We start from the raw sequence: 450,610 nt of genomic DNA on the forward strand, positions 1-450,610 counted from the left end.
AGGTTGAAGGGCGCTGCGATCGGCACCTTGACGTGACCGAGCCCGAGCGAAGATGCGATCGCCACGGGAGCCAGCAGATGCGCGGCGTCGAACAGGCCGATGTTCAGCTTGTCGCGGACATTGGACCAGGACACTTCGCGCACCAGCTCGACCTCGAGACCCTCAGCCGCGGCAAATCCCCTGTCGACGGCGACGATCAGGGCGGCGGCATCGACCAGCGGAATGAACCCGATGCGAAGGGGCGCAGTCATTTCAGCATCTCCGATGCGGTGATGATCGACTGCGCGATCTCGCCGATTTTCTTCTTCTCGCGCATGGCCGTTGAACGCAGCAGCACATAGGCCTCGTCCTCGGTGAGACCCTTGACCTTCATCAAAATGCCCTTGGCCTTCTCGATGATCTTGCGGTCCTCGAGCTGCGACTTGGTGCGCTCCAGTTCCTCCTGAAGTTTTGCGAAGGCGTTGAAGCGCGACACGCAGAGGTCGAGGATCGGCTTGATGCGCTCCTTCTTCAGCCCGTCGACGATGTAGGCGGACACCCCTGCCTCCACGGAAGCCTGAATCGAGGACGTATCGCTCTGGTCGACAAACATCGCAATCGGCCGCTTCACGGCGCGGCTGACCTGGAACATGGCCTCCAGCACGTCGCGGCTGGGGTTCTCGAGATCGATCAGGATGATGTCGGGGTCCACCGCATAAATACGGGCCAGCAGGCTCTGCATCTCGCGGATATGGAGGATCTCAGTGAAACCGGCCTCCCGCAACCCGTCTTCGAGGATCGCGGCCCGGACCGGGCTTTCGTCGACGATCACGATTTTGGGCGACTGTTCGGCGCTCATGTCTCACTCGCGGCAGGCGATTCATCCATAGCACGCCAGAACGCCCTGCAAAGGGTTGTAATTATGAGCAATTGGGACTAGCTCAAGCCTGTCAATCAGGCAGATTTGGATATGGATCAGACGGCTGCGCCCAAGGTCAGCTTCGTGTCACTCGGGTGCCCCAAGGCATTGGTGGATTCCGAGCGCATCATCACGCGCCTGCGCGCCGAGGGCTATGAGCTCGCGCGCAAGCATGACGGGGCCGATATCGTCATCGTCAACACCTGCGGCTTCCTCGACAGCGCCAAGCAGGAATCGCTCTCGGCGATCGGCGAGGCCATGGCCGAGAACGGCAGGGTGATCGTGACAGGCTGCATGGGCGCGGAGCCGGAAGCGATCGAGCAGGCCTATCCCGGCGTGCTCTCCATCTCAGGTCCGCAGCAGTACGAGAGCGTGCTCGATGCCGTGCATCGCGCGCTGCCGCCGGCGCACAATCCGCATCTCGACCTGGTGCCGCCGCAGGGCATCAAGCTGACACCGCGCCACTACGCGTATCTCAAGATCTCCGAGGGCTGCAACAACCGCTGCACCTTCTGCATCATCCCGAAGCTGCGCGGCGACCTGGTCTCGCGCCCGGCCAATGACGTTCTGCGTGAAGCGGAGCGCCTGGTCGGCGCCGGCGTCAAGGAACTGCTTGTTATTTCGCAGGACACCTCGGCCTACGGCATCGATCTCAAATATGCCGAGAGCCCGTGGAAGGACCGCCAGGTTCGCGCCAGATTTTTGGACCTCGCACGCGAGCTCGGCGAACTCGGCGCCTGGGTGCGGCTGCAGTACGTTTACCCCTACCCGCATGTCGACGAGGTCATCGCGCTGATGAACGAGGGCAAGGTGCTGCCCTATCTCGACATCCCGTTCCAGCATGCGAGCCCCGAGGTGCTGAAGGCGATGAAGCGCCCGGCGGCGCAGGACAAGACGCTGGCGCGCATCAAGCGCTGGCGAGAGGAATGTCCCGACCTCGCGTTGCGCTCGACCTTCATCGTCGGCTTCCCCGGCGAGACTGATTCCGATTTCGCCTATCTGCTGGACTGGCTGGATGAGGCCGAGATCGATCGCCTCGGCTGCTTCAAATACGAGCCCGTCGCGGGTGCCACGTCGAACGCGCTCGAAGGTGCCGTGCCCGCCGAGGTCAAGCAGGAGCGCTACAACGCGCTGATGGCGCGCCAGCAGAAGATTTCTGCGCGCAGGCTGAAGCGCAAGGTCGGCACGCGGCAGCAGATCATCATCGACGAGGTCGGTCCAACGGTGGCCAAGGGCCGCTCCAAGGCCGATGCGCCTGAGATTGACGGCGCGGTGTATCTCTCCAGCCGCCGCCCCTTGCGCGTCGGTGAGATCGTCACCGCGAAGATCGAGCGTGCGGACCAGTACGATCTGCACGGCAGCGTCGCCGGGTTCTGACGGTATCAGCTGGAACGGTCGGTTTACCTCTCCAGCAGGGACAGGTGGACACCCTTGGCTGGAGTCAGGCCAGCCATTTCGGCACCCAGCGCTCCGGGCGCGGTGCGCGGGCGAGATCGGCCTGGGCCTCGGCTAATAGCGCCGGCTCGCCGTTGATCGTTGGGCGGACGTCGTATTCGAAGTTCGGCATGACGCGACCATCGGCATAGAGGCCGAATTTCATCGCGTACCACAACCCGAGCTCGGGCTGCGCCCTCCGCATCTCCTCGCGCAAATCACGCAGCAGGGATTCGATCGAGGCGGCTTCCTCGAACGGTTGCGGTCGGTGCGCCAGCACGCGCGCCTCGTATTGCTTGCCTGATATCGCGACCTCGAAATGCGTTTTGTCCCAGGGCTTCTTGCCTTTGGGCAGGTGCGCGGCCAGCCGCCAGCCGAGCTCGGCCATCAGTCGGTGGTTGGCCCAGTATTCCTCGCGATCCCTGCTCCACTTCTCGACAAAGCCGCGAAAGTCGGGAAGCTCGCCGTCCTCGCATGCAACGGGTTCGCCGGCCGGCCTTCGGGCGAGCCACTGTGCGAGCTCGGCGGTCTGAGGCTCGACCTCGTCGTGCGGCCGCAAATCGTGCCAGGCCTTGTCGAATTGCAGCGACGTCAGTTTCGTCAGCAGCGCGTCGAGGGACGGTGCGAGCAACTCGTGGTCGCCTTCCGAGCCCAGCCCGACGATCGGGGGATCGTCGCGGTCGAGTCCGGCGCCGTACCAGCCGCCCACGGCCGAACCATCAGGCAAACGCATGAACAGCGCGAAGCGGTCGCGCAAGGGGCTGCCGTCGAAGATCGGCGCCTGGTCGGAGAACTGGCCCTGCAGCGAGAAGCAGCCGACGCTGCCCCAGGGCCGCCCGTTCAGCCAACCGGCAAAATCGAGCAGCAAGGGCGGCGCCTCGATGCCCGGCGGAAACGCGCCGCGTATGCTGTCGAGGTCGATCGGGTATGAGGTGTCGGACAAGGCTGAAAACTGTCTGGTTGGTCCCGCCCTTTTAGTCTCGACCGGCTTGAGTCCGGTTCGAACCAATTCGCTTCCTGCGATCACAAACGCGCTACGGGCTTTTTAGTTTCTGGGCTGCGGTCGAATGATGCGTCATCGCAATCCGCTTGACAGACCCTGCCTTTCGACTGTACGGACGCGCCCCATGACTATCTCCCGGACCCATCTGCGCCAGGCCATGCGTCGTCGCTCCCGCGACGATGATGGGTTGCGCCATGTCCGACGACGCCGCTGAAGTCCTGAATTCAGCGCAGTTTTCGAGAAGGCCGCACCCGCAAAGTGCGGCCTTCTTGCATTTCACGTCCGTGTTCACCCGCCCCGGATCTTCCCAAGAGGAGCTCGACATGACCACCGCCACCCATCCGTATGACGCGCTGATGGACATCACTGCACGGCCGAAGACCGTGTTCGTCCGTGGCGCCGGCTCGTATCTCTGGGACGACAGCCGCAAGCGCTATCTCGATTTCGTGCAGGGTTGGGCCGTGAACTGCCTCGGCCACTCGCCGCCGGCGGTTGCCGACGCGCTGGCTGCGCAGGCCAAGCGGCTGCTGACGCCGAGCCCCGCCTTCTACAACGAGCCGAGCCTCAAGCTGGCACAGGCGCTGGTCGACGTCAGCGCCTTCAACCAGGTGTTCTTTGCCAATTCGGGCGCGGAAGCCAATGAGGGCGCGATCAAGCTCGCGCGCAAATATGGCAGCCTGCACAGAGGCGGCGCGTTCGAGATCATTACCTTCGCAGGCGGCTTCCATGGGCGGACGCTCGCGACGATGTCGGCCTCCGGCAAGAAGGCGTTCGAGCCGCTGTTCGAACCGAAAGTATCCGGCTTCAAGAAGGCTGAGCTCAACGACATTGCCTCGGTCGAGAAGCTGATCAGCGACAACACGGTCGCTGTCATGCTCGAGCCGATCCAGGGCGAGTCAGGCGTATGGCCCGCAACCGATCAGTTCCTGCAAGAGCTGCGCGCACTCACCGAGGCGCACGGCCTGCTGCTCATCTTCGACGAGATCCAGACCGGCATGGGCCGGACCGGAAAGCTCTTCCACTATGAGCACGCAGGAATTGCGCCTGATATCATGACGCTCGGCAAAGGCATCGGCGGCGGCGTGCCGCTCGCAGCTCTGCTTGCGACCGAGCGCGCGTCCTGCTTCGAGCACGGCGACCAGGGCGGAACGTTCAACGGCAACCCCTTCATGTGCGCGGCGGGACTTGCGGTACTTGATCAGGTCGGCAAGCCGGATTTCCTGAAGTCCGTCACCGAGACCGGCCTGCTGCTCGAGAGCGAGTTGCAAAAAGTCTCGGCGCGGCATGGCCTCGGCGGCGTGCGCGGCCGCGGCCTGTTGCTGGCGCTCGACCTCAAGCTTCCGATCGCGCCCGGCATCGTCGCGCAGGCGTTCGAGGCCGGCGTCCTCCTCAACGCGCCGCAACTCGACACGCTGCGCTTCATGCCGGCGTTGAACGTCACGAGGGCAGAGATCGCCGAGATGATTGGCTGTCTCGACGAGATCTTGACCAAGGCCGGCGCGGCGAGACGTGTGGCGTGATGGCAGTCCTGTGCCCCGGATGCAGCGCAGCGCTCCTTCGCTGCGCTGCAGAGCCTGGGCCCATCCCACAGAACCATTCGTCGCCGCTCGGTCCCGGCTCTGCGCCGCAACGCTGGCGCGTGGAGTCGGATAGCGACGGACGACTTACGGCTTCAGAATCGAAGCTCCCGTCGTCTTGCGGCTTTCGAGATCGATGTGGGCCTTGGCCGCGTCCTTCAGCGCGTAGGCGTGGTTGATCGGCACGTGCAGCTTGCCGTTGATGACGGCGGAGAACAGCGTGTCGGCGCCTTCCAGCAGCTCCTTGCGGGTACCGATATAGTCGTTGAGCTTCGGCCGCGTCGCAAACAGCGAGCCGTGATTGTTCAGCTCCGCGATCGCGAATGGCGGCACGGGGCCCGAGGCATTGCCGAACGAGACGAACATGCCGCGCGGCTTCAAACACGACAGCGAACCCGGGAAGGTCGACTTGCCGACGCCGTCATACACGACGTCGCAGCCCTCGTTGCGGCTGATTTGCTTGACGCGCGCGACGAAGTCTTCCTCGTTGTAGAGGATGACGTGGTCGCAGCCATTGGCTTCCGCGAGCTCGGCTTTCTCGCGCGAGCCGACCGTGCCGATGACGTGTGCCCCGAGCGCCCTCGCCCATTGGCAAGCCAGCAGACCAATGCCGCCCGCCGCGGCATGGATCAGCACCCGATGATGCGGCTCGACCTTGAAGGTCTTGTGCAGGAGATACCAGACGGTGAGGCCCTTGAGCATCAGCACGGCGCCCTGCTCGTAGGTGATGTGATCGGGCAGCTTGACCAGCCTGTCCCAGGGGATGTTGCGCTCGCTCGCATACCCGCCGAGATTGTGGTAGTAGGCGACGCGGTCGCCGGGATGGAAATGCGTTACGCCAGGCCCGACGGCGACGACCTCGCCCGACGCCTCGTTGCCGGCGATGAACGGCAATCCCGGAGCCTTGTACAGGCCCGTGCGGTAATAGACGTCGATGAAGTTCAGGCCGACCGCATGCTGGCGGATGCGCACCTCGCCGGAGCCGGGCGCCGGGACCTCGACGCTCTCATAGACCAGGGCCTCGGGACCTCCGACCTTGTGCACACGGACCGCTTTGGTCATCACCTGACCTCCTCTTCTCGCCGCTCAAGCGAAAGACATAGCGCCCGCCTTGTCAACTCGACCCGATCTGGAGCGGCTAGACGGGCTTCTTCTTGCGATTGCGCTTGGCCAGCACGTTGAAGAATTCCACGGCCGCCGAGAACGCAATTGCGAAATAGATGTAACCGCGCGGGATGTGGAATTTGAATCCGTCCGCAACCAGCGCAACGCCGATCAACACCAGAAATGCCAGCGCCAGCATCTTGGTGGTCGGATGCTCCGCGACGAATCGCGCCACCGGTCCCGATGAAATGTACATGATCAGGCAGGCGATCACGACGGCCGCGATCATGATCTCGAGGTCCTGCGCCATCCCGATCGCGGTGATGATCGAGTCCAGCGAGAACACGATGTCGATGATGATGATCTGGACGATCACCCAGAAGAACGCACTGCCGCCGGACCTCTGATCGTCGCCGGAATCATCGGCCTCGACCTCGGCATGGATCTCGTGCGTCGCCTTCGCGATCAGGAACAGGCCGCCGCCGATCAGGATCAGGTCACGCCACGAAAAATCGTACCCCGAAAACGAGAACACCGGGGCGGTCAGGCCTATCAGCCGGACCAGCAGGCTGAGCAGGATGATGCGGAAGATCAGCGCCAGCGCCAGCCCGATCTGGCGCGCGCGATGGGCCTGCGGCTCCGGAATGCGCGAGACGATCACCGACAGGAAGATGACGTTGTCGATGCCGAGCACGATCTCGAGCGCGGTCAAGGTGAGCAGCGCGGCCCAGGCCTCCGGGCTGGTCAGCAAATGCATCACGCGAACGCCCTCACCAGCCGGATCAAAGCGTCGCTGAAGACGATCCAGAGAGCGATCGCGCAGAGTGCGACGGTTACGCCGGTGCCCGCGCGAAAATCCATCTCCAGCGCATAGACCCCGAGCACCGCCCACAGCGCGATCAGCGACATCGTGAGCCAGCGCAGCCGCACGACGCGGACCGGATGCAGCACGTGGAACGGCACGAAGGTCAGCACCACCAGCGCTGCGACCAGCAGCGTCGAGGACAGCGGCGGCCAGTGCAGCAGGAACAAATAGAACGCCGCCGCATTCCACAGCGCCGGAAAGCCGCGAAAGTGATTGTCCTCAGCCTTCATGCGCAGATCGGCGAAATAGAGCGCGCCGGTCACGATGATGGCGATGCCGAGCAACGGTGCCGCGACCGGCAGCAGCATGCCGCTCGCAACAATCGCATAGGCCGGCACGAACACATAGGTGACGAAATCGACCACCAGGTCGAGCACGTCGCCCGACCAGTTCGGCTGCACGACCTTGACGTTGAGCCTGCGCGCGATCGGTCCGTCGACGGCATCGATGATCAGGGCGACCCCCAGCCATCCGAACATCGCCGCCCAGTGCTCGCGCACGGCCTCGAGCATCGCCAGCAGTGCGATGGCTGCGCCGAAGGCGGTGAAGATGTGCACCGAGAACGCCGCGGCACGGATCGCGGGCGTCGGCTTGAGGGAATCCTCTTGGCTGTCCATCTTGGTATCCATGGCTTCTGCTACCAGAACGCGACCGGTTTGCACATCCGCCGATGGGGCATCGGCCGCGCAATTCGTTATAAAATCAGGCGAAATAGGTGGGCTTGAATTTGCCACAGGGCGTGTCACATGTCGTTCCATGACAGACGCATCGACGTTCTTTGACGCGACCATCATCGGCGGTGGACCGGCAGGCCTCGCGGCCGCGATCGCACTGGCGCAGGCCGGCGCGCGGACCGCGCTGGTGGCGCGGCGCCTGCCCTATGCCGATAACAGGACCACTGCGCTGCTGGGTGCCTCCGTCGATCTGCTGGAGAGCCTGGACGTCTGGCCGCGCTGCAGGGACAAGGCCGCCGCACTCGAGGTGATGCGTCTCGTCGACGACACCAACAGGCTAATCCGTGCGCCGGAGGTCCGGTTCTCCTGCCACGAAATCGGGCGAGACGCCTTCGGCTACAACATCGACAACCGCTCGCTGATGCTGGCGCTCGAAGCGCGCGCGGCCGAGTTGCCGAATCTCGTTCGTTTTGACGACGAGGCCGAGAGCGTCGTGATCGAAGCTGATGATGTCGCCATCCGCACGGCATCGGGACAATTCCTCTCGGCCCGGCTCGTGGTCGGCGCCGACGGCCGGCATTCGCTGTGCCGGGAGGCTGCCGGAATTGCCGTGACGCGACGCGACCTGACGCAGACGGCGCTGACCTTCAACGTCAGCCATGGCAGGCCGCATCGCAACGTCTCGACCGAGTTCCACACCCCGCATGGCCCCTGCGTGTTCGTCCCCCTGCCCGGCAACCGCTCCAGCGTGGTCTGGGTCTCGGCCCCCGCGGAAGCCGAGCGACTGCGCGGCTTGAGCGACGAGGAGCTCTCCGCCGCGATCGAGAAGCAGTCGCATTCCATTCTCGGCCGGATGACGGTCGAGCCCGGTCGCAGCCTGTTCCCGCTGGCGATCGAACGTCCGCAATCCTTTGCTCGCGACCGCATCGCCCTGGTCGGCGAAGCCGCCCACGTGGTCCCCCCGATCGGCGCCCAGGGCCTCAATCTCGGTCTGCGGGACGCCGCTGACATCGCCGGACTCGCCGGCGAGGCCATCGCATCAGGCCATGATCCCGGCGCGGACGACGCGCTCAAGCGTTACGACCGAGCGCGGCGCCCGGATATTCTGAGCCGGACTTTTGTGATCGACATCGCCAACCGCTCGCTGCTCAACGATTTCCTGCCGCTTCAGCCGGTCCGCGCTGTCGGCCTGCATCTGTTGGGTGCCATCGGCCCGCTCCGGCGCTTTGCCATGCGCGAGGGGCTGACGCCGACCTGGCGAAAGTAGCGTTTACGGAAACACCAGCCGGCCGGTCTGGAGCAGCCACATCACTCCGGTCAGCGTGACCACCGAGGCGAACGTCCCGAGCAGCACCGCGACGGAGGCCGATTCGATCCAGGCATCGTTCTGGCGCGCGATCACGAACACATTCAGCGCCGGCGGCAGCGAGGCCATCAGGATGGCCGTGGCAGCCCAGGGCTGCGCGAAGGGGCCGAACGCCAGCATCCAGCCGAACGCCGCCAGCGGGTGGATCAGGAGTTTGACGGCGATCACGCCGGGCACTTCCCACGGCACGCGGTCGAACGGGCGCAGCGCCACGGTCACGCCGAGCACGAATAGCGCCGTCGGGGCGGCGGCGTTCTGGAGGAAGGTGATGGTGCGATCGAGCGCGACCGGCAGTTCGATATGGAGCGCCGCCACGGCCGCGCCAAAACAGGCCGACATGATCAGCGGGTTGAGCACGATCTGCTTCAGCACGACCCCGAAGGCATGCAGGATCGAGGGATGTTCGCGGTCTGACAGCTCGACCAACAGCGGCACGATCGTGAACAGGAAGATGCTGTCGCAGCAGAAGATCAGCGCTGTCGGCGCCGAGGCCTTCGGCCCGAGCACGGCGAGGGCCAGACCCGGCCCCATATAGCCGATATTGCCGTAGCCGCCGGAGAGTCCTGCGAGCGTCGCCTCCCGCAGCGTCAGGCGGCCGAGCAGCTTGCCGACCGCCAGCGCCAGGGTGAACGCGGTGACCGTGGACAGCGTGGTTGCGACCAGGAACGGCGGGTTATTCAATTCCGAAAAAGGAGTCTTCGACATGATCGCGAACAGCAGCGCCGGCAGCGATACGTAGAGCAGGAAGAAGTTCATCCAGGCCAGCCCCGATTCCGGCAGCGACTTGGCCTTGCCGCAGGCGAAACCGACAAAGATCAAGCCGAAATAAGGTAGCGCCAGATTGAGGATAGCAACCATAGATAAAGGTTTTTCTGAAGATTTTGAAGCTGTCTGTCCCGCACCGGCGGGTTAATTCCGGATCAGGCCACTAGCATCGGCCACAATCCTGGTCTATCGACGGGGAATGATTAAAGCGCGGACCGCCAAATTCCAGATCGGCCAGGTCGTTCGCCACCGGATCTTCTCGTTCCGGGGGGTGATTTTCGACATCGATCCGGAATTCAACAACACCGAAGAGTGGTGGCTGTCGATCCCCGAGGAAGTACGGCCCCACAAGGACCAGCCGTTCTATCATCTGCTCGCGGAGAACGCGGAATCCGAGTACGTCGCCTACGTCTCCGAGCAGAACCTGCTGCCCGACGAATCAGGCGAACCGATCCGGCATTCCCAGGTCGCCGAGATCTTCATCAAGAACAAGGATGGCGGCTACCGCCCGCGCAATCCCTCGCTGAACTAGAACAGCTGGCCAATAAAACATCTGGGCAACAAAAAAGGCGCTCGAACCGAGCGCCTTTTTCATATCAGGGGTTTGAGCCCGACTACTTCTGGGCCGCCGGCGCTGCACCGGGTGTACCCGGCGCTCCGCCCTGCTGCTCGAGCTTCTTGCGCTGCTCTTCAGCCTTCTTCTGAAGCTCTTCCTGGAGCTTCTTCTGGGTTTCCTCGAACACCTTCGGATCGGTCGGCGGACCGTCATAGGCCTTCTGGAATTCGCCGGCGAGCGGCAGCGGCAGGGTCAGCGGCGCACCGTTGGCGTTGATCGCCTGCACCACGAGGTTCTGGCCCTTCTTCATGTTGTTGAGGAGCTCGGGCGTCGCCTCGTAGTCGGACATGCAGCCGTTCTGGAAGCAGATCACATACGGGCTCTGCAGCGGCGGGTTGTTGTCGACGATGATGCGGGTGCCGTGCACGAGTTGCATGCCGAGCGGCAGCGTCACGCGCAGGATCTTCTTCGGCTCGCCTTCGGGCTCGATGATCACGGCGGCGATGACCGGCTGACCCGATTCGATGCGGCCGTCCTTGCCGGTGAAGCAAACCTGCTTGGCGTTGGCGTCCTGGCCCTTGAGGCAGAACTTGGTCCAGGGAGCGTAGATCAGCTGGATCTGCTGATCCGCGGGCGGAGCGCCCTGCGCCGCTGGCGCGCCCTGCTGGGCCGGAGCCTGTTGGGCCTGGGCAGCCGGCGCGGGCGCCGGGGCCGGGGCCTTGGGGGCCGCCTTTGGCGCGGCCTTGGCTTTCGGCGCGGCGGCCGGTGGTGGGGTCTGGGCTTCGGCGGCAAACGGAATGACCAATGCCGTCGCCGTCAACAGAGCGAGAACTCGCCCGCGCGGCCGGACGGACGCGGCCAAATAACGGAAATTCATTGCAGAAAACCCTTTCTGAACGGGAAGTGCCCGAACCGCTCCGATGCACCGACCCAAGCCGCCTTGGGCGCGGCTCTCTCCCCGTCAATTGAGGCAGATAAGTGACGGGCTCGGCGCTCTTGCGCGATTGCGTGCCTTCATAACGTGGTCGACGAAAAGATCAATGCCGACAAGCGTCTTTGGCCACATCCGGGCGGGCGCCCAGTGAAATCCCTGTGATAGGATTCAGGTCCGGCGGTTCTCGAATCAACGTGTACGAATGTTCATGTTCCAGCGCCTGCGCAAGGGCTCCGGCGCCCGTCTCTGCAGCCTTGTTTTGGTCCTTGCGATACAGGCCCTCGCCGCGACCCCGTCAGCGAACGCGGCGAGGGCCGAGGAAGCGCATGCGATCGCCATGCACGGCAAGCCGGCATTGCCGGCCGATTTCACCCACATGCCCTACGCCAATCCCGATGCCCCCAAGGGCGGCCGTCTGACCTGGGGCATTCTCGGCACCTTCGACAGCCTCAATCCGTTCATCGTGAAGGGATTGGCGGTCCAGCCGATCCGCAGCTACGTGGTCGAGAGTCTTCTGACGCGCGGCCAGGACGAGCCGTTCACGCTCTACGGCCTGCTCGCCAAATCCGTCGAGACCAATGACGAGCGGAGCTACGTCACCTTCCACATCGATCCCCGCGCCCGCTTCTCGGACGGCAAGCAGGTAATGGCAGAGGACGTGCTGTTCTCCTGGCGGCTCCTGCGCGACCACGGCCGCCCCAATCTCAGGCAATATTACGCCAAGGTCGCCAGGGCCGAGGCGAGCGATCCCCTCACTGTCCGTTTCGACCTCACCGGCGCCGATGACCGCGAATTGCCTCTGATCCTCGGCCTGATGCCGATCCTGCCGAAGCACGCGGTTGACGTCGCGACCTTCGAGGAGACGACGCTGTCAGGCCCGATCGCCTCGGGCCCGTACCGCGTCACGGCGGTGAAGCCCGGCGCCAGCGTGACACTGACGCGCAATCCCGATTATTGGGGCCGCGATCTACCGGTCAATCGCGGCCTCTTCAATTTCGACGAGGTCCGGCTCGACTATTATCGCGAGGCCAACGGCCAGTTCGAAGCGTTCAAGCGCGGCCTCTATGATTTCCGCGTCGAGAACGAGCCGCTGCGCTGGCACGACGGTTACGATTTCCCGGCCGCCAAGAACGGCGACGTAATCCGCGACATCATCAAGCCAGGCGTACCGCAGCCCTCCGAATTCCTGGTGTTCAACACGAGACGTCCCGTATTCGCCGACATCCGCGTGCGCCAGGCGCTGACGTTGTTGTTCGATTTCGAGCTGGTCAACCGCAGCTATTTCTTCTCGCTCTACTCACGCGTCGCCGGCTATTTCGCGGGCTCCGACCTCTCGGCCTATGCACGCCCTGCGGATGCACGCGAGCGTGAGCTGCTCAAACCCTTTACCGCGCAGATCCCTGCGGACATCATGGATGGCAGCTACCGCCTTCCCGTCACCGACGGCTCGGGGCGCGACCGCACCACGTTGCGCGCAGCGCTGAAACTGCTGTCCGACGCCGGTTACGATCTCGACGGCACGGTGCTGCGCAACCGCGCGACCAAGGCGCCGTTCATCTTCGAGATGCTGGTGATGACCCGAGACCAGGAGCGCATCGCGCTCGCGTTCCAGCGTGACCTCAAGCGCGCCGGCATCGAGGCAAGCGTGCGCGCCGTCGATCCCGTGCAGTTCGATCAGCGCCGGCTGGCCTACGAGTTCGATATGATCGAGAACCGCTGGGACCAGTCGCTGTCGCCCGGTAACGAGCAATATTTCTACTGGGGCAGCGCAGCCGCGGACAGTCCGGGCACCCGCAACTACATGGGCGCCAAGGACCCCGCGGTCGATGCCATGATCAAGGCGCTGCTGGAGGCCCGCGATCATACGGACTTTGTCTCGGCGGTACGGGCGCTCGACCGTGCCCTGATCGCCGGCTTCTACACAATCCCCCTGTTTAACGTATCCGAGCAATGGATCGCGCACTGGAATCGGATAGAACGACCATCGACCACCGCGCTTTCGGGCTATCTGCCGGAGACCTGGTGGGCGAAGCGTGAGCCTCAAGCCAGTCCAGCGAAGTGACGCCGTGAACCAGCCAGCCGTATCGCCGACGCTCGACACGCTGTTCCAGCGGACCCTGATGCGGCAACCGCACGCGCCCGCCCTACTCGATCCCCTCAACAAATTCCGCATCACCGGACATCAGCCACGACGGCTGACCTATGCCGAAGCCGACACCGCCATCGAGGCGCTGTCGGCGCATTTCGTCGAATCGGGCCTGCCCGCCAATTCGGTGATCGCGATCCAGCTGCCCGCGACGGTCGAATTCGTGCTGACGGTGCTCGCCGCCCATCGCGCCGGTCTCGTGGTTGCCGTGTTGCCGCTGCTGTGGCGGCAGGCGGAACTTGCGGCCGCGCTCAACCGCACCGCGGCGCGCGCCATCGTCACCATGAGCAAGCTCGACGGCGTCAGCTATGCCGATCTTGCGATGCATGCAGCCGCCGAAGCCTTCTCGATCCGCCACGTCTTCGGCTTCGGGGCTGAACTGCCCGAAGGCATGGCCTCGCTCGACGACGTGCTGGCGCGGCCACCCGGCACCACGCGCGCCGTGATTCAGGACGGCCGCAAGGCGGCGATGATCTCCTTCGACGTCACGGCGGAGGGCTTTCGCCCGGTGCCGCGGCCGCATTTCAGCCTGATCGCGGGAGGGCTCGCGATGTCGCTGGAAGCCGACATCCAGCAGGGCGCAACCGTGATGTCGGCCTTCACGCCGATGTCGTTCGCGGGCCTCGCGTCCTCGCTCGCGGTTTGGCTGCTCTGCGGCGGCGCGCTGGCGCTGCATCATCCGTTCGACAGCGAGGTGCTGGAGCAGCAGATCAACGAGCACGAATGCGACGTGCTGATCGCGCCGGCGCAGCTCGCGCTGCGGCTTGGCGATTCCGGGCTCGCCGCGCGGATGCCGACCTTGCGCAACGTCCTCGGGCTCTGGCGCGCGCCGGAGCAGGTGGCGGCAAGCGAAGCCTGGATCGCACCGCATGCGCCGCTCACGGATGTCTATCTGTTCGGCGAGGCCGGCCTGTTCGGCGCAAGGCGTGGCGAGGACGGCATGCCTGTCACCGTCATGCCCGGCCCGCACGGCGCTCCGCGCGAGCAGTCGGGGTCCTCGATCGCAGGCGAGATCCTGCTGACGCCGAAGGGCACGCTCGGCCTTCGCGGCCCCATGATACCGATCGCGGCCTATGCGCCGCCGCAGCCGGTCGGCGAGACGCTGACCGCACAACCGCCGCGCGATTATGTCGACACTGGCTATGCCGCGCGGATCGACCGCGCCAGCGGCGCGATCTGCATTACCGCGCCGCCATCAGGCATTATGGCCGTCGGCGGCTACCGCTTCCTCTCCAACGACCTCCAGGAATGGGCCCGCCGCCTCGGCCAGGGCGCGCTGCTCACCGCCCTGCCCGACCGCCTCTCCGGTCATCGCCTGGCGGGCCGGGCCCAGGACAATGCCCGCGCCCGCGAGGCGCTCAGCGAACTCGGGCTTAACCCCCTGATGGTCGAGGCTTTTCGCGACCGTTCCGGGTCGGTCTAGGCGCAGTTTCGCCTCATACATTGACGCTGCATTAAGGCGGCCGGACTAGATTGCGCGGCATCGATTGCGTGATCAGAGTCTTTTTGATGTCCCAGACAGGCCCCATTCTGTTTGTGTCCGATGCCGAGCGCCCCGCCTTCATTGCGGCGCTGGACGATGCACGTCTTTTTCCGGTCGTCGATAGCGATTGGGCCAGCGCCGCGCGTGCCGTCGAGCAGGTGCAGCCGGCCGCCGTCCTCGCCGCGATGTACGGCGGGCACGAACCCCATATGCCGCTGCTGGCGAAGACAATCGCCGGTCAGCCGCTTTATCTTCCGCTGGTCGCGCTCGATGCACACGGGTCGCTGCCTTACAACGCGCTGCCATTCTCCACGCGCGGCAACACCGCCGAACGCCTGATCGCACGCCTGCGCGCGGCGATCCGCGTGCGCACGCTGCACGCCACGGTGCTGCGCCGCCTGCCGGAGACGAAAGTCGCGCTGCCGGAAACCGACCCGGTGCGCGATGGCATCGTGCTCCTGATCGGCCGTGGCGCCGCCTACCCTGCGCTCTCGGTCGCGCTTGGCGAACGCACCGGCGTCGTCGGCGCGCTCTCGATCGAAGCCGCGGCAAAGCACCTCAACACCCGTGACATCGACGGCGTCGTGCTGTCCGACGGTTTCACCCCGCGCGTCATTGATGCCTTCCTCACGGTGCTCGCGGAGGACACGCGCTTCCGCAATCTGCCCGTGGTGGTTACGGCGCACCAGCTGACCCGGAGCTACGATCTGCCCAATCTCGAGCTGATCGCGGGCGAGCCCGCCAAGGTCGCCGCCAATGCGTTGCCGCTCATTCGCCAGCACGCGATGGAGGTGCAACTCGGCCGCACGCTGCGCTCGATCGACGCCGGCGGCTGGCTCGATCCGCGCAGCGGTCTCTTGACGGTGGAAGCCTTCGCCCGCGACTTTTCAAAGGCCGTGGAGGAGACTCTCGCCCGCGGCGGCGGCCTGTCGGTGGCGCGTTTCGCCTTCGATCCCGGCAATCCCCGCGCGCAACTCGATGCCGCGCGCATCCTCAGCCGCCTGATGCGGCAGATGGACTTTGGCGCGGCGCAGAAGGACGGCTCGGTGATCGTGGTGTTCGCCGAGACCGACTTCCGCACGGCACACATGATCGCCCGCCGCCTCTCGGCGGTCATGAAGCACACCTCGAACGGCAAGCACGAGATGCGCAGTGATCCCGTGGTCTCGGTGGATTCGCTGTCGCCGTCCGATACGGCACGGTCGTTGTTGGCCCGGCTGTCGGCGGATGCGTCACGGGCAGCGTCGTAATTCGACGAAGGCGGCCCGCTCACGAGCCCCCGGTCTCAGGTGATATTCGCCTCAAGCGCCTTCAGTTCGTCGGCTGCGCAAATGATCGCGTCACGGATCTTCAGAAAATAGTCGGCGTCGATACGAGATGTCAGCCAATCCATCTCGCCCCTGTAGCCATGCTCTCCCTCTTTCCGGATGACGCCTTCGCCGACCAGGGCGTCGAGGCAGCGACGGACGTTCGACCGCGGCAGGCCTAGTCGCTTGGACAGCTCCGACGCGTTCAGCGGTGGCGCGCCGAGATCGTCGGCGACACGAATGGCCAGGCAGACCAGAAGCTCTTCAAACACCGCACCGATGTGCTTGCGAGGATAGCCGCTGCGCATCGCGACGAATCCCGCAACGGTCAGGCGGCCGATGATCGCTGATTGCTTGTGCCGCTTGGCCAATGCCGCATCTGAATCTGCTATCGTTTCACTGGCCATTTTCGCCACCTCAATTTTTGCTTGCGAAGGCGTGTTTACGCGGAGCATGCTGTGGTTGCAAAGCATAGCCATGTTGGCGTGCGAGACACATGACGATGCATCGAAATCTGAGACAAGCCTTCGAGAACGAGCGGCTTTTTACAATTGGCGTGGTCAGCCTCGGCTTGGTGCCGGTCGCAATATTGGTCATCGTTCTTCTGGAGAGGTGATCAACGGATCGCATCGCGCGCAGCGTCCTAGCCATCCGCTCGCAAGCCACCAAAGACAATATCCGCCCCTTAAGCGCGCCCATTGGATTTCGCTTTGGTCGCCGAAGCGGAAGCGCGCGCCGGAGCTGCCAGGAGAAACCCGACAGAGTGAAGCGCGGCGCAGCGATATCGTGCTGCGCCGCCTTCTGGGAATACCACGGGGCTACGCCGCCTTCTTGCTCTTCGCGAGCTGCGCCAATTGCCGCATGATCTCGGTGGTGCCGGCGAGGCGCTCTTCCGGCGTCTCCCAGTCCTGCAGGAACACCACCTTCATGTCGGGCCGCACCTTGGCGGCCTGGCCGTGGCTCTTGATGAACGACACCAGGCGATCGGGATAGGCGAAGGAATTGTCGCGGAAGGTGATAACGGCGCCCTTCGGGCCGGCATCGATCTTCTCGACATTGGCCTGGCGGCAAAACGCCTTGATCGCGGCGACCTTGAAGAGATAGCGGACTTCGTCCGGCAGCACGCCGAAACGATCGCGCATCTCGGCGCCAAAATTCTCGATTTCCTCCTCGCTGTCGAGATCGGCGAGACGCCGATACAGCGACAGCCGCACCGAGAGATCGCCGACATAATCCTCCGGAATGAGCACTGGCATGCCGATGGTGATCGTCGGCGACCAGCGGTCGGCGGCGGGCTCCGAAACACCGGCCTTGAGGTTGACGATCGCCTCCTCGAGCATCGATTGATAGAGTTCGAATCCAACCTCCTTGATGTGACCGGATTGCTCCTCGCCAAGCAGATTGCCGGCGCCGCGGATATCGAGGTCGTGCGAGGCGAGCTGGAAGCCGGCGCCCAGCGTCTCCAGCGATTGCAGCACGGTGAGCCGGCGCTCGGCCTGCGCCGTGATCTTCTGCTGCGCCGGGAGCGTGAACAGCGCATATGCCCGCAGCTTGGAACGGCCGACACGGCCGCGGAGCTGGTAAAGCTGTGCAAGGCCGAACATGTCGGCACGGTGCACGATCAGCGTGTTGGCGTTGGGGATATCCAGTCCGGATTCCACGATCGTGGTCGACAGCAGGATGTCGAACTTGCCGTCGTAGAACGCGGTCATGATATCCTCGATCACGGCGGGCGGCATCTGCCCGTGCGCGACCGCGACTTTCATCTCCGGCACGTTCTTGTCGAGGAAGTCCTTGACCTCGGCGAGATCGTCGATGCGCGGCACCACGTAGAACGCCTGACCACCGCGATAGCGCTCGCGCAGCAGCGCCTCACGGATCATCAGCGGATCATGCGGGGCGACGAAGGTGCGGACGGCGAGACGGTCGACCGGGGGCGAGGCGATGATCGAGAGTTCGCGGACGCCCGTGAGCGCCAATTGCAGCGTGCGCGGGATCGGCGTTGCCGACAGCGTCAGCACGTGCACCTCGGAACGCAACGCCTTCAGCCGCTCCTTGTGCGTGACGCCGAAATGCTGCTCTTCGTCGACGATGACGAGGCCGAGGTCGCGGAACTTGATCGCCTTGCCGAGCAGCGCGTGGGTGCCGACGACGATGTCGACGGAACCGTCGGCAATGCCCTTCTTGACCTGGTTCAGCTCCTTGGTCGCGATCAGGCGCGAGGCCTGCGCCACGTTGACAGGAAAGCCCTTGAAGCGCTCGGTGAACGTTTTGGCGTGCTGGCGCGCCAGAAGCGTGGTCGGCACCACGACCGCAACCTGCTTGCCTTCGAGCGCAACGGCGAACGCTGCCCGGAGCGCAACCTCGGTCTTGCCGAATCCGACGTCGCCGCAGATCAGCCGATCCATGGGACGGCCGAGCTCGAGGTCCTTCAGGGTGGACTCGATGGCGCCCAGCTGGTCCTCGGTCTCGTCATAGGGGAACCGCGCGCAGAACTCGTCGTACAGGCCCTGCTGCACCGGCAGCTTGGGCGCTTCGTGCAAATGGCGCGCGGCGGCGATCTTGATCAGCTCGCCCGCGATCTCGCGGATGCGGTTGTTGAGTTTTGCTTTTCGCGTCTGCCAGCCGGAACCGCCCAGACGATCGAGCTCGACCGTGGTCTGGTCGGAGCCGTAGCGCGACAGCAGCTCGATGTTCTCGACCGGCAGAAACAGTTTTGTTTCGGCGGCATAATGCAGCTCGAGACAATCATGCGGCGCGCCGGCGACGTCGAGCGTTTGCAAGCCAATGAAGCGGCCGATGCCGTGATCGACGTGAACGACGATGTCGCCGGCAGTGAGGCTCGTCACCTCCGAGATGAAATTGTCGAGCTTGCGGCTGGCCTTGCGCGGACGCACCAGGCGGTCGCCGAGAATGTCCTGCTCGCTGATGACAGCGATCTCGTCGGTCTCGAAGCCGCTCTCGAGCCCAAGCACCGCGAGCATGGTCTCGTTGCGCGGGGTCGCCTGCACCGTGCGCCAGCTGTTGACGCTGGTGGTGTGAGCCAGCTTGTGGTCGCGCAGCATCGAGGTCATGCGGTCGCGCGAGCCTTCGCTCCAGAGCGCGATCACCACCTTCTTGCGTTGGGCCTGCAACGCCATGACGTGGCTGACGACGGACTCAAACACGTTGACGGTGCTGTCGTTACGTTCAGGCGCAAAATCGCGGCCCTTGCGAGCGCCGGCATCGACCACGCTGGTGCCGTCGCTCGGCACCGAGAACGCCGTCAGCCGGATCAGGGGCATGTCGCGTTCGCGTCTGGTCCACTCTTCGTCGGTCAGATAGAGCCGATCGGGCGGCAGCGGCTTGTAGATGGCACCGCCGCCCGGATGCTCCATCGCGTCGCGGCGGGCTTCGTAATAGTCCTGGATCTGCTTGAAGCGCTCGCGGACGGCGTCCTCGGCCTGCGGCTCGATCGCAACGGCCGCACCCTGCAGATAGTCGAACAGCGTGTCCATCCGGTCCTGGAACAGCGGCAGCCAGTGCTCCATGCCGGGGTGGCGACGGCCCTCGCTGACCGCCTCGTAGAGCGCATCATCGCGCTCGGGTGCGCCGAACTCGGCGACATAGCCCATACGGAAGCGCCTGATCGTGTCGGTGACGAGCTGGAATTCGGAAATCGGCACCAGATCCAGCGAGCGCATGTCGAGCAGCGTGCGCTGGGTCTCGGCATCGAAGGAGCGGATCGATTCCAGGCTGTCGCCGAAGAAGTCGAAGCGGACGGGCTGCTCGAGGCCGGCCGGAAACAGGTCGAGGATGCCGCCGCGCACGGCGTATTCGCCGGGCTCGCGTACGGTGGAGGAACGGTTGTAGCCGTTGTGCTCCAGCCAGGCGACGACGGTGTCCATCGGCACGACATTGCCGGGCGCGACCGACAGCGCCTGCGCTGCGACCAGCTCGCGCGCGGGCACGCGCTGCACGGCGGCGTTCACGGTGGTCAGTACGATCAGCGGCTTGTCGCTGCCGGTGAGCGCGGCCAGTCGCGCCAGCGTGGTCAGGCGTTGCGCCAAAATGCCGCCATGCGGCGAGACGCGGTCGTAGGGCTGGCAGTCCCAAGCCGGAAAGGTCAGCACCGGCAGATCAGGTGCAAAGAATTGCAGGGCGCGTTCGAGCTGCTGCATCCGCGCGCCGTCGCGGCAGACCACCGCAAGACTGACGGCCGGCTTCTTCGGCCGGGCCGCAATGGCGCGCGCGAGATCGGAGACGACGAGGCCTTCGGCGCCCTCCGCGACATTGGCAAGCGTCAGCGCGCGGCCGGGCGTCAGCAGCTCGGCCGGAGATTTCATGCCCTGCTTCATACGCTGTCGTCCGCGATCGGATAGGCCTTGATCCGGGTAAACAGCGCACCGGTGACGTCGGCTGGCAGCAGCTTGTCACCCGTGATGGCCGCGTAGAGATCGGGATCATTGACATCGAGCAGGGTCTCGAGCTCGGTCAGCTCCGCATCCGACAGGTTACCGATCTCGGCGTCGGCAAAGCGGCCGAGGATCAAATCCATCTCGCGCGTGCCGCGGTGCCAGCAGCGGAACAGAAGCCGCTTGCGGCGGTCGTCCAGCCCGTTGCTCGATCGTGTCGTTCCCGTCATGTCTCAAATCCAGTCAAACGCCGAAAGCCCGGACGTGCCGGGCCGGGGTGATATAGCCACTCGGACCCTGCGTGTCAGCCCTCGATTTGGCATGGCCGCACCCGTGCGGGGCGTTTCGAAAAAAGACGTGGATGCCCGGCATAAAGCCGGGCATGACGGGCCGAAACGATCCTAGATTCGCTCCCATGCGCCCTAGCCTGCTCAATCCGCTGTTTGCTCCCGTGACCAGCCTGCCCGGCGTCGGTCCGAAGCAGGACAAGCTGCTGCAATATCTGCTCAGCCGGAGCGAGACGCCGCGGCTGGTGGACCTCCTGCTGCATCTGCCGAGCCAGGTCATCGACCGCCGGGCGCGCCCGAAAATCCGCGACGCGGTCCAGGGAACCATGGTGACGCTGGAGGTCGTCGTCGACCGCCACCGCCCGCCTCCACCGCGCAATTCACGCGCACCGTATCTGGTCTATGCCAGCGACGAGACCGGCGACGTCGTGCTGACGTTCTTCCGCGCCAAGCCCGGCTATGTCGAGAAGCTGCTGCCAACAGGCGAGAAGCGCTTCGTCTCCGGCACATTGCAAATGTATGACGGCATCCCGCAGATCGTGCATCCCGACCGCGTCCTCGACGAGGAGGCGATCTCAAAGCTCTCAGGGATTGATCCCGTCTATCCCCTCACCGAGGGTCTCGCACTCGGCTCGCTCCGCCGCGCGGTCGCGCAGGCGTTGCAGAAGCTGCCGGCCTTGCCGGAATGGATCAGTCCGGAGGTGCTGCGCCGCTGCGATTTCCCGCCTGTCACGGAAGCGTTCCAGCGCGTGCATCAGCCGGTCGAGCTCACGGATATCCTGCCCGACCAACGCTACTGGTCCCGCCTCGCCTTCGACGAGCTGCTCGCCGGACAGCTCGCGCTCGCTTTGATCCGCGCCCAGCTGCGCCGTCCCGCCGGCGTGCGCAATGCCGGTGACGGTCATCTGCGCAACGAGATCATCGATGCGCTGCCTTATGCGTTGACGCCCTCCCAGCGCAACGCCACGGCGGCCATCGCCGACGACCTGAAGCAGCCGGTGCGCATGCTCCGCCTGCTTCAGGGCGACGTCGGCTCCGGCAAGACCGTGGTGGCGCTGCTCGCGGCTGCGGCGGTGGCCGAGGTCGGCAAGCAAGCCGCGCTGATGGCCCCCACCGAAATCCTGGCGCGCCAGCACATCAAGACCATTGCTCCGCTCGCCGAGCGCGCCGGCCTGCGGGTCGCGATCCTCACAGGCCGGGAAAAGGGCAAGGAGCGGCGCGAGCTGTTGGCGCAGCTCGAAGCCGGCGAGATCGATCTGCTCGTCGGCACCCATGCGCTGATCCAGGACGATGTGATCTTCCACGACCTCGCGCTTGCCATCGTCGACGAGCAGCACCGCTTTGGCGTGCGCGAGCGGCTGGCGCTGACCTCGAAGGGCGACGCGGTCGACGTGCTGGTGCTGAGCGCCACACCGATCCCGCGCACGCTGGTGCTGACTTATTTCGGCGACATGGACATCTCCGAGCTCCGAGAAAAGCCGGCAGGCCGCCAGCCGATCGACACCCGTGCCGTCGCGATGAGCCGGCTCGGTGAGGTCATGGACGGGGTCGGCCGTGCACTCGCATCAGGCAAGCTGGTGTACTGGATCTGCCCGCTGGTCGAGGAATCCGAGGCCGAAGGCACCGAGCATCTCACCAACGCGACGAAACGTTTCGAGAGCCTGCAAAAGCGCTTCGGCGACCGCGTCGGCCTCGTTCACGGCCAGATGAAGGGCTCCGAGAAAGATCGCGTCATGGGCCAGTTCGCGGCCCACGAGATCGGGCTTCTGGTCGCGACGACAGTGGTCGAGGTCGGCGTTGACGTGCCGGCCGCCACCATCATGGTGATCGAGAACGCCGAGCGTTTTGGCCTTGCCCAGCTGCACCAGCTCCGCGGCCGCATCGGACGCGGCACGGAGGCTTCGACCTGCATTTTGCTCTACAGCGAGCCGCTCGGCGAAATGTCGAAGGCGCGGCTGAAGGTGATCCGGGAGACCACAGACGGTTTTCGCATCGCGGAGGAAGATCTGAAGCTGCGCGGCGAAGGCGATGTGCTCGGCATCCGCCAGAGCGGCCTGCCCGGCTACCGCATCGCGCGGTCGGAGGTCCACGGTCAGCTCATCACCCAGGCTCGTGACGAGGCGCTGCGCATCCTGAAAGATGATCCGAAGCTGAAAGGCGAGCGCGGCGAAGCGCTACGCTGCCTGCTGTATCTTTATGAGCGGGACGAGGCGATTCCGCTGATCGGGGCGGGTTGAGGATCAAAAGTTTGGAACAAAAGTTCCTTCCGCTGGTTCCAACAAACCGTAGTTGCTAGCTGCCAGCCAGTCGAGGCAAGCATGGCCTGGGGGATGAGCGTGCGTGTCTTGCGGCGTCGAACGGCAAGATGGATGAGGCGATCCCTTCGGACCTGGCCAGTTTCAACCTATCTGTTGCTGCTCGCGCTCATCACCGCAATTCCCGTCGCGGCCTGCGCGGCGTTTCTCGCCTATCATTTCGTGGCGGAATCCTCCCAGCTCACGAAGGCCGATTATGAAGACAGGCTTCGCCTCATGCGGAATGCGGCGGAGCTTCGGGTGGCGAACATCATCGAGGATCTGCAGGTCCTTGCTCTCTCCCCTTCGCTCTCGCGGCAGAATTTCGCGGAATTCAGAGAGCACGCCATCGAGGCGGTGAAGCTGATCGGCGGGGTGGCCATTGTCCTCTACGCGCCAGATGGCCAGCAGGTCGTCAACACGCGTCTTGAGCTCGATGCACGCCTGCCGAAGCGCGTCGCATTCGACGTCGAGCGCCGGGCGATCGAAACGGGCCAACCACAGGTGTCCGGACTTCAGCGCGCCGTGGTCGATGGTCAGCCGATCGTCACCATCGCCGTTCCGGTCCGCATCGGCGGCGACATCCGTTACGCGCTCAACATCGGACTATCGACGAAATATCTGTCCTCGTTGATGGACGAATACGTCTCCGCCGGGATGGTCGGCAGCATCGCCGATGCCAACGGAATTCTGCTGGCACGGCGTCCCTTGGTCGATGGCGACGACCTGGTAGGCCGGCAAACCATCCCGGAGGTGATGGCACATCTCGGCCAACCTTCCGCCTGGTGGGTCAAAGCCGTGTCGCGGACGGGCGTTCCGACCTACACATCCATGTTGCGATCCAATCAAAGCGGTTGGTCGATCAATCTTGCCGTTCCTCGCGAGGTCATCGATGGCCCGCTGCATCGGACAGCCGAGTGGATCGTTGCGCTGACTCTTCTAACGTTCGCGCTGGGATTGGCGCTGGCGCGATTGCTGTCTCGCCGCTTCCTGGCGGAATTCGCCGATCTCGAACGATATGTCGCCGGTTTGCGCTCGGGTGCCCTGGCGCCAAAGCTGGGCACGATCAGCGAAGTCAACCGGATGAAGAAGGTCCTGCATCAAGTCGGAAGCGAACTCGCCGGCGCCTTGAAGCAGCAGAAGGCGCTGCTGGACGAGATCAATCACCGGGTGAAGAACACGCTCGGGACCGTCCAGTCGATCGCCCGCCTGTCCCGTGCAAGCTCAAATGATCTCAACGAATACGCAGCCGCATTCGAAGGTCGGCTTCTGGCGCTTTCGCACGCCTACAATCTCCTCACTGAAAACAACTGGGTTGGCGTGAGCCTGGTGTCTGTCATCAAGCAGACGCTGGCCCCCTACGCGGGTCCCGAACGTCTCGAGATCGATGGTCCAGATATCCTGTTGCCGCCCAAGCTCGCTCTGGCAATCTCAGCCGCGCTCCAGGAGCTCAGCACGAATGCCGCGAAATATGGCGCGTTCTCCGTCCCGTCGGGGAAGCTGCAAATATCCTGGACGGTCGACGAGAAGGGCCTCGTTCGCTTGTGCTGGGCCGAGCGAGAGGGCCCGCTGGTCCGCAAGCCCACGCGTCGCGGCTTCGGAACGAAGATGATCAGCGGGATGTTTGCCGGCGAAGCCGGCTGGTCGGTGAGCCTGGATTTCAATCCCGGCGGACTTCGTTGCGTGATGCAGTTCTGGTCGACCGACCGAGCCGACCAGGATCTGACGCTGATGGAAGCGAGCTGATTGGCCTTCCGCTCACGGCGGAGAGCACGACGGCTAGGTTTTCTTCTGCGCAACAGATGCCGCAAACGCCTTCAGCAGCGCGGCATCGACCGCCTCGCCCTTCGCGTCCCCGGCCAGATGCTCGAACCATTTGGCGAAGCCCTCGTAGATCCGGCTCGCGGGATGATCCGGTCCGAGAAAGCCGGAGATCTCGCGCATCTCCGCGACCCAGCGATAGGCCTTCGGGATCATGTCGGGCAGCGCGACCTCGAGCCGCGCCAGGATGGCGGGCTGGCTCAGCGCGAGTTCGTCGCGGAGCGCGTCCGCGGCGCCTGCTTTGGTTGCTGCCACGACCATGGCCGAGCCAATCCCGGCAAGACCCTTGACGATCCCGGCATAGGACATCTTGAGCGCGGAGGCCGCACCGACCGGGCCTTCGACGACGCGGATGTCGAGCCCGAGATCCTTCAGCACGACAACGTCCCTGGCATGCCCACCGGACAAATAGAACGCCGGGCTCTTGCCGCCCGGCTGCGGCGGGAAGCCGATGATCCCGCCGTCGACGAACGGCGCCTGCGCCGAGCCGATGATCTGCTCGATGCGCTTCACCGTTTCGACGTTGACGGCGTTGCAGTCGACCACGACAGGCTTCTTCGCGCGCTTGACGATGAGCGCGGCAAGCCGCTCGGCGAGCGCCACCGCCTCGCCCGGCGGCACGATTGAGAGGATGATGTCGGCGTCCGCGATCGCATCGTCCCCGGCGTCGACCATGCCGGCATCCGCAGCCCGCTTCAACGTCGCCTCGCTTCGCCCCTCCAACGACGTCAGCACGCGCGCGCCGCTCTCGCTCAGGCGGCGGGCCACCGCGCTGCCCATGGCACCGGGCGCGAGGATCGCAATGGTCTTTGACGACTTGGACATCGAGGCACTCCGGTTCGAATTCCGCGCGCTGCGCTCAGTTCGACCGGAACAATAGCAGAGGACACGAACGCCTGCGTGACCCCCGGCCATCCCGCATGGGAATAGCCCTACTCCGCCTTCGCAGGCTCCGGCCGAAGTGTGGAGGCGTTGGCAATGCGCGCGGCGTTGGCCATGCCCGCAAGCGCGGCGGCCTTTTTCGGGTCGGGCGCCGAGCCAGGCTGCACGACGCCGGCCGACATGATCAGCGTTGCCGCGTCCTCGGCGCTGAGGTCGACCTCGATGATCTTGCTCCTGGGCACGTAGAAGAAGAATCCGGTGGTCGGGTTCGGCGAGCACGGCAGAAATACCGAGACATGTTGCTCCTGCCCGGGCAGGCTGCGCGCAATGTCCTCGCTCGGCGATTGCGAGATCAGCACGATCGACCACATGCCGGGCGAGGGAAACTCGACGAGGCCGACTTTGCGAAAGCTCGAGCCCTTGCCCGAGAACAGCGTCTCGAACACCTGCTTCAGACCGCGATAGATCGCGCGCACGGCCGGGATCCGGCCAAGGAAGGTCTCGCCGACATCCACCAGGGTACGGCCGATCAGGTTCGCGGCAAGAAAGCCGACCAAGGTCAGCGTGAAGAATGCGACAATCAGTCCCCAGCCGGGAACGCCGTAAGGAAGATAGGTTTCGGGACGATAGGCCAGCGGCACGAATGGCCGCACCACGCCATCGACCCAGGTGACGAACCACCAGACCAAGTACAGGGTGATCGCGATCGGACCGGTGACGATCAGTCCGGTCAGGAAATAATTCCGGAAGCGGCCCATCAGGCCGGTATGCGGCTCCGGGGCGGGATCAAGCGGCGCAGGCGCGTCGTCGCGGGGGGTCATTCGGGTTCCAGGTCGGTCGCTACATTCAAGCTAGGGACTTCTAGCAGGTTTTGGAAGAGCGCGACCTGATCCCTTCTGCCTATTCCACCGTCACTGACTTCGCGAGGTTGCGTGGCTGATCGACGTCGGTGCCCATCACGACAGCCGTATGATAGGCAAGCAGCTGCACGGGCACGGCATAGACCATCGGCGTGAAAGCCGCAGCCATATCAGGCATGACGATGGTGACGAGCGAATCCACCGTCGCCTCCGCCGCGCCCTTGGCGTCAGTCATCAGGATGATGTTGCCGCCGCGGGCGGCGACCTCCTGCATGTTGGAGACGGTCTTCTCGAACACCCTGTCGTGGGGCGCGATCACGACAACAGGCATGGTCTCGTCGATCAGCGCGATCGGGCCGTGCTTGAGCTCGCCTGCGGCGTAGCCTTCGGCGTGGATGTAGGAGATTTCCTTCAGCTTCAGCGCGCCTTCGAGCGCCAGCGGGAAGCTGGTGCCGCGGCCGAGATAGAGCACGTCGCGGGATTTGGCGATCCGGTGCGCCAGCTTCTCGATCTGAAGCTCGGTTGTGAGCGCGTCCGAGATCAAGCGCGGGACCTCGACGAGGCCGTGAACGAGCCTTGTCTCGTCCTCATCGGACAATTCGCCTCTCGCCTTGCCCGCCGCAATCGCGAGGTTCGCCAGCACCATGAGCTGGCAGGTGAAGGCTTTGGTCGAGGCGACGCCGATCTCGGGGCCGGCTAGCGTTTGCAGCACGGTCTCGCTCTCGCGCGCGATGGTCGAGGTCGGGACGTTGACGACGGCAATGGTGTGCGCGCCCTCGGCCTTGGCGTAGCGCAGCGCGGCCAGCGTGTCGGCGGTCTCGCCTGATTGTGAGATGAAGATCGCGAGATCGCCCTTACGCAGCGGCGCTTCGCGGTAGCGGAATTCGGAGGCGACATCGACTTCGACCGGCAGGCGTGCAAAGCGCTCGAACCAGTATTTTGCGACGATGCCGGCGTAACTCGCGGTGCCGCAGGCCGTGATGTTGATGCGCTGGATGTCCTTGAAGTCGAACGGCAGCCCGACCGGCAGCGAGACGCGCTCGCTCGCCATGTCGACATAACGGGCCAGCGTGTGGCCGACCACTTCCGGCTGCTCGTGGATCTCCTTCGCCATGAAGTGGCGGTAGTTGGCCTTGTCGACCAGCGAGGTCGAGGCAGCGTGCCTGATCTTGTCGCGCGCGACGGCCTGACCGTCCTTGTCGAAGATATCGGCACTTTTGTGCGTCAGCACGACCCAGTCACCGTCCTCGAGGTAGCTGATCGTATCCGTGAACGGGCCGAGCGCGATCGCGTCCGACCCCAGATACATCTCGCCGTCGCCATACCCGATCGCAAGCGGCGGGCCGTTGCGGGCGCCGATCATGAGATCGTCGTCGCCGGCGAAGATGAAGCCGAGCGCAAAGGCGCCGCGCAGGCGGGCCAGCGTCAGCTTCACCGCCTCGACCGGCTTGTTGCCGCGGGTCAAGAGATCGTCGACGAGGTGCAGCACGATCTCGGTGTCGGTCTCGGTGTGGAACACCGTGCCCTTCTTCTCGAGCTCCTCGCGCAGCTCGCGGAAATTCTCGATGATGCCGTTATGCACGACCGCGACGCGATCGGTCGCATGCGGATGGGCGTTGTTGACGGTCGGTTTGCCGTGCGTGGCCCAGCGGGTGTGACCGATCCCGGTGGTGCCCTTCAACGGCTCGGCTTCCAGCCGCTTCTCCAGATTCTTCAGCTTGCCTTCGGCGCGCCGGCGCTCGAGATGCTTGCCTTCGAGCGTGGCGATACCAGCGGAATCGTAGCCGCGATATTCGAGACGTTTGAGCGAATCCACCAGTTGCTCTGCAACCGGTTCGCGCCCGAGAATGCCGACAATCCCGCACATGCGGATCAATATCCCCCAAATCGTCGAAAAAATCGCCTAAACGACGCGCCGGGTTTTTAGCGAAATTCCGAGGGAACCAGATACTCAATAATTATTGCAATTATTGCTGATTGAGATAGCCCCCGGGCGCCCTGCGCTTCGTCTGAAGTGGCCGGCCTTTAACCGCGTGCATTAACTCCTTGTCAACAGATTTGACCAACGATTCCTCCGCCAGGAGATGTGGCCATGAAACGCACGTCCGACCGCAAAGGTCTGTCATCGAGTTTGGTGCACGCCAGCGAGACCACGGGCACGCACCTTGCCCATTGGCCACCGCCCCAACGTGCCATGGAGCGCGGCAAGGAAGCCAAGCCTGTCCTCGTCACGCAGGCCGCGGGCGAACCGGCAAAGCGCGCCAGACCGCGCGGCTGGCGCCTGACGCGCGCGATGTTCTCGGAAGTCGCCGACGACGACTAGCGCCGCTTATTTCTCGGTCGTCTTGCCGGTCGTCTTCAGCTCGCGGTAGCGCGCAGCGCCGCCTTCGCGGATGGTCTGCTGATTGCGCTCGAGCGCCATGGCGTCATCGGGCACGTCGCGCGTGATCACCGAGCCGGAGCCGATATAGGCGCCATTGCCGATCTTCACAGGAGCGACCAGTGACGAGTTGGTGCCGACAAAAGCGCCCTGCCCGATTGTCGTCTTGTGCTTCTTGAAGCCATCGTAGTTGCAGGTGATGGTGCCGGCCCCGATGTTGGAATTGGCACCAACGGTGGCATCGCCGATGTAGGAAAGATGGTTGACCTTGACGCCGGCCTCCAGCGTCGCGGCTTTTGTCTCGACGAAATTGCCGATCCGCGCGCCGTCGCCGAGCGAGGTGCCGGGACGCAGCCGCGCATAGGGACCGATCGAGACGTTCTTGCCGAGCGTGGTCTGCACGATATGTGAGAAAGAGTGGATCACGGTCCCGTCGGCGATCGAGACGCCCGGTCCGATCACCACAAAGGGCTCGATGGTGACATCCGTGCCGAACACCGTGTCGGCGGCAAGATAGACGGTTTCAGGGGCGATCAGCGTCACGCCGGCCTCCATGGCCGCTTTGCGCAACCGGGCCTGCATCACGCCCTCTGCTTCCGCAAGCTGGGCCTTGGTGTTGATGCCGCGCACTTCGTCCTCGCTGGTCTCGATCACCACACACTCCCATCCATTGTCGCTGGTAATGCCGACCGCATCGGTCAGATAGTACTCGCCCTTGGCATTCGCGTTGCCGATCTTGTCGAGGATCGCGAGGGCGCGGCGGCCGTCGACCGCCATCACGCCGGCATTGCACAGATTGATCTTGCGCTCGTCCGCACTGGCGTCGGCATGTTCGCGGATCGCGACCAGGCGGTCGCCCTCGACGATGAAGCGGCCATAGCCGGTCGGATCGGCCGCACGAAAGCCGAGCGCGGCAATTGCCGCGCCCCTGGCGAGCGGCGCGCGCAACCGCGCAAAAGTCTCGGCCGAGATCAGTGGCGTATCGCCGAACGCGATCAGGACATCATCGACGCCCCGCGCGATGGCCTCCCGCGCCGCGAGCACCGCGTGAGCGGTGCCGAGCCGCTCGGCCTGGACGAACACGAGCGCATCGGGACGGATCCGCTTCGCCTCGTCCGCGACCGCCTGATGATCCGGGCCGATCACGACCGCGAGCGCGGTGCCGGCACCCTGCGGTGCGGCACCGAGCACATAGGCGAGCAATGTCTGGTGAGCGACGGAATGCAGAACTTTCGGCAAGCTGGATCGCATGCGCGTGCCCTCGCCGGCGGCGAGCACGATCGTGAGGCTTGAGCGGGCGGTCATCGCAATCCTGTCAAAAATGGCCGAAACGATCGTCATACCGACGGGCGACAAGCCGATGTCGCCCGAGCTTGTTGCCTTGCTACCCCCGCAAACGCCCGGAATTCAAGTGCGCGTGGGTTTTCCTGTTAATGTTCCTTGATTGATTCGGGGAAGCCAGACAGGGCTGGGCACTCAACGTTCATGGCAAAGGATTCCGACCCACTGGCGGATGCCTTCGGCGACAAGGAGACGGGCGGACTGTTCTCCGGCCTTTTGGCGGAGGAAAGCACGTTCGATCGCCGCATGCTCTGGCGGCTAGGCTCCTGGGGCGCGGCCGCCGTCGGCGCCGTCGTGATCGCCGTGATGGCCAACCAGGCCCAGCTCGGCTGGCGACGTGACCAGGTCGCCTCCGCCGATCTCGCCCGCCAGACCGACCGGCTCCAGGTGCTGACCAAGGAAAGCCAGCTCGAAACGCGCCGCCTCACCTCCGCGATCGAGACGCTGAACTCCGATCGCGACCGGCTTTATGCGCGCATCACGGTGCTCGAACAGGGGCTCGATTCCGTCACGGGCGCCCTCGCCAGGCAGAACGCGACATCACCCCAGCCGCCGCTCGCCAAGCCGCAGGAGCCGCCTGTTGCGGCCGCGCAGCCCGCGACGCCCGCACCTGAGATCGCGCCGGTCGCCTCGACCGCGGCCTCGCTGGTCGACAGGCCGCGCGCAGGCGCTGGCAAGGAACCCAAGGACAGTTCGAACAAGGACAGTTCGAACAAGGACAGCTCGAACAAGGACAGTTCGAAAGACACCGCAAAGGATCCGACGAGCCCGCCGCCGCAGAGCGCTTCCGCCGCCTCGCTCGTACCGCTATCGCCGGTGACGACGTCAGCGGTCCCGATCCCTCCGCTGGTGCCATCGAAGTCGATCATGGCTCCGCCCGATCCGGCCGCATCGAAATTGATCGAATCGAACGCGACCGACAAGGCCGCAGAGAAGAAGCCTGAGCCGACGCCTACCACGACCGAGATTGCCGCGACACCGGCCAGATCGCCGGAAGCAAGCCAGGCAGAACCTTCCGCGATCGCCGTCCAGCAGACGCGCTTTGCGATCGATCTCGGCGGCGCGAATTCGGTCGACGGCCTGCGCGCGCTCTGGCGTGGCCTGAACAAATCCAATCCTGAGATCGCCGCGCTGCGGCCGATCATCATGATCAAGGAAAGCGGTAACGGCCTCGGCATGCAGCTCCGCCTTGGCGCCGGCCCGCTGATCAACGCCGCTGCCGCGGCGAAGCTCTGCGCCGGTCTTGCCGAGAACGACCGCCATTGCGAGACGACCGTGTTCGATGGCCAGCGCCTGTCGATGCGCGGCGGCCCGGACAAGGCCCAAGAGAAGGCCCAAGAGAAGGCTCAAGACAAGGCTCAAGACAAGAACCAGGACAAGGGCTCAGACAGGAACCAGGACAAGAACGCAGAGAGGAGCCAGGACGCGGTACCGGAAGCTGAAACCGCCCCTGCTGCCGCGCCCGCTGCCAAGCCCGAGAGGCATCGCCGCAGCTACTCCTCCAAGCGCTCGTCAAAGCGCGAGGAGCCGGCGCCTGCACCCGCACCTCAGCCGGCTGCTCAAGCCAAGCCCGAGACGGCCCCGGCAAGTTCGACGCTGTCATCGTTCTTCAGAAGGTAGGACTATCAGGACATCGGATCGAAGCCGCAGCGTCTCGCCGAAACGAGGCTCCTAAAAAACTGCGGCCAACTGGCTGATCTTGATTGCTGCGCAAATGATCATGCCCCAAAGCGCAAAATTGATCTGCAACGCCTCAGCCATCCCCAACCTCCCTTGTATCCTCGCAGTGACGCTCTCGAACGGCGTGATCTGCTCCTGATCGGATCGGCACGCCCGCGCTTCATGTGGGATGTTAGGCGACCCAGGAACCGTCGCAAATCCGTATCGCTACGGTTCTGATTGCGTTTGGGTGCCGTCAAAAAGGAGAGAGCAAAGGGCCGCGACGCCCGGCATAAAAATGTCCCGCCCCTGTTGCTCCCTCCCGCCATCCCGACCATATTGCCCGCATGACAAAAAAGCCGTTCCGCCTCACGCCCTATCAGGTGCAGTTTCTCATCGTCGTCGGGTTCGTTACCGTCGGCTGGGCGCTCTATGTGCGCTATCTCGCGGTCGAGTTCTCACAGGTGGCGCTCGCATGCGACGCCGGCTTGCAGACCATGATCTGCAAGGCACGCTCGGTGTCGACGTCGCTGTTCAAGAATTCCGTGTTCGGGATCGTCGCGCTCGTGATCGCGACGTTGAACCTGATGCGGCCCTCGATCGTGCTGCTGACGCTCGGCGTCATCGCAGCCGGCCTCGGTATCGTGCTCTACAACATCGTGCTGGCAGGCCTTGCGATCGGCCTGCTCATCCTTGGCTTTGCTCGGCCCGCGCCCGCCACAGCGTGAGCGCGAACAGCAAATAGATCGCGCAGGTCCACATCGCCTGCCAATTGTCGCGGCCTTCGTTCAGCAGCACATAGACCGCCGACAGCGCCAAGAGCCCCGCGAACACCGCTTCCGCAATCGGCCGCACGCCGATCTGCGGCCGGTTCAGCATCAACAGCGCGAACGGCACCACCGCCATCGTCAGCGAGGCATAGGGGAAGTCGCGGTAACGCGGATCGAATACGAATCCAAGCGCGGTCTCGGCCGCGATCACGGCCGTGACCGCCAGGGTCAGGCCGAGCACGGCCGAGAGTTTTGACCATTTGCGGCCCTCGCGCGGACCCAGCAGGTCGAGGAAGCTCGGCAGGTTGCGGCCGATGACAAGCGCCTGCGCACAGAAGATCGGCGACAGGATGCCGGCGAGCAGCAGCGCGCCCCATTGCAGCCAACCGCCCCAACCGTAGCTCTCGTAATACATCTTGTCGGCGGCGATCCCGAGCAGGATGCCCGCCGAGGTCGCGGAGATGCCGACGCCAAGCCACGCCGGGAAGCGCGGCGTCCAGGGCCGGCGACGCAGCGTGATGCCTGCGACCGCGAACACCAGCACGCTGAGGACCATGCCGGCGCCCATGTACCATTTCCAGAACGGGAAGTTGCTGATCGGCTGGCCCGGCGGATATTTCAGCTGGCGCCGCACGGAATCGAACAGGCCCCAATAGCCGCCGACGGTGCCCTCTAACCGCCGCTTCCACGGCTGGTCATAGGCCTCGATCAGGTTGACGCGAAACTTCTGAGTCTTGGCGAGCGCCAGGATTTCCGAGACGACGCGCGCCTGGTTGGTGCGTGACGGCAAAGCTCCGTCGCGCATGCGACCTTCGCTCGGCCAGCCGGTTTCGCCGATCAGGATTTCCTTGCCGGGAAACGCCACCGCCATGCGCTCGCGGATCGCCTCGACATGGGCAGAGGCGAATTTCGCCTTCACCGGCATATCCTCCCAGTAAGGCAGGATGTGAATCGTGACGAAGTCGACGGCGTCATAGACCTCGCGGTTCTTCAGCCAGTATTCCCACACGTCGGCATAGGTCACGGGCACGCTGACCTGCGCTTTGACCGAACGGATGATCGCGATGAGATCCTGTGTCGTCATCTCGCCGCGCAGCAGCACCTCGTTGCCGACCACGAGCGCGGAGATGGTGTCGGGAAATTCCTTGGTGAGGCGGATAGCGGTCGCCACCTGCTCAAAGTTCTTGGCGCGGTTGCTGCCGAGCCAGATGCCCTGGATCACCTTCAGCCCACCGACCTTGGCCGCGACCGAAGGCACCTGGTCGAGCCCGTTCTCGATCGAGTAGGTGCGGACGCAATCGGTGATCTGCTTGAGTTGACGCAGGTCCTGCTCGATCTGGTCGGCCTCGATGTGGGTCCATGCGTTCAACGGCGTCTGCTCGCCGCGGAACGGGGCGTAGGAGACGCATTGGACCTTGTCGTTGGGGTCGATGGGGGCACGCGCGAGCGTGATCGGCGTGGCAAGCCACCACCACACGGCAGCAATCGCACCCAGGGAAACGAGCAGAAGCGCCAGTGGCGTACGAAGAGAAATCGGTTCCATCCTCCGCGAAGGGCCCGTCGATTACCTGCTCGCACGCCGTCTGCCAAGGGGGGACACGGGTGAGGCGCCAGCTCTCCCCGGCGAATCGGCCTGCGGCCGTTGGACCGGGCCGTAGGATCGTGACTTTGCTGGACAAAAATCCAAATACAGGCCAATGGATTTCAAGGAATTTTTCCGCCGCATTGGAGACCCATTTGGACGCCATCACGTCGGCATCCGCGGGGCCCTCCCGCGGGCGGACGGCTGAGATATTGGGGAATTCATGCGGCGACGGGTGTTCGAGTCACGAAATGCGGTCCTGCGGCAGTTCGCCGCCACCTTGGCCGTCACTTCCCTTGTCCTACTGACCGGCCTCGGCAGCGTCTCCGCCCAGAGCGGCGCGCCGGCACCCGAGCAGGGCAAGCAGCCGGCGGCGCAGGCTACCGACGCCGCCAAGGAAGCCAACCAGAATCAGAACCAGAAGCGGATCGACGAGTTCGCCGAAGCTGCCCGAGCCATCAACGGTCCGGGCGGCAACCCTGAATGCGTTTGGCTCGGCCGTCGCGCAGTTCAGTTGATGTACCGGGACGACCTCGATACCGCCTTTCGCCACATCGATCTTTACGACCGTTTTGGTTGCCCCGGCGGCCACATCCAGGCCGCGTTCCGCTGCCTGACCCGCTTCCTCACCCAGATCGACGACAAGGTTCCGAACAGCCTGAACAATCTGACCCAGGCCTGCTGGATCAACCCGGCAGCCCAGCCGCAGCAGACAGCCGCAGCGGCCTCGCCATCGCCCGCACCGACCGCCGGCGGCGCGTCGCAGCCGCAGCCGGCAGCGAGCCCCTCGCCTGCGGCCAGCCCCACGCCGGCACCGTCCAAATAGCCGCAGGCCGGCTTCAGCCCCCGTTCAGGAACGGCCGGCGATATCTGCGGTCGGCACTGCCACGCATCCAAAATTGCCATGCCCTCATAAGGACATGAGGACATGACAGTTGTGAAACCGCGCGGCAGAGATATGCTCCATTTGCCGCGGACTCGGTCGGATCTCGGGGTCGGATCCGCTTCCCTGCCCCTTCAGCCCCTTTTGGTTTAGCCGCGATGCGCGTTGTCGCCGCAGTTCTGTTGCTCGTGTCCGCGCTTCACGCCGGGCTGTGGGGAGTCCTGCGCGACAAGGAACCCGCGCCCGATTTCAAGGGCCTGCTGCCGAGCCTCTCTTACATGCCGTTCGAGCCAGGACATGTCGTCGACCTCAACGTCGACCCCGACAAGATTCGCGCGGACATGAAGAAGCTCTCAACCCTCACGCGGGCCATCCGATGCTACGCGGCGGCAGAGGGCAACGAGCTGGTGCCGCCGATTGCCGCCGAGTTCGGTCTCAAGGTCACGGTCGGTGCCTGGATCGGCAAGGACGAGGACCGCAACGAGCGGGAGATCAAGGCGGCGATCGAACTCGCCCGCAAGAACAGCAACGTCAACGGCGTCGTCGTCGGCAACGAGGTGATCTATCGCGCCGACCAGAAGGTCGAATACCTCATCGAGATGATCAAGAAGGTGAAGAGCGCGGTGCGCGTGCCCGTCACCACCGGCGAAATCTGGAACATCTGGCGCGACAACCCCGATCTCGGCTCCAATGTCGATTTCATCGCCGCCCACGTCCTGCCCTATTGGGAATTCTTCCGCTCGGACCAGGCCGTCGACCAAGCCGTCGATCGCTACAATCTGCTGCGCAACCAGTTCCCCGGCAAGCGCATCGTCATCGCCGAGTTTGGCTGGCCGAGCGCGGGCTATAATTTGCGCAACGCAGACCCCGGCCCGTTCCAGCAGGCGCTGACCTTGCGCAACTTCGTCGGCCGCGCCGAAGCCATGGGCATGGAATACAATATCGTCGAGGCGATCGATCAGCCCTGGAAGTATTCTGAAGGCGGCGTCGGTCCGTACTGGGGTATCCTCAACGCCAACCGCGAGCCGAAATTCGCCTGGACCGGACCGGTCGAAAACCCCGACTATTGGAAGCTGATGACGATCGCACTGCTGGTCGGCATCCTGTTGTCGCTGCCGATCCTGCGCCTGGAGCAGCCCACCGCCAGGCAGGCCTTCCTGCTGTCGGCGGCCGCCAATGGCGTCGGCGCCTGGGCCGCGACCGTGTTCGCGTTCTGGAACGGGCACTATTTCATCTTCGGCTCGGCGTTCGCGCTGACGCTCGGCATGATCCTGCTTGTTCCTCTCGTCCTGATCGCTATGGCCCGCATCGACGAGATTGCGGCCGTCGCCTTCGGCCGCCCGCCGCAGCGGCTGCTCGCCAAGAGCAAGCCGATCGAGAACGTGCCTGACAATTACTACCCGAAAGTCTCGATCCACATCCCTGCGTATTTCGAGCCGGTCGAGATGCTCAAGCAGACGCTCGATGCGCTGTCGCGGCTCGACTATCCGAACTACGAATGCGTGGTCATCATCAACAACACGCCCGATCCCGCGTTCTGGCAACCGATCCAGGATCATTGCCGCGCGCTCGGTGAGCGCTTCAAGTTCATCAACGCCGAGAAGGTGCAGGGTTTCAAGGCCGGCGCGCTGCGGATCGCGATGGATCGTACCGCCGCCGACGCCGAGATCATCGGCATCCTCGATGCCGACTATGTCGTCGAGCCCGACTGGCTGAAGGATCTCGTGCCGGCTTTCGCCGACCCCCGCGTTGGGCTGGTGCAGGCGCCGCAGGAGCACCGCGACGGCGATCTGTCGATCATGCACTACATCATGAACGGCGAATATGCGGGATTCTTCGATATCGGCATGGTCCAGCGCAACGAGCTCAACGCCGTCATCGTGCACGGCACGATGTGCCTGATCCGCCGCGCAGCGATGGACATGGCCGGCGGCTGGTCATCCGACACGATCTGCGAGGATTCGGATCTCGGGCTTGCGATCCAGGAGCTCGGCTGGACCACCCACTACACCCGCTACCGCTACGGCAAGGGCCTGCTGCCCGACACCTATGAGGCCTTCAAGAAGCAGCGTCACCGCTGGGCCTATGGCGGCCTCCAGATCGTCAAGAAGCACTGGCGGCACTTCCTGCCGGGCAAGAGCCGACTGACGCCTGATCAGAAGCGCGAATATGGCCTGGGCTGGCTGAACTGGCTCGGGGCCGAAAGCCTCGGCGTGGTCGTGGCGCTGCTCAACCTCGTGTGGGTGCCGATCGTCGCCTTCGCCGACATCGCCATCCCCGACAAAATCTTGACTCTGCCGATCATCGGCGCCTTCGTCGTCTCGCTCGCGCATTTCCTCTCGATGTACCGCGCGCGCGTCGCGATCAAACCCGGCCAGATGCTGGGCGCCATGATCGCCGCGATGAGCGTGCAATGGACGGTGTCGCGCGCGGTGGCGCAGGGCCTGATCACCGAGCACATCGCGTTCGCGCGCACCTCCAAGGGCGGTCTGTCCAGGATGTCGATCGAGTTCCAGGCGTTCTGGGAGGCCGTCATCGGCACCCTGCTGCTGGTCGGCGCCGGCGTGCTGGTCGCCTCCAACTCTTTCCGCCAGATCACCGAGATCTACATCTTCGCCGGCGTGCTGGTGCTGCAGAGCCTGCCGTTCCTGGCCGCGGTCGCGATCGCCATCCTCGAGCTCAGCCGCATCAACTCGTTCCAGTTCTGGCGCGACAGCGCGATCCGCACCGCCGAGCTGATCGGCCTGCGCCCCGTCGCGCTGCCGACGTCGGGCAAGGCGCAAGCCGTGCCGAGCGAGGTGCGGCGGGAGGCGAACTGACTTCGACGTGGATGACGAACCGCCAAGCGAGGTGAAGGTCTTTAGCTAAGCGGTAGAAACCGCAGCAGAATCCCCGCTCGTACCGCTATCCGCGGCAGCCATTCGCGCTATTGACCTCCGCGTCCCATCCCCCTACACAGCGCGGGCCGAAAGCATGACCCGGAAACATCCGGTTTTCCGCAACGCCAAATCGGCTTGGCGGCAAGACATGCTTTTCCAATGACCGAGACGATGGCGGTCGATCTCTAAAGCCATCAGCGGCCATGGGAGCGCGTAGCTCAGCCGGTAGAGCACGTGACTTTTAATCACGGGGTCCTGGGTTCGAGCCCCAGCGCGCTCACCAAGCAAAATCACTGGACTTTAGCAAGAACTCGAAGCCGACCGAAAAAGCCCTGTGTGGGCCGATCGATTGCCACTTCTGCAGGTCGAGGATACCGAGCGTGTGCCGTCAGGCCTCGGGCCTGGATGGATTGTCGGTGGCCCTGCCAGGCGGCAGTGTCACCCTGGTCGCGCGATGGACTAACTCCTTTTCGCCAGTCGACTTTTCGGTCACGGAAGCTCAAGATTCCAGCATCGAAACCAAGCCAGAAAGCGGAGGGTCTCGTGAGCAGGTCGCCCTCAATTGTGCCGATCGCCCCAACCGACCGTGATGTCTATCTCGTGCTTGAGGACTTTGGGGGACGGCTCGGCCGCGCCTGGTGCGAAACTGCCGAAGAGGATACCGGTCGCGCCACGCTGGTGCGGCACCTGACTGAAGGCCAGTACGAACATCCCGCTCGCATCGTCGCCTTCAACACGGCAGAGGGATGGTCGCGCGATGTGACCGCGGACATTGCCGATGAGCTCCGCCGACGCTTTGTCGAGCTGGGCGATGTATCACCGTCTCTGCTCAAGTTTTTGGAAAGGGCCGCCAGGCACTGAAACTCACCTTCCGCAGCTTCCAAAATCCTCGTGAGCTCTATCGGACCACCGCGTCAAAGAGCTGGACTGCCCTCAGCTCTCCGGAACTGCAACCGTCGCCGGCGCCGTCAGCGGAGCACCTCCGACCGAAACCGGCCCGATCGATTTCGGCTGCCGAGCCATCTTGCGCATCAACAACCGGTCGCGCGCGCGCAATCTTGGGAGTGAGGACGTGACTTCCGACATCATCGAACTTTGCAGGGTGTCGATCTTCGCGATCAGCGTCGAAAGCTGCGGCGAGATCTTCTTCACGTCGCCCCGTTCGTCAGTGATGCTCTGGCGGAGTGACATGAGGGTGGTCGAATCCTGCTGACGCAGAGCCGTGCTTTGCTGCAAGGAGGAATTGATCTCCTGCAGCGCGGCGGCCTGTTGCTGCTGTGTCGATTGGATCTCCTTCAAGGCCGCAACGATCGGATCCGGCTTTGGCGCGACCTCATCCTGGCGCGGAAACAGCGCGGCCAGGTTGCTGATGTCGGGCAAGGTGAGATCGAACGGCAATGTATAGATAGCAGCCGCGCCATTGATCGCCAGGGCACACACCGCCAGTGCCAGTACGGATTTCCGGCTCGAACGCTTGAGCAATTCCGGAGCTTTCGGTGCTTCGCGTTCGGCTTCGGATTGGAATGCCGCGGCTGCAAGTGCAGCGCCGTCGAGATGCTCGGCGAAGCCCAGCGTTTCGGATGTCGTGGTCATGCGCATTGACCTCATGAGCGAGCAAAAGGAGGCCGTCGCCGGAACGTCATCGCGACGTCTCCCTTACGCAGCACTCACTTACACAACTGCTTCAAATTGTGAGCATTTCGGATTAATTCCACGTTAGCGACGTGGCCGCCCGGCACGCCCCGTGACCCCGGCCGATTACGGGGCTGCACTCTGTTCCCGCTCCATGCATCTCCTCCAAAAAAAGCCAGGAGACAACCCGCCGGAAAGGTGTAGGCTTCGACAAAATGGGAGGAGCGGCATGTTTGAAATCACCGGTTTCGACACGGCAGGGGTCGTCAACCTCAAGCGGGAGTCTCTGACTGCCGCCCTCAAGAAGGCCAGGGAGCTGATCGAGGACGGATGCCGGGATGTTCAGATCGTCGATCCGCAGGGCCGGGTTTACACCTCGTTTGAGGAGCAGGCAGCCTAGCCGCCCTCGCACAGGGAGTGAGCCATGAAGGAACATGGCCTGGATGGTCGCCACCGGGACAAGGATGGCGAGATCATCAAGAAGCACGGCAACACCCTGATCGGTACGCTGCGCCATATCTATGGGAAGAGTTTTGCGGCCGGGTATCCCGATACGACGAGACTCAGCGAAGTCTTGCAACAGTTGAACGAGACGTCGCTGAGCCAGTTGCGGCGCGATCATCAAACGGGGCATTTGGGCCACAAGATCGACCACGTTCCGAAGTGACCGCCCGCTCGACCCCAGGGCTTGGTCGACCCCAGCGGGATTGCTCCCGAATACCGCGAGGCCGCCGAAAAGCGCCGCGCCGAACAGATCCGTCAACGTGAATGCGGCCACCGCGGATCTGGCGACGGTGCTGCCGGCGCGCGATCAGATCGCGAGCGCGCCTTCAGCCTTTCTTCAGGTATACGGCTCAGCCGCCGATCTCCAGTGTTCGTTGTTGCCGGTGCATGAGTTCCGTCCAGATCCAGTGCACGCGTTGCAAGGTCGATTATCCCGTCAAAGAGACAGGCACATGATCGGTTCGTTTACCTTTGAAAACCTGCCCTGCCGTGTCGTGTTCGGCAGCGGAACGCTCGGCGCGGCCAAGGCCGAGCTCGAGCGCCTCGGCGGCAAGCGCGCGCTGGTGCTGACAACGCCGCAGCAGGAAGCGGCGGGCAAGGCGCTGGGTGCCGCCCTTGGCCCGCTCTATGCCGGCCTCTTTCCCGGCGCCACGATGCACACGCCGGTCGAAATCACCGAGCGCGCGATCGCGGCGATGAAGGATTGCGGCGCGGACTGCGTGGTCGCGCTCGGCGGCGGCTCGACCACCGGATTGGGCAAGGCGCTCGCCCTGCGCACAGGCGTCAACCAGCTCTGCATTCCCACCACCTATGCCGGCTCGGAGATGACCCCGATCCTCGGCCAGACCGAGAACGGGTTGAAGACGACGGTGCGCGACAACGCCGTGCTGCCGGAGACCGTAATCTACGATGTCGACCTGACGATGACGCTGCCGGTCGGGCTCACGGCCACATCGGGCATCAACGCCATCGCACATGCGGTCGAAGCGCTCTACGCGCGAGACACCAACCCTGTCACCTCGCTGATGGCCGAGGAGGGCATCCGCGCGCTTGCGCGTGCCCTGCCCGCGATTGCCGCCAAGCCCGACGATCGCGGCGCGCGCAGCGATGCACTCTACGGCGCCTGGCTGTGCGGCGTGTGTCTCGGCACCGTCGGCATGGCGTTGCATCACAAGCTTTGCCACACGCTCGGCGGCACGTTCGATCTGCCTCATGCGGAGACGCACACCATCGTGCTGCCGCATGCGCTGGCCTACAACGCACCGGTGGTGCCCGACGCGATGGCGCGAATCGCGCGCGCAATCGGTGCGTCGGATGCATCGCAGGGGCTTTTCGAACTAGCCAAGCGGTTGGGCGCCAAGGTCGCGCTACGTGACATCGGCATGCCCGAGAGCGGAATCGACAAGGCGGCCGACCTCGCGTCACCAATGCCTACTGGAATCCGCGCCCACTCGAGCGGGGTGCCATCCGCGACCTCATTGCGCGCGCCTGGGCCGGCGAGACGCCGGTCGCAATCAAAGCGGCGTGACCACAATGAAGCGTACGCTGATCCAGTCAGCAACGATCATCACCATGGACGATCGCATCGGCGATGTCGGGGATGGTGACGTGCTGGTCGAGGACGGGCGGATCGCTGCAGTGCGGCCGGGTATCGACGCCGCGGACGCCGAGATCGTCGATGGGCGCGGCGGTACCGTCATTCCCGGTCTCGTCAATGCCTATATGCACACCTGGCAGACGGCGCTGCGCGGGTGGAGGCACTGGCTTGGGTCACAACTTCGGGCGCCCGCATGCTCGGCCGCGAAAGCGAGATCGGCTCGCTGACGCCGGGGAAACGCGCTGATCTCGTGATCATCAATGCCGACGATCTCAATCTCTTCCCGGTCCACGATCCCGTTGCATCAGTGGTGATGCAGACGAGCCTCGCCAATATCGACGCAGTGATGATCGGCGGCAGCTGGAAGAAGCGGAACGGAAAGCTGCTGCTCGACGGGCTGGCGCAGAAGAAGGAATACCTCGCGCAATCCGGCCAGCGGCTGGTGCGGGAGATCGGACAAGGGCGCGCCGCAGGATAGCGGCCGATGCGGCCGGACCGGACGATTTGTCACACCCACGGGACCCGAGCTCAGCCCCGCCGCGGCTTCCTCGGAAACAGGCGATCCCTGATGTAGCGCGACGTCGCGGTCAGACGGATTCCGCGCGGCTTCTGCCAGGCGGCGCGGTCGAGCTCCTTCTTGTCGCCGATCGCCAGGCGGCCCTTGGCGCTTTTGGCGATGAAGATCGCATCGCTCATCTTGCGCCCCGAGCGCTTGTTCTTGGCTGTCACTTCCTTCCAGAGGCTGATCCTGCCGAGCTTCAGCTTCGGCAGTTCCTCCCTGATCTCGCGGCGCAGGCAATCCTTGTCGGATTCCCGCGCACGCTTGCGGCCGCCCGGAAACATCCACAGACCGTCCGACCGTCGCCTGACCAACAGAACCTTGCCGCGTTTTGCGGCAACCAGCTTGGAAGACTTCGCCATACCTGTCGTAAACCGAGAAAAAGAATCTGGCGCCATCGTAACTTGTCTATGTCATGAGACAAGTTCCATGGGGGCGCCGCGTCCCGGCGCCATCCCCAATTGTCCACATCCTGCGAATTGGGTTTGACCAGCGAGGCGCCGTCAGGACTCGTCGGCTGGAGGAAATCCGGCTGCAGGCAATTCGGCTGCCCGCTTCTCCGCCGTCCCGATCCAGGCTGCCGCCATTTCCCACGCCACCGACAGGATGATCGGCCCGATGAACAGGCCGACGATGCCGTGGGCAAGCGTTCCGCCGATCACGCCGACGAAGATCACGATGGTCGGCGTGTTGAGACCGCGTCCCATCACGAGCGGCTTCAACATGGTGTCGATGAAGCCGACGACGACGAAGAATACGGTGAGCACCAGCGCCGTGGTGACATCCTTGGCGGTCCAGATCCAGATGATGACGGGCAGCAGCACGAGGAACGCGCCGATCTGCACGATCGACAACAGCAGCACGATGAAGGCGAGCAGGCCCGCGCTCGGCACGGACGCGAGCTTGAAGCCGATGCCCGCGAGCAGCGCCTGCACGATGGCGACGCCGATCACGCCTTGCGCAACGGCGCGGATGGTGGCGCCGCCAAGCTCGAGAAAGTGCTCGCTCTGCTCTGGCACGATGCGCGACAGGAAACCGCGCCCCGCCGCAACCAGCCGGGGCCCGTGCGGAAACAGGAAGCCGGCGACGAACACCGAGACCAGGAATTGCAGCGTACCGAGGCTGGCATCGCCAGCCAGCGACAGCAGCGGCCCCGCCAGCGGCTGCAGATAGGGCGCGACCTCGCGCAGCACTGCGCGGATGTTGTTGTAGGCCTGGTCCCACAGCTCGAACAGCGTCGGACCGATCAGCGGCCATGACTTGATCTGCTCTGGAGCCGACTGCAGCGCGAGATCACCCGTGGCCAGCTGGTGCGCCAGCTCCCTCCCCCCGTCCACGGCGCTCACGCCGAGCCATGTCGCCGGACCGAGGACAATGCCGAGGGTGATCAAGGTCAGGATGACGGCCGCGGTCTTGGGCCGCCCGCCCAGGATCCTGGCGACCCAGCTGAACGCCGGATAGAACGCGACCGCGAGCACGAAGCTCCAGGCCAGAATCGGCACGAACGGCCGAATGATCAGGAATGTCCAGATGATCAGCAGCGCCAACAGGCCGAGCCGGATCACGAGCTGGATGACGTCTTCGCCCGTCAGGAGTTGACGCAGACTTTTCACAGGCACGGCTTTCCTTGCGGCCTCAACGCGGGTTCCGGCACTTGCGCGGGCCCCGCGTTATTGCCAGCCCCGGGCCGGGCGTCAAGACGAGCGGGAGCCCAAGGGCGCGCCCGGACCGGCGGGACTGCGCGATCCGGACTGAGAGGCGGCGCCAAACGAGCAAATCTGCAATATCCGCCCCCGACCGGGGTTTGCCTAACGACGATTAACCGGATTTCGCTGGGTAGGTTTACGCCGAGGCAAAGGCTCGCATCTACGCTTCACGCCAGGTCCTCGAAAACACTTGCGGTGCAATGGCCAACAGCATCTGGACGATCGAAGAATTCACCTGCCCCGGTTGCAGCATGACCTACACCGCGACCCGGGAGGAACATGCCGAGCCGCATTCAGGCCAATTCAAATGCAGCATTTGCAGCGGCTTGGTACACAGCTGGTCCGGCAAGCATCATTTCTTCGGCTGGCAGGCGGTGAAGACCAGGCCGCCGGTGTTCGGGAGACGATGGGCGGGCGTAGGGTGGTAGGCCGAGCTTCTCCGTCATTCTTCCAAGCAGCCGCGTTCTCGACGCTCTACAGCGTGCGCTGATCCAACTCTCGCTCAACGCTGTTAACGAGAACTGCGGCTTCTGCTGCGCGTCGACACCGGTTAGGCTCCCTCTCTCCGTAACCGCACCCGACCCGCAATGACCGCTCCTTTCGTCGCCCAGATCGCCCTCTATCGTGACTGGCTCGCCCAGCAGCGCGGCCTGACCTTCGCCAATTACGAGCAGATGCGGCAATGGTCGGTGCGCGATCTCGACGGTTTCTGGCGGAGCATCTGGGACTATTACGATCTGCAATCGCCGACGCCGTTTGCGGGCGTCATCACCGAGCGCAAGATGCCCGGCGCGATCTGGTTTCCCGGCGCCCAAGTGAACTACGCACGGCAGGTGTTCCGGCATGTGGACGCGGCGCACGCCGCCGGCCTGCCCGCGATCGTCAGCAGCGGTGAGGATGGCAAGCTCGCCGAGACCAGCTGGCCAGAATTGCGGCGCAAGGCGGCCGCGCTCGCGCTGCATCTGAAGGACCGGGGTATCAAGCCGGGCGACCGTGTCGCGGCCTATCTGCCGAACATCCCCGAGACCATCATCGCATTTCTCGCGAGCGCCAGCATCGGTGCCATCTGGAGCCTCTGCGCCCCTGATATGGCCGCGCCCGCAGTGATCGACCGTTTCAAGCAGATCGAGCCAAAGGTGCTGATCGCCTGCGATGCCGTCACCTATGCCGGCCACAGCCATGACCGCAAGGACGTCGTCGCCGAGCTGCGGCGATCACTGCCGACGGTCGAGCATGTCATCTTGCACAGCGAGGCCGTCGCGCCATCCGCACGGGAGGCCCTGCTCTCCGACATCACCACAAGGGCGGGAGATGCTGTCGACGCGTTCGAGCCGATGTGGCTGCCGTTCGATCATCCGCTCTGGATCGTCTATTCCAGCGGCACCACGGGCCTGCCGAAGCCGATCGTGCACGGCCATGGCGGTATCCTCATCGTGGTGCTGGCGCTGCTCGGCCTGCACAACGACATCGGCTGCTCCTATCACCCAAACTCGTTCGGCGAACGCTATCACTGGTACTCTTCGACCGGCTGGATCATGTGGAACTCACAGGTCGGCGGCCTGCTGAGCGGCACCACCTGCTGCATTTTCGACGGCAGTCCGGGCGGTCCCAAGGACAGGCCGGATTGGTCCACGCTGTGGCGCTTCGTGGCGCGGTCGAAAGCGACCTTCTTCGGCGCAGGCGCGGCGTTCTTTGCCAATTGCGCCAAAGCGGACATCGATCTCACCGCCGCCGGCGATCTGGCGCAACTGCGCTGTCTCGGCTCGACCGGTTCGCCGCTCAGCGCCGATACACAAACCTGGTTCAACGATCGTTTCGCAGGCTTGTCGACGATCAACGGCAGCAAGGCGCAAGCCGATATCTGGTGGGCGAACATTTCCGGCGGCACCGACTTCGCCGGCGCCTTCATCGGCGGCAACAGAGAACTGCCGCAGACGCCGGGCGCGATGCAGTGCCGCCTGCTGGGCGCTGCCGTCGAAGCCTTCAGCGAACAGGGTCGTGCCGTGATCGACGAGGTCGGCGAACTCGTCTGCACCGAGCCGATGCCGTCGATGCCGCTCTATTTCTGGAACGACAAGGGCAATGCGCGCTATCGGGCGAGCTATTTCGAGACCTATCCGGACAATTTCGACGGCAGCGGCCGCGGACCGGTGTGGCGGCACGGCGACTGGCTCAAGGTCAATCCAGATGGTTCGTGCGTGATCTACGGCCGCAGCGATGCCACCATCAACCGGCACGGCCTGCGCATGGGCACCAGCGAACTCTATTCCGCGATCGAGGCGCTCCCGGAGGTGCTCGACAGCCTCGTCGTCGACCTCGAATATCTCGGCCGCGACAGCTACATGCCGCTGTTCGTGGTGCTCCGTGAGGGTGTCGTTTTCGACGGCGCGATGCAGGCCAAGATCAACAAGGCGATCGAGGCCGGGCTGTCCCGCCGCTTCCTGCCCAACGAGATTTTTGCCGTCGCCGAGATCCCTCGCACGCTCTCGGGCAAGAAGCAGGAGCTGCCGATCAAGAAGCTGCTGCTCGGCCAGCCCGTCGAAAAGGTCATCAACAAGGAGGCCATGGCCAATCCGGCCTGCCTCGACTGGTATCTCGCCTTCGCGCGCGACTATCTGGCACGAACGGCGGCGTGACGGACGATCGCCTCAATTGCGCCTGTCACGTTTGGACTCCGTTCACCGATCGTCGCTAGATCGGACAGGATCTTCCGCAACGAAAAATGTGCCATGGCCGATCTCAACGCCGTCATCACCAGGCTCAATGACCGCCTGCTCCGCCTCGAGGGCGAGCTGTTCGTGCTGCGCTCGCTGGCGCGCGCGACGCTGACCGCCGGGGACGACCACGGCGCGCGCATGCGCAAGCTGGTCGAAGCCGCGAAGATCGCGCTCGACGACGAGGCGAAGCGCGAGCTCGACAAGCCCACGCGCAAATATGTCGATGCGGCAACGGCACTGGTGGAGGAGTTGCTCGAGGAGCCGACCGCGGCGCGGCCACTGTTCACCGTGATCCAGGGTGGCCGGCGCGACTGAGCGCGTCAGGTCGGACGTGTCGTGCCATCGTCGGTGGATTCAGCAATGAGCCGGCTGAGGCCTTCCTCGATGATCGCGATCTCCTCGTCGATCTTGTCGATCGGGACGCTGAAATCGTACCGGCCTGACGACCTGCTCTTCAGATCGACCGCGAGCCGCTGCCTGTGCATCATCAGCTCGTCGAGGCCGCGGCGGTTCTTCAGCCGCACATAGGCATCCACGATCTGCTCAATTGCACTTGGCATGAAACGGGTCCCGGCAAAAATGCCGGCGCGGCGCACCCACGCCGGCGAGACATTTTTGGTGTCGCGGTACGCGATACAAATCCGCGACGGATCCGTCGATACGACAGCAAGGTTGAAAACGCGTTACCGTTTGATGATTCCTGATGGCGCGCTCAAAAAAGCCGGGTTCGCCCTGGCCGCGGGGCACCGCAGGTCGCAATGATTTCCCGGAAGCACCGGAAGGGCCAGCTGCGCAATCGCGGATTCATCGCAGCCCGCTGCCCCCGCGCATTGTTGATAACCGGCGCAAATGCCGCGCAGGTGGTGACAGGGCGGCCTGACGTGTTATCGGGGGATGACGTAGCTGCGAGACGGATCAGACACCCATGCGCATTACCCTCGTCGGCTCCCGCCATTTCGGCGTGACCACCCTGAACATGCTCCGCGAACACGGCGTCGGTGTCGTGCGGGTCGTGGTTGCCGATGCGGACGACCGCTTGGCCGCAACCGCCAAGGCCGCCGGAATCGAGGTGGTGGTGCAGGCCAATCCGAAGTTGGTGGTCGCCTCCGAAATCGCCCCTGACACTGATCTGATCATCACCGCCCACAGCCACGCCCGGATCGGCAAGGACGCGCTGGCAGCCAGCAAGCTCGGGGGGATCGGCTATCACCCCTCGCTGCTGCCGCGCCATCGCGGCAAGGCCGCGGTGGAATGGACCATCAAGGAAGGCGATCCAATCGCCGGCGGCACGATCTATCACCTCGCCGACCGCATGGACGCCGGCGCCATCGCTGCCCAGGACTGGTGCTTCGTGAGGAAGGGCGAGACCGCCCGCGAGCTCTGGGAGCGTGCGCTGGCACCGCTCGGCCTCAAGCTGCTGGCCGATGTGATCGACTACGCGAAGGTTCACAAGACCTTGCCGTCGAAGCCGCAGGACGAGCAGTTCGCGACCTCCGCGCCGAGTCTGTCTTGAACAAGTCTGTCGTGAGTCGGTCCCGACCTGCGACCGACGTTAAGGATTAACGTCAGGCGGCCTTGATTCCACTTCGAAAATCGGAACCCGGAACGCAAATAAACCATTGTTTCCAAAGGAACAATTTTCGACTTTGCAGCGCACCAAACTTCCGTCACATTTGGCCCGAATAACGGTCAGCATATCAGACACATTCAAGGACGGGATTCATGCGTTTTGGTCGCATCGCGGCGTTCTGTGCCGCTTCAGTTTTTATTGCCGCCCTCGCCGCCCCGGCGATCGCCCAAACCCCCTTTGACGGCAATTGGCAGGTCACCATCGTGACCAAGACCGGCTCTTGCGAGCCGACCGCGAGCTCCATGCTGACGGTTGCCGACGGCAAGATCACGGCGCCCGGTGCTAACGTTTCCGGCACCATCGGCAGTGGGGGTCTTGTTAAAGTTTCGATCAATGGTGCATATGCTAACGGTCAACTCAGCGGCAACGCCGGATCGGGGAAGTGGAATGGAGCATCTGCAGGCATACCGTGCAGCGGGCGATGGGAAGCATCGCGCCAATAAGCAATTCTGGACTAATTTCCGCAACCGGCGGCTGCTCATGGCGGCCGCCGTTTTGTTTGTGACAGCTGTTGCCACCAGTTCGGAGAGCAAGGCGCAGGCGGGTCCCTTCGCGCCACTGGCGGGCACCTGGAGCGGTGTCGGCACGGTCACCCTGGATGACGGCTCGACCGAGCGGATCCGCTGCCGCGCCAAATACGCCCCGGTCGGCCCCACCATGGAGATGTCGCTGACCTGCGCCAGCGATGCCTATAAGTTCAACCTCGGCGCCGACGTGAAGGCTGAGGGCGGCGCCATCGCCGGCAGCTGGAGCGAGACCAGCCGCAACATCAGCGGCGCACTGCAGGGCCGCGGTGCCGGCGGCAATTACGAACTGGTCGCCTCGACCGCCGGCTTCAACGCCAACATCTCGCTGAAGACCTCCGGCAACAAGCAGAGCGTGAGGATGCGCGCCGACAGCCAGTTCCGCGGCGCCGACATCACGCTGTCGCGCTAAGCCCCGTACGGATTCTGCTCAAAGGACCCGGCGACACATCGCCGGGTCCTTTTTATGCGTTCACCTGTTTATGCGTTCACCTGGGTCGCCGTGCCAGGCTCGCAATTGCCCGCCTCCTCGCCCCCCGGTCTGCGCGGCCCGCTCGATGCTGCGGCCCGGCCCCTTCCACGACCGGGCCATGCAAGATGCGGATGAGGACGTCCTCCCGTTTTGTCGTTGTTCGCCGATGCCTTAGCACCCCGTCTTGCATCGCTGCATCGGCAGATTTGGCCGTTGCAAACACCGGCGATGTCGCCGATACCGACCGTCCCGCAAGTTTCATCTCCAGCACCCGCCCGATGAGCACGACACCGTCCAAACCGATGGCCGCACTGTGGATGGCCGGCTGGCTGTCACTGATGCTGATCATGGCGGTCGCGGGCCGCGAGACCACGCGCGATCTGAACGTCTTTGAGATCATGGAAGTTCGCTCGCTGATCGGCTTCACGCTGCTTCTGCCGATCATTTACCGCTCCGGGGGCTTCAAGGCGGTCGCGACCAAACGCCTGCCCCAGCACCTCGCCCGCAACGGAGTCCATTATTTCGCGCAGCTCGGCTGGTTCTACGCACTGACGCTGATCGGCATCGGCCAGGTCGTCGCGATCGAATTCACGATGCCGATCTGGACCGCGCTGCTCGCCGCGACCTTCCTGTCCGAGCGCATGACCCCTTGGAAGATCGGCGCCATCGTGCTCGGCATCGTCGGTGTCGTCATGATCGTGCGCCCCGCGACGGGTGAGATCAATCCGGGTCAGTTGATCGCGCTTGCGGCCGCGATCGGCTTCAGCATCTCCATGGCCTTGGCGAAATCGCTGACACGGACCGAAAGCGCCTTGGCGATCCTGTTCTGGATGGTCGTGGTGCAGATGGTCGTCGGCCTGGTGCCGACCCTCTACGTCTGGACCTCGCCGTCGGCCTATCTGTGGGGCTGGCTGTTCGTCATCGGCGTCTGCGGCACTTTTTCGCACTACTGCCTCGCCAGCGCGCTGCGCTACGCCGACGCCACCATTGTGGTTCCCATGGATTTCCTACGGGTTCCCCTCACCGCCACTGCTGGCTGGCTCCTGTATTCCGAACGGCTCGACGTCTGGACCGTGCTCGGCGCCGCGCTGATCCTGTTCGGCAATCTCTTGAATTTGAAGCCGATAGCTCCGGTTCCAGCTCACGCGCAATGAACCTGGGTGCGGCCTGACGCGACAGATCAAGGCGGTCGAGCGTGACTTGGATCACGTTGGAGGGGCCTTCCAGCGGGCACACTTGGCCACAGAGCATCGGGTTGGGTGAGTAGTGGGTCAGTCGTTTTGCTGGCGCGAGGTCGGGCACTTTCGTGTAGCTTCGGCACCAATTTGTTGCTGCTGTCATTCGATTCTGCTGGGGATTTCAGATGCGCACTCTCACCATCATCGTTTCGCTGATGTGCATGGCGCTGTCGGTTAGCGCCGCCAAGGCCGACCGCCGCGTCGCTTTCGTCGTCGGCAACGGCGCCTACAGGAACGTCGCGCAATTGCCGAACCCGCCGATCGACGCCAGGGCGATGGCGTCGACGCTGCGGAATGTCGGATTCGACGTGATCGAAGGATCGAACCTGTCCCGCGACCAGATGACCGAGAAGCTGCTCGAGTTCGGTCGCAAGGCCCAGGGCTCCGACATTGCCGTTTTCTATTACGCTGGCCATGGCATCGCCGTCGGCGGCACCAATTATCTCCTGCCCATCGATGCCGACATCAAGTCGGAGATGGACGTCAAGCTGGGCGCCGCCATCAACATCGACCTGACGCTCGACCAGACCATGGGCGATGCCAAGGTCAAGCTGGTGTTCCTCGACGCCTGTCGCGACAATCCGTTCGCTGCCAAGATCAAGTCGAACTCCGCGACCCGCAGCGTCAATGTCGGCAGCGGTCTCGCGGAGATGAAATCCGGCGAAGGCACGTTGATCGCTTTCGCCACCGGCCCGGGCCAGACCGCGCTTGACGGTCAGGAGGGCAACAACAGCCCCTTCACCCGCGCGCTGATCGACAACATCACGAAGCCGGGCGTCGAGATCCAGCAGGCGATGACCTCGGTGCGCGCACAGGTGAATGAGGAGACCCACAAGGGCCAGCTGCCCTGGGGCCATACCAATCTGATCGGCGCCGTCTACCTCAACCAGGCGCCGACGACCCAGGTTGCCACCGCGGCACCGACGGCCACCGCGGCGCCGACCGCGGGGGCCGGCAACTCCGAAGCAGAAGTCGAGTTCTGGCGCTCGGTGAAGGAATCCAACAAGCCGGAAGAGCTCAACGCCTACCTCTCCGCTTATCCCAACGGCCAGTTTAAGCCGCTGGCCATGGCGCGGCTCGCGGCCATCCAGAATGGCGCGTCGACCACGACCCGCAATCTCAATGCGGGCGTCGATCCCGCGACCTTCACCGATGAGGCCAGCCAGCTCACCGAGGATCAGATCGGCCTCGACAAGGGCCAGCGTCGCGACGTGCAGCGGCGCCTCAACGGACTCGGCTTCGATACCAAGGTATCAGGCGTGTTCAACGACGAGACCCGCTCGGTGTTGAAGCGCTGGCAAGCCGCCCGCGGCTATCCGTCGACGGGCTTCCTCAACAAGCTCCAGCACAAGGCCCTGCTCTCCGAGATCGTCGCCTCGACGACAACCGCCAGCGAAGACAGCCCGAAGCCGGCCCGGCGCGCCGCTCCCCAGAGCGCGCCTGCCCCCCGCCACAGCGGTGGCGGCGATGCCGGCGCGGCCTTCATGGGCGGCGTGGTCGGCGGCATGATGGGCGGCATGTTCCGCCGCTGAATCGCGACAAACAGAAAAGCCCGGCTCGCGCCGGGCTTTTCTTTGCTCGCCGCAGTCACGGCAGAATGACGTGCTTCCGCACACTCCGTCCTTGCGAGCGTAGCGATGCAATCCAGAATCTCTCCGCGGCAACAAGCTGGATTGCTTCGTCGCAAGGGCTCCTCGCAATGACGAGGAGAGAAATGTGCCTCGCGCGGACGTCACAGCTCACGGGTGGACACGCCTCCGAGACGCGCGACCAACTTGAACGGCGCCTACTTCCCTGCCGCTTTGCGCAGCGCCTCGTTGATGCGGTCCTGCCAGCCGGGGCCGCCCGCCTGGAAATGCTCGAGCACGTCCTGATCGATGCGCAGCGTGACCTGCTCCTTGATGCCTGGCGCCACGTTCTGCTTCGGCGGCGCCGCGGCGACCTTGGCCGTCACCTTCTTGAACGCTGCCTCGGCTTCCGACCGCGCATCGCCCAGCGTGCGCGGCCGTCTCGGTTGATCCGTCATCTCTCAGATTCCTTCAAACAGAACTGTGGAAAGATAACGCTCGGAGAAGGATGGCACGATAGCCAAAATGGTTTTTCCCGCGGCTTCCGGCCGCTTGCCGATCTCGAGCGCGGCCGCAATCGCAGCTCCAGCGGAGATGCCGCCCGGAATGCCCTCATGCCGCGCCAGCGCCCGCGAGGTCTCGATCGCGGTCGTCGAGTTGATCTTCACGATCTCGTCGATCACGGAGCGGTCGAGAATGTCCGGCACGAAGCCGGCGCCTATGCCCTGGATCTTGTGCGGCGTGTGCTGGCCGCCCGATAGCACCGGGCTCTCTTCCGGCTCGACCGCGACCACGCGCAGCGACGCCTTGCGCGGCTTCAGGACCTGACCGACGCCGGTGATGGTGCCGCCGGTCCCGACGCCGGCGACGAAGAAGTCGATGTTGCCTGACGTGTCGTTCCAGATCTCTTCCGCCGTGGTGCGGCGATGCACCTCGGGGTTGGCGAGGTTCTTGAACTGCTGCGGCATCACCGAGTTCGGCGTCGTCTTCAGGAGTTCTTCGGCCGCGGCGATCGCGCCTTTCATGCCCTGGGCGGCCGGCGTCAGCACCAGCTCGGCGCCGAGGAAGGCGAGCATCTTGCGCCGCTCGATCGACATGGATTCCGGCATGACCAGCTTCAACCGGTAACCGCGGGAGGCCGCGACATAGGCGAGCGCGATACCGGTATTGCCGGATGTCGGCTCGATCAGCACGGTGTCGGGCTTGATGATGCCGGCCTTCTCCATCGCGATGATCATGGCCGCGCCGATGCGGTCCTTCACGCTCGCGGCCGGATTGAAATATTCAAGTTTTGCCAAAAGCGTCGCGTTCACGCCGTGCATGACCGGCAGCCGGCGCAAGCGCACGATCGGCGTGTCGCCAAAAGCCTCGACGATCGACGAGTAGATTCGGCCGCGGCCGGGTTGGTGCGCTGCACCCGTGTTGGACGATACGTCCATGATGGACTCCCTGTGGCGACGATTTGCGCTCCTATCGCAGCGCATGCGCAGTTACGGACAGCTTTTGACGACACGCAAGCTGCAATGCGGCACATTTCAAATACGCTGCATCGCAAAATCGCGTGAGCTGTAATTAGCAGAAAACCAACGCATTTGTGTTGCGACCTCGTCAACTGATTCGGCTTATGTTAGACTTAGGTCTCGAAGCAGGGAGGTCACCACGATGTCAGCTGCCGCTGAAGTGTTGTCGACCGTAGCATCAAGGCGTAATCCGCGCTGCAGCGAGTTGCCGAGCTGTCCTGTGTGCGCCGACTCCATGGTCGCCGCCGAAGCCTCGGCCTACGTCTCGGACCACATGATCAGCTATCTCTGGACCTGCGACAATTGCGGCTACGGTTTCGTGACCAAGCATGCGGTCAAGCAGCGGATCGTGTGCAATTAATCTAGCGCGGGGCGATGTCGCCCCTCGCCCAGTCCTCGCGTGTACGCTGGTAGAACTCGTCGAAGGTTCCGTGCCCGATCGCGTCCCTGATGCCCTGCATCAGGAACTGGTAGTAGGCAATATTGATTTCGGACAACAGCATCGCCCCCAGCGTCTCGCCCGCCTTGACGAGATGGTGCAGGTAGGCGCGTGCGTAATTCCGCGCTGACGGCCACGGACTCTCTTCGTCGAGTGGACGCGCATCGTCGGCGTGGCGTGCGTTACGCAAGTTCACCTGGCCGAAGCGCGTGAACGCGACTCCGTGGCGCCCGTTGCGCGTCGGCATCACGCAATCGAACATGTCGACGCCGCGCTTCACCGCCTCGAGAATGTCGTCGGGCGTGCCGACGCCCATCAGATATCGCGGCCGGTCGCTCGGCAGCGCCGGCGCGGTCTCGTCGATCATCGCCAGCATCACCGCCTGCGGCTCGCCGACGGCAAGGCCGCCGATCGCATAGCCGTGGAAGCCGATCTCGACGAGCCCCTGTGCGCTGGCGTGTCGCAGCTGGGGCACGTCGCCGCCCTGCACGATGCCGAACAGCATGTAGCCGTCCGGTGCGCTCTCGAACGCGCGCTTGCTTCGTTTCGGCCCAGCGCAACGACAGCAGCATCGCGCGCTCGATGTCGTCGCGCTCGGCCGGCAGCCGCACGCATTCGTCCATCTGCATCGCGATGTCGGAGCCCAGACGGCGCTGCACCTCGATCGAACGCTCCGGCGATAGCTCGACCTTGGCGCCGTCGATATGCGAGCGGAAGGTCACGGCATGCTCACTGACCTTGCGCAGATCAGACAACGACATCACCTGGAAGCCGCCGGAATCCGTCAGCATCGGCCCGTTCCACCCCGTGAATCGCTGCAAGCCGCCGAGCGCGTGGATGCGCTCCGCGCCGGGACGCAGCATCAGATGATAGGTGTTGCCCAGCACGATATCTGCGCCGGCATCACGCACCTCGCGCCAGTGCATGCCCTTCATGGCGCCGGCGGTGCCGACCGGCATGAAGGCAGGAGTCCGCACCACACCATGCGGCGTGGTCAGGCGGCCGGTGCGGGCGGCGCCATCGGTGGCGAGCAGTTCGAAATGATTGGGCAGATTCATGGCGGTGCTTATTGCGTGTCGGGCGAGACCGATCAACCCGCTCGGCCGCAATGTTCCAGACTGGGACACCGGTGACGCGGACGTGATGCGCGTCACCTCGCAAAATAAAACGATACAGTATAGTTTAATACCGGGGCCTGAAACGAGAAGCCGCGGCAAGTTGCCAGCGGCTGCAGATCCGTGATCGTCAGCCACCGACCAATGCCCCTCCCCACATGCCGGACGGATACGTCCGCCGCCTCCGATGGCTGGACCAAGCGGACAGCCGCCCAGCTGATCAGATCGCTGGCACTCGCGTGCAGCCTGGCGCTCGCCGCCTGTACCTCGCTCCCCCGCACGCCCTATACGGCTGCCGATGCCGGCGCATCGCGCGTGCTGGATATCGACGGCCTCAGGCGCTACGCCGACGAGCCCATCACGAAGTTCAGCTTCGAGCAGGACGAGGCGACAGGAAGCCGAACCTATCTGGCGCTCTCCGGAGGCGGCGCGGATGGCGCCTATGGCGTCGGCGTGCTGAACGGCTGGACCGCGGCGCGCAAGCGCCCGACCTTCTCCGTCGTATCAGGGGTGAGCACCGGCGGGCTGATCGCGCCGTTTGCGTTCCTCGGACCGCAATATGACGACACGCTTCGGGAGCTCTACACCAGCGGCGTCGCCGAAACCCTGCTGAATGATCCCAGCATCATCCGCGTGCTGTTCGGCTCCGGCCTGTTCGGCAATACACGGCTGCGCGAGCTGGTGGCGCGCTATGTCGGACCCGAGATCATGGCACAAGTCGCGCGCGAGCACGCCAAGGGCCGACGGCTGCTGGTGGTCACCACGGATCTCGACACGCAACGCACCGCGATCTGGGACATGGGCAAGATCGCCGCGGTCGGCACCCCCGAAGCGCTGAAACTGTTTCGCGACGTGATGGCGGCCTCCGCCAGCATCCCGCTGGTGTTTCCGCCGATCCTGATCGAGGCTGAAGGCCAGGGCCACAGGTTTCAGGAGATGCATGTCGATGGCGGCGTGACGGCGCCAGTGCTGACCTTGCCCGAAGCCCTGCTGTTCCAGGGGCGCCTGCCCGGCAACGCCAGGATGGACATCTACATCCTCGTCAACAAGAAGATCGAGCGCAACTTCGAGCTCGTCGCCAACAGCACGATCGACGTCGCCTCACGCAGCCTGTCTGCGATCACCCAATCGCAGACGCGCTCGATCATTTTCTCGACCTACGAGTTCGCCCAGCGCAATCACCTCGGCTTCCACCTCTCCTATATCGAGCGCGACTATCCTGCGCCGCCGTCCGAAGGTTTTGACACCAGCTACATGCGGGCGCTGTACCAGTACGGATACGAGAAAGCGGCCGGCGGCCGGGCCTGGACCGCGCGGATGCCTTGATATCCGCGCAGCGGAACGGCGTCCGTCGGAGACCGTTGACGATACGGCCAATTCGGCCAGAATCGCGATGACGCCCCGGTTGCTGCGCGTTATACAGCAATGCACACCGGCAGGACCGCGCAGGAATCATCGGGCATATCATTGGACATGGGATTGGCTGCGACCAAGACAAGAACGGCGGCACCCCGGCGCGAGGTGTCGAAATCGCGCGGCGGCCGGCCGACGAAAAGCGCCGCGATCGAGCGCGACCAGCGGCTGATCGAGGTCGCCACCCGCCTGTTCCTCGATCGCGGTTTTGAAGCGACCTCACTCGATGCGGTGGCGGAAGCAGCCCGCGTCAGCAAGCCCACAGTCTATTCCCGTTACGGCGACAAGCGCGGCTTGTTTGCCGCCGTGCTCCGCCGCGAGATCGCGCGCTGGCTTGCGCCGCTGTCGGCTGCGGCCGAAACGCAGCTCAGCAGCGCCTCCGATATCTCGGTCGAACAGCGGCTGGTCGAAATCGGGCGCGAGATGTTGACCTTCACCTGCGGACCCGACGCCGTGGCCTTCAGCCGCATGATGACGTCGCAGGCCATCAACTTCCCTGACGTCGCCAAGCTCGGCAAGGAGGAAGGCTGGCTCAAGGCTGTCGCCACCACCGCGCGCTTCTTCGACCATCTGGTGGCGCAAGGCGCACTCGACGTCGACGACACCACGATCGCCGCGGAAGTATTCCTCGACGTCGTCGTCGGCCACACCCACCGCATGGCGACGTTCGGCACGCCGATGGAACTGAAACCCGCCGAGAAGCGGATGCGCGCAGCAATCAAGCTGTTCCTGGCCGGCGCGATCGGTCCTGCCGACCGCGTCCAGGGCGCCGCAAAAGCCCTGCAACGGCGCCGCCCGTCCCGCTGACATTTCCGTGAGATCAGCGATTTGTCACCGGGGGACAATCGTCTCCTTCATTGACCGAAATAAAACGATACGGTATGGTTTTGTTTATAAGGCAGTGCGGGCCGCTTTTTCACCAGCCCCAAAGAGGACCGGACTGCTTAGACCGCCGCGACGGGTGCAGCCCGTCACGACGTTCCGCGGCCGGCCGGTGCCCAAGGTCGGCCGCGATTTCTTTACGAACATCCGGCAAACTTGCTGGTTCAAGGCTTGCCGGCCGAGGGTTTCGAGCATGAGCGCGACAAGACCAGGAATGTACGGGTGGTTGGCGGTCGCCCTCTCGGGGCTGCTCATCGCAGTGCCGGCGCGCGCGACCGTTTCGGCGGGAAGCACGCCCGCCGCCCTGCACAGCGAGACAGATGGTGATGCTGCGGCGGACCGCCAGGCCGTCAGCCGCGAGATCGAGCGTTTCCGCAGCTCCTCGATCTCGATCAGCCAGGCCATGGCGATCGCGGAAGCCCGTCATGCCGGCGCGACGACCGCCGATATCAGCTTCGACGGCGGCTCGGGCGTGCCGGTCTACCGGGTCAAGACGCTGCACAATGACCGGATCTGGCGCTACACCATCAATGCGGAAACCGGCGCGGTCGTGGGCGGCGAAGCTGCCCTGCCCCTGGCTGAGCTGGACCATGACGACCGCAGCAATCTCGCAGCGCTCGGCACCATCACACATCGCCTCGCCGATGCGGTCCGCGTCGCCGAGCAGGCAGCGTCCGGCAAGGCCATCAGCGGCGGGCTGGTGCGCGAGCGAGGACGGCTCAATTTCGCAATCGTCGTCATCAGTGGCGACGACCTCAAGGAGGTCATCCTCGAGCCGCCGGGTGCCCGGGGCAAATAACGCAAACGCCACGATCCCGCCGGAAAGCCATTGACGCACGCCGGACTCTCCCGCATAAGTCGCCGCCATGTTCACGACCACCAAACGCACGACCAAAACCACCACGGCCTTCGGGGCCCGGGGAGGCGTGCGCGCATAGTCGTCGACTAGAAACGCATCAAGCTCTGCCGAAGCCCCGCCCAAGATGGTCCGGGGCTTTTTTGTTGTCTCAATCGATCTCAATGGAGGACAAAGTGAGTAACGATCCCGTCGTCGCGATTGTCGGCGTCACCGGTGCGGTAGGCGCCGAATTCATCGCCACCATGGACAAGCGCGGCTTTCGCGTCGGCAAGCTCAAGGCGCTCGCCAGCGCCCGCTCCGCCGGCAAGACGGTGTCGTTCCGCGGCCAGAACGTCGTCATCGAGGAGCTGACCGAACGCGCCTTTGAAGGCGTCGACATAGCACTGTTCTCCGCCGACAGCGGCATCTCGAAGAAGTTCGCGCCTGTTGCGGTCAAGGCGGGCGCCGTCGTGGTCGACAATTCCTCCGCCTTCCGCATGGACCCGAACGTTCCGCTCGTCATCCCCGAGGTGAACGGCAACCGCATCCGCGACCACAAGGGCATCATTGCCAACCCGAACTGCGCTGCGATCACCGCACTGGTGCCGCTCTGGCCGATCCACCAGAAGAACCGCATCAAGCGCGTCATCATCTCGACCTACCAGGCAGCCTCCGGCGCCGGCGCGGCCGCGATGGAGGAGCTCGTCGAGTCCACTCGTGCCAATCTCAACGGGCAGGTCTATACGCCGAAGGTGATGCCGCACCCCTACGCCTTCAACCTCTTCAACCACAACACGGCGATCGATCCTGAAACCGGCTACAACGACGAAGAGACCAAGGTCATCAAGGAAACCCGCAAGATCTTCGAGGACGAGACAATTGCGATCGGCGTCACCTGCGTCCGCGTGCCGGTGCTGCGTGCGCATTGCGAGGCCATCACCTTCGAATGCGAGAAGCCGATCAATGAGGATCAGGTCCGCGCCATCATGGCGCGGGCCCCGGGCGTGAAGGTCGTCGACGATCGCGTGAAGAACTACTTCCCGATGCCGATCGACGCCTCGGGCCAGGACGACGTCCTGGTCGGCCGCATCCGCAAGGACCTCAGCGACCCCTCCGGCCATTCGATCTCGATGTTCGTGGCGGCGGATCAGCTGCTCAAGGGCGCCGCGCTGAACGCGGTGCAGATCGCCGAACTGCTGCCGCAGCGGGTGATGGCGTAACGGAAGCGCAGGGTGGGTTAGCCCCGCAGATGCGCAAAGCGCATCTGCTCGGCGTAACCCACCGGCTCCCTATCCGCGGAAACAAAACTGTGGGTTACGCCTTGCGGCTAACCCACCCTACGACTCCGCCTTAAACAACAAACACGCATCGCCATATGAGTAGAACCGATACCCATTTGCGATGGCGTGGGCATACGCGCGCCGCATCGTCTCGAGCCCGGCGAATGCCGACACCAGCATAAACAGCGTCGACTTCGGCAGATGGAAATTCGTCATCAAGACATCGACGGCGCGGAAGCGATAGCCAGGCGTGATGAAGATCGAGGTCTCGGCCGTGAACGGCCGGATGGTGCCGTCCTCGCTCGCCGCGCTTTCGAGCAGCCGCAATGACGTGGTGCCGACGGCGACAATGCGGCCGCCGCTCTTTCGCGCGGCGTTGAGCCTCTCCGCGGTCTGCGCCGAGATCGTGCCCCACTCGGCATGCATCTTGTGGCCGTCGGTGTCATCGACCTTGACCGGCAGGAAGGTCCCTGCCCCGACATGCAGCGTGATGCGATTAACGCCGACGCCGCGCGCGTGCAGCGCGTGCTCCAGCGCGGGCGTGAAATGCAGGCCCGCGGTGGGTGCTGCAACTGCGCCTTCGTTCGCCGCAAACATCGTCTGGTAATCGGAGAGATCCTGATCGTCGGGCGTACGCTTCGAGGCGATATAGGGTGGCAGCGGCGGGCTGCCGAGATCGGCGATGGCCTGATCCAGCGTCGGGCCGTGGAACGAGAATGACAGCGTCACCTCGCCCTCCTCTCCCTTGGCCTCGACCTCGGCATCGAGATGGCCGAGCAGGCAGACCTTGCCTTCGTTGCCGAAGCGGATGTGGTCGCCGGCGACAAGCTTCTTCGCGGGCTTCACCAATGCCTGCCAGCGCGAGCCGTCGAGGCGCTTGATCAGGGTCGCCTCGATCTTCGGCTCGGTCTCGCGGCCGATGCGGCGGCCTCTAAGCTGCGCCGCGATCACCTTGGTGTCGTTGACCACGAGCTGGTCGCCCGGCTTCAGCCAGCGCGGCAACTGGGCGACGGTCTCGTCACGCAGCGCGCCGTTCTCGACGACCAGCATCTTCGCGGATTCGCGCGGCTGCGCCGGGCGCAACGCGATGCGCTCGGGTGGCAGGTCGAAATCGAAGAGATCGGTGCGCATGGTCTCTTATGACGTCATTCCGGGGCGCGCATGGCACGAGCCGGGAATCTCGAGGTTCCCCGGTGCGCAATTGCGCGCCTGAGGTTCGGCTCTACGAGCCGCCCCGGAACGACGACACATGTCTATTCCTTATCGACCGCCATCCGCGCCTTGACGATCTTGTCCGGGTTCTGCACCGGCTCGCCGCGCTTGATCTTGTCGACATTCTCCATGCCCTCGGTGACCTTGCCCCACACCGTGTACTGGTTGTCGAGGAAGCGGGCGTCGTCGAAGCAGATGAAGAATTGGCTGTCACCGGAATCGGGGCTCGCGGCGCGTGCCATCGAGGTGGTGCCGCGCACATGCGGCTCCTTGTTGAACTCGGCCTTGAGCTTCTGGCCCGAGCCGCCGGTCCCGGTGCCATGCGGGCAACCGGTTTGGGCCATGAAGCCGTCGATCACGCGATGGAACACGATGCCGTCGTAGAAACCTTCACGGACCAGCTCCTTGATGCGTGCGACGTGGCCGGGCGCCAGGTCGGGCCGCATCTCGATGGTGACCGGGCCCTGCGTGGTCTCGAGGATCAATGTGTTTTCGGTGACGCTCATGCTCGTCTCTCTTGCGTTGGAGGTGAAGTTTTGCGGCTACGGAACTGGATCGCGAATGGACGTCCCGCGGCGGCGCCGGCCATTGCATCGGTAAATGGCATCGGCGTGCAGCGTTGCAACGCCTCCATTACCGCGATCCGGTATTGCAGCCGGTCATTGTCGGAGGCCCCCGCGGATTCGTAGGTAATCCGTGGATGCCCCAGAATGTTTCCGGAACGGTTAAAGCTCACGACGACGGTGATGTCGAGTGGGCGGGCCTTGTTGGGCGGCGGCGGCTTCCAGCAGGTCTGCAAGCGCTGGAAGAGGTCGTGGAGAGTGTTGACGGGCGCGTCCTCTGCAGCCGCACCCGTGATGCCGAACAGCAGCGCCGCGGCAGCGAACAGGAGTCTGTCGCCACGGCGCGCCATCGTCTCGGCTATTTGATGTCGGAGGCGACCTGCACCTTCACCATCTTGTCGGGATCGGTGACGGTGCCGCTCGGCGAACCGGCCGGCGCCTTTTTCAGCTTGTCGACGACGTCCATGCCCTGCACGACCTCGCCGACCACGGTGTACTGGCCGTCGAGGCTGCCGCCGTCGGCGAACATGATGAAGAACTGCGAATTGGCGGTATCGACGCTGTCACCGCGCCGAGCCATGCCGACGATGCCGCGGGCGAAATGAACCTTGGAGAATTCCTGCTTCAGGTTCGGATATTTCGAGCCGCCAGTCCCGTTGCCGTTCTGGCCGTCGCCGGTCTGGGCCATGAAGCCGTCCATCACGCGGTGGAACGGCACGTTGTTGTAGAAGCCTTCGCGCGCGAGCTGCTTGAGGCGCTCGGCGTGCTGCGGCGCAAGGTCGGTGCGGAGCTTGATGACGATGCGACCCTTGGTCGTGTCGATGACCAGCGCATTGGCCTTGTCGAGATTGGCCGGCAGCTGCTGCGCCACCGCCGGGACGGCGCCAATGAGCGCGACGAACATCGTGGCAAATATTGCGAGACGACGGATCATGGAGACTCCGGATCAGGTAAGATGAATTGACGCGCCGTGTTCAGGCGAATTTGGCCTTGAGCTGGGATGCAACGAGCGGCGGGACGAAGGGCGAAACGTCTCCTCCCATGGCGGCGATCTGGCGTACCAAGGTGGCCTTGATCGGGCGAACTGCGGGAGAGGCAGGCAGGAAGACGGTCTGTACCTCCGGTGCCATGGTGCCGTTCATGCCGGCGAGTTGCATCTCGTAGTCGAGATCGGTGCCGTCGCGCAGGCCTCGAATCATGATGGTCGCACCGTACTTGCGCGCCGCGGTGACGGCGAGATCGTCGTAAGTCACAGCCTCAAGCGTACAACCGGCCTGGGCCGCCACCGGCCCGCAGACATCATCAAGCATCTTGAGCCGCTCCTCGGTCGAGAACAGCGGCTTCTTGCCGGGATGGACCCCGATCGCGACCACCAGCCGGTCGCACATGAAAACGCTGTTCCGGACCACGTCCAGATGGCCGTTGGTGATGGGGTCGAAGGAACCGGGGTAGAAGGCAATTCGCGGCATGGCACGTCCTACCGCGCCCGGCCCTGCCCGGCAAGCCGGACCTGTTCAGCGTCAGTCCCACCGATTTTTCCACTCCCCCCAGTCGGGAAGGCCGCGATTTGTTTCGTCCGCGGGGCATCGACGAAACACAACGAGGCGCGAACGAAACCATTTCCGGCATCGGCGAAGACGTCCGGAAACTGGGCGTGGTTACTAATCCAGCCAACGAATGACGGCCGCGCACTGGGCGTAGCGGCCGCATCACAGGGGACCGTCAATGATCAAGGCTCTTTCCGCTATAGCTGTTGCTGCATGTGTTGCTGCGATGCTCACCCTGCTGCCCGGCTTTGCGCCGTCGGTCGAAGCCAGCGTGCCGCAGCCGCTCGCCAAGGGTGACCGGCTCGACATCAAGGCCATCGGCAGGGATTGCTCGCAACGAGCGTGGCCAAACTTCGAGGCATCCTGCCTGCGCCGCGCCGGCACCAAGGCGGACATCCGCGTCGCCCGCCTCGTGACGGCAGACCGCACACCGTAGGCGGTCTGTCAGCTCTGTGTCATAAACTTCGTTGTAAACCCCAGATAAATCCCATGGATATTTGCGACGTCTCGTCGCAGACTATGTGATGCGCGCACCCTCGGAATGGCCCGATGGTCGCGGGCCCATTGAGGGGTTGCAATTGTCCAGTACGCCCGCCGTTGTCTCCGGCCATCATCCCGATCCGCTTCCGCTTGCCATGACCATGGGCGCCCTCGGGGTGGTCTATGGCGATATCGGCACCAGTCCCCTCTATGCTTTGAAGGAAGCCGCCAAGGCGGCCGCCCATGGCGGCGCGGTGAGCTCAGACGCCGTCCTCGGCGTCGCCTCGCTCATCCTCTGGGCACTGCTGCTGATCATTTCCCTGAAATATGCGCTGCTGATTCTGCGCGCGGACAACCGCGGCGAAGGCGGCATCGTCGCGCTATTGGCGCTGCTGCACGCCCGCCACGCGAAAGCGGGTACCTGGCGCGCGCATCTCCTGGTGGTCGGCCTGATCGGTGCGGCGCTGCTCTACGGCGACGGTGCAATCACGCCGGCGATCTCGGTGCTGTCAGCCATCGAAGGCCTCAAGGTTGACGCTCCCTCGCTCTCGCCGGTGGTGGTGCCGCTGACCGTCGCGATTCTGGTCGGCCTGTTCGTGATGCAAAAGCAAGGGACCGGCTTCATCGGCCGCATCTTTGGACCGGTCATGGTGGCATGGTTCGTGGTGCTAGCCGCGCTCGGCATCCACGGCATCCTCAAGGCGCCGGGGGTGCTGGCGGCGCTCAGCCCGCTCTATGCCTTCGATTTCCTGATCCACCAGGATTTCCATGTCTCCTTCGCGATCCTTGGTGCCGCCTTCCTGGCGGTGACCGGGGGCGAAGCCATGTATGCGGACATGGGACATTTCGGCCGCCTGCCGATCCGGCTCGCCTGGTTCGCGATCTGCCTGCCGGCGCTGGTGCTGAATTATTTCGGCCAAGCCGCGCTGCTGATCACCGATCCCTCGATGATCGAGAATCCGTTCTTCCAGCTCTGCCCCGACTTTCTACATTACGGGCTGGTCGCGTTCTCGGCGATCGCGACCGTGATCGCCTCGCAGGCGATCATTTCCGGCGTGTTCTCGCTGACTCAGCAGTCGATCCAGCTCGGCTTCCTGCCGCGCATGCAGATCCGCCACACCACGAGCCATGCGATCGGGCAGATCTACGTGCCGCTGGTGAACTGGCTGCTCGCCGCCGCCACGCTCGGCGCGGTCTTGAGCTTCGGCACCTCGGACGCGCTCGCCGGTGCCTATGGCATCGCCGTCTCGCTCCTGATGGCCATCACCACGCTGCTCGCAGCCCTGGTCGCGATCCAGTGGGGCTACTCACCGTGGATCGTGGTGGCCGTGAACGGCTTCTTCTTCGTGATCGACGTGATCTTCTTCTCGGCCAATTCGATCAAGCTGTTCGAGGGGGGCTGGTTTCCGCTGCTGCTCGCGGGCTTCGTCGCCTTCCTGATGCTGACCTGGCGCAGCGGCGTGAAGCTCGTTGAAGCCGCACGCGCGAAGCTGCGGCAGCCGGAGGAGGATCTGATCGAGACGGCCGTCAACAAATGCAGCGCGCGCCTGCCCGGCACCGCCGTGTTCCTGGCCTCCGCGCCGAAAGGCGTGCCGCTGGCGCTGACGCAATTCGTCAAGCACAATCACGTGCTGCACGAGCGCGTCGTCCTCGTCACCGTGCTGATCGAGGAGTTGCCCCACATCGCCGACCAGGACCGGGTCGAGATCATCGAGATCATTCCCGGCATCACCCGCGTGATTCTGCATTATGGCTTCATGCAGTACCCAACGATCTATGAGGGTCTGGCGCTCGCCTGCCGCCAGGGCAAGCTGCCCGGCATCGATCTCTCCGACATCACCTACTACGTCGGCCGCGAAACCATCATTCCGAGCGAGGACATTCCGGGCATGTGGGTCTGGCGCGAAGGCCTGTTCGCCTTCCTCCAGCGCAACGCCGAGCGCTCCGCCGCCTTCTTCGGCGTGCCGACCAAGCAGGTGGTGGAGTTCGGCACGGAGCTGGAAATCTAGCGAATGGCGAGTGGTCGATAGCGAAGAGAGCAGCAAGCTTCGTTCGCTATTCCCTATTCGCCATTCGCCTGTTCTCCATTCGCGCCGTTCCCGCTCTCCGCCTCCTCGGTGATGTGCTCGACCGAGACGACGTGCTCGTCCTCGGCGGTGTCGAACACGATCACGCCTTGCGTGGAGCGGCCGGCGATGCGGATGCCTTCCACCGGGCAGCGGATCAGCTGGCCCTTGTCGGTGACGAGCATGATCTGATCCGCATCCTCGACGGGGAAGGACGCGACGAGGTTGCCGTTGCGGTTGTTGACGCTCATGGCGACGATGCCTTTGCCGCCGCGCCCCGTGGTGCGGTACTCGTAGGACGAGGTCCGCTTGCCGTAGCCGTTGACGGAGACGGTCAGCACCACCTGCTCGGCCGCTGACATCTCGGCATAGCGCTCCTGCGGGAGCTGGAAGCTGCCGGAAGTCTCCTCGGCCTCGGCGTCCGCTGCCGGCTCTTCGGCCGCAGCTTCACCGGCGACCGCGCGGCGCATCTTCAGGTAGGCCGAACGCTCGTCCGAGGTGGTCTCGACATGGCGCAGGATGGCCAGCGAGATTACCTTGTCTCCCACGCCGAGCGCAATGCCGCGCACGCCCATCGAGGTGCGTCCGGTGAAGACGCGGACGTCGGGGACCGGGAAGCGGATGCACTGCCCGCCGGCCGCGGTCAGCAGCACGTCGTCATGCTCGGTGCAGATCTGGACGTCGACGATCGCCTCGCCTTCGTCGAGCTTCATCGCGATGATGCCGGAGCGGCGGACGTCGACGAAGTCGGACAGCTTGTTGCGACGGACGTTGCCGCCGGTCGTTGCGAACATCACATCGAGCTGCGCCCAGGTGGATTCGTCCTCGGGCAGCGGCATGATGGTGGTGATGCGCTCGCCCTGCTCCAGCGGCAGAATGTTGATCAAAGCCTTGCCGCGCGCGTTGGGCGCTGCCATCGGCAGCCGCCAGACCTTCTCCTTGTAGACCTGGCCGCGCGACGAGAAGAACAGCACCGGCGTGTGCGTGGAGGCCACGAACAGGCGGCTGACGAAATCCTCGTCGCGGGTCTGCATGCCGGAGCGGCCCTTGCCGCCGCGGCGCTGGGCGCGATAGGCCGACAGCGGCACACGCTTGACGTAGCCGGCGTGCGAGACGGTGACGACCATGTCCTCGCGTTGGATCAGGTCCTCGTCCTCGACCTCGCCTTCCTGCTCCATAATCACTGTCTTGCGTGGCGTGGCGAACTCGGCCTTTACCTCGGCAAGCTCGGTCTTGATGATGTCGAGGATGCGGGCGCGCGAGCGCAGGATCTCGAGATACTCGCCGATCTCGCCGGCGAGCTTTGCCAGCTCCTCGCCGATTTCGTCGCGGCCGAGTGCGGTGAGGCGAGCGAGGCGCAGCTCGAGGATCGCCCTCGCCTGCTCCAGCGAGAGGCGGATGGTGCCGTTCTCGTTGATCCGATGGCGGGGATCGTCGATCAGCGTGATGATGTCCTCGACGTCGCGCGCGGGCCAGTCGCGCGTCATCAGGGTCTCGCGCGCGGCGGCCGGCGTCGGCGAATGCCTGATGACCTTGATGATCTCGTCGATATTGGCGACCGCGATCGCGAGGCCGACCTGCTCATGCGCCCGCTCGCGCGCCTTGCGCAGCTTGTATTTGGTCCGGCGGGTGACGACCTGCTCGCGGAAGCCGACGAAGATCGTCAGCATGTCCTTCAGGTTCATCGTCTGCGGACGGCCACTATCGAGGGCGACGGCGTTGACGCCGAAAGAAGTCTGCAGCGGTGTGAATTTGTAGAGCTGGTTCAGCACCACGTCGGGCACGGCGTCGCGCTTGAGCTCGACGACGACGCGATAGCCGTCGCGGTCGGACTCGTCGCGCAGATCGGAGATGCCCTCGATCTTCTTTTCCTTGTAGAGCTCGGCGATGCGCTCGACCATCGTCGCCTTGTTCACCTGATACGGGATCTCGGTGATGACGATCGCCTCGCGCTCCTTCCGGATCGTCTCGAACTCGACCTTGCCACGCATCACGATGGAACCGCGGCCGAGGTGATAGGCGCTGCGGATGCCCTGGCGTCCAAGGATGATGCCTCCGGTCGGGAAGTCCGGGCCCGGGATGATGTTGTTGAGCTCGTCGATCGTCAGCGACGGATTGTCGATCAGCGCCACGCAGGCATCGATGACCTCGCCGAGATTGTGCGGCGGGATATTGGTGGCCATGCCGACGGCGATGCCGCCGGCGCCGTTGACCAGAAGGTTCGGGAACCGAGCCGGCAGAACGACAGGCTCCCGCTCGGAGCCGTCATAGTTGTCCTGGAAATCGACCGTATCGTCGTCGATGTCCTCGAGCAGCTTCAGCGCGATCTTGGTCAGGCGGGATTCGGTGTAGCGCATGGCCGCTGGCGGATCGCCGTCGACCGAGCCGAAATTGCCCTGCCCATCGATCAGGGGCGCGCGCATCGAGAAGTCCTGCGCCATGCGCACCAGGGCGTCGTAGATCGCCTGGTCGCCATGGGGGTGGTACTTACCCATGACTTCACCGACGGCACCGGCGGACTTCTTGTGCTTCTTGTCCGGGGTGTCGCCGCGATTGTTCATCGCGTAGAGGATGCGGCGATGCACCGGCTTCAACCCGTCGCGCGCATCGGGCAGCGCACGCGATACGATCACGCTCATGGCGTAATCGAGGTAGGACTTCTTCATCTCCTCGTAGATCGAAACGGGGCGAATGTCCGAGGGTTGCGCCGGCTGGTCGCCGGGCTTGTTGTCGTCGTCTGCCAAGGGGAAATCCGGTGAGATTCTATCTGGGAATCATATAGCGCATCGAGGCCCTGATAACCACCCTCGCGAGGCCAGGGAAGCGCTTTTTCCGTCTATTCTTCCAATAACTTACGTCCCTGAAGCGGGCATCTTGGATGAGCCTGGAATCAACCTTCCAAAATCGCCTCGGACGGGCGGTCGAGCCGTGGGCGAGTGCGGCCGTTCTGCCGCTTTGCAGCCCGCGCCCCGACTTCATCCCAAACATGAAGCGGGCCCGCAAATTCCGAGCCCCTTCCGTCGATTAGTTGGGTTTACTGACCGACGTGGAAGGTGTTGATCAACCTGACCAGCGCACCCTCATCGCCCGGACCATTCCTAGAACGGGATGTCGTCGTCCATGTCATTGTTGCGGCCACCACCGCCGGCCGCCACGGGCCGACGCGGTGCGCTGCTGACCGGACCGGACGAGCCGAAATCGCCGCCCGGCTCGTCACCGAAGCTGCCGCCACCTCCGCCGCCGCGGCCGTCGAGCATCGTCAGCGTCGAGTTGAAGCCCTGCAGCACGACCTCGGTGGAGTACTTCTCGACGCCGCTCTGGTCGGTCCATTTGCGGGTCTGGAGCGCGCCTTCGATGTAAACCTTGGCGCCCTTCTTCAGATACTGCTCGGCGACCTTGCAGAGCCCTTCATTGAAGATCACGACGCGGTGCCACTCGGTCTTTTCCTTGCGCTCGCCGCTGTTCTTGTCGCGCCAGGTCTCGGAGGTGGCGATGCTCAGATTCGCGATCGGTCGCCCGTCCTGGGTGCGGCGGATCTCCGGATCCTTGCCGAGATTTCCAACCAGAATGACCTTGTTGACGCTTCCCGCCATCGCCGCTCTCCACTCCAATGCCACTGAATTTCGAAAAGGCGCGCCCGCGCTGCCGCCTGTTGGGCCGACCCTATACGCTTACAAGCGCCGATCGGCCCACCACGCCCTCGGTTATCCCCACATATAGCACCGATCGGGCCTTCGTTCCAGATTTGTTCCCATCGAAATGGCGGCGAGCCAAGCGTCCAAACCCTGCGCGGCAGTATGACCACATCTTGGGGGGAATCGGACCGTCACATTGAATACACCCGCTGGCGTTGCATTCCAGACCGACCGGATCAGCCACAATGTCGACATCGGTCTCGTCCGCCTCACTTACCGCTTCGGCAGCCCGGCAATCGCTAAATACGGTCATCAAGTACTGATCCCCAAAGCACTGATCCCTCTGAATCCATTCGAGAATCGAAGGCCGGCCTCGCGCCGGCCTTTTGCTGTTTCTTCCAGCAAACGCCACGTTTTGCGCCTGTTGTGGCTTTTGAGAGACACAACTTGCGGCTTCAGTGGTGTAAGCAAGACGTCAGTTGGACGACGTCCGCTGCCCTTCCGACGCACGGAAGGCAACAACAGAAACTGGGACTGGGATAAGTTGAAAATGAAAAAGGTTTTGTTGGCTTCGGCCGCTCTGTTCGCCCTCACTGGCGCCGCTTCGGCTGCCGATCTGGCGGCTCGCCCCTACACCAAGGCTCCGGTAGCTATCGCTTCGATCTACAACTGGAGCGGCTTCTACATTGGCGCCAACGCTGGTGGCGGCTCCAGCCACAATTGCTGGGACACGACCAGCGTCGGTGGCGCTACTGTCCCCACGACGAGCGAAGGTTGCCATGATGCGACCGGCGCTCTCGCCGGTGGTCAGATCGGTTATCGCTGGCAGTCCGCCGCCTGGGTGTTCGGCGTCGAAGCGCAGGGTGATTGGGCCGATCTGAAGGGTTCGAACACCAGCTCGCCCGCCGCGTTCTTCCCGCTGGTGAACAATACCAAGATCGACGCCATCGGCCTCTTCACCGGCCAGGTGGGTTACGCCTGGAACAACGTCCTCTGGTATGTGAAGGGCGGTGCGGCCGTCACCCACAACAAGTTCAGCGGCACTCTGGCCGGTGTCACGGTCGGCGACGCGAGCGACACCCGTTGGGGCGGCACCATCGGCACCGGCATCGAGTTCGGCTTCGCGCCGAACTGGTCGGTTGGTTTTGAGTACAACCACCTGTTCATGGGCAAGCACAACGACAGCTTCACGGTGGTCGGCCTGCCCTTCCGCGCCGACAACATCAAGCAGGATGTGGACATGGGCACCGTTCGCCTGAACTACACCTTCGGTGGCCCGGTGGTCGCGAAGTACTGATCCTCGCAACCGACGTCACAACGTCACGAAAGGCCGGCCTCGTGCCGGCCTTTTTGCTGTTCCATTCGGTGCAATTGCCATCAGCTGCTGCCAAGTCCCGCCAGCGCCACAACAATCCGTTGACGATTCGCAAGTCCCTCTGGAAATCCCTCCCCGTTCTTCCTACGTTCGCTCACATACCCATTGGCGCCGATCCCGGTTCCGGGCGAAGCGCGCCGGAACGTTGGCGCGGTCGCTCGCTCATGGGATTCTTCGAGGGCAACGGGATGGATGAAGTGATCAAGGCGAAGCGCCAACAGCAGAACGCGGGCTCCAGCCTGCGCGCGATTACGATCCGTGGCGCGCGCGAGCACAACCTCAAGAACATCGACGTCGAGATTCCCCGCGACAAGCTCGTGGTTTTCACCGGCCTCTCCGGCTCCGGCAAATCCTCGCTCGCCTTCGACACCATCTATGCGGAAGGCCAGCGCCGCTACGTCGAATCACTGTCGGCCTATGCCCGCCAGTTCCTGGAGATGATGCAGAAGCCCGACGTCGACCAGATCGACGGCCTGTCCCCGGCCATCTCGATCGAGCAGAAGACGACGTCGAAGAATCCGCGCTCGACCGTGGGCACGGTCACCGAGATCTACGACTATATGCGCCTGCTCTGGGCGCGCGTCGGCGTGCCCTATTCGCCGGCCACGGGACTTCCGATCGAAAGCCAGACCGTCTCGCAGATGGTCGACCGCGTCCTGGCGCTGCCGGAAGGCACCCGCCTCTATCTGCTGGCGCCCGTCGTGCGCGGCCGTAAGGGCGAGTACCGCAAGGAACTCGCCGAATGGCTCAAGAAGGGCTTTCAGCGCGTCAAGATCGACGGCACTTTCTACGAGCTGGCGGAAGCGCCCACGCTCGACAAGAAATTCCCGCATGACATCGACGTCGTGGTCGACCGCATCGTGGTGCGCGCCGATATCGGCCAGCGCCTTGCCGAAAGCTTTGAGACCGCGCTGAAGCTCGCCGAGGGCCTCGCCGTCGTCGAGTTCGCCGACGCGCCGGCGGCAGCACCGGCGGAAGAGAAAAAGAAGACGGCAAAGATCCACGACAAGAGCGGACCCGAGCGCATCCTGTTCTCGGAAAAATTCGCCTGCCCTGTCTCGGGCTTCACGATCCCCGAGATCGAGCCCAGACTCTTTTCCTTCAATAATCCCTATGGTGCCTGCCCGGCCTGCGGCGGCCTCGGCGTCGAGCAACATGTCGACGAGGACCTCGTCATTCCCGACAAGGAGATCGCCATCGGCAAGGGCGCGATCGCGCCTTGGGCCAAGTCATCGTCACCCTATTACGTGCAGACGCTGACGGCACTCGGCAAGCACTACAAGTTCACGCTCACCACCAAGTGGAAGGATCTGCCCAAGAAGACGCAGAACGCGATCCTCCATGGCTCCGGCGACGACGAGATCAAGTTCTCCTATGAGGACGGGGTGCGCTCCTACGACACCAAGAAGCCGTTCGAGGGCGTCATCACCAACATCAACCGCCGCTACCGCGAAACCGAGAGCGAGTGGGCGCGGGAAGAACTCGCAAAGTATTTCCACGACGTGCCCTGCGGCGCCTGCAATGGTTTCCGGCTGAAGCCCGAGGCGCTCTGCGTCAAGATCGGCGGCAAGCACATCGGCGAGATCTCGGAGCTGTCGGTGAAAGGCGCCGGCGCATGGTTCGAGACCGTGCCTGATACGCTGAACGCGCAGCAGAACGAGATCGCCGGGCGCATCCTCAAGGAGATCCGCGAGCGCCTCACCTTCCTGCTCGACGTCGGCCTCAACTATCTCACCCTCTCCCGTTCCTCCGGCACGCTGTCCGGCGGCGAGAGCCAGCGCATCCGCCTGGCCTCGCAGATCGGCTCGGGGTTGACGGGCGTACTTTACGTGCTGGACGAGCCGTCGATCGGCCTGCACCAGCGCGACAATGCGCGCCTGCTCGACACCCTGAAGCGGCTGCGCGACCTCGGCAACACCGTGATCGTGGTCGAGCATGACGAGGACGCGATTCTGCTCGCCGACCACGTGCTCGACATCGGCCCGGGCGCCGGCATGCACGGCGGCAACATCATCGCCGAAGGCACGCCCGCGGAGATCATGCGCAACCCGAAATCGCTCACCGGCAAATATCTCACCGGCGAGCTCGAGGTCGAGGTGCCGGAGCGGCGGCCACCGAACCATCGCCGCACCATCAAGGTGGTGAACGCGCGCGGCAATAACCTCAAGAATGTCACGGCCGAAATTCCGCTCGGCCTGTTCACCGCCGTCACCGGCGTCTCCGGCGGCGGCAAGTCGACGCTGCTGATCGACACGCTCTACAAGGCCATCGCCCGCAAGTTGAACAATGCCAGCGAAGGCGCAGCTCCGCACGACCGCATCGAGGGGCTCGAGCATATCGATAAGATCATCGACATCGACCAGTCGCCGATCGGCCGCACGCCGCGTTCGAACCCGGCAACCTACACCGGCGCCTTCACGCCGATCCGCGAATGGTTCGCCGGGCTGCCCGAAGCGAAGGCGCGCGGCTACGAGCCGGGCCGCTTCTCCTTCAACGTCAAGGGCGGCCGCTGCGAAGCGTGCCAGGGCGACGGCGTCATCAAGATCGAGATGCACTTCCTGCCCGACGTCTACGTCACCTGCGACGTCTGCAAGGGCAAGCGCTACAACCGCGAGACGCTCGAAGTGCTGTTCAAGGGCAAGAGCATCGCCGACGTGCTCGACATGACCGTCGAGGAAGCCGCCGAGTTCTTCAAGGCGGTGCCGCGCGTGCGCGAGACTTTTCAGACATTGCACCGGGTCGGGCTGGATTACATTCACGTGGGCCAGCAAGCGACGACGCTGTCGGGCGGCGAAGCCCAGCGCGTCAAACTTGCAAAAGAGCTGTCCAAGCGTGCCACCGGCCGCACGCTCTACATCCTGGACGAGCCGACCACCGGCCTGCACTTCCACGACGTCAAGAAGCTCCTGGAGGTGCTGCACGAGCTGGTCGCGCAAGGCAACACGGTCGTCGTCATCGAGCACAATCTCGAAGTCATCAAGACCGCCGACTGGGTCATCGACCTCGGCCCCGAAGGCGGCGACGGCGGCGGCGAGATCGTCGCCTGGGGCCCACCCGAGGACATCGTGAAAGCGCAGCGCAGCTACACGGGCAAGTTCCTGGAGCCGGTGCTGAAGAAGGCGCGCAAGCCGAAGCGGCGGAGCACGAGCGAGGCGGCGGAGTAGCCTATCGCTGCAGTCTTGGCAGTGTGTCTATGGGACCGATGGCTCGGCCAGTCGCTTGGCCGATCCATGCGTTTCGCTTCTTCTAAGTATCCTCCGTGGGACGATACTTAGTTCGCCTATTAGCAACCTCGGGTTAATCGCTGATCCCTGCTATACCTTTCTGACTTCGCCGTCGGGAGGTCAGAATGAGCAACGCAACTGGAGCAAGCGGCTTCCATTTCGAATTTCAAGCCACCAGAGCCGAACACAGACTTTTTGGAATGTGACTGGTAAGAACCTGAAGGCTCTCATCGACCAGCGCATCAGCGCCGGTGCCCCAGTCGTCGCAATCTTCCTGATCATCGTTTGGGCCTGTGCAGCCGTGGATCGAGGTTGGTTGGCAGCGGGTGCGGCATTCGGATCGCTAATGTGGTTCATGCTGGGGTATTGCTTCGCATTCTTCGTGATGCTCTGATGCATTCGCCAAATGTTTGGCAGATCATTCGAGCTGCATGGAGCCGCGCAGATGACGTGGCAGGTTGCCTTTGATGATGTCTCGACAGTCATTAGGACTCCGGGCGTCGAAAGCCGGATGCCCTGGAGTGCGACTGCAGCGATGAAGGATACCAATTCGCCGGTCGCGCTCTGGTACGACGCACGGTTTCCAGCTGGGGTTTTCGCTGACCCAGCCTCTCGTCTTGCATTTGCAGAGTGGGCCAGTGAACATGTACGACGCGCTGCATTACTGGGCTCCGACACCTCGGCCAAATCATCTCCAAGCCCGGCTTGCTGCTGGTAACCTCCCCTCCTTCATGCGCTACGCCCTCGCCATCTTCGACCTCGACGGCACTCTCGTCGACAGCTTCCCCTGGTTCCTCCGCACCATCAACGACGTCGCCGATCGTTTCGGCTTTCGGCGCGTCAGGGATGAGGATGTCGAAGGGCTGCGGCATGCCTCGACGCGCGAGATCCTCTCACGGCTCGAGGTGCCCGTGTGGAAGCTGCCGGCCATCGCGCGTTATGCGCGGCGTCTGAAGGCGGAAGCGGCGTCGGAGATTTCGCTGTTTGCGGGCACTGAAGCGATGCTGCGGACGCTATCCGAGAACGGCGTGCAGCTCGCGCTGATAACGTCGGACAGCGAAGTCAATGCGCGGCAAAAGCTCGGCGCATCAGCCACGCTATTCCGGTATTTCGAGGGCGCGGCTTCCGTGTTCGGCAAGCCCGCGAAATTTCGCCGCGTCATCCGGCGTGCTGGCGTGATGCCGCAAAACGTCATTTCAATCGGCGACGAGGTCCGCGACATCGAGGCGGCGCGTGCGGTGGGGATTGCGTGCGGCGCGGTCAGCTGGGGTTACGCCGCACCGGCGGCGCTGCGGGCGCGGCAGCCGGATCTCGTCTTCACGCACATCGACGAGATCGCGCCGGCCGTGCTGGCCGACCTCGGAGATCGCACGCCGGCCTAGCTGCCGCGCAGCGTGCCACAACAGCTTGCGTTGCCTGTCGGGCAAAACACCCCAGCCGTGGGGCAAGCTGCGCATCCGAAAATATTCCACTTTACCGAAATTCGGAAACGGCGTATGTGTCGCGGCAACCCGGCCCATGGAAGAGGGGCGTATCGCGATCGTCACGACGCGGGCCGGACGGCGGTGGGCGTGGGCCGCATCGGCGCGAAGGGTTCTGCAGGGCGGGCAACCGTGAGCAAAGCGTCGCGCAAACGACCGGTGTGATCCGCGTACGGCAAAATCGTGTGGTCCTGGCGCCCGGAGTCTGTGCGTCAAGGCTCGTGGTGATGCGTGTGGCCCAACCGGGCCCTCGTGTCAGTCATCTGCGAGCCGACGGGGGCAATAGTGCATCGCTCCCCGGGGAGATCACGACATAAGCCGTCAAACCACTGCGCAGGGAAGGCCGGATGTTTGGGCTTCACCTGTATGCCGCTGTGCAGCCTCTTGTAGCGCAACCCATCGCACAGTGGACCGCGGGTGCGAGGTCAGCACCCGGTCTTCCCTGCGCCCTCGGCACCTTCGAGGGCAGCGGTTGAACCAAAAGCTCGGGCACGTGTGCAGCGAGGACGCGAAGGTGTGTCTGCAAGGAAGACGCGAATTGGGTGCCCGTGCCCCAAGCGCCGTCATTACGAGCGCAGCGAAGCAATCCAGACCGTCAACGCGGCGGGATTCTGGATTGCTTCGCTGCGCTTGCAATGACGACGGAGCGAGCGCGCATCTGCGACGTCCTTCCGTCACCTATTCCGCCAGCGTCGCCTCCACGAACCCGCGCGGGTCGTCGCAGAATTCCCGCATCACCCTGTAATGATCGGTCTCCTCCACGCTCGTCGGCTCCAGCCCGTACTTCCCGAGCCGCAGCAACCGCGCATTTGGATAAGCCATCAGCATCGGCGAATGGGTCGCCATGATGACCTGGCAGATGCGGGAGTCCTCCATGCGCTGCAGCAGCTTCAAAAATTCGAGCTGACGCGTCGACGACAACGCGGATTCCGGCTCGTCGAAGATGAAAATCCCCTGGCGCCGGCAGCGCTCTTCAACACGGAAGCTAATCCAGCGCCTCCAGCACCAGCTCCATCGTCATCAACACGGGATTGTCGCCGCCGATCAGCCGGCCCTCGGCGATGCCGCCGGTGTAGTCGATCAAGGCGACGTCCAGCGCGGCTTGCAGCGCGCCGGAGGCGTCAGGCGCGATCGTCCCAGCCGATATCGCAAGCTCCGTCGCAAACGGCTCGGTCACACCACCATGGGTGAAGCGGGCGCCGATGGTCGAACCGACCCCGCCGTGGATCTTTGCGCGCGCTATGCCGTGCGCCTTGCAAAAGGCTTCGAGGCAGAAGGCGAAATCCTGGTTGGGCCGCAGCCGCAGCGCGAAGGCGCGGCTGGTCGTGCGCGCGCCGGTGCCCGCTGTAGCGACCGGTCCGAACAGCTTGAAATTGGTCTCGGGGTCAGGCTCGGCGCGAAACATCGCGCCCTCGACGCCAAAAGCCCGGACCTCGAACGGTTCGGCCACGATCGTCTCGTCCGGCAGCATGTGGCCGCCGCTCGACCTGCCATCCGCTTCCGTCCACAGGCCGTGGCAATGAAAGAACGGCGCGCCGTCGCGCTCGCCCAGCGTCATGCTGCCGAGCCGGGTGCGCGTCACGCCCGCGGGCCGCTGCGTGTCGCTATAGAACGCCGCATTCTCGCCGGTCTTCGACAGCGCCGGCATCACATAGCCGAACGGTCCGAGCGCGCCCTGGCCGAAATTCAGCACGCCACCCGCAAAGCCTTCCGCGGCAAAACCGCGGCGCGCGGCTTCGAGCAGCGGCAGACCAGCCTGAAGCCTGAACGAAAAGGCGCGGCCCCTCGCCTCCACCCATTGGATACGCTCAGTGGCGGGCGCGCCCGGCTGCTTGATGCTCCGCATGATCAGCGCTCAGCCTGCCTTCGATTTGTCGAGATCGAGCAGCCCGCGCGCCTCCAGCTCATCGCGCACCATGCGTTTCGGCACCTTGCCGTAGCCGGATTTCGGCAACGCCTCCCAGAAGAAGAAGCGCTTCGGCATCTTGTAGCGCGGCACTTTCGGCGAGAGAAACGCCGCCATCTCCGCTTCGCTCACGGCGTTCTCGCCGTCACGCGCCACACAGACGGCGACGCCGACCTCGCCCCAGGTCGCATCGGGCACGCCGAGCACAGCGACCTCGCCGACCGCGGGATGTGTCAAGATCTTCTCCTCGATCTCGCGCGGATAGATGTTGGAGCCGCCCGAGATGTACATGTCCGAAGCGCGGCCGGTGATGTAGACGAACCCCTGCTCGTCCATGTGGCCGAGATCGCCGGTGCGGAACCAGCCGTTGCGGAACGCCTTCGCATTGGCCTCCGGGTTGTCGTAATAGCCGGCGAGCACCGCAGGACCGATCACGCAGATCTCGCCGCTCTGGTTCGCACTGAGCTCGCGGCCCTCGTCGTCCTGGATCGAGACCTGCATGCCGGTGCGCTCGAAGCCGCAAGTGCCGATCTTGGCGTGCGGCCCGTCCTCGGGATCATGCAGCGCCGCCGGCAGCACGGTGATGTTGCCGGTGACCTCGCCGAGGCCGAAATACTGCACGATGACCTTGCCGAGCTTTTTCAGCGCGGCCTTCTGGTCCTCGCGATACATCGGCGCGCCCGCATAGATCACGTGGCGCAGCGAGGAATGATCGTATTTGTCGGCGGCGGGGTGCTCGACCATCATCTTGAGGATCGTCGGCACCGTGAACAGATTGGCGACGCGATGCTTTTCGATCAGTCGGAACGCCTCGTCGATATCGAATTTCTCGGTCGGCAGCAGCACGGTGCAGACCCCGCGCGCGGTCTGCACCAGCTGATGCACGCCCGCGCCGTGCGACAGCGGCGCCACCACCAGCGACGCATCGGCTTCCGTGACGCCGGGGGTGAGATCGGCAAGATGGTTGGTGACGACAAACCCCATCTGGCCGTGGGTCAGCACGGCAGCCTTGGAGCGGCCGGTGGTGCCTGAGGTGAAGAAGAACCAGCAGGGATCGTCATGCTCGACTGCGACATTCTCGACCACGGTGCCAGCCTGTGAGCCGATGGCGTCCGCCACCGACGTCTCGCCGAACGAGGCCTCGCCGTCGATACACCAGGTGAATTCCAGCGGGCCGCCCTTCACCGCCGCCGCATGTTCAGGGAAATCGACATGGCACAGAAACGCCTTCGCGCCGGAGGCCTGTCCAAGATAGGCCACCTCGTCCGGCATCAGGCGGAAATTGGTCGGCACCCAGACCGCGCCGAGCCGGAACGCCGCGAACATCGAGAGGAACATCTCGTCGCCGTTCTTGGAATGGACGAGGATGCGATCGCCCTTGGCGATGCCGCGCGCAGCAAGCGCGGCAGCGAGTGCCGAGACCCGCGCATCGATCTCGCGCCAGGTCCAGGATTTGTCCCCCCAGACGAACCCGGGCCGAGATCCATGCCGCCGCGCATTCTGCGTCAGCATATGAGCGAGATTCATGACACGGCGGGACATGCGGAGCGGCTGCATGGGGCTTCCTCTTCGATAGCGGATGGCACGCTGGCCTTCCCCGATATTGCGGCCCATTTATCGCCATCAAGAACGGCCTCGCAAGGCCGCCAGCCGGCGTCATCCTTGCGCTCGTTCAGGGAATTTTAAACATGATCGGCGCAACCTGCATCAGTCCTCGCGTACAGAGTGCCGCATCATGGTCAAAGCGCCCGCGTTCCTGCTGTTGTCATTGGCGCTTGCCGGCTGTGCCGTCGCTCCGCAAGCGCAATTGGCCTCCGATCCCGCCTTTACGCCCGGGCGCTATGCCTGGGATGGCGCGGGTCAGGACCCCAATCGGCCGCACTCTACTCCCGGCCCTTCACGCCCAACGCGCGCAGCTGCCCAGTCGGAGAGCGACGGCATCGATGCCGAGCAGGACGCAAAGGTCAATCGTTCGCTGGTCATCTGCCAGGGCTGCCTTCGTGCAAAGCCACAGGCGAACGATTCGCGGCTTGCCAAGGCGGCCGATTGAACCGAACCACGCTTGGGTTGGTCTACAGGGTACAGCGTCGACATCAGCCGTTCCGGCCTATGGTCGCTCGCCATCATCTGAGGGACGATCCATGCTCACCCGCCGCAGCCTCGTTGCCGCCTCTCTCTTCGCCGCCGCCAAGCCCGTCTTCGCTCAGACGCCTGCCGCCGGCGATCCCGCAGCCATCCTGAGCGCGATCTACACCCGCGCCGCCAAGGGCAAGGGTGACGGCGGCGCGGCCTTCGTCACCGAGAACAAGGCTGCGAAGGCAAAATATTTCTCCCAGGCGCTGGTCGCGCTGTGGGCGAAGGCGGATGCGCACACGCCGAAGGGCGACGCCGGCCCGATCGATTTCGATCCCATCACCAATTCGCAGGAACCCGACGTGAAGTCGTTCAAGGTTGACTTGGAGAAAGCCGAGGCGGACAAGGCGACACTGGCGGTGACCATCACCGGCCGCCGCAACGACCGCAAACCAGCCGATCGGATCGTGCATTATGACTTCGTGCGAGAAGCCAACAGCTGGAAGATCGATGACATCAAGGGGGCATCCGACGGCGAACCCTGGTCGATCCGCAAGATGCTGACGGACGCACTGAAAAGTTGAGCGGAGATATCATGAGCGACGTGATCAACAACAGGGCTCATCACCGCTATGAGCTCGAGGTGGAAGGCCATCTCGCGACCGAGCACTACAAGCTCGAAGGCGATGTCATCACATTCGAGCATACCGACGTGCCGAAAGAGCTCGGCGGCAAAGGCATCGGCTCGAAGCTGGTGCAAGGCGCGCTCGACCAGGTCCGCGCCAGCGGCTTGAAGCTGATCCCGGAATGCCCGTTCGTGAAGGCCTGGATCGACAAGCATCCGGACTATCAGGACCTGGTGAAAATCTGACCTCGTCATTGCGAGGAGCCCTGATTTCCCCCAAAAAAGTGGACAGGATTCAGGCGCCTGGATCAGGCAACAAGCATCGCTTCGGAAGGGGCAGCCATGGCAACAGCGGTTCGCGACAACAAGGACAGGAGCCGCTTCGAGCTCGATGTCGGCCAAGAGACCGGTCACGAGCTGGCCTTCGCCAATTACCGCCTGACGCCCACTGCCGTCATCATCACCCACACCGAGACGCCACGTGCACTGCGCGGCCGCGGTATCGCGTCGGAGCTGATCAAGGGCGCACTCGAGCTGATCCGCAAGGACGGCCGCAAGGTGATTGCGGGCTGCGGCTTCGTCGTCGACTATCTCGACAAGCATCCGGAGGACGCAGATCTCGTCGCCTGACCAAAAAGGGCCCGCGAGTTCGCGGGCCCTTCAGCATTGACCAATGGTAACCGGTCAGTGCTTGATTTCCGGCGGCAGCTTGCCGCCATTGGCGGCGAGCTTGGACATCACCTGCTTGTGCAACCAGACATTCATGCTGGCGGAGTCGTTCATGTCGCCGGTGTAGCCGAGCTCCTTCGCGAGATCCTTGCGCGCGGCAAGGCTCGAATCGACGTCGAGCGCCTTCATCAGGTCGACGATCGAGGTGCGCCATTCCAGCTTCTCGCCCTTGTGCGCGGCGGCGGCCGCATCAACGATCGCCGCGACATCGACAGTTGCCGGAGGCGCGGCTGCAGGTGCAGACGCCGGCGCCGATGCGCCTGGCGCGCCTCCTGCCGGCGCGCTGCCCGCGGGTGCGCCGCCGGCGGGCGCACCGGAAGCTGCGTGGCCGCCGAAGATCGCGCCCATGATTTTCCCGAAAATGCTCATGTCTGTTCCCCGAAAAGGATCCCTTGTAAGGCCCTGAGTGACACTTATGGATGAAGTTACGTTGTCGCGCCCGCGAAGTCCCTGCGAACCAACAAACAGCATGAGCTTATCTGCGGCGAAATGACGACCGGATGACGTCATCGGGGTTGCACTGCGGCATCGATTTTCACCCAAGCGTGAGGGACAGGACTCGGAAATAGGCGTACGCTTCTCGCTCAGCTCGCGATGCCATCCGGAATTCGCGTCTGGTTGGCATCGTGAAACTCAGAAATGCGGCCGCTTGCGCCGTTGTCGGCGCCCAATTCGGCTGCATGGCAAGGGAGCAAGCCGACCATGGCCACACTATACCAGGGCAATGTCCCTAGGATGGGCCGGACCGCAGACGCGGCCGGACCGATCATCCGAACCATCCAACTGTCCGACCTGCACGACGCGCTCAAGCGCGGCTGGGAAGATTTCAAGGCCGTTCCAAGCCACGCGATCATCCTCTGTGTGATCTACCCGGTGCTGGGCCTCGTGCTCGCCCGCGTGGCGATGGGCTATTCGGTGATTCCGCTGCTGTTTCCATTGGCCGCGGGTTTCGCCCTGATCGGCCCGTTCGCAGCGCTCGGCCTCTACGAGCTCTCGAGCCGTCGCGAGCGCCATGAGGAAGCCACCGCCTGGGATGCGGCGGACGTACTGCGCTCGCCCTCCTTCGGCGCGATGCTTGGCCTTGGCACCCTGCTGCTCGCCTTGTTCGTGACCTGGGTCGCGACTGCGCAGGCGATCTATGTGGCGGCGTTCGGCTATGAGGGTGTCACCGGAATCTCGGATTTCGTGACGCGCGTGCTGACGACATCGCAGGGCTGGTGGCTGATCGTGATCGGCTGCGGCACCGGCTTCCTGTTTGCGCTCGCCGCGCTCTGCATCAGCGCGGTATCATTCCCGCTGATGCTCGACCGCCATGCCGGCGCGCTGGAGGCGATGGTCACGTCGCTCCGCGTCGTCGCCAAGAACCCGGTGCCGATGGCGGCCTGGGGCCTGATCGTCGCGGTGCTGCTGGCGCTCGGCACGATCCCCGCGTTCCTCGGCCTTGCCGTCGTCATCCCCCTCCTCGGTCACGCCACCTGGCATCTCTACCGCAAGGTCATTGTCTCCGAGCCCGGTGCACGGCCGGTGCCGCCGCCGCCGCAGCGCCCGCGCAAGCCGGCGGCCGATTTCCCTGCTAACCTCTTCCCGTGGCGGAACAGGGAATAGAACGGACGCCTCAGGACGAAGAAGCGTTCGACGATATTGCTACAGCCGCTCCTGTCCGGCCCCCCGGGCGGGCGCGACTGACTGCCATACGCCTTGCTTTGGCCGCGGTTACATCTGACATTGCTTCGCCGGTCATGTCACTTCACGGAATCAATTACCTCTGATGACCCCGACGAATTCTCGTCTCGCTCTTGCAGCCCTCGTCCTCTCAGCCTCAATCGTATTCGTCGAGCCCGCTCTGGCCGCGGTCGCCTGTGGTTCGGGCAATTTCGACGCCTGGCTTGCGGACTTCAAAACCGACGCCGCGGCCAAGGGCATTTCGCAACAGGCCATCACCGCCGGACTAGCCGGCGTCACGCTGGACCAGAGCGTCCTCAACCGCGACAAGTCGCAAAAGGTCTTCACCCAGACTTTTGAGGAATTTTCCGGCCGCATGGTGCCGCCGCGGATGACACGCGGCTCCAACATGATGAAACAATACGGCTCGGTGCTGTCGCGCATTGAGCAGACCTACGGTGTCCCGGGCGAGATCCTGGTCGCGATCTGGGGTCTGGAGACCGATTTCGGCGTCAACACCGGCAAGTTCGCGACGATCCGCTCGCTGGCGACGCTGGCCTATGATTGCCGGCGGTCCGAGCAGTTTCGCGGCGAGCTGATGGATGCGCTGCGCATCGTCGAGCGCGGCGATCTCGCGCCCTCCGAGATGAAGGGCGCCTGGGCCGGCGAGCTCGGCCAAACCCAGTTCATGCCCTCGTCCTGGATGAAGTACGCCGTCGATTTCGACGGCAACGGCAAGCGGGACCTGCTGCATAACGCACCTGACGTGCTGGCTTCGACGGCCAACTATCTCGCCGGCTATGGCTGGCAGAAGGGCAAGGACTGGCAGCCGGGCAGCCCAAATTTCGCGGTGCTCCAGCAGTGGAACAAGAGCGAGGTCTATTCCAAGACCGTGGCCTATTTCGCCACTCAACTCGCACACGCCCCTTAAGACACACACGGAAACAAATGGGGCCGATCGCCTTGCGACCGGCCCTCCCTTGATTGCGTTGACCTACCCGCTTATTTGCCCATGGTGGCGTGCATCGCTTTGTTCAGGTGCATGCCGCACGCGCCCATTTTGCCGTTGAGCATCGAATCCTGCGCGGAGGCGACTTCCTTCTGAGCGACGATCTTGCCGTCGCCGTCGGGCATCCCTTCGACCGCAGTCTCCGTCTTCTCAAGATTGCCCGAGCTGCAGCCACCCATGCTGTGCTTGGCTGCCTGAGCCGGCGCGACGGCGAAGGCGACGGCAGAAATGGCGATAACCCCGAGTAACTTCGTCATGACGTTACTTTCCTTCTCTTGCTTTTGGGACAGATCCAGCGACATCGCGGGAATCCGCAACACGACTTTGCTGCCGACGTGGCAACTTGCCGCAATAAATTCCCCGCGAGAATCGCGTGATGTTGCGTGCCGCGCAGAGGTGCATGCGAAATTTCTGATTTTCATTACAACTTCGTAATCAAGCCTGCACGCTCCGCGTGCGTGCGATGCACAATGACGTGCCGGCTTCAAATTTGGACCGGAGGATTCGTCCGGCACCAGGGTGAAGCACTGCCGAGTCCAGGGCTTGCGATCGGCTCCTTCACAGAATCAGGCGCTGCTGTAATCGCCAACAAGCAAAATGAATATAAATTCATAGTTTAAAAGTGTGATTCATGTGAATTGCGCATGCCCAACTTGGGTTTACACGCTGATTGAGCAGCGCTCCACATCACAGAAATGTAATCTGTTTCGGCACCGTTCGGAATGATATAAATCCGCCTAAGTATATGATCTTGCGTAGACTTACTGTATTCGTCAGCAGGTCCTGCCCGGCTGTTTGACGGGCCAGCCGACAGGTTAATCGTTCCTTACTCTTGCTATGCGCCGTTCGCTTAGCTGCATCGCAACATATGAACTTTCGCGACGCACCACTCTCACTTATATTCATTTCAACGATGACGCCTTGGCAAAGGCTGAATCGAACTACAGGAGACTACCAAATGCTGCTTTCGCTCATCCGCATGATCCAGGCCTTCCGGGACTATCAGCGTAACGTTGCCGAGCTGTCCCAGCTCAGCGATCGCGAACTGGCCGACATCGGCCTTGATCGCTCGGACATCCCGCGCGTTGCTGCCGGTCAGTTCCAGGGCTGATCTCGTTTCAGCCCTTCACCGGTCGAACCGATAGCGCCCGCCTCGTGCGGGCGTTGTCGCATCTGGTGGCAGAAAACTCGATCTCGGCGATTCCACTGATCGCTGAAAAGCGCTACCTGTCCGCTCCATGACAGGATCTCTATCCAATATTGTGCACGTCATCGGCGCGGGCCTTGCCGGTTCCGAGGCGGCCTGGCAGGTGGCCAGATCGGGCGTGCCCGTCGTGCTGCATGAGATGCGGCCAGACCGCATGACCGAGGCGCACCGAACCGACGGGTTTGCCGAGCTCGTCTGCTCCAATTCGTTCCGCTCGGACGATGCCGCCAACAACGCTGTCGGCCTGCTGCACGCCGAAATGCGCCGCCTCGGCTCGCTGATCATGCGCGCGGCCGATGCCAACCAGGTGCCCGCCGGGGGAGCGCTCGCGGTCGACCGCGACGGCTTCTCCGCAGCGGTCACCAAGGCGCTGAACGACCACCCTCTCATCGAGATCGCCCGCGGCGAGATCAAAGGCCTGCCGCCGACCGATTGGAGCAACGTCGTTATTGCGACCGGCCCCCTCACCTCCGCCCCGCTGGCCGACGCCATCCGCGAGCTGACCGACGAGAATGCGCTCGCGTTCTTCGATGCCATCGCGCCGATCGTGCACCGCGACTCCATCGACATGTCGGTGGCATGGTTCCAGTCGCGCTACGATAAGGTCGGCCCCGGCGGCACCGGTGCCGATTACATCAACTGCCCCATGACCAAGGAGCAGTATGACGGCTTCGTCGCCGCACTCATCGGCGGCGAGAAGACCGAGTTCAAGGAATGGGAGACCAACACGCCCTATTTCGATGGCTGCCTGCCGATCGAGGTGATGGCGGAACGTGGGCCCGAGACGCTGCGCCACGGCCCGATGAAGCCGGTCGGCCTCACCAATCCGCACGATTCCACAACAAAGTCGTATGCGATCGTGCAGCTGCGCCAGGACAACAAGCTCGGCACGCTCTACAACATGGTCGGCTTCCAGACGAAGCTGAAATACGGCGAGCAACAGCGCATCTTCCGCACCATTCCCGGGCTGGAGAAGGCCGAATTCGCCCGCCTCGGCGGGCTGCACCGCAACACCTTTCTCAACTCGCCAAAGCTGCTCGACGGCCAGTTGCGCTTGCGCGCACAGCGGCGACTGCGCTTTGCCGGCCAGATGACGGGCTGCGAAGGCTATGTGGAATCTGCCAGCGTCGGCCTGATCGCCGGCCTCTATGCGGCTGCCGACGCGCGCGGCGAGACGCTTGCGAGCCCACCGGGCACGACCGCGCTTGGATCGCTGCTCGGCCACATCACCGGCGGCCACATCGAGGCCATCGAGCCGGGCACGCGCTCGTTCCAGCCGATGAACATCAATTTCGGCTTATTCCCGCCGCTCGCGAGCGCTCCCACGAAGAAGCCCGACGGCTCGCGCCTGCGCGGCAACGAGAAGACTGTGGCCAAGAAGCAAGCCATGAGCGCTTTGGCGCTCGCCGATCTCGATCGCTGGATCGCCGATCATTTGCGTATCGCCGCAGCCGCGTGAGTTTTCGATGAGTCTCCCGAAAAACGACGCCGCGGTGCTCTCGGCGCGCTGGACCGAGGGCGTGTTGCTCAAGCGCGACGTGTTCTCGACCGTCGAGCGCGGCCGCTTCCGCGTCGATGGCGGCGAGGTCGACGCGGTGCTGCGTCGGCTCGATGAAGTGCCGTGGTGGTCGTTCCTGCTGGCACGTCATCTGTTTGCGCGCGAGAAGCACGCGCTGTCGCTCGCCAAGGGCCTCGACGTCGGTCCTGAATTGCTCTGGGCCGGCCGCCGCGCGCTGGTGCGTGGGTTCGTCGACGGCGTCGCGCTGCATCTGGCAAAGCCGCATGGTGACCTCGCCTATTTCCGCTCGGCGAAGGACGTACTGCGCCGCCTGCGCCGCGCCGGCATCTGCCACAACGATCTTGCCAAGGAACAGAACTGGCTGACGGGCCGCGATGGGCGCGCCTATGTGACCGATTTCCAGCTGGCGGCGTGCTTCAAGCGGCGTGGCCGACTTTACCGCATCCTCGCCTATGAAGATCTCCGGCACCTGCTCAAGCACAAGCGCACCTACGCGCCCGAGGCGCTGACGCCCCGCGAGCGAAAGGTCCTGACGAAGAAGTCCTTTGCCGCCAGCCTGTGGCTCGCGACAGGCAAGAAGGTTTATCGCGCGATCACGCGCGGCCTGTTCAATTTCACCGACCGCGAGGGCGGCGGTCGTCGGCTCGTCAACGATGCGCCGGTGCTTGCCGAGCTGATCCGTAAGAACCCCGCGGTGCGAGACACCGCCATCGTCGCCTTTGCCGACCGCCGTTCCGGCGTCGGGCTCTATGCGTTTGTGGAAGCTGATCAGGCTACGCTCGAGGGCCAGTTGCGGAACGAACTCGCGGCCGCCAAGGGGCCAAAGCCGCCGGAACACATCCAGGTGGTGCACGCGTTGCCGCGCGACACCAGCGGCAGGCCGCGCACGGAGATCCTGCAACTGGTCGCGATGAATCAGCTCGACCTGATCGAGCCTATGATGAGGAACGACCAAGACCGCGCGTTCCTGAAGGACATCCTGGAGCAGCGCAAAAACCTGCGCGATCGTTTCAACTTCGAGGCGGACCTGCCGACCAGTTAGATCACGGGTCCCGTTGCGCCTTGAAGCGTCCACAATGCCGGTGGAGAAGCCGGGGGATTACGCTGACTTGGGGAACAATGAATCGTTGGGGGACCATGAGGCGCGGCGCGGCCCTGCTAATCGCAGGTCTGGTGCTGCTGACTGCGGCGCCTGTGATGGCGGCCGAGTCGGCCGCCGAACAGATCTCCAGCTTCCGGCTGAAGCATGGCGAGGGCCGCGTCATACGCGACGCAACGCTCGACCGCATTGCCATGGACCAGGCGCGCGCGATGGCGGCCAAGGATGATCTCAGCCACGACGCCCTCGGCCCGTTCAACAAGCGCGTCGCACCGTCAGGTGCGGGCCGCGCCGCCGAGAACATCGCCTATGGCTACGACAATTTCGAGAAGACGCTGGGACAGTGGATCGACTCGTCCGGGCACCGCAAGAACCTGCTGCTCCACAACGCCTCCCGCGTCGGAATCGCGAGCGCGAAGAATGCCAGCGGCAAGCGCACCTATTGGGCCATGGTGATTGCCGGCGATTACGAGCCGAAGCCGGGAAAAGGCAAGAAGGATACCGAACCGCTGGTCGCCCTGAGACGCGAGACCGTGCCCGCAAGCAAGCCCAAATCCAGCAACTGCCACATCAAGCTGCTCGGCCTCTGCATCTGAGGCGAAGCCAAGCCAAGCCCGTTCCTCGCGCCCCCGTCTTGCTCGCCCTCCCCAGCGCGTCTAATCCATTCAGCAGGATTGCGAGAGGGAAGCCCACTTGATCGACATCCACCGACTTCGTGCCGACACCCCGGCGGTCTCCCGGCTTGCCTATCTGCACAACGCAGGCGCGGCGCTCATGCCGGCGGCCGTCGTCTCGGCGATGAAGCAGCATATCGATCTGGAGAGCGAGATCGGAGGTTATGCGGCCGCCGACCGCGAATCTGATCGGCTCGATGCGATCTACGGCTCGGTCGCGCGTTTGCTGAACGCCGCGCCGGACGAGATTGCGCTCATGGAGAACGCAACGGTAGCCTGGCAGATGGCATTCTATGCGCTGCAGTTCTGCGCCGGCGATCGGATCCTGACCGCCGAGGCCGAGTACGCCGCCAATTATGTGGCGTTGCTCCAGGTCGCCAAGCGAACCGGCGCAGTCATCGAGATCGTGCCGAGCGACGCAAGCGGCGAGCTCGATGTCGATGTGCTCGAACGCATGATCGATCATCGCGTGAAGCTGATTGCGATCACCTGGGTTCCGACCAATGGCGGGCTCGTCAATCCAGCCGCAGCCATCGGCAAAATCGCGCGGGCGCACGGCGTTCCCTATCTGCTCGATGCCTGCCAGGCAGTCGGTCAGATGCAGGTCGATGTCGAAGCCATCGGCTGTGACATGCTGTCCGCCACGGGTCGCAAATTCCTGCGCGGACCGCGCGGCACCGGCTTTCTCTATGTCCGCCGTGAGCTGCTGCAGCGACTTGAGCCACCGATGATCGACCATTTTGCGGCGCCATGGGTGTCGCGCGACCAATATCAGCTCCGCGACGACGCCCGCCGGTTCGAGACCTGGGAGAACAACTACGCGGCCCGCCTTGGGCTCGGCGTTGCCGTCGACTATGCTCTTGCGATCGGCCTCGACCCGATCGAGCGGCGCTGCCGCTTGCTTGCGAACCGTCTCCGCCGCGGTCTTGCCGCGATCAGTGGCATCACCATTCGCGACCTCGGTCATGCGCCGGGCGCGATCGTCAGCTTCACGATGGAGGGCCGTGAGGCCGACATTATCGTCAGCAGCGCCGCTGCGGCCGACATCACCATCGGCGCCACGCATCCGTCGAGCACCCGCATCGACGCGGAAGTCCGGGCGCTGCCGGTGGTCGTTCGCGCCTCCCCGCATTACTACAACACTGAAGCCGAGATCGATCGCTTAATCGACCACCTCGCGGAGTTCGCAGCGCGATAGCGCTGTTCAGGTGCACCGCGCGCTCAGTCCAGAGGCACTCAGCTTGGCCATGACGTCATCGAGATGGGCACTGTCGCGCGTCTCGATGACGAGCTGCAACAGCGTCGCCTTGGCCGGCAGGTCGGAGAAGGTCCGCTGGTGCGAGACCTCGATGATGTTGGCGCCAGCCTCGGCCAGCAGCGAAGCCACTGCCGCGAGCTGGCCGGGCCTGTCGGGAATATCGAGCGAGAGCTGCGTCAGCCGTCCCTCGCGCGCGAGTTCTCGCGTCAGCACCGAGGCGATCAGCCGGGTGTCGATATTGCCGCCGCTCAGCACAAGACCGACCTTCTCGCCGGCAAAGCGCAAGGGATCGGACATGATCGCCGCAAGGCCCGCAGCACCGGCGCCCTCGACGACCGTCTTCTCGATCGAGATCAGGGTCGCAACCGCGCGCTCGAGCTCGGCTTCGTTCACCAGCGCGATGTCGTCGACGAGACTGCGGACGATTTCACTGGTGATCTTGCCCGGCGATTTGACAGCGATGCCTTCGGCAAGCGTATCGCCGCGCGCCGGCAGATTGCCGCCATGGATGGCGTTGTACATGGAAGGATAGAGCCAGGCCTCGACGCCGAGAATGCGCAGCGACGGCTTGATCGATTTGGCGGCGATGGCGATGCCGCTGATCAGGCCGCCTCCGCCAATCGGAACGACCAGCGTATCGAGCTCCGGCACGGCCTTGAGCATCTCCAGACCGACCGTACCCTGGCCCGCGATGACAAGCGGATCGTCGTAAGGATGGACGAAGATCATGCCGCGTGCTTCGCCGTGGCTCCGCGCGAACGCAGCCGCCTCTTCCAGAGTCGCCCCCGTGACGACCACTTCGGCGCCGTGGTGCCTGGTGTTCTCGACCTTCACCATCGGCGTGCCCACCGGCATCACGATCGTGGCGGGAATGCCGAGCCGCTTGGCGTGATAGGCGACGCCCTGCGCGTGGTTGCCTGCCGACATTGCGACGACGCCGTGCGCACGTTCTTCCGCGGTCAGCGCAGTGAGGCGATTGAGAGCGCCGCGCTCCTTGAACGAGGAGGTGAATTGAAGGTTTTCGAATTTGAGCCAGAGCTCGCAGCCGCAGATGCTGCTCAACGTGCGGCTGTAGCTACAGGGCGTATCGACGACGGCGCCGTGAATGGTCGCAGCGGCGGCGTGAACGTCGGCCGGTGTAACCGGAAAGCCGCCCAGATCGGGGATTGCGGTTTGGGACATCTCAGCCATGGGACAGCATAGAGCATTTGGCCGGTCCCGGCGATACGCCAAATGCTATTTGGTAAATTCCCGCGATCGTGACGCCCGCCACAGCGTCCATAGCGCGCGTAGCCGCGATACCGGCTGCGGCGCGAAAGGATTGCGCCCGGGCCGCGACAGGCGATCGAGATCAGACCGCGCCTGACTCAACGGGAGGAACGCCGGCCGCACCGAGGGCGGCAGTTGCGCCAGCAGCGACGAGGCCATCGCCAGATGCTGCCGGGCTTCGCCGATGAGCTGGTCCAGCACGGCATGGAGGTTGGGCGTCTGCTTGCCGGCGAACACGTCTTCCATGGCGCAGCCATGGCTGGCCAGGAATTGCTGCGGCAGAAACAATTGACGATGGGACGAGTCCCGCGGCAGGTTTGCGATCACCTGCGCGATGCCCTGCGCCAGCCCCGCGTGGCGCGCGAGGTGCTCGGCCGCTTCCGAGACCTCGCCCATGATCCGGGCCCGCCAGCACAAACAACGCCGAAGAGGTCGCGGCCAGATAGCCCTCGAGCGCCGTCATGGTCGGCATCGGGTCGTTGTAGAGATCGAACTGATGCTCGTCGACGAGCAGCGACAACGGCTCGACCGGCAGGTCAAAATCGCGGATCGCGCGCAACAGCTCCGCTGCCACCGGATTGCCCTCGGCGCTGCCATGGACAAGGCCCGAGAGCAGATCGGTCCACCATTGAAAGCGGATCTCGCCTGGCAAGGGTTGGCTCACCTGGTCTCGGACGCGGACGATCTCGACATTGAAGGCGTAGAGCGCCAGCAGCGCGCGACGCTCGGCAGCGGGTGCAAACAGCGTCGCCGCATAGCGTGGAAAATCGTGGCTGCGCACGAGATCGGCGCAGAAGGTCACGCTGTCGGCCGGCGTCGCAGCGCTGCTCATGGCACGGCAATCAGCGCAGCCGCGACGCGGCGCCGTTCGCCGATCATGATGTTGTAGGTGCGAACGGCGGGGCCGGTCTGCATCGTATCCAGCACCACCCTCACCGCCTTCAGCGCCTGGCGCAGCTGCGGTGGCGGCAGCCAGACGCCGGTTCCGGTCCCGACCAGCAGCGTATCGATGCTGTTGGCGGCGGCGAAAACCCGATCCAGCGAATAGCGGTCGATCTTGGTGGGATCGGTCACGTCCCAGGCCCAGATCGCGTCGGGCAGGCAGAGCAGCGATCCGCGATGCGACATGCCGGCGAAGGCAAAGCCGCCCTTGCCATAGGCCTCGATCGGCGCGGAGCGCGGGAAATGAGGAGCGTTGGGATCGCCGGCCATGAGCCTCGTCCGAATGAGCTGACTACCCTCGCAAACTCATGCGAAGGCAAGCGGTTCGGATCATGCCTTGATTTTCTTCGCCGGCGGAGCCGCTTCCTTCGCATCCTCGCGATGCTCGCCAACGCCGAGATAGATCAGAATCGGCGCCGCGATGAAGATCGAGGTGTAGGTACCGACCAGCACCACGCCGAACATCATGACGGCCGTGAAGCTGTGGATGGCATGGCCGCCGAACAGCAGCAGCGCCAGCAGCGCCAGCGTCACCGTGAAGTGGGTGATGATCGAGCGCGACAGCGTCGAGTTGATGGATTCGTTCAGCAGCTGCGGCATCGGCATCTTCTTGTAACGCCGCAGCATTTCACGGATGCGGTCATAGATGACGACGGTGTCGTTGAGCGAATAGCCCAGAATGGTCAGGAGCGCCGCGATGCTGGTCAGGTCGAAATCGACCTGGCTGATCGACATGAAGCCGATGGTCAGCACGATGTCGTGCACGTTGGCGATCATGGCGCCGAGCGCGAACTGCCATTCGAAGCGGAACCAGAGATAGACCAGGATCGCGCCGATTGCGAGCATCAGGCCGGCCATGCCCCACCCCAGCAGCTCGCCGGAGACACGCGGGCCCACCACCTCGACGCGGCGATATTCGACCGACTCGCCGAGGGCGCCGCGAACCTTGTCCACCGCTTCCTGCTGGGCCTTGTCGCCGCCCGGCTGCTCGGCCACGCGAAGCAGCACGTCGGCGGCGCTGCCGAATTGCTGCAGCTGAACTTCGCCGAGGCCGAGGCTGCCAAGGGTCGCGCGCATCTGCGCGAGATCGGCGGACCCCGACTTGGCCCTCACCTCCATCAAGGTGCCCCCCTTGAAGTCGATGCCGAAGTTCAGGCCATGCGTGAAGAACAGCGTGATGGCAACGATCGACAGCGCGGCCGAGATCGGAAAGCTGATGCGGCGAAAGCGCGTGAAGTCGAAATGCGTGTTGTCCGGGACGATGCGCAGCGACGGCAGGAGGCCGAGCACGCTGACCACGGTCAGCACGGCAATCAGGACGCCGAGAGAAATGAGAACGATTTGAGTAGTGGTCACAGTCGGCCTCGAATCATCAGATCGGCACAGTCTTCGGCCGCTTCCACTGCACCCACCAGGCCACGATCAGACGGGTCATGGTGAATGCGGTGAACACAGTGGTGATGATGCCGATGCCGAGCGTCACTGCGAAGCCGCGGACCGGACCGGTGCCGATCATGAACAGCACTGCAGCGGCGATGAAGGTGGTAATGTTGGAGTCGAGAATGGTGGCAAGCGCCCGCTTGAAGCCTGCGTCGATTGCCGAGATCGGGCTTCGCCCGCCACGCAGCTCCTCGCGGATGCGCTCGTAGATGAGCACGTTGGAATCGACTGCGATGCCGACGGTGAGCACGATGCCGGCGATGCCGGGGAGCGTCAGCGTGGCGCTGAGCAGCGACAGCAGGCCGAAGATCATGGCAACGTTGATCGTCACCGCGATGTTGGCGAACACGCCGAACAGCCGGTACGTCAACAGCATGAAGACGACGACCATGATCGAGCCGACATAGGCCGCGAGCTCACCCTTGTCGATCGAGTCCTGGCCGAGGCCCGGACCGACCGTGCGTTCCTCCACGACCGTAAGCGGCGCAGGCAGCGCGCCGGCGCGCAGCAGGATCGCGAGGTCGTTGGCCGACTGCACGGTGAAATTGCCGGAGATCTGGCCCTGGCCGCCGGTGATCGGCTCGCGGATGACCGGCGCCGAGATCACCTTGTTGTCGAGGATGATCGCGAAGGGCACCCCGACGTTCTCCTGCGTGGCCTGCGCGAACTTGCGCGCGCCGGAGGTATTGAACTTGAAGCTGACGACCGGCTCATTGGTCCGCTGGTCGAAGGTCGCCTGGGCGTCGGTCAGATCGCCGCCCGCAACCAGCACCTGCTTCTTGACCACGTAGCCGGACGGCGGCGGGGTGGCTGCCGGCAGGAACTCGGTGTCCGGCGGCAACCCACCCTGCTGCGCCTGGTCCGGCGGCACGGAGGGATCGACCATGCGGAATTCCATCTTGGCGGTCTTGCCCAGCAGTTCCTTCAAATGGGTGGGATCCTGCAATCCCGGCACCTGCACCAGGATGCGGTCGTTACCCTGACGCTGGATGATCGGCTCGACGGTGCCGAGCTCGTTGACACGCTTCTCGACGATCTGGATCGACTGCTCGATGGTCTTGCGCAAACGCTCGATCATCGCCGACTCCGGAATACTGAGGCGGATCAATCCGCCACCGGCATCTGAGACGTCGATGTCGCGCTGGCCGCCGGACCCCATAAGGCCACCGATCGGCTGCGCAAGCTCACGCAACTTGGCGAGCACCGTCTGGGTGTCCGCGTCCTTGACGCGCACCTCGACGGCATCGCTCTTCGTGACGAGACCGGTGTAGACGATCTTGGCTTCGCGCAGCACGCGACGGACGTCGTCGCGGATCTGGTCGAGCTTTTCCTTTTTCACATAGTTGGAGTCGACCTCGAGCTGCAGAGAGGAGCCGCCCTGCAAGTCGAGACCCAAAACCAGGCGCCGCTGCGCCCAGGTGGGCCAGGTCTTGACCTGCGCCTCGGGGAAGAAGTTCGGGACCGCGCAGAGGCACACGATCAGCGCTGTCAGGATAATCCCGAGCGCCTTCCACCGCGTGAAATACAACATCGACTGGACCTGTCAGATCAGGAGATTTGAGGTGCTCGCGGCAAAGCGCTCACTTCGCCGCGGCGTCGTCCTTGGCGCTTTCCTTCGCGCTGTCCTTGGCCGGCTCGCCCTTGGCGCGCACGCCCGAGATCATCGAGCGCATCTGGCGCACGCGGACGCCGTCGGAAATTTCGAACTCGATCTGGTCGTCATCGACCACCTTGGTGACTTTGCCGACCAGGCCGCCTGACGTCACGACGGTGTCGCCGCGGCGGATGTTCTTCACGAGTTCGGCGTGGTCCTTCACCTTCTTCTGCTGCGGACGCAGAATCAGGAAGTACATGATCACGAAGATCAGGGCGAACGGCAGCAGCGACATCAACATGCTGTTGGTGTCACCGGCGCCCGCGGCCTGGGCATACGCAGGGGAAATCAGCATTCGGACGATCCTCGTGGAAACGGGGGAAGCCGGTCAGGCCTTGCGGCGACCGGTTCGGTCAAATTCGCGCGGACTATAGCGACCACCGCCCCAATTGCAACGCTGCCAGACCGCCCTTTTCGCCACCTTGCGGCGCGCCCCCAGGCTCGATAAGGCTGCATTCTCAGGAACTTCGGACATGCCCAAAAAACCAAGCAAAAGCCCGGCCGGCAAAGGCCCCCGTACCCCTGCCACGAAGGCCGCCCAGGTCGCGGCAAAACGCCCCAAGGTGGTCCAAAAAACCTCCCTCCAGGCAACCCCGGACCTCACCCAGGAGCGCATCGTCCGCGCGCTGGAGACGATTGCGACCCACCTCGCCGCCCAGGGTAAGCCGGCCGCCGAACGCGAGTCGTTCAAGCAGGCGGACGCCTATGTCTGGCATCCGGACGGCCGCCTCGCGGCGGTGCCCCGGGTCAGCCGCGTCGAGCTGTTTCTGCTCAAGGGGGTCGACCGAATGCGCGATATCCTGATGGAGAACACCGAGCGCTTTGCAGGCGGTCTGCCCGCCAACAACGCCCTGCTCTGGGGCGCGCGCGGCATGGGCAAGTCCTCGCTGGTGAAGGCGGCGCATGCCAGCATCAACGCCGACCGGAAGCCCGCCGACAAGCTGAAGCTCATCGAGATCCACCGCGAGGACATCGAAACGCTGCCGATGCTGATGGAGAAACTCCGCGACGCCGACTTCCGCTTCATCGTGTTCATCGACGACCTCTCCTTCGATGGCAATGACGCCTCCTACAAATCGCTCAAGGCTGTACTCGAAGGTGGCATCGAGGGGCGGCCCGAGAACGTCATCCTCTACGCCACCTCCAACCGCCGCCATCTGCTGGCGCGCGACATGATCGAGAACGAGCGCTCGACCGCGATCAATCCGGGCGAGGCGGTCGAGGAAAAGGTCTCGCTGTCGGATCGGTTCGGTCTCTGGCTCGGCTTCCACCGCTGCAGCCAGGACGAATATCTCGCCATGGTGGGGGGCTATTGCAGCCATTTCGGCATCAAGGTCGACGGCGAGGCGCTAGAGCGCGAAGCGCTGGAATGGTCGACGACGCGCGGCTCGCGCTCGGGCCGGGTCGCCTGGCAGTTCGTGCAGGAGCTGGCCGGACGACTCGGCGTGAAGCTCACGGCGAAGTAGGCCACGCCGGCCCTCGCGCTCCCAGAAATGAAATCGCCCGCACAAGGCGGGCGACAACAGCGTTCTTGCGGAGAGAGCGACGGAGTGAGGTAAGCCTCACGCCCCATTCAAGAACTGAAGCGGGTCGACCGGGCTCGATCCCTTACGGATCTCGAAGTGGAGCTGCGGTGATGCCACCTCTCCGGATTGACCCGACTTGGCAATGACCTGACCGCGCTTGATGGTATCGCCGCGCTTCACCAACAGCTCACTCGCATGGGCATATGCGGTGACGTAGCCGTTGGCGTGCCGAACCAGGACCAGATTGCCGTAACCTTTCAGCTCGTTGCCGGAATAGGCAACGACGCCGTCTTCAGCCGCCTTGACCGGCGTACCCTCGGGCACCGCAACGTTGATGCCGTCATTGGACTTGCCGTTGGTCTTGGCGCCGTAACTCGTGATCACCTTGCCACGCACCGGCCAGCGGAAGGTCGGCAGGGAGCTCGTGGTCTCCGCCGCTTTCGCCGGCGCCTCGGCAGCGGGCTTCTCGTCGATATTGGCGGTGGCCTGGGCGAGGCGCGCGCTCTGCGCCGGTTGGGCAACAGCGGCGATCTTGGTAGCAGGCACGGGAGCGGCAGCGACCGGCTGCAACGCAGCCGCAACCGGTGCCGCGGCGACCGGCGCGGGAGCCAGCGGCGCAGCAACAGCCGCGGCCCTGGCGCCCGGCACGGTCAGCTTGGTGCCGAGCTTGAGCTTGGTCGAGGGATCGAGACCGTTGGCGCGAGCGAGTTCGGCGGCGGAGATGTGGTTCTTGCGTGCGATGCTCGCGAGCGTGTCGCCGTGATTGACGAAGTGGAAGCTCGACGGCGCGGCCACGGCTGCGACCGGCCTCGGCGCCATCGCGGGAGCCGCGGCAACCGGGGTCATCGCGGGCGCCGGTGCGGCTGCAACAGCACCGGGATGCGGGATGACGAGCTGCTGACCAGGCGAGAGCGCGCGCGGACCCTTGTAGCCGTTGGCGGCGAGGATCGCCTGCGGAGTTACGTGATAGCGCTTGGCGAGCACGTCGAGCGTGTCGCTGGTGCCGACGATGATCCTCGTCCCTCCGGGTGGCTGCGCAGCCACCACCGAGCGCTGCGGCACCGTGCCGGTGGCTTCGAGACGCGGCTGCGCGGGCGGCGTGTAGGAGCCGAGCCCGCGGCCGCCTCCGGAGACGCCGCCACCCGCTGCAACCGGATAGGACTGCGGTGCGGCAACCGCCGGCGCCAAAGGCTGTGACTGATAGTAGCCCTGCTGGGTCTGCGGCCGGGCATATTGCGGCAGCTCGCGCTGCGGCGGCGCGGCCTGCTGCACCGAACCGGTCGATTCAAAGGGGTTGGAGAAGTTCGACTGGGACAGGCGCGACGACATGTCGGCGCTGCACCCTGCGAAACCAAAGGAGATCAGCGCCAGCACCGCGACCTGCGGTACGCGGCGCGAGTAAAGCAACTCGGCGACAACTGACATGGTTACTCACTCGTACGCAACAGAACTGGTGTTTTAAGTAAACACGCGCCGAGTAAATAACGGCTTAACCCTCCCAATAAGATGTTGGATGCGTTGCCGATCCGGAATTCTACAGCTCCCGCGCCACGCCAGGCAGTGCCGGCACGAAACGGACCTCGACGAGTTGCCTGCGCTCGATCCCGGCCTCGCTGCGCTTGAGACGTGTCAGCGTTTGCACGCCCTGATGCGGCCCCACCGGTGCGATCAGGATGCCGCCGACTTCGAGCCGCTCGATGAGGTTCTCTGGAATTTGCTCCACCGCGGCGGTGACGATGATGCGGTCGAAGGGGCCGATATTTGCAGGCAGATTGAGGCCGTCGCCGAGCATCACCTCGACATTGTGACAGTCCAGCTTTTCAAGCCGGGCGCGCGCGGCATCCGCGAGCTTGCGGTAGCGCTCGACCGTCAGCACCTCGCGCGCAAGCTTCGAGAGCACGGCAGCCTGATAGCCGGAGCCCGCGCCGATCTCGAGCACGCGGTGGCTCTTCTGGAGCTGAAGCTGCTCGGTCATGTAGGCGACGACGAAGGGCTGGCTGATGGTTTGCCCGCAGGCGATCGGCAGCGCGCTATCGCGATAGGCGCCGTCCCGATCAGAGGCCTCGACGAACAACTCGCGCGGCACCTCCTCCATCGTCCGCAGCACGGTTTGATCGCTGATGCCGCGACGCCTCAGCGTGAGCTGAAACATCATCTTTTCCGGCGGGCGCTGATTGGAGGTCATCGCGGGCTGTACCATCTTCGTCAGGGACCCGGATGACGGCTCGGCGCCAGTATCCGGGCTGGAATCTTGTTCCGGCTCAGGAACCCATATAGTGTTCTATCCCGGCATTTGACCACAAATCGGCTTGCAGCGGACAAGCCGCGCGGCCATTTTCAAGTATGGTTTGGCCGAAACGCGCATTGCGTCGATAAGCGTTATCTGCGAACGTTTTCGGGAATGGGCAAGGACGCAACGACAATGACCGCGACAGGGCTTTCCGGCCGCTCTGTATTCCTCGTCGAGGACGAGGTGATGATCCGAATGATGGTGGCGGATATGCTCGAAGAGCTCGGCTACAAGGTCGCGGCCGAAGCCGGAGATATCACGGAGGCAATGCGGCTGGCGCAGGCGACCGAGTTCGACATCGCCATCCTCGACGTCAACGTCAACGGCAAGGTCATCTCGCCGGTCGCCGACGTCATCCAGGCCAAGGGCTGCCCCTTCATCTTCGCGACCGGCTACGGCTCGTCGGGCCTGCCCGAGCAATATCGGGACCGTCCGGCGCTTCAGAAACCGTTTCAGCTTGACGCGCTCGGCAAGACCATCGAAGCCGCGCTTCGCGGCGGCTAGCCGCTAGTAGCAAGCGCCTTTACTTCAGTGTCGCGCTCAGCTCTTCGGAAAACGCTTCGTTGGTACGATCGAGCCGGAGCGGCGTGACCGAGACATAATGCTCGCGCAGCGCTGCCAGGTCAGTGCCTTCGGCCGCCGTGTCCATCATCACCGTGCGCTCAAAGCCGATCCAGAAATAGGGGTTGTTGCGGCCGTCCCTGCGCTCGTCGATCCTGAGGAAACCGAGATTACGCTTGCCCTGTCGCGTGACACGAATGCCGAGCACATCCTCCGGCGCACAGGACGGGAAGTTGACGTTAATGACGGTGTCCTTCGGGATGCCGGCCTTGATCACTTTGCGCAAGATATCGGGACCGAATTTGCGCGCGGTGTCCCATTGCGGCCGATCGCGCGTCTCGACGCTGAATTCCTGCGACAGCGCAAATGACGGGATGCCCAGAATGGTGCCTTCGAGCGCGCCGGCGATGGTGCCCGAATAGACCACATCCTCGGCAACGTTGCGGCCCTTGTTGACCCCGGACAGCACGACGTCGGGGAGCTGCGCACCGAGAATATGGCGCGCGCCCATGATGACGCAGTCGGTCGGGGTGCCGCGCACCGCGAAGTGCCGCGGCCCAACTTCACGCAGGCGCAACGGGTCGTTCAGCGACAGCGAATGCGACACCCCGGACTGATCGAGCTCGGGCGCCACCACCCAAACGTCGTCCGACAGCGCGCGTGCGATCTCCTCCACGACCTTGAGGCCGGGAGCGTGGATACCGTCGTCATTGGTGCAGAGAATGCGCATGCCGGAGGTCGATTCCTGATCTGGAGTGAGGCCGTCTTATCCGGCTGGGACCGATCAGGCAAACCGGCTTCGGCGCAGACCTCACCCGCGCCGACGTTCATTGCCGCAGCGCAGCAATCGAGCCATTCCCTTCAGCGGCGGACTCGCCATTGCGGCAGGAAGCGAGCGAGCCTGCCCTCAACGCGCAGCTGCATCGCAGGCGCGACCGGGCGCACGACCGGGGTCTCAATCAGGCCGGGCGTCTTCAGCTGCGCAAGGAGCGGCGCAGATACCGGCGTTGCGGGGAAACGCTGGCGCGCCATCGTCAGCGCCTTGTCGAAGTCCTCGGCATTGACCCCGGGCTTCGCCCGCCGGCTCTGCACCAGGCCCTCGTCCCAAAGACGCGCAATGTCGATATCAAGCACGCCACGCAAACGCTGGTCGACGGCCTGGACGCCGGCACCTGTTACCGCCCATTGTCGGCCGATCCAGAAGATATCGTGGTGCAAGGCCATGGACGGTTGGTGTCGCGTTCGCGGGCAGCCGTCAGGATAGCCGGCTGCCCGATCTTCGCAACCAAACGTTTCTGCGTTTCAGATGGGCAACACGAATTTTTACTCGCGCGCGACCGCCTTCACGCCGCCCATATAGGGCTGGAGCACGCTGGGGACCGCGATCGAGCCGTCCTCCTGCTGATAGGTCTCCATCACAGCGATCAGCGCGCGGCCGACCGCCGTGCCCGAGCCGTTCAGCGTGTGCACGAAGCGCGGCTTGCCGTCCGGCCCGCGCGAGCGCGCATCCATGCGCCGCGCCTGGAAGTCGCCGCACACCGAGCAGCTCGAGATCTCCCGGAACATGCCGCCCTCGCCCTGCCCGGGCATCCACACCTCGATGTCGTAGGTTTTTTGCGACGAAAATCCCATATCTCCTGCACAGAGCGTCATCACGCGATAATGCAGGTCGAGCTTCTGCAACACCTGCTCGGCACAGGACAGCATCCGCTCCAGCTCGTCCTTGCTGGTCTCGGGCGTCGTGATCGAGACCAGCTCGACCTTGGTGAACTGATGCTGGCGGATCATGCCACGGGTATCGCGCCCGGCAGCGCCTGCTTCGGCGCGGAAGCACGGCGTCAGCGCAGTGAGCCGCATCGGCAGCTGCTTCTCGTCGAGGATGGACTCACGCGCGAGGTTGGTGAGCGGGACTTCGGCAGTCGGGATCAGGCCGAGGCGCTCGGTCTTCAGCCGCTCATGATCGGGCGAATCCAGCAAGTCGCCCTTGATCGCCCAGAATTGGTCGTCCTCGAATTTCGGCAACTGCCCGGTGCCGAACATGACTTCATTGCGCACCAGCAGCGGCGGGTTGATCTCGGTGTAACCGTGCTCGGTCGTGTGCAGGTCGAGCATGAACTGGCCGATCGCGCGCTCAAGGCGCGCCAGCCCCTTCTTGAGCACAACAAAGCGCGCGCCGGAGAGCTTTGCCGCAGCCTCGAAATCCATGCAGCCGAGCGCAATGCCGAGGTCGTCATGCAGCTTCGGAGCGAAACCGTAGTTGCGCCTGGCGCCGAACACGTGATGCTGGACGTTGTCATGCTCGTCGACACCATCGGGCACTTCATCGAATGGAATGTTCGGGATCGCGGACAGCTCTTTGGCCAGCTCCTCATCAGCCGCTTTCGCGGCAGCCTCGAGCTCCGGCATGGTGATCTTGAGCTCGGCGACCTCAGTCATCAGCTTCGCCGCGCGCGCCTCGTCCTTCGCCTTCTTGGCGTCGCCGATTTCCTTCGAGGCCGCGTTGCGGCGCGCCTGCGCCTGCTCCGCGGCCAGGATCGCCGCACGCCGACGCTCATCGATCGCGAGCAGCGACGCCGACAACGGCTTGAGGCCGCGCCGGGCGAGACCGGCGTCGAACGCTTGCGGATTGTCGCGGATCGATTTGATGTCGTGCATGGCAGCGGTCCTGGGGTCAGCGCGTAAACATACAACGGAAAACGTTGTCAGCTTGCGTTGGCGCGCTCCCCCCCTAGCACAGCTGTCATCGCCCGCGAAAGCGGGCGATCCAGTATTCCAGAGACGGCAGTAATTCCCCGCTGGGCTGCGGCCTACTGGATTCCCAGCTTTCGCGGGGAATGACACCGGAACTGGCCGCCCTACTCCGCCGGATTGGCCGGCGTCGACACATCGGTGCCGGTGGCCGCCTTCGACGCGGCCGCCTTCTTCTCCACCATCGACACCGCGATGATTGAGCCCTCATAGAGCGCCAGCAGGGGAATCGCGAGCGAGCACTGGCTGAGGATATCAGGCGGCGTCAGGACTGCGGCGATGATGAAAGCCAGAACGATGAAATAGCGGCGCTTGTCGCGCAGCATCTTCGACGTGATGATGCCGACCCTCCCGAGCAGCGTCAGGATCACCGGCAGCTGGAAGGCGATGCCGAAGGCGAAGATCAGCGACATCATCAGCGAGAGATATTCGCCGACCTTGGGCAGGAGCTGGATCTGCGCGGTCTCGTCACCGCCCATCTGCTGCATGCCGAGCGAGAAGCGCACCAGCATCGGCAGCACGACGAAATACACCAACGCCGCGCCGAGCACGAAGAAGAACGGGGTCGCGATCAGATACGGCAGGAAGGCCTGCTTCTCGTGCTTGTAGAGGCCGGGCGCCACGAACTTGTAGATCTGGGTGGCGACGATCGGGAACGAGATGAAGCCTGCACCGAACAGCGCGAGCTTGAGCTGGGTGATGAAATATTCCAGCAGCGCAGTGTAGATGAATTTCGAGTTCTCCGCGCCTGCGACCCACACGAACGGCCAGACCAGAACGTTGTAGATCTGCTTGGCGAAGAAGAAGCAGAAGATGAAGGCCACGCCGAAGCCGAGCAACGCCTTGATCAGCCGCGAACGCAGCTCGATCAGATGGTCCATCAGCGGAGCTTTGCTGGCCTCGATATCGGCGTCGCTCATGACGCTTTGGCGTCCTTGATCGGTTCGGGTGCAGTGTCCTGCGCAACCGATGTCTGCTCTACCTCGGTGACAATGGCGAGCGGCTCATTCACCGCCGCGTGTCCCTCGGCTTCCACGAAAGTCTCTGGCGTCGGGGCTTCCGGCGTCGTGGGCGTGGCCGGCGCTTCACCTGAAGTCGCCGGCGCTTCAGCTGAAGTCGCCGGCGCTTCACTGGAAGTCGCCGGCGCTTCGCCTGAAGCCGCCGGTGGTTCGACGGAAGTCGTCGTCGACGTCTCGGCCGGCTTGTCGAGCGCATCGACGCGGAGTGCGTCGCTGACGTCCTTCTGGAGCGAGGTCATCAGGCCACCGCTCGTGAAACCGGCAGCGGCTTCCTTGACCTCGTCAAAGCTCTTCTTGAGGTCGGCCATCTCGGCCTCGCGCATCGCTTCCTGGAACTGGCCCTGGAATTCGGCGGCCATCTTGCGGGCCTTGCCCATCCACTGACCGACCATGCGCAGCACGCCCGGCAGCTCTTTCGGGCCAATGGCGACCAGGGCCACGACCCCGATCAGAACCAGCTCACTCCAGCCGATGTCGAACATGACGTCTTCCGTTCACGCGAAGCCACGATCGGCCCAATCCCTCACGCGCAGGATCGGGGCCGTTTTCCCGCGTCTCGCGTGCTCCTGGCTCAGACGGCCTTGCTGCCCACGTCGGACCGTGCCGCGGTCGGCGCGGCATTGTGCTCGATGGACTTCGAGGGCTCCTGCTTCTCGGCGGGCTTGTCGTCGTCCTGCATGCCCTTCTTGAAGGCCTTGATGCCCTGAGCCACGTCGCCCATCAGATCCGAAATCTTGCCGCGGCCGAACAGCAGCAGGACCACTGCGATCACCAGGATCCAGTGCCAAATGCTAAGTGAACCCATCCTGCAACCCTCCAAACGCGCATGGCCGGGGACCGGCCGATCTTGACCGGAACGTAGGCTTCGCAGGCGCCAAAAACAAGGACCAAGGCACCGCCAATTCGCTGTTGGCGCTACGTAATCTTGCTAGTTGTTAACTGGTCGCAGGGGACCTGTCGAAGGCCGGAGGATTACTCCTCGCTCCCGCCCTCGCCGCCCTCATTGCCGCCTTCCGGCGGCGTCTCGGGCTCGACCGCAGGCGCCAAGGCCAGATCGAGCTCCTCGCCGGGTTCCAGCGGATCCTCGTCCTCGCGCAGTTGCGGGTCATCCGACGGCGTCGGCACGCTGAATCCGGTCGGCAGACGCGAATCCAGGAGGCCAGTGCCCTTCAGCTCCTCTAGCCCCGGCAGATCGCCGAGCTGTTCCAGGGTGAACTGCGACAGGAAATCCTCGGTGGTTCCGAAGGTCAGCGGACGGCCCGGCGTCTTGCGACGGCCACGCGGCTTGATCCAGCCGGTCTCCAGCAGCACGTCGAGCGTGCCCTTCGAGGTCACCACGCCGCGGATTTCTTCGATCTCGGCGCGCGTCACCGGCTGGTGATAGGCGATGATCGCCAGCACCTCGATCGCCGCGCGCGACAGGCGCCGGGTCTCGGTGCTCTCGCGCGTCATCAGCCAGGAGAGGTCGCCGGCGGTGCGGAACGTCCATTTGTTGGCGACCCGCACCAGGTTGACGCCGCGCAAGGCATAGTCGGCCTGGAGCTGCTCGAGCGCCGCCTTCACGTCGACGCCCTCGGGCATGCGCTTGGCGAGCGTCGCGGTATCCAGCGGTTCACTCGAGGCGAACAACAACGCTTCCAGCAGCCGCAATTCTTCGGGACGCGCCTGGGATTCATTCTCCATCGGCTCGGCCTCTTCTACCCGCACTTCAGCCAGGCTTGCCATGGCAGCTTCTCCTTCTTGCACTTAGCCGACCGGCGCATCGGGCGCAGGAGCTGCGTCCATGACCGGTTTCGGGCGCCCCTTCCGGAAATAGATGGGCGCAAACGCCTCTTTCTGGTTCAGCTCGAGCTGACCTTCACGCACGAGCTCGAGCGCGGCGGCGAAGCTCGAGGCGAACACCGTCGCGCGCTGCGTCGGATCCGCGACGTGGCGGATCAGGAAATCATCGAGAACGCTCCAGTCGTCCTGCTCGGTGATGCTGCCGACCAGCCGCTCCAGCGTGGCGCGCGCCTCGGCCAGCGACCACACCGTGCGCTTGGCCAGATGCACGCTCGCCAGCACGCGGGACTGGCGCTGCGAGGCATAGGCCGTGAGCAGGTCGTACAGCGTCGCGGTGTATTTCGGATGCCGGATCTCGGCGATCTGCTCGGGCTCGCCGCGCGGAAAAATGTCGCGCAGCAATTGCTGCCGGTTCATCAGCCGGTTGGCCGCTTCGCGAATCGCCTCCAGGCGGCGCAGACGGTTGGCGAGCGCCGTCGCCATCTGTTCGGCGCTCGGCCCCTCGGCGCTCGGCGGCTCAGGAAGCAAGAGGCGCGACTTCAGAAAGGCGAGCCAGGCTGCCATCACCAGATAATCGGCCGCAAGCTCGAGCCGGATCTTTCGCGCAGCTTCGATGAAATGGAGATACTGATCGGCCAGTGCCAGGATCGAGATCTTGGCGAGGTCGACCTTCTGCTGCCGGGCCAGCGCGAGCAGCAGGTCGAGCGGGCCTTCATAGCCCTCGACGTCCACGACCAACGCCGGCTCGCCCTCGGCGAGCTCTGCGGGCCGGCCGGTCTCAAACGATAGAATTTCTGCGGTCATGCGGATGCCGTGTTTGCGGTCAATGCGTCCAGTTCCGCATTGTCGTTGCTGTGAAGCGGCGTGCCGGCTCTGGACTTGGCGCGACTTCGCTCGCCAATGCTTCCCACTAACGCCTTCATCGGCCCGTCATTACTCGTCAACAAACCCTGGAACCCGATTGCGCTGCGAATCACCTGAGCAATCATTGTCGCAGAAGTCGTCGACGGATGGACCCGCTCGGCGGCGCCATCCACGGGAATGCTGAGGCCAGCGGGATCAGTCGGCCCTCGGGCGGTCAATTCCCAAAGAGAAGCTGCAACTTGGGGCGAAATCTCGAAGCTGAGCCTGAAGGGAATCGCACCCGGTGCACTTTCGGCACGGACAAACGCCCGCTCGGCGGCGGTCAGTTCCGTTCCGGATACGCCGGTAATGAAGGCCCGCGTGCTCATAGGGCCGATTAACCCTGCCCCAAGAGGGGGTCAAGGAAACGGCCGCTAATTCCTCTGGACGAAGCAGGACGGCAGGCCAGCAGACTTCAGATTGTTGCAGGCCTGCACCGCCTCCTCGGCCGACCCGTACGGCCCGGCGAAGGCGCGGTAGACGATGCCCTTGCCCTTGTCAGTCAGGTCGACCCGCTTGATGACCGGCGAACGGCCGCCGAGCACGCTGCCATATTTGCTCTGGAGCACCCGGTAGGACGCAGCCGCACTATCCTCACTCTGCTGCGAGGACACCTGCACGACATAGCCGCCGCCACTGGCCGCAGGCGCAATCTGCGTCGGGGCGGTCGCAGCCATGCGCTGCGGCGGCTCGGACGGCGTAGCTTGTGGTGCCAGCGAGAGCGGCTGGTTGACGCTGGCGTTGGCAGAGGTCGGCGGCATACGCGGCGCAGCGGCCGGTTTCGGCGCCGCCGCCGGCTTGGCCGCGGGCGGAGCTGCGGCTTGCGGCGCGGCGCTGTCGGTCTGGTCGCCCCTCACCGCCACCGTCTTGATTGTGCGCGGCGCATTGTTCGGCATCGTGCCGTTACTCGGAACCGGACCGGCGCCCGGCGCCGGAACATTGGATGGCGACACGCTCGCCACCGGCGGCGGGTTTGCATTCTGGTTCAGCGCCGGAAATACCACGCGGGGACCGGCAGCCTTGGCGTTGACATCGACCGGCGCCTCCTCGCGCGGCACGATCTTCTCGCCACCGTCACCTGTCACCATGCGATCCGGCACCTTCGCGGAGGAGTCCGACGGCGCCGGTATGATCTTGGTCGGCGTATTGTCGGCCTTGATGATGGGCGGCTCGCCGCTACGGGGCGAGCCGATATAGGTCTTGTAGGCGAAGGCCGCACCGGTTCCGACCACAGCGAGAGCAAGGATCGCAGCAACGGTCATCATGCCGCCGCGCGATTTCCTGGGCTCGTCGACATCGGCTTCGGCATAGTCGCTCTGGAACGCGTAAGGATCGTCCGGATAGGCCGGCTCACGCTGGAAATCCTGCTCGCCTGACTCAAGCCGGCCATAAAGCGCATCATCGTAACGCGCCGGATCCGGCTGCTCCGGGGCCTCGTAAGCCTGGGCCGGCTCCTGACGATAGCCTTGATCCTGATAAGCGTGGTCCTGATACGCCTGCGGCTGGCGATATTGCGGCTCGGGCGAAGCCGGCTGAGCCGCATAGCGATGCAGCGGATGAACCGGATTCACCGCGACGGGATGGTCAGGCTCGGGCGCGGGCTGCGGCTGCACGTTGGCACGCCGCATCCATGAGGGCGGCCCCGGCTGAGGCGGCGCGGCCTGCTCAGCGTAGTCGGGCTGATCATCGTCGTGCGAATAATCGTCGTGCTGATAGGCCTGCGCCGGTGCTGCCGCTGCAGCCGGGCGGCCCTGGGCTGCGAACGGATCGGTCTGTCCGATCAGGCGGGCAAGCTCGGCCAAGGGATCATTATCCGCCCTCCCATGCTGGTCGGCTCCGCGACCATAGTCATCGGAAGGAAGCGGTCTGTCGTGATATCGATCGGCCATCGTGATGATGCGTCCCTTCGGGAAAGCCGCGCACCCCTCGACCAAGGCGCGGCTTTCGACCCACAAGGCTTTCAAACAAGTCCAAGCGATCCGGCTTCTGCCGGAACCCCCCGAAATTCCCGTTAAGTAGTTCGCCCCAAACTACCGCATCTCGTCCGGAGCATGGACGCCGAGGATGGCGAGGCCCGATGCCAGGACAGAGACGACGCCCTGGACCATGGCCAGTCGCGCCTTTGTTAGAACTGCATCATTATTGATAATGAAGCGTAAATAGGGCAAATCGCGCCCCTTCGTCCAAAGTGCGTGAAATTCACTCGCTAAGTCATAGAGATAAAAGGCGATACGGTGCGGCTCGTGGGCGCCGGCTGCAGCTTCCAGCATCCTCGGATAAATTGCGAGGCGCTTGAGAAGATCAAGTTCGATGGGGTCCGACAGCCGTTCCAGGGCCGACTCACCGAGCCACGCGATCCGCGTCTCGGGATCCTCGGGCAGGTCCGGGAACACCTCAGCCCGCGCGTTGCGGAAGATCGAGTGGCCACGGGCGTGGCCGTACTGGACGTAGAACACTGGATTGTCGCGCGACTGTTCCATGACCTTGGCGAGGTCGAAATCAAGCACCGCGTCGTTTTTCCGGTAGAGCATCATGAAGCGGACGGCGTCCTGGCCGACTTCATCCACCACCTCACGCAAGGTGACGAAGTCCCCGCTCCGCTTCGACATTTTCACCGGCTCGCCGTTGCGCAGCAGCTTCACGAGCTGGACGATCTTGACGTCGAGCGAGCCTTTGCCCGAGGTCATCGCCTTCACCGCCGCCTGCATGCGTTTGATGTAGCCGCCGTGGTCAGCACCCCAGACGTCGATCATCTCCGCAAAACCACGGTCGAACTTGTTCTTGTGGTAGGCGATGTCGGAGGCGAAGTAGGTGTAGGAATTGTCGGACTTGATCAGCGGACGATCAACGTCGTCGCCGTAAGCGGTCGCCTTGAACAGCAATTGCTCGCGGTCTTCCCAGTCCTCGACTGGCGCACCCTTCGGGGGCGGCAGGCGGCCTTCATAGATATCGCCCTTGGCTTTCAGGAACTCGATGGTCTCGGCGACCTTGTTGTTGCCGGTCTCGATCAGCGAGCGCTCCGAGAAGAACACATCGTGCCGGATGTTGAGGGCGGCGAGATCGTCCTTGATCTCGTCCATCATCATCGCGATCGCCTTGGCGCGCACCGTCGGCAGCCACTGCGCCTCACTCATGGTGATGAGCCTATCACCGTGCTCCTTGGCGAGCGCCTGCCCGACCGGCTTCAGATAGTCGCCGGGATAGAGGCCTTCCGGAATCGCGCCGATGTCCTCGCCGAGCGCCTCGCGGTACCTGAGGAAGGCGGAGCGTGCGAGAACGTCGACCTGGGCGCCGGCATCGTTGATGTAATATTCGCGGGTGACGTCGTGGCCGCCGAACTGGAGCAGGCTCGCCAGCGCATCGCCGAACACGGCGCCGCGACAATGGCCGACATGCATCGGTCCGGTCGGGTTGGCCGAGACGTATTCGACGTTGACCTTCGAGCCGCCGCGGACACGGCCGTAATCGGCGCCCTCGCGCAGCACCGTCCGCAGCGCCTCGGCCCAGGCGGTGGGCTGCAGCGTCAGATTGATGAAGCCGGGACCGGCGACATCGACCTTGGCGATCAGCGCATCAGAGCGGAGCCGCTCGGCAATCCGCTCGGCGAGGTCGCGGGGCTTTGCCTTGGCCTCTTTCGCAAGCACCATGGCGGCGTTCGTCGCCATGTCGCCATGGGAGGCATCGCGCGGCGGCTCGACCACCACGCGGGAGAAATCGATGCCCTCGGGCCAGTTGGCTTCCATCGCGAGTGCGCGGCAGGCGGCGTGCACGCGGGCGAGCACGTCGGCGAACAGATGCGGGCTTGAGGATGTCTCGGGCATGGCCGCCGCCTAACGCAAATCCGGGGTCGAGTCAAAGAGCCGCTGATGCTCGGTCAGGGCGAAACGGTCGGTCATTCCGGCAATGAAATTGCCGATCCGGCGGGCCCGCTCGCCCTCATTGTCGGCCTCCGCCCCGACCAGCCATTCCGGCGGCAGCTCGGCCGGCGATGTCAGGTATTTCGCGAACAGGTCGAACACGATCTGCTCCGCCTCGGCCATCACCCGCATGACCCTGGTGTGCCGGTACATGTGTCCATAGAGGAAGCCCTTGATGGCGGCCTCCTCCTCGGCGACTTCAGGCGGAAACGCGATCAGCGCCCTATTCTGCTGGCGCACGTCCTGGGCCGATTGCGGCCTGACGGCGGCAATGTTCTTCTGCGCCTCTGTGAACACCGCGCCGATCAGATGCGAGATCAGCTCACGGACCAGCTCGGCCCCGCGCCTGACGTCTTCGAGATCAGGGTAATGTGCTGAGGTCTCGGCGATGATCTCCGCCGTCAGCGGCATCACCTTGAGGTCATCGAGGTGGAACAGGCCTGCACGCAGGCCATCGTCGATATCGTGGGCGTCATAGGCGATGTCGTCGGCGATCGCCGCGACCTGCGCCTCCAGCGAGGCGAAGCTCCAGAGCTCGAGGTCGTATGTCTTGATGTAGTCGGCGATGCCGACGGGAACGCCGTGCTCGCGATAACGGCCAGTTGGCGCGCCGCTGCGATCGGTCAGGGGGCCATTGTGCTTGACGATGCCTTCGAGCGATTCCCAGGTCAGGTTCAGCCCGTCGAATTCAGGATAGCGATGCTCCAGCGCCCCGACGACGCGGAGCGCCTGGGCGTTGTGGTCGAAGCCGCCGAAATCCCTCAGGCAGGCGTCCAGCGCCCGTTCACCGGCATGGCCGAACGGGGGATGACCGAGATCATGGGCCAGCGCCAGGGTTTCGGTGAGGTCCTCGTCCAGCCCAAGCTGCCGGGCCAGCGCCCGGGCGATCTGCGCCACCTCCAGCGAATGGGTCAGCCGTGTCCGGTAATGGTCCCCCTCGTGGAACACGAACACCTGGGTCTTGTACTTCAGGCGACGGAACGCGGTGGAATGGATCACCCGGTCGCAATCCCGCCGGAACGGGCTCCGGGTCCGGCTCGGCGGCTCCGCGACCAGCCGGCCGCGGCTGCGATCGGGGTCGCAGGCATAGGGCGCGCGGGGGGCTGCCATTCCGACGGACACGACGAATTTAGTCCCTATCCATTTGATTCTGCGTATCCTTGCACTTAACTATGCCCGACGCGGGATACCAAATGAATTGGCTATGACGCGGACGACCGGAGATGAGACATGACGACTGCCGTGACCATCAGTGACCGCGCCGCACGCCGGATTGGGGAAATCCTCAAGGGCGAAGGCACAGGCGCGATGCTGCGTATCTCGGTCGAAGGCGGCGGCTGCTCCGGCTTCCAGTACAAGTTCGACATCGACCGCGACCGCACCGACGACGATCTCGTCATCGAGCAGGACAACGCGGTGGTGCTGGTCGATTCCGCCTCGCAGCCGTTCCTGGCGGGATCGCAGGTCGATTTCGTCGACGACCTGATCGGCGCCTCGTTCCGCGTCAACAATCCCAACGCGACGGCGTCTTGCGGCTGCGGCACCAGCTTCTCGATCTAGTCCCCAACGCAAATCTGCAAAACAACCCCATGCACAGTAGCCGGGACGTCGGTACTCGTCGTTTCGGCTTTTGCGAAAATTGCTTGCGGCGTCGGGCAAAACAGGGGTAAGGTGTGATCATCGCGAGGTCCCCGCCCGTGGCCGGTGTCATCGCCCCCGCGTGCGCACCGATACGCCCATGGCGTCGAGCAGGCGAAACATCTGATCGTCGCTGATCTTCAGGCCAGCGAAGTCGGCGAGCGTCGTCAGGTTCAATCCGCTCACCTCGGCACCGGTGAGGTCAGCACCGGCGAGCTTTACGCCATCGAGGATGGCCTGGAACAGATCGCAGTCCGTCAGGTCCGCATCCATCGGGTCGGTGCCGGACAAGTCGGCTTCACGGAGCCGGCTGCCGGCAAGGCTGCAACCCGGGAGTTTCACCTCGAAGAGCTCGGCCAGGTCCATCCTGCAGGCAAGAAAGCGCGCCCGCGTCTCGATCTGCTTGCGGCTCAGAGCACGACTGAAGTCGACCTTCGTGAACTTCGCCCCCGTGAGATTGCAATCGCGCATCTCGATTGCGAAAAGCTCGGTTCGATCGAAGCAAGCCAGGGACAAATCGCACGCCTTGAACGTGGCCCGTTGCAGATCGCTAAAGGCAAAGCTGCAGAGGTTGCCATCACCTCCGGCAAAGCTGCAGCTCTCGAAATGGGTACCTGAAAGCTCTCCGTGCGAGAAGCGACACGACACGAACCTGCAATTGGAAAAGCGCGCGTCCTCAAAGACGACATTGGAGAATTGAACCCGCTCGAACACGCAGTCGGCAAATGAGATGCCGCTGCAATCGATCTCGGGCCAGTGATCGTCGGACATCTGGAGCGACCGGACGGGTTTGCCGGCGCTAATCTCTCGGGCGAGCGCGTCGATGTTCATTCGAAGTGGATCCGGCTGCGTCGGGAGGGGCTATCTTAGCAAGAACCGCAGCGCGCTTGCTGCCTTTAGCAGGCGCTTTGTGCGCAGTCTCCACAACACGGGAAGCGGACCCTTCCGCAGGCGAGCATCAGGTATCGGTCGTGACGTGATCCCACGCTTGTTCGTTGTATCCGATCAGCCAGTTCAAGGCGTGGTGTCTTTCTGCCGTCACGCCAGGATCGAGAGCTGCTGGTACCGCCTGTCCTTTAATACGAGCGTTTCTAACAGCCCAGTGGTACCGGTAGATGAGATCGGCCTGATCAAGAATGTCCGCGATCGGACGAAGTTCGGAGTCTTCAATGAACTCAGAGGTTGTCCTCTCGGCCATTGTCTTTGCCGCGAATTCCACATCGCAAATCTGGGCTGGCCTGCCGAGTCTGGCCACGAAGCCCAACGCCCAAAGCAGAGTCCACGCGGCTTCGTGCCGCCACGTGAATTGAATCCGGTCGTGCTGCGAAGGGGAATTGTCGAGTGCGAAGGCCAGTTCCTTGGGGGTGAGATGTGGCCGGAGCTCGTATGATTCCAGAAGTCGTTCAGCTAATTCTTCATCAAGTCCTTCGCCCTTTGCAGCAACGAAAAGGAGACAAAGAGTGCGCAGCGCGACTTCCTCCTTAGACCGTTTCAGCGCCTCGGCGGTGCTCTCAATAACGGGCAACATGGCGAAGAAAGGTACGCCCTCGGCTTGAAGTATCCTTTCTGATCTGAGCTTTCTTTCAACAGCTTCCCCTGACACCCCTTCATGCTCGCCTGCCCTACTCCCGTTCATCGCGCCTTTCCCCCTGTTGTCGAGCGTACAATATCACACGGCCTCTTTGTTTCGGACTCCAAGTGAGACTTTATGGCTTGGAAAAATCGCTCGGCCTCATGAGGCTCAAACTAATCTCCAGCCACGTCATGCAATCGAGGATGCGGGCCTGTACGCTCACACAGCAAGTTGGGAGAGAATGCTGGGATCTTCGATACGATCATCCTGAGCCAACAGCATCGCCTTGGAGAGGATCAGCGACAAGGTCTGGTCGCCCCCGCGACAGGATGTCGGGTCGTTTTCGGAGCTGATCGATAACTAGAGCGTGTGCTTAACGCTTGCTTTCCCGAGGCTATAAAAATAAGGGGAATTCCGTCCCCGCAATCTCTCACGACCGGCGAAACGGGCTCACGGCTATGCCGGCGGAATCGATGCGCAGGAAGCTCTGCGGCGGAACAGAGTCCCAGCCGGTATTCGCGTCGTCGATCGGCTCGGACACGATGAGCGCATCGCGTCCGGACCCACGCGTGTTGACGTAGAGCGTCGGCGGGCGCAAATCGCTGGCGTAGCGGATCGCGTAGAGCTTCTCGCCGTCGGACATCGCCGCGGTGAGCCGCAGCGGTTCATTGACCGCGCTCGAGGCCATCTGCTGCTCGATCAGGTCGATAACCGCAGCGAACGCGCCCTCGACATCGGATGCAAACCCGAACGCCAGCAGGAGAAGGAAGATCACTTCGCTGTCGGTCGTGCCGTGGCGACTGGCGTAGTGGTCGTCAGGGATATGCGCCTCCAGGGCGCGGCGTAGGCGTTGCCAGCCGCCGATCTGGCCATTGTGCATGAAAGATAACGATCCACCGCGAAAGGATGACAATTGTTGCGGATGGTCGCAGTGCCGGTCGCAGCACGCACATGCGCGAGAAACAGCGAGGAGCGGATCTGGTGCGCGATCGACAGCAGGTTCTCGTCGCTCCAGGCGGGCCGCACGTCGCGAAACAGGCCGGGCCGCTCGCGTTCGCCGTACCAGCCGACCCCGAAACCGTCAGCGTTGACCTCCGACTTGGCTTCGCGGCAATGCCGGCTTTGCGCGATCAGGCTCTGGCAGGGTTTTGCGATGAAGTCCTCGAGGAAGACAGGCGCGCCCAGATAGGCCAACCATCGACACATATGGCTCCCCTGCCCCTCGATCGCGGCGCTGGCTACTCGGCGGGCTGCAGCGCGTGGCCGCGACGGGTGATGCGCTCGTGCATCTGCCGGATCATGCGGCTGGCCGTGGTCTCGAACAGGCAGGGAATCACGGCATGCACCAGTGCCGCCAACGCAGCCCCGAACAGGCGCGCCGCGAAACCGAGCGCGAACAGGAAGTGTTCGCCGTAGGATTCGTCGACGCTCTCAGGATGGGACAGAAACAGCCGGTGCAGGGTGGTTTGCATGCGGGGCTCCAGGGTGCGCGGTTCGCCTGCAAGACCTAGTGGATTCGAACCAAGAAAATGTCCCAAACATCACACGTTTAGCGCCATACCTGTTGAATATGGACGATAATTTCGTTTATTGTTGGGATAATGGATGAAATAGATCGCAAACTCCTCAACCTGATCCAGCATGACGCTGCCTTGTCGCTGGACGAGCTCAGCGAGCGCGCGGGACTTTCCCGCAACGCCTGCTGGCGCCGCATCAAGCGGCTGGAGGATGACGGCATCATCAAGGGGCGCGTGACGCTGCTCGATGCAAGCCGCATCAACGTCGGCCTGACCGCGTTCATCGCGCTGCGCACCACCGAGCACAGCGCGAGCTGGCTCGCGCAGTTTTCGAACGCCGTGCGCGACATTCCCGAGATCATCGGCGTCTACCGCATGACCGGCGATGTCGATTATCTGCTGCAGGCCGTCATCCCCGATGTTGCCGCCTATGACCGCCTTTACCAGCGCCTGATCGGGAGGATCACGCTCGCGGACGTGTCGTCGTCATTCGTCATGCAGGAGATCAAGGCGACGACGGTGCTGCCGCTCGACTATGCGCCGGGGCGGCGCGGATAAAGTCGAGCGACGGCCAGGGGTCTCATGCCCACGATCGACCGGTGGTCGCGTCCCCGTGTCGGACCGGGCAATCAAGCGCCGGAGGGCGCACCTTCGCGCCGCCCAGCGATGGCAAATCTATCGTGCTTTCGGCATAAGCTGTCGTAGCTTCACGGCGAAGCAACAGTGCCGGCCTTCCGTGATCGACAGTGGCGCCATGCCGACGGCTTTCTCGACCAGAGCTCGCTGCAGGTCCAGCGCACCGGCGCCGGCAGCTGCATGATGTTCGATCGCGAGGCCAACACCATGGCCGTTGCGGTGATCACGATGTCGCACGACACCGCCGTGAGCATGATGAAACGCGCAGGCCCGTGCCAGCACGTGACGATCCCCGAGCTCAGCCGCGAAGCGTTCGGCGAGCATTCCTGCACCAAGGGCAACGGCAACGCCGTCAACATCTTCGTCTGGAAGAACGGCAGGCAGGCGTCGATCCTGTTCGCGCCGGTCAAGCCGCACCCGGAGTCCGGCTCGGTCGAGCACCTGAGGGCGGTCGCCGGGCGAGTTTATGGAAAACTGTGACCGCGCCGGCTTAGACCCCCGTCATCTGCCTTTCCTCATCCGTCCACTCGACCTCATCAGGCATCAGCTCCGGCTGGAGCGGCGCGTCTTTCGTCATCACGTGACCGTCCAACGCGCGCAGCAGTGCCGCGGCCAGCGCCGGCTTCCGAAGCGGTTTTGCCAGAAAATCCGACATGCCGGCCTCGCGGCAGATCCTGACGTCTTCAGGGAAGGCGTTGGCGGTCAGCGCGATGATCGGCAGAGCTCCGAAACGTCCGCCCTCGGCGCGGATCGCGCGCGTTGCGGCAAGGCCGTCCATCTCGGGCATGCGCACGTCCATCAGCACGATGTCGTAATCGCCTTCGGACACGGCCACCACGGCTTCGACGCCGTCGGTCACGACACGCAACTCGACGTCGAAGGCACCGAGCATCTTGCTCACGACCATGCGGTTGACGCCATCGTCCTCGGCGACCAGCACCTTCAGCGGCCGGTCGAGGCTTGCGATGCGGGCCTTGAGATCGTCGGCTTCCTCGCGACCTGGATCCTGATCCGATATCTGCGCCTGGCTCCAGGGCAGCACGAGCGTGAAGCGGAAGGCCGAACCCTCGCCCGGCGTCGAGGTGACGCCGATGGTGCCACCCATCTGCTCGATGATGCGCCTTGAGATCGCAAGGCCGAGACCGGTGCCGCCGAAGCGGCGGCTGATCGAGGCATCGGCCTGGGCGAAGTCGCTGAACAGCTGCCCCAGCTTGCCGGGCGCGATGCCGATGCCGCTGTCGGTCACGATCCATTCGACTGTCGCGAGGAGGTCGCGCCGCGCCTGGCACGTCGCCTTGATCGTCACCTCGCCCGCGTCGGTGAATTTCACCGCATTGGAAGCGAGATTGAGCAGCACCTGGCGGATGCGCGCGACGTCGCCACGCAATGTCGGCGGCAGGTTTGGATCGAGCTCGACCTTGACGCTGAGACCTTTGCTCTTTGCGCTGGCGCGCGCGACATTCGCGATCGTCTCCACAAGCGTCTGCGGCGCGAAGTCGATCGCCTCGAACTGGAAACGGCCGGCCTCGAGCTTGGAGAGATCGAGGATGTCGTTGAGGATGCGCTGGAGGTTGTCGCCGGATTCGCGGATCGTGGTCACGGCCTCGCGCTGCTCGGGATCGAGGTTGGTTTCCAGCAGCATGCTGGCGAGACCAAGCACGCCGTTCATGGGCGTTCGGATCTCGTGGCTCATCACGGCGAGGAAATCTGATTTCGCCCGGCTCTCGGCCTCGGCCTTTTCCGCGCGCCAGCGCTCGGTGACGTCGCGGCCGAAGCCGCGATAGCCCAAAAACTGCCCGTCGCGGTCATGGGCGGGCTTCGCGGTCAGCGACCACAGCCGCGCTTCGCCGCCGGCGACGACCTTGAGGTTCATCTCGTGCAGCGGCTCGGCGTGCTCCATCAGGCCGACAACGTTAGAGGCGGCCGCCTTGTCCTCGGGGCAGAGCATGTCGAGCACGTCGGCGAAGTGGGATCCCTTCAGCAGCGGAAGCGGCAGTTGCGCGACGTCGGCGAACCGTTGCGGCACGTCGGTCAGATGCCCTTCGGCATCGGTCTGCCACAGCCAATCGCTGGCGTTCTCCTGAAAATCCTTCAGCAGCAGCGAGATGATCTCGGTCTGCCGCTCGAGCTCGAGCTGGGCCTTGAGATTACCGAGGAACAGATTGCCGTGCGAGACGATGTTGCGCGCCATGAAGAACGCGAACATCAGCAGGAACACTGCCGTCAGCAGATACGGCCCGGTGCCGCAGAGCAGCAGCGAACCGGCGCAGGCGATCGTCATGGTGGCGAGATAGACGAGGCCGGCGCGGGGGAAGGTCGATAGCGTGAAGGCGCCGCCGGACATCATGCCGACCATCAGGCAGGCCAGGATGAGCTGGCTGGTCGGCTCTATCAGGCTGAACAGCGCCAGCGGCAGCGCGCCCCAGATCGCGGCAAGGAAGAACGCCTGTCGCATTGTCTGCCGCGCGGCGCGCGCCGAGGCCTCCTGCGGCGGGCTCCGATGCGAGCGCCGCCACGCCTGCACTGCGAGTGAGGCGGTGACGGCAAGCGTCGTGCCCCAGATCGCGAGGAAGCCGTTCCAGCCGCGGCCCCAGAACAGGATCAGCACGATGGCGACGTTGAGCATGGTGACGGCCATCGTCACCGGGACGGCCCGCGTCACCGCGTCGATCTGCTTGGCGCGGATGCGGCGCAGCTCCCGCTCGCTGAGATCGGCGGTCAGCCCGTCCTCGATCTCGAAGCCGCCGAGCCAGTACAGGAACGCGCCGATCAGGCCGTCGCGCGGCTCGGTCAATGCTGTGGATTTGTCCCGCCATCCCATTCCAAGGAACCTTTTCGGTATCAATGCGCTGCGGCCGGCTTAAGCCGGGTTAATTTTGTGGGAGTTTTTGCGGCGTCCTTGACGGGGGCGTTGGCGGTTTGTTCTAACCATGCCCCTTGGTCCGGAGCCCGCCGACATGCCCATCAGAGTTGCCACCTGGAACGTGAATTCGGTCCGGCAGAGGATTGATCTCCTCCTAACCTGGCTGAGGGAGTGTCAGCCCGACATCGTCTGCCTGCAGGAGATCAAATGCGTGGACGAGGCCTTCCCGCGGCTCGAGATCGAGGCGCTTGGCTACAACGTGGTGACCCATGGGCAGAAGACGTTCAACGGCGTCGCCCTGCTCTCCAAGCTCAAATTCGACGAGACCACATCGGGCCTCGCGGGCGACGACGAGGATGCGCATGCCCGCTTCCTCGAGGGCGTGGTGACGCTGAAGTCCGGCGTGCTGCGCATCGCCTGTCTCTATCTGCCCAACGGCAACCCGGTCGGCACAGAGAAATATCCCTACAAGCTCAAATGGATGTCGCGGCTTCTTGAGTATTCGAAGGAGCGTCTTCAGACCGAGGAGCCGCTGATCCTCGCAGGCGACTTCAACGTCATTCCGCACGCCCGCGACGTCCACAATCCCGCCGCCTGGACCGAGGACGCCCTGTTCAAGGCCGAGACGCGGGAGAGCTTTCAGTCGCTGCTCGGCCTCGGCCTGACCGATGCCTTAAGAGCCGTCACCGACGAGGGCGGGCTCTACACCTTCTGGGATTACCAGGCCGGCGCCTGGCAGAAGAACCATGGCCTGCGGATCGACCATCTCTTGCTGTCACCCCAGGCCAGCGATCGGCTCGCCAATGTCGGCATCGATAGCTATGTGCGGGCCTGGGAGAAGCCGTCGGACCACGTGCCGGTGTGGGCGGATCTGGATCTGGAGGCGGCGTAAGGCCGCCTCACCGGATTACTCGCGGCGGCCCTGCACCCATTGCTCCAGCATTTGCAGGCACATGGCACGGTCGTCGTTCGACGCCTTGGCGAAGGCGCGGTTGTAGTTTTCCTTGATCCAGATCTCGTCGGCGCCGGCGCTGTCACGCGCGAGCGTCAGCCACATCAGGCCGCGCGCGGCCTGCCGCGGCAGGCGGTCGCCGTTGAACAGCATCTGTCCAAGCAGCGCCTGAGCCTCGTGCTGGCCCTTCTGGGCGGCAAGGCCGAGCCAGCGCGCGCCGTAGCGGAAATCCTCGCGCGAGGCGTCCGGCGTCTTCAGATACAGCCGGGCGAGATCGTATTGGGCATCCGCGTTGCCGAAATAGGAGGCGGCATAGGAGAACATCTCCCGCGCCCTGTCCGGGTCGGCCTTGACCTTCGAGTTCGGGATGCCGCTCAGATAGTAGCGGCCGAGCGCGACGAAGGCATTGGCCACGACCTGCGCCTGCGGCGCCGACGGGCTGTCCTCGGCATGCGCATTTGCGATCCGGGTGAAATAGTCGAAAGCACGCACATCGTCCTGGGCCACGCCGTCGCCGCTGGCGTACATGCGGCCGAGCTTCCACTGCGCAATGGGGTGACCGCCCTCGGCGGCATATTGCAGGGCGCTGAGCGAGCTCTCCGGGGTCGCGACCGGCGGCACGGACTTGCGCACAGTTCCTGCGGACCCCGGCAAACTGGTCACGACGGGAATGGTCGCATCTTTCGGATTGACCGGCGCGCCGTCAAAGGCGAGCGCCGGCGCGGCCAGCGCGACAGCCCCCAACACAAACGCAACTATGGCACGCCTAGATGTCCGCATAGCACTGTTTCTCGTGCGCGCCGCCTGGATGGGTTACTGCCCCATCGACCGCTGGTCCAACCTGCTGGGCATATTTCCAGAGCGCGCCCGACGTATGGTTAGTCGCGCGGGGGCTCCATTTGGTTTTGCGCTGAGCCAGCTCAGCGTCGCTCAAATTTACGTTAAGGATACCGGCAACGGCGTCGATCTCGATGATGTCGCCATCCTGCAACAATGCGATCGGGCCGCCGATCGCCGCCTCGGGCCCGACATGGCCGATACAGAAGCCGCGCGTGGCGCCGGAGAAGCGGCCGTCGGTGATGAGCGCGATCTTGCCGCCCATGCCCTGCCCGGTCAGCGCCGCGGTGGTCTGGAGCATCTCCCGCATGCCGGGGCCGCCCTTGGGGCCCTCGTAGCGGATCACGATGACTTCGCCTTCCCGGTAGGTGCGGTTCTGGACTGCCTCGAACGCGTCCTCTTCCCGGTCGAAGCACCTGGCCGGACCGGTAAACTTGAGGTTGGACATGCCCGCGACTTTCACGATCGCACCTTCTGGCGCCAAATTGCCCTTCAGACCGACCACACCGCCCGTGACGGTGATGGGCTTATCTGCCGGGTGCACCACGTCCTGGTGCGGATTCCACTTCACGCTTTTGAGGTTTTCGGCGATCGTTCGACCGGTGACCGTAATGCAGTCGCCGTGGAGAAATCCGTTGTCGAGCAGCGTCTTCATCAGAAGCGGGATGCCACCTACTTCAAACATGTCTTTGGCGACATAACGGCCGCCGGGCTTCAAATCCGCGACATATGGTGTCTTTTTGAAGATTTCGGCGACGTCGAATAAGTCAAACTTAATGCCGGCTTCGTGGGCGATCGCCGGCAGGTGCAGCGCAGCATTGGTCGAGCCGCCTGAGGCCGCAACCACGGCAGCCGCATTCTCCAGCGCCTTGCGCGTGACGATGTCGCGCGGCCGGAGGTTGGACGCGATCAGCTCCATCACCTTCTCGCCCGCGGTCATGCAGAATGCGTCGCGGATTTCATACGGTGCCGGGGCACCAGCGGAGTAAGGCAACGCAAGGCCGATGGCCTCCGAGACGGTCGCCATCGTATTGGCCGTGAACTGCGCGCCGCAGGCGCCCGCCGAGGGGCACGCCACGCGCTCGATCTCGTCGAGATCCTCGTCCGACATGGCGCCGACCGAGTGCTTGCCGACGGCCTCGAACATGTCCTGCACGGTGACCTGCTGCCCGCGGAAATTGCCGGGGAGGATCGAACCGCCGTAGATGAAGATCGAAGGCACGTTGAGACGGACCATCGCCATCATCATGCCCGGCAGCGACTTGTCGCAGCCGGCGAGCCCAACCAGGGCGTCATAGGCGTGGCCGCGAACCGTCAGTTCAACGGAGTCGGCGATGCATTCGCGCGAGGGCAGCGAGGAGCGCATCCCGTCATGGCCCATGGCGATGCCGTCGGTGACGGTGATGGTGCAGAATTCCCGCGGCGTGCCGCCGGCCGAGGCAACGCCCTTCTTCACCGCCTGCGCCTGGCGCATCAGGGAGATGTTGCAGGGCGCGGCCTCATTCCAGCACGAGGCGACGCCGACGAAAGGCTGGTGGATCTGCTCAGTGGTCAGACCCATGGCGTAGAAGTAGGACCGGTGGGGCGCGCGCGCAGGACCTTCCGTCACGTGACGGCTCGGCAGCCTCTGCTTGATGTTGGTCTTGGCGTCCATCACACGAGTTTCCTTGCCCAACCCTTTCAGACCCGAAAAATCAGAGCCGCGATTTGAATCGACCTTGGGATTTTTTTCGCCGCCTGCAAGGGACCAGCACAGCCCCCGAAACATTCGAGTGATTTTATTCATGTTCGGGTGTGGCCAAAAAGCGGCGCTGATGCGAACCACCGGTAACGTCGGTTAAATCCCACAGGAATGTTGCAAGGGAAGCACAATCGTTACCGGGAAGACACGGCAGGTCCTACCGAGATACCTCGCAGGGGTGACAACGCACCATCTTGGATTTCATGACACGAGTGGCGCGCGCAATGTTGCGGCGACGACGCTCGGATCGTGATTCCGTCGGCACGACCCATCCATCGTTTGACAGCTATAGGGTACCCCCCTATCTTATCCGCATGTCTCACACGATCAAACACAAGTCGAAGCTCATCGGCCGCGTCAGGCGCATCAAGGGCCAGCTCGAAGCCGTCGAGCGCGCGCTCGAGTCGGAGATCGGCTGCGCCGACGTCCTGATGCTGGTGGCATCGGTGAAAGGCGCGATCAGTGGCCTGACCACCGAACTGCTGGAAGATCACATTCGCCATCATGTCGTGGATCCCGCGAACGAGAAGGATCCGGAGAAGGCCAAGGGCGCTGCAGACCTCATCGACGTCGTTCGAACCTATTTGAAGTGAACGCCATGACCGACCTGTCCTCTCTGCTCCAGCAGAGCAGCGCACATGCCTGGCTGTTCGTGCCCAGCGCCATCCTGCTTGGCGCGCTGCACGGTCTCGAGCCCGGCCATTCCAAGACGATGATGGCCGCGTTCATCATCGCCGTGAGAGGCACGGTGTTCCAGGCCGTGCTGCTCGGCCTGTCGGCGACCATCTCGCATACGGCGATCGTCTGGGCGGTCGCGCTCGCCGGGTTGTATTTCGGCCACGAACTATCGGGCGAACGCAGCGAAGCCTGGCTGCAACTGGTGTCCGCCGCCATCATCATCGGCATCGCCGGCTGGATGGTCTGGCGCACCTGGCGCGAGCAGAACCCCGACCACGACCACGATCATCATCACCATCACGACGAACCGCAGTCCATCTCGCTCGCGGGCGCCTCGCTCCTGCTGGAGGTGTTCGAAGACGGTGTGCCGCCGCGCTGGCGTATCAGGAGCGGGAACGGCACGCTTCCCTCCGCCGATGAGATCACGGTGACCACCATCCGCGAGGATGGCGCGGAGCAGACATTCGCGTTCGCTGCGCACGACGGATACCTCCAAAGCGTCGAAGAGATCCCCGAGCCGCATGCGTTCAAGGCGCGCATTACACTTGCAGGCGACGCCACCGAGCGCCTGTTCGAAGAGCACGATCACGATCACATGAATCTCGGCGACGAGGACGACGCGCATGCCCGCGCCCATGCCGCGGACATCCGCAAGCGCTTTGCGGGGCGCAACGTCACGACGACACAGATCGTCCTGTTCGGTCTCACGGGCGGGCTGATCCCCTGTCCCGCCGCGATCACCGTGCTGCTGCTCTGCATCCAGCTGAAACAGTTCAGCCTCGGCTTTGTCCTGGTGCTGTCCTTCGGCATCGGGCTCGCCATCACGATGGTGTCAGCAGGCGTTCTGGCCGCCCTCAGCCTCCGGCATGTCGAACGCCATTGGAGCGGCTTCAGCCGCTATGCCCATCGCGCGCCCTACGTCTCGGCGGCCCTGATCGTCTTCGTCGGCCTCTACACCGGCTGGACCGGATTGCACGAGCTGATGGCTTGAGCGACCTGGCGTCTTGCGGTTTCCTCGGGATCCCGCATAGAATGCGGCCGAGGGGACAAGGCAGACTCCCCGTGAGACTTCGGTCCAAGTCTGCGCAGCACGCAATTCGTGGAGCTTGCGCATGGACCCAAAATCCTCTCACCGGTATTCGGTAACCATTGTTTCGCGGGGCGACGCCGACGCGCGCCGCGACACCACCGTTCACAACAGCCGCTTCGTTCGCGTTTTCGAAGCTCTCGCCGCCGCCGGCATCGCGGCGCAACCGGCGATCTACGACGAAAGCTTTGCCGATGCAGTCCGCGATCAACTGCTCGGTGTCGACGGCGTGCTGGTCTGGGTCGATCCGATCCATCAAGGCAAGACGCGCGCCGATCTGGATGCCCTGCTGCGCGACGTCGCGGCGCGCGGTCCGTGGGTAAGCGCGCATCCCGACGTCATCCTGAAGATGGGCGTCAAGGAGGTGCTGTACCGCACCCGCCATCTCGGCTGGGGCGCCGACACCCACCGCTACGAGAGCGTGGCGGCTTTCAAAACCGAATTTCCACAGCGCCTGCGGGCCGGCGGGCCGCGCGTGCTCAAGCAGAACCGCGGCAATGGCGGCCAGGGCGTCTGGAAGGTCGAGGCGCTGCCGAACGCGCTTCCGACGGTTCGCGTATTGCAGGCGCAGCGCGGCAGCTTGCCCCAGGACATGCCGCTCGATGCTTTCCTCGCCCGATGCGAACCGTATTTCGGCTGGGGCGGCTGCATCATCGATCAGCCGTTTCAAGCTCGCCTGCCCGACGGCATGATCCGCTGCTACATGAGTGGAGCCGGCGTCGCAGGCTTCGGCCACCAGTTGATCAAGGCGCTGATCCCGCCGCCGACGGAAGGGCCTGACTCGCCGGAGGCGCAGCCGGGCCCACGCATCATGCACGGCCCGGACGCACAGCCGTTCCAGACGCTGCGGCGGCTGATGGAGGACGAATGGACGCCGCAGATGATGAAGCTGCTGGCCATCGACGAGGCCTCCCTGCCGGTGATCTGGGACGCCGACTTCCTCTACGGGCCGCGCGATGCCGACGGCGCCGACACCTATGTTCTCTGCGAGATCAACGCGAGCTCGTGTTTCGCGATCCCCGACGAGGCGCCGGCGGCCATCGCGCGAACCGTGCGCGAGCGGCTGGTGGGGGCCGGTCGATAGCTATTTCTCGAGAGGGCGAACACCGCGCTGGTCAGACCGCCGAGCAGCGTCCAGAACACCAGGCTCGTCACCGTCACCGCGGTGACGAACTGATGCGACAGCGATGACGGCACGTTGGTTTCAATATCGGCGAGATCAGGCGCGCCGATCAGGTGCGGCAGGATCAGCAGGATCACGGCCGGCGACGGCGCAGATCGCGCCATGACCGGTGATGGGAAAGACCAGCGACGCGATGTCGTCGCGCCAATGCACCTCGCTACTCAAGCTCACGCGCGCAACGTGAGCACCACGGATAATCGCACCACGGATCATCTCCTGGCGACAACCCTATCACAAGCATCGACGAATTCCGCCAGGGCGCAATCAGGGCCGCCCCCGCTCCGCGCGCGCCTTGATCTTGGCACGCTCGCCAGCATCCACGAGTTGACCAATGCCGGTGCGGCCCGTCAGCGCACAGCGGATAATGTTTTCGGCCACCAACCTGCGAAAGCCACGATCCTCGCCAGCGGGGCGATGGCGGCAAACCCGGTCCAGCGCCAGCTTCATGTTGATCCGTGTGCGGGTGTCGAAATGTTCGCTGATCATGCGCCCAGTCTCGGTGCGTTTGCTGTGGGGCAGAAACGCTGCGAGGGGTGGTCGCGTTCCAACCCATGCTCGCCCTCTTGAGCCGAGACGGGCGCGCTAGACCCGACACCGGCGGGCTACGCCCGCCCTCTTGGTCGCTGGGCCTGGCTCCAGGCCGCGGTGACGTCTCGCGGCGGAACGTCGAGGCGCTTGATTGGGGTGAGCTCCCCGGAGGCGGAGATGATGGCGGTCTCTTCGCGTCGGCAGCGTGGGCACACGAAAAGCACCTCATGCGGCTGGGCCGACCAGCTCATCCGTTTCACATTGGCCGCCATCGGCCATGCCTCGCATTGCGAGCAAGACACCAGAAACCGACCGGGATCGAGCATACCCATTCCATAGGACTCCGTGTCCACCCCCCCTTCTAATGACTAACCCATGCCAATCGTTCCGGTGTCTTGGCACCGCCGCGCGCACTCAGCGCTCGCTGTTCCCCGGTCGCGGCCACATCCGCGCCAGCGTTCCATCCCGCATCACCACCGCGTGCCAGACGGTTGCCGCGATGTGCAAGGCCACGACGGCATAGACGAGCAGCGCCAGCGTGTCGTGCGCGACCTCCCCGGCATGGGCGATCTCAGGGCGTTCAGCCACCAGGCGCGGCCAACTGAACGTCCAGAAGTATTTCAACGAATAGCCGCCGGCCGCAGAGAATGTGTAGCCTGTGAGCGGCATCGCGAACAGGATGAGATAGAGCGCGACATGATTGAACCTTGCTCCGAAACGCACCAGCGCGCCGAACGACGATGGCTCGGGCGGCGCCTTGGTCGCCGCGCGCACCATCAGCCGCAGCACCGACAGGAACAGCAGCGTCATGCCGAGCGATTTGTGCAACTCCAGCAGCTCGCGGCGTGGTGACGTGCCTGGCGGCTGAAGCCCGCAATAGAGGCCGATCAGCATGGCTGCGATGAAGAGCACCGCCGTTGCCCAGTGAATCCTGCGCAGCAGCGGCGCGTAGGCCGTTGTCATTTCCAGGGACATCAGGCTTCGTCGGCAATTCGGTTACGAAGCAGGCCGACCTTGTCGATCTCGACCTCGACGACATCGCCGGCCTTCATCCAGATCGGCGGAGTGCGCCGGGAGCCGACGCCGCCGGGCGTGCCTGTTGCGATGACGTCGCCGGGCTCGAGCCGGGTGAATTGCGAGCAATATTCGATCTGGCGCGGAATGTCGAAGATCATCTGGTCGATCGTGGCGTCCTGCACCACCTCGCCGTTGAGCCGGGTCTGAAGCCGCAAGGGACCGATATCGCCGACCTCGTCGGGCGTCACGAGATACGGGCCGAAGCCGCCGGTCGCTGGAAAATTCTTGCCCGGCGTGAACTGGTGGGTGTGGCGCTGATAGTCGCGCACGCTACCCTCGTTGTAGCAGGCATAGCCGGCGACATGGCCCCACGCCTCTGCGCGCGAAATGTAGCGGCCGGGCTTGCCGATCACGACCGCAAGCTCGCCTTCGAAGTCGAGCTGGGCCGAGACCTTCGGCCGGATGATGTCGGTGAGATGACCGGTCTGGCTGTTGGCGAAGCGGCCGAACACGGTGGGGTTCTCGACCTCCGTGCGCCCGGTCTCCTTGCGATGGTTCTCGTAGTTCAAGCCGATGCAGAGGATCTTGTCGGGGTTCGGGATCACAGGCAGGAAGGCAATCCTCGCCAGCGGATGGCGCTTGGCGCCTGCGGCAGACTTGGCCGCCTCGGCCAGGCCACCTGCCGCAATCGCCGATTTCAGGTCGGGGTAGCGTCCCCCAAGGACGGCGCCGAGATCGGCCACGCTGTCGCCGTCCACCAGGCCCCACGAGGCGGCGTTGTCGATTTCAAAGCTTACGAATTTCATGTGGTGTCCTTGACGTTGGGATCGGCCGTTCAGGCCGACGTGGCAGGAAGAATAGTAGCTGAAGACGCCGGCGAAGAGGTCTTCGCAAAACGCGCGATGGTCCGCTCCGGGAATATGAGTGCGAAGGCGGCAACCGCGCCGACGAACCTGGAGGCGGTGGTGCGCGGCTCCGGGCGCATGATCGATGCGGCCTTTCCAAACTCCTCCGTCAGGCCACTGCCCGGGCAGACCGGGCCTGGCTTTCTCGATCGCGGTTTCCTCACGCGATCATTCACCGTTTAATTGCACAAAACATCCTTTGCAATTTACACATTTTTGGAATGCTGATCAGATGTATGTGATACCGAGCCGTAAGCTGAGCGAACAACGGAGACTTGAGCGGTGGACTTGACTGCGGCGCCCTCCTTGCCCGCGCCATCAACGCAGGCGAGCCATGTCTATGAGCGGTTGCGCGAGGACCTGCTGTCCGGACGCCTCGCCCCGTCGCGCAAGCTGCAGATGCGATTTCTGACAGAGGCCTATCAGACCGGTCAAACGCCGCTGCGCGAGGCGCTCAACACCTGACCGCCGACGGATTGGTCGAGGTCCGCGAGCAGCGCGGCTTCCACGTCAAGGATGTCAGCCGCGCGGAGCTTGCCGAGCTGACCAAGACGCGCTGCTGGGTCGAGGCGCTGGGGCTGCGCGAGTCCCAAGCTGCACCGCATCTACCACCACACCTTGATCGGCCAGTGTGGATCGCAATCCCTGATCACGTTCTGCGGCCGGCTTGCCGACCAGCTCTATCGCTACCGTCGGCTGTCGATCCGAAAGGCCTTTCCCTCGCGCCACGTCGCTGACGAGCATGCGGCGATCACGGATGCGGTGCTGAATGGCGATCCCGACAAGGCGGTGAAGTTGCTCACGGCGCACTACCAGCGAACGGCCGATGTCATTCTTCAGGACGAGGCCATTTTCCCGGAATTGCGGCGCGAGCCGGCACGCAGTTGATTGGGCGCGCCGCCCTTCATCCTCAGTGCGCGCCCCTCAGCGTGCAGGCCGTGGTGCACGTGACCGTATTGCCGTGGTCGCACGATTTGCAGGCGGCAACGCACTGGTTCATGTCGCGGGGATTGTAGGAGCCGTAGCTGCGCATCGGACAAATCGCAGTCGAGCCCGTGACGTCCTGCTCCTGGTTACAGGCTGCCGTCAGGAACGCAAACAAGATCACCGCCAACAGACGCATGGGAGCAAACCATCAAACGAGCTACGTTCGCGGCAACGTTGCAGCGGCAACCTTGCCCCAGGCATTCCCACCGCCGGGAACCGCACTGCGCTGCTCCCTGCTTCCCCTCGAGGATGCAGCTCAATTATTAAGAACGGATTGCGACCGGGCGACTTCTTGCGATCAGACGGAAGCCCCGCATCGCGCCTCGCTCAGCCGGGAACCCCGGGCCACCTCGAGCGGCAGCCTTTTCAAGCGGCAGCCTTTTCAAGCGGCAGCCTTGGCCGCGATCGCCTGGCGCATGTCTACCGCGAGCTGGCGGTACTGCTCGCCGAGCCTCAGGTAGAATTCGCGCTTTTTGCTGTCGGTGGCGAGCTTGGCGATCAGTTCGCATTCGGCGGTGAGCGTCTCGAACCGCTCCAGCCTGTCCTCATGTTCTGTCATCGGCGTATCCCCATCAGACGCCTTAGGGACGGCAAACCTAAGCCCGGAAATTACGTCACGGCGAACATCGTTATAGGATAGAATCAATTATTCACGCGCGACGGCTATTTGCCGTCCATCCGCCAGGCGCCGTCCCAATCGGCCGCAGGCGGACTGGCCTCGAACTGCGCGGTGCGGGCGAGCATCGTGCGCGACGGGCCATCGCCGGGGATGCTCTCCAGCGCTGCGTTGAACGCGGTGCGTGCGTCGTCGAAGCGGCGCGCGCGATAGGCGGCAAGGCCCTCGGCGTAGCGCGCGCGCAGGCCCTCCTGTGCCTGATCAAGTGCAGCCGCCCGGCCCATCACTTCGAACACCGGCTGCGGCGTGTTCTGCCCCACCACGGCAAGGCGATCGATCTCGCGCAATTCGAGCCGCGATCCGATCGCCTCGGCCGTGGCCTGCGAGATCAGGATTCGGGTACCGTAGACCTTGTTGGCGGCCTCCAGACGCGAGGCGAGATTCACAGCGTCGCCCATCACCGTAAAGCTCATCATCAGCTCGGAGCCGATGCTGCCGGTCAGGACCTCGCCGGTGGCAATGCCGATGCGCAGGTCGCAGGGTACCGGCATGGTGCGGATGCCGAGCAGATCCGGGAGTTGCTTCTGCAGCGCCGGCACCTGGTCGGCCATGTCGATCGCGGAGAGGCCCGCGAGCAGCGCCTGCTCGTCCTCCTCGATGAAGGGCGGGCCCCAATAGGACATGATGGCGTCGCCGATATATTTGTCGATCACACCGCGGTTGTGCCTGATAGGGCCGGACATCACGGTGAAATAGTGGTTCATCACCTTGACGAGGCCGCGCGGAGTCATGCCTTCGCTCATCGAGGTGAAGCCGCTCATGTCGCAGAACATGATGGTCATCACCCTGCGCTGACCGTCGATGGCGACGTCGGGCTTGTCGATCAGGCCCTGCACCACCTTGGGATCGATGTAGCGGCCAAAGGTCTCGCGAATGCGCTCGTTGTGGCGCAGCTGCTCGATCATGCGATTGAAGGCGGCGGCGAGCTGGCCGATCTCGTCTTGCGTCGAGACGGTGATGCTCTTGTCGAAGCGACCCGCCTCGACCTCGCGCGCCCCGGCAAGCAACAGCCGCACCGGACGCGTGATGCCGCTGCTGACGAGCAGCGCGAACACAAATCCAACCACGGCCGCCAGGATGGTGACGATGCCGGAGATAATCAGCGCCTGCCGCTGATGGCCGATCACCGTCGACGTACTCGCGAAGACCTGCTTGAGCATGTCGGCGCGGATCGCATCGATCCTCTGGTTGAACTGGTCCCTGATGACGTCGAGGTGCTCGAGCGTACCGCGCGCCTCCGGCATCTGCCTGGCATCAATCTGCTTGAGGAGCTTGGCGTGATCCTCGTTCATGCCGAGGCGCAGTTCGGTGACGGCAGTCTCGATGCGGGTGTCGATCCGCGCCAGCGCGGCATTGTCGGACGGCGTCCTGGTATCGTCGATGATCGCGTTGATCAGCTTTTGCGCGGCCGAGGTCTCTTCCTCGATCTTCCGATCGGCTTCCTCGAACTCGTGCAGCCGCGCGGCGTAGGCCTGCTCGTCCGTGGCGTCCTGCATCTTCACCATGACCATCCGCCGCAACGCCAGCGCGCGCTCCAGCGAGCGGATATTGGCGCGTGCCAGATCGCTATAGGCCGGGATGTAGCGGTTGGTCAGTTCGTCCAGGAGGACGCCGACCTGGCTCGACATCACCATCGACAGGATCGAGGTGACGAGCATCAGGACGATCAGCCCGAGGGCGATGCCGACGATCTTGCGCCGGATCGACTGGTTGAAAAGCGGCATGAGGTGCGGGCAAAGGGGTGAAAACTGGTCCGGGAACTCAATACACCGGATTCCCCCGGGGGAACACGCGCAATCGAGACGCTCGCGGCGCTGGGAGCCACCCGCACCCGTCGCGCGAGGCCGGATCGTTAACAAAGGCTGAAGCCGCTGCGCCCTCCGCCGTGGCGGTTCCCAAGTTCCAATCCGTATTTTGCCGCATTGTTGCGGGAGCGTGAGCAGTGCGAAACGATGTTTTTTGGTGTCGTTCTTGATTCGCAAGCCGCATGTCGTCGCGGACCTTGGTTTGTAGTGGTTTCGCAGGGGGACCATCGAATGAACCAGTGCCTACGCTCGCTCGCGTGTGTCGTTGCCGTGGCCGCTTTGGCGCTCCTTCCCGCCGAGCTGGCGGCAAAGAGCGGCCACAAATCATCCGCGTCGAAGAAGACGCATGAGGCGAAGGCCGGCAAGCCGCGCCATGCCGCCGGCAGCCGGCACGGCAAACACGCCGAGGCCAAGCGCAAGTCGAAGAAGCCGGAGGTCGAGCCCGCCGACAAGCCAGCGCCGCCGGCGCTGACGGGCGACCTCGCAGCGCTGAAAGACGCCATCGACCTCGCACGCAAGGGCAAGACCGATGACGCAAGCGCGGCGCGCGACCGCATCGCCGATCCCGCCGGACAAAAGCTCGCCGACTGGTTCATGCTGCGCCATTCCGAGAGCACTGCGCCTTTCAAGCGTTACGCCGCCTTCCTCGCCGCCAATCCGGACTGGCCGAGTGCTGCGCTGCTGCGCAAACGCGCCGAGGCGCGGCTGTGGCAGGAGAAGAGCGATGCCGCCACCGTGCACGCCTTCACGATGGACCGGCCGATCAGCGCCAAGGGCAATTTCGCGCTCGCGCGCGTGCTGATCACTGAGGGCGACAGCGGCAGGGCCGCGCGTCTGGTGCGCGAGACCTGGCGCTCGGAGGAATTGTCCGAACGCAGCGAGGAAGATTCTTACGAAGCCTTCCACGATCTCCTGACCCCTGAGGATCATCGCGCCCGCATGGACATGCGCCTCGGGGCCAGGGATTACGCCGGCGCACGGCGTGCCGCAAAACGTCTCGGCGACGGCGCGCTCGCGATCGTCAAGGCCTGCGCTGCCGTCAACGGCAAGGCCGACAAGGCCAAGGATTATCTCGAGGACGTGCCCGCCGACGCACGCCGCGACCTCGGCTATGTCCTGTGCCGGGCGCAATGGCATCTCCAGAAGGACCACATCGACGATGCGGCCGAAGTGATCCTTGCAGCCGCGCCTGAGACGATGGCGGACCAGGACACCAACGCGTGGTGGCGCGAAAGGCGCCTGCTGGCGCGAAAGCTGCTCGACCAGGGCAAATTCAGAACCGCCTACGACGTGGTACGAACGGCCGCGGTGCCGGAGATGGAGGTCTATCGCGTCGACTATCACTTCATGTGCGGCTGGATTGCGCTGCGCTATCTCGACGATCCCAAAACCGCGATGGCGCATTTCGCGGCGATCGACGAAGGCTCCGCCAATCCGATTGCGTTGTCGCGCGCCCATTACTGGCGCGGCCGTGCGGCCGAAGCCATGGGAGCCACGGCCGATGCGCGCATGAGCTACAAGGCCGCCGCGCGCTATTCGACGGCCTATTACGGCCAGCTCGCCCGCGCCAGGCTCGGCCTCGATGGAATCGAGCTGCGCGCGCCCTCACCCGTGCTGGCCGCTGCCGACACCCCTCACGCGGACGAGCGCGTGCGCGCCGCCGACATGCTGTACGGCATCGGCGAGCGCGACGTGGTGGTCTACTACGCCGAGGATTTCGCCAAGGAGAGCACCGACGTCTCGGCGCTCGAAGCGCTCGGCGAACTCGCCAGACAACATAACGATGCGCGCGTCATGCTGGAGGTCGGCAAGTCGGCGCTGGCACATGGGCTCGCGCTCGACCATTACGCCTTCCCAACCATCGGCATCCCCGAGCACAAGCAGGTCGCGCCCGCGATCGAGACCAGCGTGATCTATTCGGTGGCGCGCACCGAGAGCTCGTTCGACCAGCACGACAAATCCGCCGCCAATGCCGTCGGCCTGATGCAGGTTACGCCGGAGGCCGGCCGCGACACCGCAAGGCGCTTCGGCGTGACCTTTGATTGGGACAGGATGGTTTCCGATCCCGTCTACAACACGCAGATGGGCGCAGCAGAGCTCAGCGCGCTTCTATCGGAATATCGCGGCAACCAGATCATGACCTTCGCCGGCTACAATGCCGGCCGCGGCCGCGTGCGCGAATGGGTGCAGGCGCACGGCGACCCGCGCGACCCCAGGGTCGATCCGGTCGACTGGGTCGAGCGCATCCCGCTTTCGGAGACGCGCAACTACGTCCAGCGCGTGATGGAGAACGTGCTGGTCTACCGCGCGCGGTTCGAGGGCAGCGGCATGGTCGCCGGCAAGAGCGACCAGCGCGTGGTGACACACGAAATCAGCGCAACAGCCCCCGTGGCTGCCGCAGCACCCGCTCCCTAGCCGGCGCCGCCGGGGCTGGACGCCGGCGCCATGCGGGATTGCGTTGCTGCGGCTTCCACGCGAGTGCGGTCGCGCAGCTAGGTGTCACCTCCCTCCGTCGTGATCAGCTCGCGACCGTCCAGATATGCGCCGGCCAAGGCTCTCGCGAAGGTCCAGCCCAGCATCGTGCAGCTCCAGCATGAGACGGCACTCAGGACCGCCAACATCTCGAACATGTTCCAGGCAGCCGGTCCCTTGCGCCCAGGCATCCACCACGGCGTCAACAGCGTCGCGAGTTCGCCTCGCCGATAGCAATCATAGTCACAGTAACGCAGCTGCGTCCGCGCGTGACGGACGTAGCCCGACTGGATCAACCGCGAGCATGTGCTGCACGTCGCCGCGCTTGACGGGGGCTCGTGATTGACCAGCACGAATTTCATGACGCCGCCCTCACGCGATCTTCCGCGAAGGTCTCGCAGAACAACGCGTAGCACTGATAATCGCAATACGGCAGACGGGTCGCCATATCGCGGAGATAGCTGCCGCCGATCGCCTCGCAGCACTGCATGCACCAGGTCTGCCGGGACGGGGTCCGGCCATTCACCAGCACGAAGGCGAATTTCATGTCGCACCTCCCAAGGCGAAGCAGTAGACGCTGTCCAACGGAGACAGTGCCGGCGGTGGGGCGCAAAGATGGTTTCGGCCGTCCGGATTATCCCTGTTGCGCTCGACTTTTTGCGGCGGAACCGGGATATATCTTCCGTCCTCCCTGCGCCGCGCATAGATCTGGCCGTCGACGTATTTGATGTCGGTCGGATAGCAGTCAGCGCTGTTGCAGCAACTGAGGCTCGGGTTGTCAGGCATGCGCCAGGTCGAATAGAATTTCTCGTGCAGCGCCTGGTCCTGGGGTGGATGCTGGCGATGAACGGCACCGTTTCCCGTCTCCTGCGCCTGGATTGTCGCGGTGGAGCAGAAGAGAAAGATCGAGCACAGGAGCTTGCATGAGCGGTTCAAGACATGGGCTCCCGGATCAGGCCTGGCGAAACGATGTCAGCTCTCTAGTTCAGTCTCACGCGCACTGAGCTCGAAACAACCACCGGCGGTCGCGTTCCCGGCGTGTGCGGAAGCGGTCGACGCACTTCCTGGAACAGAGCGCGGTGCGCCACGAGTAGTAGCGGATCAAACCAAATTTGCCGCCGCACACCGCACAGCCTTTTGCTGAAGAGCACGCTCTGGACTCGGATTGGCCAACCTCAGGAAGTACGGATGCATCACACATTGTTGTCTCCCTTCGTTGCTTGCCATTGCGCTCGCTTGCGACTGGCTGATCGACATTCCCGGATTGGTCGTGAGGTTAGTCCGGTGGCCACGAAGCGCTCAATTGTACGGAGGTAAATGACCGGCATGACTAGGGTTGGAGGAGCTATACGTAGGTTTGTCCGTAGTCGCCCGGGGCTTCCGCGCTCGTTCATGTTCAACGAGACGGCGCACGATGCTCGGGCTGCACGGTCACCGTGAAATTCCTGCTGAGGCGGTTTAGCTGATGTGCAGCGGTGGCGAGGCGGCAATCGGGCAATTCGGGGCGAGCGTCGCAACTGCGATCCGGCTTCGGCCGGAATTGCCCCTCTCGCGTCAACGTGCTCTACTCGTATGCACGCAGAGAGCGCCGGGACCGTCTGCGATGAAATATGGGCGGGCAGCAACGTTCGGGAAGTCAGCCGCGCAATTCCTTGCGGGCTGCGTCCGGCAAACCGTCGCCGTCAAGCCGCCCACCGAACCCGATCGCGGCTTGCTCGAGGCGGTCAAGCAGTGGCAGCAAGTCTTCGAGCACAATCCGGTCATGTACTTCATGGTCGATCCGGCGGGAACTGTCGTCAACGTAAACACGCTCGGCGCGGCGCAACTGGGCTATACGGCCTCAGAGCTGATCGGCCGATCGGTGCTGGATGTCTTCTTCGCCGAAGATCGCGACTTTGTCCGCGCGCGTGTCGCACTGTGCCTTGAGACCGTCGATCAATCCCACACCTGGGAAATCCGGAAGGTTCGCAAGGACGGCTCGATGCTCTGGGTGCGCGAGAACGCCAAGACCATGCTGCGGGCCGACGGCGGACCCATCGTACTGGTCGCCTGCGAGAACATCACCGCGCGCAAGGAAGCGGAGAATGCTCTGCGACAGAGCGAAGCCTATCTCGCCCAGGCGCAGGAATTGAGTCACACCGGCAGTTTCGGCTGGAGGGCAGCAACCGGCGAGATCACGTGGTCCAAGGAGACGTATCGCATCTTCCAATGCGATGAGAGCTCCAAGCCGAAGATCCCGGTCATGCTCCAGCGGATCCATCCGGAGGACCGGCTCGCCGTGCAACGGATCACGGGCCGGGCGGCGCGCGAGGGAACGGACTACGACCACGAATACCGGCTCCTGATGCCGGATGGTTCCATCAAGTACGTCCGAGCGGTGGCCCGCGCCACGCGGGATTCCGCCGGTCACGTGGAGTTTGTGGGCTCGGTGAGCGACATCACGGCGACCAAAGAGGCAGAGCGCAGGCTGCGCGAGAGCGAGCAGCGCTTTCGCGATTATGCCGAAACCGCATCCGACTGGTTCTGGGAGACGGGGCCGGACCACCGCGTCACCGTGATATCGGAACACACCGATTCCGTCGCGATGCCCGCGGGCCTGATCGGGCTTACGCGTTGGGACATCGCGCCGGACGCGGATCTCGAACCCGAAAAATGGCGGCAACATCGGGCCGCGCTCGACGCCCACCTCCCGTTCCGCGACCTGGTGTATCGCAGCAGGGACCGCAACGGACAGCCGATCTATGTCCGGACCAGCGGCAAGCCGTTCTTCGACGCCGACGGAGCTTTTCTGGGCTACCGTGGCGTCTGCACCGACATCACCGCGGCGATCCGAGCCGATCAGGCCGAAGAAGCCTTACGCAAGGCCCAAGCCGAGCTCGCCCACGTAACGCGGGTCACGACGCTGGGCGAGCTGACCGCTTCGATCGCCCATGAAATCAACCAGCCACTCGCCGCGGTGATCGCAAATGCCGATGCCTGCCTCACTTGGCTGCAGCGGAGTCCGCCCGATTTCAAAGCGGCCCGCCGCTCCGTGGAATGGATCATCGAGGACGGCACGCGGGCCAGCGACGTGATCCGTCACGTTCGGGCTCTCGCCAAACGGACCGACATCGAGATGGTTCCACTCGACGCCAACACGGTGGTGCGCGAGGCCGTCGCGCTCGTTCAGCGCGAGATGGCCAGCCACGCCGTGTCGGTGCGAATGGAGCTGTCATCGGTCCTGCCCAAGATCTTTGGCGATCGGATCCAACTGCAGCAGGTCCTGATCAACCTCATCATGAACGGCATCGAGGCCATGGAAGGCGTCGATGATCGCCCGCGCGAACTGGCCATCCGCTCGGCGGCTGACGACGAGGCGGTCTTGTTGAGCGTCGCCGACTGCGGCGCCGGCATTTCTGAACAGACGATGGACCGCCTGTTCACGCCCTTCTTTACGACAAAGTCCTCCGGCATGGGCATGGGCTTGTCGATTTGCCGCTCCATCATCGAGGCTCATGGCGGACGTCTTTCCGCAGCGCCGAACCAGGAGCAGCGCGGCGCGACTTTTCGGATCACCCTGCCCCGTCATCGAGAGGAAACATCGTGACCGAGCGCGCGGAGCCTTCGCCGCCGCCGCAGGACGGCGATCAGCCAATCGTCTTCATCGTCGACGACGACGTGTCGATGCGCCGTGCGCTCACCAACCTGTTCGAGTCCGTCGGCCTCAAGGTCGAAGCATTCGGCTCGGCGCCGCAGCTCCTTCAGGCCAAGCCGCCACAGGTGCCCAGTTGCCTGGTGCTCGACATTCGCCTGCCCGGGGCCAGCGGCCTTGAGCTGCAGTCCGATCTTGCCAAGGCAAATATCCACACGCCCATTATCTTCATTACCGGTCATGCCGATATTCCCATGACCGTTCGGGCCATGAAAGGCGGCGCGATCGATTTCCTGACCAAGCCGGTCCGCGACCAGGACATCCTGGACGCAGTCCAGGCCGCGATCGAGCGAGACCGCAAGCGCCGCGATCTCAACAAGACGGTTTCGAACGTCAAATCGCGTTTCGAGACACTCAGCTCGCGGGAGCGGGACGTATTGGCGCTGGTGACCTCAGGCCTGATGAACAAGCAAGTGGCCGCCCAGCTCGGATTGGCTGAGATCACCGTCAAGATCTATCGGGGCCAGATCATGCGCAAAATGGGAGCGAAGTCCCTGGCCGACCTCGTGAGAATGAGCGAGGCGCTCGGGATCGGACCCGGCGGGTCGAACGTACAAACCTAAGTATGAGTTTGCAAGAATGAGTGACAGGTCCACCTTGCGCGGCGAGGCGCGGCCGTAGGGACGGCAAGCTAATCCCGGGCGAGGAGCGGACGTCTTGCCAGCGGCTTCGATCATTTCAGTGCTAGACGACGACCCCTACGTGCGGGCGGCGATCAATAATCTCCTGGAATCGCGCGGCTATGTCGTCCACACATTCGCCTCCGCCGAAGAATTTCTGAGCTCCGCCCATTCCAGCCGCACTTCCTGCGTCGTCGCCGACGTGCAGATGCCGTCCAAGACTGGAATCGAACTGTTGACGGAGATGCGCGCGCAGGGCTCGGCTACGCCGTTCATCTTGATCACAGCTTTCCCCGATGAGGGGGTTCGCATGCGTGCGCTCAAAGCCGGGGCAACCTGTTTCCTCGGTAAGCCGTTCGTCGCTGCGGATCTGATGCAATGCCTGGAGCAGGCGCTGGCGGCGGGTGAGGATAGCACGGAGTGACGTTCGGCCGCTCACTCAACGTTGATGTTCGCCGCCTTGATCATCGGCCACCATTTGGCGATCTCCGCCTTCTGCCGGACACCGAGCGCTTCCGGCGTGAGCTGATCCTGCGGCGTCATCTCCAGGCCCTGGCTTTCGAGCTGCTTCTTCACGCCGGGATCGTTCAGCGCCTCCACGGCGGCCGCGTTGAGCTTGCTGACGATCTCCTTGGACGTGCCCTTCGGCACCCACAGGCCCGACCACAGCGTCATGTTGAAGCCCTTCAGACCCGCCTCGTCCGCGGTCGGGATGTCGGGCGCCGAGGCGAGACGCTTGTCGTTGGTGATGGCATAGGCGCGGATGGTGCCGGCGCGGACCTGGTTGATGGAGTTGGAGGTCTGGTCGACGATGATGTCGATCTGGCCCGCGATGAGGTCGTTCAGCGCTGGCGCGGTGCCACGATAGGGCACGTATTGCAGCTTGATGCCCGAGACGCTTTCAAGATAGACGCCGGCGATGTGGCTGCCGGAGCCGGCGCCCGCCGTGCCGGCCGTTGGCGGCGTCGGGCGCGACTTCAGCCATGCCAGCAGCTCTTTGAGCGATGTCGCGGGCACCGCGTTCTTGCTGACCACGATCATCGGATTGCTCGGCAGGAGCACCACAGCTTCGAGATCAGCGACGAGGTCGTAATTGAGCTTGTAGACGGCGCCGTTGGCGACGTGGGTACCGAGATGGCCGAACGAGATGGTGTAGCCGTCAGGCGGCGAATGCACGGCGCGGCCGACGCCGATCGAGCCGCCCGCACCGGTGACGTTCTCGATCACCAGGGCCTGGCCGAGCGAGCGGCGCATCCGCTCGGCAAGCACGCGTGCCATCGCATCCGACGGGCCGCCGGCCGCGAAGGGAACGATGATGGTGATGGGACGAGACGGATAATCGTCGGCGCGCGCGACGCCGGCCAGAGCGAGAAGCCCGATCAGCGCGGCCCGGACGGCCTTCTTCATTTGTCTTCTCCCGTCGACTTTTCTCGTTTTCCTTGCCCATCACCGCAAGCGGGACGAGGGAGATAACTCAGAACTGCGTGTAGTCGATCGGCTTGTGGCGATCGAGCGTGCGGGTGACCGGCGGCAGCGGGTATTTCAGGCCGGTGGCGCAATTGAACAACATCACGCGGTCACCCTTCGAGACGCGGCCATCGGCAAGGCTGTCCTTGTAGGCGGCGTAGGTCGCGGCACCTTCGGGGCACAGCAAGAGCCCCTCCTCGCGCGCGACCTCGTTCAGCGCCGACGAGATCTTGTCGTCGTCGACGGCAATGGCAAATCCCTTGCTCTCACGCACGGCGCGCAGGATCAGGAAGTCGCCGATCGCCTGCGGCACGCGGATGCCAGAGGCGATGGTGTGGGCATCCTCCCAACGCGCGGCATGCTCTCTGCCGGCGTCATAGGCGCGTACCATCGGCGCACAGCCCGAGGCCTGCACCGCAACCATGCGCGGGCGCTTTGATCCGATGAAGCCGATCTTCTCCAGTTCATCGAACGCCTTCCACATGCCGATCAGGCCGGTGCCGCCGCCGGTCGGATAGAAGATCACGTCGGGCACGTCCCAGCCGAGCTGCTCGGCAAGCTCCAGGCCCATCGTCTTCTTGCCTTCGATGCGGTACGGCTCTTTCAGCGTCGAGGTGTCGAACCAGCCGACCTTCGCCTTGCCTTCGCCGACGATCTTGCCGCAATCGTCGATATAACCGTTGACACGGTAGACGGTCGCACCCTGGAGCTCGATCTCGCTGACGTTCACTTCAGGCGTATCGGCCGGACAGAAGATCGTGGTCTTGATGCCGCAGGACGTCGCGTAAGCCGCGAGCGCCGCGCCGGCATTGCCGTTGGTCGGCATCGCCATATGCTTGATACCGAGCGCCTTGCCCATCGACACCGCCATCACCAGGCCGCGCGCCTTGAACGAGCCTGTCGGCAGGCGCCCCTCGTCCTTGACGATGATCTCGCCACCACCGAGCTTCTTGCCGAGCTTGGGCAGCCGGATCAGGGGCGTGGTGACTTCGCCCAGCGAGACGATGTCCTTGCATTTGCGCACCGGCAGCAGCTCGCGATAGCGCCACATGTCGGCGGGACGTTCCTTCAACGCCTCCTTGGTCAGCGCCTTCTTCACGCCCGGGAGGTCATAGCGCACGAGCAGCGGCTTGCCGGCCCTGGAGAGGTTGTGGACCTGGTCCGCCGCGTAATGATCGCCTTCCATCGCGCATTCGAGATGCGTGACGAAGGTCGGGCGCTCGATGGTCAGGTTGTCATTGTCGTGCATGGGATGATTTCCTTCTTATTTTGCAAGAAGCTCCCGTCCCGCGATAACGGGGCGCTCGGGATGGGTAGAGCGCAGCGAAACCCGTCAAGCTCGCTCCGGAGCAAGTATGCGATGGGTTTCGCTGCGCTCTACCCATCCTACACGCTTCATCGCTCGTCATTGGCGCTGTCAGATATTCAACACGCGTCCATACGCATCCAGCACGGCTTCCTTCATCATCTCCGACAGCGTCGGATGCGGGAACACCGTATGCATCAGCTCTTCTTCCGTCGTCTCCAGATTCATCGCGACGACATAGCCCTGGATCAGCTCGGTCACTTCGGCGCCGACCATGTGGGCGCCGAGCAGCTGGCCGGTCTTCTTGTCGAAGATCACCTTGACCAGGCCCTGGTCCTCGCCGAGCGCGATCGCCTTGCCGTTGCCAACGAAGGGGAAGCGGCCGACGCGGATTTCGCGGCCACTCTCCTTGGCCTTGGCTTCCGTCAGGCCCACCGAGGCGACCTGCGGCTGGCAATAGGTGCAGCCCGGGATCAGGTTCTTGTCCATGGGATGCGGATGCAGGCCCTTGATCGCCTCGACGCAAATCACGCCTTCATGCTCGGCCTTGTGGGCGAGCATCGGGGGGCCGGCGACGTCACCGATGGCGTAGATGCCGGGAACGTTGGTCTTGCCGTAGCCGTCGATCACGATGCAGCCGCGGTCGGTTTTGACGCCGAGCTTTTCCAGGCCGAGATTTTCGATGTTGCCGACGACGCCGACGGCCGAGATCACCCGCTCGAACTCCGAGGTAACAGGCTTGCCCTTGCCGTCGTCGATGGTGGCGACGACGCTGTCGGCCTTCTTCTCCAGCTTCGTCACCTTGGTCGAGGACATGATCTTGATGCCCTGCTTCTCGAGCCGCTTGCGCGCAAGACCGGCGATCTCGGCATCCTCGACGGGCAGGATCTGCGGCAGCACCTCGACCACGGTGACGTCGGATCCCATGGTGTGAAAGAACGAGGCGAACTCGATGCCGATCGCGCCGGAGCCGACCACCAGCAGCGATTTCGGCATCCGTTCCGGCACCATCGCTTCAAAATAGGTCCAGATCAGCTTCTTGTCGGGCTCGAGGCCCGGCAGCACGCGCGGCCGCGCGCCGGTGGCGACGATGATGTGCTTGGCCTGATAGCTCCCCTCGCCCAGCGAACCCTTCGGCCCCTCGACGTCGGACTTCTTCACCGTGACCTTGCCGGGCGCGTCGATCGAGGCGGCGCCCCAAATCACGCTCACCTTGTTCTTCTTCATCAGGAATCCGACGCCGTCGTTCAGCCGCTTGGAAACGCCGCGCGAACGCTGCACCACGGCCTTCGGGTCGAACGAAATCTTCTCGGCCGAGAGGCCATAATCTTTGGCGTGCTGCATGTAGTGGTAGATCTCGGCCGAGCGCAGCAGCGCCTTGGTCGGGATGCAACCCCAATTCAGGCAGATGCCGCCGAGATAGGATTTCTCGACGATCGCGACCTTGAACCCGAGCTGCGCGGCGCGGATCGCGGTGACGTAGCCGCCGGGGCCCGAACCGATGATGATGACGTCGAAGGATGTGTCGGCCATGTACGCTCGTTCTCGCTCCATCCGGCCTTAACGTTCGAGACCGTCATCATGAGCAGCTCTTGGCGAGGAGCTCTTGCGACGAAGCAATCCAGCCTGCCGGTCACGTCCTGGATTGCCTCGCTTCGCTCGCAATGACGACGCGAATTTCTCGTCACACCATCATCATGACGGGGTTTTCGATCAACTGCTTGAAGGCGCCGATCAGCTCGGCGCCGAGCGCACCGTCGATGGCGCGGTGATCGCAGGACAGCGTCACGCTCATCATTGTTGCAATCTCGATCTTGCCGCTCCGCACCACCGGCCGCTCCTCGCTGGTGCCGACCGCAAGGATCGTGGCATGCGGCGGGTTGATCACCGCCGTGAAGTCCTTGATGCCGAACATGCCGAGATTGGAGACCGCGGTGGTGCCGCCCTGGTATTCCTCGGGCTTCAATTTGCGGGAGCGCGCGCGTGCGGCAAAATCCTTCATCTCGTTGGAGATGGTCGAGAGCGTCTTGGTCTCGGCCTTGCGGATGATCGGTGTGATCAGGCCGCCCGGCATCGCCACGGCAACGCCGACGTCGGAGTGATGGTGCTTGACCATGCCTGACTCGGTCCAGCTGACGTTGCAGTTCGGGATCTTCTGCAGCGCCACCGCCATCGCCTTGATGACGAAGTCGTTGACCGAGATCTTGTAGAGCGGCTTCTTCTCCTTGTCCTTGGGAGCAGCCGCATTGATCTCCTCGCGGGCGGCGAGCAGCTTGCCGATGTCGCAGTCGATGGTGAGATAGAAGTGCGGGACATTCTGGATCGACGCGGTCAAACGTTGGGCAATCGTGCGGCGCATGCCGTCATGCGGGACGACGTCGTAAGAGCCGGGCTCGAACAGCGACAGGATCTGCTTGTCCGACATGGTCGGCGCGATCGAGGGCGCGCCAGCGGACGGTGCCGCGGCGGGCGCCTTGAGCCCCTTGCCCGACTTGGCCTGCTCGACGTCGCGCGCAACGACGCGGCCGTGCGGGCCGGTGCCTGTGACCATCGAGACATCGATGCCGGCTTCCTTGGCGAGACGGCGCGCCAGCGGCGATGAGAACACACGGCCGGCGTGACCGTTGCCCTGTGCGGCAGGTGCAGCAGCCTGCGGCGCAGGGGCAGCAGGTGCCGGTGCAGCTTTGGGCGCGGCGGCAGGCGCAGGCGCAGCTGCGGGAGCTTCAGCGGCCTTCGGAGCCGCGGCGGCAGCGCTGGGCTTGGCGGCGCCAGCGGCCTTGACATCCTCACCCTCGGCGGCGAGCACCGCGATGATGTCGTTGACCGGCACGTCCTGCGTGCCTTCGGGCACCAAAATCTTGGCAAGCGTGCCTTCGTCGATCGCCTCGACCTCCATGGTAGCCTTGTCGGTCTCGATCTCGGCGATGACATCGCCTGACTTGACCTTGTCGCCTTCCTTCTTCAGCCACTTGGCGAGGTTGCCCTTCTCCATCGTCGGCGAAAGAGCGGGCATCAGGATGTTGATAGGCATGCTGACCTCACGAAGAACTTCTCAAAACGTCGTCCCCGGAAGCGAGGACGAACAGACCAGGTTTAGTTGCCGATGTCGCCTTGCCACAGGCGCTCATTGGCAGGGATGGAACGCCAATTCTTCATCATGGTGATGGAGCGATCGTCGGCAAGATCGATCCAGGGAATCCCGAACTTGTCGAGGATGTCCTTGGATCCCTCGAAGGTGACGGATTCCCCGATCACCACGAGCTTGACCTTGAACAAAGCGAGCGCGCCGGCACACATCGAGCATGGCGACAGCGTGGTGTACATGACGGTGTCATGGAACGAGATCGCGCCGGCTTCGCGCAGGCAGCTCATCTCGCCATGAAGGATCGGATTGTTTTCCTGCACGCGATTGTTGTGACCGCGCGCGATGACCTTGTTGTCGCGCGTCAACACGGCGCCGATCGGCAGGCCGCCCTGCGCGATCGAGGCCTCCGCTTCGCGGATCGCTTCCAGCATCAAATCGTAATGGTGGGCTGCGACTGCCACGGTCAGTGTCCCTTGCCCCGCGGCGTCGTGGTGCCGGTGTCAGTGGGACGCTCGATCTCCGCCTGGAACATGTCGAGGATTCGGCCGAGCGCATCCTGTTCGGTGTAATCGCTCTCGCGCGCATAGGCGCGTGCGGCGTGGCGGGCGAGATCGACGAGCAGGAGGCCCCACATGTCGGGCTCCTCGAAGGCGCGCTGAAACGCCATCGACAGCCCGCCGTCCAGCACGAACACGCGCAGGATCTCGACCGCATCGTCGCGGGCGATGACGTCGGGCGGCAATGGCTGCTCCTTCGGGCCCGCCATGGCCTACCTGTAGCAGACGGCTTTGGCGGCCTCGACCACTTCCGCTGCCGAAGGCAGCGCGAGCTTCTCCAGGTTCGCGGCATAAGGCATCGGCACGTCCTTGCCGGAGACGCGCGCGACCGGCGCATCCAGATAGTCGAAAGCGTTCTCCATGATGCGCGCGGCGATCTCGGCGCCGACGCCGCTCTGGGCCCAGCCCTCTTCCACCGTGACGGCACGCCCCGTTTTCTTGACCGAGTTGACAATGGTCTCCGTGTCCATCGGACGCAGCGTGCGCAGATCGATCACCTCGGCCTCGATGCCATCCTTGGCGAGTTCGTCGGCAGCCTTCAGCGCGTAGCTCATGCCGTTCGACCACGAGATGATGGAGACATGGCTGCCGGAGCGCACGATGCGCGCCTTGCCGATCGGGATCACGAAATCGTCGAGCTTCGGGACCTCGCCGGTGTGGCCGTAGAGCATCTCGTTCTCGAGGAAGATCACCGGATTGGGATCGCGGATCGCGGCCTTGAGCAGGCCCTTGTAGTCGGCAGCCGAGTACGGCGCGATGACCTTGAGCCCCGGGACGTTCGAATACCAGGCCGAGTAGTCCTGGCTGTGCTGGGCGGCGACGCGCGCGGCCGCGCCGTTGGGGCCGCGGAACACGATCGAGCAGCCCATCTGGCCGCCGGACATGTAGAGCGTCTTGGCCGCGGAGTTGATGATCTGGTCGATCGCCTGCATGGCGAAGTTGAAGGTCATGAACTCGACCACCGGCTTGAGGCCGGTCATCGCCGCGCCGACGCCGACGCCGGCAAAGCCGTGCTCGGTGATCGGGGTGTCGATGACGCGCCTCGCACCGAACTCCTGGAGCAGCCCTTGCGTCACCTTGTAGGCGCCCTGATATTCGGCCACCTCTTCGCCCATCACGAAGACATCAGGGTCGCGGCGCATCTCTTCGGCCATGGCGTCGCGGAGCGCTTCGCGGATGGTCTGCGTGATCATCTCGGTGCCGGCGGGCACTTCCGGATCGGGCTCGGCGACGGCCTGCGGCGCGGGTGCGGCCTTGGGCGCAGGCGCTTCAGCCTTGGCGGCGGCGGGCGGCGCCGACTCGGCAGCCTTCGCAGCCGGTGCGGGCGCCTTGGCAAGATCGGCCGCGCTTTCGCCGTCGGCCAGGATCGTCGCGATCGGCGTGTTCACGGCAACGTCGGCGGTGCCCTCGGGGATCAGGATCTTGCCGAGCGTGCCCTCGTCGGTCGCCTCGACCTCCATGGTGGCCTTGTCGGTCTCGATCTCGGCGATGACGTCGCCGGATTTGATCGTCTCACCCTCTTTTTTAAGCCATTTGGCGAGGTTGCCCTTTTCCATCGTGGGCGACAACGCGGGCATCAGCACTTGAATTGGCATATCGACTCCAAGGAAAGCTTGCGCGCGTTTAGCGGTAAACGTCGGTCCAGAGCTCGGCGGCATCCGGCTCGGGATCATGCTGGGCAAAGTCAGCCGAGGCATTGACGATGTCACGCACCTCGGCGTCGATCGCCTTGAGATCGGCCTCGCTGACCTTGGCGGCGAGCAGGCGGTTGCGCACCTGCTCGATCGGATCCTGGTCGTGACGGACTTTCTCGACCTCCTCGCGCGTACGGTATTTGGCCGGGTCGGACATCGAGTGGCCGCGGTAGCGATAGGTCTGCATCTCCAGGATGAAGGGGCCTTTGCCGGCGCGACACCAGGCCGCCGCCTCATCGCCCGCAGCCTTGACCGCACGGACGTCCATGCCGTCCACCTGCTTGCCCGGAATGTTGAAGGACACACCGCGCTTGGAGAAATCCTGCTGCGCCGAGGCGCGCGACACCGAGGTGCCCATGGCGTAGCGGTTGTTCTCGATGACGTAGATCACCGGCAGCTTCCAGAGCTCCGCCATGTTGAAGCTCTCATAGACCTGGCCCTGGTTTGCCGCGCCGTCGCCGAAATAGGTGACGCTGACATTGCCGTTGCTGCGATAATTGTTGGCGAAAGCGAGACCGGTGCCGAGTGAGACCTGCGCACCGACGATGCCATGGCCGCCGTAGAAGTGCTTCTCCTTGCTGAACATGTGCATGGAGCCGCCCTTGCCCCTGGAATAGCCGCCGCGCCGTCCCGTGAGCTCGGCCATCACACCATTGGCTTCCATGCCGGTGGCGAGCATGTGACCGTGATCGCGATAGCCGGTGATGACCTGATCGCCCTCTTTCAGGGCCATCTGCATACCAACTACCACGGCCTCCTGGCCAATATAGAGATGGCAGAAGCCGCCGATCGCACCCATGCCGTAAAGCTGGCCGGCCTTCTCCTCGAAGCGCCTGATGAGGAGCATGTCGCGGAGCGCCTTCAACTCCTGCTCCCTGGTGAATTCCGGAGGCGAACCGCCGTTGGTCTTGTCGTGCTCAGCGCTTGCGGCGGCTTTCTTGGGTGCGGCCATGGGAATTCCGGGTCAGAGAAATCTAGGTCCTCTCTAACCCAACTCAATCGCGTGTGAAAGCACCGCAGCGGCATGGCGCGACTTTCATTATGCCGCACTGCAATGTGGCCGAAATTTTGCAAGACAATTGGTGCCGATCAGGCAACATTTGCTCAGGGCCGAAGGAAGCTCTGCATGCAGATGAGGCAACGAGATCGGACACGCATATCTCGGGGCGCCGTGCCCCGCGCGATGTCCGATTCGTATTGCCGGATTTACCAGCCCAACTCGCGCTGATACGCCGCGCGGGCGGCAACGCCAGTGGGCGTGAAATCAGAGAAGACGCCGTCGACACCGAGACGGAAGAATCTGAGATATTCCAGGGCCGGATCGGCGTGATAATCGGCCGCCAGATATTTCTTCTCGTTTCGGAACGTGAAGACATGCACGAACAGGCCGAGCTTGTGCGCGTCGGCGATCAGGCTGGTTGCCTCCTGCGTCGAAGCGTCCGGCGTCGATCCCCTATAGGGCGTGCCGTCGGCATTGGTATCCTTCCACGGCGCGACCTTGAGCGGAACGATATAGGCCTTCCACGGGCCGATGCCGTCGGCATAGGTCTTGATCTCGGCAAGCCCCTCGGGCGTCAGCATCGCATCGTAAAGGCGCGCGTCGCCTGAAACCGTCCAGTCGAACGGACGCGAATTGGTGATGTTGTTGAGCAGCACCTTGCCGGTTTTGAAATCGATGCCGTTACCGTCGATGAGCTGGACCTGCCGGGTCTGAAGACCATGGCTGCGCATATACTTCAGGCTGCCGGGCTCGAAGCTCTGGACCAGGATCGGAGCATCCTTGCTGTTGAGGCCGTTATCCCCAATGATCTTGATCAGCGCATCCTCGAGCGGATGGCTGCCCGGTGCGCCGCAGCCGTTTGCGATGGCCTGGGCATTATTCCAGGTCGGGTTCTTGGTTTCCGGATAGACCAGGATGGAGCGCCCGGTCTCCTTGCTCCTGGCCTTCGCGATGTCCAGAATGTCCTGGAAGCTGATCACGGGGAATTTGCCGTTGAAGACCTTGGGCCGCTCGTTGGCGGCATCATAAGTGGTACCGCCGATCCATTGCTTCAGCTCGGCCATGGTGAAGTCGGTGATCGACCAGTCGTCGGTGTGATCTTCGCCATCGACGATCAATGACTTCAGCACCGATTTGGGATCAGCGGGATCGGTGAGATCGACGAGGTAGTCGGCCGGTGTGCCTGTAGCCGCAGGCGCCTTGACACGCACACCGGGGACCGTGCGCTTGCGCGCCGCGACCGCCGGATTGGTCTTCGCCACTTCGGCAATGTTGGTGTTATCGCTCAGCCATGGATTGTGGCGCGCAACCAGGACGCAATCCTTGGTGAGGTGCAAATCCTCCTCGAGCGCGTCGGTCCCGAGCGCGGCTGCGAGGTCATACGACGGCTCGGTTTCTTCCGGCACCAGGCCGGGCACGCCACGATGACCGAGGATCAGCGGTGCCTTGCCATCGACGGTCAGGAAGGGTTTTGCACCTGAAGGCGCCGCCTGCGCCAAGGCCATCGACGGCAAAAGCAGGGCCAGCGCCACAGCGCCGAGGCGCGCTCCGACATGGATCTTCCGCTGCAAGGGATTGTTCGTCATGGTCGCGTCTCCGTCTGTGCCTGGCATCGCGTCGTCGCGATCGGGGCTGTCGTCTTGTCGCATTTCTCTAACAGACGGATGACGGCGGCCCATTCGACACAAGCAATGCACAAAGCGAATGCGCCGACCTTCGTCGCGCCGTCGTGACGTTGGTGTCGCAGCGCTCAGTTCTGCGGGATCATCCGAACGAGATCATGCGGATTGACGTAGTCGAGCTGGAACCGGGCCCGCTCGTCCAGCATGTCGGGGTCGATCTTTTCCGTGCGCAACAGCGAGACGCGCTGCTCGTTGCGGGCGCGCTCGCGCTTGAGCTGGGCAAGCTCGCTGGTCAACGCGATGATCTCCTGGTCGAGTTCCTGGCGGGCATTGAGGCCGTATTTGCCGGTATAGGCGTTGACGCCGAAATAGCCGACGATCGCGGCCGCCATCGCGTAGAGGGCGAGACCGGTCAGGATCGATTTGAGGCGCGCGCGGGAGACCATTTTGGCAAGATGGGCCAGCTTGGTTAAGGCAGTGCTAATTTGCCCCTGCCCGCGCCGCCAATCGTCATGCCCGGGGGCTTGTCGGGCATGACGCAGGCTCGAGCGGCCTCAGCCGTGGTGTTTGGCCACGTGCGCCGCAAAAGCGTCGACGTACGCCTGGAGCACGCCCTTCAGCGAATCCTTGGTGAGGTTGCCTTCGGCGTCAAAGGCGTCGCCGACCGCGTTCAGGTAGGTCTCGGGCTGCTGCATGATCGGGCCCGCGATCCCAGGCAGGATGTTCTGGAGCGTCTTGGCGGCGCTGACGCCACCGAGCGGGCCCGGCGAGTTGGAGACGATGCCGACCGGCTTGCCGTTGAATGAGCTCTTGCCATAGGGGCGCGAGGCAACATCGATGGCATTCTTCAGCACGCCCGGGATGGCGCGGTTGTATTCCGGCGTGACGAAGATGACGCCGTCGGACTTCTGGAGCTTTTCGCGGAAGGCCAGCCAGTCGGCGGGCGGCGCGCCCTCGAGGTCCTGGTTGAAGAACGAGATGCCGGCGGGAGTGACGACCTCGAGCTTGAGTGAATCAGGCGCAAGCTTTGCGAGCGCGTTGGCGATCTTCAGCGAGAAGCTGTCCTTGCGCAGGCTGCCGGCGATCACGACGATGTTGTAGGCCATCAGATTATCCTTGGTTTTCCTTGAACCCTCGAGGGGGAAGTGCCGCGCGGCACTTAAGCGATCCGCACCATTGGATGCAAGTGCATGAACCGCTCCGATTTGGAAACGCTGCGTTTCGCGAAAGCAGATCGTCGGCCCACACAATCGGGCCGCCACGCGGCGGCCCTCTCACTGCAAACGGATGACGGCTTTCTTGTCAGCCTGAAGCGACCGCGAACGATGTGTGGCCGGGCGTATGGCCGGGCGTCCACCTGCGGCTGCAGATCACGACGATTTATTTGGATTGATGAGAAATTTTTCGCCGGTGGCACGTTTGGCGTACACTGCGATGTTGGCGGGATCGAGCGCCTCCTGAAGCGACACCACCTTGGTGTAGTGGCTGGCAAATGTCGTCTTCAGTTCGCTCACGACGCGCTGGCGCAGCCGCCCGATGTCGGCGGGTCCGATCTTCTGCAGGAACGGAGTGAGCAGCCAGCCGCCGACACCCCAGGCCATGCCGAAGCCGCGCGGCAGTTCGATGGGGCGCGTATCGAGCGCGCCATAGACATAGACCTGCTTGTGCACGCTGGAGCCGTAACGGCTGTATTCCTTCGCGGTCTTGTTGATCGCGACTTCCATGCAGTTGAGGATGTCGCCGGCGAGCTTGCCGCCGCCGATGGCATCGAAGGCGATGGTGGCGCCGGTCTCGACCAAGGCATTGGTGAGATCGTCGAGGAAATCAGGCTTGCTGGAATCGACGACATGCTTCGCGCCGATCCTCTTCAGTATCTCCGCCTGCTCCTGGCTGCGCACGATGTTCACGAGCCCGATGCCGTCCTTGATGCAGATCTTGTTCAGCATCTGGCCGAGATTGGACGCGGCCGCGGTGTGCACGAGCGCCTTGTGGCCTTCGCGCCGCATCGTCTCGGTCATGCCGAGCGCGGTGAGCGGGTTGACGAACCAGGACGCGCCCTCCGCCGCCGTCGTGCCCTCGGGCAGCGGCTGGCAGTCCCGCGCCTTCAGGGTGCGGTACTGCGCGTACATGGCGCCGCCGATCATCGCGACCGTCTTGCCCATGAGGGCCTTCGCGGCATCCGACGCGCCGGTCTTGATGACGACGCCCGCGCCCTCATTGCCGACGGGCAAGGACTGATCGATCCGCGCCCCCATGGCGCGCATCGCACCGTCAGGCACCTTCGCGGTGATGATCGGCGCCTCCTTGGTGCCCGAGGCCTTGGCCGTGCTCATGTCGGCCGCGCCGACGAGCAGGCCGAGGTCGGACGGGTTGATCGGGGCCGCCTCGATGCGGACGACGACCTCGTCGTCGGCAGGCTCGGGGGTCGGCACGTCGACCAGCGAGATCTCGAGCTCTCCGCTCGTCTTGATCAGCGAACGCAGTTGCAGTCCGGTCTTGCCGTCGCTCATGTCGACCCTCCCCTGTCCTGGTTGAAGCGCTGGCTTATGCCAGCGCCTTCAGTGCCGCCTTGCCCCCATAGAGCGCCTGCTTGCCGAGCTGCTGCTCGATGCGGAGGAGCTGGTTGTATTTGGCGGTGCGATCCGAGCGCGCAAGGGAGCCGGTCTTGATCTGACCGCAGTTCGTGGCGACCGCGAGGTCGGCGATGGTGGAATCCTCGGTCTCGCCCGAGCGGTGTGACATGACCGAGGTGTAGCCGGCCTTGTGCGCCATTTCGACGGCGGCGAGCGTCTCGGTCAGCGTGCCGATCTGGTTGACCTTGATCAGGATCGAATTGGCGCGGCCGGCCTTGATGCCCTCGGCGAGGCGCTTGACGTTGGTGACGAAGAGATCGTCGCCGACCAGCTGACACTTGTTGCCGATGAGGTCGGTGAGCTCCTTCCAGCCGTCCATGTCGTCTTCCGACATGCCGTCTTCGATGGTCGCGATCGGATAGCGGCCGACGAGATCGGCGAGATATTTGGCCTGCTCGGAGATCGAGCGGGTCTTGCCCTCGCCTTCATAGACGTACTTGCCGCCCTTGAAGAACTCGGTCGAGGCGCAATCGAGACCGAGCACGATGTCGCTGCCCGCCTTGAAGCCGGCCTTGCCGATCGCGTTCATGACGAACTCCAGCGCGGCGTCCGCCGACGGCAGGTTCGGCGCGAAGCCGCCTTCGTCGCCGACATTGGTGTTGTGGCCGGCCTTCTTCAGCTCGGACTTCAGCGTGTGGAAGACCTCCGCGCCATAGCGCAGGCCCTCGGCGAAGGACGAGGCGCCCACCGGCAGGATCATGAACTCCTGGAAGTCGATCGGGTTGTCGGCATGCACGCCGCCATTGATGATGTTCATCATCGGCACCGGCAGCAGCCGCGCCGAGGTGCCGCCGACGTAACGGTAGAGCGGCATGTCGAGCGAGTTCGCGGCCGCCTTGGCGCAGGCGAGCGAGACACCGAGGATGGCGTTGGCGCCCAGCCGGCTCTTGTTCGGCGTGCCGTCGAGGTCGATCATGACCTGGTCGATCTGGGCCTGCTGCTCGACGTCGAGACCGCTCAGCGCCTCTGATATCTCGCCATTGACGGCGCCGACCGCCTTGGTGACGCCCTTGCCGAGATAGCGGGCCTTGTCGCCGTCGCGCAGCTCGACCGCCTCATGGGCACCGGTCGAGGCGCCTGACGGCACGGCAGCGCGGCCGAGCGCGCCATCTTCCAACACGACGTCGACCTCGACGGTGGGATTGCCGCGGCTATCGAGGATTTCGCGTCCGATGATATCGATGATGGCGGTCATGAGGGCCTCTTTTCGGGGAACAAAGGGGGCAGTTCGCGGCTGCTTCTACCGCAATGCATTGAAGCGGAAAAGGCCGGGTGACGGCCGCGCCATGATTGGCTAAGAGGGCCGCATGTCGAAAAAGCCCAGCAAGTCGAACACCTCACCCAACCTGCAACTCGGCCGTGCCGTGGAATGGCCTGATGCGCCTGAGAAGGCCAAGCTCGACCGCGTGCCGAATCCGCAAGCCGGGACCGACTATCTCGTCCGCTTCACCGTGCCGGAATTCACCTCGCTCTGCCCGGTCACGGGACAACCCGATTTCGCCCATCTGATGATCGACTATGCGCCCGGCCAGTGGCTGCTGGAGTCGAAATCGCTGAAGCTCTACATTGCGAGCTTCCGTAATCACGGCGCCTTCCACGAGGATTGCACCGTCATGATCGGCAAGCGCATCGCGAGCGAGATCAAGCCGAAATTCTTGCGGATCGGCGGCTATTGGTATCCGCGCGGCGGCATTCCGATCGACGTGTTCTGGCAGACCGGAAGCGTGCCCAAGGGCCTCTGGGTGCCGGAGCAAGGCGTCGCGCCCTACCGTGGCCGGGGCTAGCTGGAGATCCATGACGATGACAACGACATCTGGGAAAGTCCGTGGACTCGCGCTCGGCGTTCTCGGACTTCTGTGGCTTGCCGGCCCGTCCAACGCGGCCGAAATCCGCGTGATGATCTCGGGCGGATTCACGGCCGCCTATCAGGCGCTCGTGCCGGAATTCGAAAAAGCCACGGGCAACAAGGTCCTGACCGCCTACGGACCATCGATGGGCACCACCACCAATGCGATCCCGGTCCGGCTCGAGCGCGGCGAACCCGCCGACGTTCTGATCATGGTCGGCTATGCGCTGGCCGATCTCGCGAGCAAGGGCAAGGTCGTTGCCGGCAGTCAGGTCGACCTGACGCGCTCGCCCATCGGCGTCGCCGTGAAATCGGGAGCGCCGAAGCCGGACATCAGTTCGGTGGATGCCGTCAAGACCGCGTTGCTGGCGGCAAAGACGATCGCCTATTCCGACAGCGCCAGCGGCGTCTACATCTCGACCGAGATGTTTGGCAAGCTCGGCATCGCCGAAGCCATGAAAGACAAGGCGCGCAAGATCCCGGCAACGCCGGTCGGCGAAATCGTCGCGCGCGGCGAAGCCGAGCTCGGCTTCCAGCAGATCAGCGAATTGAAGCCCGTGAAGGGGATCGACATCGTCGGTCCGCTGCCGAAGGAGTTGCAGCAGATCACGATCTTCTCGGCCGGGATCGCGACCGTCGCCAAAGAGCAAGAGGCCGGTCGCGCTCTGATCAAGTTCCTGGCCTCACCCGCGGCGCGCGACGCGATCATCGCCAGTGGAATGGAGCCGATCGTGGCTGACGGAACGAAATAATCGGGTTTGACGGCGGCTAGGGCACGACCAACACCGGCACGCTACCGTTCACGAGAACCTCGGATGTCTGGCTTCCCAAAAACAGCTTCCTGAGGCCCCGACGCCCATGAGAGGCCATGACGATCAAGTCGCAGCGTCTGGACTTGGCCGTTTCGACAATCGCCGTGGCCGGGTGCGAATTCGGAACATGCAAGAGTTCGACCGAGATCCCGATCTGCTCGGCCATGGCACGTGCCTGCTCGAGCACCTTGCCTGCCCGCTCCCGGCAAGCGGCGTCAAAACGATCAATCTCGTCCCGTGAAGGAACCCATCCAGAGTCAAATCCGCCGCCATAATCGATCGGCAGCGCTTCAGTCACGGTGACGATGGTCGCTTTGGCATTCAAAGCTTTTGCCAGGGCAATTCCATGCTCGACGCCTTTCCTGGCGACCTCCGAACCATCGGTGCTCATGAGAATGTTGCCGTACATTCGGTGGCCCTTCGCTTGCCCCCGCATGCCCCCCGCAAGTGACCCCAACGACTATGATCCGATCCTCGCCCCCGGTCTATTCGCTTCTATTTCAATCTCGATATCATCCTAAGCCACCTCGCGCACCCTGGTGATGAAGCTGTCCACCTCGCCGGTCAGCGAGGCCGACTGGCTCGACAGATCGGCGGCCGCTTTCAGCACGCCGGAGGCCGCGCGGCCGGTTTCGTTGGCCGCCGACGAGACGGTCGCGATGTTGCGCGTCACGGTCGAGGTCGCTTCCGCCGTGTGCTGCACCGTGTCGGCGATCTCGGCCGTTGCCTTGTTCTGCTCCTCGATGGCGGCGGCGATGACGCGGTTAATGCTCGATACCTCCTCGATGGTCTTGACGATGCCGTCGATGGCGGAGACCGCCTTCTGCGTCGCGGCCTGGATCTCCGTGATCTGGGCGCTGATCTCTTCGGTTGCCTTCGCCGTCTGCGACGCCAGGTTCTTCACCTCGCTCGCCACGACCGCAAAGCCGCGCCCGGATTCGCCGGCGCGCGCGGCCTCGATCGTCGCGTTCAATGCCAGCAGATTGGTCTGGCCCGCGATCGAGGTGATGAGGCCTATGACCTCACCGATGCGGTCAGCGCCGTCGGCGAGCGCGCGCATGGTGCTGTCGGTCTCCTTCACCGTGACAACGGCATGCTCGGTGGCGCGGCTTGCCTGCTCGACCTGGCGGTTGATCTCGCGGATCGAGGCATTGAGCTCCTCGGCCGCGGCGGCCACCGTCTGCACGCCGCCGCCGACCTGATCGGCCAGTGTCGAGGCCGAACCGGCCTGGGCCTGGGCTTCCGCCGCCGTCCCCGACATCGAGCGCGCCGTCGTCTCCAGCTCGCCTGACGCGCTCGACAGCGTCTGCACCATCTGGCCGATCCGGCTTTCGAACTGCCGCACGAGCCCTGAGAGCGCGCTGGCGCGCTTCTCCTTGTCGGCGCGTTCGGCCGCCTGATCGCCGGAGAGACGTTCGGCCTTGATCATGGCGTCCTTGAACACCTGCAAGGCCACGGCCATGCGGCCGATCTCGTCGTTGCGGTCGAGGCCCGGCACGTCGCTGACGAAATCATGATCGGCAAAGCGGGTCATGACGCCGGTGATCGCGGTCAGCGGCCGGGTGACGCGGTTGCGCATCAGGACCAGGCCGCCGATCATCAGCGCCAGCGAGGCCGGCACCAAGAGGCCGAACAGGATCAGGCTGGAGCGGGCCTGGGCAACGCCCTCCTCCGCGCGCGAAATCATGTCGGCCAACGCGGACTGCGTCACACCGACGAGCTTGTCAGCGCCTTCGAGCTGACGATTGCGGTAGTCGAGACCGGTGATGCCGGCCGGCTCGCCCTTCAGCAGATGAGCCGCAACCGAGTTACGCACGTCGTAGAGCTCGCCGGACATCTCAGGCTCGGCGTCGCGGATCGCCTGCAACAGCGCGGGCGAGGCGGCATTCACGCTCAGAGCTCGCACGATGCTCCAGGTCGCCTGCGAGCGTCCGCGCAGGTCGGCGAAATCGATGCCATCGGTCGCGGTCCAGGGTTTGTTGGCCAGAATCGTGCTGAACTGCGAGAGAATGATCTGGCCGGCGGTCGCACGCGTCAGCCAGGCCGACTGCTTGACCAGCAGCAGGCGGTCGACCACCGGGTCGATCAAGGTCATGCTGTTGTCCAGATGCGCGGTCACCTCGCCGATCGCATCCATATAAGCGTCGGACGCCTTGGCCCAGGCGGGGGCCAGGGCCGCGTCGCGCGCCGCCTTCTCCTGGCGTAGCGCTGCCGTGGAGCGTGACCGCAGTCCATCCACCTCCTGCCAGGTGCCACGCAGCTTCTGCACGCGCTCGGCGAGGCCGGGCAGATCGAGCTGCTCTAGGGTCTGGAGCGCCTGCGCATAGTTCTTGATGGCGGCCGCGCGCATGTCGGCGATGGAAGTGAGCGTGTTCTCGGGGGTCGGCGCCGCGGCCGCCAGATTGCTCAACGTATCTCCGCGCTCGAGCCGGAAGACCACCAGCGCATTGGTCATGTCGCGGCTCGCCATCGCGAGCGACACGATGCGGTTGCTGTCGGCATAGCGGCTGACCGCGTGCATCACGCTGTAGGCGCAAATGAGAACGAGGACGATACCGAGAGAGCCGACCACTGCCCCGAGAATACGGGCGACCGAGCGTTGCTTTTGCATCTGGCGATCCGATGGAATGACGCCGCAACCGACGGCTTGTCGGCAATCTACGGAGCCAACCGTGAGATTTGATTTAAGATCGAAAGGTTTTGGCTACCGTCCCCCTACGGGAAAATACGGAGGTCGGTAGTTTCCATCAGGCCAGTGCGTCCGACGGTGCCCGCGGCCTGAGCATCCGGGCGCAAACCAGCCCCAGCACCATCATGATCCCGGCGCTTGCAAACAACGTCGGCACCTTGCCGCCGTGCTGGAGCCCGAGCCCATAGGCAATCGGGCCGACCGTCTGCCCCATGAAGAAAAAGAACGAGTGCAGCGACATCGCGGTCGCCCGCGCCCCGATCGACAGCTCGCTGGCAAACACCTGCAAGCAGCCATGGATCATGTAGAAGCCCCACCCCATCGCCAGCATGCTGGCGAATTGCAGCTTCCACTGCGGACCGAAGGCGAGCACGCCAAGCTGCAAGGCGACGAGCCCCGCGCCTGCGATCATCATGCCCTTGACGCCGAGCCAGGGCAGGAAGCGCGAGACGGTGAACGTGTAGAACAGTCCGCCGACCGCAAATCCGGCGATGACGATGCCGGCGATCGACGGCGACTTTTCGCCGAGATCGAACAGCAGCGCCGCGATGAACGGAAACAGGCCGAACACGCAGCAGCCTTCGACGAACACCGCCGAATAACAATAGCGCGTATTGGGATTGGCGAAGATGGTGCGATAGCCCTGCCGCAAGGCCCTCAGATCGGTCTTCGGCGCCGCGGCCAGCGCGGCACCGCGAAAGCCCGCCGCCACTGCAATCGCCGCGATCACGCCGAGCGCCCCAAGCATCATCAGCACTCCGCGCCAGCCGATCAGTTCGCCGATGATTCCGGAAGCGGTCGCGCCTAACAGATTGCCGGTCATCGAGCCCGCCAGCGTACGGCCGATGGCGACCTGCCGCTTGGCGGGAGCAACGAGGTCAGCGGTTAGACCAAGAGCAACCGGGAACACGCCACCCGAGGCAATGCCGGCCAGGATGCGGCTTGCGAACAGGCCCGAGAACGTGGTCGCGACGGCGCCGAGAATGGAGGCGACACCGAGCAGGGCCAGGCACAGTGTCATCAACCGCGCCTTGCCGAACATGTCGGCGGCCGCGCCGATCACGGGCTGGACCAGTGCGTAGATCAAGGCATAGCCGGCCGCGATGCTCGCAGCCGTCGTGATGCTGATCGAAAAATCCTCGGCGACGTGCGGCAGGATGGGATCGAGCGCGCGCGTGGACAAGGCCGCCGAGAAGCTTGCCAGTGCGATGATGTTGATCGCGGGCGGAAATTTCTGGCCGGACGACAGCCCAGTCGCAGGCTGGGACATCAGTGCGTTGCGCTTTTCGTCACCGCGTCGAACGCCATCAACGTGCGGATCAGCCCTTCGAACTCGCGCAGCGGCACCATGTTGGGGCCGTCCGAAGGCGCGCGATCGGGATCGGGATGGGTCTCGACGAACACGCCGGCGACACCGACCGCGACGGCCGCGCGCGCCAGCACCGGCACGAATTCCCGCTCGCCGCCGGAGGAGGCGCCCTTCCCGCCCGGTTGCTGCACCGAATGGGTGGCGTCGAAGATCACGGGCGCGCCGGTCGTGCGCGCCATGATTGGCAACGCGCGCATGTCGGAGACCAGCGTGTTGTAGCCGAAGGAGGCGCCGCGCTCGGTGACGAGGACGTTGCGATTGTTGGCGCCGGTGATCTTGCTCACGACGTTCGTCATGTCCCAGGGCGCGAGGAACTGCCCCTTCTTGACGTTGATGACCTTGCCGGTCGCGGCCGCGGCGAGCAGCAGATCGGTCTGCCGGCACAGGAAGGCCGGGATCTGCAGGACGTCGACGGCTTCCGCCGCACCGGCGCATTGCGCGGCATCGTGCACATCGGTCAGCACCGGCAGGCCCAAGGAGGAGCGGATCTCGGCGAAGATCGGCAGCGACTGCGCAAGGCCCAGCCCGCGCGCAGCCGACGCGCTGGTGCGGTTGGCCTTGTCGAACGAGGTCTTGTAGACGAGGCCGATCTTCAGCCGCGTTGCGATCTCCTTCAGCGCGGAGGCGACCTCCAGCGCATGCTGACGACTTTCGAGCTGGCAGGGTCCTGCAATGATCGAGATCGGCAGATCATTGCCGAATTTGACCGTGCCGACGCTGACCACCGGTGCCGCGGAAGATGAAGAGCTCAAGGCCAAGTCCCTCGTTTCGCGGCGACCATAGCGGTGATGAGAGGCCGATCAACCCCATTCGTCACAGGCCATCAGAATATCAGGGTTGCGCGGCGCCTCCCGCGGCAACCCCCGACCTGCCAGCCGCTACTTGACGGACGAGAAAGCAGTCGGCGCCAGGATCTGGCTGAGGATGTTGGCAACGATCTGGCCGTCCGCTTCGGACTTGGCGCGCGCCTCGAGCCATTCCGGATCAGTCATGAACGCGCCCCACTTCTGCTCGCGCTCGGCCAGCGACTCCCAGGCCAGAAAGTAGGTCAGCTCCTGGTTGGATTCGCCGACCAGCGTGGTGAAGAACCCGGCCTGCTTGATGCCAAGCCTCTCCCAGATTTTCAGTGTCGCCGTCTCGAACCGCCTCAGCAGTGCCGGCAGGCGGCCGGGCACGCAGCGATAGACGCGCATTTCGTAGATCATTGTTGTTTTCCTCCCGAACGGGTGCGGCGGTTATAACGTGCGGCCCCGAGGTTGTCTTGAGGCCCGCTCGACCGCCCCGGCGGCGTTCCGCGCATGGCTGGTTTTGTTCCCGCAATGCTGCCGCAATGATGGGGCGCTAGAATGGCTCAGTTGCGGTTCAGGTGCCTGTTACATGCGGATATTGCTCGTCGAGGATGAGATGGAGATGGCCGCAGCGCTTTCGTCCGCGTTGAGGCGCTACGACATGGTGGTGGATCACGTCCCCACGCTCGCGGACGCCGAGGAAGCGATTTCCGCCGACGTCCATGCCGCCGTCCTGCTCGACCGTCAGCTTCCGGACGGCGACGGCCTGAAGCTGATCCCGAAGCTGCGGGCGCGTGCCGGCGGCGTGCCGATCATCGTCCTGACCGCGCGCGGCGAGCTGGCCGACCGCGTCGCCGGGCTCGACAGCGGCGCCGACGACTATCTCGCCAAGCCGTTCGCGGTCGAGGAGTTATTGGCGCGGCTTCGTGCCGTGCTGCGGCGGCCTGCGGGCCTGTCCCCGGACATCATCCGCGCCGGCCGCATCGCATTCGACCTCAGTCATCGCGAGGCCAGCATCGACGGCCAGCCGTTCGAGCTGCCGCGCCGCGAGCTGCTGGTGCTCGAAGCTCTGATCCGCCGGATGGGCCGCACGGTGCTGCGCTCGGCGCTAGAAGAGGCCGTCTACAATTTCGATGACGAAATCCAGTCGAACGCGTTGGACACCCATGTCTCGCGCCTACGCCGCAAGCTCGCTGAGGCCGATGCCGGCGTGGAGATTCACGGCATTCGCGGCGTCGGCTATCTCCTGAAGAAGCTTTCATGAGCCGGCATGACGATCCCTATTGCCTGCGCTCGCGACTGAGCTGGCGCCTGCTCGCGCTTCAGGCCGCCTTGCTTCTGGCGCTGGTTGGCGTGGTCGTCGGTGCGCTCTGCGCCTCGGGCTTCGTGCTCGCCGAGCGCGACGAGGACCGCGTGATCGATGTCGTACAGCGCGCGCTCACACGGGACGCCGAAGGCGATCTGACCCTGCGGTCGACGTCCGAACTGAAAGAGTTGCGCGCCGAGACACCCGATCTCTGGTTCCTGGTGCGCGACCGGCACGGACCTTCGCTCACCGAAGGCGCCGTGCCGGCCGAATTCGCGGCGATCGGCGGCGGCCTCGACCAGATCAGCCAGGCGCGGCTCGGCTGGCAAATGTTGGAGGATGATCCGCGCAAGCCTGCCGCGCGGCTGAAGCGCGTCGACACCGACGCCGGGAATGTGCAGATCATCACCGCGACGCAGGGCCGGATGACCGGCGCCAAGGCGCTCTTGATGACTTCCCTGGCGTTTCTCGGCATCGCCCTGCCCGGCCTTCTGGTGATGGGCACCGCGACCTTCGTCGCGACGCCGATGATCGTGCAACGCGCCTTCAGGGGGCTCGACACGACCGCCGAACAGGCGCGGCGCATCGACATCCATCAGCGCGGCGCGCGGTTGTCGGTGGAGCGCATTCCGCTGGAGGTCGTGCCGCTGGTCACCGCAATCAACGATGCGCTGGCGCGGCTCGATCAGGGCTATATCAGGCACGAGCGCTTTGTCGCCGATGCCGCGCACGAATTGCGCACGCCGATCGCGATTCTCAACACGCGGCTGGAATCCTTGCCCTCCGGTCCGGACAAGACCCGGCTCTTGGAGGACGCCGCCCGGCTGGCGACGCTCGCCGAGCAACTGCTCGACATCCAGCGGCTCGATCGTTCCGGCAACCCCTTCACGCGTGTCGATCTCGTCGCGATCGCGCAAAGCGCGGCCGCCGACCTCGCACCCCTGGCCATTGCCGCAGGTTACGACCTGGCGCTCGATGCACCCGCGATGCCGGTCGAGACGATGGGCGACGCCGCCGCGCTGGAGCGCGCGCTGACCAATCTCGTGCAGAACGCGATCCAGCACGGCCCCCGCCGCGGCACAATCGGGATTCGCGTCAGCAATCCCGCCTGCATCGAAGTCATCGACGAAGGCGACGCCATTCCGCCCGATCAACGCGAGCAGATTTTCGAGCCGTTCTATCGGCTGTCGCCGCTCGATCGCGGCGCCGGCCTTGGTCTCAACATGGTGCGCGAAATCGTGCTCCTGCACGGCGGACAGGTCTCGGTCACCGACGGCGCGGACGGTGGCACCTGCTTCAGAATGACGCTGCGGCCAACCCCGAACAGTTGATTCGAATCTGCAATCGCTGCGCGCAGCGCAATGCTGTCGCAATCCACCGCCGCGACAGTGCCTCCGCGTCACCTCTGATCCCCGAGGTGCAATCGAAATGCCGGAGTGCGCATGCCCAACGATTTTCTCTCCTTCTTCCTGTCCTGGATGTCTTCACCGCGCCAGGTCGGCGCCATCGCACCATCGGGGGCGGCGCTCGCCGATCTCATCACCCGCGAGATCACCGAAAAGACCGGCCCGATCCTCGAGCTCGGTCCCGGCACCGGCGCATTTACTTACATGCTGTTGAAACGCGGCGTCAGGCCACAGGATCTCACGCTGATCGAATACGGCTCGGACTTCATGAAGCTCCTGCAAATAAGGTTTCCCGGCGCGCGAGTGCTGTGGATGGATGCGGCACGGCTGGCGACGGAGCGGCTCTATGTCGGTGCGCCAGTCGGCGCGGTCGTGAGCGGACTGCCGCTGCTCAACATGTCGACGCGCAAGGTCGTCTCGATCCTGGGTGGCGCATTCAGCTATGTCCGCCCCGGCGGCGCGTTCTACCAATTCACCTACGGCGTGAGCTGCCCGATTCCGCGGCCGGTGCTCGACCGTCTCGGCCTGCGCGCAACGCTGGTCGACCGGGCCTTCCTGAACGTGCCGCCGGCCGCCGTGTACAAGCTGACGCGCCGGCGGCAAATGACGCTGATCGCGGGATCGGTTGCGCCGGAGCACTCGACGCGAGCGCCTTTAGAGCCGTTGCACATCGAGCCGACTACACCCTTACGCCACAAGGTAGAGCGGCAGTGGGCTGCAGCCAAGTAGCGCGCCGATTGAACCGCAACTGCCCCGGTGGCGCTCAAATCGTATATACGAAAAATGGCTGATTTCCATCCTGCCAAAAATAAGGCCAATATGCAAAGCACGGATCCCGGCCGCTGTTCTTGATACTGTTGCGGGCTCCATCTTTCGTGTCAGCCGCCGCTGACGCCCACGAGCGGCGACGCGGCCGCAGCGATCAAGGGAGGCAGAAACATGACCTATTTTGATCTCGGACCGTACAGCCGCACAATCACCACGTCGGCGGCGGATGCGCAGCTCTGGTTCGACCGAGGGCTCAACTGGGTATTCGGATTCAACCACGCTGAAGCGATCAAGTGTTTTCGCAAAGCGCTCGCCCACGACGCAAGCTGTGCGATGGCGCATTGGGGCATCGGCTACGCCGCGGGCCCCAACTACAACCTGCCCTGGGTTCGCTATGACGCGCAGGGCCGCCAACTGGCGCTCGCGGCATCTTACGATGCGACGCAGGACGCCCTCGCGCATGCGGGCAACGCAAGTCCGGTCGAGCATGCGCTGATCCGGGCCTTGTCTGCGCGCTATCCGCAGCGTGAGGCAATCGAGGACATGGCGCCATGGGATAAGGCCTTCACGCAGGAGATGCGCAAGGTCTTCGCCACATACTCCGATGACCTCGACGTCCGAGCCATTCTTGCCGAAGCGATCATGAACGAGACGCCATGGCTGATGTGGGACCTGGCGTCCGGAAAACCCACCACCGGAGCCGGCACCGAAGAATGCAGGGCGGTTCTCGAACAGGCTTTCGACAGGATGCCGGCCGCCTGGGATCACCCGGGGCTGCTGCATCTCTACGTTCATCTCATGGAGATGTCGCCTTTCCCGCAACGGGCGATGCGAGCCGGCGACCGGCTTCGCGCGATCATGCCCGACAGCGGACATCTGATCCACATGCCGACACATCTCGATGTGCTGTGCGGGCAGTACAATGACGTTCTGCTCTACAACCAAAAAGCGCTCGCGACCGACCGAAGGTTCCTCGCTTATTCGGACGATCCAGGTGTCTACCTGATCTACGTCATTCACAACTTTCACTTCGCAATCTACGGCGCGATGTTCCTGGGCCAATACGCTCCCGCCATCGCCGCGGCCGAGGAACTCATTGCGACCGTGCCCGATCAGGTGCTGCGCATTCAATCGCCGCCCATGGCGGACTTCCTGGAAGGCTACCTGACGATGAAGCAGCACGTTCTCGTGCGCTTCGGCAAATGGAACGACATCATTGCCCAAGCGCTGCCCGAGGATCGCGGGCTGTACTGCTCGGTGAGCGCCATGATCCACTATGCCAAGGCGGTGGCTCACTCGGCGCTTGGCCATCTCACTGAGGCCGAAACTGAAAAGGCGCTGTTCGGACAGGCGAAGGCGCGCGTCCCGGAGAGCCGGCTCGTTCACAACAACAAGGTCGTCAACCTGCTCGGCGTGGCCGAAGCCATGCTGAATGGCGAGCTCGAATATCGCAAAGGCAACTACGACACGGCGTTTGCCGAGCTGCGCAGATCGATCGCGCTGAGCGACGCCCTGCCCTATGACGAGCCCTGGGGATGGATGCAGCCACCGCGTCACGCGCTCGGTGCGCTGCTTCTGGAGCAGGGACGGATCGAGGAAGCCGAAGCCGTGTACCGTTCCGATCTCGGCCTCGACGGAAAGTTAAGCCGGGCCTGTCAACATCCCGACAATCTGTGGTCGCTTCACGGATTGCACGAATGCCTTGTGCGGCGGGGCGACAGGGCCGAGACGCCGCTGATCAAGCAGCGGCTTGATCTCGCTCAGGCGCGGGCGGAGGTCCCGATCAAGGCATCCTGCTTCTGTCGCAGGATGGACATCGCCGCGGCGTAGGCCGCGCAAGCCGGGATCACGCCCTACACCAGCCGGCTCTGCACCATCGCCGCCTGGATGAACGAGGCGAACAGCGGGTGCGGCTCGAACGGCCGCGACTTCAGCTCGGGGTGGAACTGGACGCCGATGAACCAGGGGTGATCCTCGTACTCGACGATCTCGGGCAGCACGCCGTCGGGCGAGAGGCCGGAGAATTTCAGGCCGTGCTGCTCGAGGCGGTCCTTGTAGGCGGTGTTGACCTCGTAGCGGTGACGGTGGCGCTCCGAAATCTCGGTGGCGCCGCCATAGACCTGCGAGACGCGGCTGCCGCGGTTGAGCGCGGCGGGATAGGCGCCAAGGCGCATCGTGCCGCCGAGATCGCCGGCCTGCGAGCGCTTCTCGAGCTCGTTGCCGCGCAGCCATTCCGTCATCAAGCCGACGAGCGGCTCCTTGGTCGGGCCGAACTCGGTGGAGTTGGCATCCTCGATGCCGACGAGGTTTCGCGCCGCCTCGATCACCGCCATCTGCATGCCGAAGCAGATGCCGAAATACGGCACGTCGCGCTCGCGCGCGAACTGAGCCGCCTTGATCTTGCCCTCCGCACCCCGCTGGCCGAAGCCGCCGGGCACCAGGATGCCGTTGACGTGCTCGAGGAACGGCGCCGGATCTTCCTTCTCGAAGATCTCGCTCTCGATCCAGTCGAGATTGACCTTCACCTTGTTGGCGATACCGCCATGCGAGAGGGCCTCGATCAGCGACTTGTAGGCATCCTTCATGCCCGTGTACTTGCCGACGATGGCGATGGTGACATCGCCTTCGGGATTACGGATGCGCTCGTTGATCTCTTGCCAGCTCTGGAGCACCGGCGGAATCCGCGAACCGATGCCGAAGGCCGCGAGCACTTCGTCGTCCAGCCCAGCCGCATGATAGGCTTCGGGCACCGCGTAGATGCTGTCGGCGTCGCGCGCCTCGATCACGGCGCTTTCGCGCACGTTGCAGAACAGGCCGAGCTTGCGCCGCTCTTCCTTCGGAATCTCGCGATCGGTCCGGCAAAGCAGGATGTCCGGCTGGATACCGATCGAGCGCAACTCCTTCACCGAATGCTGCGTCGGCTTGGTCTTCAACTCTCCGGCGCTGGGAATGTAGGGCAGCAGCGTGAGGTGAATGTAGATGGCGTGATCGCGCGGCAGCTCGTTCTTGAGCTGGCGGATCGCCTCGAAGAACGGCAGGCCCTCGATGTCGCCGACCGTGCCGCCGATCTCGACCAGGACGAAGTCGTAGTCATCATTGCCTGACAGCACGAAGTCCTTGATGGCGTTCGTGACGTGCGGCACCACCTGGATGGTCGCGCCAAGATAATCGCCGCGGCGCTCCTTCGAGATGATGTCCTGGTAGATGCGTCCCGTCGTGATGTTGTCCTGCTTGGTCGCGGGACGTCCGGTGAAACGTTCGTAGTGACCGAGATCGAGATCGGTCTCCGCGCCGTCATCGGTCACGAACACTTCGCCGTGCTGATACGGCGACATCGTTCCGGGATCGAGGTTGAGATAGGGGTCGAGCTTGCGGAGGCGGACCTTGTAGCCCCGGGCCTGCAGCAGGGCACCGAGCGCCGCTGAAGCCAGACCCTTGCCGAGCGAAGAAACCACGCCGCCGGTGATGAAGATGTACCGCGCCATGGGACCTAACCTCTAATCCCTCGAATCCGATTCGCCAAAGCGATTCGCATTCCGCCCCAAAGAATCTGCGGGCCTGTGGGTGAGCCAAAACTAAGTGTGGTAACAGAGCCTTGATGGGGGTTGTTGATGCACGACGGTAGCCATCGTCCTGCATGGCCCCCCTGCTTTATTGCGAGCGAGGCACCTGCGGGCCGCTCGGCGCTGCCGGGGCCTGCTGCTCATCCGCCTTCTTCAGCGTATCGAGAATACCGCCCGAGGTCGGCGCGGTGATCGGGTTGCCGCCGGCCGGCTGGGTCTGCGACGCCGGCTGGCCAATGATCGAGGTCGGCGCGCGGTTGTAACCGGCATACCAGGACAGGAAGAGGCTGGTCAGGAAAAAGCCGGCTGCGAGGACCGCCGTGGTGCGCGACAGCAGATTCGCCGTGCCGCGGCTCGACATGAAGCCGGCGCCGCCGCCCATGCCGAGGCCGCCGCCTTCCGACTTCTGGAGCAGCACGGCGCCGATCATGACGGCAACGATCATGAGATGGATGACGACGACAACAGTCTGCATGGTATCCTTCCGTCACAAGCCGACGGCGCCGGTGCCGGCAGCCGATCGCGCTTCGCGGGTTTTCCTGAAGTTGCGCGGTGTTACACGATCGGAAGAGGCATTGCCACCCCCGATCGGCCATGGCCCCCGCTTTACACGGGGCAGTCTCTACTTAGGACAGCCTTGCGCGATCGCAAGGAAATCGGCCGCTTTCAGGCTGGCGCCGCCGACCAGCGCGCCATTGACGTTGTTCACCGCCATCAGCTCGGCCGCGTTCGAAGGCTTGACCGAGCCGCCGTAAAGGATCCGCATCCTGGCCCCATCTGCCTTGAACCTGGAGGTCAGGAGTTCCCGGATAAAGCCATGAATCTGCTCGACATCGGCGGAAGTGGGGGTCAGCCCCGTCCCGATGGCCCAGACCGGTTCATAGGCCACGACCAGGTTAGCGGCCGTGGAGCCATCCGGCAGCGAGCCAGCGAGTTGGCTGCGCACGATTTCGAGGGTCTGGCCGGCATCGCGCTGGGCCTGCGTCTCGCCGATGCAGACGATCGCGGCCGCGCCGGCCCGCCAGGCGGCCTCGGCCTTCTGCCGGATCAGTCCATCGCCCTCGCCATGGTCGGCGCGGCGCTCGGAATGGCCGACGATGATGGCGGTTGCGCCCGCGTCAACAAGCATTTCAGCCGCGATATCGCCAGTATGGGCGCCGGAGGCCTTGGCATGGCAATCCTGGGCCCCGACGGCGACGGCCCTGCCGCGCGCCTTGTCGGCAAAGGCCGCGATCAGGGTTGCCGGCGGGCAGACCAGCAGATCGGCCTTGCCAGCCACCTCTGCCGCCCCATTGAGCATGGCATCGAATTCGGCGGCCTGGGCCTTCAGGCCGTTCATTTTCCAGTTGCCGGCGATCAGCGGTCGGATGGCATTGGTCATGTCATTTTCCAGCAGAATGAGGTTTCTGCATGCGCTAGCAGAGCTATCGCGGCAGTTCCAGATTCTTGTTTTGACGCGTTTTCCTGACGCGAACCGGTCCCCACTTCGCTTGAAAACGCTTTCGGGCCTTTTAACCGCAGCTTGGAGCGGCCTGAGGCGAGGTTGCGGGGCGAAAGCCGCCACTTTATGATGGCATATCAATTTGGTGACGCGCTTTTGCGGAATCTGCATTAAGACGCGCTCCCGTTCCCCTCCTGCCAAACAAGTTGGACCAAATGCTTCGAGGAATGCGCAAGGCCTCATCAAACTGGGTCGGCAAGACCATTATGGCCGTCGTGATGGGCGTGTTGATTATCAGCTTCGGCATTTGGGGCATTGCGGACATTTTCCGGGGCTTCGGACAGTCCACGGTGGCCAAGGTCGGGCACACCGAGATTTCGCTCAACGAGTTCCGCCAGATCTACACCGACCGCCTCCAGCAGATCGGCCGCCAGTTCGGCCGCCCGCTGACGCCCGACCAGGCGCGCGCGTTCGGCCTTGACCGCCAGGTGCTGCAGCAAACGATTGCGGAAGCCGCTCTCGACGAAAACGCCCGCCGGCTCGGGCTCGGCGAGTCCGACGAGCAGATCCGCCAGCTCATCATGAATGATCCGAACTTCAAGGGCGTCGACGGCAAGTTCGATGCGAACCGCTTCCAGGGCTTGATCCGCAATTTCGGCTACACCGAGCAGCGTTACGTCGCCGAGCAGCGCAAGGTGGCGCTGCGCCGGCAGATTACCGGCACGATCGGCGCCGGTCTCGAGGCGCCGAAAACCATGCTTGACGTGGCAACCCGCTTCCAGAACGAGCAGCGCTCGATCGAGTTCGTCAGGCTCGACACGGCGCAGGCCGGCACCATCGAGGCGCCCTCGCCCGAGGCGCTCGCCGCCTATTTCGCGGATCACAAGGTCCAGTTCCGGGCGCCCGAATACCGCAAGATCGTGTTCGCCGTGATCTCGCCGGAGGAGATCGCCAAGTGGAGCGACGTCTCCGATGACGACGCGAAGAAGCTGTTCGATCAGCGCAAGGAGCAGCTCTCCACTCCGGAGAAGCGGCAGATCCAGCAGATCGTGTTCCCGAACGCGGCGGAGGCACAGGCCGCGCGCGAGCGCCTCGTCGGCGGGCTGTCTTTCGAAGATCTCGGCAAGGAGCGCGGGCTCAGTCCCTCCGATGTCGACCTCGGGCTCGTGACCAAGTCCTCACTCGAACCCGCTGTCGGCAATGTCGCCTTCGCGCTTCCTGTTGGCGAAATCAGCCAACCGATCCAGGGGCCCATCGGGGTCTCGATCGTCAAGGTCAACAAGATCGAGCCGGGCGTCGAGGCCGACTACGCCAAATTTGCCGGCGAGCTGAAGCGCCAGATCGCGACCGAGCGCGCGCGCACCAAGGTCGGCGAGCTCCGCGACAAGATGGAGGACGAACGCGGTGCCGGCACCAGCGTCGCCGATGCCGCAAAGAAGCTCGGGCTCACCGCCGTGACCATCGATGCCGTCGACCGCTCCGGCCGCGCACCGAACGGGCAGCCGGTCGCCGAGATCCCGCAGGGCCTCGACGTGGTCTCGCAAGCCTTCAACAGCGACGTCGGGGTCGACAACGACCCGATCTCCTACAAGGGCGGCTATGTCTGGTACGACGTGCTCGCCATCACGCCGTCGCGCGACCGCAGTCTCGACGAGGTTCGCGATCAGGTCGAGGCGCGATGGCGCCAGGACCAGATCGCGGCCAAGCTCAAGACCAAGGCGACCGAAATGGTGCAGAAGCTCGAACAGGGCGGCAAGCTCGCCGACGAGGCGGCTGCGATCAACGCCAAGGTCGAGACCGCCAGCGGCTTCAAGCGCAACGATCAGCCCGCCGGCGTGCCCGCAAGCATCGTGGCCGCCGCCTTCCGCACCGCCAAGGACGGCGTCGGACAGGCGCCCGTGACCGGCGGCACCGAGGTCATCGTCTATCGCGTCACCGACATCGTCGATCCCCCGATCGATATCGCCTCCGACGAGGTCAAGAAGCTGAAGGAGAGCATCGACAAGTCGCTGACCGACGAGCAGGTTGCCTCCTACGTCAACAAGCTTGAAGCAGACATCGGGATTAGCATTAATCAGGCCGCCTTCGCGCAAGTGACCGGCGCGAACCAGCAGTGAGTTGAAGCACGCGATGGACGACCTGAAATCGATTATTGGAAAAGTGGCGACCGGCGCCAGCCTGTCGCGCGACGAGGCCGCTTCCGCTTTCGACGCCGTGATGTCCGGCGAGGCCACGCCCTCGCAGATGGGCGGCCTGCTGATGGCGCTCAGGGTCCGCGGCGAGACCGTGGACGAGATCACCGGCGCGGTCACGGCGATGCGCTCGAAGATGCTCACGGTCGACGCGCCCGCGGAGGCTGTCGACATCGTCGGCACCGGCGGCGACGGCTCCGGTTCGGTCAATGTCTCGACCTGTGCCGCCTTCATCGTTTCTGGAACCGGGCTGCCCGTCGCCAAGCACGGCAACCGCGCGCTGTCGTCGCGCTCGGGCGCCGCGGACGTGCTGACTTCGCTCGGCGTGAAGATCGACCTCAAGCCCGAGCAGGTCGGACGCTGCGTAAGCGAGTGCGGCATCGGCTTCATGTTCGCCCCCGCTCATCATCCCGCCATGAAGAACGTCGGCCCGACCCGGGTCGAGCTCGCCACCCGCACGATCTTCAACCTGCTCGGACCGCTCTCCAATCCGGCCGGCGTGAAGCGGCAGATGGTCGGCGTGTTCTCCAGGCAATGGGTGCAGCCGCTGGCGCAGGTGCTGAAGAATCTGGGCTCAGAATCCGCCTGGGTCGTGCACGGCTCCGACGGGCTGGACGAGATCACCCTCACCGGCCCGACCTTCGTCTCCGCGCTCCACAATGGCGAGATCACCAGTTTCGAGGTTTCGCCCGAAGACGCCGGCCTGCCGCGCTGCGAGCCCGGCGCTCTCAGGGGCGGTGACGCGGATGCCAACGCGATCGCACTGCAAAGCGTCCTCGACGGCAAGCCAAGCCCTTATCGCGACGTCGCGCTCCTCAATGCCGGCGCCGCGCTCATCGTCGCCGGCCGCGCGAGGGACCTCAAGGAGGGTGTCGCGCTCGGCGCGAAATCGCTCGACAGCGGCGCGGCGAGCGCGCGGCTGAAGCATCTGATCGCGGTCTCGAACAGCTGAGCCTGTCATGTCCGATATCCTGACCAAGATCGAAGCCTACAAGCGCGAGGAGATCGCGGCGGCCAAGCGTGCCCAGCCGCTCTCGGCCGTCGAAGCGCAGGCCAAGGCGCAGGGAGCCGCGCGTGGCTTCGCGCGTGCCATCAGGACCAAGCATGCCAACGGCGACTACGCGCTGATTGCCGAGGTGAAGAAGGCCTCGCCGTCCAAGGGGCTGATCCGCGAAGATTTCGATCCGCCCGATCTGGCCAGGGCCTATGAGGCAGGCGGAGCGGCTTGCCTGTCGGTGCTGACCGACACGCCCTCGTTCCAGGGCCATCTCGACTTCATGGTCGCGGCGCGCGCAGCGACCTCGCTGCCGGTGCTGCGCAAAGACTTCCTGTTCGACACCTATCAGGTCGCCGAGGCGCGCGCGCACGGCGCCGATTGCATTCTCATCATCATGGCCGCGCTCGATGACGCCACCGCCAAGGACCTCGAAGACGCCGCGATTGCCCATGGCATGGACGTGCTGATCGAGATTCACGATCGCGCCGAGCTAGAGCGCGCGCTCAAGCTGCGCTCGCCGATGATCGGGGTCAACAACCGCAATCTGCGCACCTTCGAGACCACCCTGGCGACCAGCGAGATGTTGGCGCCGCTGATCCCGAAGGACCGCTTGATGGTGGGCGAGAGCGGCATCTTCACGCCGGCGGACCTTGCCCGGCTCGAGCGCGTCGGCATGTCGACCTTCCTGGTCGGCGAGAGCCTGATGCGGCAGGCCGATGTCACGGCGGCAACACGCACCCTGCTTGCGCGCGAGACCAAGGCCCGCGCCACGGGCACGCGCTGACATGGCGCGCAAGGACATGGCGCGCAAGGACATGGCGCGCAAAGCTGCGAAGACCAACCCATCGAAAACGGCGGGCCCTGCCCTGACCCATATCGGCGCCTCCGGCGAGGCCCGGATGGTCGACGTCTCGGACAAGGCTGCAACCGAGCGGCTCGCCGTCGCCGAAGGCCGCGTCGTCATGGCGAAAGCGACCCTCGACCTGATCAGATCAGGCAACGCCAAGAAGGGCGATGTGCTCGGCACCGCGCGCATCGCCGGCATCATGGCGGCGAAGCGGACATCGGAGCTGATTCCGCTCTGTCATCCGCTGGCACTGTCGAAGGTCACGGTCGAGATTGAACCCGACGCAAAGCTGCCGGGCTGCGTGGTGCGCGCCAGCGTCAAGGTGACTGGCCAGACCGGTGTCGAGATGGAAGCGCTGACGGCGGTTTCGGTCGCCTGTCTCACCATCTACGACATGATCAAGGCGGTCGAGCGCGGCGTGCGCATCGAGGGCATCCATCTCGTCGAGAAGCTGGGCGGCAAGTCGGGCCACTACCGCGCCTGATCTCGTGATCATTCGGCGACGTGCGGATCCTGTCCTGCGCCGTTGCGAACCTCGCTTGCAGAACGCGCGGCATCGAGCGGGGCCAACACGTTAGATGGTTAAGCGCTGGTTGACGTCGCAGTCACCGGCAAGAACTGACCGGATGGCGACCGTCTCCGGCAATACTCTGCCACGCATCTTGGCCCGCCCATCGATCGGATTTGTGAGTCGCGGTTCATGTCGCATTAACCGCGCTTGCTAACGTCGCCTCCACATCGATCCCGTAAACCGACGGATGTTACGTGGATCATGAGCTGATCTTGGCGTGTGCACGGCAACGATCGATGTGATGACCAAATACGGCAGCCGCCTTCTCGACCAGGCCTTCGTGCGCGGTGGACCCATCCGCTGGCTCGTGGTGGGCGGCACACTGCTGATCGCGGCGATCGCCCTCGGCGCGATCCTGATGGCACAGAATTTCCGCGAACGCGCGCTGCGCAACTCCGGCCGCGAGCTCGAAAACACCGCGCTGCTGCTCGCTCACCATTTCGATCAGCAATTCCAGGATTTCGCAGTCATCCAGCGGGATTTCGTCGATCACGTCCGCGCCACCGGTATCGCCGGGGCAGAGGACTATCGAAAGCGCCTCTCCGGCGAGGACGTTCACCGGATGCTGCGTTCAAAAATCGAGGCCTTGCCCTACATGGGCGCCGTCAACGTCATCGATGCCGACGGCAACTTGATCAATTCGTCGATGGCGTGGCCGGTCCCGAGCGTGAACGTTGCCGATCGCGCCTATTTTCGGACCTTCAAATACACTCCCTCCTCGCCCGACGTCCTCATCGCGCCGCTTTACAGCCGGGTCTCCGGCCAATGGACGATCCTGATCGTGCGCAAGATCGTTGGACCCGACGGCGAATTCATGGGCCTCATCGCGCGCGGCATCGAACCGGCCAATTTCGAGAAGTTCTTCGAGACCGTCGTGCTCGGCGAGGGCGCGACGATCTCGATGCTGCATCGGGACGGCACCTTGCTGGCCCGCTACCCGCATTCGAGCGAAATGCTGGGACGTAATTTCAGGAACGGCTCGTTCGAGCAGCAGAGGATCTTCGCGCTCGACCATTTTGCCGGCCGCGTCGCGAGTCCTGTCGACGGCGAAGACCGGCTGGTTTCGTCGCGCGCGCTGCCCCATTTCCCGATCCTGGTGATGGCGACGACCACGCGCGCCGCGGCGCTCGCCGACTGGCGCGAGCAGATCGGCATCCTGATCTCGGTCGCCGCCGCCTCTGTGCTCGCAATTGCCGGCGTGCTGGTCGCGATCGTGCGCAAGTTGCTGTGGCAGCATCGCCTGTCCCGGGAGCGGCTGACGCTGGAGAAGCAGCGCCTCGACCGCGCCGTCAATAACATGACCCAGGGCCTGCTGCTGTTCGACGCTTCGCGGCGGCTCGTGGTCTGCAACCAGCGCTATATCGAGATGTACGGGTTGTCGCCCGCAATCGTCAAACCCGGCTGCAGCTTTCTCGACGTCATCATGCATCGGAAGGCTACCGGCTCGTTGACCGGCGATGTGGACCAGTATGTCGCACGCGTGCTGCGCGACGTCCACGTGCGCAATTCCATGGTGGTCGAGACCAGCGATGGTCGATCGATCCAGGTCCTCAACGAGCCTCTCGACGATGGCGGCTGGGTCGCGACCCATGAGGACATCACGGAGCGGCGCCGTACCGAGGAGCGCATCACCCACCTCGCCCACTACGACGCGCTGACCGACTTGCCGAACCGCGCCATGTTCCACGAACATCTTCGCGGCGAACTGGCGACCATCGTTCACGGTGAACAACTCGCCGTGCACTACATCGACATCGACGAATTCAAGGGCGTCAACGACGCGCTCGGCCATCTCGTCGGCGACGAGCTGTTGAAGTCCGTGGCGCAGAGCCTGCGCGCCTGCGCCGGCCCGAGCGATTTCGTGGCGCGGCTCGGCGGCGACGAATTTGCGATTGTGCAAATCGCCGTCACCTCGCAGGACCAGGTCAGCGAGCTCGTCGCACGGGTCTTCGCCGCGATCCGCACGCCGTTCGACTGCATGGGCCATCACCTCACCACCGATGCCAGCATCGGCATTGCGTTGGCGCCGGACCACGGCACGGCGCTGGACCAGATCCTGAAGAACGCGGATATGGCGATGTATGCAGCCAAAACCGCCGGGCGCCGCACCTACCGCTTCTTCGAACCTGAGATGGATGCCAAGGTGCGGGAGCGCCGCCAGCTCGAGATCGACCTGCGCCACGCCATTGCCCAAAGGGGGCTCGAAGGCGGCCTGGAGGTCTACTACCAGCCCTGCCTCAGCCTCAAGGACGACAGTATCGCCGGCTGCGAAGCCCTGGTGCGCTGGCGCCATCCCGAGCGCGGCATGGTTTCGCCTGCCGAGTTCATCCCGATCGCGGAAGACACCGGACTGATCAACGAGATCGGCGAATGGGTGCTGGCGACCGCCTGCCGCGACGCCGCCACCTGGCCCGACGACATCCGCCTCGCCGTCAACGTCTCGCCGGTGCAGTTCAAGAACGACACGCTGGCGCTGAAGATCATGGCGGCGCTGGCCGCGTCCAATCTGGCGGCCACCCGGCTCGAGCTCGAGATCACCGAGGCCGTGCTGATCCGCGACGACGACACCGCGCTTGCGATCCTGCATCAGCTCCGCGCCATCGGCATCCGCATCGCGCTCGACGATTTCGGTACCGGCTATTCGTCACTGAGCTATCTCCACCGCTTCCCGTTCGACAAGATCAAGATCGATCGCTGCTTCGTCAGCGACATCGCAGGTCCTGACGGCTCCGCCAGCATCGTGCAGGCCGTGGTCAATCTCGCCAGCGCCCGCCGCATGGCGACCACGGCCGAAGGCGTCGAGACCGAGGAGCAGCGGCGGCTGTTGCGCACGCTCGGCTGCACCGAGATGCAGGGCTATTTGTTCAGCGCCGCCAAACCGGCCGACAAGATCGTGGAGCTGTTTGCGCTGCATCGCAGCCGTCTCGCCCAGCGCCACGGCAATGGAGCGCGCCGTCGCGAAGCCAGCTAGGGCTTCGCAAGAGACGACCGCGCTCGCCAAACGAATTTGCCCGGAAGCGGTGATCCACTCCCGGGCGATATCGAAGGTCAAGATGACCGCTGGAAACTAGTTCGGCACCGTCGTCTTCGGCGCGGGCTTTGCGGCTGCCGCATTCACGGTGACGCCGTGCAGGAAGTCGAAGGCCGCGTGCAGTGCCTTGTCGTCCTTCTCTTCCGGTGGGACATAGGACTGCGATCCGGTCTGCTCCTTGCCGTCGGCGGCCTGCAGATGGCCGCGCATCTGGGACTCCGCGATGGTGTCGACGCGGCCCTTCAGCTCCGGCGGCACGTCCTGGAGGATCTCGATGTCGGGCGCGATGCCCTGGGCCTGGATCGAGCGGCCGGACGGCGTGTAATAGCGCGCCGTGGTCAGTGCCAGCGCACCGTTGCCGGCACCGAGCGGAATGATGGTCTGCACCGAGCCCTTGCCGAACGAGCGCGTGCCGATCAGCGTCGCGCGCTTGTGGTCATGCAGCGCGCCGGACACGATCTCCGAGGCCGAAGCAGAGCCGCCGTTGATCAGGACCACCAGCGGCTTGCCTTTGGTGAGGTCGCCGCCTTGCGCCGTGAAACGCTGGGTCTCTTCCGGATTGCGGCCGCGCGTCGAAACGACCTCGCCGCGCTGCAAGAACGCGCTCGACACCGATACCGCCTGGTCGAGCAGGCCGCCCGGGTTGTTGCGCAGGTCCATCACGTAGCCGACAAGCTTGTCCTGCGGCACGTCCCTGGAAATCGACGCAATCGCTTTCTTCAGGCCGTCGGTGGTCTGCTCGTTGAACGAGGTGACGCGGATGTAGCCGATGTCGCCGTTCTCGACGTGGAAGCGCACCGGGCGCACATGGATGATCTCGCGCTTGATTGCGACGTCGAGCGGCGCGTCGGCGCCCTTGCGCACGATGGTGAGCTTGGTCTGGGTGTCGACGGGACCCTTCATCCGGTTGACGGCCTGCTCGAGCGTCATGCCCTGCACGTTTTCGCCGTCGATCTTGCTGATGAGGTCGCCGGACATGATGCCGGCCTTGGACGCCGGCGTGTCGTCGATCGGCGAGACGACCTTGACGAGGCCCTCCTCCATGGTCACCTCGATGCCGAGGCCACCGAACTCACCGGAGGTGGTCTCCTGCATCTCGGTCCAGGCCTTGGCGTTCATGTAGCGCGAATGCGGATCGAGCGAGGTCACCATGCCCGTGATCGCACCTTCGATCAGCTTGGCATTGTCGGGCTTCTCGACATAGCTCGCCTTCACCCGCTCAAAGACCTCCCCGAACAGGTTGAGCTGGGAATAGGCGTCATCCGTGCCCGCGCCGACCGCCGCCCGTGCCGCCCACAGTCCGCCCTGCGGACCGGATACGAGGAGGGTCAGGCATGCGCCGGTGAGCGCGCCCAGGGGGAACAGCAGGGTTTTCCGCATGGAATGGGTGGCCTTTTCGCTTAGCGGTTCTTTTGAGGCTTGGCAGCCGCCATCCAAATGGCGATCCAGCCCGGTTCTCACAATATCATTCTGGTTTCTTCAAGGCCGGCCTGCCACGCCGGCGGGCACGCGATGAAAATCCCTTCGCCTGGACCTAAACATTTGGCAACGTTCGGAGACCAGCCCTCCCGGACAGCGGGAATCGGTCGGCCGACGACGCTTCGCAGCTATGCGAGTTTAGGATGGTTTTGGAAGGCCGAACGGGATAGGCGATGGCGTAAGACTTCAAATTCTCGGGAGGACAACAATGAACGACGCGCCCCGGCCGGAACGGAATGTCGAACTCGGCGCCAGTAACGAGCCATTCCAGAACCTGCACGAATTCATCCGGAAGGCGCGCTCCAACCTCAACCAGAACGCCTGGGACTACATCGTCGGTGCGGCCGAGACCGAGACCACCATGCGTCGCAACCGCATGGCGCTGGACGAGATCGCTTTTCGCCCCCGAGTGCTGCGCGACGTGCGCAAGGTCGATGGCTCCGTCGAGCAGTTCGGCCGCAACATGCGCCTGCCTGTCGTGCTTGCGCCTGTCGGCGCGCTGGAAATCTTCGATCCGCTTGGAGCCGCTAGCGTTGCCCGCGCCGCCGGCAGATTCGGCGCCGCCCATATGCTGAGCTCGGTTTCCGAACCCGGCCTCGAAAAGACCGCCGAAGCCGCCCCCGATGCGTTGCGCATGTACCAGCTCTATGTTCGCGGCGATGACGCGTTCGTGGCCGATGTCGTCAGCCGCGCCGAGAAGGCCAGATATGCCGCCTTCTGCCTGACCGTCGACACCGCCCATTACAGCCGTCGCGAGCGTGACATCGCCAAGCGCTACGTTCGCGAGAGCCGTCTGCGCGCTACCGGAGGCGACTACCAGAAGGGCCTGGAATGGCGGACCGTGAAAATGGTCAAGGACAAGTTCCGGATACCGTTGATCCTCAAGGGCATCGCCACTGCCGAGGACGCGCAGATCGCGGTCGATCACGGCGTCGAGTGGATCTACGTCTCCAACCATGGCGGCCGTCAGCTCGATCACGGCCGCGGTGCCATGCATGTGCTGCCCGAGATCGTCCAAGCGGTGAAGGGCCGCGCCAAGATCATGGTCGATGGCGGCATCTGCCGCGGCACCGACATCGTCAAGGCGATCGCGGCGGGCGCAGACCTCGTCGGCATCGGCCGGCTGCAATGCTGGGCACTGGCTGCGGCGGGCGAGACCGGCGTGGCGCGGATGCTCGAGCTGCTCGAGGACGAGGTGCTGCGCTGCCTCGGTCTCCTGGGCGCCACCTCCTTCGCCGAGGTCGACAAATCCTGTCTGCACCCGGCCACCGCAACCAACGCGCCGAGCGTGTTCAGCGCATTCCCGCTGTTCGACCACGAACCCTACCGATACTGATGGAAAGGACGCAAGTGACCTCGCTCTCGCCTGGTAGCGCCGATGCGCTTCTGTTCGATCTCGGACGCGTCGTGCTCGACATCGATTTCTCCAAGGCGATCACCTGCTGGGCGCGACATGCCGACTGCGAGCCGGAAGCCATCGTCGCGCGCTATATGCGCGACAGCGAGGCCTACCGGCTGCACGAGGTCGGCAAGATCAGCGACGAGGACTATTTTGCCTCGCTGCGCGCATCGCTCGGCATCGGCATCTCGGATGCGCAGCTCCTCGAAGGATGGAACGCGATCTTCGCCGGCGAGATGCCTGATATTGCGGAGCTGCTGCCGCGTGCGGCGAAGCAGATGCCGGTCTATGCCTTCTCCAACACCAACCGCCCCCATGTGGACTTTTTTTCGAAGGAATATGCCGACCTGCTCGGGCATTTCCGCGAGCTCTACCTGTCCTCGAGCATCGGCCTGCGCAAACCCGATGCGGAGGCCTTCGACCATGTCGTCGCCGCGATGGGGGTGCCCGCGAACCGCATCGTGTTCTTCGATGATCTCGCCGAGAACGTCGAAGGTGCACGGGCGCGCGGCCTGACCGCGGTGCATGTGACCTCGCCGACCGACGTCGGAAATGCCCTGAAGGCGCTGGGGATCTGACTTGGCACCCTGGCTCTGATTCCGGAGGCAATTTCACTGGAACTCGGGAACCAAAACCCTTTGTGCATTTTTGTACAGAGTTCCGGGAACGGAATCCCCGGCTCCGGACTCTATAGTCCGTTGGGAATTCTACATCGGACTTATCATCGTGTTGGGCAAAACCTACCTCACCAAGCAGGCCTCCCTGCTGATGAAATACGCCAGGACCACCTCGAATTCTGAGCTCTCCGCAAAACTGATCAGCAAGGCCGCCGACCTGAAGGCCCAGGCCGATCCAATGCCCGACAAGAATCCCAAAGCGCCTGATGTCAGTCCGAGCGAGCCGCCGGGGACCTGACCGATGCTGGCCACGGCTCTTGTCTTTGCCTTGGCCGTCGTTGTGCCGGTATGCGTCGCTCTCCAGATCATGCCCCGGCTGAACCTCCAGCTTCGTCCCACGGCTCCAGGGGTGGGATAAATCATCTTGTGCGGCTGCTTTGCCTGGACGCTCCCGCTCGGCTAGAACTCTCGCCGCTGATTTGCCCGAATGGGCGTAGCTGGAGTTTTCACCGTGGCCCTCATGCCGGTATCCGATGCGCTTGCTGCCGTGCTCGCGGGAGCGGAGCCGCTGGCTGAGGAAACAGTTGCGCTCGATCGGGCCTTTCATCGCGTGCTTGCGCGCGATGTCGCGGCGCGGCGGACGCAGCCGCCTGAGGCGATGTCGGCGATGGATGGCTATGCCGTGCGTGCGGGCGATGCGGCCAAGGTCGACACACGGCTCACGGTGATCGGCGAAGTCGCAGCCGGCCGGCCGTTTGCTGGAAGGGTCGGCGCCGGCGAAGCCGTGCGGATCTTCACCGGTGGCGTCGTTCCCGATAACGCGGATGCCGTGGTGATCCAGGAGGACACCGTCGCCGACGGCGAGTGCATCACGATCAAGGAAGCCGCCATCACCGGACGACACATCCGCCCGGCCGGCATCGACTTCCGCGAGGGCGACGTGCTCCTGCGCAGCGGCACGCGGCTCACGGAGCGCGACCTCGCACTCGCCGCCGGGATGAACCATCCGCAACTCGCGGTCCGCCGCCGGCCGACGGTCGCAATCCTCGCCACCGGCGATGAGCTGGTGATGCCGGGCTCGACGCCCGGCCACGGCCAGATCGTCTATTCCAATGGCTATGCCCTTCATGCTCTGGCTCGCAGCGAAGGTGCCGACACGATCGATCTCGGGGTCGCGGCCGATACGCTTGCCGCCACCACATCGGGCATCCGCCGCGCGCGCGAGAGCGGCGCCGACATCCTGATCACGACCGGCGGTGCCTCGGTGGGCGACCACGATCTGGTGCAACAGGCACTGAGGGACGAAGGTATCTCGATGGCGTTCTGGAAGATCGCGATGCGACCGGGCAAGCCCATGATGAACGGGCAACTGGGATCGATGCGCGTGATCGGCCTGCCCGGCAATCCCGTATCATCCTACGTTTGCGCTTTCCTGTTTCTGGTCCCGCTGATTCGCGCGCTGTCGGGGCGTTCGGCGGTTCATCATCGCCGCGAGCGCGCCGTGCTCGGCCGCGATGTCGGCGCCAACGATCAGCGCGAAGATTATCTGCGCGCGCGGCTGGCAGAGCGTGACGACGGCACGCTGGTCGCCGTTCCCGTCGATCATCAGGACTCCTCGTTGCTTTCGAATCTGGCTGCGGCACAGGCACTTCTCGTGCGCGCACCGTTCGCGCCGAAGGCCGAAGCAGGCACCGCTTGCGAGGTGCTGCGGCTGCCCGTCTGACCGCTTCGTTCGCGTGCGTTCCGCGAACTTGGTCGCGTTCACGGTAAATTAAGCAGTTGCGGAACATGTATCGAACATATAGTGTCCGTTCATGATTTGTTTCGAGCATGTAGCGGCTTATGGCTGAATTCAGCGTCTCGGAATTGAATGACATCACCAGGGGGATTTTGGTCGAGATGTTAACGCGCAAACAATACGAGCTCCTGCGGTTCATCAGCGAGCGGCTGAAGGAAAGCGGCGTGCCGCCCTCCTTCGACGAGATGAAGGACGCGCTCGATCTGCGCTCGAAATCGGGCATCCACCGCCTGATCACTGCGCTCGAGGAGCGCGGCTTCATCCGCCGTCTGCCCAACCGCGCCCGCGCGATCGAGGTGATCAAGCTGCCCGAGCTCCAGGCCGCCGCCGGCAGTCGCCGCGGCTTCACCCCGAGCGTCATCGAGGGCAACCTCGGCAAGGTGCGCATGACGTCGAGCCCGCCGGCGGATGAGGGCGAGCGTCCCGTCGCGGTGCCCGTCATGGGCCGGATCGCGGCCGGTACGCCGATCGAAGCCTTGCAGACCCGCAGCCACACTATCAGCGTTCCGCCCGACATGCTCGGCGCGGGCGAGCACTATGCGCTCGAAGTGCGCGGCGATTCCATGGTGGACGCCGGCATCCTCGACGGCGACATGGCCCTCATCCAGCGCAACGAGAGCTGCGACACTGGCGACATCGTCGTCGCCCTGATCGACGACGAGGAAGCCACCTTGAAGCGCTTCCGTCGCCGCGGCGCCTCGATCGCGCTCGAGCCAGCGAATGCCGCCTATGAGGTCCGCATCCTGCCCCCCAACCGGGTCAAGATCCAGGGCAAGCTGATCGGTCTCTATCGCAAGTACTGAGCGCCACGTTCTCGCGCGATCGGTGACTGCGATCAACGATTGGAGCGGACGATTGTCCGCTCCGGCTGGATAGACTTTCTGGTTCTGCACAGATTATCCCGCCACCTCTCCAGCCCTACATCCCCGGCATGCCGCAACGAAGCACACTCGCTTCGATGGGCCTCCAGGGAGACTGAGGAGAGAATGATGGGCAAGATCATCCTGAGCACCGTCACGATGACGCTGATCACAGCGTCCGGATCGCACGCCTTTGCTGCGCATGCGCAGCATCGCCTCGGCAAGGTGCCGCAGGCGACGAGCGCGCAGATCCGCGATGCCCGCAACGCCATCGAGCAACAGGCGCAGCCCGGCTGGCAATATTCCGGCTGGTCCGCGCCGGCCGGACGCTGAGCGCGAAGCCTCCCAAATGCACGGAGGCAAGCTTTGTTCCCAGCCGTTCGGGAAAGATAATGTGATTGCGGCTCGCGGATCGGAGCCGCAGATTTGCCTACAACCAAGCAGAGTCTTGCAGGCTTCAACTCTGATAGAGGCCGGCGCCTCCAGGACAGAGGCGCGGGTTGCTATCCCCGATGAGGAGCACCCGATGTGTGACTATAGCTTGCATGCCGTCGCGACGCGTCCCGCAGAAGTCGGCGAGACGATCGTCACGACAACGTTCCGCGGCACCTCGACGCGCGGCTTCGCCTCTGAAGCCGACATGTCGGTCGCGGTCTGCCTGCTTCCGGGAACGGAGCTCGCCTTCGCCGACAACGTCCGCTACGACAACAGGTGGATCTGGACCCGCACCATCAATTCCCGCGTAGGCAAGTTCGGCAAGGTTGATCCGCACATTCCCGATCGCCATCACGACGCGATCGAATTCCCCGATGGCAAATACGTGCTGGTGACGCAGCTCGTCGAAGGCCAGCGCGCAACCGTGCTGCAACTGCCCGTGACCCAGCCGCTCGGCGAGCGCGAGCACAAGCCGCAAGTGGCCGCCGACAGTCGCACGACGCCGCCACGCCTGCCGATCGGCTGAAGCGTCGATTCTAGTCCTCGGCCTGAAGGTCGGCCTCCGACGGCGTTGCGTCTTTGGTCCGCGGAGCTGCCGACCGTGGCTTGAGGGTTTGGCCGAAATCTGCATCGCCGGGCGCCACCGGCGACCAGGAGCGGTTTGCGCCCCTCGCTCTCACCGGCTGAACCGCAAAACCGTCACCGCGCTGTGTCAGCGCAAGCGCGCCCTGGCTCGCCAGACGCGGCCGATCGATCACCATTGCAGCGCAATCGGGCGGCGCAGGCCTCGCCGTCACCACCAGCGCTGCGCGGCTGCAATCGTCGGCCAGCGCGTCGATGCGCAGCGCCAGCGCAATCATGCGGCCGTCGGCAAGCGGCGTCACGCAGCCGGCATCGTCGCACGACACGCCGTCGCCGAGCGAAGCGCTGGCGGCATCGCGCGGGTCGGCGTCCGCCGCGAGCCACTCCTTGAGAAGGAAATTGTCCTTCTTCGTCCTGATCAGATGCAGCTGCCCATCCTTGCCGCGCACCGCGACGTTCTGGCCGTCGGCGGCAATGAGAATGTCGGGTTGCCGCACCGACAAGGCCCAGATCGTTGCGACCGCAAGCACGATCGCACCCGACCAGCGCAGCGGCGTGCGCAACAGCCCCATCAGGACAAGCCCCAGGCTCGCCGTCACCAGCGGCGCGGTGCCGAAGGCGCCGACATGGCCGATAGCCCCTGGCAATGCCGCCACCCAGCGGGTGACCACAATCATCCAGTCGATGCCGATCCCCATCAGCCACCAGAACACGCCGTCCAGCCCGAACGGAGCCGCGAGCAGTCCCAACAGCCCGGCCGGCATCACCAGCGCCGAGACGACGGGCATCGCACCGAGATTGGCGAGCACGCCGTAGGGCGTGACGCGGTGAAAATGGAAGGCGGCATAGGGCGTGGTCGCAAGCCCCGCGATCATGGAAGCCATGAACAGCATCGCGATCTCGCGGCCGCCCCACAGCGCAATCCGCGCCGTCGTCGAATGATCGGGCGAGGCAAGCAGGTTCGGCATCCCGATCTGCACCATTGCCACCAGCCCGAGCGTCGCCGCAAACGACATTTGGAAGCTCGGATGCACCAGCGCTTCCGGCGCAACCGCGAGCACGATCAGCGCCGCCACCGCCAGCGTGCGGAACGTGATCGCGCGACGGTCGACGATCACGGCAATCAGCACCACCGCGGTCATGAAGAACGATCGCTGGGTTGCGACCTCCGCGCCCGAGAGCAGCAGATAGAATGCGGAGGCCATCAGCGCCGCGGCCGCCGACCATTTCTTGATTGCGAATCCGGCCGCCAGCCCGGGGATCAGCGCCAACAGCGCGCGGACCGCGAAGAAGACGACTCCAGCGACGACCGCCATGTGATAGCCGGAGATCGACAGCACGTGGCCAAGCCCCGAGACGAACATCGCATCGTTGACGGGCGTGGTGATCGCATCGCGGCGGCCGGTCAAAAGCGCGGTCGCGATTGCGCGGTTGTCGCCGTCGAGCACGGCGCGGATCCGCGCGTCGATCGCATCGCGCAGGCCCTGCATGAGCGCAGCATAGCGCAACTGCAATCCGCCTGACACCGGCGGCGTCACCGTCGTGATCGCCCCCATCGCGAAACCGGACGCGCCGATGCCCTGGAAGAACATGTCGCGCGAGAAATCGTAGCTGCCCGGCCGCAACGGCGACAGCGGCGGCATCAACCGGGCCTTCAACTGCACGAAGCTGCCGACATCGGGCGCCGTCCCCTTGCGCACGGAGAGGCGGACGCGCTCGAGCTTGACGTCGCCGCGCTGCGCCTCCATCGCGGTGACGCGCAGCACGAACCGGTCGGTGCGTTCGCGAATGTCGCGGGTCTCGACGAAGCCCGACAGCGACACGGAATAAAGCGGCTTTGCGAGCACGGCGTGGGCGATGCTTGCTGTCCTCCACGTCGCCGCAGCAAGACCGGCCGCAACCGCCGCGATCATGATCGCGGGTGCAAACCACCGGCTCCGCCGCAACAGAACCGCGCCAAGCGTCGACGCGCCCGCCGTCGCGACCGTCACCCAGAGCACCGGCTCATGGTCGGCGGCGAAGTACAGCGCGATGCCGCAGCCGAAGGCGATGGGGACCCATGGGAACAGTCGTCCAGCGCCGGCCTCGGCCTTCGCCCAATCACCCAGCTTTCCGGCGATCGACGACCAGACGCCGAAGCCTGCCGGCACAAAGCCGCCGGCCGACGCTGTTCGGCCGCTGCCGGGCCAGGTCCCGGCCATACCTTGCGAGGCACGTTGTGGCCGGCCCGGCTCCGCCATCCCTCAGCAACCCTGCGCTACGCTACTGCACGGAAGCTACCGGAACGTGCGGCGGCACGGATAGCGGCACAAATCGGGAACGAAGAGGCTTCCGCCCTACTTTTCCTCTTCCATCGTCACGGCGACATCGGCCTTGGCGGACAGCCGAACCTTGTTGCCCTCGACATCGGCAACCAGGCCCTTGTCGATGAAATGGTGGTGGCCCTTGTGGCTGCCCTCGCCGCTGTCCTTTTTGGTCAGCTTGATGCGATTGCCTTCGACCTTGTCGACCGTGCCGATATGGACACCGTCGGCGCCGATGACTTCCATATGCTCAGCGATGTTCTGCATGGTGGGATGCTCCTGTGGATCCACCTCAACCCGGCGCCCGCGCATTCGTTTCCAGCGCCGGAATGACGATGCCGTGCGCGGCGCAACTGTCAGATCAACGGCGCCTTCGCCGAGGCGTGGTGATTGACGATCTTCCAGTCGCCGTCTTCGCGAATGATGACCCAGCTCATCTTGACGACGAGGTCAGGCCGTTCGCCCGCCAGGTCGAACGTGATGGTCGCGCCCATGTTGATCGTATCGGCCCCTGCCTGCGCCGCCTGCACCTCGGAGAACGCCGCGCTCGGCCTGCGCCAGCGCGGCAGGCCGTTGAAGTAATCGGCCACGCCATTCCTGCCCCGATAGAGCTTCGGGTTGGAGCCGAAGAAGAATGCGTTCTTTGAATAAAGCGACGATAGCGCAACCGCATCGAGGGTCGCGAAGCCGGCGCACCATTTCGCGATGATGGCGGAAACGGCGGCGTCGGCTGCACTGCACATCTTGCGTCCCTCAGCCCTTTGCCTCAGCCATTTGCCTCAGCCCTTGGCGACTTCCTTGGCGAACGTATCGCGCAAGCCAATGGTGCGTGAGAACACCGGCTTGCCGGGCGTGGAGTCCTTGTCGCGCACGAAATAGCCCTGGCGCTCGAACTGCATCGGTTCGCTCGAATTGCTTTCCGCGACCGATGCCTCGATCCGGGCGTCGGAGAGGATCTCCAGCGATTGCGGGTTGAGGTCAGCAGCGAAGTTCGAGGCATCCGGGCTCGGGTTGGCGAAGAGCTGGTTGTAGATGCGGATCTCCGCAGGGACAGACGTTGCGGCCGGCAGCCAGTGCATGGTCGCCTTGACCTTGCGGCCGTCAGGCGCGTTGCCGCCCTTGGTCGCGGGATCGTAGGTGCAGCGCAGCTCCACCACCTCGCCCCTGTCGTTCTTGATCACGCCGGTGCACTTGACGAAATAGGCATAGCGCAGCCGCACCTCGTTGCCCGGCGACAAGCGGAAGAACTTCTTCGGCGGGTTCTCCATGAAGTCGTCCTGCTCGATATAGAGCTCGCGGCCGAACGTGATCTTGCGCGTGCCGGCGCTGGGATCGTCCGGGTGGTTGATCGCCTCGAGTTCCTCGCTCTGCCCTTCCGGATAGTTCTCGATGACGACCTTCAGCGGCCGCAGCACGCCCATGCGGCGCTGCGCGGTGCGGTTCAGCTCCTCGCGGATGCAGAATTCCAGCATGCCGACGTCGACCACGCTGTTGGCCTTGGCCACACCGATGCGCTTGACGAATTCACGCAACGCCGCCGGCGGCACGCCGCGGCGGCGCATGCCCGCGATGGTCGGCATCCGCGGATCGTCCCAGCCCGCGACGTGGCCGTCGCGGACAAGCTGGGTCAGCACCCGCTTCGACAGCAGCGTGTAGGTCAGATTGAGCCGCGCCATTTCGTACTGATGCGGCCTCGACGGCACCGGCAATCTCTCAATGAACCAATCATAGAGCGGCCGGTGGTCCTCGAACTCCAGGGTGCAGATCGAGTGCGTGATGCCCTCGATCGCATCCGACTGGCCGTGCGCGTAGTCGTAGCTCGGATAGATGTGCCATTTGGTGCCGGTGCGCGGATGGTGCGCATGCAGGATGCGGTAGAGCACGGGGTCGCGCAGGTTGATGTTGCCGGCGGACATGTCGATCTTGGCCCGGAGCACGCGCGCGCCGTTCGGGAATTTGCCCGCCTTCATGCGACGGAACAGGTCGAGGTTCTCCTCCACGCTGCGGTCGCGAAACGGCGAGTTCTTGCCGGGTTCGGTCAGCGTGCCGCGCGACAGCCGGATCTCTTCCTGGGACTGATCGTCGACATAGGCGAGCCCGTCGCGGATCAGCTGCTCCGCCCATTCGTACAGGCGGTCGAAATAATCAGAGGCATAGAACAGGTTCTTGCCCCAGTCGTAGCCCAGCCAGTGCACGTCGGCCTGGATGGAATCGATATATTCCTGCTCTTCCTTGACCGGATTGGTGTCGTCGAAGCGCAGATGACAGCGGCCTGGAAATTCCTGGGCGATGCCGAAATTGAGGGCGATCGACTTGGCGTGGCCGATATGCAGGTAGCCATTCGGCTCCGGCGGGAACCGGGTCACGATCTCCTTGTACTTGGCCTGATCGAGGTCGGCCTGGATGATGTCACGAATGAAATCGCGCCCAATCTCAGTCGTCACCGGTTCTGTGCTCATCCTGCAATCCTGTCGGGAAGTCAGCGGCCCTTCTGCCAAATTCGCGTGGCTGAGCCAAGGCCTCAGGGGATCCGCCGTTGGGCTTTAGTTATGCTCCGGTCCTGATATATACCACCGCTTCAATGCATAGGCCCTGCCAAGAATGACCGATTCCGTCGTCACGCGCTTTGCGCCCTCTCCAACCGGCTTCCTCCATATCGGAGGCGCCCGCACGGCGCTGTTCAACTGGCTCTATGCGAAGAAGCACGGCGGCAAGATGCTGCTCCGGATCGAGGATACCGACCGGGAGCGCTCTACCGAGGCCGCGATCGGCGCGATCCTGGACGGGCTGAAATGGCTGGAGCTCGGCTGGGATGGCGACGTCATCTATCAGTTCAGCCGCGCCGCCCGTCACCGCGAGGTGGCCGAGCAGCTGCTCGCCGACGGCAAGGCCTACCGCTGCTACGCCACTGCCGAGGAGCTCACCGCCATGCGCGAGAAGGCGCGCAGCGAGGGCCGCACTCGCCTCTATGACGGCATGTGGCGCGACCGCGATCCGGCAACCGCCCCTGTTGACGTCAAGCCGACCATCCGCCTCCGGGCGCCGCAGACCGGCGAGACCGTGATCGAGGATCAGGTCCAGGGCCGCGTGGTCTGGCAGAACGAGAACCTCGATGACCTGGTCCTGCTGCGCGGCGATGGCAACCCGACCTACATGCTCGCGGTGGTCGTGGACGACCACGACATGGGCGTCACCCACGTCATCCGCGGCGACGACCATCTGATCAACGCCGCCCGCCAGAAGCAGATCTATGACGCAATGGGCTGGGCACTGCCGAACATGTCGCATATCCCGCTCATCCACGGTCCTGACGGCTCGAAGCTGTCCAAGCGCCACGGCGCGCTCGGCGTCGATGCCTACCGCGCCATGGGTTACCTTCCGGCCGCGCTGCGCAACTATCTCGTTCGGCTCGGCTGGAGCCATGGCGACCAGGAGATCTTCTCGACCGAGGAGATGATCGCGGCCTTCGATCTCGCCAGCGTCGGCCGCGCCGCCGCCCGCTTCGACTTCGCCAAGCTGGAAAACCTCAACGGCCATTATATCCGCCACTCCGACGATCAATCACTCGTGAAGATGTTCGAGGACGTGCTCGATCACGTCGTGCCCGCCCGCACCGAGATCAAGGCCAAGTTGAACGACACCACGCGCGCCCAGCTGCTGAAGGCCATGCCGGCCCTGAAGGAGCGCGCCAAGACGCTGATCGAGCTGATCGATGCCGCCTATTTCATCTTCGCCGACCGGCCGCTGCAGCTCGATCCCAAAGCGGCGGCCCTGCTGACGCCCGAGAACCGCAAGCTGATCGGCCAGCTTCATTCCGCGCTGGAGAATGTGGAGACGTGGAGCGGCACCAGCACGGAAGCTGCGCTGCGCGCTTTTGCCGAGGAAAATAGTCTCAAGCTCGGCGCAGTCGCCCAGCCCTTGCGGGCGGCGCTGACCGGCCGCACCACGTCGCCTGGCATATTTGAGGTTTTGGACGTGCTGGGACGCCAGGAAAGCCTGGGCCGGCTCGAGGATCAGTCCAAAGCCCCGACTACGACGTAAGTAGGCCATGGCTGCCATGATCTTGCAGCGCACACAGCAATAATATACCCATCTTCCCGTACATTCTGGAACATCCGGCCTGCCCCATCTTCGCCTGGGGCCTCCGGGACTGGCCCGTTTCACCACACATCGGGGACCTCTGATGGACGCAAAACCAAGCAACAAGACCGCCACGCTGACGGTCGGAAACAAGAATTACGATCTTCCGATCTATAGCGGCAGCGTCGGACCTGATGTCGTCGATATCGGCAAGCTGTACGGCCAGTCCGGCCTGTTCACCTACGATCCGGGCTTCACCTCGACCGCGAGCTGCCAGTCCAAGATCACCTATATCGACGGTGACGCGGGCGTTCTGGAATATCGCGGCTACCCGATCGAACAACTCGCCGAAAACGGCGACTTCCTCGAGACCTGCTATCTCCTGCTGTTCGGCGAGCTGCCGACCGCCGAGCAGAAGAAGGACTTCGACTATCGCGTCATCCATCACACGATGGTGCACGAGCAGATGGCCCGCTTCTTCCAGGGCTTCCGGCGCGATGCTCATCCGATGGCCGTGATGGTGGCCTCCGTCGGCGCGCTCGCCGCCTTCTACCACGACAGCACCGACATCAATGATCCCAACCAGCGCATGATCGCTTCCATGCGCATGATCGCGAAGATCCCCACGCTGGCCGCGATGGCCTACAAATACACGGTCGGCCAGCCCTTCGTGTATCCGAAGAACTCGCTCAGTTTTGCCGAGAACTTCCTCAACATGTGCTTCGCCGTGCCGTGCGAGGAGTACAAGATCAACCCGGTGCTCGCCGATGCGCTGGACAAGATCTTCATCCTGCATGCCGACCACGAGCAGAACGCCTCGACCTCGACGGTGCGTATCGCCGGCTCCTCCGGCGCCAACCCGTTCGCCTGCATCGCCGCCGGCATCGCCTGCCTCTGGGGCCCGGCGCATGGCGGCGCCAACGAAGCTGCGCTGGCGATGCTCGCCGAGATCGGCACCGTGGACAAGATCCCCGAGTTCATCGCCAAGGTGAAGGACAAGAACTCCGAAGTCCGCCTGATGGGCTTCGGTCACCGCGTCTACAAGAACTACGACCCGCGCGCCAAGATCATGCAGAAGATGTGTCACGCCGTGCTCAAGGAGACCGGCCATGGCGACGATCCGATGCTGAAGGTGGCGCTCGAGCTCGAGAAGATCGCGCTCAGCGATCAGTACTTCATCGACCGCAAGCTCTACCCGAACGTCGACTTCTATTCGGGCATCACGCTGAAGGCGATGGGCTTCCCGGTCTCGATGTTCACCGTCCTGTTCGCGGTCGCCCGCACCGTCGGCTGGATCAGCCAGTGGAGCGAGATGATCGAGGACCCGCAGCAGAAGATCGGCCGTCCGCGCCAGCTCTACACCGGCGTCACCAAGCGCGACTACGTTGCGATGAAGGATCGCAAGTAAGTTTGGACTTCAAGTCCCGATGCAGCGGCGCCATCGCAAGATGGCGCCGTTTTTGTTTGGGCACGCACTTGACAGTGGAAGCGCTCCGCGCGCAAATTCTTACACTAAGTAAGAATGACGACAGGGATGGAAATGCCGGAGCAGCCGAGAAGTCGGCGGCAGACGCGCGCTGCCATTTTAACGCATTTGCTTCAGTCCGGGGGTTCGTTCCGGCCGCCGCTGGCGAAGGCCGCACGCCTGTCCGAGGCGAGCCTGTCGCGCATCCTGTTTGACCTGAAGGCCGAAGGCCTGATCGAGGAAGTGCGTCGCCCTGCCCCCTATGTCGGCGGCCCGACGGGTCTGGTGTCGCTCGATCGCACGGTGGCGCTCGCGGCCCTCGAGCTCACCGAACGCTGGCTCAGCGTCGGGGTTGGCGACCTGTCAGGCAGGCTGCAGTACAGCGAGCGTGTGCCGCTGCCGAACAAGCCCACCGCCGAATCCGTCGGCCGGGTCTATCGCGAGGCGTTGACCTTGCTGCGCGACTGGACGCGACGGCACCGCATCGAACTCGCACAGATCGGCGTCACCGTTCCCGGCCTTGGCCGGCTCAGTGAGTTCGGCAACCCCATCATTCCCTGCGACATCGAACAGATCGGCGGCATGTTCGACGAATTGTTCGCAGGCGTGCCTGTCACCTTCACCAATTCGGTGGTGGCGCACGCCACCTTTCATCGTTATCGCACGGAAAATTATCCGTTCGGCGATGCGCATCTGTTCGTCTTCGTCGGTCAGGGCGTCGCGGGCGCCTGGGTGGATGATCCGATCGAGGACGACGCGCTCGATCCGATCGAGCTCGGCCACATGGTCTTCGGAACCGATGGACCGCTTTGCCGCTGCGGACATCACGGCTGCGTCGAAGCCTACACGTCGCTGCCGGCGCTGGCCGAGCTGCTCGGCCTGACTGAAGCCGAACTGCTCGCGCTCGGCAACGACTGGATGACCGAGATTCCACTTTCGCCGCGCGTGCGCCAGGAGCTGCGCCGAAGGCTGTTCCGGCTGGGGCTTGCGATCGGCAACACGCTCAACGTCAAACCCTGTCGCGGCGTCGCGATCAGCGGATGGCCCTCTCTGCTCGACGAGGACGATCGCAAGGCCGTGGTCGACGGGATCGATGCCTGCCTGCTCGGCGGCCGGAAACTGGCGCAGGTTTCGCTCGCCTTCGTCCCGCCCTCGAACGGCAACGATCCGCAGGCAGCGCTCGCCTTCGCCGCCTTCTGCCTCGCGAGATCTGGCGGCATGCCGAGCGCATCGACGGAGGCTGCCTGACATGACCTGAGCCGCGTGCGGCTCGCGCACGCCAAGACCAGCGCAAAAAGGCGCAAAAACCTCACACCCGGGAGAAACTGCCATGCCGATCACAACAACAAGGCGTCGTCTGCTCGCTGGATCCGCTGCCGCCCTCGCGCTGCCGGCCTTTGCCCGCGCACAAGGCGCGGTCAAGCCTCGCCTCACCGCAATCTCGCAATGGTCCGCAGGCAGCGACGGTGCTGCGATCACGGCGCTCGGCAAGAAATTCGAGGAAAAAGGCGGCATTTGGCAGCACTCGCCGGTCCCCGGTTTCACCACGGACATGATGAACAAGCTGCGTGCGCAGATCATCGCCGGCGATCCACCGGCCTGCTCGCAGCTCAAGGGCCCCGAGATCGCCGCCTGGTCGAAGATTGCTCCGACCGTCGATCTTGACGCCGTGGTCGCGGCTGCCGGCTACGAGAAGGTCGTCGCGCCGGATCTTGCCAAACTGCACAAGCCGGCAGGCAAATGGATCGCGCTGCCGTTGCAGATCTACAGCACCAACATGCTGTTTCTCTCCAAGCGCGGGATGGACAAGGCCAAGGCCGACAAGGTCCCCGTCACCTGGGCTGACTTCAACGACCTCGCCGAGAAAATGAAATCGGCCGGAATGACCTACCCCATCGCCAACGGCGGTACCCGCGCCGACGATGGGCAGAAATTCGAGGCGTCACTGGCCGGCATCAGCCCGACCGCATACCGCGCCGCCTGCATGAATCTCGACAAGAAGGCGCTGGAGGGCCCTGAGATGAAGGCGGCGTTCGCGCAGACGCGCAAGATCTCCGACTGGTGTGACCCCAACGTCGGGGTCCAACCCTATGCCAACAATTTGAAGCGCTTCGTCGACGGCGACATGGGCATGCTGATCATGGGCGGCTGGGCGCAGGGCGTGTTGAAAAACGCCGGCTTCAAGTTCGACGACTACGTCATCACCCCCGGCCCCAGCGACAACGGCAAGCCCGTCTTCCTCTTGAATGCCGATGCCTTCATCTTCTGGCAACGCAAGGAGGCCGATCTCCAGGCCGGGCAGATGTTGATGGCACAGCTCGTGATGGATCCGGCCATCCAGACCATGTATTCGCAGATCACGGGATCGATCCCCGTGCGCACCGATGTCGACCTGTCCGGCGAAGGCTGGTCGGATGGTCAACGGACAACCGCGGCCGCACTGAAGAATGCCATGGGCAACAACCAGGCCGTCCTGAGTCTCGCGCACAACATGGCCCAGGAAAACGGCCTGACCGCCGCGATGATCGACGTCATCACCGAATATGTGAAGAACAAGACGATCAAGCCGGACGAGGCCGTCAGCCGCCTCGCCGACGCCGTCGAGGGCGCACGTTGAGCGACGCCGTCTCGACAGCAACACGGCCGGGCCGGCCGGCGACCTCCGAGACGGTGCGCCGGCTGCCCGAATTTCTGATGATCTGGGTGCCGCTGCTGTTATCGGCAGCGCACCTCATCTCGTTTTCGATCTGGACCATCTGGATTTCGTTCACGCCCTCCACCCTTGTTCCCGTTACGGGCTGGGTCGGTCTGCGCAACTACAATTCGGTCCTGGCGTCGCGAAACTGGCAGATCGCCTTCGACAATCTGCTGCTGTTCGGCATCGCTTTCGTGCTGCTCAGTTTGACGACCGGCCTCCTGCTCGCGATCCTGCTCGATCAGCGCATTCGCGGCGAGAACGTGCTGCGGACCATCTTCCTGTATCCGCTGGCCGTGTCCTTCGTCGTGACAGGCACGGTATGGAGCTGGCTGCTCAATCCCGGCATCGGCATCGAGAAGCTTGCCCATGATCTCGGCTGGAGCTCCTTCCACTTTGACTGGCTGGTCAACCGCGACATGGCGATCTGGACCATTGTCATCGCGGCGGTCTGGCAATCCTCGGGCTTTGCCATGGCCCTCTTCCTGGCCGGCCTCCGCTCCGTCGATTCCGATATCATCAAGGCGGCACAGATCGACGGTGCCGGGCCTGTCAGAACCTATTGGCGCGTCATTCTGCCGACGCTTTGGCCGATCACCGTCACGGTCATTGTGGTCCAGCTGCAGTTTGCGATCTCGGCCTTCGACCTCGTGCGCGCACTCACCAATGGCGGACCGGGAATCGCGACCCAGCTGCCGGCCCTCGTCGTCTACGATTTGATGTTCCAACGCAGCCAGCTCGGCCGCGGTGCGGCAGCGGCGGTGCTGATGTTGCTCATCCTTCTTGCAGTGCTGCTGCCCTATGCGGCGTGGCGCTACCTCCGGCAACGGCGGGCTGCCCATGCGTGACCGAAGCTTCGCCCCAAGCCGGGCTCTGATCTATCTCGTCGTGACCTTGTTCGCGGCCGCCTATCTCGCGCCGCTGGTCGTCGTCGTCCTGAACTCGCTGCGGACCAACGAGGAGATTGCGCAGAGCTCGATGATTGGCTGGCCGCAACACTGGGCCTTTGGCAATTATGCCATGGCCTGGAGCGGCTTTTGCGTCGCAGAGACCTGCGCCGGCATCCGGCCGTACATGTTGAACTCGGCGCTCATAACGATCCCGGCGACGATCTTCTCGACCCTGCTCGGTGCTGTCGCCGGCTACGCGGTGTCGCTCTGGCGTTTTCGCGGCGATGTCTGGATCTACGGCATCGTCACCCTCGGCCTCTTCCTGCCCCAGCAGATGCGCCTCTTGCCCTGGACCATCGTGTTACGGGACATCGGGCTCATCAACACACTGTCGGGTCTCGTGCTGATCCACACGATCCAGGGACTCTCCTTCACGGTGCTGTTCTGTCGAAACTATTATGTGGCGATCCCGCACGAGTTGATCAGGGCCGCACGCATCGATGGCGCCGGCTTCTTCCGCATCTTCTGGCGTATCATCCTGCCGCTCTCGGCACCCATCCTGATCGTCACCGTGATCTGGCAGTTCACCCATATCTGGAACGAATTCCTCTATGGCGTGACCTTCACGACCGGCCAACAGCAACCTGTGACGGCCGCGCTCATCGCACTGTCTACCCCAGTCGCAGATATCCCCAAGCAAGGTGTGCAGAGCGCCGCGGTGATCATCGCAGCCCTGCCGACTTTGCTGATCTATCTCTTCGGCGGCAGGTATTTCGTACGCGGCCTCACTGCCGGGGCCGTGAAATGATGGATGTGTCATGGCAGCACTGAGCATTCGCGCCCTATCCAAGCGCTACGCCAATCTCGAGGTGCTCAAAGGCATCGACCTCGACATCGAGAGCGGCGAATTCACCGTGCTGGTCGGACCGTCCGGCTGCGGAAAATCCACGCTGCTCAACATCGTCGCCGGGCTCGATAACGCGAGCGACGGCACGATCGAGATTGGCGGGCGCGTGGTCAATGATGTCCCGCCCAAGGACCGCGATATCGCCATGGTGTTCCAGTCCTATGCGCTCTATCCGTCAATGACGGTGCGCCAGAACATCACTTTCGGCATGGAATGCCGAGGGGTCGCCAAGGCGGAGCAGGAAAAGGCGCTGGCGAACGTGGCGAAGCTGCTCCAGATCGAACCGCTACTTGGCCGCAAGCCGTCGCAACTGTCCGGCGGCCAGCGCCAGCGCGTCGCGATGGGTCGCGCGCTGGTGCGAGATCCCCTGCTCTTCCTGTTCGACGAGCCGCTCTCCAACCTGGATGCCAAGTTGCGCGTCGAGATGCGCATGGAGATCAAGCGGCTGCACCAGCGCATCGGCGCCACCATCATCTATGTCACCCACGACCAGATCGAGGCAATGACGATGGCGACACGCATCGCCGTGATGCATCGCGGCGTGGTGCAGCAATTCGCCGATCCCGATACCGTGTACCGCTATCCGGCCAATCTGTTCGTCGCGCGTTTCATGGGCTCCCCGCCGATGAACACGATGCCGGCCCGGCTCGAGGCAGATAGCGGCGGGCCGGTGGTGGTGATCGGCGCCGGTCGGCCGGACGAGGTCCGTCTCCGCCTGCAAGGCTACGACGCGGCGCTGTCCTATGTCGGCCGCGAGGTGGTGCTCGGGATCAGGCCGGAATGCATCGCCGAAGGCGACCGGGTGTTCTCCGGCGCCGCCGGCGCGCCCGTCGTCCTCACCGCGCCGGTCGAGATGATCGAACCTACTGGTGCCGAGACCATCGTCCTGCTGCGGCTCGGCGGCGAGCCCGCGCAGGCGCGCATCTCGCCGGACATCCGCCCGACGCCGGGCGCTACGGCTTCCTTTGCGCTGGACACCCGCCGCATTTGCCTGTTCGACCCAGAGACGGAGCGACTGATCGCATGACCAAGACGAACTATGCCGACCTCGCGGAGCGCGTGGTGGTGATCACCGGAGGCGCCAGCGGCATTGGCGCTGCCTTCGTGCGCGCTTTCGCCGGCCAGGGTTCCCGCGTCGCCTTCCTCGACATCGACGCGCAGGCAGGCGAAGCATTGGCGCAGGAGGTGGCAAAGGATTCCGGTACGGCACCGCTGTTCGTGCCGTGCGACCTCATGGACATCGAAGCCTTGCGCGAGGCGTTGACGAAAGTCCACGCATCGCTCGGCGATGCCGCGATCCTCGTCAACAACGCCGCCAATGACCAGCGCCAGGTGTTGGCGGACGTGACACCGGCGGACTTCGACTGGATGATCGGCGTCAACCTCAAGCACGTGTTCTTTGCAGCACAGGCCGTGGTGCCGCAGATGCAGGCGCGCGGCGGCGGTTCGATCATCAACATGTCGTCGATCGCGTGGATGCGCGGTGCACCGGCGCTGCCGGTCTACGCGGCCGCCAAGGCGGCAATCGTCGGCTTCACCAATTCGCTCGGACGCCGCTTCGGCGCCGACCGCATCCGCGTCAACGCGATCGCGCCGGGGATGGTGATCACCGAGCGGCAGCGGAAGCTGTGGTATCCGGACGAGCGGCAGATCGCCGAGATGCGCGCACGCCAGGCCATTCCCGATGCGGTGACGCCAGAGGACATCGCAGACATGGCGCTGTACCTCGCCTCCGACGCGAGCCGACGCATCACGTGTCAATGTTTCCGGGTCGACGGCGGCCTCGCCTAGCGCCCTTTCCGCATCGTCGCGAGCACGATGTCGGCGGCGAGCACGCTCGGCGATTTGTTGCCCGTCGACATGATGGTGTCGAGTTGCGCGAACGCCTCGACCTGCTGCCTGCGCAACGGCGTATCCGTCAGCACCTCGGACAACGCGGCTGCGAGCTTCTCCGGCGTGCAGTCTTCCTGCAAATATTCGGGGATCACGTCCTTGCCGATCACGAGGTTGGCGAGGATCACCGACGAGACCTGGATTGCGCGGCGCAGGATGAAGGCCTCCATGGCGCCGACGCGATAGGCCGTCACCATTGGAATGCCTGACAGCGCGAGCTCCAGCGTCACGGTGCCTGACTTCGCCAGCGCGGCGCGCGCGATCCGGAATGCAGCACGCTTCTCGGTTTCGCCGACCGCGATCTGCGGCTTGACCGGCCAGTTCGCCACACCCTCGCGGATCGTGGCTTCGAGATGCGGCATGGTCGGCAACATCAATTCGAACGCAACGCCCGCGGCCTGCAGCCGGCCGAGTGCCCCGCCGAACACGTCGAGATGATGCCGGATCTCGCTGCGACGGCTGCCGGGCAGCACCAAAAGAACCGGCGGCTCGCTGTCACGGCGGCGCCGCTCCTCGGCGTCGGGCCGCAGCGACGGCAATTGCTCGATCAGGGGATGGCCGACATAGCTGCACGGCGGCCCCTTCAGCTTGCGGTACTCCTCCGGCTCGAACGGCAGCAGACCGAGCACGTGATCGACATAGCCGAGCATGGTGCGCGCCCGACCCGGCCGCCAGGCCCAGACTGAGGGCGAGACGTAATCGATCACAGGGATCGACGGGTTCTTTGCGCGCACGCGACGGGCAACACGATGGGTGAAGTCGGGACTGTCGATGATGACGAGGGCGTCGGGTGCGGCGTCCGTCACGGCATCCGCGGTCTCGCGGATCAGCCGCAGGATTTTCGGCAGCTGCTGCACGACCGCGGCGAGGCCGACGATCGAGAGCTCCTCGATGGGAAACAGCGTCTGGAGCCCTTCGCGCGCCATGGTGTGGCCGCCGACGCCTTCGAACTGGATTCCGTCGCCGAGGCGCTGACGCAGCACTTTCATCAGCGCCGAGCCGAGCCGGTCGCCGGATTCCTCCGTCGCGATGAGAAAGATCTTCCTGATGGGATCACGCGTCTGCATCACGCGGGCAGCCCGACGACGAAGAGATATTTGGCGTCGGCAAGCCCGATCATCGCCTGCGGCTCGGCGGCGATGGTGTTGCCGGCAATGACGGCGACACCGGCAAGGCCGGCCTTGGCGACCCCCTCGATCGTGCGCGGACCGATCGTCGGCAGATCGAAGCGCAGATCCTGCCCGCTCTTCGGCGCCTTCACCAGCACGCCGCGCCCCGCAGCCGCGCGGATGCGGCCCTCCTCGCGGAGCCGCGCCACGCGCACCAGCAGCGCATCGGTGCCCTCGATGTCCTCGACCGCCACCACATGGCCATCGATCACGACGGCGGCCTGGCCGATGTCGAACGGCCCAAGGGCGGTCAGCACCGCGCGCCCGCGTTCGATGTCGGCCTTGACGTTATCGGCCGGCCAGGCGCGCGTGATGCAGCCCTCGGGCATCAAGAGGTCGGGCGCAACGTCCTTGATGCCGACCATGCGAAAACCGTCCTGCTCGAGGATCCGCCCGACACCGGACAGCAGGTGATCGTCGCCGCCGCGGAAGGCGCGGATGACGTTGCCGAGCAATCGCAGCGTCTTGATGTCGAAGCGGATCTCGGAGAGCGAGGGGCGCACCAGCGTACCGATGAAGATCAGGTCGCGGCAGCCCTCCTCGCGGAACAACCGCATGGCGCGGCCGAGCTGGCCGACCGAAATCCAGCGGTGACGAAATTTCTCGACCTGCCTCGGGTCACAGGCGCCACGCAGGGGAAACAGGACCGGCGTGATGCCACGCGCGGCGAGCGACTCGGCGACTGCGAATGGCATGGCGCCACCGCCCGCGACCACGCCGACCGGTGAAGAAGTCTGTGAAGCCGCCGATGTCATGTCCGCGGCCATGCCGGCATCACTTCGCGATGGCCGGAAGGCAGAGCGGGCGCTTGCCCTTGCCGATGAAGCCGAGGATCTCGGCGATCGCGGGATCATCGCTCCCAAGGGGCAGCACCGCCTCCAGGCGCTCGGCGAACGTGCCGGAGCCATGGAAGAGCTTTTGATAGAACGCGCGCACCGTCGCAAGCCGCTGCCTGGTGAACTTGCGCCGCTTCATGCCGATGAGATTGAGGCTCTCCAGCACCGCGTATTGTCCATTGGCGAGCCCGTACGGGATGACGTCATCGCGCACGCCCGAGAGGCCGCCGACCATCACATAGGAGCCGATTCGCGTGAACTGGTGTACCGCCGACAGCCCGCCGATATAAACGCTGTCGCCGATCTCGCAATGGCCGCCGAGCGTTGCCGATGTCGCGAAGATGGCGTTGTCGCCGACGATGCAGTCATGGCCGACATGGCTGTTGTTCATGAAGTAGCCGTCATTGCCGACGCGCGTCTTGCCGCCGCCCTTGACGGTGCCGACATTCATCGTCGCGCCTTCACGGATGATGTTGCCGGAACCGATCTCGAGTGTGGTCGGTTCGCCCCTGTAGCTGAGATCCTGCGGCGCGCCGCCGAGCACGGCGAACGGCGAGATCACGCAGGCATCGCCAACCGTGGTATGGCCGATGATTGTGACCTGTCCGATCAGCTTGCAATTGGCCCCGATCCGGACGTTGCGGCCGATGATGCAGAAGGGCCCGATCTCGGTGCCTTCGCCGATCACGGCGCCGTCTTCCACCCGCGCGGTGGGGTCGATCTTACTCATCAAGAAGGTCTGGCTATGTGTTGAAGTTACTCGGCTTTCCGGTGGTTAGCGCGACTGCGCCCGATCTGTCCAGTGGAAGCGAATGGGTGAGTGGCGAATGGCGAGCCGCGCAGGGAGGAAAGACATAGTCTCGTCGTCGCTACTCACTATTGGCTGCGCACCACTCCCCCTCAGTCGGTCAGCATCGCCCCGACATCGGCCTCGGCGACGACCTGGCCGTTGACCTTGGCGTCACCGTGAAACCACCACATCGTCTTGCGGCGGCCGAGCGAGCGCATGTGATACTCGATGGTGTCGCCCGGCAGCACCGGCTTGCGGAACTTGCACTTGTCGATGGTGAGGAAATACACCGCCCGCGGCTTCTCCGTGCCCTCGACCGATTTGATGCCGATCACGCCGGCGGTCTGCGCCATCGCCTCGATCATCATCACGCCCGGATAGACCGGACGCTCGGGGAAATGCCCTTGGAAGGCCGGCTCGTTGAACGTGACGTTCTTGATGCCGATGCCGCTGTAATCGGCGCGGATGTTGATCACCCGGTCGATCAGCAGCATCGGAAAGCGATGCGGCAGGGTCTGGAGGATCGCATTGATGTCCACCAGCTCGAATTTTACAGGTGATTCCGCCGTCATTCCCGCCCCTCGTCCTTCGGATCGGCCTTGCTGTCGCGTACCAGGCGCTCCACCGCGATAATTTCCTTGAACCATTGTTTGGTCGGCTTGGCAAAAAAGCCGCCCCAACGTCCGTTCGGCGGGATGTCGTCCTTGACGCCGCTCATGGCGGTGACCTGGGCCCCGTCGCCGATCTTGAGGTGATTGTTGATGCCGACCTTGGCCCCCAACGCCACGTTGTCGCCGATCGTCAGACTGCCCGCGAGCCCGATCTGGGCTGCCAGCAGGCAATTCCGGCCGATCGTCACATTGTGTCCGATCTGGACCTGATTGTCGATTTTGGTGCCCTCCCCGATCACGGTGTCACGCAGGGAGCCGCGGTCGATGGTGGTCCCGGCGCCGACTTCGACATTGTTCTGGATCAGTACACGGCCGGTCTGGGGCACTTTCAGATGACCCTCCGGACCGAAGAAGATGAAGCCGTAGCCGTCCTGACCGATCGAGCAGCCGGGGTGGATCAGCACGTTGTTGCCGATGAGCGCACACTGGATCGCGGTGCGGGCACCGACGTTGCAGTCCCGGCCGATCTTGACGCCCGGACCAAGGACCACGCCCGCGCCGATCACGGTGCCGCTGCCGATCTCGACATCAGGACCGATGACCGTCAATGGCTCGACAATGACATCGTCCTCCAGCCGCGCCGACGGATCGATGATCGCCGATGGCGCGATGCCGTCAATGCCGGACCAGGATTGCGGCCTCAACGCATCGCCGTGCCATTGCCGGGCGATCCCGACAAAGGCGCGAAACGGCTGCGCCGCCCGCAGCACCGCGACATGCGCCGGCACCTGGCCCTCGAAGCGGGGGCTGACCAGGCAGGCGCCTGCCTTGGTCGCCTTGAGCTCGTCGGCATATTTGAGGTTGTCGAAGAATGCCAGATGCATCGGGCCTGCCCCGTCGAGCGAAGCAAGGCCCGTGATCACATGGCCACCCCTGGAGGGATCGACCAGTTGCGCCTTGGTCAGCGCGGCGATGTCAGCCAGCGTTGAAGCCGGCGGCTTTTTGAAGAAGGTCGGCTGCGCCATTCCACCCCGCCGCGGTCCGGCTCCGGCATGAAGCGGTCAGGCCGCATCATGCCTCATCTCACGGATTGAGCACGATCTTTCTGGCCGCCGGCCCCAGGGAATTCGAGGACGGAATTCCCAAATGGCCGGCTCATGCCCTGCTGATCGAACTAGAACGAGGTGCCGCCGCCGAACCGGAATTCCTGCGTGTGGTCATATTTGCCCTTGGTGAGCGGCACTGCGTAGTCGAAGCGCAGCGGACCGAACGGCGAGGCCCAGATCAGGCCGACACCAACCGATGATCGGACGACCTTGCTGTCGTCGTAGACCAGACCGGTACAGGTCCCCGTGCTGTTCGGATTGATGGTCGATCCCACGCAATTCGAGTTCTTGGTCGTCGTGTTTTCGCCGGTCAGCGACCACGTCGTCGGCCCCTGGTAGTCGTATAGACCGCCGGCGTCGGCGTAGACCGCACCCTTCAGACCCACTTCCTTCGGCAGGAACCAGAACGGCATCTGCACTTCGAGCGAGGCGCCCCAGTACTTCGTGCCGCCAAGCGCATCCTGGGTGCCGTAGGGGTTGAGGTCGCGCGGGCCGATGCCGTTCGGCGCGAAGCCGCGGACGAGGTTCGGACCCATCTGGAAGTGATCCAGCATGCGCAGATCGTTGTTGCCGATCTTGTTCAGGATACCGCCCTGGAGATGGACGACGCCGACGAGGTCGGACACCAGCGACTGGTAGTACTTCGCATCGGCCGCGGTCTTCAGGTAGGAGACGTCGCCGCCGACGCCGGCGAAGTCCTGCCGGAAGTCGATGAGCAGACCGTCGCTGGGGTTCTTGTTGTTGTCGAGCGTGTTGTAGGTCAGCGTGTAGCCCAGCGCCGAGGTCAGCGTCTTGCCGTTCGCAAGCTCCTTGCGGACCGGCAGAGAGGCCTCGCCGTTGGCGTAGCAACCGAGATTGTTTGACAATGCCGGATCGACCCCGGTCGTCGCGTTGATAAAGGCCGGGCTCGGGTTGAATCCCGGCCCAACGACGTTGTTACAATCCGCCAGGTTGGACGGCAGCGTGATTTCCTGCCGGTAGATCGAATAGCGCAACTGGAGCGACAGATCCTCACGCAAGGAGAAGCCGAGGCGCGGCGAGAAGCCGAGCGTCTTGGTGCCGTAGGAAATGTAGCTGTTGGCCAGCTGCTGGCGCTGATAGACGTCGAGGCCCAGCGCGACGCGATAGTCGAGCAGATACGGCTCGACGAACGACAGCGAATAGCCGCGCGCGTATTGGCCGTAGGTGACCGACGCCTTGGCGAACAGGCCGCGTCCGAGCAGGTTGCGCTCGGATACCGAGACTTCGGCCAGCGCACCGTCGGTCGTGGAGTAACCGCCCGAGATCGAGAAGTCGCCGGTCGATTTTTCTTCGAGATCGACGATCAGGACCACGCGATCGCTGGAAGAGCCCGGCTCCGTCGTGATCTTCACGCTCTTGAAGTAGTCGAGGTTCTTCAGGCGGCGCTCCGCGCGGTCGACCAGCGCACGGTTGTAGGCATCGCCCTCGGAGATGTCGAACTCGCGGCGGATCACGTAGTCCCGGGTACGGGTGTTGCCGCGGATATTGATGCGCTCGATATAGGTGCGCGGACCCTCGTCGACGTTGAACACGACGGAGACGGTGTGCGCATCGAAATTGCGGTCGCCGCCCGGACGCACCACCGCAAAGGCGTAGCCGCGGCGCGAAGCCTCGATCTGCATATCCTCGACCGACTTCTCGACCGATTCGACGTTGTAGACCGAGCCGACGCTGACGCGCGAGAAGTAGCGCAGCGAGCTTGGGTCGAAGTTCGGGATGCTGGTGCGGAAATCGACGTTGCCGACGCGGTACTGCTGCCCTTCCTCGATCTTGAAGGTGACGTTGAAGCCCTTCTTCTCCGGATCGTATTCGGTCAGCGCGGCCACGACCTGAACGTCGGCGAAGCCGTTCTTCAGGTAGAAGCGGCGAATCAGGTCGCGGTCGGCCTCGACGCGGTCAGGGTCGTAGACGTCGCCGCTGCCCAGGAAGCTCAGCAGATTGGTTTCGTGGGTCTTGATGATGTCCCGCAAGCGGTAGGACGAGAATGAATTGTTGCCGATAAACTCGATCGATTTGACCGAGGTCTTGGCGCCTTCGTTGATCGTGAAGACGAGATCAACGCGGTTATTCGGCTGTTCGATGATCTCCGGCGTGACGGTGACGTCGTAGCGGCCGGAGTGACGATAGATTTCAGCGATTCGGAGCGTGTCCGACTGCACCATGGCGCGGGAGAACGTGCCGCGGGCCTTGGATTGCACTTCGGCGGTGAGCTGCTCGTCCTTGATCTTCTTGTTGCCCTCGAAAGCGACGCGCCCGATCACCGGGTTTTCCACGACGGAGACGATGATCTGGCCGCCTGCGCCGCGGTTGATCCTCACGTCCTGGAACAGGCCGGTCTCGATCAGCGCCTTGAGGCCGTCATCGATGGCGCCTTGATCGAGGCGGCCGCCCGGGCCAGGCTTGAAATAGGAGCGGATCGTCTCCAGTTCGACGCGGCGATTTCCTTCGACGGAAATCGACTGCACGGTCTGGGCGAGCGCAGGCGAAGACACCAAAACAGCCCCAACCGGGGCAACCACCGGCGCGCCGAACATGATCAGGGTTGCGAGCAAGCCCCCCCGGAGTCGCAGTCCAAACTTCATTGCGCAACGCGCCCTTATCAGTACCAGACCCAACCCCAACGCCGGTCTGGGAGATTCCCCAAGTTCAAGCCGCTTGTAGCCAATTTCACCGACGCCGCAAACGGCAGAACGCGCCGCAATTTCAATTTCATACCAAGACGTTGCCCAACAGCAACGCCACAAAAAAGCCCTTATCAGGAACCCGGCAATCGCAGGATGTCGTTGTAGGCTGAGAACACCATCAGCATCAGCACCAGCGCGAGTCCGATTCGGAACCCGATCTCCTGCGTCCGCTCGGACAGCGGACGACCGCGGACCACTTCCGCCGAGTAGAACATAAGGTGCCCGCCATCGAGCAGCGGAATCGGGAACAGGTTCAACAGGCCGATCGAGACCGACAGGACGGCGCAGAGGTTGATGAGGAACTGCAACCCGGCATTGGCCGCCTGCCCCGACATTTTTGCGATGCCGATGACACCGCTCACCTCGCTGGGATTGCCGGCGCCCGTGAACAGCGAGCCCAGGAACTTGAAGGTGCTGGTGATGATGAACCAGACCTGCTCAACCCCGATCTTGAGCGCCTCGCCGATGCCGACCGGCGTCGTCGAAACCTCACCTGGCTGGGACTTGTGCTCGACCCCAAGCACTCCGACCTGGTGACGATTGCCGAACGGATCCTTGCGCTCGAGCAGCGCCGGCGTGGCGGTCAGCGACACGACCCCGCCGTCGCGCTTCACCTGGAAGACCAGCGGCGAACCCGCGCTCGTCGCGACGATCCGCTGCATGTCCGCAAAACTCTCGATCGGCTTGCCGTCAATCTGGACGACGACGTCGCCGACCTTGAAGCCCGCGGCGGCTGCCGCACCGTCAGCGACGACGCCGTCCACGCGCGCGATGGTGCTCGGCTTGCCGTAATACAGGGCCATGCCTGCGAAAATCAGGGCGCCCAGAATGAAATTGGCGACCGGGCCGGCGGCAACGATAGCTGCGCGTGGGCCGACCTTCTTGTGGTGGAAGCTGCCGGCGCGCTCCTCCGCCGACATGGCCTCAAGCGTCGCGGCCGACGGGGTGGACGCCTCGCTCTCGTCACCGAAGAACTTCACGTAGCCGCCGAGCGGGATCGCCGAGATCTTCCAGCGGGTGCCGTGGCGGTCGTTGAAGCCGAACAGTTCGGGCCCGAAGCCGAGCGAGAACGTCAAAACGCGAACGCCGGCCCAGCGCGCGACCAGAAAATGGCCGAGCTCGTGGAAGAACACGACGATGGTCAGGACGAAGAGGAAGGGAACGACGTAGCCGAGGAGCCCATGGCTCAACGTGTTGAAACTATGGACAAAAAAGTCGATCATCGAATTCCCTCGTCCAGCGCCGCAAGGCCCTGGCCCCAACTGTCTAGGATGCCTTTAAGGCAATTTGAGGCAATAGGGCGGCAGCTTTATTTCGCGCAACATGGTCAACGGATATTGCATCATCCGCTGAGGTCATGGGCCCTTGGTTCCCGCCGCGGACCCAGTCCTCCAGCGTCGCCTCGACCAGCCTGGCAATGGCGCCAAACCGGATCTTGCCGGCGATGAAGGCCGCCACCGCGACCTCGTTGGCGGCGTTGTAGACGGTGGTCGCCCCCTTCCCGGTCCGCAGCGAATCAAAGGCCAGCCGAAGCCCGGGGAACCGCTCGAAGTCAGGCGCCTCGAAGGTCAGCTGGCCGATCTTGGCCAGATCGAGCTTGGCCGCTGGTCCCTTGATCCGGTCGGGCCAGCCCAGGCAATGGGCGATCGGCGTGCGCATGTCGGGCGAGCCCAGCTGGGCCATCACCGAGCGGTCGGAGAACTCGACCATGCCGTGGATGATCGACTGCGGATGCACCAGAACGTCGATCTCATCGGGCGCCAGCGCGAACAGATAGGACGCCTCGATCACCTCGAGGCCCTTGTTCATCATCGAGGCGGAATCGATCGTGATCTTCTGGCCCATGCTCCAGTTGGGATGCTTCAGGGCCTGCTCGAGCGTGGCCTGCTCGATGTCCGCAGGCTTCCAGGTGCGGAACGGACCGCCCGACGCCGTGATGATGACGCGGACCAGCTCGTCACGATTGCCCGATGCCAGCGCCTGAAACAGCGCGTTGTGCTCGGAATCCGCCGGGAGGATGCAGGCGCCAGCTTTCGCCGCGCGCTGCATGAAGAAATCGCCGGCACAGACCAGACATTCCTTGTTGGCGAGCGCGACATGCGCGCCGCGATCGACGGCGGCCAAGGCCGGCTTCAGTCCGGCAGCACCGCTGACCGCGGCCATCACCCAATCGGCAGGACGCGCGGCGGCCTCGATGACAGCGCTTTCGCCCGCGCCGCATTCGGTGGCTGTGCCCGCAAGTGCGGCCTTGAGGTCGGCAAGCCTGGAGCCATCTGCGATCGCGACGAAGCGTGCGGAAAACTCTTTCGCGAGCTTGGCCAGCGCCTCGACATTGCTGTTCGCCGTCAAGGCTTCGACGCGATAGCGCCCGGGCGAAGCGCGCAGCAGATCCATCGTGCTGTCGCCGATCGAGCCGGTGGCACCGAGGACCGTGACGCTGCGAATATCGGTCGCAGCAAGCTTGTTATTACGCAAAGGGACTGCGCTCATATCCTCACCAAACCATAAGACCGCTTCCGGCGCTATGCACACCGTGGCGGAGAAAGCCGATAATCCATGCCACCAGGATGGCGGCGACAAAGCCGTCCAGGCGATCCAGAAGCCCGCCATGACCGGGTATTAAGTGACTGGAATCCTTGACGCCGAACCGCCTTTTCACCGCGGATTCGAACAGATCGCCGGCCTGCGACACCACCGACAGGACGGCGCTCACCAGCAGCAGGGGAATCGCCTTGCCGATGCCGAATCCGGCAAATCCAGATGCGACCGCAAGGCTCGCCACAAAGCCGCCGAACGCACCGGCCCAGGTCTTCTTCGGGCTGACGCGCGGCCACAGCTTCGGCCCGCCGATGCCGCGGCCAGCGAAATAGCCGCCGATATCGGTCGCCCACACCACCAGCAGCACGAACATCAGCGCGGCGAAACCGTTGACAAGATCCTTGCGCAAAAGGATCGAGGCCAGCAGCGCCGCCGCCGCATAGGCAAAGCCCGTCGCAGCCCACATGAACTTGCCACGCGCGATCAGCGTGATGATCGCGCCCCCGACGCAACCAACGACGACAGCGGTCTTGAGCGCGCCGGCGGCAACGCACAAACCCATCATCGCGATGACGAGCGTCCCTGCCCCGGTCAGCGCGGTCGAACCTGCGCCCACCACCATCAGCCATTCCGCGAACAGGCCGATCGATATCAGCGTGACGAGCAGCGCCCACAGCCAGCCGCCGGCATAAGCCAGCGCGATCGTAACCGGCGCCAGCACCAGTCCGGCGAGGACTCGCATCACCAGATTGCTCGGCGCGGGCTTCGTGCCCGCAGGTGCGGCGTCGGATTCGCTCACGAGGCTGATTTCGCGACCAGGCCGCCGAAACGACGTTCGCGCCTGGCAAATTCGGCGATCGCGCTTTCGAGCGCCGCCTTGTCGAAATCAGGCCAGTGGACCGGCACGAACACGAGCTCGCTATAGGCGGCCTGCCACATCAGGAAATTGGACAGGCGCTGCTCGCCGCTGGTGCGGATGATGAGGTCGGGGTCGGGAATGTCGGGCGCGTCGAGATGGGCGCCGACGGTCTCGGCGTCGATCGTATCGGCATCCCGCTTGCCGTCGGCGACCTCGCGCGCGAGCTTCTGCGCCGCTTTCGCGATCTCCTGCCGCGAGCCGTAATTGAACGCGACGACGAGCGTGAGACGCGTGTTGTCGCGCGTCAGCTCCTCGGCTTCGTTCAGCAGCGCGCAGATGTCGCCATCGAGCCCGTCGCGTTCGCCAATGATTCGCACCTTGACCCCATCGCGGTGTAGGCTTGCGAGATCATTGCGGATGAAGCGGCGGAGCAGACCGAAGAGATCGCCGATCTCGCTGGCCGGGCGCGACCAGTTTTCCGAGCTGAAGGAGAAGATGGTGAGATAGCGGATGCCGAGCTCGTGCGAGGCACGCACGACGCGGCGCAGCGCCTCGACACCACGGCGATGCCCCTCCGCCCGCGGCAGACCGCGCGCGGCCGCCCAACGCCCGTTGCCATCCATGATGATGGCGACATGCGCAGGCGCGTCGGACCGATCGGGTCCTTCAGTTGCGGGCGCGGCGGCGTTGGGCATCGAAAAGCGGCCTTAGACGGTGAGGATTTCTTTTTCCTTGGCGGCCAGCAGCTGGTCGATCTCGGTGATGGTGCCGTCGGTCGCCTTCTGCACCTCGTCGGCGTGACGCTTCTGATCGTCCTCCGACATCTCGTGATTCTTCTCGAGCTTCTTCAGCACGTCGAGACCGTCGCGGCGGACGTGACGCGCAGCAACCTTGGCGGCCTCCGCGTATTTATGCGCGACCTTGACCAGCTCCTTGCGGCGCTCCTCGTTGAGCTCGGGAATGCGCAGGCGCAGCACCTGGCCTTCGGTCGCAGGCGACAGGCCGAGATTGGAATCGACGATTGCCTTCTCCACCGGCTTCACCATCGTCTTGTCCCAGACCTGCACCGAGATCAGGCGCGGCTCGGGCACGCTGACGGTCGCGAGCTGATTGAGCGGCATGTGACTGCCATAAGCCTCGACCTGCACCGGATCGAGCATCGAGGCCGACGCCCGGCCCGTCCGCAAACCGCCAAGCTCGTGCTTGAGCGCGGCGACAGCGCCCTGCATGCGGCGCTTCACTTCGTTGAGGTCGAAACTACCCGTGGCCATCACGTCTCTCCTTTAATAACCCGGCGACCTCACCGCACCCCTTGCTCGGGGCGCGCCAGATGAGCGGTCAGCCGGCGACGACAGTCCCGTTGCCGGCGCCGCGCAGAATCGCGCCGATCGACCCGGGCTCCGCGATCGAAAACACGATGATAGGCAGTGACGTCTCGCGGGCAAGGGCGAAGGCGGTCGCATCCATCACCTTATAGCCGCCCTCGATCGCCTGCGAATGGGTCAGCCGGTCGAACCGCGTCGCGGACGGATCCTTCTTCGGATCGGCGGAGTAGACGCCGTCGACATTGGTTGCCTTCAGCACCGCCTCGGCGCCGATCTCGGCCGCGCGCAGCACGGCGGTCGTATCGGTGGTGAAGAACGGATTGCCGGTTCCACCGCCGAGCAACAGGATCCGGCCGTCGGCCAGGTATTTGTGCGCCGCGGCGCGGGGTGAACAGCTCGGAAATCTCGGGCATGACGAAGGCCGACAGCGCCCTCGCCGGTGTTCCCTTGCGCTCGATCGTGGCTTCGAGCGCGAGGCAGTTCATCATGGTGGCAAGCATGCCCATGGTGTCGCCAGTCGGGCGCGACACGCCGCGCGAGGAGACCTCGACGCCGCGAAAGATGTTGCCGCCGCCGATCACGACCGCAACCTCGCATCCCAGCTGGCGGGCCGCGATCAGATCGTCAGCAACCCGGTCCATGGTCGGCTGATCGATGCCGAAGCCCTGCTGTCCCGCGAGATACTCGCCGGACAGCTTGATCACGACGCGACGATAGACCGGATCAGTCATGAGCACTTTCCTCGTCCGGGCGCCGCTTCCGGCGACCCGCCGGAAGGAGGTGTTCCAGCGCTTACTTCTTGCCGCTGGCCGCTGCGACCTCGGCGGCGAAGTCCGATTCCTGCTTCTCGATGCCCTCACCGAGAGCATAGCGCACGAAGCCCGCGATCTTCACGGCGCCGCCGACCTTGCCTTCGGCTTCCTTCACCGCCTGCGCCACCGACTTGCCGGTATCGTGGATGAAGGCCTGCTCGAGCAGGCAGACTTCCTTGTAGTAGGTCTTCAGGCCGGACTCGACGATCTTCTCGATCACGTTCTCCGGCTTGCCCTGCTGGCGATATTTGTCGGCCAGCACGTCCTTCTCGCGCTTCACGACGGCCGGATCGAGACCGGAGGGATCGAGCGCGAGCGGGTTGGCGGCGGCGACATGCATGGCGATCTGGCGGCCGAGCGCTGCGAGCTCGTCGGCCTTACCGGGCGATTCCAGAGCGACGATCACGCCCATCTTGCCGGCGCCGTCGACGACCGCACCGTGGACGTAGCTCGACACCACGCCCTGGCTCACTTCGAGGGAAGCTGCGCGGCGCAGCGTCATGTTCTCGCCGATGGTGGCGATCGCGTCGTTGATCGCAGCTTCCACCGTGACGTCGCCGACCTTGGCGGCCTTGATCTTCTCGACGTCGGCGCCGGCGTCGAAAGCGACCTGGGCGACCATCTTGACCAGACCCTGGAACTGGCCGTTGCGCGCCACGAAGTCGGTCTCGGAGTTGACCTCGACCACGACACCCTTGTTGCCCCTGGTGAGCGCGCCGATGAGGCCCTCGGCCGCGACGCGGCCCGACTTCTTGGCGGCCTTCGACAGGCCCTTCTTGCGCAGCCAGTCCTGAGCCGCTTCCATGTTGCCGTCGTTTTCGGTCAGCGCGGCCTTGCAGTCCATCATGCCTGCGCCGGTGGACTCGCGCAGATCCTTGACCATCGCAGCTGTGATCGTTGCCATTCTGGAAAATCCTTCTTGCCTGCCGGTTCGCCGCGGCGTGGCTCCAATTGCCCCGCCGCGGTCCATCTCAGGAATTCGCGTCAACTGAATGAAATGGTGGCCGGACTTGCCCGGCCAACCCATCGCCCGTTTTGACTATTCCGCTTCCGCGGTCAGCGCCTTGGCCTTGGCCACCCAGGCGTCCGCACGGCTCGGCAGACCGACTTCTTCGCCGATCTTGTGTGCGGTGTCGTGATCGAGCTCGGCGAGCTGCCAGTAGTGGAAGATGCCGAGGTCGTTGAACTTCTTCTCGATCGCGCCCGACACGCCCGGGAGCTTCTTGAGGTCGTCGGCGGTGCCGCGCGGACCCGCAAGGCCCTGGAAACCGGCGGTCGAGGGCAGATCTTCGGCCATCGGACGAGCCGACGCACCGATGTCGATGCCCGAATCGCCCTGGGCGCGCGAGATGCCGTCGATCGCCGCACGCGCGACCAGATCGCAATAGAGCGAGATCGCGCGACCGGCGTCGTCATTGCCCGGCACCACATAGGTGATGCCCTTCGGATCGGAATTGGTGTCGACGATCGCAGCCACCGGGATGTTGAGCCGCTGGGCTTCCTGGATCGCGATGTCTTCCTTGTTGGTGTCGATCACGAAGATCAGGTCGGGAAGACCGCCCATATCCTTGATGCCGCCCAGCGAGCGATCGAGCTTGTCGCGCTCGCGCTGGAGCGTCAGACGCTCCTTCTTGGTGTAGGAATTGGCTTCGCCACCGGCCAGCACCTCGTCGAGGTGACGCAGGCGCTTGATCGAGGCCGAGATCGTCTTCCAGTTGGTCAGCGTGCCGCCGAGCCAGCGCGAATTGACGAAATATTGCGCGCAGCGCTTGGCCGCGTCGGCGACGCCGTCCTGCGCCTGGCGCTTGGTGCCGACGAACAGGATGCGGCCGCCCTTGGCCACCGTGTCGCTGACGGCCTGGAGCGCCGCGTGCAGCATCGGCACGGTCTGGGCGAGGTCGACGATGTGGATGTTGTTGCGAGCGCCGAAAATGAACGGAGCCATTTTCGGATTCCAGCGGTGAGACTGGTGACCAAAATGCACGCCAGCTTCGAGGAGCTGACGCATGGTGAAATCGGGTAGTGCCATCGTTCTAATTCTCCGGTTGGTTCCTCCGGAAGCGTGTGAGCAAAACGGAGCGTTGTCGCCCCGGCTGCCACCGGACGGCCTTGTGAGCCATGCTTCCGTGTGAGATGGCGCGCTATATAGCGCCATTTCGGCCAGAAGCAAGGAAATAAGGGCCTTTCGGGGCGTTTACTGCCCGCGAAAGGCCCATTCCCGGATTTCCGTCCTGCCCGCTAGCATTTGGGCTGGTTCGGAGCGCACTTTTTCGGGGCCGGAGCCGCGGGGCGCGGCGGCGGCGGGGCCGGATGCGGCGGCGGAGCTACAGCCATCCGCGGCGGCGGCGGAGGTGCCGGCCGGGCTACGGGGGGCGGCGGAGCGGGCCGAGCGGCTGCAACCGGCGGGCGCGGCGGCGGAGGCGGTGCGGCCACCCGCGGCGGCGGGGCTGCCACCCGCGGCGGAGGCGGAGGAGTCGGCCTTGCGAGCGCCTGCGGGTGCGGCGCTGGCGGCGGTGGCCTTGTGACCTGCGCGGGCGATGGTGTTGCAGGCCGCTGCCCCTGCGGCTTGATCTGCTCGCGCGCGGTGACCGGCGGCGAAGGCTGCGTCGGCTTCCCGTTGGTCACATTGGTCGTGGTCACGCCCGGCTTGCCTGCCGGGGTCAGCTTGGTCTCGCCGGGCTTCACCGGCGCATTGGCCGTATTGCCGGGATTGACCGTATTGGCATGCTCCTGGACGTTCGGCCGCGCTCCTCCGCTAGGCGGCGCATTTGAAGGCGGCGTCTGCGGCGTGAGCTTGGCGTTGGCGGGCTGCGAGTTGCTACCCGGTTTGGCGGTTGCGCCAGAGCCGCCGATGGGGTTCGTCGTCGATGAAGACGTGCCCGTGGCCGCCGTTCCCGTCTGCGGCGCGCCCTTGATGGCGGGCGCGGTCTGGCCGGGCACGGGCAAGGAGTGGCCGGCCGGCTGACCGGCCTTGGTATCCGCCGTGCTCGGCGCGGTCGCCGTCAGCGGATTGGCCTTGCCTCCGGCCGTGGGAGCGGTTGCGTTGCCGGTCGCCGGAGCGCCGGGGGCACCCGCCTTCGTCGTGGCATTGCCGGTGCCGGGCGCGCCCGCCGGACTTCCCGCAGCAGCGTTGCCGGTCTGCGTCGTGACTTGGCTCCTTGTCTTGAAGGCTGCCCCGCCCGCCTTCGTCGTCGGATCGACCGCAACAGTCTTGGGGAGCGGAGCCTTATTTTCCTGAATCAAGGTTGCCTTTTGAACCACGGTCGGCGGCACAGCCGTCATTGCCCCGAGAGGCTTTCCCGATGCCGCCACCGTCGTGGTGATGGCTGGATCGCCTGCTGCCGTTGCCGCTGCCGGTGCCGCGGGCTGGTTGATCACGGTGTTGATGACCGTGGTATTATGAATGTTGTTGACGATGATGTTGTTCGGCGGCGGCGCGACATAGGCCGGCGGGTTGTAGAACGCCGGGATCGGCACGAACACCGGCTGCGGCAGCACGAACAGGCCGACCACTGGCAGCGGGGGCGGCAGCACGACGAAATCCTCCGGCGGCGGCGGGCAGAAATAGACCGGCGGCGGTGGAGGCGGTGCAAAACCGAAATCGGGATCGCTGAAATACAACACGGGACGGTCCACATAGACCACCTCGGCCGGCGGCGGCGGCGGCACGTCATAGTCCATCATCGCGAAACTCGGCGGCGGCTCGAGCGGCGCGGTCAGGATCGCGAGCCGGCGCCGTGCATCACCCGCATGCGGCCCGCGCGGATAGCGGCGCAGATAGGACCAGTAGGCGTCCGGTGTATCGGCGCGATAGCTTCGCCGCCAGGTGATCGCCTCGCGGCGCGCCGCCACGATCGCCATGACGCGCTTCGCCATGGGGTCGCCGGGATAGGCTGCGAGAAAATCCTCATAGGCCGGCAGCGTGTCGCGCTCGAGCGCGGCCGCATAGGCGTCCTGGGCGCCGAGATCGCGGATCGGCTTGTTGCGGATCGCAGCGACCTGGTCGGGCGCGGCCTGCGGCGGCGGGGCGTCGGGCGCGCGATCGAAGAAGCTGAACGGCGCGGAGATCTTCTGGTCGTCCCAAGGTACTTGCGCGCCCTTGGAGTTCTCATTGACGCGCAGGCGGACGCGGTCGAACACCTCCGGCAGCGACAGCCCGCCGGTGCGGATCATCTCCGCCAGCGACTGCGCATAGATGCCGTATGGTCCCGGCTCCTCGGGTGCCACCGTGCCCGGCGCCGCATTGAAGGCGATCAGCATGTTCGGATCGGGCTCGACCAGCGCCAGCCCGCTGGCGATCGGCTGCTGGCCGCCTTCCACGAAGGGCTGCGCGCGCGCGGCATCGAGCACGATGATGTTGGCCTTGAGCGGAATCGCGGCCAGCTGGCGGGCATAGTCGCTGATGCGCAGCGCCTCGGTCGGAATGTCGGTGTCGCGCGTGATGTTGGAATCAACAGGGATGAAATAGTTCTCACCGGCCAGCTGCACGCCATAGCCGGACAGATAGACCATCGCGACGGTGCCGGGCCCCGAGGCCTGTGCCTTCTGGATGAAGTCGTGAAGACTCTTGCGCAGCGTGTCGCCGTCGAGATCGCGGGCGCCCACCACGTCGAAGCCGGCCGCTTGCAGCGTCTGCGCGATCAGCCCTGCATCGTTGGCGGTGGTCGCCAGCGGCGACTTCGAATAGGCGCCGTTGCCGACGACCAGCGCGATCCGCTTTTCCTGCTGTTGCGCGCGCGCCGGACCAAGCGCGCCGGCAACGAGGAGGATCGGCAGAAGGAAGCAGATGAAGACCTTGTTGTATGTCCCGCGCATGGCTCGCTTGCCCGTTATTGTTGTCGAGATATCACCACGCATGAGACGCGCGACCGGCTGAACGGCGCTTGAACGAAAGGCTCGGATTGAGGCGGCGGCATGGCGCAGCTCCACGTGCGGCGGCTCGTGTCAGCTCCTGGTAAGCATCGACGTCGGCTCGAGCTTCAAGCCTGCGCAATCGGCTCCACTGTTCCCGTCCTCAGCCGGTAGACGCCGCCTGATATCTTCAGCTTGCCCTGCTCGACCGCCGCGTTGAGGATCGGCGCAGCCGATTTCAGCCTTGCGACATTGTCGATCACGTTCTGCCGGATCGCCTTGTCGAGCACCTGCCCGCCCTGCTGCATCGCGGCTTTGGCGGCCGGCGCGATCGCATCGACCAGCGAGGGAATGTGTCCCGGCGGCGGCTTGTCGTCCTTGATCGCCTTCAGCGTCGCATCGACCGCGCCGCAAGCATCATGGCCCAGCACGAGGATCAGCGGCGTGCTGAGCACGGCGACGGCGTATTCCATGCTGGCGACCGTCTCGGCGCCGGCAAAATTGCCCGCGACGCGGCAAACGAAGAGATCGCCGCGGCCGGTGTCGAAGGCATATTCCGGCGCGATGCGCGAGTCGGCGCAGCTCAGCACCGCCGCGAACGGATTCTGCCCGCCCGCCAGCGCCTCGCGCTCATGCCTGAAATCATGGCGCCTCGTTACGCCCTCGACATAGCGCGCGTTGCCCTCCATCAGTCGCTTCAACGCCGCGTCGGGCGACAGCACGTTCTGCGGTTTCGGCGGCGCCTTGTTGTCCTTGGCGAAGGCGCGGCCGGCGAAGGCCATACTCAGCGCCGAGGCGGCCAACAGCATCGCGGACCGACGTGACGGGCCCACCTGGTTGAAGCGATCTTGAGAGCATCGGTCGCACATTGTCGGCTCCTCCGCCGTTGCAGAGACATCAGCGCAGACCCGTTGTTTTACATCCGAACATCATTGCCCGGAGCCATGCTAGCCGGAAACATCGTCCGGTTGCAACGGCACGATCGCACCGACCGCGCCGCGTTCGCGACGAAACGCCTAGATCTGCTGCACGTCCACCACGCCGGCCACCGCCTTAATGGCGCCGGCGATCTGCGGCGAGACCTTGAAGCGGCCGGGCAGCCTCATCTCGACCTCGGTCTCGAGGTCGAGCATCATCACCAGCGTGACCTCGCCGTCGCCGTTGGAGCGCGGCGCGATGGCGGGACTGCCGATCTTCGGCGCCGCGCCATTCGCGCCCGCAGCTTCCGGTCCGGCCAAACGCTTGGCGATCGAGTCGAGCGGCTTGGTATCGCGCAGGAAGATGCGCAGGCCCTTTTGCGTCTTGGCTGCAGCATCATCCAGCGGCTCGGCATGCAGCACGCGGGCGCGGACGTCTTCACCCTGCAATTCGGCGCCGAGCTGGAGCAGCACGGCGGCGCCCGGCTCGAGCACGTCGCGATATTGCGCCAGGCCCTCGGAGAACAGCACGGCCTCAAAGTGGCCCGTGGGATCAGACAGCCCCATGATACCCATCTTGTTGCCGGTCTTGGTGCGGCGCTCCATGCGCGACACCACTGTGGCCGCGACCTTGCCGGCGGTGGCGCCGGTCTTCACCGCGCGCGAAAACTCGGCCCAGCTCTGCACGCGCAGCCGTTTCAGCACGGTGGCGTAATCATCGAGCGGATGGCCCGACAGGAAGAAGCCGACGGCGTCGTATTCGCGACGAAGCTTTTCGGCCGGCAGCCACGGCTCGATCTGCGGCAGCATGATGGTCGGCGCATCCGCCGACATGCCGAACATGTCGTTCTGGCCGATGGTCTCGGCCTGATGCGCGCGCTGGCAGGCAGCCGATATCGAGTCCGCGCCGGCGAATACGCGGGCGCGGTTCGGCTCCAGCGTGTCGAACGCCCCGGCGGCCGCAAGACTTTCGATGATGCGCTTGTTGATCGCACGCGGATTGACGCGCGCGGCGAAGTCGGCGAGCGAGGTGAACAGCCCCCGCTTGGTCCGCTCCTCGATGATCTGCTCGATCGCCTGGATGCCGACGCCCTTCAGCGCGGCCAGCGCGTAATAGATGACCTTGTCGCCGACCTCGAAGGTCGCGCCGGAACGATTGATGTTCGGCGGCTCGACCTTGATGCCGAGGCGCTGCGCCTCGGAGCGGAATTCCGAAAGCTTGTCCGTGTTGTTGAGGTCGAGCGTCATCGACGCTGCGATGAACTCCACCGGATAATGCGCCTTCATGTAGGCGGTGTGGTAGGACACCAGCGCGTAGGCCGCCGCGTGGCTCTTGTTGAAGCCGTAGTCGGCGAACTTGGCGAGCAGTTCGAAGATGGTCTCGGCCTGCCCTTTCGGCACGCCGTTCTTCACCGCACCCGCAACGAAGATGTCGCGCTGCTTGTCCATCTCGGCGCGGATCTTCTTGCCCATGGCGCGGCGCAGCAGGTCGGCGTCGCCGAGCGAATAGCCCGACATCACCTGCGCGATCTGCATCACCTGTTCCTGGTAGATGATGACGCCGAAGGTCTCCTTGAGGATCGGCTCGAGCACCGGGTGGAGATATTCCGGCTCCTCATCGCCATGCTTGCGCGCGCAATAGGTCGGAATGTTCGCCATCGGGCCCGGGCGATACAGCGCCACCAGCGCGATGATGTCCTCGAAACGGTCGGGACGCATGTCGACCAGCGCGCGCCGCATGCCCTGGCTTTCAACCTGGAACACGCCGACCACCTCGCCGCGCGCCAGCATCTGGTAGCTCTCGGCATCGTCGATCGGCAGCGTCGCGAGATCGACATGGATGTTGCGCGGCTTGAGCAGCTTCACCGCGACGTCGAGCACGGTCAGCGTCTTCAGGCCGAGGAAGTCGAACTTCACGAGACCGGCCGGCTCGACCCATTTCATGTTGAACTGGGTCACCGGCATGTCCGACTTCGGATCGCGGTACATCGGCACGAGTTCGCTCAAGGGGCGATCGCCGATCACGATACCGGCTGCGTGGGTCGAGGCGTGACGCGTCAGGCCTTCGAGGCGCTGCGCGATGTCGAACGCGCGCGCCACCACGGGATCTTCGTCGCGGAACGCCTGAAGTTTCGGTTCGCTCTCGATTGCGGCCGCCAACGTCACGGGAGCCGCCGGATTCTGCGGCACGAGCTTCGTCAGCTTGTCGACCTGCCCATAAGGCATTTGCAGCACGCGGCCGACGTCGCGCAGCACGCCGCGCGCCTGCAGCGTACCGAAGGTGATGATCTGCGCAACCTGGTCGCGGCCATAGCGCTCCTGGACGTACTTGATCACCTCGCCACGGCGGTCCTGGCAGAAGTCGATGTCGAAGTCCGGCATCGAGACGCGTTCCGGATTGAGAAAGCGCTCGAACAGCAGGCCGAACTTGATCGGATCGAGGTCGGTGATGGTCAGCGCCCACGCCACCAGCGAGCCTGCGCCGGAACCGCGGCCCGGCCCGACCGGGATGCCCTGCGACTTCGCCCATTTGATGAAGTCGGACACGATCAGGAAGTAGCCCGCGTACTTCATGCGCATGATGACGTCGAGTTCGAACGCCAGGCGCTTGCTGTAGTCCTCCTCCGTCGTGCCCTGCGACAGGCCGTGCACGCGCAGACGATTGGCGAGCCCCTCCTCCGCCTGCCGCTTCAATTCGGCCGCCTCGACCGCGGCGGCGTCCGTGCTCGCAGCGGCACCAACCGTGAAGAACGGCAGGATCGGCTTGCGCGTCATCGGGCGGAATGAGCAGCGCTCGGCGATCTCCACGGTGGAGGCCAGAGCCTCCGGAATGTCGGCAAACAGCACCGCCATCTCGGCGCGCGTCTTGAAGCGGTGATCGGGCGTGAGCTGCTCGCGCTCGGTCTCCGCGATCAGCCGGCCGCCCGCGATGCAAAGCAGCGCATCATGCGCCTCGTAATCGTCGGTCGTCGCGAAATACGGCTCGTTGGTCGCGACCAGCGGCAGACCTTTCGAATAGGCGATATCGATCAGCCCGCTCTCGACCCGCCGTTCCTTGTCGATGTTGTGCCGTTGCAGTTCGACATACAGGCGATCGCCGAACAGGCCGGCGAGACGTTCACAGCGCGCCGCCGCGATTTCGGCCTGCCCCGCAGCCAGCGCGAGCGAGATCGGCCCCTCGGGGCCGCCGGTCAGCGCGATCAGGCCTTCGGTCTCGCCGTCGAACCAATCAAACTTGATGAACGGGGCGTGGCTGTCAGGCGATTCGAGGAAGGCGCGCGAATTCAGCCGCATCAGGCTGCGATAGCCGCGCTCTTGCGCGGCCAGCAGCACCACGCGCGAAGGCGGCAGTGCGTTGCGCGCGTTCGGTTCCTGGTCACCGAAATCGATCGCGAGCTCCAGGCCGACGATCGGCTGGATGCCGTACCCCGCCATCTTGTCGGAGAATTCGAGCGCCCCGAACAGATTATCCGTGTCGGTCAGCGCCAGCGCTGGCTGGTGATCCTTCTTGGCGAGCTCACCGAGCTTGGCGATCTTGATCGAGCCCTTGAGCAGCGAATAGGCCGAGTGAACGTGAAGGTGGACAAATCCGGCGCTCGGCATGGTCGCGTGATGGCCTCTTGTGAGATCTGGGAACGGTCGCCAGCGTCAGGAGCGTGATGTACCCGCCGGCCGACTCGCCTCCCAATCGTGGGGGCTTGCCCCGCCAGAGTCCACGCCAGAGCCGCCGATCGGCCGTCTCATCCCGCTTTTCCCCAAGGGCCATGTGAGGGAGTTCCCCGACCACCGGTTTGCAAAACCTCCTCCAGCGTGGCGGCATCAGAGCTGCGGTATGACCTGGGCCCAGATCGCGATCATTCCGACAAACAGCGCGATCGACGTCAGTGCAGCGGCTTCTTCCACGAAAATCCTGAACATGGCTTGCTCCATCACCAGAACGTATGAAGAACATTGTTCTCATTTTGTTCTCTGGAGTCAAGCCGTCTCGGTCGCACCCCGATGAAATGGTTAACTCGCTGAATTTACGCAATAAAAAAGCCCCGGCGCAAGGCCGGGGCTTTCGACATCAGCTTCTTGCGAAGCGATCAGTCTCAGTCGGTTGCTCAGTACCTGGCGATCGCCGGGCCGCCGAACTTGTAGTTCAGGCGGACGAGGCCCATGTCGACGTCCTGACGGATGTGATCGGTCTGAATGCCGGCGAAGGTGACGTCCTTGTCCGACAGGAAGATGTGATTGTACTCGACACCAACCGACCAGTTCGGAGCGAAGCCGACCTCGAGGCCTGCACCGACGGTGCCGCCCCAACGGGTGTCGCTGACGGAAGCAGCGGTCACGCCGCCGAAGCGGAGTTCATTCTTGGTGCCAACAACAGCCGCACCACCCTTGGCGTAGAGCAGGACGTTGTTCCAGGCGTAGCCGATCTGACCGGTGATCAGGCCGAACGAATCGATCTTGGAGCGATCGGTGAAGCCGGTGAGCCCGCTGACATTGTCGCCGGAGAAGTCGGCCCAGTTGCCCTGGCCTTCCACACCGAACACCCACTGCGCCGACTGCACGCGGTAGCCAACCTGGCCACCGACGGTGCCGCCCGTGGCGTTGTGGGAACCTTCGCCGCCAACCAGCGGAGCGCGCTGATCCCAGGTCGTGTGAGCCGAAGCGCCGCCGCCGTTGATACCGATGTAGAAGCCGCTCCAGTCATAGACCGTGGCGATCATCGCGGGCGCCTTGGTGTAAGGCCGCGCAGCGAGGTCAGCAGCCAGCGCCGGTGCAGTCGCAGTGATCGCGACAAGGCTCACAGCTGCGAGCAACAAATTCTTGTTCATTTGATTCCCGTTCCAAGTTTCGTCGTTAGGCCCCCGGGCCGTGGCGACGTCATAACAGCGATCGACGGAATTGCTGTAACCTCACCGCAACAGTTCGCTCCAAAGGGCCGGGCTTCATTAACGAAGGTTTAGCGGCGCAGCCGCGGAACCCTGTGAAACAAGCCTCTTCAGCAGTTCCAACCTCATCCGCGCGACGTGCACTGCGTGCACGCCTAACAGCGTCGCGCGCACGATTCTGTGATGGGGAAAGTCTTGGTTTCCACTCCCCATTGTCGCCACATTTTCGCTCTTCTTCGCCACATTCGCGTTCACCTCGAACGTGACCACGCGACGCGCGCAGCTTTCTGCACGATTGCACTCTCGCCGCTCGCTGCGCGTCGAGGAGCAAAGCGCATGGCGTGCCGCCCCTCTTATTGCCAGGGCGGAGTGCGCAACGATGACGCGATCTCGACGGCGCCCTCCTCGCCGCGCTGCGCCAGACCATCGCAGAGCAGCAGCTCCGTTTCGCTCAGCGTCAGGTGCGGTTCGCATGCCGAGCGCCAGCTATCCCAAGCCGAGGTCTCGCGCTTGGCGAGCGCGAGCAGATCACGCACCAGGTTGACGCGCACAAAAAACAAGCCTGCCGTCGTTCCGTGACCCAGCTGCTCCGGATCGATCGCGCCGGTTCGGCATCGTTGCCACGCTTCGATACCGGTGATGAACGCCGAGCGTGGCACGTCGGTCGGCTCAAAATCGAATTTCAGAAAGGTGCGATGGGGCTCGTCGAGTTCGGCATCGACCAGGACCCAGCGTTGCTCGGCTTTCGCCCAGTACTCGCACACCCAATGATCATGATAGGAATGCCCGGTGAAGTACCTGCCGAAACCGCAGCGGACGCGGGCTGGCACACGGTGATGCCGCAAAACCGCGCATAGCATCAATGAAAAGTCCCGGCACGTTGCCAAAGCTCTCAACTCGCCTGGCCGCGCGATCGTCAACGGTCGCGGGTCGATCGCCAGCAACTGATCCAGGCGATCGGACACAGGCAGCGTGGTACGGCTTTGACCGATGAACGCAGCGGGGTTGAAGCCCTGCCTCTCGATCCACGCCTCGTGGACGAGCAGGCCGTGCAACATGCGACACAACGCCGGGATATCCGGCGGCAGGCCGCTGATCACAGTCGCATGAGCGCCCGGATCGGTCAGCGCGCTGTGGCCGGTGTAATAGTCGGGAGACGTTTCACTCATTCAGGACCTGTCCAGCCAGGGTCAGCTGTTCGGTTCTCGCTTAGTCCGCCGCCGCGATCTTCGCGCGGAAAGCCTCCTGTCCCTCCACGATCTTGTCGATCAGTGCATCGAGCGCCCAGAAGCGTTCTCTGATATCGAAATCGACCGCCCGGGTCTCGATGCGGGCAAAGGTGCCGAGACGCTGGTGATAGAGTTTTGCAAGTTTCGGATAACCCATGGGCTCCGCCATCGCAGCGAGCGCCAGGTAAACCGAAAGCTCGTTCGCGAGCACCGGATGCTTGTGGTGTTGCGTCAGCAGCCATTTGTAGAGATCAGGGTGGAAGTTCGTGAACACGCCGGTGAACCCGGGAGCCCCCGACTTCATCGCGTCAAAGGCGATCGCGGCATTGGCGTTGACGATCGTGAGCGGGGAGCCGTTCGCCAGCTTGACCCGGCGCTGCACGGTCGGCAGGTCGCACGAGACGTCCTTGAGAATGGCAAAGCGGCCGCTGTCGGCGCAAAAGGCCAGCTCGTCGTCGGAGAGAAGCCGGCGGAACGGAGCCGGGCATTCATAAAGGCCGAGCGTGATGTCCTTGGGCAGCCGGTCGAGCAGCCAGCTCAGATTGTCGGTGAAGTCCGTCTTTGCCGGATCGTGCGAGGCCAGACGGTTCGTCACCAGCACCAAGCCGTCGACATCGGTCTTCGCGATCGACGAGAGCTCCGTGAGCTGGTCTTCCCTGGACTCGCTGATATGGCCAGAGGCGATGACCGGAAGCCGGCCGGCCGCGGTCTTGGCCACGAACCGCGCCAGCGCGACGCGCTCCTCCAGTGTCAAGAACTGCATCTCGCTCGACTGCGCGACCGCGAACAGCGCGTCGGCACCGTTAGCGATGTACCATTCGATCAGCCGTTCGAGGCCGGAATAGTCGATCGTGTTCGCTTCGGTGAATGGCGTCAGCATCACGGGAATGATGCCCTTGAGAGCGATGGTCACAGGCGAGCTCCAAATGGCGAATCTGGCAGCGGCTGCGCTGCCGGTTCGCGAGTATAGATCAAACGGTCAGTGGGCGTCCGCAGCGGCAACGCAGCGCCGCTGCGGACGCCAGTTATTCGCCGACGATTTTCAACCTACTCCGAAAGCTGGTCGTTTCGCAAAGAGGTTACGGCCTGCAAGCCTGCGCTTCGCGTTCAGGCCGGGGGCGAGATCGCCTGCAAGACATCCCTGAACACGCCGAACTGCACTTTGGCAGCTTCAGGGCTATAGTCCTGATAACATCCCGCGGTCACCGCGACGACGAGGTCGAGCTCCGGGACGATGCGGATCGACTGGCCACCTCTGCCCTGCGCGGCAATCGATTGGACGACCCGCCCATTGAGCCGGGAGCTCCGCAGCCACCACAAATATCCATAGGACTGACCGTCGGTCGCCCTCAGCTTCATTGTGGTCGACGCCTCGATCCATGCCCTGGACACGATTTGCCGATCGTTCCAGCGACCGCCCTGAAGGACGAGCTGGCCGATCTTCGCCATGTCGCGCGGCCGCAGGCGCAATCCGCCTCCGGCATCGCTGTCTCCTTTGAACCTGCTCCACTCGAATTCGGTGATGCCTAGGGGATCGAACAGCACGCGACGCGCGAATTCATCGAGCGGACGGCCGGTGGCTTTGCGGACGATCGCCGAGACCAGCGCAAGTGCGCCGGTGTTGTAGAAGAACTCCTGGCCGGCCAGTGCGGTCACGGGAAGGCCGAGGACGTAGCGACAGGCATCCGGCGCCATGTGCATGCGCACCTCGTCGTTGTCGTCGCCCGTCGCCGGAGTTGCCTCCACCCATTTCAGACCCATCGACATCGTGAGCAAATGTGAGAGCAGGATGCGATCCCTGTCCGGGGACCGCAGGTCGGACAATTCGGGGAAGAAGCTGAAGACCGGCTCCTCGATGCTGCGAATGAGCCCCTGGTCGAGCGCGATCCCGACGACCAGCGACGCCACGCTCTTTGAGCACGATTTCAGATTATGCAGCGTATCGGCATCAAAGCTGACATCAGTGACGCGGACGCCGAAGAAGCGACTGGGGACCTCATCGGCCCCCTGAAGTACCGCTCGAACAGCAATCTGCCACGCCGAGCGACCAGCACGGCATGGATGTTGGCGCCCGAGCGTTCGAGCCGACCGGCGATCCTGCACAGCGCGGCCTGATCGACATCGTCGTCTTCACTGGCAGAGGGAACAGACCAGCCGTCGTCACGCTTGGCGGGAGCCGGACAATTGGCCTCGGCAAAGATCGGCACCGCCGCGATCGGCGTCAGGGCTGCCCCGCCGAGCAGCGACATGAATCGCCGACGCTTCATCCCGTCCTCTTGACCTTGTCTTTGATGGCCGTGTCGGCGCGTCATTCCCTGAGAGGGAGCACTTATGCGGCAGGTTGTGCCATCAATCTGCCTCAACTGCAATGGGCTGACCCGCCATCAAGCGCTGCACAGGGCGGCTCTCGCTGTCGCCAACCTTCCACGGGGAACTCCGAGATCGAAATAAGCTTGGTTGGGAGCGCGATGACCCGTCGCGCCGTTTCGTCCCTCCTGCGTCGTCATTCGTCACGGCCCTCTCATCTTCGTCCCATCGCCCCCTCCGTTCATCCCTCCCGGCTCGCTTTCCGGCGCAGATTCGCGGAGACATCCGTCGAGCACCGCCTGGAGAACCGGAATGAACCGTCGCGACTTTCTAGCCACGGCCCTCGCACTTGCCGCAGCCCCGGCACTCGGCAATCAGCCGACGGGCATAGCCGCTACCAGCCGCCCGCGGCCGGGACAGGCTGGCTGGCCTTCCGATGCGGACTGGTCGGCGCTGAATCAAGCCACCGCGGGACGCCTCACCCGTGTGACCCCTCCGAACCTCGCCCCGGCTGAAGCAAAACAGCTCCTGGCCAATCCGTTCTACATCGGTGATCAACCCGGTCTGACGGAAAGTTCCGGCTGGTTCGAGGCCTGGCGCTCCGAGCCCAGCGCCTACATGGTCGCGGCCGAGAGCGCGGCAGACGTCGTCGCGGCCGTGCGCTTCGCCAAAGCGCACAATTTGCGCCTGGTCGTGAAGGGCCGCGGCCACAGCTATCTCGGCGGCTCCTCTGCGCCGGATTCGCTTTTGTTATGGACCCGCAAAATGGACGCCATCACCGTTCACGACGGTTTCGTTCCGCAAGGCTCAAGCTCCAAGCCGGTTCCGGCTATCACGACGGGCGCGGGCTGCATGTGGCTCCGCGCCTACCAGGCGGCCGCCGGCGCCGGGCGCTACGTTCAAGGTGGCGGCTGCACCACCGTGGGTGTCGCTGGGCTGGTGCAGGGCGGCGGGTTCGGGAACTTTTCCAAGGGATTTGGAACGGCGGCGGCGAGCCTGCTCGAGGCCGAGATCGTGACAGCCGACGGCGAAATTCGTGTGGTCAATGAAACGCGCGAGCCGGAGCTGTTTTGGGCGCTCAAGGGCGGAGGCGGCGGCACTTTCGGGGTCACCACACGGCTGACGCTCGCAACGCATCCGCTCCCCACATCCGTCGGTGCGGTCAACGCCACGCTGCGCGCCCGCTCCGACGAAGCCTACCGCAAGCTGCTGGCCCGCTTCGTCGCGTTTTGCGCGACGAGCCTGTGCAATCCCCACTGGGGCGAACAGGTCCGGGCGTATCCCGACAACCGCCTCGACATTCGCATGGTCTTCCAAGGCCTGACAACGGACGAAGCGCGGGCAAATTTCAAGCCCCTGCTCGATTTTGTCGCAGCCAATCCTGACGATTACGCCGGCAAGGAATCGCTTGAAGTCGTGGGCGTGCCTGCCCGCTATTTCTGGAACGGTTGGCTTTATCGCCTGTTCGCCCGCTCCGCGGCCAATTTCGATGAACGTTCTGGAGCGCCATGGACCGATTATTGGTGGAAGGGCGATGGCGAGCAGGTCGGCGCCTTCTGGCACGCGTACACATCGGCCTGGTTGCCGAGCTCGCTCCTTGATCAGCAGAACCGCAACCTCCTCGTCGATGCGTTATTCGCCGCAAGCCGCCACTGGGCGGTCGGGCTGCATTTCAACAAGGGCTTGTTCGGCGCATCGCCTGATGTGATCGCAAAAGCAGGAAACACGGCGACGCATCCGGACGCATTCGAGGCCTTCGCTCTTGCGATCATCGCAGCCTCCGGCCCCACCATCTTCGGTGGTCTTGCTACGCCCGATCCTGTTCTCGCCAAAGCGCATCGAGACCGCGTGAACGCCGCGATGGAGGCGCTGCGCGCGGCGGCGCCGAACAGCGGCGCGTATGTCAACGAGTGCGATTATTTTCAGTCGGACTGGCAGAATGCGTTGTGGGGCCCGAACTATCGACGGCTCCTCGACGTCAAACGACGCTACGATCCGGATGGACTGTTCTTTGTGCATCATGGTGTCGGCAGCGAAGGCTGGAGCGCGGACGGATTTGCCCGCCTGCCCTCGTAGCGAACCCAAATCTCTTCAGGGACGGCACGCCTACACCGGCGTGTAGATCACGAGCTTCAGCGCGGGATCGTCGTTGGCCTGAAAGCTGGTGTGCTCGAAATGCAGCACGCCCTTGGTGGGATGCGTCATGGTCTTGCGGCCCGACAAGGTGCCGTGCACCTCGTGCGCACCCCACCATTTGACAAATTCGGGGCTACCTTCGCGCAGGCGCGTCAGCAATTCAGCAAAGGCGGGATCGCCGGCCCAGACGTCGTGGGTGGCGCGAAACATCGCGACCATGCGCTTGGCCACCTCAGCCCAGCCCGCGCCATAGGATTTCCGGGTCTTCTTGTTGGTCATCATCAAGAGCAGGGTGTTGCGATCCTCTTCCGGCAGCCGCCCGAATGCGAAGATCTCTTCGGCGGCTGCGTTCCACGCCAGCACGTCCCAGCGCCGGCCGGTGATGTAGGCCGGGTGCGGCAGGCTTTCGACCAGGCGCCGAATGGCCGGCGGCACCACCTCGCGGGTGAAGGGGCCCCTCGCGCCGTCCCGCGCGAGATCCCTGAGATGCGCGTGCTCGGTCTTGCTGAGCCGCAGCGCGCGCGCCAGCGCATCGACTGTCGTGACCGACGGGCTGACGGTGCGGCCCTGCTCGAGACGGATGTACCAGTCGACCCCGATGCCCGCGAGCTGCGCGACCTCCTCGCGGCGGAGCCCTGCGGTACGCCGCCGCTGGCCCGCCGGTAGGCCCACTGACTTCGGCGACAGCTTTTCACGACGGGAGCGCAGGAAATCGCCGAATTCGACGCGGCGTGGGTCGGCCATGGACGGACTCGCGTGAAGGAGGGTCGGACAATACTAGGATAATACCAGGCCTTCCTGCCGCGCAACAGCCCTCGCATAATCCCTGCACCTCACAATGAGGTGCGAACGAAGGTCAACATCATGAAGGCTGCCGTACTCAAATCTTTCGGATCCCCGCTTGAGATCGAGGACGTCCCCGACCCCGTGCTCGGTACCGGCGAGGTGATCGTCGAAATCGTCGCCACCCGTGTGCTGTCCTACTCCAAGGAAGTGTTCAGCGGCGAGCGCAAATACGCGCTGGATCTGCCCGCCATTCCAGGAGCCGGCGGGGTCGGACGCGTGCGCGCGATCGGCCCGGACGCAACCAAATTGTCCGTCGGCGACTGAGTCGTCTGCGATCCGACGGTCCGCTCGCGCGACGACGCGATCGCTCCCGACATTCATCTGCAGGGCGTCAGCGCGCGCGGCGAAGGCGGCATGCGGTTGCAGAAATATTTTCACGACGGTTCCTTCGCCGAGCGGATGAGGGTGCCGACCGAGAACGTGACGCGGCTCGGCGAGGTCAGCGAGGAAACGGCCGCGCAATGGTGTGCGCTTGGAACCTTGCTGGTGCCCTATGGTGGTTTCCTTGCCGCCAGGCTGCAGCCCGGCGAGACTGTGCTGGTGAGCGGCGCGACCGGCAATTTCGGCAGCGCTGCCGTGGCGGTGGCGCTCGCGATGGGGGCGGCTTGCGTCGTTGCGCCGGGCCGCAACGAGAAGATGCTCGGCGAGCTCGTGCGTCGCCATGGCGCGCGTGTCAGGCCGGTGAAGCTGACGGGCAACGAGAACGACGACCGCGAGCTGATGAAGCGCGCCGCACCCGGCCCGATCGATTGCGCGTTCGACATCATGCCGCCCTCCGTCTCGACGACGGTGGTCCGCGCCGCGATCATGACGGTGCGGCCCAATGGCCGTGTCGTGCTGATGGGCGGCGTCAACATGCAGGGCGGCCCCGGCCTGGAGCTGCCCTACAACTGGATCATGCGCGAGTGCATCACGATTCACGGCGTCTGGATGTATCCGCCTGAAGCCGCGGTTCGCCTGATCGCGCTGGTCCGCGCCGGCCTCTTGCGCCTCGATCACTTCGAGACGACGGCATTCGACCTCGACCATGCCAACGAGGCCGTGGACCATGCGGCCGCCAATGCGGGCGCGTTCAACATGACGGTGATCCGGCCGTAATTGTCGCAGCAGCTGCGGCGATGCGTCGCCGCAGCTGATATGCCTGCGGTGTCAGATGGCTGGGAGACGTCACCCCCGATGCAGCCGGCCGCGGCCGTCTACTGTGCATGGGGTTGTTTTCGCGGTTTGTTATTCGAGCTCGACCACCTGGCCGTTGGAAAGCGACACCCGCCGATCCATGCGGCCGGCGAGTTCCATGTTGTGGGTCGCGATGAGCATCGAGACCTTGGTCGCCTTGACCAGCTGCATCAGGGCCTGGAACACGTGGTCGGCGGTGTGCGGATCGAGATTGCCGGTCGGCTCGTCCGCGAGCAGCACGCGGGGCGCATTGGCCACCGCACGCGCGATCGCGACGCGCTGCTGCTCGCCCCCCGACAGCTCTGCGGGACGATGGGTGATGCGGTCGCCGAGGCCGAGATAGCCCAGGATCTCCTTGGCGCGCTTGACGCTCTCGGACTTCTTCAGGCCGCGGATCATCTGCGGCAACATGACGTTCTCGAGCGCCGAGAATTCCGGCAGCAGCCGGTGCGACTGGTAGACGAAGCCGATATCGCTGCGGCGAAGCTGGGTGCGCTCGATGTCGGGCAGTTGCGAGGTCGGCGCGCCGTTGACATAGACCTCGCCGGAATCGGGGGCCTCGAGCAGGCCCGCGATGTGCAGCAGCGTCGACTTGCCCGACCCCGACGGCGCAACCAGCGCCACGGACTGTCCCGCCCACAGCGCGAGCTTGGCGTTGTCCAGGATCGTCAGCGCCGCCTCGCCCTGCAAGTACTGCCGTTTTATCTCGTGGAGATAAATGACCGGTACATCCTCAGCCCCCTGCTGCTGCTCCATCAGCCCCTCACTCGTACCGCAGCGCTTCGACAGGATCGAGGCGCGCGGCGCGCCAGGACGGGTACAGCGTCGCCAGGAACGACAGCGTCAGCGCCATGATGACGACGGCCGTGGTCTCGCCGACGTCGATCTCGGCGGGCAGCTTCGACAGGAAGTAGAGCTCGGGCGAGAACAACTCCGTGCTGGTCAGCCAGGACAGGAATTGCCTGATCGATTCGATGTTGAGGCAGATCACGAGGCCGACGAAGAAACCGACCAGCGTGCCGACCACGCCGATCGAGGCGCCCGTGATCAGGAAGATCCGCATGATCGATCCTTGCGAGGCGCCCATCGTCCTGAGGATCGCGATGTCGCTGCCCTTGTCCTTCACCAGCATGATCAGGCCGGAGACGATGTTGAGCGCCGCGACCAGTACGATCATGGTCAGGATCAGAAACATGACATTGCGCTCGACCTGGAGCGCGTTGAAGAAGGTCGAGTTGCGCTGACGCCAGTCGACCAGGAACACCGGCCGGCCCGCCGCCTCCGTCACGGCTTTACGGAAGGAGTCGATCTTGTCCGGATTGGTGGTGAACACCTCGATCGAGGTGACGTCGTTGCTGCGATTGAAATAGGCCTGGGCCTCGGCGAGCGGCATGAACACGAAGCCGAGATCATACTCGGACATGCCGATCTCGAACACGGCGACGATCTTGTAGGGCTTTATGCGCGGCGTCGTGCCCATCGGCGTCACCGCGCCCTTCGGCGCCACCAGCGTGATGCTGTCGCCGGCATGCAGCGATAATTGGTCGGCGAGCCGCCGGCCGATCGCGACGCCCTGCCCGTCGTCAAAGCCCTCGAGCGAACCCTGCTTGATGTTCTTGGCAATCGAGGTGAGATTGTTGAGGTCGTCAGAACGGATGCCGCGCACCAGCACACCCGAGGCGTTCCAGGGCGATGACGCCAGCGCCTGGCCATCGACCACGGGCGCAGCGAGCCGGATGCCCTGCACCTGGCTGATGCGCTCGGCGACGTCCTTCCAGTCGGTCAGCGGCGATTCCAGCGGCTGGACCAGGATATGGCCGTTCAGCCCCAGGATCTTGTCGAGCAACTCCTTGCGGAAGCCGTTCATCACGGCCATCACGATGATCAGCGTGGCGACGCCGAGCATGATGCCGAGGAAGGAGAACCCGGCGATGACCGAGATGAATCCCTCCTTCCGCCGAGCCCGCAGGTAGCGGGCCGACAACATCCACTCGAACGGTGCGAAAGGCGCAGTTTGGACGGCTTCTGTCATGGTTTCATCCATCGCTCGATAATCCCATGATTCGGGGTCAATTGTGGCCGGATTGGCGGCCGCGATCTCGGGCGATGAACAATATTCAGCCGACCAGACTTATCAGCCCACAAGTCTTGCGACCGCGTCCGCTGGCGACATGGTCTCGCGGGAGCCGTCGCTGCGCTTCTTGATCTCGACCTTGCCCTCGGCGAGCCCCTTCGGCCCGATCATGATCTGCCAGGGGATGCCGATCAGGTCGGCGGCGGCGAATTTCGCCCCTGCACGTTGGTCGGTGTCGTCATAGAGCACGTCGACGCCCTTGGCGGTGAGCTCGGCGTAGAGCTTCTCGCAGGCGCCATCGACGGCAGCATCGCCCTGCTTGAGGTTGAGGATCGAGACGCGGAACGGCGCCACCGCCTCCGGCCATTTGATGCCGGCATCGTCATGGCAGGCCTCGATGATGGCGCCGAGCAGGCGCGAGACGCCGACGCCGTAGGAACCGCCATGGATCGGCACGTCGACGCCATCAGGGCCGGTCACCAGGGCCTTCATCGCGTCGGAATACTTCGTGCCGAAATAGAAGATCTGGCCGACCTCGATGCCGCGGGTATTCACGCGCTTCTCTGCCGGCACTTCCTGCTCGAACCGGGAGGCGTCATGAACATCTTCGGTCGCGGCATAGAGCGAGGTCCATTGCTTGATGATCGGCGTCAGGTCGCTGTCATAGTCGACGTCCTCGCCCGGCACCGGCAGGTCCAGCACGTCGCGATTGATGAAAACGCCGGATTCGCCGGTCTCAGCCAGCACGATGAACTCGTGGCTGAGATCGCCGCCGATCGGGCCGGTCTCGGCGCGCATCGGGATCGCCTTCAGGCCCATCCGCGCAAAGGTGCGCAGGTATGCGACGAACATCTTGTTGTAGGCGACGCGCGCGGCGGCCTCGTTGAGGTCGAAGGAATAGGCATCCTTCATCAGGAACTCGCGGCCGCGCATCACGCCGAAACGCGGACGCTGCTCGTCGCGGAATTTCCATTGGATATGATAGAGATTCAGCGGCAGGTTCTTGTAGGACTTCACGTAGGCGCGGAAGATCTCGGTGATCATTTCCTCGTTGGTCGGCCCGTACAGGAGCTCGCGCTTGTGGCGGTCGGCGATGCGTAGCATCTCCGGGCCGTACGCGTCATAGCGGCCGCTCTCGCGCCAGAGGTCGGCGAGCTGGAGCGTCGGCATCAACAGTTCCAGCGCACCGGACCGGTCCTGCTCTTCGCGCACGATCTGCTCGATCTTCTTCAGCACGCGGAACCCGAGCGGCAGCCAGGCGTAGATGCCGGCCGCCTCCTGCCGGATCATGCCGGCACGCAGCATCAGCCGATGCGAGACGATCTCCGCCTCTTTCGGATTTTCCTTCAAAATGGGCAGAAAGAACCGCGACAACCGCATGGTAATACTCTGGGAATCAGTGGTGGCCTGCAGTGAAACCGGATTGAAAGCGAAAAGACAAGGCCGGGAATGAGGAAAAGCCGCTAACGCGGCGGAATTCCTGTCATTTTTCCCTCGACTTCAGGTTGGACCTGGTCCGTGTCGAAGCTAGGGCGTTGCGATCTCGAGTTCGTCCTCGAGCGTGACCTTCTCGAAATCGGTAATGAGCGCGTCGATCCGCACATGCCAGCGCCCGGCGACCGGCAGCTCGACCTTGTGCACATGCCAATAGCCGTCAGGCCCGAGCTCGGCGTCGCGTTCCATCGGCTCGATGCCGCGCTCGGGCAGGCTCAGCGTCAGCGTCGCCTCCTTGGCGTTCAGCGGCGTCGCCTCGCTGGTCATGAGCTGGAGCACGAAATCGTCCACGCCGGCCTTGCCCGGCGACACCAGCACTTGGAACATCGCGTTGTCGGTGTGGATGTGGATCGCCAGCGGTGTCTCAGGCACGATGGTCCGTGGCGGCGGCGTGAAGCGCCAGCCGGCGACGACCGCGAAAATGCCGAGCGCGGTCCCGCACTCAAGCAGGATCGATCGCTTCAGCGCCGGCGCGGCCACCTGATCCTTTGCTAACGCGGGAGTCAACCGAAAGCGATTGATGGCTGCAAGGGCCAGAAGGAATAGGACCAGCGCCAGCTTCACCGAGAGAATGAGGCCATAGCTCGTGTCGACCAGCGCAGCCGGCTTCTCGAGCTGGATCATCGTAAGCATGAGGCCACTCAGCGCCAGACCCGCGACCACCGGCATGGCGATGCGCGAGAATCGGTTGAGGAGCGGCAGCACTGCCGCCGTCGGCTTCGACAGCAGCGCTGCAACCGGCGCCAGCGCACCAATCCAGAAGGCTACGGCGAGGCCATGGACGAAGACCGCCGGCCGCGTCAGCACCTCGGGCGACGCCGTTGCGGCGTGCCCGGTCATGGCGAGCGACATGCCCACACCGACGAAGGCGATGACCGCGAGCGTACGCGCGTACCAAGCCCGGCCCAGCGCCATTTGCGCAAGCAGCATCGCCGCGATCGCGACGAGCAAAGCGGGACCGGCACTGGTCGCAAATGCTATTTTCCAGGGGGCCACAGTCACAAGCGCCGCCAGCGGCAGCCCAAGGAGATCAAGACCCACCAGACCAAGTGAGACAATGGCACTCGAGAGACCAACAACGAGCCCCACGCGTGGCACGCCCATACCCATCGTCGACCACGCAATCCAGCGCCCAAAGAACACGCCGCCCACGCCGACGAACAGCCCGAGATAGAGGCCGACCCGCGACAACCAGATCAGCGCGTTCAATCCACCATCCACATTTGCCGAAGGCTGCGTCCCCGTCGGCATGCCGATCGAGAAGATCACCGATCCGGCGACGGGATGACCGTCCTGCGAGATGACCCGATAGCTCACCACCGCGGTGCCCTTCGGCAAGTCCGGCGGCATCGCAACCGAAATGCTCTCGCCTGACGTCGTGACGCGCGCAGCATCGCGCACCCTGCCCGCGCCATCGATCAACTGGATCGCGCCCGGCGTCACCGCTTCGTTAAAGCGCAATTCCACCGCCTTCGGCGCGCTCGCCAGCATGCTGCCGCTCGCCGGCTCGACCGAAATCAGCGCCGCATGGGCCAATGCGCCGGTCGAGGTGCCAACAAGAAACAGCAGCGTCGCAACTGCAGCGAGAAAGCGCATTACGGCTTGGGCAGCAATTTTATGCCAGGCGCCGGCGACTTGTCCTCGCGCGAATGCGCTGCCCCTTCCACCGGGATTTCGATCCAGCGGCTGACACCCTTCTCGCATTCCTGCACCACAGGGAAGTACAGCGTGGTGTTCGGCTTCAGGCTGTCAGTGAGAAAGCTACTGACGACAAATTCATCATAATTGCGGTCCGGCAGATTGCCGCCGGACCAAACCACTTCCTTAACGCCCGAAGTCAGCTTGTTGCCGTGATAGTCGTAGGCACTGGCATACTGCCCCTCGACGATATCGACGTTCCAACCGGCCTTCGGCATCGGCTTCACCGCGATCACACCTTCCGGGATTTGCACACGGATCTTGATCGTCGGCGAGCCGGAACAGCCGTGCGGCACGGCGAAGACGGCCTTGTAGGACGCGCCGACCGTGGCCTGCTTGCCTTCCAGATAAACGTGGGCCGCCGCAGGCGATGCGACGAGTGCACCGACCAGGATTAGCAAGGGTGTCTTCGACATGCTCGATCTCCCGGAGGTTAGATCACATCAGTCACATTTTCATTCCCGAATGGTCCGGCATTTTCTTCATCATCGTGCCCCCGCCGCTGGGCGCCTGGGCGCCGACGCCCTTGACGTCGAGCGACACCGCGACCTTGCCAGCCTTCTCGAACTCGAGCGTTACAGGCACTTTCTCGCCCTCTTTGAACGGCCCCTTCAGATCCTGAAGCATCAGATGGTTGCCGCCGGGCGCGAGCTTCACGGTCTTGCCCGGCTCGATAACGAGGCCCTTGTCCAGCGGACGCATCTTCATCACGCCATTGTCCATTGTCATCTCGTGGACCTCGGCCTTGCCGGCGAGCTCTGCCGACACGGCGACGAGCTTGTCGGGCGCGGTGCCCTTGTTCTCGATGGTGAGGAACCCGCCGGCGACCTTGGCGCCGGCAGGCGTCGCCCGACTCCAGGCCTGGGAGATGACGAGATCGCCCGCCTTGACCTCGTCGGCTCGGACGGGGGCTGCGATCACAACGGCCGAGAACGCCGCGAGCGCGAAGAGAGTTGAGAGCTTGTTCATGTCGATTGCCTTTCTTGTCGCAGCCGAGAGCCCGACTCCAGTCAGAACGTGTACTTGCCGGCAAGAACAAAAGTTCGTCCCGGGAATGGATGGAACAGGAAATACTGCTCGTTGAAGAGATTATCGATGCCGAAGTCGAACGCGAAATTCTTCGTCGCGTTGTAGTGGATCTTCAAGTCCACGACGAAAAAATTATCGAAAGCGCCGTAGACGTGCGGGATGATATCCGAGTTGTCCAACGTCGAATATTGCTTGCCGCTGTAGCGCGCGGCGACGGTATAGGCCCAGCCATCATTCGGCCGGTAGGTGACGCCGAACTTGGCGCGCCAGTCTGGCACGAAGGGCACGCGCTTGCCAACGACGCTGGTCGAGCCTTTCCAGTTCGGATCGGAGATGATCCTGGAATCGACGTAAGTGAGGCTGCCGAAGATCTGCAGGCCGCTCACCAGCAAATTGTCCTTGTCGGCCGACAATTCCACGCCCTGCATGCGGATCGCAGCAACGTTGCTGACGGCGGTCTGCACCGATTGCGTTCCGGTTGCATCCGTCACGGTAGTCGATTGTGAGATCAATGCATTGTTGGTCCGCTCGCCGAACATCGTGAGCCGCACGCGGCCATCGGCCCAGCGCCGTTCAAGATTGAGTTCGCTGGTGAAGTCCTGCTCCGGTGACAGCAGCGGATTGGCGAGATAGGTGATGCCGCCCACGCTGATGTTCTGGTAGAGCTCAGTCACCGTCGGATAGCGGTACGCCTCGCCGAAATTGGCGGTGATGTTCCAGTCTTTGTTGGGATCGATCGACAGCGATGCCTTTGGCGAGAAATTGGTCGAGGACAACTCTGGCTGCCCCGTCGGCACGGCCGATGTGATGACGCCGGCGCTGGTCGTCGTGGTGTTGAGATTGAAGCCCTCGACTGCCTGCCAACTCTCCAGCCGCCCGCCTAGCGTCAACTTGACGATCGGCGTGATCTTCCAGGCGTCCTGCCCCCAGAGAGCTTCGGTCCGAGTCTCGCCGACACCGGTCGAATAGAGCTGGCCATTGCCGGTTAAGGGTGCATTGAACCAGAGCGTCGAAGCATAGACCGGATTTTCAAGCCGGTAGCGGTCGCCATGTATGCCGAAGCTGATCTCATGCGGACCATCCATGCCATCTGGGCGCCAGATGCCCTTAGCGTCCGTATTTTGCCAATTGGTGCCGTCCATTCGCGTCACCTTGCCGTTGAACGAATAGCCAAGGCCGGGCGATGGCACGACCGTAAATGGGTTGCTCAGATCGTCCTGGAGATAGTTGTAGCTTGAGGCCGCAAGGTCGAAGTCGAACACGCCCTTGGTGTCGCTCTTGAGCGAGACGGCATTGCTCACATGGAGCTGATCCCAATTGTACTTGCTGCTTGCAAAGCTGCTGATGCCGCCGAACGTCGGCAGGCCGGTTGCAATTGACTTGAGATAGGTCTGCGGGTCAGAGGTCTGATGATTGTTCCAGATGCCCAGCGAATAGGTTGCCTGCACCAGCGGCGTGATGTCGTAAGCAAGTCGCAGATTGCCGGAAGTCTGTTGCGAATGCGCCAGCACGCCGGTGCCCACCACGTTGGCGACGCCCCCGTTCTTGTTGAGGGCGGCAAAGCCACCGCTCGTACCGGCCGGGAACGAGGGGGTGGTGGTATAGGTCAGCGGCTGCTGATAGCTCTCGAGATAGTTGGCGCTGACGAGCCAGGAAAGCTTACCCTCGCGATTGCCCGCGGCGGCGCTGGTCTGGCTGGTTATGTAGGTATCCTTTGTGCCGTATTGATTCCACGGCATCACCGAGACGGTTTCCTTTGCGACCGCAAACGGTTTGTCCGGCATCCTGGATGTGATCAGCAGGACGCCGCCGATCGAATTGCCGGGATAGGCGGCCGCAAAGGGACCGTTGAGGAAATCCACCCGCCCGATCGCCTCGGGCGAGATCAAATTCCATTTTGGCGAGGCGCCGGAATTGTTGTTGCCGATCAGGGCCGAGATCAACAGATCGTCATAGTAGATCAACGAGCGCGCACTCGAATTCAAGCCCCAGCTTCGTGTCGCGAGCACGGCCTGATTGTCGCCGTCGTTGCGCTTCCGCACGAACAGGCTCGGCATGTATTTGACGGCGTCCTCGGGGTCCTTGAGGTTGATGGTTTCGTCGGCCTCCTTCGCCGTGATGCTGAAGGATCGTTGCGGCAGCCGGTAGCGCGCCACGGCCGCCGGCTGCTCAAGCGAGGCGCGCCCGCCGCGCGTGACCTGCGCCTCGGCTGCGACAACCGACGCTGGCCGCTCAACCGCCGGCTTTGCCTGATTTGTCATGGCGGCTGCCGCATGCACCGCAGGCTTGCGCGGCTTGGGTTTCACCATCGCTGGCGCATCGACGGTCACCGCGGGCAGCTCTTTTGAGCTGCTCTGGGCGAAAGCGCCGCTCGACGAGGCAAGCAGCGCGGCCTGAACGGCAACGACGCTCACGCCGCAGCGGGCATGGCGAGGTAACATGGAGCATTCCTGACGCCGGCTTTATTTCCGGCCATTCGACAGCATCAATCGCCAGCGGATCAACCGAGGCGATCACGAGAGGTCGTCAGGAGAAATGGGGAGGTCCCCGCGCCTGGGCGCTTGAATTCTTGTGGGTGGCGGGAGCAGAGGCGTCCGCTTCACGCCACACTACGCGCTCGGCGTGGCGGAAGGGAGCGGGAAGCGCAGCATGCGGTGGCGAATCGAAGGACGCGGTGGCCTGCGCAAGACAACAGATCGCGCAGATCCCGGAATGCGAGGCCGGCGAACCGCCTTGATCGTTCGGAGCGCCCTGCTCACTAATACTGTGGCAAATGACACCGGCAGGCAGCTGATCGGCAACGGTCCGACCGGCCGCCCAGCAGGCGGCAATCGGCGCCAGGACCTGCATCGCGAGCGCGAGCAGGACGAGGGGTAGGAATTTCTGCAGCCGCGCGCGCATCCACCGAACCAGTCATTCGTCTACTAACTAATCACCGCACCAGCTCCGAGTCGAGATGACTTCATCGGCCGTGTTGGGCTGGCGCAAACTTCTCGAAAATTGAGTTCGGCCGCCTCCGACTGGGATCGGCCCTCAATATCTGAGCAAGCCCGCCACCCGGAAGATCAAAAAATTCATATATTTGTCATACACTTAAGAGGAAGGCAGCGCGATCGTTTCGCCAATTGCTCGAATTTTGAACATTCGTTGCCGAAAATGATGACAAGTGAGAAAAGTTGATCTAGCATCCCTTTCGCTCAGGCTTGACCGTGAGGTCGACGTCTGGTGGTCCAAGTCTCGGGAGGAGCCCCTGGCGCGCAAAATGCAGCGTCGCCCCGCCAATCAAGATCAAATCTTAGAATCGGGGATAATAGGGTCGACACAATTTTTGAGCGGGGCTAGGGCCCCGCTCTTTTTTTATCTGCGTGGCTCATGCGCGCATGAACGCTTTCTCCAGTCCGATCGAAAACAGATCGAACTGGCGGCGTAGCCTGCGCGGACCCGCACTCTCGTCTACCGACAGCTCTTCAACGAGCGTCCCGAAGCTCGGGCGATACGCTACGCGATCTGCTCGGCGATGAATGGTCGATCGCGCAGGCACGTACGCGCTGCTCCTCCAGATCAGGCGTGCTGGCATCGCAGCGTAGCGCTTTGCGCTGCACCAACGCGATCACGATCTCGTCCTTGATTGCACGTTGAGTGGCATCAACTCTTGTGAGACACTTCGCGCATCGGTCGCGCAATCAATGACGCGCCGACGACAAAATTTATGGGAGCGAGCGATGTCCGGGACGAAAGATTTCTCGAAGACGAGGCGCGATCTTCTTCAGGCGGCTGCGACCGCCGGCGCCGCAACTGCCATCCTCGGCAGCATGGGCATAAACCCAGCACTTGCAGCTGAAGTCGGACGATCAGACAAGCCGCTGAAGGCGGCATTCTCCAACGCGGGCCTGCAGGCGACCTGGTGTGCGCAAGGCAAGCAGGCCGCGGAATTCTGGGGCAAGCTGTTCAATGTCGAGGTCACTTGGTTCGACGGACAACTCGACGCCGTGAAGCAGCGCGCAGCGATCGACAACATGGCCTCGCAGAAATGGGATTTCGTCGCGATCCAGGCCTTCGGCATAGGCACCCTTACCCAGCCCGTGCAGAAGATGATCGACGCCGGTACGCCGGTCATCGACATGGACACGCTGATTGCGCCGCTCGACCAGATCAACGTCCACTCCTTCCTCGCTCCCGACAACGAGTTCATGGGCGCTTCGGTGACCCAGGCGCTTTGCAATGCAATGGGCGGCAAGGGCAAGATCATCATGACCCAAGGCGCCCTCGGTCACACCGGCGCGCAGGGACGTGCCAAGGGCTTCGAGTCGGTCGTCAAGCAATTCCCAGGGATCGAGGTGCTCGACACGCAGCCGGCCGACTGGGACGTCTCCAAGACCGCACGCCTCTGGGAAACCTATTTGACCAAGTACCCGCAGATCGACGCGGCGTTCTTCCACAATGACGACATGGCGCTTGCCGCCGCCAACATCATGAAGGCGCACAACCGCACCAACATCCTCATTGGCGGTGTCGATGCGATGCCGCCGGCGATCCAGGCGGTGAGCGAAGGCCGGATGTTCGCAACCGTGCGCAATCCGTCCTGCCGCATCCATGGCGGCGCGATCATCGCAGGCGTCGCGGCCGTGGTCGGCGGCGAGAAGAGCGGCCAGGGCATCCCCAAGAACGTCGTCACCGACGGCCCTGTCGTGACCAAGGCCAATGCCGCCGGCATGCAGTGGATGGAAGATCACTTCCTGATCTGAAATCCTCCATGCCTGACGGTCGTCAGCCCATCCTGGAACTCCAGGGCATCACGAAGAGCTTCGGCGGCGTCGAAGCGCTTCGTGGTGTCGACTTCGCGCTTCTCCCTGGCGAGATCCATGGTCTCGTGGGAGAGAACGGCGCGGGAAAAAGCACGCTGATGAAGATCATCGCCGGCGTGCACACCGAGTTCTCCGGCCGCTTCCTGATCGACGGGGCCGAGACCCATTTCCGCTCGGCGCGCGATGCGCATGCGGCCGGCATCGCCATGGTGCATCAGGAGCTCTCGGTCGCGCCTGACCTGACGGTCGCGGAGAACGTGTTCCTCGGCAATCAGCCGACCAACGCCCTTGGCCTCGTGCAATGGCGACGGATGGCGCGTGAGGCGGGCGAGCAGCTCTCTCGCTTTGGCATCGACGTCGATCCGATGTCGCGGCTCGGCGATCTGCCGATCGGACTGCAGCAGCTGATCGAGATCGCACGCGTGCTGTTCTCCGGCGCACGAATCGTCATCCTGGACGAACCCACCTCCGCCCTCTCCCCGCCCGAGGTCGAGCGCCTGTTTGCGACGCTGCGACGCCTGCGCGAGCAAGGCACGGCCATCGTCTTCATCTCGCATTTCATCGAGGACATCCTGCGTGTCTCCGACACCGTCACGGTTTTCCGCAACGGACGGAAGGTCACGGAGACCGCGAGCGCCGCCACCACCAAGGGCGCCCTGATCGAGGCCATGATCGGTCGCGGCGGCGAGGCGCTCGAGCACAGCTATAGCGACGACCTGATGCTGCCGCGCCCTAGCGACAGCCTGGTCGTGCTGAAGGTGGAGCAGCTGTCGCTGACGCGCAGCCTCCAGGACGTCTCCTTCGAGGCCCGCGCGGGCGAAGTGCTCGGCATCTACGGCTTCATGGGGTGCGGCCAGCAGGAGCTGTCGCGCATCCTGTTCGGCAAGCTGAAGCCCGACGCGGGCACGCTGATCGTCGAGGGCAAGCCGAAGACCTTCGCCAGCACGGCGGCGGCGCGGCGCGCCGGCGTGGCGCTGGTGCCGGAAAGCCGGCGCGCCATGCTGTTTCACCAGGAGCCGGTCTTCAAGAACATCTCGATCAGCATTCTCGATCGGATCTCCTCGCTGCTGCTCAAGCCGGCGCAGGAGCGCGAGATCGCGAAGCGTCAGGTCGAGCAGTTGCAGATCCGCCCCCCCGTGGTCGGCCTCGATCTCGGCATGCTCTCGGGCGGCAACCAGCAGAAGGTTGCGCTGGCGAAATGGCTGACCTACCCGCCCAAGCTGCTGGTGCTGTGCGAGCCGACCCGGGGCATGGATGTCGGCGCCAAGAACGACGTCATCAACATCGTCCGCGACCTCCGCGCCAGGGGGCTCGCCATCATCGTGCTGTCGACCGAGCCGGAAACGGTGCTGTCGCTGGCCGACCGCATCCTCGTGCTCAAACGCGGAGCGGTGGTGCGGGAATTCAAGAACGAGCCGGTCAGCAAGGACCGCCTGCTGGAAGCGGCGTGACGGAGATGCACAATGGCGAGCAGTGAGACGGCAGCAGCGACAGGTCAGCGCACCAAGGGCGTCGCGCCCTTCCTGCGCTCGCAGATGCGCAACATCGCGCCGTTCCTGACCCTGATCTTCCTCTCCGCCTTCTTCGCCTTCGCCAGCCCCTCCTTTGCGACGATCGACAATCTCGGCAACATCCTGACGCAGGTGTCGGTGACAGGCGTCATCGCCGTCGGCCTCACCTTCGTGATCCTCTGCGCCGAGATCGACCTCTCGATCGCCAGCGTCGCCAACGTCACCGGGATCGCGGTCGCCTATTTCACGCTGCAGGAATCCTACGTCAACATTCCCAACGTCCCGCTGCCGGGCGCCGCCGCGATCCTGCTCGCCGTCTTGCTCTGCGCGGCTCTCGGCCTCGTCAACGCGCTGGGGCTGACCGTGATCGGCATCCCCTCCTTCATCATGACGCTGGCGATGATGCAGATCGCGGCGGGCATCTCGGCGCTCCTGGTGCGCGGCCAGATCGCCTACAAGGTGCCGAGCCTGATCTCGACGCTCGGCTCCGGCTCGATCGGCGGCATCCCCTGGATCGTCATCGTCGCGGCCATCATGCTGCTCGCCGGCCACCTGGTACTGACCTACACGCGCTTCGGCCGCTACGTCTACATGGTCGGGGGAAACCGCGAGGCTGCCGAATATTCCGGCCTCAACGTCAAGCTCATCCTCGGTGCGGTCATGGTGATCTCGGCGGTGTGCTCCGGCATCGGCGGCATGCTGGGCGTTGCCCATTTCGGCAGCGCGCAGCAGAACGAGTTCGACACCTACCTGCTCGACTCCATCGCCGCCGTCGTCGTCGGCGGCACCAGCCTGTTCGGCGGCCGCGGCGGCATCGGCAACACCATCGTCGGGCTTTTCGTCCTCGGTGTCCTCAATAACGGCCTCGACCACGTCAACATCGACAGCTTCCTGAAGATCCTGATCCGCGGCGTGATCCTGCTGGCGGCGCTGATCATCAACGTCTACGCCCAGCGGCTGAGGGAACAAGCAGCGGAGTAGAAAGCCGCAAATCCAAAGCCGCGAAAACAACCCCATGCACAGTACAATTCATTGCGGAGTTTGACGCGGGAGGGCTTGCGCCGTTTCCGAAATCAAGTTTGACACGTCGGGCAAAACAGGAGCATGATGTCATCATGCCATCGTGCCGCAGCCGGAGATCGCGGGCGGCGCAAAGCCTCCCGGCATAGAACCAGGCGCAACATGGCGCCTGACCTACGAAGCGCTGCGACCGCAGGCCAAGCTTTGCACCACTTTGACAGGACGGAAGCTCACCAATTCGACGCGGTCGAGAACGCCCGTAATCGGCTCCCACAATGACAGGAGAACTTTGAGAGCCGGACCCGGGTCCGGCAAGACGCCGGACAACGTCACGTGAGGTACCCAGAATCCCGGTCTATAATGCGCATCAACCTTCAGATCAGGAAGAGCAGCTTGTATGGCCTGATGCCGGGCAAGCAACTCGGCCGTCACAACAGGCACCGCCCATAAAACAGCGCCGCCTCCTGGAAAAACGCCGAGTCCGCTCAGGCGAACAGGAAGGCTCTCCCAATCGCGGCAGGTGTTTTCAAGCGCCGCGCGTAGTCCGTTGAGGGGCGTTTCGTCGGGGTAGATCGCCAGGGTGATATGCGGAGCGTAGCCAAGCTGGTCGCGATCGGAGTCGATCCCGTCGGCCGCAAGCTTGCGCCACATCGCTTCGATCGGGACAGAACTGTCGGGATCAAAGCAGAGGGTAATCGCAACCGGCATGGGTGTGATACTAACATCGCCAGCTCGCGCCCAGCAACTCGCTCGGTGCTCGCCCGGCGCCGGTATTTGCAACGACGATGCCGTTGCGTCGGGGGTGGACGGGTTAGCACACCGATCCCTGCATCAGCTCGGCGTGAACTGGCTGAGGTCGTGAATGCCCATCTGCTGCTCCAGCTGGGCCACGCGGGCCGCCATCTTCTCGAAGCCGTCATCTCCGAACAGTTGATGCTCTTTCCTTTCGAAATCCTCGGCCATCGCGTCGTACTCGTTCGCCGAGACCACGTCTTTGAGCTTCGGAAAAAGATCGGTGTCCTCGCGGGCCGCATGTGGCCGGTACATCGTGATGAAGGATTGCATCGCATTGACCAGCTGCTTGCGGTCGTCGGCATTGCTCCGGCCTGATGGCGCGAGCTTCAGGATAGTTTCCGTGACCTTCCGGCCCGCGTCGTGCTGGCGTAGCAGGGTGTTCACCAGATCGGTCATCTGGCCGGCTTTCCTGAAACGCGGAAAGACGTGCTCCTCCTCCGATTTTTCGTGATAGTTGTTGATGAAATCTCGGATGATGCCGGCGGATTGCGTGATCAGGCCGGGGTCGAAGTCCTCGTTCGACGAAAACTTTCGGATGCCGGCTTCGTAGAGCAATAGCACGCGATCGAGCACGCCATGCTCCCGCATCAGGTCTTCGGGCGGGGTGACCTCCTCCTGCTTCTCCGCAGCCTTCTGCTTGCCGCCACCCTTCCGCCCGGCAAAAGCGGGCCTCGTGAGAACGGCCGGAGCCGCCACCGCGGCCAGCGCTCCCAGGTGCAAGAGCAGACGGCGCTTGCCTGGCACAACGACGTTCATCGTAGCTCTCCCTGGATGCGCTCAACCATGCGGACGGCCTCGCCGAATCGATCAGCGCCAGGCCTTTTCGTTCTTCTGCTCGTAATCCCTGAAAGCCTTCTCGAGGCCACCCAAAACCTCGGCTGAGGTCTCGAACATCGCCTTCAACTGCGGTTCGTCGACCTTCTGGATGTCCTCGCGCAGATGATTCCTGATATCCTGCAGCGCCTTCTGCATCTTGTGGGTATGGTGTCGGGGATCGCGGTCTGCCGCACTTGCCATGGCCAGTCTCCTATGCTGCCAAGTTGGCTCCGCCAGACTTGGAATAAGGTCTGTCGCGACGGCGCATCAACGGATGGGTGGAGACGACGTTCCAATCACTTCGACGAGACCGCATGAAGTTCAGGGATTTGCCGACCGGGTTGAATATCGTTGACCGAAGCCCGATAAACGCGTTCCGGAATCGGGTCGAACGTCCGTGAGCAACCTCCATCCGCCAACCGACATCTCCCTCAGCCAACGGTCGCCCGCCGGCTCGCCGCTGGAGGTTCTGCGCATCTTCCTGAAACTCGGGCTCACCTGTTTCGGCGGCCCGATCGCGCATATCGGTTATTTTCGTGACGAGTTCGTCGTGCGGCGGAAATGGATCGACGAGCACGCCTATGCCGATCTGGTCGGGCTGTGCCAGTTCCTGCCGGGTCCCGCCAGCAGTCAGGTCGGCTTCTCGATCGGCCTGATGCGCGCCGGCTATCCCGGCGCGCTTGCCGCGTGGGCCGGGTTTACCTTGCCGTCGGCCGCCATTCTCGTGCTGTTCGCCTACGGCGCGGGCGCGCTGGGCGGACCTGTCGGCGCCGGCCTGCTGCACGGATTGAAGCTCACGGCGGTCGCCATCGTGGCGCAGGCCGTCTGGGGCATGGCGCGCAACCTCTGCCCCGATCGCGAGCGCGCGTCGATCGCCGTCGTGGCAGCGCTCATCATCCTGTTCAGCACGGCATCGATCGCCCAGATCGGCGCGATCATCCTCGGTGGGCTCGCCGGCCTCTGGCTATGCCGCAGCCATGCGCCGGTGCCGTCAGGGCATGTCGAGATGCCGGTCTCACGCACGGCGGGGCTGATCACCCTCGGCGCCTTCTTTGTCCTGCTGGCAGGCCTCCCCTTGCTGCACGTGCTGACCGGCTCAACGGGTGTTGCCCTGTTCGAGGCCTTCTACAGCTCCGGCGCCCTCGTGTTCGGCGGCGGCCACGTTGTGCTCCCGCTGCTCCGCGAAGCCTTCGTCGCCCCGGGCTGGCTGACCGACGATGCCTTCCTCGCCGGTTACGGCGCGGCGCAGGCGGTGCCCGGCCCACTCTTCACTTTTGCGGCCTACCTCGGCACGGTCGTCGCTCCGCAGCCGCATGGCGTGGCCGGGGCAGCGCTCGGGCTTGTCGGCATCTTCCTGCCGGGAATCCTGATCCTGCTCGGCGCGCTGCCTTTCTGGGACTCGTTTCGGAAGCGTGCCGGCGCCCAGGCCATGATGCGCGGCGTCAACGCCGCGGTGGTCGGCGTGCTCGGTGCTGCGCTTTACAATCCGGTCTGGACCACCACCGTGCACTCGCCGCAGGATTTCGGCATCGCGCTTGTCGGCTTCGTCCTGCTGATCGCATGGCGCGCGCCTCCGCTGGTGGTGGTTGCGTTCAGCGCGGCTGCGGGAACGGCGATGGCGCTGGTTTGAGGTTGGGGCCGGTCTACGAACAAGCGGCTATTCCATCGGCGAGCTTCGTGGTTCTGCTGGCGCCGCTTGGCATCGCTGCCGTCCACGTACCCAACTCATCTGCATCATCAAAGGGATAGCAAAATCAGGCTCAGCAGTCGCAACACCTACGATCACCGAACCTGAGCGCCAAGCGGACACATGAGCATGCGGCAGCAGTGCTTGAGTGGCGCTATATGGCAGAACCACGCAATTGCGTAAGCCCTTCTTCGATCGCGGGTGTGGCGGGTCATGTTCGCGCGGATCGGGATCATACGAGCGCCGGACCGGGGAGCGAGTCGGAAGGCAAATCAGACCCGGCAGTCGCAACACCCCTACGACCACCGGGCCTGAGCGCCAGCCATTACGATTACGGTATCAAAACAGCGGCAGTGTCACTGATATGCGGGCGCCGTTCCGTTCGTTTTCCGACCCTAGCCGATCCGGAAGACTACCTGTTCCAGTAGCGGAACGCTCGCGTTCGCAACATGTTCGGTGATTGCGCCGTCAAAGGCCCGGGATCAAAGCCGGCGGTCATGTCTGCGCGGGATCAAGAGCGGCTGTCGGAGCGAGCAGGCTCGCGTGTCCGCCGTCGAAAGCCGACAGGACGATGGGATCAGCGCGGTTCGGCCAAGGGCACACAATCGGACTCATCCGCATGGCTAGTCGATAATCTCATCGGCGCGCGCAAGCAATGTGAACGGCGGCTCCAACCCCAGAGCTTTGGCAGTCTTCAGGTTTAGGATGAACTCCACCCGTGTCGAGAGTTGCACGGCGAGATTGGCCGGTATCTCGCCCTTGAGTATTCGCCCGGCGTAGATGCCCGCATGATAATAGGAATCGCTGATGTCGCCGCCATAGCTCATTGCGCCGCCAGCCAACACAAAGTCGCGATACTGATAGATAGCCGGAAGCTTGTATTCGAGAGACCTCGCACCGAGTGCAGCGGCGCGGCTCGTAAACAGCGGGTCGGTGCCGATGACCATTCCAGCGACAGCACCGGCAACGTTTCTGAAGGTCTCGTTGATCTCCTCATCGGTGCTCGCGTGAAACATCATCAGCCCAATGCCCAAAGCTCCGGCCGCCGCTTTTACTCCGCTCTCAACCGCCGATGTCAGGGGATTAGCCGGATTCGTTAGCAGCCCAAGCGAATGCCTGTCCGGCAAAAGTTCATGCAACAGTTCCAAACGTTTCGGCGCCGTATCGACGTTGATGTGGGCCGCGCCCGTGACATTACCGCCCGGGCTGTTGAGGCTGGTCACCAATCCGGTCCTGACGGGGTCGCCGCCGATCGCAAATACGACGGGAATGGTTGCGGTCGCCGACTTTGCGGCCAGCGCCGACGGCGTCGCAGCCGCCAAAATCAGGTTAACTCGTCGCTCAGTTAACTGGGCCGCAAGCGCAGGCAGCCGATCATAGTGGTCGTCTGCCCACGCGTACTCGAAGCCGACATTCTGTCCTTCGAAATAGCCCGTTTCGCTCAACCCTTTTCGAAAGGCCGCTATCATCGGACCATAGTCTCGAGCTGTTGAGCTTCCGAGGATGCCGATAACGGGGGGCGACTGCTGTGTCCGTGCGTCCATCTGCCACAATGTGGCGCCGCTCGATACCAATAGCCTCACGAACTCCCGCCGCCGCATGTATCCACCTTTGAGGACCACGCTAATGGCTGGCCAGACTAGCACCATGCGGGGGCTCGTGGGAGCAATAAGGAACCCTTTGCGTTCCAACCGCAATGCCGGCCAAGCCAAAGCGCATGCGTCGCCGCCAGAAGCCAAAGCCATGAAAGAAAATCAGGTCTAGCAGACGAGCTGTTTGCTACCCCCTTTGGACGCGAACACGCGCGATGCATACCTCACGATCATTTTGCTGATCGTTGGCGGATTGTCTTAACCGTCACCGGCCTATCATTCGCGGTTTGAACCATCGGTGTGTTCGAGTGCGCCCATGAACCGAATGATTCTCGGCTTTGCAGTCCTCGCGATCGGCGCTCTTTCGATCGTGACCTCCATCGTCAAAAAGCAGGCCTTTGCGGAGTCGCACCGTCGAAGCCGGCAAAACATCCTTTATTACACGCTGAGCCGGACCGATAATCCCATCATCGTTCTCGGTGACAGCATTGTCGAAGCGTCGACCCTGCCGCGCGAGCTCTGCGGACATGCGATCATCAACGCCGGCCTGGAGGGCGCCTCGACGACAAGCGATTTGGGCGGCTGGCTGATGGATGTGCTCGACGGCAAGCCCGCGGCCGCTATCGTGATCGCGCTGGGGATCAACGACGCGTTGGGGGCGGCACGGGACCTGCAGCAGTTCGAGGCCAACTACAGCTCGCTCGTAGCCACGCTTTCGAAGGCTACGGCCCATGTGATCGCGCTGGGAATTACGCCACTCGATGCCTCACCTCGTCTCTCCGCCGAGACGCAAACGAAAGCGGCGCCGCTCATCGATAGCTACAATGCCGCTCTGCCGGCACTCGCCGTCCGCCGCGGCGCGACCTTTGCTGCCTTGCCCCCGCTGCCGACGCCGCACACGATTGACGGAGTACACCTGAACGCCGCCGGGTATCAGCTTTGGAATAAGGCCGTTGTGAAGGGAGCATCGGTCTCATGCGACTCGAAATGAAACCAGCGGCTGCCGCAATTGGATCAAACAAGCTTACGGAATTGGAGCTGTTACGCTTTTCGTTTAGGCGGGCGCCAGTTCCCATCTATGTCAACGCCCTCTTCTGCGCCCGCCGGCGCGAGCTGTTCCAAACGGCGATGGTCGGACGCGCCGTCAGTCTTTCACGAGAGCGCCAGAGCTGCTCGGCAGTCGAGCCAGCGACCTGGATGGTTCGATGCGTCAGAACGGATACGCCGCCAATTCTTTCCAATGCCGCCCCGACATCTCGATCCGTCTGCTCGTAAATTCCGTAACGAGCGCGGAAAATTCAGTTGACGACCTGATCGCCAGAAGCCTCAGACCGAATTCGAAAGCAAATCGCACGTTGGCCTGGCTTATCTCAAGAAGCTTGGCTTGATACGGCGGCAGGTTTGAAATCGCTGAAGCGGCGGCTTTCGTTGGAGCGCGATCCCTCATCTTCTGACTGATGTCATCTGGTAAGGCATCCACCGATGCCTCGATGATGGGAGCTTCGCCTTTCGGATCGTCATGAAGCCTGCGAGGCGGTTCAGCCGATACTTTCGCAGAGCGGAGAACATTCTCTTTCGGGCTTTTAACACTGGCCTGCTTGTTCCGTTGAGCCCGCGCGGCGGTTTTCGGATTGGGCACGTGCTTCGACGCCGTCGTCTTCTTGCGTTTGCTCATCTGACGCTCCAAAACACGGGTGAGGCGACCACGATGGTCATTTCGGACGAGACAACCGGCTTTGTGAGGCGGCGTTCCAATCCACGGACGGCAGGAGTCCGTATGAACCGAGATCAAACAAGCCTGCAGTACTCGGAGCGCACCTTCGAAAGCGACCTCCCCTGCCGCGATTGATGGTTCATAGCGCTGGAGCCAAGGGCTCCGACGTCGAAGCTCATCTTTTTGTAGCTACTTTCGTCGACGCCGGTTCCGCTTAATGGCTGGACGTGAGCTCAGCTTACTCAATCTATTCGCATTCGCTGCCACGCGCCGCCTATATCGTCGAACTATGTCTTCGCTCGAAGCGCCAGCCATGAGGTCCGCGGCGGACCCGATTGCTTCCGCTACCTTTTCACGGACCATTAGCCTGGCTTCCCGGCGTGCGCGTTTTCCGCCAGCCATCAGCTTCAACATTCGAAGCCCAATGACCTCGTTGGCCTCAAGGGCCAGCATCATCCAGGACTGGAGCAGCCTATGTTTTCCAGCTCGCCGCAATATGGTTGCTCCTCTGGTCCTCTCCCTTAGCGCCAGCATTCACCTCGCCGTTCGCGATGTCGCATCGCGAGTTGGTCGGCTCGCCGGAAGAGCGGATCGTCATCCATCTGCCCACAAGAGTGCGTTGCTGCACTTGGTTCCTATTCACTTCGGGAATCAAGCCACTGTGCTGTCGGCTTTGGGGCAACATGCGAAGAACTCAGAGCGAGCAAATCCAATCCGCTCAGCAGCAAGGCGCGGCCTTCGCCAGACGCCATCCTTGGCCAGCCTGCCGATCTGCATGCAGATCACTGAGGCAGGGCCACCCCGTCGATTTGCATGACACCAAGCTGGTCGAACAACTCGATCCGTTGACCATTCAGCACCGGAATGTAGCAGCGACGACTGGCGCCCGAGTTCAGGATACAGAGCTTATCCTCCGCGACCGTCCATGTCCCGGCTGCAGCTCCAAGAAACTCTTTCCAGTGCGGATAGGTCATCCGGCCGTCGGGCTCGAATCGCATTGTGAACGGACCATCCCTGAGCTTGGGACCGAAGCTGATCGTCTTGCCCTGCAATCTTGCAGCCAGGGTCTCTCCTGTCGGTCGTTCGCCGATCGCTGCCGTGAGCGAGGCATCGGGCCCCGGATCATAGCCCTCGGCCTTCAGGATCAGCCAGAAGAGCCTGGCAAAACTGCGCATGGAAGGTTCGGTGTAGGGCGTGTCGTGGTCGACACGATGCACCACGACGAGGTCGAGTACGGGCACGACCAAGGCGTATTGGCCGCCTTGACCTTGGGCCCAAAAGCTGCCCTCGGGCAAAGTCACCGTCGGCGCAACGGCACCGCCCAAAAAACCGGTCCACCAGAGATAGCCATAGCCCGGCCCGAACGCCGCTCTCGAATAGGCACGCGTGCTCTCTTCCACCCACTCCCGCGGCACGATCTGGTGTCCGGCCCAATTGCCCCTGTGCAGATAGAGAAGTGCAAAACGCGCCAGGTCCCGTGCGCTCATGCGGATCTCATAGGCGGGGTGGATCGACGCTTCGCCGCGGACGTAGCTGCCGTCCTGTGGCCGGTAGTCCTGCATGCCGATTGGCTTTGCGATCTTCCGGTCGAGCGCCTGGAAGATGCCGGTGCCAGTTGCGTGCTCGTAGATCGTGCCGAGCGCGTTGAAATCCCAATTGTTGTAATACCAGAAGGTGCCGTGCGGGTGGCTGCCGCGCGGCGGTCGCATCTTCGCCATGTCCGGCGTCTCATAGAGCGCCGCGTGGTAGACCCCGGAACGCGCTTCGAGGAGTTCGCGCACCGTCGCGCCCTTCTCGCTCCCGGTCAGGCCAGGCGGGTTATCGTCGATGCCGAGTTCGCCAAGCGTGCTGTCGAGGTTGATCAGGTGATCCGACACGGCGATGCCGATCAGGGCGCTGAGCAGGCTCTTGCGAACTGAAGCGACTTCCATTGGCTTCGTCGTGTTGCCCCACTCGGCCACCACCTTTCCGTGCTGAACGATCACAACCGCGCTCGAGCGAATCTGATCCGAAAAGGATCGCGCTTGCGCCAATACGGATTCCGACCAGCCCAACTCTGCAGGAGTGACGCGCTCCCACTCCGCTGCCGGGAAGCCATCTTCAGCCGTGGCAGGCCCGAACCGAACCAAAGCGCCGAGCATCACGACGGCGAAAACAATCTGGCGAATATGCATTGGATTCCCACCCGCTGCGAGCTTGACCTGATCGCTGCCACAATACTCATCAACGGAGCTACACAACGCCTGATGAAATATCTTCTTCGGATTCCAGTTAACGCATTCCCGCAGCGACGCAACCGGCGCGATGTCCGCAACGAATGTCGAAGCCGGCGTTGGCCGGCCAGCTTCGCACAATTTCATTTCATGGAGATCTTGCGCTGAAATCTAGCGCACGCCGTAGCGTGCGAACTGCTCGACGACGTCCGGCCTTGCGAGCTTCGCGGCTGCGACGTCGGCGTCACCGGATGCGGACTTGCCGCGCCTGATCTTCGCGAGCCCGCGGCCGTACAGCGCGAGGGCGAGCTTCGGATCGATGCGCAGGGCCGCGTCGTAGTCGGCGATCGCGGCCTCCAGGCGCCCTGACCTCAGATAGGCCAGCGCGCGAGAATCGTAGGTCGCCGCCGTGTGGGCGCCGCCTGCGAGGGCCCTGTCGCAGGCGGTCACCGCGGCTTGAGGATCACCCGTGCTCGCCCGGATCCAGCAAAGTCCGCTCCAGGCTCCCTCCAGGTCGGCGTTCAGGCGCACCGCCTCGGCGTAGTCGCGCTCCGCGCGCCCCGGATCGTCCTTCTTCAGCCAGGCCTCAGCGCGGTTGGCGAGCGCCCTGGCGTAGTCCGGCCGCAGGCCGATGGCCCGGTCGAGGTCCTCGATCGCGGCGTCGTAGTCGCCCCTTCTAAGTCTGGCCGCGCCGCGGTTGTTGAGGGACCTGGCGGAGCGCGGGTCGATGGCGACGGCGCTCTCGAAGTCGGCGATGGCGCGGTCGTAGTCGGCCTTCTCGACATAGGCGCTGCCGCGGTTGTCGTAGGCCGTGGCCAGCGAGGCCGATCCGCCGCGGCCGGCCTCAATGAAGGCCGAGCAGGCCTCGATCCTCGTCTGCGGCGCAGCGGCGCTGTTGCACAGCTCAACGTTCCGGAACTGCGACTCGTTCGGCTTCTGAGCCGCGGCCGGCGTCAGCGCCAGGATCAGGAAGGACGCGGTCGCAAGGCGCGCGCTCAGCATCCCCGGCAGACGCCTGTGCCGCGGTCGGCCCTGCGCTCCCAGCCCAGGGCCGGCGGGACCGCCGCACGCCGCTTCGGAACGCCGCTCTTGTCGAGCACGCGCTCCTTGCCCTCCTCGATGAGCGTGGAGAACCTGACGCTGCCGTCGTCAGCGATCTCGATATGCGGCGTGGTGCCTCGGATTCCCATGGTCGCCACGGGGGTATCGACCTTCATGTCGCCGTTCTTGGCCACGGCGCCGGCGACGAAGGTGGCGGTCCCCCTGGTCAGGTTGAAGAGGCTCGCGTTCGATTTCGCATCAGGGTCGTAGACGAATTCGTTCAGCTCCATGCTGGCGTTGCTGGACAGGTTGAACGAGCTGCCGTCGGCGAAATTAATGCCGAGCTTGCCGTCGGCCCCGGTCTTGACCACGTCGCCCCGGTAGACGGGATCGCCGACCTTCGCGCCAGCCTTGTCGTCGGAGAGGACGACCTGCGCGACCGTCGCGGAGACATGTTCGACCGTCACCTTGCCGGTTGCGGTCACGATCTTGCCGATCGGCTTGAGGTCGGTGGATCTGTTCTGCGCCAGCACCGATTGAGACCCCGCGAGGGCGATCCACAGGCCCGCGAGTCCCGCCATCGTCCGCCGTCCGTTCATGCATCCGCTCCCCTTGCGAGAGAGCCCCATCGAATGATGGCAGAGCGCCGGACGGCGGACCAGCGCAGTCCCTCGGAGTACCCCTTAATAGTCACGATGGGCTTGGCCTTCGGTGCGATTGACGTTGCCTAAATGGGGTATTCCCGGGCGCGGTATCGGGGGCGGATGCCGCGGCGTCGAAACGATCAAGACGACAACATGCGAGGCCTCGGAATGTCGCCCGCTCGGATCTTTGACGATCTCCGCCGCCGGCCCGACCGGCACATGGCTCCGCCCGCTGGCCTATCTGGCGTCGCCGTGCTGACCGGCGGCGTGTCGTTCGTCGCGCTGATCCTGTCGGGGCTGAGGGAGGTCTGGGGCGCCGACCCCGATCTCGCGCTGTTCGACCGCGGCGACATCACCTACAAGGACTTCGCGCACGGCTCCTTCGAGCTCGTCACGAAGGAGGCCGTGCCACGCCACATCATCGTCGACGACCCCGGGCAGACGGTTGTGCTCGAAAGACACGGGTCGTCGGTCGGCCTCACCCAGGTTGCCAACACCGCCTCGCGGATGGAGGATCTGCAGAGCCAGCAGCAGGATGTGCTCGCGAACTATTCGAAGGAGCATGGGCCGCCCGGATCCAGCACGCCGCCGGGCGAGACGGGCGATCAGTCGCCGCAGCCGATCAATCTGATCGGGCCGGACGGCCCGACGTTGCAGCACGCGCTGCCCCCGCTCGTGATCCCGGCGAGCTTCGTTCCGGACGCACCGCTCATCCATTCGCCGCCGACGCTGACGCTCGGCGCGGGGGTGGTGGAGGTGGACACCTTCAGATTCGACGAGTTCTCCGCGAGCAGCGGCAGCTTCTCGGCCACGAGCTTCAGCTCCGGTTCCGCGCCGACCTTCGGCATCGCCGGCGGGATCACCGGTCCTTTCACGATTGCCGGCGCGAGCTTCGACGTCGAGAAACCCGGCTCCTTCGGCGTGCTCTACGTGAACAGCCATACCGGCGCTTACACCTACGTTCCGAACGACGGCGCCATCAACGCGCTGAAGGCACCGACCACCGACAACTTCACCATCACGGCCTCCGACGGCTTCGCATCCGCGGACCAGACCTTCAGCATCCACATCAACGGCGCGGACGACGCGTCCGTGATCGCCGGCGCCACAGCCGGATCGGTCGCTGCGGTCCCGACGACTTTCGCCGCGGCCTTCGCCGGTCACGATGCCCCGGCCGCGCCGACCGCGAGCGGTACGCTGACCGACACCGACGTCGACGATCCCGCCAACACGTTCACGGCGGTGAGCACGCCGCACGCCAGCGACCACGGCTACGGCACCTTCACCATGACGACCGACGGACACTGGACCTACACGCTGGACGACGCGAATCCGGCGGTGCTGGCGCTGAGGGCTTGCGACACGGCGACCGATACCTTCACCGTGACCACGATCGGCGGAACGCCGCAGACGATCACGGTGACGATCCAGGGCGCCGACGACCCGTCCGTCGTATCCGGAGACACGCATGGTTGCGTGGTCGAGGCCGGCGGAGTCGACAATTCGGAACACGGCGTCCCGGTCGCGGTCGGCGTGCTGACGGCCGTTGACGTCGATGGACCTCCGGATGACTTCAAAGCAGTACCGTGTCCCGAAAGGAGCGATCACGGCTACGGCAGTTTCACGATGACGGACGACGGCCACTGGACCTACGCGCTCGACAATGGCAATTGCGCGGTCCAGGCGCTCAACGTCGGCGACAGTCTTACCGACAGCTTCACGGTGAAGACCGCGGACGGGACCGCGCAATTGGTGACGGTCACGATCGAGGGCAGCAATGACGCCGCGACGATCTGCGGCCAGGCGTGCGGACACGTGATCGAGCCGAGCAACCCCTGTGCCCCGCCGCCGAGCGCCTCCGGCACCCTGACCGACAAAGACGTGGACAATCCGAACGACACCTTCACGGCGACGGCGTGCCCGCAGGCCAGCGAGCACGGCTACGGCAGTTTCACCATGACCGCCGGAGGCGTCTGGACCTATACGCTCGATCCGGCCAATCCGGCGGTCGAGGCCCTGCGATCCTGCGACACGTTGATCGACTGCTTCACAGTGACGACCATCGACGGCACGCCCAAGGTCGTGACGGTGGCGATCCAGGGCGCCGACGATCCGCACGACCAGTCCTTTCATTTCAAGGAGGACGCAGCCCCGCTCGCTCCAGCGAGCGCAGCCGCCGCGGCGGCGCCGGACCCGGTCCCGCCGGCCGTCCAGGCGGAGCCGCCCGCGCCGCATCCGACCGAACCCGGGTCGGACGTCTGGCATCTCGCCGGACAATTGGACGGCGCCGTCCACGGCGGCCTGCCTCTCCTGGCGCCGCATCACGACCTTATCGTCTGAGAGGCCGGTCTGCCTCGGTGACCGTTTTGACTCCGCGCCCAAAGGTGGCCCAGGGGGCGCACCCACGAGTAAGCACCGTTGGCTTCTCAGCGAAACAGCCGCGGACATGCGGAGTAACCCTTTCGCCGTCTGGAATCAGACTCACGTGCTGATACCATTTTGCAATAGCTTGACCTTGGGACCCGCCTCCGTCGGGCATGAATGGATAGCGAAAGGGACCGCGGAGGAGCTTCGCCCCGTATCGCCTTGTCGGACCGCCCGTCCATTTGAGAGAGATCGATGGGGTAAATGAAAAGTTGTTTGGTCGCACTCTGATCGCCAGCACGTTCGCGGGCTGCACCGCGCTTGCCGTGGGGCTTGCCGAAGCCCGCGACGACGGCCGGTATGCGAACTCGCTGCTGAAATCGTGGTTCGGCAGCCTGCACAGCAAGCGCGGCGAGCAATGCTGTGCAGACGTGGACGGCATTGCAATCTCTGACGTGGATTGGGACACCACGGGCGGCCACTATCGCGTCCGCATCAGCGGCGAATGGGTCGATGTACCCGACGAGGCCGTCATCACCGAGCCGAACCGCGCCGGGCGCACCATGGTGTGGCCGTTTTACCTTGACGGCCATCCAATCGTACGCTGCTTCATGCCCGGAAGCATGACCTGAAATTCGCGGTCCCGACCATAACTTTGCTCAAGCGCGCCTTGCGTCAAGGGCATGCCTTCTCGTCGCTTGCCGCTTGGTCTAGGGACCGGCGCCTTGGGTCGAGGTCAAAGCCGGCTCCCTCGTCACCTCCTCACTCCGCCAGCACCTCACCGCATGCCCATCAGGCCGCGTCTCCAGCACCGGCCCCGGCTCGTGGCGGCACACCTCCTGCGCGTAGCGGCAGCGCGGGCTGAAGGCGCAACCGTTCGGCGGATTGAGCGGGTTGGGCAGATCGCCGCCCGTGGTCGCGAGCGGCGCATGACGCAGCGGATCGGGGATCGCTGCGATCAGCGCTTGCGTATAGGGGTGCGCGGGCCGCTCGAAAATCTCGCGCCAGTCGCCGTTCTCGACGATTCGGCCGAGATACATCACGGCGACGCGGTCACTCATGTGCTCGACGACGCCGAGGTCGTGGCTGATCATGATGTAGGAGAGACCGAGCGTGTCCTTCAATTCCAGCAGGAGATTGATGATCTGGGCACGGATCGACACGTCGAGCGCCGACACAGGCTCGTCGCAGATGACGATCTTGGGATTGAGGATCAACGCGCGCGCGATGCCGATGCGCTGGCGCTGGCCGCCGGAGAATTCATGGGGATAGCGGTCGGCCTGCTCGGGCCGAAGGCCGACATGCTTCAGCATGGTCGCGACGCGGTCCTCGATCTCGCTTCTGGCGGTCACGCCATGCACGCGCAGGGGATCCTCCAGCGTGCGACGAACGGTCTGACGCGGGTTGAGCGAGGCGTAGGGATCCTGGAACACGATCTGGACAGCGCGAGCCAGCGACTTGCGATCGCGTGAAGGCCTTGATGTCACCACCTGCCCGTCCAGCACGATGCGGCCGCGCGTCGGCGCCAGCAGGCCGAGGATCGACAAGGCCACCGTCGACTTGCCGGAACCGGACTCGCCGACGAGGCCGAGGCACTCGCCGCGTTTCAGCGCGAGATCGACACCATCCACGGCACGGAGCAGCCGCCGCTGGCGGCCCAGAATGCCTCCTCCAACAGGAAAATGAACCGCGAGATCCTCGACGCTGAGAAGGAGATCGTCGGCCAACCTCGCTCCACCCAAACTGCTTTGTGGCTCATGCATGGTGATGACACCTCACCAAGCCGCCAGCGTCCAGAAAATCCGCCGTCGGCGCGACGGTCCTGCAAATGTCCGTCGCACGGGCGCAGCGCGGGTTGAACCTGCAACCATCAGGGAAACTGGCGATCGCGGGGACCACGCCCGCGATCTCCTTGAGCCTGCTGCGGCCGAGGGCCGCGCGGCTGCCGAGCCGCGGCAGCGAGTCGACCAGACCTTGCGTATAGGGATGTGACGGTGTGCGAAAAATATCGCCCGAGCCGCGCTCCTCGACGATGCGGCCGGCATACATCACGGCGACGCGGCGGCAGACATTGGCGACCAGGCCGAGATCGTGGCTGATCATCAGGATCGCGGTGCCGCGCTCGGCGCAGAGATTGCGCATCAACTCGATGATCTCGGCTTGCACGGTGACGTCGAGCGCCGTCGTCGGTTCGTCGGCGATCAGGAGATCCGGGCCGCAGGCCAGCGCGATGGCGATCATCACGCGCTGACGCATGCCGCCGGAGAGCTGGTGCGGGTAGTCGTTCACGCGCCGCTCCGGCGCGGGAACGCGGACGCTCGCGAGTGCCTCGACCGCGAGCTGGTTGGCCTCGCGCCAGCTCTTGCCCTTGTGCAGCACGAACATTTCCGCGATCTGCCGTCCGACCGGCGAGACCGGATTGAGCGCCGTCATCGGCTCCTGGAAGATCATGGCGATGCGGTTGCCGCGCAGATCGCGCTGGGCGGCTGCGGACAGATGCTGGATCGCGCGTCCGTCAAAGCGGATGACGCCGCCGCCGATCGACAGCGGCTGTCGCAACAGGCCAATCAACGCAAGCGCGGTGATGCTCTTGCCGCAGCCGGATTCGCCGACCAGGCCGAACGTCTCGCCCCGATCGATGCGGAAGGAAATGCCCTCGGCCGCCGCAACGCGCCGCGATCCGTCGTCGAGATCGATGCGGAGGTCCTCGACTTCGATGAGCGGCGTGCTGGTCATGTCCGCCGGCTCCGCGATTGCGGATCGAGAATGTCGCGCAGGCCGTCTCCGAGCAGGTTGAGGCCGAGCACCGTCAGGAAGATGGCAAGGCCCGGAAATACCGAGAGCCATGGCGCCGTGGTGATCTGGTCGCGCGCATCCGACAGCATGCTGCCCCAGCTCGGAAACGGCGGACGGACGCCGAGGCCGAGGAACGACAAGGCGGCCTCGGAGAGGACCGCGCTGCCCATGCCGAGCGTGCCGATGACGACGATCGGGCCGAGCATGTTCGGCAACAGCTGCGTGACCATGATGCGCAGATCACCATAGCCGAGCACGGTGGCGGCCTGCACGTAGCCCTGACTCCGCAGCGACAGCGCCGAGGCACGCGCGATCCGGCAGGTGAAGGACCAGTTGGTGAGCCCGAGCGCGATCAGGAGGCTGGTGAGTCCCGGGCCGAGCACCGCCATGATCGCGAGCGCGAAGATCAGCGAGGGGATCGCGAGCATGACGTTGGTCAGGGCGTTGACGACATCGTCCCACCAGCCGCCCCAATAGCCGGCGCTCAGTCCCAAGGCGACGCCGATGACGCTGTTGATGAGCTGCGAGACGATGCCCACCGTCAGCGAGACGCGCGCGCCGTAGACGACGCGCGAGTAGATGTCGCGACCCTGGTCGTCGGTGCCGAACCACCAGGTCCAGCCCGGCGGCTCCTCCGCGTTCATGAGATTGGCATCGAGGACGGGATCGGTGTGCGCCAGCCATGGCGCGAGCACACCGACGAGAATCGCGAGCGCGAACAACGTGCCGCCGATGATGAGATTGGCGCGGAGCTTCATGCGTATCTGATCCTGGGATCGATCACCCCGTAGAGCAGATCGATCAGCAGATTGATCGCGAGAAAGGCCAGGACCACCACGAGAATGGAGCCCTGGACGGCCGGAATGTCGCGCTGCAGGACGCTGTCCACAAGCAGCGAGCCGATGCCAGGCCAGGAGAACAGTTTCTCAACCACGACGGCCTGCCCCATCAACCCGCCGAACTGGAGGCCGACCGTGGTGAGAATGATGACGAGCGCGTTGCGCATGACGTGCCACTTCACCACGCGGGTCTCGCTCATGCCCTTGGAGCGCGCGGTGCGGACGAAATCGGCGGTCATGATCTCGAGCACGGCCGCGCGCGTCGTCCGGGCAAACAGCGCCATTGGCGAGACGCCGAGCGTCACGGCCGGCAGCAGCAAGTATTGGAGGCCGCCATCACCGTAGCCGAAACTCGGCAGCCAGCCGAGCTTCAACGCGAACGCATACATCAGCACCAGCCCGAGCCAGAATTTCGCAATGGACAGGCCCGAGACCGCGACGACCATCGCAAGCGTGTCGACAATTCCGCCGGGCCGTAATGCGGCGATGAAGCCGAGTGGCACGCCGAGCAGGACGGAAAACGCCATCGCCGTGACGATCAGCTCCAGCGTCGGCCAGGCTCGTTTGGCGAGCATGCTCGTCACGGGCTCCCGGGTCCGGAACGACGTCCCGAAGTCACCCACCGCGAGTTTGGCGATGTAATTGCCGAAGCGCGTGTAAACAGGATCGTTCAGGCCGAGCTGCTGCTTCAGGCGCAGCTCGACCTGGGGATCGACGTCGTCGCTCATGCTGGAGGCGATGGTGCCGGGCACCACGCTGAACAGCACGAAGACCAGCAGCACGACGGCGAGCACGGTCGGAATGGTTTGCAGGAGACGACGGACCAGGAAGGAGAGCATCGGCACTTTCTTCCCTCTCCCCATCGCTCACGGCGATCGAGGAAGCACGAGAACGCGTATCACTTCGCCGGCGAGGTCTCGTCGACCCAGAGGTCCTCGACGTTCTGATGGGTCATCTCCGTCGCATTGAGCTGAACACCGTGGAGCCAGGGCTGTACGGCCATGACGGCCTTGTTGTAGTTGAAGAACCAGACCGGCGCCTCGTCATACAGCAGAGCGTTGGCCTGCTTCAGCAGCTCGGTTCGCCTGGCGTCGTCGTCGGCCTGCCCTGCCTCATCCATAATCTTGTCGAACTCGGCGTTCTTGAAATTCATGTAGTTGCAGGCCGAGGGCGGCGTCGACGAGTGGAAGCATTTCAGCGCAGCCTGGGGGTCCGGGCCGGTCTGCTGGGAATAGATGAAGGCCTGGTAGTCACCGGTACGAACCACCTCAGCCAGCACCGCGACCTCGACCTGCTTGACCTTGGCCCTGATGCCGACCTTGTCCAGCATCGGGATGACGGCCGAGACGATCGGCAGGCCCCAGCTTTCATTCTGGCTCGTGGTCCATTCGAATTCGAAGCCGGAGGGATAACCGGCCTCGGCGAGCAGCTGCTTCGCCTTGGCGGGATCATACGGGTACGGCTTCATGGTCTTGTCGTAGGCGGACGAGGTCAGCGGCAGCCAGCTCGTGGCGCGATAGGCCTTGCCCTTGACCAGCTTGTTGATGATCAAATCAGAGTCGATCGCATAGTTGATCGCCTGCCGGACGCGCTTGTCGGCGAATGGCTTGAACGCGGGATTCATCCCCATGTAACGCGTGAAGACCTCGGCGACTTCGGCGAGGGTGCCCTTGAGGTTGGGGTCGGCCTGATAGGCGACATATTGCGCCGGGCCGAGCACGGAGGTGTCGATCTCCTTGTTGCGGAATGCGACGTCGCGCGCCGCTGCCTCGCCCATGACCGACACGATGACCTTGTCGGCATAGGGCTTGCCAGGCTTGTAGAACTTGTCCCAGCGCTCCAGCACGATGCGCGAGCCCGGCACGTGCTCGACGAACTTGAACGGCCCGAGCCCGATCGGATGCTGGATGAAGCTGTCCTTGACGGCCTCGTCGGCGGGATAGATCGAGGTCAGCGCGGTGAAGAAGTAGAAGCCGGGATCCACCTTCTCGGTCAGCTTCATCTCGAGGGTGAAATCGTCGATCTTCTTCAGGCCCGAGATCTCCTTGGCCTGGCCCTTCTCGACTGCCGCGGCGCCCTCGATGATGCGGACGTAGCGTGCGCCGGGATAGGCCTTGGTGCCGTCCATGATGCGGTTATAGGACCAGATGATGTCGTCGGCCGACATCTTGCGGCCGTTGTGGAAATAGGCGTCGTCGCGCAGCTTGAAGGTGTGAACGAGGCCTCCGCCCGAGACGACGTCCTCCTTGGCGAGTTCCAGCACCGGCTTTCCCAGCCCGGAATCCCAGATGTAAAGCGAGCGATGCAGGGCCTTGGCGTAGATCTCGTCCTGGGAACGCTGCGTGGTGTGAATGTCGAGGCTGGTGAAACTCGAGCCGTAAGGCGCGGTCATGCGGATGGTTCCGCCCTTGCGCGGCGTCTGGGCCTCCGCTGATCCGCCAAGCGCCAGCGCCAGTCCCGCGACGATCGCAATCATCCTGAACATCATGTGGTCCCCCAACAATGCAGGCACTCCCATCAGGGATTTGATCATTCACAGCCCATTGAATGCAAGCTTCGTTTTGCGGCTGACGGTTCCGAAATCCGCCGCGTCGTCGACCTGCCCGCTGCCTGGCGTCAGCCTGACAGCTCCGGCTGCCAGTCCCGCAATTTCCGAGCGGCGCCAGTGACGTCGGCGATGGTCCGGAACGCAGCCGCCTCGACCATCATTGCGCGCGCGAGCCTGATGGCACGCGCCTCGCTCACCGCGCGCGTCTGCGGGCCTTCGATCAGCTCGAAATCGATGTTGTGGGCGAGACCGAAGATACGCCGGATGGTTTTTGCGGCGGCGAAGCCGACCGTGTCGGTGAAGAGGCGCTGGATGTAGGCTTGCCGCTCGGCCTCGAGGCGCATGGCGCCCTTCTCGCCTGCAAAGAGTGAGACCGGATAGGCATCGCCCGTCGCGTTGGCGCGCCAGAGATCGAGAAATTTTCGCGAAAACTCGTTCCAGACTTTCTCGACGGTCTCCAGCACCCAGCTCTCGAAGGCCTGCCGCTCGCCGGGCGTACGCTCATGGCCGGTGGAGGCGAAATAGGCCATCAGCAGATTGGCCAGCACAGCGCCGACGTCGAAACCCATCGGGCCGTAGAAGGCGAATTCGGGGTCGATCACCCGCGTCTCCGACGCCGTCACCATGATCGAGCCGGTGTGAAGATCGCCATGCAGCAACGCCTCCGGGCTCGCCATGAATTTCAACTTCAGCCTGCTAATCGCGACATGCAGCTCCATGTCCTCGCGCAAGGCCGCGGCGAGCGAGTCGAGATAGGGCGCGGTCCAGCGGTTCTGCTCGGCAATCCGGTAGGGATCGGTGAAGATCAGATCCTCGGTGATCTTGCACAAGGCGTGATTGCCGGCGAAGGCCGCTATGGCTTGCTTCTTTTCGGCAGCTGGGAGTGCGAGGTCGGAGGTGAAGAACAGCGTCCGCGCCATGAAGGTGGTGATGTCGTCGACGAAGCGCGGATAGCACGTCCCGGCGACCAGCCCCTTGCGCATGATGATGTGAGGCTCGAGCAGCTCCATCACGGTGAGCGCCAGCCTCTCGTTGTGATGCAGCAAGGCCGGCACGAGGCCGGGCGCGAGCTGGGCCTGCCGGCACAGCGAAAGATATTCGTAATGGGCCCGCGACAGCGGCAGCGGCCAGCTCTCGCCGACGAGGCGGACATAGGGCAGCGCCTGTTTCACGGCGATGCCGCCGTGCGCGCCCTTCACGATGAAGACGAGGTTCAGATTGCCGTCGCCGACCTCCGTGACGCCCCAGGAGGCCGGCGTGCCGCCGAGCAGCGCCGCGATTTCAGGCAGGCCCGCGAGGTAGTCCCGCAAGGCGGCCTCCTGAAGAATCCGATAATCCCCCGCCTGGCTTCCGGTCATGATCCCATCCCATAGGTTTGGGCCGGATCGTTACTCCCGCTCCAGGAAGCTCGAGCCGATCTCGGCCTTTCTTTTGATGGGATCGTAATCACAATAGACGTTGTCCGCCACCAGCGTGTAGCTCGCGCTGACGGTGTATTTATCAAGCTTGACCGAGTTCAGGCCGATCACCGAGGTGCTCTTGCCGCCGTTCCATTTGAACGGCGTCGAGCTCTTGGCCTGCTCGCAGGCCATCACCGCGTCGTTGAAAACGGAGCCCTCGACGAACGCTTTCAGCGTTCGCACCTGCACAGCCATCTTCCACTGGACATAACCGATGCCGCCAAGCCCGGCGATCACAAGCACCAGCAGCGCAACGACGATCCGTTGAAAAGTCATTTATCCCCCCGAAGCAATGAAACAGGTACAAAATTCTAGGCGAGTGGTGAGACCAGGCAAGGCCCGTTCGGGAGGCGTTCTCACTCTGGGCTGCGGCCCCTCACTTTGCCTGGACGATACTTCGCATCGCCAGGATCAATCCGACCTCTCGTCCCCGGGGAGAGGTGAACTAAAACGGCATTCCCATCAATTTCGTCAGCCGATCGAGCGAGAGATAGCCGGCGTGATAGGCGCTGACTCCAAGGCCATAGATGATCGCCGAGATGATCGTGGTCCAGATCAGCTTGCCCTTCATGCCTGTCAGAACAGGGGCGCCGGGGTCCGTGCCCGGGGCGCCGCCGCCGTCCTCGTGCTGGCTGCGGACGCCGAACGGCAGCGTCAGGAACAACGCGAGCCACCAGATGACAAAGTAGATCGCGAGCGCGGTTGAGATCTGCGCAGCCATGGTCCGCTCCTACGCCTGCTCGATTTCGACCAGCGCGCCGGAAAAGTCCTTCGGGTGCAGGAACAGCACCGGCTTGCCGTGCGCGCCGATCTTCGGCACGCCGTCGCCGAGCACCCGCGCTCCCTCCTTCACCAGCGTGTCGCGCGAAGCGATGATGTCGACGACCTCGTAGCAGATGTGATGGATCCCGCCGTCGGCATTGCGCTCGAGAAATTTTGCGATCGGCGAGGCCTCGCCGAGCGGCTCGATGAACTCGATCTTGGTGTTGGGGAGCGTCGCGAACACGGTGGTGACGCCGTGCTCGGGCAGCGGCACGGCTTCCGAAATCTGCGCCCCGAACGCCGCGCCGTAGATCCTGGCGGACTTGACGGCATCCCTGGTCGCGATCGCGACGTGGTTGAGGCGACCCAGCATGTTTCTCTCCCCGTTACACCGTCAGGACGTGGACCAGACAGGGGGGCTTTTTGCCCCAATGTTCGTTGATGACGGCCCGGACGGCGCGTCGCACCGATTCAGCCAGCGCATCCGGATCCCTGCGCCGCGCCCTCGGCAGGCCTTCGATGGTGGACATCACGGCGTCGAAGACGATGTCGTCAAACGCCTCGCCCGCCCGGTTCTTCTCGGGAATGCCGACCAGATCGACCTCGGGCTCGTCGGCCAGCTCGCCCTGCGCGGTCATGGCCACGGCGACGAAGGCACAGCCGGAGAATGCCATGCGGCGGCGCTCGACCACCGCGCGGGATTTGGCGTCCTCGAGGATGTTGCCGTCCTTGTAGAGCCGGCCCGACGGCACCTCGCCGACCACGCCGGGATCGCCGGGGCCGAGCTTGACCAGGTCGCCGTTGCGAATGACCAGGACACGCGGCACGCCGGCGGCGCGCGCGAGCTTGGCGTGCTCGCTCAGGTGCAGGGCTTCGCCGTGAACGGGGATCAGCAGCTGCGGCTTCACCCAGGAGATCATGTCGCGCAGCTCGTCGCGGCGCGGATGGCCTGACACGTGCACCAGATGATCGCGGTCGGTGAGGACCTCGACGCCCTGCAGCACGAGATTGTTGATGATCGAGCCGACCGCCTTCTCGTTGCCGGGAATCGTGCGCGAGGAGAAGATCACGCTGTCGCCGCGGTTGAGCGTGATTTCGGGATGGTCGTCATTGGCGATGCGCGCCAGCGCCGCGCGGGACTCGCCCTGGCTGCCGGTGCACAGCGCCAGCACCTTGTCCTGCGGCAGATGGCCGTAGACCTCGGGCGAGCGGAAGTTCTGGACGCCGTCGAGGTAGCCGGTCTCGCGCGCGACCTGCACCACGCGCTCCATGGCGCGGCCGACCACGACGACCTCGCGGTCGGCCGCCTTCGCTGCGTCGGCGACGGCCTTGATGCGCGCGACGTTGGAGGCGAAGGTCGTGACCGCGACGCGGCCTTTTGCAGCCTTCACCAGATCGATGATGGTGCGGGCGACCTCGGCTTCCGAGGGCGAGCGGCCGTCGCGGACGGCGTTGGTGGAATCGCCGATCAAGGCGAGCACCCCCTCCTCGCCGAGCTCGCGCAGACGCTTCTCGTCGGTCGGACGGCCGAGCGTCGGCGTCGGATCGATCTTCCAGTCGCCGGTGTGCAGCACCACTCCGGCCTCGGTGTGGATCGCCAGTGCATGCGCTTCCGGAATCGAATGCGCGACCGGAATGAACTCGACATTGAACGGGCCAACATCGATGCGGCCGCCAGAGGGGACGACGGTGACGGGGATGTTGGGGGCATTGCGCTCGGCGGCGCATTTGGCCTCGAACAGCGCCGCGCTGAATGGCGTCGCGTAGATCGGACATTTCAACCGTGGCCAGAGGTCGATGATGGCGCCGAAATGATCCTCATGGGCGTGGGTCAACACCAGCCCCATCAGGTTCTTGCGTTCCTTCTCCAGGAAGCTGATGTCGGGCATGATCAGGTCGATGCCGGGCAGATGCTCCTCGTCGCCGAAGGAGACGCCGAGATCGACCGCCAACCACGAACGCTGCTGGCGATTGCCGAGGCCATAGATCGACAAATTCATGCCGATCTCGCCGACACCGCCGAGCGGCGCAAATACCAGTTCGTCGGGCCTCGCCATCACGCAGCTCCTACCGAACGGACCGGGCCGAAGAACACCTCGCCCGCGGTCACAGGCACAAGCTGCCCTTCCACTGTGCGGACAATCAGGCAGCCGGTGTCGTCGATCGTGTCAAAAATGCCTTCCAGCACCATCGTTCCCGTGTGGATCGCGACCGGCTCACCTAGGCCGGCGGCGCGCTCCAGCCAGAGCTTGCGGATCTCGGCAAAGCCACGGCCGTTGTCCCAGATGCCGCGGAATTCGACCCAGGCGTCCGACAGCGCCGAGAACAACTCCTCCGCACTGATCTGGACCCCGAGGGCTGCGAGCGACACCGCCGGCGTGGGCGTGCCCTCGGGCGCCGCCACGATGTTGGTGCCGATGCCTGTAACGATGGCCAGGCGCTCGCCGACCGCCTCGGCTTCCAGGCCGATGCCGACCAGCTTCTTGCCGTTGGCCAGGACGTCATTCGGCCATTTCAGGGCGTAGCGCGGTCTATCAGGGCCGAGCCGGAGCACGGCCTCGAGGCTGACTTTCTCCAGCGCCGCCTCTTCGGCCAGCCCAGCGGCGAAACCGATCGTGGCGGCCAGTGCAGGCGCGACGTCGAGGACTTCGAGAACGCTGGACGCCAGATTGCCCTTCGGCGCGATCCAGGGGCGCTGACGGCGGCCGCGGCCGGCCGTCTGCTCTGATGTGACGAACCACATCGGGCCGGGCTCGCCGGCCCGGGCCGCTTCGATGGCGTCGGCATTGGTCGAGCCGGTCCGCTCCATCGCAGCGAGCTTGTAGCCCGCCGCGACCGCGCGAGGACCGAGCGCGAACCCCATCCTAGAACAGCGACTTGGCGGCGGCGGAGGCGACGCTCACCACCGGCCCCGCGAACAATGCGAACAGGATGTTGAACAGGCCCGCGACCGCCAGCACCGTCTTGACCTCGACCCTGACGGGATCGACCTGGCCGGCCGGCTCGTCGAAATACATCGTCTTGACGATGGCGAGATAGTAGTAGGCGCCCACGACGCTGGAGAGCACGCCGATCACCGCGAGGGTGAACAGGTTCGCCTTGATGGCGGCGACGAACACGTACCATTTGGCGAAGAAGCCGGCGAGCGGCGGAATGCCGGCGAGCGAGAACAGCAGCATCGCGAACATGAAGGCCAGCAGCGGATTGGTGCGCGACAGACCTGCGAAGTCGCTGATCTGCTCGACAGCCTGGCCGTTGCGCTTCATCGCGAGGATGATCGAGAACGAGCCGAGCGTCATCGCGACATAGATCACGATGTACATCAGCACGCCCTGTGCACCCTCGACCGTGCCGGAGGCAAGGCCGACCAGGGCAAAGCCCATATGGCCGATCGAGGAATACGCCATCAGGCGCTTGATGTTGCTCTGGCCGATCGCGGCGAACGAGCCCAGCGCCATCGAGGCGATCGCCACGAACACCAGGATCTGCTGCCATTGCGAGACGATGCCGGGGAATGCGGTCAGCGTGACGCGGGTGAACACTGCCAGCGCGGCGACCTTCGGCGCCGAGGCGAAGAAGGCGGTGACCGGTGTCGGCGCGCCCTCGTACACGTCAGGCGTCCACATGTGGAACGGCACGGCCGAGACCTTGAAGCAGAGGCCGGCGAGCAGGAACACCAGGCCGAACACGAGGCCGGTATTCGAGATGGTCGCGGCCGCGGCGATGCCGGCGAAGCTGACCGTGCCGGTGAAGCCATACACCAGCGACGAGCCGTAGAGCAGCATGCCCGAAGACAGCGCGCCCAGCACGAAATATTTCAAGCCGGCCTCGGTCGATTTCGCGTTGTCGCGGTTCGAGGCCGCCACGACGTAGAGCGCGAGCGACATCAATTCGAGGCCGAGATAGAGCGAGATCAAATCGCCGGCCGAGATCAGCACCATCATGCCGAGCGTCGAGAGCAGCACCAGGATCGCGTACTCGAAGATGCGCCGCGACGGATCGGCCAGGAATTCGGTCGACAGGATCAGCGTCACCGCCGAACCGATCAGCGCCAGGATCTTCATGAAGCGGGCAAAATCATCGACGATGAAGCTGCCGCCGAAGGTGACCTGCTTGCCTGACGGCAGCATGTATTCGAGCGCGCCGACCACGATGAGCAGCAGCACCGCGAGCGCGGTGACCCCGCTGGTGGTGCCCTGCCCGCGATAAGCGCCGAGCATCAGAAGCGCCATGGCGCCGACCGCGAGCACGAGCTCGGGCAGCACCGGCGCCAGTTGATAACCTGCAGTCGTAAAGCTCATGGCGATATCCTGACCTGCCCGATCACTGGAGCAGTGCGGCGGCCTTCACGGCCGTCACAGCGGTGTTGTAGTTGGTGACGAGTTGCTGGACCGAGGCGGCCGACATGTCGAGCACCGGCTTCGGATAGACGCCGAACAGGATCGTCAGCGCGATCAGCGGAAACAGCGTCACGCACTCACGCAGCGTGAGATCCTTCATGCTCATCAGCGTCGGCTTGACCAGCGCTCCGAACACGACCTTGCGGTAGAGCCAGAGCGCGTAGCCGGCCGAGAGGATGACGCCAAAGGTCGCGAAGAACGCGGTCGGGATCGAGACCTTGAAGGTACCGAGCAACGTCATGAATTCGCCGACGAAGCCTGACGTGCCGGGCAGACCGACATTGGCCATGGTGAAGACCATGAAGGTCAGCGCGTAGAGCGGCATGCGGTTGACGAGGCCGCCATAGGCCGCGATCTCGCGGGTGTGCAGGCGGTCGTAGACGACGCCGACGCAGAGGAACAGCGCGCCGGAGACGATGCCGTGCGAGATCATCTGGAACACCCCGCCGGCGACGCCCTGCATGGTGCCGGCGAAGATGCCCATGGTGACAAATCCCATGTGAGCAACCGACGAGTATGCGATCAGCTTCTTCATGTCCTCCTGCATCAGCGCCACCAGCGAGGTGTAGATGATGGCAATCGCGGACATGGTGAAGATCAGCGGCGCGAAGTCGTGCGAGGCCAGCGGGAACATCGGCAACGAGAAGCGCAGGAAGCCGTAGCCGCCCATCTTCAAGAGGATTGCGGCGAGGACCACGGAGCCTGCCGTCGGCGCCTCGACGTGTGCGTCGGGAAGCCAGGTGTGCACCGGCCACATCGGCATCTTCACCGCGAACGAGGCGAAGAAGGCCAGCCAGGCCCAGGTCTGCAGCGACCGCGGCACGGCGGTGTGCATCAGGGTCGGGATGTCCGTGGTGCCGCCGTTCCAGTACAGCGCCATGATGGCGAGCAGCATCAGGACCGAGCCGAGCAGCGTGTAGAGGAAGAACTTGAACGATGCGTAGACCCGGCGCGGGCCGCCCCAGACACCGATGATCAGGAACATCGGGATCAGGCCGCCCTCGAAGAACAAGTAGAACAGCACGAGATCGAGCGCCGAGAAGGTGCCGATCATCAGCGTTTCCAGGATCAGGAACGCCATCATGTATTCGCGGACGCGGTTCGAAATCGCCTTCCAGCTCGCGATGATGCAGAACGGCATGATCGCGGTGGTCAGGATCACCAGCGGCAGCGAGATGCCGTCGACGCCCATGTGGTAAGTGATGCCGGTGGCGAGCCAGCTCGCCTTCTCGACGAACTGGAAGTCGGCATTCGAAGGGTCGAAGCGCATGACCAGGAGCACCGACACCGCGAAGGTGATCAGCGTGGTCCACAGCGCGATCCAGCGCGAATTGCGCTTGGCCGCCTCGTCATCGCCGCGGCTCAGGTAAACGATCAGCGCGCCGACCAGCGGCAGGAACGTGGTGACCGAAAGGATGGGCCAGGTTGTCATTTACTGGCCTCCAAAGCCGAACATGAACCAGGTGATCAGGCCGGCGGCGCCGATCAGCATGGCGAATGCGTAGTGATAGAGATACCCGGTCTGGATCTTGACGACGTTGCGGGTGACATCCAGCACGCGGGCCGAAATGCCGTCGGGCCCGAAGCCGTCGATGATGAAGCCGTCGCCCTTCTTCCAGAGCTGGTAGCCGATCCACTTCGCCGGACGGACGAAGATATAATCGTAGAGCTCGTCGAAGTACCATTTGTTGAGCAGGAACTTGTAGAGCATCGGCTGCGTGTTCGCGAGCTCAACCGGGAGGTAGGGCTTGCGGATGTAGAAGGTGTAGGAGACCAGGAAGCCGCCGACCATCATCAGGAAGGGCAGCCAGCCCAGCAGATGCGGCATGTTCTCCATATCCTCGAGGATGTGCGGGTTCATCTTCACGGACTCGCGGAAGAATTCCTCCACGCCGTGAGGACTGACGAAGATCTCCTTGAACGGGAAGCCGGCAAGGACCGAGCCGACGGCCAGCACGCCGATCGGGATCAGCATCCAGATCGGGCTCTCATGCGCGGCGTCGTAGTGCTCCTGGTCGTGTGGCTCGCCGAAGAAGGTCTTGAACACCAGACGCCAGGAATAGAACGAGGTCAGGCCGGCCGCCACGACCGTCAGCAGATAGGCATAGGTCGAGAACGGATTGTGCGAGGCGTAGGCCGCCTCGATGATGGCGTCCTTGGAGAAGTAGCCGGCGAACAGCGGGAAGCCGGTCAGCGCCAGCGTGCCGACGGTCATCACCGCGAAGGTGTACGGGATCTTCTTCCAGAGACCACCCATGTTGCGGATGTCCTGCTCGTGGTGCATCGCGTAGATCACCGAGCCGGAACCCAAGAACAGCAGCGCCTTGAAGAAGGCGTGCGTGAACAGGTGGAACATGCCGACTGAATAGGCCCCTGCGCCCATCGCCACGAACATGTAGCCGAGCTGCGAACAGGTCGAATACGCCACGATGCGCTTGATGTCGTTCTGGACCAGACCGATGGTCGCCGCGAAGAACGCGGTGGTCGCACCGAAGAACATCACGACGGCCTGGGCATTCGGGGCGAGCTCGAACAGCGGCGACAGCCGCGCCACCATGAACACGCCCGCGGTGACCATGGTCGCCGCGTGGATCAGCGCCGACACCGGGGTCGGGCCTTCCATCGCGTCCGGCAGCCAGGTGTGCAGCAGGAACTGCGCCGACTTGCCCATCGCGCCCATGAACAGCAGGAGGCAGGTCAAGGTCAGCGCATCGGCATGCCAGCCGAGGAAATCGATGGTCTTGCCGGTCAGGCCGGGCGCGGCATGGAAGATCGTCTCGAAATCGGTCGAGTTCGTCAGCATGAAGATCGAAAAGATGCCGAGCGCGAAACCGAAATCGCCGACGCGGTTGACCACGAAGGCCTTGATGGCGGCGGCGTTCGCCGACGGCTTCTGGTACCAGAAGCCGATCAGGAGATAGCTCGCCAGACCCACGCCTTCCCAACCGAAGAACAGCTGCACGAGATTGTCCGCCGTCACCAGCATCAGCATGGCGAAGGTGAACAGGCTCAGATAGCCGAAGAAGCGCGGCCGGTTCGGATCCTCGTCCATGTAGCCGATGGAATAGAGGTGCACGAGCGAGGACACGGTCGTCACCACGACCAGCATCACGGCGGTCAGCGTGTCGACGCGCAGCGTCCACCAGACCTCGAGATCGCCGGAAAAGATCCAGGGCAGGAGCTGGATCCTGAGGTCATGGCCGTTGAAGCCGACATCGACCAGCGTCATCCAGGACAGCGCGGCCGAGACGAACAGCAGCGCCGTGGTGATCAGCTCGGCGCCACGCGAGCCCGCAGCCGGGGGCTCGACCGGGCCGTGGCCGTGGTCGTCATGCCCGTCGCCGGGCTCATGGTGGGTCTCGTGGATGACGGACGCATCCTCGTTAATCTTGTGGGACGCGTGGGCGTCGGCGCCAAGGGCGTGATCATGACCGTGATCGCCATGATGCTCGACCTCGTCGCCCGAGGGGTTGCGGCCATGTGCGCCGACGAGCGAGATCAGGCCGGCCAGAATGGCGCCCAGCAGCGGCAGGAAAACGATTGCCTGAACCATTTGAGAGCTCAGCCCTTCATCAGATTGACGTCCTCAACCGCGATCGAGCCACGGTTGCGGAAATAGACCACCAGGATGGCAAGACCGATCGCGGCCTCGGCGGCCGCCACGGTCAAGACAAGCAGCGCGAAGACCTGACCGACGATGTCGCCGAGGAAGGTCGAGAATGCCACCAGGTTGACGTTGACCGAGAGCAGGATCAGCTCGATCGACATCAGGATGACGATGATGTTCTTGCGGTTGAGGAAGATGCCGAGGATCCCGAGCGTGAACAGGATCGCGCCGACCGCCAGATAATGCCCGAGCCCGATCGTCATTTCACCCACTCCGCAGCGTCGGCATCCGAGAGCCCCTGCCCCGGCGCCACCTTGCGCATCGCCATCGCCATCTCGGGCGTGCGTGCGTTCTGAACGTTGATGTCCTGCCGCTTCACGCTGGCCTTATGACGCAGCGTCAGAACGATGGCGCCGATCATGGCGACCAGCAGGACCATGCCCGAAAGCTGGAAGTAGTGGACGTACCTCGTATAGAGCACGAGGCCCAGCGCCTCGGTGTTCGAGACGTTGGCCGGGATCGGCGCCGTGATGGTCTTGCTCACGGTCGGGTTGATGACCCAGGCACCGACGGTCAGAAGCAGCTCGAACAGGAAGATGCCGCCGATCACGACACCCACCGGCAGGTACTGGATGAAGCCTTCGCGCAGCTCGATGAAGTCGACATCCAGCATCATGATGACGAACAGGAACAGCACCGCGACCGCGCCGACATAGACGACGATCAGGATCATCGCGAGGAATTCGGCTCCCATCAGCACGAACAGGCCGGAGGCGTTGACGAAGGCCAGGATCAGGAACAGCACGGAGTGCACGGGATTGCGCGAGACAATCACCATCACCGCCGAGGCGACGCAGACGCCGGCGAAGAGATAGAAGAACAGCGCGGGAAGGATCATGTTCTCATCTCACCGGTAAGGCGCGTCGAGCTCGATCGCCTTCGCGATCTCGCGTTCCCAGCGGTCGCCGTTGGCGAGCAGCTTGGCCTTGTCATAGAACAGTTCCTCGCGGGTCTCGGTCGCGAACTCGAAGTTCGGACCTTCGACGATGGCGTCGACGGGACAGGCCTCCTGGCACAGGCCGCAATAGATGCATTTCACCATGTCGATGTCGTAGCGCACGGTGCGACGGGTACCGTCGTTGCGGCGGGGGCCGGCTTCGATGGTGATGGCCTGCGCGGGGCAGACCGCTTCGCACAGCTTGCAGGCGATGCAGCGCTCTTCGCCGTTCGGATAGCGGCGCAGCGCATGCTCGCCGCGGAAGCGCGGCGAGATCGGGCCCTTCTCGAACGGATAGTTCAGCGTCGGCTTCGGCTGGAAGAAATAGCGCATGGCGAGGAAGAACGCCGAGACGAATTCCGACAGCAGAAGCGAGCGTGCAGTGGCGTTGATGTTGATACCCATGACGGCCCTCACTTCGGCGCGATGCCGGCGAATTGCAGCACGCCTGCCACCACGACCACCATCACCAGCGACAGCGGCAGGAACACCTTCCAGCCGAGGCGCATCAGTTGGTCGTAGCGGTAGCGCGGCACGATCGCCTTTGCCATCGCGAACAGGAAGAACATGAAGAAGACTTTGAGCGAGAACCAGATGATCCCGGGCACCCAGTTGAAGGGCGGCAGGTCCACCGGCGGCAGCCAGCCTCCGAGGAACAGGATGGTCGCCATGGCGCACATCGTGACGATCGCGACGTATTCGCCGAGCATGAACAGCAGATACGGCGTCGAGCCGTATTCGACCATGAAGCCGGCGACGAGCTCGGATTCCGCTTCGACGAGGTCGAAGGGCGGACGGTTGGTTTCAGCGAGCGCCGAGACGTAGAACACCACGAACATCGGCAACAGCGGCCAGACGTACCAGTTCAGGATCGTCAGCTGCGGCAGCCCGATCAGGCCGGCGAGACCGCGCACGTGCTGGGCCTCGACCACGGCGGAGAGGTTCAGCGAGCCGGCGCAGAGCAGCACCGTGATGATGACGAAGCCGATCGAGACTTCATAGGACACCATCTGCGCCGCCGAACGCAGCGCGGCCAGGAACGGGTATTTCGAGTTCGACGACCAGCCGGCCATGATGATGCCGTAGATCGACAGCGACGAGATCGCGAAGATGAAGAGGATGCCGACATTGATGTCGGAGATCACCCAGCCGAGGTTGGTCGGGATCACCGCCCAGGCCGCGAGCGCGAGCACGCAGGAGACCAAGGGAGCAAGCAGGAAGACGCCCTTGTTGGCGCCGGCCGGAATGATCGGCTCCTTCAGCACGAATTTGAGCAGATCGGCGAAGGACTGGAACAGGCCCCAGGGGCCGACCACGTTCGGGCCGCGGCGTATCTGCACCGCCGCCCAGATCTTGCGGTCAGCGAGCAGGATGTAGGCGATCGCGACCAGCAGGACGACGAGCACCAGCAGGCTCTCAAGGACCATGAGGATCAGCGGCCAGAGGAAGCCGGTCCAGACTGCGCTTTCGAAGAATTCCATCGGCTTACTCCGCTGCGCTCAGCATCTGCCCGGAGGCAAGCCGCGAGCATTCCGCCATCACCGCCGACGCACGCGCGATTGGGTTGGTCAAATAGAAGTCCTCGATGAGGGCCTTGAACGGCGCCTTCTCCGGCGCGCCGCCCCTCCCTGCCAGCTTCTGGATCTGGTCGGCTGTGCCTGCCTCGATCTGGTCGAGACGGATCAGATGCGGCACGGTCTTGAAGATCACCTGGCGCAGCGCGGCAAGCGAGTCGTAGCCGAGCTTCTTGCCGAGTGCTTCCGACAGCGCGCGAACGATCGCCCAGTCCTCGCGGGCCTCGCCCGGCGGGAACGCGGCGCGGCCCGTCATCTGCACGCGGCCCTCGGTGTTGACGTAGATCGCGGACTTCTCGGTGTAGGCGGCCGCCGGCAGGATCACGTCGGCACGATGCGCGCCGCGGTCACCATGGGTGCCGATGTACACGACGAAGGTGCCATCAGGCGCCTTGATCTCGTCGGCGCCGAGCAGAAACAAGAGGTCGAGCGTGCCGAAGGTCGTCATCTGCGCGGCGTTCAGACCGCCCTGACCTGCGGCGAAGCCGATATCGAGCGCCCCCACGCGCGAGGCGGTCTCGTGCAGCACGCCGAAGCCGTTCCAGCCGTCCTTCACCGCGCCGACATCGAGCGCGAGCTTGGCGGCGGCGGCCAGAATGGCAGCGCCATCGTGACGCGAGGCCGCGCCTGCGCCGACCAGGATGATCGGATTCTTGGCGTTCTTCAGCACGTCCATGAAGGAGTGCTTGCCGGACGCGAGCTCACCGAGCGTCTCGGTGCCCGCGCCGAGATGGTCATAATCGTAGGTCAGATCGGCCTTGGCGCCGATCACGCCGACCTTGAAGCCGCCGGTGCGCCAGCGCTTGCGGATCCGGGCATTGAACACCGCCGCCTCTTTCCGCGGATTGGCGCCGACGATGAGCAGCGCATCGGCCTGCTCGACGCCTGCAAGCGTCGGATTGAAGATGTAGGAGCCGCGGCCGAGCGCGGGATCGAAGGCGTCGCCGCCCTGCACCGCCAGATTGGCCGAGCCGAACTTGGCGAGCAGATCCTTCAACGCGAACATCTCTTCGACGCCGGCGAGATCGCCCGCGATCGCGCCGATGCGCTTGCCATCGGTGCGCGCCGCCTTGGCCGCGATCGCAGCGAAGGCTTCGGGCCAGCTCGCCGCGCGCAGCTTGCCGGCTTCCCGGATATAGGGCCGGTCCAGGCGCTGGGTGCGCAGGCCATCGACGATATGGCGGGTCTTGTCGGAGATCCACTCCTCGTTCACGGCCTCGTTGATCCGCGGCAGTACGCGCATCACCTCACGGCCGCGGGTGTCGACGCGGATCGCCGAGCCGACGCCGTCCATGACGTCGATCGACTGGGTCTTGCCGAGCTCCCACGGGCGCGCCGCGAAAGCATAGGGTTTTGAGGTCAGCGCACCGACCGGGCAGATGTCGACGAGATTGCCCTGCAGCTCGGAGGTCAGCGCGTGCTCGAGATAGGTTGTGATCTCCATGTCCTCGCCGCGCCCCGTCGCGCCCATTTCGGGCGCGCCGGCGACTTCCGCCGAGAAGCGGACGCAGCGCGTGCACTGGATGCAGCGATTCATCGAGGTCTTGACCAGCGCGCCGAGGTACTTGTCCTCGACCGCGCGCTTGTTCTCGGCGAAGCGGCTGGTGTCGACACCATAGCCCATCGCCTGGTCCTGCAGGTCGCACTCGCCGCCCTGGTCGCAGATCGGGCAGTCCAGCGGATGGTTGATCAGGAGGAATTCCATCACGCCTTCGCGTGCCTTCTTCACCATCGGTGAACGCGTGGAGATTTCCGGCGGCTCCCCCTTGGGGCCCGGACGGCAGTCGCGCACGCCCCAGGCGCAAGATGCGACCGGCTTCGGGCCACCCTTCACCTCGACGAGGCACATCCGGCAATTGCCGGCGATCGACAGCCGTTCGTGATAGCAGAAGCGCGGAATCTCGGCGCCGGCCGCCTCGCACGCCTGAAGCAGCGTGTACTCGGCGGGAACATCGATCTCTTTGCCGTCGATGATGAGCTTGGTCATTCTCTCTACTCCGCCGCGACCATGTTCACGGGATCGCGGACGCCGGCATGGTCGATGTCGGCCTTGTGCGAATATTCGTCGATGCGCGCTTCGATCTCATGACGGAAATGCGCGATCAGGCCCTGGATCGGCCAGGCCGCCGCGTCGCCGAGCGCGCAGATGGTGTGGCCTTCGACCTGCTTCGTCACCTCGAGCAGCATGTCGATTTCGCGCTTGTGCGCGCGGCCCTCGGCCATGCGGGTGAGCACGCGCCACATCCACCCCGTGCCCTCGCGGCAGGGCGTGCACTGGCCGCAGCTCTCGTGCTTGTAGAAATAGGAGATGCGGGCGATGGCGCGGATCAAATCGGTCGACTTGTCCATCACGATCACGGCCGCAGTGCCGAGGCCCGAGCGCAGCTTGCTTAAGGAGTCGAAATCCATCGGCGTGTCGATGATCTGCTCGGCCGGCACCATGCGCACGGAGGAGCCGCCGGGAATCACGGCCTTCAGGTTGTCCCAGCCGCCGCGGATGCCGCCGCAATGCTTGTCGATCAGCTCACGGAACGGAATGCCCATGGCTTCCTCGACGTTGCAGGGCCGCTCGACATGGCCGGAGACGCAGAACAGCTTGGTGCCGACATTGTTCGGACGGCCGATGCCGGCGAACCAGGCGGCGCCACGGCGCAGGATGTCGGGTGCAACGGCGATCGACTCGACGTTGTTGACGGTGGTCGGGCAGCCGAACAGACCGACGTTCGCCGGGAACGGCGGCTTCAGGCGCGGCTGGCCCTTCTTGCCTTCGAGGCTTTCGAGCAGCGCGGTCTCTTCACCGCAGATGTAAGCGCCGGCGCCGTGCGCGACGTAGATGTCGAACGGCCAGCCGTTGACATTGTCCTTGCCGACCAGCTTGGCGTCATACGCCTGGTCGATCGCGGCCTGAAGGTGCTCGCGCTCGCGGATGAACTCGCCGCGGACATAGATGTAGCAGGTGTGCGCGTTCATCGCGCAGCTCGCGATCAGGCAGCCCTCGATCAGCAGGTGCGGATCGTGCCGCATGATCTCGCGATCCTTGCAGGTGCCGGGCTCGGATTCGTCGGCGTTGACGACGAGATAGCTCGGTCTTCCGTCGGTCGATTCCTTCGGCATGAAGGACCATTTCAGGCCGGTCGGGAAGCCGGCGCCGCCGCGGCCGCGCAGGCCCGACGCCTTCATCTCGTTGATGATCCAGTCGCGGCCCTTGTCGATGATGTTCTTGGTACCATCCCAGGCGCCACGGCGCCGCGCGCCCTCGAGCCCCCAATCATGGAGGCCGTAGAGGTTCTTGAAGATGCGATCCTTGTCCTCGAGCATATCAGCGCTTTCCGATCAACGGTTGGCTTGCTTGTAGGCAAGCCCGGCGGCGCAGACGGCGAAGGTCAGCGCCCAGAGCAGACTGGTTTCCTGCGTCGCGTTCATCACGAAGCGCTGCAGCAGGAACATGAAGGCGGCCGCAAGCGCGGCATGCATGGCGACGAAGCCCCATTTCTGCACGGCTTCGCTCCCCAGGTTCGCGTGAGACGGAAGACCCATCAGGAGGTCTCCTTCAGCGTGGTCGGCCCGCCCATCGGTGCGGAGAACTGGCGGCCGTTCTGCGGACCGGGCTTCGGCGGATTGCCCGAGGCGAAGCCGTCGAGCACCTTGCCGAAGGTCTCCTTGGTCAGGTCCTCATAGGTGTCCTTGCCGATCAGCACCATCGGCGCGTTCACGCAGGCGCCCAGGCACTCCACCTCTTCCCAGCTGAAATTGCCGTCCTTGGAGAGATGGAAAGGATCGTGATGGATCCGGCTCTCGCAGACGTGGATGAGGTCTTCGGCACCGCGCAGGCGGCACGGCGTTGTGCCGCAGACCTGGACGTGGGCCTTCTTGCCGACGGGGGCGAGCTGGAACATCGTGTAGAAGGTCGCGACCTCGAGCACGCGGATATAGGGCATGTCGAGCAAATCGGCGACGGCGCGGATCGCGGCTTCCGACACCCAGCCCGCGTGCTGCTCCTGGACGCGCCAGAGGATGGCGATGACGGCCGAGGCCTGGCGTCCGGCCGGGTATTTCGCGATCTGCTGCCTGGCGAAGGCAAGGTTCTCGTCCGTGAACGTAAAGCTCGCGGGCTGGACTTCCTTCGGTGCTAATCGGCGAACGGACATGTCTTATCTCTCACTGCATGCGGCGCGCGTTTTTCGCATTCAGGGCATTGATCCTGTCCTGCCAGAATGCGCTTGCGGTACCGAAAACGTTGTAGCCGACGTGGGTCGAGACCTTGATGCGGTCGAGGATCGACAGCTCGGTGACGGTCTCCAGCCGGTTGGTGCGCGGATCGAGCACGATCAGCTTCAGCGGCGTCTGCTCGAGAATGTAGCGCGACACCGCATGAGAGCGGTCGCTGCCGTGCTCCTCGCACATGATGACGCTGTCGGTCTGCAGGAGCCGGGCGCCGCCCTTGATCGCCTCGATCTCGACGCCCTCGACGTCGAGCTTGATCAGGTACTTGCCGGTGCTTGCGACCTTGCCGTCGTCGATCAGATTGTCGAGCGCGAGGACGGTCACTTCCTCACCGCCGTCCGACGGAGCACCGGCGATGCTGAAGGCCTCGTGCTTGGTGCCCGAGAGACGCGCGGTGCCGCGCGAGGCACCGATCGCACACTTCATGGTCTCGAAGCGATTGCCGTTGACGCGGGCATTGTTGGCGAGCTTCGGATAGTTCTGGCCCGACGGCTCGATCGCGATCGCCTTGTGCGCGCCGAACGGCTCGCTCGACACCAGCACCGACCAGTAGCCATAATTGGCGCCGCAATCGAGCAGCGTGTAGTCGACGTCGATGGAGTCGGTGAACAGCAGCTCCAGCTCGTCCTCGTAGCAATAGGACCGGTTGAGCAGCTTGCTCCAGTAACCGTCGCCATAAGGAAATTCGAACACCGCGTCCGGATTGAGCTTGATCGCGATATTGCGCTCGGGCAGCGTTTTCCGCAGCAGATTGGCGCAAGCGATGTAGCCCATATGCGAGAAGTGCGAGGAGATCTTCGATCCCGTCACCAGCGCCAAGGCAGCCGTCCGCTCCCACAGGTTGGCTCCTTCAAGGGCCCCCGAGGCACGGTCAAACTGGATTGGCGCCTGCGCCGTCACCGGTCGACCTCTCCGAACACGATGTCGAGCGAGCCGAGAATGGCCGAGACGTCGGCGAGCAGATGGCCGCGGCAGATGTGGTCCATCGCCTGGAGATGGGCAAAGCCCGGCGCGCGGATCTTGCATTTGTAGGGCTTGTTGGTGCCGTCGGAGATCAGATAGACGCCGAACTCGCCCTTGGGCGCCTCGACCGCGGCGTAGATTTCGCCTTCCGGCACGTGAACGCCTTCGGTGTAGAGCTTGAAGTGGTGGATGAGCGCTTCCATCGAGCGCTTCATCTCGCCACGGCGCGGCGGCGCCACCTTGTTGTCTTCGACGACGACGGGGCCCTTCCCGTCAGGCGCGTTCAGCTTCTGGATGCACTGCTTCATGATGCGCACGGACTGGCGCATCTCTTCCATGCGGATCAGATAGCGATCGTAGCAGTCGCCGTTCTTGCCGATCGGAATGTCGAAATCCATCTCGGCGTAGCACTCATAGGGCTGCGACTTGCGCAGGTCCCAGGCCGCGCCCGAACCGCGCACCATCACGCCGGAGAAACCCCACTCCCAGGCCTCCTTCAGCGACACCACGCCGATATCGACGTTGCGCTGCTTGAAGATGCGGTTGGCGGTGAGCAGGCGATCGAGGTCGTCGACGACCTTCAGGAATGGGTCGCACCAGGCGTCGATGTCATCGACCAGCTTCTGCGGAAGGTCCTGATGCACGCCGCCGACGCGGAAGAAGGCTGCGTGCATGCGGCTGCCCGAGGCGCGCTCGTAGAACACCATCAGCTTCTCGCGCTCCTCAAAGCCCCACAGCGGCGGGGTCAGCGCGCCGACGTCCATCGCCTGCGTGGTGACGTTGAGAAGATGCGACAGGATGCGGCCGATCTCGCAATAGAGCACGCGGATCAGCTGGCCGCGGCGCGGCACCTCGATTCCGAGCAGCTTCTCGGCGGCGAGGCAGAAGGCGTGCTCCTGGTTCATCGGCGCGACGTAGTCGAGCCGGTCGAAATAAGGGATCGCCTGGAGATAGGTCTTCTGCTCGATCAGCTTCTCGGTGCCGCGGTGAAGCAGGCCGATATGGGGGTCGACGCGGGCGACGACTTCGCCGTCAAGCTCCAGCACGAGGCGCAGCACGCCGTGCGCGGCCGGATGCTGCGGCCCGAAGTTGATGGTGAAATTGCGCAGGTTCTCGGGTTGCTCGTTCATGACGCAGCTCCTGCTGCGAGGCGAATGGCGAATAGCGAGTGGCGAATGGTCATTTCGTGGACTTGTCCTGCAGAGAACGTATCAACGCGCGAAGCATTTTGCCTAAGCTCTCGCATCGACCTAAGACGGGCTCCAGATCGGAAGCGGTCAAAATCCTGACACGCTCCGCCAAGAGCAGATGAGTTTCCGGCTCCTTGAGCGATCCCTGCGAAATTCGCAGCGATTGCACGAAAGTGCCGGTGTTTTCGCGCCCATGTCCTTCCGCAACGTTTGCCGGAATGGACGCTGCCGCAGGTCTGATTTGCGAAGTCAGCCCGAACAGTTCGGCGCGAGGGAATTGAGCGGTCAGTCGATGGCAGGATTCCGCCAGAGACATGGCACCCTGCCATGCTCTCAGGTCCCGATACGAATGGATCGACTGGTCGCTCAACTAACATCCCTATTCGCCACTCGCTATTCGCTACTCACTGCTTCGCCTTCTCGTCACCGGGAAGCGGATAGTCCGCCCCTTCCCATGGCGAGAGGAAATCGAACTTGCGGAATTCCTGGTTGAGCCGGACCGGCTCGTACACCACGCGCTTCTCCTGGTCGTCGTAGCGGACCTCGAGGAAGCCGGTCAGCGGGAAGTCCTTGCGCAGCGGATGCCCCTCGAAACCGTAATCGGTGAGGATGCGGCGCATGTCGGGATGACCGACGAAGAACACGCCGTAGAGATCGTAGGCCTCGCGCTCGAACCAGTCGGCGCCGGGGAACACCTCGATCAGCGACGGCACCTGGGTGGTCTCGTCGGCCTGGGCCTTGAGGCGGATGCGCGTGTTCAAGGTGGGTGACAGGAAGTGATAGATCACGTCGAAGCGCTTCTCGCGCGACGGATAGTCGGCGGCCGTGATGTCGGTGAAGTTGACGAAACGGCAGCTCGGATCGTCGCGGAGGTACTTGACCACCTCGACGATCTTGCTGACCTCGACATCAACCGTGAGCTGGTTGAAGGCCACCTGATAACCCGTGGCGGCGCCCGGAAGCGCGCTCACGATCGTCTGCCCCAGGGCGTCGAGCTTGGCGTCGTCCATGACGTAAAACCTTAGCGTTCGATGGTGCCGGTGCGGCGGATCTTCTTTTGCAGCAGCAGCACGCCGTAGAGCAGCGCTTCCGCCGTGGGCGGGCAGCCCGGCACGTAGATGTCGATCGGCACGATGCGGTCGCAGCCGCGCACGACCGAGTAGGAATAGTGGTAGTAGCCGCCGCCATTGGCGCATGAACCCATCGAGATGACGTAGCGCGGCTCGGGCATCTGGTCGTAGACCTTGCGCAGCGCGGGCGCCATCTTGTTGGTGAGCGTGCCGGCGACGATCATCACGTCGGACTGGCGCGGCGAGGCACGCGGCGCGAAGCCGAAGCGCTCGACGTCGTAGCGCGGCATCGACACCTGCATCATCTCGACCGCGCAGCAGGCGAGGCCGAAGGTCATCCACATCAGCGAGCCGGTACGGGCCCACGTGATGAGGTCGTCGGTCGCGGCCACGAAGAAGCCCTTGTCGGACAGTTCGTGATTGACCTCGAGGAAGAACGGATCATTGGCCCCGACCGGACGGCCGGTCGACGGATCCAGGATGCCCTTGGGGGCCGGCGCGACCACCGGACCGGCTGAGGGTGCAGGGTTCAATCCCATTCGAGTGCGCCTTTCTTCCATTCATAGGCGAAGCCCACCGTCAGCACGGCGAGGAACACCAGCATGGACCAGAAGCCCGTCGCGCCAAGCTTGCCGAACGCCACTGCCCACGGAAACAGGAACGCCACCTCCAGATCGAAGATGATGAAGAGGATGGCGACCAGATAGAAGCGGACGTCGAACTTCATACGGGCGTCGTCGAAGGCGTTGAAACCGCACTCATACGCCGACAGCTTTTCCGGGTCCGGCTGCTGGAACGCGACGATGAACGGAGCGATCAGCAGCACCAGGCCGATGAGGCCCGCTACCCCTATAAAGACGACGAGTGGAAGATAGTTCTGTAGAATGCCGCTCATTGACGAGCCCTTTTTCCCGCAGCCTCGGGACAGCCACGGATTCGTCCGATTTGGAATTATTCTGAGCCTTAGCGCAGTGCACCAATGGGCGCAAGACACGCTCTTTTCAGGCCCTTTGCTGCTCCCAGACCGGTGGAAATCCCGGAATCACCCCGCGGCTGATATGGAGCAGATCGCCTGACGCGACAAGGGCGGCCACCGTTTCGCAGGCCAGCGGCCCCGAGATCGCCGCGCACCGGCCGTGTCAGCTATTTGCCGGGATCGTCGGTGAAAAGGGCCCAGTTTTTTTCGCTGCGGCGGCTCACCCAGACCCGGCCAGCGACCGCAATCGGGCCCCCGACCGTCACCCAAGCGACATCCTGCCCGCTCCTACCCAGAGCAGCGCGGCCAGCAGGCCCATGACGGCCGCGGCGGCGAGCAGACGAGGCGCAGCAACGACAGCTATCCACAGGCGCGCTCGAAGGAGGAGCCATGCATCATGGCAGGACCGGGGCTCGTCTGGCGAATGCGTCGGCCTTGGCACGTAAGATGATTTCCGAAGATGCTTTCGGAAGACGTCCTGGCCATCAGCGCGAGATCTTCTCGGCTTCGAGCATGGCTTCCGCGGTCGCGGTGAGACGATCAATCTGTGCGAGCAACATCTCCAACTCGTCCTCGCTCAATTGCGCGAGCAGCATCCGGTTGCGTTCCTGCGCGCCTTCGACGATCGCGTCATGCGCCGCCAGCCCGGCAGGCGTCAGCGACACCAGCACCTCACGGCTGTCCTTTGGATTTTCCGACTTCGCGATCAGCTTGCGCGAGACGAGTTCGGCCAGCGCGCGGCTGATCTGGCCTTTATCCTGGCCGACAGCCTCGGCGAGCCGAGCCACGCTCATCGGCGCTCGCCGGCCGAGGGAAGCGACCAAGCCGAACTCGACCGAGGACAATCCGGCAAGACGCTTGTAGCGAAGGATCGCACCGCGCTTGAGCAAATTGGCCAGCACCATCAGCCGTGACGACAGCATCACTGTGATCGGCGCCGGCGAATGATCGTCGTCCGTATCGGACGACTCGCGCACGTCCCTGCTCGATGTCTGGCTCATGGTTCACCTCTGCCAAGAAAGCCAACACGTGCCAAGTGTTGGTAGCGCAACCTTCGCAACGTGATCCGAATGCGACCAGCAGGCACCACGAAATATCGTTGACAATGTCATCGACATTATCTTTCATTCCGTCAACGCACAAGAACGGCCCGGCCATCCAAACGGTTGGGACGGGAGGAACAAGGATGACGATCACCCAGCTGGATCGCGATCTCGGCACGGCTTATGCGATGAAGCCGGCGAACACGCGCACCGAGCTCACCTCCGTCGTGCGCGGCACGCCGATGGGCGAACTCCTCCGCCGCTACTGGCATCCGGTCGGCCTCACCGATGACGCCACCGAGACGCCGAAGAAAGTGCGCGCACTGGCTGAGGATCTGGTGCTGTTCCGCGACAGGCATGGCCGAGCCGGCCTGCTGCACGCCCGCTGCTGCCACCGCGGCACCACGCTTTATTATGGCAAGGTCGAGGAGGACGGCATCCGCTGCTGCTATCACGGCTGGAAGTTCGACACCGAAGGTCATTGCCTCGAGCAGCCGTGCGAGCCCGACGGCGGCCAGTTCAAGGACAAGGTGCGCCAGCCCTGGTATCCGGTCGAGGAACGCTACGGCCTGATCTTCGCCTATATGGGGCCGGCCGAGAAACGCCCGGTGCTGCCGCGCTACGAGTGCCTTGAAAACATGGACCACGGCGAATTCGTCGAGGCCGACGATTCCTCGATCGGCGGCGGCGGCCCGGCCGTCATCCCCTGCAACTGGCTGCAGCATTTCGAGAACGTGGTCGATCCCTATCACGTGCCCGTGCTGCATGGCTCGTTCTCGGGTCCGCAATTCACTGACATGATGGCCTCGATGCCGGAGGTGAAGTTCGACAAGACGCCGCGCGGGGTTGCCGTGCGCTCGATGCGCAAGCAGGACGGCGGCCGCGCGTTTTACCGAGTCACCGAAGCGGCGCTGCCCACCTTGCGCGTCGTGCCGAACCCACGCGTGGCGCAGTTCGCCCGGGTCGAATCGATCGGCTGGACGCTACCGATCGACGACACCTCGTTCCGCATCTACGTCGCCGGCCGCGTCAAGAATTCCGGCGACATCGGCCGCATGCGCTCGAAGTTCAACGGCAAGTTCTGGTGGGACATGACGGAGCAAGAACACCAGAAATTCCCTGGAGATTACGAGGCCCAGGTCGGGCAAGGCGAGGTCACGGTGCATTCCGAGGAGCATTTCGGCCAGAGCGACCGCGGCATCTTGTTGATCCGGCGCATGCTGACGGAGCAGCTGGAAGCGATGGAAGCAGGTCGCGATCCAATCGGCGTTTCGTTCGACGCAAGCGCGCCGCCGGTGGAATTCGAAGCAGGGAACTACATCCGCGAAGGCTGATATGCCCAGCTCCGATCCGGGCTGGACCAACATCGGCCGCCCCCACGACCGCCGGCGATCACCTCAGGCATCGCCGGCCCGTCTTGTCGCGCTCACCGCGACCTGCTCAGGCCAGGGCGTCGGCGGCGCGGACATCCGCGGCGCCGGCATAAAACGCGCCAGCTAAGGGCTCATGAAGGCCAGCATGTCCGCAATCAGCCGCTCGCCATGGGTCAGCGGCAGCGGATGCGGCCCGCCTTCGTAGACAACGAGCTTGCTGCCCTTGATCAGCTTCGCGGTCTTGGCCCCGGTCAGGGGCAACGGCGCGCTGGCGTCCTTGTCGCCGTGCAGGATCAATGTCGGGCAATCGATGCCTGCGGCAGCCGCGCGCACATCCGCGAAGGAGTTGGACTTGCGGCAGGCCAGCGCCACTGGCAGCGACACGCGCAGCATCATCTCGCGGATCCAGGTCCGCGTGATCTCCGGCGTCTCGGGCAGGAAGAACGGCGCTTCATTCGCCGCGATCCATTTGGCGAAATCGCGGGCGACGGCCGCGTTGTCGGCTTCGATCATCGCCTTCGGAACCGCATCCGGATTGTCCTCGGTCTGGACCAGGAACGGCGTCGTCGGCGCGACCAGCACCAGCCTTGCGATCCGGTCCGAGCCGTATCGTCCGAGATAGTTGACCGCCTCCACTGTCCCCATGGAGAAACCGACCAGGGTGACCTCGCGCAGATCGCGCGCCTCGATGATATCAGCGACGTCATCGGTCAGCGTCTCCAGGTCGTAGCCCGATGACGGCATCTCGGAGCGGCCGTGGCCGCGCCGGTCGGGCGCGATACAGCGGAAGCCTTTGTCGTTGAGCGCTGCAATGTGGCTGCCCCAGGTGCTGGAGTCGAACGTCCAGGCTGCCAGCAGCAGCACCGGCTTTCCCTTGCCCCAGTCCTGTACGAACAGCTTCGTGCCATCCCTGGCGGTCACATAGGGCGATCGCGCAGCCGGCTGGGCGGTTTCGAGCAACGAGGCTTGGATGGTTGGACGATTCATGGTGCTTCTCCCTTGCCGCGTTGTTCACGGCCGATGGAAGCGATCATGGACGTCGGGATTGGGCCTGCGCGATTACGCGGCAGGTAAGACTGCGCAAGGTGAAGCGGCGAAATCGCGACAATGAAACCATTTTGCGGAACCCGCGAAACGATCCGGAAACAGATGCTCCTTAAGACGTCAGCCTACAGACGGCGCCAAAGCCCGTCGGGAGGCTTCGATGAACCACTCAATTCACTCTGCAGATCGGGGTACCCACCTGAAGATCGTGGTGGTGGCGCTGGTGGCCGGCATCGCAGTGGCCGCCTTCGGAATCGCAGCCCGCACCAACGCCGATTACAGCCAGACCGCCCAGTCCACCCACGTGATCAAGGCCGGAAAGCCGGTGGCGATCACCAGCTCCGGCACCTCTGCGATTCGCTAAGCGCGAAAAAAGGTCCGGTTTGAGACACAATGGCCGCCTTCGGGTGGCCTTTGGCTTTTGGCATCGACTGAGGATCAACGCCCAAGACTTTGACAGAACGAAGTAAATTCATCGCCCGACCGGCCATGACCGCGGCGGAGCATGGTGTCGATTCTGAAGGGGATGTTGCCACGGAAGGGGGTGTTGCCAAAAATGACGCGAGAGACGGGGCCCGAACCCGCGACCTCCGGCGTGACAGGCCGAATAGGGCTAACGATTTCAGGCCTCGCTGACACTCTGGCGCTCTTGAAGCTGCACGCCGACAGCAACAAGTGTCAGGATGCGCAGGAGTAGCCTTCTCGGCAGATTGTACTCTCTGTGGTACCCATCATTTGTGGTATTCCAGTCATCAGCGACCTGCTAATGCGCCCGTGATGATCGGGACGGCTCATGAAAGAAATCCTCGCCCACATTGAAACTCTTCGGGCGAACATCACCAAATGCGAGGAGCTTGAGCGGTCGGCCAAGAGCGCTGTCAAGCGAAGTGTCTTTTGCCGTACGGCGGCGCACTACAGGATTTTGGCTGGCGAGCTGGAGCGCGCATTAGCCGAAATGCAGGCCAAAGACGCCGCAGAGTAAAAGTGCACAGACGGAACAAGCCATCTTTGGTTAAACGCGGCCATTGCGTTAATAGTTCTTTACTTCCGATCAGCCCGGCTGCCCTGCGCGCCCGGGTTTTTCGTTGTCCTAATTCGATTTGGCAGGTGTTTGAATTAGGACAGCACCCGAATTAGAGGTGTGCTCGTTCGGCCCTGTGTATCCTTTGATACTTAGCAGGCGAACGAATCTTGCTACTATTTCCCGAACAGAGGGCGGGCAACGAAGGTATTTCCCGGACAGAGGGCGTGCAATGGAACGTCTAAGGGATTCACTGGCGGAACTCGAAGCGCCCGTCTGCCCCAATTGCCACGTCGGCATGAAGTGGTTTCGATCCGAGCTGGTGCAAGACGACGTACAGCCGCTAATTGCCCACCTCTTCGTTTGTCCCAATTGCAAGAGCGCTCAGCGGCGGGACAGCAAGGTTGAGGCAGTTCGCATCCCTCCCAAAAAGCTGCTGAGCCCGCGCTTGCGTGTGGTTGGATGAACCCCGGTGCCTACGCTGAATTTGGAAGTATCCTGAATTCTTGTTTGGGAACGGTAACATGATTCGTTAATTGAGGCCCCGCAGAGACCCGTGTCGGGGCGGTCATGTGTGAAAAGTGCGTCGAGCTGGATAGGAAAATGAGCATTACAAGACGATCCGCTCCCGCATCTCCGACCGAATGATGCTGGACGGCGTAGCCGCGCTAATTGCAAAGAAGTCCGAACTCCACCGGAAGCCGAAGAGTAAGGCCGCCTCAGTTGGGGCCTTACTGCGCGAGTGCCACGTACAGGAAGGCTGCCGCTGTTGCGGCAGTCCAAGCAATGGAAATGCCTAGGAGCAGATTATCGCGCTTCATGGAGGCAGCTTGCGTGCGCAAGCTTACGCGCACCTGACTGTCGGGCGCCCTTAATCATGCCAAATGCGTTCGCCGCATTGGCATTCGTAAACCCTGACGATCTTACCCTTTCGGCCGTCCGCTCCCTGCGAGCCGGCGGCGCGATACGGGACTATTCCGGCTTTGGACGCCAACGTCCTTGACTTCACCATGTCCCCCCTTTAAGTCCCCCCTCGTTCCGCGCGGACAGGTACGCGTCACGCGGGAGTAGCTCAGTTGGTTAGAGCGCCGGCCTGTCACGCCGGAGGTCGCGGGTTCGAGCCCCGTCTCTCGCGCCATTTTTGGCGGAACATCAATAGCTTAAAAATGGCCAAGTTGGACCTTTCGACATCGAAGTGTCAGGAAGGCCGGCGCCCTGACACTTTTTGTCCGGTTTCGTTGCCGTTTACCCTCTGTCCGCGGATGCTCTTCACTTTGGTTCTCAAGCTCGCTGTTGAGAGACTTGAGCAAGTGACGACGCATCACAAAGAACAGCTACCCCAAAACAGACGCAAGACGCCCGGCCTCGTTGCCCTGCCTCCGCTGCGTTCCCCCGCCTAACCCGATCCATCGCGCACAACCGTCATTCGGCAAAGCTGCTCGCCATGCCCGCCGCTCATCGACCGGTCACGGCGGCGCTCGGGCTCCTCCCCGTCCCGCGACGTAGTCAGTCCGGTCCCGAATCGTCTACGCCTTCTGCAACTTGAGGTTCCGCGGGTTCTCTCCCGCGGTCCGGCGGGAATCGAGGAGGCCAGACATGGCAAAGAAGGAATCGGCCAAGAAGGCAGCTGCTCCGGCCACGATCACGCTCAAGCACCTCGCCGCTGACATCGCCGAAAGCCAGGACCTCTCGAAGAAGCGCGCCGAGGCGGTCCTGACCGACATGGTCGACCTGATCACCAAGCACCTCAAGAAAGGCGACCGCGTCCGCATCGTTGGGCTTGGCATCCTCCAGGTCCGCAAGCGCGCTGCTCGCACCGGCCGCAATCCCGCGACCGGCGAGGCCATCCACATCAAGGCCAGCAAGAAGGTTGCGTTCCGACCGGTCAAGGAACTCAAAGAGGCAATCTAGCCGGTCATTTTTCGTTAAGCCTGATCGGCGGTCGGTCCGGCCGCAACGTGGCCCGCTTTTCTGATATATAGTCCCCGCTTCCCCAAGAGACCCGGCGGCTTGAACAGACATGTCCCTGACCTTCGCGCATACCGTGACCGAGCGCTTCCTGCGCTACGTCACCATCGATACTCAGTCCGATCCGAATTCCCCGGCCTCGCCATCGACCGAGAAGCAGAAGGATCTCGGCCGCGTTCTCGTGGCCGAGTTGAAGGCCATGGGCGTCGCCGACGCCCATCTCGACGATTACGGCTATGTCTATGCGACCATCCCGGCCACTACGAGCAAGAAGGTGCCGGTGATCTGCTTCTGCTCGCACATGGATACCTCGCCCGACGTCACCGGCAAGGACGTGAAGCCGCAGGTCTGGGAAAACTATCGCGGCGTCGATATCACCCTGCCGGGCGACAAGACCCAGGTGATCCGCTTCGCAGAGCACCCCGCGCTGAAGAACCAGATCGGCAACGACATCATCACCTCTGACGGAAAGACGCTGCTGGGTGCCGACAACAAGGCCGGCGTCGCCGAGATCATGGATGCCGCACACTTCTTCATCAACAATCCCGATGTGAAGCACGGCACCATCAAGATCCTGTTCACGCCCGACGAGGAGATCGGCCGCGGCGTCGACAATGTCGACATCCAGAAGCTCGGCGCCGATTTCGGTTACACCATGGACGGCGAGAGCGCCGGCAGCGTCGAGGACGAGACGTTCTCGGCCGACGGTGTCAGCATCATCATCAACGGCGTCAGCGCCCACCCTGGTTATGCCAAGGGCAAGATGGAGCACGCGATCAAGATCGCGGCCGCCATCGTCGAGCGTCTGCCGAAAGAAGGCTGCTCGCCCGAGACCACGTCGGGCAAGCAGGGCTTCCTGCACCCGGTCGGCATCGAGGGCGCGCTGGAGCAGGCGACCCTCTCCTTCATCGTGCGCGACTTCACCGAGGAAGGGCTGAAGGAGAAGGAGGTCCTGCTCGAGACCATCGTCAAGGACGTGATGAAGGACTATCCGCGCTCGACCTACAAGTTCGAGGTGCGGGAGCAGTACCGCAACATGAAGCAGGTGATCGACCGGCACCCGCACGTCCTCGAATACGCCATCGAGGCGATCCGTCGTGCAGGCCTGCGTCCAATGCGTACCGCGATCCGCGGCGGCACCGACGGCTCGCGCCTCTCCTTCATGGGCCTGCCCTGCCCCAACATCTTTGCCGGCGAGCACGCGTTTCATTCGCGTCTGGAATGGGTCAGCCGACAGGACATGGAGAAGGCTGTGCAGACCATCGTGCATCTCGCGATGATCTGGGAGGAGAAGGCCTAAGCCGCCACACCTCGTCCCGCCGCGCCGCTTATTTTTGGCGAACCGCGGGAACGAATCGAAGAGACGCGAATTATCGGGGCAAGTCCCAACGGATGAAGATTGTGAGCACAAAAGGCCTCAGCCGGTAAGCCCCGGGCTGGGGCCTTTTCGTCTTTGCCTTTTCTTTGTCCTGCGACATCGAGTTCCCCGCACGTAATATTGTTGCGGGTCGACACTGTTCCGGCCGCCATGCTACCGGAGGCGGACAGGACCTGAGTGACCTCGTGACCGCGATCCGCCACCCTCATCGCTGTTCGTCCCTGCGCAACTGGCGCGGGCTCGTGGCTGTGCTGGTGGCTATCATGTACCTGCTCTCGGGCGTGCTCCATGGTGCGCACGACATCGACGTCGCCAACCCTTCAGGCGGCTCGGAGATCGCCTCGATCCTCGACGACGGCGCTGCCGGCCACGGCGATCACAAGGCGCTGGCCGGCCATCACTGCCACGGCTGCTTCTCCGTTGCCGTCGTGCAGCCAGTGCAATCCGAAATCGCGGCCGATATGCTGGCTGAACCGGTCGCGCAGCGCGCGTCTGCGCTCGCAGGCATCGCGCCCGAGACCGACTCCCGGCCCCCCAAATCCCTGACCTGAACTGATCCGCCGGGGCGCCGCGTGCGCCCACGATGCTCTCGTTCACAGGTCACCTCCATGTCTTGCAGACGGACTGCCGCGCGCCTGGCCTGCGCGATGGTTATTCTCATCAGCCCATCCCCGGTCCACGCCCAGGCGCTGACGATGCGCGCGGCGCTCTCGCGCGCGCTGGCCGCGAGCCCGCGTTTGACGGCGGCGGAACGCGACGTCGGCATCGCCATGGGCCAGCGCATCCAGGCCGGCGCCCTCCTGAATCCGGAACTGTCCTACGAGCAGGACAATTCGTTCGGCTCGGGCATCTATCGCGGCACGAAATCAGCCGAGACCACCCTCCAGATCAGCCAAGCATTCGAGCTAAGAGCGCGCGATGAAGGCATCCTCCACCATCGTCGTTGCCATCATCACCGCCGCGCTCGGCGCTTACGGTTATTCCATGCTCGCGCCGACCAAGGTCGCGCCGATCGAACATGCCGCGGACGGGAAGCCGGAGAAGCGGAACGACCATGTCGGCTGGGGTGGCCAGTTCGAGCAGTTGGTCTCCGCGACCAAGCGCCTGACGATCGTCGTGCCGATGGCGCTCGCGCTGGTGTTCCTGCTGCTGTTCATGGGCATGGGATCGGCGGCGGATGCGGCGCTGGTGTTCTCCGGCGTGCCGCTGGCCCTGACCGGCGGGGTCGCCGCGCTGCTCTTGCGCGGCATTCCGCTGTCGATCAGCACGGGGGTTGGCTTCATCGCGCTGTCGGGCGTCGCCGTGCTCAACGGCCTCGTCATCATCGCCTTCATCGAGCGGCTGCGCAGCGAGGGGCGATCCGTTGCCGACGTCGTGCATGAGGGCGCGCTGATGCGGCTGCGCCCGGTGCTGATGACGGCCCTGGTCGCCTCCCTCGGCTTCGTGCCGATGGCGCTCGCGACCGGCGCCGGCGCCGAGGTGCAGCGGCCGCTTGCGACCGTCGTCATGGGCGGCGTCGTCTCCTCGACCGTACTGACGTTGCTGGTCCTGCCGGCGCTCTATGTGTTGTTCCGGCGTGACGCAACGGGCGAAACGCCTACAATGAGGCCTGATCTGGCTGAAGCTGAGGAGCGCTAGGTTTGGGCGGCCACGACCACCACGGTCATCAGCACCATGACCACAACCACGCGCATGATCATGATCACGACCATTCGCACGGCCTCGGTCACGCACATGTCCACGCGCCCGCCAATTTCGGCAAGGCGTTCGCGATCGGCATTACGCTCAATACCGCGCTGGTCGTTGCCGAGGCGATCTACGGCTATCTCGGCAACTCCACCGCCCTGCTCGCCGATGCCGGGCACAATCTATCGGACGTGCTCGGCCTGGTCGTGGCCTGGGGCGCTTCGATCGCGGCGAAGCGGGCGCCGAGCGGCCGCTTCACCTACGGCTTCCGTGCCTCCACGATGCTGGCCGCGCTCGCCAATGCGGTGTTCCTGCTGGTGGCAACCGGCGCGATCGGCTGGGAGGCGATCCTGCGACTGCGCGAGCCGGAGCCGGTCGCGGGCGTCACCGTCATGGTGGTTGCCGGCGTCGGTATCCTCATCAACGGCTCCACCGCGATGCTGTTTGCGAGCGGCCGCAAGGACGATATCAACATCGAGGGCGCCTACCTGCACATGGCGGCCGATGCCGCGGTCTCGCTCGGAGTCGTGGTCTCGGCGGCGCTGATCATCTGGACCGGCTGGCTCTGGCTCGATCCCCTCACCAGCCTCGTCATCTGCGCCAGCATCTTGTGGGGCACGACGAGCCTGCTCCGCGGCTCCATCGACATGTCGATGGCGGCAGCGCCCAAGGGTACGGACCTCGTTGCGATCAGGGCATTCCTGCTCGCGCGCCCGGGGGTGTCAGCGATCCACGATCTCCACGTCTGGCCGATCTCGACGACCGAGACGGCGCTGACATGTCATCTGGTGATGCCCGCAGGCACCGTCGACGCGTTCCTGATGGAAACCGCGGAGATGCTCAAGGCGTCGTTTCGCATCGGGCACACCACACTCCAGGTCGAAACGCATCCGGACAACGGCTGCGCGCTGGCGCCGGATGACGTCGTTTAGGACTTACACGTCCATCCCCGTTGCGAGCGCAGCGAATGTCGTGAACGGCGTCCGCCTAGCCATCGTACGCAGTGACGCGCATCGGCAGTCCGTACGCCGGACGTAAGGTGATTTTCTGCGACGGCCAGACCCGGGCATCCGGCAGCAGCTCCATGTCGAAGCGATGTACCAGCGCGGCGAGCACGATCGTCGCTTCCTGCAATGCGAAAGCGGCACCGATGCAGGTGCGCGGCCCGCTGCCAAACGGAAGGTAGGCAAAACGCGGAATCGCGCCGCGGACATCAGGAAGAAACCGCGTCGGATCGAACATGTCTGGCCGCTGCCACAGCAGGCGGTGGCGGTGCAGCACGTAAGGGGCAATCACGATCAGCGCGCGCGGCTTGATCGCGACGCCTGCGAGCGTATCGGGCCCCTGCGCCGCCCGGCTCAGCGCCGCGATCGGCGGATAGAGGCGCAACGCCTCCTCGACCACGGCACGGGTCACGACCAGCCGGTCGGCAAGACCCTCGACCGGCCCCGCAAGCTCGCGCCTCGCCTCCTCCCGCACCCGCGCGCGCCATTCCCGCGCTCGCGTCAGCAGGAACATCGACCAGGCGAGGGTGTTGGCCGTGGTTTCATGGCCGGCCGACAGGAAGGTCAGGACGTTCGACCTGACGTGTGCAAGCGACATTGCGCGTCCGGTCGCCGGATCGAGCGCGCGCAACAGCAGTGTCAGCAGATCGGAAGATCTCTCGTCCGCCGCCACGCCGGCCAACCGCCGTTGCCGTGTTGCGATGATCTGGTCGATGACCCCTTCGAAATAAGCCATCGTCCGGCGCAAGCGGCCACGCCCCAGCCGCGGCGCGGACTGAGGCAGGCCGAGCAGGTCGAACGCACCGATACGGCCGATCCCCGCGAAGTAGGCGCTCATGGCAGCGCGAAATTCATCGTAGTCGCCGCCGATGCCGTCCGAAAAAATGGTCAGGGCGAGCACATTCAGCGTGATCAGGGTCATCTCCGCCGCGACGTCGATGCTTGCCCGCGGTCCCAGGCTGCACCATCTCTGCGCCATTTGATCGGCCGCTTGCAGCATCGCGGAGGTGAAGGACGTCACCGTACGCTTCGCAAACAGCGGGGCCAGGGTCCGCCGCTGCACCTCCCAGCGCTCGCCCTCGACGCTCAACAGCCCATCGGCGAGACCAATGGCGAGAATGCGGCGCTGGATCGGGTCCTTGCGGTAGTTGGCGGCATTGTCGACCAGCACATGCTTGATGGCCGCCGGGTCGTGGACGAGGATCGCGTCGGTGAATGGCAGCCTGACCCTGGCGATCGGTTCGCGAAAGAATTCGGCGCTCCAGCACTCCAGCGGATTGCGTTTCAGGGTGGCAAGCAGCTTGAACAGCCCAAGCCGCTGGTCCGGCGGACGCGGTGCCGGGGGGCAAAAACTCTCTGAAGGATCAACCTCAGGCAAATGCAGCATCGAACGCGCAATCAAAATCGCGGAACAATACCAGATAAGACAACAGTGTCGCCGGAGTTCCCTGCGGCGTCCAGCGCGTTGTTCAGGGCGCTGCTACTTCTCCGTGGTTCATGACGATTTGTACCGCCTCGTCGGCAACGGCAATCTCGCAGCCGCGCTTACGCCGCCTTCGCCGTCACGATCCAGATCGCGCCCTGCAGCGCCACGCTCTGCCCCTGCAGAAACGGCGCGAGCGTTTCGCGGATCGAGGCCTTGGCAGCCGTGACCGTCTCTGCCGGATGGCCCTGCAGTGCGCGGCTGGCGGGGCCGATCTGAAGCGAGCCGTCGACGGCCGCATCGAGGCCACCGCCGATGGCAATGTCCATCGGCAGGTCATGCGGCTCCATCGCTATGTCCGCGAAGCCCGCCCCCTCGAGAATCCGCATCACGCGTTCCTGGGACGCAAACGCGAAAGGTCCCGGCTCCTCCGGTCCGACCGGCGGCATCTTCGGCACGTGTTTGTAGACCGCCATCAGCGGCGCCATCATCCACGGATTTTGCTTCGGCTCGCGCCAGCAGACGAACGCGAGCCGCCCGGATGGCTTCAGCGCGCGACGAAGGTTGCTGAAGGACGCGATGGGATCGGCGAAGAACATCACGCCAAAGCGTGAGGCCAGCAGATCAAAGCTGGCCGGCTCGAACGGATGCACCGTCGCGTCCGCCAGCACGAAATCGAGCGGCAGGCCCTTGGGCGCGAATGCACGCGCCTGCGACAGCATCGGATCGGAGACATCGAGGCCGAGCGCAAAGCCAGCAGGGGCCACTGCTTTCGCGAATGCGAAAGTCGTCGCTCCCGAGCCGCAGCCGACGTCGAGCACGCGCTCGCCCGGCTTCGGCCTGGCGCGGTCGATCAGCACGTCGGCAATGGGCCCAAGCAGGCTTTCCTGCGCGCTGTGGCGGTCGGCCCAGCGCTGCCCGCTCGGGCCGTTCCAATAGGCGATCTGGTCGGCGTTCTGCTCGTGTCCGCTGGGCTGTTGCATGCAGGCCTCTTTCTCTCGATCTCGCCCGCCTTCGCTCGCTTCGCGCCACGACGGCTGAGGCCGGCCTGCCAAGCCGAAGCTCGCCAAGCGAGCGAAGGCTGGTGGGCGGTCACGGATTCGAACCGCGGACCCTCTCGGTGTAAACGAGATGCTCTAACCAGCTGAGCTAACCGCCCCACGGCGCTTCTTTATCCCTACCCGCCCGGTGCGGGCAAGTCCGGAGCGGGGGTCCTCAGGCTCTCAATCGCCCGGCCGGCCAGGCAGCAGCGGCACTGCGTCGATCCAGACCGCGGCCGACTGGCACCAGATCTGGCTGACCGGGCGCAATTTGTCGCGCTGGCGGATCGAACCCCAGCGAATGCCCCAACCGTCGGCCTGGTCGCCCTCGCCGCTGGTGAACAGCGGGGAGCCACAGTCGCCGCAAAAATGCTGGAAACGCATCCGGCCGTTGTCGCCGCGCTTGCCGTAGAGCTTGGGCGTCCCGCCGGTGAGCTTGACATCACCCGCGGTGCAGAGCGCCGTCACACGGAACGGCGAGCCCGTCAGGGCCTGACAGTCGCGGCAATGACAGACCAAGACCGCCTCGGGCTCGATGTCGGCCTTGAAGGTGATCTGTCCGCAATGGCATTGCCCGTCGACTTGCATCTCGTTCCTCCCAAACAAAAACGGCGCCCGAAGGCGCCGTTTTATCATCTTTCCGAGTTGCGATCTCAGTGAGCGGTCAGGCCGCCGGCGGCTTCGTCGCCGTCCGGCTTCACCGTCACCTTGGTGTCCTCTTCCCAGACGATCGGCACCGGCGTCTTCACCAGCGCCTTGGCGACGACGTCGTCCAGACGGGAGACCGGGATGATCTCCATACCGCCCTTGATCGCATCGGAAATCTCCGTGAGATCCTTGGCGTTGTCCTCGGGGATCAGCACCGTCTTGATGCCGCCGCGGGCCGCGGCCAGCAGCTTCTCCTTCAGACCGCCGATCGGCAGCACACGGCCGCGCAGCGTGATCTCACCGGTCATCGCGACGTCGTGGCGGACCGGAATGCCGGTCATGACCGAGATGATCGCGGTGGCCATCGCCACGCCGGCCGACGGTCCGTCCTTCGGCGTCGCGCCCTCAGGCACGTGCACGTGGATGTCGCGGCGGTCGAACAGCGGCGGCTCGATGCCGTAGGTGATCGCGCGCGAGCGGACGTAGGACGCCGCCGCCGAGATCGATTCCTTCATGACGTCGCGCAAGTTGCCGGTGACCGTCATCTTGCCCTTGCCGGGCATCATGACGCCTTCGATGGTCAAGAGCTCGCCGCCGACATCTGTCCAGGCCAGGCCGGTGACGATGCCGACCTGCGGCTCGCTCTCGATCTCGCCGAAGCGGTACTTCGGCACGCCGAGCAACTCTTCCAGAGTCTTCTCTGTGACCTTGACCGACTTCCTCTTCGAGATCATCAGCTCCTTCACCGCCTTGCGGGCGAGTGTGGAGAGCTCACGCTCCAGATTACGCACGCCCGCTTCGCGGGTGTAGCGGCGGATCAACAGCAGCAGCGCGTCATCATCGATCGAGAACTCCTTGGAGTCGAGGCCGTGCTTGGATACGGCGTTCGGGATCAGATGCTTGCGCGCGATCTCGACCTTCTCGTTCTCGGTGTAGCCCGCGATCCGGATGATCTCCATGCGGTCCATCAGCGGCCCCGGAATATTGAGCGTATTCGCGGTCGTGATGAACATGACGTTCGACAGATCGTAGTCGACCTCCAGATAGTGGTCGGCAAACGTCCCGTTCTGCTCGGGGTCGAGGACCTCGAGCAAGGCCGAGGACGGGTCGCCGCGGAAATCGGCGCCCATCTTGTCGATCTCGTCCAGCAGGAACAGCGGATTGGAGGACTTCGCCTTCCGCATCGACTGGATGATCTTGCCGGGCATCGAGCCGATATAGGTGCGGCGATGACCGCGGATCTCGGCCTCGTCGCGCACGCCGCCGAGCGACACGCGGACGAATTCGCGGCCGGTCGCCTTCGCGATCGACTTGCCGAGCGAGGTCTTGCCGACGCCGGGAGGACCGACGAGACACAGAATCGGACCCGTCAGCTTGTTGGCGCGCGACTGCACCGCGAGATACTCGACGATACGTTCCTTGACCTTTTCCAGTCCGTAGTGATCGGAGTCCAGGATGGCTTGCGCCTGCTCCAGATCCTTCTTCACCTTGGACTTCTTGTTCCACGGGATCGACAGCAGCCAGTCCAGATAGTTGCGCACGACGGTTGCTTCCGCGGACATCGGCGACATCTGGCGCAGCTTCTTCAATTCATGCTGCGCCTTGTCGCGCGCTTCCTTGGAGAGCTTGGTCTTGGAGATCTTCTCTTCCAGATCGGCGAGTTCGTCGCGACCGTCGTCGTCGCCGAGCTCCTTCTGGATCGCCTTCATCTGCTCGTTGAGATAATACTCGCGCTGGGTCTTCTCCATCTGGCGCTTGACGCGCGAGCGGATGCGCTTCTCGACTTGCAGCACCGAGATCTCGCTCTCCATCAGGCCCAGCACCTTCTCCAGGCGGCCGGTGACGGACAGCGTCTCCAGGATTCCCTGCCGATCCGCGATCTTGACGGCGAGATGCGAGGCAACGGTATCGGCGAGCTTGGCGAAATCGGTGATCGCCTGCACGACGCCGACCACCTCGGCCGAGATCTTCTTGTTGAGCTTCACATAGCTCTCGAAGTCGGACACGACCGAGCGCGACAGCGCCTCGGCCTCGACCGATTTCGCATCGGTGTCGGCGAGCGCAACTGCGGTCGCTTCATAATAGTCGGCGCGATCGGTGTACTTCTCCACGCGCGCACGCTCGAGCCCTTCGACCAGCACCTTCACGGTGCCGTCGGGGAGCTTCAAGAGCTGCAGGACGCTGGCAAGCGTACCGGTCTCGTAAATGGCACCGGGTGCCGGATCATCATCCGACGCATTCTTCTGCGTCGCGAGCATGATCAGCGCGTCGTTCTTCATCACCTCTTCGAGGGCGCGGATCGACTTCTCGCGACCGACGAAGAGCGGAACGATCATGTGCGGGAAGACGACGATATCGCGCAGTGGCAACACGGGATAGGCGTGCGCCTCGCCATGAACGATGGTTGGCCTGGGTTTTGGACTAGTCATGGCCTTTTCCTTTTGCTTTGCCCCCTCGCACGCAGTCCGCGTCTCTCATGCGCAACCGCCACAAGGTGCCGACTTGATCCAAACATTCGGCCGACCATTCGGAGGTAGACCGGGCTTGCCGGATCGAACTGAGGCGAATCTTGAAGAGAATTCTTGCTCGCCGCCGACATTAGGTGGCTATCGACCCGGGGGGTGTCAAGTGATTGAAAAACACGCACCATCAGGCGCTTACGCACTGGGGTCAGCGAAGCAAATCCGGGCTGCGGAATGCACGTCCGCAGCCGCTACTATGACAGACGACTGGAGCGTTCCAGCGCCGCAAATCAGGCGCTGGCATTCTCGACGGCACGATCGGAGCGATCGGCATAGATGTAGAGCGGACGCGCCGTGCCTTCCACGACTTCGCGGGAAATCACGACCTCTTCCACACCCTCAAGTCCCGGCAGATCGAACATGGTCTCGAGCAGGATTGCTTCGAGAATCGAACGCAGACCACGCGCGCCGGTCTTGCGCTCGATCGCCTTGCGGGCAACCGCGCCAAGCGCTTCGTCGGCGAAGGTCAGTTCGATGTTCTCCATCTCGAACAGCCGCTGGTACTGCTTCACCAGCGCGTTCTTCGGCTCGGTGAGAATCTTCTTCAGCGAGGTCTCGTCCAGATCCTCGAGCGTCGCGACGACCGGGAGACGGCCCACGAATTCGGGGATGAGGCCGTACTTCAGGAGATCCTCAGGCTCGACGTGACGGAAGATCTCGCCGGTGCGGCGGTCTTCCGGCGCCATCACCTGGGCGGCGAAACCGATCGAGGTGGAGCGGCCGCGCGCCGAGATGATCTTCTCGAGACCGGCGAAGGCACCGCCGCAGATGAACAGGATATTGGTGGTGTCCACCTGCAGGAATTCCTGCTGCGGATGCTTGCGGCCGCCCTGCGGCGGGACCGAAGCCACCGTGCCTTCCATGATCTTCAGCAGCGCCTGCTGCACGCCCTCGCCCGACACGTCGCGCGTGATCGAGGGATTGTCGGACTTGCGGCTGATCTTGTCGATTTCGTCGATATAGACGATGCCGCGCTGAGCGCGCTCGACGTTGTAGTCGGCGGCCTGGAGCAGCTTCAGGATGATGTTCTCCACGTCCTCACCGACATAGCCGGCTTCGGTCAGCGTGGTCGCATCCGCCATCGTGAACGGAACGTCCAGGATACGGGCGAGCGTCTGCGCAAGCAGCGTCTTGCCCGAACCGGTCGGACCGATCAGCAGGATGTTCGACTTCGCGAGCTCGACGTCGTTGTGCTTGGTCTGGTGGTTGAGGCGCTTGTAGTGGTTGTGCACCGCCACCGACAGGACCTTCTTCGCATGGCTCTGGCCGATGACGTAATCGTCCAGCACCTTGCAGATTTCCTTCGGCGTCGGAATTCCGTCGCGCGACTTGACCAGCGAGGACTTGTTCTCCTCGCGGATGATGTCCATGCAGAGCTCGACGCACTCGTCGCAGATGAAGACCGTGGGACCCGCGATCAGTTTGCGGACTTCGTGCTGGCTCTTGCCGCAGAACGAGCAATATAGCGTGTTCTTGGAGTCGCTCGTGCCGACCTTACTCATTCATGTCTCCGTCCGCGGTTCGATCCCGTCCGCTCGATCGTCCCATCCCGAAACGTTGGCGGGTAAGGGATTCAAATAGAGCAAATTCCGTACCAAAAAAGACCCTACGCGTTACATCCCGTGCGAATCACGGTCACTCGATACTCCGCGATCATAGCCCATCATTCGTAGCCAACCATGCTGTCACCCGACTATCAAGAATTCGCTAATCGGGGGCTCGCTGGCTACCCGTGACAATACCGTGATTTCACGTCTTGGCACGGGCGAAGTGACCGAAATCACCCCAGCGTTGCTGGATTACCACGAAAGAACCAGCACGAAAGCGGAACTTTCTGCCTGCCGCAGGGCGCAAAATGGGCTTTTTGCGCCGTCGCGAACGCGTCCCTGACAAGAAGACGCCATGCTGACGATCCCACGCAGTCGCTGGGATCGAGGCTGCAGTCCCGGCAAAACTACTGGGGCTTCGCTGGCGCAGCCTCTTCGGCGCGCTTGTCAATGACCTTGTCGACCAGGCCGAATTCCTTGGCGTCGTTGGCGGTCAGGAACTTGTCGCGTTCCAGCGCGTCCTCGATCGACTTGTAGGTCTGGCCGGTGTGCTTCACGTAGATCTCGTTGAGCCGCTTCTTCAGGTTCAGGATTTCCTGCGCGTGCAGCATGATGTCGGTGGCCTGGCCCTGGAAGCCGCCGGAGGGCTGGTGCACCATGATGCGCGCGTTCGGCAGCGAGAAGCGCATGTCCTTCTCGCCGGCGGCAAGCAGCAGCGAGCCCATCGAGGCCGCCTGACCGGTGCACAGCGTCGAGACCGGCGGGCGGATGAACTGCATGGTGTCGTAGATCGCAAGACCCGACGTCACCACGCCACCCGGCGAATTGATGTACATCGAGATTTCCTTCTTCGGATTTTCCGCCTCGAGGAACAACAGCTGCGCGACGATCAGCGTCGACATGCCGTCCTCGACCGGTCCGGTCACGAAGATGATGCGCTCTTTCAACAGGCGCGAGAAAATGTCGTAGGCGCGCTCGCCACGGTTGGTCTGTTCGACCACCATGGGCACGAGGTTCATGTAGGTTTCAACCGGATCGCGCATGAGTCACCTAGGGTTTTTGAGGCGGACATCGCCAGTCTTGGCTGCAGTTCTTGCCTGCAAGTCGGACTGGATGTGCCGGTAGGCCGATGGACGTCCCGTGATGCAGGAAGTTGGTAGAGGTAGAACGCGTAGGTACCGAGAGATATAGCGCAATTCGCGCCAGACAAGTGCGGGGCGAATTAAGGCTGAATCCACCTGGCCCTTTGGGCACTTGAAGCTGATTCTCGCAAAAGGCCCAGCCGGCCATCTGCCTAGCTGAGCCTGTTCGCTGATCATCCTTAACAGAGCACTTCCTCAAAGAGACCTGCTCAAAGCCCTCAGGCTGCAGTCTTTTCCTCGTCGTCCTTGTACAGGTCCTCGCGCGAGACCTTCTTCTCGGTCACGTTGGCGAGCTCGAGGATGAAGTCGACGACCTTGTCTTCGTAGATCGGTGCACGAAGCTGGGCCAGCGCCTGGGCATTGTTGCGGTAAAAGTCCCAGACTTCCTTCTCGCGGCCCGGCATCTGGCGTGCACGCTCGATCACGGCGCGGCCGACTTCGTCGTCGGTCACGGTGATCTTGTTCTTCTCGCCGATCTCGGAGAGCACGAGACCGAGGCGCACGCGGCGGTCGGCGATCTTGCGATATTCTTCCTTCGCCTTGTCCTCGGTGGTGTCCTCGTCGGCGAAGGTCTTGCCGGCCGATTCCATCTCGGCCTTGACCGAGTTCCACATCAGATTGAACTCCTCGTCGACCAGCGAGGGCGGTGCCTCGAAGCGATGGGCCTCGTCGAGACGATCGAGCAGCGCGCGCTTGACGCGCTGGCGTGTCGCACCGGCGTACTCGGCCGTGAGCCGCTCGCGCGCCGCTTGCTTGAGCTTGTCGAGCGATTCCAGGCCAAGCGTCTTGGCGAACTCGTCGTCGATGACGAGATCCTGCGGCGCCTCGATCAGGGTCGCAGTGGTTTCGAACTCGGCCGGCTGGCCGGCGAGCTTCTCGCTCATGTAGTTCTTGGGGAACGTCACTTTCAGCGTGCGCGTCTCGTTCGCGCCGATGCCGATCAGCTGCTCCTCGAAGCCGGGGATGAAGGTATTGGAGCCGATCACGACCTGGATGCCGTCACCGGTGCCGCCCTCAAAAGCTTCACCGTTGATGGTGCCCTTGAAGTTGATGGTGACGCGATCGCCGGAAGCGGCCTTTTCGCCATCGGCCTTGGCGGCATAGCCGCGGTTGCTGTCGGCAATGCGCTTGATCGCCTCGTCGACATCCGAATCGGACACGTCGGCAACGGGCTTCTCGACCTGGAAGGTCTTGAAGTCGGCGAGCGCGATGGCCGGCACCACTTCAATCGCAACCGTGTAGGTCAGGTCGGTCTTGCCGTTCAGCAACTCCTCGACCTCGGCCTGCTCGGTCGGCATCGTGATCTTCGGCTCGGTCGCGAGCTTATAGCCGCGCTCGGAGAACAGCTGGGTGTTGGTGTCGCGGATGGTCTGGTCGATGGTCTCGGCCATTACCGACCGGCCATAGACCTTCTTGAGGTGAGTGACCGGCACCTTGCCGGGGCGAAAGCCGTTGAGGCGAACCTTGTCCTTGAGGTCGACGAGCTTGGCGCCAGCCTTGGCGTCGAGATCAGACGCGGGAACGCTGATCTTGAACTCGCGCTTCAAACCTTCCGAGAGGGTTTCTGTGACCTGCATGGCGTCCAATCTTCTTCCCGTTCGGTCCCGGCCCGCTACCCGCGTCGGGACGCTGTCATTAATCGATCCAGCGCGAGGCAAAACGCCTCAACGCCGGTGGTTCATCGAGCCCGGTCCCGGACGGAAAAACTTCCGCGCGGAGCAAGGCTCCTCAGTAATCCGTGCAAACGCTGAAAGCGCTTGGTGCGGGCGGAGGGACTCGAACCCCCACAACTTTCGTCACTGGAACCTAAATCCAGCGCGTCTACCAGTTCCGCCACGCCCGCGTGAAGTTGCATCTAGACCGGCCGCGATGCCGCGGGCGGCCGGGCTTATAACATGTGCCTGACTGTTCGCAGCAAAAAAATGGCCTGATAGAGACAGTCTCCAAGTAGGCACGATGGCTGGACTTATCCAGCGCCGCGTGGTCCGGATCGCTCCATGAAACCGCGGATTTTTGACCTGAACAGGCGCGAGCTATTGGCCGGCCTCGCCGGCTCGGCCGCAGGCCTGCTGGGCGGGGGCGCAACGCCGGTTACGACCACCCAGCTCGCCCTCCAGGCCCGTCCTGCGACACTTTCTTTGAGGCCGGATCAGCCCCCTGCACCGATCTGGGAACTGGCCGCCGTAAGCCATCTCGGCAACGTCCATCTCAGGCGCGGCGGCCGCTGCGAGCTGACTTTCCGGAACGCCCTGCCCGTGCCGCTTGCGCCCGCCTGGTACGGGCTCAATGGCGCAGCGATAGCCGATCCCTTGCGGGGCCGCGCGCCGACCGCGCCGGACGCGACGGAAATATCAATTATTTCAATACCCAACGCAGGAACCCTGGTAGCTGACTTCCGGCTGTTTGAGGACCGCCTGAAGCAGCCCGCGCGCCCGCTTCCGATCATCGCGGACGAAACCAGCCGCATCACCCTCGATCGTGACGAGGTCCTGCTGATCGAAGAGTGGCGCGTTGGGCCGGACGGCATCGCAATTCCACCGGGCCGCGATCCCAAAGACACCACCGCCGTTTACACGCTGAATGGGCAGACTTCATTCGAAGTCTCAGCCTCGGTCGGCGAGCGGTTGCGGCTGCGCTTCGTCAATGGCTCGCAACGGTCTGTTCTGGCGATCAAATTGGAAGGCCACGAGGTCCAGGTCATGGCCCTGGACGGCCAGCCGGCCGAGCCCTTTCCGGCCCGCAACGGCGCTCTGGTGCTAGCTCCCGGTGCCCGCACCGATGCCTTTGTGGATGCCGCCACATCGGCCGCGTTTCTGTTGCATGACGGCAAAGAGGCGCGCCCGATCGGCCGCCTCGCAGTATCCGGCAAGCCGGGGCAGCGCGCTCCACTGCCGCCACCGCAACCGCTCCCCTCCAACGACCTTCCGGAGAAGCTCGATCTGAAGGGGGCCCTGCGGTTCGATGTCGTGCTCGGCGCGGCTGACGCAGGCTGGACCCGGACGGCCGATTTTTCCACCGCCTCCGCGCCCGCCTTCCGCGCCAAGACCGGCCGGAGCGTCGTGCTGGCTGTGAAAAACCCCGCTCCCGTCACCGGCGTCTTCCACCTGCACGGCCATCATTTCCGACTGCTCGACCGGCTCGACGATGGCTGGAAGCCCTATTGGCTTGACACGCTCGCCATCGAGCCCGGCCAGACCCAGCGCCTCGCCTTCGCCGCGACTTCACCGGGACGATGGCTGATCGAATCCGTCCTGACGGACTGGGCCGCGCCGCGGCTGGTGCGGTGGTACGAAGTGGAGTGAGGCTAAAGGCTCGTTCGCACCCAAACGTACCGCGCGTCGGGCTCCTTCTCCTCGTTCCGCGATCCGTCTGTCTGCTCGGCCAGCGTGAACCCGCGCGCCTCGTAGAAGCGCCGCGCAGGCTCGTTGCGCTGGAAGCTCCAGAGCTCGAGCCGCTCGCTGGCACTTTTGGCTACCTCGAGGAGCTCGGTGCCGATACCGCGGCCGTGTGCAGCCGGAAGCACGTAGAGCTGTTCGATCCATCCGTCGCGAAAAGCCATGATCCCGCAGAGCTCATCGCCGTCGAAACGTCCCCAGACGCGGCAGGTCGGAAAGACGCGCTCGCGGTAGAACCAGCGATCCTCGTCGGGCGTGTGCAGCCCGACGAGCCAGGGCATCGCCTGGTCGAACGCGAGCCGATGGACTTGCGCCGCCGCGCCCATCTCGGTGAGCACGAGCGGCCGCAGCATCAGTACTCGATGCCGAGGCCGCCATAGATCCGCCGGTGCACGGCCGGCAGCGTCTCGGTCAGATCTTCGGCGATCAGGCCCGGCCCTGCTTCGCTTGCCGCCTCGCCATGCATCCAGACGCCGATGCTGGCGGCCTCGAACGCCGGCACGCCCTGCGCCAGGAGGCCTGCGATGATGCCGGCGAGCACGTCGCCGGCACCGGCGGTGGCGAGCCAGGGCGGCGCATTGGCAGCGATGGTGGCGCGCCCGTCGGGCGCGGCGATGGTCGTGTCAGGGCCCTTCAAAAGCACGATTGCACCGGAGCGCTCGGCGGCGGCCCGCACGCGCTCGAGCTTCGAGCGGCCCGGAGTCTTGTTGCTGAGATCGGAGAACAGACGCGGAAACTCGCCCTCATGCGGCGTCAGCACCACCTGGCCTCCTGACGACGACTTGATCGATTCAAACAGCCGCTCGGGATTGGCCGCAAAGCTCGTCAGCGCATCGGCATCGAGCACGACGTTACGCTGCGCCGTGATTGCGGTGTGAACCATATCGGACGTGCGCTCACCGACCCCGGTACCGGGGCCGATCACGCAGGTGTTGTAGCGAACGTCGTCGAGTAGCTCGCCGAACTCGACCACGGTGTCGACGGGACGCACCATTACGGCCGTGAGCGCGCCCGCATTGATGGCCAGCGCATCGCGCGGGCTCGCAAGTGTCACGAGACCCGCACCGGCGCGCAAGGCGGCCCGGGCGGCCAATCGCGCAGCGCCGGTTGCGGCTGCATCGCCCGAGAGGGCCAGCACATGGCCGCGGGCGTATTTGTGGCCGTCGATGCGCGGCACCGGAAAGGCGGCGCCCCAGAAGTCCGGATCGTTCTCAAATGTCTTCGGCGCAATCTCGTCCAGCACCTGCGCGTCGATGCCGATGTCGGCGACGCGCACGCGGCCGCAATGCATGCGGCCCGGCAGCAAGAGATGCGCGGGCTTCTTGCGGAAGAAGGTGACCGTCTCGGTGGCGTTCACGGCAGCGCCCAGCACGGCCGCGCTCGTGCCGTTGATGCCGCTCGGCAGATCGACGGCCAACACCGGCGCGCCATTGGCATTGATCGCCTCGATCATCGCGCGCGCCTCGTCGTGGACCGAACGGCTGAGGCCCGCGCCGAACAGCGCATCGATGATCAGCGCCGGTCGTCCGATCGCCTGCGGATTGAACGGCAGCACCGGATGTTTCCAGCCACGCGCGGCCGAGGCCGCATCGCCCTGGAGCTGGTCGCGCTCGCACATCAGGATGACCGAGACCTCACGGCCTTGCGCGGCGAGCTCGGCGGCTGCGACAAAACCGTCCCCGCCATTGTTGCCGGGGCCGGCGACGATCAGGATCGGCCCCTCCTCGACCAGCGCGTTGGCAGCTTCCGCGACCGCCTGGCCGGCGCTGAGCATCAGCTTGAAGCCGGGCGTGCCGGCGGCGATGCTGAGTTGGTCAGCCCGCTGCATCTCGGCGTTGGTTAGAACTTCCATGCCACTTCCCTGGTCCAAACGCCTTTTCAACAGGCACGCTCCGTGCCGATTCTGGCCTCCGGAACACCTGCTTGCACAGATATTGAACCGTTTGCCTATTTCGTAGTCTCAGGTATTTTGAGTCGACCGGCTCCACCTATCAGAGATGCTCGTTAAAAGGCTGATAACGCTCCAATAATCAGGGCATTTGCAACTTGGCATAGACCCTGCTTTCGAGGAAGTCGCTTCGGTTCGTCGTGCTCACTGACATCTCCTGGGTGTGGCCGGCCGGTGTTGCCGGGCTGGTCAGGCCCCGGCATAGCGAAGACAAGGTCGTGCGTTAAGAAAAGCGCATCCTGACGAAGACGTTGCTATTTGATCGAAAGGCCGGGAGGCGCGCAGTGAAGAAAATCGAAGCCATCATCAAGCCGTTCAAGCTCGACGAGGTGAAGGAAGCGCTTCAGGAAGTCGGCCTTCAGGGCATCACCGTGACCGAGGCCAAGGGATTTGGCCGTCAGAAGGGCCACGCCGAGCTGTACCGCGGCGCAGAATACATCGTCGACTTCCTGCCCAAGGTGAAGATCGAGATCGTGATCGGCGACGATTTGGTCGAGCGTGCGATCGACGCGATCCGCCGCGCCGCGCAAACGGGGCGCATCGGCGACGGCAAGATTTTCGTCTCCAACATCGAAGAGGCGATCCGCATCCGAACCGGCGAATCCGGGCTGGACGCTATCTGAGCCGGGTGCTATCCCGAATTTTGCGACACTCTGAAAGAAAAAAGGCTGCTTCGGCGGCCTGATTTCGTTTGTGCGGTTGCGCCAACTCGCCGAAAGCGAGAACGAATCTGCTCATCTGGAAACCGACCCGCAGAGCCAAAAGGGGTATGCATGAAGACCGCCAAAGACGTCCTGAAATCGATCAAGGACAACGACGTTAAGTACGTCGACCTGCGCTTCACCGATCCGCGCGGCAAGTGGCAGCACGTGACGTTCGACGTCAGCATGATCGACGAGGACATTTTCGCCGAAGGAACCATGTTCGACGGCTCCTCGATCGCCGGCTGGAAGGCGATCAACGAGTCCGACATGTGCCTGATGCCCGATCCGGTGACCGCGACGATCGATCCGTTCTTTGCCGAAACCACCATGGTCATCACCTGCGACGTGCTCGAGCCGACCACCGGCGAACCTTACAACCGCGACCCTCGCGGCATCGCCAAAAAGGCCGAGGCCATGGTGAAGTCGATGGGCGTAGGCGACAGCGTGTTCGTCGGCCCCGAAGCCGAGTTCTTCGTGTTCGACGACGTCCGTTTCTCCTCCGGCCCCTACAACACCGGATTCCGCGTCGATTCCTCCGAGCTGCCGACCAACTCCGACACCGAATATGAAGGCGGCAATCTCGGCCACCGTATCCGCACCAAGGGCGGCTACTTCCCCGTCCCGCCGCAGGACTCGGTGCAGGACATGCGCTCCGAGATGCTCGGCGCCATGGCCAAGATGGGCGTCAAGGTCGAGAAGCATCACCACGAGGTTGCTTCCGCCCAGCACGAGCTCGGCATGAAGTTCGACACGCTGACGCTGATGGCCGACCACATGCAGATCTACAAATACTGCATCCATCAGGTCGCGCACATCTACGGCAAGACCGCCACCTTCATGCCGAAGCCCGTCTACGGGGACAACGGCTCGGGCATGCATGTGCACCAGTCGATCTGGAAGGACGGCAAGCCGGTGTTCGCCGGCAACAAGTACGCCGACCTTTCGGAGACCTGCCTCCATTACATCGGCGGCATCATCAAGCACGCCAAGGCGATCAACGCCTTCACCAACCCCTCGACCAACTCCTACAAGCGTCTGGTCCCGGGCTATGAGGCCCCCGTGCTGCTCGCCTACTCCGCGCGCAACCGCTCGGCCTCCTGCCGCATCCCCTACACCGCTTCGCCGAAGGCCAAGCGCGTCGAGGTGCGCTTCCCCGATCCGCTCGCCAATCCCTATCTCGGCTTCGCCGCGATGCTGATGGCGGGCCTCGACGGCATCAAGAACAAGATCGATCCGGGTCCAGCGATGGACAAGGACCTCTACGATCTGCCGAAGGAAGAGCTGAAGCAGATCCCGACGGTCTGCGGTAGCTTGCGCGAGGCGCTCGAAAATCTCGACAAGGACCGCGGCTTCCTCAAGGCCGGCGGCGTGTTCGACGATGACTTCATCGATGCTTACATCGAGCTGAAGATGACCGAAGTCGCCCGCTTCGAAATGACCCCGCACCCGGTCGAGTTCGACATGTACTATTCGGGCTGAGGGGCTCGAACTTTCGCAACAGGCAAAAGGCGCTCCGCGAGGGGCGCCTTTTCGTTTTAGCCGGCAAGACCCTCCGACTATTGTTGCTCCCGCCGCGAAATCAAATGATCGAGCAAGCCCGTCGGGAGCGGAAATACCACGGTCGAGGACCGCTCGCCCGCGATGTCGTGCAGAGCCGCGAAGTAACGCAGCTGCATCGCCTGCGGCTCCTGCGCGAGGATCCGGCCCGCCTCGACCAGCTTTTCGGCTGCCTGCTGCTCGCCCATGGCGTTGATGACCTTGGCACGCCGCAACCGCTCCGCCTCCGCCTGCTTCGCGATCGCGCGCACCATGGTTTCGTTGATGTCGACATCCTTGATCTCGATGCCCGTGACCTTGATCCCCCAGACGTCGGTCTGCTTGTCGAGAATCTCCTGGATGTCGGCGTTCAGCTTGTCGCGTTCGGCCAGCATCTCGTCGAGATCGTGCTTGCCGAGCACCGAGCGCAGCGTGGTCTGGGCGAGCTGGCTGGTCGCGGCCATGTAGTCGCCGACCTTGATGATGGCGCGTTCCGGATCGACGATGCGGAAGTAGAGAACGGCATTGACCTTGACCGAGACGTTGTCGCGCGAAATCACGTCCTGGGGCGGCACAACCTGCACCATCACCCTGAGATCGACCTTGACGAGTTGCTGCGCGATCGGAATGAGGATGACGAGGCCAGGCCCCTTCACCCCGGTGAAGCGGCCGAGCGTGAAGATGACGCCGCGCTCGTATTCCCTGAGGATGCGAATGGCCTGGGTGAGAAACATGACGACGAGCAACGCAAGCACCGCATAGATCGAATACTCAATCATCGGAGTTCACCTCCCTTGCCGCTGGCTGGGCCGGGACGCCGGACCACCAGCGTCAAATCGACGATGTTGGCGACCTCGACCCGCTCGCCGGGCCTGAAGGCGCCGGCGCCACGCGCCTGCCAGCGTTCGCCATGCGTAAAGACGTGGCCCTCGGTCTCATTCCAGTCGAGGACCTCGGCGGTCAGGCCGCGCATGGCCTGCGCTCCGACCCGTGCCGGGGCGTTGCGGGCGCGCCGAAGCGCGCCGAGCACGACCAGAACAAAGCCGGTGAACATCGCCGCGACGACGGCAATGACCGACCATGACAGCTGGTAGCCAGGCGCCTCGACCCGGACCAGCATGAGCGCTCCCAGCACGAAGGCGACGACACCGCCAAGTCCGATCACCACGGTCGGATTGAACGCCTCGACAGCCAGCAACGCGATCCCGACCAGCATCAAGCCGAGGCCGGCGTAATTGATCGGCAGGAGGTTGAGGGCATAGAGGCCGAGCAACAGGCAGATCGTCCCGATCACGCCGGGTGCAACTGCACCGGGCGACACGAACTCGAAGATCAGGCCGTAGATGCCGACCATCAGGAGAATGAAGGCGACATTGGGATCGGTGATGACCGCCAGTAATCGGGAGATCCATCCCGGATCGACGGCTTGGATGGCGACGTCGTTCGTCGCAAGCCGCAGCGTCTTGCCGCCGGCGACCTCGACCACGCGACCATCGATCTGCCTGAGCAATTCGGCCGGATCGCGCGCGACGAGATCGATGACCTTTTCCTGCAAGGCGCCATTGGCCGAGAGCGTGGCGGCTTCGCGGACGGCCTGCTCGGCCCAGTCGGCGTTGCGATTGCGCAACTCGGCCAGGCTGCGGATGAAGGCGACGGCATCGTTCGTCACCTTTGCCGTCATCGCGTCTTTCGGCTCAGCCGTCTTGTCCTTGCCGTCCTTGTCGGGTGTGCCGCTCGGCAGGCCCGGCAGCGAACCGCCAATCTGCACCGGCGTCGCGGCCCCGATGTTGGTACCGGGGGACATCGCCGCGATATGGGTTGCGTAAAGAATATAGGTCCCCGCGCTCGCCGCATGAGCGCCCGAGGGCGCGACGTACCCGATGACAGGAACGGACGAGCCAAGCACGTCTGCGATGATCTCGCGCATGCTCGAGTTGAGACCGCCGGGCGTGTTCATTTCCAGAATCACGACCTCGGCGTGCCGCACGGCTGCAATGGCCAAGGCCTCCTTCACGTAGCTCGCCGACGCCGGTCCGATGGCTCCGTCGATCGTGACGGTGAGTGCAAGACGGCCGTTCTCCTCCGCCGCACCGGGCAGGAGGCAGAGAGCAAGAGCGACGATGTCGATCGCCGCGATGAGGGCCGCCTTCATGATCCACACGGCAAGGGCTCCCTTGCCACACATATGGTGGTCGGTTCAGGAAGCTCAATGCAGCGCGGCCACCATTGCGATTGTGCAACGCAATGGATGGAATCGAAGCGTATCGGTCGCGCGCCATCAGCAATGCCGTCGCACCGCGACCGTCGATTTTCGTTCTGCGTCTGACTCCACTTCGTTCTCAGAGAACGAATCGGAATCGCAAAAGTCGCGCGCACCAATTCTTGCCGATTGGTTTATGCCGCCCGAGATATTGCGAGCGCAGCGAAGCAATGACGATGCGGCGAGAGCGCGGCCAGAGGGTTCTCGCCGAACGCTCGGCCTACGCCGCAGCCCTCTGCTTCGCCACCATCGCTTCGCCGAAGGCCTCGAACAGCTTGCGATTGATTGGATTGCGCTGGGGATCGTATTCGGCGTGCCATTGCACGCCGAGCGCGAAGCTCGAGGCTTCCGCGATGCGGATGGCTTCGATGGTGCCGTCCTCGGCGACGCCTTCGATCAACACGCGCTTGCCGGGATCGAGGATGCCCTGCCCGTGCAGCGAATTGACCCGGATCTTCTCGCAACCGAGCAGCTTTGCGAAGGCGCCGCCCGGCGTCAGGTCGACATCGTGACGGTCGGCGAACACCACGGTCGGATCGGGATGGATCTCGCCATTCTCGAGTCGGGGCATGCGGTGGTTCATGCGGCCGGGAATCTCGCGGATCTCGGGATGCAGCGAGCCGCCGAAGGCGACGTTCATCTCCTGCAGGCCCCGGCAGATGCCGAACAGCGGGATACCACGCGAGACGCAGGCGACCGAGAGCGCCAGCGCGACCTCATCGCGGTGAATGTCGTAGGGCTCGTGCTTCTCGCAGGGGTCCATGTTGAAGCGGGTCGGATGGACGTTGGCGCGGGCGCCGGTCAGAACGATGCCGTCGACGGTATCGAGCAGTGCGCCGATATCGGTGATGTCAGGGGAGCCCGCGAACATCACCGGCAAGCCGCCGGAGACCTCGGCCACGGCGCGCAAATTGCGTTCGCCGACCATTTGCACCTGAAATCGATTTTCGACGCGATGGGCGTTCCCGATCACGCCGACGACCGGCTTTCTCATCTCCCGTTCCGACCTCCCCGCCGAAGAAGATTCTCCAAACATGCCCCCCGCATGGAACAAATTCAACAGAGCGGATCGCGGGACGGCAATGCTATTTTCGCGCAAATGCCCCTCTCCCGGCCCCCCACGGCCCGCGGCGTTGAGTTTTGGCCCTCGCGGACTGTCCAAGCCGGGGTGCACGGCCAGGCTTGATCACGGCTCAGATTTCGCGAAAGAGTGCTTCCCGCGCGCTTCGCAGAGGACACGACGTGACCGCCTCCAGAGATGAACAGGCCAGAACCCGCTCTGATCTCGCCTGGGCCATTGCCGTCGGCGGCATCGCCGTGGTGCTGTTCACGGCGGCGCTGCTCTTCACTTGGTACTTTGCCGCCACCCTGCTGCTGATTTTCGCCGGCATGCTGCTCGGCGTCGGGCTCAACGCACTCACCAACGCGCTCGGCCGCCGTGTCCGGCTGCCGCATGCCGTGCGGCTCGCGATCGTCTGCGTCGCGCTGGCCGCCATGCTGTCCGGTGTGGCCTATCTCGGCGGTGCAACCATCGCCGAGCAGTCATCCCTGCTGAGCAACACCATCAAGTCGCAGATCGGCAATGCGAAGTCCTTCCTGGACAATCACGGAATCGACACCAGCTTCTTCGAGTTCGGCAACGGTGCATCCGACACCGCGGCCAGTACGCCGGACTCCACCCCTTCGCCGGCAGCGCCCTCGCGCGGCCCGTTATCCGGCGCCGGCGCGCTGGCCTCCAGCGGAGGAGCGATCGTGAGCCAGACTTTCAAGCTGCTGCTCGGCACCATCCACGGTGTTGGAAACATCTTCATCGTGCTGTTTCTGGGCCTGGCCTTCGCCGCGCAGCCCGGCGTCTATCACGATGGCCTGCTGTTTCTCGCCCCGGCCAGGCACCGCATGCGCGCGACCCTGATCATCGACCACATCGGCGAGACGCTGGAGCGCTGGCTGATCGCGCAGATCATCGTGATGCTCGCAGTCGGCGCGGTGACCTGGATCGGGCTTGCCCTCATCGGCATCCCCGGCTCGTTCATCCTGGGAATTCAGGCCGGCCTGCTCGCCTTCGTCCCGACCGTCGGCGCCATCATCGCGGGCGTCGTGGTGGTGCTGGCGAGCCTCGCCTCGGGTTGGATCCCCGCGTTATCGGCGTCGATCCTGTTCCTCGGCGTGCACGCGATGGAGAGCTACGTGCTGACGCCGATCCTCCAGCGCCAGGCGCTGGACATCCCGCCGGCCACGCTGTTCGCGTTCCAGATCCTGCTCGGCGTCGTCTTTGGAATCTGGGGCCTCGCGCTGGCGCTGCCACTGGTCGCCATCGCCAAGGTCGTGATCGACCATTTCAAGACGTATGAGGCGCCGCCCCTTGCGGAGGCGGCGTAGAGCACGATCCGGAAAAGTGTGCAGCGGTTGTCGGAAAAGATAATGCTGCCAAAATGAAGCGCCTCAGGTCGTCAGCACGGTCTCGGTGTGCTCGACCTCCGGAGGTGAAGCGAAATACTGGCCGACGAGGCCGCGCCATTCGGTGAAATTCTCGGAGCCGCGGAAGTCGACGGTGTGGTTCTCCAGCGTCGCCCACTTCACCATCAGCCGGTAGCGCTGCGGCTTCTCGATCGATTTGTGCAGTTCGAAACCGTGAAAACCCTTGGAGCGGCCAAAGGCGGCCTTGGCCTTGGCGACAGCGGCCTCAAAATCCTTCTCGCTGCCCGGCTTGACGTCGATTTGCGCGATCTCGGTGATCATTGGTTTCCACCCCGTTGTTTGGTGACTGGTGTCTAACGCACCCGCGACCAAAGAAAAAGGCGCCGAAATGGCGCCCTGCCCCACCGAAAATACGTCGCTCCTCAGGCAAACAGCAGCACGGTTCCGGCAACGACGAGCACACAACCAAGAAACAGCCCGATCGGCCAATAGCCGCGGGTCTGCGCGTAGCGTCCTTGGGCGCGCCGTTCGGCGATCAAGGCGCTCTCGTATTCGTCCGCGGTCGAGAACAGACAGGCAAAGCCGCCGCGTGCCGAGCTTGCGGCGGCTTCGAGCGACATCAGGGCAGCTTGCGGGTTCTGTCGACGGATCGATTCCATGACCGCAATGGTAGGAACCGAATGGTAAACGGAGGATTACCCGCACGCCTTAACCACGTCAGGCCGTCGCCGGCTGCATCTTTGGGACACTGGTCCGCGCCGCGCTCTGGCGGCGCCAGTTTTCCAGCGACAGCGGCAGCTCCTCAGCCGCCTCGACGCGGTTACGGCCGCCGCGCTTGGCCTGGTAGAGCGCGGTGTCGGCCGAAGCCAACAGCACCTCGAGCTCGGTCCCGGCGGGACCGCCCGCGACACCAATGCTGACGGTCGTATCGACCGCGCGCTCGTCGACCACGATGCCCGACGTCTCGAACGCCTCGCGCACACGCTCGGCGACCAGGACACCCTCCTCCAGCGCGCAAGGCAGCAGCGCGGCGAATTCCTCGCCGCCGATGCGGCCCGACAGGTCCGAGATGCGCAGATTGTTGACGACCACGGCGGAGAACAGTTTCAGCATCTCGTCGCCGGCGGGATGGCCGAAGCGGTCATTGATCGACTTGAAATGGTCGATGTCGAAGATCATCACCGTCACCGGGCGGCCGCCCTTGGCCTCGCGCTCGATCATGCGCCCACAGGCTTCCGAGAAGCCGCGACGGTTGAGCATGCCGGTCAGCGGATCGGTCGACGCGGCGGTGCGGTGCGCGGTGACGGTGCGCTCGGACACCAGCATGAAGATCACGAACACGGTGCCGACGGCATAGAGCACGAGCTCGACCGCGAACACGGTGACCCAGATGCTGCCGGAGAAACCCGCGTCGTTCGGGCGCAGCAAGCCGCCGAGCAGGATCGGCAGCATCAGCACGCAGCCATGCATCACCGGCACGACGAAAGCCGGCCAGCGCCGTTGCAGGCTCTTGCGCCGTTCGACCCAGAGCTCGCTCGCGGTCAGCGCCGCATAGACCGAGACGATGCCGGCACCGATCGACATGCGCAGCATCGATGCGGCGGGATCGAGCAACGTCACGGCCGCGACCCAGGCAAGCGCGCCGAGCACGAGACCCGGCCAGTTCGGCTTGCGGCCGTGGAAGACGCGCGCCGCATTCCAAACCATGCCGCAGGCGACGAAGCCGACGGCGTTCAGCGCGAGATAGAGATGCGGGCCGAGCTTGTCGCCGGCCGCCGTCCACAGCGCCACCGAGGCCGCGCCGAGCAGATAGGCGGTGCCCCACCATTTCAGCGCGGGGCTGTTCTCTTGTCTGCCGAAAAACACCATCATGGCGCCGAGCAACGCGGCGATCATCGTGGCGACCAAATACAGCGTGATGCTATCGAGCGACATCATGTCGGCCCCCTGTTGAACATAGCAGTTACGCGATCGGCAAATCCGATTTGCGCGCCCTTCCAGATGCGACGCTATGTCCCGCGAGTTCCATTCAGGTTTTCACGCGAGGCCAAGTTTTCGGGAAACACGTCATCAATTTGCGTACAAACGAACAACAAAAAAGGCGCTGAAATCAGCGCCTTTTTGCATCTCATTGAAGCCGCTTTCGCGGCGAATGTGACCGAAGCGATTAACGCTTCGAGAACTGGAAGGACCGGCGGGCCTTGGCCTTGCCGTACTTCTTGCGCTCGACCACGCGGGAGTCGCGGGTGAGGAAGCCGCCCTTCTTGAGCACGCTGCGCAGCTCGGGCTCGAAATAGGTGAGAGCCTTGGAGATGCCATGGCGCACGGCACCCGCCTGACCGGACAGACCGCCGCCCGCGACGGTGCAGATCACATCATACTGGCCGGAACGCGCGGCCACGGAGAACGGCTGCTCGATCATCATGCGCAGCACGGGACGAGCAAAATAGACCTCGACCTCGCGCGAATTGACGGTGACCTTGCCGGCGCCGGGCTTGATCCAAACGCGGGCGACCGCGTCCTTGCGCTTGCCGGTGGCGTAGGCGCGGTTGAACTTGTCGACCTTCTTCTCGTGCTTGGGCGCGTCGGGCGCCGCGGCGGTCTTGAGCTGCGAGAGCTGATCGAGCGACTGAATGGATTCGGCCATGATTATGCGGCCCTCGTGTTCTTGCGGTTCAACTTGGCGATATCGATCTTCTCGGGCGTCTGGGCCTCGTGCGGATGATCGGCACCGCCGTAAACACGAAGGTTGCCCATCTGGACGCGGCCGAGCGGACCACGCGGGATCATGCGCTCGACGGCCTTCTCGAGCACGCGCTCGGGATGCTTCCCTTCAAGGATCTGGCGCGCGGTGCGCTCCTTGACGTGACCGACATAGCCGGTGTGCTTGTAGTAGGTCTTCTGCTCGCGCTTGCGACCGGTGAGGACCGCATGCTGCGCATTGATGATGATGACGTTGTCACCACAATCAACGTGAGGGGTGTAGGTCGGGAGGTGTTTGCCGCGCAGGCGCATGGCAACGATGGTGGCGAGGCGGCCGACGACCAGACCCTTGGCGTCGATCAGCACCCACTTCTTCGTCACCTCAGCCGGCTTTGCCGAAAAGGTTTTCATGTCAGAGTTTCCGTGGACGGGGAGCATCGGCGCGAACACCGCACCGGACTGGGCTGGTTTCTAGAGCAGAGACGCGCGACGGTCAACGCCCAACAGCCGGAATTACTTTAACCATTTCAATAACTTAAAAATATGGTGCGATATTACCTACGAAAAGATCAAACATTTGGAATGGAATAGGTCGAGGTGACGTGGGCGATCGGATCGGGCGACGTGCCGGACAGCAGGTTGACCTCCCCGACCGCGAGACGCTTGCCGAGCTTGAGCAGCCGCGCCTCCGCCAGCACGTCCTGCCCGGGCTGACCCTTGCGCAGGAAATTGATGTTGAGATTGGTGGTCACCGCGAGCCCGATCGGGCCGATGGCTGACAGGAGCACCACGTACATGGCGAAATCGGCCAACGCCATCAGCGTGGGGCCGGACACGGTTCCACCCGGCCGCAGCATCCGTTCGCTGAAGCGCTGGCGCAAAAGACAGGTCTGGCCGTCGGCGCTCTCGATCGTGATGTCGTCGCCGCCGAAGGCCTGGGGAAACTCGTCACGGAGAAACCGCTCGACCTCCGCCACGCTCATTTTCGCTGCCGCCATGCTGTTCCCCACCCTCGCTTCGCGTCGCCTGCTGCATTAGGTTATCTGCATCATCTCACTGTAATAATCCAACCGGAAACGCCGCAATGTCAGCCCAGGCCGCCCGCGCCCCCTCGCCGCATCAGCCAATTCTGCTGCGCGACATGGTCGGCTCCATCGCAGTGCTGACCCTCAACCGGCCGGCCGCGCGCAACTGCCTGTCGACCGCGATGATCGCCAGCCTGCATGCCGAGCTCGATGCGATCCGCGACGACAGGGCCGTCCGCGGCGTCGTGCTTGCGGCCAACGGCCCCGCCTTCTCAGCCGGTCACGACATCAAGGAGCTGACCGCGCGCCGAGCCGATCCCGATCGCGGCCGCGCCTTTTTCGCGGAAACCATGAACGCCTGCAGCGCGATGATGCAGGCCATCGTGCATCTGTCCAAGCCGGTGGTCGCCTCCGTCCAGGGCATCGCGACCGCGGCCGGCTGCCAGCTCGTGGCCAGCTGCGATCTCGCGATCGCCTCCGAAACCGCAAGCTTTGCCACGCCCGGCGTCGACATCGGCCTGTTCTGCTCGACGCCGATGGTGGCATTGTCGCGCAACGTGCCGCGCAAGCAGGCGATGGAGATGCTGCTGACGGGCGAGGCGGTCCCGGCCGCGCGCGCGCGCGAGATCGGCCTCGTCAATCGCGTCGTCGCTGCGGGCACCGAGCGCGACGCGGCGATTGCGCTGGCGCAGCAGGTCGCGCTGAAATCCGCCTACACCATCAAGCTTGGCAAGGAAGCGTTCTACCGCCAGGCCGAGATGAGCCTTGCGGATGCCTATCGCTATGCGGCAGCGGTGATGACCGAGAACATGATGGCCCGCGACGCCGAAGAAGGCATCGGCGCTTTCATCGAGAAGCGCACGCCGACATGGCGGGATGAGTGACGAGAAAAAAAGACGAGTGATGAACCACGACTCCTACCCCGACAACTACATCCGCAGCATCCTCAACAGCGTGAAGTCGATCGCGATGGTCGGCGCCTCACCGGTCAACGTGCGACCGAGCTATTTCGCATTCAAGTATCTGGCGCAGCGCGGCTACGACATGATTCCCGTCAACCCCGGCCATGTCGGCAAGGATCTGCTCGGCAAGCCGTTCGTCGCCACGCTGCGCGACATCGGCCGTCCCGTCGACATGATCGATATCTTCCGCAATTCCAGCCACATCATGCCGGTTGTCGAAGAAGCCCTCACGCTCGATCCGCTGCCCAAGGTGATCTGGATGCAGCTTGGCGCACGTGACGATGCGGCGGCGGAAAAGGCCGAGGCCGCGGGCATCAAGGTCGTGATGAATCGCTGCCCAAAGATCGAATATGGCCGGCTGTCGTCGGAGATTTCCTGGATGGGCGTCAATTCGCGCACGCTGAGCTCCAAGCGCGCACCAGCGCCGACGCAAGGCATGCGCCTGTCCCTCAATCGAATGAGCGTCGGCGGCGGCGACACTGCGGCTTCGGATCGCGCGGCCAAAAACAAGAGCGAGCAAAGCTGACGCAATCGCGAAGGATTCGTTTTGCGAACGCGTCAATGCGTAGCACGATCGTTGCAATGTGAAGCCGCGGCTTGACGCCGGGCGCGGCGCCGATCAGCATGCCGGGCGATTTCAGATCACAAGAACAGGACGCCCTCAATGAGCGATCGCCTTCCGGGATTTTCGACCCTCGCCGTGCATGCCGGTGCACAGCCCGATCCGACCACCGGTGCGCGCGCGACTCCGATCTATCAAACGACGTCGTTCGTCTTCAACGACGCCGACCACGCCGCCTCGCTGTTCGGCCTGCAGGCGTTCGGCAACATCTATACCCGCATCGGCAACCCGACGAATGCCGTGCTGGAAGAGCGCGTTGCTGCGCTCGAGGGCGGTACCGCCGCGCTTGCCGTGGCCTCGGGCCATGCCGCGCAGGTCGTGGTGTTGCAGCAATTGCTCCAGCCCGGCGACGAATTCATCGCCGCGCGAAAACTTTATGGCGGTTCGATCAACCAGTTCACGCATGCCTTCAAGAGCTTTGGCTGGAACGTCGTGTGGGCCGATCCCGATGATATCGCAAGCTTCGAGCGCGCGGTGACGCCGCGCACGAAAGCGATCTTCATCGAGTCCATCGCCAATCCCGCCGGCAGCATCACCGATATCGAGGCGATCTCGACGGTCGCACGCAAAGCGGGCGTGCCGCTGATCGTCGACAACACGCTGGCCTCGCCGTATCTGATCCGGCCGATCGACCACGGCGCCGACATTGTCGTGCACTCGCTGACCAAGTTCTTGGGCGGCCACGGCAATTCGCTCGGCGGCATCATCGTCGATGCCGGCACGTTCGATTGGTCGAGCGGCGGTAAATATCCGATGCTGTCGGAGCCGCGACCGGAATATCATGGCATCCGCCTGCAGGAGACATTTGGCAATTTCGCGTTCGCCATCGCCTGCCGCGTGCTGGGCCTGCGCGACCTCGGACCCGCGCTGTCGCCATTCAACGCGTTCATGATCCTCACCGGCATCGAGACGCTGCCGCTGCGGATGCAGAAGCACTGCGACAACGCCAAGGCGGTTGCCGAATTCCTCGCCGGCCATCCGGCGGTGGCCTCGGTGAACTATGCGGGCTTGGCAAGCGACAAGTACAACCAGCTCGCGCGCAAATACGCGCCGAAGGGTGCGGGCGCCGTGTTCACCTTCAGCCTGAAGGGCGGCTACGACGCCGGCGTCAGCCTGGTGTCGAAACTGCAGCTGTTCTCGCACCTGGCCAATGTCGGCGACACCCGCTCCCTGGTGATCCACCCGGCCTCGACCACCCATAGCCAGCTCGACGACGCCGCCAAGACCAAGTCCGGAGCGGGCCCCGACGTGGTCCGGCTCTCGATCGGCATCGAGGACAAGGAAGACCTGATCGCCGATCTGGAGCAGGCGCTCGGAGCTTGACTGCCCCGTTCCGGGGCGGTGCTCAAAACCGCCCCGGAACGACGGCCTCGTTAACAGTCATTAACCACACCTGCCCCATACATCGTCCTTGGATCGCCCCCTTGATTCGGAGCCGACGATGCTGCGCTGGACGGTGCCTGCCCTGGCGGTGATGCTGACGGTTTCAGTTGCAGATGCCGCCGACTTGTCGGCCCATCCGAAGCGGCGCGTCGCCGCGCCGCAGGAACCGCCGAAGGTCTACGTCGAGACCGATCCGGATGCGCTGATCTCGCCGGCCTATGGCATCGGCAGCTACATCCGCAATCTGCCAGGCACGCCGCTGTTGCCGGGCTCCCATACGCTGCCGGGCTATTACGGCCGCCCGTGGGACTACGACTATCAGGGTTCGTATTACGGCGGGAAGCAGGTCGATTATTTCTGGCGCCTGCCCTACGCGTGCGGCATCTACGGCTATTGCTGATGAGCCGGGCTGATGGTGATCAGCCGGGCTGATGGTGATCAGCCGGGCTGACCGAGCGGAACCGCACGCGGCTGCTCTTGCGCGCTCTGCCGCGACGCCAGCCGCTCCGCCTGCATCACCGCCAACGTCAACACGACGATCGCAACGGCCTGGTGCGACAGCGCGATGTCGATCGGCACCTGATTGAGCAGCGTGAGGATACCGAGCACCGCCTGCACGCTGACGGCTGCGAACAACCAGAGCGCGCCGCTTGCCGCTGAACCCGCACGTGAACGCACCGCGTCGAATGCGTGCAGCGCCGCCAGTGTGAACAGCAGGTAGGCCGTCATGCGGTGCTCGAACTGCACCGTCAGCACATTGTCGAACATGTTGCGCCACCACGGCGTCTCGAACCACAGCCGTTCCGTCGATGGAATGAACGCGCCGTCGATCAGCGGCCAGGTGTTGTAGGCGCGCCCTGCGCGCAAGCCCGCGACCAGCGCGCCGAAATAGATCTGGATGAAGGTCACGATCACCAGCACCGCGCCCGTGAACCGCAACCGCGCCGGGACCGAAATCTGCGGCCGATCGGCAAGCCGCCGCACGGTCCAGACGATGCCGGCAAAGATCAGCAGCGCCAGCACCAGATGGGTCGCCAGGCGATATTGCGACACCTCGACCCGCTCGGAGAGGCCAGACGCCACCATCCACCAGCCGACCGCCCCCTGGAGACCGCCGAGCGCGAACAGCAGCCACAGCCGCCGCTTCAACTCACCGGAGAGACCGCCGCGCCACAGGAAGAACAGGAACGGCAGCAGAAAAGCGACGCCGATGAAGCGGCCGAGCAATCGGTGGCTCCATTCCCACCAGAATATCTGCTTGAACTCGGACAGGCTCATGCCGGCATTGAGTTCGCGATATTGGGGAATCTTCTTGTAGGCCTCGAAGGCGTCGGTCCACTGCGCCTCGGACAGTGGTGGAACACTGCCGGTGACCGGCTTCCACTCGACGATCGACAGGCCGGATTCCGTCAGCCGCGTCGCGCCGCCGACCAGCACCATCAGCGCGATCAAGGCGGCCACCGAGATCAGCCACCAGCGCACGGCGCGGTGCGGATGGGTCGGGGCGGAAACCATTGTCATTTCAGGGGTGAAACCAAGCCTTGAACCGAAGAGACTTGAACCGGACTGCGTGCCCCTTATAGTCCCCCGCGCCCGCAGCGCAAGTTACGCGAAAGCCGCATTTTTCCGCCATGACGATCCGCACCCGCAAGTTCCTCGGCGCCATCCTGCTCCTGGTGCTGGCCACGGTCTGGGCCCTGCTCGGCATGGCGGCAGCACAAATGCCGTGGATTGCCGAGTCCGGCTGGCGTCAGGCGATCTATTACGTGGTCGTCGGGATGGGCTGGGTGCTGCCGGCAATGCCGATCGTGAGCTGGATGCAGCGGCCCGATCGCGTCAAGTCTGGCTCGTAGCGCTGCCCGTCGGTTTCACAGGCGCAAAGGCGACGCCGGAGACCAGAACGCGCATGACCCGCAGCGAGCGCACCCGTCCGTCCCAGGAAATCCGCGGCAGCGCGCGCAGATTGGTGCGCCCTTCCGCGTCGACGATGCCAGGGATGGTCGAGACCGCGCTGGCAAAGCCCGCCTCCTCCGCCATCACGACGTGGTTGCGCCGGAACGAGGAGCGATCGCCGTACGGAAACGCCAGATGCCGGATCTCGCGGCCGAAGGATGCTTCCGCCACCGCCTTGCCCATCGTCATCTCGCGCAGCGCAGCCGCGTCTTTCATATTGGCCAGCACGGGATAGTTTACGGTCGCACTGCCGATCGTGACCGACGGATCGGCAGCTAACCTGGCCAGATCCTCCCAATCCATCGACGCCTCGCGCGAGAGCGCGGCGAGATCGATGCTGTAGCGCGCGCAGAGATCTGCGATCGCGTCCGACAAATTGGCCGGCGGCAGCGAGCGCAGCCAGCTCTCGAGATGCGAAAACAGCACCTGCTTTTCGGCATTGCTGGTGGCCGTGAAGCGCTGCTCCTGGTCGCCCATCATCAGGCTGATGCGGCTCTCGCGCGCGATCACCCGCTCGAGCCCGAGCCACCACGCTTCTCCGACACCGTCAGGAAAGGCGGTGGGAACATAGACCGTGAACGGCACTGCGTGGCGCGTCAGCACCGGATAGGCAAAGCTGATGAGGTCCTTGGGCGCGCCGTCGAAGGTGAGCGCCACGAAGCGCCGTTTCTCCGGCAGCGTCACTGCGCGCCGGCAGACCTCGTCCATGCCGAGAAAATCGTAATTCCATCGCTTCAGCGCGCGAATGGCGCGATCGAGGAAATGCGGCGCGATCTCGCTTTCGCGCCGTGGCTGGAATGCGCCGCTCCGCCGCGGCCGCACGTGCTCGAAGCGCAGGATTGCGCCTGCGCCGCGGCTGTGCAGCAAGGGCTGGCCGCTGAACCAGGCCAGTTCGAGCCGCAACCGCTCCAGCCATCTGTCGTCTGATGCCAAAACCCCACCTTCGCGTTCGCCGGCGGCCAGTTCCCTGAGCTATTGTCATTACCCTTTGTTGACATTTATTTGCAAAGGTCGGCCACAGGCCGAAATACGTATTTTTCGTTTTCTCGACAGGTTTCGCGAATGACCATGGCTGCGGCGATGCAAAGCCGGACGGCGGAATCGCCAGCGCGGTCGAAAGCGAGCCGAATCGCGCATATCGACATCGTCCAAGATCTCGCCCAGGCTGAATTGGTCTGGCGCGCGTTCGAAGAGCCCGGTCATCTCTTCACGCCCTATCAGCGCTTCGATCTGCTGGGCTCATGGCAGCGATCGGTCGGAGAACGCGAGGGCGCCCGTCCCTTCATCGTGATCGCCCGTGACGCCGAGCACAAGCCGCTCGCATTGCTTCCGCTCGTGCTGCGCCGGGGCTACGGTGTGCGCACGGCCTGCTTCATGGGCGGCAAGCACACGACCTTCAACATGGGTCTGTGGAACGCCGAGTTCGCAGCACAGGCGATCGCCGCCGATCTCAACGCGCTGATCGCCGCCTTGCGTGACCGGGTCGACGTTCTCGCCCTGACGCAGCAGCCCAGACGCTGGCACGATCAACAGAATCCTTTCGTCCTCCTGAGCCAACAGAGCGCCATCAACGGCTGCCCGGTGCTGGTGATGGAACCGGGCGGCCTGCCCGCGTCGCGGATCAGCAACTCCTTCCGCCGCCGGCTCAAGAGCAAGGAGAAGAAACTCCAGGTGCTCGCCGGTTATCGCTATCATCTTGCTACGGCGGACGCCGACGTCACTCGCCTGCTCGACTGGTTCTTCCGCGTCAAGCCGGCGCGGATGGCGGAGCAGAAGCTGCCCAACGTGTTCGCCGAGCCTGGCGTCGAGCAATTCATCCGCAGCGCCTGCCTTGCGCCGCGCGGCGAAGGCCGCGTCATCGACATCCATGCTCTCGAATGCGACGACGAGGTGATCGCGATCTTTGCCGGCGTCGCCGACGGCCAGCGTTTCTCGCTGATGTTCAACACCTACACGATGTCGGAACACGGCCGCTACAGCCCGGGGCTGATCCTGATGCGGTACATCATCGACCGTTACGGCGAGCGCGGCTACCACTCGCTCGACCTCGGCATCGGGTCGGATGACTACAAGCGCATGTTCTGCAAGGACGACGAGGACATCTTCGACAGCTTCTTGCCCTTGACCTCGCGCGGCAAGCTCGCGGCGATGGCGATGTCCTTACTCAACCACGGCAAGCGCCTGGTCAAACAGAACCAGGTGCTGTTCGACCTGGCCCGCCGGCTGCGCCAAGCGTTCGGGTAGCAAATTCGCGTCGGCGGATACCTGTCTTGCAAGCCTTCTCCCGGGCCTATGCCGCGACCACGCGCGGCGTCTCACCGGCATCCGACGGCTGCACCGGCCGCTCCAGCATCTTCACGTCGCTGAACCCGACGGCCTTGAGCTGCTCGCACATCAGCGCACGTGCATCCGCCTCCATCGAGACGTCAGGTACCACGACGGCGCGGGCGTTCGTCGTCAGGAGTTCTGCCGGCAATTCGGAGGCGGCGCCGGCATCGAGCAATACGTAGTCATAGGCGCGCAGCAATGCGTCGACTGCGAGCGTGACCCGGGGCGACTGGAGCAGGCTATGATCGAAGCCGGGGCGTCCGGCCATGACCAGATGGAGCCGCGAGAGCTTGTCGCGGGTGATGATCTGGGCAAACGAAGCCTGCCCCTGCATCAGTTCGGCAAGCCCCGGGGCCGCGGCGTCGACGGAGATCGCCGCGATCATCGGCGAAGACGCGGCAAGATCAACCACGACGACGCGCGCGTCGCGAGCCAGATGCCGGGCGAGCGTCAACGCCGACAGCGTGATGGCGTCGCCCGGTGCGGTACCAAGCACGGTGACTTTCTTCGCGTTCACGCCGGCAGCCCTCAGGCCCTCGGCCAGCTGCGCGATCTCGGCAAATTCGTTGAGATCGGCATCGGCGGTCATGTCCGGCTGGAGCGGCGCCGGATCCAGCTCCACTTGATCCACTACCGGCTCGCGACGGCCCACGGCGGACGCCAGGGTGACGACGGCGCGCGGCGCCGTCTGGCGCAGGAGTTCACCGGTGACGACGAGACCCGACGAAAGCAGAAGGGTCGCCAGCGTCGCGATCAGCACGATCGGCAGCTTCTTCGGATAGGCCGGCGTGTTCGAGACGATGGCACGCGAGATGATGCGACCATCGCTAGGCGCCGTGTCGATGGTCTCGCGGGTGTTGGCCTCGCGGTATTTGGCCAGATACGATTCGAGCAGGTCGCGCTGCGCCTTGGCCTCGCGTTCGAGCGCGCGGAGCTGGACATCCTGGCCGTTGGTCGAGGTCGCCTGCTTCTTCAGCTGTTCCAGGCTCGCCGACAATTCCTGAACGCGCCCGCCAGCGACCCGCGCGTCGTTTTCGAGCGAACGGGCTATCTTGGCAGCCTCGTCGCGGATCTGGTTGTCGAGGTCAGCGAGCTGCGCCTTCAATTCCTTGATGCGCGGATGGTTGCCGAGCAACGTCGACGATTGTTCCGCCAATTGGGCTCGCAACGCCACGCGCTGCTGCGACGGCGTGCGCAACGCCTCCGAATTCAGCACCTCGGAGGCCTCGATCGGCTTGCCGCTCTGGAGCATTTCCTTGATCAGCCGCGCTTTGGCCTCCGCATCCGCCTTCAGCGCACGCGCATTGTTGAGCTGGGTGTTGACCTCGCCCATCTGCTGGTTGGACAGCGTCGTGTTGTTGGTGCCGACGAACAGCGACGATTTCGAACGGAAATCCTCGACCTTGGCCTCGGCATCGGAGACCTTCTTGCGCAAATTCTCGATCTCGCCGGCGAGCCACTGGCTGGCGTTCTTGGCCTGGTCCTGGCGTGCGTTCTGCTGGAGCACGAGATAGCCGTCCGCGATCGAGTTGGCGACGCGGGCAGCGAGATCCGGGTCAGCCGACTGGAATTCGACCACGATCACGCGCGACTTGTCGACGGCGTAAGCCTGAAGGCGATCGTAGTAGGCGTCCAACACGCGCTCTTCCGGCGTCATCGAGAACGGGTCGCGGACGAAGCCGAGCAGCGCGGCGAGCGATTTCAGCGGCGAGACGCCTTGCAGAACCGGATCGAACTCCGGCCGCTCGGCAAGCTTGTTCTTCTTGATGATCTCGCGCGCGAGATCGCGCGACAGGACGAGCTGCACCTGGCTGGTGACAGCCTCGGGGTCGAGCGCTTGCCGCTCTTCAGTGCTGCGATCGCTGCTTGGGCGCAGGAAGACATTCTCGCGACCGTCGATCAGGATGCGAGCTTCCGATTTGTAGCGCGCCGTGATGAGATTAACGATGGCGACGGATGCGACCAGCGCCAGCACCGTCGGCACGATGATCCAGCCGCGCTTGCGCGCAAGTGCGCCGCCGAGCGCGTGCAGATCGATGTCACCGGATTCGGCCGGCGCCTCTCTTGCGGCGATCGGCGCGGGCCTGGCTTCAACCTTGGGCTTCGTTTCGGGCTTGGCCTCGACCTTGGCCTTCGAAACCGCCCGCTCGATGACGGCCTTGTCCTTGCCGGCACGCCAGAACGCTAAACGCATCGAACACTCCCGAAGGGCAACGCCACTCATCCACCTCAACGGGACCGATTACACTCCATTAAGGTTGCCGCTGGGTTAATCACGCCGTCTCGCGGACAGCGCATACGCGCTCGTCACCCTTTGTTAACCACGAGCCCCCTTAATCCATTTCGATATTTCGAGAACATTGTTCGGCAGTCGCCGTCGAGCGCTGGTTGTGATCATGCCCCCTTCTCCCGACCAGTCGCTCCGAATCCTGCATGCCGTGCGCGCGCCGGTTGGCGGCATCTTTCGGCACATCCTCGACCTCGCCAACGGTCAGGTCGCTCGCGGCCACCATGTCGGGATCCTCGCCGACAGTCTCACCGGGGGCGAACGTGCGGACAAGGCGCTGGCCGAGCTTGCGCCGCGGCTGAAGCTCGGCGTGCACCGGCTTGCGATCCGCCGCGAACCCTCGCCGGAGGATTTCCTGGTGTGGCTGCGCATGCAGCGTCTGATCGCCACGCTCAAGCCCGACGTCATGCACGGCCACGGCGCCAAGGCCGGCGCCTTCGTGCGGATGCGACGCCGCGCGAACGACACCATCCGCATCTACACGCCACACGGCGGCTCGCTGCACTACCCGCTCAACACCCTGAAGGGCGAGTTTTACGCGCGCCTCGAACGCACGCTGATTCACGCGACGGACCTGTTCCTGTTCGAGAGCGCCTTTGCCCGTGACACCTACCAGCGCATCGTCGGCACGCCCGAAGGGGTGGTTCACTGCGTCTTCAACGGCGTGACGCCGGAGGAGTTCGAGCCCGTCGTCACGGCCGACGACGCCACCGACCTCGCCTATGTCGGCGAATTCAGGCACATCAAGGGCGCTGATCTGCTGGTTGATGCGGTGGCGCTCCTGCACGAGCGCGGCAAGAAGGTCACGTTGACGCTCGGCGGTGACGGCGAGGAGACGGCGGCGTTGAAGGCGCAAGTCGAGCGCCTCCACCTGACGGAGGCAATCCGCTTCATCGGCCACGTCAAGGCGCGCTACGGCTTTTCCAAGGGGCGGCTGCTGGTGGTTCCCTCGCGCGGCGATTCCATGCCTTACGTCGTGATCGAGGCGGGTGCGGCCGGCATCCCCATGATCGCGGCGCGTGTCGGCGGCATCCCCGAGATTTTCGGTAGCGATAGCCCGTCCCTGTTCGCCGCCAGCAACGCCGAAGCCATGGCCGAGGCGATCGCGGCCGCGCTGGGGGATCCTCAGGCTACCGCGCAACGCGCATCCGCCTTGCGCGAGCGCATCTCGGCGCATTTCTCCCAGCAGGCCATGGTCGACGGCGTGCTCGCGGGCTACCGGGATGCATTTGCAAATCATTAACCATCCTTAATCCGGTTTTAGAGAATCTTCCGATTTGTCCGATAATCGAAGCGCCAGGGGATGCACGCCCGGGGCGCAAAGCGGCGCCACGGGTTTTCGGAATGGACATGGACACGCGTGGAACCGCTCAACGCACGCTCGATGCTCGACGCCGCAACCAGTGCCGTGGCGGAGCCGGCTGAGTCAGCCTTCGTCGAACGCCGTCGTCGGCTCACTCCGGCGGCGCTCGATGTCGTCAACCAGAAGGTCGCCCGCGCCTATTCGCCGATCGTGATCGCCGGGTTTGCGCGCGTGATCGATTTCGTACTGCTGAGCCTCGTCGGCATCGCCTTGTATATCGGTTACGTCGTGCCGGTCGTCGGCTTCAGCTGGGTGTATCCCACGGAGATCGCCGCCGTTGCGATAGCCGCCGTGGTCTGCTTCCAGGCTGCGGACATCTATCAGGTACAGCTGTTCCGCGGGCAGCTCCGGCAGATGACACGGATGATCTCGTCCTGGTCGTTCGTCTTCCTGATGTTCATCGGAATCTCCTTCTTCGCCAAGTTCGGCAGCGAAATCTCGCGGCTGTGGCTCGCTGCGTTCTACTTCCTCGGCCTCGCCGCGCTGGTCGCCGAACGACTGATCCTCCGCTCCCTGGTGCGGAGCTGGGCCCGGCAGGGCCGGCTCGACCGCCGCACCATCATCGTCGGCTCCGACAGCAACGGCGAGCAGCTGGTCGAGGCGCTGAACGCGCAAGAGGATTCCGACATTCACGTGCTCGGCGTATTCGACGACCGCAACGACAGCCGCGCGCTCGATACCTGCGCCGGCGCGCGCAAGCTGGGCAAGGTCGACGACATCGTCGAGTTCGCCCGCCGCACCCGCGTCGATCTGGTGTTGTTTGCACTGCCGATCTCGGCGGAGACGCGCATCCTGGAGATGCTGAAGAAGCTCTGGGTGCTGCCGGTCGATATTCGTCTCTCCGCACACACCAACAAGCTGCGCTTCCGCCCCCGCTCCTATTCCTATCTCGGCGAGGTGCCCACGCTCGACGTGTTCGAGGCGCCCATCACCGATTGGGACCTGGTGATGAAATGGCTGTTTGACCGTATCGTCGGCGGTCTCGCGCTGCTCGCAGCCCTCCCCGTGATGGCGCTGGTGGCGCTGGCGGTGAAGCTGGACAGCCCCGGTCCGGTACTATTCCGCCAGAAGCGGTTCGGCTTCAACAACGAGCGTATTGACGTCTACAAATTCCGCTCGATGTATCATCACCAGGCCGACCCGACCGCCTCGAAGGTCGTGACCAAGAACGATCCACGCGTCACCCGCGTCGGCCGCTTCATCCGCAAGACCAGCCTCGACGAGCTGCCGCAGCTCTTCAACGTGGTGTTTTCAGGCAATCTCTCGCTGGTCGGCCCGCGTCCACACGCGGTACAGGGCAAGCTCCAGAGCCGCCTGTTCGACGAGGCCGTCGATGGCTATTTCGCGCGCCACCGCGTCAAGCCGGGCATCACTGGCTGGGCCCAGATCAACGGCTGGCGCGGCGAAATCGACAACGAAGAGAAGATCCAGAAGCGGGTCGAGTTCGACCTCTATTACATCGAGAACTGGTCGGTACTGTTCGACCTCGTCATTCTCCTGAAGACGCCGATCTCGCTGCTGACCAAGAACGAGAACGCGTACTGAGTTTGCATCGCGCCGGCTCGGGCGCCGGGGCAATGACTGCGAGTTTTGTGGCGTACCAATAGCGTGAGCGCGTGATGGCGTATGCGGCAACAGCCGGTGGAATGAAACTAGCCGCACCGGCCGCGCCCGGCGTTCTGGCCCTTCAGCGCGCGCTGGTGTGGCTGGTCGGGGCCTCGGGCGCGATCGTCTTCATCGAGCCGAGCCCCTACGAGATGGCGACGCTGCTCGCCGCCGTCGCCTTCTTCGCCACCGGCCTGCGCCTGCGGCTGGTGCTGATGCCGCTGGTGCTGGCGCTGGTCCTGCTCAATGTCGGCTACACCATGAGCGCGATCCCGCTGCTCGACCAGTCCGAGGTCGCAAGCTGGATCGCGACCTCCTGGTACATGGCAGTAACGGTTGTGTTCTTCGCCATGGTCACCTCCGAGGACACGGCGGCGCGGCTCGACATGCTGCGCCGTGGCCTCGTGGCCGGTGCGATGGTCGCCTCGCTGTCGGCGATCGCGGGCTATTTCAACCTCGTTCCCGGCGGCCACGATCTGCTGACACTCTACGAGCGTGCACGCGGCACGTTCAAGGACCCGAACGTGCTCGGCGCTTTTCTGATCCTGCCGGCGCTGTTTGCCCTCCAGAGCGTGGTTTCGGACAAGCTCGTCAAGGCCTTCCGCAATGTCATCGCCTTCGGCATCATGTCGCTGGCGATCCTGCTGGCCTTCTCGCGCGCCGCCTGGGGCGGACTGATCCTGACTTCGGCCTTCATGCTGGCGCTGATGGTGCTGACCAGCCGCACCAATGCGCAGCGTTCGCGCATCATCATCATGGCCATTGTCGCAGTGGTGCTGGGCCTGGCGCTGATCGCAGTGCTGCTGTCGTTCGACTCCGTCGCCGAGATGTTCAAGCAGCGCGCGAGCTTCGACCAGAGCTATGACGAAGGCCGTTTCGGCCGGTTCGGCCGGCACATCCTGGGCGCGCAGATGGCGCTCGACCTGCCTTTCGGCATCGGCCCGCTGCAATTCCACCGCTTCTTTCCTGAAGACACCCACAATTCCTATCTGAACGCCTTCATGTCCGGCGGCTGGCTCTCCGGCGTATGCTATCCCGCGCTGGTCTTCACCACCGTCATCACGGGATTCCGCCACATCTTCGTCCGCGTGCCCTGGCAGCGCACTTATCTTGCGATCTTCGCCGCCTTCGTCGGCACCGTCGGCGAAAGCTTCGTGATCGACACTGACCACTGGCGCCATTTCTGGATGATGCTGGGCGCGATGTGGGGCATGATCGCGGCCGCGCAAGCTTACAAGATCAGGTCTGACGAGGACGCTTCGTCCGCTTGAGTTTCAGCGCTGGCCTCTTCTCGGGCGCTGTGTCGATCAGCCCCTTCAGCGTCGCTGTCGCAGCAATGATGCTTTTGTAGCCCTCGTTGGCGAAGCGCAGCAGCAGCCGCAGTTCCTCGTCCGAATAGGCATTGAACATCTTCTCCATCGCCTGCTGCATCGGCACGTAGAGTTGGCCGATCTTCATCGCGGTCTCCGGCACGACGGCGATATAGACCTTGCGGCGGTCAGTCTCGTCCCGCTCGCGGCGCACCAGCCCCGCCTTCTCGAGCCGATCGACGACACCGGTGATGGCCCCGGTCGTCAGCCCCGTGACTTCGGCGAGCCGGCCCGCGGTCACGCGCCCCTCGAGATAGAGGATGTCCATGCATTCGAGATCGGAATTGGCAATCCCGGCCACGTTTGCCACGGCTTGTCCGTAGAGCACGCCCTGCGCAGAGGACCTGCGCATTGCCTCCTCCAGTTCAGCCAACAACGCCGCGCGCGCTTTCGTCCTTGACAAGGTCGGCCCCATATCTTAGTCGATATATATCTTAGCCACTAAGAGAATTAGTGACCGTAATTTCTCCTAACACCACGGAAACGTCGGGAGCAAGCCTATGTCATATCGTCCCCGCAAAGCCCTGATCATCGGTGCCGGCATCGCCGGACCCGTTGCCGCGATCCTGCTGCGCCGTGCCGGCATCGAATCGGCGATCTACGAAGCCTGGCCTTATTCCAAGGGCATCGGCGGCGGCCTGCAGATCGCGCCGAACGGCATGCATGTGATGGACGAGATCGGGCTCGCGGACGAGCTGATCAGCCGCGGCTCCATCGCGGAGTCCTTCGACTTCTACTCGCAAGAAGGCCGGCTGCTCGGCTCGATGAACCGCGACATGGCGCGGCGTTTCGGTCAGCCCGCCGTCAACATCTCCCGCGCCGCGCTGAACGAGATGCTGATCGACAAGGCCTGGTGTGCCTGTGTCTCGCTCTATTTCGACAAGCGCCTGATCAAGATCGAGGATCGCGGCGATCAGCCTGTCATCGCCTATTTCGCCGACGGCACGACGGCCGAGGGCGACTTCCTGATCGGTGCCGACGGCGTGCACTCGATCACGCGGCGTCAGGTGGTGCCTGATGGTCCCACACCGTTCAACACCGGCCTGATCGGCTTTGGCGGCTTCGTGCCGCATGCGGTCCTCCGCGGCCGGGAGATCGGCCGCCGTGTCGAGACCACTTTCGGCCAGAGCGGCTTCTTCGGCTACGGATATTGCAGCCCGGACCCGAAGGACGGCGCGATGTGGTGGAGCACGCAACCGGCGCACGGCATGGATGCCGCGATGTTCCGGGCATTGGACGCGCAGACCTTGAAGCAGCATCTGCGTGGTTTCCATCGCGGCTGGCACGATCCGATCCCTGATATCATCGACGCCGCCGAGAACATCGTGGTCACCGATACGCTCGACGTCGCGACCCTGCCGACCTGGTCGCGCAAGCGCTCGCTGCTGATCGGCGACGCCGCGCATGCAACCAGCCCGCATGCCGGCCAGGGCGCCTCGCTGGCGCTCGAAGATGCGATGCGGCTCGCCCGTCTGATGCAGGAGGGCCAGGAACTGAGCGCTACGTTCCAGGCCTTTGCGGCGGAGCGGCGCCCGCGCGCGGAAAAGATCGTGGCCATCGCCCGCCGCAACGGCAACAACAAGCGCGAGTTGAGCGCCGCCGGCGCGTTCATCCGCAATCAGATGATCAAGTTGCTGTTGCCGCTGGGATCGAAGACCATGGATTTCATGTACGCATATGATGCGCGGGCGGCGTAGCTTGTTATTCACCCTCTTCCCGTTCTTACGGGAAGAGGGTTGGGGTGGGTTGCCTCAGCGCTGACAATAAGAATTGGACTCGCGGAGAGCCCCCTCACCCGCCACGCTTCGCGTGTCGGCCTCTCCCCGCAAGCGGGGCGAGGCGAAGAGCACTTACGCTTCCACCTCGAACGTCAGCCCTGCATTGTCCCGCAGCCGCTGGATCAATTTGTGCTGCATGGCTGCACCGGGCGTCCAGAATCCGGCAGCGACGTCCGTTGTGTCGCGCAGCATGCAGATCGCGCATTCCGAGATCATCTTCGAGGTCGAGCCGTAGCCGGGATCTCGGTCGCCGGTGACGCCCGCACGGACCATGCGGCCGTCGGGCGCAATTGCGACATAGAGCAAATTGAACAGCCCGTTCTCACGCTCTTCCTTCGACGGCCCCTCGCCCGGCTTCGGCGCGCTCGGGCCGGTTTTCTCGGCATTGGCCGCCATCACGCGCTTGGCGTTGGCCTCTCCCTTCTCGCCGGGACCGGTCAGAACCATCTCGTCGTACACGAAGTCCTGGCCGTAGGGAAAGCCCATCAGCATGTTGGAGCGGTGAACGTTGCGGGTGTTGATCAGCGCCATCATGAACGGCGCGGCCCAGGATTGCAGGTCGTCCTCGAGCAGCGGCTTGTTACCCCTCGGCTGCTTCGGTCCGGTGAAGCCGGGCGTCAGCGCGAACGGATCGTTCAGGATTGCGACGAGGCTGATGTCCTTGGCGACCGCATCGAAGGTCGCCTTTGCGCTTGCCGCGGTGCCGCCCGAGAGCGTGCCGCGCATATCGCGCACGCGGCCCTTCACGCGCGCGGCCGGAGCCCCGAACGCGCGTTTGGCCTCTTCCTGCACGAAAAACGTACCGAGTTCGAACGGCACGGAGTCAAAGCCGCAGGAGAACACGATGCGCGCGCCGCTGTCCTTCGCAGCCGCCTCGTATTTGTCGATCATCTGCCGCATCCAGATCGGCTCGCCGCAGAGATCGAAATAGTCCGTGCCTGTGGCGACGCAGGCAGCCAACAGTTCCTCGCCGTAGAGCTGATACGGACCGACCGTCGTGATGACGGACATCGTGCGCTCCGCCATCGCCTTCAGCGAGGCGGCATCCGACGCATCGGCCACGATCAGCGGCGTATCGGCGGGCGCGCCGATGGCGTCGCGCACGGATTTGAGCTTGTCGAGGCTGCGGCCCGCCATCGCCCATTTCAGGGAGACGTCGCCCTTGTAATGCGCCGCCAGATATTCGGCGACGAGCCGACCGGTGAAACCGGTCGCGCCATAGACAACGATGTCGTACTTCGCGGAGCTCATGACTGGCCTTTATTTCTTTGCGTAACTCACGCCCATGCCGGCGCGGACGTCGCTTTGAATTCCATAGGGCGGGATCGGATAGCGCAGGCCGTTCTTGGCCAGCGCCTTCATGCCCTCGATCGCCTTGGCGAGATGATGAGGCTTCAAGGCCATCAGCATCTCCTCGTCCGGCACGCCGCCATAGCGCCGTTCGGCATAGCATGGCAAGGACAGGCTGGGCTCGCCGGTCTTGAGCGCCCTGCCCCAGGAATCCGCGCAAGCGGTCTCGCCGACCACGCCCCATTCGAACTTCTTGTAGCCGGTATATTGCAGCCCGTTGATCAGGATGATCATCTGCCCGGGCGTGGCATAGACGAGGCAGATATCGGGCGGATTGAGCCGGCCACTGGCGAGCGGACTGACGGCGAGTGCCTGATATTGCCCGAACGGAACCACATCCAGCGCTTCCTGGCGCTTGCGCGCATCCTCCGCCGTGCCGTGCCAGACGCCGACATAGTTTTCGCCGGCGAGCCATTTGTCGTCCTGTGGCGCAAGACCGATCACCGCGCGGCACTGCGCGCCGACGAGATCGTCGCCGGTGATGCCGACTGTCCAGCCGAGCCGCGAGGCCATGCTGACGATCTGGTCGGTGGTGTGGATTGCATTCGGCCGCCGTATCTTCGGGATCGCCTCCATGTCGGCGGCGCGCGCGAACAGCTTCATGCCTATGACCGTCGTCTTCAGCCGCAACAGGCTGTTGAGATCGGCCACGAGGGCGGCAAGATCGATCGTACCGGTGGCTTGCTGCTGCATGGATTCCTCCCGACGCGGATCGTTGCACTTCTGCGGTCTGTTCTAGTCCTTGGCCGGCCCGGGAAGCAACTCGCCGGTCCTGCCCATCAGGCGGTAGGCCAGAAGGCCGATCCACTCGCGCACGGCCACATCGGTTCGACCAAGGCCGTCCGCGCCGATATTGGTGAAAGAGAACAGATCGTCACGACCGCCCATCCGCCAGTCGACGGGATAGGCTTGGACGTCGAAGCCCGCTTTGCGGAAAATGCCGATCGAACGTGGCATGTGGTAGGCCGACGTCACCAGCAACCAGTGTTCGCCCGGCTTCGGTGCCACCGAACGTTTCGTGAAGATCGCGTTCTCGTAGGTGTTGCGCGAGTCTCGTTCCACGATCAGGCGCTCTTTCGGGATGCCGATGCTTTCCAGGATCGGCACGGAATAATCGGCTTCCCTGGCATCGGTCGAGACCAGGTTCGCAGAGCCTCCGGTGAAGACGATCCGTGCATTGGGATAGCGGCGCGCTAGATCGGCCGGCGCGAACAGGCGATCGGCTCCGTGTGAGACCACCGGCGTGTGATGCGCCGCCGACAGTTCGGTATCGACGGAGCCGCCCAGCACGATGATGCCGTCGGGCGCACCGCGCGCCGGATCCCACGCCGGAAAGCGCGATTCCAGCGGATAGAGCAAGAGATTGCCGAGCGGCGAAAATGCGGCGAGCGCGAGCAGAACGAGCGTCGTCGCAGCGAGTTTCCGCCCGAGCCCGGCAAAGCGCGTTGCCATCAGCACCACCGAGATGATCCCGAGCTCGACCAGAAGATTGATCGGCAGCACCGCAGCGCCAAGCGTCTTGGACAGAACGAAAAACAGGGGAGCCTCGCTGAAATGATCGTGCCGACGACACGCAGGCTTGACCCGCCCGCCTGTCTTCAGAAATCTTCTTGGAAGAGGATCGATTGCCGGGTCAAGCCCGGGCATGTCAGGTTCTCATGACGAGTTCTGATGAAACCGGATGGACGCGGCAAATGACCCATCACCACCTGCATTCGAGCCCCGAAACCTGCCATTGGGGCTTCTTCGAAGCCGCGCTCAAGCCCGTTCTCACAGTCGCCAGCGGTGATGAGGTGACCATCGATACCGTCAGCGGCGGTCCCGACGTTCTGCCCGACCGCAGCAAGTTTCACATCCCGCCTGAAATGTTCGAGGTTCACGCCAGAAACGAGCGCATGCTCCCCGGCCACATCCTCACCGGTCCCGTCGCGGTCGACGGCGCCGAACCCGGCGACGTGCTGGAAATCGACATCCTCGACGTCCAGCTGCGGCAGGATTGGGGCTGGAATCTCATCAAGCCATTGTCCGGCACCCTGCCCGACGAATTCCACGAGACGCGCATCCTCAACATCCCGCTGGACCGGTCGCGGATGGTCGGCCGCATGCCCTGGGGTCTCGAGCTGCCGCTGAAGCCGTTTTTCGGCGTGATGGGCGTGTCCCCGCCGCCCGCCTGGGGCCGCATCTCCTCGCTGATCCCGCGCGCGATGGGCGGTAATCTGGACAACAAGGAACTCGGCGCCGGCGGCAAACTGTATCTGCCGGTGTTCGTTCCGGGCGCGATGTTCTCCTGCGGCGACGGCCACGGCGTGCAGGGCGACGGCGAGGTCTGCGTCACCGCGATCGAGACCGCGCTGCAAGGCCGCTTCCGGCTGACGCTGCGCAAGGATTTGAGGTTCGATTATCCGCGCGCGGAAACCTCGACCCATTACATGACCATGGCGATGGACCCCGACCTCGACCAATGCGCGGTGCGGGCGCTGCGCGACATGATTGTGCTGCTCGGCGAGATCAGGGGCCTGTCGCGCGAGGACGCTTATACGCTGTGCAGTCTCGCGGCCGATTTGCGGGTGACCCAGACCGTCAACGGCTCCAAAGGCATCCATTGCATGATCGAAAAGACGATCGTGCACGGCTGAGCCCGGCTCGCACCTCCTGACCTGCCTACGCCACACCGCCGCGCGGCCTATCGCGCGGAGCGCGCGATTGCGTCCTTTTTTCCTAGCGATTCCAAGGTGCTGAACCACCGTCATAACCCGGATTTGACTTTCACCCCCGAACCTAAATAGACTCTTAATCGTTACTTTTATGTACCCGAGTAAGAGGCTAGCGTTCGGGCCATGGCCACCGAAAAAGCCGAGACTGACCGCATTCCCGTAACCCTGGCGCTCTCGACCATCACCTACCTGGAGAAGTTGGTGAGACAGGGCACCCACGGCACCAGCGTTCCCGGCGTCGCACGTACCTTGATCGAAGAAGGCATCCGTCTCGCCATCAAGGACGGGCTTTTGTCGATTCGCGACAATGGCAGGACGTGAACGCGCGCCGGACGTGAAGCGGACGATCTCAGCGACTTCTGGCCGGATGTCGCAACCTGGGACCGTCACAAATGCCTGTTCTCTCACCAACCTGGACCGTTGAACGAATTGAACTTCTGAAGCAGCATTTCGAGGCTGGCCTGTCCTGCCGCGAGATCGCCGCCGACATCGGCGTCAGCCGCAACGCCGTGATCGGCAAGCTGTCCCGGCTCAATCTCACGCGCGGCCGCACGGTCGACGAGCGCAGGCTCCAAGACGGAAATCGGGACAGGAGCAACGCCCACCGCGCGCCCAAAGCGGTGCCGCGGCTGCAATTCGAAATGCTCGCCACGATCTACGGCGAGCCGGACGCGCCTGTGGTGACCGGACCGATCGACGAAGCCAATCGCTGCTCGCTGATGGAGCTCGGAAAGTCCAGCTGCCGATGGCCGATCTCGACGCCGGGTGCGGAGGATTTCTGCTTCTGCGGCAATGCCGCGCACGACGGGCAGCCTTATTGCGTCGGCCACAGCCGCCTCGCCTACCGGCCGAATTCCCGGGCGCGTGTCGTGCGCGGCTGAAGGGAGCCACGCCCTCTCCTCACAACGAAAAACCTCCGGCAGGGCACTACCGGAGGTTTCTGGAGGCTTAGCGTGAGCTAAGAGCCGTGACTTATCGAAACCGGCTAAGCACCATATAGCTGATCAACTCAGGTAAGTAAATAAATTAGTTCCGGTCAAATCGCATAGCTCGTCTTCGCTGCCCGCGCAGGAGACTTCCGACTTTGAGAATCGGGGTTTCTCCAAGAAAAAGCCCCGGCGGTGGCCCGCCGGGGTTCTCTGATGGAGATATCGCGATCGATGATCAGAAGTTGCGCTGAGCGCGCAGCATCATGGTGACCGAGTTCTGATCCTTCAGCTCATACACCGCGCCCGGCTTGGCGGCGGTCGCAATCGCCGGAGCAGTGATGGCGCCGGAGTACTTCTGGTCCAGGCGCGACCAGCTCAGGTCCGCGGTGAACGCCAGGTTCTTCACCGGAGTCCAGACGGTGTTGACACCGACGACGCCGAAGTTGAAGTCAGGGTTACAGGTCGAACCGGCCACGGCAATCGTCGCGAAGTTGGCGCAGATCAGGCTCTTGCCCGTCGAGCCATACTTCAGCTGGGCATAGCCACCATAGACGGCGCTCGTCCAGTTCGGGCTCCAGTTGTGGGTATAGCCACCACGGACGCCCCAGGTCTTGACGGTGTCGATGCCGGTACCCGTTCCGAAGACGCCGTCAGCAAGGCCGGCGAAACCGATGCTCTGATACGCGGAGCCGCTGCCGCCGAACATGAAGAAGCTCTGCGGGAACAGGCTCTGGAAGTTGTAACGCGTCGCACCGTCCGTGTAGACGGCCTGCAGGTTGACGTTGTCGCCCGCACCGGTCGGGATGTTCTTGATCGACAACGAACCCTGCACAGCCCAACCCCACTTGTCCTCCGGGTGACCGGTGGATTCCGTCGAGCCGTAGTAGGCCGTATGGAGATCATGCGCAGCGACCGAGATCTGGGCCAGACCCCACGCCTGGTCGACACGGACGGCACCGATGATGTCGGGGGAGCGCGTTCCACCCCAATCGTTGGTGCCGTAATTGCCCTGGATGAGGGCGGCAGCAGCGTTGGCAGCCGCAGAATTCGTCACGACGACACCGGAGCCATTGACTGAGCTGGAGGCAGCGAAACCATTGGCGTTCCAGAGGTTCGACTGGCCGTTGTTCGCCGAGGTCTCATCTTGCAACGCGAGCGAAGCGGTGATGCCCTGGCCGAACTCAGCCGTGTACGCAACCTGGTTCACGCCGTTGACGTGGTTGGAGCCGCCCGGAATGCTATCGGGACCGCCAGCCGGATAGCTCTGCCACGGGGCATCGAAGATCGAGACCGTGCGGCCGAAGGTGAAGCCGGCGAACTGGATGAACGCATGGTAGAGGCCGAGCGAGGCCGAGTTGGACGAGATCGCCGACGGATTGCTGCCGGTGACGTTGGCCGAGTCGTAGCTGAAGACCATATCGGCGTAGGTGCGGACGACGCCGTATTCGGTCGCCGTGCGGGTGTCGACATTGAGGTCAAAACGAGCGCGGCTGTAATAATAGTTGGTCAGACGGTTGTTCGACCCGCCGTTCGCACTGCTCGTGCTGTTGTTGAAACCATAGTCGCCTGCGCCGCCGAGAATTGCGTCGGCGCGGACGTAACCACCCAGCTTGATGCAGGTGTCGGTGCCCGGGATGTAGTAGAAACCCGCACCGTACAGCGAGCAGATCTTCACGTATTCGACGGCCTTGGCCTTCAACGGAAGATCAGCCGCATGCGCTCCACCGACGGCGATCAGACCCGCCGCAGTGCCGAGCAAAAGGCTCTTCGCCACTTTCATTTAAAACCTCCAAGTTGCTCATTTCACGGAGATCGGACCGTAAGGCCCCCCAGATCCCCGTCTCTTCATCAAATCCGCTCGGAGGCTTCGCGCTTTCGGACACCCCCGATCGAGACGCGAGGGACGTGAGCGGACCACCTGCAACGGGACGATCGAGAACCCCCACCGTCAGGGATCAATATGCCTGCGCCGTTCCATTAATCAAAATAGTTTATTAGATCAGCTTTGTGGTTTCACTAACCCTGTGTCTGCGGCGCAACACCGGACCTGGACCAAAATGCTGATCGGCTCATATTTGTAATTTCCGTGACAGAATTACCCTGCTCTGACACTTGCGTCGGGGCAGGCTTGCGTGGACTATGCCCAATGCGAAGACTGGCGAGAAAGAATCAGCTTGCGGGAGTGACGCTGTGTCAGCGACGAGGAAAGAAGGGGCGCGCCTCCGCCCCGCAGGCAATCTCGATATCATCAGGCGATTCACCTGGGAGATATCGTCGATCAACATGTATCTGGAGGAGCTGCGCCAGTTCTGGGCGAGGACGCTCGGCATCAGCGGACCGCAATGGCTGATCCTGATGGCGATTTCCGACCTCGACAAGGACGACGGCGTGCCCGTCAACGTGGTCTCCAAGCTGCTTCACGTCGACCCGTCCTTCGTCACCACCCAGTCCAAGCTACTCGAGAAGAAGGGCCTGCTGCGCCGCCGCCCCTCGCCGACCGACGCCCGCGTGGTGCGGCTGTCGCTGCTCGAAAAGACGCAGAAGCACATCGCGAGCCTCAACGAGCAGTACAAGACCATTCGCGAATTCGTCTTCCAGGAGTTCGATGAGAACGAGCTGACGGAATTCACCGCCAAGCTCGCGACACTGAAGACCCGCCTCGAGAAGGCCTGCGTCAGGATCTCCCTCGACTTCTGAGGCGCAAATCCCTTTTCGATGCCGGCGCTGCGCTCAGGTCTGCCTGCCGGTGGCGCCGAGTTGCGATTCGAGCCAGTCAAAAATGTATTCGTTGGCAAGGGTCGGGTTGTCGGCATGGGCCTGCGCCGCGCCGGTCTCCGCCGCCGTGAACACCTTGAGTACGACGTCCGAACTGCCGAGCCGCGATGTCTGCACGATCTGACGCGCCCGGTCCGGCTCGAGCCAACCATCCTCGCCCAACGTGATCAGCACGGGACATTCGGCGCCCGAAGCCATCAGGGGCGCATGCGGCACCGGGACGATGCTGAGGTCCCTCATTGCAAAGCGACTGGCAAAGAACGATCGCTCGTGCAGATCCCAGAGACCTCCATCACACACGGCCGCTGCAAACCGCGGCTCCTGCAACACGGCGCGTGCAACGAACGAGGAGCCCCACCCGTCGGCCACGATCGCAACGCGATCGAAATCGACGTCGCTTCGCAGCTCCAGGTAATCCATCGCGCTGGCGATCGAGCTCTCGAGGTCCCGACGCTGCAGCAACACGTCGACATAGTCGTCGCGCTCCTCGCCGAGCAGATCGAGCGCCAGCATCGCGAATCCGCGATCGCGCGCATGCGGCGCAAGCTTGACCAGAAATTCCTCCTTGCGATGTCCGGGCTCGCCGATGCAGATCACGGTCGGAGCGCGACCGTTCGTCGCAGGCGCAGGCAGGAAATAGCCCTGCAGGGAATGGCCTTCGACCCATGGGATCGTCGCGACCTCGCCGGCTGGCCCGCGTGCCGTGAGGAAACGGCGGGCGCATTCCTGCATCGCAAGCACCGCGACCCAGCGGCGCTCGTCGGCGGGATCGAGCGGCATCGCAGCCGCGCTGTAGTAGTTCATTGCGCGCAGCCAGTTGCGCTGCGCGGTCACCATATGGCCTTCGGCAAACGCCGCTTCGGCACGATGCCTGTTGGCCCGCGCCAGCTTCTTCCACTCGCGATGCCAGGACTGTTCGTCGCCGCGGTTCAGCTGCCGCGCGATCATCAGGCATTCGGCGATGGTGGCGCCGCCCTCCTGGGCCGCAGTGAGCAGCCGTGTGAACTCAGCGGAGATATCCTCGCTCTCCGGGCAGAGGACAAAATCGTCGGAGAGGCATGCGGGTATCATCGGGGCTACGCTTAATGATGGCGTTAGCCTGATTGAATAAACTATTTTAGTTCACCAACCAAGCTGGGTTGCGCCGAATGGGACCCGTTCGAGATCACCATCGCTTGAACAAATCACACATGGCACGCGTGACATCCCGTCCGACCATGAGGACGACGCGCGCGCGAGGCAGGTAAAATTCGCCGCGCAAATTTATCCGAGCAAAATGACCGCCGGACCTCTTGCGATGATAAGCGTCATACCTATATCCGCGCGCGCTCGTTGACAGTTCAGCCAAGCCGCCAGCCGACGTCCCGGGTAAAGGCGTCGAAGAATGCCCTGTCATAGGCCTGCTCGGGCGTCGCGCGTACGCGCTCGTCGAGGCGATTTGCGTCCTCGCCAACGAGAATACGCCATCGCTCCGCCTTCACGCCATCCAGAATGATCTTGGCCGCCTCCGCGGCCGTCGTCGGCGCGTCCTCGAGGAAGCTGCGGGCGCGCTCGGCGAATACCGCCTGGATGTCCTCGTCCGACATTTTGTCAGCATCTGGCACGCCTGCCGCAACCATGCGCTTGCGGGTCAAGACGACCTCGTCGGCATTGAGACGCGCCGAGCCGTCAGAGCTTTGCAGCTTGCGCGAATTGGAGACGATCGAGGTGCCGATATGGCCGGGCATCACCACCGAGCATTTGACATGCGGCGCGTGCAGGCGAAGGTCGTTGATCAGCGCCTCGGTAAAGCCCTTCACCGCGAACTTCGCCGCGCTGTAGGCGGTGTGCGCCTGGTTCATACCGACCGAGGCCCAGAAGCCGTTGACGCTGGCGGTGTTGACGATGTGGGCTTCGTCCGCCTTGACCAGCATCGGCAGGAAGGTGCGGACGCCGAGATAGACGCCCCCCCAACAGATGTTGAAGGTGCGCTCCCACTGCTCCCGCGTGTTGGTGAACAGGCTGCCGCCGCCGCCGATGCCGGCGTTGTTGAACAGCAGATGGATCTTGTCGGTATCCTGCTGCTCGGTGAGCTCATCGCGAAAACGCTTGAGATGATCCTCGATCGAGACGTCGGCGAAGTGAGTCGTGACGCGCAGGCCCTGCGGCAGCTTGTCGGCCTCGCAGAGCCGCTTGGTCTCGGCCATCGCGGCTTCTGAGACGTCGCACATCGCGACATTGCATCCCTCGGCAACGAGCTGCCGGGCGAGCTCCCGCCCCATGCCTGTGCCCCCACCGGTGATGACGGCGATCTTTCCAGCGAACTCCTTCATGGGACTTCAGCCCCTCCCCTTCTCGGCATGTTTCTTCGTTGGCGCGCCGCGGCCGCGATGCCTGCAAAATGTAGCAGCGCCGCACCCGCAGGTAAAAGCGGATCGGCGCTGCGTCTGCACATCGATCATTTCGGCGCGGGGACTATTCGGCCGCCTCGATCTGCCTCCCGTCCAGCGCGCCGAGCGCCTCCAGCGCCTTGCGGATCGCGGCCTGCTGCGCGGGCGAAGCCTCCGGCATCGGCGCACGCGGGTATGTCTTCGGCAGCCCCTGGAGCGTCTGCGCGTAACGCGTACAGGCCGGCAGGTTGTCGGCGATGACAGCGTTCCACAGCGTCAGCAGCTTCTTGTGCAGATCGAGCGCGCGTGGATGATCGCCCGCCTTCACCGCATCCCACAGCGCCACGGAGGCATGCGGCGCAGCGGTCAGGATCGCGGCGATCGAGCCATGGGCTCCCAGCGTGTAGGACGGATACATCAAGGCATCGACCGCGCTGTAGATCAGCTTGTCCGGCGCCATCATCATGAGATCCGCGAACAGTTTGAGATCGCCCGCACTCTGCTTGACGCCGATCACCAGCGGCACCTCGGTCATGATTCGCGTCAGCAGCGCCGGCGACAGATACGACCACGGCACCACGTTGTAGATGATGATGGGCATGCCGGTCTCGTCGGCCATGGCGCGGAAATGCGCCACCATCGCCTCCTCGTCCGGCTTGAACAGATAGTGCACGGGCGTGACCTGGAGGGCGGCGACATCCATGTCGCGCACCAGCTTGCCGCGGCGAATCGCATCTCGCGTGGAGTCGACGATAATACCGGCGATGACGGGAATACGTCCCTTCACCGCTTCGACTGTCGCCGCCATCAGATCACGATATTCCTCGTGGTCGAGCGTCTGGCCTTCGCCGGTCGAGCCGCCCGCCGCCACGCCATGCGCGCCGGCACCGATCATCCAGTCGACCTGGCGTGCCACGAGTTTATGGTCGATCTCGCCGTCTTTCCGGAACGGCGTCGTCATCGGCGGAATCACGCCGGTCGGTCGTACCTTCATGGTCTACCCTCGCATTTCCTTTGTCCTGGCGGTCCCGCTCTCATGGCGAGTACTCCGCAACGTCGCGAAGCGTATCGGCTGGGCCGGTCTTGTGAAGCGCTGATGGCGCGGCGCTGCCCCCACAATCCATCATCGCTGCCTTGAGTCCTGTGGGTTCCCCGTCGTTGCCCGGCTTCGGTTTAGGATCATTTTTTGCAATCCGAATCGTCAAACCAGACGCCGGCTGAGCCGGCCCGGGCGGCGTCACTTGGCGCACAGGCTGTGGCACTCGGCTTGCATCCCCTCGTGCTCGAAGCTACCGATGAGGTGACTGGTATGTTCATGACCGTCGTTGCCGTGCTCTGCCGGCTTGGCGCCGCTGCTTCAGGCAGCTGTGTCGAGGAAATGGTGACCGACAGCAACATGACGCCCGATATGTCGATGATGGCGTGTGCAGTCGGCGCACAAGCCCCGCTCGCGAAATGGATGGGCGAGCATCCGATCTACCACGCCAATTGGCGCCTCGAGCGCTTCAAATGCGTGCCGGGTCGCTACGAGATCAAGGGCCAGGCCTAACGGCCTGCAAAACTACTCATAGCGAGGAGAGCCGTCTTGTCTTGCGGGCAGCGCGTAGCGTGAACACGATCACACCTTCGCTCTAAGCCACCGCACGCAAGATCATCGCTCGCGCGCGTCGCCCCTCCGGGGTCGGCATCAGTGCGTAATTATGCGGCTGGTCGCGCAGCAGATGCAACTCCACCAACACCCCCGCCGCCCTTGCCCGCTCCGAGAGTGCGACGCTGTCCGGATAGAGCAGATCGCGCGTCCCCGAAAAGATCGTCATGGTCGCGAGCGAACGGAAGGCACCGTTGAGCGGGCTGACGAAGGGATGGCCGACATCGAGCTCACCGGCATAGAGCCGTCCCGCCTCGATGATGCCCGGAATGTCCTGGATCGGATCGCGCGCCGCGATCTCCGTCTGCTCTGGGCGGCTGACCGTCGCGTCGACGCCCGGCGAGATCAGCACCAGCCGGCCCGGTTGCCGATGTCCGCGATCGCGCAGCCACTGGCACGCGGCAAGCGCGAGGCCCGCGCCAGCTGAATTGCCGACCACAGTGACCTTTGCAGCCCCGGCATCCTCCAGCAGCATCCGCAACAGCTCAGCCGTCGCCGGCACGACGTCCTTGGCTGTCGCGCGCGGCGCCAGCGGATAGATCGGCACGACGCAGACGACGCCCGCCTTGCGCGTCATCTGGCCGACGAAGCGCCAATGCGCCGGCGCGATCTCGTTGATATAGCCGCCGCCGTGCAGGAACATGACGTGGTTGCAGCCCTCGTGGCCCGAGGACGGTGCCGTGTAATAGACCGGCCATCCGCCCATCTTCGTCAGGGTCACCTCGACCCCGCGGCCAAGCCCCCTAGGCTCGTGCGAGGCCGGCTCCAGCGCGAGCCTCTGAACATGTGCCTGCACGGCCTCGGCCGAGGCAAGCTGCTTCTTGTAGGGAAGCAGCCCGAGGAGCCAATTGAAGACGCGGCTCTGCAAGCTCGGCGGAGGATCGTTTGAACGTGTCGCCCACGAGAAATTGCATTCGCAAAGCCGCCCGATCGACAGCATCTTCGCAACGCTCATGCTCCTGCCCTCATTTGCCGGGTCCGGCCGGCACCATTCTGCTTCTATCCTTGCATCGCCGACCTCCGCTATAATGCGAGCAATCGCTCGCTTTTCCTACTCGCATTCGAAACCGCAGGCCATGGCGCGCAAGGCAGCGACAAAACCCCGGAAAAAAGCCTCGCAGGAGCGATCCCGCGCCACGGTCGATGCGCTGGTCGAGGCAACTGCTCGCATTCTGGTTCGCGAAGGCTTTGAGAAGACGAGCACCAACCGGATCGCCGAAGTCGCCGGCGTCAGCGTCGGCTCGCTCTACCAGTATTTTCCGGGCAAAGAGGCGCTGGTGGCCGCCGTGATCGATCGTCACAACGAGGAGATCATGGCGCTGGTCCGCGCAGCGCTCGTCGAAGTCGCCGAGATGCCGATCGAAAAAGCCGTGCGCCGCCTCGTCACCGTCGCGATCGAGGCGCATCGCATCAAGCCCGAACTGCATCGCGTCCTCGCCGAGCAGATCCCGCGTGCGGGCAAGCTCGACGTCGAAGCCTACAACCGCGAGATCCACGCTCTCGTCCGCGCCTATCTCGACAGCCGCAAGGAGATGCGCAAGGTCGACCTCGATGTCGCAACCTTCATCTGCGTCAGCGCGATCGAGGCGGTCGCGCATAACGTGGTGCTGAACCGGGTCGAGATCCTGCCGGAGAAGATTGTGCGGACGCTGGTGGATGAAACGACGCAAATGGTGGTGGGGTATCTGCGGCGGTCCGCGTAGCGACGTCCGGCACAGAATGACTCCGGGCTGTCCTTCGACAGGGTTACGGCCGACATGTGCGAGGATCGGGCGCGCCCCGTTACAGAATCGTCGCTCTTCAAGAATACGTGCGTTGGTCGCTCCTGGGGTTGAACCGCGTACAGAAGCCCCATCTATGCGGGCGGCGAAATACCTGATAAAGTAAATTGATGCAGTCACAAGAATGGAAGGGAATTGTCGTTGGGTCAGCGATTGCGTTGCTGTCAGTGTCCCTTTTGGCAGCCGATGCCCTCATGGACCTGAGCGCCAGCGCACTGATCAAACGCCTGCAGAGTGCAGAAGCCTCCTTCGTCGACACGATGGGGCAGCCGTTCCGAAAGCAGGACCTCGCTTGCCGACCCGCGATCCCGCAAGATTTTGGTCAATCTCTGAAGAAAATGGTCGGAGCGAGAGGATTTGAACCTCCGACCCCTAGTCTCCCAGACTAGTGCGCTAACCGGGCTGCGCCACGCTCCGAACGTCGTTCCATTAGCTAGGATCGCTGCTTTGCGCAAGGCGAGGCACACCATTTTGGTGCCTTCGCCCAAAGCCAACGGGAACAGGCCGCCAAGAGAGAGAAAAGCGCCCTCAGGCGTCCTTGAGCGCCTGGTCCAGCATCTCCCTGCAGGCGACGAGATCGCCGAGCACGCGTTCCAGCCGTTCCCGGTGCAGCGCACTGGGCCCTGCCGGCGCGGCCGCGGCGCCGCCCTTGCGGAAGGTGGTGAGGATGTCCTCGTCGTCGACCTCCGTGAAGCGGAAGTCGATGCCTTCCTCCTCATCGCCCTGGTAGTCGTCGTCGTCGGAATCTGCGCCATTGACGCCCTTGATGGGCGCCTCGTCGTCGGGCTCCATCAGGCTCGCCCCAATGGCGTCTTCGATGGCTCCGAACGAGACCGCGGCCGAGCCATCGGCCAGTCCCTGAACCGATTTGACGCCGTGCTCCTTGAGGATCCGCTGCACGCCGCGGATGGTGTAGCCCTCCCCATAGAGCAGACGACGGATGCCCTTGAGCAGATCGACGTCGTCGGGGCGGTAATAGCGGCGGCCGCCGCTGCGCTTCATCGGCTTGATCTGGGAAAAGCGGGTCTCCCAGAACCGCAGCACGTGCTGCGGAATGTCGAGTTCCTGCGCTACTTCGCTGATGGTTCGGAACGCATCCGGCGCCTTGTCCAAATGCCAAATCCTTCACGTAGGCGCGATTACGCCTCGGGTTGAGCCTTGCTGGCATCGCCATTGGTGCGGTGCTGGGCGTTGATCCGTTGCTTCAGGATCGCCGACGGCTTGAACACCATCACGCGGCGCGGGGAGATCGGTACCTCGGTGCCGGTCTTCGGATTACGGCCGATACGCTGGCCCTTCTTGCGAACCATGAAGGAGCCGAACGAGGACAGTTTCACCGTCTCGCCCTTTTCAAGGCAGTCGGTGATCTCCTTCAGCACGAGCTCCACGAAGGCGGACGATTCCGTGCGTGACAGACCCACCTTCTGGTAGACGGCCTCACAGAGATCAACACGCGTTACGGTTTTGCTTGTATCGGTCATCGCCCTGCCCCACATCACGGCGAACAATTGTTGTCTGAAATTAGGAGCTTACGTTACGGCGGTCAACACCGCTCATCAATGCAGACGCATTGATATCAGGCGCCGATTCGGGCAAAATTTTATCGATGTGGCTTTACCAGCGCACCAGGGCCGAGCCCCAGGTGAAGCCGCCGCCCATCGCCTCCAGCAAAACCAGGTCGCCACGCTTGATGCGGCCGTCCTTCCGCGCCACCGACAGCGCCAGCGGGATCGAGGCAGCCGAGGTGTTGCCGTGACGGTCCACGGTCAGCACCACTTTCTCCGGCGCGATGTGGAGCTTGTGGGCGGAGGCGTCGATGATTCGCTTGTTGGCCTGATGCGGCACGAACCAGTCGATGCTGTCCGCATTGAGCCCGGTTGCCTGGAACGCATCGACGATGACGTCGGTGATCATGCCGACCGCGTGCTTGAAGACCTCGCGGCCCTCCATGCGCAGATGGCCGACGGTCTGGGTCGAGGACGGCCCGCCGTCGACGAACAGCTTGCCCTTGTGGCGACCATCGGAGCGCAAATGCGCCGTCACCAGGCCTCGATCGGTGGCCGCGTTGCCCGGCTGCTCCTGGGCCTCGAGCACGACCGCACCGGCGCCGTCGCCGAACAGCACGCAGGTGCCGCGGTCGTTCCAGTCGAGAATCCGTGAGAAGGTCTCGGCACCGATCACCAGGGCGCGCTTGAACGCGCCGGTGCGCAGGAAATTGTCGGCGGTCGCAAGCGCAAACACGAAGCCCGAGCACACCGCCTGGAGGTCGAAGGCTGCGCCGTGATTGATGCCGAGCCCGTGCTGCACGGCGACCGCGGTCGCGGGAAACGTGTTGTCGGGCGTCGAGGTCGCGAGCACGATCAGCTCGATCGATTGCGCATCCACGCCGGCATCGCTGAGCGCCGCCTGCGCCGCCTCGAGCGCAAGATGCGAGGTGAACTCGCCGTCGGCCGCGATGTGCCGCTCGCGAATACCGGTGCGCTGGACGATCCACTCGTCGGATGTGTCGATGCGCGCCGCCAGTTGGGCATTGGTCAGCACCTGCTCCGGCAAATAGGAGCCGCAGCCCAGCACGACCGAACGAATCTTGGTCACGAAACATCCTCCGGCGCGGTTGGCACGGAACCGAGCGCACCCCCATCGCGGTTGAGCATCTGATTGATCTTGTTCAGAAGATCGAATTTGGCCATCTCATAACCAACATCGATCGCATAGGCAAAGCCTTCGGCGTTGATTCCGCCATGGCTCTTGACCACGAGCCCGTTCAGCCCGAGCAGCACGCCGCCATTTGACTTGTTCGGATCCATTTTGTCACGCAGCGCCTGGAAGGCATTGCGTGCAAAAAGATAACCGAGCCTGGACAGCCAGCTGCGCTGGATCTCGTTGCGGAGCAAGTCCGCCATCTGGCGTGCGGTTCCCTCGGCAGCCTTGAGCGCAATGTTGCCGCTGTACCCCTCGGTCACGATCACATCGGCCATTCCCTTGCCGATGCCATCGCCCTCGACGAAGCCGACATAGTCGAGCTCCGGCAGGTTCATCGTGCGCAGGATCTCTCCTGCCTCGCGAATCTCCTCGTGCCCTTTGATCTCTTCGGTCCCGATGTTGAGCAGGCCGACGGTCGGACGCTTCTTGTCGAACACCACGCTCGCCATGGCCGCCCCCATGACTGCGAGCGCCACCAGATGACGCGCATCGCCGCCGATTGTGGCGCCGAGATCGAGCACCACGGACGAGCCACGCGCGGTCGGCCATACGGCAGTGATCGCCGGGCGATCGATGCCGGGCAGCGTACGCAAATGGAAGCGCGCCATCGCCATCAGTGCGCCGGTATTGCCGGCGGATACGGCCACATCCGCCTCCCCCTTCTTCACCGCATCAATGGCAAGCCACATCGAGGAGGTCTTGCGGCCGCGGCGCAGCGCCTGGCTCGGCTTGTCCTCGCCGCTGACGGCGACGTCGGTATGGATGATCTTCGAGGCGGCCTTGAGCTTCGGATGGCGCCCGAGTTCGGGCTCGATCCTGGCGCGATCGCCGACCAGCAGGAATTCGGTCGCCGGGCGCCTGTCGAGCGAGATGGCGGCGCCTGGAATGACGACAGGGGCGCCGACGTCGCCCCCCATGGCGTCAAGCGCGATACGAACCTTGCTTGGCATCGAAATCCCGGAAACCTGGTCTGGCGCGGTCGTCAACGAGCGGGGCCGCGGAATGGGCTCGCCATGGACATGGCGACCGGCCAAGCGCCACGCCGCACCCGGACCGGGGCGGACAATAGCGTTTTGTTATCCCGAAACAACCTCTTGCCCCCAGTCTTTTGGATCGAGAGCGATCAGCTGGCGGGCCCGGAAATTCCCAGGAAACACTTGGGAATCAAGTAGATAAACCAGCCTTTGAAACCCCTGCCGCAAACACCTCACCCCTCAAAGCAAGGTGGTCTTACGGGAACGCCCTTCTATTTGCCTTTCTTCTTGCCCTGCTTGTTGTCCTGGAGCGCCTTCAGCGCCGCGAACGGATGGTCCTCGGGGTCGGGCGCGGTGATCTCGGCCTCGAACACGGCCCCCGGCTTGCGGGGATAAGGGTCGATCGCCAGGAACAGCGCGTCGGTCGCAATGCGGCCGAGGTCAATGATCCCGTTGACGATGGCTTCCGGCGGATCGACGACCTCCGGGGCATTATCGTCGTCCTGCCCTTCCTCGATCAAATCCTCCAGCCGCCGCGCTTCGGCCTCGGGCGCAAAAGTCAGATCGACCTCCTCATCGATCTCATTCTCGATCGGATCGAGCGTGACCACGCAGGTCTGGCCGACCTTAGCCCGCACACGGCCCGTAACCTGGACCCGGCCGCCGCTCTTCGGCGCGACGACGAAGTCGGCGTGAGCCGACAGGATCTCCCGGACTCCGGCGACACTGCCCATGGCCTGGCGTGCTGCCGCCGAGGCTTCGAGCTCACGGTGAAGTCCCGTATCGGGAATCTGCGCCACGATCACAGGCGAGCGCCAGGGATCGGCTTCGAATCCGGTCGACGATCGGTTCATGATGTCTCATCCTCGCCAAGCGATGCGGGAAACCTGATAGATCCGAGCAGGACTGCGGGATCGCCGGTCTGGCCGAGCTCCGCATTCGCCGCCACCGCGTAAGCGGCGAGCCGTCGCGCCCGGTCCATCCCGGTACCGTTCAAGATATTCTTGCAGATCGCCTGCCCAAGCGCCTCGGCGCCTGCTTCGATCGCCTGGTCATACGCCTGAATGCGGCCGTAAAAAGCCTCCCCGAAGGCCCGCATCCGCTTCGGGACGGTCTGGTCGCCAACGCCCATCTCGCGCAGATTGTCATCCATGTCTTCGCAGAAGCGGTCGAACAGGGCCTGCGACAGTTCTACCCCGCCCTGGGCGACGTTTCGCAGCCGCCGCAGCACCAGCCAGAGGTGCAAGAGCAACAGGTCGAAACGGCCATTAACCGTGTCCGGCACGCCCAAGTCCCGGTAAAATATGGGTTCTCGCGCCTGCGTCACGATCATGCCATAGATGGTCTCAATGGTGCCGGCCGGGGCTAGCCGGGGTTTCCTGAAGTGATTGAACGGCCAAAGCATTGTGGTTTCCGCAAGCGGGCGCGCGCGAGTTGCATTCAGACGCCCTGCCCGGTACTTCAGCGCCTCGCGCGACGCAAGGGGACGGAATCAGTTCCGCTATGACGATAACGAACCAGACCAGCCTGCGCCGGGACAAGCGGCGCGGCCTTCATGCGTGCTGGCGTGGCCTGCGCATGCTCGCGGCCGTGACGCTCGTCGGCGCCGCACTCGCAGGCTGCACCGGTGAACAGTTCCAGAAGGGCTACATCCTGCCGCCGGGCGCACTCGAACAGATTCCGATCGGCGCGAGCCAGGATCAGGTGCTGATCGTGATGGGCACGCCCTCGACGGTCGCGACCCTTGACGGTGAAGTGTTCTACTACATCTCGCAGCGCTCGGAACGCATGGTCGCCTTCATGAACCAGAAGGTCGTCGACCAGCGTGTGATCGCGATCTATTTCGACAAGAACCGGCGCGTACGCCGGCTTGCGAATTACGGCCTCCAGGATGGCAAGATCTTCGACTCCATCAGCCGGACCACGCCGACGTCGGGTCAGGAGATGAGCTACCTCGCGCCGCTGTTCAAGCTGCTCAGCTTCAACTGAGATCGTGAACTGAGGCTATCTGCCTGCGGCTTCGTGACGCTCTCGGAACGACGCTGTCGGTCGCAGGCGACTTGTCGTTGTGCACCCCGTTCCCTACGCTCCCCGCAAACAAGAAGCTGGGAGTGGAATTGTGCCCAAGAACCGTCCGAACGGATTTTTGACCCGTCGCCGTGTGCTTGCGGGAGCCGCGGGCCTCTCCGCCGCCGCCATCCTGCCGCGATCGAGCCTTGCGGACTGGAGGCCGACAGAGAACATCCGCGTCATCGTGCCGGCTGCGGCGGGCGGCTCAACCGACGTGATGGGTCGGCTGCTCGCCGCCCATCTCCAATCCGCCTGGGGGCAGACAGCGGTTGTCGAAAATCGCTCCGGCGGCGGTGGCACGATCGGGACCGCCGAGGTGGTTCGCTCCAAGGCCAACGGCCACACCATCCTGATCGGCAACCCCGGTCCGAACGCGATCGCCTACAGCATCTTCAAGAACCTCAGCTACAAGCCCGACCAGCTCCAGCCTGTCAGCAACATGATCCGGATTCCGAATATCGTGTCGGCGCATCCGAAGACCGGCATCAAATCGGTCGCCGAGCTGATTGCGTTTCTCAAGGCCAATCCCGACAAGCTCAGCTACGCTTCATCGGGCGTCGGTCAAAGTCCTCACCTCACCGGCGCCTGGTTTCTTCAGCTCACCGGACTGAAGATGACTCATATCCCGTTCCGCGGCGCTGGCCCCGCGCTCCAGGCCGCCCTCGCCGGCGATATCCAGATCCTGTTCGACAATCTCTATCCGAGCCTGCCGCAGGTTCAGAACGGCACGCTCACCGGCCTCTGCGTCACCACGACCGCGCGCAGCGACCTCGCACCCGATCTGCCGACGATGCGCGAGAGCGCGCCGGAGCTTGCGAATTTCGACGTATCGTCCTGGTTCTCGGTCTTCCTGCCGAAGGGTGTGCCGCCGGCAGCTCTCGAAGCGCTCAATCTCCAGGTCAAGGCGATGCTGGAGCGCGACGACATCAGGAAGAACATCGCTGCCATGGGGGCGCGCGCCGACTACGGCACGCCCGAGCAGTTCGCCGCCTTCGTGGACGCCGAGACGAAGAAGTTCGCCGACATCATCCAGAAGGAAGGATTGCAGATGGACGTGCAGTAGCTCGCTCCACGGTCATTGCGAGCAATCCGGTATCTGTCCGCGGAAAGACCCTGGATTGCTTCGTCGCACCGGCGCAAAATTGCTTCGCAATTTTGTCGCGGGCTCCTCGCAATGACGTGGAGAGAGATTGCGCCCCACCAAACAAAAACCCCGCGGCTTTCGCCGCGGGATTTTGTCTTTTGTCGTTGATGCCGCTCAGTGCGCCAGGATCGCCAGCAGCAGCAAGGCCACGATGTTGGTGATCTTGATCATCGGGTTCACCGCAGGGCCGGCCGTGTCCTTGTAGGGATCGCCGACGGTGTCGCCGGTCACCGCCGACTTGTGGGCATCAGAACCCTTGCCGCCGAAATGACCGTCCTCGATGTACTTCTTGGCGTTGTCCCAGGCGCCGCCGCCCGAGGTCATGGAGATCGCGACGAACAGGCCCGTCACGATCACGCCGAGCAGCATCGCGCCGACGGCCGAGAACGCAGCCGACTTGCCGGCGGCGCCGCCGCCCGCGATCGCGTAGATCAGGAAGTAGACGACGATCGGCGACAGCACCGGGAGCAGCGAGGGGATGATCATTTCCTTGATCGCCGCGCGGGTGAGCAGGTCGACCGCCTTGCCGTAGTCGGGCTTGTCCGTGCCCTGCATGATGCCCGGCTTCTCGCGGAACTGACGGCGCACTTCCTCGACGATTGCGCCGGCCGCACGCCCGACCGCCGTCATGCCCATCGCGCCGAACAGATACGGCAGCAAACCGCCGAACAACAGGCCGACAACCACATACGGGTTGTTGAGCGAGAAATCCGGGTTGACGCCGGCGAAGTAGGGATGGTCGGCCGAGCCCGCAACGAAGAACTTGAGGTCCTGGTTGTAGGCTGCGAACAGCACAAGGGCACCGAGACCGGCGGAGCCGATCGCGTAACCTTTGGTGACCGCCTTCGTCGTGTTGCCGACCGCGTCGAGCGCGTCGGTCGACTTGCGCACTTCCTTCGGTAGCCCCGCCATTTCGGCGATGCCGCCGGCGTTGTCAGTCACCGGACCGAAGGCGTCCAGCGCGACGACCATGCCGGCCAAGGCCAGCATGGTGGCGGTCGCGATGGCGATGCCGAACAGGCCGGCCAGGCTGTAGGTGACCAGGATGCCGGCGATGATGACGATCGCGGGCAACGCCGTCGCTTCCATCGAGACGGCGAGGCCCTGGATCACGTTGGTGCCGTGACCCGTGACCGAAGCCTGGGCGATCGACTTCACCGGACGGTAGTCGGTGCCGGTGTAGTACTCGGTGATCCAGATGATCAGCGCGGTGACGACGAGGCCGATGACGCCGCATTCAAACAGCGACATGCCGGTATAGTCGACGCCGTCGAGCTTGCCGAAGCCGATCAAATAGTAGATCACGCCGGCGATGCCGATCAGCGACAGGATGCCGGTTGCGATCAGGCCCTTGTAGAGCGCGCCCATGATCGACTGGCTGGGCCCGAGCTTCACGAAGAACGTGCCGATGATCGAGGTGATGATGCAGATGCCGCCGATGGCGAGCGGCAGCGTCATCATGTTGGCGAGGATCGGCGTCTTGGCGAAGAAGATGGCAGCGAGAACCATGGTGGCGACCGCGGTCACCGCATAGGTCTCGAACAGGTCGGCGGCCATGCCGGCGCAGTCGCCGACGTTGTCACCGACGTTGTCGGCGATGGTGGCCGGATTGCGCGGATCATCCTCGGGGATGCCGGCCTCGACCTTGCCGACGAGATCGCCGCCGACGTCCGCCCCCTTGGTGAAGATGCCGCCGCCGAGACGGGCGAAGATCGAGATCAGCGAGGCGCCGAAGCCGAGCGCCACCATGGCGTCGATGACGGTGCGGCTGTCAGGTGCGAGCTTCAGCGAGTGCACCAGGAAGCCGAAATAGAGCGTCACGCCCAACAGCGCGAGACCCGCCACCAGAAGGCCGGTAATCGCGCCCGCCTTGAAGGCGAGTTCGAGGCCGCCGGCGAGCGACGTCGTCGCAGCCTGGGCGGTGCGCACATTGGCGCGCACTGAGACGTTCATGCCGATGAAGCCGGCCGCCCCCGACAGGACGGCGCCGATCAGGAAGCCGATCGCGACATAGAGCCCAAGGAAAAAGGCAAGCAGCACGAAGATGACGATGCCGACGATGCCGATCGTGGTGTACTGGCGCCGGAGATAGGCCTGTGCGCCTTCACGCACCGCTCCCGCGATCTCCTGCATGCGCGGTGACCCCGCATCCGCACTCAACACCGAAGACGTCGCCCAAATCGCGTAGACGACGGAAAGCACTCCGCAGAGCACTATCAACCATAATGCTGTCATTTGATTTCTGCCTCAGATCCTTGATGAACGTACCCCCGCCGCCTCTTGTTTTCCGTCATGCGGTGCGGCGCCCTTATGCTGAACAGGGCTGCCCCTTGCGCGAAGAGGTAGCCCTAGTCGGTCACAAGCTTGCCAAAATCAAATTGATGGTGCAACGCCGGAAGAGAGTGAAAAAGCCGATCTCGGCAGGTAATTAGACCTAATGCCGAGCGCGCGACGGCTGGCGTGGCGCAGTGCCTAGAAGTGGCTAAAAGACAACCGCTTCAAGGCCAGTTCCTGGCCCTGCCCATCCAGAAAGCGTGGCCGCTCGTAGCCGGCGACGATCGTGCCGATCGCCGTGACGGCAAGGCCGGCCACCCGCCCGGCGGCGATCAGCGCATCGCTCCGTGCCGGCGGGACCGTGCACAACACTTCGTAATCGTCGCCCCCGGCAAGCAGCGTCTCAACACAAATGGCATTGCGGTCGAGCAGGCCGGCCGCGGCGGCCGAGAGGGGTACGCTCGCCAGACCGACGGTGGCCGAAACGCCGGATGCTGCACAGAGTTTGGTCAGGTCGCCGGCAAGCCCGTCGGAGACGTCCATCGCCGCTGTCGCATGGTCACGCACAGCCTGCGCCAACACATTGCGGGGCTGGGGGATCCGATAGCGCGAAACGAGAGCTTCTCTTGCTGCGGGATCGGACGCGAGCGCGGTGGCGGCCGGGCCTCCGGTGAGCACGTCCAGCCCGAGCGCGGCATCGCCGATCGTGCCCGTCACCAGGATAATATCGCCCGGTCGCGCTCCGGTGCGGCCAACCATCCGCCCCGTCGGCACGCGGCCGAAGGCGGTGATCGAGATCATCTGCGGCCCCGGTGTCGACACCGTGTCGCCGCCGAGCAGCGGGCAGGCGAAAGTTTTCACGTCCTCGCCGAGCGCATCCGCGAACGGCCTGAGCCAGGCGTCCTCCTTGCTGCGCAGCGCCAGCGTCAGCACGAAGCCGGCCGGGCTCGCGCCCTTGGCGGCGAGATCGGACAGGTTCACCCGCAGTGCCTTGCGCGCGATGGTGTCGGGGGGATCGGTGGCAAGATAATGCACGCCCTCGACCACGGCATCGGTGGTGACGACAATGTCGTCGCCTGACGAGGACAGCACCGCGGCGTCGTCCACCAGTGCGAACGCACCGGGATCAGTCGCCAACGGCTTGAAATAGCGAGCGATCAGGGAATCTTCGCCGGAGGGATCGTTCGGAGTGGTCATCGGTGTCAACTCCAACCGCCGGCGTCGCCCTACCCCCGCCCGAACTCGTCACCGCGAAACTGGCGGCCGATCTGGTCGAGCACGGCGTTGACCATTCCGGTCTCCTCGCGGTCGACGAAAGCATTCGCGACGTCGACATATTCGGAGATCACGACGCGGCCCGGCACATCCTTGCGGTGCTCCAGTTCGTAGGCCCCTGCCCGCAACACCGCGCGCAGGATGGCTTCGATCCGCTTCAAGGGCCAGCCCTTGGACAGCGCCTCGTCGATCAGCGGATCGAGCTTCTTCTGGTCGCGCACGACGCCGGAGACGACGTCGCGGAAAAATGCGGCTTCCGCAGGCAGGTACGTGTCGCCCTCGACCTCGTTGCCGAGCCAGTGGCTTTCGAACTCCGCAAAGATGTCGTTGATGCCGGCGCCGGCGATATCCATTTGATAGAGCGCCTGGACGGCTGCGAGCCGCGCCGCACCGCGCCGGTTCGCTTTCTTCTCCGCAAGCCCCGCCGGTTTCCTGATGTCAGCCATGGCTCAGGCCCGCGCCAGACGGCGCTTGATGCGAAGCATCGCCAGCGCCGCACGCGCGGCATCGCCGCCCTTGTTGAGCTCGCTGGCGCGCGCCCGCGCCCAGGCCTGGTCCTCGTTGTTGACGGTGAGGATGCCGTTGCCGAGCGGCAACTTGCGCGCCACAGCGAGGTCCATCAGCGCACGCGAGGATTCCTGCGAGACGATCTCGAAATGGATGGTGTCGCCGCGGATCACGCAACCGAGCGCAATCACCGCATCATAAGGCTTGCCGTTCGCCGCAGCCGCGTCGACTGCGATCGCCACCGCCGCCGGGATCTCCAACGCGCCGGGAACCGTGATGACGTCATGGGTCAGGCCGGCCGCCTTCAACTCGGTCACCGCGCCATCCAGAAGCGCGTCCTGGAGATCGTCATAGAACCGTGCCTCGACCACCAGCGCACGCGCGCCGGAAATATCGGTCTGGTCCTTCAGGGGTGCGCGCCGCGCGTCTGCCATCGTCTCAATCCGTTTCGTCTAGTCGTCTCTTGGGTCGGCGCGTTATGTAGTCGCCGCAGGCGTGTAAGCCAAGTTTTAAAGCAGGGCCGGCTTTACCGGTCACTTCATTTCCGTCAGCCGCGCCGCATAGCGGGCCATCAGATCGACCTCGATATTGACCTCGCTGCCTGCCTTCCAGCCGCCGATCGTCGTGACGTCGAGCGTATGCGGGATGATCAGCACCGAAAAGGTCGCGTCATCAACCGTATTGACGGTCAGCGAGACGCCATCGAGCGTAATCGAGCCCTTGGTGGCGATGAAGCGCGCCAGCTCCCGCGTCGTCGAGAGCTCGAACCGCGCCATGTCGGGCAGGTCCTCGCGGCTGACGATGCTGGCGACGCCGTCGACGTGGCCGGCGACGATGTGACCGCCGAGCTCGTCGCCGATCTTGAGCGCACGCTCGAGATTGAGCCTCGTGCCCACCTTCCAGCGCTTGGCCGTCGTCAGCGCCAGCGTCTCGGCGGCGGCATCGACGTCGAACCAGGTTTTGCCGTCAGCGACGCCGGAGGCGACCACGGTGAGGCAGACGCCGTTGTTGGCGATCGAAGCGCCGTCGGCGATGGTGGTCTGATCGTAGCTGCAGGCAATGCGCAGGCGGTGCAATTGCCCCTGCGCCACCGGCTTGACGCTGACGATCTCGCCGATATCGGTGACAATGCCAGTGAACATTAAGCGCGCTCGTAGATGGTGAGAGTATCGGGGCCGAATGTCTCGCTAGCATGAACCTTGTAGGCCTGCGACTGCGTGATTTTCGACAGGGGCAATGCATCGAGCGCATCGACCCCACCAGCCCCCACCTCTTCCGCCCCGCGGAACAGCCAGATCTCGTCGACGAGGTCGGCAGACACGAAGGATGCCGCAACGCGGCTGCCGCCCTCGACCATCAGCCGCGTGATGCCCTTCTCGGCGAGCGCGTGCAGCACGGCCGGAAGGTCGAGGCCGGCTGCACCGTTCGGCGGCATGCGCATGATTTGCGCACCGGCGGCGCCGAGGCGGGTTGCTGCGGCTGCTTCCGCAAGCTCTGAACCCACGACCCAAAGCGGCGCCTCGCGCGCGGAGCGCACGAGTTGGCTGGAAGCCGGAATCCGCAAATTCCGGTCGAGGACAACACGCAACGGAGAACGCGCTTCCATGCCGGGCAGGCGGCAATTGAGCTGCGGATCATCGGCCAGCACCGTGCCGATGCCGACCAGGATCGCGTCGCTCGAGGCGCGCAGGAGATGCACCCGGTCGCGGACGGCATCGCCGGTGATCGCGAGCCGCTTGCCGCCTTCAGCGCCGATCTTGCCGTCGGGCGAGACGGCAAGCTTCAGGATCACGTGCGGACGCTTGTCACGGATGCGGCGGAAATGGCCGGCGTGGTCGAACGCGGCCTCCGCCGCGCACAGGCCCACATCCACAGTCATGCCTGCGGCGCGCAGGCGCGCGTGCCCCTGCCCCGCGACCTCAGGATTTGGATCCTCGATCGCCGCGACGACGCGCTTGATGCCGGCGGCGATCACCGCATCGGCGCAGGGCGGCGACTTGCCGAAATGCGAGCATGGCTCGAGGGTGACGTAAAGCGTCGCACCGCGCGCGGCCTCGCCTGCCCGCCGTAGCGCTTCAACCTCGGCATGCGGCCGTCCACCGGGCTGCGTCCAGCCGCGGCCGACGATCACTCCGTCCCTGACGATGACGGCGCCGACGGCCGGATTGGGCCAGGTGCGCCCCTGCCCGCGCCGACCGAGCGCCAGCGCCAGCTGCATGTAACGGCGGTCGGCGTCCTTGGACTCGCGGATCTTCCGGGCGAACTGATCTTCCAGGATGCGGAAGATCATTTGCGCATCGCGGCGAGCCGCGCTTCCTCCTCACCGGAGAGCTCGCCGAGCACCTCGGCGAAATCCTTGGCCTCGCGGAAATTGCGGTAGACCGAGGCGAAGCGCACATAGGCGACGTCGTCGAGCGTGCGCAGATGCTCCATCACGGTCTCGCCGATCACCTCGGAGGAAATCTCGGCCTCACCGCCGGTCTCGAGCTCGCGCACGATGGTGGAGACCATCTTCTCCACCCTTTCAGGCTCGACCGGCCGCTTGCGCAACGAGATCGAGACCGAGCGCATCAGCTTGTCGCGGTCGAACGGTACGCGGCGGCCGTTGCGCTTGATCACCGTGAGCTCGCGCAGCTGCACGCGCTCGAAGGTGGTGAAGCGGAAATTGCAGGCGATGCACACGCGCCGCCTGCGGATGACGGAAGAATCCTCGGTCGGACGCGAGTCCTTTACCTGCGTGTCGAGACTGTTGCAGTTCGGGCAGCGCATCCGTTTGCCTTGATCCTTTGACTTCAGCCTTTATCTTGGCCTCTTACTGATAGATCGGGAAGCGGTCGGTGAGCGCCTTGACCCGTTCCTTGATCGCAGCTTCCACCAGCGGCGCCTTGCCGTCGTCGGATTGCGCGATCGCGTTGAGGACCTCGGCGATCATGCCGCCGACCTGCTGGAATTCAGCGACGCCGAAGCCGCGGGTCGTCGCCGCCGGGGTGCCCAGACGGATACCGGAGGTCACGAACGGCGACTCCGGGTCGAACGGAATGCCGTTCTTGTTGCAGGTGATGGCGGCGCGAACCAGCGCCTTCTCCGAGGCGTTGCCCTTCAGGCCCTTCGGCCTGAGGTCGACCAGCATCAGATGGTTATCGGTGCCGCCGGAGACAATATCGAAGCCATGGCTCTTCATCGCCTCGGCGAGTGCCTTGGCGTTCTCGACGACGTTCTTCGCATAGACCTTGAAGTCCGGACGCAGCGCCTCACCGAAGGCCACGGCCTTTGCCGCGATCACATGCATCAGCGGGCCGCCCTGCAGGCCCGGGAAGATCGCCGAATTGAATTTCTTGGTCAGCGCCTCGTCATTCCACAGCATGAGGCCGCCGCGCGGACCGCGCAGCGATTTGTGCGTCGTGGTGGTGGTGACGTGGGCATGCGGCACAGGCGAGGCATGCACGCCACCGGCGACGAGGCCCGCGAAGTGCGCCATGTCGACCAGCAGATAGGCGCCGACCGAGTCCGCGATCTCACGGAAGCGCTTGAAATCCCAGGCGCGCGAATAAGCCGAGCCGCCGGCCACGATCAGCTTCGGCTTGACCTCTTCGGCCTGCTTGGCGACTGCGTCCATGTCGATGATCTGGTCCTCGCGGCGCACGGTGTAGTGCGCGGCCTTGAACCACTTGCCGCTCATGTTGACGGGTGAGCCGTGAGTGAGATGGCCGCCGGCCGCGAGGTCGAGGCCCATGAAGGTGTCGCCGGGCTGGAGCAGCGCCAGGAACACCGCCTGGTTCATCTGGCTGCCGGAATTCGGCTGCACGTTGGCGAACTTGGCGCCGAACAGCTTCTTGGCGCGATCGATCGCGAGGTTCTCGGCGACGTCGACCCACTCACAACCGCCGTAGTAGCGCGCGCCCGGATAACCTTCCGCATATTTGTTGGTCATCACCGAACCCTGCGCCTCCAGCACGGCCCGGCTGACGATGTTCTCGGAGGCGATCAGCTCGACTTCATGGCGCTGCCGGCCGAGTTCGCCCTTGATGGCGGCGGCGATTTCCGGGTCGGCCTGATCGAGCGAGGCGGTGAAAAACGAATCGGGCGCGGAGGCGGTCTTGGCTGAGGTCATCTTGCGAATATCTCCACCGCCGCAGCCTTTTGGCAGGCTACGGGGGTCTTGGTGTGGCGATCGGAAGCGGCGAGCGCGATCTACCACATCGCCCGCAACAGGCCAAGCATTTGCGGGTCGGGCGTGACATTTATGCAAGATATGGTGGGGATTTATGGATTGGGGCGATCGGACGGCCGCAGAACCACCTGCTCGCCGGTCACCCGGAAAGGTCCGATCTGGACCTCAACAATCCAGTGGTCGCGGTGCTCCGTCTACAGCCCGGTATACCCCGCCTTCACCGGGTCCACGCTGCCGTCGAGCTGGCGCAGATAGGTCAGGCCGCAGACCGTCAACCTGTGGGTGTCCTTCTCGCCGGCTTCCATCAGGGTGGTGAGGTAGTTCGTCACCTTTTCCCGCGCCTCGTCGCTCGCCGCCGCCGTGCGATTGGCGAGCAGGTCATAGGTCTTCATGATGCGGTCGATGGCAGCTTCCATGGCACCCTCTGGTTCATCGATGTTTTGGGAATCTTGATCAGGCAACCGCTCTTGCCTCGGCCTGCGCCTCAAACCTCACGATCGCCTTGTTGGCGAGCCTGATCTTGTTGGATTCGCCGTGCTGGAGCAGCGTGACGATGATCTCGAGCAGGCGTTCGTTGGTGGCGAGCGTGTCGGCGATCGCACCGGAGCGGCGGAGGTAATTCGCGGCGATCGCGTAGGCATCGCTCACGAGTTCGACGTTCATTGCCTGCAACCCGCGCTCGACGAGCATCGCGTCCTCCGATCCGCAGGGACAACCGCGACGCGTAGAACCGGTTCCGCTGATCAGGCACTTTTTTCGCGAGTGCGAAAAGCACAACGCGCACCGGTCCGGAACAAGCCGGGCCGGCGCGCTGGGGAAGCCAGGCACGTTGGGGAGGCCTGCCGGTCTTGTCGAGGGCCGGCTTGGCCTTGATCCCGTTTTGAAACTCAGAGCCGATACAGGATCTGGTCGGTCCAGAACCGCTCGAGGCGGTGCAGCGACTTGTTGAGGGTCGAGAACTCCTCGCCGGAGATGCCGCCGACCTGTTCCACGGTCTTGACGTGCTTCTGGTACAGGCTGTCGACGATGCGGCGGACTTCCTGGCCCTGCGGCGTCAGGCGGATGCGCACCGAGCGGCGGTCAACGCGCGAGCGCTGATGATCGAGGAAACCGAGCTCGACGAGCTTCTTCAGATTGTAGGAGACGTTGGAGCCGAGATAGTAGCCGCGCGTGCGCAGCTCGCCCGCGGTCAGCTCCTTGTCGCCGATGTTATAGAGCAGGAGCGCCTGCACGGAATTGATGTCGGCGCGGCCACGACGATCGAACTCGTCCTTGATCACATCGAGGAGCCGGCGATGCAGCCGCTCCACCAGAGTCAATGCTTCCAGATAGAGCGACTGCACCGAACCCTGCGGGCCCGAAACGCGCTCTGCGGTATCTGCCGCAGTTGCGACGGCTTTCATCATGACACTTCCCCTGTTGTCGTTTTTATCGACACTCATTCGACGAAACTTGTGTCCCGTCTGATAGGTGCAACTTAAGGGGGGCGTTTGAAGATCGGCTTAAATAAGAGAATAAAGAGATCATGAATTTAAGACAGTGAATTGCGGATTAAGCCTGTCCCACAAGCACTTTTCGCAACCGTCTGTTGACCGTGGCAAGGTCCTGTTCACCGTCCGTCCGCACCATCTGTCACATTCCAGAACAGCCCCGCCACGTTTCGAAACGCACGCGTAACGGCTGTGGCGGATAGCGCTAGGTCAACGAAAACTTACCTCGAATTTTACGAAACCAGCGGTCAACCAAGCGCAGCACTCTCATCTCCCGGACCAGCGCCGCGAAGCGGCGCGCAGGGCCGGGAGCCAGAACGCCGCAAACGAGATCGGAGAGATTTCGGGCCCAGGCTCAGCAGCGCATCACCATGGTGCGTCGGAGACACGCTTAAACACACTGTTGGTGCTGCGCCTGTCCGGGGCACAGAATGTGCGTGTTGGAAACGTCTGCGCTACGGCGGCCGTTCGCGCGCTGCCATCCAGGCGAGTGCGAGATAAGCGGCGAGCATGAAGGCTTCGACGCCGACCACGACGAGGCTGCCTCCATAGATCCCCGGGAACATCAGCTCGATCACTGCCATCGAGACCACGGTCGTGAGCCACACCACGGCTCCCCAGGGCGTGGCGAGCCACAGGCCGACGGCGGCGACGAGCTCGATGACGGCGAAATAGATGGTCGAGGCCTGCCAGGCCATCGACTGGTTTTCGAAGGCCTCCTCCTCGCCGCCGACAAAGCCGGTCACCTGTGCCCAGTGATACAGGCCCTTGAGGATCGACAGCAGCGCCATGACCCGCAGGAATAGCACCAGGCGGCGGGTCCAGACATTGTCGTCGGAGTCGGGCCGCTCCGAAGAGATCGCCGCCACAGACAATGCACTGTCGCGGGCGCCGTCCCTGACGGCATCCCTGGCATTGTCGCGGGCCGCATCACGGGTGGAAATCTCGGGCATCGCCCCTTCTGGCTGTTTCGCCACGCAAAATCAATCGGCTGCCATCGCCTTGCGGGAGGTCAAGCCGCGGTGACGGGAACTATGCGAGCTGGTATAAGAATAATTCCAGCCGGGAGAAGAGTAATGGCGATCAAATACGGACGTCCGATCGAACTGCGCGAGGTCGCGCGCGCGACCGGTGCCGCAGTGCCCCATGCCCTCGATCTGACCGTCCGTCCGCGCCGCAACCGCAAGGCAGAATGGGCCCGGCGCATGGTGCGCGAGAACGTGCTCACCACCGACGATCTGATCTGGCCGCTGTTCCTGATCGAGGGCAACAACAAGCGCGAGGCCATCACTTCGATGCCCGGCGTCGAACGCCTCAGCGTCGACCAGGCCGTGCGCGATGCCGAGCGCGCCATGAAGCTGACCATTCCCTGCCTCGCGCTGTTTCCCTACACCGATCCTTCCTTGCGGGACGAAGAAGGCTCGGAAGCCACCAACCCGGACAATCTGGTCTGCCAGGCGGTTCGCGCGATCAAGAAGGAATTCCCTGACATCGGCGTGCTCTGCGACGTCGCGCTCGATCCCTTCACCAGCCACGGCCATGACGGCTTGATTTCCGACGGCAAGATCTTGAATGACGAGACGGTTGCCGTACTGGTGCGCCAGGCGCTGGTGCAGGCCGAAGCCGGCTGCGACATCATCGCGCCCTCCGACATGATGGACGGCCGCGTCGCCGCGATCCGCCAGGCGCTGGATCGCACCGGCCTCCTTGACGTGCAGATCATGGCCTATGCCGCGAAATACGCCTCGGCTTTCTACGGTCCGTTCCGCGATGCGATCGGCTCGGCCAAGACGCTCACCGGCGACAAGCGCACCTACCAGATGGACAGCGCCAACACCGACGAAGCGCTGCGCGAGGTCGAGCTCGACATCTCCGAGGGCGCCGACATGGTGATGGTCAAGCCCGGCATGCCGTATCTCGACGTGGTCCGTCGCGTGAAGGACACCTTCGGGATGCCGACCTTCGCCTATCAGGTGTCCGGCGAATACGCGATGATCGCGGCCGCCGCCAACAACGGCTGGCTCGACGGCGACCGCGCCATGATGGAGAGCCTGCTCGCCTTCAAGCGCGCCGGCGCGGATGGCGTTTTGACTTATTTTGCGGCGCAGGCAGCAGAAAAACTGAAGTCGCAATCCTGAGGCGGCTCAATCCGCCGCTTACGCCCTCGGCTGCGGCCCACATAACGGACGTAGCGCCTCGCGCTGCTCGCGCGACAGCACGGTGATTGGATAGATTGCCTCGCGCGTCTCCCGCTTGAAGAACGGATGCGGCCATGTCTTCCCCCGCAGCTTCCATGCAAGCACCTTGGCGATAGCGCGCAGGAGGAGAGACAGATCAAGTCCTGTTGAGCCCGCCGGCGGCTCGCCCACCGCGTGCTTGCCGAGAATGGCCCCGATCGGCGGTCCGGCGACATCGTCAACTGCGGGCGTGCCGCCCTCGAACGCCTGCGCAACAATGCCGACAAAGGGAACGCTCGGCGTGAGGGTGTTGCCGATCGGCGTGTTGCAGCAACTTGCATACCATCTGTAGAGGCCTTTCGGGGTTAGTCGGACCCCGGCGACCCGGTTCTGGCCCTCTGCAAACGAGAACGTCGATGGCGCGACCTGGACAATGTCGGTGCCACCTTTCGCATTCAGCAGATCGGCACGGCCGAGCTGATGTGCGAAGGCCTGGCAGCAGTCGTCGCAGTAACAGACCACGCGGTTGACGGTGTGCGGCGACACGCCCGTGACCACGCCGCGGACCCCGCCACAGCGACAACGCAATTCGATGTCACCACGCATGAATATTCCTTTCCGGGCGCGGAATTAGGGACTTCGGCTGCGCCGAGCATGGTGCAAATCACGAACAGCGCAAGCGCACTCGGCCGCCGAATCGCCGGAATATTTTGCGGTGCTGATGCGCCAGCAGCCTTGGCGCGCGACCGGATGGCTCCCATGTGCTGCGGGTGAGACGTCCGAAAGTGGAAGGGAAGCTCATGTCTTATTCCGGTTCGCCAAACGACAGCGGCACCTGGCGTAGTGATGGCGCGGCGCACGCCTATGATCCCTATCTGCATCCGGAACTGTTCCGCGGTGTCGCGACGCGGCGGGTGTTTGCGTTCCTGATCGACATGGTCGTGATTTCCGTGCCTGTCATCCTCGGCTACCTCTTCATCGCGGTGTTCGGCGTCGTGACGCTCGGCATCGGTTGGGCCCTGTTCTGGCTGGCCTGGCCGGCCTCCGTGATCTGGGCCATCGTCTATTATGGCGCCTGCATCGGCGGTCCGTCGTCGGCGACGATCGGGATGCGGGTCATGGATCTGGAGTTGCGCACCTGGTACGGCGCGCCGGGCTACTTTGTCCTCGGCGCCACCCATGCCGTGCTGTTCTGGGTGACGGTCTCGTTCCTGTCGCCCTTCGTGGTGCTGGTCGGCCTGTTCAACGGCCGCCGGCGCCTGCTGCAGGATTTCGTGCTGGGAACGGTCGTGATCAACAATTCCGTTCGGGCCCCAGTCCCCCAGACGGCCAGGACGTATTGAGAACCGAGCGATCAATGACCTACTAACCAGGATCAGCTAAGCTGACTGGCCTGCCGACCTACCGAGCGGACCAATTGACCGGAGGCTTTCGTAGCGCGATGCTGATACTCACTTCGGAGGCCTACGACGTCCCTTGACCCAGCACTCGCGCGATACCCCTCAATTTTACCTGACGGCGCCGTCCCCCTGCCCGTATCTGCCGGGCCGGCATGAGCGCAAGGTGTTTACACACCTCGTGGGTGAGCGCGCCGGCGACCTCAACGACCTCCTGACCCATGGCGGGTTCCGCCGCAGCCAGTCGATCGCTTACCGGCCGGCTTGCGACCAGTGCCGGGCCTGCGTCTCGGTCCGGGTGGTCGCCAACGAGTTCCGCCTGTCCCGCAATTTCCGCAAGGTGATGGCCCGCAACGCCGACATCATCGGCGAGCAGCGCAGCGCGGTGCCGACATCAGAGCAATATTCGGTATTCCGCGCCTATCTCGACGCCCGTCACCGCCACGGCGGCATGGCCGACATGACCGTGCTCGACTACGCCATGATGGTCGAGGACAGCCATGTCGAGACCCGCATCATCGAGTACCGCAAGCGCGGTCCCGACAGCGGCATCACCGGCCGTGGCGAGGAGCTGATCGCGGTCGCATTGACCGACGTGCTCAGCGACGGCCTGTCAATGGTCTATTCGTTCTTCGAGCCCAGCCAGGTCAGCCGCTCGATGGGCACCTTCATGATCCTCGACCATATCGCCCGCGCACGCAGGCAGGGCCTACCCTACGTCTATCTCGGATACTGGATCGAGGGTTCCAAGAAGATGGACTACAAGGCCCGCTTCCTGCCGCAGCAGCGCTTGGCCCCCTCAGGCTGGCTGCGCATCGACGCGCAGGGCGATGTGGCGTCCGAGCCGCAGGATTGATCATGTGAATGGGGAACGGGGAGGCGCGAATAGCGAAGCATCCACTCCCCGTTCGCCACTCGCTACTCACCCCACCAACGTATCCACCAGCAGCTTCAAATTCAAAACCACGATCACGCCCGCCACGATCCACGCGATCGCGGCGACGGACATGGGTATCGCGAACTGCCCCATCTTGCGGCGATCGGACACGAAACGCACCAGCGGGATTACCGCGAAGGGCAGCTGCATCGACAGCACGACCTGGCTGAGCACCAGCAGATCCGCGGTGCCGCGCTCGCCGTAGATCGCGGTGACGACGATCACCGGGATGATGGCAATGCCGCGCGTGACGAGACGCCGCGCCCAGGTGGGCAGCCGCAGATCGAGAAAGCCCTCCATGACGATCTGGCCGGCGAGCGTTGCGGTGACGGTCGAGTTCAGACCCGAGGCGAGCAGCGCCACCGCGAACAATGTCGAGGCAACGCCGAGGCCAAGCAGCGGCGAGAGCAGCTCGAAGGCCTGGCCGATCTCGGCAACCTCCGAGTGGCCGCTCTTGTGGAAGGTGGCGGCTGCGACAACGAGGATCGCGGCGTTGACGAACAACGCCAGCATCAGCGCGATGGTGGAATCCGTCGTCGCCCATTTGATCGCTTCGCGCCGGCCCTCGTCGTTGCGCGCATAGGCGCGCGTCTGCACGATCGACGAATGCAGATAGAGATTATGCGGCATCACGGTCGCGCCGATGATGCCGATCGCGATGTAGAGCATCTCGGAATTGGTGAATATCTCGGTCTTCGGCGCAAAGCCGCGCAGCACCTCGGCAAACGGCGGCGCGGCGGCCACGATCTGCACCGCGAAGCAGCCCGCGATCACCGCCAGCAGCGCCATGACGAACGCCTCGAGGAAACGGAAGCCGCGGTTCATCAGGACGAGCAGCAGGAATGCGTCGAGCACTGCAATCAGCGCGCCGACGATCAGGGGAATGCCGAACAGAAGTTTCAGCGCAATGGCGGTTCCGATCACCTCGGCAAGGTCGCAGGCGATGATCGCCGCTTCACAGCCCAGCCAGAGCAGGAGGTTGACCGCGGGCGAATAGGTGGCGCGGCAGGCCTGCGCGAGGTCGCGATCCGTGACGATGCCGAGCCGTGCCGCCAGGGATTGCAGCAGGATCGCCATCAAATTCGAGAGCAAGATGACCGAGAGCAGCGTGTAGCCGAACTTCGACCCGCCAGCGAGGTCGGTCGCCCAGTTGCCGGGGTCCATATAGCCGACCGAGACCAGGTAGCCCGGCCCGATGAAGGCGAGCAGCCGCCGCCACCACGCCGCCGTGGGGATGGTCACCGTGGCGTTGACCTCGGCCAGGCTCTTGGTGGCTGGCGCGTCAATGCGCCAGCCGGAGGCTGTATCCTGGGTGAGATCGGGCGATCGGGCATCCATGATGGCAACAATACCGATGTCGAGCCTTATTGCAACTCATTTGCAACTGCATCTAGCCGGATCGGTTCCCGCGGGTACCTCGTTTTGCCCCGCCCTGTCGGGAAGCGGGTGGGTTTGGCGGTCCCCGGACGCCGATACTGGCCTCATCACGACTTTGCAGGAACGAGCCATGTCAAATCCACAGCGCCTCCCCCAGACCTTCAACCGCCTCGCCTGGTCCAACCTCGCGGCGCAGTCGGCAGAGCAGATCGCGCTGGCCGCGGCGCCGATCGTCGCGGTGCTGACGCTGGGAGTGGCCGAAGGGCAAACCGGCCTGCTCCAGACCGCCCTCACCTTGCCCTTCGTGCTGTTTGCGATTCCGGCCGGCCTGCTCGCCGACCGCATCTCCCGCCGCTCGCTGATGGCGAGCGCCGAGGCGCTGCGGGCCGTGGCGCTTGGGACGATCGTGCTGCTGCTCGCGCTCGGCGCGCTCAATCTGGCGCTGCTGGCGCTGCTCGGCTTCGCCGCAGTCTGCGGCACCGTGGTCTACAGCGTCGCTGCGCCGGCGCTGGTGCCCTCGCTGGTCAGCGCGGAGCTGTTGCCGGCTGCGAATGCCCGGATCGAACTTGCGCGCACCATCGCCTTCGCCAGCGGGCCTGCGCTCGGCGGCGCACTGGTCGGCTGGTGGGGCGCGAGCCCGGCTTTCGCTTTCGCGGCGGCGCTCTCCGCGATCGCCGTGGCCCTGCTCTCCGGCCTCTACGAGCCGGCGCGCACGCCGGTGCCGCGTCGCCATCCAATGCTGGAGATCCGCGAGGGCGCGGCCTTCGTCTTCCACCACCAGCTGCTGCGGCCGGTGTTCATCACCCAGTTCATCTTCAACACCGGCTGGTTCCTGCAGATCGCGGTGTTCGTGCCTTACGCGGTGCGCCATCTCGGCCTGACCGCCGCCGGTGTCGGCATCGTGCTGACGATGTACGGAATCGGCATGGTGATCGGCGCACTGTTCGCCACGCGCGTCATGAAGCGCATCGCGTTCGGCACCGTGATCGGCCTCGGCCCGGTGACCGGTTTCGTCGCGGCTGTCGTGATGGCACTGACTGTGCTGGTGCCCTCGCCGTGGCTCGCTGGCCTCAGCTTCTTCCTGCTCGGCGTCGGGCCGATCCTCTGGGTGATCTCGACCACAACCCTGCGGCAGTCCGTGACGCCGCCGCGTCTGCTCGGCCGCGTCTCCGCCATCAACATCATGAGCTACGGCGCCCGCCCGCTCGGCTCGGCGCTGGGCGCGATCGTCGGCGGCCTCTGGAGCGCGGAAGCGTGCCTCTATCTCGCCGCCGCCGTGTTCGGCTTGCAGGCCCTGGTGATCTGGCTGTCACCGGCGGTGGCGCTGGACCGGCAGCCGGCCATGGTCGAGGATGGCGCCGCGGCCCGGGCCTAATTCGCCAGATACCGCTCGTAGCTCCCGGCCACCGGCTCGCTCACGTCGACATCAGGGTCGAGCGTGTAGAGATCCTGCGCGCGTCCGATGCCGCGCAGCGCGTAGCGACCCGTGGAAACGAGGTAGCGGCGTCCGGCGGCATCCAGTCCCTTGTAGAACTCGGCTGACGCCAGCAACTCGCGATCGACCGAACGGCTCATCGAAGCGATGCGGCTGACCTCATTCACGGTCGGTCCGACCACGGTGAAATCGAGCCGGTCCTCGCTGCCGATATTGCCGTAGAAGACCTCGCCGACATGCAGGCCGATATAGGCCGACGTGGTCGGGCGGCCCTCCGCTGTGCGGCGTGCATTCAGCGTCGCGACGTTCCGGCGGAACAGGTGCTCGGCCCGCAGCGCGGCCCGCCGCGCATCGGCCATATCCTCGCCCCAGAACATCGCAAGCACGCCGTCGCCGATCAGCTTCAGCACATCGCCGCCGGCCTCGTGGATCGCATCGATCACGGCCTGCGCGTAGTCGTTGAGGAACGGGATGATCTCGTCCGGCCCGATACTCTCGCTGATCCCGGTCGAGCCACGCAAATCCGAATACCAGAGCACGGCATTGATGCGCTCCGTGACGCCGCGCGAGATACGCCCGCGCAGGACCTGCTCGGAGGCATCGCGTCCGAGATAGACCCGCCCGAGCGTCCTGACAATGTCGACCTGCTGCGCCGACTTGATCGCCAGTCCGAGCACCGGAACGAGATCGCGCAGCGCGGCGAGCTCGGCTTCGGTGAAGCCGTCCTCGCGCCGCGTCGTCCAATAGGAGTAGAGGCAATCCATCTGCCCGAGCGCTCCGGTCTCGCCGAAGCGGTGCACGAAAGCCAGGAAATGACGATGCCCGGTTTGTGCGAGGTCGCCGATCTGCGAGAAATCGAGCGAGGGCGCGTCGGCGAGGTCGAGCACCATCTCGTCGTGGCCATGCTCGAGCAGATGATAGAACACCGAGCGGCGCCAATTCGTGGCCGCATCGCCCTCCGCCGTCGAGCCGTATTCGACGACGTCGCTTTCGTTTGTCGGCGTATCGCTCCAGCGGAAGGCGCGGCCCTCGTAGATCGGGTGCAGCGTATCGATGACAACGAGCCCGCGCGAGAGTTCCAGCCCTTCCGCCCGGCAGCGCTCGCAGAATCCGCGCAGCAGTTCAGGTTCGGGAAGGCCGGTGAGCCCCTGGCCGGCCAGCCAGTTCATCAACGCGAGGCGGGAAGTGAGTTGCATACGCCATTATGGCGTGCATTCGTGACGAGCGAAAGGCCACGCGCGCTCCGTGCATAAAACCAAGGCTCATATGTCGCGGACGCTGTTGACGCGCTCTCGCCGCGGGCTGCAAATGCAAATGATGACACAGATGGCCGGAAATTCGGGCACATGAGCCAGCGCCAGCTTCCGATTATCCTCGCGCTCGGCACGACGCAGACGCTGGCCTGGGCCTCCAGCTATTATTTGCCGGCCCTGCTCGCTGATCCCATGGCGCACGACCTCGGCGTCTCCTCGAACTGGATCTTTGGGGCGTTCTCGGCCTCGCTCGTGATCTCTGCGATGCTGGGGCCGCGCATCGGCCGGCAGATCGATCTCGTCGGCGGCCGTCAGGTGTTGTCGGCCTCCAACCTCACCATTGCCGCCGGCCTCGTGCTGCTCGGCTTCTCGCAATCGGTTCCGGTGATGGCGTTCGCCTGGCTCGTGCTCGGGATGGGCATGGCGATGGGCCTCTACGATGCCGCCTTCGCGGCACTCGGCCGCATCTACGGCACCGACGCCCGCGGACCCATCACCGGCATCACGTTGATGGCCGGCTTTGCCTCGACCGTCGGCTGGCCCCTCACCGCCTGGGGGCTTGCTCATTTCGGCTGGCGCGACACGTGTTTCGCCTGGGCCGCCGCCAATATCCTGATCGGTCTGCCCCTCAATTTCGTCATGCTGCCGGCGATCAAAGGTGCCAAGCAGGCTGCGGCCACAGCCGAGCAGCCGCACATCCCGCTCGACCGCACCATGGTGCTGCTCGCCTTCGTATTCGCTGCGGTCTGGACCGTGACCGGAGCCATGGCCGTGCATTTCCCGCGCATTCTCGAAGCCACGGGCGCGAGCCATGTCGAGGCGATCGCGGCCGGCGCGTTGATCGGCCCGGCGCAGGTGATCGCACGCATCCTCGAAGCCAGCGTTCTCAGCCGCTTCCATCCGCTGTGGTCGACGCGGCTTGCCTGCCTCACCCACCCGATCGGCGCCGCTGTCGTCGCCATCTTCGGCGCCCCCGCCGCGAGTGCCTTTGCGCTGCTGCACGGCTCGGGCAATGGCATCCTGACCATTGCCCGCGGAACGCTGCCGCTCGCGATCTTTGGCCCGAAGGATTTCGGCTATCGTCTCGGCATCATCGGAGCGCCGGCGCGGATGGCACAGGCCGTGGCTCCGCTGGCCTTCGGCGTGCTGATCGACGCGATGGGCGCCAGGGTGCTGCTGGTCTCGTCAGCGCTGAGCCTGTCGGCGCTGGCCGCGCTGTTCCTGATCCGCGTCAAGCCGCGGCCGGATTGACGGGCTTGCGGCTTTCGCGCACAAGCGCGTCATGATCGACGACAACCGCCCGCCCCGCACGTTCAAAGGATTGCTGCGTTGGGCCATGACGCCGCCGCAGGCCTGGGGCGTCTATCTCCTCGCAGTGCTGCTGGTGTGGCTGCTCTCGTTCTATGCCGGCACGCTGAAGCCGAAGACGACGCCTGGCGCGAGCCCGCCGGGAGTCGGCGCGCCGAAGAGCTAAGCCTCAGTCGTAAAACTCCGGCGACATTTTCTGGGTATCGCGCTGCGCCTTGTCGTGGTTGATCCAGAGCTGCGCCTCTTCCTTCGAAACGGTGTCGGCGATCTTCTGCATCGAGGCGATCGACTGCTCCTTGTTGACGTTGTTCACGGGCACGCGGCGATTGTCGTAATTGTCCCTGAAGTGGGCCGCATCGCCCGACAGCACCACCACGCCGGTCTTCGGCAGCCGCACCATCAGCGACTGGTGTCCCGGCGTGTGGCCGGGCGTCGAGAGGATGGTGATGCTGCCGTCGCCGAACACGTCCTTGTCGCCGGTGAGCAGCTCGACCGGATGCGACGGCTTGAACCGCGGCTCGTTGTTGGCACCGGGCCAGTCATATTCGGCCTTCTGCACGTAGAGCATCGCCTGCGGAAACATCTCGACATTGCCGATGTGATCGGGATGCGTGTGCGAGACACCCATCGCCTTGATGTCGGCAGGCTTCACGCCGATCTGCTCGAGCTGCGCGGCGAGAGTCTTGGGCCGCTTCCAGGTCACGGCTTTGGGATCGGCCGGCACAAGCCCATTGGGCATTGCGGCCACGGCGTCGGGAATGCCGGTGTCCCACAGGAACCAGCCTTGGCTATGCCTGATGAGGTAGCAGGTATCGACGAAGTCCATGGACTTGCCTTCGTTCACCCCGGGCGACCAGCGCCCGATATCGCCGGCGACGCCCTCTCCACAATTCATGATGTAAAGTCGTTCGACACCGGGCTTCTGCGCGGATGCAGACCCGGCGGACAGCGCGAATGCCGCGATGGCGAGACCGAGCGTGATCTTGCGTATCATCCTTAGTCCCTCCTGGCGCCGCCTTCTGCGGTGATCGAGGATCAACCCCGATCCCGCCGAAGAATTCCACTTTCAGGCACTATGGGCCGCGGCCGCAGATCTCTCTCACCTGCGATGCCGACGTATCAGGCGATTGACAGGCAGGTCTCGTTTCGCTGTAATCGGCGCCATGGGGATTTGAGCGATCTCCCCACGAGGCGACATGCCCAAGTATCGCGTCCCGTTACGTCTATGCGAGGACGCATCATGCCTACGTTCACAACCATATCATCCGACAAACTGGCGCGCCTGATCGGCACAGCCAATGCTCCTGCCCTGATCGACGTCCGAACAGCGGAGGATTTTGCCGTCGACCGGCGGCTCATCCCGGGCTCCATCAAGCTCAGCCACGAGACCGTGGCGGAATGGGGCGGCGACTTCGCCGGTCGCCGCGCCGTCATCGCGTGCTTCCGTGGCGAGAAACTCGCGCAGGGCACCGCGGCCTGGCTCCGCCAGCTCGGCGCCGAGGCCGAAACACTGGAAGGCGGCTTCGAAGCCTGGAAGGCGGCCAAGCTGCCCCTGGTCGACGCGAGCAAGCTGCCGCCGCGGGATGCCAAGGGGCGCACGGTTTGGGTGACGCGGGCGCGGCCGAAGGTCGACCGCATCGCGTGCCCCTGGCTGATCCGCCGCTTCGTCGATCCCGCTGCGGTGTTCCTGTTTGTCGCGCCCTCCGAGGTGGTCGCCGTCGGCGAGCGTTTCCGCGCCGCTCCCTTCGATATCGAGAACGTGTTCTGGAGCCACCGCGGCGAGCTCTGCACCTTCGACGTCATGATCGAGGAGTTCGGCATCGCCACGCCGGCGCTGCTCCGGCTCGCAACGCTGGTCCGCGGCGCCGACACCGCGCGGCCTGATCTCGCCCCGGAGGCGGCCGGCCTGCTCGCGTCTTCGCTTGGGCTGTCGCGGATGTACGATGACGACCTCGAACAGCTCGAGGCCGGCATGCTGCTCTACGATGCCTTCTACCGCTGGTGCCGCGATGCCACGGGCGAGACCCACAACTGGCCGACCAACAAGGCAAAGGCGTGATGGATATCCGCAGCGCCCCAGCAGGAGCCGGGGTTCCCAATGGCTTCTTGCTCGTCGAACGGCGCGACGATTGGAACGGCGCTTGTTTGCCCCGGTTGCCCTGACGACACCGGGACCGGCTTCTGCGGGATGAGAGCATGACTGATCTGTCCATCGATGCGCGACTGCTTGCGCCTGACAATGATCGGCACAGCGCCAATTTCACGATCGTTGCCATCGCAGCGGTGATTCTCGTGGCCGGAGCCGCGGCCTTGTCGGCCGCGGTGTCCTGGCGGCAGGGATTGTTGCTCCTGCTTGGTGGCGCCCTGGGGCTGACGCTCTATCATGCGCTGTTTGGATTCACCTCGGCCTGGCGTGTGTTCATCGTCGCGCGCAGAGGCGCCGGGCTGCGCGCGCAAATGGTCATGCTGGCGCTGGCGACGACGCTGTTTTTTCCGGTATTGGCGCAAGGCAGGCTGTTCGGCCAAGCCGTTCACGGCGAACTCGGCGCCGTCGGAATTGGTATGTTGACCGGAGCCTTCCTGTTCGGACTTGGCATGCAGCTCGGCGGCGGCTGCGCCTCGGGAACGCTATACACCGCCGGCGGCGGCAACACCCGCATGCTGGTGACGCTCGCGGCCTTCATCGCGGGATCGACACTCGGCGCATTGCATCTGCCGTGGTGGAGCGCACTGCCGAATATCGGGGCAGTTTCGTTGATTGAACGGCTCGGATGGGTTCCGGCACTCCTGCTCTGCTGGCTGGTGATGGCCGCCATTTACGTCGCGACGATCAGGGCCGAAATCCGGCGGCACGGCGAACTCGAGCCCGGAGCGCGGACCAAGCTGCGCGGCGCGCGACGGTTCATGCAGGGGCCTTGGCCGCTTCTCGCGGGCGCGATCCTGCTCGCGATCGGCAATTTCGCCACGCTCTACCTGGCAGGGCGGCCGTGGGGCATCACCTCCGCTTTCGCGCTCTGGGGATCGAAAATCCTGATGGCCCTGGGCGTCGACGTCGCATCATGGTCCTATTGGCAGGGTGCCCGCGCGGCCTCGCTCCATCAAAGCATTTTCGCTGACATCACCTCGGTCATGGATTTCGGCATCATCCTGGGAGCCTTGCTGGCGGCGGGTCTCGCCGGCAAGTTCAATCCGACCTTGCGCATTTCCGCACAATCGCTGGTCGCTGCCGTTATCGGCGGCCTGCTGCTCGGCTATGGCGCGCGCCTCGCCTATGGCTGCAACATCGGCGCCTATTTCAGCGGGATCGCTTCGGGCAGTCTGCACGGCTGGTGCTGGCTCGTCGCGGCCTTCGTCGGCAACATTCTGGGAACATACCTTCGACCGCTGTTCGGCCTGGCCGTCGAAAAATAGATTTCATCATCGCTGCGTCGGAGCGAGTTCTATCGCATCATCATCCGCGCAATCGCTTCCCCGATCACCACGGTCGTGAAGTGGGTGTTGGCGCGGCAATCGGAGGGCATGATCGAAGCGTCGGCGACGCGCAGGCCCGAGATGCCCTTCACCGTGCCGTCAGGATTGACCACGCCGTCGGGATCGTTGAGGCCGCTCATGCGGCAGCTGCCGGCGGCATGCTGGATATCGCCCGTTTCGCGCCGAAGCAGCGCATCGAGCTCGTGATCCGGCAGGTCAGCTGCCTGCGGCAATGTGAGGTTGGTGTCGGTAAGTCTGATCCAGTCCGCGATGCCCGCAAGCGCCGGCTGCGAGGCAATCACCGCGAGCCGCTTCACCGCATCCATCATCCGCAGCATGTCGCGGGGATCGGCGAGCATGTTCTCCTCGACGATGGGATCTATCGACGGATCGGTCGAAGCCAGCGTGAGCGTGCCACGCGAATAGGCGTTGTACAGGCCGGCGCCGATCGCCCCGGGCATGCCGATGCCGCGATGATTGAACGCGATCAGGATCATGTCGCGCTTGCCGCCATTGGCGAGGCCGGAAGAATAGGTCACGCAGCAATTGGTGTGGCGCGTGTCGGGATCGGTCGGCCGCAGATTTTCGTGGAGCTGGATCGTGGCGCGAAACAGCGGGTGGTCGAAGAAATGGCGGCCGACCGGCAAATCGCGCTCGACCGCAATCCCCATCGCCTGCACCTCATCCGCAGGCCCAATGCCCGAGCGCAGCAGAATCGCCGGACTGTGGATCGCGCCGGCGCAGAGTACGATCTGGCGTGCGCTGATCTCGTGGGTGCCCTGCCCCTCGCTGTGAACGCGGACGCCGGTCGCCCTTCCCTCGCTGATCAGCACGCGGTCGACCAGCGTCCGGCCCCGGATCTCCAGATTGGCGCGGCCGCGCGCGGGCTCGAGGTAGCCCTCGTTCGTGGTGATGCGGCGGCTGTCGCGGCTGTTGATGGGATAGCAGGCGACGCCCTCACCGTCGGGTCCGTTGAGGTCGGCGCACCAGGCATAGCCGCTCGCGAGTGCCGCATCCCGCAGGGCGCGATCGATCGGGCCCCATTTTTCCGGCGGCGCGCGATAGACCGGCAAAGGTCCACCGCGTCCGTGACCTGCGACGTCGCCGAATTCCAGATCATCCTCGATCACCGAGAACAGCGGCATCACCTCCCGAGCCGACCAGCCGGTGCAGCCATGGGCCGCCCATTCGTCGAAGGCATCGGCGACGCCGCGGATCGCGATCTGGCCGTTCATCATCGACGAGCCGCCAAGTCCCTTGCCGCGCCAGTAGAAGCGTGGCTCCTGCCCTGCGACGCGGCGCGTCAAGAGATCAGGCCACTGCCATTTCTCCTGGTACTCGCGCTGATGGATGATCGGGATCGGGTTCGGCGTCCTGACTTCCCAGGGCGCTTCATCGGCGCGCCAGTCGAGCCCGGCTTCAAGCAGCAGGATGCGCCGTGCAGGATCCTCGGACAGCCGTGCCGCAACCGCGGCACCGGCAGAGCCGCCGCCGACAACAATGACATCGTACATCGCGTGAGTTCTCAACAATCCGGAACACCGGCAGGGCGGACGGTATCAGACCGAGCGGAGCCGTGGAACGTGAATCGGCGAGCGGCGCCGCCGCAGCTCGTCATTGGCGAGTTAGCACCGGCCGAAGGCCGACCCGCAGCGAAGCAATCCAGACTGTGGGCGCGGAAAGATTCTGGATTGCTTCGCTGCCTCGCAATGACCATGTGGAGACAGATGTGCAGCACACTCTCACTGCCATCGCCCGGCTCGACCGGGCGATCCAGCGTTTCAGAGACGGCATGATCGAATGGAGAAGCCGCGGCGTACTGGATGCCCCGGTCGAGCCGAGGCATGACAGCTGTGTTATGGCAGCGGCACAGAACGACTACCCGATCACCTTGCCGAACTTGTTCGACTTCGGGAAGCCCTTTGGCGGCAGCCGGCCGGCGTCGGCACGGGTGCCCTGCCACTCTGCAAGCTCCTTCATGGTCGCGGAGAATTCGCGCCCCGCCGAGTCCTTCCAGGTCAGGCCTGCCTTGGCGTCGAAGACAGCGATGTCGGACAGTCCGCCGTCCTTGTACTTCTGCAGGCGAACGCCGCGGCCACGCGCCATCTCCGGCACCTGGTCGAGCGGGAAGATCAGCATTTTGCGGTTCTCGCCGATGACCGCGACGGTGTCGCCGATCACCTCGGTGACGGCGCGCGCCTCGTTCGGCATGTCGACGTTCAGAACCTGCTTGCCCTTCTTGGTGGTGCCGACGCAGTCGTCCTCGTTGACGACGAAGCCCTGGCCCTCATGGCTCGCAACAAGGAATTTGCGGCCGCCCTTGTTGACGAACAGCGCAACGGGAGCCGCCTCCTGCTCGAGGTCGATGAACAGACGGATCGGCTCGCCGTGGCCGCGGCCACCGGGCAGCTTGGCGACATCGAGCGAGTAGAACTTGCCGTTGGTCGCGAACAGCAGCAGCTTCGAGGTGGTCTCCGCGAAGAACGCGATGCCGAGCTTGTCGTCCTGCTTGAAGGCGAGGCCCGAGAGGTCCTCGACATGGCCCTTCATGGTGCGGATCCAGCCCTTGTCGGAGACGACGACCGTCACCGGCTCGCGTTCGACGAGGGCTTCCTCCATAGCGGCGAGGTCGTGCTCGGGCGCATCGGCAAAGGTGGTGCGGCGCTTGCCGAGCGGCGTCTTCGGTCCGAACATGTCGCGGACCTTGCCGACCTGCTCGCCGACCTTCTTCCACTGCTCGGCTTCGGACGCGAGCAGGCCTTCGATGCCTTTCAGCTCCTTGCGGAGATCCCTGTCCTCGTTGCGGATCTCCATTTCCTCGAGCCTGCGCAGATTGCGCAAGCGCATGTTGAGGATGGCTTCCGCCTGGATCTCGGTCAGCTTGAACGCCTTGATAAGGGCCGGCTTCGGCTCGTCCTCGGTGCGGATGATCTTGATCACCTTGTCGAGGTTCAGATACGCGACCAGATGGCCGCCAAGGACCTCGAGGCGATGCTCGATCTGGCCTTTGCGGAAGTTGGAGCGGCGCAGGAGCACGTCGCGCAAATGGTCGAGCCATTCGCGCAGGCATTCCGCCAGCCCGACGACCTTGGGGATGCGGCCCTTGATCAGCACGTTGAGGTTAAGCGGAATCTTGTTCTCGAGCTCGGTCAGCCGGAACAGCGATTCCATCATCAGCGCTGGATCGACGTTCTTCGACTTCGGCTCGATCACGATGCGGACGTCTTCGGCCGACTCGTCCCTGATGTCGCCGACCAATGGCAGCTTCTTCTGGTCGAGCAGCTCAGCGATCTTCTCGATCAGCCGCGACTTCTGCACCAGGAAAGGAATCTCGGTGACCACGACCACCCAGGTGCCACGGGCACCCTCCTCCTGCTGCCACCTCGCGCGAACGCGGAACGAGCCGCGGCCGGTCGTGTAGGCCTCAGCAATGGCCTGCTTGGAATCGACGCAGATGCCGCCGGTGGGGAAGTCCGGGCCCTTGACCCATTTCATCAGCGCCTTGGACTTGGCGTCGGGTTTCTCGATCAGATGCAGCGCGGCGTCGCAGAGTTCGGCGGCGTTGTGCGGCGGAATCGAGGTGGCCATGCCGACCGCGATGCCTTGCGCGCCGTTGGCGAGCAGGTTCGGGAAGCCGCCGGGCAGCACGACCGGCTCTTTCGACTGGCCGTCGTAATTGGCGCGAAACTCGACGCCGTCCTCGTCGATGCCCTCGAGCAGAAGCCGCGCGACGTCGGTCATGCGCGCTTCGGTGTAGCGGTAGGCGGCGGGATTATCGCCGTCGATATTGCCGAAATTGCCCTGGCCGTCGACCAGCGGATAGCGCGAGGAAAAATCCTGTGCGAGGCGCACCATGGCGTCGTAGATCGCCTGGTCGCCATGCGGATGGAACGAGCCCATCACGTCGCCGACGATCTTGGCGGATTTTTTGAAAGCCGTGCCTGGGTCAAGCCTGAGCAGGCGCATGCCATAGAGGATGCGCCGGTGGACCGGCTTGAGGCCGTCGCGCGCGTCGGGCAGTGCGCGGTGCATGATGGTGGAGAGCGCATAAGCGAGATAGCGCTCTTCCAGCGCGTCACGCAGCGGCACCTCGTGAATTTCGGCCGGTTCTTCCGGCGGAACGATTCGTTTTCCCATGCCGCCCGGTTAAACCGTGGAAGCGAATCGGGCAAGGATCGATTGGTTCCCTGTGAGCTTCTACTGCCCGGCCCAACCGGCGGTCACGGTCGGCTGGACCTTGGCTTGCGCCGTCACCGGCGTGTTGGTCAGGCAATGGCGGGCCGCCTCGATTTCGGCCTCCGTGGCGCCCTTGGACCTCGCCCATGCCTCTGCCGCAGCAGCCGAATATTTCGCCACATAGTACCGGACAACGGCGCAGGATGCCCGGCGAAACACGCCGGATTGCGGCTCTCCGGCCATTGCATCAGGCGCAAAAGCAAGCAGCGCCGCTGTCAGCGCGAAACCCCTGATCAACATTTGGGCTGTCCCCGTTGTGGAACCAGCCCGGCAAACGCAGTCAGGGCCATTTCGTTCCCTTGGGAACCCGACATTTTTGAGCGGTGCAGCAGAAGAGCTCATGGCGCGGGAAACGCTGCCTTGGCCTGCTGCCGCGTCAAGGCGTTAATGAACCCGGCGCGCGCATCGGAATGGGCCTGCCCGCGCGGCTCCAGCACATGGCGTAGCAGAAACAGGCCGGTCAGCCGAAACCCATCCTGGAGATCCTCGTCGGTGAGCTCGTTGTGCACCTCGCCGTGGCGCAGGAACGGAGGTAGCCGCAGCAGCCGGTCGCGCCACGGCTCGCCCGCGCCGCGCGACACCGCGCCGCCGGATTTTGGCGAGACATAGATCAAATCGGTGGTCGCCCCGGTAACCGCGCAATTCTCGAGTGCGAGCCCGAAGCCGAGCTCGGAGAGCATGGCCAGCTCGAAATGGATCAGGTGAACGGCCGCGCTGCCGATATCGTCGAAATCGTCGAGCGAATGCTCCAGCAGCGCAAAGATGTCCTGGTGCGGATCGCGCTCGGGAAGCAGCCGCGCAATCGAAGCCAGATGGGTGATGCCATAAACGCCGTGGGACGATCCCAGCAGCGTCGCTGCGCGCAGCTTCAATCCCTCGATCGCGTAGGTGCCGAGATGCTCGTCGAGCCGCGCCCGCCACACTGCGCTGAGGCTATTGCCCGGCTGCAGCAGGGGCCGCAGCCGCGAGCTGGCACCGCCGCGCACCAGACCGAGATGCCGGCCATGCTGGCGCGTCAAGAGCTCGACAATGGCGCTGCTCTCGCCATGCCGCCGCACGCCCAGCACGATGCCTTCGTCGGTCCATTCCATGGGGCGGATTGTAGCGGATTCCGCCCTGCGACGTCACGCGTTGAACCAACCCTGTGCATCGCCGGTGAAGGAGAAATACAGCCCGAACGTCGTCAGCACACAGGAGACGACCTCGATGGCGCTGTCGAGCTCGAGGCCCCGCTCGCCCAGGATCTGCGCGAGCGAGATCACGGACAGCACAAGTGCTGCCGCCAGCACCCAGCGCGGCCAATTCTTGCGCCAATGCGCAGCCAGCCAGACGAAATAGACCAGCAGCAGGATCATCCCGCCGGCGAGCAGCGTCGCCGTCATGATCATCTGCTCGGTCATCTCGACGCTGGGCGTGCGGTCCTGCACCGCCACCGAGAGCGCATCCAGCATCAGCGAGGCATAGAGCAGCGCTTCGAAACGCTGGACGTTGCGGGGCACCATCATCGGCGACTGATCTTTTCTTGGCTATTCCCTGGGAAATTCCAGGCCCATCTCGCGGTAGCGATCGGGATCGTCGCCCCAGTTCTCGCGCACCTTCACGAACAGGAACAGATGCACCGGCACGTCCAGGATCTGCATCAGCTCCTTCCGCGAGTCCGCACCGATCGACTTGATGGTGGCGCCGCCCTTGCCGAGCACGATCTTGCGCTGACTTTCCCGCTCCACGAAAATCGTCTGCTCGATGCGCACCGACTTGTCCTTGCGCTCCTCCCACTTGTCGGTCTCGACCGTGGACTGGTAGGGCAATTCCTGGTGCAGCTTCTGATAGATCTTTTCGCGCGTGATTTCGGCCGCCAGCTGCCGCATCGGCGCATCCGACATCTGGTCCTCGGGATAGAGGTATGGCCCCGCCGGCACCATCTCGGCGAGCGTCGTGCGGATATCGTCGACACCGTCGCCCGAAATCGCGGCGATCATGAAGGTTCGCGCGAACTTCATACGCTCGTTGGCGGCCTGTGCCAGCGCCAGCAGCTTCTCGCGCTGGACCAGATCGACCTTGTTGATGACCAGGATCTTGTCGTGATTGACGCTCGCGGCCTTGGTCAGGATCGCCTCGGCCTCTTCGTCAATCCCGGTCTTGGCGTCCAGCAACACGCAGACGAGATCGGCGTCATGCGCCCCGCTCCAGGCGGTCGAGATCATTGCGCGGTCGAGCCGGCGCTTGGGCAGGAAGATGCCGGGGGTGTCGACCAGAATGATCTGGGCGTTGTTCTCGATCACGATGCCGCGGATCAGCGCGCGCGTGGTCTGCACCTTGCGCGAGACGATCGTGACCTTGGCCCCGACCAGCGCATTGACCAGCGTGGACTTGCCGACATTCGGCGCGCCGATCAGCGCGACAAATCCGCAGCGTGTGGCAGGGGGCACCTCGCCGCTTGTTTCAGCCGTCATTGCCGCCGCCAACACCTTCACGTTCAATCATCACTGATGCCGCCACCTTCTCCGCCGCCCGCTTGCTGCCGCCAATCCCTTCGGCCGGCGCGAGCCCCGGCAGTTCCACCGCGACACGGAATTGCGGATCGTGATGCGGGCCGGTGCGCTCGACCTCGCGATACACGGGCGTCGGCAATCCCTTCCCCTGCGCCCATTCCTGGAGCACGGTCTTGGGATCGCGTAAGGGCCGCCGCGGCTTGTGCATGCGCTCGGTCCAGTTGCGCTTGACGAACTCGTCCGCCGCAGCATGACCACCGTCGAGGAAGATCGCACCGATCACGGCTTCGCAGATGTCGCCCAGAATGGATCTGCGCAGGCGGGCATCAGCGCTGGAGCCGACCGAGCCGAGCTTGATGTCGTCGAGCAGACCAAGCGACTTGGCGACGTCGGCGCAGCTTTCCTTGCGCACGAGCTCGGCAAGCCGCTTGGACAACTCGCCCTCATCGGCGTTCGGGAAGGCATGGTAGAGCATGTCGGAGACGACGAGCCCGAGCACGTGGTCGCCGAGGAATTCCAGCCGCTGATAGCTGTCGCCGCGCTTGCGACCCGACTTCAGCGCCGAGACGTGCGTGATCGCCTGCATCAGCAGGTTCGGGTCAGCGAAGCTGTGGCCCATGCGCGCCTCGAGTGCCGCGTTGGCGTCGGCCGCCGCTTTCGCCTTGCTGCTGCGTGTCCGCTTTTTCTTCGCAGGAGCCTTCGTTTCCGCAGCTTTGGCTCCGGGAGCCCTGGTTTCGGAAGCCCTGCTCGCAGGCGTCTTGGTTGCAGCTTCGCCCTCGGGAGCGGCTTGCGCGTCGATCGATGGGGTCGCGATGTCCTTGGCTTCGTCTTTCATCGGACGATTTTGAAGAACCGGTTCCAGCGCACCGACCATGGCCAGCGCCAGAACATCCAGGCCTGCTCGCCCTCGCCGATGGAGAAGAAGATCATCTGCGCGCGGCCGATCAGGTTTTCCGCCGGCACGTAGCCGACCTGACCGAGGAAGCGGCTGTCGGTGGAATTGTCGCGGTTGTCGCCCATCATGAAGAAATGGCCTGGTGGCACGGTGTAGACGTTGGTGTTGTCCATGTAGCCGTTGTCGGCGCAGTCGAGCGTCTCGTAGGAGACGCCGTTCGGCAGTGTTTCCTTCCAGCGCTTCACGCGCGAGATGCCGCCGCCTTCGGAGCCGCACGGATCCTCGCCGACGAATTCGCTCATGCGCTGGCGTTCGACCGGGGTGTCGTTGATGTAGAGCAGACCGTCCTTCATCTGGATGTGGTCGCCGGGAAGGCCGATCACGCGCTTGATGTAGTCCGTGGTGTCGTCCTTCGGCAGGCGGAACACGACGATGTCACCGCGCTTCGGATCCGAGCCCCAGATTCGTCCCGAGAACAGCGGCGGCGAGAACGGGATCGAGTAGTGGCTGTAGCCGTAGGAATATTTCGACACGAACAGATAGTCGCCGACCAGCAGCGTCGCCTTCATCGACCCGGACGGGATGTTGAACGGCTGGAACAGGAAGGTGCGGATCACCAGCGCGATCAGGAGCGCATGGATCACGACCCGGATCGTTTCGCCGACGCCGCTCTCAGTTTTCGTTCCTGACGTCACGCTCATTGCTCTCTCGATTCCGGCCGGCGATCACAGAACGCCCCCCTCCCGCGAACGCCCACCGGTTCGCGGCCCAGGGAGATTGTCCTGATTCTGATAATGAGGGCCAATTCTGGCGTAAAGCCGAATTCGCCCAGCGTGATTTGCATTGGCGGACTTTTAGACGGTTGTCGCGGGCCACGCAATCAAGGATCGCATCAAAAACAAATAACACATTGAAATTCAATACGAATTATAAATCGACCGACAACCCCTCAGGACTTGGCCAGCGGGACGGCGGAAATGATCACGAAGGCCTGCGCCAACGGCCAATCATCGGTGATCGACAGATCGATCTGAGCCTCGAAGCCATCAGGCGTCAGGGCCTGGAGCCTGGCCAGCGCCCCCCCGGTCAGCCGCATGGAAGGTCGTCCCCCCGGCAGATTGACCACCCCCATGTCGCGCCACCAGACGCCCTGCCGGATGCCGGTGCCGAGCGCCTTGGAGCAGGCCTCCTTGGCGGCAAAGCGCTTGGCATAGGTCGCCACCACCATCTTCTCGTTCTTGGCCCGCCGCTCCGCCTTGGCCCGCTCGGCCGCCGTGAAGATGCGGTCGAGGAAACGCTCGCCATGACGCTCGATCACCTTGGCCACCCGCGTGATATCGATGAGGTCGGAGCCGATGCCGATGATCATGCCCGGCTCCGGCCGCGATCCATCGCTGCGCGCATTTTGCGCACCGTCTCGGCAAGCCCGACGAACAGGGCTTCGCCGATCATGTAGTAGCCGATGTTGAGCTCCTTGATCTCGGGCAGCGAGGCGATCTTCTCCGCCGTCGCGTAGTCGAGCCCGTGACCGGCGTGGACCTCCAATCCCGCATCCTTCGCGGCCTTCGCGCCCGCCACGATCCGCTGCCACTCGGCTTCGGCCTTGTCGGCACGGCCGTCGACCACGGCGTCACACCAGGCGCCGGTATGGATCTCGATGACGGGCGCGCGCAACTGCGCCGCCATCGCGATCTGCGCGGGGTCCGCCGCGATGAACAGCGAGACGCGGATGCCGGCATCGGTGAGCCGCGCGATATAGGGCGCGAGCGCATTGTGCTGACCGACCACGTCGAGCCCGCCCTCGGTCGTCACCTCCTGGCGCCGTTCCGGCACCAGGCACACCGCATGCGGTTTGGTCGCGAGCGAGATGCGCATCATGTCATCCGTCGCCGCCATCTCGAAATTCAGCGGCTTGGAAATCTCGGCCTTCAGCCGCGCCATGTCCTCGTCACGAATGTGCCGGCGGTCCTCGCGCAAATGCGCGGTGATGCCGTCGGCGCCGGCCTCGATCGCAAGCAGCGCAGCACGGACAGGATCGGGGTGGCCGCCGCCGCGTGCATTACGGACGGTCGCGACATGGTCGATATTGACGCCGAGGCGGAGCGGGGATGCAGGCATTTCAGGACTCACGAGATCGGAGAAACAGGCAAACGCAACGGGCGCCTATCCATTAACACGTTCGACCTTGGCGACGACCGCTTTTGCGCGAAGCTGCGCCAGGATCGCGCTCAGATGCTTGAGATCGTAGACTTCGAGATCAATCGTCGTCTCCGTGAAGTCGGGTGAGCGGCGCTGCATGCTGATGTTGTCGATGTTGCCGTCATGCTCGGCGATCACGGTCGCGATCTGCGCCAGCGCGCCGGGCTCGTTGACGTTCTCGACCTTGATGCGCGCCGGGAAACGCTGCGGCGCGGAGTCCTCGATATCCCAGCGGACGTCGAGCCAACGCTCCGGCTCCTCCTCGAAATCCTTCAAGGCCGGCGACTGGATCGGATAGATCGTAATCCCCTCACCCGGCGTGACGATGCCGACGATGCGGTCGCCTGGCACGGCGCCGCCGTTGGGCGCGAACTTCACCGGCAGATCGGAGTTGTTGCCGCCGATCGGGATCGCAACCGGGCTACGCGACCGCTCGAGCACCTTCTCCTTGAGCTTGGCGGCGAACCCCTTCTTGATGCCGTAACGCGCGACGCGCTCCTCCTTGTAGTCGGGATACATCGCGCGCGCGACGTGGGAGGCCTTGATCTCGCCGCGGCCGACGGCCGCCATGACGTCCTCGATCGATGTGCGCGCAAGCCGCGGAAGCGCGCCCTTGAGCTTGTCGTCGGCGTATTCGATCTTGGCGCGCTCGAACAGGCGCTCGACGATACGTCGGCCAAGGCCGGCATATTGATCGCGCACCGCGGTGCGCGTTGCGCGCCGGATTGCGGCGCGCGCCTTGCCGGTGACCGCCAGCGTTTCCCAGGCCGAGGGCGGCGCCGACTGCGCTTCCGAGGTCAGCACCTCGACCTCGTCTCCATTCTGAAGCTCCGAGGACAGTGGGGCGAACTGGCCGTTGATCTTGCAGCCCACCGCGCTGTTGCCGACGTCGGTATGCACGGCATAGGCGAAGTCGATCACATTGGCATGGCGCGGCAGCGCGATGAGCTTGCCCTTCGGGGTGAAGCAGAACACCTGGTCGTGGAACAGCTCGAGCTTGGTGTGCTCGAGGAATTCCTCGGGGTTGGCGCTCTCCGAGAGAATGCCGATAGTGTGGCGCAGCCAGGCGAATGCGTTCGATTCGCGCTTGAGGAATTCGGTCGGGGAGCCCACACCTTCCTTGTAGAAGACGTGCGCTGCGATGCCGCGTTCGGCGATCTGGTCCATCGCCTCGGTGCGGATCTGGAGCTCGACGCGCTGGTTGCCGGGACCGATCACCGTGGTGTGGATCGATCGATAATCGTTCTGCTTCGGCGTCGAAATATAATCCTTGAAGCGTCCGGGCACGACCGGCCAGGTGGTGTGGACGATGCCGAGCGCGCGATAGCAGGCCTCGATGTCGTTGACGACGACGCGGAAGCCGAAAATGTCGGACAATTGCTCGAAGCCCACCGACTTGCGCTCCATCTTGGTCCAGATGGAGAACGGCTTCTTGCGGCGGCCATAGACCCGTGCGCCGAGACCCCGGTGGCGCAGATTGTTGGAGAGCTGGTCCTCGATCTCGCCGATCAGGTTGCGGTTGCGCTCGGCGAGCGCATCGAGCCGCTGCATCACCACCGAATAGGCGTCCGGATCAAGGGTGCGGAAGGACAAATCCTCCAGCTCCTCGCGCATTTCCTGCATGCCCATGCGACCGGCCAGCGGCGCATAGATGTCGAGCGTCTCCTCGGCGATGCGCCGCCGCGATTCGGTGGGCACGAAATCGAGCGTGCGCATGTTGTGCAGGCGGTCGGCGAGCTTGACCAGGAGCACGCGGACGTCGTCGGCAATCGCCAGCAGCAATTTGCGCAGGTTCTCGGCCTGCTTGGCTTCGCGCGACACCAGCTCTAACCGTTTCAACTTGGTCAGGCCTTCCACCAGCGCGCCGATCTCGGGACCAAAGAGCTGGTCGATCTCGGCACGCGTCGCCTCGGTGTCCTCGATGGTGTCGTGCAGCAGCGCGGCGACGATCGTCGCATCGTCGAGCTTCAGGTCGGTGAGAATCGCCGCCACTTCCAGCGGGTGCGAGAAATACGGATCGCCGGAGGCGCGGGTCTGCGAACCGTGCGCCTTCATGGCGTAGACATAGGCGCGGTTCAGCAGGTCTTCGTTGGTGTTCGGATTGTAGGACCGGACGCGCTCGACGAGGTCGTACTGACGCATCATCCGCGCGCGCGGCTTCGCTGGCCGTGCCACCGGCGCAGTCGGGGCCACGGCAACCGATTCGGTCGCGGCCTGCATCTGCGTGGATCTGCGGCGTCGATACACCATGCCGTCCTACCTTCAAACGGACCACGAAACAGCCCGTTGCATACATCCTAAGCTGCGATCGCAGGCACGGCCGATCAATTCGGTGACAGGCGCGCGGCGCGAACCGGCAACGTTATGGTAACCACGAAAACGTCAACAAAAGCAAAGGCCCGAACGCGGGTTCGGGCCTTTGATAAGATCACAAGAAGTCGACGATCGCGAGTAAGACGATTACTCGTCCTCCTCGGGCTGCTCTTCCGGCGGCGCGAGGCCCTCGAGGCCCTTCAGGAGCTCCTCTTCGGTCATGCGCTCCACGGCAACTTCGGTATCGTCCGCATCGACGCTGGCGCCGGCGGAGCCGATCAGCGGAACCGTATCCGGCTCGGGCTCGTCGACCTCGACGAACTTCTGGAGGGAGTGCACCAGTTCCTCCCGGAGATCCTCCGGCGAGATGGTCTGGTCGGCAATTTCACGCAACGATACAACAGGGTTCTTGTCGTTATCGCGGTCAACCGTTAGCTGTGAACCGGACGAAATCATGCGGGCGCGGTGGGCGGCCAGCAGGACCAGGTCAAAGCGGTTGTCGACCTTGTCGATACAATCTTCTACGGTGACGCGAGCCATAGACTGTCGCTCCGTTGTGGGTGGGACGAAATATGTGGATGATTGGCGCTAGTTATAGGGGCCGGGCAGGTTTCGCAAGGCCAAATTGTGATTTGGCCTCGCCAAACGGCTCTGCTACCCCCACATTAGGGCTAGGACTGGTGGCTTCCCGGGCCGCTGTCGAGGGCGGCGCCGGTGTACAAGAGTCCGCCATAACTATACCTTGATTGCCCTGACTTCTCCGGATTTGCGGCTTCGACGGGTTTCGGCAGGGCTTTGAACTGCGCGGCTTGCTGCCGCTGCGCCAACAATAACGACATGATCACGAACACTACGCGAGCAAACTGAATGTCACCTTCCTCTACCGACAAGATCGCGCTCTTCATCGACGGGGCCAATCTGTACGCGACAGCGAAGACTCTCGGCTTCGACATCGATTACAAGCGCCTTCTGAAGGAATTTCAGAGCCGCGGAACGCTGCTGCGGGCGTTCTACTACACAGCCATCATCGAGGATCAGGAATATTCCTCGATCCGTCCCCTGATCGACTGGCTCGACTACAACGGCTACACCGTCGTCACCAAGGCGACCAAGGAGTTCATCGACGCGTCCGGCCGCCGCAAGGTCAAGGGCAACATGGACATCGAGCTCGCCGTCGACGCGATGGAGCTCGCCGAGCACATTGATCAGATGGTGCTGTTCTCGGGCGACGGCGACTTCCGCTCCCTGGTCGAGGCCGTGCAGCGCCGCGGCGTGCGGGTCACGGTGATCTCCACCATCGCCAGCCAGCCGCCCATGATCGCCGACGAGCTGCGCCGCCAGGCCGACGTCTTTACCGACCTCGTGGAGTTGCAGTCCAAGCTTGGCCGCGATCCGTCCGAGCGTCCCGCCCCGCGCGACCGCGGCGAGCGCGAGGCGCGCCATCACGCCCCCCAGTTCCTCCAGCGCGCGACCACGATGGCGCCGAGGGGCGATGACGACTTCGAGGAGTGAGGCGGCCCGGTCAAGCCTCCAGGCCCCTAGCCTCGTCCCCGACCGTGATTGTCCGCTCTGCCCGCGCCTGGTCGCCTTTCGCGAGGCGAACCGCGCGCGCGAGCCGTTGTGGCACAATGCCCCGGTCCCACCTTTCGGCGACATCAGGGCGCGCCTGCTGATCGTCGGCCTCGCGCCGGGGATGCAGGGCGCCAACCGCACGGGCCGGCCGTTCACTGGCGATTATGCCGGCGACCTGCTCTACGCCACGCTGCTCGAATACGGCTTCGCCAAGGGCACTTATCAGGCCCGGCCCGACGACGGCCTCAAACTGGTCGACTGCCGGATCGCCAATGCCGTGCATTGCGTTCCGCCGCAGAACAAGCCGCTGCCGGTGGAGATCAACACCTGCCGGCAGTTTCTCGTCGCCAATCTCGACACGATGCCGAAGCTGCGCGCGATCATCGCGCTCGGGCGGATTGCGCACGACAGCGTGCTCAAGCCGCTGAAGCTGAAAGCCTCGCAGGCGCCCTTCGGCCACGGCGCGGTGCACCAGGCGGGCCCGTTCAAGCTCTACGACAGCTATCACTGCTCCCGCTACAACACCAACACGGGCGTGCTGACGCCGGACATGTTCCGCAGCGTGTTCGCTAGGGTGAAGGCCGACCTCGACTAGGCTTTGGCGGGATTGGCTTTCAGCCAATCCAGCACGTCGCCGGCGTTCCGGTCGGGCGGGAACACCGGATAGAACACGTGAGTGATCTTTGCGTCGTCCACGATCAGGGCGAGGCGCTTGATCAGTGTCAGGCCCGCAACCTCCATGGTCGGCAGATTGAGCGCGCGCGTGAAGGCCAGCTTCTCGTCCGAGAGCACCGGGAACGGCAGATGCAGCCGCGACGCCATCTCGGTCTGGTATTCGTTGCTCTGGGTCGAGAGACCAAACACCTGCGACGCACCGGCGGCCTTCAGCTCGGCGAACAGGTCGCGAAACGCGCAGGTCTGCGGCGTGCAACCGCGCGCACCCGGGATCATGTCCCAATCGTCGACCAGAGAGATCTTGCCGGGCTCGCCGGTGCGGGGATAAGCGAACACCACGGTACGACCCGGGAGCACCGACAGATCGACCGAGGTGTCATCGGTTGCGAGCAGGCTGATCGCGGGCACCATCAACCCCTTCAGATGCGCCGCACCGCCATCGTCGGTGGGGGCTGGAATCCGGCTCCAGTCCACCTCGAGCAGGTTCTTCTGGTTCATCTCGCTATCCCCTCGCCCGCATCAGGCGGCCCTTCTCCCGACTCCAGTCGCGCTTCTTCTCGCTCTCGCGCTTGTCGTGCAGCTTCTTGCCCTTTGCAACCGCGAGCTGCAGCTTGGCCCGCCCCCGCTCGTTGAAATAGAGCTTGAGCGGGATCAGCGTCATGCCCTCGCGGTCGACCGCGCCCATCAGCTTGTTGATCTGGCGGCGGTGCAGCAGCAGCTTTCGCGGGCGCTTGGGCTCGTGGTTGAAGCGGTTGCCCTGGAGATATTCGGGAATGGTGGCGTTGATCAGCCAGATCTCGCCATCCTTCGAATCCGCATAGGACTCCGCAATCGTGCTCTTGCCGTTGCGGATCGACTTCACCTCGGTGCCGGTCAGCGCAATGCCCGCCTCGACCGTATCCTCGATCGCGTAGTTGAAGCGGGCCTTGCGATTTTCCGCCATGACCTTGATAGGACGTTCGTTCTTATCAGCCATGGACAACAAACCTGAGAAAGATACGCCGCGACGCTAACGAATTGGATGAAGCGCGCGCGTCACTTCTTGAGGAGATCGCGGATCTCGGTGAGCAGAACGACCTCCTCCGACGGCTTCGGCGGCTCGGCGGGCTTGGTCTCTTCCTTGCGCTTCAACGTATTCATGGCGCGAATGACCAGGAAAAGCACGAAGGCGATGATGATGAAGTTGATCGTCAGCGTCAGGAAGTTGCCGTAAGCGAGCACGGCGCCTTGCTTTTTCGCATCCGCTAAGTTGGTGGCGGTGACCGCCTTCGACAAGGGGACGTAGTAGTTCGAAAAGTCGAGGCCACCGGTCGCGGCGCCGATGACCGGCATGATGATGTCACCGACCAGCGAGGTGACGATCGCGCCGAAGGCCGCGCCGATGATCACGCCGACTGCGAGGTCGACGACGTTGCCTTTCATCGCAAACTCACGGAACTCCGTGAGCATCTTCCTGCCCTTCTCGTCGACGCTCATGAACGACTCCCCCGGTTGGCTGAATCAGTTGATCAGGCCGGCGTGCACCATGGCGCTGCGCACCGCAGCGCGGGTCGGCTCGGAGACCGGAACCATCGGCAACCGCAGCGTCTCGTCGAACTTGCCGAGCAGCGACATCGCGTACTTGACGGGCGCCGGATTGCTCTCGATGAAGAGGTTGTTATGCAGCGGCATCAGCTTGTCGTGGATCGCGAGCGCAGCCTTGGCGTCGCCCTTGGCCCAGGCCGCATGGAACTCGGCGCACAGGCGCGGCGCAACGTTCGAGGTCACCGAGATGCAGCCATGGCCACCATGCGCCATGTAGCCGATGATGGTGGCATCCTCGCCGGAGAGCTGGTTGAAGTCCTCGCCGAGTGCCGCGCGCTGCTGCGATACGCGCACCATGCTGGCGGTGGCGTCCTTGACGCCGGCAATGTTCTTCAGCTCCCATAGCCGCTTCATGGTGTCGACCGACATGTCGATCACCGAGCGCGGCGGGATGTTGTAGATGATGATCGGAATCCCGATCGCATCGTTGATCGCCTTGAAGTGCTGGTACATGCCTTCCTGGGTCGGCTTGTTGTAGTAGGGCGTCACCACGAGGACGGCATTGGCGCCCGCCTTTTCGGCATGCTGGGCAAGCTCAACCGCTTCCTTGGTCGAATTGGAGCCGGCGCCGGCGATGACGGGCACGCGGCCCTTGGCCTCCTCGATGCACCATTCGACGACCTTCTTGTGCTCATCGTGGGATAGCGTCGGGCTCTCGCCGGTGGTGCCGACCGGGACCAGGCCGTTGGTGCCTTCGGAGATCTGCCAGTTGACCAGGGAGCGGAACGCAGCCTCGTCCAGCGAGCCATTTTTGAACGGCGTGACCAAGGCAGTGAACGACCCCCGGAATTTCGTCTTGGCTGCCATGGACTTCCTCCGTACGCGGCGAGATTTAGAGCAAGCCTCTTTCATATCGGGTCTCCCCCGCCGGTAAAAGGGCCGCATCCGCGTGACGCACCGTTTAAGCCGCGATTTTGCCGCGGTGGTGGTACAAACCGGGCGACGGTAAGCGGCTGTTGGTATTTTGTCCGCATATTCAATCAAATGCAGCCAGATCTTGTACAGCCCAGATGTACAGATGGGGCTTGAGCCAATTGACTGATTCGGGGCGACGAACCGCCGTGACCTCCTTTCCTCGTGCTGCATGGCGAGCTGCCGGTCTGGCCATGTGCCTGATGGCCGGCCTGTCGATCGGGTGCGTCGCCCTGGCGAAGTCCAGTCAGGCGATCGAGGACGCCGCGAAGGAACCGGCCAAGGAACCGGCCAAGCAACCGGCTAAGCAACCGGCTAAGCAACCCGCGAAGCCGGCGGCCAAAGGACCCGCGAAACCGGCGGCCAAGCAGGCCGCGAAGGATACGACCAAGGGATCGGCCAAAGAGACAGCCAAGGGCGCAAGCACGCCAGCAGCTTCCGCTGCCGCGAAGAAGCCTGCCAGCAAGGACGCGAAGGACAAGCCGAAACCCGCCCCCACCGCTGCGGCGCCAAAATCACGACCGGCCGCGAACGCGCCGGCGGTGACAGCCACCGTCAGACCTTCCGCGCCGGGCCCAGCCTCCGCCAGACCTGTCGCGACGCCCGTGCTGGCGCCTGCGACCCGCCAACACGCCGCGCCCCGCAAGCCGGTTACGCCAGCCGCGGTCGCTGCGACCTCATCGACGTCGCAAGCCGACAAGGAGACGCTGGAGAACGTCATCGAGCTGGTGCGCAAGCGCAAGCCGGGCGAAGCCAGCAGTTACGCAGATTCGATTTCCGATCCGGTCGCGCGAAAGCTAGCGGAATGGATCATCCTGCGCAGCGAGGACAATGGTGCCAGCGTTGAGCGCTACCGCGCCTTCCTCTCCGCCAATCCGAGCTGGCCGTCGCAGACCTTCCTGCGCCGTCGGCTCGAAGCCGCGATGTGGGATGACAAGCGCGACGATTCCGTCGGCTGGTCGTGGTTTGAGAACGAATCCCCCGTTTCGGCCAAAGGCCGCTTCGTGCTTGCCAAGGCCATGCTGGCGCGCGGTGACCGAGCCAATGCCGAACGGCTGGTGCGCGAGGCCTGGCGCAGCGATCCGATGTCGGAGGAGACCGAGAACAACGCGCTCGATCAGTTCGGCGCCCTGCTGACGCCGGGCGACCAGAAGGCGCGGATGGACACGCTGCTCTACGGAAGTGAGCACGAGGCGGCGCTGCGCGCGGCAAAACGGCTTGGCGCCGGCTATGTCGCCCTCGCCAAGGCCCGTATCGCCTCCTTCAAGAAGGCGCCGAACACGCGCGCGCTGCTCGAAGAGGTGCCGCGTGAGCTGCACAGCGATCCCGGCTTCATCTTCAGCAAAATCCAGCTGCTGCGCCGGGAGGAGAAGTTTGCCGAAGCGGCTCAACTGATGCTGTCGGCGCCGAAGGATCCGAACCGGCTCTACAATCTCGATGAATGGTGGATCGAGCGGCGCCTCCTGGCTCGCAAGATGATCGACACCGAGGACTTCCGCAGCGCCTACCTGATTGCGCGCGACGGGGCCCTGCCCTCGCGCGATATCTACAAGACCGAGCAGGAATTCACGGCGGGCTGGATCGCACTTCGCTTCCTCAACGATCCCGCAGCGGCCAGCCAGCACTTTGCCCGCATCGGCGTCGGCAGCGTCAATCCGACCACGCTGGCGCGTGCCGGTTACTGGCAGGGGCGCGCGGCGGAGGCCGCCGGACGTCAGCAGGAAGCGCGCAACGCCTATGCCCGCGCCGCCGAGCAATCGACCAGCTATTACGGCCAGCTGGCACGCGCCAAGCTCGGCCTGCCGCAGATCGAGCTCAACAGCCAGCCCCGCAGCCGCGGCGCCGGGCGGCTCGAGATCGTGCGGGCCGCGCAATTGCTCTACGAACTCGATGAACGCGAGCTGACAGTGCCGCTGCTCGCCGACATGGGCGAGAACGGCGATCCCGAGGCTCTGGCCGGCCTCGGCGAGCTGGCCCAGCGCTATGGCGACGCGCGCGGCATGCTGCTGGTCGGGAAAGCCGCACTCAATCGCGGCCTGCCGTTCGATTTCTATGCCTACCCCGTCAACGGCATTCCGCAGTTTTCACAGATCGGCCCCGAGGTCGAACGCAGCATCGTCTACGCGATCGCGCGGCAGGAGAGCGCGTTCAACCCCGCCGTGGTCTCACCTGCCCAGGCCTACGGTTTGATGCAGGTGACGCCGGACGCGGCGCGCTATGTCTGCAAGCGGCACGGCGCGACTTACGACCTGTCGCGGCTGAAGAACGATTCCTCGTACAATGCCACGCTCGGTGCGGCCGAACTCGGCGGCCTGCTTGAGGACTATCGCGGCTCTTACATCATGACGTTTGCCGCCTACAACGCCGGGCGCGGCAGCGTGAAGAAGTGGATCGACCGCTACGGTGATCCGCGCGACGCCAAGGTCGACGCGGTCGACTGGGTCGAGCTGATTCCCTTCTCTGAAACCCGCAACTACGTGCAGCGGATCATGGAGAATCTCCAGGTCTACCGCGCCCGCTTCGGCGGCGGCACGCGGCTGCAGATCGAGGCCGATTTGCACCGTGGCGCCGGCAGCGTGGAATAGCGGCGCTCCACGACAGCGTCGCTCCCGTCCGAGGGCGTATCAGCTTACGCGAAAGCCGCAACGCCGGTCCCGATTTTCACCACGTCCTGCCCGGAGCGGCCCGGCCACGAGGTGCGCGGACGGGGCCGGCTGAACCCGGCTGGGACCAATATGGGTTGACCATGCACATTGCGGGCAAGCCGAGCGCAGCCTCTTTACACGCTTCCCAAGAAGCGTAGCTGCAGTAGATCGTGCTGCTGCCGCCCCACTCCCATCTTTGCAGGCATACAGGGTAATTGGGATCGTACCGTTGGGCCGATGCTGGCCCGATAGCGAGGATTGTGGCGCCAGCGACGAGGCTTGCACGAATCGCGTCCATCGTCGCCCGCCTCCGAAATATCCGACTGTTCACGATTGAATACTCCCGCACCGCTTCCTCCGAGAAGCGCAGCCAATTCTTCCAGGACAGCATACGTCGGATCACCAACAAAGAAAAACCCCGGCAGTTTCCTGCCGGGGCTCTCCAATCAATCGGATGATTGATCTTAGAAGTTGCGCTGAGCGCGGAGCATCATGGTCAGCGAGTTCTGATCCTTCAGCTCGTAGGTCGCAGCCGGCTTCGCGAAGGCGGCAACAGCAGGGGCATTGATGGCGCCCGAGTACTTCTGGTCGAGCATCGTGTAGCTCAGGTCAGCCGTGAACGCCAGGTTCTTGACCGGGGTCCAGACGGTGTTGACACCGATCACGCCGATGTTGAAGTCCGGGTTGCAGGTCGAACCAGCGACGGCGATCGTGGCGAAGTTCGCGCAGATCAGGCCCTTGCTCGTGTTGCCGTAGCCCATATGAGCATAGCCACCGTAGATGGCGCTGGCCCAGTTCGGGGTCCAGTTGTGGGTGTAACCACCGCGGAAGCCCCAAGCCTTGGTCGTCTCGATGCCGGTGCCGGCGCCGAAGACGCCGTCAGTGATACCAGCGAAACCAACGCTCTGGTAAGCACCAGCTAGGCCAGTGCCGCTGTACATCGAGAAGTTCTGCGGCCACGAGATGTTGCCGAAGACGTAGTGAGCCGCACCGTCGGCGTAGACGGCCTGCATGTTGATCGAGTCACCCGCACCGGTCGGGATATTCTTGATCGACAAGGCGCCCTGCACAGCCCAGCCCCACTTGTCGGCTGGGTGGTCGGTGGCCTCGGTCGCACCGTAGTACGCACTGTGGATATCGTGCGCGACAGCCGCGATCTGGAACAGACCCCAAGCCTGGTCAACACGAACCTGACCGACGATGTCGGGAGAACGGTTCGCACCCCAATCGTACGTGCCGTAGTTGCCCTGGATGAGGGCAGCGGCAGCATTCGCAGCAGCCGAAGTCGTAACAATGGCGCCTGCGCCGTTCACAGCACTGCTGGCCGCAAAGCCGGTCGCATTCCACAGGTTCGATTGACCGCCGCCGTTGCCCGTCGTCTGATCCTGGATCGACACTGCGGCGGTGATGCCCTGGCCGAAGTCAGCCGTGTAGGTGGCCTGGTTCACACCGGTGACGAAGTTCGAGCCGCCCGGAATGGTGTCGGGACCGCCAGCCGGATAGCCCGTCCACGGCGCATCGAAGATCGAGACGGTGCGACCGAAGGTGAAGCCAGCGAACTGGATGAAGGCGTGGTAGAGGCCGAGACCAGCGGCACCACCTGCAGCGGCTGACGGGTTGCTCGCGGAGACCGTTCCGGAGTCAACGCTGAACACCATGTCGGCGAAGGTGCGGACCACGCCGTACTCGGTTGCGGTGCGGGTATCGACCGTGAGGTCCATACGAGCGCGGCTGTAATAGTAGTTCGTCAGACGGTTGTTCGAGCCGCCGTTGAAGGTGCCCTGGCTAAACCGGAAGCCGTAGTCGTTAGCGCCGCCGAGGATCATGTCCGCGCGGACGTAACCACCCAGCTTGATGCAGGTGTCGGTGCCGGGGATGTAGTAGAAACCCGCACCGTACAGCGAGCAGATCTTCACGTATTCGACGGCCTTTGCCTTCAACGGAAGGTCGGCTGCCTGGGCTCCGCCAACGGCGAGCAGACCCGCCACTGAGCCGAGCAAAAGGCTCTTAAAGTTCATGTTAAACCTCCAAGTTGCTCTTCAGGGAAGGTCACTGACCCGGACGGCCAATTCCCCAACCCCCTCTAAATCACCGCCCTGGCCACCTTCGCGTCTTCGGACACACCCGCAGGAACACGAGGGACTTAAGCGAAAGACCTAAACGGGACGACCTCGGGATGCCCCCCTCCGTCGCCTGATCACAACAACTGAACGTCGTTGCACACACAACAAAAGATCGCTCCGGAACGGGCCTATCAAGCGTGTTTTTCGACGGGTGTTGCACAATTAACACGCAGATGTGATCGCGCGGCATCGCTAATCAATTGTTTTTACTTGTCTTTTTTGACAAGTTCGTTTGCGGTCGAAATTCGCGTTTGGTCGTGCCCGGGCCAGCTTACGCACAGCTCCAGGTCTGAGCACCCGAATCGGGGAATGCGGGGACTGGAGTGGGATGTGTAATCCCGTAAGGCTCGGCGAGCCGGGAAACAGCCGCCCCCCGCGCCACCGCGTGCGTGTGTCACGGACACTCTATATGTCTGGGAACCCGCCGAAGGTCAGGGAATCCCGCATCGACGGAAATCGTTGGGAATATTCGAGCGAAAACACACGCTTCCAAATTGACCGGCCCAAGCAATTAGATGCATAAGGCTCGCACCGGAGAGGTGGCCGAGTGGCTGAAGGCAACGCTTTGCTAAAGCGTCATACGGTCTCAAGCTGTATCGAGGGTTCGAATCCCTCCCTCTCCGCCACCCAGCTGCGGGCCGCCTGCGAGGCGATGCTGCACGAGGATTTAGGACCGTGGCTGGCTTGAACCGCAGGAGAGGCGCTCGCAGCCCAAGCCCGCAAGTCGAAGTCGAGTTTCCCGGGGGTCGGGGCGCTGAACCGCTCAGTGCGCGGACGCCCACGCCCTCGCCTCTCGCTGCGCGGTCGCGATCTCGGCCTCCGACATCTGCCCCGCCACTTCCTGGCGCAGCGCAACGGCGTCCCGGCGGCCCTTCAGGGCAGCAAGATTGAACCATTTGTGCGCGGCGACGAGGTCGATCAGACCCGAGCGGCCGCTCGCCCAATAGAGTCCGCGCTCGAACAGAACGTCTGACAGCGCGGTCCCATCGATCGGCGTCGCCGTATCGAGATCGAAAGTACCCTGAAACATAACGCATCCCCTTTTCTTATGCCGCCTCTAATCCCCGGAGCGCGGCTCCCGTCCAACTCTGATGTGCAAAATCCCTTCTGGGATCGTGCGCTGTTCAACTCATCCCCAAGGGCTTCTTGCCCGATGCCGTTTGCCGGCTTGTTGGAGGCGATGATGGCGGGCAAATTTGAATGGCAGTTTAAGTATCGCGATGAAGCAGACGTAAACGGGAAGCCGCGCCGCGCGCGTGAGAATTTCAAGAAGTCCCTGATTTGCAGGTACTTCTGCGTTTCCTCAGGATGCGTTTACCCTGTGATTTTCGGACATCGATAACCATCGCGCACAGTGCCACGCCGCGTGCGGTCACATGTCGGAGGTGGCGCGCGCGACAATCATGCCGGCGCGCCCAGCCTCGACAGCCCGGCCACGCACAGCGGCGGCGCAGTCAGATCAACAATGTCGGGAAAGGGATTGCCGGCAATACCCCGGCCTCAGGGAACGAGGGCGTCGGCGAACACGTCAGGACCAGATTCCAAATGAGCCCGAAGGCCGCGTGTGGAATTGCGGAGCCCTTGTTCAGGGAGACCGCACCGAACGAAGAAAACTCGTTTCTTCTGCCGGACCGGACTTTGGCGGGCAGGCCCGCGAAGCTGACGATCCGACCGTTGACCTGATGTCTCGCCGACACCCTCTGTCGTCGACCAGAACCTCTGGGAGGCGCTGATGACGTGCCGGCTGCTAGGAGCCGGCAACTTCAGAAGTCGAAGTTACTTCTTCTTCGCGACCTTGCGGGTCTTCTTCGCAGTCTTCTTCACTGCGCTCTTCGCCTTCTTCGCCTTCTTCGCCTTCTTCGCTTTCTTGGCCATGTTGCCCTCCGATGTGTGAGATGGCTTTAATCGCTGCGCGCATTCGGGGATCGAATGTGCGCTCACCCCAAATACACCAACACGACGAAAAAAACATCTTCTCACTTAAGGAAGTGTTGACGACGCAGCGCGCGTGCGCCAGCCGCGCTTGATTTGCCAGTCGGCAGCCACTCGCGTCCACGATTGCAAATGCTTCTCTCGGCATCGACGTCGGCAAGCGCCGCGACTGCCGGAATATCCTATGCAGCAAGCATTATTCTGCTCACGCACATCTCGCGCGATCAGCGCGACGATGAACGCTGCGAAGCTCGCGATCGCGCAGCGGAGGCGAGTCGCGGACTCTGAGTCGCGAATTTTGGCAACGAAATTATTTTCATGCTTAACGGCGGGAGCGCTCGTCGGAGCGTGTGCAAGTCGCCGTTTTGCGCGAATCGCGCGGTGGCGATTCGGCGGCGCTGCGCGCCTTTGAGCAGCTGATGATTGCCGCAGATGAGGCGCGCGAGCGTCGCATCACGGGGTCAAGCGAGGTGACGATGCGCGTCCGTCACCTCGTCCGAACGCGTGACGTCAGATGCCGAGCTTGGACTTGAGCAGGTCGTTGACGCTCTGCGGGTTGGCCTTGCCGCCTGACGACTTCATCACCTGGCCCACGAACCAGCCAAGCGACTGCGGCTTGTCCTTCACCTGCGCAGCCTTGTCGGGATTGGCCGCGATGATGTCGTCGACAACCTTTTCGATCGCCGAAAGATCCGTGACCTGCTTCATGCCGCGGCTTTCGACCAGCGCGCGCGGGTCGCCGCCCTCCTGCCAGACGATCTCGAACAGATCCTTGGCGATCTTGCCCGAGATCGTGCCCTCGCCGATCAGGTCGATGATCGCCGCCAGCTGCTCGGACGTCACAGGAGAGTCGGTAATATCACGGCCCTCCTTGTTGAGACGGCCGAACAGTTCGTTGATCACCCAATTCGCCGCCATCTTGCCGTCGCGGGCGCGGTTGGGGAGCCTGTCGAGCACCGTCTCGTAGAACACAGCGCTCTCGCGCTCGGCCACCAGCACGCCCGCATCATAACCCGAGAGGCCGAAGTCGGCGACAAAACGCGCCTTCTTCTGGTCCGGCAGCTCGGGAAGCGCTGCCTTCAGCTCGTCCACGAAGCTCTGCGAGAACTCGAGCGGCAGCAGATCCGGATCGGGGAAGTAGCGGTAGTCATGCGCCTCTTCCTTCGACCGCAGTGAGCGCGTCTCGCCCTTGTTGGGGTCGTAGAGCCGTGTTTCCTGATCGATCTTGCCGCCGTCCTCCAAAATCTCGATCTGGCGGCGCGCCTCGTACTCGATGGCCTGGCCGATGAAGGTGATCGAGTTCAGGTTCTTGATCTCGCAGCGGGTGCCGAGCGGCGCGCCCGGCTTGCGCACGGAGACGTTGACGTCGGCGCGCAAGGATCCCTTCTCCATGTCGCCGTCGCAGGTGCCGAGATAGCGCATGATCGAGCGCAGCTTGGTCACATAGGCCTTGGCCTGCTCGGCGTCGCGGATATCGGGCTTGGAAACGATCTCCATCAGCGCCACGCCGCAGCGGTTGAGATCGATCAGGGATTGCGACGGCAGCTTGTCGTGCTGCATCTTTGCCGGATCCTGCTCCAGATGCAGCCGCTCGATGCCGATGGAGACGCTGCGGCCACCGTCGAGCTCGACCAGCACGTCGCCCTCGCCCACGATCGGCGACTTGTACTGGCTGATCTGGTAGCCCTGCGGCAGGTCCGGATAGAAATAGTTCTTCCTGTCGAACACCGAACGCAGATTGATCTTTGCGTTGAGACCGAGCCCGGTCCGGACAGCCTGCCTGACGCATTCCTCGTTGATCACAGGCAGCATGCCCGGCATGGCCGCATCGACCAGCGACACTTGGGTGTTTGGATCACCACCGAACGCAGTCGAGGCGCCCGAGAACAATTTTGATTTGGATGTCACCTGGGCGTGGATCTCCATGCCGATGACCGTCTCCCAGTCGCCGGTGGCGCCCTTGAGAAGCTTGTGCGTAGCCGTGCTCATGTCCTGCTCCCGAGCAGCGTGGCAGCGATCCGCTCCCACTCCGCTTCCAATGAATCCTTTGCCGCGACCTGGCCGGCCTGGCGATACCAGTACCCGGCATTGCCGAGATCGCCTTCGACGCGGTGCAGATACGCGTGCACCCAGGCCGCCTCGCGGCTGCTCTCGTCCTGAACGATCCTGTGCGCCTGGTCCCAGTCGCCCTTCGCAGCCCACCAGAGACCCGCGAGCGGCGCGCTCAACTCCGGCGCGGGTGCCGCACCATCGAGGCTTGCGATGAAGCCGGCGACATTCACCACCACCTCGCGGGCGTGAAGCGGCCGGCCGCCTGCTCGATCACTTCGCCGAGCGAGAACAACGTCTCCTCCTCGAATGGACGGCCGATCAGTTGCAGGCCGAGAGGCAGGCCCTGACCGTCCTTGCCTGATGGCACGGCAATGCCCGGCAGGCCCGCCATATTCACGGTGACCGTGAAGATGTCGTTGAGATACATCTCGACGGGATCGGCCCCGCCTTTCTCACCGATGCCGAAGGCCGCCGACGGCGTCGCCGGGGTGAGGATCGCGTCCACACCCCTCTCGAAGCAATCCTCAAAATCCCTCTTGATCAGCGTGCGCACCTTCTGGGCGCGCAGATAATAGGCGTCGTAGTAGCCGGCCGAGAGCACATAGGTGCCGATCATGACGCGGCGGCGCACCTCGGCGCCAAAACCTTTGGCGCGGGTGTTCTCGTAGAGCTCGGTGATGGTCTTGCCGTGCTCGCGCAGGCCATAGCGGACGCCGTCGTAACGCGCGAGGTTGGAGGAGGCCTCCGCCGGCGCCACGATGTAATAGGCCGGCAGCGCGTATTTGGTGTGCGGCAGCGATACCTCGACCAGCTCGGCGCCGGCCGCCTTCAGCCACGCCGCGCCCTCACTCCAGAGCTTCTCGATCTCGCCCGGCATGCCGTCGAGACGATACTCCTTGGGAATGCCGATCTTCATGCCCTTCACGGATTTGCCGATCGCGGCTTCATAATCAGGCACGGCAATATCGACCGAAGTCGTGTCCTTCGGATCGTGGCCGGCCATCGAGCGCAGCAGCATCGCGCTGTCGCGCACGCTGCGCGCAATTGGACCGGCCTGGTCGAGCGAAGAGGCAAACGCGACGATGCCCCAGCGCGAGCAGCGGCCATAAGTCGGCTTGATGCCCACGGTTGCGGTGAACGCCGCCGGCTGGCGGATCGAGCCGCCGGTGTCGGTCGCGGTCGCGCCCATGCACAGCAGCGCAGCCACCGCCGAGGCCGAGCCGCCGGACGAGCCACCCGGCACCAGGGTGGTGTTGGAGCCCTCGCGCCGCCAGGGATTGCCGACGGGACCGAAGCACGAGGTCTCGTTCGCCGAGCCCATCGCGAACTCGTCATTGTTGAGCTTGCCGAGCATGACGGCGCCGTCGCGCCAGAGCTGCGAGGTGACGGTCGACTCATAGGTCGGCACGAAATTGCCGAGGATCTTCGAGCACGCCGTGGTGCGCACCCCCTTGGTCGCGAACAGATCCTTGATGCCGAGCGGGATGCCGGCGAGCGGACCGGCGTCGCCCTTGGCGATCCTGCCGTCCGCCTCGCGCGCCATGGCCCGCGCCTGGTCCGGCGTCTCCATCACGAAGGCATTGAGCACGCGCGCTTTCTCGATCGCGCTCAGATGCGCGTCGGTCAGCTCCAGCGACGTGAAAGTCTTGTCGGCGAGACCCTTACGGGCCTCGGCGAGCGTCAGCGATGTCAAATCGGTCATTTATTGATCGGGCTACAGAAGAAAGGAGACAGGGTCTTGTCGTTGGCCGGGTCGTCTTTTTTGGCGGCCGCATCCGCGGCGGCCTGCATTTCGTCGAGCACGGCATTGACGGCGACGTTGGGATCGGCAGCCTTACCCTGCCGTTCCAGCTTGTCGAGGTAGTTCATGTAGGCCTGATAGGCCTTCTCATCGTCGCAAAGCATGCACATCGCACGGCGTCCTAAGAGTCTTTAGTTGACGCGTTTTCTTGACGCGAACCGGATTCCACTTCGCTCGAAAACGCTATGCTACTCGACGACCTTCGGCACCAGGAAGAAGTGACCTTCGGTCTCAGGCGCGTTGGCAACGATATCGTCGGCGATCTCGCCGTCGTTCACCACGTCTTGCCGCTTCTTCATCTGCATCGGGGTGACCGAGGTCATGGGCTCCACGCCCTCGACATTGACCTCCGAAAGCTGCTCGACGAAAGCGAGCATGGCGTTGAGCTCGCCTTGCAGATGCGGAACCTCGTCCTCGGAAACCGCAATGCGCGCCAGATGCGCGATGCGGCGGACGGTAGCGGCGTCGACGGACATTATATAAGGCCTCTCACGGCAAAACCTATGTGCCGTATAGCAGAGGCCGGTTTTCCGCCGCAACCGGGGCTGGAACCTACCCAGCCAGCGCTTTCAGGCGAGCCAGCGCCGATCTGGCGAAATCCCGGGTCAATTCGGCCGCGGGGACCTCACGGCCAAGGGCCACAGCCTGGCCGGCCCAGAGATTGGTGAAATCCACCCTGCCCTGCTTTTCGGCAGCCGCCTTCAGCGGTCCCAGCGCGGTCGCCGCATGGGGAAACGGCGGCGCATCCGGCGAGATCGGCCCGAGCTCGCGCATCAGGCGATTCTGGACACCGCGCGCCGGACGTCCGGTCATGACATTGGTGATGACGGTGGAATCGTCGCCCGCCTCAGCGAGCGCCTTGCGGCCGCCTGCGCTCACCTTGGACTCCGGACAGCGCAGATACGCACTGCCGATCTGCACGCCAGAGGCACCAAGTGCGAAGGCCGCGGCAATGCCGCGCCCGTCGGCGATGCCTCCGCAAGCGATCACCGGCACCTTCACGGCATCGACGACCTGCGGCACCAGCGCGAAGGTCCCGGGCTGTTCGGAGATCTTGTCGGTCAGGAACATGCCGCGATGGCCTCCGGCTTCGGCGCCCTGCGCAATGACCGCATCGACGCCGCGCTGTTCGAGCCAGACCGCTTCCTTCACCGTCGTGGCGGATGAGATGACGAGACAGCCCGCCGCCTTGACGCGCTTGAGCAGCGTCGGCTCCGGCAGGCCGAAATGAAAGCTGACGATTTCAGGCTTCAGCTCCTCGACCACCTCGCAGAACGCGGCATCGAACGGCGCGCGGTTCGCGGCGTTGATCGGCGCCGCCGGATCGAGGCCATGCTCGGCGTAATAACCAGCGAGCCGTTGCTTCCAGCGCGCTTCGGCCCCGGCCGTCAGATCGACCGGCGTGTGACAGAAGAAGTTCATGTTCACCGGCGCCTTCACACGCTGGCGGATGATGTTGACCTGCTCGCGCGCCTTCTCCGGCGACAGCATCGCGCTCGGCAACGAGCCAAGTCCGCCGCCCTGAGCCACGGCGATCACCAGTTCGGCATCCATCACACCGGCCATCGGCGCCAGCACGATCGGAAATTCGGTCTTGAAGAGGTCGATCAGTCGACGGTCAGGCCACATGGTGTGTCTCTCTTGGTTGTCTGTTCTTACCCTCTCCCTCCAGGGAGGGTGAAGAGTCCTGTGCCGCTGCGATCGAATTGCGTTGGCCGGCCAGCAACTGCTCGGCCTCAGCAGCAATCCGTCCGACGATCTCGGCCGCTGGGGGAATATCGTGGATCAGGCCGACCGCTTCTCCGGCAAAGACGGCCGCGATTTCGAAATCGCCCGCCATTTTTGCCGCGGCATAGTCCTTGGCAATCTCGTCCGCGCGTTGCAGCAGCTCGATCTCACGGCCGGTCCAGGTCTTGATATGGCTGTTGACCAGCGCGCGCGCGGTAAACGGCGCCGGCCAGAACAGTTTTCGCGACCAGTCGGGGACGACCCCGCGCACGGTCCCATTGCCGTCAGCCGTGCGAATGCGCTGCTTCGCGCCCTCTGCGCCATTGGCCTCGACGCTCGCATAGAAGCGCGTGCCGATCAGCACGCCGGACGCACCCAGCATCATCATCGCCGCAAGACCACGGCCGTCGGCGATCCCGCCAGCCGCCACGACCGGCACACGTCCGGCCGCGAGGTCGACGATATCAGGCACGATACCGACCGTGGTGCGCGATGCGCCATGGCCACCCGCCTCCGTCCCCTGTGCGATCAAAATCTCTGCGCCGGCATCGAGCGCCTGCTTTGCCATCGCCTCGGTTTGCACCTGGCAGATCAATCGCGCGCCGCTCGCCTTGATGCGCGGCGCGAACGGCGCAGGATCGCCGAACGACAGCATGACTGCCTGCGGGCGCGCATCGAGCGCGATGTCGAGAAGGTCCGGCTGCTTGGCCAGGCTCCAGGTAATGAATCCGATCCCGAACGGTGCAAATCCCCTAAGCTCCGCCGTCTCGGCCTGTAGCCGCCCCCGATCGCCGTAGCCACCGCCCAGAATGCCGAACCCTCCCGCCTCGCTGACGGCGCGGGTTAGCCGGCTGCCGGCAACCATGTCCATGGGCGCCGAAAGGATCGGATGCCTTATCCCGAGAAGCTCCGTCAGCGGCGTAGTGATCGACATGAGGTCTCCCGCACTGGACAGGAAGATTAAGCCCAACTAGCATTCTCGAAAAATGAATTGTAGCGAACGCTGTCATCGCAAAAGCGAAACGATGCCATGGAACTGAGCGACATCCAGACCTTCGCCGCTGTCGCCCGCACCGGCGGCATCACCCGCGCCGCCGAAGAGCTCAACACGGTGCAATCCAATGTCACCCAGCGCATCAAGGCCCTGGAGGCCGAGATCGGCACGCCGCTGTTCGAACGCCATAGCCGCGGCATGGCGCTGACAGGCGCCGGCAAGCGCCTCCTCCCTTATGCGCAACGAATGGCCGCCTTGTCGCGAGAAGCCGTCCTCGCCGCCCGCGACGACGGCGAGCCGAAGGGGCCACTTTCGATCGGCTCGATGGAGACGACGGCCGCCGTGCGGCTGCCGCCGCTGCTTGCCGATTTCCACCGTCGCTTTCCGGCCGTGCGCCTCAGCCTTCGCACGTCGCCGACCGCCGCTCTTGTCGCGAGTGTGCTCGAAGGCACGCTCGACGGTGCGTTCGTCGCTGGGCCTATCGCGCACGATGATCTTACCGCCACCAGCGCGTTCCGCGAGGAGCTGGTGCTGGTCAGCGCGCGGCGCTGGGGCTCGCTCGCCGAGCTGCGCGCCGGCACGCCTGAGTCAGGCCCGACGGCGCTGGTGTTCCGCACCGGCTGCACCTACCGTCAGCGCCTCGAGCAGATCTTCGTCGAGTTCGGCTGGCCGTCAGCAGCGCGCTTCGAGCTCGGCACGCTCGACGGCATGATTGGCTGCGTCGCCGCCGACATGGGCGTCACGCTGCTGCCCCGTGCGGTCATCGAGCGCAGCGCGATGAACGGCAGCGTAACGATGCATACGCTGAGCCCGTCACATGGGCGCGTCGAGACGCTGTTCGTCCAGCGCCGCGCCGGTCATCAAACCAGTGCGCTTCAAGGCTTCCTGTCCTGCCTGGCCAAGGACGACGACATCATCGCGGCCTGATCCGCCACCGCCGCAGCGCGACAACGGCCCAGATCGCCTCGACCAGGCCGAACGGCCAAGCCCCTTGCAGGAATCCGTAGGCCGATCCCAGCGCACAGGACATTGCGAATAGCAGCACGAACCAATGGCTGCGGTCTTCGAAGGCATAAGTGATCAGCATCGCCATCACGGCAAACAGCCCGAATAGTGTCAGTGCATCCATCGTTGTGGGTTCACTCCACGGCGTGACGCATGATATGCGCTAGTGCCATGCCCGCTCTTATCCTGCCCCTCGTCGATGCTGCAACCCACTGGCCCGAACACGGCGGGTTGATCGGGCTCGACCTCGGTACCAAGACCATCGGCGTTGCCGTATCCAATCCGGACCGGCGGCTCGCGACCGGCGTCGAGACCATCCAGCGCAAGCAGTTCAAGCAGGATGCGGCCCGCCTGCTCGCCATCGCCACCGAACGCAAGGTGGTCGGCTTCGTGCTCGGCCTGCCCATCAACATGGACGGCAGCGAGGGCCCGCGCGCGCAATCGACCCGGGCCTTCGCCCGCAATCTGGCCAATCTGACCACGCTCCCGATCGGCCTCTGGGACGAGCGCCTCTCGACCGCCGCCGTCGAGCGCGAGCTGATCGGCATGGATGTCAGCCGCGCCAAGCGCGCCGAGGTGATCGACGAGCACGCCGCCATCTTCATCCTGCAAGGCGCGCTGGACCGGCTCGCCCATCTGCGCGCCAGCCGGGGGACGGGCTGATCCATGGCCGCCGTGATCGCGGCGCTGCTGCCGGTCTTCATCCTCATCGTGCTCGGCGTCGTGCTCCGGCACAGCCTGATGCGGCTCGATACGCAATGGCACGGGCTGGAGCGGCTGACCTATTTTGTCTTGTTTCCCATGCTGCTGATCCAGACGCTGGTGAAGGCTGATCTCTCAAGAGTGCCGGTCGCCGGCGTCGGCGGTGCGCTGCTGCTGTCGGCGCTGGCGATGTCGCTGCTCTGCCTCGCGCTCCGCCCTGCCCTGGCCCGCCTCGACATTGACGGCCCTGCCTTCACCTCGATCTTCCAGGGCGCGACGCGCTGGCAGACCTACGTGGCGCTATCCGTCTCCGCTAACTTATACGGCGACGTCGGGCTGGCGCTGGCCTCGGTCGCGATGATCGCGATCATCCCGCTGGTCAACGTGTTCAGCGTCGCCGTACTGGCGCATTACGCTTCGCCCAAGAAGCAATCCGCGCGGGCGATCGTGATGACCGTGATCCGCAATCCCCTGATCTGGGCCTGCGCCATCGGCCTGGTCATCAATGTCGTGCATTTGCCGCTACCAAAGATCTGGCACGAGGTCGCCGACGCGCTCGGCCGCTCCTCGCTCGCCATCGGCCTGCTCGTCACCGGCGCCGGTCTCCAGCTCAAGGGCCTGCTGCGCCCCAGCCTCGGCGCAACGCTCGGCGTGGCGCTCAAGCTGGTCGTGATGCCGCTGCTCGCACTAACGCTCGCCAACTGCTTTGGGCTCACGGGCACCAACCTCGCGATCATCGCGATCTGCGGGGCGGTGCCGACGTCCCCGAGTGCCTATGTGCTGGCCCGCCAGATGGGCGGCGACGCGCCGCTGCTGGCGCAGATCATCACGCTGCAGACCATCCTGGCGGCGATCACGATGCCGATCGCGATCGCGCTGGTGGCGTAGAACTCCAAGTTGAGAGCGCCACCGCTCCTCTCACCTGTCATTGCGAGGAGCTCCTGCGACGAAGCAATCCAGACTGCCGCGACGGAAGGACTCTGGATTGCTTCGCTGCGCTCGCAACGACGGAGTCCGAGACAGCTATTGCCCCAGCCACATCGTCAGCACCACCGCGGTCATGTTGTTCAGCGCATGCAGCACGATGGTGAGCCAGAGCGAGTTGGCGCGGTGGCGCATGTAGCCGAACCAGAGGCCGATCGAGAAGACTTCGGCGAGGAAGTACAGATCGTATTGCAGATGCACCGCCGTCCACACCAGCGACGACAGGATGATCGCACCGGGCACGCGCAGGAAGCTTGCCGACCAGCCGCGGAACAGGAAGCCGCGCGCGAGCACCTCCTCCGACATCGGCGCCGCCACGCTGAAGGCGAACAGGAGCAACAGCGCCGCGCCGTTGTCGCGGCCCGATTTGAGGAGATCGGTCATGAAGCCCGGCGTGGCCTCCCGGCCCAGGGATCGCGACACCACCTCCCATCCCATCACGACCAGGATGAGCCCGGCTGTGCCAAGCAACAGCTGCCGCCAGGACGGCCAGCGCAGCGCGAGGTAGTCAACGAAAGATGCCCGCTTGATCCGGATGGCAAGCCACACCGCTGCGAGTGTCGCAGGCAGGCCCATCGTGACCGACAGCGCCAGCGCCTGCGGCTCGCGGCCGACCGACTGGATCGAGGCCATGTCGAGCGGCAGCCCGCGCATCATTATCAACAGCAGGATCGCCGCGAGCTGGCCGACGAACATGGCCACGAAGATGAGCAAGCCCCACAGCGCCGTGCCCCAGAACTGCCAGACCCGCAGCGGTGCGGCCGCCTCTGTCAGCGGCGGATGATCGGGATTGAGGGAATCCATCGGGAGGCTTTCTGTTGGCAGGCTCACGGCAGCGCCCGCTCGAGCAGCGCACGCACGTCGCCGCTCCCGAGATCGACCGCGCCGTACATGCTGGCGTGATTGGCGGCGAGACGCGTTGCTGCGAACAGTTCAGCGTTGCTCGGCGACACATCTTTGAGCGCGGCGGCCGCGGCCAGCAGAGCCAGCTTCTCGACCGCGAGCCGCGCAACGCTCTCGCCGTCGGCGCGGCGGAAGGTATTGGCGATGAATGTAACAGCATCGCCTGCCCCGCGCAGCCCTTTCGTCTCGGCTGCCAGCGATTGCAGCACCGCCATTGCAGCCTCCGGCTCGCGCGCGAGCGCGCGCAGCACGTCGAGGCACATCACGTTGCCCGAGCCTTCCCAGATCGCGTTGACCGGCGCCTCCCGATAGTGGCGCGCCAGAATGCCGTCCTCGACATAGCCGTTGCCGCCGAGGCACTCCATCGCTTCATAGAGGAATGACGGCGCGCTCTTGCAGGTCCAATATTTGATCGCGGGCGTCAGCAACCGCATATAGGCAGCCTCCGCCGCATCGTGCGCCGTGCGGTCGAAGGCGCGGCAGAGCCGCATCACCAGCGCCGTGCTCGCCTCGACATGCAGTGCCATGTCCGACAGCACGGCCTGCATCAAGGGCTGATCGGCCAGATGCTTCTGGAACACGCTGCGGTGACGGGCGTGATGCAGCGCATGCGCAAGCCCCGAGCGCATCAGGCCGCTAGAGGCAATCGCGCAATCCTGCCGCGTCAGCTGCACCATCTGGATGATGGTACGGATGCCCTTGCCTTCCTCGCCGACGCGTTCCGCATGGGCGCCGACGAACTCGACCTCGGACGACGCGTTGGAGCGATTGCCGAGCTTGTCCTTGAGCCGCTGAAACTGGATCGCGTTGACCGATCCGTCAGGCGCAAAGCGCGGCATGAAGAAACAGGTCAGCCCGCTGTCTGCCTGCGCCAGCACCAGGAACGCATCGCACATCGGCGCCGACATGAACCATTTGTGGCCGGTGATGCGATAAGCGGTGCCGTCGCGCACAGCGCGCGTCATGTTGGCGCGCACGTCGGTGCCGCCCTGCTTCTCGGTCATACCCATGCCGAGCGTCATGCCGCGCTTCTCCCACCACGGCGAAAAGCTCGGGTCGTAGCTCCTGGTCGACAGCACCGGCATCACGCGCGCGAGCAGATCCGGCTGCACCGCAAGCGCAGCGACGGAGGCGCGCGTCATCGTGATCGGGCAGAGATGGCCGGTTTCGACTTGCGAGGCCATGTAGAACTTGGCCGCGCGGACGACTTCGGCCGCACCGCCGGCAGGCTTGCCATCCGCAGTCCATGTCGAATTATGCACGCCGGCATGCGCGCTGTGCGCCATCAGCTCGTGATAGGCTGGGTGAAACTCGACCTGGTCGCGGCGATTGCCCTTGGCGTCGAAGCTGCGCAGCTTCGGCGTGTTCTCGTTCGCCGCGCGCCCGCGATCGGCCATCGCAGCCGAGCCCCAGTGCTTGCCGAACTCGGACAGCTCCCGCTCCGCCCCCGCTCCGCCGTTCGCCTTCACGGCGTCGACCAATGACTGGTCCACAGCAAATAAATTCACATCCTCGAAAGGTGGCGACTGGTTGAAAACCTCGTGGGTCGCGAAGCTGGGCTGGGTCATCTGGTTTCCTTGGCGGATTCAGTTCCGCCGCGGCTGGATCGGGAAATCATAGGCTGCCCCGCCCGCAGCAGGCAGGGAAAAATGCCACCACTCCTTTGAATAGTTCACAAAGCCTTGCTTCGCCATGGCAGCCACCAGCCGCTTGCGCCAGGCCCGCTGATCCGGTGTGATCGACGGTGCTGCGGTATGCCCTTTCATATCAGTGCAGTCATAGCCGGTGCCCATGTCGACGCTGCCCTCCGGCAGCCGCGCCGCCACCGGCGCCGTACAATCGGCGTAGGATTTTGCGGGATCGATCCTGGCGGAATTGTCGGCGTTCAAATCGACCAAAGTGAGGTCGAGCGCAGCGCCGGTCGAGTGCTGCGAGCGGCTCGCGATATAGCCGAGGCGAAACAGCTCCGTCTTGGCGATGCGCGGATTGTAGCGCCGATCGGCCGCGGTCTCGCGGCCGTTCTGCGACCATCTCACCATGTCGAGCGAGGCGCGCGCCGGCCGGTAACAATCGAACATCTTGAGTGAGAGATTTTGCGCCGCCAGTTCCTGCTGCGCCGCCTTCAGCCGTAATCCGACCTCTCGCTTCACCACGCATTCGCCGGCGCCGTAGCCTGCGAGCGGACGGCCGACGAAGTTGTTCGCGGTGGCGTAGCGGATGTCCTGGATGATGCTGGGATCGACATCGCGCAGATAGACGAAGCCGCCGGGGAGCGTTTGGGCGTGGGCGGCTGAGACAGCGCTGATTGCCACGACCGCAGCGGCTAGTGCTTTCACGTGATATCTCCCGATCGTCATGGCCGGTTTATCCCGGCCATCCACGCTCTTTTTGCGTCAAATGCGATAGAAGACCGTGGATGCCCGGGACATCAAGCGCGAAGACGCGCTTCGCGCTTCTGCCCGGGCATGACGCGGAGGCCACACCACAGCGCCCAAACCGACAGATCAGGGGATAACTCCCGGCCTCGGCTTTGGCCCTTGCTCCCCCCGCCATCCGCGCCTATAGCTCTCGGTTTAATGACATCGAAATCGACCTTTGTCCTCGGCCACCGGCATTTGCTGGGCATCGAGGGCCTTTCCGCGGCCGACATTACCGGCCTCCTCGACCTGTCGGAAGAATATGTCGAGCTCAACCGCCAGGTTGACAAGAAGCGCACCGTCCTGCGTGGACGGACGCAGGTGAACCTCTTCTTCGAGGCCTCGACCCGGACACAGTCCTCGTTCGAGCTTGCGGGCAAGCGCCTCGGCGCCGACGTCATGAACATGTCGGTGTCCTCCTCGTCCATCAAGAAGGGCGAGACACTGGTCGACACCGCGATGACGCTCAATGCCATGCACCCCGACATCCTCGTGGTGCGCCATCACGCCTCGGGCGCGGTGGAACTGCTGGCCCGCAAGGTCGACGGTTCCGTGATCAATGCCGGCGACGGCGCGCATGAGCATCCGACCCAGGCGCTGCTCGACGCGCTCACCATCCGCCGCAACAAGGGCCGGATCGAGGGTCTCGTGGTCGCGATCTGCGGCGACGTACTGCATTCTCGCGTCGCCCGCTCCAACATCATCCTGCTCAACACCATGGGGGCCCGCGTTCGTGTCGTCGGCCCCTCCACGCTGTTGCCGCCCGGCATCGAGCGGATGGGCGTCGAGGTCGCGCGCGACATGCGCGAGGGCCTCAACGGCGCCGACATCGTCATGATGCTGCGGCTCCAGCGCGAGCGCATGAACGGCTCCTTCGTGCCCTCGACCTCCGAATATTTCCACTATTTCGGGCTCGATCAGAAGAAGCTCGGCTACGCCAAGCCCGACGCGCTCGTGATGCATCCCGGCCCGATGAACCGCGGCGTCGAGATCGACACCGCGGTGGCCGACGGCGCGCAGTCCCTGATCCGCGAACAGGTCGAGATGGGCGTGGCCGTGCGCATGGCCGTGCTCGAAGCGCTCGCCCGCAACCTGCCGAACGCGTGATGCCCATGCTGACCGACCGCCGCCCGATCCTGCTCGCCAACGCCCGCGTCGTCGATCCCTCCCGGGATTTCGACGGTCCCGGCGACGTCCTGATTGCCGACGGCATCATCCGCGAGACCCGCCGCGGCATCGGTGCGGCCGGCGTCCCCGAGGGCACCGACGTCGTCAACTGCTCCGGCAAGATCGTGGCTCCCGGCCTGATCGACATGCGCGCCTTCGTCGGCGAGCCCGGCTTCAGCCACCGCGAGACCTTTGCCTCCGCGAGCCAGGCGGCTGCGACCGGCGGCATCACCACCATCATCTGCCAGCCCGACACGTTGCCGGTGATCGATAATTCCGCGACCGTCGACTTCGTGATGCGCCGCGCCCGCGACACCGCGATCGTCAACATCCAGCCGATGGCGGCGCTGACCAAGGGCATGCGCGGCGAGGAGATGACCGAGTTCGGCCTGCTCAAGGCCGCCGGCGCAGTGGCCTTCAGCGACGGCGACCGCAGCGTCACCAATTCGCAGGTGATGCGCCGCGCGCTGACCTACGCCCGCGATTTCGACGCGCTGATCGTGCACCACACCGAGGACCCCGACCTCGTCGGCGAGGGCGTAATGAACGAAGGCGAGTTCGCCTCGCGGCTCGGCCTGATGGGCATCCCGAAGGCCGCCGAGGCCGTGATGCTGGAGCGCGACATGCGCCTCGTCGCGCTCACCGGCGGCCGCTATCACGCAGCCGCGCTGTCATGCATCGAGTCACTGGAGATCCTGAAGCGCGCCCGCGACGACGGCCTCGCCGTCAGCGCCTCGGTCTCGATCAACCATCTCGCGCTGAACGAGAACGACATCGGCCCCTATCGGTCGTTCCTGAAGCTCTCGCCGCCCCTGCGCACCGAAGACGACCGCCGCGCGCTGGTGGAGGCGACGGCCTCCGGCCTCGTCGACGTCATCATGTCCGACCACAATCCGCAGGACGTCGAGGTCAAGCGCCTGCCGTTCGCGGAAGCCGCGCCGGGCGCCATCGGCCTGGAGACCATGCTGCCGGCGGGCCTGCGGCTGGTTCATAATGACGAGCTCGACCTCAAGACGCTGATCCGGGCGATGTCGACCCGGCCGGCAGAACTGCTCGGCTTGCCCGGCGGAACCCTGCGCGTCGGCAGCCCGGCCGACGTCGTCGTGATCGACCTTGATGTTCCCTGGGTGGTCGATCCCGCCGACCTGAAATCGCCTTGCAAGAACACCCCGTTCGACGAAGCGCGCTTTACAGGGCGCGCTATCAGGACCATCGTCGGCGGACGAACCGTGTTCGAGCATGTCTGAGGTGCGGAGATACAGACATGGCGCTTGATGCATTCCTGCCGGTGGCCTTGCTCATCGGGTATCTGCTGGGCTCGATTCCGTTCGGGCTGGTGCTGACCCGGCTCGCCGGCACGCAGGACCTGCGTTCGATCGGCTCCGGCAATATCGGGGCCACCAACGTGCTGCGCACGGGCCGCAAGGGCCTGGCGGCGGCGACCCTCTTGCTCGACGCGCTCAAGGGCACCGCGGCGGTGGTGATCTCGGGCTATCTCGCCGGGCCCAACGCCGCGATGCTGGCCGGCCTCGGCGCGTTCCTCGGCCATCTCTTCCCGGTCTGGCTCAAGTTCAAAGGGGGCAAGGGCGTCGCGGTCTATATCGGCATCCTGCTGGGCCTGTTCTGGCCCGGCGCCCTCGTGTTCTGCCTGCTCTGGCTGGCGACCGCCTTCACCACCCGCTACTCCTCGCTTTCGGCGCTGGTGGCGGCTTTCATCACGCCGCTCTTCCTGTGGTGGTTCGGCCACCTCGCCCTCGCCTCGCTGTTTGCGGTGCTGACCCTGCTGCTGTTCTACATGCATCGCGAGAACATCAAGCGCCTGCAATCAGGAAAAGAAGGCCGCATCGGCGAGAAGGCCTGAAGCCGGAAAAAGTACGGATACCGCCGCGGGGTCTCCGCATTATATGCCAAATTCTGTTCGCAACTTCCGTCCGACTCCCGGGCGGGAGTGGCGAACCGGTTCCATGCCTGTCATCCTGACAGAGCAAATGGCGTTACGCGGTTGCTCAGAATGAGCGAGAAGATGGACGGCACGCATGACGACGGTGGCTCGCAGGGCACTGCGGCAAGCCGCTTGCTCTTGATGACCAACATCTGGTCGGATGCGCCCTCGCCGCCTCCCGCGCCCAAGCCTATTCCCGTTCCGCCGCGGCCTGAGCCCATCGCGCAGGCACCTGACACGCCCGTTGTTGTTGCTGCGCCGGCGCGCGCCGGGAAATGGCCGCCGCGAAAGCTGTCGCTGGCGCTCCAGGGCGGCGGCACGTTTGCCGCCTTCACCTGGGGTGTCCTCGAGCGGCTGCTGGAAGAGCCCTCCATCGAACTCGACACCATCAGCGGCGCCAGCGCCGGCGCGATCAACGCGCTGCTGCTCGCCTGCGGCCTCGCTGAGGGCGGCCGCGAAGCGGCGCGCAACCGGCTGAACCGGTTCTGGATCCGGTTGATGCACGAGGCCTCGTTCCGCTCGCTGATGCTGATCGGCGGCTTCTCGCCGGCGGGAAGCTCGGTCGCCTTCGGGCCGACGCTGCGCTCGGGCCATTTCGATCCGTTCGATCTCGATCCACTGCGCCAGGCGTTGTCGCGCGACATCAATTTTGCGGCGCTCCGCGATGCGAAATGTCCAAAGCTCCTGATAGCAGCGACGCGGATCCGCGACGGCGAGCTGCAGATTTTCGGCAATGACACCGTGACCGCCGACGTCGCTCTCGCCTCGACCTGTCCGCCGCTGGTTCACTGCGCCGTCGAGATCGACGGTGAGGCCTATTGGGACGGCGGCTATGGCGGCAATCCGCCGCTGATCAAGCTCGCGCAGGAATCGACGACCCCCGACCTGCTGCTCGTCCAGGTCACGCCCACGCGCGACAGCTACGTGCCGATCACGCTCGCCGCGATCGATCGTCGTCTGGACCAGATCGCGGCGAACGCCGCGCTCAACGCCGAGATGGCGGCGATCACATGGGCGCGATCACACGCAGCGCCAACGCTGCGGCTCACGAGGATTGCAGCAGAAGACTCGGTCGAAGGCCTCGCGCAGCGATCATCCACCGATCTCGGCCGCGGCTTCATCCGCGCGCTGCACCGAAGCGGCCGCGAAGCTGCCCAGCGCTGGCTCGGCACAACTGGCGCCGGGGCCGAAGCCGCGCTGTCCGCAGCCGAGCTCGCGCTAGCCTGATTTCGCCAGCGCATTCTCCAGAAACCACGCCCCTGCCAACGCGCCGGGATCGTTGCCGAAGCGCGCGATCACCTGCACGCCGACAGGCAGGCCACCGACCTTCATCACCGGGACGTTGACGCAAGGATTGCCCATCAGCGTCCACAACCTGTTGTAGCGGGGCGAACCGGTCGATGCGAGCTCCTTGGCCGGCGCCGTACCGGGCGCGGAATAAGTGAGCAGCACGTCGAAACCTTCGAACAGCTCGCCAAGCTCGCGACGGCCGCGGCGAGCGATGCGGCGTGCATCGTCATATTCCTTAGGCGTCAGTCCAACGGTCTCGTCGAGGCTGGCGCGCAGCATCGGTGCGATCTCGTCGTGATGCCGGTCAAACTCCCAGGCGAGCGCGCGATGCGCCTCGAAATCCTGGATGATCGGGTGGATGCGCCAGGCCTCCTTAACCGCCGGAGGCAGATCGATCGACCGCACGCTGGCGCCGGCCTTCTCGGCGGCCTTGATCGCGACCAGCAAGCCCTCTTCCGCCGCCGGCTCGACGGGCTCGGCAAATTCCTGCCTGACAACGCCGATGCGCGGGGCCTTCGCCGGAGCGATGCCCGCGAATTCGGTGCGGCCGGTCATTCCGAGCAGTCCGCGCGCGAGATCTTCCGCGCGCGATCCGAACAGGCCGACCGTATCGAGCGCCCACGAATAACACTTCACACCGACCGTCGGCAGCATGCGGAACGACGGCTTGATCGCGGCAGCGCCGCAATAGGCGGCGGGCCGGATCACCGAGCCGCCGGTCTGGGTGCCGAGCGCCAGCGGGATCATGCCGGCGCCGACAGCTGCGGCCGACCCCGACGACGAGCCCCCGGGCGTATGGCCCAAATTGTGCGGGTTCAGCGTCGGCGTCGGATCGCGCGAGGCGAAGGCCGTCGTCGTGGTCTTGCCGATGATGGTGGCGCCTGCCCGCTTCAGCATCATCACCACTGGCGCGTCGCTACGCGGCTGCCAGCCGCGATAGATCTCCGAGCCCATCTCGGTCGGCATATTGGCGGTGTCGACGATGTCCTTGATGCCGACCGCGATCCCGCGCAGCGGACCGGACGCTTGCGCTTTCGCCGACTTGTCGTGCCGGACAAAGGCACGAACATCCCCGTCTTTGGCCTCGATCGCCGCGTGCGATTGCGCAATGGCGTCATCGGGCGAAAGCTCCTCCGCTTCAATGCGGCGCTGGAGATCGGCGAGTGAGATCATGGCAAAATCCTTCTTATTGGCATCGCTTTTAGCATTGCGACAAGGCCACGCAAGCGCACGCCGCTGTTGCCCACGCCCTCAGGTTGTTCCATGCTGCGCCCACAAGGAGACGCCGTGGACGCCATCAATCCCCGTGTGGAACTAACCGAGGCTGACAGGATCGACCGCCTGCGGCTGATCCGCTCCGACAATGTGGGACCACGCACGTTCCGTTCGCTGGTCGATCACTTTGGCAGCGCGCGCGCTGCGTTGGAGCGGCTGCCCGATCTGGCACGGCGTGGCGGTGCGTCGCGTTCGGGACGCATCTGTACCGTGGACGAGGCGGAGGCCGAGCTCGCGGCGAGCCGCGCATTCGGCATCGCCTGGCTCGCGCCCGGCGAGGACGGTTATCCGGATCGGCTGGCGACGCTCGACGATGCGCCACCGCTGCTCGCGGTGCGCGGCGACGTCGCGACCTCGATGCGGCCCATGATCGCGATCGTCGGCTCTCGCAATGCGTCGGGCGCGGGCTTGAAGTTCGCCGGCCAGCTCGCCCGAGAACTCGGCGAAGCCGGCTTCGTCATCATCTCGGGACTCGCCCGCGGCGTCGACCAGGCCGCGCATCGCACGAGCGTCGATCGCGGCACGATCGCGGTGCTCGCCGGCGGACATGATTGCATCTATCCGCCCGAGCATGGCGATCTGGTCACTGCGATCCTCGATCATCAGGGGGCGGCAATCTCCGAGATGCCGCTCGGCCACGAGCCGCGCGCCCGTGATTTCCCTCGGCGCAACCGGCTGATCTCCGGCGCTGCGCTTGGCGTGGTCGTGGTGGAGGCCGCGCACCGCTCGGGCTCGCTGATCACCGCGCGCATGGCCGCCGAACAGGGCCGTGAGGTGTTCGCCGTCCCCGGCTCGCCGCTCGATCCGCGCGCAGCCGGCACCAACGATCTGATCAAGCAGGGCGCAACGCTGGTCACCGAAGCGTCCGACATCGTCAACGCGGTTGCGCCGATCATGGAGCGGCCGCTGATGCATCCGGTAGGCGAGCCCGACGGCGAGCCGTTCGAGAGCGATCCGCAAAGCCATGATCGGGACCAGATCACCGGGCTGCTCGGCCCGACTCCGATCTCGATCGACGATCTCGTGCGAATGTCCGGCGCTTCGCCTGCGATCGTGCGCACGGTGCTGCTGGAGCTCGAGCTTGCCGGCCGGCTCGAACGCCACGGCGGCGGATTGCTGTCGCTGCTTTAGGGGCTGCTGCGCTCGTCGAAGCGCGCGCGCGCCGCCGCGATCTGCTCCTGATGGGTCTTCGCCCACTCGCCGAGTGCCATCACCGGCTGCTGCAGCCCGCGGCCGAGATCGGTCAGCTCGTAATCGACGCGTGGCGGAATGGTCGGAAAGATCGTGCGCGTGACGAGACCGTCGCGCTCCAGCCCGCGCAAGGTCAGGGTCAGCATCCGCTGCGAGATGCCGTTGATCATGCGCTTCAGCTCATTGAAGCGCTTGGGGCCGTCGCTGAGCATCATGATGACCAACACGCTCCATTTGTCGCCGACGCGCGCGAGGATCGAAGCGACGCTGCGGCAATCGGCATGATCCTGATCAGGCAGCTCGGGACGTGGCGGCAAGGCAGGCAAACGGCTGTGTGTCGGTCTCAAGGATGTGCCCATGGCTCAAAAAAGTGCGTTCTTGCGGAGAATTTGGCAGTCACTCATGTAGTGCGGGTTACAAACCTATACCATGGGTGAACTCTAATGAAACTCCTCCATATCGACTCCAGCGTGCTCGGCCCCCACTCCGTGTCCAGGCAGGTTTCCGCGGCCATCGTTGACCGGCTGCGGCAGGCAACGCCATCGCTGGACCTGATCTATCGCGACCTGACGCAAACTCCGCTCGCCCATCTCTCCGGATCGCATCTTGCAGCCGCCCAGGGTGCGCCCGCGCCGGCTGAACTCGGCCCCGACCTTGCGGCGAGCGCAGCGGTGCTGAACGAGTTCCTCGACGCCGACATCGTCGTGATCGGCGCGCCCATGTACAATTTCACGATTCCGAGCCAGCTCAAGGCCTGGATCGATCGCGTTCTGGTGGCCGGGAAAACCTTCAAATACGGCGCTGCCGGGCCCGAGGGACTCGCCGGCGGCAAGCGCGTGATCGTTGCGGTCTCGCGCGGCGGCCATTACGGCGCCGAGACGCCGTACGCTGCCGGCGAGCATCTCGAAACCTATTTGCGCTGGGTGTTCGGCTTCATGGGTATCACCGGTCTCGAATTCATCTCCGCCGATGGCATTCAGATCGGTCCGGAGCATCGCGAGAAGGCGCTCGCCGGCGCGCTTCAGGCGGCAACGAGCCTGCGTGCGGCCTGAGGCCACGACATCATCAGCCGCCAAAGGCCCTGCGGCGGCTGATGGACCTGCGGATGATCCGCGAAGCTAATACCAGGCGCCCTGCACGCCCAGGATCACGGCGACAAGTGACATGAGCAGGCCGATGCCGCAGAAGATGGCAACCCCGATGAACTCGGACAGATCGGAATGCTTGGCGGAAACTGCAGAACGCTCAGCGAAAATACGCGGTGCTGAAATCGGAGAAAGAATGGGTGCGGCTGCTTTCGGCATAATGGATTCCTTTTAAAACGAGTCTTTTGCCCCCTGCCGTAGAAAGGTCTTTGCAACGCGCCCGAAGGTTCAACGCGACGTGCAAGGTTCAGGAAATACAGCTCGCAGGCGTGGGAACCGACCAGCGCAACCGTACTTAGCGCGCCGGCCGATTCAATTTTCATATCGTTTGATCAACCGCGATAGATCGGCGCGCCGCTGGGCGAGGCCACCGCGCCGCCATCGACGAAGATCTCCTGTCCCTGAATATGCGCGGCATCGTCAGACGCGAGGAACAGCACCGTCTTCGAAATGTGATCGGGTTCACCGATACGACCGAGCGGCGTCGTCAGCGAGATCCGCTTCTCGAATGCCCTCTCCGCTTCGGGCGTTGCAACCGCGGCGCCCCAAATCGGCGTGCGAATCGCACCCGGAGCCACGACATTCACGCGGATGCCGCGCGGCGACAGTTCCGAGGCCATGATTCGCGCCATCGCCCGCACACCGGCCTTCGCTGCACCATAGGCCGAGTAGCCGGGATTGCCGAGCACCGAGATCACCGAGCCGTTGAGAATGATCGCGGCGTTGTCGTTGATGTAAGGCAGCGCCGATTGCACCGTGAAGAACACGCCGGTGAGATTGGTGCTGATCACTTTCTCGAACATTTCGAGCGTCGCCGAGCCGAGCGGCGTGGCGCCGGGGATCCCGGCATTGGCGAACAGGACGTCGAGCTTGCCGAACTTTTCAGTGCCCTGCTTGATCGCAGCCTCGGTGGCGGCGATGTCGGTGGCGTCAGCGGCGAGCGCGATTGCATTCGGCCCGAGTTCCTTCGCGGCCGCCTGCAGCGTCTCCTTGTTGCGTCCGGTGATGATCACCTTCGCGCCCTCGGCCACGAACAGCTTGGCGGTTGCCAGTCCAATGCCGCTGTTGCCGCCGGTGATCAGTGCCGTCTTGCCTTGAAGTCTCATGCTCGCCTCTCTGGTTGCATAATGAAACTAGATTGCCATCTAGGCCATATGGTTTTATGATGCAACTACACATCCGCGTGACCGGTGCCGAGATCGGGCAAACGCGACAGGACCAAGACGATGGTGAAACGGACGAGCTTTGAGGGCGATGCCTGCCCGATCGCACGATCGCTTGAGGCGATCGGCGATTGGTGGTCGCTGCTGATCATCCGCGAGGCGCTGTTCGGCCTGCGCCGCTTCGGCGAGTTTCAGAGCAAGCTCGGCATGGCCAAGAACATCCTGTCGGCGCGGCTGCGCTCCATGGTCGATCACGGCATCCTGGAAACGGCCCCCGCCTCCGACGGCAGCGCCTATTCTGAATATCTGCTGACGCCGAAGGGCCGCGGCACCTTCCCGATCCTGGTCGCGCTCCGGCAATGGAGCGAGGAGTTCGACGATCATCCCGAGCAGATCGCGACGATCCTGATTGATCGCGCAAAAGGCCGCCCGGTGAAGAAGCTCGAACTGCGCGCCGAGGACGGCCGATTGCTCAGCCCCGACGACACCCTGCTCAAGCCGCGGCCCGCACCGCGACGACGGTCGGCGGGATGAACGCATGCCGCCATATCGTCAATGCGAGCGCAGCGAAGCAATCCAGATTGCGACCCGCCGACAGAGTCTGGATTGCTTTGCTGCGCTCGCATTGACGGAGGTTGGAGCGGCGCGCTCCTCTCTCTCCTCGTCACCTGTGAGGTGCTCGCCCCTTCGGCGAGCCTCGAAGGGCGGCGGCCCGCGCGCGCCTCACGACAGCTTGCGCTTGCTTCGCAGGCGTAAATGCTCGTCGGCCTCGAGCTTGGTCATCCCGAGAAGGTAATGCAGCATATCGAGTTCGTGGCGCTCGGTGAGCTTGCGCAAGGCACCGACCTGCTCGGAAATGAAGGTGACGGCTTCATCGACGCCGCCCTCCCCCGGTTCCTCGTTGCGCCAGCCTTTTTGCGCACCTGATGCGGGGCGCGCCCGTCTCTTCCCTGGCTTTGCCACCTGCGCGACCTGAATCCATGCCCGGAACGAACACTACGCCCACACCCACCACAACTCCAAGGTGGTATTTCACAACTTTCCCGATATGAAACTTTTTCCATTGCGGGGGCGTTCAAGACCCCTCGATTTGACAGGACCCGCCTCACCACCCATGTTCGGGTCGAAACGGCCGACCCGAATCTTGTCGATTTCGGCCCCATGCTTCCCCGTAAGTTACTGGAACTACATGAATATCGTCATTGTGGAGTCGCCGGCGAAAGCCAAGACGATCAACAAATATTTGGGCTCGTCCTACGAGGTACTGGCCTCTTTCGGCCATGTCCGCGACCTCCCCGCAAAGAACGGTTCCGTCGATCCCGACGCCAATTTCAAGATGATCTGGGAGGTCGACCCCAAGGCGGCCGGCCGGCTCAACGATATCGCCAAATCCCTGAAGAGCGCCGACCGCCTGATTCTGGCGACCGACCCTGATCGCGAGGGCGAGGCCATCTCCTGGCACGTGCTGGAGGTGATGAAAGAGAAGCGCGCGCTGAAGGATCAGAAGATCGAGCGCGTGGTGTTCAACGCCATCACCAAGCAGGCGGTCACTGACGCGATGAAGCATCCGCGCCAGATCGACGGTGCGCTGGTCGACGCTTACATGGCGCGGCGCGCGCTGGACTATCTGGTCGGCTTCACCCTCTCCCCCGTGCTGTGGCGCAAGCTGCCGGGCGCCCGGTCGGCGGGCCGCGTGCAGTCGGTGGCGCTGCGCCTCGTCTGCGACCGCGAACTCGAGATCGAGAAGTTCGTGCCCCGCGAATATTGGTCGCTGATCGCGACCCTGCTGACGCCGCGCGGCGATGCCTTCGAGGCGCGCCTGGTCGGTGCCGACGGCAAGAAGATCCAGCGGCTCGACATCGGAACCGGTGCCGAAGCGGAAGACTTCAAGAAAGCGCTGGAGCTCGCGACCTACGCGGTGACGGCGGTCGACGCCAAGCCGGCGCGCCGCAATCCGCAGGCGCCCTTCACCACCTCGACCTTGCAGCAGGAGGCCAGCCGCAAATACGGCTTTGCGCCGGCGCACACGATGCGCATCGCCCAACGCCTTTATGAAGGCATCGACATCGGCGGCGAGACCACCGGACTCATTACTTATATGCGTACGGACGGCGTGCAGATTGCCCCGGAGGCGATCACGCAGGCACGCAAGGTGATCGGCGAGGATTACGGCAATGCCTACGTGCCGGATGCGCCGCGCCAATACCAGGCCAAGGCCAAGAACGCCCAGGAAGCGCACGAAGCGATCCGCCCGACCGACCTCTCCCGACGTCCGGACAGAATGAGCCGCAAGCTCGATGCCGACCAGGCCAAGCTGTATGAATTGATCTGGAAGCGCACCATCGCGAGCCAGATGGAATCGGCCGAGCTCGAGCGCACCACCGTCGACATCACGGCGAAGGCAGGCGGGCGCACGCTGGAGCTGCGCGCCACCGGCCAGGTCATCAAGTTCGACGGTTTCCTGACGCTCTATCAGGAAGGTCGCGACGACGAGGAGGACGAGGACTCCCGCCGCCTGCCCGCGATGAGCCAGGGCGAGGCGATCAAGCGGCAGTCGCTCGCCGTCACCCAGCATTTCACCGAACCGCCGCCGCGCTTCTCCGAGGCCTCGTTGGTCAAGCGCATGGAAGAGCTCGGCATCGGCCGGCCCTCGACCTATGCCTCGATCCTCCAGGTGCTGAAGGACCGCGGCTACGTCAAGCTGGAGAAGAAGCGTCTGCATGGCGAGGACAAGGGCCGCGTCGTGGTCGCGTTCCTGGAAAGCTTCTTCAACCGCTACGTCGAGTACGATTTTACGGCCAATCTGGAAGAACAGCTCGACCGCATCTCCAACAACGAGATCTCCTGGCAGCAGGTTCTGAAGGATTTCTGGACCGGCTTCATCGGGGCCGTCGACGAGATCAAGGATCTGCGCGTCGCGCAGGTGCTCGACGTGCTCGACGACATGCTGGGGCAGCACATCTATCCGCCGCGTGCGGATGGCGGCGACATCAGGCAGTGCCCGAACTGCGGTACCGGCCGGCTCAACCTGAAGGCCGGCAAGTTCGGCGCCTTCGTCGGCTGCTCGAACTATCCGGAATGCCGCTACACGCGTCAGCTCGCCGCCGACGGCGAGACCACCGCCGACCGTTCGCTCGGCCAGGATCCCGAGACCGGCCGCGATGTCTGGGTCAAGGCCGGCCGCTTCGGCCCCTACATCCAGCTCGGTGAGCAGAAGGATTATGAGGAGGGCGAGAAGCCGAAGCGCGCAGGTATCCCGAAGGGCACCTCGCCCGGCGATGTCGATCTCGAGCTTGCGCTCAAGCTGTTGTCGCTGCCGCGCGAGATCGGCAAGCATCCCGAGACAGGCCGGCCCATCACGGCAGGCCTCGGCCGCTTCGGGCCGTTCGTGAAGCATGAGAAGACCTATGCCAGCCTTGAGGCCGGCGACGAAGTCTTCGACATCGGCCTCAACCGCGCCGTCACGCTGATCGCGGAAAAGGTCGCCAAGGGCCCGAGCCGCCGCTTTGGGTCTGATCCCGGCAAGGCGCTCGGCGATCACCCCTCGCTCGGCACCGTCACCGTGAAGAGCGGCCGTTACGGCGCCTATGTCACGGCGGGCGGCGTCAACGCGACCATCCCCGCCGAGTTCGAAAAGGACACGGTGACGCTGGCGCAGGCGATCGCACTGATCGACGAGCGCGCGGCCAAGGGCGGCGGCAACGCGAAAGCGAAGAAGGCGCCGAAGCCGGCCAAGGCCAAGAAGGCTGTCGCAAAGACTGCCGACGACCCCGCACCGAAGACAAAACCGGCCGCGAAGAAAGCGGCCAAGACCAAAAAAACTGAATCCACCAGCAAGGCGCGCGCAGGCGTGGCGTCGACGGCCAAGACTTCAGCAGTCAAGACGTCGCCGACCAAGGCAGGCGCTACCAGAGCTCCGGCCAAGAAGAGTGCCGGCACCAATTAGAGGTTAAGTGAAACGCAAGAATGACCGTGGCTTTCCCGACCGGCAAGCCATCGTCGCCTTCATCAAGGCACATCCAGGAAAGGTCGGAACCCGCGACATCGCGCGCGAGTTCGGCCTGAAGAACGCCGATCGCATCGAGCTCAAGCGCCTGCTGCGCGAGCTCGCCGACGACGGCACCATCAAGAGAAAGCGCCATACGGTCTCGGAGCCGGACGCACTGCCGTCGACGCTGGTCGCCGACATCATCGGCCGCGACGCTGACGGCGAGCTGATCGCCTCCCCCACCGAATGGGACGAGGTCGAGGGCGGCGAACCACCAAAAATCCTCATCGTCATGCCGCGCCGGCCGAAGCCCGGCACGACGGCCGGCGTTGGCGACCGTGCGCTGCTGCGGGTCGAACCGACCAGCGAGAGCGAAGGCCCGGCCTATCGCGGCCACATCATCAAGGTCTTCGACAAGACCAGGAGCCGTATCCTCGGCGTATTCCGCAGCCTGCCCGAAGGCGGCGGGCGACTGGTCCCGGTCGACAAGAAGTCTGCCGACCGCGAGCTGAACATCGCCGCAGCCGATACCAAGGGCGCGCAGGACGGCGATCTCGTCAGCGTCGACATCGTCCGCACCCGCAGCTTTGGGCTGGCGTCCGGCCGCGTCAAGGAGAGGCTCGGTTCGGTCAAGTCCGAGAAAGCGATCAGCCTGATCGCGATCTACGCCCACGATATCCCCCTGCAATTCTCCTCTGCCGCCGAGCGCGAGGCGGAGGCCGCGGAGCCCGCGAACCTGAAGGGCCGCGAGGACTGGCGCGACGTTCCGCTCGTCACCATCGATCCGCCTGACGCCAAGGATCACGACGACGCGGTGCATGCGCAAGCGGATCCCGATCCGAACAACAAGGGCGGCTTCATCGTCGACGTCGCCATCGCGGATGTCAGCTTTTACGTCCGGCCCGGCACGGCGCTCGACCGCGCAGCGCTCGACCGCGGCAACTCGGTTTATTTCCCCGACCGCGTCGTGCCGATGCTGCCGGAGCGCATCTCCAACAATCTCTGCTCGCTGGTGCCGGGCGAGCCGCGCGGCGCGCTCGCCGTGCGGATGATCATTGCGCCCGACGGACGCAAGCGCTCGCACAGCTTTCACCGCATCCTGATGCGCTCGGCCGCCAAGCTGAGCTACGCACAGGCACAGGCCGCGATCGATGGACGGCCCGACGACACCACGGGTCCCCTTGTCGATCCGATCCTCAAGCCGCTTTATGCGGCTTACGCCTGCGTCAAGCGCGCGCGCGACGAGCGCGATCCGCTCAATCTCGATCTGCCCGAGCGCAAGATCCTGCTGAGGAGCGACGGCACCGTCGACCGCGTCGTCGTGCCCGACAGGCTCGATGCGCACAGGCTGATCGAGGAGTTCATGATCCTCGCCAACGTCGCGGCCGCCGAGATGCTGGAGAAGAAATCGCTCCCGCTGATCTACCGCGTGCATGACGAGCCGACGCTGGAAAAAGTCCACGCGCTCGCGGAATTCCTGCAAACGCTGGACGTCCCCTTCGCAAAGGGCGGCGCGCTGCGCCCGGCTCTGTTCAATCGCGTGCTGGCGCAGCTCGAGGGCCACGACCACTTCCCGCTGGTGAGCGAGGTGGTGCTGCGCGCCCAGGCGCAGGCGGAATACTCGTCGGAGAATTACGGGCATTTCGGCCTGAATTTGCGCCGCTACGCGCATTTCACCTCGCCGATCCGGCGCTATGCCGACCTCGTCGTGCACCGCGCGCTGGTCCGCGCGCTCGGGCTTGGCGAAGGCGCCCTGCCCGACAGCGAGACGGCGGAAACCCTCGCCGAAGTCGCCGCGCACATCTCGCTGACCGAGCGGCGCGCGATGAAGGCGGAGCGCGAGACCGTCGATCGCCTGATCGCGCATCACCTCGCCGACCGCATCGGCGCGAGCTTCGAGGGCCGCGTCTCCGGCGTCACCCGCGCGGGGCTCTTCGTCAAACTCGCTGAAACCGGCGCCGACGGATTGATCCCGATCCGGTCCCTCGGCACGGAATATTTCAACTATGACGAGGGCCGCCACGCGCTGGTCGGCACGCGCAGCCGGACCATGTACCAGCTCGGCGATGTCGTCGAGGTCCGACTGATCGAAGCGGCACCGATCGCAGGCGCGCTGCGCTTCGAGCTGCTGTCGTCGTCCAGCGAGACGAGCCCGCGCGATCGCAGGCAAGCAGGCCCGCAACGCCGCCCCTCGCTCAAGGCGCATCCCGGCCGCAGCCCGGATAGAAAACGCAAGCCGCCAAAGCCCGGCAATGCGAAGAAGGGCAAGGACAAGAACAAGGGCAGGAACAAGAAGAAGGGCAAAGGCAAGAAGGGCAAGGCATGGTGACCATGAGCACGGCCCCGAAGATCTGGACACGCGAGACCGGCCTCGTCGAGAAGCGCGACGTCTGGACGGCCATGAAACGCGGTTTTCGCGGCCGCTGCCCGCGTTGCGGCCAAGGCAAGCTGTTCCGCGCCTTCCTGAAGACGGCGGACAATTGCTCGTGCTGCGGACTCGACTTCACGCCGCACCGCGCCGACGATTTGCCCGCCTATCTCGTGATCGTCATCGTCGGCCACATCACCGTGCCGACGATCCTCTGGATCGAGACCAATTACACGACGCCGGCCTGGCTGACATACGTCGCCTATCTGCCATTCACCTTGTTTGCGTCGCTTGGGCTGTTGCAGCCGGTGAAAGGAGCCGTGGTCGGCTTGCAATGGGCTCTGCGCATGCACGGGTTTGACGAGAACCCGCCGGATGGTATTCCGCCCGTGTAAGCACAAAAAGCAAGAACAGTTTGGGTGAGGATATGAGCGATACGGCGCAGACCGCCGAAAAGGCAAAGGTCCACGAGGAAAAGGAAGCCGATCACCATCCCTATTTCCGCCCGAAGGATGCGGCGACGCTGATCCTGGTCGACCGCAGCGGCACTGTTCCGAAGGTGCTGGTCGGCAAGCGCCACGACAAGGTGGTGTTCATGCCCGGAAAATTCGTCTTCCCGGGCGGCCGCGTCGACAAGGACGATTATCGCGTGCCCTGTGCGGCCCCCATCACCGCCGAGCTGGAAGCCAATCTCGCCAAGGGCAGCCCCAGGACGCCGGCCTCGCGCGCAAAATCGCTGGCAGTTGCCGCCATCCGCGAAGCCTGCGAGGAGACCGGTCTCTGTCTTGGACGCAAGAGCGAGGGGAAAGCAAAACTCGAAGGCCCCTGGAAACCGTTCGCGGATGCGGGCCTGCTGCCCGATCCATCCAGCCTGTTCCTGATCGCCCGCGCGATCACCCCGCCCGGCCGCGTCAAGCGCTTCGATACGCGCTTCTTCACCGCGGATGCCTCCGCGATCACCCATCACGTCGAGGGCGTGATCCACGCGGATGCGGAACTGGTCGAACTGGTCTGGGTCGAGCTCGGCTCAAAGCCACTCGCGGATCTGCATCCCATGACACGGAATGTGCTCAACGAGCTCCACACGCGCCTTGCCACCGGTCCCTTGCGCCACGACGCACCGGTGCCGTTCTTCCATTTCTACGGCGGCAAGATGCAGAAGGATATTTTGAGCTAGTTAGTCGTCGTCCGCCTCGCTGTCAGCGCGCCCCTCCGGAATGACGCAATTGTGCTGAGGGGCCAGCGAAAAACGAAAAATTCTTCCCGCCGCCGCCGGTGGCGGAGTTCCCGCGCATGCCTATGTCTTTCCCCAACGACACCGGAACGGGATTTTGGGCGCGATGGCACAACGGCAACTCAAGCTCGGCGCGTTCATGCGCCCGATCAGCATCCACACCGGCGCATGGCGCTACCCCGGGGCCTGGCCGGACGCCAATTTCAATTTCGGCCACATCAAGACGCTGATCCAGAAGCTCGAGGCCGGCAAGTTCGACGCCTTCTTCATGGCCGATCACCTCGCCGTGCTGAACATGCCGATCGACGCGCTCAAGCGCAGCCACACCGTCACCTCGTTCGAGCCATTCACGCTGCTCTCGGCGCTGTCGGCCGTCACCGAGCGCATCGGCCTGATCGCGACGGGCTCGACCACGTTCGACGAGCCCTATCACGTCGCCCGCCGCTTCGCTTCCCTCGACCATCTCAGCGGTGGACGTGCGGGCTGGAATATCGTCACCACATCGAACCCGGACGCCGCCCTGAATTTCGGCCTCGACGATCACATGGAGCACGCCGAGCGCTACAAGCGCGCCCGCGAGTTCTATGACGTCGTCACCGGCCTCTGGGACTCCTTCGCCGACGATGCGTTCGTGCGCGACGTGGAATCGGGCCTGTTCTTCGATCCCGCGAAGATGCATGTGCTCGACCATCACGGCAAATATCTGAAGGTCCGCGGCCCGCTCAACATCGCCCGCCCCGTGCAGGGCTGGCCCGTGATCGTGCAGGCCGGCGCCTCCGAGGATGGCAGGCAGCTCGCCGCCGAAACGGCGGAAGCCGTGTTCACCGGCGGCGGCAGCCTCGCCGACGGACAAAAGCTCTATGGCGACATCAAGGGGCGCATGGAAAAGATCGGCCGCGATCCCGAGCACCTGAAGATCCTGCCCGGCGCCTTCGTCGTGGTCGGCGATAGCGTCGACGAGGCCAGGGAGAAGCGTGCCCTGCTCGACAGCCGCGTGCATTACGACAGCGCCATCGCCTCGCTCTCGGTGATACTCGGCACCGACGCCTCCGGCTTCGACCCGGATGGACAGCTGCCTGACATCCCCGAGACCAACGCCAGCAGAAGCGGCCGGCAGCGCATGGTCGACCTCGCCAGGCGCGACAAGCTCACCGTGCGCCAGCTCGCCCAGCGCGTCGGCGGCTATGGCGGGCTCTCCTTCGTCGGCACGGCGAAAACCATCGCCGACCAGATGGAGGAATGGCTGGTCGGGCGCGGCTCCGACGGATTCAACATCATGTTCCCGTTCCTGCCCGCGGGCCTCGACGATTTCGTCGACAAGGTGGTCCCGGAGCTGCAGCGCCGCGGGATTTTCCGGAAAGAGTATGAAGGGGCCACTCTGCGGGAGAATCTGGGCCTTCCCCGGCCGGAAAACCGATTCTTCGAGGGGTGAAAGGCCCGATTTGGGTGGTTTTCGGGGTGTAAAACCTTGACATCAGGCGGTTTCTGGCTAGGTTGCCGGCCAACGCGGGCCGTTTGGCCGGCTCCAGATTCCCTTCATTTCTGAGGTTCAGAACATGGCCAAAGCGGTCACCATCAAGGTCAAGCTCGTGTCCTCGGCCGACACCGGCTTCTACTACGTCGCCAAGAAGAATTCGCGCACCATGACCGACAAGCTGGTCAAGAAGAAGTACGACCCGGTCGCGCGCAAGCACGTCGAATTCAAGGAAGCCAAGATCAAGTAGGATCGGCGAAAACGTCGAAGAGTTTTGCGGGGTCCTCGGGGCCCCGTTTTCGTTTCCGCCCTGGTGTGCCGCGCGCGGTGCCGCCTGGGCGACGCTCAGCATCGTCCGCTGAGCCGGCCCCGGTTCCGAACGTCAATCCAGCGGAACGTTCAGGCTGGTGCCTTTGGTGATGATGCCGCCGCGATTGCCGATCTCGATCGAACCGTAGCGCTCCCTGAAGCAATCGGGCAGCGGCCGGTCGCCTTCCATGCTGAGCCAAAGGCGCAACAGATGACGCTTCCGGCTTGCATCGGGCCAATCGCGGAAACCCGTCCGATCATGCAGCAAGGCATGATTGTACACGAACTGCATATCCCCCGGCTGAAGCCGCATGCCAAAATGCAGATCGGGATCATTTGCCAGCGCGTCAAAGAGATCGAGCGCCTCGACGTGAGCCGGCGTCAGTCTCGGCGCATCGGGGAAGCGCTGCGCACTATCGATATACTGACGCTGATAGAACCCGGTCAGGAACCCCGCATGCCAATTCAGCACCGGGATTTGCAGATATGGCTTTTCGTTCTCCGGCACCTCGCCGCGCCGGTCCGTCGCGATTGGATCAAACAACAGGGCGGCAAGGTCGGGACGCCTGTCGAACATCTCGTTGTAGATTGTGGATGTACTGACGAGAAGGGAATCGCCGCCCTCCATCGCCTCGCGAATGCATAACAATCCGACGACGTCGGACGAATCCGTGTGGAACGTTTGCCTTTCCGACGTCTGATAGATCCGCGTGTTCGGATCCCTCGCATCCGCACCTGTGTCGCGCACGTGACCGAGAATGTGCCCTGCCGCATTCTGGGACCGTGCCGATCCGAGATGGGCGCCGACCCCGCAAAAGATCGTCGCGGCAAACTCCTGGCTGTATTTTGCGACCGGAAGGCCGCGTATGACTTCAAAGCCCAGGCCAACCAGCAGCGTCTTCTTGAGATCGTCCAGATGCGCGCCGAAACGAGGGAGCGGAAAACTGTCCTTCGTGATGTCGGCGATCTTCTTGCTCCGACCAAGATATGATTCAGCCGCGGTCTCGAGCTCCGCGATATCGCCGGCATCAAGCGAGATCAACCATCGATCGGGATTGGCCTCCATCTCGGCGCCGAGCCATGCGGACGCGACCTCAACCCGCCCTGGAGGACGATTGACCCGACTGGGCGCTGAGACCGCATTCATGTTGCTGGCTCCCGAAGCTTGGCCGTAAACGAATTCATCGGACGCCAACGATATGGTTCGGATCGCTTGTTGGCAACGCTGGCGGGCGAAATGCGCGCAACGATGGTTGCGCCGCGGAGTGCACCTCATTGCACGTCCTTTGTTCCGCGAGCGCGCCGAAGTATGATTGCCGTGGGGAGGGACTCTCTGTGTCCGCAGTTCCAAGGCAGGATCTGCAAATCGTCGGAGTCACATCATGCGCGCCCGTCCCTTTCTGCTCGTCATATGGGTCATAATGTCCGCGCCCACGCCAGCTGGAGCTCAACGCTTCGGTGGCAATGATCCGGTTTGCCTTCAGCAGTGGAAAAGGGGCGGCGTCAGCTGGATTTCGTGCCGATATAGTTCGTGGGAACAGTGCAAAGCGGAGACTGTGGGTCTTCCCGCCATGTGCCTGCTGAACCCCTATGCGCAACGGCCGCCTCGTCCGGACCGCGGTCCGCGTCCGCGATAGGTGCGATTGGAGCGGCTGCTGTCGACTCGCAGCTACGCCGTTCGCAGCACCGGCGCCGGTGGCTGTGCGGGCCGGATCAGTGCGAACGCGACCTGCATGATGCCGCCGGCCAAACCCAGCGCCACGCCGATGCGCCAGGCCATGCTGTACGAGCCGAGGGCGTCGTAGATCAGCCCTCCTCCGTATGCGCCGAGGAAGCTGCCGATCTGGTGGCTCATGAAGGCCAGGCCCTGGATCATGGCTTGCCAGCGCAGCCCGAACATCTCGGCGACGGCGCCGGCGACCAGCGGGCCGACGCCCATCCAGAGAAAGCCCATGATGGCGCCGAACAGCAGCGTCGAGAACGATGACGCCGGCAGCATGAAATACCAGGCGAGCGCGAGCGAGCGCAGGATGTAGATGCCCCCGAGCAGGGCCAGCTTGTTCCAGCGCTGGCCGGCCCAGCCGAAGAACAGCGAGCCCAGCACGTTGAAGCCGCCGATCATGCCGAGCGTCTGCGCGCTGAGCATCGGATCGAGCCCGCAGATCGCCAGATATGACGGCAGATGCGTGGTCAGGAACACGAGCTGCATGCCGCAGACGAGATAGGCGCAGGTCATCACCACGAAAGAAACATTGCCGAAGGCGGCCCTCGCGACGGACGCGGCCGTGGCGTCGCCGATGTCGTCGGCGGCGGGCTTGGGCAGCGGGATGGCGTCGACGCGGCCGGCGTACCAGGCGGCGGGGATCATCAGCACCGACATGACGACGAAGCCGGCGAGCCCAATGCGCCAGCCAAAGCCCTCGTTGAGCATCTGCCCGATCGGCGCCGACAACAGCGCACCGAGCGAGCCCGCGCCGGAGACGATGCCGAGCACCGTCGAGCGCACCGCCGCGGGCACCGCGCGCGCCGCCACCGACATCGCGATTGCGGCCGCGGTGCAGGCAAGCGAGGTGCCGATCAGCACGCCTGCGCCGATCATGATGCTGACGAGACCGCCCGCGGTCGCCATCAGAATGAGGCCGGCGATATACATCAGCGCGCCCACGATCATGATCGGGCGGAAGCCGAAGCGCACCGTCATCGCGCCGGCCGGCGGCTGGAGAAAGCCCCAGGCGAGGTTCTGCACGGCCAGCGCCAGCGTGAAGTCCGACACCGAAAGGTGGATGTCGTGCGTCAGCGGCTGCATGAAGATGCCGAGCGACTGGCGCAGCCCCATGCTCAGCGTCAGCATGATCGAGGCGCCGATCAGGATCGGCAAGGCCGGACGCAGGACCTGCAACAGGGGCATTTTTGTCTCCCTCGCGGGCGCAGGACGCGCGCCGACGTCTGCAATATCGGTTGACTTCGGTTACACAGACCTGTGTAACTAGTCTATAGGTGGCGGGCGCTGTCAAGCGAAGAGGATATTTGTCGACGCATGGCTCCCCCGCCCGCACCACAGTCGATGAAAGAGCGGATCCTTCAGACCGCCGACAGGCTGTTCTATCTGCAGGGCATTCGCGCGATCGGCGTCGACACCATCGCGGCCGAGATCGGCATCTCCAAGCGCACGCTCTACAACCACTTCCCCTCCAAGGACGCGCTGATCGCGGCCTATCTGGAGCGCCGCTTCGTAAGCGCCCGCCCCTCCGACAAGCCGCCGGCCGAGCAGATCCTCGGTACCTTCGATTCGCTCGAGCGGCGTTTCGCGGCGAAGGATTTTCGCGGCTGCCCGTTCGTCAATGCGGTCGCCGAGCTAGGTCCGACAGACCGCGCCGTGAAAAAGATCGCCATCGCCTTTAAGGAAAGCCGCCGCGTGTGGTTTCGCGAGCGGCTGACCGAGCTCGGTGTTTCGGATGCGGACGCACTCGCCACCCAACTCGTGCTGCTGGTCGACGGCTCGATCGCGCAGGATCTGGTGCGTGACGATCCCGCCATGGCGCGCGCGGCGAAAGAAGCGGCGAAGGTGCTGCTGCGGAATGCGGGCGTGGATGTGAGCGATGAGGCAGCGAAACCGGTCAAGGGCAAGCGTTCGCCGCAATAATCACCATCGTCGTATTGCTCGGTGTCATCACCCGCGAAAGCGGGTGATCCAGTATTCCAGAGACGGTGAGGCTCCGGCCGAGACGCCGCGGCGTACTGGATTCCCCGCTTTCGCGGGGAATGACAGCGGAGTTCGGGGGACGGTTATGGCCCCAAGGTTACACGTTGGGTCCAGCGCGCGAACGGTCACGCCGCCTGCGCCACCACGCGATTGCGTCCGTCATGCTTGGCGCGGTAGAGCGCGGTATCGGCGCGCTTGAGGACGTCGGCGACCGCTTCGCCCTTCTGCTCCAGCGTGGTCAGCCCGATCGAGATCGTGACCTCGACGCGCTTGGTGCCCTTGTTGACGGCAAAGGGCTCACCCGCGATCGAACGCCGCAGCCGCTCGGCGACCATGCCGGCGACGTGGAGATCGGTCTCCGGCATCACGATGACGAACTCCTCGCCTCCATAACGGCAGGCCAGATCGATGCCGCGGATCGACTTGCGCACGCGCACCGCGAACTCGCGCAGCACGTCATCGCCGCCGTCATGGCCGAAATTGTCGTTGATCGACTTGAAATAGTCGATGTCCAGGATCATCAGCGCGAGCGGCTTGCCGCGGGCGGATGCCTGCTCGGCCAGCGTCGCCAGATGGCTCTCCATGTAGCGCCGATTGTGCAGGCCGGTGAGCGCGTCGGTGATCGCCATCTCGATCGAGTTCTGCACGTTGTCGCGCAAATGATCGGTGTAGCGGCGGCGGCGGATCTGGGTGCGGGCGCGCGCCAGCAGCTCGGTCTTGTCGATCGGGCGCAGCAGGTAATCGTTGACCCCGATCTCGAGTCCGCGCAGCAGCCGCGTGGAGTTTTCCGCCTCCGCAACCGCCAGGATCGGCACGTGGCGCGTGCGCTCCAGCGAGCGGGCCTGGCTGCAGAGCCGCAGGCCGTCGAAATTGTTCAGGTCGAGCGAAACGATCAGCAGATCGTAATTGCCCTCGGCGGCATGGAACAGGGCTTCTGTCGGATTCGGCTCGACGTCGATGGTGTGCTCGGCGGCGAGGATCGTCCCCAGCCGCTCGTAGGACGACGGGCGGTCGTCCACCAGCAGGATGCGGCCACCCTTGCCTGCATCGGCGATGGCGCTGCGCTCGGGCGCCTGCATGCCGATCTCGAGCGAGGTGATGGCGCGCATGCGCAGCTCATCGGTCATCATCTTCAACCGCGTCAGCGAGCGCACGCGCGCGATCAGCACGACGTCGGAGACGGGCTTGGTCAGAAAGTCGTCGGCGCCGGCTTCCAGGCCGCGATTGCGGTCGGACGGGCTGTCGAGAGCGGTGACCATCACGACGGGAATGTGGTGGGTGGCCGGGTCGGTCTTGAGGCGACGGCAGACTTCGAAGCCGTCCATGTCAGGCATCATCACGTCGAGCAGGATGATGTCGCATTCGGCGCGGCGGGCCAGCGCCAGTGCCTCGGTGCCGTTCGAGGCGGTCATCACGTCGAAATATTCGGCGGAGAGACGGGCCTCGAGCAGTTTGACGTTGGCTGGAACGTCATCGACGACAAGGATACGCGCGGACACTGTGAACTCACTTCCTATCCGATAAAACGCCGGACCGTCTCGATGAATTTGCCGACCGAGATCGGCTTGGACAAATAGGCTTCGCAGCCGCCCTCGCGGATGCGTTCTTCGTCGCCTTTCATCGCGAACGCCGTGACCGCGACGACGGGAATGGCGCGCAGCTCCGGATCGTCCTTGATCCAGCGCGTCACCTCGAGCCCCGATACCTGCGGCAATTGGATATCCATCAGCACCAGATCGGGCCGCATCTTGCGCACGAGGTCGAGCGCCTCGTAGCCGTTGCTGGTGCCCGATGTCTGGTAGCCGTGGGCCTCCAGCAGGTCGCGGAAGAGCTTCATGTTGAGCTCGTTGTCTTCCACGATCAGGACGGTCTTAGCCATCCCGCCCTCCTGTTTGGTCCCAAAGACCGATGCATGTGACGCCTCAGGCGCCGCTTTCCGGCGCTTCGAAAACTGGATTCAAACTAGCCTCGAATTCGCTTGAGTTTCGTTAAACCCGAGGGGCCACTTTCTGCGATGTGGTTTCCAGTTGCTTGTCTGGCCCAGCAAGACTCAAGCGCCGAGACTCAGTCCCGAGACTCAGCCTAGAGACTCGGGCATAGTCCAAAGTAGACACCGAAAGTTAACGGAAAGGCAAACCGGGCCCGTGAAAAAGCCTGTTCACAACCCCCGTGAAGTAGCTGAAATCGTTGCGATTCAGGCGCTGTCCTTTGTTGCGGGCGACCCTGAGCGGCTGGGCCTGTTCCTGGCCGAGACGGGGGTCGGCCCGGAGACGCTCCGGAACGCCGCCTCGGACCCGAATTTCCTGCTCAGCGTGCTCGATTTCGTGCTGCGCGATGACGACGCCGTGAAGGCCTTTGCCAAGGCTTCGGAACTGCATCCGACCAACGTTGCCGCAGCACGCCAGGTGCTGGGCGATGCGCTGGGTGATCCCAGTTGGGAGCGCGACGTGCCGTGACCCTCCCCGACCCGGCCGGGCCTCGGTGCTTCTGCCGGGATTGCCTGGCCGATCTGGATATGGGCGGGCGGCGCTGTTCCGCCTGCGGCTCCCCTCGCCTCGTCCGGCACCGTACGCTCGCGAGCCTGACGATCGTCCATATCGATTGCGACGCCTTCTATGCGACGGTGGAGAAGCGCGACAATCCTGACCTCGCCGACAAGCCCGTCATCATCGGCGGCGGAAAACGCGGCGTCGTCTCGGCCGCCTGCTATATCGCGCGCACCTATGGCGTGCGCTCGGCCATGCCGATGTTCAAGGCGTTGGAAGCCTGTCCGCATGCGACCGTGATCCCGCCTGACATGGCCAAGTATGTCCGCGTCGGCCGCGAGGTGCGGCAGGCGATGCAGGCGCTGACGCCGCTGGTCGAGCCACTCTCGATCGACGAGGCCTTTCTCGATCTCTCCGGCACCGAGCGCGTGCACGGCATGATCCCGGCAAAGGTGCTGGCGCGGTTCGCCCGCAACGTCGAGCGCGACGTCGGCATCAGCGTCTCGGTCGGCCTGTCCTGCAACAAGTTTTTGGCCAAGATCGCCTCCGACCTCGACAAGCCGCGCGGCTTTGCCGCGCTCGATCAGGACGAAGCACGCATCATGCTGGCGGAAAAGCCTGTTGGCTTCATCTTTGGCGTCGGGCCGGCGACGCAGGAACGCCTTCTGCAGCGAGGCTTCCGCATCATCGCCGATCTTCAGAAGGCCGACGAGATCGAGCTGATGCGGCAGTTTCCGAGTGACGGCCGCAGGCTTTGGCGGCTCGCGCGCGGTATTGATGATCGGCGCGTCGAGCCTGACCGCGGCGCCAAGACCATTTCGAGCGAGACGACGTTCGAGACCGACATCCGCGATTTCGCGTCGCTGGAAAAGATCCTGTGGCGGCTCTGCGAGAAGACGTCGTCGCGGCTCAAGAGCAGCGAGTTGGCCGGCTCGACCGTCACGCTGAAACTGAAAACCGCCGATTTCCGCCAGCGCACCCGCTCGCAGTCGATCGCAGCACCGACGCAGCTCGCCGCAAAGATCTTTTCGATCTGCCGCGAGATGCTGGCGAAGGAGATCGACGGCACCGCGTTCCGCCTCATGGGCGCCGGGGTCAGCGCGCTGCGCGACGGCTCCCCTGCCGACGACACCGACATGCTCGACCGCCGCGCCGCCCACGCCGAGCGCGCGGTGGACAGCCTGCGCAAGAAGTTCGGCAGCGCCGCCGTCATCCGCGGCATCGCCTACGAGGGACCGGAGAAGGCGCAGGAGTGATGGCGTCCTGCGCAAATCAGTCGCACTCAAAGATTTGCGCGCCAGGATAGACGCGCCTGGCGTACCGAACGACCAGCTGCCGATCCTGCGTCTCCGGGAAGGGAGTACGTATCTGACTAGACCCGACGATGAGGTGCCACAAGCCGTTGAGCTTTTGGACGACGACGTTCATTTGAGCTCCTGGTGATGACCCGAGTGGACTCAAATTGTAAGAATCTCCCGCCGTCGCTCAATTGTACCACCGTAAGGTCGGCGCATGAGAAGGATTAGAGGGCTTATACCAAGGTATGTTGGTCGTGGCTTCAACAGCCGCTCGCGCGGCGAGAGGGCTGGCATATGGTGACAGGCGAGCGCGATCTCGGTGCACTGCTGAAGAGCATGAAGCCGGAGATGCTGGACGGCATCTTCGTGTTTTGCCCGATTGCGCCGAGCGCGAGCATTCCCGCGATCATCAGCCCGATGCTGACGTTCCGCGAACGCGAAGGAACGACGCTTGTCATCCCACGTGAGCAAGCCGAAGCGACCGGATTGCGTTACGCTTTCCCCTCGCGCCTGATTACGTTGACAGTCCACTCCGCACTCGACGCCGTCGGATTCCTGGCAGCCATCACCGCGCGCCTCGCCGCAGCCGGCATCAGCGTCAACGCTGTGTCGGCCTTTCATCACGACCACCTCTTCGTGCCTTGCGACAGGGCCGATGAAGCAATGGCTCTACTGCAAAACATGAGCGGGCCGAGCTCAATCGAAGCTGTGACCTCGTAAGCAGCTGGCTGCCTGATGTCTGCTCGACCCCTGACAGCGGCGGGAAACGGACGTCTGCCAAGGTCGCTGAAGGGCCATCAGAGGACTATCTGCCAAGTTGAAGTGGTACCCGGCGCACGATGAGGGCTGCAAGGGGGGCAGATTGACCGAATTGCAATCATTTTTGAGGCACGACGCTTTCAATCGCACTCTTTGCGGCACTGAGGTTACTGATCACCTTTGTACTTTGCGCTGCAGCCGTCGTTCCTCTGCCACCCCAGATAGGAACCCCAGATGAGCCGCCCGCACAGTAGTTCCCGGTGAGTATAGTATTTACGTCTTGCAGGTTCTTGATCGACTCCGGAATGACGGCTGCAATTCCAGACATAACTTGATTTGCGCGCGCCAAATCTTTCTCCAGGGCAAGGGATTTCTGTTGACATGCATCAGCATAACTCCTCGCCTTCTGCAGCTCTTGCTCGGTGGCGGGCTTACCTTCATTTGCGTGCTGCAATTCAACTTGCAGAGTGTTCACCTGCCTCTGCAGAGATCGCGCATCGAATGCCATGTACTGCAATATGGCGCCGACCAAGACGAGGGCAAAGCAGAAACACATGAAAACGTAAATAGGCGTACCTCTCGCGTTAGCTCGTAGCAGGAGATAGGTCAAAAACGCTAAGAGAAAACCTAGGCCGATGGCACCGGCGCTCAATATCGCTGGAATGTTCATTAAAAGTAATCCTTCGCAAGGAGTCGCTGAAATGGCTCGCGCGGGACAGCAGAGGCTTGGCAACGAGTTCCGCGCGAAGCGCAGTTTGCAACTCGCAACATATTTTGTCACCATAGGTTGTATCGTGCTGCAAAGTTTGGCAAGCGGGAATGTGCCCCTTCCGATAGTCTGGTTGATCGCGTCGGCTTTGGATCAAACCTGGAAAAAATGGTTTGCCGTTCCGCCGAATGCGCGGGCAGCAAACGGTTCGAGAGCCTCCCCGTTCGGATCCTGAAAGGCCCTCGAGCAGCCACGGCGGCGGTTCGCCGGGGCTCAGGCGGACGGGCGAGGCGGAGCGAAAGCCCCGGGGGATGAGCGGAACGCCTTTCTGAAGCGAGTCTCTAACGCAGATCAAGCAATCGCGTTGGAGCGGCAGCTTCGCGAACATCGCTAGGAACGAGGCAAAATAGGAGGGGTTGGCTCCATGACCTGTGTGTCCCCTCCTAAAACTAGGCCCCCGACAATGGGGGCCATTCTTTTGGGGCAGCATTGACCGGGCGCAGTCGTTGCGCCGCTCACACTCGGTCACAGTCACTCAATTGGCAGGCCGATTTTCGGGTCGTCGGCTCCGCTAACCCAAAGGCGCTGGTGACGCCGCGCCTATGGATTTAGATCATCTTTTTGAGGACCGGAGCACAGATCGTTTCGATCGACCAGGTCGAGCTTACGCAAAGCTTGGCTCTAAAGGCCAGTGCGAGAATGTGCTCCTGTTCCCGGATGAACTCGATGCGGCGCCGCTTTGGTTGTCGGCTGTGACTGTTTTCGCCTTCTGGCACCTGCTGGTGGTCAGCTGACTGAATTCCATTAGGAACACACCTCTACGGGCTCCGTTGGTGGGCCAATCGACGTGATGGATGCGTTCCGTTCGCAATGTTCTGAGCGGTTGGCAGCCGCTTGGGCGCGACATTGGATGTTGAGGAGAGCACATGGCGAGATCGCCGCCCGGGATCAGTCCCAAATCACTGCTGCACCCCGGCTTCATCTCCGCCGGAGGAACCCTGTTGATTGCCGCGTTGGTCACCGACCTGATGTATTGGGAAACGTCAAACTGGCAGTGGGCCAACTCGTCGGCTTGGCTGATTACGGCTGGCCTGGTTCTGGCTTTAGTCGCCGCGATTGCCCTGATTGTCGATTTTGTCGCAGGCCGAGCGGGACGGATCGATTGGATCGCCTTCCTGCTCGTCGCAGTGGCCGCGCTTCTCTCGTTCTTGAACGTTTTCATTCACAGCCGTGACGCCTGGACCTCGGTCGTGCCTCAGGGAATTTCGCTTTCCGCAATCGTGACAATTCTGCTGCTGATGGCCGCCGCCACCGGTTGGAAGGTGACCACGGTTCGTGCTCCCGCGATCGGAGAGAGACCGTGATTCATGCGCTTCGTGGCTTGCCAGCCATCTGCACTCTGTTCGCGCTGACCGCCTGCAGCGACCAAGGCGGCGATCCCATGCGGCAATACGGAGCAGATCCTTACCTCCCGGAGCCTCAGAACTATCTGCTGCCCCCCATGAGCGTCCCGAAGGAGATTGGCTGGAAACCAGGGGAGACGCCGACGACCACTGATGGGTTGAAAGTCCAGTCGATGGCGACGGGGCTGATGCATCCTCGTATCGTCTATGCTCTGCCGAACGGCGATATCTTGGTCGTGGAGGGTAACAGTCCCGGCACTACACCTTTCCGGCCCAAGGACTTCATCCAAGGCAAAGTAAAAGCGCGGGCCGGCACGGCCGGCAAAGGTGGCAACCGCATCACCCTGCTTCGCGATGCCAACGGAGATGGAATCTCGGAGCAGCAAACTGTTCTCGTCGACCACCTCCACTCACCCTACGGGGTGGCTTATGTGGACGGCACACTCTACGTGGCCAACACGGACGCGATCATGGCGTTCAAGTACACGCTCGGGCAGACCGAGATCACTGAGCCAGGGAGGAAGCTTGCGGACCTTCCAGCCGGACCGATCGACCATCACTGGACCAAATCGATGGTAGCAAGTCCGGATGGATCCAAGCTTTATGTTGGCGTCGGGTCCAACAGCAACATCACCGAAAACGGGCTTGACGCCGAAGAGGGGCGAGCAGCGATTTACGAGGTGGATCGCTCGTCGGGTGCCAAGCGCATTTTCGCGTCGGGCACGCGAAATCCGACCAATCTCGCCGTTGATCCCGACACCGGACGGCTGTTCGCGGTCGTGAACGAGCGGGACGAGATCGGCCCGGACCTGGTCCCCGACTATCTCACCATGGTGCAGGAGGGCGCTTTCTATGGCTGGCCTTACAGCTATTGGGGCCAGCACGTTGACATACGTGTCCATCCGCAAAGGCCGGACCTCGTGGCCAAGGCGATCAAGCCCGACTACAGCCTAAGCTCGCACGTGGCCGCGCTTGGTCTCGCGTTCAGCAAAGGCGAGAAGCTGTCACCCAAATTCAGTGACGGCATCTTTGTCGGCGAGCACGGCAGTTGGGACCGCAGCCCTGTCAATGGCTATCAGGTTATTTTCGTGCCGCTGGTGAACGGTCGGCCCGAGGGCAAGCCTGTCCCGGTCGTAACCGGATTTCTCGGCAACGACAACGCGACGGTGCGGGGCCGGCCCGTGGGCGTCGCAATTGACCGCACGGGTGCGCTACTGGTCGCCGACGATACAGGCAACGCGGTGTGGCGCGTCAGTGCGAACCAGACGGAGCATTAGGACACCCGGTAGCACTCGCCGCATAGCTAATCCCAAAGAGCCGACGATTGGACGCACATCGGCCTGCTCTTTGGAACCGCTGCGAACCCGGGCATTTGTCGGGGTGGTACAACGATGGTCTCACCATGAGAGTTCGGGTTGGACTGGTCGCACTTTTCGTCGCCGCATTTAGTACCCTCGCCTATGCACAAAGCAGTGGTGGCGCCGGGTCTGGGGTGGTTCGGCAACGGGGGCTGGCTCGATCAGCACGGCTGCCGGGTCGATGTCTGCTCCCGGATCAGTCAATGGGACCGGGGGGTCGCCAGGACCAAACACGAGCAACGCCCTGAGTCATGGAACGACAGGAAGTCGGCTCGGCACCTCCCCGAACGAGCAGACAAAATCTGGCTCGTCACCGGCGGCTGGTGGTTTTGTCAACGACAGTACAATGAACAAAGCTGTTCAGGATTTGGGGAATACAAAAACCGGCATCGTGCCTGACCCCTGATAAAGCTGCGGCCGGTTCGGCCGGCAACCTCTCCGATGCGAAGTCCTCGGGACATGGCCCTTCCTTTCGTGCGAAAGCGCCTCGCGACCGTAGCGCTGATTTCCCGGAGACAGGATATCGCGCAGCGGTGGATCGCGTGCCTGCCTCGATTGGCCGTTGCCGTGTTCGGATGGCTACGATGGCATAGTACCACTGTTTTGCCCGACGCGTCAAAACGAATTCTAAAAATACGAAATGACGCAGCGTTCCGGGATTGCGTTTCTACTGTGCATGGGGTTGTTTTCGCGTTTTGCCAAAAGCACGGGCGGACGCGGCCCAGCAAGGGCGGCGCGTCGCCGGCGTCGCGTTCAGCGCAAGTCAATCCGCGACCGCGATCGCCTCGATCTCGATCAGCCATTCCGGCGCGGCGAGCGCGGTGACGCCGACGAGGGTGGAGGCCGGCGGCTCCATGCCTTCGAAGAACACCGAGCGGGCCTTGCCGATGATGGGGCGCAGCTCCGGCTTGTAGCCGACGACGAAGGTCGTGATCTTCACGATGTTGGCGTAGGTGGCGCCGGCCGCCTTCAAGGCGTGACCGAGATTCTGCATCACCTGCGTGGTCTGCGCGGCGATGTCGCCCTCGCCGACGATCCGCCCCTCCTCGTCCACCGACACCTGGCCGGAGATGTAGATCGTGCGTGCGCCGGAGGCGGTGACGACGTGGGAATAGGCGGGATTGTGATGCAGGCCGCTGGGGCGGAGATGATCGAGCTTGGGCATGGGCTGGCTCCCGGAGTTTGTGGTCGGGAGGGAGCGTAGCCGGAGACTGTGCTTGGGGCTAGCCTCGCCCCTCAATTGCAGGGCTTGCTGTCCTTGACGTCGAACTTGCCCATCGCGCCGGAGATCACGAAGTCGTTGTAGTCGAGCACGAGCTGACGGGAGACGCCGTTCTCGTAGAGCTCGAACGACATCGCATAAACAGGCGTCTGCTCGCCTTCCTTCTGCGGGACGTCGCGATCGAAATAGCTGACCGTCACCGGCCAGCGCGTCAGCGACTTCATGTGCTCGTCCGCCGTCGCCGGATCGGGCGAAGCGGTACGGTCGGCGGGGATCGGCTGACCGATCACGGTCAGCGTGTTGTAGACCTTCTGGCCATCGTCGGAGCCGTCATAGACTGAGAGCTCGAGAAGCGATTTGCCGTCCTTGGCGGCGGCAATGATGCGCTGGATCTGTTCGGTCGGAAACACGATCTTGCCGTCGAGCGTGAAGTTCTTCGGCGCCGGCAATTTCAGCTTGACGTCGATGTGGTCGCCGTTGCGCACCGCAGAGCCGTCGACCAGGCCCGCCTCGGTCTCGTTCATCCGCGTTTCGATCTTGAAGCGGTAGCTCTTTCCGGCGGCGTCCTCCCAGGAATTGGAGCGGAGATCGCTGAGCGTGATCTTGCCCTCGCCGCTGTCGAGCTCGGAGACCTGGCGGAATTCGGACGTGTAGCCTTCGCAGCTGTTGCCGGCGAAATTGTAGAGGATGCGGCCGCGCGCGCTGCTGATGGAATTGGAACGCGATTTGACGAGGTTCAGATCGTAGAGCGCCTGGTGCGCGAGAAATGGAGCGCTCGAGGCATGCGCGCCGGTACCGGCGCCGAGAGCGGCCACCGCGAGCGCCATGACACCGAGGGAAGTCCGGAAAAGGTGCACCATGTCTGTTCCCTGAGGACGCGCAGATTCGACACTTTAATGACCGTTCCATTGCGTCGCAACTGCGGCGGTTTCACGTAAAGTTGCGCCTCACAGAACCTCCTGAGCCGGCTTGCATGTGTCGGCTCGATCGGCGAAACATGCCGCGCCCGGTCGTCACGAAGGCGCCGGAGAGGATGAGTTTTCCAGACATTGAGGTCGAGACATGGCGGGCACGGTCGAGCAGAAGCTGGCGGAACAAGGCATCAAGCTGCACGAGGCTCCCACCCCCGTGGCCAATTACGTCCCGTTCGTGCGCACCGGCAATCTGCTGTTCGTGTCCGGCCAGGTTTGCTTCGATCCCGCCGGCAAGCTGATCGCCAAGGGCAAGCTGGGCGCCGGCGTTTCGGTCGAGGACGGCGCCGCGGCCGCGCGCGGTTGCGCGATCAACCTGCTGGCACAGGTGAAGGCGGCGCTCGGTGATCTCGACAAGGTCACGCGCGTGGTGCGCCTCGGCGGCTTCATCAACTCGGCGCCCGACTTCCTGGACGGGCCGAAGGTGCTCAATGGCGCCTCGGACCTGATGGTCGCCGCCTTCGGTGACAAGGGCCGTCACGCCCGCACCACTGTCGGCGTCGCCTCGCTGCCGGCGGATGCGGCGGTCGAGGTCGACGGCATCTTCGAGGTCGCCTGAGGCCGGCATCGTGCGAGCCCCGGATTGGCTGACGGCGCGGCCGGTCGCCCATCGCGGCCTGCATGACATTTCCCGCGGCATCGTCGAGAACATGCCGGGCGCGGTGCAGGCGGCGATCGCGGGCAATTTTTCGATCGAGGTCGACATCCAGCTCTCGGCTGACGGCGAGGCCATGGTGCACCACGACCATGCGCTCGGCCGTCTCACCGAGGCAAGCGGCCCGGTGGCCGCGAAGACCGCGGCCGAGCTGAAGGCGATCACGTTCAAGGATACGCCAGAGCGGATGATGTCGCTCAGCGACCTCTGCGCCATGGTCGCCGGCCGCGTGCCGCTGGTGATCGAGGTGAAGAGCCACTTCGACGGCGACCGCAAGCTGGTGACGCGGATGGCCGAGGTGCTGGCAACCTATCGGGGGCGCGCCGTCGGGATGTCTTTTGATCCCGACCAGGTGCTGGCGCTCCGTGAACTCCTGCCCACCCGCCCGCGCGGCATCGTCGCGCAGCGCAGTTACGAGGACGAGTACTGGGCCTCCCTGACCCCGCAGCAGCGCGACAGCATGCTGTACCTGCGCCACGGTTTCCAGACCCAGCCCCATTTCGTGGCTTTCAAGGTTGATCATCTCCCGGCACCGGCCCCCTGGATCGCCCGTAACGTCTTCGGTTGCGCCCTGCTCGGCTGGACCGTGCGCACACCCGAGCAGCGGGTGCGGGTCGGACAATCTGCCGATCAGATGATCTTTGAAGGTTTCGTGCCGTAAGCTTGATGTTCCCGACCCTTGAAGTCGCTGCTGCAATGCACGATCTTGGGCGCAATGGCATCATCCGAAATCACCCTGGAGGCGGTACCGTCCATTGGCGAAATCTCGCCGGAGGATTGGGACGCCTGCGCCAATCCTGGCAGGGCCTGCAACGGGCATGGCTTGGCAACCTCATCCGGGTTTCCAGGCGATTCCCTTGGCCTCTTAAAGCCTGCCTACAACCCGTTCGTCTCGCACGCCTTTCTCTCGGCCGCCGAGAAATCGGGTTCAGCCACAATCCGCACCGGCTGGGGACCGCGGCACCTCGTGGCCAAGATCGATGGCCGGATCGCCGGCGTCGTGCCCTGCTATCTGAAATCGCACAGCCAGGGCGAATACGTTTTCGACCGCGGCTGGGCGGACGCCTATGAGCGCGCCGGCGGGCGTTACTATCCAAAGCTGCAGGTCTCGGTTCCGTTCACGCCCGCCACAGGACCGAGGCTGCTGATCCGCGACGGCGTTGACCACGAGCGCATCGCGGACGCGCTCGCGAGCGGGCTGGTGGCGCTGTGCGGCGTCAGCAAGGCCTCCTCCGTTCACGTTACCTTCGCGCGCGAGGCGGAGTGGAAGCTGCTTGCCCGGCACGGTTTCCTCCAGCGCACCGACCAGCAGTTCCACTGGCGCAACGAGGGCTTTGCCAGCTTCGACGATTTCCTCGCGACGCTGAACTCACGACATCGCAAATCGATCAAGCGCGAGCGGCGCGACGCGCTCGCGGCAGGGATCACGATCCACTGGCTCACCGGAAAAGACATCACCGAGGACGCCTGGGACGCCTTCTTCGCGTTCTACATGGAGACCGGCTCGCGCAAATGGGGCCGCCCCTATCTCAACCGAGGATTCTTCTCGCTGATCGGCGATACCATGAGCCGGGACGTGCTGCTGGTGATGGCGCGCCGCAACGACCGCTGGATCGCAGGCGCCATCAACTTCATCGGCTCGGATACGCTGTTCGGCCGCAACTGGGGCGCGGTCGAGCATCATCCCTTCCTGCATTTCGAAGTCTGCTACTATCAGGCGATTGATTTCGCCATTAAACACGGTCTCACGAATGTCGAAGCCGGGGCGCAAGGCGAGCACAAGATTGCACGCGGCTACCTGCCGCGGACGACACACTCGGCCCATTTCATCGCCGATCCCGGGCTGCGCCGCGCCATCGACGACTATCTCAAGCGTGAGCGGGCCTATGTTGCGGAAGCCGGACGGGAGCTTGCCGAGCTTGGTCCCTTCCGGAAAGGCATCAACGAGCCGTCTTGACGCGTGCGCGGGGCTGGTGACAGTAAGCGCAAAATTCGCAGCGCAAAGTTCTTGGGAGCCGCCGCCATGACCGCCTACGATCCGAACAACATCTTCGCCAAGATCCTGCGCGGCGAGTTTCCCTGCCACAAGGTCTATGAGGACGAGCACGTCTTCGCCTTCCTCGACATCATGCCGCGCGTATCAGGGCATACGCTGGTGATTCCGAAGGCCCCTGCCCGCAACATCCTCGACATCAAGCCCGACGACTACGCGCATGTTGCGCGCGGCGCGCACCTGATCGCGGCGGCTGCGATGAAGGCCTTCAAGGCCGACGGCATCACCGTGCAACAATTCAACGAGGCCGCCGGCGGACAGGTGGTGTTTCATCTCCACATGCACGTGATGCCTCGCCACGACGGCGTCGCGATGCTGCCGCCCGCGAGCCGGAAGGAAGACGTCAAGGTGCTGGAAGAGAACGCGACCAAGTTGATCGCTGCGCTGAAGAGCTGATCCTCACTCCGTCTGAAAATCGCCCGGCTGCGGCGCGGCGAGCGGCGTGAACTCGCAACGGTCTGGCTTGATGTCGATCAGCGGCGTGTTGTCGAGACAGTCGAGACCGCGCACGAGGATGGCATTGCCCTCGATGCCGACGAGCTTCACGATCGAGGTGCCGATCGGATTGGGCCGGACCGGCGAGCGCAGCGAAAACGTGCCGCGGGTTTTCTCGTTGTTCTTCGGGCTTTGCAACACGATGTCGCGGCGCGACTTGTCGAGCCAATAGAGCACTTCGAGATTGCTATAGAAGTCGACTCCCTTGATCGCCGGCACGAACGGCTCGAAGATCTCGAGCCGGCAGATCGGGCCATCCGTACGGCCCTGTCGCGGCGTCTCGAGCCGCGAGGTCCACGGCGTGCGAATGCGACCAATAAAGACGAGGCCGGCGTCTTCCGTCGATGGCAGCGCGATGGCGATCTCGCCCTCGCGGAGTTCGTTTTCGCGAACCATACTCTTAAGTTCCTTGGCTGTTCGGAGGTGTTTTAGCCTAACCAGCACTTGCCGGCCAGCATGAAGACTGCACCGTTTCTATCCGCGCGCGCCCCGGTTCTTCAGCACAAAGCAAGCGCCGCCTGCTTTCCGGATGCGGTTGCAGAGATCATCCGCCTCGGGGCGCGTATCAGCGCCGATACGCACCTGGTAGAAGGCGTGCGAGCCGCGGCTGCGAACCACCGAGCTCAACAGGCTCGGATCGCGCTCGCCGATCACCGCGCCGAGGCGCGTGACGGCGCGGGAGTACATCGCCAGCGCCTTGTTGCGGTCGAAGCCGGCGGCGAGCTGCACGCCCCAGATCTTGGCAGCGGCAAGCTCGACATGCTGCTCGAGCTCGGCGACGAACGGGTTCGGCGCGCGCTTCAAGAGCGCCATCAGGTCGCGGCAGCTCGTCGGCGGCGAGCTCGGTGGCCCCTTGCCGGTGCTGCCAGCCTTGGCCCAGGCGTCGACGGTCGCGCCAGTGATGGCGTAGACGTAGTTGCGGGTCTGCTCCGGCATGCCACCGGTGCCGGCGAGCCATTCCTGCACGCGCCGCGGGCCGGCGTTGTAGGCGGCCGCAGCGAGACCGAGATTACCGAACTGATTGCGCAGCTCGTTGAGAAACTCGGCCGACTTCGGCAGCGCCTGGACCGGATTAAAGGGATTGAGCAGCCCCCGCTCGCTCGCAGTGCCCGGCATGAACTGCGCGATCCCCTGCGCATGCTCGCCGCTGCGCGTCACCGGGCCCACGGCATCGGCCTGGAATCGGCTCTCCTGCCAGATCACCCGGGCGAAGAATTCCAGCGGCAGGTTGGCGTCACGCGCGGCGGCCTCCACGATCAGGCAGATCGACTCCCGTGTGTCGCTCTCGCGCACAGGCTCGCCTGCTGCCGGTTTCGCCGGTGCCTCGGGGCCAAGCTGCGTCGGAGGGACCTGAGCATCCTCGGCGTGCACGGGCGTGACGACGACCGCCGCCGCGAGCACCCACCAGATCAGCTTCTGAGCCCCGACCAACGCCATGTCGCTCCTAATATCGGCCCTTGATCTCGGGGCCCAAGGCAACTAGCAACGGGCGGAATTGGCAATGCTGAGCCCGGCCAGAATGCGGACAATCTATTTTGATCTCGACGGCACGTTGACCGATCCAAAGCCCGGGATCACCGGTTCGATCCAGTATGCCCTCAAAAAACTTGGCAAGGCGGTCCCGAGCCAGGACGAGTTGACCTGGTGCATCGGGCCGCCGCTGCATGCGAGCCTGAAGGCGCTGACCGGAACCGACGCACTGGCTGATCAGGCGCTCCTGCTCTACCGCGAACGGTTTTCCGATGTTGGGCTGTACGAGAACGCACTCTATCCGGGCATCCACGACACGCTCTCGGCGCTCGCCGCAACCGGCGCGCGCATCTTCGTGGCGACCAGCAAGCCTGCGGTCTACGCCACCCGCATCGTCGAACATTTCGGGCTGAAGCCGTATTTCGAGCGCGTGTTCGGCTCCGAACTCGACGGCACCCGCGTCGACAAGCGCGACCTGCTGCGTTACGCGCTCGCCGAGACCGAAGTCGATCCGCGACAAGCGATCATGATCGGCGACCGCAGCCACGACGTGGTCGGCGCCCGGACCAACGGCATGACGGCGATCGGCGTGCTCTACGGCTATGGCAACGAGGCCGAGCTGCGGGACGCCGGCGCGCATCATGTCTGCGCCGCGCATCCGGAACTGCTCGGCCACTGTGTGGGCTAGGCGCTGACGGTCTCCACCGCCGCCAGCATTCCGGTCTTGGCGTGGCAGTTCAGATATTCGAAGAACTGCTCGTCTGCCGCGGCCACCGTGACCTCGTGATACAGCCGCAGTTTCGCTGCCGGCCCCAGCGTCGACAGATATTTCATCGCAGCACCGAAGATCTTGACGTGGGTCGGATGCGATTCCGCCCAGCGCTCCAGCGCAGCCAGGCTCCTCCACCAGCCCTGGCCGTAGGATTTTTCGCTCGCCTTGCCGTCGGCCGAGAGCACCTGCATGTAGCGATTGGCATAGCAGCCGATGGAAGGGCCATCGTCGCGCAAGAAGTCCATGCCCTCGCGCAGCACCGGCTCGACGTCCTCGAGATAGAGCATCCGCTCGGACGCCTCGGTATCGCTCCAGTCCTGACCCGAGCGGATCAGACAGAGATTGTCGTGCGCCTTCACACGCAACCGCGCGCCATCATGGACCAGTTCGGGATTGCCGCCCGGCGACATCGGATCGGTTTGCGACAGCGGAATGCGATCGCGCATGCCGCCCCAATAGGCGTGCTCCTGCACCTCGCCGCTCATGCCCTCGGCCATCACCGCGACACCTTCGGGCCTGCCTAGCGAGGAAAACAGCGTCTCGTGCCGCGCCACAGCGGGACGCAGCACCTCGATGAAGGTGCCGATGCCCTCGCGAGGCTTTCCGGTCCACACCTCGCGCGCCGGTGCAAACCAGGCGTCGAAGCGCGCGATGTCGTCCCAATAGGCCACCGAGACGGTGTTGGCGTGGCCGGCCTGATCCACATAGTGCGCGCGGTCCCAATGCGAGGGACTGCTCTCGCCGGCGAACAGCCTGTCGATTTCAGCGAGCGCTTCCGTCGCAGCCGCCGGCGCCGCCCCACGATACTGGACGCCGAAATAGGCCATCACGACGCGGCCCACACCGGGCTTGTAGCGTGCCACGAACGAAGGATAAGGCGGCTGGTAATCATCCGGCACGCGCTTGTGTCGCGTGCGCGGGGTTTCGAGATGCGCGGGAATTGCGGATTCCATGATCGTACCCTCCCTTCGACCGCAGCGATCAGCTCGCTGCCGCGCCAATATCCGCCGGCTCGACAGTGTCGACCGGCAGCGCGAACTGCTCGACCCGCTTGTAGGGCTTCTTGTTGAGCAGCAACCGCGTCACGTCGGGCCGCGAATAATGTCCGGCGGGATCCGCGGCGTTCTTGGCCACACCGATCGCGCCGAGATCGATCTCGGCGATCAAGAGACCCTCCTGATCCGGCGCGAGCTTGTCGCCGATCTGGCTGCCATCCGGCCCGTAGATGGCGGCAAAACCGCCGCCCACATGCAGCAGCGCGTTCTTGTCCGGCCGGTCGCAAAGCTCGTCGATCATCGCTTGCGACACCGTCGCGCAAGGCGCCAGCACGAAGCAGGAGCCTTCCACCGCATAGACGCGGGAGGCGGCATTGTTCACCTCGGCACCGAGGGCTGGCGCGAAGGGATCGTACAGCGAGAAGCTCGGCCAGGCCGCGACATGCACCTGCTCGTTCTGGGCGTACATCGCGTATTTCGACAGCGGCTGCAGATGCTCCCAGCAACACAGCGCGCCGATGCGGCCGATGTCGGGTCGCCCATGGACTGCAAGATCGCTACCGTCGCCCTCGCCATAGACGGTGCGCTCGGCATGGGTCGGTCGCAATTTGCGGCGCTTCGCAATGGTCTCGCCGCCGGGCCCGATCAGCCATTGCGCCAGATAGAGGCTGCCGCCGTCGCGTTCGGAGAGGCCGATCACGGCGGTGAGCTTGGCCTTGCGGACGGCGTCACGCAGCCGTTCGGCCTGGGGGCTGTCATAGGACAGCGAGTTGTCGAAATAGCGCTGCACGAAACCGCGTCCGATCGCCCAGGCCGGTGAGTCCATCCAGATATGCCAGGGGTAACCGGGGATGAAGGCCTCCGGAAATGCGATCAGCTTGGCACCCTTCTCGGCGGCCTCCCTGATCAAAGCGATGGACTTGTCGATCGAGGCGTCGAGGTCGAGCCAGGCGGGCGCCGCCTGCACCACCGCGACCTTGTATTTCGGATGTTCGATGCCCATTGCCGCCTCCATTGCCGGTTGATCCGAGACCACGTCCGATGCAGTCTATTGGACCAAGCCGGGCAGCCGCGCGCTCGACCACGGCGGAACAAAAACTCGACTGGAATGGATAGCGCCCCGGTACGGAACTTGCCTGCGGTCAGGCTGGATCTGCGCCACGTGGTTCTGCTCGATGCGAAAGGGAGGCCGGCCGATGACAATCCAGTTCACGACAGACGGCAGCCCCGGCTACCGACGCCTTGCCCTCTGGCAGGACATCGTCTGCGACGTCTTCGTCGGGCTCGACTGCAAATCCGACCTCGGCAGTGCCTTTCAGGGCTCGGTCACGCAGGCTTCCCTGGGGAAAGCCGTTTGCTCCGAGGTCTGCTCCGAACGCCAGCACGTCTTCCGCACCCCCTCGCGGATCGCGCGCTCCGATCAGGACTATATCCTGGTCGCGCTCGGCAATCGCGGCGACGGCGGCGTGGTGCAGGACGGCCGCGAGACCGTGATCCATCCCGGCGAGTTCGCGCTCTACGACACCACGCGCCCCTATGAGCTGAAGTTCAGGGACACATTCTCGCAGACCATCT

427 protein-coding genes, 6 tRNA genes and 11 pseudogenes (2 of these 444 cut by a window edge) are annotated in these 450,610 nt (G+C 64.1%); 174 read left to right on the forward strand and 270 right to left on the reverse strand.

The window, feature by feature from the left end:
- A protein-coding gene (locus ACVIIW_RS27560) for a CmpA/NrtA family ABC transporter substrate-binding protein (protein ID WP_456703615.1) crosses the window boundary here: on the reverse strand, positions 1-251 show its 5' end (the start). It extends 913 nt beyond the left edge of the window; the window shows 251 of its 1,164 coding nt (coding positions 1-251); the start codon lies at positions 249-251; its stop codon lies off the left edge, out of view.
- Entirely contained in the window at positions 248-838 is a 591-nt protein-coding gene (locus ACVIIW_RS27565; RefSeq protein ID WP_456703616.1) for an ANTAR domain-containing response regulator, read from the reverse strand. The genes ACVIIW_RS27560 and ACVIIW_RS27565 overlap by 4 nt, the downstream gene beginning before the upstream one ends.
- A gap of 111 nt (positions 839-949) precedes the next feature.
- On the opposite strand from ACVIIW_RS27565, the gene rimO reads away from it, so the two are divergent.
- Positions 950-2,275, forward strand: a complete 1,326-nt coding sequence (gene rimO, locus ACVIIW_RS27570; protein WP_456703617.1) for a 30S ribosomal protein S12 methylthiotransferase RimO — start codon at positions 950-952, stop codon at positions 2,273-2,275.
- Positions 2,276-2,339: 64 nt separating this feature from the next.
- On the opposite strand, the gene ACVIIW_RS27575 is transcribed toward rimO, so the two are convergent.
- Entirely contained in the window at positions 2,340-3,275 is a 936-nt protein-coding gene (locus ACVIIW_RS27575; RefSeq protein ID WP_456703618.1) for a hypothetical protein, read from the reverse strand.
- Positions 3,276-3,658: 383 nt separating this feature from the next.
- Here ACVIIW_RS27575 and ACVIIW_RS27580 point away from each other — a divergent pair, with 383 nt between their 5' ends.
- Entirely contained in the window at positions 3,659-4,855 is a 1,197-nt protein-coding gene (locus tag ACVIIW_RS27580; protein ID WP_456703619.1) for an acetylornithine transaminase, read from the forward strand.
- A 144-nt stretch (positions 4,856-4,999) separates the two neighbouring features.
- On the opposite strand, the gene ACVIIW_RS27585 is transcribed toward ACVIIW_RS27580, so the two are convergent.
- The 3 genes from ACVIIW_RS27585 to pcsA form a co-directional block, all read right to left on the reverse strand.
- Positions 5,000-5,974 carry a quinone oxidoreductase family protein gene (locus tag ACVIIW_RS27585; protein WP_456703620.1) on the reverse strand — a complete coding sequence of 325 codons (975 nt, stop codon included), beginning with the start codon at positions 5,972-5,974 and terminating at the stop codon, positions 5,000-5,002.
- Between the two features lie 76 nt (positions 5,975-6,050).
- Positions 6,051-6,776 (reverse strand): TerC family protein, encoded by a 726-nt coding sequence (locus tag ACVIIW_RS27590; protein ID WP_456703621.1) that lies wholly within the window; start codon positions 6,774-6,776, stop codon positions 6,051-6,053.
- Entirely contained in the window at positions 6,773-7,498 is a 726-nt protein-coding gene (gene pcsA, locus ACVIIW_RS27595; protein ID WP_456705285.1) for a phosphatidylcholine synthase, read from the reverse strand. Before pcsA ends, ACVIIW_RS27590 begins: the two co-directional genes overlap by 4 nt.
- A 139-nt stretch (positions 7,499-7,637) precedes the next feature.
- Between pcsA and ACVIIW_RS27600 the strand changes: the two genes are divergently transcribed.
- The gene (locus tag ACVIIW_RS27600) at positions 7,638-8,822 is read left to right on the forward strand and encodes a UbiH/UbiF family hydroxylase (protein WP_456703622.1); all 1,185 of its coding nucleotides are present in this window, start codon (positions 7,638-7,640) and stop codon (positions 8,820-8,822) included.
- A gap of 3 nt (positions 8,823-8,825) precedes the next feature.
- On the opposite strand, the gene ACVIIW_RS27605 is transcribed toward ACVIIW_RS27600, so the two are convergent.
- A complete protein-coding gene (locus ACVIIW_RS27605; protein WP_456703623.1) occupies positions 8,826-9,779 on the reverse strand; it encodes an AEC family transporter in 954 nt (317 codons plus the stop codon).
- Between the two features lie 106 nt (positions 9,780-9,885).
- Here ACVIIW_RS27605 and hspQ point away from each other — a divergent pair, with 106 nt between their 5' ends.
- Positions 9,886-10,218, forward strand: coding sequence for a heat shock protein HspQ (hspQ, locus tag ACVIIW_RS27610; RefSeq protein ID WP_018317973.1), 333 nt, complete (start codon positions 9,886-9,888; stop codon positions 10,216-10,218).
- Positions 10,219-10,300: 82 nt separating this feature from the next.
- On the opposite strand, the gene ACVIIW_RS27615 is transcribed toward hspQ, so the two are convergent.
- Complete coding sequence (locus tag ACVIIW_RS27615) at positions 10,301-11,119, reverse strand: invasion associated locus B family protein (RefSeq protein WP_456703624.1); 819 nt, start codon at positions 11,117-11,119, stop codon at positions 10,301-10,303.
- 259 nt (positions 11,120-11,378) lie between these two features.
- On the opposite strand from ACVIIW_RS27615, the gene ACVIIW_RS27620 reads away from it, so the two are divergent.
- From ACVIIW_RS27620 to ACVIIW_RS27630, 3 genes are all read left to right on the forward strand, one after another.
- Positions 11,379-13,238, forward strand: a complete 1,860-nt coding sequence (locus ACVIIW_RS27620; protein ID WP_456703625.1) for an extracellular solute-binding protein — start codon at positions 11,379-11,381, stop codon at positions 13,236-13,238.
- 4 nt (positions 13,239-13,242) lie between these two features.
- Positions 13,243-14,745, forward strand: a complete 1,503-nt coding sequence (locus tag ACVIIW_RS27625) for an AMP-binding protein (protein WP_456703626.1) — start codon at positions 13,243-13,245, stop codon at positions 14,743-14,745.
- Positions 14,746-14,831: 86 nt separating this feature from the next.
- Positions 14,832-16,055 (forward strand): GGDEF domain-containing protein, encoded by a 1,224-nt coding sequence (locus ACVIIW_RS27630; RefSeq protein ID WP_456703627.1) that lies wholly within the window; start codon positions 14,832-14,834, stop codon positions 16,053-16,055.
- Positions 16,056-16,090: 35 nt separating this feature from the next.
- Here ACVIIW_RS27630 and ACVIIW_RS27635 read toward each other — a convergent pair whose 3' ends face one another.
- From ACVIIW_RS27635 to ACVIIW_RS27645, 3 genes are all read right to left on the reverse strand, one after another.
- On the reverse strand, positions 16,091-16,519 hold the full coding sequence (locus ACVIIW_RS27635) for a helix-turn-helix domain-containing protein (RefSeq protein ID WP_456703628.1): 429 nt from the start codon (positions 16,517-16,519) through the stop codon (positions 16,091-16,093).
- 411 nt (positions 16,520-16,930) lie between these two features.
- Positions 16,931-20,449: a transcription-repair coupling factor gene (gene mfd / locus ACVIIW_RS27640; RefSeq protein WP_456703629.1), complete on the reverse strand. Its 3,519-nt coding sequence runs from the start codon at positions 20,447-20,449 to the stop codon at positions 16,931-16,933.
- A complete protein-coding gene (locus ACVIIW_RS27645) occupies positions 20,446-20,736 on the reverse strand; it encodes an FAD assembly factor SdhE (protein ID WP_456703630.1) in 291 nt (96 codons plus the stop codon). Before ACVIIW_RS27645 ends, mfd begins: the two co-directional genes overlap by 4 nt.
- 185 nt (positions 20,737-20,921) lie before the next feature.
- Here ACVIIW_RS27645 and recG point away from each other — a divergent pair, with 185 nt between their 5' ends.
- Complete coding sequence (recG, locus tag ACVIIW_RS27650; RefSeq protein WP_456703631.1) at positions 20,922-23,030, forward strand: ATP-dependent DNA helicase RecG; 2,109 nt, start codon at positions 20,922-20,924, stop codon at positions 23,028-23,030.
- A gap of 132 nt (positions 23,031-23,162) precedes the next feature.
- Entirely contained in the window at positions 23,163-24,833 is a 1,671-nt protein-coding gene (locus tag ACVIIW_RS27655) for a sensor histidine kinase (protein ID WP_456703632.1), read from the forward strand.
- Between the two features lie 33 nt (positions 24,834-24,866).
- Here the strand turns inward: ACVIIW_RS27655 and ACVIIW_RS27660 are convergent, their stop codons facing one another.
- The 3 genes from ACVIIW_RS27660 to glmS form a co-directional block, all read right to left on the reverse strand.
- Complete coding sequence (locus ACVIIW_RS27660; protein WP_456703633.1) at positions 24,867-25,733, reverse strand: DUF1932 domain-containing protein; 867 nt, start codon at positions 25,731-25,733, stop codon at positions 24,867-24,869.
- A gap of 107 nt (positions 25,734-25,840) precedes the next feature.
- The gene (locus ACVIIW_RS27665; RefSeq protein WP_456703634.1) at positions 25,841-26,611 is read right to left on the reverse strand and encodes a DUF502 domain-containing protein; all 771 of its coding nucleotides are present in this window, start codon (positions 26,609-26,611) and stop codon (positions 25,841-25,843) included.
- Positions 26,612-26,690: 79 nt separating this feature from the next.
- Positions 26,691-28,517, reverse strand: coding sequence for a glutamine--fructose-6-phosphate transaminase (isomerizing) (glmS, locus tag ACVIIW_RS27670; protein WP_456703635.1), 1,827 nt, complete (start codon positions 28,515-28,517; stop codon positions 26,691-26,693).
- A 225-nt stretch (positions 28,518-28,742) separates the two neighbouring features.
- Here glmS and ACVIIW_RS27675 point away from each other — a divergent pair, with 225 nt between their 5' ends.
- Complete coding sequence (locus ACVIIW_RS27675) at positions 28,743-28,973, forward strand: hypothetical protein (protein ID WP_456703636.1); 231 nt, start codon at positions 28,743-28,745, stop codon at positions 28,971-28,973.
- Positions 28,974-28,979: 6 nt separating this feature from the next.
- On the opposite strand, the gene glmU is transcribed toward ACVIIW_RS27675, so the two are convergent.
- Complete coding sequence (glmU, locus tag ACVIIW_RS27680; RefSeq protein ID WP_456703637.1) at positions 28,980-30,335, reverse strand: bifunctional UDP-N-acetylglucosamine diphosphorylase/glucosamine-1-phosphate N-acetyltransferase GlmU; 1,356 nt, start codon at positions 30,333-30,335, stop codon at positions 28,980-28,982.
- Positions 30,336-30,515: 180 nt separating this feature from the next.
- On the opposite strand from glmU, the gene ACVIIW_RS27685 reads away from it, so the two are divergent.
- Both ACVIIW_RS27685 and ACVIIW_RS27690 read left to right on the forward strand, forming a co-directional pair.
- Entirely contained in the window at positions 30,516-31,991 is a 1,476-nt protein-coding gene (locus ACVIIW_RS27685; protein ID WP_456703638.1) for a hypothetical protein, read from the forward strand.
- A 386-nt stretch (positions 31,992-32,377) separates the two neighbouring features.
- Positions 32,378-32,758, forward strand: coding sequence for a hypothetical protein (locus ACVIIW_RS27690; protein WP_456703639.1), 381 nt, complete (start codon positions 32,378-32,380; stop codon positions 32,756-32,758).
- Here the strand turns inward: ACVIIW_RS27690 and ACVIIW_RS27695 are convergent.
- On the reverse strand, positions 32,718-34,343 hold the full coding sequence (locus ACVIIW_RS27695; RefSeq protein WP_456703640.1) for a glycoside hydrolase family 17 protein: 1,626 nt from the start codon (positions 34,341-34,343) through the stop codon (positions 32,718-32,720). The two genes, ACVIIW_RS27690 and ACVIIW_RS27695, sit on opposite strands and share 41 nt — an antisense overlap.
- Before the next feature lie 262 nt (positions 34,344-34,605).
- Here ACVIIW_RS27695 and ACVIIW_RS27700 point away from each other — a divergent pair, with 262 nt between their 5' ends.
- The 4 genes from ACVIIW_RS27700 (at position 34,606) to ACVIIW_RS27715 (ending at position 39,005) form a co-directional block, all read left to right on the forward strand.
- On the forward strand, positions 34,606-35,208 hold the full coding sequence (locus ACVIIW_RS27700; protein WP_456703641.1) for a beta-1-3, beta-1-6-glucan biosynthesis protein: 603 nt from the start codon (positions 34,606-34,608) through the stop codon (positions 35,206-35,208).
- A 215-nt stretch (positions 35,209-35,423) separates the two neighbouring features.
- The gene (locus ACVIIW_RS27705; protein ID WP_456703642.1) at positions 35,424-38,084 is read left to right on the forward strand and encodes a glycosyltransferase; all 2,661 of its coding nucleotides are present in this window, start codon (positions 35,424-35,426) and stop codon (positions 38,082-38,084) included.
- 267 nt (positions 38,085-38,351) lie between these two features.
- Positions 38,352-38,427, forward strand: a tRNA-Lys gene (locus ACVIIW_RS27710).
- Between the two features lie 260 nt (positions 38,428-38,687).
- The gene (locus tag ACVIIW_RS27715; RefSeq protein ID WP_092234867.1) at positions 38,688-39,005 is read left to right on the forward strand and encodes a hypothetical protein; all 318 of its coding nucleotides are present in this window, start codon (positions 38,688-38,690) and stop codon (positions 39,003-39,005) included.
- Between the two features lie 72 nt (positions 39,006-39,077).
- On the opposite strand, the gene ACVIIW_RS27720 is transcribed toward ACVIIW_RS27715, so the two are convergent.
- Positions 39,078-39,737: a hypothetical protein gene (locus ACVIIW_RS27720; protein WP_456703643.1), complete on the reverse strand. Its 660-nt coding sequence runs from the start codon at positions 39,735-39,737 to the stop codon at positions 39,078-39,080.
- Positions 39,738-40,005: 268 nt separating this feature from the next.
- Here ACVIIW_RS27720 and ACVIIW_RS27725 point away from each other — a divergent pair, with 268 nt between their 5' ends.
- The 5 genes and pseudogenes from ACVIIW_RS27725 to ACVIIW_RS27745 all read left to right on the forward strand — a co-directional run.
- Positions 40,006-40,176 carry a hypothetical protein gene (locus tag ACVIIW_RS27725; protein ID WP_177243495.1) on the forward strand — a complete coding sequence of 57 codons (171 nt, stop codon included), beginning with the start codon at positions 40,006-40,008 and terminating at the stop codon, positions 40,174-40,176.
- Between the two features lie 24 nt (positions 40,177-40,200).
- Positions 40,201-40,443 (forward strand): hypothetical protein, encoded by a 243-nt coding sequence (locus ACVIIW_RS27730; protein ID WP_456703644.1) that lies wholly within the window; start codon positions 40,201-40,203, stop codon positions 40,441-40,443.
- 289 nt (positions 40,444-40,732) lie between these two features.
- Positions 40,733-41,808 (forward strand): annotated as a pseudogene (locus ACVIIW_RS27735) (maleylacetate reductase).
- A 5-nt stretch (positions 41,809-41,813) separates the two neighbouring features.
- Positions 41,814-42,104: a hypothetical protein gene (locus ACVIIW_RS27740; protein WP_456703645.1), complete on the forward strand. Its 291-nt coding sequence runs from the start codon at positions 41,814-41,816 to the stop codon at positions 42,102-42,104.
- Positions 42,035-42,355 (forward strand): annotated as a pseudogene (locus ACVIIW_RS27745) (amidohydrolase family protein); the annotation flags it as partial. The gene ACVIIW_RS27740 and the pseudogene ACVIIW_RS27745, both read left to right, overlap by 70 nt.
- A gap of 50 nt (positions 42,356-42,405) precedes the next feature.
- Here ACVIIW_RS27745 and ACVIIW_RS27750 read toward each other — a convergent pair.
- Positions 42,406-42,798, reverse strand: coding sequence for an NUDIX hydrolase (locus ACVIIW_RS27750; RefSeq protein WP_177243494.1), 393 nt, complete (start codon positions 42,796-42,798; stop codon positions 42,406-42,408).
- Positions 42,799-42,939: 141 nt separating this feature from the next.
- On the reverse strand, positions 42,940-44,055 hold the full coding sequence (locus ACVIIW_RS27755) for an AI-2E family transporter (RefSeq protein WP_456703646.1): 1,116 nt from the start codon (positions 44,053-44,055) through the stop codon (positions 42,940-42,942).
- A 287-nt stretch (positions 44,056-44,342) separates the two neighbouring features.
- On the opposite strand from ACVIIW_RS27755, the gene ACVIIW_RS27760 reads away from it, so the two are divergent.
- From ACVIIW_RS27760 to ACVIIW_RS27770, 3 genes are all read left to right on the forward strand, one after another.
- Positions 44,343-44,570, forward strand: a complete 228-nt coding sequence (locus ACVIIW_RS27760) for a hypothetical protein (protein ID WP_456703647.1) — start codon at positions 44,343-44,345, stop codon at positions 44,568-44,570.
- Positions 44,571-44,729: 159 nt separating this feature from the next.
- Positions 44,730-46,778 (forward strand): acetoacetate--CoA ligase, encoded by a 2,049-nt coding sequence (locus ACVIIW_RS27765; protein ID WP_456703648.1) that lies wholly within the window; start codon positions 44,730-44,732, stop codon positions 46,776-46,778.
- 93 nt (positions 46,779-46,871) lie between these two features.
- Complete coding sequence (locus tag ACVIIW_RS27770; RefSeq protein ID WP_456703649.1) at positions 46,872-47,174, forward strand: hypothetical protein; 303 nt, start codon at positions 46,872-46,874, stop codon at positions 47,172-47,174.
- A gap of 5 nt (positions 47,175-47,179) precedes the next feature.
- Here the strand turns inward: ACVIIW_RS27770 and ACVIIW_RS27775 are convergent, their stop codons facing one another.
- Positions 47,180-47,419, reverse strand: coding sequence for a hypothetical protein (locus tag ACVIIW_RS27775; protein ID WP_456703650.1), 240 nt, complete (start codon positions 47,417-47,419; stop codon positions 47,180-47,182).
- A 365-nt stretch (positions 47,420-47,784) separates the two neighbouring features.
- Here ACVIIW_RS27775 and ACVIIW_RS27780 point away from each other — a divergent pair, with 365 nt between their 5' ends.
- The 5 genes from ACVIIW_RS27780 (at position 47,785) to ACVIIW_RS27800 (ending at position 52,255) form a co-directional block, all read left to right on the forward strand.
- On the forward strand, positions 47,785-48,372 hold the full coding sequence (locus tag ACVIIW_RS27780; RefSeq protein WP_456703651.1) for a formyltransferase family protein: 588 nt from the start codon (positions 47,785-47,787) through the stop codon (positions 48,370-48,372).
- Between the two features lie 209 nt (positions 48,373-48,581).
- Positions 48,582-48,932, forward strand: a complete 351-nt coding sequence (locus ACVIIW_RS27785; protein ID WP_456703652.1) for a hypothetical protein — start codon at positions 48,582-48,584, stop codon at positions 48,930-48,932.
- Positions 48,877-49,425 carry a hypothetical protein gene (locus ACVIIW_RS27790; protein WP_456703653.1) on the forward strand — a complete coding sequence of 183 codons (549 nt, stop codon included), beginning with the start codon at positions 48,877-48,879 and terminating at the stop codon, positions 49,423-49,425. The genes ACVIIW_RS27785 and ACVIIW_RS27790 overlap by 56 nt, the downstream gene beginning before the upstream one ends.
- A 338-nt stretch (positions 49,426-49,763) precedes the next feature.
- Positions 49,764-50,639, forward strand: a complete 876-nt coding sequence (locus ACVIIW_RS27795; RefSeq protein ID WP_456705286.1) for a DMT family transporter — start codon at positions 49,764-49,766, stop codon at positions 50,637-50,639.
- Positions 50,640-50,848: 209 nt separating this feature from the next.
- On the forward strand, positions 50,849-52,255 hold the full coding sequence (locus ACVIIW_RS27800; RefSeq protein ID WP_456703654.1) for a caspase family protein: 1,407 nt from the start codon (positions 50,849-50,851) through the stop codon (positions 52,253-52,255).
- 254 nt (positions 52,256-52,509) lie between these two features.
- Here the strand turns inward: ACVIIW_RS27800 and ACVIIW_RS27805 are convergent, their stop codons facing one another.
- Together ACVIIW_RS27805 and cysK are read right to left on the reverse strand one after the other, a co-directional pair.
- Positions 52,510-52,749, reverse strand: a complete 240-nt coding sequence (locus ACVIIW_RS27805) for a BrnA antitoxin family protein (protein WP_092234811.1) — start codon at positions 52,747-52,749, stop codon at positions 52,510-52,512.
- Between the two features lie 3 nt (positions 52,750-52,752).
- Entirely contained in the window at positions 52,753-53,730 is a 978-nt protein-coding gene (gene cysK / locus ACVIIW_RS27810; protein WP_456703655.1) for a cysteine synthase A, read from the reverse strand.
- A 223-nt stretch (positions 53,731-53,953) separates the two neighbouring features.
- On the opposite strand from cysK, the gene ACVIIW_RS27815 reads away from it, so the two are divergent.
- Positions 53,954-54,172, forward strand: a complete 219-nt coding sequence (locus ACVIIW_RS27815) for a hypothetical protein (RefSeq protein WP_456703656.1) — start codon at positions 53,954-53,956, stop codon at positions 54,170-54,172.
- Between the two features lies 1 nt (position 54,173).
- On the opposite strand, the pseudogene tgt reads toward ACVIIW_RS27815, so the two are convergent.
- Positions 54,174-55,308 (reverse strand): annotated as a pseudogene (gene tgt, locus ACVIIW_RS27820) (tRNA guanosine(34) transglycosylase Tgt).
- A gap of 201 nt (positions 55,309-55,509) precedes the next feature.
- On the opposite strand from tgt, the gene ACVIIW_RS27825 reads away from it, so the two are divergent.
- The 4 genes from ACVIIW_RS27825 to ACVIIW_RS27840 all read left to right on the forward strand — a co-directional run bounded on the left by ACVIIW_RS27825 (position 55,510) and on the right by ACVIIW_RS27840 (position 59,718).
- Complete coding sequence (locus tag ACVIIW_RS27825) at positions 55,510-56,691, forward strand: patatin-like phospholipase family protein (RefSeq protein ID WP_456703657.1); 1,182 nt, start codon at positions 55,510-55,512, stop codon at positions 56,689-56,691.
- 147 nt (positions 56,692-56,838) lie between these two features.
- On the forward strand, positions 56,839-57,585 hold the full coding sequence (locus tag ACVIIW_RS27830; RefSeq protein WP_456703658.1) for a TetR/AcrR family transcriptional regulator: 747 nt from the start codon (positions 56,839-56,841) through the stop codon (positions 57,583-57,585).
- Positions 57,586-57,853: 268 nt separating this feature from the next.
- A complete protein-coding gene (locus tag ACVIIW_RS27835) occupies positions 57,854-58,459 on the forward strand; it encodes a PepSY domain-containing protein (protein WP_456705287.1) in 606 nt (201 codons plus the stop codon).
- A 221-nt stretch (positions 58,460-58,680) separates the two neighbouring features.
- On the forward strand, positions 58,681-59,718 hold the full coding sequence (locus tag ACVIIW_RS27840) for an aspartate-semialdehyde dehydrogenase (protein ID WP_456703659.1): 1,038 nt from the start codon (positions 58,681-58,683) through the stop codon (positions 59,716-59,718).
- Positions 59,719-59,835: 117 nt separating this feature from the next.
- On the opposite strand, the gene queA is transcribed toward ACVIIW_RS27840, so the two are convergent.
- The 5 genes from queA to coaD all read right to left on the reverse strand — a co-directional run bounded on the left by queA (position 59,836) and on the right by coaD (position 63,022).
- The gene (queA, locus tag ACVIIW_RS27845; protein ID WP_456703660.1) at positions 59,836-60,909 is read right to left on the reverse strand and encodes a tRNA preQ1(34) S-adenosylmethionine ribosyltransferase-isomerase QueA; all 1,074 of its coding nucleotides are present in this window, start codon (positions 60,907-60,909) and stop codon (positions 59,836-59,838) included.
- A 122-nt stretch (positions 60,910-61,031) separates the two neighbouring features.
- Positions 61,032-61,496: a peptidylprolyl isomerase gene (locus tag ACVIIW_RS27850; protein ID WP_456703661.1), complete on the reverse strand. Its 465-nt coding sequence runs from the start codon at positions 61,494-61,496 to the stop codon at positions 61,032-61,034.
- Positions 61,493-61,903 (reverse strand): hypothetical protein, encoded by a 411-nt coding sequence (locus ACVIIW_RS27855; RefSeq protein WP_456703662.1) that lies wholly within the window; start codon positions 61,901-61,903, stop codon positions 61,493-61,495. The genes ACVIIW_RS27850 and ACVIIW_RS27855 overlap by 4 nt, the downstream gene beginning before the upstream one ends.
- 8 nt (positions 61,904-61,911) lie before the next feature.
- Complete coding sequence (locus ACVIIW_RS27860) at positions 61,912-62,487, reverse strand: peptidylprolyl isomerase (protein WP_456703663.1); 576 nt, start codon at positions 62,485-62,487, stop codon at positions 61,912-61,914.
- A 40-nt stretch (positions 62,488-62,527) separates the two neighbouring features.
- Positions 62,528-63,022: a pantetheine-phosphate adenylyltransferase gene (gene coaD, locus ACVIIW_RS27865; RefSeq protein ID WP_456703664.1), complete on the reverse strand. Its 495-nt coding sequence runs from the start codon at positions 63,020-63,022 to the stop codon at positions 62,528-62,530.
- A gap of 256 nt (positions 63,023-63,278) precedes the next feature.
- On the opposite strand from coaD, the gene ACVIIW_RS27870 reads away from it, so the two are divergent.
- Both ACVIIW_RS27870 and ACVIIW_RS27875 read left to right on the forward strand, forming a co-directional pair.
- Positions 63,279-63,536: a hypothetical protein gene (locus ACVIIW_RS27870; RefSeq protein WP_456703665.1), complete on the forward strand. Its 258-nt coding sequence runs from the start codon at positions 63,279-63,281 to the stop codon at positions 63,534-63,536.
- A 199-nt stretch (positions 63,537-63,735) separates the two neighbouring features.
- Positions 63,736-65,589: a potassium transporter Kup gene (locus ACVIIW_RS27875; RefSeq protein WP_456705288.1), complete on the forward strand. Its 1,854-nt coding sequence runs from the start codon at positions 63,736-63,738 to the stop codon at positions 65,587-65,589.
- Positions 65,590-65,642: 53 nt separating this feature from the next.
- Here ACVIIW_RS27875 and gyrA read toward each other — a convergent pair whose 3' ends face one another.
- Both gyrA and ACVIIW_RS27885 read right to left on the reverse strand, forming a co-directional pair.
- Positions 65,643-68,390, reverse strand: coding sequence for a DNA gyrase subunit A (gyrA, locus tag ACVIIW_RS27880; RefSeq protein ID WP_456703666.1), 2,748 nt, complete (start codon positions 68,388-68,390; stop codon positions 65,643-65,645).
- Between the two features lie 354 nt (positions 68,391-68,744).
- Positions 68,745-69,239, reverse strand: a complete 495-nt coding sequence (locus ACVIIW_RS27885) for a single-stranded DNA-binding protein (protein ID WP_456703667.1) — start codon at positions 69,237-69,239, stop codon at positions 68,745-68,747.
- 592 nt (positions 69,240-69,831) lie between these two features.
- On the opposite strand from ACVIIW_RS27885, the gene ACVIIW_RS27890 reads away from it, so the two are divergent.
- From ACVIIW_RS27890 to ACVIIW_RS27900, 3 genes are all read left to right on the forward strand, one after another.
- Positions 69,832-70,578: an outer membrane protein gene (locus ACVIIW_RS27890; RefSeq protein ID WP_456705289.1), complete on the forward strand. Its 747-nt coding sequence runs from the start codon at positions 69,832-69,834 to the stop codon at positions 70,576-70,578.
- 266 nt (positions 70,579-70,844) lie between these two features.
- A complete protein-coding gene (gene uvrA / locus ACVIIW_RS27895) occupies positions 70,845-73,820 on the forward strand; it encodes an excinuclease ABC subunit UvrA (protein WP_456703668.1) in 2,976 nt (991 codons plus the stop codon).
- A gap of 791 nt (positions 73,821-74,611) precedes the next feature.
- Positions 74,612-75,262, forward strand: a complete 651-nt coding sequence (locus ACVIIW_RS27900; protein WP_456705290.1) for an HAD-IA family hydrolase — start codon at positions 74,612-74,614, stop codon at positions 75,260-75,262.
- A gap of 777 nt (positions 75,263-76,039) precedes the next feature.
- Here ACVIIW_RS27900 and ACVIIW_RS27905 read toward each other — a convergent pair.
- The 3 genes and pseudogenes from ACVIIW_RS27905 to ACVIIW_RS27915 all read right to left on the reverse strand — a co-directional run.
- Positions 76,040-76,336 (reverse strand): annotated as a pseudogene (locus ACVIIW_RS27905) (AAA family ATPase); the annotation flags it as partial.
- Positions 76,337-76,346: 10 nt separating this feature from the next.
- Complete coding sequence (locus ACVIIW_RS27910; RefSeq protein WP_456703669.1) at positions 76,347-77,207, reverse strand: PCC domain-containing protein; 861 nt, start codon at positions 77,205-77,207, stop codon at positions 76,347-76,349.
- 9 nt (positions 77,208-77,216) lie between these two features.
- Positions 77,217-78,824, reverse strand: a complete 1,608-nt coding sequence (locus ACVIIW_RS27915) for an acyl-CoA synthetase (RefSeq protein WP_456703670.1) — start codon at positions 78,822-78,824, stop codon at positions 77,217-77,219.
- A gap of 178 nt (positions 78,825-79,002) precedes the next feature.
- Between ACVIIW_RS27915 and ACVIIW_RS27920 the strand changes: the two genes are divergently transcribed.
- The 4 genes from ACVIIW_RS27920 to ACVIIW_RS27935 all read left to right on the forward strand — a co-directional run bounded on the left by ACVIIW_RS27920 (position 79,003) and on the right by ACVIIW_RS27935 (position 80,595).
- On the forward strand, positions 79,003-79,317 hold the full coding sequence (locus ACVIIW_RS27920; protein WP_456703671.1) for a hypothetical protein: 315 nt from the start codon (positions 79,003-79,005) through the stop codon (positions 79,315-79,317).
- A gap of 91 nt (positions 79,318-79,408) precedes the next feature.
- Positions 79,409-79,924 carry a DUF3828 domain-containing protein gene (locus ACVIIW_RS27925; RefSeq protein ID WP_456703672.1) on the forward strand — a complete coding sequence of 172 codons (516 nt, stop codon included), beginning with the start codon at positions 79,409-79,411 and terminating at the stop codon, positions 79,922-79,924.
- A gap of 11 nt (positions 79,925-79,935) precedes the next feature.
- Entirely contained in the window at positions 79,936-80,211 is a 276-nt protein-coding gene (locus ACVIIW_RS27930; protein ID WP_456703673.1) for a GNAT family N-acetyltransferase, read from the forward strand.
- 96 nt (positions 80,212-80,307) lie between these two features.
- Positions 80,308-80,595 (forward strand): GNAT family N-acetyltransferase, encoded by a 288-nt coding sequence (locus ACVIIW_RS27935; RefSeq protein ID WP_456703674.1) that lies wholly within the window; start codon positions 80,308-80,310, stop codon positions 80,593-80,595.
- Positions 80,596-80,649: 54 nt separating this feature from the next.
- Here the strand turns inward: ACVIIW_RS27935 and ACVIIW_RS27940 are convergent, their stop codons facing one another.
- A complete protein-coding gene (locus ACVIIW_RS27940) occupies positions 80,650-81,063 on the reverse strand; it encodes a DUF3597 domain-containing protein (protein ID WP_456703675.1) in 414 nt (137 codons plus the stop codon).
- A gap of 333 nt (positions 81,064-81,396) precedes the next feature.
- Between ACVIIW_RS27940 and ACVIIW_RS27945 the strand changes: the two genes are divergently transcribed.
- Positions 81,397-82,299, forward strand: a complete 903-nt coding sequence (locus tag ACVIIW_RS27945; protein ID WP_456703676.1) for a DUF2189 domain-containing protein — start codon at positions 81,397-81,399, stop codon at positions 82,297-82,299.
- A 163-nt stretch (positions 82,300-82,462) separates the two neighbouring features.
- Positions 82,463-83,287 carry a lytic murein transglycosylase gene (locus tag ACVIIW_RS27950; protein WP_456703677.1) on the forward strand — a complete coding sequence of 275 codons (825 nt, stop codon included), beginning with the start codon at positions 82,463-82,465 and terminating at the stop codon, positions 83,285-83,287.
- 71 nt (positions 83,288-83,358) lie between these two features.
- Here ACVIIW_RS27950 and ACVIIW_RS27955 read toward each other — a convergent pair whose 3' ends face one another.
- Positions 83,359-83,685, reverse strand: a complete 327-nt coding sequence (locus ACVIIW_RS27955) for a hypothetical protein (RefSeq protein ID WP_456705291.1) — start codon at positions 83,683-83,685, stop codon at positions 83,359-83,361.
- Between the two features lie 638 nt (positions 83,686-84,323).
- Here ACVIIW_RS27955 and ACVIIW_RS27960 point away from each other — a divergent pair.
- From ACVIIW_RS27960 to ACVIIW_RS27980, 5 genes are all read left to right on the forward strand, one after another.
- Entirely contained in the window at positions 84,324-84,476 is a 153-nt protein-coding gene (locus ACVIIW_RS27960; RefSeq protein ID WP_092229311.1) for a DUF1127 domain-containing protein, read from the forward strand.
- 127 nt (positions 84,477-84,603) lie between these two features.
- Entirely contained in the window at positions 84,604-86,031 is a 1,428-nt protein-coding gene (gene trmFO, locus ACVIIW_RS27965; RefSeq protein WP_456703678.1) for a methylenetetrahydrofolate--tRNA-(uracil(54)-C(5))-methyltransferase (FADH(2)-oxidizing) TrmFO, read from the forward strand.
- 7 nt (positions 86,032-86,038) lie between these two features.
- Positions 86,039-87,133, forward strand: coding sequence for a serine/threonine protein kinase (locus tag ACVIIW_RS27970; RefSeq protein WP_456703679.1), 1,095 nt, complete (start codon positions 86,039-86,041; stop codon positions 87,131-87,133).
- A gap of 95 nt (positions 87,134-87,228) precedes the next feature.
- Positions 87,229-87,786, forward strand: coding sequence for a CAP domain-containing protein (locus tag ACVIIW_RS27975; RefSeq protein WP_456703680.1), 558 nt, complete (start codon positions 87,229-87,231; stop codon positions 87,784-87,786).
- Positions 87,787-87,883: 97 nt separating this feature from the next.
- Entirely contained in the window at positions 87,884-89,062 is a 1,179-nt protein-coding gene (locus ACVIIW_RS27980) for an aminotransferase class V-fold PLP-dependent enzyme (RefSeq protein ID WP_456703681.1), read from the forward strand.
- Between the two features lie 6 nt (positions 89,063-89,068).
- Here the strand turns inward: ACVIIW_RS27980 and ACVIIW_RS27985 are convergent, their stop codons facing one another.
- From ACVIIW_RS27985 to yajC, 6 genes and pseudogenes are all read right to left on the reverse strand, one after another.
- A complete protein-coding gene (locus tag ACVIIW_RS27985; RefSeq protein ID WP_456703682.1) occupies positions 89,069-90,313 on the reverse strand; it encodes a threonine ammonia-lyase in 1,245 nt (414 codons plus the stop codon).
- A gap of 45 nt (positions 90,314-90,358) precedes the next feature.
- Positions 90,359-91,223: pseudogene (locus tag ACVIIW_RS27990) on the reverse strand (phytoene/squalene synthase family protein).
- Complete coding sequence (locus ACVIIW_RS27995; protein ID WP_092229326.1) at positions 91,220-91,603, reverse strand: Mth938-like domain-containing protein; 384 nt, start codon at positions 91,601-91,603, stop codon at positions 91,220-91,222. Before ACVIIW_RS27995 ends, ACVIIW_RS27990 begins: the two are co-directional and overlap by 4 nt.
- A 60-nt stretch (positions 91,604-91,663) precedes the next feature.
- A complete protein-coding gene (gene secF / locus ACVIIW_RS28000; RefSeq protein WP_456703683.1) occupies positions 91,664-92,689 on the reverse strand; it encodes a protein translocase subunit SecF in 1,026 nt (341 codons plus the stop codon).
- Between the two features lie 16 nt (positions 92,690-92,705).
- Positions 92,706-94,304, reverse strand: coding sequence for a protein translocase subunit SecD (gene secD / locus ACVIIW_RS28005; protein WP_456703684.1), 1,599 nt, complete (start codon positions 94,302-94,304; stop codon positions 92,706-92,708).
- 49 nt (positions 94,305-94,353) lie between these two features.
- Positions 94,354-94,722 (reverse strand): preprotein translocase subunit YajC, encoded by a 369-nt coding sequence (yajC, locus tag ACVIIW_RS28010; RefSeq protein WP_456703685.1) that lies wholly within the window; start codon positions 94,720-94,722, stop codon positions 94,354-94,356.
- A gap of 178 nt (positions 94,723-94,900) precedes the next feature.
- Here yajC and ACVIIW_RS28015 point away from each other — a divergent pair, with 178 nt between their 5' ends.
- Positions 94,901-95,893, forward strand: a complete 993-nt coding sequence (locus tag ACVIIW_RS28015) for an ATP-binding protein (RefSeq protein ID WP_456703686.1) — start codon at positions 94,901-94,903, stop codon at positions 95,891-95,893.
- Between the two features lie 96 nt (positions 95,894-95,989).
- Here the strand turns inward: ACVIIW_RS28015 and ACVIIW_RS28020 are convergent, their stop codons facing one another.
- On the reverse strand, positions 95,990-97,378 hold the full coding sequence (locus ACVIIW_RS28020; RefSeq protein ID WP_456703687.1) for a peptidoglycan DD-metalloendopeptidase family protein: 1,389 nt from the start codon (positions 97,376-97,378) through the stop codon (positions 95,990-95,992).
- A 109-nt stretch (positions 97,379-97,487) separates the two neighbouring features.
- Entirely contained in the window at positions 97,488-98,138 is a 651-nt protein-coding gene (locus ACVIIW_RS28025; protein ID WP_456703688.1) for a protein-L-isoaspartate(D-aspartate) O-methyltransferase, read from the reverse strand.
- A gap of 237 nt (positions 98,139-98,375) precedes the next feature.
- Here ACVIIW_RS28025 and ACVIIW_RS28030 point away from each other — a divergent pair, with 237 nt between their 5' ends.
- Entirely contained in the window at positions 98,376-98,747 is a 372-nt protein-coding gene (locus ACVIIW_RS28030; protein ID WP_456703689.1) for a response regulator, read from the forward strand.
- A 19-nt stretch (positions 98,748-98,766) separates the two neighbouring features.
- Here the strand turns inward: ACVIIW_RS28030 and surE are convergent, their stop codons facing one another.
- The 12 genes from surE to ACVIIW_RS28090 form a co-directional block, all read right to left on the reverse strand.
- Positions 98,767-99,534, reverse strand: coding sequence for a 5'/3'-nucleotidase SurE (gene surE / locus ACVIIW_RS28035; RefSeq protein ID WP_456703690.1), 768 nt, complete (start codon positions 99,532-99,534; stop codon positions 98,767-98,769).
- 131 nt (positions 99,535-99,665) lie between these two features.
- The gene (locus ACVIIW_RS28040; protein WP_456703691.1) at positions 99,666-100,028 is read right to left on the reverse strand and encodes a hypothetical protein; all 363 of its coding nucleotides are present in this window, start codon (positions 100,026-100,028) and stop codon (positions 99,666-99,668) included.
- A 99-nt stretch (positions 100,029-100,127) separates the two neighbouring features.
- The gene (gene serS / locus ACVIIW_RS28045; RefSeq protein ID WP_456703692.1) at positions 100,128-101,459 is read right to left on the reverse strand and encodes a serine--tRNA ligase; all 1,332 of its coding nucleotides are present in this window, start codon (positions 101,457-101,459) and stop codon (positions 100,128-100,130) included.
- 200 nt (positions 101,460-101,659) lie between these two features.
- Positions 101,660-102,472 carry a twin-arginine translocase subunit TatC gene (gene tatC, locus ACVIIW_RS28050; protein WP_092229352.1) on the reverse strand — a complete coding sequence of 271 codons (813 nt, stop codon included), beginning with the start codon at positions 102,470-102,472 and terminating at the stop codon, positions 101,660-101,662.
- The gene (gene tatB, locus ACVIIW_RS28055; protein WP_456703693.1) at positions 102,469-103,053 is read right to left on the reverse strand and encodes a Sec-independent protein translocase protein TatB; all 585 of its coding nucleotides are present in this window, start codon (positions 103,051-103,053) and stop codon (positions 102,469-102,471) included. Before tatB ends, tatC begins: the two co-directional genes overlap by 4 nt.
- An 89-nt stretch (positions 103,054-103,142) precedes the next feature.
- On the reverse strand, positions 103,143-103,376 hold the full coding sequence (locus ACVIIW_RS28060) for a twin-arginine translocase TatA/TatE family subunit (protein WP_027529733.1): 234 nt from the start codon (positions 103,374-103,376) through the stop codon (positions 103,143-103,145).
- 167 nt (positions 103,377-103,543) lie between these two features.
- Entirely contained in the window at positions 103,544-104,296 is a 753-nt protein-coding gene (scpB, locus tag ACVIIW_RS28065; RefSeq protein WP_456703694.1) for an SMC-Scp complex subunit ScpB, read from the reverse strand.
- 21 nt (positions 104,297-104,317) lie between these two features.
- Positions 104,318-105,157, reverse strand: a complete 840-nt coding sequence (locus tag ACVIIW_RS28070; RefSeq protein WP_456703695.1) for a segregation and condensation protein A — start codon at positions 105,155-105,157, stop codon at positions 104,318-104,320.
- Positions 105,154-105,585, reverse strand: a complete 432-nt coding sequence (locus ACVIIW_RS28075; protein ID WP_456703696.1) for a hypothetical protein — start codon at positions 105,583-105,585, stop codon at positions 105,154-105,156. The genes ACVIIW_RS28070 and ACVIIW_RS28075 overlap by 4 nt, the downstream gene beginning before the upstream one ends.
- Before the next feature lie 45 nt (positions 105,586-105,630).
- On the reverse strand, positions 105,631-107,145 hold the full coding sequence (locus ACVIIW_RS28080) for an SPOR domain-containing protein (RefSeq protein ID WP_456703697.1): 1,515 nt from the start codon (positions 107,143-107,145) through the stop codon (positions 105,631-105,633).
- A 141-nt stretch (positions 107,146-107,286) separates the two neighbouring features.
- A complete protein-coding gene (gene argS, locus ACVIIW_RS28085) occupies positions 107,287-109,077 on the reverse strand; it encodes an arginine--tRNA ligase (RefSeq protein ID WP_456703698.1) in 1,791 nt (596 codons plus the stop codon).
- A gap of 9 nt (positions 109,078-109,086) precedes the next feature.
- On the reverse strand, positions 109,087-110,283 hold the full coding sequence (locus tag ACVIIW_RS28090) for a deoxyguanosinetriphosphate triphosphohydrolase (protein ID WP_456703699.1): 1,197 nt from the start codon (positions 110,281-110,283) through the stop codon (positions 109,087-109,089).
- Positions 110,284-110,403: 120 nt separating this feature from the next.
- Here ACVIIW_RS28090 and erpA point away from each other — a divergent pair, with 120 nt between their 5' ends.
- Entirely contained in the window at positions 110,404-110,733 is a 330-nt protein-coding gene (gene erpA / locus ACVIIW_RS28095; RefSeq protein ID WP_027559340.1) for an iron-sulfur cluster insertion protein ErpA, read from the forward strand.
- A 147-nt stretch (positions 110,734-110,880) separates the two neighbouring features.
- Here the strand turns inward: erpA and ACVIIW_RS28100 are convergent, their stop codons facing one another.
- From ACVIIW_RS28100 to ACVIIW_RS28120, 5 genes and pseudogenes are all read right to left on the reverse strand, one after another.
- Positions 110,881-111,642 carry a pentapeptide repeat-containing protein gene (locus ACVIIW_RS28100; protein WP_456703700.1) on the reverse strand — a complete coding sequence of 254 codons (762 nt, stop codon included), beginning with the start codon at positions 111,640-111,642 and terminating at the stop codon, positions 110,881-110,883.
- Between the two features lie 127 nt (positions 111,643-111,769).
- Positions 111,770-112,447 carry a DUF4272 domain-containing protein gene (locus ACVIIW_RS28105; protein WP_456703701.1) on the reverse strand — a complete coding sequence of 226 codons (678 nt, stop codon included), beginning with the start codon at positions 112,445-112,447 and terminating at the stop codon, positions 111,770-111,772.
- A 156-nt stretch (positions 112,448-112,603) separates the two neighbouring features.
- A complete protein-coding gene (locus ACVIIW_RS28110; protein WP_456705292.1) occupies positions 112,604-112,690 on the reverse strand; it encodes a DUF7737 domain-containing protein in 87 nt (28 codons plus the stop codon).
- Positions 112,691-112,814: 124 nt separating this feature from the next.
- Positions 112,815-113,590: pseudogene (locus ACVIIW_RS28115) on the reverse strand (class II glutamine amidotransferase).
- A 32-nt stretch (positions 113,591-113,622) separates the two neighbouring features.
- Positions 113,623-113,856, reverse strand: coding sequence for a DUF6356 family protein (locus tag ACVIIW_RS28120; RefSeq protein ID WP_456703702.1), 234 nt, complete (start codon positions 113,854-113,856; stop codon positions 113,623-113,625).
- 129 nt (positions 113,857-113,985) lie between these two features.
- Between ACVIIW_RS28120 and ACVIIW_RS28125 the strand changes: the two genes are divergently transcribed.
- Complete coding sequence (locus ACVIIW_RS28125) at positions 113,986-114,459, forward strand: Lrp/AsnC family transcriptional regulator (RefSeq protein WP_456703703.1); 474 nt, start codon at positions 113,986-113,988, stop codon at positions 114,457-114,459.
- A gap of 165 nt (positions 114,460-114,624) precedes the next feature.
- On the forward strand, positions 114,625-115,017 hold the full coding sequence (locus tag ACVIIW_RS28130) for a hypothetical protein (protein WP_456703704.1): 393 nt from the start codon (positions 114,625-114,627) through the stop codon (positions 115,015-115,017).
- 10 nt (positions 115,018-115,027) lie between these two features.
- Here ACVIIW_RS28130 and ACVIIW_RS28135 read toward each other — a convergent pair whose 3' ends face one another.
- Positions 115,028-117,358: an ATP-binding protein gene (locus ACVIIW_RS28135; protein WP_456703705.1), complete on the reverse strand. Its 2,331-nt coding sequence runs from the start codon at positions 117,356-117,358 to the stop codon at positions 115,028-115,030.
- Positions 117,359-117,494: 136 nt separating this feature from the next.
- On the opposite strand from ACVIIW_RS28135, the gene xth reads away from it, so the two are divergent.
- Positions 117,495-118,292, forward strand: a complete 798-nt coding sequence (gene xth, locus ACVIIW_RS28140) for an exodeoxyribonuclease III (RefSeq protein WP_456703706.1) — start codon at positions 117,495-117,497, stop codon at positions 118,290-118,292.
- 15 nt (positions 118,293-118,307) lie between these two features.
- On the opposite strand, the gene ACVIIW_RS28145 is transcribed toward xth, so the two are convergent.
- Positions 118,308-119,132, reverse strand: coding sequence for a tetratricopeptide repeat protein (locus ACVIIW_RS28145; RefSeq protein ID WP_456703707.1), 825 nt, complete (start codon positions 119,130-119,132; stop codon positions 118,308-118,310).
- Positions 119,119-120,843, reverse strand: coding sequence for a dihydroxy-acid dehydratase (gene ilvD / locus ACVIIW_RS28150; protein ID WP_456703708.1), 1,725 nt, complete (start codon positions 120,841-120,843; stop codon positions 119,119-119,121). Before ilvD ends, ACVIIW_RS28145 begins: the two co-directional genes overlap by 14 nt.
- 401 nt (positions 120,844-121,244) lie before the next feature.
- Between ilvD and ACVIIW_RS28155 the strand changes: the two genes are divergently transcribed.
- From ACVIIW_RS28155 to ACVIIW_RS28165, 3 genes are all read left to right on the forward strand, one after another.
- The gene (locus ACVIIW_RS28155; RefSeq protein ID WP_456703709.1) at positions 121,245-121,523 is read left to right on the forward strand and encodes a metal/formaldehyde-sensitive transcriptional repressor; all 279 of its coding nucleotides are present in this window, start codon (positions 121,245-121,247) and stop codon (positions 121,521-121,523) included.
- A 5-nt stretch (positions 121,524-121,528) separates the two neighbouring features.
- On the forward strand, positions 121,529-122,599 hold the full coding sequence (locus ACVIIW_RS28160) for a nickel/cobalt efflux transporter (RefSeq protein WP_456703710.1): 1,071 nt from the start codon (positions 121,529-121,531) through the stop codon (positions 122,597-122,599).
- A gap of 121 nt (positions 122,600-122,720) precedes the next feature.
- Positions 122,721-123,779, forward strand: a complete 1,059-nt coding sequence (locus ACVIIW_RS28165) for a Cj0069 family protein (RefSeq protein WP_456703711.1) — start codon at positions 122,721-122,723, stop codon at positions 123,777-123,779.
- Here the strand turns inward: ACVIIW_RS28165 and ACVIIW_RS28170 are convergent.
- The 5 genes from ACVIIW_RS28170 to ACVIIW_RS28190 form a co-directional block, all read right to left on the reverse strand.
- Complete coding sequence (locus tag ACVIIW_RS28170; protein WP_456705293.1) at positions 123,671-123,955, reverse strand: CbtA family protein; 285 nt, start codon at positions 123,953-123,955, stop codon at positions 123,671-123,673. The two genes, ACVIIW_RS28165 and ACVIIW_RS28170, sit on opposite strands and share 109 nt — an antisense overlap.
- Positions 123,915-124,049, reverse strand: a complete 135-nt coding sequence (locus ACVIIW_RS28175) for a hypothetical protein (RefSeq protein ID WP_456705367.1) — start codon at positions 124,047-124,049, stop codon at positions 123,915-123,917. The genes ACVIIW_RS28170 and ACVIIW_RS28175 overlap by 41 nt, the downstream gene beginning before the upstream one ends.
- Positions 124,050-124,142: 93 nt before the next feature.
- Entirely contained in the window at positions 124,143-124,364 is a 222-nt protein-coding gene (locus ACVIIW_RS28180) for a hypothetical protein (RefSeq protein ID WP_456703712.1), read from the reverse strand.
- 456 nt (positions 124,365-124,820) lie between these two features.
- Entirely contained in the window at positions 124,821-125,381 is a 561-nt protein-coding gene (locus ACVIIW_RS28185; RefSeq protein ID WP_456703713.1) for a cytochrome b, read from the reverse strand.
- Entirely contained in the window at positions 125,381-126,229 is an 849-nt protein-coding gene (locus tag ACVIIW_RS28190) for a fumarylacetoacetate hydrolase family protein (RefSeq protein WP_456703714.1), read from the reverse strand. The genes ACVIIW_RS28185 and ACVIIW_RS28190 overlap by 1 nt, the downstream gene beginning before the upstream one ends.
- Before the next feature lie 3 nt (positions 126,230-126,232).
- Here ACVIIW_RS28190 and ACVIIW_RS28195 point away from each other — a divergent pair, with 3 nt between their 5' ends.
- Both ACVIIW_RS28195 and ACVIIW_RS28200 read left to right on the forward strand, forming a co-directional pair.
- Positions 126,233-126,511, forward strand: a complete 279-nt coding sequence (locus ACVIIW_RS28195; protein ID WP_456703715.1) for a hypothetical protein — start codon at positions 126,233-126,235, stop codon at positions 126,509-126,511.
- Positions 126,512-126,610: 99 nt separating this feature from the next.
- Positions 126,611-127,216, forward strand: a pseudogene (locus ACVIIW_RS28200) (GntR family transcriptional regulator).
- A gap of 22 nt (positions 127,217-127,238) precedes the next feature.
- Here ACVIIW_RS28200 and ACVIIW_RS28205 read toward each other — a convergent pair.
- The 3 genes from ACVIIW_RS28205 to ACVIIW_RS28215 form a co-directional block, all read right to left on the reverse strand.
- On the reverse strand, positions 127,239-127,451 hold the full coding sequence (locus tag ACVIIW_RS28205; protein WP_456703716.1) for a hypothetical protein: 213 nt from the start codon (positions 127,449-127,451) through the stop codon (positions 127,239-127,241).
- Positions 127,452-127,697: 246 nt separating this feature from the next.
- A complete protein-coding gene (locus tag ACVIIW_RS28210) occupies positions 127,698-127,874 on the reverse strand; it encodes a hypothetical protein (protein ID WP_456703717.1) in 177 nt (58 codons plus the stop codon).
- A gap of 104 nt (positions 127,875-127,978) precedes the next feature.
- Complete coding sequence (locus ACVIIW_RS28215) at positions 127,979-129,715, reverse strand: adenylate/guanylate cyclase domain-containing protein (protein WP_456703718.1); 1,737 nt, start codon at positions 129,713-129,715, stop codon at positions 127,979-127,981.
- A gap of 312 nt (positions 129,716-130,027) precedes the next feature.
- Here ACVIIW_RS28215 and ACVIIW_RS28220 point away from each other — a divergent pair, with 312 nt between their 5' ends.
- Positions 130,028-132,211, forward strand: coding sequence for a lytic transglycosylase domain-containing protein (locus tag ACVIIW_RS28220; protein ID WP_456703719.1), 2,184 nt, complete (start codon positions 130,028-130,030; stop codon positions 132,209-132,211).
- A 77-nt stretch (positions 132,212-132,288) separates the two neighbouring features.
- Here the strand turns inward: ACVIIW_RS28220 and ACVIIW_RS28225 are convergent, their stop codons facing one another.
- The 3 genes from ACVIIW_RS28225 to ACVIIW_RS28235 are packed head-to-tail and all read right to left on the reverse strand — an operon-like array spanning position 132,289 to position 133,204.
- Positions 132,289-132,630: a hypothetical protein gene (locus tag ACVIIW_RS28225; protein WP_456703720.1), complete on the reverse strand. Its 342-nt coding sequence runs from the start codon at positions 132,628-132,630 to the stop codon at positions 132,289-132,291.
- Positions 132,627-132,815 carry a hypothetical protein gene (locus tag ACVIIW_RS28230; protein WP_456703721.1) on the reverse strand — a complete coding sequence of 63 codons (189 nt, stop codon included), beginning with the start codon at positions 132,813-132,815 and terminating at the stop codon, positions 132,627-132,629. The genes ACVIIW_RS28225 and ACVIIW_RS28230 overlap by 4 nt, the downstream gene beginning before the upstream one ends.
- On the reverse strand, positions 132,812-133,204 hold the full coding sequence (locus tag ACVIIW_RS28235; protein ID WP_456703722.1) for a hypothetical protein: 393 nt from the start codon (positions 133,202-133,204) through the stop codon (positions 132,812-132,814). The genes ACVIIW_RS28230 and ACVIIW_RS28235 overlap by 4 nt, the downstream gene beginning before the upstream one ends.
- Positions 133,205-133,871: 667 nt before the next feature.
- Between ACVIIW_RS28235 and ACVIIW_RS28240 the strand changes: the two genes are divergently transcribed.
- The 3 genes from ACVIIW_RS28240 to ACVIIW_RS28250 all read left to right on the forward strand — a co-directional run bounded on the left by ACVIIW_RS28240 (position 133,872) and on the right by ACVIIW_RS28250 (position 137,003).
- Positions 133,872-135,854 carry a PAS domain-containing sensor histidine kinase gene (locus ACVIIW_RS28240; protein WP_456703723.1) on the forward strand — a complete coding sequence of 661 codons (1,983 nt, stop codon included), beginning with the start codon at positions 133,872-133,874 and terminating at the stop codon, positions 135,852-135,854.
- A complete protein-coding gene (locus tag ACVIIW_RS28245; protein ID WP_456703724.1) occupies positions 135,851-136,522 on the forward strand; it encodes a response regulator transcription factor in 672 nt (223 codons plus the stop codon). The genes ACVIIW_RS28240 and ACVIIW_RS28245 overlap by 4 nt, the downstream gene beginning before the upstream one ends.
- Positions 136,523-136,616: 94 nt before the next feature.
- A complete protein-coding gene (locus tag ACVIIW_RS28250; protein ID WP_456703725.1) occupies positions 136,617-137,003 on the forward strand; it encodes a response regulator transcription factor in 387 nt (128 codons plus the stop codon).
- 11 nt (positions 137,004-137,014) lie between these two features.
- On the opposite strand, the gene ACVIIW_RS28255 is transcribed toward ACVIIW_RS28250, so the two are convergent.
- The 13 genes from ACVIIW_RS28255 to eno form a co-directional block, all read right to left on the reverse strand.
- A complete protein-coding gene (locus ACVIIW_RS28255) occupies positions 137,015-137,986 on the reverse strand; it encodes a tripartite tricarboxylate transporter substrate binding protein BugD (RefSeq protein WP_456703726.1) in 972 nt (323 codons plus the stop codon).
- A gap of 67 nt (positions 137,987-138,053) precedes the next feature.
- A complete protein-coding gene (locus ACVIIW_RS28260; protein ID WP_456703727.1) occupies positions 138,054-139,295 on the reverse strand; it encodes a threonine synthase in 1,242 nt (413 codons plus the stop codon).
- 168 nt (positions 139,296-139,463) lie between these two features.
- On the reverse strand, positions 139,464-140,885 hold the full coding sequence (gene lpdA / locus ACVIIW_RS28265) for a dihydrolipoyl dehydrogenase (protein ID WP_456703728.1): 1,422 nt from the start codon (positions 140,883-140,885) through the stop codon (positions 139,464-139,466).
- A 151-nt stretch (positions 140,886-141,036) separates the two neighbouring features.
- On the reverse strand, positions 141,037-142,383 hold the full coding sequence (locus tag ACVIIW_RS28270; RefSeq protein ID WP_456703729.1) for a pyruvate dehydrogenase complex dihydrolipoamide acetyltransferase: 1,347 nt from the start codon (positions 142,381-142,383) through the stop codon (positions 141,037-141,039).
- Positions 142,384-142,445: 62 nt separating this feature from the next.
- Positions 142,446-142,868, reverse strand: coding sequence for a nucleoside deaminase (locus tag ACVIIW_RS28275; RefSeq protein ID WP_456705294.1), 423 nt, complete (start codon positions 142,866-142,868; stop codon positions 142,446-142,448).
- Between the two features lie 32 nt (positions 142,869-142,900).
- The gene (locus tag ACVIIW_RS28280; protein WP_456703730.1) at positions 142,901-143,203 is read right to left on the reverse strand and encodes a DUF5076 domain-containing protein; all 303 of its coding nucleotides are present in this window, start codon (positions 143,201-143,203) and stop codon (positions 142,901-142,903) included.
- Between the two features lie 3 nt (positions 143,204-143,206).
- On the reverse strand, positions 143,207-144,589 hold the full coding sequence (locus tag ACVIIW_RS28285; RefSeq protein ID WP_456703731.1) for a pyruvate dehydrogenase complex E1 component subunit beta: 1,383 nt from the start codon (positions 144,587-144,589) through the stop codon (positions 143,207-143,209).
- Positions 144,590-144,617: 28 nt separating this feature from the next.
- A complete protein-coding gene (gene pdhA, locus ACVIIW_RS28290; protein ID WP_456703732.1) occupies positions 144,618-145,640 on the reverse strand; it encodes a pyruvate dehydrogenase (acetyl-transferring) E1 component subunit alpha in 1,023 nt (340 codons plus the stop codon).
- 254 nt (positions 145,641-145,894) lie between these two features.
- Positions 145,895-147,274: a glycerophosphodiester phosphodiesterase family protein gene (locus tag ACVIIW_RS28295; RefSeq protein WP_456703733.1), complete on the reverse strand. Its 1,380-nt coding sequence runs from the start codon at positions 147,272-147,274 to the stop codon at positions 145,895-145,897.
- A gap of 164 nt (positions 147,275-147,438) precedes the next feature.
- Entirely contained in the window at positions 147,439-147,756 is a 318-nt protein-coding gene (locus ACVIIW_RS28300; RefSeq protein WP_456703734.1) for an FtsB family cell division protein, read from the reverse strand.
- 108 nt (positions 147,757-147,864) lie between these two features.
- The gene (locus ACVIIW_RS28305) at positions 147,865-148,416 is read right to left on the reverse strand and encodes an NADPH-dependent FMN reductase (RefSeq protein WP_456703735.1); all 552 of its coding nucleotides are present in this window, start codon (positions 148,414-148,416) and stop codon (positions 147,865-147,867) included.
- A 264-nt stretch (positions 148,417-148,680) separates the two neighbouring features.
- The gene (locus ACVIIW_RS28310; RefSeq protein WP_456703736.1) at positions 148,681-149,820 is read right to left on the reverse strand and encodes a zinc-binding dehydrogenase; all 1,140 of its coding nucleotides are present in this window, start codon (positions 149,818-149,820) and stop codon (positions 148,681-148,683) included.
- A gap of 34 nt (positions 149,821-149,854) precedes the next feature.
- On the reverse strand, positions 149,855-151,138 hold the full coding sequence (eno, locus tag ACVIIW_RS28315) for a phosphopyruvate hydratase (protein WP_456703737.1): 1,284 nt from the start codon (positions 151,136-151,138) through the stop codon (positions 149,855-149,857).
- A gap of 112 nt (positions 151,139-151,250) precedes the next feature.
- Between eno and queF the strand changes: the two genes are divergently transcribed.
- Together queF and ACVIIW_RS28325 are read left to right on the forward strand one after the other, a co-directional pair.
- Entirely contained in the window at positions 151,251-151,727 is a 477-nt protein-coding gene (gene queF / locus ACVIIW_RS28320; RefSeq protein WP_456703738.1) for a preQ(1) synthase, read from the forward strand.
- A gap of 16 nt (positions 151,728-151,743) precedes the next feature.
- Complete coding sequence (locus tag ACVIIW_RS28325) at positions 151,744-152,541, forward strand: substrate-binding domain-containing protein (RefSeq protein ID WP_456703739.1); 798 nt, start codon at positions 151,744-151,746, stop codon at positions 152,539-152,541.
- A 16-nt stretch (positions 152,542-152,557) separates the two neighbouring features.
- Here ACVIIW_RS28325 and ACVIIW_RS28330 read toward each other — a convergent pair whose 3' ends face one another.
- From ACVIIW_RS28330 to ACVIIW_RS28350, 5 genes are all read right to left on the reverse strand, one after another.
- Positions 152,558-153,010 (reverse strand): universal stress protein, encoded by a 453-nt coding sequence (locus ACVIIW_RS28330; RefSeq protein ID WP_456703740.1) that lies wholly within the window; start codon positions 153,008-153,010, stop codon positions 152,558-152,560.
- A 108-nt stretch (positions 153,011-153,118) separates the two neighbouring features.
- Positions 153,119-155,212: a methyl-accepting chemotaxis protein gene (locus tag ACVIIW_RS28335; protein WP_456703741.1), complete on the reverse strand. Its 2,094-nt coding sequence runs from the start codon at positions 155,210-155,212 to the stop codon at positions 153,119-153,121.
- Positions 155,213-155,348: 136 nt separating this feature from the next.
- Positions 155,349-156,560, reverse strand: a complete 1,212-nt coding sequence (locus ACVIIW_RS28340) for an MFS transporter (protein ID WP_456703742.1) — start codon at positions 156,558-156,560, stop codon at positions 155,349-155,351.
- Positions 156,560-157,411 carry a 3-deoxy-8-phosphooctulonate synthase gene (gene kdsA, locus ACVIIW_RS28345; protein ID WP_456703743.1) on the reverse strand — a complete coding sequence of 284 codons (852 nt, stop codon included), beginning with the start codon at positions 157,409-157,411 and terminating at the stop codon, positions 156,560-156,562. Before kdsA ends, ACVIIW_RS28340 begins: the two co-directional genes overlap by 1 nt.
- A gap of 126 nt (positions 157,412-157,537) precedes the next feature.
- Positions 157,538-157,864, reverse strand: coding sequence for an NIPSNAP family protein (locus tag ACVIIW_RS28350; RefSeq protein ID WP_456703744.1), 327 nt, complete (start codon positions 157,862-157,864; stop codon positions 157,538-157,540).
- Positions 157,865-158,036: 172 nt separating this feature from the next.
- Between ACVIIW_RS28350 and ACVIIW_RS28355 the strand changes: the two genes are divergently transcribed.
- The 4 genes from ACVIIW_RS28355 (at position 158,037) to ACVIIW_RS28370 (ending at position 162,757) form a co-directional block, all read left to right on the forward strand.
- A complete protein-coding gene (locus ACVIIW_RS28355) occupies positions 158,037-158,711 on the forward strand; it encodes a response regulator (protein ID WP_456703745.1) in 675 nt (224 codons plus the stop codon).
- The gene (locus ACVIIW_RS28360; RefSeq protein WP_456703746.1) at positions 158,708-160,084 is read left to right on the forward strand and encodes a sensor histidine kinase; all 1,377 of its coding nucleotides are present in this window, start codon (positions 158,708-158,710) and stop codon (positions 160,082-160,084) included. The genes ACVIIW_RS28355 and ACVIIW_RS28360 overlap by 4 nt, the downstream gene beginning before the upstream one ends.
- A 111-nt stretch (positions 160,085-160,195) precedes the next feature.
- Positions 160,196-160,888 (forward strand): class I SAM-dependent methyltransferase, encoded by a 693-nt coding sequence (locus tag ACVIIW_RS28365; protein WP_456703747.1) that lies wholly within the window; start codon positions 160,196-160,198, stop codon positions 160,886-160,888.
- A 210-nt stretch (positions 160,889-161,098) separates the two neighbouring features.
- On the forward strand, positions 161,099-162,757 hold the full coding sequence (locus tag ACVIIW_RS28370; protein ID WP_456703748.1) for a hypothetical protein: 1,659 nt from the start codon (positions 161,099-161,101) through the stop codon (positions 162,755-162,757).
- A gap of 23 nt (positions 162,758-162,780) precedes the next feature.
- On the opposite strand, the gene ACVIIW_RS28375 is transcribed toward ACVIIW_RS28370, so the two are convergent.
- From ACVIIW_RS28375 to tpiA, 3 genes are all read right to left on the reverse strand, one after another.
- Positions 162,781-164,412: a CTP synthase gene (locus ACVIIW_RS28375; RefSeq protein WP_456703749.1), complete on the reverse strand. Its 1,632-nt coding sequence runs from the start codon at positions 164,410-164,412 to the stop codon at positions 162,781-162,783.
- 166 nt (positions 164,413-164,578) lie between these two features.
- Positions 164,579-164,965: a preprotein translocase subunit SecG gene (gene secG, locus ACVIIW_RS28380; RefSeq protein WP_456703750.1), complete on the reverse strand. Its 387-nt coding sequence runs from the start codon at positions 164,963-164,965 to the stop codon at positions 164,579-164,581.
- A gap of 147 nt (positions 164,966-165,112) precedes the next feature.
- Complete coding sequence (tpiA, locus tag ACVIIW_RS28385; protein ID WP_456703751.1) at positions 165,113-165,871, reverse strand: triose-phosphate isomerase; 759 nt, start codon at positions 165,869-165,871, stop codon at positions 165,113-165,115.
- Positions 165,872-166,146: 275 nt separating this feature from the next.
- On the opposite strand from tpiA, the gene ACVIIW_RS28390 reads away from it, so the two are divergent.
- The 5 genes from ACVIIW_RS28390 (at position 166,147) to ACVIIW_RS28410 (ending at position 173,509) form a co-directional block, all read left to right on the forward strand.
- Positions 166,147-168,048, forward strand: a complete 1,902-nt coding sequence (locus tag ACVIIW_RS28390) for a SurA N-terminal domain-containing protein (protein WP_456703752.1) — start codon at positions 166,147-166,149, stop codon at positions 168,046-168,048.
- Between the two features lie 13 nt (positions 168,049-168,061).
- Positions 168,062-169,075 carry an anthranilate phosphoribosyltransferase gene (gene trpD, locus ACVIIW_RS28395; protein ID WP_456703753.1) on the forward strand — a complete coding sequence of 338 codons (1,014 nt, stop codon included), beginning with the start codon at positions 168,062-168,064 and terminating at the stop codon, positions 169,073-169,075.
- 7 nt (positions 169,076-169,082) lie between these two features.
- The gene (gene trpC, locus ACVIIW_RS28400) at positions 169,083-169,904 is read left to right on the forward strand and encodes an indole-3-glycerol phosphate synthase TrpC (RefSeq protein ID WP_456703754.1); all 822 of its coding nucleotides are present in this window, start codon (positions 169,083-169,085) and stop codon (positions 169,902-169,904) included.
- A 31-nt stretch (positions 169,905-169,935) separates the two neighbouring features.
- Positions 169,936-170,451: a cyclic pyranopterin monophosphate synthase MoaC gene (gene moaC / locus ACVIIW_RS28405; RefSeq protein ID WP_456705295.1), complete on the forward strand. Its 516-nt coding sequence runs from the start codon at positions 169,936-169,938 to the stop codon at positions 170,449-170,451.
- Between the two features lie 328 nt (positions 170,452-170,779).
- A complete protein-coding gene (locus ACVIIW_RS28410; RefSeq protein ID WP_456703755.1) occupies positions 170,780-173,509 on the forward strand; it encodes a bifunctional diguanylate cyclase/phosphodiesterase in 2,730 nt (909 codons plus the stop codon).
- A gap of 96 nt (positions 173,510-173,605) precedes the next feature.
- Here ACVIIW_RS28410 and ACVIIW_RS28415 read toward each other — a convergent pair whose 3' ends face one another.
- Positions 173,606-174,949: a S41 family peptidase gene (locus ACVIIW_RS28415; RefSeq protein ID WP_092229485.1), complete on the reverse strand. Its 1,344-nt coding sequence runs from the start codon at positions 174,947-174,949 to the stop codon at positions 173,606-173,608.
- 307 nt (positions 174,950-175,256) lie between these two features.
- On the opposite strand from ACVIIW_RS28415, the gene ACVIIW_RS28420 reads away from it, so the two are divergent.
- From ACVIIW_RS28420 to ACVIIW_RS28450, 7 genes are all read left to right on the forward strand, one after another.
- On the forward strand, positions 175,257-176,384 hold the full coding sequence (locus tag ACVIIW_RS28420; RefSeq protein WP_456703756.1) for an alpha-hydroxy acid oxidase: 1,128 nt from the start codon (positions 175,257-175,259) through the stop codon (positions 176,382-176,384).
- Positions 176,384-177,025 (forward strand): HAD family hydrolase, encoded by a 642-nt coding sequence (locus ACVIIW_RS28425; RefSeq protein ID WP_456703757.1) that lies wholly within the window; start codon positions 176,384-176,386, stop codon positions 177,023-177,025. The genes ACVIIW_RS28420 and ACVIIW_RS28425 overlap by 1 nt, the downstream gene beginning before the upstream one ends.
- Before the next feature lie 148 nt (positions 177,026-177,173).
- On the forward strand, positions 177,174-177,362 hold the full coding sequence (locus ACVIIW_RS28430) for a hypothetical protein (protein WP_456703758.1): 189 nt from the start codon (positions 177,174-177,176) through the stop codon (positions 177,360-177,362).
- A gap of 213 nt (positions 177,363-177,575) precedes the next feature.
- On the forward strand, positions 177,576-178,787 hold the full coding sequence (locus tag ACVIIW_RS28435; protein WP_456703759.1) for a molybdopterin molybdotransferase MoeA: 1,212 nt from the start codon (positions 177,576-177,578) through the stop codon (positions 178,785-178,787).
- 176 nt (positions 178,788-178,963) lie between these two features.
- On the forward strand, positions 178,964-179,665 hold the full coding sequence (lexA, locus tag ACVIIW_RS28440; protein ID WP_456705296.1) for a transcriptional repressor LexA: 702 nt from the start codon (positions 178,964-178,966) through the stop codon (positions 179,663-179,665).
- 186 nt (positions 179,666-179,851) lie between these two features.
- Positions 179,852-180,055, forward strand: coding sequence for a hypothetical protein (locus ACVIIW_RS28445; RefSeq protein ID WP_456703760.1), 204 nt, complete (start codon positions 179,852-179,854; stop codon positions 180,053-180,055).
- A gap of 193 nt (positions 180,056-180,248) precedes the next feature.
- Positions 180,249-180,683 carry a hypothetical protein gene (locus ACVIIW_RS28450; RefSeq protein WP_456703761.1) on the forward strand — a complete coding sequence of 145 codons (435 nt, stop codon included), beginning with the start codon at positions 180,249-180,251 and terminating at the stop codon, positions 180,681-180,683.
- A 10-nt stretch (positions 180,684-180,693) separates the two neighbouring features.
- On the opposite strand, the gene ACVIIW_RS28455 is transcribed toward ACVIIW_RS28450, so the two are convergent.
- The 4 genes from ACVIIW_RS28455 to ACVIIW_RS28470 all read right to left on the reverse strand — a co-directional run bounded on the left by ACVIIW_RS28455 (position 180,694) and on the right by ACVIIW_RS28470 (position 185,501).
- On the reverse strand, positions 180,694-182,979 hold the full coding sequence (locus ACVIIW_RS28455) for a ComEC/Rec2 family competence protein (protein ID WP_456703762.1): 2,286 nt from the start codon (positions 182,977-182,979) through the stop codon (positions 180,694-180,696).
- A gap of 96 nt (positions 182,980-183,075) precedes the next feature.
- The gene (locus ACVIIW_RS28460; RefSeq protein ID WP_092229500.1) at positions 183,076-183,309 is read right to left on the reverse strand and encodes a DUF2171 domain-containing protein; all 234 of its coding nucleotides are present in this window, start codon (positions 183,307-183,309) and stop codon (positions 183,076-183,078) included.
- Positions 183,310-183,398: 89 nt separating this feature from the next.
- Positions 183,399-183,785: a nuclear transport factor 2 family protein gene (locus ACVIIW_RS28465; RefSeq protein ID WP_456703763.1), complete on the reverse strand. Its 387-nt coding sequence runs from the start codon at positions 183,783-183,785 to the stop codon at positions 183,399-183,401.
- A gap of 36 nt (positions 183,786-183,821) precedes the next feature.
- On the reverse strand, positions 183,822-185,501 hold the full coding sequence (locus ACVIIW_RS28470; protein WP_456703764.1) for a glutamine--tRNA ligase/YqeY domain fusion protein: 1,680 nt from the start codon (positions 185,499-185,501) through the stop codon (positions 183,822-183,824).
- Between the two features lie 142 nt (positions 185,502-185,643).
- On the opposite strand from ACVIIW_RS28470, the gene gltX reads away from it, so the two are divergent.
- The 8 genes from gltX to ACVIIW_RS28510 all read left to right on the forward strand — a co-directional run bounded on the left by gltX (position 185,644) and on the right by ACVIIW_RS28510 (position 194,870).
- Positions 185,644-187,083: a glutamate--tRNA ligase gene (gltX, locus tag ACVIIW_RS28475; RefSeq protein ID WP_456703765.1), complete on the forward strand. Its 1,440-nt coding sequence runs from the start codon at positions 185,644-185,646 to the stop codon at positions 187,081-187,083.
- 142 nt (positions 187,084-187,225) lie between these two features.
- A complete protein-coding gene (gene gltA, locus ACVIIW_RS28480; protein WP_456703766.1) occupies positions 187,226-188,530 on the forward strand; it encodes a citrate synthase in 1,305 nt (434 codons plus the stop codon).
- Positions 188,531-188,656: 126 nt separating this feature from the next.
- Complete coding sequence (locus tag ACVIIW_RS28485) at positions 188,657-189,835, forward strand: ROK family transcriptional regulator (RefSeq protein ID WP_456703767.1); 1,179 nt, start codon at positions 188,657-188,659, stop codon at positions 189,833-189,835.
- 82 nt (positions 189,836-189,917) lie between these two features.
- Positions 189,918-191,204, forward strand: coding sequence for an ABC transporter substrate-binding protein (locus ACVIIW_RS28490; RefSeq protein WP_456703768.1), 1,287 nt, complete (start codon positions 189,918-189,920; stop codon positions 191,202-191,204).
- A complete protein-coding gene (locus tag ACVIIW_RS28495) occupies positions 191,201-192,130 on the forward strand; it encodes a carbohydrate ABC transporter permease (protein WP_456703769.1) in 930 nt (309 codons plus the stop codon). Before ACVIIW_RS28490 ends, ACVIIW_RS28495 begins: the two co-directional genes overlap by 4 nt.
- Positions 192,123-192,980 (forward strand): carbohydrate ABC transporter permease, encoded by an 858-nt coding sequence (locus ACVIIW_RS28500; RefSeq protein WP_456703770.1) that lies wholly within the window; start codon positions 192,123-192,125, stop codon positions 192,978-192,980. Before ACVIIW_RS28495 ends, ACVIIW_RS28500 begins: the two co-directional genes overlap by 8 nt.
- 10 nt (positions 192,981-192,990) lie before the next feature.
- Positions 192,991-194,106, forward strand: coding sequence for an ABC transporter ATP-binding protein (locus ACVIIW_RS28505; RefSeq protein ID WP_456703771.1), 1,116 nt, complete (start codon positions 192,991-192,993; stop codon positions 194,104-194,106).
- Positions 194,103-194,870 (forward strand): SDR family NAD(P)-dependent oxidoreductase, encoded by a 768-nt coding sequence (locus ACVIIW_RS28510; RefSeq protein ID WP_456703772.1) that lies wholly within the window; start codon positions 194,103-194,105, stop codon positions 194,868-194,870. Before ACVIIW_RS28505 ends, ACVIIW_RS28510 begins: the two co-directional genes overlap by 4 nt.
- Here the strand turns inward: ACVIIW_RS28510 and lpxB are convergent.
- From lpxB to ACVIIW_RS28620, 22 genes and pseudogenes are all read right to left on the reverse strand, one after another.
- On the reverse strand, positions 194,867-196,042 hold the full coding sequence (lpxB, locus tag ACVIIW_RS28515) for a lipid-A-disaccharide synthase (RefSeq protein WP_456703773.1): 1,176 nt from the start codon (positions 196,040-196,042) through the stop codon (positions 194,867-194,869). The two genes, ACVIIW_RS28510 and lpxB, sit on opposite strands and share 4 nt — an antisense overlap.
- On the reverse strand, positions 196,039-196,896 hold the full coding sequence (locus tag ACVIIW_RS28520; RefSeq protein ID WP_456705297.1) for an LpxI family protein: 858 nt from the start codon (positions 196,894-196,896) through the stop codon (positions 196,039-196,041). Before ACVIIW_RS28520 ends, lpxB begins: the two co-directional genes overlap by 4 nt.
- Before the next feature lie 19 nt (positions 196,897-196,915).
- Positions 196,916-197,707, reverse strand: coding sequence for an acyl-ACP--UDP-N-acetylglucosamine O-acyltransferase (lpxA, locus tag ACVIIW_RS28525; RefSeq protein WP_456703774.1), 792 nt, complete (start codon positions 197,705-197,707; stop codon positions 196,916-196,918).
- Positions 197,708-197,877: 170 nt separating this feature from the next.
- Entirely contained in the window at positions 197,878-198,339 is a 462-nt protein-coding gene (fabZ, locus tag ACVIIW_RS28530) for a 3-hydroxyacyl-ACP dehydratase FabZ (RefSeq protein WP_036010015.1), read from the reverse strand.
- A complete protein-coding gene (gene lpxD, locus ACVIIW_RS28535) occupies positions 198,336-199,403 on the reverse strand; it encodes a UDP-3-O-(3-hydroxymyristoyl)glucosamine N-acyltransferase (RefSeq protein ID WP_456703775.1) in 1,068 nt (355 codons plus the stop codon). Before lpxD ends, fabZ begins: the two co-directional genes overlap by 4 nt.
- Before the next feature lie 149 nt (positions 199,404-199,552).
- Positions 199,553-202,087, reverse strand: a complete 2,535-nt coding sequence (gene bamA / locus ACVIIW_RS28540; protein WP_456703776.1) for an outer membrane protein assembly factor BamA — start codon at positions 202,085-202,087, stop codon at positions 199,553-199,555.
- Positions 202,088-202,260: 173 nt separating this feature from the next.
- Positions 202,261-203,412 (reverse strand): RIP metalloprotease RseP, encoded by a 1,152-nt coding sequence (gene rseP, locus ACVIIW_RS28545; protein WP_456703777.1) that lies wholly within the window; start codon positions 203,410-203,412, stop codon positions 202,261-202,263.
- 43 nt (positions 203,413-203,455) lie between these two features.
- Positions 203,456-204,679, reverse strand: a complete 1,224-nt coding sequence (gene dxr / locus ACVIIW_RS28550) for a 1-deoxy-D-xylulose-5-phosphate reductoisomerase (RefSeq protein ID WP_456703778.1) — start codon at positions 204,677-204,679, stop codon at positions 203,456-203,458.
- Positions 204,680-204,683: 4 nt separating this feature from the next.
- A complete protein-coding gene (locus ACVIIW_RS28555) occupies positions 204,684-205,526 on the reverse strand; it encodes a phosphatidate cytidylyltransferase (protein WP_456703779.1) in 843 nt (280 codons plus the stop codon).
- Positions 205,523-206,281 (reverse strand): isoprenyl transferase, encoded by a 759-nt coding sequence (locus ACVIIW_RS28560; protein ID WP_456703780.1) that lies wholly within the window; start codon positions 206,279-206,281, stop codon positions 205,523-205,525. Before ACVIIW_RS28560 ends, ACVIIW_RS28555 begins: the two co-directional genes overlap by 4 nt.
- Positions 206,282-206,293: 12 nt before the next feature.
- Entirely contained in the window at positions 206,294-206,857 is a 564-nt protein-coding gene (frr, locus tag ACVIIW_RS28565; protein WP_456703781.1) for a ribosome recycling factor, read from the reverse strand.
- A gap of 67 nt (positions 206,858-206,924) precedes the next feature.
- Positions 206,925-207,642: pseudogene (gene pyrH / locus ACVIIW_RS28570) on the reverse strand (UMP kinase).
- Positions 207,643-207,703: 61 nt separating this feature from the next.
- On the reverse strand, positions 207,704-208,627 hold the full coding sequence (tsf, locus tag ACVIIW_RS28575; RefSeq protein ID WP_456703782.1) for a translation elongation factor Ts: 924 nt from the start codon (positions 208,625-208,627) through the stop codon (positions 207,704-207,706).
- Between the two features lie 135 nt (positions 208,628-208,762).
- Positions 208,763-209,752, reverse strand: a complete 990-nt coding sequence (locus tag ACVIIW_RS28580) for a 30S ribosomal protein S2 (protein ID WP_456703783.1) — start codon at positions 209,750-209,752, stop codon at positions 208,763-208,765.
- Positions 209,753-209,961: 209 nt separating this feature from the next.
- A complete protein-coding gene (locus tag ACVIIW_RS28585; protein WP_456703784.1) occupies positions 209,962-212,538 on the reverse strand; it encodes a caspase family protein in 2,577 nt (858 codons plus the stop codon).
- A gap of 164 nt (positions 212,539-212,702) precedes the next feature.
- Positions 212,703-213,443, reverse strand: a complete 741-nt coding sequence (locus ACVIIW_RS28590; RefSeq protein WP_456703785.1) for a carbonic anhydrase — start codon at positions 213,441-213,443, stop codon at positions 212,703-212,705.
- A gap of 147 nt (positions 213,444-213,590) precedes the next feature.
- Complete coding sequence (dnaE, locus tag ACVIIW_RS28595; RefSeq protein ID WP_456703786.1) at positions 213,591-217,094, reverse strand: DNA polymerase III subunit alpha; 3,504 nt, start codon at positions 217,092-217,094, stop codon at positions 213,591-213,593.
- Positions 217,095-217,594: 500 nt separating this feature from the next.
- Positions 217,595-218,314 carry an outer membrane protein gene (locus ACVIIW_RS28600; protein ID WP_456703787.1) on the reverse strand — a complete coding sequence of 240 codons (720 nt, stop codon included), beginning with the start codon at positions 218,312-218,314 and terminating at the stop codon, positions 217,595-217,597.
- 410 nt (positions 218,315-218,724) lie between these two features.
- Positions 218,725-219,540 carry a transglutaminase domain-containing protein gene (locus ACVIIW_RS28605; RefSeq protein WP_456703788.1) on the reverse strand — a complete coding sequence of 272 codons (816 nt, stop codon included), beginning with the start codon at positions 219,538-219,540 and terminating at the stop codon, positions 218,725-218,727.
- Between the two features lie 40 nt (positions 219,541-219,580).
- On the reverse strand, positions 219,581-220,513 hold the full coding sequence (locus ACVIIW_RS28610; protein ID WP_456703789.1) for a dihydrodipicolinate synthase family protein: 933 nt from the start codon (positions 220,511-220,513) through the stop codon (positions 219,581-219,583).
- 194 nt (positions 220,514-220,707) lie between these two features.
- Positions 220,708-221,631: a serine hydrolase domain-containing protein gene (locus ACVIIW_RS28615; protein ID WP_456705298.1), complete on the reverse strand. Its 924-nt coding sequence runs from the start codon at positions 221,629-221,631 to the stop codon at positions 220,708-220,710.
- Positions 221,526-221,867 carry a hypothetical protein gene (locus ACVIIW_RS28620; protein ID WP_456705368.1) on the reverse strand — a complete coding sequence of 114 codons (342 nt, stop codon included), beginning with the start codon at positions 221,865-221,867 and terminating at the stop codon, positions 221,526-221,528. Before ACVIIW_RS28620 ends, ACVIIW_RS28615 begins: the two co-directional genes overlap by 106 nt.
- Before the next feature lie 352 nt (positions 221,868-222,219).
- Between ACVIIW_RS28620 and ACVIIW_RS28625 the strand changes: the two genes are divergently transcribed.
- Positions 222,220-223,983 carry an FAD-binding oxidoreductase gene (locus ACVIIW_RS28625; protein WP_456703790.1) on the forward strand — a complete coding sequence of 588 codons (1,764 nt, stop codon included), beginning with the start codon at positions 222,220-222,222 and terminating at the stop codon, positions 223,981-223,983.
- 30 nt (positions 223,984-224,013) lie between these two features.
- Here ACVIIW_RS28625 and ACVIIW_RS28630 read toward each other — a convergent pair whose 3' ends face one another.
- Complete coding sequence (locus tag ACVIIW_RS28630) at positions 224,014-224,787, reverse strand: helix-turn-helix transcriptional regulator (RefSeq protein WP_456703791.1); 774 nt, start codon at positions 224,785-224,787, stop codon at positions 224,014-224,016.
- A 120-nt stretch (positions 224,788-224,907) separates the two neighbouring features.
- Between ACVIIW_RS28630 and ACVIIW_RS28635 the strand changes: the two are divergent.
- Positions 224,908-225,987, forward strand: a pseudogene (locus ACVIIW_RS28635) (alcohol dehydrogenase catalytic domain-containing protein).
- Between the two features lie 129 nt (positions 225,988-226,116).
- Here ACVIIW_RS28635 and ACVIIW_RS28640 read toward each other — a convergent pair.
- From ACVIIW_RS28640 to ACVIIW_RS28675, 8 genes are all read right to left on the reverse strand, one after another.
- The gene (locus tag ACVIIW_RS28640) at positions 226,117-226,821 is read right to left on the reverse strand and encodes an ABC transporter ATP-binding protein (protein WP_092229566.1); all 705 of its coding nucleotides are present in this window, start codon (positions 226,819-226,821) and stop codon (positions 226,117-226,119) included.
- A gap of 7 nt (positions 226,822-226,828) precedes the next feature.
- Positions 226,829-228,109 carry a lipoprotein-releasing ABC transporter permease subunit gene (locus tag ACVIIW_RS28645; RefSeq protein WP_456703792.1) on the reverse strand — a complete coding sequence of 427 codons (1,281 nt, stop codon included), beginning with the start codon at positions 228,107-228,109 and terminating at the stop codon, positions 226,829-226,831.
- 90 nt (positions 228,110-228,199) lie between these two features.
- Complete coding sequence (gene proS, locus ACVIIW_RS28650) at positions 228,200-229,519, reverse strand: proline--tRNA ligase (protein WP_456703793.1); 1,320 nt, start codon at positions 229,517-229,519, stop codon at positions 228,200-228,202.
- A 147-nt stretch (positions 229,520-229,666) separates the two neighbouring features.
- Entirely contained in the window at positions 229,667-231,229 is a 1,563-nt protein-coding gene (locus ACVIIW_RS28655; RefSeq protein ID WP_456703794.1) for a copper resistance CopC/CopD family protein, read from the reverse strand.
- The gene (locus ACVIIW_RS28660) at positions 231,229-231,747 is read right to left on the reverse strand and encodes a YcnI family copper-binding membrane protein (RefSeq protein WP_456703795.1); all 519 of its coding nucleotides are present in this window, start codon (positions 231,745-231,747) and stop codon (positions 231,229-231,231) included. Before ACVIIW_RS28660 ends, ACVIIW_RS28655 begins: the two co-directional genes overlap by 1 nt.
- 31 nt (positions 231,748-231,778) lie before the next feature.
- Positions 231,779-232,300, reverse strand: a complete 522-nt coding sequence (locus ACVIIW_RS28665) for a copper chaperone PCu(A)C (RefSeq protein WP_456703796.1) — start codon at positions 232,298-232,300, stop codon at positions 231,779-231,781.
- Positions 232,301-232,341: 41 nt separating this feature from the next.
- On the reverse strand, positions 232,342-234,801 hold the full coding sequence (locus ACVIIW_RS28670) for a TonB-dependent receptor (protein WP_456703797.1): 2,460 nt from the start codon (positions 234,799-234,801) through the stop codon (positions 232,342-232,344).
- A gap of 85 nt (positions 234,802-234,886) precedes the next feature.
- Positions 234,887-235,261, reverse strand: coding sequence for a DUF2946 family protein (locus ACVIIW_RS28675; protein ID WP_456703798.1), 375 nt, complete (start codon positions 235,259-235,261; stop codon positions 234,887-234,889).
- An 821-nt stretch (positions 235,262-236,082) separates the two neighbouring features.
- On the opposite strand from ACVIIW_RS28675, the gene ACVIIW_RS28680 reads away from it, so the two are divergent.
- Genes ACVIIW_RS28680 through ACVIIW_RS28690 form a run of 3 tightly spaced genes read left to right on the forward strand, consistent with a single transcriptional unit; the run spans position 236,083 to position 239,657 of the window.
- Positions 236,083-237,105 carry a sugar ABC transporter substrate-binding protein gene (locus ACVIIW_RS28680; RefSeq protein ID WP_456703799.1) on the forward strand — a complete coding sequence of 341 codons (1,023 nt, stop codon included), beginning with the start codon at positions 236,083-236,085 and terminating at the stop codon, positions 237,103-237,105.
- Positions 237,106-237,113: 8 nt separating this feature from the next.
- Positions 237,114-238,616 carry a sugar ABC transporter ATP-binding protein gene (locus tag ACVIIW_RS28685; protein ID WP_456703800.1) on the forward strand — a complete coding sequence of 501 codons (1,503 nt, stop codon included), beginning with the start codon at positions 237,114-237,116 and terminating at the stop codon, positions 238,614-238,616.
- Positions 238,617-238,628: 12 nt separating this feature from the next.
- Complete coding sequence (locus tag ACVIIW_RS28690) at positions 238,629-239,657, forward strand: ABC transporter permease (protein WP_456703801.1); 1,029 nt, start codon at positions 238,629-238,631, stop codon at positions 239,655-239,657.
- Between the two features lie 213 nt (positions 239,658-239,870).
- On the opposite strand, the gene ACVIIW_RS28695 is transcribed toward ACVIIW_RS28690, so the two are convergent.
- From ACVIIW_RS28695 to ACVIIW_RS28705, 3 genes are all read right to left on the reverse strand, one after another.
- Complete coding sequence (locus ACVIIW_RS28695) at positions 239,871-240,404, reverse strand: 2'-5' RNA ligase family protein (RefSeq protein WP_456703802.1); 534 nt, start codon at positions 240,402-240,404, stop codon at positions 239,871-239,873.
- A gap of 123 nt (positions 240,405-240,527) precedes the next feature.
- Positions 240,528-241,247 carry a hemerythrin domain-containing protein gene (locus tag ACVIIW_RS28700; RefSeq protein ID WP_456703803.1) on the reverse strand — a complete coding sequence of 240 codons (720 nt, stop codon included), beginning with the start codon at positions 241,245-241,247 and terminating at the stop codon, positions 240,528-240,530.
- Between the two features lie 51 nt (positions 241,248-241,298).
- On the reverse strand, positions 241,299-241,508 hold the full coding sequence (locus ACVIIW_RS28705) for a hypothetical protein (protein ID WP_092228813.1): 210 nt from the start codon (positions 241,506-241,508) through the stop codon (positions 241,299-241,301).
- A 196-nt stretch (positions 241,509-241,704) separates the two neighbouring features.
- Between ACVIIW_RS28705 and chrA the strand changes: the two genes are divergently transcribed.
- On the forward strand, positions 241,705-242,937 hold the full coding sequence (chrA, locus tag ACVIIW_RS28710) for a chromate efflux transporter (protein WP_456703804.1): 1,233 nt from the start codon (positions 241,705-241,707) through the stop codon (positions 242,935-242,937).
- 680 nt (positions 242,938-243,617) lie between these two features.
- On the opposite strand, the gene ACVIIW_RS28715 is transcribed toward chrA, so the two are convergent.
- Complete coding sequence (locus tag ACVIIW_RS28715; protein WP_456703805.1) at positions 243,618-244,643, reverse strand: ABC transporter substrate-binding protein; 1,026 nt, start codon at positions 244,641-244,643, stop codon at positions 243,618-243,620.
- A 268-nt stretch (positions 244,644-244,911) separates the two neighbouring features.
- Between ACVIIW_RS28715 and ACVIIW_RS28720 the strand changes: the two genes are divergently transcribed.
- Complete coding sequence (locus ACVIIW_RS28720) at positions 244,912-245,577, forward strand: SGNH/GDSL hydrolase family protein (RefSeq protein WP_456703806.1); 666 nt, start codon at positions 244,912-244,914, stop codon at positions 245,575-245,577.
- 219 nt (positions 245,578-245,796) lie between these two features.
- Here ACVIIW_RS28720 and ACVIIW_RS28725 read toward each other — a convergent pair whose 3' ends face one another.
- The 4 genes from ACVIIW_RS28725 to ACVIIW_RS28740 all read right to left on the reverse strand — a co-directional run bounded on the left by ACVIIW_RS28725 (position 245,797) and on the right by ACVIIW_RS28740 (position 250,153).
- The gene (locus tag ACVIIW_RS28725; protein WP_456703807.1) at positions 245,797-246,261 is read right to left on the reverse strand and encodes a Phasin protein; all 465 of its coding nucleotides are present in this window, start codon (positions 246,259-246,261) and stop codon (positions 245,797-245,799) included.
- 821 nt (positions 246,262-247,082) lie between these two features.
- A complete protein-coding gene (locus ACVIIW_RS28730; protein WP_456703808.1) occupies positions 247,083-248,660 on the reverse strand; it encodes a serine hydrolase domain-containing protein in 1,578 nt (525 codons plus the stop codon).
- Positions 248,661-248,684: 24 nt separating this feature from the next.
- The gene (locus tag ACVIIW_RS28735) at positions 248,685-249,515 is read right to left on the reverse strand and encodes a tetratricopeptide repeat protein (RefSeq protein ID WP_456703809.1); all 831 of its coding nucleotides are present in this window, start codon (positions 249,513-249,515) and stop codon (positions 248,685-248,687) included.
- Positions 249,509-250,153, reverse strand: coding sequence for a FecR family protein (locus ACVIIW_RS28740; protein WP_456703810.1), 645 nt, complete (start codon positions 250,151-250,153; stop codon positions 249,509-249,511). The genes ACVIIW_RS28735 and ACVIIW_RS28740 overlap by 7 nt, the downstream gene beginning before the upstream one ends.
- A 264-nt stretch (positions 250,154-250,417) precedes the next feature.
- Here ACVIIW_RS28740 and ACVIIW_RS28745 point away from each other — a divergent pair, with 264 nt between their 5' ends.
- On the forward strand, positions 250,418-252,538 hold the full coding sequence (locus ACVIIW_RS28745; RefSeq protein WP_456703811.1) for a VCBS domain-containing protein: 2,121 nt from the start codon (positions 250,418-250,420) through the stop codon (positions 252,536-252,538).
- 311 nt (positions 252,539-252,849) lie between these two features.
- Positions 252,850-253,194 (forward strand): hypothetical protein, encoded by a 345-nt coding sequence (locus ACVIIW_RS28750; RefSeq protein ID WP_456705299.1) that lies wholly within the window; start codon positions 252,850-252,852, stop codon positions 253,192-253,194.
- A gap of 78 nt (positions 253,195-253,272) precedes the next feature.
- Here the strand turns inward: ACVIIW_RS28750 and ACVIIW_RS28755 are convergent, their stop codons facing one another.
- The 29 genes from ACVIIW_RS28755 to ACVIIW_RS28895 all read right to left on the reverse strand — a co-directional run bounded on the left by ACVIIW_RS28755 (position 253,273) and on the right by ACVIIW_RS28895 (position 280,969).
- The gene (locus ACVIIW_RS28755; RefSeq protein WP_456703812.1) at positions 253,273-254,325 is read right to left on the reverse strand and encodes an ABC transporter ATP-binding protein; all 1,053 of its coding nucleotides are present in this window, start codon (positions 254,323-254,325) and stop codon (positions 253,273-253,275) included.
- On the reverse strand, positions 254,318-255,298 hold the full coding sequence (locus ACVIIW_RS28760; RefSeq protein WP_456703813.1) for an ABC transporter ATP-binding protein: 981 nt from the start codon (positions 255,296-255,298) through the stop codon (positions 254,318-254,320). Before ACVIIW_RS28760 ends, ACVIIW_RS28755 begins: the two co-directional genes overlap by 8 nt.
- Positions 255,295-256,116, reverse strand: coding sequence for an ABC transporter permease (locus ACVIIW_RS28765; RefSeq protein WP_456703814.1), 822 nt, complete (start codon positions 256,114-256,116; stop codon positions 255,295-255,297). The genes ACVIIW_RS28760 and ACVIIW_RS28765 overlap by 4 nt, the downstream gene beginning before the upstream one ends.
- Entirely contained in the window at positions 256,113-257,036 is a 924-nt protein-coding gene (locus ACVIIW_RS28770; RefSeq protein ID WP_456705300.1) for an ABC transporter permease, read from the reverse strand. The genes ACVIIW_RS28765 and ACVIIW_RS28770 overlap by 4 nt, the downstream gene beginning before the upstream one ends.
- A gap of 59 nt (positions 257,037-257,095) precedes the next feature.
- Positions 257,096-258,685 carry an ABC transporter substrate-binding protein gene (locus ACVIIW_RS28775; RefSeq protein WP_456703815.1) on the reverse strand — a complete coding sequence of 530 codons (1,590 nt, stop codon included), beginning with the start codon at positions 258,683-258,685 and terminating at the stop codon, positions 257,096-257,098.
- Positions 258,686-258,813: 128 nt separating this feature from the next.
- Positions 258,814-260,103 (reverse strand): S-methyl-5-thioribose kinase, encoded by a 1,290-nt coding sequence (mtnK, locus tag ACVIIW_RS28780; protein WP_456703816.1) that lies wholly within the window; start codon positions 260,101-260,103, stop codon positions 258,814-258,816.
- 30 nt (positions 260,104-260,133) lie between these two features.
- Entirely contained in the window at positions 260,134-260,481 is a 348-nt protein-coding gene (locus ACVIIW_RS28785) for a hypothetical protein (protein WP_456703817.1), read from the reverse strand.
- A gap of 169 nt (positions 260,482-260,650) precedes the next feature.
- Positions 260,651-260,926, reverse strand: a complete 276-nt coding sequence (locus ACVIIW_RS28790; RefSeq protein WP_456703818.1) for a DUF1467 family protein — start codon at positions 260,924-260,926, stop codon at positions 260,651-260,653.
- 9 nt (positions 260,927-260,935) lie between these two features.
- On the reverse strand, positions 260,936-261,340 hold the full coding sequence (gene mce / locus ACVIIW_RS28795) for a methylmalonyl-CoA epimerase (RefSeq protein WP_456703819.1): 405 nt from the start codon (positions 261,338-261,340) through the stop codon (positions 260,936-260,938).
- Positions 261,341-261,353: 13 nt separating this feature from the next.
- Positions 261,354-263,024 carry a ribonuclease J gene (locus ACVIIW_RS28800; protein WP_456703820.1) on the reverse strand — a complete coding sequence of 557 codons (1,671 nt, stop codon included), beginning with the start codon at positions 263,022-263,024 and terminating at the stop codon, positions 261,354-261,356.
- Positions 263,024-263,830: a biotin--[acetyl-CoA-carboxylase] ligase gene (locus ACVIIW_RS28805; RefSeq protein WP_456703821.1), complete on the reverse strand. Its 807-nt coding sequence runs from the start codon at positions 263,828-263,830 to the stop codon at positions 263,024-263,026. Before ACVIIW_RS28805 ends, ACVIIW_RS28800 begins: the two co-directional genes overlap by 1 nt.
- A gap of 1 nt (position 263,831) precedes the next feature.
- Positions 263,832-265,268 (reverse strand): NADH-quinone oxidoreductase subunit NuoN, encoded by a 1,437-nt coding sequence (gene nuoN, locus ACVIIW_RS28810; RefSeq protein ID WP_456703822.1) that lies wholly within the window; start codon positions 265,266-265,268, stop codon positions 263,832-263,834.
- A 22-nt stretch (positions 265,269-265,290) separates the two neighbouring features.
- A complete protein-coding gene (locus tag ACVIIW_RS28815) occupies positions 265,291-266,799 on the reverse strand; it encodes an NADH-quinone oxidoreductase subunit M (protein WP_456703823.1) in 1,509 nt (502 codons plus the stop codon).
- Positions 266,800-268,920 carry an NADH-quinone oxidoreductase subunit L gene (gene nuoL / locus ACVIIW_RS28820; RefSeq protein WP_456703824.1) on the reverse strand — a complete coding sequence of 707 codons (2,121 nt, stop codon included), beginning with the start codon at positions 268,918-268,920 and terminating at the stop codon, positions 266,800-266,802. It lies immediately after the preceding gene.
- Between the two features lie 8 nt (positions 268,921-268,928).
- The gene (gene nuoK / locus ACVIIW_RS28825) at positions 268,929-269,237 is read right to left on the reverse strand and encodes an NADH-quinone oxidoreductase subunit NuoK (protein ID WP_008136131.1); all 309 of its coding nucleotides are present in this window, start codon (positions 269,235-269,237) and stop codon (positions 268,929-268,931) included.
- Positions 269,234-269,872, reverse strand: coding sequence for an NADH-quinone oxidoreductase subunit J (locus tag ACVIIW_RS28830; RefSeq protein ID WP_456703825.1), 639 nt, complete (start codon positions 269,870-269,872; stop codon positions 269,234-269,236). The genes nuoK and ACVIIW_RS28830 overlap by 4 nt, the downstream gene beginning before the upstream one ends.
- 9 nt (positions 269,873-269,881) lie before the next feature.
- Positions 269,882-270,370, reverse strand: a complete 489-nt coding sequence (nuoI, locus tag ACVIIW_RS28835) for an NADH-quinone oxidoreductase subunit NuoI (RefSeq protein ID WP_026232873.1) — start codon at positions 270,368-270,370, stop codon at positions 269,882-269,884.
- Positions 270,371-270,384: 14 nt separating this feature from the next.
- The gene (gene nuoH, locus ACVIIW_RS28840) at positions 270,385-271,452 is read right to left on the reverse strand and encodes an NADH-quinone oxidoreductase subunit NuoH (protein WP_456703826.1); all 1,068 of its coding nucleotides are present in this window, start codon (positions 271,450-271,452) and stop codon (positions 270,385-270,387) included.
- Positions 271,453-271,456: 4 nt separating this feature from the next.
- Entirely contained in the window at positions 271,457-273,532 is a 2,076-nt protein-coding gene (gene nuoG, locus ACVIIW_RS28845; RefSeq protein WP_456703827.1) for an NADH-quinone oxidoreductase subunit NuoG, read from the reverse strand.
- Positions 273,533-273,537: 5 nt separating this feature from the next.
- The gene (gene nuoF / locus ACVIIW_RS28850) at positions 273,538-274,863 is read right to left on the reverse strand and encodes an NADH-quinone oxidoreductase subunit NuoF (protein ID WP_456703828.1); all 1,326 of its coding nucleotides are present in this window, start codon (positions 274,861-274,863) and stop codon (positions 273,538-273,540) included.
- 15 nt (positions 274,864-274,878) lie between these two features.
- The gene (locus ACVIIW_RS28855) at positions 274,879-275,082 is read right to left on the reverse strand and encodes a hypothetical protein (RefSeq protein ID WP_456703829.1); all 204 of its coding nucleotides are present in this window, start codon (positions 275,080-275,082) and stop codon (positions 274,879-274,881) included.
- Complete coding sequence (gene nuoE / locus ACVIIW_RS28860) at positions 275,082-275,693, reverse strand: NADH-quinone oxidoreductase subunit NuoE (RefSeq protein WP_456703830.1); 612 nt, start codon at positions 275,691-275,693, stop codon at positions 275,082-275,084. The genes ACVIIW_RS28855 and nuoE overlap by 1 nt, the downstream gene beginning before the upstream one ends.
- 10 nt (positions 275,694-275,703) lie before the next feature.
- Positions 275,704-276,669: an FkbM family methyltransferase gene (locus ACVIIW_RS28865; RefSeq protein ID WP_456703831.1), complete on the reverse strand. Its 966-nt coding sequence runs from the start codon at positions 276,667-276,669 to the stop codon at positions 275,704-275,706.
- Complete coding sequence (locus tag ACVIIW_RS28870; protein ID WP_456703832.1) at positions 276,666-277,862, reverse strand: NADH-quinone oxidoreductase subunit D; 1,197 nt, start codon at positions 277,860-277,862, stop codon at positions 276,666-276,668. The genes ACVIIW_RS28865 and ACVIIW_RS28870 overlap by 4 nt, the downstream gene beginning before the upstream one ends.
- A 49-nt stretch (positions 277,863-277,911) precedes the next feature.
- On the reverse strand, positions 277,912-278,238 hold the full coding sequence (locus ACVIIW_RS28875; protein WP_456705301.1) for a four helix bundle protein: 327 nt from the start codon (positions 278,236-278,238) through the stop codon (positions 277,912-277,914).
- 88 nt (positions 278,239-278,326) lie between these two features.
- Complete coding sequence (locus ACVIIW_RS28880) at positions 278,327-278,932, reverse strand: NADH-quinone oxidoreductase subunit C (RefSeq protein ID WP_456703833.1); 606 nt, start codon at positions 278,930-278,932, stop codon at positions 278,327-278,329.
- An 11-nt stretch (positions 278,933-278,943) separates the two neighbouring features.
- A complete protein-coding gene (locus ACVIIW_RS28885; RefSeq protein ID WP_456705302.1) occupies positions 278,944-279,525 on the reverse strand; it encodes a NuoB/complex I 20 kDa subunit family protein in 582 nt (193 codons plus the stop codon).
- Positions 279,522-279,887: an NADH-quinone oxidoreductase subunit A gene (locus ACVIIW_RS28890; protein WP_027550614.1), complete on the reverse strand. Its 366-nt coding sequence runs from the start codon at positions 279,885-279,887 to the stop codon at positions 279,522-279,524. Before ACVIIW_RS28890 ends, ACVIIW_RS28885 begins: the two co-directional genes overlap by 4 nt.
- Positions 279,888-280,453: 566 nt before the next feature.
- Positions 280,454-280,969 carry a MarR family winged helix-turn-helix transcriptional regulator gene (locus tag ACVIIW_RS28895; RefSeq protein ID WP_456703834.1) on the reverse strand — a complete coding sequence of 172 codons (516 nt, stop codon included), beginning with the start codon at positions 280,967-280,969 and terminating at the stop codon, positions 280,454-280,456.
- Positions 280,970-281,154: 185 nt separating this feature from the next.
- Between ACVIIW_RS28895 and ACVIIW_RS28900 the strand changes: the two genes are divergently transcribed.
- Positions 281,155-282,345 carry a Rieske 2Fe-2S domain-containing protein gene (locus tag ACVIIW_RS28900; protein WP_456703835.1) on the forward strand — a complete coding sequence of 397 codons (1,191 nt, stop codon included), beginning with the start codon at positions 281,155-281,157 and terminating at the stop codon, positions 282,343-282,345.
- A 1-nt stretch (position 282,346) separates the two neighbouring features.
- Positions 282,347-282,511: a hypothetical protein gene (locus ACVIIW_RS28905; RefSeq protein ID WP_456703836.1), complete on the forward strand. Its 165-nt coding sequence runs from the start codon at positions 282,347-282,349 to the stop codon at positions 282,509-282,511.
- Here ACVIIW_RS28905 and ACVIIW_RS28910 read toward each other — a convergent pair.
- Entirely contained in the window at positions 282,508-283,371 is an 864-nt protein-coding gene (locus ACVIIW_RS28910; RefSeq protein ID WP_456703837.1) for an alpha/beta fold hydrolase, read from the reverse strand. The genes ACVIIW_RS28905 and ACVIIW_RS28910 overlap by 4 nt on opposite strands.
- A gap of 217 nt (positions 283,372-283,588) precedes the next feature.
- Between ACVIIW_RS28910 and ACVIIW_RS28915 the strand changes: the two genes are divergently transcribed.
- The 9 genes and pseudogenes from ACVIIW_RS28915 to ACVIIW_RS28955 all read left to right on the forward strand — a co-directional run bounded on the left by ACVIIW_RS28915 (position 283,589) and on the right by ACVIIW_RS28955 (position 290,413).
- Positions 283,589-283,792, forward strand: coding sequence for a hypothetical protein (locus ACVIIW_RS28915; RefSeq protein WP_456703838.1), 204 nt, complete (start codon positions 283,589-283,591; stop codon positions 283,790-283,792).
- A 429-nt stretch (positions 283,793-284,221) separates the two neighbouring features.
- Positions 284,222-284,410: a hypothetical protein gene (locus ACVIIW_RS28920; RefSeq protein WP_456703839.1), complete on the forward strand. Its 189-nt coding sequence runs from the start codon at positions 284,222-284,224 to the stop codon at positions 284,408-284,410.
- A gap of 1,100 nt (positions 284,411-285,510) precedes the next feature.
- Positions 285,511-285,587: transfer RNA gene (locus ACVIIW_RS28925), tRNA-Asp, on the forward strand.
- 458 nt (positions 285,588-286,045) lie between these two features.
- The gene (locus ACVIIW_RS28930) at positions 286,046-286,360 is read left to right on the forward strand and encodes an HU family DNA-binding protein (protein ID WP_456703840.1); all 315 of its coding nucleotides are present in this window, start codon (positions 286,046-286,048) and stop codon (positions 286,358-286,360) included.
- 109 nt (positions 286,361-286,469) lie between these two features.
- Entirely contained in the window at positions 286,470-287,717 is a 1,248-nt protein-coding gene (pepT, locus tag ACVIIW_RS28935) for a peptidase T (protein WP_456703841.1), read from the forward strand.
- Positions 287,718-287,980: 263 nt separating this feature from the next.
- Positions 287,981-288,346 (forward strand): hypothetical protein, encoded by a 366-nt coding sequence (locus ACVIIW_RS28940; protein WP_456703842.1) that lies wholly within the window; start codon positions 287,981-287,983, stop codon positions 288,344-288,346.
- A 57-nt stretch (positions 288,347-288,403) separates the two neighbouring features.
- A pseudogene (locus ACVIIW_RS28945) lies at positions 288,404-288,703 on the forward strand (TolC family protein); the annotation flags it as partial.
- A 148-nt stretch (positions 288,704-288,851) separates the two neighbouring features.
- Positions 288,852-289,433 (forward strand): annotated as a pseudogene (locus ACVIIW_RS28950) (efflux RND transporter permease subunit); the annotation flags it as partial.
- 2 nt (positions 289,434-289,435) lie between these two features.
- On the forward strand, positions 289,436-290,413 hold the full coding sequence (locus tag ACVIIW_RS28955; protein ID WP_456703843.1) for a cation diffusion facilitator family transporter: 978 nt from the start codon (positions 289,436-289,438) through the stop codon (positions 290,411-290,413).
- A gap of 55 nt (positions 290,414-290,468) precedes the next feature.
- Here ACVIIW_RS28955 and ACVIIW_RS28960 read toward each other — a convergent pair whose 3' ends face one another.
- The 9 genes from ACVIIW_RS28960 to ACVIIW_RS29000 all read right to left on the reverse strand — a co-directional run bounded on the left by ACVIIW_RS28960 (position 290,469) and on the right by ACVIIW_RS29000 (position 300,650).
- Positions 290,469-291,872: a cytochrome P450 gene (locus ACVIIW_RS28960; RefSeq protein WP_456703844.1), complete on the reverse strand. Its 1,404-nt coding sequence runs from the start codon at positions 291,870-291,872 to the stop codon at positions 290,469-290,471.
- A 158-nt stretch (positions 291,873-292,030) separates the two neighbouring features.
- Positions 292,031-292,891, reverse strand: coding sequence for a methyltransferase domain-containing protein (locus ACVIIW_RS28965; RefSeq protein ID WP_456703845.1), 861 nt, complete (start codon positions 292,889-292,891; stop codon positions 292,031-292,033).
- Between the two features lie 99 nt (positions 292,892-292,990).
- Positions 292,991-293,067, reverse strand: a tRNA-Val gene (locus ACVIIW_RS28970).
- Positions 293,068-293,131: 64 nt separating this feature from the next.
- Positions 293,132-293,536, reverse strand: a complete 405-nt coding sequence (locus ACVIIW_RS28975; protein ID WP_456703846.1) for a GFA family protein — start codon at positions 293,534-293,536, stop codon at positions 293,132-293,134.
- A gap of 65 nt (positions 293,537-293,601) precedes the next feature.
- On the reverse strand, positions 293,602-296,025 hold the full coding sequence (lon, locus tag ACVIIW_RS28980; RefSeq protein ID WP_456703847.1) for an endopeptidase La: 2,424 nt from the start codon (positions 296,023-296,025) through the stop codon (positions 293,602-293,604).
- A gap of 323 nt (positions 296,026-296,348) precedes the next feature.
- Complete coding sequence (clpX, locus tag ACVIIW_RS28985; RefSeq protein WP_018320118.1) at positions 296,349-297,620, reverse strand: ATP-dependent Clp protease ATP-binding subunit ClpX; 1,272 nt, start codon at positions 297,618-297,620, stop codon at positions 296,349-296,351.
- Positions 297,621-298,072: 452 nt separating this feature from the next.
- Positions 298,073-298,708: an ATP-dependent Clp protease proteolytic subunit gene (locus ACVIIW_RS28990; protein WP_456703848.1), complete on the reverse strand. Its 636-nt coding sequence runs from the start codon at positions 298,706-298,708 to the stop codon at positions 298,073-298,075.
- 317 nt (positions 298,709-299,025) lie between these two features.
- On the reverse strand, positions 299,026-300,384 hold the full coding sequence (tig, locus tag ACVIIW_RS28995; RefSeq protein ID WP_456703849.1) for a trigger factor: 1,359 nt from the start codon (positions 300,382-300,384) through the stop codon (positions 299,026-299,028).
- Between the two features lie 181 nt (positions 300,385-300,565).
- A tRNA-Leu gene (locus ACVIIW_RS29000) sits at positions 300,566-300,650 on the reverse strand.
- A 154-nt stretch (positions 300,651-300,804) separates the two neighbouring features.
- Here ACVIIW_RS29000 and ACVIIW_RS29005 point away from each other — a divergent pair.
- The gene (locus ACVIIW_RS29005) at positions 300,805-302,109 is read left to right on the forward strand and encodes a multicopper oxidase domain-containing protein (RefSeq protein ID WP_456703850.1); all 1,305 of its coding nucleotides are present in this window, start codon (positions 300,805-300,807) and stop codon (positions 302,107-302,109) included.
- Between the two features lie 2 nt (positions 302,110-302,111).
- Here the strand turns inward: ACVIIW_RS29005 and ACVIIW_RS29010 are convergent, their stop codons facing one another.
- Together ACVIIW_RS29010 and ACVIIW_RS29015 are read right to left on the reverse strand one after the other, a co-directional pair.
- The gene (locus ACVIIW_RS29010; RefSeq protein ID WP_456703851.1) at positions 302,112-302,555 is read right to left on the reverse strand and encodes a GNAT family N-acetyltransferase; all 444 of its coding nucleotides are present in this window, start codon (positions 302,553-302,555) and stop codon (positions 302,112-302,114) included.
- Positions 302,555-304,054 carry an NAD(P)H-hydrate dehydratase gene (locus ACVIIW_RS29015; protein ID WP_456703852.1) on the reverse strand — a complete coding sequence of 500 codons (1,500 nt, stop codon included), beginning with the start codon at positions 304,052-304,054 and terminating at the stop codon, positions 302,555-302,557. Before ACVIIW_RS29015 ends, ACVIIW_RS29010 begins: the two co-directional genes overlap by 1 nt.
- A 380-nt stretch (positions 304,055-304,434) precedes the next feature.
- On the opposite strand from ACVIIW_RS29015, the gene ACVIIW_RS29020 reads away from it, so the two are divergent.
- Together ACVIIW_RS29020 and glnA are read left to right on the forward strand one after the other, a co-directional pair.
- Positions 304,435-304,773 (forward strand): P-II family nitrogen regulator, encoded by a 339-nt coding sequence (locus ACVIIW_RS29020; RefSeq protein WP_007603495.1) that lies wholly within the window; start codon positions 304,435-304,437, stop codon positions 304,771-304,773.
- A gap of 150 nt (positions 304,774-304,923) precedes the next feature.
- Positions 304,924-306,333: a type I glutamate--ammonia ligase gene (gene glnA, locus ACVIIW_RS29025; protein ID WP_092228756.1), complete on the forward strand. Its 1,410-nt coding sequence runs from the start codon at positions 304,924-304,926 to the stop codon at positions 306,331-306,333.
- A 77-nt stretch (positions 306,334-306,410) separates the two neighbouring features.
- Here glnA and ACVIIW_RS29030 read toward each other — a convergent pair whose 3' ends face one another.
- The 3 genes from ACVIIW_RS29030 to ACVIIW_RS29040 form a co-directional block, all read right to left on the reverse strand.
- A complete protein-coding gene (locus tag ACVIIW_RS29030; RefSeq protein ID WP_456703853.1) occupies positions 306,411-307,169 on the reverse strand; it encodes a slipin family protein in 759 nt (252 codons plus the stop codon).
- Positions 307,166-308,542, reverse strand: coding sequence for an NfeD family protein (locus ACVIIW_RS29035; RefSeq protein WP_456705303.1), 1,377 nt, complete (start codon positions 308,540-308,542; stop codon positions 307,166-307,168). Before ACVIIW_RS29035 ends, ACVIIW_RS29030 begins: the two co-directional genes overlap by 4 nt.
- Positions 308,543-308,870: 328 nt before the next feature.
- Positions 308,871-309,644 carry a gamma-glutamyl-gamma-aminobutyrate hydrolase family protein gene (locus tag ACVIIW_RS29040; RefSeq protein WP_456703854.1) on the reverse strand — a complete coding sequence of 258 codons (774 nt, stop codon included), beginning with the start codon at positions 309,642-309,644 and terminating at the stop codon, positions 308,871-308,873.
- A gap of 248 nt (positions 309,645-309,892) precedes the next feature.
- Between ACVIIW_RS29040 and ACVIIW_RS29045 the strand changes: the two genes are divergently transcribed.
- The gene (locus ACVIIW_RS29045; protein WP_456703855.1) at positions 309,893-311,029 is read left to right on the forward strand and encodes an AI-2E family transporter; all 1,137 of its coding nucleotides are present in this window, start codon (positions 309,893-309,895) and stop codon (positions 311,027-311,029) included.
- 63 nt (positions 311,030-311,092) lie between these two features.
- On the opposite strand, the gene ACVIIW_RS29050 is transcribed toward ACVIIW_RS29045, so the two are convergent.
- The 6 genes from ACVIIW_RS29050 to ACVIIW_RS29075 form a co-directional block, all read right to left on the reverse strand.
- A complete protein-coding gene (locus ACVIIW_RS29050) occupies positions 311,093-311,389 on the reverse strand; it encodes an antibiotic biosynthesis monooxygenase family protein (RefSeq protein ID WP_035673823.1) in 297 nt (98 codons plus the stop codon).
- 101 nt (positions 311,390-311,490) lie between these two features.
- Positions 311,491-311,727 (reverse strand): hypothetical protein, encoded by a 237-nt coding sequence (locus ACVIIW_RS29055; protein ID WP_456703856.1) that lies wholly within the window; start codon positions 311,725-311,727, stop codon positions 311,491-311,493.
- A gap of 58 nt (positions 311,728-311,785) precedes the next feature.
- Entirely contained in the window at positions 311,786-313,006 is a 1,221-nt protein-coding gene (locus tag ACVIIW_RS29060) for a diguanylate cyclase (protein ID WP_456703857.1), read from the reverse strand.
- 229 nt (positions 313,007-313,235) lie between these two features.
- A complete protein-coding gene (gene rpsI, locus ACVIIW_RS29065) occupies positions 313,236-313,715 on the reverse strand; it encodes a 30S ribosomal protein S9 (RefSeq protein ID WP_008547917.1) in 480 nt (159 codons plus the stop codon).
- A 2-nt stretch (positions 313,716-313,717) separates the two neighbouring features.
- Positions 313,718-314,182, reverse strand: coding sequence for a 50S ribosomal protein L13 (gene rplM, locus ACVIIW_RS29070; protein ID WP_008137961.1), 465 nt, complete (start codon positions 314,180-314,182; stop codon positions 313,718-313,720).
- Positions 314,183-314,340: 158 nt separating this feature from the next.
- Entirely contained in the window at positions 314,341-314,769 is a 429-nt protein-coding gene (locus ACVIIW_RS29075) for a PaaI family thioesterase (protein WP_456703858.1), read from the reverse strand.
- A gap of 86 nt (positions 314,770-314,855) precedes the next feature.
- Here ACVIIW_RS29075 and ACVIIW_RS29080 point away from each other — a divergent pair, with 86 nt between their 5' ends.
- The 4 genes from ACVIIW_RS29080 (at position 314,856) to ACVIIW_RS29095 (ending at position 318,163) form a co-directional block, all read left to right on the forward strand.
- Positions 314,856-315,680, forward strand: coding sequence for an enoyl-CoA hydratase (locus ACVIIW_RS29080; RefSeq protein WP_456703859.1), 825 nt, complete (start codon positions 314,856-314,858; stop codon positions 315,678-315,680).
- 19 nt (positions 315,681-315,699) lie between these two features.
- Positions 315,700-316,284 carry a CoA-binding protein gene (locus ACVIIW_RS29085; protein WP_456703860.1) on the forward strand — a complete coding sequence of 195 codons (585 nt, stop codon included), beginning with the start codon at positions 315,700-315,702 and terminating at the stop codon, positions 316,282-316,284.
- Between the two features lie 138 nt (positions 316,285-316,422).
- The gene (locus ACVIIW_RS29090) at positions 316,423-317,703 is read left to right on the forward strand and encodes an O-acetylhomoserine aminocarboxypropyltransferase (protein ID WP_456703861.1); all 1,281 of its coding nucleotides are present in this window, start codon (positions 316,423-316,425) and stop codon (positions 317,701-317,703) included.
- Positions 317,704-317,821: 118 nt separating this feature from the next.
- Positions 317,822-318,163, forward strand: coding sequence for a hypothetical protein (locus ACVIIW_RS29095; protein WP_456703862.1), 342 nt, complete (start codon positions 317,822-317,824; stop codon positions 318,161-318,163).
- A gap of 38 nt (positions 318,164-318,201) precedes the next feature.
- Here ACVIIW_RS29095 and ACVIIW_RS29100 read toward each other — a convergent pair whose 3' ends face one another.
- A complete protein-coding gene (locus ACVIIW_RS29100; protein ID WP_456703863.1) occupies positions 318,202-319,284 on the reverse strand; it encodes a COX15/CtaA family protein in 1,083 nt (360 codons plus the stop codon).
- A 110-nt stretch (positions 319,285-319,394) separates the two neighbouring features.
- Between ACVIIW_RS29100 and ACVIIW_RS29105 the strand changes: the two genes are divergently transcribed.
- Positions 319,395-319,616, forward strand: a complete 222-nt coding sequence (locus ACVIIW_RS29105) for a DUF2842 domain-containing protein (RefSeq protein WP_018320088.1) — start codon at positions 319,395-319,397, stop codon at positions 319,614-319,616.
- Here the strand turns inward: ACVIIW_RS29105 and ACVIIW_RS29110 are convergent.
- Positions 319,600-320,649, reverse strand: coding sequence for a polysaccharide deacetylase family protein (locus ACVIIW_RS29110; RefSeq protein ID WP_456703864.1), 1,050 nt, complete (start codon positions 320,647-320,649; stop codon positions 319,600-319,602). The two genes, ACVIIW_RS29105 and ACVIIW_RS29110, sit on opposite strands and share 17 nt — an antisense overlap.
- Positions 320,650-320,778: 129 nt before the next feature.
- Between ACVIIW_RS29110 and ACVIIW_RS29115 the strand changes: the two genes are divergently transcribed.
- The gene (locus tag ACVIIW_RS29115) at positions 320,779-321,960 is read left to right on the forward strand and encodes a GNAT family N-acetyltransferase (protein WP_456703865.1); all 1,182 of its coding nucleotides are present in this window, start codon (positions 320,779-320,781) and stop codon (positions 321,958-321,960) included.
- A gap of 46 nt (positions 321,961-322,006) precedes the next feature.
- Here the strand turns inward: ACVIIW_RS29115 and ACVIIW_RS29120 are convergent, their stop codons facing one another.
- Complete coding sequence (locus ACVIIW_RS29120; protein ID WP_456703866.1) at positions 322,007-324,238, reverse strand: GumC family protein; 2,232 nt, start codon at positions 324,236-324,238, stop codon at positions 322,007-322,009.
- Between the two features lie 202 nt (positions 324,239-324,440).
- Between ACVIIW_RS29120 and ACVIIW_RS29125 the strand changes: the two genes are divergently transcribed.
- The 3 genes from ACVIIW_RS29125 (at position 324,441) to ACVIIW_RS29135 (ending at position 328,570) form a co-directional block, all read left to right on the forward strand.
- A complete protein-coding gene (locus tag ACVIIW_RS29125; protein WP_456703867.1) occupies positions 324,441-325,574 on the forward strand; it encodes a glycosyltransferase family 4 protein in 1,134 nt (377 codons plus the stop codon).
- A 117-nt stretch (positions 325,575-325,691) separates the two neighbouring features.
- Positions 325,692-327,239: an undecaprenyl-phosphate glucose phosphotransferase gene (locus tag ACVIIW_RS29130; protein ID WP_456703868.1), complete on the forward strand. Its 1,548-nt coding sequence runs from the start codon at positions 325,692-325,694 to the stop codon at positions 327,237-327,239.
- 74 nt (positions 327,240-327,313) lie between these two features.
- Positions 327,314-328,570 carry an O-antigen ligase family protein gene (locus tag ACVIIW_RS29135; protein WP_456703869.1) on the forward strand — a complete coding sequence of 419 codons (1,257 nt, stop codon included), beginning with the start codon at positions 327,314-327,316 and terminating at the stop codon, positions 328,568-328,570.
- Here the strand turns inward: ACVIIW_RS29135 and ACVIIW_RS29140 are convergent.
- Complete coding sequence (locus ACVIIW_RS29140; protein WP_456703870.1) at positions 328,539-329,021, reverse strand: MarR family transcriptional regulator; 483 nt, start codon at positions 329,019-329,021, stop codon at positions 328,539-328,541. The genes ACVIIW_RS29135 and ACVIIW_RS29140 overlap by 32 nt on opposite strands.
- A gap of 148 nt (positions 329,022-329,169) precedes the next feature.
- Here ACVIIW_RS29140 and ACVIIW_RS29145 point away from each other — a divergent pair, with 148 nt between their 5' ends.
- Positions 329,170-330,366, forward strand: a complete 1,197-nt coding sequence (locus tag ACVIIW_RS29145; protein ID WP_456703871.1) for an FAD-dependent monooxygenase — start codon at positions 329,170-329,172, stop codon at positions 330,364-330,366.
- A 153-nt stretch (positions 330,367-330,519) separates the two neighbouring features.
- On the opposite strand, the gene ACVIIW_RS29150 is transcribed toward ACVIIW_RS29145, so the two are convergent.
- From ACVIIW_RS29150 to ACVIIW_RS29160, 3 genes are read right to left on the reverse strand one after another with little or no spacing between them, the layout of a single operon-like run.
- The gene (locus ACVIIW_RS29150) at positions 330,520-331,698 is read right to left on the reverse strand and encodes a saccharopine dehydrogenase family protein (protein WP_456703872.1); all 1,179 of its coding nucleotides are present in this window, start codon (positions 331,696-331,698) and stop codon (positions 330,520-330,522) included.
- Between the two features lie 9 nt (positions 331,699-331,707).
- Positions 331,708-332,490: a DUF169 domain-containing protein gene (locus tag ACVIIW_RS29155; protein WP_456703873.1), complete on the reverse strand. Its 783-nt coding sequence runs from the start codon at positions 332,488-332,490 to the stop codon at positions 331,708-331,710.
- A gap of 42 nt (positions 332,491-332,532) precedes the next feature.
- Positions 332,533-333,300 (reverse strand): YdcF family protein, encoded by a 768-nt coding sequence (locus ACVIIW_RS29160; RefSeq protein ID WP_456705304.1) that lies wholly within the window; start codon positions 333,298-333,300, stop codon positions 332,533-332,535.
- A 191-nt stretch (positions 333,301-333,491) separates the two neighbouring features.
- Here ACVIIW_RS29160 and ACVIIW_RS29165 point away from each other — a divergent pair, with 191 nt between their 5' ends.
- The 3 genes from ACVIIW_RS29165 to ACVIIW_RS29175 all read left to right on the forward strand — a co-directional run bounded on the left by ACVIIW_RS29165 (position 333,492) and on the right by ACVIIW_RS29175 (position 335,392).
- Positions 333,492-334,433 (forward strand): acetamidase/formamidase family protein, encoded by a 942-nt coding sequence (locus tag ACVIIW_RS29165; protein WP_456703874.1) that lies wholly within the window; start codon positions 333,492-333,494, stop codon positions 334,431-334,433.
- Between the two features lie 201 nt (positions 334,434-334,634).
- The gene (locus ACVIIW_RS29170; protein WP_007603456.1) at positions 334,635-334,832 is read left to right on the forward strand and encodes a hypothetical protein; all 198 of its coding nucleotides are present in this window, start codon (positions 334,635-334,637) and stop codon (positions 334,830-334,832) included.
- 71 nt (positions 334,833-334,903) lie between these two features.
- The gene (locus ACVIIW_RS29175; RefSeq protein ID WP_456703875.1) at positions 334,904-335,392 is read left to right on the forward strand and encodes a GcrA family cell cycle regulator; all 489 of its coding nucleotides are present in this window, start codon (positions 334,904-334,906) and stop codon (positions 335,390-335,392) included.
- A gap of 283 nt (positions 335,393-335,675) precedes the next feature.
- Here the strand turns inward: ACVIIW_RS29175 and ACVIIW_RS29180 are convergent, their stop codons facing one another.
- Entirely contained in the window at positions 335,676-337,220 is a 1,545-nt protein-coding gene (locus ACVIIW_RS29180; protein ID WP_456703876.1) for a porin, read from the reverse strand.
- Positions 337,221-337,630: 410 nt separating this feature from the next.
- On the opposite strand from ACVIIW_RS29180, the gene ACVIIW_RS29185 reads away from it, so the two are divergent.
- On the forward strand, positions 337,631-338,137 hold the full coding sequence (locus ACVIIW_RS29185) for a MarR family winged helix-turn-helix transcriptional regulator (RefSeq protein ID WP_456703877.1): 507 nt from the start codon (positions 337,631-337,633) through the stop codon (positions 338,135-338,137).
- Positions 338,138-338,170: 33 nt separating this feature from the next.
- Here ACVIIW_RS29185 and ACVIIW_RS29190 read toward each other — a convergent pair whose 3' ends face one another.
- The 3 genes from ACVIIW_RS29190 to ACVIIW_RS29200 all read right to left on the reverse strand — a co-directional run bounded on the left by ACVIIW_RS29190 (position 338,171) and on the right by ACVIIW_RS29200 (position 341,578).
- The gene (locus tag ACVIIW_RS29190) at positions 338,171-339,286 is read right to left on the reverse strand and encodes an alpha/beta hydrolase family protein (protein ID WP_456703878.1); all 1,116 of its coding nucleotides are present in this window, start codon (positions 339,284-339,286) and stop codon (positions 338,171-338,173) included.
- A 269-nt stretch (positions 339,287-339,555) separates the two neighbouring features.
- Positions 339,556-340,527, reverse strand: coding sequence for an SDR family NAD(P)-dependent oxidoreductase (locus tag ACVIIW_RS29195; RefSeq protein ID WP_456703879.1), 972 nt, complete (start codon positions 340,525-340,527; stop codon positions 339,556-339,558).
- A 142-nt stretch (positions 340,528-340,669) separates the two neighbouring features.
- Positions 340,670-341,578, reverse strand: a complete 909-nt coding sequence (locus tag ACVIIW_RS29200) for a dihydrodipicolinate synthase family protein (RefSeq protein ID WP_456703880.1) — start codon at positions 341,576-341,578, stop codon at positions 340,670-340,672.
- Between the two features lie 315 nt (positions 341,579-341,893).
- Here ACVIIW_RS29200 and ACVIIW_RS29205 point away from each other — a divergent pair, with 315 nt between their 5' ends.
- Complete coding sequence (locus tag ACVIIW_RS29205) at positions 341,894-342,133, forward strand: hypothetical protein (protein WP_456703881.1); 240 nt, start codon at positions 341,894-341,896, stop codon at positions 342,131-342,133.
- Between the two features lie 82 nt (positions 342,134-342,215).
- Here the strand turns inward: ACVIIW_RS29205 and ACVIIW_RS29210 are convergent, their stop codons facing one another.
- On the reverse strand, positions 342,216-343,187 hold the full coding sequence (locus ACVIIW_RS29210; protein ID WP_456703882.1) for an alpha/beta fold hydrolase: 972 nt from the start codon (positions 343,185-343,187) through the stop codon (positions 342,216-342,218).
- A gap of 121 nt (positions 343,188-343,308) precedes the next feature.
- Here ACVIIW_RS29210 and ACVIIW_RS29215 point away from each other — a divergent pair, with 121 nt between their 5' ends.
- On the forward strand, positions 343,309-343,935 hold the full coding sequence (locus tag ACVIIW_RS29215) for a TetR/AcrR family transcriptional regulator (RefSeq protein WP_456703883.1): 627 nt from the start codon (positions 343,309-343,311) through the stop codon (positions 343,933-343,935).
- A gap of 417 nt (positions 343,936-344,352) precedes the next feature.
- On the opposite strand, the gene ACVIIW_RS29220 is transcribed toward ACVIIW_RS29215, so the two are convergent.
- From ACVIIW_RS29220 to ACVIIW_RS29250, 7 genes are all read right to left on the reverse strand, one after another.
- Positions 344,353-344,430 (reverse strand) — tRNA-Pro (locus ACVIIW_RS29220).
- A 111-nt stretch (positions 344,431-344,541) separates the two neighbouring features.
- Complete coding sequence (locus ACVIIW_RS29225) at positions 344,542-345,126, reverse strand: MerR family transcriptional regulator (RefSeq protein ID WP_456703884.1); 585 nt, start codon at positions 345,124-345,126, stop codon at positions 344,542-344,544.
- A 26-nt stretch (positions 345,127-345,152) separates the two neighbouring features.
- On the reverse strand, positions 345,153-345,494 hold the full coding sequence (locus ACVIIW_RS29230; protein ID WP_177243187.1) for an integration host factor subunit alpha: 342 nt from the start codon (positions 345,492-345,494) through the stop codon (positions 345,153-345,155).
- A gap of 133 nt (positions 345,495-345,627) precedes the next feature.
- The gene (locus ACVIIW_RS29235) at positions 345,628-346,608 is read right to left on the reverse strand and encodes a beta-ketoacyl-ACP synthase III (protein ID WP_456703885.1); all 981 of its coding nucleotides are present in this window, start codon (positions 346,606-346,608) and stop codon (positions 345,628-345,630) included.
- Positions 346,605-347,666, reverse strand: a complete 1,062-nt coding sequence (gene plsX, locus ACVIIW_RS29240; protein ID WP_456703886.1) for a phosphate acyltransferase PlsX — start codon at positions 347,664-347,666, stop codon at positions 346,605-346,607. The genes ACVIIW_RS29235 and plsX overlap by 4 nt, the downstream gene beginning before the upstream one ends.
- Positions 347,667-347,962: 296 nt before the next feature.
- Positions 347,963-348,544, reverse strand: a complete 582-nt coding sequence (locus tag ACVIIW_RS29245; protein ID WP_456703887.1) for a YceD family protein — start codon at positions 348,542-348,544, stop codon at positions 347,963-347,965.
- A complete protein-coding gene (locus ACVIIW_RS29250; RefSeq protein ID WP_456703888.1) occupies positions 348,541-349,095 on the reverse strand; it encodes a ubiquinol-cytochrome C chaperone family protein in 555 nt (184 codons plus the stop codon). Before ACVIIW_RS29250 ends, ACVIIW_RS29245 begins: the two co-directional genes overlap by 4 nt.
- Positions 349,096-349,193: 98 nt before the next feature.
- Here ACVIIW_RS29250 and ACVIIW_RS29255 point away from each other — a divergent pair, with 98 nt between their 5' ends.
- Together ACVIIW_RS29255 and ACVIIW_RS29260 are read left to right on the forward strand one after the other, a co-directional pair.
- Positions 349,194-349,679 (forward strand): outer membrane protein assembly factor BamE, encoded by a 486-nt coding sequence (locus ACVIIW_RS29255; RefSeq protein WP_456703889.1) that lies wholly within the window; start codon positions 349,194-349,196, stop codon positions 349,677-349,679.
- Between the two features lie 130 nt (positions 349,680-349,809).
- Positions 349,810-350,823, forward strand: coding sequence for a Bug family tripartite tricarboxylate transporter substrate binding protein (locus tag ACVIIW_RS29260; protein ID WP_456703890.1), 1,014 nt, complete (start codon positions 349,810-349,812; stop codon positions 350,821-350,823).
- Positions 350,824-351,018: 195 nt separating this feature from the next.
- On the opposite strand, the gene ACVIIW_RS29265 is transcribed toward ACVIIW_RS29260, so the two are convergent.
- The 12 genes from ACVIIW_RS29265 to ACVIIW_RS29320 all read right to left on the reverse strand — a co-directional run bounded on the left by ACVIIW_RS29265 (position 351,019) and on the right by ACVIIW_RS29320 (position 361,574).
- On the reverse strand, positions 351,019-353,139 hold the full coding sequence (locus ACVIIW_RS29265) for a sodium-translocating pyrophosphatase (protein WP_456703891.1): 2,121 nt from the start codon (positions 353,137-353,139) through the stop codon (positions 351,019-351,021).
- A 237-nt stretch (positions 353,140-353,376) separates the two neighbouring features.
- On the reverse strand, positions 353,377-354,375 hold the full coding sequence (gene thiL, locus ACVIIW_RS29270; protein WP_456703892.1) for a thiamine-phosphate kinase: 999 nt from the start codon (positions 354,373-354,375) through the stop codon (positions 353,377-353,379).
- 29 nt (positions 354,376-354,404) lie between these two features.
- Positions 354,405-354,899 (reverse strand): transcription antitermination factor NusB, encoded by a 495-nt coding sequence (nusB, locus tag ACVIIW_RS29275; protein ID WP_092228693.1) that lies wholly within the window; start codon positions 354,897-354,899, stop codon positions 354,405-354,407.
- A gap of 3 nt (positions 354,900-354,902) precedes the next feature.
- Complete coding sequence (gene ribH / locus ACVIIW_RS29280) at positions 354,903-355,394, reverse strand: 6,7-dimethyl-8-ribityllumazine synthase (RefSeq protein WP_092228692.1); 492 nt, start codon at positions 355,392-355,394, stop codon at positions 354,903-354,905.
- 99 nt (positions 355,395-355,493) lie between these two features.
- Positions 355,494-356,102: a riboflavin synthase gene (locus tag ACVIIW_RS29285; protein ID WP_456703893.1), complete on the reverse strand. Its 609-nt coding sequence runs from the start codon at positions 356,100-356,102 to the stop codon at positions 355,494-355,496.
- Positions 356,102-357,250: a bifunctional diaminohydroxyphosphoribosylaminopyrimidine deaminase/5-amino-6-(5-phosphoribosylamino)uracil reductase RibD gene (gene ribD / locus ACVIIW_RS29290; protein ID WP_456703894.1), complete on the reverse strand. Its 1,149-nt coding sequence runs from the start codon at positions 357,248-357,250 to the stop codon at positions 356,102-356,104. Before ribD ends, ACVIIW_RS29285 begins: the two co-directional genes overlap by 1 nt.
- A complete protein-coding gene (gene nrdR, locus ACVIIW_RS29295) occupies positions 357,247-357,729 on the reverse strand; it encodes a transcriptional regulator NrdR (RefSeq protein WP_456703895.1) in 483 nt (160 codons plus the stop codon). Before nrdR ends, ribD begins: the two co-directional genes overlap by 4 nt.
- 43 nt (positions 357,730-357,772) lie before the next feature.
- Positions 357,773-359,071: a serine hydroxymethyltransferase gene (gene glyA / locus ACVIIW_RS29300; protein ID WP_456703896.1), complete on the reverse strand. Its 1,299-nt coding sequence runs from the start codon at positions 359,069-359,071 to the stop codon at positions 357,773-357,775.
- Between the two features lie 254 nt (positions 359,072-359,325).
- Positions 359,326-359,547, reverse strand: coding sequence for a hypothetical protein (locus tag ACVIIW_RS29305; RefSeq protein ID WP_456703897.1), 222 nt, complete (start codon positions 359,545-359,547; stop codon positions 359,326-359,328).
- Positions 359,548-359,584: 37 nt separating this feature from the next.
- Complete coding sequence (locus ACVIIW_RS29310) at positions 359,585-359,821, reverse strand: hypothetical protein (protein ID WP_456703898.1); 237 nt, start codon at positions 359,819-359,821, stop codon at positions 359,585-359,587.
- 197 nt (positions 359,822-360,018) lie between these two features.
- The gene (gene ldtR / locus ACVIIW_RS29315; RefSeq protein ID WP_027529973.1) at positions 360,019-360,537 is read right to left on the reverse strand and encodes a transcriptional regulator LdtR; all 519 of its coding nucleotides are present in this window, start codon (positions 360,535-360,537) and stop codon (positions 360,019-360,021) included.
- A gap of 539 nt (positions 360,538-361,076) precedes the next feature.
- Positions 361,077-361,574, reverse strand: a complete 498-nt coding sequence (locus ACVIIW_RS29320; protein ID WP_456703899.1) for a DUF6163 family protein — start codon at positions 361,572-361,574, stop codon at positions 361,077-361,079.
- Between the two features lie 123 nt (positions 361,575-361,697).
- Here ACVIIW_RS29320 and hemB point away from each other — a divergent pair, with 123 nt between their 5' ends.
- Positions 361,698-362,759 (forward strand): porphobilinogen synthase, encoded by a 1,062-nt coding sequence (hemB, locus tag ACVIIW_RS29325; protein ID WP_456703900.1) that lies wholly within the window; start codon positions 361,698-361,700, stop codon positions 362,757-362,759.
- A gap of 18 nt (positions 362,760-362,777) precedes the next feature.
- Here hemB and ACVIIW_RS29330 read toward each other — a convergent pair whose 3' ends face one another.
- On the reverse strand, positions 362,778-363,404 hold the full coding sequence (locus ACVIIW_RS29330; RefSeq protein WP_456703901.1) for a DUF6151 family protein: 627 nt from the start codon (positions 363,402-363,404) through the stop codon (positions 362,778-362,780).
- A 194-nt stretch (positions 363,405-363,598) separates the two neighbouring features.
- On the opposite strand from ACVIIW_RS29330, the gene ACVIIW_RS29335 reads away from it, so the two are divergent.
- Together ACVIIW_RS29335 and ACVIIW_RS29340 are read left to right on the forward strand one after the other, a co-directional pair.
- Complete coding sequence (locus tag ACVIIW_RS29335; RefSeq protein ID WP_456703902.1) at positions 363,599-364,141, forward strand: RDD family protein; 543 nt, start codon at positions 363,599-363,601, stop codon at positions 364,139-364,141.
- Positions 364,142-364,274: 133 nt separating this feature from the next.
- Positions 364,275-365,051, forward strand: a complete 777-nt coding sequence (locus tag ACVIIW_RS29340) for an arginyltransferase (protein ID WP_456703903.1) — start codon at positions 364,275-364,277, stop codon at positions 365,049-365,051.
- Positions 365,052-365,117: 66 nt separating this feature from the next.
- Here the strand turns inward: ACVIIW_RS29340 and ACVIIW_RS29345 are convergent, their stop codons facing one another.
- Positions 365,118-366,470 (reverse strand): Nramp family divalent metal transporter, encoded by a 1,353-nt coding sequence (locus ACVIIW_RS29345; protein WP_456703904.1) that lies wholly within the window; start codon positions 366,468-366,470, stop codon positions 365,118-365,120.
- Between the two features lie 169 nt (positions 366,471-366,639).
- Between ACVIIW_RS29345 and ACVIIW_RS29350 the strand changes: the two genes are divergently transcribed.
- Positions 366,640-367,884, forward strand: coding sequence for an MFS transporter (locus ACVIIW_RS29350; RefSeq protein ID WP_456703905.1), 1,245 nt, complete (start codon positions 366,640-366,642; stop codon positions 367,882-367,884).
- On the opposite strand, the gene ACVIIW_RS29355 is transcribed toward ACVIIW_RS29350, so the two are convergent.
- Positions 367,881-369,140: an adenylate/guanylate cyclase domain-containing protein gene (locus ACVIIW_RS29355; protein ID WP_456703906.1), complete on the reverse strand. Its 1,260-nt coding sequence runs from the start codon at positions 369,138-369,140 to the stop codon at positions 367,881-367,883. The genes ACVIIW_RS29350 and ACVIIW_RS29355 overlap by 4 nt on opposite strands.
- 150 nt (positions 369,141-369,290) lie before the next feature.
- On the opposite strand from ACVIIW_RS29355, the gene ACVIIW_RS29360 reads away from it, so the two are divergent.
- Both ACVIIW_RS29360 and ACVIIW_RS29365 read left to right on the forward strand, forming a co-directional pair.
- Positions 369,291-370,448: an MFS transporter gene (locus ACVIIW_RS29360; protein ID WP_456703907.1), complete on the forward strand. Its 1,158-nt coding sequence runs from the start codon at positions 369,291-369,293 to the stop codon at positions 370,446-370,448.
- Positions 370,449-370,479: 31 nt separating this feature from the next.
- Positions 370,480-370,671, forward strand: a complete 192-nt coding sequence (locus ACVIIW_RS29365) for a hypothetical protein (protein WP_456703908.1) — start codon at positions 370,480-370,482, stop codon at positions 370,669-370,671.
- A 3-nt stretch (positions 370,672-370,674) separates the two neighbouring features.
- Here ACVIIW_RS29365 and ACVIIW_RS29370 read toward each other — a convergent pair whose 3' ends face one another.
- Entirely contained in the window at positions 370,675-371,499 is an 825-nt protein-coding gene (locus tag ACVIIW_RS29370) for an N-acyl homoserine lactonase family protein (protein WP_456703909.1), read from the reverse strand.
- 246 nt (positions 371,500-371,745) lie between these two features.
- On the opposite strand from ACVIIW_RS29370, the gene ACVIIW_RS29375 reads away from it, so the two are divergent.
- Together ACVIIW_RS29375 and ACVIIW_RS29380 are read left to right on the forward strand one after the other, a co-directional pair.
- The gene (locus ACVIIW_RS29375) at positions 371,746-372,564 is read left to right on the forward strand and encodes a chromate resistance protein ChrB domain-containing protein (protein ID WP_456703910.1); all 819 of its coding nucleotides are present in this window, start codon (positions 371,746-371,748) and stop codon (positions 372,562-372,564) included.
- Positions 372,565-372,701: 137 nt separating this feature from the next.
- Positions 372,702-373,916, forward strand: a complete 1,215-nt coding sequence (locus ACVIIW_RS29380; protein ID WP_456703911.1) for a YeeE/YedE family protein — start codon at positions 372,702-372,704, stop codon at positions 373,914-373,916.
- Between the two features lie 29 nt (positions 373,917-373,945).
- Here the strand turns inward: ACVIIW_RS29380 and ACVIIW_RS29385 are convergent, their stop codons facing one another.
- From ACVIIW_RS29385 to rpoZ, 12 genes are all read right to left on the reverse strand, one after another.
- Complete coding sequence (locus tag ACVIIW_RS29385) at positions 373,946-375,490, reverse strand: GMC family oxidoreductase (RefSeq protein ID WP_456703912.1); 1,545 nt, start codon at positions 375,488-375,490, stop codon at positions 373,946-373,948.
- Between the two features lie 364 nt (positions 375,491-375,854).
- The gene (gene parC, locus ACVIIW_RS29390; protein WP_456703913.1) at positions 375,855-378,113 is read right to left on the reverse strand and encodes a DNA topoisomerase IV subunit A; all 2,259 of its coding nucleotides are present in this window, start codon (positions 378,111-378,113) and stop codon (positions 375,855-375,857) included.
- A gap of 60 nt (positions 378,114-378,173) precedes the next feature.
- On the reverse strand, positions 378,174-378,452 hold the full coding sequence (locus ACVIIW_RS29395) for a hypothetical protein (RefSeq protein WP_456703914.1): 279 nt from the start codon (positions 378,450-378,452) through the stop codon (positions 378,174-378,176).
- A gap of 98 nt (positions 378,453-378,550) precedes the next feature.
- Positions 378,551-379,303, reverse strand: coding sequence for a DNA repair protein RecO (gene recO / locus ACVIIW_RS29400; protein ID WP_456703915.1), 753 nt, complete (start codon positions 379,301-379,303; stop codon positions 378,551-378,553).
- 33 nt (positions 379,304-379,336) lie between these two features.
- On the reverse strand, positions 379,337-379,717 hold the full coding sequence (locus tag ACVIIW_RS29405; protein WP_456703916.1) for a hypothetical protein: 381 nt from the start codon (positions 379,715-379,717) through the stop codon (positions 379,337-379,339).
- 21 nt (positions 379,718-379,738) lie between these two features.
- Entirely contained in the window at positions 379,739-380,665 is a 927-nt protein-coding gene (gene era, locus ACVIIW_RS29410) for a GTPase Era (RefSeq protein ID WP_456703917.1), read from the reverse strand.
- Positions 380,655-381,539, reverse strand: a complete 885-nt coding sequence (gene rnc / locus ACVIIW_RS29415) for a ribonuclease III (RefSeq protein ID WP_456703918.1) — start codon at positions 381,537-381,539, stop codon at positions 380,655-380,657. Before rnc ends, era begins: the two co-directional genes overlap by 11 nt.
- Entirely contained in the window at positions 381,536-382,300 is a 765-nt protein-coding gene (gene lepB, locus ACVIIW_RS29420; RefSeq protein WP_456703919.1) for a signal peptidase I, read from the reverse strand. The genes rnc and lepB overlap by 4 nt, the downstream gene beginning before the upstream one ends.
- A gap of 248 nt (positions 382,301-382,548) precedes the next feature.
- Complete coding sequence (acpS, locus tag ACVIIW_RS29425) at positions 382,549-382,968, reverse strand: holo-ACP synthase (RefSeq protein ID WP_456703920.1); 420 nt, start codon at positions 382,966-382,968, stop codon at positions 382,549-382,551.
- Positions 382,965-383,717 carry a pyridoxine 5'-phosphate synthase gene (locus ACVIIW_RS29430; RefSeq protein WP_456703921.1) on the reverse strand — a complete coding sequence of 251 codons (753 nt, stop codon included), beginning with the start codon at positions 383,715-383,717 and terminating at the stop codon, positions 382,965-382,967. Before ACVIIW_RS29430 ends, acpS begins: the two co-directional genes overlap by 4 nt.
- 45 nt (positions 383,718-383,762) lie before the next feature.
- Positions 383,763-386,048 carry a RelA/SpoT family protein gene (locus ACVIIW_RS29435; RefSeq protein ID WP_092228662.1) on the reverse strand — a complete coding sequence of 762 codons (2,286 nt, stop codon included), beginning with the start codon at positions 386,046-386,048 and terminating at the stop codon, positions 383,763-383,765.
- A gap of 210 nt (positions 386,049-386,258) precedes the next feature.
- Positions 386,259-386,651 (reverse strand): DNA-directed RNA polymerase subunit omega, encoded by a 393-nt coding sequence (gene rpoZ, locus ACVIIW_RS29440; protein WP_027522935.1) that lies wholly within the window; start codon positions 386,649-386,651, stop codon positions 386,259-386,261.
- 327 nt (positions 386,652-386,978) lie between these two features.
- Here rpoZ and ACVIIW_RS29445 point away from each other — a divergent pair, with 327 nt between their 5' ends.
- On the forward strand, positions 386,979-387,623 hold the full coding sequence (locus ACVIIW_RS29445) for a LabA-like NYN domain-containing protein (RefSeq protein ID WP_045008001.1): 645 nt from the start codon (positions 386,979-386,981) through the stop codon (positions 387,621-387,623).
- Entirely contained in the window at positions 387,604-388,278 is a 675-nt protein-coding gene (locus ACVIIW_RS29450) for a uracil-DNA glycosylase (protein WP_456703922.1), read from the forward strand. Before ACVIIW_RS29445 ends, ACVIIW_RS29450 begins: the two co-directional genes overlap by 20 nt.
- Here ACVIIW_RS29450 and ACVIIW_RS29455 read toward each other — a convergent pair.
- Genes ACVIIW_RS29455 through dapA form a run of 4 tightly spaced genes read right to left on the reverse strand, consistent with a single transcriptional unit; the run spans position 388,275 to position 390,749 of the window.
- Positions 388,275-388,856 (reverse strand): peroxiredoxin, encoded by a 582-nt coding sequence (locus ACVIIW_RS29455; protein ID WP_456703923.1) that lies wholly within the window; start codon positions 388,854-388,856, stop codon positions 388,275-388,277. The two genes, ACVIIW_RS29450 and ACVIIW_RS29455, sit on opposite strands and share 4 nt — an antisense overlap.
- Positions 388,857-388,860: 4 nt before the next feature.
- Entirely contained in the window at positions 388,861-389,334 is a 474-nt protein-coding gene (gene smpB / locus ACVIIW_RS29460) for an SsrA-binding protein SmpB (RefSeq protein WP_254194047.1), read from the reverse strand.
- A 59-nt stretch (positions 389,335-389,393) separates the two neighbouring features.
- On the reverse strand, positions 389,394-389,807 hold the full coding sequence (gene mscL, locus ACVIIW_RS29465) for a large conductance mechanosensitive channel protein MscL (protein WP_456705305.1): 414 nt from the start codon (positions 389,805-389,807) through the stop codon (positions 389,394-389,396).
- Between the two features lie 51 nt (positions 389,808-389,858).
- A complete protein-coding gene (dapA, locus tag ACVIIW_RS29470; protein WP_092228658.1) occupies positions 389,859-390,749 on the reverse strand; it encodes a 4-hydroxy-tetrahydrodipicolinate synthase in 891 nt (296 codons plus the stop codon).
- A 308-nt stretch (positions 390,750-391,057) separates the two neighbouring features.
- On the opposite strand from dapA, the gene ACVIIW_RS29475 reads away from it, so the two are divergent.
- Positions 391,058-393,439: a transglycosylase SLT domain-containing protein gene (locus tag ACVIIW_RS29475; protein WP_456705306.1), complete on the forward strand. Its 2,382-nt coding sequence runs from the start codon at positions 391,058-391,060 to the stop codon at positions 393,437-393,439.
- 76 nt (positions 393,440-393,515) lie between these two features.
- On the opposite strand, the gene ACVIIW_RS29480 is transcribed toward ACVIIW_RS29475, so the two are convergent.
- Positions 393,516-393,890: a DUF3551 domain-containing protein gene (locus ACVIIW_RS29480; RefSeq protein ID WP_456703924.1), complete on the reverse strand. Its 375-nt coding sequence runs from the start codon at positions 393,888-393,890 to the stop codon at positions 393,516-393,518.
- A gap of 73 nt (positions 393,891-393,963) precedes the next feature.
- Entirely contained in the window at positions 393,964-395,517 is a 1,554-nt protein-coding gene (locus ACVIIW_RS29485) for a porin (protein WP_456703925.1), read from the reverse strand.
- 638 nt (positions 395,518-396,155) lie between these two features.
- Between ACVIIW_RS29485 and ACVIIW_RS29490 the strand changes: the two genes are divergently transcribed.
- Positions 396,156-396,248: transfer RNA gene (locus ACVIIW_RS29490), tRNA-Ser, on the forward strand.
- Between the two features lie 137 nt (positions 396,249-396,385).
- Here the strand turns inward: ACVIIW_RS29490 and ACVIIW_RS29495 are convergent.
- The 8 genes from ACVIIW_RS29495 to ACVIIW_RS29530 all read right to left on the reverse strand — a co-directional run bounded on the left by ACVIIW_RS29495 (position 396,386) and on the right by ACVIIW_RS29530 (position 404,069).
- Positions 396,386-396,652 carry a hypothetical protein gene (locus ACVIIW_RS29495; RefSeq protein WP_456703926.1) on the reverse strand — a complete coding sequence of 89 codons (267 nt, stop codon included), beginning with the start codon at positions 396,650-396,652 and terminating at the stop codon, positions 396,386-396,388.
- A 1,412-nt stretch (positions 396,653-398,064) separates the two neighbouring features.
- A complete protein-coding gene (gatB, locus tag ACVIIW_RS29500; protein ID WP_456703927.1) occupies positions 398,065-399,543 on the reverse strand; it encodes an Asp-tRNA(Asn)/Glu-tRNA(Gln) amidotransferase subunit GatB in 1,479 nt (492 codons plus the stop codon).
- Positions 399,540-399,842 (reverse strand): hypothetical protein, encoded by a 303-nt coding sequence (locus ACVIIW_RS29505; RefSeq protein ID WP_456703928.1) that lies wholly within the window; start codon positions 399,840-399,842, stop codon positions 399,540-399,542. Before ACVIIW_RS29505 ends, gatB begins: the two co-directional genes overlap by 4 nt.
- Positions 399,833-401,308: an Asp-tRNA(Asn)/Glu-tRNA(Gln) amidotransferase subunit GatA gene (gene gatA, locus ACVIIW_RS29510; protein WP_456703929.1), complete on the reverse strand. Its 1,476-nt coding sequence runs from the start codon at positions 401,306-401,308 to the stop codon at positions 399,833-399,835. Before gatA ends, ACVIIW_RS29505 begins: the two co-directional genes overlap by 10 nt.
- On the reverse strand, positions 401,305-401,517 hold the full coding sequence (locus ACVIIW_RS29515) for a hypothetical protein (protein ID WP_456703930.1): 213 nt from the start codon (positions 401,515-401,517) through the stop codon (positions 401,305-401,307). Before ACVIIW_RS29515 ends, gatA begins: the two co-directional genes overlap by 4 nt.
- Positions 401,518-401,595: 78 nt before the next feature.
- Complete coding sequence (gene gatC / locus ACVIIW_RS29520) at positions 401,596-401,883, reverse strand: Asp-tRNA(Asn)/Glu-tRNA(Gln) amidotransferase subunit GatC (protein WP_456703931.1); 288 nt, start codon at positions 401,881-401,883, stop codon at positions 401,596-401,598.
- A gap of 76 nt (positions 401,884-401,959) precedes the next feature.
- Complete coding sequence (locus ACVIIW_RS29525; protein WP_456703932.1) at positions 401,960-403,036, reverse strand: NAD(P)H-dependent flavin oxidoreductase; 1,077 nt, start codon at positions 403,034-403,036, stop codon at positions 401,960-401,962.
- Positions 403,026-404,069, reverse strand: a complete 1,044-nt coding sequence (locus ACVIIW_RS29530) for an NAD(P)H-dependent flavin oxidoreductase (protein ID WP_456703933.1) — start codon at positions 404,067-404,069, stop codon at positions 403,026-403,028. The genes ACVIIW_RS29525 and ACVIIW_RS29530 overlap by 11 nt, the downstream gene beginning before the upstream one ends.
- A 96-nt stretch (positions 404,070-404,165) precedes the next feature.
- On the opposite strand from ACVIIW_RS29530, the gene ACVIIW_RS29535 reads away from it, so the two are divergent.
- Complete coding sequence (locus tag ACVIIW_RS29535) at positions 404,166-405,056, forward strand: LysR substrate-binding domain-containing protein (protein ID WP_456703934.1); 891 nt, start codon at positions 404,166-404,168, stop codon at positions 405,054-405,056.
- Here ACVIIW_RS29535 and ACVIIW_RS29540 read toward each other — a convergent pair.
- Positions 405,043-405,258, reverse strand: coding sequence for a hypothetical protein (locus tag ACVIIW_RS29540; protein WP_456703935.1), 216 nt, complete (start codon positions 405,256-405,258; stop codon positions 405,043-405,045). The two genes, ACVIIW_RS29535 and ACVIIW_RS29540, sit on opposite strands and share 14 nt — an antisense overlap.
- A gap of 47 nt (positions 405,259-405,305) precedes the next feature.
- Here ACVIIW_RS29540 and ruvX point away from each other — a divergent pair, with 47 nt between their 5' ends.
- Together ruvX and ACVIIW_RS29550 are read left to right on the forward strand one after the other, a co-directional pair.
- Positions 405,306-405,797: a Holliday junction resolvase RuvX gene (ruvX, locus tag ACVIIW_RS29545; protein WP_456703936.1), complete on the forward strand. Its 492-nt coding sequence runs from the start codon at positions 405,306-405,308 to the stop codon at positions 405,795-405,797.
- A 3-nt stretch (positions 405,798-405,800) separates the two neighbouring features.
- On the forward strand, positions 405,801-406,724 hold the full coding sequence (locus ACVIIW_RS29550; RefSeq protein ID WP_456703937.1) for an AEC family transporter: 924 nt from the start codon (positions 405,801-405,803) through the stop codon (positions 406,722-406,724).
- A gap of 135 nt (positions 406,725-406,859) precedes the next feature.
- On the opposite strand, the gene ACVIIW_RS29555 is transcribed toward ACVIIW_RS29550, so the two are convergent.
- From ACVIIW_RS29555 to ACVIIW_RS29565, 3 genes are read right to left on the reverse strand one after another with little or no spacing between them, the layout of a single operon-like run.
- Entirely contained in the window at positions 406,860-407,624 is a 765-nt protein-coding gene (locus ACVIIW_RS29555; protein ID WP_456703938.1) for a CPBP family intramembrane glutamic endopeptidase, read from the reverse strand.
- 23 nt (positions 407,625-407,647) lie between these two features.
- Positions 407,648-409,291, reverse strand: coding sequence for an acyl-CoA dehydrogenase family protein (locus tag ACVIIW_RS29560; protein ID WP_456703939.1), 1,644 nt, complete (start codon positions 409,289-409,291; stop codon positions 407,648-407,650).
- 18 nt (positions 409,292-409,309) lie between these two features.
- Positions 409,310-410,080 carry a M15 family metallopeptidase gene (locus ACVIIW_RS29565; protein WP_456703940.1) on the reverse strand — a complete coding sequence of 257 codons (771 nt, stop codon included), beginning with the start codon at positions 410,078-410,080 and terminating at the stop codon, positions 409,310-409,312.
- 219 nt (positions 410,081-410,299) lie between these two features.
- On the opposite strand from ACVIIW_RS29565, the gene ACVIIW_RS29570 reads away from it, so the two are divergent.
- From ACVIIW_RS29570 to ACVIIW_RS29585, 4 genes are all read left to right on the forward strand, one after another.
- Positions 410,300-411,247 carry an aspartate carbamoyltransferase catalytic subunit gene (locus ACVIIW_RS29570; protein ID WP_092291136.1) on the forward strand — a complete coding sequence of 316 codons (948 nt, stop codon included), beginning with the start codon at positions 410,300-410,302 and terminating at the stop codon, positions 411,245-411,247.
- 5 nt (positions 411,248-411,252) lie between these two features.
- On the forward strand, positions 411,253-412,554 hold the full coding sequence (locus tag ACVIIW_RS29575; protein ID WP_456705307.1) for a dihydroorotase: 1,302 nt from the start codon (positions 411,253-411,255) through the stop codon (positions 412,552-412,554).
- A 17-nt stretch (positions 412,555-412,571) separates the two neighbouring features.
- Positions 412,572-413,168 carry a glycerol-3-phosphate 1-O-acyltransferase PlsY gene (gene plsY, locus ACVIIW_RS29580; RefSeq protein WP_456703941.1) on the forward strand — a complete coding sequence of 199 codons (597 nt, stop codon included), beginning with the start codon at positions 412,572-412,574 and terminating at the stop codon, positions 413,166-413,168.
- 150 nt (positions 413,169-413,318) lie between these two features.
- Positions 413,319-414,476, forward strand: coding sequence for a patatin-like phospholipase family protein (locus ACVIIW_RS29585; RefSeq protein ID WP_456703942.1), 1,158 nt, complete (start codon positions 413,319-413,321; stop codon positions 414,474-414,476).
- On the opposite strand, the gene ACVIIW_RS29590 is transcribed toward ACVIIW_RS29585, so the two are convergent.
- Positions 414,468-415,712 (reverse strand): amidase, encoded by a 1,245-nt coding sequence (locus ACVIIW_RS29590; protein WP_456703943.1) that lies wholly within the window; start codon positions 415,710-415,712, stop codon positions 414,468-414,470. The genes ACVIIW_RS29585 and ACVIIW_RS29590 overlap by 9 nt on opposite strands.
- A gap of 90 nt (positions 415,713-415,802) precedes the next feature.
- On the opposite strand from ACVIIW_RS29590, the gene dprA reads away from it, so the two are divergent.
- Positions 415,803-416,945 carry a DNA-processing protein DprA gene (dprA, locus tag ACVIIW_RS29595; RefSeq protein WP_456703944.1) on the forward strand — a complete coding sequence of 381 codons (1,143 nt, stop codon included), beginning with the start codon at positions 415,803-415,805 and terminating at the stop codon, positions 416,943-416,945.
- Here the strand turns inward: dprA and ACVIIW_RS29600 are convergent.
- Entirely contained in the window at positions 416,942-417,364 is a 423-nt protein-coding gene (locus ACVIIW_RS29600; RefSeq protein WP_456703945.1) for a winged helix-turn-helix transcriptional regulator, read from the reverse strand. The genes dprA and ACVIIW_RS29600 overlap by 4 nt on opposite strands.
- An 84-nt stretch (positions 417,365-417,448) precedes the next feature.
- On the opposite strand from ACVIIW_RS29600, the gene ACVIIW_RS29605 reads away from it, so the two are divergent.
- Positions 417,449-418,057, forward strand: a complete 609-nt coding sequence (locus ACVIIW_RS29605; RefSeq protein WP_456703946.1) for an FMN-dependent NADH-azoreductase — start codon at positions 417,449-417,451, stop codon at positions 418,055-418,057.
- A 66-nt stretch (positions 418,058-418,123) separates the two neighbouring features.
- Here the strand turns inward: ACVIIW_RS29605 and ACVIIW_RS29610 are convergent, their stop codons facing one another.
- Both ACVIIW_RS29610 and ACVIIW_RS29615 read right to left on the reverse strand, forming a co-directional pair.
- Positions 418,124-418,309, reverse strand: coding sequence for a hypothetical protein (locus ACVIIW_RS29610; RefSeq protein ID WP_456703947.1), 186 nt, complete (start codon positions 418,307-418,309; stop codon positions 418,124-418,126).
- Between the two features lie 173 nt (positions 418,310-418,482).
- Positions 418,483-419,256 (reverse strand): glucose 1-dehydrogenase, encoded by a 774-nt coding sequence (locus ACVIIW_RS29615; protein ID WP_456703948.1) that lies wholly within the window; start codon positions 419,254-419,256, stop codon positions 418,483-418,485.
- A gap of 120 nt (positions 419,257-419,376) precedes the next feature.
- On the opposite strand from ACVIIW_RS29615, the gene ACVIIW_RS29620 reads away from it, so the two are divergent.
- Entirely contained in the window at positions 419,377-419,847 is a 471-nt protein-coding gene (locus ACVIIW_RS29620; protein ID WP_456703949.1) for a winged helix-turn-helix transcriptional regulator, read from the forward strand.
- A 189-nt stretch (positions 419,848-420,036) separates the two neighbouring features.
- Here ACVIIW_RS29620 and ACVIIW_RS29625 read toward each other — a convergent pair whose 3' ends face one another.
- Positions 420,037-420,276 (reverse strand): hypothetical protein, encoded by a 240-nt coding sequence (locus ACVIIW_RS29625; protein WP_456703950.1) that lies wholly within the window; start codon positions 420,274-420,276, stop codon positions 420,037-420,039.
- Positions 420,277-420,502: 226 nt separating this feature from the next.
- Here ACVIIW_RS29625 and topA point away from each other — a divergent pair, with 226 nt between their 5' ends.
- From topA to rpmG, 6 genes are all read left to right on the forward strand, one after another.
- Positions 420,503-423,259 (forward strand): type I DNA topoisomerase, encoded by a 2,757-nt coding sequence (gene topA / locus ACVIIW_RS29630; protein ID WP_456703951.1) that lies wholly within the window; start codon positions 420,503-420,505, stop codon positions 423,257-423,259.
- A gap of 7 nt (positions 423,260-423,266) precedes the next feature.
- A complete protein-coding gene (gene rnr, locus ACVIIW_RS29635) occupies positions 423,267-425,630 on the forward strand; it encodes a ribonuclease R (protein ID WP_456703952.1) in 2,364 nt (787 codons plus the stop codon).
- On the forward strand, positions 425,624-426,064 hold the full coding sequence (locus ACVIIW_RS29640; RefSeq protein ID WP_456703953.1) for a DUF983 domain-containing protein: 441 nt from the start codon (positions 425,624-425,626) through the stop codon (positions 426,062-426,064). Before rnr ends, ACVIIW_RS29640 begins: the two co-directional genes overlap by 7 nt.
- A 32-nt stretch (positions 426,065-426,096) precedes the next feature.
- Positions 426,097-426,846: an NUDIX hydrolase gene (locus tag ACVIIW_RS29645; protein WP_456703954.1), complete on the forward strand. Its 750-nt coding sequence runs from the start codon at positions 426,097-426,099 to the stop codon at positions 426,844-426,846.
- 163 nt (positions 426,847-427,009) lie between these two features.
- Entirely contained in the window at positions 427,010-428,335 is a 1,326-nt protein-coding gene (locus ACVIIW_RS29650) for an LLM class flavin-dependent oxidoreductase (protein WP_456703955.1), read from the forward strand.
- A gap of 124 nt (positions 428,336-428,459) precedes the next feature.
- Entirely contained in the window at positions 428,460-428,627 is a 168-nt protein-coding gene (rpmG, locus tag ACVIIW_RS29655) for a 50S ribosomal protein L33 (RefSeq protein WP_057756569.1), read from the forward strand.
- A gap of 132 nt (positions 428,628-428,759) precedes the next feature.
- Here rpmG and ACVIIW_RS29660 read toward each other — a convergent pair whose 3' ends face one another.
- Entirely contained in the window at positions 428,760-429,833 is a 1,074-nt protein-coding gene (locus ACVIIW_RS29660) for a TauD/TfdA family dioxygenase (protein ID WP_456703956.1), read from the reverse strand.
- Between the two features lie 235 nt (positions 429,834-430,068).
- Here ACVIIW_RS29660 and ACVIIW_RS29665 point away from each other — a divergent pair, with 235 nt between their 5' ends.
- Positions 430,069-430,323, forward strand: coding sequence for a DUF3551 domain-containing protein (locus ACVIIW_RS29665; protein ID WP_456703957.1), 255 nt, complete (start codon positions 430,069-430,071; stop codon positions 430,321-430,323).
- Between the two features lie 32 nt (positions 430,324-430,355).
- On the opposite strand, the gene ACVIIW_RS29670 is transcribed toward ACVIIW_RS29665, so the two are convergent.
- On the reverse strand, positions 430,356-431,594 hold the full coding sequence (locus ACVIIW_RS29670) for an MFS transporter (RefSeq protein ID WP_456703958.1): 1,239 nt from the start codon (positions 431,592-431,594) through the stop codon (positions 430,356-430,358).
- A gap of 129 nt (positions 431,595-431,723) precedes the next feature.
- On the opposite strand from ACVIIW_RS29670, the gene ACVIIW_RS29675 reads away from it, so the two are divergent.
- Entirely contained in the window at positions 431,724-432,329 is a 606-nt protein-coding gene (locus ACVIIW_RS29675; RefSeq protein ID WP_456703959.1) for a TetR/AcrR family transcriptional regulator, read from the forward strand.
- A 185-nt stretch (positions 432,330-432,514) separates the two neighbouring features.
- Here the strand turns inward: ACVIIW_RS29675 and ACVIIW_RS29680 are convergent, their stop codons facing one another.
- Both ACVIIW_RS29680 and ACVIIW_RS29685 read right to left on the reverse strand, forming a co-directional pair.
- Positions 432,515-433,888: a PleD family two-component system response regulator gene (locus tag ACVIIW_RS29680; protein WP_456703960.1), complete on the reverse strand. Its 1,374-nt coding sequence runs from the start codon at positions 433,886-433,888 to the stop codon at positions 432,515-432,517.
- A 14-nt stretch (positions 433,889-433,902) separates the two neighbouring features.
- On the reverse strand, positions 433,903-434,268 hold the full coding sequence (locus tag ACVIIW_RS29685) for a response regulator (RefSeq protein ID WP_008566616.1): 366 nt from the start codon (positions 434,266-434,268) through the stop codon (positions 433,903-433,905).
- A gap of 265 nt (positions 434,269-434,533) precedes the next feature.
- On the opposite strand from ACVIIW_RS29685, the gene ACVIIW_RS29690 reads away from it, so the two are divergent.
- From ACVIIW_RS29690 to ACVIIW_RS29700, 3 genes are all read left to right on the forward strand, one after another.
- On the forward strand, positions 434,534-434,845 hold the full coding sequence (locus ACVIIW_RS29690) for a DUF3572 domain-containing protein (protein WP_456703961.1): 312 nt from the start codon (positions 434,534-434,536) through the stop codon (positions 434,843-434,845).
- The gene (locus ACVIIW_RS29695) at positions 434,842-436,131 is read left to right on the forward strand and encodes a DNA polymerase IV (protein ID WP_456703962.1); all 1,290 of its coding nucleotides are present in this window, start codon (positions 434,842-434,844) and stop codon (positions 436,129-436,131) included. The genes ACVIIW_RS29690 and ACVIIW_RS29695 overlap by 4 nt, the downstream gene beginning before the upstream one ends.
- 339 nt (positions 436,132-436,470) lie before the next feature.
- On the forward strand, positions 436,471-436,893 hold the full coding sequence (locus tag ACVIIW_RS29700) for an ACT domain-containing protein (protein ID WP_456705308.1): 423 nt from the start codon (positions 436,471-436,473) through the stop codon (positions 436,891-436,893).
- Between the two features lie 157 nt (positions 436,894-437,050).
- Here ACVIIW_RS29700 and ACVIIW_RS29705 read toward each other — a convergent pair whose 3' ends face one another.
- On the reverse strand, positions 437,051-437,602 hold the full coding sequence (locus tag ACVIIW_RS29705; RefSeq protein ID WP_456703963.1) for a hypothetical protein: 552 nt from the start codon (positions 437,600-437,602) through the stop codon (positions 437,051-437,053).
- A gap of 965 nt (positions 437,603-438,567) precedes the next feature.
- Between ACVIIW_RS29705 and ACVIIW_RS29710 the strand changes: the two genes are divergently transcribed.
- On the forward strand, positions 438,568-439,005 hold the full coding sequence (locus ACVIIW_RS29710) for a DUF2231 domain-containing protein (RefSeq protein WP_456703964.1): 438 nt from the start codon (positions 438,568-438,570) through the stop codon (positions 439,003-439,005).
- Positions 439,002-440,321: a PQQ-dependent sugar dehydrogenase gene (locus ACVIIW_RS29715; protein WP_456703965.1), complete on the forward strand. Its 1,320-nt coding sequence runs from the start codon at positions 439,002-439,004 to the stop codon at positions 440,319-440,321. The genes ACVIIW_RS29710 and ACVIIW_RS29715 overlap by 4 nt, the downstream gene beginning before the upstream one ends.
- An 844-nt stretch (positions 440,322-441,165) precedes the next feature.
- Here the strand turns inward: ACVIIW_RS29715 and ACVIIW_RS29720 are convergent.
- Positions 441,166-441,567, reverse strand: coding sequence for a RidA family protein (locus ACVIIW_RS29720; RefSeq protein WP_456703966.1), 402 nt, complete (start codon positions 441,565-441,567; stop codon positions 441,166-441,168).
- A gap of 71 nt (positions 441,568-441,638) precedes the next feature.
- Positions 441,639-442,484, reverse strand: coding sequence for a cell envelope integrity EipB family protein (locus ACVIIW_RS29725; RefSeq protein ID WP_456703967.1), 846 nt, complete (start codon positions 442,482-442,484; stop codon positions 441,639-441,641).
- Positions 442,485-442,686: 202 nt separating this feature from the next.
- Between ACVIIW_RS29725 and ACVIIW_RS29730 the strand changes: the two genes are divergently transcribed.
- From ACVIIW_RS29730 to ACVIIW_RS29745, 4 genes are all read left to right on the forward strand, one after another.
- Complete coding sequence (locus ACVIIW_RS29730) at positions 442,687-443,154, forward strand: RidA family protein (RefSeq protein WP_092236013.1); 468 nt, start codon at positions 442,687-442,689, stop codon at positions 443,152-443,154.
- Positions 443,155-443,164: 10 nt separating this feature from the next.
- Positions 443,165-443,911, forward strand: coding sequence for a glycerophosphodiester phosphodiesterase (locus ACVIIW_RS29735; protein WP_456703968.1), 747 nt, complete (start codon positions 443,165-443,167; stop codon positions 443,909-443,911).
- A gap of 54 nt (positions 443,912-443,965) precedes the next feature.
- The gene (locus ACVIIW_RS29740; RefSeq protein WP_456703969.1) at positions 443,966-445,207 is read left to right on the forward strand and encodes a GNAT family N-acetyltransferase; all 1,242 of its coding nucleotides are present in this window, start codon (positions 443,966-443,968) and stop codon (positions 445,205-445,207) included.
- 66 nt (positions 445,208-445,273) lie between these two features.
- The gene (locus ACVIIW_RS29745; protein WP_456703970.1) at positions 445,274-445,699 is read left to right on the forward strand and encodes an HIT domain-containing protein; all 426 of its coding nucleotides are present in this window, start codon (positions 445,274-445,276) and stop codon (positions 445,697-445,699) included.
- A 3-nt stretch (positions 445,700-445,702) separates the two neighbouring features.
- Here the strand turns inward: ACVIIW_RS29745 and tsaA are convergent, their stop codons facing one another.
- Both tsaA and ACVIIW_RS29755 read right to left on the reverse strand, forming a co-directional pair.
- Entirely contained in the window at positions 445,703-446,194 is a 492-nt protein-coding gene (gene tsaA / locus ACVIIW_RS29750; RefSeq protein ID WP_456703971.1) for a tRNA (N6-threonylcarbamoyladenosine(37)-N6)-methyltransferase TrmO, read from the reverse strand.
- 78 nt (positions 446,195-446,272) lie between these two features.
- Positions 446,273-447,235 carry a transglycosylase SLT domain-containing protein gene (locus ACVIIW_RS29755; RefSeq protein ID WP_456703972.1) on the reverse strand — a complete coding sequence of 321 codons (963 nt, stop codon included), beginning with the start codon at positions 447,233-447,235 and terminating at the stop codon, positions 446,273-446,275.
- Positions 447,236-447,317: 82 nt separating this feature from the next.
- On the opposite strand from ACVIIW_RS29755, the gene ACVIIW_RS29760 reads away from it, so the two are divergent.
- The gene (locus tag ACVIIW_RS29760) at positions 447,318-447,956 is read left to right on the forward strand and encodes an HAD family hydrolase (protein WP_456703973.1); all 639 of its coding nucleotides are present in this window, start codon (positions 447,318-447,320) and stop codon (positions 447,954-447,956) included.
- Here ACVIIW_RS29760 and ACVIIW_RS29765 read toward each other — a convergent pair.
- Together ACVIIW_RS29765 and ACVIIW_RS29770 are read right to left on the reverse strand one after the other, a co-directional pair.
- Positions 447,953-448,993 carry a phenylacetaldoxime dehydratase family protein gene (locus ACVIIW_RS29765; protein WP_456703974.1) on the reverse strand — a complete coding sequence of 347 codons (1,041 nt, stop codon included), beginning with the start codon at positions 448,991-448,993 and terminating at the stop codon, positions 447,953-447,955. The genes ACVIIW_RS29760 and ACVIIW_RS29765 overlap by 4 nt on opposite strands.
- Positions 448,994-449,021: 28 nt before the next feature.
- Positions 449,022-450,038: a carbon-nitrogen hydrolase family protein gene (locus ACVIIW_RS29770; RefSeq protein ID WP_456703975.1), complete on the reverse strand. Its 1,017-nt coding sequence runs from the start codon at positions 450,036-450,038 to the stop codon at positions 449,022-449,024.
- A 193-nt stretch (positions 450,039-450,231) separates the two neighbouring features.
- Between ACVIIW_RS29770 and ACVIIW_RS29775 the strand changes: the two genes are divergently transcribed.
- Positions 450,232-450,610 carry the 5' end (the start) of an AraC-like ligand-binding domain-containing protein gene (locus ACVIIW_RS29775; RefSeq protein WP_456703976.1) on the forward strand. 578 nt of this gene lie beyond the right edge of the window, so the window shows 379 of its 957 coding nt (coding positions 1-379); the start codon lies at positions 450,232-450,234; the stop codon falls past the right edge of the window.

Source organism: Bradyrhizobium sp. USDA 4449 (assembly GCF_054056275.1).

Coding starts and splice junctions, on each gene's coding strand:
- ACVIIW_RS27565 (WP_456703616.1), bottom strand. CDS start 838: ATGAGCGCCGAACAGTCGCCCAAAATCGTGATCGTCGACGAAAGCCCG.
- rimO (WP_456703617.1), top strand. CDS start 950: ATGGATCAGACGGCTGCGCCCAAGGTCAGCTTCGTGTCACTCGGGTGC.
- ACVIIW_RS27580 (WP_456703619.1), top strand. CDS start 3,659: ATGACCACCGCCACCCATCCGTATGACGCGCTGATGGACATCACTGCA.
- ACVIIW_RS27585 (WP_456703620.1), bottom strand. CDS start 5,974: ATGACCAAAGCGGTCCGTGTGCACAAGGTCGGAGGTCCCGAGGCCCTG.
- pcsA (WP_456705285.1), bottom strand. CDS start 7,498: ATGGACAGCCAAGAGGATTCCCTCAAGCCGACGCCCGCGATCCGTGCC.
- ACVIIW_RS27600 (WP_456703622.1), top strand. CDS start 7,638: ATGACAGACGCATCGACGTTCTTTGACGCGACCATCATCGGCGGTGGA.
- ACVIIW_RS27605 (WP_456703623.1), bottom strand. CDS start 9,779: ATGGTTGCTATCCTCAATCTGGCGCTACCTTATTTCGGCTTGATCTTT.
- hspQ (WP_018317973.1), top strand. CDS start 9,886: ATGATTAAAGCGCGGACCGCCAAATTCCAGATCGGCCAGGTCGTTCGC.
- ACVIIW_RS27615 (WP_456703624.1), bottom strand. CDS start 11,119: ATGAATTTCCGTTATTTGGCCGCGTCCGTCCGGCCGCGCGGGCGAGTT.
- ACVIIW_RS27620 (WP_456703625.1), top strand. CDS start 11,379: ATGTTCATGTTCCAGCGCCTGCGCAAGGGCTCCGGCGCCCGTCTCTGC.
- ACVIIW_RS27630 (WP_456703627.1), top strand. CDS start 14,832: ATGTCCCAGACAGGCCCCATTCTGTTTGTGTCCGATGCCGAGCGCCCC.
- ACVIIW_RS27635 (WP_456703628.1), bottom strand. CDS start 16,519: ATGGCCAGTGAAACGATAGCAGATTCAGATGCGGCATTGGCCAAGCGG.
- mfd (WP_456703629.1), bottom strand. CDS start 20,449: ATGAAGCAGGGCATGAAATCTCCGGCCGAGCTGCTGACGCCCGGCCGC.
- ACVIIW_RS27645 (WP_456703630.1), bottom strand. CDS start 20,736: ATGACGGGAACGACACGATCGAGCAACGGGCTGGACGACCGCCGCAAG.
- recG (WP_456703631.1), top strand. CDS start 20,922: ATGCGCCCTAGCCTGCTCAATCCGCTGTTTGCTCCCGTGACCAGCCTG.
- ACVIIW_RS27655 (WP_456703632.1), top strand. CDS start 23,163: ATGAGGCGATCCCTTCGGACCTGGCCAGTTTCAACCTATCTGTTGCTG.
- ACVIIW_RS27660 (WP_456703633.1), bottom strand. CDS start 25,733: ATGTCCAAGTCGTCAAAGACCATTGCGATCCTCGCGCCCGGTGCCATG.
- ACVIIW_RS27665 (WP_456703634.1), bottom strand. CDS start 26,611: ATGACCCCCCGCGACGACGCGCCTGCGCCGCTTGATCCCGCCCCGGAG.
- glmS (WP_456703635.1), bottom strand. CDS start 28,517: ATGTGCGGGATTGTCGGCATTCTCGGGCGCGAACCGGTTGCAGAGCAA.
- ACVIIW_RS27675 (WP_456703636.1), top strand. CDS start 28,743: ATGAAACGCACGTCCGACCGCAAAGGTCTGTCATCGAGTTTGGTGCAC.
- glmU (WP_456703637.1), bottom strand. CDS start 30,335: ATGACCGCCCGCTCAAGCCTCACGATCGTGCTCGCCGCCGGCGAGGGC.
- ACVIIW_RS27685 (WP_456703638.1), top strand. CDS start 30,516: ATGGCAAAGGATTCCGACCCACTGGCGGATGCCTTCGGCGACAAGGAG.
- ACVIIW_RS27690 (WP_456703639.1), top strand. CDS start 32,378: ATGACAAAAAAGCCGTTCCGCCTCACGCCCTATCAGGTGCAGTTTCTC.
- ACVIIW_RS27695 (WP_456703640.1), bottom strand. CDS start 34,343: ATGGAACCGATTTCTCTTCGTACGCCACTGGCGCTTCTGCTCGTTTCC.
- ACVIIW_RS27700 (WP_456703641.1), top strand. CDS start 34,606: ATGCGGCGACGGGTGTTCGAGTCACGAAATGCGGTCCTGCGGCAGTTC.
- ACVIIW_RS27705 (WP_456703642.1), top strand. CDS start 35,424: ATGCGCGTTGTCGCCGCAGTTCTGTTGCTCGTGTCCGCGCTTCACGCC.
- ACVIIW_RS27720 (WP_456703643.1), bottom strand. CDS start 39,737: ATGACCACGACATCCGAAACGCTGGGCTTCGCCGAGCATCTCGACGGC.
- ACVIIW_RS27725 (WP_177243495.1), top strand. CDS start 40,006: ATGTTTGAAATCACCGGTTTCGACACGGCAGGGGTCGTCAACCTCAAG.
- ACVIIW_RS27730 (WP_456703644.1), top strand. CDS start 40,201: ATGAAGGAACATGGCCTGGATGGTCGCCACCGGGACAAGGATGGCGAG.
- ACVIIW_RS27740 (WP_456703645.1), top strand. CDS start 41,814: ATGAAGCGTACGCTGATCCAGTCAGCAACGATCATCACCATGGACGAT.
- ACVIIW_RS27750 (WP_177243494.1), bottom strand. CDS start 42,798: ATGGCGAAGTCTTCCAAGCTGGTTGCCGCAAAACGCGGCAAGGTTCTG.
- ACVIIW_RS27760 (WP_456703647.1), top strand. CDS start 44,343: ATGGCCAACAGCATCTGGACGATCGAAGAATTCACCTGCCCCGGTTGC.
- ACVIIW_RS27765 (WP_456703648.1), top strand. CDS start 44,730: ATGACCGCTCCTTTCGTCGCCCAGATCGCCCTCTATCGTGACTGGCTC.
- ACVIIW_RS27770 (WP_456703649.1), top strand. CDS start 46,872: ATGGCCGATCTCAACGCCGTCATCACCAGGCTCAATGACCGCCTGCTC.
- ACVIIW_RS27775 (WP_456703650.1), bottom strand. CDS start 47,419: ATGCCAAGTGCAATTGAGCAGATCGTGGATGCCTATGTGCGGCTGAAG.
- ACVIIW_RS27780 (WP_456703651.1), top strand. CDS start 47,785: ATGCGCATTACCCTCGTCGGCTCCCGCCATTTCGGCGTGACCACCCTG.
- ACVIIW_RS27785 (WP_456703652.1), top strand. CDS start 48,582: ATGCGTTTTGGTCGCATCGCGGCGTTCTGTGCCGCTTCAGTTTTTATT.
- ACVIIW_RS27790 (WP_456703653.1), top strand. CDS start 48,877: ATGGAGCATCTGCAGGCATACCGTGCAGCGGGCGATGGGAAGCATCGC.
- ACVIIW_RS27795 (WP_456705286.1), top strand. CDS start 49,764: ATGAGCACGACACCGTCCAAACCGATGGCCGCACTGTGGATGGCCGGC.
- ACVIIW_RS27800 (WP_456703654.1), top strand. CDS start 50,849: ATGCGCACTCTCACCATCATCGTTTCGCTGATGTGCATGGCGCTGTCG.
- ACVIIW_RS27805 (WP_092234811.1), bottom strand. CDS start 52,749: ATGACGGATCAACCGAGACGGCCGCGCACGCTGGGCGATGCGCGGTCG.
- cysK (WP_456703655.1), bottom strand. CDS start 53,730: ATGGACGTATCGTCCAACACGGGTGCAGCGCACCAACCCGGCCGCGGC.
- ACVIIW_RS27815 (WP_456703656.1), top strand. CDS start 53,954: ATGTCAGCTGCCGCTGAAGTGTTGTCGACCGTAGCATCAAGGCGTAAT.
- ACVIIW_RS27825 (WP_456703657.1), top strand. CDS start 55,510: ATGCCCCTCCCCACATGCCGGACGGATACGTCCGCCGCCTCCGATGGC.
- ACVIIW_RS27830 (WP_456703658.1), top strand. CDS start 56,839: ATGGGATTGGCTGCGACCAAGACAAGAACGGCGGCACCCCGGCGCGAG.
- ACVIIW_RS27835 (WP_456705287.1), top strand. CDS start 57,854: ATGAGCGCGACAAGACCAGGAATGTACGGGTGGTTGGCGGTCGCCCTC.
- ACVIIW_RS27840 (WP_456703659.1), top strand. CDS start 58,681: ATGGAGGACAAAGTGAGTAACGATCCCGTCGTCGCGATTGTCGGCGTC.
- queA (WP_456703660.1), bottom strand. CDS start 60,909: ATGCGCACCGATCTCTTCGATTTCGACCTGCCACCCGAGCGCATCGCG.
- ACVIIW_RS27850 (WP_456703661.1), bottom strand. CDS start 61,496: ATGAGCGTCACCGAAAACACATTGATCCTCGAGACCACGCAGGGCCCG.
- ACVIIW_RS27855 (WP_456703662.1), bottom strand. CDS start 61,903: ATGGCGCGCCGTGGCGACAGACTCCTGTTCGCTGCCGCGGCGCTGCTG.
- ACVIIW_RS27860 (WP_456703663.1), bottom strand. CDS start 62,487: ATGATCCGTCGTCTCGCAATATTTGCCACGATGTTCGTCGCGCTCATT.
- coaD (WP_456703664.1), bottom strand. CDS start 63,022: ATGCCGCGAATTGCCTTCTACCCCGGTTCCTTCGACCCCATCACCAAC.
- ACVIIW_RS27870 (WP_456703665.1), top strand. CDS start 63,279: ATGATCAAGGCTCTTTCCGCTATAGCTGTTGCTGCATGTGTTGCTGCG.
- ACVIIW_RS27875 (WP_456705288.1), top strand. CDS start 63,736: ATGACCATGGGCGCCCTCGGGGTGGTCTATGGCGATATCGGCACCAGT.
- ACVIIW_RS27885 (WP_456703667.1), bottom strand. CDS start 69,239: ATGGCGGGAAGCGTCAACAAGGTCATTCTGGTTGGAAATCTCGGCAAG.
- ACVIIW_RS27890 (WP_456705289.1), top strand. CDS start 69,832: ATGAAAAAGGTTTTGTTGGCTTCGGCCGCTCTGTTCGCCCTCACTGGC.
- uvrA (WP_456703668.1), top strand. CDS start 70,845: ATGGATGAAGTGATCAAGGCGAAGCGCCAACAGCAGAACGCGGGCTCC.
- ACVIIW_RS27900 (WP_456705290.1), top strand. CDS start 74,612: ATGCGCTACGCCCTCGCCATCTTCGACCTCGACGGCACTCTCGTCGAC.
- ACVIIW_RS27910 (WP_456703669.1), bottom strand. CDS start 77,207: ATGCGGAGCATCAAGCAGCCGGGCGCGCCCGCCACTGAGCGTATCCAA.
- ACVIIW_RS27915 (WP_456703670.1), bottom strand. CDS start 78,824: ATGCAGCCGCTCCGCATGTCCCGCCGTGTCATGAATCTCGCTCATATG.
- ACVIIW_RS27920 (WP_456703671.1), top strand. CDS start 79,003: ATGGTCAAAGCGCCCGCGTTCCTGCTGTTGTCATTGGCGCTTGCCGGC.
- ACVIIW_RS27925 (WP_456703672.1), top strand. CDS start 79,409: ATGCTCACCCGCCGCAGCCTCGTTGCCGCCTCTCTCTTCGCCGCCGCC.
- ACVIIW_RS27930 (WP_456703673.1), top strand. CDS start 79,936: ATGAGCGACGTGATCAACAACAGGGCTCATCACCGCTATGAGCTCGAG.
- ACVIIW_RS27935 (WP_456703674.1), top strand. CDS start 80,308: ATGGCAACAGCGGTTCGCGACAACAAGGACAGGAGCCGCTTCGAGCTC.
- ACVIIW_RS27940 (WP_456703675.1), bottom strand. CDS start 81,063: ATGAGCATTTTCGGGAAAATCATGGGCGCGATCTTCGGCGGCCACGCA.
- ACVIIW_RS27945 (WP_456703676.1), top strand. CDS start 81,397: ATGGCCACACTATACCAGGGCAATGTCCCTAGGATGGGCCGGACCGCA.
- ACVIIW_RS27950 (WP_456703677.1), top strand. CDS start 82,463: ATGACCCCGACGAATTCTCGTCTCGCTCTTGCAGCCCTCGTCCTCTCA.
- ACVIIW_RS27960 (WP_092229311.1), top strand. CDS start 84,324: ATGCTGCTTTCGCTCATCCGCATGATCCAGGCCTTCCGGGACTATCAG.
- trmFO (WP_456703678.1), top strand. CDS start 84,604: ATGACAGGATCTCTATCCAATATTGTGCACGTCATCGGCGCGGGCCTT.
- ACVIIW_RS27970 (WP_456703679.1), top strand. CDS start 86,039: ATGAGTCTCCCGAAAAACGACGCCGCGGTGCTCTCGGCGCGCTGGACC.
- ACVIIW_RS27975 (WP_456703680.1), top strand. CDS start 87,229: ATGAGGCGCGGCGCGGCCCTGCTAATCGCAGGTCTGGTGCTGCTGACT.
- ACVIIW_RS27985 (WP_456703682.1), bottom strand. CDS start 90,313: ATGGCTGAGATGTCCCAAACCGCAATCCCCGATCTGGGCGGCTTTCCG.
- ACVIIW_RS27995 (WP_092229326.1), bottom strand. CDS start 91,603: ATGGCCGGCGATCCCAACGCTCCTCATTTCCCGCGCTCCGCGCCGATC.
- secD (WP_456703684.1), bottom strand. CDS start 94,304: ATGTTGTATTTCACGCGGTGGAAGGCGCTCGGGATTATCCTGACAGCG.
- yajC (WP_456703685.1), bottom strand. CDS start 94,722: ATGCTGATTTCCCCTGCGTATGCCCAGGCCGCGGGCGCCGGTGACACC.
- ACVIIW_RS28015 (WP_456703686.1), top strand. CDS start 94,901: ATGCCCAAAAAACCAAGCAAAAGCCCGGCCGGCAAAGGCCCCCGTACC.
- ACVIIW_RS28020 (WP_456703687.1), bottom strand. CDS start 97,378: ATGTCAGTTGTCGCCGAGTTGCTTTACTCGCGCCGCGTACCGCAGGTC.
- ACVIIW_RS28025 (WP_456703688.1), bottom strand. CDS start 98,138: ATGACCTCCAATCAGCGCCCGCCGGAAAAGATGATGTTTCAGCTCACG.
- ACVIIW_RS28030 (WP_456703689.1), top strand. CDS start 98,376: ATGACCGCGACAGGGCTTTCCGGCCGCTCTGTATTCCTCGTCGAGGAC.
- surE (WP_456703690.1), bottom strand. CDS start 99,534: ATGCGCATTCTCTGCACCAATGACGACGGTATCCACGCTCCCGGCCTC.
- ACVIIW_RS28040 (WP_456703691.1), bottom strand. CDS start 100,028: ATGGCCTTGCACCACGATATCTTCTGGATCGGCCGACAATGGGCGGTA.
- serS (WP_456703692.1), bottom strand. CDS start 101,459: ATGCACGACATCAAATCGATCCGCGACAATCCGCAAGCGTTCGACGCC.
- tatC (WP_092229352.1), bottom strand. CDS start 102,472: ATGAGCGACGCCGATATCGAGGCCAGCAAAGCTCCGCTGATGGACCAT.
- tatB (WP_456703693.1), bottom strand. CDS start 103,053: ATGTTCGACATCGGCTGGAGTGAGCTGGTTCTGATCGGGGTCGTGGCC.
- ACVIIW_RS28060 (WP_027529733.1), bottom strand. CDS start 103,376: ATGGGTTCACTTAGCATTTGGCACTGGATCCTGGTGATCGCAGTGGTC.
- scpB (WP_456703694.1), bottom strand. CDS start 104,296: ATGGCAAGCCTGGCTGAAGTGCGGGTAGAAGAGGCCGAGCCGATGGAG.
- ACVIIW_RS28070 (WP_456703695.1), bottom strand. CDS start 105,157: ATGACCGCAGAAATTCTATCGTTTGAGACCGGCCGGCCCGCAGAGCTC.
- ACVIIW_RS28075 (WP_456703696.1), bottom strand. CDS start 105,585: ATGAGCACGCGGGCCTTCATTACCGGCGTATCCGGAACGGAACTGACC.
- ACVIIW_RS28080 (WP_456703697.1), bottom strand. CDS start 107,145: ATGGCCGATCGATATCACGACAGACCGCTTCCTTCCGATGACTATGGT.
- argS (WP_456703698.1), bottom strand. CDS start 109,077: ATGCCCGAGACATCCTCAAGCCCGCATCTGTTCGCCGACGTGCTCGCC.
- ACVIIW_RS28090 (WP_456703699.1), bottom strand. CDS start 110,283: ATGGCAGCCCCCCGCGCGCCCTATGCCTGCGACCCCGATCGCAGCCGC.
- erpA (WP_027559340.1), top strand. CDS start 110,404: ATGACGACTGCCGTGACCATCAGTGACCGCGCCGCACGCCGGATTGGG.
- ACVIIW_RS28100 (WP_456703700.1), bottom strand. CDS start 111,642: ATGAACATCGACGCGCTCGCCCGAGAGATTAGCGCCGGCAAACCCGTC.
- ACVIIW_RS28105 (WP_456703701.1), bottom strand. CDS start 112,447: ATGAACGGGAGTAGGGCAGGCGAGCATGAAGGGGTGTCAGGGGAAGCT.
- ACVIIW_RS28120 (WP_456703702.1), bottom strand. CDS start 113,856: ATGCAAACCACCCTGCACCGGCTGTTTCTGTCCCATCCTGAGAGCGTC.
- ACVIIW_RS28125 (WP_456703703.1), top strand. CDS start 113,986: ATGGATGAAATAGATCGCAAACTCCTCAACCTGATCCAGCATGACGCT.
- ACVIIW_RS28135 (WP_456703705.1), bottom strand. CDS start 117,358: ATGGGATGGCGGGACAAATCCACAGCATTGACCGAGCCGCGCGACGGC.
- xth (WP_456703706.1), top strand. CDS start 117,495: ATGCCCATCAGAGTTGCCACCTGGAACGTGAATTCGGTCCGGCAGAGG.
- ACVIIW_RS28145 (WP_456703707.1), bottom strand. CDS start 119,132: ATGCGGACATCTAGGCGTGCCATAGTTGCGTTTGTGTTGGGGGCTGTC.
- ilvD (WP_456703708.1), bottom strand. CDS start 120,843: ATGGACGCCAAGACCAACATCAAGCAGAGGCTGCCGAGCCGTCACGTG.
- ACVIIW_RS28155 (WP_456703709.1), top strand. CDS start 121,245: ATGTCTCACACGATCAAACACAAGTCGAAGCTCATCGGCCGCGTCAGG.
- ACVIIW_RS28160 (WP_456703710.1), top strand. CDS start 121,529: ATGACCGACCTGTCCTCTCTGCTCCAGCAGAGCAGCGCACATGCCTGG.
- ACVIIW_RS28165 (WP_456703711.1), top strand. CDS start 122,721: ATGGACCCAAAATCCTCTCACCGGTATTCGGTAACCATTGTTTCGCGG.
- ACVIIW_RS28180 (WP_456703712.1), bottom strand. CDS start 124,364: ATGATCAGCGAACATTTCGACACCCGCACACGGATCAACATGAAGCTG.
- ACVIIW_RS28185 (WP_456703713.1), bottom strand. CDS start 125,381: ATGTCCCTGGAAATGACAACGGCCTACGCGCCGCTGCTGCGCAGGATT.
- ACVIIW_RS28190 (WP_456703714.1), bottom strand. CDS start 126,229: ATGAAATTCGTAAGCTTTGAAATCGACAACGCCGCCTCGTGGGGCCTG.
- ACVIIW_RS28205 (WP_456703716.1), bottom strand. CDS start 127,451: ATGCGTCTGTTGGCGGTGATCTTGTTTGCGTTCCTGACGGCAGCCTGT.
- ACVIIW_RS28210 (WP_456703717.1), bottom strand. CDS start 127,874: ATGACAGAACATGAGGACAGGCTGGAGCGGTTCGAGACGCTCACCGCC.
- ACVIIW_RS28215 (WP_456703718.1), bottom strand. CDS start 129,715: ATGCCGCTTTTCAACCAGTCGATCCGGCGCAAGATCGTCGGCATCGCC.
- ACVIIW_RS28220 (WP_456703719.1), top strand. CDS start 130,028: ATGAACCAGTGCCTACGCTCGCTCGCGTGTGTCGTTGCCGTGGCCGCT.
- ACVIIW_RS28225 (WP_456703720.1), bottom strand. CDS start 132,630: ATGAAATTCGTGCTGGTCAATCACGAGCCCCCGTCAAGCGCGGCGACG.
- ACVIIW_RS28230 (WP_456703721.1), bottom strand. CDS start 132,815: ATGAAATTCGCCTTCGTGCTGGTGAATGGCCGGACCCCGTCCCGGCAG.
- ACVIIW_RS28240 (WP_456703723.1), top strand. CDS start 133,872: ATGAAATATGGGCGGGCAGCAACGTTCGGGAAGTCAGCCGCGCAATTC.
- ACVIIW_RS28255 (WP_456703726.1), bottom strand. CDS start 137,986: ATGAAGAAGGCCGTCCGGGCCGCGCTGATCGGGCTTCTCGCTCTGGCC.
- ACVIIW_RS28260 (WP_456703727.1), bottom strand. CDS start 139,295: ATGCACGACAATGACAACCTGACCATCGAGCGCCCGACCTTCGTCACG.
- lpdA (WP_456703728.1), bottom strand. CDS start 140,885: ATGGCCGACACATCCTTCGACGTCATCATCATCGGTTCGGGCCCCGGC.
- ACVIIW_RS28270 (WP_456703729.1), bottom strand. CDS start 142,383: ATGCCTATCAACATCCTGATGCCCGCTCTTTCGCCGACGATGGAGAAG.
- ACVIIW_RS28275 (WP_456705294.1), bottom strand. CDS start 142,868: ATGCTGGAAGCGATCCGCGAAGCGGAGGCCTCGATCGCGCAGGGCGGC.
- ACVIIW_RS28280 (WP_456703730.1), bottom strand. CDS start 143,203: ATGGCGGGCCCGAAGGAGCAGCCATTGCCGCCCGACGTCATCGCCCGC.
- ACVIIW_RS28285 (WP_456703731.1), bottom strand. CDS start 144,589: ATGCCAATTCAAGTGCTGATGCCCGCGTTGTCGCCCACGATGGAAAAG.
- pdhA (WP_456703732.1), bottom strand. CDS start 145,640: ATGGCCGCACCCAAGAAAGCCGCCGCAAGCGCTGAGCACGACAAGACC.
- ACVIIW_RS28295 (WP_456703733.1), bottom strand. CDS start 147,274: ATGACGAACAATCCCTTGCAGCGGAAGATCCATGTCGGAGCGCGCCTC.
- ACVIIW_RS28300 (WP_456703734.1), bottom strand. CDS start 147,756: ATGGTCTCCCGCGCGCGCCTCAAATCGATCCTGACCGGTCTCGCCCTC.
- ACVIIW_RS28305 (WP_456703735.1), bottom strand. CDS start 148,416: ATGGCCTACAACATCGTCGTGATCGCCGGCAGCCTGCGCAAGGACAGC.
- ACVIIW_RS28310 (WP_456703736.1), bottom strand. CDS start 149,820: ATGAGCGACGGCAAGACCGGACTGCAACTGCGTTCGCTGATCAAGACG.
- eno (WP_456703737.1), bottom strand. CDS start 151,138: ATGACCGCCATCATCGATATCATCGGACGCGAAATCCTCGATAGCCGC.
- queF (WP_456703738.1), top strand. CDS start 151,251: ATGTCGAAAAAGCCCAGCAAGTCGAACACCTCACCCAACCTGCAACTC.
- ACVIIW_RS28325 (WP_456703739.1), top strand. CDS start 151,744: ATGACAACGACATCTGGGAAAGTCCGTGGACTCGCGCTCGGCGTTCTC.
- ACVIIW_RS28330 (WP_456703740.1), bottom strand. CDS start 153,010: ATGTACGGCAACATTCTCATGAGCACCGATGGTTCGGAGGTCGCCAGG.
- ACVIIW_RS28335 (WP_456703741.1), bottom strand. CDS start 155,212: ATGCAAAAGCAACGCTCGGTCGCCCGTATTCTCGGGGCAGTGGTCGGC.
- ACVIIW_RS28340 (WP_456703742.1), bottom strand. CDS start 156,560: ATGTCCCAGCCTGCGACTGGGCTGTCGTCCGGCCAGAAATTTCCGCCC.
- ACVIIW_RS28350 (WP_456703744.1), bottom strand. CDS start 157,864: ATGATCTACGAAATGCGCGTCTATCGCTGCGTGCCCGGCCGCCTGCCG.
- ACVIIW_RS28355 (WP_456703745.1), top strand. CDS start 158,037: ATGCGGATATTGCTCGTCGAGGATGAGATGGAGATGGCCGCAGCGCTT.
- ACVIIW_RS28360 (WP_456703746.1), top strand. CDS start 158,708: ATGAGCCGGCATGACGATCCCTATTGCCTGCGCTCGCGACTGAGCTGG.
- ACVIIW_RS28365 (WP_456703747.1), top strand. CDS start 160,196: ATGCCCAACGATTTTCTCTCCTTCTTCCTGTCCTGGATGTCTTCACCG.
- ACVIIW_RS28370 (WP_456703748.1), top strand. CDS start 161,099: ATGACCTATTTTGATCTCGGACCGTACAGCCGCACAATCACCACGTCG.
- ACVIIW_RS28375 (WP_456703749.1), bottom strand. CDS start 164,412: ATGGCGCGGTACATCTTCATCACCGGCGGCGTGGTTTCTTCGCTCGGC.
- secG (WP_456703750.1), bottom strand. CDS start 164,965: ATGCAGACTGTTGTCGTCGTCATCCATCTCATGATCGTTGCCGTCATG.
- tpiA (WP_456703751.1), bottom strand. CDS start 165,871: ATGACCAATGCCATCCGACCGCTGATCGCCGGCAACTGGAAAATGAAC.
- ACVIIW_RS28390 (WP_456703752.1), top strand. CDS start 166,147: ATGCTTCGAGGAATGCGCAAGGCCTCATCAAACTGGGTCGGCAAGACC.
- trpD (WP_456703753.1), top strand. CDS start 168,062: ATGGACGACCTGAAATCGATTATTGGAAAAGTGGCGACCGGCGCCAGC.
- trpC (WP_456703754.1), top strand. CDS start 169,083: ATGTCCGATATCCTGACCAAGATCGAAGCCTACAAGCGCGAGGAGATC.
- moaC (WP_456705295.1), top strand. CDS start 169,936: ATGGCGCGCAAAGCTGCGAAGACCAACCCATCGAAAACGGCGGGCCCT.
- ACVIIW_RS28410 (WP_456703755.1), top strand. CDS start 170,780: ATGACCAAATACGGCAGCCGCCTTCTCGACCAGGCCTTCGTGCGCGGT.
- ACVIIW_RS28415 (WP_092229485.1), bottom strand. CDS start 174,949: ATGCGGAAAACCCTGCTGTTCCCCCTGGGCGCGCTCACCGGCGCATGC.
- ACVIIW_RS28420 (WP_456703756.1), top strand. CDS start 175,257: ATGAACGACGCGCCCCGGCCGGAACGGAATGTCGAACTCGGCGCCAGT.
- ACVIIW_RS28425 (WP_456703757.1), top strand. CDS start 176,384: ATGGAAAGGACGCAAGTGACCTCGCTCTCGCCTGGTAGCGCCGATGCG.
- lexA (WP_456705296.1), top strand. CDS start 178,964: ATGTTAACGCGCAAACAATACGAGCTCCTGCGGTTCATCAGCGAGCGG.
- ACVIIW_RS28445 (WP_456703760.1), top strand. CDS start 179,852: ATGGGCAAGATCATCCTGAGCACCGTCACGATGACGCTGATCACAGCG.
- ACVIIW_RS28450 (WP_456703761.1), top strand. CDS start 180,249: ATGTGTGACTATAGCTTGCATGCCGTCGCGACGCGTCCCGCAGAAGTC.
- ACVIIW_RS28455 (WP_456703762.1), bottom strand. CDS start 182,979: ATGGCGGAGCCGGGCCGGCCACAACGTGCCTCGCAAGGTATGGCCGGG.
- ACVIIW_RS28460 (WP_092229500.1), bottom strand. CDS start 183,309: ATGCAGAACATCGCTGAGCATATGGAAGTCATCGGCGCCGACGGTGTC.
- ACVIIW_RS28465 (WP_456703763.1), bottom strand. CDS start 183,785: ATGTGCAGTGCAGCCGACGCCGCCGTTTCCGCCATCATCGCGAAATGG.
- ACVIIW_RS28470 (WP_456703764.1), bottom strand. CDS start 185,501: ATGAGCACAGAACCGGTGACGACTGAGATTGGGCGCGATTTCATTCGT.
- gltX (WP_456703765.1), top strand. CDS start 185,644: ATGACCGATTCCGTCGTCACGCGCTTTGCGCCCTCTCCAACCGGCTTC.
- gltA (WP_456703766.1), top strand. CDS start 187,226: ATGGACGCAAAACCAAGCAACAAGACCGCCACGCTGACGGTCGGAAAC.
- ACVIIW_RS28485 (WP_456703767.1), top strand. CDS start 188,657: ATGGAAATGCCGGAGCAGCCGAGAAGTCGGCGGCAGACGCGCGCTGCC.
- ACVIIW_RS28490 (WP_456703768.1), top strand. CDS start 189,918: ATGCCGATCACAACAACAAGGCGTCGTCTGCTCGCTGGATCCGCTGCC.
- ACVIIW_RS28500 (WP_456703770.1), top strand. CDS start 192,123: ATGCGTGACCGAAGCTTCGCCCCAAGCCGGGCTCTGATCTATCTCGTC.
- ACVIIW_RS28505 (WP_456703771.1), top strand. CDS start 192,991: ATGGCAGCACTGAGCATTCGCGCCCTATCCAAGCGCTACGCCAATCTC.
- ACVIIW_RS28510 (WP_456703772.1), top strand. CDS start 194,103: ATGACCAAGACGAACTATGCCGACCTCGCGGAGCGCGTGGTGGTGATC.
- ACVIIW_RS28520 (WP_456705297.1), bottom strand. CDS start 196,896: ATGACATCGGCGGCTTCACAGACTTCTTCACCGGTCGGCGTGGTCGCG.
- lpxA (WP_456703774.1), bottom strand. CDS start 197,707: ATGAGTAAGATCGACCCCACCGCGCGGGTGGAAGACGGCGCCGTGATC.
- fabZ (WP_036010015.1), bottom strand. CDS start 198,339: ATGACGGCGGAATCACCTGTAAAATTCGAGCTGGTGGACATCAATGCG.
- lpxD (WP_456703775.1), bottom strand. CDS start 199,403: ATGGCGCAGCCGACCTTCTTCAAAAAGCCGCCGGCTTCAACGCTGGCT.
- bamA (WP_456703776.1), bottom strand. CDS start 202,087: ATGAAGTTTGGACTGCGACTCCGGGGGGGCTTGCTCGCAACCCTGATC.
- rseP (WP_456703777.1), bottom strand. CDS start 203,412: ATGATCGACTTTTTTGTCCATAGTTTCAACACGTTGAGCCATGGGCTC.
- dxr (WP_456703778.1), bottom strand. CDS start 204,679: ATGAGCGCAGTCCCTTTGCGTAATAACAAGCTTGCTGCGACCGATATT.
- ACVIIW_RS28560 (WP_456703780.1), bottom strand. CDS start 206,281: ATGCCCAACGCCGCCGCGCCCGCAACTGAAGGACCCGATCGGTCCGAC.
- frr (WP_456703781.1), bottom strand. CDS start 206,857: ATGGCCACGGGTAGTTTCGACCTCAACGAAGTGAAGCGCCGCATGCAG.
- tsf (WP_456703782.1), bottom strand. CDS start 208,627: ATGGCAACGATCACAGCTGCGATGGTCAAGGATCTGCGCGAGTCCACC.
- ACVIIW_RS28580 (WP_456703783.1), bottom strand. CDS start 209,752: ATGGCACTACCCGATTTCACCATGCGTCAGCTCCTCGAAGCTGGCGTG.
- ACVIIW_RS28585 (WP_456703784.1), bottom strand. CDS start 212,538: ATGCGCGGGACATACAACAAGGTCTTCATCTGCTTCCTTCTGCCGATC.
- ACVIIW_RS28590 (WP_456703785.1), bottom strand. CDS start 213,443: ATGTGCGACCGATGCTCTCAAGATCGCTTCAACCAGGTGGGCCCGTCA.
- dnaE (WP_456703786.1), bottom strand. CDS start 217,094: ATGCCGAGCGCCGGATTTGTCCACCTTCACGTTCACTCGGCCTATTCG.
- ACVIIW_RS28600 (WP_456703787.1), bottom strand. CDS start 218,314: ATGAACAAGAATTTGTTGCTCGCAGCTGTGAGCCTTGTCGCGATCACT.
- ACVIIW_RS28605 (WP_456703788.1), bottom strand. CDS start 219,540: ATGAGTGAAACGTCTCCCGACTATTACACCGGCCACAGCGCGCTGACC.
- ACVIIW_RS28620 (WP_456705368.1), bottom strand. CDS start 221,867: ATGAAGCGTCGGCGATTCATGTCGCTGCTCGGCGGGGCAGCCCTGACG.
- ACVIIW_RS28625 (WP_456703790.1), top strand. CDS start 222,220: ATGAACCGTCGCGACTTTCTAGCCACGGCCCTCGCACTTGCCGCAGCC.
- ACVIIW_RS28630 (WP_456703791.1), bottom strand. CDS start 224,787: ATGGCCGACCCACGCCGCGTCGAATTCGGCGATTTCCTGCGCTCCCGT.
- ACVIIW_RS28640 (WP_092229566.1), bottom strand. CDS start 226,821: ATGGAGCAGCAGCAGGGGGCTGAGGATGTACCGGTCATTTATCTCCAC.
- ACVIIW_RS28645 (WP_456703792.1), bottom strand. CDS start 228,109: ATGGATGAAACCATGACAGAAGCCGTCCAAACTGCGCCTTTCGCACCG.
- proS (WP_456703793.1), bottom strand. CDS start 229,519: ATGCGGTTGTCGCGGTTCTTTCTGCCCATTTTGAAGGAAAATCCGAAA.
- ACVIIW_RS28655 (WP_456703794.1), bottom strand. CDS start 231,229: ATGCGCTTTCTCGCTGCAGTTGCGACGCTGCTGTTTCTTGTTGGCACC.
- ACVIIW_RS28660 (WP_456703795.1), bottom strand. CDS start 231,747: ATGTCGAAGACACCCTTGCTAATCCTGGTCGGTGCACTCGTCGCATCG.
- ACVIIW_RS28665 (WP_456703796.1), bottom strand. CDS start 232,300: ATGAACAAGCTCTCAACTCTCTTCGCGCTCGCGGCGTTCTCGGCCGTT.
- ACVIIW_RS28670 (WP_456703797.1), bottom strand. CDS start 234,801: ATGTTACCTCGCCATGCCCGCTGCGGCGTGAGCGTCGTTGCCGTTCAG.
- ACVIIW_RS28675 (WP_456703798.1), bottom strand. CDS start 235,261: ATGCGCGCGCGGCTGCAGAAATTCCTACCCCTCGTCCTGCTCGCGCTC.
- ACVIIW_RS28680 (WP_456703799.1), top strand. CDS start 236,083: ATGTCCGGGACGAAAGATTTCTCGAAGACGAGGCGCGATCTTCTTCAG.
- ACVIIW_RS28685 (WP_456703800.1), top strand. CDS start 237,114: ATGCCTGACGGTCGTCAGCCCATCCTGGAACTCCAGGGCATCACGAAG.
- ACVIIW_RS28690 (WP_456703801.1), top strand. CDS start 238,629: ATGGCGAGCAGTGAGACGGCAGCAGCGACAGGTCAGCGCACCAAGGGC.
- ACVIIW_RS28695 (WP_456703802.1), bottom strand. CDS start 240,404: ATGCCGGTTGCGATTACCCTCTGCTTTGATCCCGACAGTTCTGTCCCG.
- ACVIIW_RS28700 (WP_456703803.1), bottom strand. CDS start 241,247: ATGAACGTCGTTGTGCCAGGCAAGCGCCGTCTGCTCTTGCACCTGGGA.
- ACVIIW_RS28705 (WP_092228813.1), bottom strand. CDS start 241,508: ATGGCAAGTGCGGCAGACCGCGATCCCCGACACCATACCCACAAGATG.
- ACVIIW_RS28715 (WP_456703805.1), bottom strand. CDS start 244,643: ATGGTGCTAGTCTGGCCAGCCATTAGCGTGGTCCTCAAAGGTGGATAC.
- ACVIIW_RS28720 (WP_456703806.1), top strand. CDS start 244,912: ATGATTCTCGGCTTTGCAGTCCTCGCGATCGGCGCTCTTTCGATCGTG.
- ACVIIW_RS28725 (WP_456703807.1), bottom strand. CDS start 246,261: ATGAGCAAACGCAAGAAGACGACGGCGTCGAAGCACGTGCCCAATCCG.
- ACVIIW_RS28730 (WP_456703808.1), bottom strand. CDS start 248,660: ATGAAATTGTGCGAAGCTGGCCGGCCAACGCCGGCTTCGACATTCGTT.
- ACVIIW_RS28735 (WP_456703809.1), bottom strand. CDS start 249,515: ATGCTGAGCGCGCGCCTTGCGACCGCGTCCTTCCTGATCCTGGCGCTG.
- ACVIIW_RS28740 (WP_456703810.1), bottom strand. CDS start 250,153: ATGAACGGACGGCGGACGATGGCGGGACTCGCGGGCCTGTGGATCGCC.
- ACVIIW_RS28745 (WP_456703811.1), top strand. CDS start 250,418: ATGGCTCCGCCCGCTGGCCTATCTGGCGTCGCCGTGCTGACCGGCGGC.
- ACVIIW_RS28755 (WP_456703812.1), bottom strand. CDS start 254,325: ATGCATGAGCCACAAAGCAGTTTGGGTGGAGCGAGGTTGGCCGACGAT.
- ACVIIW_RS28760 (WP_456703813.1), bottom strand. CDS start 255,298: ATGACCAGCACGCCGCTCATCGAAGTCGAGGACCTCCGCATCGATCTC.
- ACVIIW_RS28765 (WP_456703814.1), bottom strand. CDS start 256,116: ATGAAGCTCCGCGCCAATCTCATCATCGGCGGCACGTTGTTCGCGCTC.
- ACVIIW_RS28770 (WP_456705300.1), bottom strand. CDS start 257,036: ATGCTCTCCTTCCTGGTCCGTCGTCTCCTGCAAACCATTCCGACCGTG.
- ACVIIW_RS28775 (WP_456703815.1), bottom strand. CDS start 258,685: ATGATGTTCAGGATGATTGCGATCGTCGCGGGACTGGCGCTGGCGCTT.
- mtnK (WP_456703816.1), bottom strand. CDS start 260,103: ATGACCGGAAGCCAGGCGGGGGATTATCGGATTCTTCAGGAGGCCGCC.
- ACVIIW_RS28785 (WP_456703817.1), bottom strand. CDS start 260,481: ATGACTTTTCAACGGATCGTCGTTGCGCTGCTGGTGCTTGTGATCGCC.
- ACVIIW_RS28790 (WP_456703818.1), bottom strand. CDS start 260,926: ATGGCTGCGCAGATCTCAACCGCGCTCGCGATCTACTTTGTCATCTGG.
- mce (WP_456703819.1), bottom strand. CDS start 261,340: ATGCTGGGTCGCCTCAACCACGTCGCGATCGCGACCAGGGATGCCGTC.
- ACVIIW_RS28800 (WP_456703820.1), bottom strand. CDS start 263,024: ATGGCGAGGCCCGACGAACTGGTATTTGCGCCGCTCGGCGGTGTCGGC.
- ACVIIW_RS28805 (WP_456703821.1), bottom strand. CDS start 263,830: ATGGGGTTCGCGCTCGGTCCTCGCGCGGTCGCGGCGGGCTACAAGCTC.
- nuoN (WP_456703822.1), bottom strand. CDS start 265,268: ATGAGCTTTACGACTGCAGGTTATCAACTGGCGCCGGTGCTGCCCGAG.
- ACVIIW_RS28815 (WP_456703823.1), bottom strand. CDS start 266,799: ATGACAACCTGGCCCATCCTTTCGGTCACCACGTTCCTGCCGCTGGTC.
- nuoL (WP_456703824.1), bottom strand. CDS start 268,920: ATGGTTCAGGCAATCGTTTTCCTGCCGCTGCTGGGCGCCATTCTGGCC.
- nuoK (WP_008136131.1), bottom strand. CDS start 269,237: ATGACGATCGGGCTCGGGCATTATCTGGCGGTCGGCGCGATCCTGTTC.
- ACVIIW_RS28830 (WP_456703825.1), bottom strand. CDS start 269,872: ATGATCCTTCCCGCGCTGTTCTTCTATCTCTTCGCCGGCGTCTGCGTC.
- nuoH (WP_456703826.1), bottom strand. CDS start 271,452: ATGGAATTCTTCGAAAGCGCAGTCTGGACCGGCTTCCTCTGGCCGCTG.
- nuoG (WP_456703827.1), bottom strand. CDS start 273,532: ATGACCAAGCTCATCATCGACGGCAAAGAGATCGATGTTCCCGCCGAG.
- nuoF (WP_456703828.1), bottom strand. CDS start 274,863: ATGCTCGAGGACAAGGATCGCATCTTCAAGAACCTCTACGGCCTCCAT.
- ACVIIW_RS28855 (WP_456703829.1), bottom strand. CDS start 275,082: ATGGGTCTTCCGTCTCACGCGAACCTGGGGAGCGAAGCCGTGCAGAAA.
- nuoE (WP_456703830.1), bottom strand. CDS start 275,693: ATGTCCGTTCGCCGATTAGCACCGAAGGAAGTCCAGCCCGCGAGCTTT.
- ACVIIW_RS28870 (WP_456703832.1), bottom strand. CDS start 277,862: ATGAACGAGCAACCCGAGAACCTGCGCAATTTCACCATCAACTTCGGG.
- ACVIIW_RS28875 (WP_456705301.1), bottom strand. CDS start 278,238: ATGTCTCTGGCGGAATCCTGCCATCGACTGACCGCTCAATTCCCTCGC.
- ACVIIW_RS28880 (WP_456703833.1), bottom strand. CDS start 278,932: ATGGACGACGCCAAGCTCGACGCCCTGGGGCAGACGATCGTGAGCGCG.
- ACVIIW_RS28890 (WP_027550614.1), bottom strand. CDS start 279,887: ATGAGCGGCATTCTACAGAACTATCTTCCACTCGTCGTCTTTATAGGG.
- ACVIIW_RS28895 (WP_456703834.1), bottom strand. CDS start 280,969: ATGAGCCAGACATCGAGCAGGGACGTGCGCGAGTCGTCCGATACGGAC.
- ACVIIW_RS28900 (WP_456703835.1), top strand. CDS start 281,155: ATGACGATCACCCAGCTGGATCGCGATCTCGGCACGGCTTATGCGATG.
- ACVIIW_RS28905 (WP_456703836.1), top strand. CDS start 282,347: ATGCCCAGCTCCGATCCGGGCTGGACCAACATCGGCCGCCCCCACGAC.
- ACVIIW_RS28910 (WP_456703837.1), bottom strand. CDS start 283,371: ATGAATCGTCCAACCATCCAAGCCTCGTTGCTCGAAACCGCCCAGCCG.
- ACVIIW_RS28915 (WP_456703838.1), top strand. CDS start 283,589: ATGAACCACTCAATTCACTCTGCAGATCGGGGTACCCACCTGAAGATC.
- ACVIIW_RS28920 (WP_456703839.1), top strand. CDS start 284,222: ATGAAAGAAATCCTCGCCCACATTGAAACTCTTCGGGCGAACATCACC.
- ACVIIW_RS28930 (WP_456703840.1), top strand. CDS start 286,046: ATGGCAAAGAAGGAATCGGCCAAGAAGGCAGCTGCTCCGGCCACGATC.
- pepT (WP_456703841.1), top strand. CDS start 286,470: ATGTCCCTGACCTTCGCGCATACCGTGACCGAGCGCTTCCTGCGCTAC.
- ACVIIW_RS28960 (WP_456703844.1), bottom strand. CDS start 291,872: ATGCTGCATTTGCCTGAGGTTGATCCTTCAGAGAGTTTTTGCCCCCCG.
- ACVIIW_RS28965 (WP_456703845.1), bottom strand. CDS start 292,891: ATGCAACAGCCCAGCGGACACGAGCAGAACGCCGACCAGATCGCCTAT.
- ACVIIW_RS28975 (WP_456703846.1), bottom strand. CDS start 293,536: ATGCAAGTCGACGGGCAATGCCATTGCGGACAGATCACCTTCAAGGCC.
- lon (WP_456703847.1), bottom strand. CDS start 296,025: ATGACTAGTCCAAAACCCAGGCCAACCATCGTTCATGGCGAGGCGCAC.
- clpX (WP_018320118.1), bottom strand. CDS start 297,620: ATGAGTAAGGTCGGCACGAGCGACTCCAAGAACACGCTATATTGCTCG.
- ACVIIW_RS28990 (WP_456703848.1), bottom strand. CDS start 298,708: ATGCGCGATCCGGTTGAAACCTACATGAACCTCGTGCCCATGGTGGTC.
- tig (WP_456703849.1), bottom strand. CDS start 300,384: ATGCAGGTCACAGAAACCCTCTCGGAAGGTTTGAAGCGCGAGTTCAAG.
- ACVIIW_RS29005 (WP_456703850.1), top strand. CDS start 300,805: ATGAAACCGCGGATTTTTGACCTGAACAGGCGCGAGCTATTGGCCGGC.
- ACVIIW_RS29010 (WP_456703851.1), bottom strand. CDS start 302,555: ATGCTGCGGCCGCTCGTGCTCACCGAGATGGGCGCGGCGGCGCAAGTC.
- ACVIIW_RS29015 (WP_456703852.1), bottom strand. CDS start 304,054: ATGGAAGTTCTAACCAACGCCGAGATGCAGCGGGCTGACCAACTCAGC.
- glnA (WP_092228756.1), top strand. CDS start 304,924: ATGAAGACCGCCAAAGACGTCCTGAAATCGATCAAGGACAACGACGTT.
- ACVIIW_RS29030 (WP_456703853.1), bottom strand. CDS start 307,169: ATGATTGAGTATTCGATCTATGCGGTGCTTGCGTTGCTCGTCGTCATG.
- ACVIIW_RS29035 (WP_456705303.1), bottom strand. CDS start 308,542: ATGAAGGCGGCCCTCATCGCGGCGATCGACATCGTCGCTCTTGCTCTC.
- ACVIIW_RS29040 (WP_456703854.1), bottom strand. CDS start 309,644: ATGAGAAAGCCGGTCGTCGGCGTGATCGGGAACGCCCATCGCGTCGAA.
- ACVIIW_RS29050 (WP_035673823.1), bottom strand. CDS start 311,389: ATGATCACCGAGATCGCGCAAATCGACGTCAAGCCGGGCAGCGAGAAG.
- ACVIIW_RS29055 (WP_456703856.1), bottom strand. CDS start 311,727: ATGGAATCGATCCGTCGACAGAACCCGCAAGCTGCCCTGATGTCGCTC.
- ACVIIW_RS29060 (WP_456703857.1), bottom strand. CDS start 313,006: ATGATGTCGCTCGATAGCATCACGCTGTATTTGGTCGCCACGATGATC.
- rpsI (WP_008547917.1), bottom strand. CDS start 313,715: ATGGCCGAATCCATTCAGTCGCTCGATCAGCTCTCGCAGCTCAAGACC.
- rplM (WP_008137961.1), bottom strand. CDS start 314,182: ATGAAAACCTTTTCGGCAAAGCCGGCTGAGGTGACGAAGAAGTGGGTG.
- ACVIIW_RS29075 (WP_456703858.1), bottom strand. CDS start 314,769: ATGGCGGCAGCGAAAATGAGCGTGGCGGAGGTCGAGCGGTTTCTCCGT.
- ACVIIW_RS29080 (WP_456703859.1), top strand. CDS start 314,856: ATGTCAGCCCAGGCCGCCCGCGCCCCCTCGCCGCATCAGCCAATTCTG.
- ACVIIW_RS29085 (WP_456703860.1), top strand. CDS start 315,700: ATGAACCACGACTCCTACCCCGACAACTACATCCGCAGCATCCTCAAC.
- ACVIIW_RS29090 (WP_456703861.1), top strand. CDS start 316,423: ATGAGCGATCGCCTTCCGGGATTTTCGACCCTCGCCGTGCATGCCGGT.
- ACVIIW_RS29095 (WP_456703862.1), top strand. CDS start 317,822: ATGCTGCGCTGGACGGTGCCTGCCCTGGCGGTGATGCTGACGGTTTCA.
- ACVIIW_RS29100 (WP_456703863.1), bottom strand. CDS start 319,284: ATGACAATGGTTTCCGCCCCGACCCATCCGCACCGCGCCGTGCGCTGG.
- ACVIIW_RS29105 (WP_018320088.1), top strand. CDS start 319,395: ATGACGATCCGCACCCGCAAGTTCCTCGGCGCCATCCTGCTCCTGGTG.
- ACVIIW_RS29115 (WP_456703865.1), top strand. CDS start 320,779: ATGACCATGGCTGCGGCGATGCAAAGCCGGACGGCGGAATCGCCAGCG.
- ACVIIW_RS29120 (WP_456703866.1), bottom strand. CDS start 324,238: ATGCGTTTAGCGTTCTGGCGTGCCGGCAAGGACAAGGCCGTCATCGAG.
- ACVIIW_RS29125 (WP_456703867.1), top strand. CDS start 324,441: ATGCCCCCTTCTCCCGACCAGTCGCTCCGAATCCTGCATGCCGTGCGC.
- ACVIIW_RS29135 (WP_456703869.1), top strand. CDS start 327,314: ATGGCGTATGCGGCAACAGCCGGTGGAATGAAACTAGCCGCACCGGCC.
- ACVIIW_RS29140 (WP_456703870.1), bottom strand. CDS start 329,021: ATGCGCAGGTCCTCTGCGCAGGGCGTGCTCTACGGACAAGCCGTGGCA.
- ACVIIW_RS29145 (WP_456703871.1), top strand. CDS start 329,170: ATGTCATATCGTCCCCGCAAAGCCCTGATCATCGGTGCCGGCATCGCC.
- ACVIIW_RS29150 (WP_456703872.1), bottom strand. CDS start 331,698: ATGAGCTCCGCGAAGTACGACATCGTTGTCTATGGCGCGACCGGTTTC.
- ACVIIW_RS29155 (WP_456703873.1), bottom strand. CDS start 332,490: ATGCAGCAGCAAGCCACCGGTACGATCGATCTTGCCGCCCTCGTGGCC.
- ACVIIW_RS29165 (WP_456703874.1), top strand. CDS start 333,492: ATGACCCATCACCACCTGCATTCGAGCCCCGAAACCTGCCATTGGGGC.
- ACVIIW_RS29170 (WP_007603456.1), top strand. CDS start 334,635: ATGGCCACCGAAAAAGCCGAGACTGACCGCATTCCCGTAACCCTGGCG.
- ACVIIW_RS29175 (WP_456703875.1), top strand. CDS start 334,904: ATGCCTGTTCTCTCACCAACCTGGACCGTTGAACGAATTGAACTTCTG.
- ACVIIW_RS29180 (WP_456703876.1), bottom strand. CDS start 337,220: ATGAAAGTGGCGAAGAGCCTTTTGCTCGGCACTGCGGCGGGTCTGATC.
- ACVIIW_RS29190 (WP_456703878.1), bottom strand. CDS start 339,286: ATGATACCCGCATGCCTCTCCGACGATTTTGTCCTCTGCCCGGAGAGC.
- ACVIIW_RS29195 (WP_456703879.1), bottom strand. CDS start 340,527: ATGAAGGAGTTCGCTGGAAAGATCGCCGTCATCACCGGTGGGGGCACA.
- ACVIIW_RS29200 (WP_456703880.1), bottom strand. CDS start 341,578: ATGAAGGTACGACCGACCGGCGTGATTCCGCCGATGACGACGCCGTTC.
- ACVIIW_RS29205 (WP_456703881.1), top strand. CDS start 341,894: ATGTTCATGACCGTCGTTGCCGTGCTCTGCCGGCTTGGCGCCGCTGCT.
- ACVIIW_RS29210 (WP_456703882.1), bottom strand. CDS start 343,187: ATGAGCGTTGCGAAGATGCTGTCGATCGGGCGGCTTTGCGAATGCAAT.
- ACVIIW_RS29215 (WP_456703883.1), top strand. CDS start 343,309: ATGGCGCGCAAGGCAGCGACAAAACCCCGGAAAAAAGCCTCGCAGGAG.
- ACVIIW_RS29230 (WP_177243187.1), bottom strand. CDS start 345,494: ATGACCGATACAAGCAAAACCGTAACGCGTGTTGATCTCTGTGAGGCC.
- plsX (WP_456703886.1), bottom strand. CDS start 347,666: ATGCCAAGCAAGGTTCGTATCGCGCTTGACGCCATGGGGGGCGACGTC.
- ACVIIW_RS29245 (WP_456703887.1), bottom strand. CDS start 348,544: ATGAACCGATCGTCGACCGGATTCGAAGCCGATCCCTGGCGCTCGCCT.
- ACVIIW_RS29250 (WP_456703888.1), bottom strand. CDS start 349,095: ATGCTTTGGCCGTTCAATCACTTCAGGAAACCCCGGCTAGCCCCGGCC.
- ACVIIW_RS29255 (WP_456703889.1), top strand. CDS start 349,194: ATGACGATAACGAACCAGACCAGCCTGCGCCGGGACAAGCGGCGCGGC.
- ACVIIW_RS29265 (WP_456703891.1), bottom strand. CDS start 353,139: ATGACAGCATTATGGTTGATAGTGCTCTGCGGAGTGCTTTCCGTCGTC.
- thiL (WP_456703892.1), bottom strand. CDS start 354,375: ATGACCACTCCGAACGATCCCTCCGGCGAAGATTCCCTGATCGCTCGC.
- nusB (WP_092228693.1), bottom strand. CDS start 354,899: ATGGCTGACATCAGGAAACCGGCGGGGCTTGCGGAGAAGAAAGCGAAC.
- ribH (WP_092228692.1), bottom strand. CDS start 355,394: ATGGCAGACGCGCGGCGCGCACCCCTGAAGGACCAGACCGATATTTCC.
- ACVIIW_RS29285 (WP_456703893.1), bottom strand. CDS start 356,102: ATGTTCACTGGCATTGTCACCGATATCGGCGAGATCGTCAGCGTCAAG.
- ribD (WP_456703894.1), bottom strand. CDS start 357,250: ATGATCTTCCGCATCCTGGAAGATCAGTTCGCCCGGAAGATCCGCGAG.
- nrdR (WP_456703895.1), bottom strand. CDS start 357,729: ATGCGCTGCCCGAACTGCAACAGTCTCGACACGCAGGTAAAGGACTCG.
- glyA (WP_456703896.1), bottom strand. CDS start 359,071: ATGACCTCAGCCAAGACCGCCTCCGCGCCCGATTCGTTTTTCACCGCC.
- ACVIIW_RS29305 (WP_456703897.1), bottom strand. CDS start 359,547: ATGGAAGCTGCCATCGACCGCATCATGAAGACCTATGACCTGCTCGCC.
- ACVIIW_RS29310 (WP_456703898.1), bottom strand. CDS start 359,821: ATGCTCGTCGAGCGCGGGTTGCAGGCAATGAACGTCGAACTCGTGAGC.
- ldtR (WP_027529973.1), bottom strand. CDS start 360,537: ATGATGAAAGCCGTCGCAACTGCGGCAGATACCGCAGAGCGCGTTTCG.
- ACVIIW_RS29320 (WP_456703899.1), bottom strand. CDS start 361,574: ATGCCCGAGATTTCCACCCGTGATGCGGCCCGCGACAATGCCAGGGAT.
- hemB (WP_456703900.1), top strand. CDS start 361,698: ATGGCGATCAAATACGGACGTCCGATCGAACTGCGCGAGGTCGCGCGC.
- ACVIIW_RS29330 (WP_456703901.1), bottom strand. CDS start 363,404: ATGCGTGGTGACATCGAATTGCGTTGTCGCTGTGGCGGGGTCCGCGGC.
- ACVIIW_RS29335 (WP_456703902.1), top strand. CDS start 363,599: ATGTCTTATTCCGGTTCGCCAAACGACAGCGGCACCTGGCGTAGTGAT.
- ACVIIW_RS29345 (WP_456703904.1), bottom strand. CDS start 366,470: ATGGATGCCCGATCGCCCGATCTCACCCAGGATACAGCCTCCGGCTGG.
- ACVIIW_RS29350 (WP_456703905.1), top strand. CDS start 366,640: ATGTCAAATCCACAGCGCCTCCCCCAGACCTTCAACCGCCTCGCCTGG.
- ACVIIW_RS29355 (WP_456703906.1), bottom strand. CDS start 369,140: ATGCAACTCACTTCCCGCCTCGCGTTGATGAACTGGCTGGCCGGCCAG.
- ACVIIW_RS29360 (WP_456703907.1), top strand. CDS start 369,291: ATGAGCCAGCGCCAGCTTCCGATTATCCTCGCGCTCGGCACGACGCAG.
- ACVIIW_RS29365 (WP_456703908.1), top strand. CDS start 370,480: ATGATCGACGACAACCGCCCGCCCCGCACGTTCAAAGGATTGCTGCGT.
- ACVIIW_RS29370 (WP_456703909.1), bottom strand. CDS start 371,499: ATGATACGCAAGATCACGCTCGGTCTCGCCATCGCGGCATTCGCGCTG.
- ACVIIW_RS29375 (WP_456703910.1), top strand. CDS start 371,746: ATGCCTACGTTCACAACCATATCATCCGACAAACTGGCGCGCCTGATC.
- ACVIIW_RS29380 (WP_456703911.1), top strand. CDS start 372,702: ATGACTGATCTGTCCATCGATGCGCGACTGCTTGCGCCTGACAATGAT.
- ACVIIW_RS29385 (WP_456703912.1), bottom strand. CDS start 375,490: ATGTACGATGTCATTGTTGTCGGCGGCGGCTCTGCCGGTGCCGCGGTT.
- parC (WP_456703913.1), bottom strand. CDS start 378,113: ATGGGAAAACGAATCGTTCCGCCGGAAGAACCGGCCGAAATTCACGAG.
- ACVIIW_RS29395 (WP_456703914.1), bottom strand. CDS start 378,452: ATGTTGATCAGGGGTTTCGCGCTGACAGCGGCGCTGCTTGCTTTTGCG.
- recO (WP_456703915.1), bottom strand. CDS start 379,303: ATGGAATGGACCGACGAAGGCATCGTGCTGGGCGTGCGGCGGCATGGC.
- ACVIIW_RS29405 (WP_456703916.1), bottom strand. CDS start 379,717: ATGATGGTGCCCCGCAACGTCCAGCGTTTCGAAGCGCTGCTCTATGCC.
- era (WP_456703917.1), bottom strand. CDS start 380,665: ATGACGGCTGAAACAAGCGGCGAGGTGCCCCCTGCCACACGCTGCGGA.
- rnc (WP_456703918.1), bottom strand. CDS start 381,539: ATGAAAGACGAAGCCAAGGACATCGCGACCCCATCGATCGACGCGCAA.
- lepB (WP_456703919.1), bottom strand. CDS start 382,300: ATGAGCGTGACGTCAGGAACGAAAACTGAGAGCGGCGTCGGCGAAACG.
- acpS (WP_456703920.1), bottom strand. CDS start 382,968: ATGATCATCGGCATCGGCTCCGACCTCATCGATATCACGCGGGTGGCC.
- ACVIIW_RS29430 (WP_456703921.1), bottom strand. CDS start 383,717: ATGCCTGCATCCCCGCTCCGCCTCGGCGTCAATATCGACCATGTCGCG.
- ACVIIW_RS29435 (WP_092228662.1), bottom strand. CDS start 386,048: ATGGTGTATCGACGCCGCAGATCCACGCAGATGCAGGCCGCGACCGAA.
- rpoZ (WP_027522935.1), bottom strand. CDS start 386,651: ATGGCTCGCGTCACCGTAGAAGATTGTATCGACAAGGTCGACAACCGC.
- ACVIIW_RS29445 (WP_045008001.1), top strand. CDS start 386,979: ATGTCACCTTCCTCTACCGACAAGATCGCGCTCTTCATCGACGGGGCC.
- ACVIIW_RS29450 (WP_456703922.1), top strand. CDS start 387,604: ATGACGACTTCGAGGAGTGAGGCGGCCCGGTCAAGCCTCCAGGCCCCT.
- ACVIIW_RS29455 (WP_456703923.1), bottom strand. CDS start 388,856: ATGAACCAGAAGAACCTGCTCGAGGTGGACTGGAGCCGGATTCCAGCC.
- smpB (WP_254194047.1), bottom strand. CDS start 389,334: ATGGCTGATAAGAACGAACGTCCTATCAAGGTCATGGCGGAAAATCGC.
- mscL (WP_456705305.1), bottom strand. CDS start 389,807: ATGCTCACGGAGTTCCGTGAGTTTGCGATGAAAGGCAACGTCGTCGAC.
- dapA (WP_092228658.1), bottom strand. CDS start 390,749: ATGGCAGCCAAGACGAAATTCCGGGGGTCGTTCACTGCCTTGGTCACG.
- ACVIIW_RS29475 (WP_456705306.1), top strand. CDS start 391,058: ATGGCCGGCCTGTCGATCGGGTGCGTCGCCCTGGCGAAGTCCAGTCAG.
- ACVIIW_RS29480 (WP_456703924.1), bottom strand. CDS start 393,890: ATGCTGTCCTGGAAGAATTGGCTGCGCTTCTCGGAGGAAGCGGTGCGG.
- ACVIIW_RS29485 (WP_456703925.1), bottom strand. CDS start 395,517: ATGAACTTTAAGAGCCTTTTGCTCGGCTCAGTGGCGGGTCTGCTCGCC.
- ACVIIW_RS29495 (WP_456703926.1), bottom strand. CDS start 396,652: ATGTTTCAGGGTACTTTCGATCTCGATACGGCGACGCCGATCGATGGG.
- gatB (WP_456703927.1), bottom strand. CDS start 399,543: ATGAGCACGGCTACGCACAAGCTTCTCAAGGGCGCCACCGGCGACTGG.
- gatA (WP_456703929.1), bottom strand. CDS start 401,308: ATGACCGATTTGACATCGCTGACGCTCGCCGAGGCCCGTAAGGGTCTC.
- ACVIIW_RS29515 (WP_456703930.1), bottom strand. CDS start 401,517: ATGTGCATGCTTTGCGACGATGAGAAGGCCTATCAGGCCTACATGAAC.
- gatC (WP_456703931.1), bottom strand. CDS start 401,883: ATGTCCGTCGACGCCGCTACCGTCCGCCGCATCGCGCATCTGGCGCGC.
- ACVIIW_RS29525 (WP_456703932.1), bottom strand. CDS start 403,036: ATGTGGCCTGACCGTCGACTGATCGACCTCTTCAAGACCGAATTTCCG.
- ACVIIW_RS29530 (WP_456703933.1), bottom strand. CDS start 404,069: ATGTCGATCACTACGCCGCTGACGGAGCTTCTCGGGATAAGGCATCCG.
- ACVIIW_RS29535 (WP_456703934.1), top strand. CDS start 404,166: ATGGAACTGAGCGACATCCAGACCTTCGCCGCTGTCGCCCGCACCGGC.
- ACVIIW_RS29540 (WP_456703935.1), bottom strand. CDS start 405,258: ATGGATGCACTGACACTATTCGGGCTGTTTGCCGTGATGGCGATGCTG.
- ruvX (WP_456703936.1), top strand. CDS start 405,306: ATGCCCGCTCTTATCCTGCCCCTCGTCGATGCTGCAACCCACTGGCCC.
- ACVIIW_RS29550 (WP_456703937.1), top strand. CDS start 405,801: ATGGCCGCCGTGATCGCGGCGCTGCTGCCGGTCTTCATCCTCATCGTG.
- ACVIIW_RS29555 (WP_456703938.1), bottom strand. CDS start 407,624: ATGGATTCCCTCAATCCCGATCATCCGCCGCTGACAGAGGCGGCCGCA.
- ACVIIW_RS29560 (WP_456703939.1), bottom strand. CDS start 409,291: ATGACCCAGCCCAGCTTCGCGACCCACGAGGTTTTCAACCAGTCGCCA.
- ACVIIW_RS29565 (WP_456703940.1), bottom strand. CDS start 410,080: ATGACGATCGGGAGATATCACGTGAAAGCACTAGCCGCTGCGGTCGTG.
- ACVIIW_RS29570 (WP_092291136.1), top strand. CDS start 410,300: ATGACATCGAAATCGACCTTTGTCCTCGGCCACCGGCATTTGCTGGGC.
- ACVIIW_RS29575 (WP_456705307.1), top strand. CDS start 411,253: ATGCTGACCGACCGCCGCCCGATCCTGCTCGCCAACGCCCGCGTCGTC.
- plsY (WP_456703941.1), top strand. CDS start 412,572: ATGGCGCTTGATGCATTCCTGCCGGTGGCCTTGCTCATCGGGTATCTG.
- ACVIIW_RS29585 (WP_456703942.1), top strand. CDS start 413,319: ATGAGCGAGAAGATGGACGGCACGCATGACGACGGTGGCTCGCAGGGC.
- ACVIIW_RS29590 (WP_456703943.1), bottom strand. CDS start 415,712: ATGATCTCACTCGCCGATCTCCAGCGCCGCATTGAAGCGGAGGAGCTT.
- dprA (WP_456703944.1), top strand. CDS start 415,803: ATGCTGCGCCCACAAGGAGACGCCGTGGACGCCATCAATCCCCGTGTG.
- ACVIIW_RS29600 (WP_456703945.1), bottom strand. CDS start 417,364: ATGGGCACATCCTTGAGACCGACACACAGCCGTTTGCCTGCCTTGCCG.
- ACVIIW_RS29605 (WP_456703946.1), top strand. CDS start 417,449: ATGAAACTCCTCCATATCGACTCCAGCGTGCTCGGCCCCCACTCCGTG.
- ACVIIW_RS29610 (WP_456703947.1), bottom strand. CDS start 418,309: ATGCCGAAAGCAGCCGCACCCATTCTTTCTCCGATTTCAGCACCGCGT.
- ACVIIW_RS29615 (WP_456703948.1), bottom strand. CDS start 419,256: ATGAGACTTCAAGGCAAGACGGCACTGATCACCGGCGGCAACAGCGGC.
- ACVIIW_RS29620 (WP_456703949.1), top strand. CDS start 419,377: ATGGTGAAACGGACGAGCTTTGAGGGCGATGCCTGCCCGATCGCACGA.
- topA (WP_456703951.1), top strand. CDS start 420,503: ATGAATATCGTCATTGTGGAGTCGCCGGCGAAAGCCAAGACGATCAAC.
- ACVIIW_RS29640 (WP_456703953.1), top strand. CDS start 425,624: ATGGTGACCATGAGCACGGCCCCGAAGATCTGGACACGCGAGACCGGC.
- ACVIIW_RS29645 (WP_456703954.1), top strand. CDS start 426,097: ATGAGCGATACGGCGCAGACCGCCGAAAAGGCAAAGGTCCACGAGGAA.
- ACVIIW_RS29650 (WP_456703955.1), top strand. CDS start 427,010: ATGGCACAACGGCAACTCAAGCTCGGCGCGTTCATGCGCCCGATCAGC.
- rpmG (WP_057756569.1), top strand. CDS start 428,460: ATGGCCAAAGCGGTCACCATCAAGGTCAAGCTCGTGTCCTCGGCCGAC.
- ACVIIW_RS29660 (WP_456703956.1), bottom strand. CDS start 429,833: ATGAATGCGGTCTCAGCGCCCAGTCGGGTCAATCGTCCTCCAGGGCGG.
- ACVIIW_RS29665 (WP_456703957.1), top strand. CDS start 430,069: ATGCGCGCCCGTCCCTTTCTGCTCGTCATATGGGTCATAATGTCCGCG.
- ACVIIW_RS29670 (WP_456703958.1), bottom strand. CDS start 431,594: ATGCCCCTGTTGCAGGTCCTGCGTCCGGCCTTGCCGATCCTGATCGGC.
- ACVIIW_RS29675 (WP_456703959.1), top strand. CDS start 431,724: ATGGCTCCCCCGCCCGCACCACAGTCGATGAAAGAGCGGATCCTTCAG.
- ACVIIW_RS29685 (WP_008566616.1), bottom strand. CDS start 434,268: ATGGCTAAGACCGTCCTGATCGTGGAAGACAACGAGCTCAACATGAAG.
- ACVIIW_RS29705 (WP_456703963.1), bottom strand. CDS start 437,602: ATGAACATTCCAGCGATATTGAGCGCCGGTGCCATCGGCCTAGGTTTT.
- ACVIIW_RS29710 (WP_456703964.1), top strand. CDS start 438,568: ATGGCGAGATCGCCGCCCGGGATCAGTCCCAAATCACTGCTGCACCCC.
- ACVIIW_RS29720 (WP_456703966.1), bottom strand. CDS start 441,567: ATGCCCAAGCTCGATCATCTCCGCCCCAGCGGCCTGCATCACAATCCC.
- ACVIIW_RS29725 (WP_456703967.1), bottom strand. CDS start 442,484: ATGGTGCACCTTTTCCGGACTTCCCTCGGTGTCATGGCGCTCGCGGTG.
- ACVIIW_RS29730 (WP_092236013.1), top strand. CDS start 442,687: ATGGCGGGCACGGTCGAGCAGAAGCTGGCGGAACAAGGCATCAAGCTG.
- ACVIIW_RS29740 (WP_456703969.1), top strand. CDS start 443,966: ATGGCATCATCCGAAATCACCCTGGAGGCGGTACCGTCCATTGGCGAA.
- ACVIIW_RS29745 (WP_456703970.1), top strand. CDS start 445,274: ATGACCGCCTACGATCCGAACAACATCTTCGCCAAGATCCTGCGCGGC.
- tsaA (WP_456703971.1), bottom strand. CDS start 446,194: ATGGTTCGCGAAAACGAACTCCGCGAGGGCGAGATCGCCATCGCGCTG.
- ACVIIW_RS29755 (WP_456703972.1), bottom strand. CDS start 447,235: ATGGCGTTGGTCGGGGCTCAGAAGCTGATCTGGTGGGTGCTCGCGGCG.
- ACVIIW_RS29760 (WP_456703973.1), top strand. CDS start 447,318: ATGCGGACAATCTATTTTGATCTCGACGGCACGTTGACCGATCCAAAG.
- ACVIIW_RS29765 (WP_456703974.1), bottom strand. CDS start 448,993: ATGGAATCCGCAATTCCCGCGCATCTCGAAACCCCGCGCACGCGACAC.
- ACVIIW_RS29770 (WP_456703975.1), bottom strand. CDS start 450,038: ATGGGCATCGAACATCCGAAATACAAGGTCGCGGTGGTGCAGGCGGCG.